General features: G+C 43.4%; 433 protein-coding genes, 2 pseudogenes, 3 riboswitches and 1 other annotated feature (1 of these 439 only partly in view). Of the genes and pseudogenes, 93 read left to right on the top strand and 342 right to left on the bottom strand.

The window, feature by feature from the left end:
- From AB4Z45_RS02175 to AB4Z45_RS02125, 11 genes are all read right to left on the bottom strand, one after another.
- Positions 1-2,293, bottom strand: partial view of a discoidin domain-containing protein gene (locus AB4Z45_RS02175; protein ID WP_441907684.1) — the 5' portion only. The gene continues 1,598 nt to the left of window position 1, outside the view; only the first 2,293 of its 3,891 coding nucleotides appear in the window; the start codon lies at positions 2,291-2,293; its stop codon lies beyond the left edge, outside the window.
- Positions 2,294-2,774: 481 nt separating this feature from the next.
- Positions 2,775-3,326 carry a YdhK family protein gene (locus AB4Z45_RS02170; protein ID WP_441907683.1) on the bottom strand — a complete coding sequence of 184 codons (552 nt, stop codon included), beginning with the start codon at positions 3,324-3,326 and terminating at the stop codon, positions 2,775-2,777.
- A gap of 246 nt (positions 3,327-3,572) precedes the next feature.
- Positions 3,573-4,238 (bottom strand): FusB/FusC family EF-G-binding protein, encoded by a 666-nt coding sequence (locus AB4Z45_RS02165; protein ID WP_441907682.1) that lies wholly within the window; start codon positions 4,236-4,238, stop codon positions 3,573-3,575.
- A 256-nt stretch (positions 4,239-4,494) separates the two neighbouring features.
- Positions 4,495-5,031 carry a flavodoxin family protein gene (locus AB4Z45_RS02160; protein ID WP_441907681.1) on the bottom strand — a complete coding sequence of 179 codons (537 nt, stop codon included), beginning with the start codon at positions 5,029-5,031 and terminating at the stop codon, positions 4,495-4,497.
- 37 nt (positions 5,032-5,068) lie between these two features.
- Positions 5,069-5,878, bottom strand: coding sequence for a transporter substrate-binding domain-containing protein (locus AB4Z45_RS02155; RefSeq protein ID WP_441907680.1), 810 nt, complete (start codon positions 5,876-5,878; stop codon positions 5,069-5,071).
- A 230-nt stretch (positions 5,879-6,108) separates the two neighbouring features.
- Positions 6,109-7,032 (bottom strand): UDP-N-acetylmuramate dehydrogenase, encoded by a 924-nt coding sequence (gene murB / locus AB4Z45_RS02150; protein ID WP_441907679.1) that lies wholly within the window; start codon positions 7,030-7,032, stop codon positions 6,109-6,111.
- 294 nt (positions 7,033-7,326) lie between these two features.
- Positions 7,327-8,442 (bottom strand): DUF4179 domain-containing protein, encoded by a 1,116-nt coding sequence (locus AB4Z45_RS02145; protein WP_441907853.1) that lies wholly within the window; start codon positions 8,440-8,442, stop codon positions 7,327-7,329.
- Positions 8,442-9,005, bottom strand: coding sequence for a sigma-70 family RNA polymerase sigma factor (locus AB4Z45_RS02140; RefSeq protein ID WP_441907678.1), 564 nt, complete (start codon positions 9,003-9,005; stop codon positions 8,442-8,444). Before AB4Z45_RS02140 ends, AB4Z45_RS02145 begins: the two co-directional genes overlap by 1 nt.
- Before the next feature lie 161 nt (positions 9,006-9,166).
- A complete protein-coding gene (locus AB4Z45_RS02135; protein WP_441907677.1) occupies positions 9,167-12,013 on the bottom strand; it encodes a hypothetical protein in 2,847 nt (948 codons plus the stop codon).
- Positions 12,003-12,581 (bottom strand): ABC-three component system middle component 1, encoded by a 579-nt coding sequence (locus tag AB4Z45_RS02130; RefSeq protein ID WP_441907852.1) that lies wholly within the window; start codon positions 12,579-12,581, stop codon positions 12,003-12,005. The genes AB4Z45_RS02135 and AB4Z45_RS02130 overlap by 11 nt, the downstream gene beginning before the upstream one ends.
- A 2-nt stretch (positions 12,582-12,583) precedes the next feature.
- Positions 12,584-14,221, bottom strand: a complete 1,638-nt coding sequence (locus AB4Z45_RS02125; protein ID WP_441907676.1) for an ABC-three component system protein — start codon at positions 14,219-14,221, stop codon at positions 12,584-12,586.
- Between the two features lie 166 nt (positions 14,222-14,387).
- Positions 14,388-14,485, top strand: a riboswitch (guanidine-I (ykkC/yxkD leader).
- A gap of 72 nt (positions 14,486-14,557) precedes the next feature.
- On the opposite strand from AB4Z45_RS02125, the gene AB4Z45_RS02120 reads away from it, so the two are divergent.
- Both AB4Z45_RS02120 and AB4Z45_RS02115 read left to right on the top strand, forming a co-directional pair.
- Positions 14,558-14,899 (top strand): DMT family transporter, encoded by a 342-nt coding sequence (locus AB4Z45_RS02120; protein ID WP_339209314.1) that lies wholly within the window; start codon positions 14,558-14,560, stop codon positions 14,897-14,899.
- Complete coding sequence (locus tag AB4Z45_RS02115) at positions 14,899-15,213, top strand: DMT family transporter (RefSeq protein ID WP_076265992.1); 315 nt, start codon at positions 14,899-14,901, stop codon at positions 15,211-15,213. The genes AB4Z45_RS02120 and AB4Z45_RS02115 overlap by 1 nt, the downstream gene beginning before the upstream one ends.
- Before the next feature lie 115 nt (positions 15,214-15,328).
- Here the strand turns inward: AB4Z45_RS02115 and AB4Z45_RS02110 are convergent, their stop codons facing one another.
- The 18 genes from AB4Z45_RS02110 to AB4Z45_RS02025 form a co-directional block, all read right to left on the bottom strand.
- Positions 15,329-16,591, bottom strand: coding sequence for an ATP-grasp domain-containing protein (locus AB4Z45_RS02110; RefSeq protein ID WP_441907675.1), 1,263 nt, complete (start codon positions 16,589-16,591; stop codon positions 15,329-15,331).
- A gap of 51 nt (positions 16,592-16,642) precedes the next feature.
- On the bottom strand, positions 16,643-17,857 hold the full coding sequence (locus AB4Z45_RS02105; protein WP_441907674.1) for an MFS transporter: 1,215 nt from the start codon (positions 17,855-17,857) through the stop codon (positions 16,643-16,645).
- On the bottom strand, positions 17,847-18,785 hold the full coding sequence (locus AB4Z45_RS02100) for a transketolase family protein (protein ID WP_441907673.1): 939 nt from the start codon (positions 18,783-18,785) through the stop codon (positions 17,847-17,849). The genes AB4Z45_RS02105 and AB4Z45_RS02100 overlap by 11 nt, the downstream gene beginning before the upstream one ends.
- Positions 18,782-19,582, bottom strand: coding sequence for a 1-deoxy-D-xylulose-5-phosphate synthase N-terminal domain-containing protein (locus AB4Z45_RS02095; RefSeq protein ID WP_441907672.1), 801 nt, complete (start codon positions 19,580-19,582; stop codon positions 18,782-18,784). The genes AB4Z45_RS02100 and AB4Z45_RS02095 overlap by 4 nt, the downstream gene beginning before the upstream one ends.
- Positions 19,583-21,430: a M20/M25/M40 family metallo-hydrolase gene (locus AB4Z45_RS02090; RefSeq protein ID WP_441907671.1), complete on the bottom strand. Its 1,848-nt coding sequence runs from the start codon at positions 21,428-21,430 to the stop codon at positions 19,583-19,585. It lies immediately after the preceding gene.
- Entirely contained in the window at positions 21,430-22,482 is a 1,053-nt protein-coding gene (gene argC / locus AB4Z45_RS02085; protein WP_441907670.1) for an N-acetyl-gamma-glutamyl-phosphate reductase, read from the bottom strand. The genes AB4Z45_RS02090 and argC overlap by 1 nt, the downstream gene beginning before the upstream one ends.
- The gene (locus AB4Z45_RS02080) at positions 22,479-23,804 is read right to left on the bottom strand and encodes a DegT/DnrJ/EryC1/StrS aminotransferase family protein (protein WP_441907669.1); all 1,326 of its coding nucleotides are present in this window, start codon (positions 23,802-23,804) and stop codon (positions 22,479-22,481) included. Before AB4Z45_RS02080 ends, argC begins: the two co-directional genes overlap by 4 nt.
- Positions 23,801-24,460, bottom strand: a complete 660-nt coding sequence (locus AB4Z45_RS02075) for a degT/DnrJ/EryC1/StrS aminotransferase (protein ID WP_441907668.1) — start codon at positions 24,458-24,460, stop codon at positions 23,801-23,803. The genes AB4Z45_RS02080 and AB4Z45_RS02075 overlap by 4 nt, the downstream gene beginning before the upstream one ends.
- 20 nt (positions 24,461-24,480) lie before the next feature.
- On the bottom strand, positions 24,481-25,377 hold the full coding sequence (locus tag AB4Z45_RS02070; RefSeq protein ID WP_441907667.1) for a RimK family alpha-L-glutamate ligase: 897 nt from the start codon (positions 25,375-25,377) through the stop codon (positions 24,481-24,483).
- Between the two features lie 9 nt (positions 25,378-25,386).
- Complete coding sequence (locus tag AB4Z45_RS02065; protein ID WP_076265982.1) at positions 25,387-25,560, bottom strand: lysine biosynthesis protein LysW; 174 nt, start codon at positions 25,558-25,560, stop codon at positions 25,387-25,389.
- Positions 25,561-25,666: 106 nt separating this feature from the next.
- Complete coding sequence (locus AB4Z45_RS02060; protein WP_441907666.1) at positions 25,667-27,331, bottom strand: ABC transporter substrate-binding protein; 1,665 nt, start codon at positions 27,329-27,331, stop codon at positions 25,667-25,669.
- 64 nt (positions 27,332-27,395) lie between these two features.
- Positions 27,396-28,319, bottom strand: coding sequence for an oligopeptide ABC transporter permease (gene opp4C / locus AB4Z45_RS02055; RefSeq protein ID WP_441907665.1), 924 nt, complete (start codon positions 28,317-28,319; stop codon positions 27,396-27,398).
- A gap of 16 nt (positions 28,320-28,335) precedes the next feature.
- The gene (locus AB4Z45_RS02050) at positions 28,336-29,286 is read right to left on the bottom strand and encodes an ABC transporter permease (RefSeq protein ID WP_441907664.1); all 951 of its coding nucleotides are present in this window, start codon (positions 29,284-29,286) and stop codon (positions 28,336-28,338) included.
- Between the two features lie 29 nt (positions 29,287-29,315).
- Complete coding sequence (locus tag AB4Z45_RS02045) at positions 29,316-30,287, bottom strand: ABC transporter ATP-binding protein (RefSeq protein ID WP_441907663.1); 972 nt, start codon at positions 30,285-30,287, stop codon at positions 29,316-29,318.
- A complete protein-coding gene (locus AB4Z45_RS02040; RefSeq protein WP_441907662.1) occupies positions 30,284-31,249 on the bottom strand; it encodes an ABC transporter ATP-binding protein in 966 nt (321 codons plus the stop codon). Before AB4Z45_RS02040 ends, AB4Z45_RS02045 begins: the two co-directional genes overlap by 4 nt.
- Positions 31,250-31,593: 344 nt before the next feature.
- A complete protein-coding gene (locus AB4Z45_RS02035) occupies positions 31,594-32,652 on the bottom strand; it encodes an LLM class flavin-dependent oxidoreductase (protein WP_441907661.1) in 1,059 nt (352 codons plus the stop codon).
- A 22-nt stretch (positions 32,653-32,674) separates the two neighbouring features.
- Positions 32,675-33,616 carry a ring-cleaving dioxygenase gene (locus tag AB4Z45_RS02030; protein ID WP_441907660.1) on the bottom strand — a complete coding sequence of 314 codons (942 nt, stop codon included), beginning with the start codon at positions 33,614-33,616 and terminating at the stop codon, positions 32,675-32,677.
- A 51-nt stretch (positions 33,617-33,667) separates the two neighbouring features.
- Positions 33,668-34,111: a MarR family winged helix-turn-helix transcriptional regulator gene (locus AB4Z45_RS02025; RefSeq protein WP_441907659.1), complete on the bottom strand. Its 444-nt coding sequence runs from the start codon at positions 34,109-34,111 to the stop codon at positions 33,668-33,670.
- Between the two features lie 380 nt (positions 34,112-34,491).
- On the opposite strand from AB4Z45_RS02025, the gene AB4Z45_RS02020 reads away from it, so the two are divergent.
- Positions 34,492-35,031, top strand: coding sequence for an NADPH-dependent FMN reductase (locus AB4Z45_RS02020; RefSeq protein WP_076265973.1), 540 nt, complete (start codon positions 34,492-34,494; stop codon positions 35,029-35,031).
- A 54-nt stretch (positions 35,032-35,085) separates the two neighbouring features.
- Here AB4Z45_RS02020 and cdaS read toward each other — a convergent pair whose 3' ends face one another.
- From cdaS to AB4Z45_RS01990, 6 genes are all read right to left on the bottom strand, one after another.
- Positions 35,086-35,715: a sporulation-specific diadenylate cyclase CdaS gene (gene cdaS, locus AB4Z45_RS02015; protein WP_441907658.1), complete on the bottom strand. Its 630-nt coding sequence runs from the start codon at positions 35,713-35,715 to the stop codon at positions 35,086-35,088.
- 166 nt (positions 35,716-35,881) lie between these two features.
- Positions 35,882-37,015, bottom strand: a complete 1,134-nt coding sequence (locus tag AB4Z45_RS02010) for a WD40/YVTN/BNR-like repeat-containing protein (RefSeq protein WP_441907657.1) — start codon at positions 37,013-37,015, stop codon at positions 35,882-35,884.
- A gap of 94 nt (positions 37,016-37,109) precedes the next feature.
- The gene (locus AB4Z45_RS02005; RefSeq protein WP_441907656.1) at positions 37,110-37,565 is read right to left on the bottom strand and encodes a DMT family transporter; all 456 of its coding nucleotides are present in this window, start codon (positions 37,563-37,565) and stop codon (positions 37,110-37,112) included.
- A gap of 52 nt (positions 37,566-37,617) precedes the next feature.
- Positions 37,618-38,316 (bottom strand): Crp/Fnr family transcriptional regulator, encoded by a 699-nt coding sequence (locus tag AB4Z45_RS02000; RefSeq protein ID WP_441907655.1) that lies wholly within the window; start codon positions 38,314-38,316, stop codon positions 37,618-37,620.
- A 54-nt stretch (positions 38,317-38,370) separates the two neighbouring features.
- Positions 38,371-38,796, bottom strand: a complete 426-nt coding sequence (locus AB4Z45_RS01995; protein WP_339209338.1) for a DMT family transporter — start codon at positions 38,794-38,796, stop codon at positions 38,371-38,373.
- A gap of 161 nt (positions 38,797-38,957) precedes the next feature.
- Entirely contained in the window at positions 38,958-39,734 is a 777-nt protein-coding gene (locus AB4Z45_RS01990; RefSeq protein ID WP_441907654.1) for an IclR family transcriptional regulator, read from the bottom strand.
- 190 nt (positions 39,735-39,924) lie between these two features.
- Here AB4Z45_RS01990 and AB4Z45_RS01985 point away from each other — a divergent pair, with 190 nt between their 5' ends.
- Complete coding sequence (locus AB4Z45_RS01985; protein WP_441907653.1) at positions 39,925-41,154, top strand: MFS transporter; 1,230 nt, start codon at positions 39,925-39,927, stop codon at positions 41,152-41,154.
- A 240-nt stretch (positions 41,155-41,394) separates the two neighbouring features.
- On the opposite strand, the gene AB4Z45_RS01980 is transcribed toward AB4Z45_RS01985, so the two are convergent.
- From AB4Z45_RS01980 to AB4Z45_RS01910, 15 genes are all read right to left on the bottom strand, one after another.
- Entirely contained in the window at positions 41,395-42,486 is a 1,092-nt protein-coding gene (locus AB4Z45_RS01980; RefSeq protein ID WP_441907652.1) for a sensor histidine kinase, read from the bottom strand.
- A complete protein-coding gene (locus tag AB4Z45_RS01975) occupies positions 42,483-43,175 on the bottom strand; it encodes a response regulator transcription factor (protein ID WP_441907651.1) in 693 nt (230 codons plus the stop codon). Before AB4Z45_RS01975 ends, AB4Z45_RS01980 begins: the two co-directional genes overlap by 4 nt.
- Complete coding sequence (locus AB4Z45_RS01970) at positions 43,172-43,804, bottom strand: nitrite reductase (protein WP_441907650.1); 633 nt, start codon at positions 43,802-43,804, stop codon at positions 43,172-43,174. Before AB4Z45_RS01970 ends, AB4Z45_RS01975 begins: the two co-directional genes overlap by 4 nt.
- A 214-nt stretch (positions 43,805-44,018) precedes the next feature.
- Positions 44,019-45,161 carry a serine hydrolase domain-containing protein gene (locus AB4Z45_RS01965; protein WP_441907649.1) on the bottom strand — a complete coding sequence of 381 codons (1,143 nt, stop codon included), beginning with the start codon at positions 45,159-45,161 and terminating at the stop codon, positions 44,019-44,021.
- Between the two features lie 157 nt (positions 45,162-45,318).
- Positions 45,319-45,867, bottom strand: a complete 549-nt coding sequence (locus AB4Z45_RS01960) for a GrpB family protein (protein ID WP_441907851.1) — start codon at positions 45,865-45,867, stop codon at positions 45,319-45,321.
- Positions 45,867-46,397, bottom strand: a complete 531-nt coding sequence (locus AB4Z45_RS01955) for a DUF6886 family protein (RefSeq protein ID WP_441907648.1) — start codon at positions 46,395-46,397, stop codon at positions 45,867-45,869. The genes AB4Z45_RS01960 and AB4Z45_RS01955 overlap by 1 nt, the downstream gene beginning before the upstream one ends.
- A gap of 142 nt (positions 46,398-46,539) precedes the next feature.
- The gene (locus AB4Z45_RS01950; protein ID WP_430059124.1) at positions 46,540-46,899 is read right to left on the bottom strand and encodes a rhodanese-like domain-containing protein; all 360 of its coding nucleotides are present in this window, start codon (positions 46,897-46,899) and stop codon (positions 46,540-46,542) included.
- A 41-nt stretch (positions 46,900-46,940) separates the two neighbouring features.
- Positions 46,941-47,732 carry a sulfite exporter TauE/SafE family protein gene (locus AB4Z45_RS01945; protein ID WP_441907647.1) on the bottom strand — a complete coding sequence of 264 codons (792 nt, stop codon included), beginning with the start codon at positions 47,730-47,732 and terminating at the stop codon, positions 46,941-46,943.
- A 296-nt stretch (positions 47,733-48,028) separates the two neighbouring features.
- Complete coding sequence (locus AB4Z45_RS01940) at positions 48,029-48,592, bottom strand: manganese efflux pump MntP (RefSeq protein WP_441907646.1); 564 nt, start codon at positions 48,590-48,592, stop codon at positions 48,029-48,031.
- Between the two features lie 71 nt (positions 48,593-48,663).
- A complete protein-coding gene (locus tag AB4Z45_RS01935) occupies positions 48,664-48,930 on the bottom strand; it encodes a metal-sensitive transcriptional regulator (protein ID WP_076265957.1) in 267 nt (88 codons plus the stop codon).
- Between the two features lie 75 nt (positions 48,931-49,005).
- Positions 49,006-49,488, bottom strand: a complete 483-nt coding sequence (locus tag AB4Z45_RS01930) for a DsrE/DsrF/DrsH-like family protein (protein WP_441907645.1) — start codon at positions 49,486-49,488, stop codon at positions 49,006-49,008.
- A 30-nt stretch (positions 49,489-49,518) separates the two neighbouring features.
- A complete protein-coding gene (locus AB4Z45_RS01925) occupies positions 49,519-49,746 on the bottom strand; it encodes a sulfurtransferase TusA family protein (protein WP_339209356.1) in 228 nt (75 codons plus the stop codon).
- Positions 49,747-49,761: 15 nt separating this feature from the next.
- Complete coding sequence (locus AB4Z45_RS01920; RefSeq protein ID WP_441907850.1) at positions 49,762-50,886, bottom strand: MBL fold metallo-hydrolase; 1,125 nt, start codon at positions 50,884-50,886, stop codon at positions 49,762-49,764.
- A 61-nt stretch (positions 50,887-50,947) separates the two neighbouring features.
- The gene (locus tag AB4Z45_RS01915) at positions 50,948-51,526 is read right to left on the bottom strand and encodes a sulfurtransferase TusA family protein (protein WP_441907849.1); all 579 of its coding nucleotides are present in this window, start codon (positions 51,524-51,526) and stop codon (positions 50,948-50,950) included.
- A gap of 192 nt (positions 51,527-51,718) precedes the next feature.
- Entirely contained in the window at positions 51,719-51,877 is a 159-nt protein-coding gene (locus tag AB4Z45_RS01910) for a hypothetical protein (protein WP_441907644.1), read from the bottom strand.
- A 147-nt stretch (positions 51,878-52,024) separates the two neighbouring features.
- On the opposite strand from AB4Z45_RS01910, the gene AB4Z45_RS01905 reads away from it, so the two are divergent.
- Positions 52,025-52,204 carry a hypothetical protein gene (locus tag AB4Z45_RS01905; RefSeq protein ID WP_441907643.1) on the top strand — a complete coding sequence of 60 codons (180 nt, stop codon included), beginning with the start codon at positions 52,025-52,027 and terminating at the stop codon, positions 52,202-52,204.
- Between the two features lie 32 nt (positions 52,205-52,236).
- Here AB4Z45_RS01905 and AB4Z45_RS01900 read toward each other — a convergent pair whose 3' ends face one another.
- From AB4Z45_RS01900 to AB4Z45_RS01890, 3 genes are all read right to left on the bottom strand, one after another.
- Positions 52,237-52,878 carry a Bax inhibitor-1/YccA family protein gene (locus tag AB4Z45_RS01900; RefSeq protein ID WP_441907642.1) on the bottom strand — a complete coding sequence of 214 codons (642 nt, stop codon included), beginning with the start codon at positions 52,876-52,878 and terminating at the stop codon, positions 52,237-52,239.
- A gap of 72 nt (positions 52,879-52,950) precedes the next feature.
- On the bottom strand, positions 52,951-53,763 hold the full coding sequence (locus tag AB4Z45_RS01895) for a GNAT family N-acetyltransferase (protein WP_441907641.1): 813 nt from the start codon (positions 53,761-53,763) through the stop codon (positions 52,951-52,953).
- Positions 53,764-53,817: 54 nt separating this feature from the next.
- Positions 53,818-54,768, bottom strand: coding sequence for a substrate-binding domain-containing protein (locus AB4Z45_RS01890; RefSeq protein WP_441907848.1), 951 nt, complete (start codon positions 54,766-54,768; stop codon positions 53,818-53,820).
- Positions 54,769-54,926: 158 nt separating this feature from the next.
- Between AB4Z45_RS01890 and modA the strand changes: the two genes are divergently transcribed.
- A complete protein-coding gene (modA, locus tag AB4Z45_RS01885) occupies positions 54,927-55,769 on the top strand; it encodes a molybdate ABC transporter substrate-binding protein (RefSeq protein WP_441907640.1) in 843 nt (280 codons plus the stop codon).
- 86 nt (positions 55,770-55,855) lie between these two features.
- On the opposite strand, the gene AB4Z45_RS01880 is transcribed toward modA, so the two are convergent.
- The gene (locus AB4Z45_RS01880) at positions 55,856-56,263 is read right to left on the bottom strand and encodes a TerB family tellurite resistance protein (protein WP_430059109.1); all 408 of its coding nucleotides are present in this window, start codon (positions 56,261-56,263) and stop codon (positions 55,856-55,858) included.
- Between the two features lie 152 nt (positions 56,264-56,415).
- Here AB4Z45_RS01880 and AB4Z45_RS01875 point away from each other — a divergent pair, with 152 nt between their 5' ends.
- Positions 56,416-57,318, top strand: coding sequence for a YihY/virulence factor BrkB family protein (locus tag AB4Z45_RS01875; RefSeq protein ID WP_441907639.1), 903 nt, complete (start codon positions 56,416-56,418; stop codon positions 57,316-57,318).
- Between the two features lie 99 nt (positions 57,319-57,417).
- Positions 57,418-58,242, top strand: a complete 825-nt coding sequence (locus tag AB4Z45_RS01870) for an alpha/beta fold hydrolase (protein ID WP_441907638.1) — start codon at positions 57,418-57,420, stop codon at positions 58,240-58,242.
- Positions 58,243-58,373: 131 nt separating this feature from the next.
- On the opposite strand, the gene AB4Z45_RS01865 is transcribed toward AB4Z45_RS01870, so the two are convergent.
- The 10 genes from AB4Z45_RS01865 to rpiA form a co-directional block, all read right to left on the bottom strand.
- A complete protein-coding gene (locus tag AB4Z45_RS01865; RefSeq protein ID WP_441907637.1) occupies positions 58,374-58,883 on the bottom strand; it encodes a hypothetical protein in 510 nt (169 codons plus the stop codon).
- Positions 58,884-59,028: 145 nt separating this feature from the next.
- Positions 59,029-60,471, bottom strand: coding sequence for a bifunctional 2-methylcitrate dehydratase/aconitate hydratase (locus AB4Z45_RS01860; RefSeq protein WP_441907636.1), 1,443 nt, complete (start codon positions 60,469-60,471; stop codon positions 59,029-59,031).
- A 23-nt stretch (positions 60,472-60,494) separates the two neighbouring features.
- On the bottom strand, positions 60,495-61,616 hold the full coding sequence (prpC, locus tag AB4Z45_RS01855) for a bifunctional 2-methylcitrate synthase/citrate synthase (RefSeq protein ID WP_441907635.1): 1,122 nt from the start codon (positions 61,614-61,616) through the stop codon (positions 60,495-60,497).
- Entirely contained in the window at positions 61,606-62,505 is a 900-nt protein-coding gene (prpB, locus tag AB4Z45_RS01850; protein WP_441907634.1) for a methylisocitrate lyase, read from the bottom strand. Before prpB ends, prpC begins: the two co-directional genes overlap by 11 nt.
- Positions 62,506-62,527: 22 nt before the next feature.
- Positions 62,528-63,676, bottom strand: coding sequence for an acyl-CoA dehydrogenase family protein (locus AB4Z45_RS01845; RefSeq protein WP_441907633.1), 1,149 nt, complete (start codon positions 63,674-63,676; stop codon positions 62,528-62,530).
- A gap of 23 nt (positions 63,677-63,699) precedes the next feature.
- The gene (locus tag AB4Z45_RS01840; RefSeq protein ID WP_441907632.1) at positions 63,700-64,563 is read right to left on the bottom strand and encodes a 3-hydroxybutyryl-CoA dehydrogenase; all 864 of its coding nucleotides are present in this window, start codon (positions 64,561-64,563) and stop codon (positions 63,700-63,702) included.
- A gap of 16 nt (positions 64,564-64,579) precedes the next feature.
- Positions 64,580-65,752, bottom strand: a complete 1,173-nt coding sequence (locus tag AB4Z45_RS01835) for an acetyl-CoA C-acetyltransferase (protein ID WP_441907631.1) — start codon at positions 65,750-65,752, stop codon at positions 64,580-64,582.
- A 13-nt stretch (positions 65,753-65,765) separates the two neighbouring features.
- A complete protein-coding gene (locus AB4Z45_RS01830; RefSeq protein WP_441907630.1) occupies positions 65,766-66,905 on the bottom strand; it encodes an acyl-CoA dehydrogenase family protein in 1,140 nt (379 codons plus the stop codon).
- Positions 66,906-67,108: 203 nt separating this feature from the next.
- Positions 67,109-68,680, bottom strand: a complete 1,572-nt coding sequence (locus AB4Z45_RS01825; protein WP_441907629.1) for an ABC-F family ATP-binding cassette domain-containing protein — start codon at positions 68,678-68,680, stop codon at positions 67,109-67,111.
- A gap of 82 nt (positions 68,681-68,762) precedes the next feature.
- On the bottom strand, positions 68,763-69,425 hold the full coding sequence (gene rpiA / locus AB4Z45_RS01820) for a ribose-5-phosphate isomerase RpiA (protein WP_441907628.1): 663 nt from the start codon (positions 69,423-69,425) through the stop codon (positions 68,763-68,765).
- A 198-nt stretch (positions 69,426-69,623) separates the two neighbouring features.
- On the opposite strand from rpiA, the gene AB4Z45_RS01815 reads away from it, so the two are divergent.
- Positions 69,624-69,914 (top strand): hypothetical protein, encoded by a 291-nt coding sequence (locus AB4Z45_RS01815; protein WP_076265938.1) that lies wholly within the window; start codon positions 69,624-69,626, stop codon positions 69,912-69,914.
- Positions 69,915-70,037: 123 nt separating this feature from the next.
- Here the strand turns inward: AB4Z45_RS01815 and AB4Z45_RS01810 are convergent, their stop codons facing one another.
- The 4 genes from AB4Z45_RS01810 to AB4Z45_RS01795 form a co-directional block, all read right to left on the bottom strand.
- On the bottom strand, positions 70,038-71,678 hold the full coding sequence (locus AB4Z45_RS01810) for a GGDEF domain-containing response regulator (protein ID WP_441907627.1): 1,641 nt from the start codon (positions 71,676-71,678) through the stop codon (positions 70,038-70,040).
- Between the two features lie 18 nt (positions 71,679-71,696).
- Positions 71,697-74,537 carry an ATP-binding protein gene (locus AB4Z45_RS01805; protein WP_441907626.1) on the bottom strand — a complete coding sequence of 947 codons (2,841 nt, stop codon included), beginning with the start codon at positions 74,535-74,537 and terminating at the stop codon, positions 71,697-71,699.
- On the bottom strand, positions 74,530-74,895 hold the full coding sequence (locus AB4Z45_RS01800; RefSeq protein WP_441907625.1) for a response regulator transcription factor: 366 nt from the start codon (positions 74,893-74,895) through the stop codon (positions 74,530-74,532). The genes AB4Z45_RS01805 and AB4Z45_RS01800 overlap by 8 nt, the downstream gene beginning before the upstream one ends.
- A 199-nt stretch (positions 74,896-75,094) precedes the next feature.
- Positions 75,095-75,361: a CD3324 family protein gene (locus AB4Z45_RS01795; protein WP_054024760.1), complete on the bottom strand. Its 267-nt coding sequence runs from the start codon at positions 75,359-75,361 to the stop codon at positions 75,095-75,097.
- A gap of 612 nt (positions 75,362-75,973) precedes the next feature.
- Here AB4Z45_RS01795 and AB4Z45_RS01790 point away from each other — a divergent pair.
- Positions 75,974-76,483: a C40 family peptidase gene (locus AB4Z45_RS01790; protein WP_441907624.1), complete on the top strand. Its 510-nt coding sequence runs from the start codon at positions 75,974-75,976 to the stop codon at positions 76,481-76,483.
- Between the two features lie 80 nt (positions 76,484-76,563).
- Here AB4Z45_RS01790 and AB4Z45_RS01785 read toward each other — a convergent pair whose 3' ends face one another.
- Positions 76,564-77,346: a Cof-type HAD-IIB family hydrolase gene (locus AB4Z45_RS01785; RefSeq protein WP_441907623.1), complete on the bottom strand. Its 783-nt coding sequence runs from the start codon at positions 77,344-77,346 to the stop codon at positions 76,564-76,566.
- A 120-nt stretch (positions 77,347-77,466) separates the two neighbouring features.
- Positions 77,467-78,201, bottom strand: a complete 735-nt coding sequence (locus AB4Z45_RS01780; protein ID WP_441907622.1) for an RNA polymerase sigma factor — start codon at positions 78,199-78,201, stop codon at positions 77,467-77,469.
- A gap of 180 nt (positions 78,202-78,381) precedes the next feature.
- Here AB4Z45_RS01780 and AB4Z45_RS01775 point away from each other — a divergent pair, with 180 nt between their 5' ends.
- Positions 78,382-78,966 carry an ATP-dependent Clp protease proteolytic subunit gene (locus AB4Z45_RS01775; protein ID WP_441907621.1) on the top strand — a complete coding sequence of 195 codons (585 nt, stop codon included), beginning with the start codon at positions 78,382-78,384 and terminating at the stop codon, positions 78,964-78,966.
- Here the strand turns inward: AB4Z45_RS01775 and AB4Z45_RS01770 are convergent.
- Together AB4Z45_RS01770 and AB4Z45_RS01765 are read right to left on the bottom strand one after the other, a co-directional pair.
- Complete coding sequence (locus AB4Z45_RS01770; protein WP_441907620.1) at positions 78,959-79,855, bottom strand: NAD(P)/FAD-dependent oxidoreductase; 897 nt, start codon at positions 79,853-79,855, stop codon at positions 78,959-78,961. The two genes, AB4Z45_RS01775 and AB4Z45_RS01770, sit on opposite strands and share 8 nt — an antisense overlap.
- A 173-nt stretch (positions 79,856-80,028) precedes the next feature.
- Complete coding sequence (locus AB4Z45_RS01765; RefSeq protein ID WP_430059076.1) at positions 80,029-80,970, bottom strand: EamA family transporter; 942 nt, start codon at positions 80,968-80,970, stop codon at positions 80,029-80,031.
- Positions 80,971-81,043: 73 nt separating this feature from the next.
- Positions 81,044-81,153: riboswitch (purine riboswitch) on the bottom strand.
- 177 nt (positions 81,154-81,330) lie between these two features.
- Here AB4Z45_RS01765 and AB4Z45_RS01760 point away from each other — a divergent pair.
- Positions 81,331-83,385 (top strand): molybdopterin-containing oxidoreductase family protein, encoded by a 2,055-nt coding sequence (locus AB4Z45_RS01760; protein WP_441907619.1) that lies wholly within the window; start codon positions 81,331-81,333, stop codon positions 83,383-83,385.
- Positions 83,386-83,455: 70 nt separating this feature from the next.
- Here AB4Z45_RS01760 and AB4Z45_RS01755 read toward each other — a convergent pair whose 3' ends face one another.
- The 3 genes from AB4Z45_RS01755 to aroC are packed head-to-tail and all read right to left on the bottom strand — an operon-like array spanning position 83,456 to position 86,175.
- Positions 83,456-84,070 carry an NAD(P)-dependent oxidoreductase gene (locus tag AB4Z45_RS01755; protein WP_441907618.1) on the bottom strand — a complete coding sequence of 205 codons (615 nt, stop codon included), beginning with the start codon at positions 84,068-84,070 and terminating at the stop codon, positions 83,456-83,458.
- 35 nt (positions 84,071-84,105) lie between these two features.
- Positions 84,106-85,074, bottom strand: a complete 969-nt coding sequence (locus AB4Z45_RS01750) for a 2-hydroxyacid dehydrogenase (protein ID WP_441907617.1) — start codon at positions 85,072-85,074, stop codon at positions 84,106-84,108.
- 45 nt (positions 85,075-85,119) lie between these two features.
- On the bottom strand, positions 85,120-86,175 hold the full coding sequence (gene aroC, locus AB4Z45_RS01745) for a chorismate synthase (RefSeq protein WP_441907616.1): 1,056 nt from the start codon (positions 86,173-86,175) through the stop codon (positions 85,120-85,122).
- Positions 86,176-86,291: 116 nt separating this feature from the next.
- Here aroC and AB4Z45_RS01740 point away from each other — a divergent pair, with 116 nt between their 5' ends.
- Entirely contained in the window at positions 86,292-87,170 is an 879-nt protein-coding gene (locus AB4Z45_RS01740; protein WP_441907615.1) for a LysR family transcriptional regulator, read from the top strand.
- Between the two features lie 55 nt (positions 87,171-87,225).
- Here AB4Z45_RS01740 and AB4Z45_RS01735 read toward each other — a convergent pair whose 3' ends face one another.
- A complete protein-coding gene (locus AB4Z45_RS01735; RefSeq protein WP_441907614.1) occupies positions 87,226-88,251 on the bottom strand; it encodes an NADH:flavin oxidoreductase/NADH oxidase in 1,026 nt (341 codons plus the stop codon).
- Between the two features lie 163 nt (positions 88,252-88,414).
- Here AB4Z45_RS01735 and AB4Z45_RS01730 point away from each other — a divergent pair, with 163 nt between their 5' ends.
- Positions 88,415-88,753, top strand: coding sequence for a winged helix-turn-helix transcriptional regulator (locus AB4Z45_RS01730; protein WP_076265924.1), 339 nt, complete (start codon positions 88,415-88,417; stop codon positions 88,751-88,753).
- 69 nt (positions 88,754-88,822) lie between these two features.
- Here the strand turns inward: AB4Z45_RS01730 and AB4Z45_RS01725 are convergent, their stop codons facing one another.
- The 6 genes from AB4Z45_RS01725 to AB4Z45_RS01700 form a co-directional block, all read right to left on the bottom strand.
- Positions 88,823-92,815: an S-layer homology domain-containing protein gene (locus tag AB4Z45_RS01725; protein ID WP_441907613.1), complete on the bottom strand. Its 3,993-nt coding sequence runs from the start codon at positions 92,813-92,815 to the stop codon at positions 88,823-88,825.
- Positions 92,816-93,047: 232 nt separating this feature from the next.
- Positions 93,048-93,926: a hypothetical protein gene (locus AB4Z45_RS01720; protein WP_441907612.1), complete on the bottom strand. Its 879-nt coding sequence runs from the start codon at positions 93,924-93,926 to the stop codon at positions 93,048-93,050.
- Positions 93,923-94,963: a hypothetical protein gene (locus tag AB4Z45_RS01715; RefSeq protein WP_441907611.1), complete on the bottom strand. Its 1,041-nt coding sequence runs from the start codon at positions 94,961-94,963 to the stop codon at positions 93,923-93,925. Before AB4Z45_RS01715 ends, AB4Z45_RS01720 begins: the two co-directional genes overlap by 4 nt.
- Before the next feature lie 19 nt (positions 94,964-94,982).
- Positions 94,983-95,960, bottom strand: coding sequence for a hypothetical protein (locus AB4Z45_RS01710; protein WP_441907610.1), 978 nt, complete (start codon positions 95,958-95,960; stop codon positions 94,983-94,985).
- Positions 95,950-96,528 carry a sigma-70 family RNA polymerase sigma factor gene (locus AB4Z45_RS01705; protein WP_441907609.1) on the bottom strand — a complete coding sequence of 193 codons (579 nt, stop codon included), beginning with the start codon at positions 96,526-96,528 and terminating at the stop codon, positions 95,950-95,952. Before AB4Z45_RS01705 ends, AB4Z45_RS01710 begins: the two co-directional genes overlap by 11 nt.
- Positions 96,529-96,578: 50 nt before the next feature.
- Complete coding sequence (locus AB4Z45_RS01700; protein WP_441907608.1) at positions 96,579-97,100, bottom strand: hypothetical protein; 522 nt, start codon at positions 97,098-97,100, stop codon at positions 96,579-96,581.
- A 142-nt stretch (positions 97,101-97,242) separates the two neighbouring features.
- On the opposite strand from AB4Z45_RS01700, the gene trhO reads away from it, so the two are divergent.
- Together trhO and AB4Z45_RS01690 are read left to right on the top strand one after the other, a co-directional pair.
- A complete protein-coding gene (trhO, locus tag AB4Z45_RS01695; protein ID WP_076265918.1) occupies positions 97,243-98,139 on the top strand; it encodes an oxygen-dependent tRNA uridine(34) hydroxylase TrhO in 897 nt (298 codons plus the stop codon).
- A 99-nt stretch (positions 98,140-98,238) separates the two neighbouring features.
- Complete coding sequence (locus AB4Z45_RS01690; RefSeq protein WP_179089728.1) at positions 98,239-98,385, top strand: hypothetical protein; 147 nt, start codon at positions 98,239-98,241, stop codon at positions 98,383-98,385.
- An 82-nt stretch (positions 98,386-98,467) separates the two neighbouring features.
- Here AB4Z45_RS01690 and AB4Z45_RS01685 read toward each other — a convergent pair whose 3' ends face one another.
- The 3 genes from AB4Z45_RS01685 to AB4Z45_RS01675 all read right to left on the bottom strand — a co-directional run bounded on the left by AB4Z45_RS01685 (position 98,468) and on the right by AB4Z45_RS01675 (position 101,487).
- Complete coding sequence (locus AB4Z45_RS01685; RefSeq protein ID WP_441907607.1) at positions 98,468-98,995, bottom strand: hypothetical protein; 528 nt, start codon at positions 98,993-98,995, stop codon at positions 98,468-98,470.
- 78 nt (positions 98,996-99,073) lie between these two features.
- The gene (locus AB4Z45_RS01680; protein WP_441907606.1) at positions 99,074-100,159 is read right to left on the bottom strand and encodes a glucosaminidase domain-containing protein; all 1,086 of its coding nucleotides are present in this window, start codon (positions 100,157-100,159) and stop codon (positions 99,074-99,076) included.
- 320 nt (positions 100,160-100,479) lie between these two features.
- A complete protein-coding gene (locus AB4Z45_RS01675; protein ID WP_441907605.1) occupies positions 100,480-101,487 on the bottom strand; it encodes an SDR family oxidoreductase in 1,008 nt (335 codons plus the stop codon).
- Between the two features lie 165 nt (positions 101,488-101,652).
- On the opposite strand from AB4Z45_RS01675, the gene AB4Z45_RS01670 reads away from it, so the two are divergent.
- Positions 101,653-102,183: a PCYCGC domain-containing protein gene (locus AB4Z45_RS01670; RefSeq protein ID WP_256710764.1), complete on the top strand. Its 531-nt coding sequence runs from the start codon at positions 101,653-101,655 to the stop codon at positions 102,181-102,183.
- Between the two features lie 97 nt (positions 102,184-102,280).
- Here the strand turns inward: AB4Z45_RS01670 and AB4Z45_RS01665 are convergent, their stop codons facing one another.
- A complete protein-coding gene (locus AB4Z45_RS01665; RefSeq protein ID WP_441907604.1) occupies positions 102,281-102,790 on the bottom strand; it encodes a hypothetical protein in 510 nt (169 codons plus the stop codon).
- A 188-nt stretch (positions 102,791-102,978) separates the two neighbouring features.
- Between AB4Z45_RS01665 and AB4Z45_RS01660 the strand changes: the two genes are divergently transcribed.
- The 3 genes from AB4Z45_RS01660 to AB4Z45_RS01650 all read left to right on the top strand — a co-directional run bounded on the left by AB4Z45_RS01660 (position 102,979) and on the right by AB4Z45_RS01650 (position 106,022).
- Complete coding sequence (locus tag AB4Z45_RS01660) at positions 102,979-103,758, top strand: SDR family NAD(P)-dependent oxidoreductase (protein ID WP_441907603.1); 780 nt, start codon at positions 102,979-102,981, stop codon at positions 103,756-103,758.
- A 21-nt stretch (positions 103,759-103,779) separates the two neighbouring features.
- Positions 103,780-104,565 (top strand): SDR family NAD(P)-dependent oxidoreductase, encoded by a 786-nt coding sequence (locus AB4Z45_RS01655; protein WP_441907602.1) that lies wholly within the window; start codon positions 103,780-103,782, stop codon positions 104,563-104,565.
- 68 nt (positions 104,566-104,633) lie between these two features.
- Positions 104,634-106,022, top strand: a complete 1,389-nt coding sequence (locus tag AB4Z45_RS01650) for a mandelate racemase/muconate lactonizing enzyme family protein (RefSeq protein WP_441907601.1) — start codon at positions 104,634-104,636, stop codon at positions 106,020-106,022.
- 177 nt (positions 106,023-106,199) lie between these two features.
- Here AB4Z45_RS01650 and AB4Z45_RS01645 read toward each other — a convergent pair whose 3' ends face one another.
- From AB4Z45_RS01645 to AB4Z45_RS01630, 4 genes are read right to left on the bottom strand one after another with little or no spacing between them, the layout of a single operon-like run.
- Positions 106,200-107,204: a mannonate dehydratase gene (locus AB4Z45_RS01645; RefSeq protein WP_441907600.1), complete on the bottom strand. Its 1,005-nt coding sequence runs from the start codon at positions 107,202-107,204 to the stop codon at positions 106,200-106,202.
- A gap of 23 nt (positions 107,205-107,227) precedes the next feature.
- Complete coding sequence (locus tag AB4Z45_RS01640; RefSeq protein ID WP_441907599.1) at positions 107,228-108,577, bottom strand: ABC transporter substrate-binding protein; 1,350 nt, start codon at positions 108,575-108,577, stop codon at positions 107,228-107,230.
- Positions 108,578-108,612: 35 nt separating this feature from the next.
- On the bottom strand, positions 108,613-109,443 hold the full coding sequence (locus tag AB4Z45_RS01635; RefSeq protein ID WP_441907598.1) for a carbohydrate ABC transporter permease: 831 nt from the start codon (positions 109,441-109,443) through the stop codon (positions 108,613-108,615).
- Positions 109,440-110,393, bottom strand: coding sequence for a carbohydrate ABC transporter permease (locus AB4Z45_RS01630; RefSeq protein WP_441907597.1), 954 nt, complete (start codon positions 110,391-110,393; stop codon positions 109,440-109,442). The genes AB4Z45_RS01635 and AB4Z45_RS01630 overlap by 4 nt, the downstream gene beginning before the upstream one ends.
- A 231-nt stretch (positions 110,394-110,624) precedes the next feature.
- Here AB4Z45_RS01630 and AB4Z45_RS01625 point away from each other — a divergent pair, with 231 nt between their 5' ends.
- Entirely contained in the window at positions 110,625-111,530 is a 906-nt protein-coding gene (locus tag AB4Z45_RS01625) for an RraA family protein (protein WP_441907596.1), read from the top strand.
- Positions 111,531-111,627: 97 nt separating this feature from the next.
- On the opposite strand, the gene AB4Z45_RS01620 is transcribed toward AB4Z45_RS01625, so the two are convergent.
- Both AB4Z45_RS01620 and AB4Z45_RS01615 read right to left on the bottom strand, forming a co-directional pair.
- Positions 111,628-112,797, bottom strand: coding sequence for a helix-turn-helix domain-containing protein (locus AB4Z45_RS01620; RefSeq protein WP_441907595.1), 1,170 nt, complete (start codon positions 112,795-112,797; stop codon positions 111,628-111,630).
- Between the two features lie 46 nt (positions 112,798-112,843).
- Positions 112,844-113,491, bottom strand: coding sequence for a GntR family transcriptional regulator (locus AB4Z45_RS01615; RefSeq protein WP_076265904.1), 648 nt, complete (start codon positions 113,489-113,491; stop codon positions 112,844-112,846).
- Between the two features lie 282 nt (positions 113,492-113,773).
- On the opposite strand from AB4Z45_RS01615, the gene AB4Z45_RS01610 reads away from it, so the two are divergent.
- Positions 113,774-114,961 (top strand): ROK family protein, encoded by a 1,188-nt coding sequence (locus AB4Z45_RS01610; protein ID WP_076265903.1) that lies wholly within the window; start codon positions 113,774-113,776, stop codon positions 114,959-114,961.
- A gap of 101 nt (positions 114,962-115,062) precedes the next feature.
- Positions 115,063-115,476, top strand: coding sequence for a hypothetical protein (locus tag AB4Z45_RS01605; RefSeq protein WP_441907594.1), 414 nt, complete (start codon positions 115,063-115,065; stop codon positions 115,474-115,476).
- Between the two features lie 34 nt (positions 115,477-115,510).
- Here AB4Z45_RS01605 and AB4Z45_RS01600 read toward each other — a convergent pair whose 3' ends face one another.
- From AB4Z45_RS01600 to AB4Z45_RS01565, 8 genes are all read right to left on the bottom strand, one after another.
- Positions 115,511-116,194: a YjjG family noncanonical pyrimidine nucleotidase gene (locus AB4Z45_RS01600; protein WP_441907593.1), complete on the bottom strand. Its 684-nt coding sequence runs from the start codon at positions 116,192-116,194 to the stop codon at positions 115,511-115,513.
- A gap of 101 nt (positions 116,195-116,295) precedes the next feature.
- On the bottom strand, positions 116,296-116,649 hold the full coding sequence (locus AB4Z45_RS01595) for a zinc ribbon domain-containing protein (RefSeq protein WP_441907592.1): 354 nt from the start codon (positions 116,647-116,649) through the stop codon (positions 116,296-116,298).
- A gap of 217 nt (positions 116,650-116,866) precedes the next feature.
- Complete coding sequence (gene ltrA, locus AB4Z45_RS01590; protein WP_441907591.1) at positions 116,867-118,159, bottom strand: group II intron reverse transcriptase/maturase; 1,293 nt, start codon at positions 118,157-118,159, stop codon at positions 116,867-116,869.
- Positions 118,160-118,909: 750 nt separating this feature from the next.
- Positions 118,910-119,935, bottom strand: coding sequence for an acyltransferase family protein (locus AB4Z45_RS01585; protein ID WP_441907590.1), 1,026 nt, complete (start codon positions 119,933-119,935; stop codon positions 118,910-118,912).
- Positions 119,925-120,776, bottom strand: coding sequence for a D-alanyl-D-alanine carboxypeptidase family protein (locus AB4Z45_RS01580; RefSeq protein ID WP_441907589.1), 852 nt, complete (start codon positions 120,774-120,776; stop codon positions 119,925-119,927). The genes AB4Z45_RS01585 and AB4Z45_RS01580 overlap by 11 nt, the downstream gene beginning before the upstream one ends.
- Positions 120,728-121,900, bottom strand: coding sequence for an alanine racemase (gene alr, locus AB4Z45_RS01575; protein ID WP_441907588.1), 1,173 nt, complete (start codon positions 121,898-121,900; stop codon positions 120,728-120,730). The genes AB4Z45_RS01580 and alr overlap by 49 nt, the downstream gene beginning before the upstream one ends.
- A gap of 5 nt (positions 121,901-121,905) precedes the next feature.
- Positions 121,906-122,982, bottom strand: a complete 1,077-nt coding sequence (locus tag AB4Z45_RS01570) for a D-alanine--D-alanine ligase family protein (RefSeq protein ID WP_441907587.1) — start codon at positions 122,980-122,982, stop codon at positions 121,906-121,908.
- A 289-nt stretch (positions 122,983-123,271) separates the two neighbouring features.
- Positions 123,272-124,276, bottom strand: a complete 1,005-nt coding sequence (locus AB4Z45_RS01565; protein ID WP_441907586.1) for an aldo/keto reductase — start codon at positions 124,274-124,276, stop codon at positions 123,272-123,274.
- Between the two features lie 184 nt (positions 124,277-124,460).
- Here AB4Z45_RS01565 and AB4Z45_RS01560 point away from each other — a divergent pair, with 184 nt between their 5' ends.
- Positions 124,461-125,261 (top strand): AraC family transcriptional regulator, encoded by an 801-nt coding sequence (locus tag AB4Z45_RS01560; protein ID WP_441907585.1) that lies wholly within the window; start codon positions 124,461-124,463, stop codon positions 125,259-125,261.
- A gap of 47 nt (positions 125,262-125,308) precedes the next feature.
- On the opposite strand, the gene AB4Z45_RS01555 is transcribed toward AB4Z45_RS01560, so the two are convergent.
- Together AB4Z45_RS01555 and AB4Z45_RS01550 are read right to left on the bottom strand one after the other, a co-directional pair.
- Positions 125,309-125,737 carry a GNAT family N-acetyltransferase gene (locus AB4Z45_RS01555; protein WP_441907584.1) on the bottom strand — a complete coding sequence of 143 codons (429 nt, stop codon included), beginning with the start codon at positions 125,735-125,737 and terminating at the stop codon, positions 125,309-125,311.
- 82 nt (positions 125,738-125,819) lie between these two features.
- Positions 125,820-126,470 (bottom strand): sensor histidine kinase, encoded by a 651-nt coding sequence (locus tag AB4Z45_RS01550; RefSeq protein WP_441907583.1) that lies wholly within the window; start codon positions 126,468-126,470, stop codon positions 125,820-125,822.
- Between the two features lie 238 nt (positions 126,471-126,708).
- Here AB4Z45_RS01550 and AB4Z45_RS01545 point away from each other — a divergent pair, with 238 nt between their 5' ends.
- Entirely contained in the window at positions 126,709-127,548 is an 840-nt protein-coding gene (locus AB4Z45_RS01545; protein WP_441907582.1) for a sugar phosphate isomerase/epimerase family protein, read from the top strand.
- Positions 127,549-127,645: 97 nt separating this feature from the next.
- A complete protein-coding gene (locus AB4Z45_RS01540) occupies positions 127,646-128,446 on the top strand; it encodes a (2Fe-2S)-binding protein (RefSeq protein ID WP_441907581.1) in 801 nt (266 codons plus the stop codon).
- A 94-nt stretch (positions 128,447-128,540) separates the two neighbouring features.
- On the opposite strand, the gene AB4Z45_RS01535 is transcribed toward AB4Z45_RS01540, so the two are convergent.
- The 6 genes from AB4Z45_RS01535 to AB4Z45_RS01510 all read right to left on the bottom strand — a co-directional run bounded on the left by AB4Z45_RS01535 (position 128,541) and on the right by AB4Z45_RS01510 (position 137,336).
- Positions 128,541-129,476, bottom strand: a complete 936-nt coding sequence (locus AB4Z45_RS01535; RefSeq protein WP_441907580.1) for a tyrosine-type recombinase/integrase — start codon at positions 129,474-129,476, stop codon at positions 128,541-128,543.
- 165 nt (positions 129,477-129,641) lie between these two features.
- On the bottom strand, positions 129,642-130,859 hold the full coding sequence (locus tag AB4Z45_RS01530; RefSeq protein ID WP_441907579.1) for a Ger(x)C family spore germination protein: 1,218 nt from the start codon (positions 130,857-130,859) through the stop codon (positions 129,642-129,644).
- On the bottom strand, positions 130,856-131,950 hold the full coding sequence (locus tag AB4Z45_RS01525; RefSeq protein WP_441907578.1) for a spore germination protein: 1,095 nt from the start codon (positions 131,948-131,950) through the stop codon (positions 130,856-130,858). Before AB4Z45_RS01525 ends, AB4Z45_RS01530 begins: the two co-directional genes overlap by 4 nt.
- Before the next feature lie 19 nt (positions 131,951-131,969).
- Positions 131,970-133,421: a spore germination protein gene (locus tag AB4Z45_RS01520; protein WP_441907577.1), complete on the bottom strand. Its 1,452-nt coding sequence runs from the start codon at positions 133,419-133,421 to the stop codon at positions 131,970-131,972.
- Between the two features lie 275 nt (positions 133,422-133,696).
- Complete coding sequence (locus tag AB4Z45_RS01515; protein ID WP_441907576.1) at positions 133,697-135,640, bottom strand: ATP-dependent DNA helicase; 1,944 nt, start codon at positions 135,638-135,640, stop codon at positions 133,697-133,699.
- A gap of 139 nt (positions 135,641-135,779) precedes the next feature.
- Complete coding sequence (locus AB4Z45_RS01510; protein WP_441907575.1) at positions 135,780-137,336, bottom strand: glycosyltransferase; 1,557 nt, start codon at positions 137,334-137,336, stop codon at positions 135,780-135,782.
- Positions 137,337-137,443: 107 nt separating this feature from the next.
- Between AB4Z45_RS01510 and AB4Z45_RS01505 the strand changes: the two genes are divergently transcribed.
- Both AB4Z45_RS01505 and AB4Z45_RS01500 read left to right on the top strand, forming a co-directional pair.
- Positions 137,444-137,797 (top strand): DUF5658 family protein, encoded by a 354-nt coding sequence (locus tag AB4Z45_RS01505; protein ID WP_441907574.1) that lies wholly within the window; start codon positions 137,444-137,446, stop codon positions 137,795-137,797.
- Positions 137,798-137,892: 95 nt separating this feature from the next.
- Entirely contained in the window at positions 137,893-139,116 is a 1,224-nt protein-coding gene (locus AB4Z45_RS01500) for a voltage-gated chloride channel family protein (protein ID WP_441907573.1), read from the top strand.
- Between the two features lie 52 nt (positions 139,117-139,168).
- Here the strand turns inward: AB4Z45_RS01500 and AB4Z45_RS01495 are convergent, their stop codons facing one another.
- The 13 genes from AB4Z45_RS01495 to AB4Z45_RS01435 all read right to left on the bottom strand — a co-directional run bounded on the left by AB4Z45_RS01495 (position 139,169) and on the right by AB4Z45_RS01435 (position 149,825).
- Positions 139,169-140,011: an undecaprenyl-diphosphate phosphatase gene (locus AB4Z45_RS01495; RefSeq protein ID WP_430058959.1), complete on the bottom strand. Its 843-nt coding sequence runs from the start codon at positions 140,009-140,011 to the stop codon at positions 139,169-139,171.
- 201 nt (positions 140,012-140,212) lie between these two features.
- On the bottom strand, positions 140,213-141,088 hold the full coding sequence (locus tag AB4Z45_RS01490) for a radical SAM/SPASM domain-containing protein (protein ID WP_076265881.1): 876 nt from the start codon (positions 141,086-141,088) through the stop codon (positions 140,213-140,215).
- 131 nt (positions 141,089-141,219) lie between these two features.
- A complete protein-coding gene (locus tag AB4Z45_RS01485) occupies positions 141,220-141,897 on the bottom strand; it encodes a DUF4166 domain-containing protein (protein WP_441907572.1) in 678 nt (225 codons plus the stop codon).
- 25 nt (positions 141,898-141,922) lie between these two features.
- Positions 141,923-142,828: a DoxX-like family protein gene (locus tag AB4Z45_RS01480; protein WP_441907571.1), complete on the bottom strand. Its 906-nt coding sequence runs from the start codon at positions 142,826-142,828 to the stop codon at positions 141,923-141,925.
- On the bottom strand, positions 142,829-143,269 hold the full coding sequence (locus AB4Z45_RS01475) for a thiol-disulfide oxidoreductase DCC family protein (RefSeq protein WP_441907570.1): 441 nt from the start codon (positions 143,267-143,269) through the stop codon (positions 142,829-142,831).
- A gap of 135 nt (positions 143,270-143,404) precedes the next feature.
- Positions 143,405-144,043 carry a response regulator gene (locus AB4Z45_RS01470; protein ID WP_441907569.1) on the bottom strand — a complete coding sequence of 213 codons (639 nt, stop codon included), beginning with the start codon at positions 144,041-144,043 and terminating at the stop codon, positions 143,405-143,407.
- 21 nt (positions 144,044-144,064) lie between these two features.
- A complete protein-coding gene (locus AB4Z45_RS01465) occupies positions 144,065-145,381 on the bottom strand; it encodes an ATP-binding protein (protein ID WP_441907568.1) in 1,317 nt (438 codons plus the stop codon).
- A gap of 129 nt (positions 145,382-145,510) precedes the next feature.
- Positions 145,511-145,726, bottom strand: coding sequence for a cold-inducible protein YdjO-related protein (locus AB4Z45_RS01460; RefSeq protein WP_076265875.1), 216 nt, complete (start codon positions 145,724-145,726; stop codon positions 145,511-145,513).
- 45 nt (positions 145,727-145,771) lie between these two features.
- Positions 145,772-146,860: a lactonase family protein gene (locus tag AB4Z45_RS01455; RefSeq protein ID WP_441907567.1), complete on the bottom strand. Its 1,089-nt coding sequence runs from the start codon at positions 146,858-146,860 to the stop codon at positions 145,772-145,774.
- A 108-nt stretch (positions 146,861-146,968) separates the two neighbouring features.
- Positions 146,969-147,166 (bottom strand): hypothetical protein, encoded by a 198-nt coding sequence (locus AB4Z45_RS01450; protein ID WP_441882349.1) that lies wholly within the window; start codon positions 147,164-147,166, stop codon positions 146,969-146,971.
- A gap of 24 nt (positions 147,167-147,190) precedes the next feature.
- Positions 147,191-147,910: a DsbA family oxidoreductase gene (locus AB4Z45_RS01445; protein WP_339202621.1), complete on the bottom strand. Its 720-nt coding sequence runs from the start codon at positions 147,908-147,910 to the stop codon at positions 147,191-147,193.
- Between the two features lie 152 nt (positions 147,911-148,062).
- Positions 148,063-148,719 (bottom strand): cell wall hydrolase, encoded by a 657-nt coding sequence (locus AB4Z45_RS01440; protein WP_441907847.1) that lies wholly within the window; start codon positions 148,717-148,719, stop codon positions 148,063-148,065.
- A gap of 308 nt (positions 148,720-149,027) precedes the next feature.
- Positions 149,028-149,825 carry a TerC family protein gene (locus AB4Z45_RS01435; RefSeq protein ID WP_441907566.1) on the bottom strand — a complete coding sequence of 266 codons (798 nt, stop codon included), beginning with the start codon at positions 149,823-149,825 and terminating at the stop codon, positions 149,028-149,030.
- 528 nt (positions 149,826-150,353) lie between these two features.
- On the opposite strand from AB4Z45_RS01435, the gene xerS reads away from it, so the two are divergent.
- Entirely contained in the window at positions 150,354-151,448 is a 1,095-nt protein-coding gene (gene xerS, locus AB4Z45_RS01430; protein WP_076265870.1) for a tyrosine recombinase XerS, read from the top strand.
- 48 nt (positions 151,449-151,496) lie between these two features.
- On the opposite strand, the gene AB4Z45_RS01425 is transcribed toward xerS, so the two are convergent.
- From AB4Z45_RS01425 to AB4Z45_RS01415, 3 genes are all read right to left on the bottom strand, one after another.
- Complete coding sequence (locus AB4Z45_RS01425) at positions 151,497-153,305, bottom strand: ABC transporter ATP-binding protein (protein ID WP_441907565.1); 1,809 nt, start codon at positions 153,303-153,305, stop codon at positions 151,497-151,499.
- Between the two features lie 15 nt (positions 153,306-153,320).
- On the bottom strand, positions 153,321-155,066 hold the full coding sequence (locus tag AB4Z45_RS01420) for an ABC transporter ATP-binding protein (protein ID WP_441907564.1): 1,746 nt from the start codon (positions 155,064-155,066) through the stop codon (positions 153,321-153,323).
- 312 nt (positions 155,067-155,378) lie between these two features.
- Positions 155,379-155,921, bottom strand: coding sequence for an ADP-heptose synthase (locus AB4Z45_RS01415; protein ID WP_441907563.1), 543 nt, complete (start codon positions 155,919-155,921; stop codon positions 155,379-155,381).
- 207 nt (positions 155,922-156,128) lie between these two features.
- Here AB4Z45_RS01415 and AB4Z45_RS01410 point away from each other — a divergent pair, with 207 nt between their 5' ends.
- The gene (locus AB4Z45_RS01410) at positions 156,129-157,103 is read left to right on the top strand and encodes a YpdA family putative bacillithiol disulfide reductase (RefSeq protein ID WP_441907562.1); all 975 of its coding nucleotides are present in this window, start codon (positions 156,129-156,131) and stop codon (positions 157,101-157,103) included.
- A gap of 49 nt (positions 157,104-157,152) precedes the next feature.
- On the opposite strand, the gene AB4Z45_RS01405 is transcribed toward AB4Z45_RS01410, so the two are convergent.
- From AB4Z45_RS01405 to AB4Z45_RS01355, 11 genes are all read right to left on the bottom strand, one after another.
- A complete protein-coding gene (locus tag AB4Z45_RS01405; protein WP_441907561.1) occupies positions 157,153-158,496 on the bottom strand; it encodes a DUF4129 domain-containing protein in 1,344 nt (447 codons plus the stop codon).
- On the bottom strand, positions 158,493-159,635 hold the full coding sequence (locus tag AB4Z45_RS01400; protein ID WP_441907560.1) for a DUF58 domain-containing protein: 1,143 nt from the start codon (positions 159,633-159,635) through the stop codon (positions 158,493-158,495). Before AB4Z45_RS01400 ends, AB4Z45_RS01405 begins: the two co-directional genes overlap by 4 nt.
- Before the next feature lie 8 nt (positions 159,636-159,643).
- Positions 159,644-160,603, bottom strand: a complete 960-nt coding sequence (locus AB4Z45_RS01395) for an AAA family ATPase (RefSeq protein WP_441907559.1) — start codon at positions 160,601-160,603, stop codon at positions 159,644-159,646.
- A 15-nt stretch (positions 160,604-160,618) separates the two neighbouring features.
- Positions 160,619-161,542: a polysaccharide deacetylase family protein gene (locus AB4Z45_RS01390; RefSeq protein WP_441907558.1), complete on the bottom strand. Its 924-nt coding sequence runs from the start codon at positions 161,540-161,542 to the stop codon at positions 160,619-160,621.
- On the bottom strand, positions 161,539-162,522 hold the full coding sequence (locus AB4Z45_RS01385) for a phosphotransferase (protein WP_441907557.1): 984 nt from the start codon (positions 162,520-162,522) through the stop codon (positions 161,539-161,541). The genes AB4Z45_RS01390 and AB4Z45_RS01385 overlap by 4 nt, the downstream gene beginning before the upstream one ends.
- Before the next feature lie 15 nt (positions 162,523-162,537).
- Positions 162,538-163,209 (bottom strand): MOSC domain-containing protein, encoded by a 672-nt coding sequence (locus AB4Z45_RS01380; protein ID WP_441907556.1) that lies wholly within the window; start codon positions 163,207-163,209, stop codon positions 162,538-162,540.
- A 268-nt stretch (positions 163,210-163,477) separates the two neighbouring features.
- Positions 163,478-165,091, bottom strand: coding sequence for an amino acid permease (locus AB4Z45_RS01375; protein WP_441907555.1), 1,614 nt, complete (start codon positions 165,089-165,091; stop codon positions 163,478-163,480).
- Between the two features lie 122 nt (positions 165,092-165,213).
- Positions 165,214-165,819, bottom strand: a complete 606-nt coding sequence (locus AB4Z45_RS01370; RefSeq protein WP_339202639.1) for a response regulator — start codon at positions 165,817-165,819, stop codon at positions 165,214-165,216.
- 62 nt (positions 165,820-165,881) lie between these two features.
- On the bottom strand, positions 165,882-166,493 hold the full coding sequence (locus tag AB4Z45_RS01365) for a DUF3298 domain-containing protein (RefSeq protein WP_441907554.1): 612 nt from the start codon (positions 166,491-166,493) through the stop codon (positions 165,882-165,884).
- Positions 166,494-166,508: 15 nt separating this feature from the next.
- Positions 166,509-167,021, bottom strand: coding sequence for a GNAT family N-acetyltransferase (locus tag AB4Z45_RS01360; protein ID WP_441907553.1), 513 nt, complete (start codon positions 167,019-167,021; stop codon positions 166,509-166,511).
- The gene (locus AB4Z45_RS01355) at positions 167,018-167,743 is read right to left on the bottom strand and encodes a phosphonate ABC transporter ATP-binding protein (protein WP_076265856.1); all 726 of its coding nucleotides are present in this window, start codon (positions 167,741-167,743) and stop codon (positions 167,018-167,020) included. The genes AB4Z45_RS01360 and AB4Z45_RS01355 overlap by 4 nt, the downstream gene beginning before the upstream one ends.
- A gap of 158 nt (positions 167,744-167,901) precedes the next feature.
- Between AB4Z45_RS01355 and AB4Z45_RS01350 the strand changes: the two genes are divergently transcribed.
- Positions 167,902-168,126 carry a hypothetical protein gene (locus tag AB4Z45_RS01350; RefSeq protein ID WP_076265855.1) on the top strand — a complete coding sequence of 75 codons (225 nt, stop codon included), beginning with the start codon at positions 167,902-167,904 and terminating at the stop codon, positions 168,124-168,126.
- A gap of 65 nt (positions 168,127-168,191) precedes the next feature.
- Here the strand turns inward: AB4Z45_RS01350 and AB4Z45_RS01345 are convergent, their stop codons facing one another.
- Positions 168,192-168,329, bottom strand: coding sequence for a hypothetical protein (locus AB4Z45_RS01345; protein WP_441907552.1), 138 nt, complete (start codon positions 168,327-168,329; stop codon positions 168,192-168,194).
- A gap of 145 nt (positions 168,330-168,474) precedes the next feature.
- Here AB4Z45_RS01345 and AB4Z45_RS01340 point away from each other — a divergent pair, with 145 nt between their 5' ends.
- A complete protein-coding gene (locus AB4Z45_RS01340; protein WP_441907551.1) occupies positions 168,475-169,209 on the top strand; it encodes an HAD family hydrolase in 735 nt (244 codons plus the stop codon).
- Between the two features lie 85 nt (positions 169,210-169,294).
- Here the strand turns inward: AB4Z45_RS01340 and AB4Z45_RS01335 are convergent, their stop codons facing one another.
- The 10 genes from AB4Z45_RS01335 to pdhA all read right to left on the bottom strand — a co-directional run bounded on the left by AB4Z45_RS01335 (position 169,295) and on the right by pdhA (position 181,881).
- Positions 169,295-171,553 carry a DNA topoisomerase 3 gene (locus AB4Z45_RS01335; protein ID WP_441907550.1) on the bottom strand — a complete coding sequence of 753 codons (2,259 nt, stop codon included), beginning with the start codon at positions 171,551-171,553 and terminating at the stop codon, positions 169,295-169,297.
- Between the two features lie 202 nt (positions 171,554-171,755).
- Positions 171,756-172,916: a hypothetical protein gene (locus AB4Z45_RS01330; protein WP_441907549.1), complete on the bottom strand. Its 1,161-nt coding sequence runs from the start codon at positions 172,914-172,916 to the stop codon at positions 171,756-171,758.
- Positions 172,917-173,173: 257 nt separating this feature from the next.
- Complete coding sequence (locus tag AB4Z45_RS01325; RefSeq protein ID WP_441907548.1) at positions 173,174-174,661, bottom strand: glutamate synthase subunit beta; 1,488 nt, start codon at positions 174,659-174,661, stop codon at positions 173,174-173,176.
- 245 nt (positions 174,662-174,906) lie between these two features.
- A complete protein-coding gene (locus AB4Z45_RS01320; protein ID WP_441907547.1) occupies positions 174,907-175,398 on the bottom strand; it encodes a dihydrofolate reductase in 492 nt (163 codons plus the stop codon).
- A 42-nt stretch (positions 175,399-175,440) separates the two neighbouring features.
- Complete coding sequence (locus AB4Z45_RS01315) at positions 175,441-176,397, bottom strand: thymidylate synthase (protein ID WP_441907546.1); 957 nt, start codon at positions 176,395-176,397, stop codon at positions 175,441-175,443.
- A gap of 55 nt (positions 176,398-176,452) precedes the next feature.
- A complete protein-coding gene (locus tag AB4Z45_RS01310) occupies positions 176,453-176,938 on the bottom strand; it encodes an acyl-CoA thioesterase (RefSeq protein ID WP_441907545.1) in 486 nt (161 codons plus the stop codon).
- Positions 176,939-177,050: 112 nt separating this feature from the next.
- Complete coding sequence (gene lpdA, locus AB4Z45_RS01305; protein ID WP_076265847.1) at positions 177,051-178,466, bottom strand: dihydrolipoyl dehydrogenase; 1,416 nt, start codon at positions 178,464-178,466, stop codon at positions 177,051-177,053.
- A gap of 3 nt (positions 178,467-178,469) precedes the next feature.
- A complete protein-coding gene (locus AB4Z45_RS01300) occupies positions 178,470-179,801 on the bottom strand; it encodes a dihydrolipoamide acetyltransferase family protein (protein ID WP_441907544.1) in 1,332 nt (443 codons plus the stop codon).
- A 14-nt stretch (positions 179,802-179,815) separates the two neighbouring features.
- Positions 179,816-180,793 (bottom strand): alpha-ketoacid dehydrogenase subunit beta, encoded by a 978-nt coding sequence (locus tag AB4Z45_RS01295; RefSeq protein ID WP_441907543.1) that lies wholly within the window; start codon positions 180,791-180,793, stop codon positions 179,816-179,818.
- A gap of 20 nt (positions 180,794-180,813) precedes the next feature.
- Positions 180,814-181,881, bottom strand: a complete 1,068-nt coding sequence (pdhA, locus tag AB4Z45_RS01290) for a pyruvate dehydrogenase (acetyl-transferring) E1 component subunit alpha (RefSeq protein WP_441907542.1) — start codon at positions 181,879-181,881, stop codon at positions 180,814-180,816.
- 290 nt (positions 181,882-182,171) lie between these two features.
- Between pdhA and AB4Z45_RS01285 the strand changes: the two genes are divergently transcribed.
- The gene (locus AB4Z45_RS01285; protein WP_339202661.1) at positions 182,172-182,909 is read left to right on the top strand and encodes an alpha/beta hydrolase; all 738 of its coding nucleotides are present in this window, start codon (positions 182,172-182,174) and stop codon (positions 182,907-182,909) included.
- Positions 182,910-182,970: 61 nt separating this feature from the next.
- Here the strand turns inward: AB4Z45_RS01285 and AB4Z45_RS01280 are convergent, their stop codons facing one another.
- Positions 182,971-183,468 (bottom strand): low molecular weight protein-tyrosine-phosphatase, encoded by a 498-nt coding sequence (locus tag AB4Z45_RS01280; protein WP_441907541.1) that lies wholly within the window; start codon positions 183,466-183,468, stop codon positions 182,971-182,973.
- Positions 183,465-184,106, bottom strand: a complete 642-nt coding sequence (locus tag AB4Z45_RS01275; RefSeq protein ID WP_339209625.1) for a trimeric intracellular cation channel family protein — start codon at positions 184,104-184,106, stop codon at positions 183,465-183,467. The genes AB4Z45_RS01280 and AB4Z45_RS01275 overlap by 4 nt, the downstream gene beginning before the upstream one ends.
- Before the next feature lie 223 nt (positions 184,107-184,329).
- Here AB4Z45_RS01275 and AB4Z45_RS01270 point away from each other — a divergent pair, with 223 nt between their 5' ends.
- A complete protein-coding gene (locus AB4Z45_RS01270; RefSeq protein ID WP_441907540.1) occupies positions 184,330-184,968 on the top strand; it encodes a thiamine diphosphokinase in 639 nt (212 codons plus the stop codon).
- A gap of 73 nt (positions 184,969-185,041) precedes the next feature.
- On the opposite strand, the gene AB4Z45_RS01265 is transcribed toward AB4Z45_RS01270, so the two are convergent.
- The 22 genes from AB4Z45_RS01265 to AB4Z45_RS01160 form a co-directional block, all read right to left on the bottom strand.
- On the bottom strand, positions 185,042-187,015 hold the full coding sequence (locus AB4Z45_RS01265) for an endonuclease MutS2 (RefSeq protein ID WP_441907539.1): 1,974 nt from the start codon (positions 187,013-187,015) through the stop codon (positions 185,042-185,044).
- Positions 187,016-187,462: 447 nt separating this feature from the next.
- The gene (locus AB4Z45_RS01260) at positions 187,463-188,239 is read right to left on the bottom strand and encodes an MBL fold metallo-hydrolase (RefSeq protein WP_441907538.1); all 777 of its coding nucleotides are present in this window, start codon (positions 188,237-188,239) and stop codon (positions 187,463-187,465) included.
- A complete protein-coding gene (locus AB4Z45_RS01255; protein ID WP_441907537.1) occupies positions 188,236-188,910 on the bottom strand; it encodes a GNAT family N-acetyltransferase in 675 nt (224 codons plus the stop codon). The genes AB4Z45_RS01260 and AB4Z45_RS01255 overlap by 4 nt, the downstream gene beginning before the upstream one ends.
- 14 nt (positions 188,911-188,924) lie before the next feature.
- Complete coding sequence (locus AB4Z45_RS01250) at positions 188,925-189,584, bottom strand: GNAT family N-acetyltransferase (RefSeq protein ID WP_441907536.1); 660 nt, start codon at positions 189,582-189,584, stop codon at positions 188,925-188,927.
- A gap of 37 nt (positions 189,585-189,621) precedes the next feature.
- Positions 189,622-190,482 carry a carbon-nitrogen hydrolase family protein gene (locus AB4Z45_RS01245; RefSeq protein ID WP_076265835.1) on the bottom strand — a complete coding sequence of 287 codons (861 nt, stop codon included), beginning with the start codon at positions 190,480-190,482 and terminating at the stop codon, positions 189,622-189,624.
- A 23-nt stretch (positions 190,483-190,505) separates the two neighbouring features.
- Complete coding sequence (locus AB4Z45_RS01240; protein WP_076265834.1) at positions 190,506-191,864, bottom strand: HAMP domain-containing sensor histidine kinase; 1,359 nt, start codon at positions 191,862-191,864, stop codon at positions 190,506-190,508.
- Complete coding sequence (locus tag AB4Z45_RS01235) at positions 191,861-192,559, bottom strand: response regulator transcription factor (RefSeq protein ID WP_076265833.1); 699 nt, start codon at positions 192,557-192,559, stop codon at positions 191,861-191,863. The genes AB4Z45_RS01240 and AB4Z45_RS01235 overlap by 4 nt, the downstream gene beginning before the upstream one ends.
- A gap of 203 nt (positions 192,560-192,762) precedes the next feature.
- Positions 192,763-194,313 carry an ABC-F family ATP-binding cassette domain-containing protein gene (locus AB4Z45_RS01230; protein ID WP_441907535.1) on the bottom strand — a complete coding sequence of 517 codons (1,551 nt, stop codon included), beginning with the start codon at positions 194,311-194,313 and terminating at the stop codon, positions 192,763-192,765.
- An 86-nt stretch (positions 194,314-194,399) separates the two neighbouring features.
- Positions 194,400-196,019 (bottom strand): serine/threonine protein kinase, encoded by a 1,620-nt coding sequence (locus AB4Z45_RS01225; protein ID WP_441907534.1) that lies wholly within the window; start codon positions 196,017-196,019, stop codon positions 194,400-194,402.
- Positions 196,020-196,166: 147 nt separating this feature from the next.
- On the bottom strand, positions 196,167-197,198 hold the full coding sequence (locus AB4Z45_RS01220; RefSeq protein WP_441907846.1) for a glycoside hydrolase family 88/105 protein: 1,032 nt from the start codon (positions 197,196-197,198) through the stop codon (positions 196,167-196,169).
- A gap of 35 nt (positions 197,199-197,233) precedes the next feature.
- Positions 197,234-198,070 (bottom strand): carbohydrate ABC transporter permease, encoded by an 837-nt coding sequence (locus AB4Z45_RS01215; protein ID WP_076265830.1) that lies wholly within the window; start codon positions 198,068-198,070, stop codon positions 197,234-197,236.
- Between the two features lie 2 nt (positions 198,071-198,072).
- The gene (locus AB4Z45_RS01210; protein WP_441907533.1) at positions 198,073-198,972 is read right to left on the bottom strand and encodes a carbohydrate ABC transporter permease; all 900 of its coding nucleotides are present in this window, start codon (positions 198,970-198,972) and stop codon (positions 198,073-198,075) included.
- Positions 198,973-199,074: 102 nt separating this feature from the next.
- Positions 199,075-200,412: an ABC transporter substrate-binding protein gene (locus AB4Z45_RS01205; protein WP_441907532.1), complete on the bottom strand. Its 1,338-nt coding sequence runs from the start codon at positions 200,410-200,412 to the stop codon at positions 199,075-199,077.
- A gap of 116 nt (positions 200,413-200,528) precedes the next feature.
- Positions 200,529-202,085 carry a response regulator transcription factor gene (locus AB4Z45_RS01200; protein WP_441907531.1) on the bottom strand — a complete coding sequence of 519 codons (1,557 nt, stop codon included), beginning with the start codon at positions 202,083-202,085 and terminating at the stop codon, positions 200,529-200,531.
- A complete protein-coding gene (locus AB4Z45_RS01195) occupies positions 202,078-203,832 on the bottom strand; it encodes a sensor histidine kinase (RefSeq protein ID WP_441907530.1) in 1,755 nt (584 codons plus the stop codon). The genes AB4Z45_RS01200 and AB4Z45_RS01195 overlap by 8 nt, the downstream gene beginning before the upstream one ends.
- A 137-nt stretch (positions 203,833-203,969) precedes the next feature.
- A complete protein-coding gene (locus AB4Z45_RS01190; protein ID WP_441907529.1) occupies positions 203,970-204,986 on the bottom strand; it encodes an SAM-dependent methyltransferase in 1,017 nt (338 codons plus the stop codon).
- A 1,812-nt stretch (positions 204,987-206,798) separates the two neighbouring features.
- Positions 206,799-207,131 carry a cyclic-phosphate processing receiver domain-containing protein gene (locus AB4Z45_RS01185; RefSeq protein WP_076265823.1) on the bottom strand — a complete coding sequence of 111 codons (333 nt, stop codon included), beginning with the start codon at positions 207,129-207,131 and terminating at the stop codon, positions 206,799-206,801.
- Positions 207,132-207,159: 28 nt separating this feature from the next.
- Entirely contained in the window at positions 207,160-207,990 is an 831-nt protein-coding gene (locus AB4Z45_RS01180) for an Fpg/Nei family DNA glycosylase (RefSeq protein ID WP_441907528.1), read from the bottom strand.
- A 38-nt stretch (positions 207,991-208,028) separates the two neighbouring features.
- A complete protein-coding gene (locus tag AB4Z45_RS01175; protein WP_441907527.1) occupies positions 208,029-208,841 on the bottom strand; it encodes a TIGR01457 family HAD-type hydrolase in 813 nt (270 codons plus the stop codon).
- 135 nt (positions 208,842-208,976) lie between these two features.
- Complete coding sequence (locus AB4Z45_RS01170; RefSeq protein WP_441907526.1) at positions 208,977-210,278, bottom strand: ribonuclease H-like domain-containing protein; 1,302 nt, start codon at positions 210,276-210,278, stop codon at positions 208,977-208,979.
- The gene (locus AB4Z45_RS01165) at positions 210,275-210,400 is read right to left on the bottom strand and encodes a hypothetical protein (RefSeq protein ID WP_441907525.1); all 126 of its coding nucleotides are present in this window, start codon (positions 210,398-210,400) and stop codon (positions 210,275-210,277) included. The genes AB4Z45_RS01170 and AB4Z45_RS01165 overlap by 4 nt, the downstream gene beginning before the upstream one ends.
- Before the next feature lie 2 nt (positions 210,401-210,402).
- Positions 210,403-212,649 carry a DEAD/DEAH box helicase gene (locus tag AB4Z45_RS01160; protein WP_441907845.1) on the bottom strand — a complete coding sequence of 749 codons (2,247 nt, stop codon included), beginning with the start codon at positions 212,647-212,649 and terminating at the stop codon, positions 210,403-210,405.
- A 236-nt stretch (positions 212,650-212,885) separates the two neighbouring features.
- On the opposite strand from AB4Z45_RS01160, the gene AB4Z45_RS01155 reads away from it, so the two are divergent.
- Complete coding sequence (locus AB4Z45_RS01155) at positions 212,886-213,173, top strand: autorepressor SdpR family transcription factor (protein ID WP_076265820.1); 288 nt, start codon at positions 212,886-212,888, stop codon at positions 213,171-213,173.
- Positions 213,170-213,781: an SdpI family protein gene (locus AB4Z45_RS01150; protein WP_076265819.1), complete on the top strand. Its 612-nt coding sequence runs from the start codon at positions 213,170-213,172 to the stop codon at positions 213,779-213,781. The genes AB4Z45_RS01155 and AB4Z45_RS01150 overlap by 4 nt, the downstream gene beginning before the upstream one ends.
- Before the next feature lie 39 nt (positions 213,782-213,820).
- Here the strand turns inward: AB4Z45_RS01150 and rnz are convergent, their stop codons facing one another.
- Both rnz and metH read right to left on the bottom strand, forming a co-directional pair.
- Positions 213,821-214,762, bottom strand: a complete 942-nt coding sequence (rnz, locus tag AB4Z45_RS01145) for a ribonuclease Z (protein WP_441907524.1) — start codon at positions 214,760-214,762, stop codon at positions 213,821-213,823.
- Between the two features lie 110 nt (positions 214,763-214,872).
- Positions 214,873-218,289 (bottom strand): methionine synthase, encoded by a 3,417-nt coding sequence (gene metH / locus AB4Z45_RS01140; protein ID WP_441907844.1) that lies wholly within the window; start codon positions 218,287-218,289, stop codon positions 214,873-214,875.
- Between the two features lie 166 nt (positions 218,290-218,455).
- Between metH and AB4Z45_RS01135 the strand changes: the two genes are divergently transcribed.
- Positions 218,456-219,004: a 1,2-dihydroxy-3-keto-5-methylthiopentene dioxygenase gene (locus AB4Z45_RS01135; protein WP_076265816.1), complete on the top strand. Its 549-nt coding sequence runs from the start codon at positions 218,456-218,458 to the stop codon at positions 219,002-219,004.
- A 73-nt stretch (positions 219,005-219,077) separates the two neighbouring features.
- Here the strand turns inward: AB4Z45_RS01135 and AB4Z45_RS01130 are convergent, their stop codons facing one another.
- From AB4Z45_RS01130 to yneA, 8 genes are all read right to left on the bottom strand, one after another.
- Positions 219,078-219,866 (bottom strand): HAD family hydrolase, encoded by a 789-nt coding sequence (locus AB4Z45_RS01130; protein WP_441907523.1) that lies wholly within the window; start codon positions 219,864-219,866, stop codon positions 219,078-219,080.
- Positions 219,867-219,890: 24 nt separating this feature from the next.
- On the bottom strand, positions 219,891-220,397 hold the full coding sequence (locus tag AB4Z45_RS01125; RefSeq protein WP_441907522.1) for a hypothetical protein: 507 nt from the start codon (positions 220,395-220,397) through the stop codon (positions 219,891-219,893).
- 26 nt (positions 220,398-220,423) lie between these two features.
- Positions 220,424-221,413 (bottom strand): aldo/keto reductase, encoded by a 990-nt coding sequence (locus tag AB4Z45_RS01120; protein ID WP_076265813.1) that lies wholly within the window; start codon positions 221,411-221,413, stop codon positions 220,424-220,426.
- Between the two features lie 45 nt (positions 221,414-221,458).
- Complete coding sequence (locus AB4Z45_RS01115) at positions 221,459-221,650, bottom strand: DUF896 domain-containing protein (RefSeq protein ID WP_076265812.1); 192 nt, start codon at positions 221,648-221,650, stop codon at positions 221,459-221,461.
- 121 nt (positions 221,651-221,771) lie between these two features.
- Complete coding sequence (locus AB4Z45_RS01110) at positions 221,772-222,854, bottom strand: efflux RND transporter periplasmic adaptor subunit (RefSeq protein WP_441907521.1); 1,083 nt, start codon at positions 222,852-222,854, stop codon at positions 221,772-221,774.
- Positions 222,855-222,880: 26 nt separating this feature from the next.
- Positions 222,881-224,236, bottom strand: coding sequence for an ABC transporter permease (locus AB4Z45_RS01105; RefSeq protein ID WP_441907520.1), 1,356 nt, complete (start codon positions 224,234-224,236; stop codon positions 222,881-222,883).
- Complete coding sequence (locus AB4Z45_RS01100; protein ID WP_076265809.1) at positions 224,226-224,945, bottom strand: ABC transporter ATP-binding protein; 720 nt, start codon at positions 224,943-224,945, stop codon at positions 224,226-224,228. The genes AB4Z45_RS01105 and AB4Z45_RS01100 overlap by 11 nt, the downstream gene beginning before the upstream one ends.
- 160 nt (positions 224,946-225,105) lie before the next feature.
- Positions 225,106-225,480 (bottom strand): cell division suppressor protein YneA, encoded by a 375-nt coding sequence (gene yneA / locus AB4Z45_RS01095; protein WP_441907519.1) that lies wholly within the window; start codon positions 225,478-225,480, stop codon positions 225,106-225,108.
- A gap of 159 nt (positions 225,481-225,639) precedes the next feature.
- Here yneA and lexA point away from each other — a divergent pair, with 159 nt between their 5' ends.
- Together lexA and AB4Z45_RS01085 are read left to right on the top strand one after the other, a co-directional pair.
- A complete protein-coding gene (gene lexA, locus AB4Z45_RS01090) occupies positions 225,640-226,260 on the top strand; it encodes a transcriptional repressor LexA (RefSeq protein ID WP_441907518.1) in 621 nt (206 codons plus the stop codon).
- A 474-nt stretch (positions 226,261-226,734) separates the two neighbouring features.
- Positions 226,735-226,845: a sporulation protein YjcZ gene (locus AB4Z45_RS01085; RefSeq protein WP_083681511.1), complete on the top strand. Its 111-nt coding sequence runs from the start codon at positions 226,735-226,737 to the stop codon at positions 226,843-226,845.
- Between the two features lie 111 nt (positions 226,846-226,956).
- Here the strand turns inward: AB4Z45_RS01085 and AB4Z45_RS01080 are convergent, their stop codons facing one another.
- From AB4Z45_RS01080 to AB4Z45_RS00975, 22 genes are all read right to left on the bottom strand, one after another.
- A complete protein-coding gene (locus tag AB4Z45_RS01080) occupies positions 226,957-227,586 on the bottom strand; it encodes a hypothetical protein (RefSeq protein WP_441907517.1) in 630 nt (209 codons plus the stop codon).
- 488 nt (positions 227,587-228,074) lie between these two features.
- The gene (glnA, locus tag AB4Z45_RS01075) at positions 228,075-229,403 is read right to left on the bottom strand and encodes a type I glutamate--ammonia ligase (RefSeq protein WP_076265805.1); all 1,329 of its coding nucleotides are present in this window, start codon (positions 229,401-229,403) and stop codon (positions 228,075-228,077) included.
- 44 nt (positions 229,404-229,447) lie between these two features.
- Positions 229,448-229,858 carry a MerR family transcriptional regulator gene (locus AB4Z45_RS01070; protein WP_053376247.1) on the bottom strand — a complete coding sequence of 137 codons (411 nt, stop codon included), beginning with the start codon at positions 229,856-229,858 and terminating at the stop codon, positions 229,448-229,450.
- Positions 229,859-229,920: 62 nt separating this feature from the next.
- The gene (locus AB4Z45_RS01065; protein ID WP_441907516.1) at positions 229,921-231,213 is read right to left on the bottom strand and encodes a methionine gamma-lyase family protein; all 1,293 of its coding nucleotides are present in this window, start codon (positions 231,211-231,213) and stop codon (positions 229,921-229,923) included.
- Between the two features lie 93 nt (positions 231,214-231,306).
- On the bottom strand, positions 231,307-232,596 hold the full coding sequence (hflX, locus tag AB4Z45_RS01060) for a GTPase HflX (RefSeq protein WP_441907515.1): 1,290 nt from the start codon (positions 232,594-232,596) through the stop codon (positions 231,307-231,309).
- Positions 232,597-232,621: 25 nt separating this feature from the next.
- Positions 232,622-233,611, bottom strand: coding sequence for an AAA family ATPase (locus tag AB4Z45_RS01055; RefSeq protein WP_339202714.1), 990 nt, complete (start codon positions 233,609-233,611; stop codon positions 232,622-232,624).
- 89 nt (positions 233,612-233,700) lie between these two features.
- The gene (locus tag AB4Z45_RS01050) at positions 233,701-234,378 is read right to left on the bottom strand and encodes a YdcF family protein (protein ID WP_441907514.1); all 678 of its coding nucleotides are present in this window, start codon (positions 234,376-234,378) and stop codon (positions 233,701-233,703) included.
- Positions 234,375-234,932 carry a DUF402 domain-containing protein gene (locus tag AB4Z45_RS01045; RefSeq protein WP_076265800.1) on the bottom strand — a complete coding sequence of 186 codons (558 nt, stop codon included), beginning with the start codon at positions 234,930-234,932 and terminating at the stop codon, positions 234,375-234,377. The genes AB4Z45_RS01050 and AB4Z45_RS01045 overlap by 4 nt, the downstream gene beginning before the upstream one ends.
- A gap of 224 nt (positions 234,933-235,156) precedes the next feature.
- Complete coding sequence (locus AB4Z45_RS01040) at positions 235,157-235,795, bottom strand: peptidylprolyl isomerase (protein ID WP_441907513.1); 639 nt, start codon at positions 235,793-235,795, stop codon at positions 235,157-235,159.
- Positions 235,796-235,812: 17 nt separating this feature from the next.
- On the bottom strand, positions 235,813-238,287 hold the full coding sequence (locus AB4Z45_RS01035) for a PBP1A family penicillin-binding protein (protein WP_441907512.1): 2,475 nt from the start codon (positions 238,285-238,287) through the stop codon (positions 235,813-235,815).
- Positions 238,288-238,439: 152 nt separating this feature from the next.
- Positions 238,440-238,685: an RNA chaperone Hfq gene (hfq, locus tag AB4Z45_RS01030; RefSeq protein ID WP_076265797.1), complete on the bottom strand. Its 246-nt coding sequence runs from the start codon at positions 238,683-238,685 to the stop codon at positions 238,440-238,442.
- Positions 238,686-238,702: 17 nt separating this feature from the next.
- Complete coding sequence (miaA, locus tag AB4Z45_RS01025; protein ID WP_441907511.1) at positions 238,703-239,716, bottom strand: tRNA (adenosine(37)-N6)-dimethylallyltransferase MiaA; 1,014 nt, start codon at positions 239,714-239,716, stop codon at positions 238,703-238,705.
- A complete protein-coding gene (locus tag AB4Z45_RS01020) occupies positions 239,713-240,489 on the bottom strand; it encodes a class I SAM-dependent methyltransferase (RefSeq protein ID WP_441907510.1) in 777 nt (258 codons plus the stop codon). Before AB4Z45_RS01020 ends, miaA begins: the two co-directional genes overlap by 4 nt.
- Entirely contained in the window at positions 240,486-242,567 is a 2,082-nt protein-coding gene (mutL, locus tag AB4Z45_RS01015) for a DNA mismatch repair endonuclease MutL (protein WP_441907509.1), read from the bottom strand. The genes AB4Z45_RS01020 and mutL overlap by 4 nt, the downstream gene beginning before the upstream one ends.
- A 27-nt stretch (positions 242,568-242,594) precedes the next feature.
- Complete coding sequence (mutS, locus tag AB4Z45_RS01010) at positions 242,595-245,294, bottom strand: DNA mismatch repair protein MutS (RefSeq protein WP_441907508.1); 2,700 nt, start codon at positions 245,292-245,294, stop codon at positions 242,595-242,597.
- A 1,625-nt stretch (positions 245,295-246,919) separates the two neighbouring features.
- Positions 246,920-248,338, bottom strand: coding sequence for a putative amidoligase domain-containing protein (locus tag AB4Z45_RS01005; protein WP_441907507.1), 1,419 nt, complete (start codon positions 248,336-248,338; stop codon positions 246,920-246,922).
- Between the two features lie 139 nt (positions 248,339-248,477).
- The gene (locus AB4Z45_RS01000) at positions 248,478-249,041 is read right to left on the bottom strand and encodes an outer spore coat protein CotE (RefSeq protein WP_441907506.1); all 564 of its coding nucleotides are present in this window, start codon (positions 249,039-249,041) and stop codon (positions 248,478-248,480) included.
- Between the two features lie 602 nt (positions 249,042-249,643).
- The gene (locus AB4Z45_RS00995; protein ID WP_076265791.1) at positions 249,644-250,612 is read right to left on the bottom strand and encodes an aromatic acid exporter family protein; all 969 of its coding nucleotides are present in this window, start codon (positions 250,610-250,612) and stop codon (positions 249,644-249,646) included.
- A 38-nt stretch (positions 250,613-250,650) separates the two neighbouring features.
- Positions 250,651-251,448 (bottom strand): ABC transporter permease, encoded by a 798-nt coding sequence (locus tag AB4Z45_RS00990; RefSeq protein ID WP_441907843.1) that lies wholly within the window; start codon positions 251,446-251,448, stop codon positions 250,651-250,653.
- An 82-nt stretch (positions 251,449-251,530) separates the two neighbouring features.
- Positions 251,531-252,328 carry an ABC transporter ATP-binding protein gene (locus AB4Z45_RS00985; RefSeq protein WP_441907505.1) on the bottom strand — a complete coding sequence of 266 codons (798 nt, stop codon included), beginning with the start codon at positions 252,326-252,328 and terminating at the stop codon, positions 251,531-251,533.
- Positions 252,329-252,355: 27 nt separating this feature from the next.
- Positions 252,356-253,366, bottom strand: coding sequence for an ABC transporter substrate-binding protein (locus tag AB4Z45_RS00980; RefSeq protein ID WP_430058807.1), 1,011 nt, complete (start codon positions 253,364-253,366; stop codon positions 252,356-252,358).
- A gap of 157 nt (positions 253,367-253,523) precedes the next feature.
- The gene (locus AB4Z45_RS00975) at positions 253,524-255,038 is read right to left on the bottom strand and encodes a carboxypeptidase M32 (protein ID WP_441907842.1); all 1,515 of its coding nucleotides are present in this window, start codon (positions 255,036-255,038) and stop codon (positions 253,524-253,526) included.
- A gap of 139 nt (positions 255,039-255,177) precedes the next feature.
- On the opposite strand from AB4Z45_RS00975, the gene AB4Z45_RS00970 reads away from it, so the two are divergent.
- Both AB4Z45_RS00970 and AB4Z45_RS00965 read left to right on the top strand, forming a co-directional pair.
- Positions 255,178-255,510 carry an iron-sulfur cluster biosynthesis family protein gene (locus AB4Z45_RS00970; protein ID WP_441907504.1) on the top strand — a complete coding sequence of 111 codons (333 nt, stop codon included), beginning with the start codon at positions 255,178-255,180 and terminating at the stop codon, positions 255,508-255,510.
- Complete coding sequence (locus tag AB4Z45_RS00965; RefSeq protein WP_441907503.1) at positions 255,507-256,073, top strand: beta-class carbonic anhydrase; 567 nt, start codon at positions 255,507-255,509, stop codon at positions 256,071-256,073. The genes AB4Z45_RS00970 and AB4Z45_RS00965 overlap by 4 nt, the downstream gene beginning before the upstream one ends.
- A 24-nt stretch (positions 256,074-256,097) precedes the next feature.
- On the opposite strand, the gene AB4Z45_RS00960 is transcribed toward AB4Z45_RS00965, so the two are convergent.
- The gene (locus AB4Z45_RS00960) at positions 256,098-256,640 is read right to left on the bottom strand and encodes a DUF309 domain-containing protein (protein ID WP_441907502.1); all 543 of its coding nucleotides are present in this window, start codon (positions 256,638-256,640) and stop codon (positions 256,098-256,100) included.
- Positions 256,641-256,832: 192 nt separating this feature from the next.
- On the opposite strand from AB4Z45_RS00960, the gene AB4Z45_RS00955 reads away from it, so the two are divergent.
- From AB4Z45_RS00955 to AB4Z45_RS00945, 3 genes are all read left to right on the top strand, one after another.
- A complete protein-coding gene (locus AB4Z45_RS00955) occupies positions 256,833-257,249 on the top strand; it encodes a hypothetical protein (protein ID WP_430058800.1) in 417 nt (138 codons plus the stop codon).
- A gap of 2 nt (positions 257,250-257,251) precedes the next feature.
- Positions 257,252-257,530, top strand: a complete 279-nt coding sequence (locus AB4Z45_RS00950; RefSeq protein ID WP_441907501.1) for a YxcD family protein — start codon at positions 257,252-257,254, stop codon at positions 257,528-257,530.
- 193 nt (positions 257,531-257,723) lie between these two features.
- On the top strand, positions 257,724-259,631 hold the full coding sequence (locus AB4Z45_RS00945; RefSeq protein WP_441907500.1) for a glycosyl hydrolase family 18 protein: 1,908 nt from the start codon (positions 257,724-257,726) through the stop codon (positions 259,629-259,631).
- Positions 259,632-259,684: 53 nt separating this feature from the next.
- Here AB4Z45_RS00945 and AB4Z45_RS00940 read toward each other — a convergent pair whose 3' ends face one another.
- Positions 259,685-260,962, bottom strand: a complete 1,278-nt coding sequence (locus tag AB4Z45_RS00940) for an ATP-binding protein (RefSeq protein ID WP_441907499.1) — start codon at positions 260,960-260,962, stop codon at positions 259,685-259,687.
- Between the two features lie 253 nt (positions 260,963-261,215).
- Positions 261,216-261,365 (bottom strand): hypothetical protein, encoded by a 150-nt coding sequence (locus tag AB4Z45_RS00935; RefSeq protein ID WP_441907498.1) that lies wholly within the window; start codon positions 261,363-261,365, stop codon positions 261,216-261,218.
- Between the two features lie 470 nt (positions 261,366-261,835).
- On the opposite strand from AB4Z45_RS00935, the gene AB4Z45_RS00930 reads away from it, so the two are divergent.
- The 3 genes from AB4Z45_RS00930 (at position 261,836) to AB4Z45_RS00920 (ending at position 265,135) form a co-directional block, all read left to right on the top strand.
- Positions 261,836-262,609, top strand: coding sequence for a DeoR/GlpR family DNA-binding transcription regulator (locus AB4Z45_RS00930; RefSeq protein ID WP_441907497.1), 774 nt, complete (start codon positions 261,836-261,838; stop codon positions 262,607-262,609).
- On the top strand, positions 262,599-263,756 hold the full coding sequence (gene nagA, locus AB4Z45_RS00925) for an N-acetylglucosamine-6-phosphate deacetylase (RefSeq protein ID WP_441907496.1): 1,158 nt from the start codon (positions 262,599-262,601) through the stop codon (positions 263,754-263,756). The genes AB4Z45_RS00930 and nagA overlap by 11 nt, the downstream gene beginning before the upstream one ends.
- A 110-nt stretch (positions 263,757-263,866) precedes the next feature.
- Complete coding sequence (locus tag AB4Z45_RS00920; protein ID WP_441907495.1) at positions 263,867-265,135, top strand: alkaline phosphatase; 1,269 nt, start codon at positions 263,867-263,869, stop codon at positions 265,133-265,135.
- A gap of 73 nt (positions 265,136-265,208) precedes the next feature.
- On the opposite strand, the gene AB4Z45_RS00915 is transcribed toward AB4Z45_RS00920, so the two are convergent.
- From AB4Z45_RS00915 to AB4Z45_RS00905, 3 genes are all read right to left on the bottom strand, one after another.
- The gene (locus AB4Z45_RS00915; RefSeq protein WP_441907494.1) at positions 265,209-266,087 is read right to left on the bottom strand and encodes an AraC family transcriptional regulator; all 879 of its coding nucleotides are present in this window, start codon (positions 266,085-266,087) and stop codon (positions 265,209-265,211) included.
- 126 nt (positions 266,088-266,213) lie between these two features.
- Positions 266,214-267,221: a zinc-dependent alcohol dehydrogenase gene (locus AB4Z45_RS00910; RefSeq protein ID WP_441907493.1), complete on the bottom strand. Its 1,008-nt coding sequence runs from the start codon at positions 267,219-267,221 to the stop codon at positions 266,214-266,216.
- Between the two features lie 841 nt (positions 267,222-268,062).
- On the bottom strand, positions 268,063-269,082 hold the full coding sequence (locus AB4Z45_RS00905; protein WP_441907492.1) for a zinc-dependent alcohol dehydrogenase family protein: 1,020 nt from the start codon (positions 269,080-269,082) through the stop codon (positions 268,063-268,065).
- Positions 269,083-269,196: 114 nt separating this feature from the next.
- On the opposite strand from AB4Z45_RS00905, the gene AB4Z45_RS00900 reads away from it, so the two are divergent.
- The gene (locus AB4Z45_RS00900; RefSeq protein WP_441907491.1) at positions 269,197-269,589 is read left to right on the top strand and encodes a winged helix-turn-helix transcriptional regulator; all 393 of its coding nucleotides are present in this window, start codon (positions 269,197-269,199) and stop codon (positions 269,587-269,589) included.
- 49 nt (positions 269,590-269,638) lie between these two features.
- Here the strand turns inward: AB4Z45_RS00900 and AB4Z45_RS00895 are convergent.
- Positions 269,639-269,803: pseudogene (locus AB4Z45_RS00895) on the bottom strand (ATP-binding cassette domain-containing protein); the annotation flags it as partial.
- 175 nt (positions 269,804-269,978) lie between these two features.
- On the opposite strand from AB4Z45_RS00895, the gene AB4Z45_RS00890 reads away from it, so the two are divergent.
- Positions 269,979-270,392: a nuclear transport factor 2 family protein gene (locus tag AB4Z45_RS00890; RefSeq protein WP_441907490.1), complete on the top strand. Its 414-nt coding sequence runs from the start codon at positions 269,979-269,981 to the stop codon at positions 270,390-270,392.
- Positions 270,393-270,395: 3 nt separating this feature from the next.
- Here AB4Z45_RS00890 and AB4Z45_RS00885 read toward each other — a convergent pair whose 3' ends face one another.
- The 6 genes from AB4Z45_RS00885 to AB4Z45_RS00860 form a co-directional block, all read right to left on the bottom strand.
- Complete coding sequence (locus tag AB4Z45_RS00885) at positions 270,396-271,079, bottom strand: DUF7002 family protein (protein ID WP_441907489.1); 684 nt, start codon at positions 271,077-271,079, stop codon at positions 270,396-270,398.
- Positions 271,080-271,241: 162 nt separating this feature from the next.
- Positions 271,242-273,671, bottom strand: coding sequence for a heavy metal translocating P-type ATPase (locus AB4Z45_RS00880; protein ID WP_441907488.1), 2,430 nt, complete (start codon positions 273,669-273,671; stop codon positions 271,242-271,244).
- A 24-nt stretch (positions 273,672-273,695) separates the two neighbouring features.
- Entirely contained in the window at positions 273,696-273,896 is a 201-nt protein-coding gene (locus AB4Z45_RS00875) for a copper ion binding protein (protein WP_076265772.1), read from the bottom strand.
- A gap of 269 nt (positions 273,897-274,165) precedes the next feature.
- Complete coding sequence (locus tag AB4Z45_RS00870) at positions 274,166-274,315, bottom strand: glycoside hydrolase family 19 protein (protein ID WP_441907487.1); 150 nt, start codon at positions 274,313-274,315, stop codon at positions 274,166-274,168.
- Positions 274,316-274,346: 31 nt separating this feature from the next.
- Positions 274,347-274,631, bottom strand: coding sequence for a chitinase (locus AB4Z45_RS00865; protein ID WP_441907486.1), 285 nt, complete (start codon positions 274,629-274,631; stop codon positions 274,347-274,349).
- Positions 274,632-274,856: 225 nt separating this feature from the next.
- Entirely contained in the window at positions 274,857-275,060 is a 204-nt protein-coding gene (locus AB4Z45_RS00860; RefSeq protein ID WP_441907485.1) for a hypothetical protein, read from the bottom strand.
- A gap of 207 nt (positions 275,061-275,267) precedes the next feature.
- Between AB4Z45_RS00860 and AB4Z45_RS00855 the strand changes: the two genes are divergently transcribed.
- The gene (locus tag AB4Z45_RS00855; protein WP_441875486.1) at positions 275,268-275,615 is read left to right on the top strand and encodes an EamA family transporter; all 348 of its coding nucleotides are present in this window, start codon (positions 275,268-275,270) and stop codon (positions 275,613-275,615) included.
- 77 nt (positions 275,616-275,692) lie between these two features.
- A complete protein-coding gene (locus AB4Z45_RS00850; protein ID WP_441907484.1) occupies positions 275,693-276,607 on the top strand; it encodes a sugar phosphate isomerase/epimerase in 915 nt (304 codons plus the stop codon).
- 49 nt (positions 276,608-276,656) lie between these two features.
- On the opposite strand, the gene AB4Z45_RS00845 is transcribed toward AB4Z45_RS00850, so the two are convergent.
- Positions 276,657-277,271 (bottom strand): TetR/AcrR family transcriptional regulator, encoded by a 615-nt coding sequence (locus AB4Z45_RS00845; protein WP_441907483.1) that lies wholly within the window; start codon positions 277,269-277,271, stop codon positions 276,657-276,659.
- Positions 277,272-277,443: 172 nt separating this feature from the next.
- Here AB4Z45_RS00845 and AB4Z45_RS00840 point away from each other — a divergent pair, with 172 nt between their 5' ends.
- Complete coding sequence (locus AB4Z45_RS00840) at positions 277,444-278,205, top strand: SDR family oxidoreductase (RefSeq protein WP_430058767.1); 762 nt, start codon at positions 277,444-277,446, stop codon at positions 278,203-278,205.
- Positions 278,206-278,298: 93 nt separating this feature from the next.
- On the opposite strand, the gene AB4Z45_RS00835 is transcribed toward AB4Z45_RS00840, so the two are convergent.
- Positions 278,299-278,673, bottom strand: a complete 375-nt coding sequence (locus AB4Z45_RS00835) for a DoxX family protein (RefSeq protein WP_441907482.1) — start codon at positions 278,671-278,673, stop codon at positions 278,299-278,301.
- A gap of 248 nt (positions 278,674-278,921) precedes the next feature.
- A complete protein-coding gene (locus tag AB4Z45_RS00830) occupies positions 278,922-279,359 on the bottom strand; it encodes an RrF2 family transcriptional regulator (protein WP_441907481.1) in 438 nt (145 codons plus the stop codon).
- A gap of 260 nt (positions 279,360-279,619) precedes the next feature.
- Here AB4Z45_RS00830 and AB4Z45_RS00825 point away from each other — a divergent pair, with 260 nt between their 5' ends.
- The 3 genes from AB4Z45_RS00825 (at position 279,620) to AB4Z45_RS00815 (ending at position 280,752) form a co-directional block, all read left to right on the top strand.
- Positions 279,620-279,775: a hypothetical protein gene (locus AB4Z45_RS00825; RefSeq protein ID WP_441907480.1), complete on the top strand. Its 156-nt coding sequence runs from the start codon at positions 279,620-279,622 to the stop codon at positions 279,773-279,775.
- A gap of 149 nt (positions 279,776-279,924) precedes the next feature.
- The gene (locus AB4Z45_RS00820) at positions 279,925-280,212 is read left to right on the top strand and encodes a DUF6199 family natural product biosynthesis protein (RefSeq protein WP_441907479.1); all 288 of its coding nucleotides are present in this window, start codon (positions 279,925-279,927) and stop codon (positions 280,210-280,212) included.
- Positions 280,213-280,323: 111 nt separating this feature from the next.
- Complete coding sequence (locus AB4Z45_RS00815; protein WP_441907478.1) at positions 280,324-280,752, top strand: VOC family protein; 429 nt, start codon at positions 280,324-280,326, stop codon at positions 280,750-280,752.
- 83 nt (positions 280,753-280,835) lie between these two features.
- Here the strand turns inward: AB4Z45_RS00815 and AB4Z45_RS00810 are convergent, their stop codons facing one another.
- On the bottom strand, positions 280,836-281,372 hold the full coding sequence (locus AB4Z45_RS00810; protein ID WP_441907477.1) for a DUF1697 domain-containing protein: 537 nt from the start codon (positions 281,370-281,372) through the stop codon (positions 280,836-280,838).
- A gap of 221 nt (positions 281,373-281,593) precedes the next feature.
- Here AB4Z45_RS00810 and AB4Z45_RS00805 point away from each other — a divergent pair, with 221 nt between their 5' ends.
- Positions 281,594-281,887 (top strand): hypothetical protein, encoded by a 294-nt coding sequence (locus tag AB4Z45_RS00805; protein WP_441907476.1) that lies wholly within the window; start codon positions 281,594-281,596, stop codon positions 281,885-281,887.
- Positions 281,888-281,956: 69 nt separating this feature from the next.
- Here AB4Z45_RS00805 and AB4Z45_RS00800 read toward each other — a convergent pair whose 3' ends face one another.
- The 3 genes from AB4Z45_RS00800 to AB4Z45_RS00790 all read right to left on the bottom strand — a co-directional run bounded on the left by AB4Z45_RS00800 (position 281,957) and on the right by AB4Z45_RS00790 (position 284,178).
- Positions 281,957-282,856, bottom strand: coding sequence for a hypothetical protein (locus tag AB4Z45_RS00800; RefSeq protein ID WP_441907475.1), 900 nt, complete (start codon positions 282,854-282,856; stop codon positions 281,957-281,959).
- 128 nt (positions 282,857-282,984) lie between these two features.
- A complete protein-coding gene (locus AB4Z45_RS00795; RefSeq protein WP_441907474.1) occupies positions 282,985-283,422 on the bottom strand; it encodes a hypothetical protein in 438 nt (145 codons plus the stop codon).
- Between the two features lie 141 nt (positions 283,423-283,563).
- Positions 283,564-284,178 carry an acyl-CoA thioesterase gene (locus AB4Z45_RS00790; protein WP_076265760.1) on the bottom strand — a complete coding sequence of 205 codons (615 nt, stop codon included), beginning with the start codon at positions 284,176-284,178 and terminating at the stop codon, positions 283,564-283,566.
- Between the two features lie 167 nt (positions 284,179-284,345).
- On the opposite strand from AB4Z45_RS00790, the gene AB4Z45_RS00785 reads away from it, so the two are divergent.
- The gene (locus AB4Z45_RS00785) at positions 284,346-285,236 is read left to right on the top strand and encodes a LysR family transcriptional regulator (RefSeq protein ID WP_441907473.1); all 891 of its coding nucleotides are present in this window, start codon (positions 284,346-284,348) and stop codon (positions 285,234-285,236) included.
- Between the two features lie 36 nt (positions 285,237-285,272).
- Here the strand turns inward: AB4Z45_RS00785 and AB4Z45_RS00780 are convergent, their stop codons facing one another.
- The 3 genes from AB4Z45_RS00780 to AB4Z45_RS00770 form a co-directional block, all read right to left on the bottom strand.
- Positions 285,273-286,085, bottom strand: coding sequence for an AraC family transcriptional regulator (locus AB4Z45_RS00780; protein ID WP_441907472.1), 813 nt, complete (start codon positions 286,083-286,085; stop codon positions 285,273-285,275).
- Positions 286,085-286,834 (bottom strand): phytanoyl-CoA dioxygenase family protein, encoded by a 750-nt coding sequence (locus AB4Z45_RS00775; RefSeq protein WP_441907471.1) that lies wholly within the window; start codon positions 286,832-286,834, stop codon positions 286,085-286,087. The genes AB4Z45_RS00780 and AB4Z45_RS00775 overlap by 1 nt, the downstream gene beginning before the upstream one ends.
- Before the next feature lie 268 nt (positions 286,835-287,102).
- Positions 287,103-288,545 (bottom strand): sialate O-acetylesterase, encoded by a 1,443-nt coding sequence (locus AB4Z45_RS00770; RefSeq protein ID WP_441907470.1) that lies wholly within the window; start codon positions 288,543-288,545, stop codon positions 287,103-287,105.
- Between the two features lie 228 nt (positions 288,546-288,773).
- Here AB4Z45_RS00770 and AB4Z45_RS00765 point away from each other — a divergent pair, with 228 nt between their 5' ends.
- A complete protein-coding gene (locus AB4Z45_RS00765; protein ID WP_441907469.1) occupies positions 288,774-290,267 on the top strand; it encodes a stalk domain-containing protein in 1,494 nt (497 codons plus the stop codon).
- A gap of 73 nt (positions 290,268-290,340) precedes the next feature.
- On the opposite strand, the gene AB4Z45_RS00760 is transcribed toward AB4Z45_RS00765, so the two are convergent.
- Together AB4Z45_RS00760 and AB4Z45_RS00755 are read right to left on the bottom strand one after the other, a co-directional pair.
- Entirely contained in the window at positions 290,341-291,021 is a 681-nt protein-coding gene (locus AB4Z45_RS00760; protein ID WP_441907841.1) for a vWA domain-containing protein, read from the bottom strand.
- A 63-nt stretch (positions 291,022-291,084) separates the two neighbouring features.
- Positions 291,085-291,603: pseudogene (locus AB4Z45_RS00755) on the bottom strand (TerD family protein); the annotation flags it as partial.
- A 188-nt stretch (positions 291,604-291,791) separates the two neighbouring features.
- Here AB4Z45_RS00755 and AB4Z45_RS00750 point away from each other — a divergent pair.
- Entirely contained in the window at positions 291,792-292,199 is a 408-nt protein-coding gene (locus tag AB4Z45_RS00750; protein ID WP_441907468.1) for a hypothetical protein, read from the top strand.
- A gap of 100 nt (positions 292,200-292,299) precedes the next feature.
- On the opposite strand, the gene AB4Z45_RS00745 is transcribed toward AB4Z45_RS00750, so the two are convergent.
- Positions 292,300-293,109 (bottom strand): helix-turn-helix domain-containing protein, encoded by an 810-nt coding sequence (locus AB4Z45_RS00745; protein ID WP_441907840.1) that lies wholly within the window; start codon positions 293,107-293,109, stop codon positions 292,300-292,302.
- A 106-nt stretch (positions 293,110-293,215) separates the two neighbouring features.
- Here AB4Z45_RS00745 and AB4Z45_RS00740 point away from each other — a divergent pair, with 106 nt between their 5' ends.
- Entirely contained in the window at positions 293,216-294,025 is an 810-nt protein-coding gene (locus AB4Z45_RS00740) for a phytanoyl-CoA dioxygenase family protein (protein ID WP_441907467.1), read from the top strand.
- A gap of 70 nt (positions 294,026-294,095) precedes the next feature.
- Here the strand turns inward: AB4Z45_RS00740 and AB4Z45_RS00735 are convergent, their stop codons facing one another.
- From AB4Z45_RS00735 to AB4Z45_RS00700, 8 genes are all read right to left on the bottom strand, one after another.
- Positions 294,096-295,151 carry a glycoside hydrolase family 88/105 protein gene (locus AB4Z45_RS00735; RefSeq protein ID WP_441907466.1) on the bottom strand — a complete coding sequence of 352 codons (1,056 nt, stop codon included), beginning with the start codon at positions 295,149-295,151 and terminating at the stop codon, positions 294,096-294,098.
- A gap of 42 nt (positions 295,152-295,193) precedes the next feature.
- Positions 295,194-296,939: a hypothetical protein gene (locus AB4Z45_RS00730; protein ID WP_441907465.1), complete on the bottom strand. Its 1,746-nt coding sequence runs from the start codon at positions 296,937-296,939 to the stop codon at positions 295,194-295,196.
- Between the two features lie 130 nt (positions 296,940-297,069).
- Positions 297,070-300,777, bottom strand: a complete 3,708-nt coding sequence (locus AB4Z45_RS00725) for an Ig-like domain-containing protein (RefSeq protein ID WP_441907464.1) — start codon at positions 300,775-300,777, stop codon at positions 297,070-297,072.
- Between the two features lie 82 nt (positions 300,778-300,859).
- A complete protein-coding gene (locus AB4Z45_RS00720; protein ID WP_441907463.1) occupies positions 300,860-302,455 on the bottom strand; it encodes an extracellular solute-binding protein in 1,596 nt (531 codons plus the stop codon).
- A 22-nt stretch (positions 302,456-302,477) separates the two neighbouring features.
- Positions 302,478-303,374, bottom strand: coding sequence for a carbohydrate ABC transporter permease (locus AB4Z45_RS00715; RefSeq protein WP_441907462.1), 897 nt, complete (start codon positions 303,372-303,374; stop codon positions 302,478-302,480).
- Between the two features lie 2 nt (positions 303,375-303,376).
- Complete coding sequence (locus AB4Z45_RS00710; protein WP_441907839.1) at positions 303,377-304,234, bottom strand: ABC transporter permease; 858 nt, start codon at positions 304,232-304,234, stop codon at positions 303,377-303,379.
- A gap of 355 nt (positions 304,235-304,589) precedes the next feature.
- Positions 304,590-306,914 (bottom strand): helix-turn-helix domain-containing protein, encoded by a 2,325-nt coding sequence (locus tag AB4Z45_RS00705; protein WP_441907461.1) that lies wholly within the window; start codon positions 306,912-306,914, stop codon positions 304,590-304,592.
- A gap of 194 nt (positions 306,915-307,108) precedes the next feature.
- On the bottom strand, positions 307,109-307,435 hold the full coding sequence (locus tag AB4Z45_RS00700; RefSeq protein WP_076265747.1) for an antibiotic biosynthesis monooxygenase: 327 nt from the start codon (positions 307,433-307,435) through the stop codon (positions 307,109-307,111).
- Positions 307,436-307,665: 230 nt separating this feature from the next.
- On the opposite strand from AB4Z45_RS00700, the gene AB4Z45_RS00695 reads away from it, so the two are divergent.
- Both AB4Z45_RS00695 and AB4Z45_RS00690 read left to right on the top strand, forming a co-directional pair.
- Entirely contained in the window at positions 307,666-308,445 is a 780-nt protein-coding gene (locus tag AB4Z45_RS00695) for a hypothetical protein (RefSeq protein ID WP_441907460.1), read from the top strand.
- Between the two features lie 172 nt (positions 308,446-308,617).
- On the top strand, positions 308,618-309,385 hold the full coding sequence (locus tag AB4Z45_RS00690) for a class I SAM-dependent methyltransferase (RefSeq protein WP_441907459.1): 768 nt from the start codon (positions 308,618-308,620) through the stop codon (positions 309,383-309,385).
- A 101-nt stretch (positions 309,386-309,486) separates the two neighbouring features.
- Here AB4Z45_RS00690 and araA read toward each other — a convergent pair whose 3' ends face one another.
- Both araA and AB4Z45_RS00680 read right to left on the bottom strand, forming a co-directional pair.
- The gene (gene araA, locus AB4Z45_RS00685) at positions 309,487-310,977 is read right to left on the bottom strand and encodes an L-arabinose isomerase (protein ID WP_441907458.1); all 1,491 of its coding nucleotides are present in this window, start codon (positions 310,975-310,977) and stop codon (positions 309,487-309,489) included.
- Positions 310,978-311,367: 390 nt separating this feature from the next.
- On the bottom strand, positions 311,368-311,553 hold the full coding sequence (locus AB4Z45_RS00680) for a hypothetical protein (protein WP_076265743.1): 186 nt from the start codon (positions 311,551-311,553) through the stop codon (positions 311,368-311,370).
- A gap of 241 nt (positions 311,554-311,794) precedes the next feature.
- On the opposite strand from AB4Z45_RS00680, the gene AB4Z45_RS00675 reads away from it, so the two are divergent.
- Positions 311,795-312,661, top strand: coding sequence for a class I SAM-dependent methyltransferase (locus tag AB4Z45_RS00675; protein WP_339202809.1), 867 nt, complete (start codon positions 311,795-311,797; stop codon positions 312,659-312,661).
- Positions 312,661-313,374 (top strand): RluA family pseudouridine synthase, encoded by a 714-nt coding sequence (locus AB4Z45_RS00670; protein WP_441907457.1) that lies wholly within the window; start codon positions 312,661-312,663, stop codon positions 313,372-313,374. Before AB4Z45_RS00675 ends, AB4Z45_RS00670 begins: the two co-directional genes overlap by 1 nt.
- A 109-nt stretch (positions 313,375-313,483) precedes the next feature.
- Here the strand turns inward: AB4Z45_RS00670 and AB4Z45_RS00665 are convergent, their stop codons facing one another.
- Positions 313,484-313,645, bottom strand: a complete 162-nt coding sequence (locus AB4Z45_RS00665; RefSeq protein ID WP_256710754.1) for a hypothetical protein — start codon at positions 313,643-313,645, stop codon at positions 313,484-313,486.
- On the opposite strand from AB4Z45_RS00665, the gene AB4Z45_RS00660 reads away from it, so the two are divergent.
- Entirely contained in the window at positions 313,644-314,642 is a 999-nt protein-coding gene (locus AB4Z45_RS00660) for a CapA family protein (RefSeq protein WP_441907456.1), read from the top strand. The genes AB4Z45_RS00665 and AB4Z45_RS00660 overlap by 2 nt on opposite strands.
- A gap of 21 nt (positions 314,643-314,663) precedes the next feature.
- Here the strand turns inward: AB4Z45_RS00660 and AB4Z45_RS00655 are convergent, their stop codons facing one another.
- Positions 314,664-315,068, bottom strand: coding sequence for a MarR family winged helix-turn-helix transcriptional regulator (locus tag AB4Z45_RS00655; protein WP_076265740.1), 405 nt, complete (start codon positions 315,066-315,068; stop codon positions 314,664-314,666).
- A gap of 204 nt (positions 315,069-315,272) precedes the next feature.
- Here AB4Z45_RS00655 and AB4Z45_RS00650 point away from each other — a divergent pair, with 204 nt between their 5' ends.
- Positions 315,273-315,440, top strand: a complete 168-nt coding sequence (locus AB4Z45_RS00650) for a hypothetical protein (RefSeq protein WP_179089723.1) — start codon at positions 315,273-315,275, stop codon at positions 315,438-315,440.
- Here AB4Z45_RS00650 and gyrA read toward each other — a convergent pair.
- From gyrA to leuC, 14 genes are all read right to left on the bottom strand, one after another.
- Positions 315,421-317,883 carry a DNA gyrase subunit A gene (gene gyrA / locus AB4Z45_RS00645; RefSeq protein WP_441907455.1) on the bottom strand — a complete coding sequence of 821 codons (2,463 nt, stop codon included), beginning with the start codon at positions 317,881-317,883 and terminating at the stop codon, positions 315,421-315,423. The genes AB4Z45_RS00650 and gyrA overlap by 20 nt on opposite strands.
- Positions 317,884-317,895: 12 nt before the next feature.
- Positions 317,896-319,866 carry a DNA topoisomerase IV subunit B gene (gene parE / locus AB4Z45_RS00640; RefSeq protein WP_076265738.1) on the bottom strand — a complete coding sequence of 657 codons (1,971 nt, stop codon included), beginning with the start codon at positions 319,864-319,866 and terminating at the stop codon, positions 317,896-317,898.
- 995 nt (positions 319,867-320,861) lie between these two features.
- A complete protein-coding gene (locus AB4Z45_RS00635; RefSeq protein ID WP_441907454.1) occupies positions 320,862-321,149 on the bottom strand; it encodes a YqkE family protein in 288 nt (95 codons plus the stop codon).
- A gap of 30 nt (positions 321,150-321,179) precedes the next feature.
- Positions 321,180-322,364, bottom strand: a complete 1,185-nt coding sequence (gene purT, locus AB4Z45_RS00630; RefSeq protein WP_441907453.1) for a formate-dependent phosphoribosylglycinamide formyltransferase — start codon at positions 322,362-322,364, stop codon at positions 321,180-321,182.
- Between the two features lie 156 nt (positions 322,365-322,520).
- Entirely contained in the window at positions 322,521-324,344 is a 1,824-nt protein-coding gene (locus tag AB4Z45_RS00625; RefSeq protein ID WP_441907452.1) for an ABC transporter ATP-binding protein, read from the bottom strand.
- Positions 324,344-326,131 (bottom strand): ABC transporter ATP-binding protein, encoded by a 1,788-nt coding sequence (locus tag AB4Z45_RS00620; RefSeq protein ID WP_441907451.1) that lies wholly within the window; start codon positions 326,129-326,131, stop codon positions 324,344-324,346. Before AB4Z45_RS00620 ends, AB4Z45_RS00625 begins: the two co-directional genes overlap by 1 nt.
- A 295-nt stretch (positions 326,132-326,426) precedes the next feature.
- Positions 326,427-330,083 (bottom strand): dynamin family protein, encoded by a 3,657-nt coding sequence (locus AB4Z45_RS00615; RefSeq protein ID WP_441907450.1) that lies wholly within the window; start codon positions 330,081-330,083, stop codon positions 326,427-326,429.
- A gap of 10 nt (positions 330,084-330,093) precedes the next feature.
- Positions 330,094-330,366, bottom strand: coding sequence for an NAD/NADP transhydrogenase alpha subunit (locus AB4Z45_RS00610; protein WP_076265731.1), 273 nt, complete (start codon positions 330,364-330,366; stop codon positions 330,094-330,096).
- A gap of 5 nt (positions 330,367-330,371) precedes the next feature.
- Positions 330,372-331,067 carry an endonuclease III gene (gene nth / locus AB4Z45_RS00605; RefSeq protein ID WP_441907449.1) on the bottom strand — a complete coding sequence of 232 codons (696 nt, stop codon included), beginning with the start codon at positions 331,065-331,067 and terminating at the stop codon, positions 330,372-330,374.
- 163 nt (positions 331,068-331,230) lie between these two features.
- Positions 331,231-333,714, bottom strand: coding sequence for an S-layer homology domain-containing protein (locus AB4Z45_RS00600; RefSeq protein ID WP_441907448.1), 2,484 nt, complete (start codon positions 333,712-333,714; stop codon positions 331,231-331,233).
- A gap of 96 nt (positions 333,715-333,810) precedes the next feature.
- Complete coding sequence (locus AB4Z45_RS00595) at positions 333,811-334,356, bottom strand: GerMN domain-containing protein (RefSeq protein WP_441907447.1); 546 nt, start codon at positions 334,354-334,356, stop codon at positions 333,811-333,813.
- A 19-nt stretch (positions 334,357-334,375) separates the two neighbouring features.
- Entirely contained in the window at positions 334,376-335,791 is a 1,416-nt protein-coding gene (locus tag AB4Z45_RS00590; RefSeq protein ID WP_076265727.1) for an N-acetylmuramoyl-L-alanine amidase, read from the bottom strand.
- A 158-nt stretch (positions 335,792-335,949) separates the two neighbouring features.
- Complete coding sequence (leuD, locus tag AB4Z45_RS00585) at positions 335,950-336,549, bottom strand: 3-isopropylmalate dehydratase small subunit (RefSeq protein WP_076265726.1); 600 nt, start codon at positions 336,547-336,549, stop codon at positions 335,950-335,952.
- Between the two features lie 32 nt (positions 336,550-336,581).
- Entirely contained in the window at positions 336,582-337,991 is a 1,410-nt protein-coding gene (gene leuC / locus AB4Z45_RS00580) for a 3-isopropylmalate dehydratase large subunit (protein WP_076265725.1), read from the bottom strand.
- Positions 337,992-338,153: 162 nt separating this feature from the next.
- Between leuC and AB4Z45_RS00575 the strand changes: the two genes are divergently transcribed.
- Positions 338,154-339,047 carry a LysR family transcriptional regulator gene (locus AB4Z45_RS00575; protein ID WP_441907446.1) on the top strand — a complete coding sequence of 298 codons (894 nt, stop codon included), beginning with the start codon at positions 338,154-338,156 and terminating at the stop codon, positions 339,045-339,047.
- Here AB4Z45_RS00575 and AB4Z45_RS00570 read toward each other — a convergent pair whose 3' ends face one another.
- Positions 339,048-339,848, bottom strand: coding sequence for a carbon-nitrogen family hydrolase (locus AB4Z45_RS00570; protein WP_441907445.1), 801 nt, complete (start codon positions 339,846-339,848; stop codon positions 339,048-339,050). It lies immediately after the preceding gene.
- A gap of 122 nt (positions 339,849-339,970) precedes the next feature.
- Here AB4Z45_RS00570 and AB4Z45_RS00565 point away from each other — a divergent pair, with 122 nt between their 5' ends.
- From AB4Z45_RS00565 to mtnB, 8 genes are all read left to right on the top strand, one after another.
- On the top strand, positions 339,971-340,435 hold the full coding sequence (locus AB4Z45_RS00565; RefSeq protein ID WP_441907444.1) for a hypothetical protein: 465 nt from the start codon (positions 339,971-339,973) through the stop codon (positions 340,433-340,435).
- Positions 340,436-340,521: 86 nt separating this feature from the next.
- Complete coding sequence (locus AB4Z45_RS00560; RefSeq protein ID WP_441907443.1) at positions 340,522-341,712, top strand: pyridoxal phosphate-dependent aminotransferase; 1,191 nt, start codon at positions 340,522-340,524, stop codon at positions 341,710-341,712.
- A 336-nt stretch (positions 341,713-342,048) separates the two neighbouring features.
- Positions 342,049-343,155 carry a glutamate 5-kinase gene (gene proB / locus AB4Z45_RS00555; protein WP_441907837.1) on the top strand — a complete coding sequence of 369 codons (1,107 nt, stop codon included), beginning with the start codon at positions 342,049-342,051 and terminating at the stop codon, positions 343,153-343,155.
- Between the two features lie 16 nt (positions 343,156-343,171).
- Positions 343,172-344,422, top strand: a complete 1,251-nt coding sequence (locus AB4Z45_RS00550; RefSeq protein ID WP_441907442.1) for a glutamate-5-semialdehyde dehydrogenase — start codon at positions 343,172-343,174, stop codon at positions 344,420-344,422.
- 52 nt (positions 344,423-344,474) lie between these two features.
- Positions 344,475-345,344, top strand: coding sequence for a pyrroline-5-carboxylate reductase (gene proC / locus AB4Z45_RS00545; protein WP_441907441.1), 870 nt, complete (start codon positions 344,475-344,477; stop codon positions 345,342-345,344).
- Positions 345,341-346,570: a 2,3-diketo-5-methylthiopentyl-1-phosphate enolase gene (locus AB4Z45_RS00540; protein WP_441907440.1), complete on the top strand. Its 1,230-nt coding sequence runs from the start codon at positions 345,341-345,343 to the stop codon at positions 346,568-346,570. The genes proC and AB4Z45_RS00540 overlap by 4 nt, the downstream gene beginning before the upstream one ends.
- A gap of 8 nt (positions 346,571-346,578) precedes the next feature.
- On the top strand, positions 346,579-347,253 hold the full coding sequence (locus AB4Z45_RS00535; protein WP_441907836.1) for a 2-hydroxy-3-keto-5-methylthiopentenyl-1-phosphate phosphatase: 675 nt from the start codon (positions 346,579-346,581) through the stop codon (positions 347,251-347,253).
- Positions 347,250-347,903 (top strand): methylthioribulose 1-phosphate dehydratase, encoded by a 654-nt coding sequence (mtnB, locus tag AB4Z45_RS00530; protein ID WP_441907439.1) that lies wholly within the window; start codon positions 347,250-347,252, stop codon positions 347,901-347,903. Before AB4Z45_RS00535 ends, mtnB begins: the two co-directional genes overlap by 4 nt.
- Positions 347,904-348,092: 189 nt before the next feature.
- Here the strand turns inward: mtnB and AB4Z45_RS00525 are convergent, their stop codons facing one another.
- Together AB4Z45_RS00525 and AB4Z45_RS00520 are read right to left on the bottom strand one after the other, a co-directional pair.
- Positions 348,093-348,374: a helix-turn-helix domain-containing protein gene (locus tag AB4Z45_RS00525; protein ID WP_441907438.1), complete on the bottom strand. Its 282-nt coding sequence runs from the start codon at positions 348,372-348,374 to the stop codon at positions 348,093-348,095.
- A 117-nt stretch (positions 348,375-348,491) separates the two neighbouring features.
- Positions 348,492-349,136: a Type 1 glutamine amidotransferase-like domain-containing protein gene (locus tag AB4Z45_RS00520; protein WP_441907437.1), complete on the bottom strand. Its 645-nt coding sequence runs from the start codon at positions 349,134-349,136 to the stop codon at positions 348,492-348,494.
- Positions 349,137-349,381: 245 nt separating this feature from the next.
- Here AB4Z45_RS00520 and AB4Z45_RS00515 point away from each other — a divergent pair, with 245 nt between their 5' ends.
- Positions 349,382-350,413, top strand: a complete 1,032-nt coding sequence (locus AB4Z45_RS00515) for a MerR family transcriptional regulator (protein WP_441907835.1) — start codon at positions 349,382-349,384, stop codon at positions 350,411-350,413.
- 53 nt (positions 350,414-350,466) lie between these two features.
- Here the strand turns inward: AB4Z45_RS00515 and AB4Z45_RS00510 are convergent, their stop codons facing one another.
- The 33 genes from AB4Z45_RS00510 to AB4Z45_RS00350 all read right to left on the bottom strand — a co-directional run bounded on the left by AB4Z45_RS00510 (position 350,467) and on the right by AB4Z45_RS00350 (position 379,532).
- A complete protein-coding gene (locus AB4Z45_RS00510; RefSeq protein WP_441907436.1) occupies positions 350,467-351,147 on the bottom strand; it encodes a DnaD domain protein in 681 nt (226 codons plus the stop codon).
- 21 nt (positions 351,148-351,168) lie between these two features.
- The gene (locus tag AB4Z45_RS00505) at positions 351,169-352,389 is read right to left on the bottom strand and encodes an acetate kinase (protein WP_339202846.1); all 1,221 of its coding nucleotides are present in this window, start codon (positions 352,387-352,389) and stop codon (positions 351,169-351,171) included.
- Positions 352,390-353,325, bottom strand: a complete 936-nt coding sequence (locus tag AB4Z45_RS00500; RefSeq protein WP_441907435.1) for a 3-hydroxyacyl-CoA dehydrogenase family protein — start codon at positions 353,323-353,325, stop codon at positions 352,390-352,392.
- Positions 353,326-353,412: 87 nt separating this feature from the next.
- Positions 353,413-354,906, bottom strand: a complete 1,494-nt coding sequence (locus AB4Z45_RS00495; RefSeq protein WP_441907434.1) for an AAA family ATPase — start codon at positions 354,904-354,906, stop codon at positions 353,413-353,415.
- A gap of 1 nt (position 354,907) precedes the next feature.
- A complete protein-coding gene (locus tag AB4Z45_RS00490) occupies positions 354,908-355,438 on the bottom strand; it encodes a hypothetical protein (RefSeq protein ID WP_441907433.1) in 531 nt (176 codons plus the stop codon).
- A gap of 114 nt (positions 355,439-355,552) precedes the next feature.
- Positions 355,553-356,050 (bottom strand): cell wall elongation regulator TseB-like domain-containing protein, encoded by a 498-nt coding sequence (locus tag AB4Z45_RS00485; protein ID WP_441907432.1) that lies wholly within the window; start codon positions 356,048-356,050, stop codon positions 355,553-355,555.
- Between the two features lie 32 nt (positions 356,051-356,082).
- Positions 356,083-357,384 (bottom strand): amidohydrolase, encoded by a 1,302-nt coding sequence (locus AB4Z45_RS00480; RefSeq protein ID WP_441907431.1) that lies wholly within the window; start codon positions 357,382-357,384, stop codon positions 356,083-356,085.
- On the bottom strand, positions 357,365-358,021 hold the full coding sequence (locus AB4Z45_RS00475) for a redox-sensing transcriptional repressor Rex (RefSeq protein WP_076265706.1): 657 nt from the start codon (positions 358,019-358,021) through the stop codon (positions 357,365-357,367). Before AB4Z45_RS00475 ends, AB4Z45_RS00480 begins: the two co-directional genes overlap by 20 nt.
- Entirely contained in the window at positions 358,018-360,924 is a 2,907-nt protein-coding gene (gene dinG / locus AB4Z45_RS00470) for an ATP-dependent DNA helicase DinG (RefSeq protein WP_441907430.1), read from the bottom strand. Before dinG ends, AB4Z45_RS00475 begins: the two co-directional genes overlap by 4 nt.
- 16 nt (positions 360,925-360,940) lie before the next feature.
- On the bottom strand, positions 360,941-361,654 hold the full coding sequence (locus AB4Z45_RS00465; protein WP_441907429.1) for a hypothetical protein: 714 nt from the start codon (positions 361,652-361,654) through the stop codon (positions 360,941-360,943).
- Between the two features lie 122 nt (positions 361,655-361,776).
- The gene (panD, locus tag AB4Z45_RS00460) at positions 361,777-362,160 is read right to left on the bottom strand and encodes an aspartate 1-decarboxylase (protein ID WP_441907428.1); all 384 of its coding nucleotides are present in this window, start codon (positions 362,158-362,160) and stop codon (positions 361,777-361,779) included.
- Complete coding sequence (gene panC, locus AB4Z45_RS00455; RefSeq protein WP_441907427.1) at positions 362,087-363,037, bottom strand: pantoate--beta-alanine ligase; 951 nt, start codon at positions 363,035-363,037, stop codon at positions 362,087-362,089. Before panC ends, panD begins: the two co-directional genes overlap by 74 nt.
- The gene (gene panB / locus AB4Z45_RS00450; protein ID WP_441907426.1) at positions 363,034-363,945 is read right to left on the bottom strand and encodes a 3-methyl-2-oxobutanoate hydroxymethyltransferase; all 912 of its coding nucleotides are present in this window, start codon (positions 363,943-363,945) and stop codon (positions 363,034-363,036) included. The genes panC and panB overlap by 4 nt, the downstream gene beginning before the upstream one ends.
- 256 nt (positions 363,946-364,201) lie before the next feature.
- Entirely contained in the window at positions 364,202-365,176 is a 975-nt protein-coding gene (locus AB4Z45_RS00445) for a biotin--[acetyl-CoA-carboxylase] ligase (RefSeq protein WP_441907425.1), read from the bottom strand.
- Positions 365,177-365,228: 52 nt separating this feature from the next.
- On the bottom strand, positions 365,229-366,506 hold the full coding sequence (locus AB4Z45_RS00440; protein ID WP_441907424.1) for a CCA tRNA nucleotidyltransferase: 1,278 nt from the start codon (positions 366,504-366,506) through the stop codon (positions 365,229-365,231).
- Positions 366,507-366,536: 30 nt separating this feature from the next.
- The gene (gene bshA / locus AB4Z45_RS00435; protein WP_441907423.1) at positions 366,537-367,703 is read right to left on the bottom strand and encodes an N-acetyl-alpha-D-glucosaminyl L-malate synthase BshA; all 1,167 of its coding nucleotides are present in this window, start codon (positions 367,701-367,703) and stop codon (positions 366,537-366,539) included.
- 64 nt (positions 367,704-367,767) lie between these two features.
- Positions 367,768-368,463 (bottom strand): bacillithiol biosynthesis deacetylase BshB1, encoded by a 696-nt coding sequence (gene bshB1, locus AB4Z45_RS00430; protein ID WP_076265697.1) that lies wholly within the window; start codon positions 368,461-368,463, stop codon positions 367,768-367,770.
- Complete coding sequence (locus AB4Z45_RS00425; RefSeq protein WP_339202866.1) at positions 368,463-368,882, bottom strand: methylglyoxal synthase; 420 nt, start codon at positions 368,880-368,882, stop codon at positions 368,463-368,465. Before AB4Z45_RS00425 ends, bshB1 begins: the two co-directional genes overlap by 1 nt.
- 29 nt (positions 368,883-368,911) lie before the next feature.
- Complete coding sequence (gene dapB / locus AB4Z45_RS00420) at positions 368,912-369,718, bottom strand: 4-hydroxy-tetrahydrodipicolinate reductase (RefSeq protein WP_441907422.1); 807 nt, start codon at positions 369,716-369,718, stop codon at positions 368,912-368,914.
- A 5-nt stretch (positions 369,719-369,723) separates the two neighbouring features.
- Positions 369,724-370,266 carry a tetratricopeptide repeat protein gene (locus AB4Z45_RS00415; protein ID WP_441907421.1) on the bottom strand — a complete coding sequence of 181 codons (543 nt, stop codon included), beginning with the start codon at positions 370,264-370,266 and terminating at the stop codon, positions 369,724-369,726.
- A gap of 54 nt (positions 370,267-370,320) precedes the next feature.
- Entirely contained in the window at positions 370,321-370,656 is a 336-nt protein-coding gene (locus tag AB4Z45_RS00410) for a nucleotide pyrophosphohydrolase (protein ID WP_076265695.1), read from the bottom strand.
- A gap of 242 nt (positions 370,657-370,898) precedes the next feature.
- Positions 370,899-371,768 (bottom strand): sporulation protein YpjB, encoded by an 870-nt coding sequence (locus AB4Z45_RS00405; protein ID WP_441907420.1) that lies wholly within the window; start codon positions 371,766-371,768, stop codon positions 370,899-370,901.
- Between the two features lie 42 nt (positions 371,769-371,810).
- The gene (locus AB4Z45_RS00400) at positions 371,811-372,443 is read right to left on the bottom strand and encodes a DUF1405 domain-containing protein (protein ID WP_441907834.1); all 633 of its coding nucleotides are present in this window, start codon (positions 372,441-372,443) and stop codon (positions 371,811-371,813) included.
- 90 nt (positions 372,444-372,533) lie between these two features.
- Entirely contained in the window at positions 372,534-373,403 is an 870-nt protein-coding gene (locus AB4Z45_RS00395) for a c-type cytochrome (RefSeq protein ID WP_441907419.1), read from the bottom strand.
- An 18-nt stretch (positions 373,404-373,421) separates the two neighbouring features.
- Positions 373,422-374,093: a menaquinol-cytochrome c reductase cytochrome b subunit gene (gene qcrB / locus AB4Z45_RS00390; RefSeq protein WP_053376377.1), complete on the bottom strand. Its 672-nt coding sequence runs from the start codon at positions 374,091-374,093 to the stop codon at positions 373,422-373,424.
- A gap of 16 nt (positions 374,094-374,109) precedes the next feature.
- On the bottom strand, positions 374,110-374,643 hold the full coding sequence (locus AB4Z45_RS00385; RefSeq protein WP_441907418.1) for a ubiquinol-cytochrome c reductase iron-sulfur subunit: 534 nt from the start codon (positions 374,641-374,643) through the stop codon (positions 374,110-374,112).
- A 241-nt stretch (positions 374,644-374,884) separates the two neighbouring features.
- Entirely contained in the window at positions 374,885-375,307 is a 423-nt protein-coding gene (locus AB4Z45_RS00380) for a DUF2487 family protein (RefSeq protein WP_441907417.1), read from the bottom strand.
- A 195-nt stretch (positions 375,308-375,502) separates the two neighbouring features.
- Complete coding sequence (locus AB4Z45_RS00375; protein ID WP_076265688.1) at positions 375,503-375,685, bottom strand: IDEAL domain-containing protein; 183 nt, start codon at positions 375,683-375,685, stop codon at positions 375,503-375,505.
- A gap of 22 nt (positions 375,686-375,707) precedes the next feature.
- Positions 375,708-376,214 carry a gamma carbonic anhydrase family protein gene (locus AB4Z45_RS00370; protein ID WP_339202874.1) on the bottom strand — a complete coding sequence of 169 codons (507 nt, stop codon included), beginning with the start codon at positions 376,212-376,214 and terminating at the stop codon, positions 375,708-375,710.
- A gap of 106 nt (positions 376,215-376,320) precedes the next feature.
- On the bottom strand, positions 376,321-377,496 hold the full coding sequence (locus tag AB4Z45_RS00365; protein WP_441907416.1) for a hypothetical protein: 1,176 nt from the start codon (positions 377,494-377,496) through the stop codon (positions 376,321-376,323).
- A 189-nt stretch (positions 377,497-377,685) separates the two neighbouring features.
- On the bottom strand, positions 377,686-378,267 hold the full coding sequence (locus tag AB4Z45_RS00360; RefSeq protein ID WP_441907415.1) for a histidine phosphatase family protein: 582 nt from the start codon (positions 378,265-378,267) through the stop codon (positions 377,686-377,688).
- Positions 378,268-378,336: 69 nt separating this feature from the next.
- Positions 378,337-378,939, bottom strand: coding sequence for an anti-sigma factor family protein (locus AB4Z45_RS00355; protein WP_441907414.1), 603 nt, complete (start codon positions 378,937-378,939; stop codon positions 378,337-378,339).
- On the bottom strand, positions 378,936-379,532 hold the full coding sequence (locus AB4Z45_RS00350) for an RNA polymerase sigma factor (RefSeq protein WP_441907413.1): 597 nt from the start codon (positions 379,530-379,532) through the stop codon (positions 378,936-378,938). The genes AB4Z45_RS00355 and AB4Z45_RS00350 overlap by 4 nt, the downstream gene beginning before the upstream one ends.
- Before the next feature lie 396 nt (positions 379,533-379,928).
- Between AB4Z45_RS00350 and AB4Z45_RS00345 the strand changes: the two genes are divergently transcribed.
- From AB4Z45_RS00345 to AB4Z45_RS00310, 8 genes are all read left to right on the top strand, one after another.
- A complete protein-coding gene (locus AB4Z45_RS00345) occupies positions 379,929-380,258 on the top strand; it encodes a hypothetical protein (RefSeq protein ID WP_441907412.1) in 330 nt (109 codons plus the stop codon).
- 65 nt (positions 380,259-380,323) lie between these two features.
- Positions 380,324-380,995 carry a class F sortase gene (locus AB4Z45_RS00340; protein ID WP_441907411.1) on the top strand — a complete coding sequence of 224 codons (672 nt, stop codon included), beginning with the start codon at positions 380,324-380,326 and terminating at the stop codon, positions 380,993-380,995.
- A gap of 256 nt (positions 380,996-381,251) precedes the next feature.
- Positions 381,252-381,437: a hypothetical protein gene (locus AB4Z45_RS00335; RefSeq protein ID WP_441907410.1), complete on the top strand. Its 186-nt coding sequence runs from the start codon at positions 381,252-381,254 to the stop codon at positions 381,435-381,437.
- 116 nt (positions 381,438-381,553) lie between these two features.
- The gene (locus AB4Z45_RS00330; protein ID WP_441875265.1) at positions 381,554-381,664 is read left to right on the top strand and encodes a YjcZ family sporulation protein; all 111 of its coding nucleotides are present in this window, start codon (positions 381,554-381,556) and stop codon (positions 381,662-381,664) included.
- Positions 381,665-381,829: 165 nt separating this feature from the next.
- A complete protein-coding gene (locus tag AB4Z45_RS00325) occupies positions 381,830-382,009 on the top strand; it encodes a hypothetical protein (RefSeq protein WP_430058644.1) in 180 nt (59 codons plus the stop codon).
- 127 nt (positions 382,010-382,136) lie between these two features.
- Positions 382,137-382,250, top strand: a complete 114-nt coding sequence (locus AB4Z45_RS00320; RefSeq protein ID WP_083681477.1) for a sporulation protein YjcZ — start codon at positions 382,137-382,139, stop codon at positions 382,248-382,250.
- 202 nt (positions 382,251-382,452) lie between these two features.
- Positions 382,453-382,563, top strand: a complete 111-nt coding sequence (locus AB4Z45_RS00315; RefSeq protein ID WP_082360686.1) for a sporulation protein YjcZ — start codon at positions 382,453-382,455, stop codon at positions 382,561-382,563.
- Positions 382,564-382,987: 424 nt separating this feature from the next.
- A complete protein-coding gene (locus AB4Z45_RS00310; protein ID WP_441907409.1) occupies positions 382,988-383,209 on the top strand; it encodes a hypothetical protein in 222 nt (73 codons plus the stop codon).
- 204 nt (positions 383,210-383,413) lie between these two features.
- Here AB4Z45_RS00310 and AB4Z45_RS00305 read toward each other — a convergent pair whose 3' ends face one another.
- The 4 genes from AB4Z45_RS00305 to AB4Z45_RS00290 all read right to left on the bottom strand — a co-directional run bounded on the left by AB4Z45_RS00305 (position 383,414) and on the right by AB4Z45_RS00290 (position 387,534).
- Entirely contained in the window at positions 383,414-384,259 is an 846-nt protein-coding gene (locus tag AB4Z45_RS00305; RefSeq protein ID WP_441907408.1) for a copper amine oxidase N-terminal domain-containing protein, read from the bottom strand.
- Between the two features lie 220 nt (positions 384,260-384,479).
- On the bottom strand, positions 384,480-384,713 hold the full coding sequence (locus AB4Z45_RS00300; protein WP_441907407.1) for a hypothetical protein: 234 nt from the start codon (positions 384,711-384,713) through the stop codon (positions 384,480-384,482).
- Positions 384,714-384,723: 10 nt separating this feature from the next.
- Positions 384,724-385,926, bottom strand: a complete 1,203-nt coding sequence (locus AB4Z45_RS00295; RefSeq protein WP_441907406.1) for a Ger(x)C family spore germination protein — start codon at positions 385,924-385,926, stop codon at positions 384,724-384,726.
- 3 nt (positions 385,927-385,929) lie between these two features.
- Positions 385,930-387,534: a spore germination protein gene (locus AB4Z45_RS00290; RefSeq protein WP_441907405.1), complete on the bottom strand. Its 1,605-nt coding sequence runs from the start codon at positions 387,532-387,534 to the stop codon at positions 385,930-385,932.
- A gap of 240 nt (positions 387,535-387,774) precedes the next feature.
- Here AB4Z45_RS00290 and AB4Z45_RS00285 point away from each other — a divergent pair, with 240 nt between their 5' ends.
- The 4 genes from AB4Z45_RS00285 (at position 387,775) to cydS (ending at position 391,747) form a co-directional block, all read left to right on the top strand.
- Positions 387,775-388,872 carry a GerAB/ArcD/ProY family transporter gene (locus tag AB4Z45_RS00285; RefSeq protein WP_441907404.1) on the top strand — a complete coding sequence of 366 codons (1,098 nt, stop codon included), beginning with the start codon at positions 387,775-387,777 and terminating at the stop codon, positions 388,870-388,872.
- 378 nt (positions 388,873-389,250) lie between these two features.
- Positions 389,251-390,603 (top strand): cytochrome ubiquinol oxidase subunit I, encoded by a 1,353-nt coding sequence (locus tag AB4Z45_RS00280; RefSeq protein WP_441907403.1) that lies wholly within the window; start codon positions 389,251-389,253, stop codon positions 390,601-390,603.
- Positions 390,600-391,613, top strand: a complete 1,014-nt coding sequence (locus tag AB4Z45_RS00275) for a cytochrome d ubiquinol oxidase subunit II (protein ID WP_441907402.1) — start codon at positions 390,600-390,602, stop codon at positions 391,611-391,613. The genes AB4Z45_RS00280 and AB4Z45_RS00275 overlap by 4 nt, the downstream gene beginning before the upstream one ends.
- Positions 391,614-391,642: 29 nt before the next feature.
- Positions 391,643-391,747, top strand: a complete 105-nt coding sequence (gene cydS, locus AB4Z45_RS00270; protein WP_441907401.1) for a cytochrome bd oxidase small subunit CydS — start codon at positions 391,643-391,645, stop codon at positions 391,745-391,747.
- A 62-nt stretch (positions 391,748-391,809) separates the two neighbouring features.
- Here the strand turns inward: cydS and AB4Z45_RS00265 are convergent, their stop codons facing one another.
- The 10 genes from AB4Z45_RS00265 to AB4Z45_RS00220 all read right to left on the bottom strand — a co-directional run bounded on the left by AB4Z45_RS00265 (position 391,810) and on the right by AB4Z45_RS00220 (position 402,426).
- Complete coding sequence (locus AB4Z45_RS00265; RefSeq protein ID WP_441907400.1) at positions 391,810-393,279, bottom strand: phytoene desaturase family protein; 1,470 nt, start codon at positions 393,277-393,279, stop codon at positions 391,810-391,812.
- Complete coding sequence (locus AB4Z45_RS00260) at positions 393,276-394,511, bottom strand: glycosyltransferase (RefSeq protein ID WP_441907399.1); 1,236 nt, start codon at positions 394,509-394,511, stop codon at positions 393,276-393,278. The genes AB4Z45_RS00265 and AB4Z45_RS00260 overlap by 4 nt, the downstream gene beginning before the upstream one ends.
- On the bottom strand, positions 394,466-395,221 hold the full coding sequence (locus AB4Z45_RS00255) for a lysophospholipid acyltransferase family protein (protein ID WP_441907398.1): 756 nt from the start codon (positions 395,219-395,221) through the stop codon (positions 394,466-394,468). Before AB4Z45_RS00255 ends, AB4Z45_RS00260 begins: the two co-directional genes overlap by 46 nt.
- Entirely contained in the window at positions 395,190-395,912 is a 723-nt protein-coding gene (locus tag AB4Z45_RS00250) for a carotenoid biosynthesis protein (RefSeq protein WP_441907397.1), read from the bottom strand. Before AB4Z45_RS00250 ends, AB4Z45_RS00255 begins: the two co-directional genes overlap by 32 nt.
- Positions 395,909-396,784 (bottom strand): phytoene/squalene synthase family protein, encoded by an 876-nt coding sequence (locus AB4Z45_RS00245; RefSeq protein WP_441907396.1) that lies wholly within the window; start codon positions 396,782-396,784, stop codon positions 395,909-395,911. The genes AB4Z45_RS00250 and AB4Z45_RS00245 overlap by 4 nt, the downstream gene beginning before the upstream one ends.
- Before the next feature lie 4 nt (positions 396,785-396,788).
- Entirely contained in the window at positions 396,789-398,231 is a 1,443-nt protein-coding gene (locus AB4Z45_RS00240) for a phytoene desaturase family protein (RefSeq protein ID WP_441907395.1), read from the bottom strand.
- Positions 398,222-399,772, bottom strand: a complete 1,551-nt coding sequence (locus AB4Z45_RS00235; protein WP_441907394.1) for a phytoene desaturase family protein — start codon at positions 399,770-399,772, stop codon at positions 398,222-398,224. The genes AB4Z45_RS00240 and AB4Z45_RS00235 overlap by 10 nt, the downstream gene beginning before the upstream one ends.
- A 94-nt stretch (positions 399,773-399,866) precedes the next feature.
- Complete coding sequence (locus tag AB4Z45_RS00230) at positions 399,867-400,793, bottom strand: MerR family transcriptional regulator (protein ID WP_441907393.1); 927 nt, start codon at positions 400,791-400,793, stop codon at positions 399,867-399,869.
- Positions 400,793-401,293 carry a glycosyl-4,4'-diaponeurosporenoate acyltransferase gene (locus AB4Z45_RS00225; protein WP_441907392.1) on the bottom strand — a complete coding sequence of 167 codons (501 nt, stop codon included), beginning with the start codon at positions 401,291-401,293 and terminating at the stop codon, positions 400,793-400,795. Before AB4Z45_RS00225 ends, AB4Z45_RS00230 begins: the two co-directional genes overlap by 1 nt.
- Complete coding sequence (locus AB4Z45_RS00220; RefSeq protein WP_441907391.1) at positions 401,290-402,426, bottom strand: glycosyltransferase; 1,137 nt, start codon at positions 402,424-402,426, stop codon at positions 401,290-401,292. The genes AB4Z45_RS00225 and AB4Z45_RS00220 overlap by 4 nt, the downstream gene beginning before the upstream one ends.
- 480 nt (positions 402,427-402,906) lie before the next feature.
- Here AB4Z45_RS00220 and AB4Z45_RS00215 point away from each other — a divergent pair, with 480 nt between their 5' ends.
- A complete protein-coding gene (locus AB4Z45_RS00215; protein WP_441907390.1) occupies positions 402,907-404,412 on the top strand; it encodes a phytoene desaturase family protein in 1,506 nt (501 codons plus the stop codon).
- 71 nt (positions 404,413-404,483) lie between these two features.
- On the opposite strand, the gene AB4Z45_RS00210 is transcribed toward AB4Z45_RS00215, so the two are convergent.
- The 16 genes from AB4Z45_RS00210 to AB4Z45_RS00135 form a co-directional block, all read right to left on the bottom strand.
- Positions 404,484-405,671 (bottom strand): chromate transporter, encoded by a 1,188-nt coding sequence (locus tag AB4Z45_RS00210; RefSeq protein WP_441907833.1) that lies wholly within the window; start codon positions 405,669-405,671, stop codon positions 404,484-404,486.
- A 134-nt stretch (positions 405,672-405,805) separates the two neighbouring features.
- Positions 405,806-406,282, bottom strand: a complete 477-nt coding sequence (locus tag AB4Z45_RS00205) for a C40 family peptidase (RefSeq protein WP_441907389.1) — start codon at positions 406,280-406,282, stop codon at positions 405,806-405,808.
- Between the two features lie 3 nt (positions 406,283-406,285).
- Positions 406,286-406,420: riboswitch (cyclic di-AMP (ydaO/yuaA leader) on the bottom strand.
- Between the two features lie 235 nt (positions 406,421-406,655).
- Positions 406,656-408,008 (bottom strand): MATE family efflux transporter, encoded by a 1,353-nt coding sequence (locus AB4Z45_RS00200; RefSeq protein WP_441907388.1) that lies wholly within the window; start codon positions 408,006-408,008, stop codon positions 406,656-406,658.
- Between the two features lie 78 nt (positions 408,009-408,086).
- Positions 408,087-408,986 (bottom strand): phosphoesterase, encoded by a 900-nt coding sequence (locus AB4Z45_RS00195; RefSeq protein ID WP_441907387.1) that lies wholly within the window; start codon positions 408,984-408,986, stop codon positions 408,087-408,089.
- A gap of 24 nt (positions 408,987-409,010) precedes the next feature.
- Positions 409,011-409,922 (bottom strand): carbohydrate ABC transporter permease, encoded by a 912-nt coding sequence (locus AB4Z45_RS00190; RefSeq protein WP_372238946.1) that lies wholly within the window; start codon positions 409,920-409,922, stop codon positions 409,011-409,013.
- Between the two features lie 130 nt (positions 409,923-410,052).
- Positions 410,053-411,774 (bottom strand): extracellular solute-binding protein, encoded by a 1,722-nt coding sequence (locus AB4Z45_RS00185; protein ID WP_441907386.1) that lies wholly within the window; start codon positions 411,772-411,774, stop codon positions 410,053-410,055.
- 91 nt (positions 411,775-411,865) lie between these two features.
- Positions 411,866-412,825, bottom strand: coding sequence for an ABC transporter permease (locus AB4Z45_RS00180; protein WP_441907385.1), 960 nt, complete (start codon positions 412,823-412,825; stop codon positions 411,866-411,868).
- A gap of 32 nt (positions 412,826-412,857) precedes the next feature.
- The gene (locus tag AB4Z45_RS00175; protein WP_441907384.1) at positions 412,858-413,583 is read right to left on the bottom strand and encodes a glycerophosphodiester phosphodiesterase; all 726 of its coding nucleotides are present in this window, start codon (positions 413,581-413,583) and stop codon (positions 412,858-412,860) included.
- Between the two features lie 267 nt (positions 413,584-413,850).
- Positions 413,851-414,645 (bottom strand): DeoR/GlpR family DNA-binding transcription regulator, encoded by a 795-nt coding sequence (locus tag AB4Z45_RS00170; RefSeq protein WP_441907383.1) that lies wholly within the window; start codon positions 414,643-414,645, stop codon positions 413,851-413,853.
- 7 nt (positions 414,646-414,652) lie between these two features.
- Complete coding sequence (locus AB4Z45_RS00165; RefSeq protein ID WP_441907382.1) at positions 414,653-416,419, bottom strand: LamG-like jellyroll fold domain-containing protein; 1,767 nt, start codon at positions 416,417-416,419, stop codon at positions 414,653-414,655.
- Between the two features lie 5 nt (positions 416,420-416,424).
- Positions 416,425-416,991, bottom strand: coding sequence for a 5' nucleotidase, NT5C type (locus AB4Z45_RS00160; RefSeq protein ID WP_441907381.1), 567 nt, complete (start codon positions 416,989-416,991; stop codon positions 416,425-416,427).
- A 252-nt stretch (positions 416,992-417,243) separates the two neighbouring features.
- A complete protein-coding gene (asd, locus tag AB4Z45_RS00155) occupies positions 417,244-418,329 on the bottom strand; it encodes an aspartate-semialdehyde dehydrogenase (protein WP_441907380.1) in 1,086 nt (361 codons plus the stop codon).
- 142 nt (positions 418,330-418,471) lie between these two features.
- Positions 418,472-418,733 (bottom strand) — a binding site (T-box leader).
- A 178-nt stretch (positions 418,734-418,911) separates the two neighbouring features.
- Positions 418,912-419,919: a FecCD family ABC transporter permease gene (locus AB4Z45_RS00150; protein WP_441907379.1), complete on the bottom strand. Its 1,008-nt coding sequence runs from the start codon at positions 419,917-419,919 to the stop codon at positions 418,912-418,914.
- Positions 419,916-420,923 carry a FecCD family ABC transporter permease gene (locus tag AB4Z45_RS00145; RefSeq protein WP_441907378.1) on the bottom strand — a complete coding sequence of 336 codons (1,008 nt, stop codon included), beginning with the start codon at positions 420,921-420,923 and terminating at the stop codon, positions 419,916-419,918. The genes AB4Z45_RS00150 and AB4Z45_RS00145 overlap by 4 nt, the downstream gene beginning before the upstream one ends.
- Before the next feature lie 18 nt (positions 420,924-420,941).
- Entirely contained in the window at positions 420,942-421,910 is a 969-nt protein-coding gene (locus AB4Z45_RS00140; protein WP_441907377.1) for an iron-hydroxamate ABC transporter substrate-binding protein, read from the bottom strand.
- Between the two features lie 137 nt (positions 421,911-422,047).
- Positions 422,048-423,703 (bottom strand): helix-turn-helix domain-containing protein, encoded by a 1,656-nt coding sequence (locus AB4Z45_RS00135; RefSeq protein ID WP_441907376.1) that lies wholly within the window; start codon positions 423,701-423,703, stop codon positions 422,048-422,050.
- 325 nt (positions 423,704-424,028) lie between these two features.
- On the opposite strand from AB4Z45_RS00135, the gene AB4Z45_RS00130 reads away from it, so the two are divergent.
- A complete protein-coding gene (locus tag AB4Z45_RS00130) occupies positions 424,029-424,376 on the top strand; it encodes a winged helix-turn-helix transcriptional regulator (protein WP_441907375.1) in 348 nt (115 codons plus the stop codon).
- Positions 424,377-424,452: 76 nt separating this feature from the next.
- Here the strand turns inward: AB4Z45_RS00130 and AB4Z45_RS00125 are convergent, their stop codons facing one another.
- Together AB4Z45_RS00125 and AB4Z45_RS00120 are read right to left on the bottom strand one after the other, a co-directional pair.
- A complete protein-coding gene (locus AB4Z45_RS00125) occupies positions 424,453-425,019 on the bottom strand; it encodes an NADPH-dependent FMN reductase (protein WP_441907374.1) in 567 nt (188 codons plus the stop codon).
- Between the two features lie 15 nt (positions 425,020-425,034).
- The gene (locus tag AB4Z45_RS00120; RefSeq protein ID WP_441907373.1) at positions 425,035-426,093 is read right to left on the bottom strand and encodes an LLM class flavin-dependent oxidoreductase; all 1,059 of its coding nucleotides are present in this window, start codon (positions 426,091-426,093) and stop codon (positions 425,035-425,037) included.
- 243 nt (positions 426,094-426,336) lie between these two features.
- Here AB4Z45_RS00120 and AB4Z45_RS00115 point away from each other — a divergent pair, with 243 nt between their 5' ends.
- On the top strand, positions 426,337-427,752 hold the full coding sequence (locus tag AB4Z45_RS00115) for a PepSY-associated TM helix domain-containing protein (RefSeq protein WP_441907372.1): 1,416 nt from the start codon (positions 426,337-426,339) through the stop codon (positions 427,750-427,752).
- A 19-nt stretch (positions 427,753-427,771) separates the two neighbouring features.
- Positions 427,772-428,263, top strand: a complete 492-nt coding sequence (locus tag AB4Z45_RS00110) for a hypothetical protein (RefSeq protein WP_441907371.1) — start codon at positions 427,772-427,774, stop codon at positions 428,261-428,263.
- A 66-nt stretch (positions 428,264-428,329) separates the two neighbouring features.
- On the opposite strand, the gene AB4Z45_RS00105 is transcribed toward AB4Z45_RS00110, so the two are convergent.
- The 6 genes from AB4Z45_RS00105 to AB4Z45_RS00080 all read right to left on the bottom strand — a co-directional run bounded on the left by AB4Z45_RS00105 (position 428,330) and on the right by AB4Z45_RS00080 (position 433,434).
- Positions 428,330-429,067: an ABC transporter ATP-binding protein gene (locus AB4Z45_RS00105; RefSeq protein ID WP_441907370.1), complete on the bottom strand. Its 738-nt coding sequence runs from the start codon at positions 429,065-429,067 to the stop codon at positions 428,330-428,332.
- Complete coding sequence (locus AB4Z45_RS00100) at positions 429,060-429,881, bottom strand: ABC transporter permease (protein WP_441907369.1); 822 nt, start codon at positions 429,879-429,881, stop codon at positions 429,060-429,062. The genes AB4Z45_RS00105 and AB4Z45_RS00100 overlap by 8 nt, the downstream gene beginning before the upstream one ends.
- Positions 429,878-430,447 carry a nitrous oxide reductase accessory protein NosL gene (locus tag AB4Z45_RS00095; protein WP_441907368.1) on the bottom strand — a complete coding sequence of 190 codons (570 nt, stop codon included), beginning with the start codon at positions 430,445-430,447 and terminating at the stop codon, positions 429,878-429,880. Before AB4Z45_RS00095 ends, AB4Z45_RS00100 begins: the two co-directional genes overlap by 4 nt.
- On the bottom strand, positions 430,444-431,784 hold the full coding sequence (locus AB4Z45_RS00090) for a right-handed parallel beta-helix repeat-containing protein (protein ID WP_441907367.1): 1,341 nt from the start codon (positions 431,782-431,784) through the stop codon (positions 430,444-430,446). The genes AB4Z45_RS00095 and AB4Z45_RS00090 overlap by 4 nt, the downstream gene beginning before the upstream one ends.
- The gene (locus AB4Z45_RS00085) at positions 431,781-432,158 is read right to left on the bottom strand and encodes a hypothetical protein (RefSeq protein ID WP_441907366.1); all 378 of its coding nucleotides are present in this window, start codon (positions 432,156-432,158) and stop codon (positions 431,781-431,783) included. The genes AB4Z45_RS00090 and AB4Z45_RS00085 overlap by 4 nt, the downstream gene beginning before the upstream one ends.
- A 181-nt stretch (positions 432,159-432,339) precedes the next feature.
- The gene (locus tag AB4Z45_RS00080; protein WP_441907832.1) at positions 432,340-433,434 is read right to left on the bottom strand and encodes an alpha/beta hydrolase; all 1,095 of its coding nucleotides are present in this window, start codon (positions 433,432-433,434) and stop codon (positions 432,340-432,342) included.
- A 295-nt stretch (positions 433,435-433,729) separates the two neighbouring features.
- Here AB4Z45_RS00080 and AB4Z45_RS00075 point away from each other — a divergent pair, with 295 nt between their 5' ends.
- A complete protein-coding gene (locus AB4Z45_RS00075) occupies positions 433,730-434,503 on the top strand; it encodes an IclR family transcriptional regulator (RefSeq protein ID WP_441907365.1) in 774 nt (257 codons plus the stop codon).
- Between the two features lie 18 nt (positions 434,504-434,521).
- Here the strand turns inward: AB4Z45_RS00075 and AB4Z45_RS00070 are convergent, their stop codons facing one another.
- The 14 genes from AB4Z45_RS00070 to AB4Z45_RS00005 all read right to left on the bottom strand — a co-directional run bounded on the left by AB4Z45_RS00070 (position 434,522) and on the right by AB4Z45_RS00005 (position 461,034).
- Positions 434,522-435,697 carry a Ger(x)C family spore germination protein gene (locus tag AB4Z45_RS00070; RefSeq protein WP_441907364.1) on the bottom strand — a complete coding sequence of 392 codons (1,176 nt, stop codon included), beginning with the start codon at positions 435,695-435,697 and terminating at the stop codon, positions 434,522-434,524.
- Positions 435,698-435,702: 5 nt separating this feature from the next.
- The gene (locus tag AB4Z45_RS00065) at positions 435,703-437,181 is read right to left on the bottom strand and encodes a spore germination protein (RefSeq protein ID WP_441907363.1); all 1,479 of its coding nucleotides are present in this window, start codon (positions 437,179-437,181) and stop codon (positions 435,703-435,705) included.
- Positions 437,178-438,260, bottom strand: coding sequence for an endospore germination permease (locus AB4Z45_RS00060; protein WP_441907362.1), 1,083 nt, complete (start codon positions 438,258-438,260; stop codon positions 437,178-437,180). The genes AB4Z45_RS00065 and AB4Z45_RS00060 overlap by 4 nt, the downstream gene beginning before the upstream one ends.
- Positions 438,261-438,579: 319 nt before the next feature.
- Positions 438,580-439,353 carry a COG4705 family protein gene (locus AB4Z45_RS00055; RefSeq protein WP_441907361.1) on the bottom strand — a complete coding sequence of 258 codons (774 nt, stop codon included), beginning with the start codon at positions 439,351-439,353 and terminating at the stop codon, positions 438,580-438,582.
- 151 nt (positions 439,354-439,504) lie between these two features.
- Positions 439,505-440,332: an undecaprenyl-diphosphate phosphatase gene (gene bacA / locus AB4Z45_RS00050; protein ID WP_441907360.1), complete on the bottom strand. Its 828-nt coding sequence runs from the start codon at positions 440,330-440,332 to the stop codon at positions 439,505-439,507.
- Positions 440,333-440,502: 170 nt separating this feature from the next.
- Positions 440,503-441,189: a response regulator transcription factor gene (locus AB4Z45_RS00045; protein ID WP_441875110.1), complete on the bottom strand. Its 687-nt coding sequence runs from the start codon at positions 441,187-441,189 to the stop codon at positions 440,503-440,505.
- 7 nt (positions 441,190-441,196) lie between these two features.
- The gene (locus tag AB4Z45_RS00040) at positions 441,197-442,663 is read right to left on the bottom strand and encodes a sensor histidine kinase (protein WP_441907359.1); all 1,467 of its coding nucleotides are present in this window, start codon (positions 442,661-442,663) and stop codon (positions 441,197-441,199) included.
- A gap of 581 nt (positions 442,664-443,244) precedes the next feature.
- On the bottom strand, positions 443,245-449,559 hold the full coding sequence (locus AB4Z45_RS00035; RefSeq protein ID WP_441907358.1) for a family 78 glycoside hydrolase catalytic domain: 6,315 nt from the start codon (positions 449,557-449,559) through the stop codon (positions 443,245-443,247).
- Between the two features lie 42 nt (positions 449,560-449,601).
- Positions 449,602-450,615, bottom strand: coding sequence for an S-layer homology domain-containing protein (locus tag AB4Z45_RS00030; RefSeq protein ID WP_441907357.1), 1,014 nt, complete (start codon positions 450,613-450,615; stop codon positions 449,602-449,604).
- Between the two features lie 74 nt (positions 450,616-450,689).
- The gene (locus AB4Z45_RS00025; RefSeq protein ID WP_441907356.1) at positions 450,690-456,113 is read right to left on the bottom strand and encodes a family 78 glycoside hydrolase catalytic domain; all 5,424 of its coding nucleotides are present in this window, start codon (positions 456,111-456,113) and stop codon (positions 450,690-450,692) included.
- A 181-nt stretch (positions 456,114-456,294) separates the two neighbouring features.
- Positions 456,295-457,392, bottom strand: a complete 1,098-nt coding sequence (gene rhaS / locus AB4Z45_RS00020; RefSeq protein ID WP_441907355.1) for a rhamnose ABC transporter substrate-binding protein — start codon at positions 457,390-457,392, stop codon at positions 456,295-456,297.
- 68 nt (positions 457,393-457,460) lie between these two features.
- On the bottom strand, positions 457,461-458,450 hold the full coding sequence (locus tag AB4Z45_RS00015) for an ABC transporter permease (RefSeq protein WP_441907354.1): 990 nt from the start codon (positions 458,448-458,450) through the stop codon (positions 457,461-457,463).
- A gap of 4 nt (positions 458,451-458,454) precedes the next feature.
- On the bottom strand, positions 458,455-459,504 hold the full coding sequence (locus AB4Z45_RS00010) for an ABC transporter permease (protein WP_441907353.1): 1,050 nt from the start codon (positions 459,502-459,504) through the stop codon (positions 458,455-458,457).
- Positions 459,505-459,519: 15 nt separating this feature from the next.
- Positions 459,520-461,034 carry a sugar ABC transporter ATP-binding protein gene (locus tag AB4Z45_RS00005; RefSeq protein WP_441907352.1) on the bottom strand — a complete coding sequence of 505 codons (1,515 nt, stop codon included), beginning with the start codon at positions 461,032-461,034 and terminating at the stop codon, positions 459,520-459,522.
- Positions 461,035-461,373 lie beyond the last annotated feature (339 nt).

Raw genomic sequence — 461,373 nt, 5'->3', positions numbered from 1 at the left:
ATGCAATAAGCGCCTGATCGAATGTCGGTGCAGATTGTAAAGTTGCTCCTCCACCTTGAGTCGCATCCTGCGTATCGTACCTGTTGTAAGGCATGCTAGCACCTCGTGCAGAATAAACGACTAGACTTGTTGAACTCGTGTTATTTGCTTGCTTAATTGCTAATTCATTGGCATCAACAGCAACGATTGTTGATACGGTATAGTTGCCAGTTACTGCTGTCCATGTTCCAGAAATACTGACATTTGCAGATGCGCCAGCTGCTAAAGTACCGCTATATGACCCGTTGTAGGTCTGAATGGTAGAGCCGGTTGAATTTTTAAGAATAACGGTTACGCCATGGGTGCCGCTTGCTGAAGAAATGTTTCCTTGATTTTTAAGGAAAACGTTGAAAGCGACTGTATTGCTGGCAACTGGATTACTAGGTGTCCAGGATACAGTTCCAATTAAATCGGAACTGGCTACAGGAGCGACAATGAGTGATGATGGATTCGTATAGCTGTTGTTGGCATCATTTTGCTCAATAATTGCATTGTTCTCATCTACCTTCGAGCTTACTGAGTACGTAGCTGCTGTTTTGACACCAACATTAAGTGACACTGTTGCTGAAGCACCGGCCGCTAGTTCGGCTACTGGAGCAGAGCCGGCAAGTGTGTTGTTAAGGTAGAAGTTGACTGTAGTCGCTGGGGCACTGGCGTTGCCGATATTCTTAACTGTTGCGTTCAGTGTAATTTCATTTGTCTCTATTGGTGAGACCGGTGCCCATGACATGCCTGTAATCGTCAAATCAGGGTTTGGAGCAGGTGTTCCGTATACTTGAAACTCAGCGATTTGGCCGCCAGGTGCGCCGGAGTTCGTCGTAATATTCAACTGCAGACGTTTAACCGTCGAGGTAACCGGAATCGTTATCATATTGCCCGAAGCTGGATTAAACGTATAAGCTTGCGCCGACACTAAGCTGCCGAAGGTTGTTGTATTTTGGTTATGGCCTAGAACTTGAATCGTTTGTGTACGAGTGCCCCATTCTGTAGAAGGATTCAGCTTCAGCACGATGGATGTAATGTCATGATTCGCCCCAAGATCGAGAGTTAAGGTGCTCGAAGCGCTGCCGCCTTCCCAATAAGTGGCGGTGTTATTGTCGTTTGCGTTCGCTGCAATAAACGTTTGTGTGCTGGATGATGCGCTAATAGCTTTGCCAATAGCGATGTTTCCACCTGGTGGAGTCGTAGGCGTTGCTGTTGGTGTTGGTGTTGGTGTCACTGATGGCGTAGGAGTTGGAGATGGCGTTGCTGTTGCTGTTGGTGTCACCGTTGGCGTAGGAGTTACCGTTGCTGTAGGAGAAGGTGTAGGTGTAATGATCGTTGAATCAACTGTGATTTGGTCAAGATTGACATTGCCGGAATCGCCTGCATCGTATTTATAAGCAATCGTATTGGAGCCTGCATTTAAAGTGAGAGCCTCTGCTTTCGTTCCCCATGTATCCCAGTTCGCAAGGTTTGGAAGTGAGGTTTGGCGGATTTTTGTTCCGTTTACGTAGATGCTTATTGTTTTTGTGCTTCCGCTCGCATTGGCGTACTTGAGGGTCACGTTGCGGCTGCCTGCCGCGGCTGCATTGACCGTAAACGTTGTTGTCGCACCTTGTGCTAAGTAGCCGTCAACAAATCCAGTGCCGGCATAGCCGGTATGATCCGTATTTACGCTCGCTCCGCCGGACAAGGCAGCAGACTCAGCCTGATAGGTGCCCGTAGGCGTTGATGTAGGAGTAGGTGACGGTGTTAGCGCAGTGCCATAAATTTCGAATTCGGATAACTGTGCCGCTGGCCAGCCCGTATTGCCTGTAAAATTCAAGCGAACATAACGTGTTTTCGTTGAAGCGAAGTTAATTGTGACCGAATTGCTTGCAACCGCCGGATTAAATACATAACCGGTAGAAGCTGCAATATTCGTAAACGTTGTTCCATTAACACTGCCTTGAACCGCAAGCGTTTGCGTCCGGGTTTCCCAGCCTGCAGGCAGCTTTAATACGATCTGGTCGATGCTAGTATTTGAGCCGAGATCGACTTGAATCCATTGTGGAAATGCGTTATTTGCACTTTCCCAATACGTTCCTTGGTTGCTGTCTTTCACATTGCTTGGGCTGTAGGTTTGAGATTGGCCGCTTGCTGTAACGTCTTTGCCGATTGACAGATTTGATCCACCTGCAGCAGAAACGGGAGTAAACGGTCCAGTAGATAGGAGCAAGGTCGAGAATAGCATGGTAACGATGAGCGACCATGCAACATACTTATTGCGCATTATATTCCTCCTCAATAATGTGGGGGTGCGAGAAAATGTGCGATCTACCGAAAAACGTACGAATGGCAGCGTTTACAAAAAAGATTGTTTCACTTTTATGCGATTTCCGTATAGCCTTCCGTTCACTTTCCTAGTTCATTATAGAATGATAGACATCCCTCCTCTCGTTATCACACCCTTACATTATAAAGACATAATTGACCGAGCTATAAGATGTAATATTACGGAAATCGTATGCGATTCAATGATAATAAAACAAATCTAAGCTTCTTTCCTCTAAAACAAAAAACCAGTCCAACACATGAGATGTGTTTAAACTGGTTATGTTCATTTTCTTATTTTGAAACTTATTTGCGGCTCATTTTAATGTCAAATTAGGATCAGACTCCATTACTTGTAAAAAAGTTTCGTTTTCCTGTATAAAAAAAGACGATTCTCTCTAATATTGAGAAAGAATCGTCGTTTGTTCAGAAACGGTTGATTACTTCGGTGAAAGCTCGCTTTCCGTTACCCATTTATGGTTTTTCATTTTTTCTCCCCCAGTGGTTGGAACGTAATCAAACATATAAACCGTGGTTTGCTCTGCGGAATCAATTATTGCGGTTGCGCCGTTCATACCCGCCATATGGTCTGCTTGAAGGACAACCTCTGAACCTGGATCATAGGGTTTGTCGCCTGCATCTTTAATTTCTTCATGAATAACCCACTTATGATTGGTCACTTTTTCGCCGCCCGTTGTTGGGGTATAAGATACGGCGTAGGCAGTTGTCGTATAGGCGCCCACAATCGTTGCTGTAGCTCCATTCATTCCTGCCATATGGTCTGCTTTTATAATCGCTTCACTCCCCACCTTGTAGGTTGGATTCGTTGCTTCTTTTAACCCTTTAGGAAGCTGACTGCTATTGGAGTGATTCATTTGTGAGTGGTCTTCACCTTGATTGCTGGTCATAGCGTTCTCAGCACTTTCGTTTTTACCGCAACCACTTAAAGCGATTACCGCAGCAACACTAAGTAAAATCAATTGTTTTTTCATTTTATATAACACTCCTCTGTTTTTTTGTTCAGTATGTTATTCGCATTATACCCCCAATGGGTATTTTGGAAACGTTTTTTCATTTCTATTTTTCAAATTTGTTCTTTTGTCCTCCTATCCACTATTCCTTATCCTCATTGTAACCAACACTTTTGAAGAACTTGTGTAGACTGCAATCAGTGATACTGGAAGAAGCAAATCACAACAAAAAAAGAAGCATCAGAATCTCTGATGCTTCTTTTCATTTTATGATTCATGTTTTCCAATAAAGTTGCTGAAGAATTTCTCTAAAACGGTGACATCCGTTATATTTGCGTTGCAGGCTTTGCTGTTAACGCACATATAATTTCCAATCGCCTTGTAGTAATCAGGTGAAGCATTAGCAGGCCTTGATTTCGTAATGGCCGTGAATAACGCAACCTCTTCATGTCTATTGCACAAAAAACAGTTGCTTTTCTTATTTGTTGGCGTAAACTTTCCTTCAATGCCGATAAGCTGTCCGTCTTGACGGTAAATAAGAAACAGCTTATTAGATGCGATATCGGTCCAACCCATATACGTAACATAACGGTAGTCAATATCATCTAAATCGGGTACCTTTAGCTTTTTTACTTTTGGAAACAGCTTTTTTATTTGAGCTGCCGTTACTTGAGTGAATTCCGACATCAAAGGCTGCAGCGATTGCAAATAGGATTGAATTTCTTCCGTCCTATTTAGCGTTGCAAGCTTCTCTAACTCATGCTTTTGAAGATCAGTTGCGCCCGGGAATGCTTCGGAAATCTTTGTTTGCGTACTATACCTAACCGCTTCAACTACTTTCGGATCGGATACCGTGTTGCAAGCAGTTTGAAGCAGATGTGCTTGTTTCTTAATCAAATTATATTGATGGTTTCTAATAAATGGTTTATTCATAGCTGTTCAGCCCCTTATTTTTAATGAAAAAAATATAAGGTGCAAAGCTTTTATTAGAAACGATATGAGCTCCATTGGGCGAAAATATTTCAGTCCGGCCCCACGCAAAGTATCGCCCTAATATTAGGCTTTGCATGAGCAGTTACTTTTCCCGGCAATTTGATTTGCCATTCCTATCACCTCCCTGCCTCTTTACATTATAAAATGAATTCAGATGTTGTTACAACGTGTGAATTCCTCTAAATTTACATTTTGATTAAGTATGCCACTTTTTCCGGATTTCCTCCACAGTAGCTAAAGCAATGGTATCTTGCAAAATATCGCCTGGCTTGTTGCCTCTCCCAAGGATATAACCTGCAAAATTTGTGCCTGTATAGTCAAAAATATATTGAAATTGCTGAACAAGCGGAATTCCTTTTAGATGGGGCTCGTCATCGCCTATACCAATGACCCAGGCTGTTTTTGACGCAAAACTAGATAGAAACTCGGTCTTATTCTCTCTTAATGATTGGGACCATCTATCAATGAACGTCTTCGTAATGCTTGATGCGCCATACCAGTAGATTGGCGTCGCAAACACCAATACATCTTGTGCCTTTACGCGTTCGATCAGATGATGGTAATCATCATTTGGGTAAGGCTCTTTCTCAGAATGCCGGTAATCGACAATAGGCTCTATGTTGTAGTCAGATAAGTGAATTTTATCTGCTTCAAATCCTTCAACTAATAAATTTGCTAGTTGATCCGAGTTTCCATTTTTGCGGGAGCTTCCATAAATCACTGCAAATCCCATTGTGAATAATCACCTCCACTTTTAAAGTGTTAAGCCTTTATTTTGAAAAGTCCTGACCAAGCCAATCCGTGCTAAGCTTTGCGAGGGCTCCATCCGCTTTCATTTCTTTAATCGTTTGATCCACAGCGTCGGCAAGTTTCTTTGACTCGGGGTCGTCTTTACGGAGTACATACTGGATATGCCCCTCATTAAGCGCATCTCCTACTGCTTTGAGCTTGCCTTGCGGATCTTTGATCGGAAGAAGGAAGTCTGCGCTTATTGTTGCGTCAACCCGTCCATTCGTGATTTGAAGAACTTCATCGTTAGCATCGTTTTGCTGGTACACGATTTTTATTGCGCCATCATGCTCCTTATTGTAATTTTCAAGTATTTGAGCTTGAGCGCTGGTCGGGCCAATCAGCACTTTTTTTCCTTTCAAATCATCTAAGGACTTGATCGATTCATTGTTTACTGCTGCAATAATAATTTTGTTCCGCCAATAAGCGTAAGGTTCTTCGTTAAAATAAAACTTTTGTTCACGCTCAGGATTTTTCTCAAATAGATGAGCGGCTATATCGATCTTTTTCGTTTCTAGACTTAATAGAATGTTGGAAAATTCCATCGTTTGAAACTCAAATTCATACTCTTTCAGACGTTCGTCTATCTCTCTGATAACCTCAACATCGTAGCCTGTTAACTTTCCGTTATCATCGAGAAAAGCGACTTGCTCGAAATCATTGCCAGTGCCGACAATAACCTTTTTAACCCCCGCGGCTGATTCTTCTTTATTGCTGCTGCCATTATTGGCACACGCTGTAATAACAAATAAGAAAACAAGGGCAAACGCAAATGCATTAAACTTTTTCAAAATCGTTTCCTCCAATTTGGTTGTGTATTAAACTCATAATCCCTACGGGTTAAGTGAGGATTAAAGGCTTAGATAACTGTAGCATTCACACCTGCATAAGGTCAATTGATTACATAATAGATAATTTTTATATAAGATACCAAAAATGCTATATAAATATAAAAAATGTAAAAAAAACAAAGACCCTCGCCAAATGAATGGGAAGGGTCTTTGAACTTTAATCGTTTGTTTTAGTTTTGGTTATCTTCCCCAATGACAATGACTTCCGTTTCTAAATCTATGCCAAAGTTTTGTTTTACCGTCGTCTTAATAACTTCGATCAAATCAATGTAATCCTGAGATGTAGCATGATCCACATTTACAATGAAACCTGCATGTTTTGTGGATACCTCTGCTCCTCCGATTCGTTTCCCTTGCAAACCGCTGTCTTGTATCAGTTTTCCAGCAAAATAGCCAGGCGGGCGTTTGAATACACTGCCGCATGAAGGATATTCCAATGGCTGTTTACTTTCTCGCGCAAAAGTGAACTCATCCATTTTTTGTTTAATATCGGCATATTCAGCTTGTTTAAGATGAAATACAGCTTCGAGCACGACATATTTATTTGCAGAAATATTACTTTTCCGATAACTTAATGACAGATCCTCACTTGATAATGTGAGAAGCTCGCCTGCTTCGTTCATTACTAAAGCTTTGACTAATACATCCGAAATTTGTCCGCCATAGGCTCCTGCATTCATATACAAAGCACCACCGACCGTACCTGGGATGCCGCATGCAAACTCAAGTCCAGACAGATGCTGTTCTAATGCTTGCCTAGATACATCTATAATCGAAGCTCCAGCCTGCGCAATAATTGTACTATTTTCGGTTCGAACTTCATTCAAGTTTTTTAAATGCATCGTAATCCCGCGAAGGCCGCCATCCTTCACGATAAGATTGGAGCCATGTCCCAAGAGGGTAACTGGAACATTTTCTTCTTTCGCAATTTTATATACAGTGCTTATTTCATCATATTTATTTGGAGTAATGAATACATCTGCATTCCCCCCTAATTTTGTATATGCGTGATTTTTAACGGGTTCAGCAAGCTTAATATTCAAGTCGGGCAGTTTATTTAATATACGTTTATAAAGGTTCAATTCATTATTCATAAAAGTTGTTCCCATTCGTTCATTATCATTCGTTTCACCTTTTCTTGTTGTTGTTAAAGCTTTGAAATTTCAACTTTAAATTATAGCACATTTTTCCGATTAATATTACCTTTTAATCAAAAGTTGTCATTTATAAATTTAATCAATCCTATTTCCTACATATCATTAAATTATCGTTTCTCCTTATTAAATATGCAACAAAAAAAGAGCAGGATACGATCCTGCTCGCTTTTTTTATGGCTTAATCTGTAGCAACCATAGCATGTCCTCTCATAAGCCTTAATGTCTTATCATTTATTTCTTTATTTCAATTACAATATCATCCAATTTAATTTGTTCTCTACCTCTTCCTGCTTTTTTAGGCAATACAATTTCTTTTGAACCTTCGTCTCTCGTTATTTCTAATGATCCATGATTTTCGGCAGTGTGTTCATACAAGTTTATCTGAGGTGTCAGTATAAGCTTGGTAGCAATGGGGTCTAATTTCTCAAAAGTTTTACTCCAGTTCATGTTATAGCCGCCTCGCTCACCTGCTCCTCCATTGCCTTTACCTACATAATGATTGCCTAAGTCGTCTTTAATTTCGATATCCACATCTACAGCATCCCATTCATTTCTTGTCTCATCCGAAATCACTTGATTGTAATAAACGATAAAGCTCATGGGGGTAAAGGTTATGTTGTCTATGTTCACTTTTACTCCCTCGTTTTCAATACTTTGATTTATGATCTGTGTTTGATTCGCCGTTGCGTCTAAAGAAAGAGCAAAGCTCCATTTACCTTGTATTTTCTCCTCGTTATTTTGATTTGTTATATTTTCAATAGTCCAGTTTATATTTACGTGATCCAATTCCGTTTGATTACGAAAATCGATATTGCTTTGAACTAAACCTACATAACTATTTTCATCCACTTTTGTAATTTCAGAGCTTTGACTGCCACCGATTGCTCCTTTTGCAAATAATAAGCCATGTAACTTTGGTTCGTCACCCAAGTCTTGTTTACTTTCTAATGCATAGGTTAAGGTAACCGATTTCCCATCAAAAATCGCATCTTCAATCGTGATTTTTATGCCGTTGCTCTCCGTTGACATGTTAATTTCGCTGGAATATTTCTTATAGTCATCATAAAATCCGACCCTTCCCGTATCCAATAACCTGAATATATTTCTTATAACGGGGATTTCGCTAGCATAAGCAGGGAACGTTATGCCAAAGGTAGCAGCCGTTAAACCGATTAGTATGACTGCAGCAGCAGCATTCTTTTTCCAACGTTGTGTTTTTTTATTTTGAGCTAATGATCGCTTTAATGCTTTCTTTACGCTAGTCTTTTCAAATTCAGTGACTTCCATTTCCACAAATTGTTTGTCGTCTAGATCAATATCGTTTAATAATTCATAAATATCCTTCATCATACACTACCTTTCCAATTCAGCTGCATCGCTTTGGTATAAAGTGTCTTTTTCCCTCTATAAATGCGATTATCGATGGACGCTTTCGTTAAATCGAGTTTCGCTGAGATATCCTCTGTTTTTAATCCAAGAAAAAATTTCATTATAAAAATATCCCGATCAACTGGCTCTAATAAATGGATTAATTGAATTAATTCCGTTTTATCCTCCAGCATTATCAACTCTTCTTCTGCCGATTTTTCGGAGCTCAATTCCATTTCATTAGTGGTGAACTCAACTCTTTTACTATTTTTTCTGTAATAATCAATAGACTTAAATTTGGCTATTGCACAAATCCATTTCCTGAAATCAGTTGAATCGCCATGAAATTTATTCGAATTGTTCCATATGGATAATAAAATATCGTTCATACATTCTTCAATTACTCCCTCGTTCTCAAGCGGGGACAGCACTTTATAAGTTACCCCTTTAATTAAAGGCAAATAGGTATCAACGATAAATTCTAAAGCATCTTCTTTCTGTCGCTTTAAGCGTTGGATGAAATTTTTATCATTAGACTTCATTAGCGATTCTCCTTATTTTTTTGTAAAAGCTTTTACACTATATACAACGAAGTTGAAAATTTTTATTCTCAAGTTTAGATTAATTATATTTTTAGGCCATTTATAATAAAAAAAGTCGATTCCTTAATCGTACAGGAAATCGACTTTTTATGGTTGAGTTTTTATGAGTCAACTTTTGAAAATATGGCAATCGGCTTCTTATCCGTAGCTTCGACTACTCGCTGCTCAAATGTTGGGCCTGCTTCTGAATAGGAATCATATTCAATAATGCCTACATTCAGCATTCTGAACTTCTTTCTCATGACCTGATAGAACGTCGAATCATGTGTTGAGATAATAAATTGTTTATGATTTTGCAATTTTGAATCAGCTAAATTACGTATAAGATCAATTAATGCAGCCACATTCAAGTCATCCATACTTTGCACAGGGTCATCCATAGCGACAAAGGACAGTGGTGACCAAGATTGCGTAAGCGCCATGGCCAAAAAGAATGAAATCGCAGTGGCATTCACCTGGGCTGCGCTAAATATGTACGAGGGATTTGCTTCTTGGTGACCAAGGGCCGCATCTTCTCTCGTCATCACTTTGAGAAATAAGCGATTGCTGTTGAATTTTTTCCCCGTATCATAATCGATCTCGGTGAACACGGGATGAGAGTTGATTCTGACAAAGATGGAACGCATAGTATCGAACATTTGATCCATGACTCGTTCATTCAAGCTGCGAATGGCATCTGGCACGGCCTGCTCGGCATCCTTTAGAGCGGCAACCAGGTCTTCGATGGTTCGAAGACCTTCTTCCACTCGTTCTATGACCTTATGCTTGGCAGTTTTTTGTTGCTGTAATTGTTCAAGCAGTGCGAGATTTGCGTTTGCTCGGAAAGCATCTAATAATTGTGTTGCTGCTCCGTGCTTACGAGTATTTTCGAGCAAAGATTCCTCAATCAAACTAGCCTTTGCGTCTAACTGATCCGCAACAGCGCTCCAATTCGTTGTTTGAGCACTAGCACCAACAATTCCTTCTGCTGTTAGTTTACCTAGCCAAACAACGACATCATCTTGTAGATGCTTAAGTTCTCTTTCTATGCTCTCCCTTGGCAGGGATGAAAACGATGTAGCAATCGTAATAAGCTGCTTGCGTAAATGATCTACTTGTTTATTACTTTCATCCAGCTTAGTCAGTAACAGCTCTTTCAGAGCTGGCGTATCAATAGGGATATTCAACTCATCAGCCAATGTTTTAAAATCATTGTAACTCTTGTCCATTAACTGCATTTTTTTGTGCAAATCGTAGTGCTTTGCTTGTAAATCTGCCACTTGATCGAGCAATTGAGTATGCTGATCACTCCATTCCTGCATGGTGGCTTGAAGTATGGTTAGACTTTCTTTAACATTCGCTTTTGCTTCAAACAGCTGGTCATGATAGATTTGTCGTTGTAATTCAAGCTCGAGGCTCTTCTTTTCTGCACGAGCTAGATCAGGATGAATGGCATCCATTTGTGCGCTGACGTAGTTCTGCAGGCGTAATGAATCAACATCTTCTATTCCACAGGCAGGGCAGCAATCTAGCTCTGGCTGTTCAATAGCAACCTGTAGAACATGCTTTAGAAAAGCTTTATGTTTCTTTTCATGAAGCACAAGCTGCTGTACAAATTCCAACTGCTGCTTGTGTAAACGATCAGCCTCCAAAAAAGCGTTTTCCAAATCTGTTTGTTCACGAAACCGCAGCTCTAACTCTCGTAATGAATGATAGAGTGCGAGTCGAGGAGTCTCCTCTAAGAGTGGATATGCTATGGCAAAGTTACCGCTCATCCCATCAAATTTTTTACGGTTGTTTGCCTGAAGCAATAATTTTTTCACTTCATTTAACGCTTCTAATAAGTGATCGGCTCTATGCTGAATTGCCGTTGTTTGCTGCTGTAAATCCTCATTCAGCTGTTCGTTTTGGAGCTTGATCAGTTCGTTTTGCAAAAAACTATCTGCTTCTTCATTGAGCCTTAGCAATTTTTGAATTGTATTTAAATGTTCATCTAGCGTTTGAGTAAGATGATTTTCTCGTTCCCATTGCTTCAGAAGCGGAAGCTTTTCCTGTAATGAGGTCATCGCATCTTTTGCTAGATCGAGCCGTCTGATTGTATCATTTTCCAAAAGATTTCGTTCCTGAACGAGAGCTTCTATTTGCTCCTCGGCTTCTTTGATCAATGAAATAACCTGATCTTCATCTTCTGAAACCGCTGCTTTTTGGAAGACAGCTTCATAGTTATGAAGTGCTGTTGACCATTGATTATTTCGTGATGCAGGCGAGAATTCTGAGATTTCCAGCTTAATGCCTTGAATACGGTGCTCCAGCGTTTCTTCCTCCGCAATCAGCTGCCCACGCTTTTGGCTAAATGCCAGTCTTCTTTCTTCCAGCTCCACCCTTGCTTTATGTACGAGTTCTCCATAGCTCGAAAATTGCTCTGTGCCGAAAATTCGGGAAACCGAATTGTAGCGATCCTTCTCCTTCATGCCTCTTAGGATGCCATTCATCCGTTCTTGACAGAGAAGATGAGTAAGAAACAAGCTTTTGTTTAAATCCACTTTATCGAGCCATTCCGCGTGGACGAGCTTCTCCTTTAACACGGCTTCTGCCTCCTTGGCAGGCATCTTCTCGCCGTTAATCTCAACTTCAAGCAAATGGGCTCCGCTATCTGTCCTTACGTTCGTATTGGCGATCCCCGTACGTGTTACGATGATTTGCATGTCTGAATTTCCAAGCTCAATGATTACTTTTGGAGCTCTATCCCCGGTAAAATGATTCCCAATGTATCGATATAATTTGCGTTCGGGGTCTTGCTCATAACGATAAATGCTACCGGTTAATCCCCATTCGATCGCGTCAAAAAAAGAGGTTTTTCCGTAACCATTTGGGCCATGTAAAATGACAATGCTTGTATTGGGAAATTCAAATCTTCGCTTCTCATTAAACCCGCGGAATGCTTCGATTGTGATCGCATTAATCCTCATGGCCGAGCACCTCAGCTAACACTGGAATATTTAAAGATGACAATAGCTTGTCCACAGACTGCTCATCAGCTTGAAACAAAGCTTTATTTAACTGGTCTTTCGTCGATTGTTGAACACTGGATTGCCATTGGTCGAGAAAATGCCGATCATGAAACCAAAGGCGCTCGAGCTGGTGCTCGGGCAGCTTAGTTTGAAAGTCTAAAGGCAGTTTTTCAGCTAAACGATCTAAATCTGAGCTAGTGATGATAATCTTGCGAAAGAAAAAGCGGTTTGACTCGATGCGTTTTTTCAAAGCATTGCTTATCTCTTGCGCGTCTACAAAGAGGACTAAATACATGTCCCAACGCAAATCATCTAGTTCGCCGGGAAGCTGATTCTGTACCCGGTAAGCAAATTGATAAGCTGCTCGCTCCCAGTGGTTCTCGAGTGATGATGGAGAGTCATAGGTAACGACAGCAAAAATTTGCTTCGCAGAAAAGTAAAGGGCATCTATGTGCCTAATCGATACATTTGTTAGCTTTTCAAGGTCAGATTGTTGGTCAAAAAAGTCAAATATCTGTTGCACCATGTTCAAATCACACTCCTTAGTCGTGTGCAAATTTCTTCATAACTCACTTCATGTCTAACTTGACGCAAGCAAGAGGAACAGCTGATACTGACCGTTCCGGATAAGCGATTAGATTCTAAACCTTCGAAGATGGTTAACTTCGTGTCTTGAGCAAATTGTAGTAATATTTTGGAAAAGTCAGCTTTACGGCCATTGTTGCAATGCTCGCATAGATTTTCTGGGTTGCCTTTTTCGAGTGATTCCGAATTAATATTTTCGAGCAGCAAGCGATATGGGAATAAGTCCGAATGGTCTCTGGACTTCATATAAGATTGAAAAGAATTGGTGTAAAGTTTGGTCATAAATCCGATGACAACCTCAGGCATCGTTTCTTTAGCCTGGGAGTAGAGCATACGCACCCAGCGATCGGAATTCAGCTGAAGATTGGACAAATGAACCCATTCCTCAGGATCGATAAAGTTCCAATCGGGATATACCAAATTTACGAGCGCCAGCAGCTCCCACAGCTCGCGCAGGCCGGGTTCTCCTTCAGGAAGACGAATGTTTGCAAATTGGTACAGCTTTAGAAATAGCTGCAATCTGCTTTCTTCCATCTCCTTCAGCTTTCGAAGAACATCATTCATGGATGCAATAAGTTTAGTTCTTATTTCGTCATCATTTTTGAAGCGTCGTATGAAGATGGTATCCAGAGCTTGTCGGTGAATCTCAAATTGATCGTTTAATCGAGCCTGCATCTTCGATACATGAGCTGATCCTGCCGGCTTGTCCGACAGGTCTAAGGAAGTTGTTATCTCTGGGCGGTTATCTTGTATACCAAACGGTGGAGGATCAAAAGTTTCAAGTACGTCTAGTAGGAGTCCTTTTAGAATATTGTAGTTTGTTGAGAGATGTCCTTGCTGCAGATCGAGAATGGTGCCATGATCACCGGGCAGAGACCGGGCAGAATCATAGCTCTTTGATTGTCCCATATTGGGAACGGCACTGCCCTCCTCGACTACGGTATCCTTGTCACCGAAGCAGTAAATGGACGTGAAAAAGCTCCTAAGTTCTCCTTGCGCATCAAAAAAGCTGCGGTTCATATCATCCAAAAAAGCGTTGTTTGAACGCAGCTGTTCGATTTGCTTATGATTCTGAAAGCGCTTTATTAAATGGTGGAATTCAGCGAATTTAGAGCCGTTATAAGGTGTTGCATAGCTAATAAAGCCACCGATCCGTTCTAATCCTTTTTTGCGATGCAAATATTCGTTGAGTAAGAATCGTTTACCGATTAATCCTCCCATACTGTGGCCAACGATAACGATTTTCTCATATTTTCTATAGGTATACCCATCCAAAATAGCCTTTAATTGAATAGCAAGCTGGTCTATGGACAGAGGACTTTTTTTACTGACACTAATTTTTTGACCTAAGACGTCAAACTCTCCTTCGATTCCAAAAATGTTGCTGATGAGCTTAGAGGTGTCATATGTAACGATTCCAATATCCGTATCCGTGATGTCCGGATCTGATGCGATGAGCTCCGCCCAGTCTCTGCCTGGCTTTACCCACGTTTCAGGAGCGCCCAAACCATGAATCAGCAAGACAAGCATCTTGCCTTTGCTTCCCGGTGTTCTCGGTTTCAGTTCGATCTGCATCGACATGTTCAGCTTCCCCTTTCTCCTAATGCTTTCCTATTATTTTATATCAAGCATATATGGTTTCCAAGGGTTGTACTACATGTTTTGGAAGATCTTTTTTTGTTATTTTCCATTTTATGAGTATTGTAATCGATTCGAATATGTGTATAATACAAGGTAATTGAATAAACGAAATGTTTTCTAGGGTTCCGCAGCGTAACCGTTGGTCTGGTCCGAGAGAAAACTCACAGCCATGCTGTGTCACGGAAGGATAAAAGCCTGGGAGAAACTGTTAAACAGTTTACTCTTGGGCTTTTTTTTTATGTTTTTTGGCAACAATAAAATTGGAGGTGTATTTTGGTGAATTCGAATTGGATTAAAGTATTTATTGCCGCCTTTTTCGAGGTTTTTTGGGTGATTGGCTTAAAACACGCGGATGACTTCTGGACGTGGGCAGGAACTGTCATTTCTATTATTATCAGCTTCTATTTAATGATCGCTGCAGGCAAAAAACTGCCCGTCGGAACGGTATATGCTGTTTTTGTAGGAATGGGTACGGCAGGAACTGTTTTTTCCGAAATTATTTTTTTTGGAGAACCATTTAAATGGACCAAGATGTTGTTGATTTTACTTTTATTAGCTGGAGTCATGGGCCTGAAATTAGTTACGAAGGATAAAGATCAGAAAGGAGCTGTATCCTAATGGCTTGGATTTCTCTCATATTTGCAGGATTGTTTGAAATGTTTGGTGTTGCCATGATAAATAAATTGCATAAGGATCGCAATTGGCAATCCGTTGTATTATTAACGATCGGATTTTTAGCAAGCTTCCTATTTCTTGCTTATTCCATGAAAACACTGCCTATGGGAACAACGTACGCCATTTGGACGGGAATTGGAGCGTCAGGCGGAGCTATTTTGGGAATGCTTTTATATGGAGAATCGAAGGACTGGAAAAGGGTTGTTTTTATAGCGATGGTATTAGGGTCAGCCGTAGGGTTGAAGCTTGTCTCTTGAAGGCTTTCATTTGATATGATCATTCGTGGAATTATAGCTTAATTTAATTTTTGGAAGGAACAGGCTCATTAATAGCCTGTTCCCTGCTTATTCAGACTTAAATCTTGTCTTGCGTCTACCCCGCTGCACTCTCTGTTTCATGCTGGTGATACACGACCGTTAACGTTTCTTTCAGAGCAAGGGCTAGTTCTTTTGCTTCTTCAGGGGTGTTGCCAACTGTAATGAAATAACCTAATCGATCATCCGAGCTTTTTGCTTCTGTGACCAAATCTCCTTCAGCTGCCGTTAGCTGTGCTCGGATAACATTTTCATTTAGTTCTAAACCGGCAAAGCCTTCAATTCCATCAAAAATACCCTCTCGATCGGCGGTCACATAAGCAATTGAAGCTGCTCGGTTAAACCGTTTCTGAATATTGATCGGGTTGTCTAAATAATAATTAACGGTTGCTTCAAATATATCAACACCGAACGCTTGCACTAATAAATCAGAAGAAATATTGTCGCCTCCTGGCCTGCCGTTCACCTCGATAATTCGTGGACCCGTACTTGTAAGCTTCACTTCTACGTGACTTGGTCCATTCACTATCCCAATAGCTCTCAAAGCATCAACAGCCGTACGAACGATGTGATCCTCATGCTCTACATGCACTGAAGTAGGTAACGTATGAAGAATTTCAACAAAATAAGGAAGCGGTGAGGTCAATTTTTCAGTAACGGCCGAGAAAATGGGCTCTCCATCTTTTACGAATAATTCGACACTAAATTCTGGACCATCCAAGTACTCCTCAATTAAATACTCATCGCGGACTTTGAAGTCCATATAAGTTACTTTAAAGGCTAAGATCGTATCTATTGCATTCTTCAGTTCAATTGCATCGTTGATGAAATAAACATTTTGACTGCTTGCGCAATTCGTCGGTTTTAATACGATAGGAAATCCGATCTCTTCCGCAGCTGCTAATGCATCTTCGTAAGTTCTCACTTTTTTAAATTTTGCACTCGGAACTTGATGTTCAGCATAAGCTTCTCTAGCCAAATCTTTGTTTCGCGACTTTAAAGCTGCTTCGTATGGTACTCCTCTAAGTCCAATGCGCTCTGCTACCTTCGCAGTTACGTGAGAGGCGTAATCCGTAGCAGGAATTAACGCATCCAGTTGATTCGCATAAGGTGAGCCAACAATCGCTTGGTAGAGTGACTCTTCATCTCGAATATCTGCAACAATTAGATCATGGTAAATGCCTTCATATCCATACTTTTGCGGATTTTCCGTGGAAGAAACGATGGAAATGACTTTATGTCCTTGTTCAAAAGCGACTCTCGCAAAACTAACGCCGTAGAAACTTGGTTCAACAAAAGCTACTGTTTTAATTGCTGTCATCTCTTTATCCTCCTTTAATGGTTATGAAATAAGTGGTTCGCAATTCAAAATTCAAGCTTCCAGTGTGCTTTTTTGTGTCGCTTTACTATTCATCACAAAGTACACGACAAATCCGATAAACATCAAGCCGCTCATACAGATAAAACCCGCGCCTGGAGAGAAACGATCAATGACAAGGCCAAGCCCTGTGGCGGACAAGGTCTGCAAGAGCAAGGAAATCGCCATCCAGACCGAAGTCGCTCGACCCATGTAGGATTTGGATACCGATTCCATCAGCGTCGTTGTCATCAAAATACGTAACGAAGAGTTCGTTAATCCGATCAACACACTGCCAAGGTACAAAAGCAGTATCAAATGGTTAAACGCTACAGCGAGCAAGCTCAGTACGGATATCATGAAAAATAATAGTATCGTTCCATGTTGTGATATTTTCTTAGCTAAGGGTGCTGCAATAAATCCAGACAATAATCCCCCAATGCCATAAAACATATCTGACAAACCGAATACAACAGAATCACCTTGCACCGTATTGCTCACATAGCCAGGAAGAACGACGTTATAAATCATCGTAGAAACGAGTGGAACAATCGATACAATACCAAGCAAGAAAATAAATGGACGTTCCGCCAAATACGTTATGCCATTCTTAAACGTTGCAAAAAAGGACTCTTTATCATTTTCAAAAGGGATAGGTGAGTATTGAATTCGACTAAGGAAGAAGCTGCTCACAATAAAGGCGAGCGCATTCAGAAGAAGAATGATCTCAAAACCAACGAATTTGTACAACACTCCTGAAAGTGCACCAGCCATAAACATCCCTACTTGCAAGCTGATTTCAATTAAGGAGTTTCCATTAATGAGGTCCTTCTCCGATAGGATTTCTTGAACCAGGCTTCGAGAAGCCGTCATATACACGGTCCAGCCCATCCCATTAATAATGGCAAATGTATAAAGATATTCAATTCGGAATCCCGTCCATACAAAAGCACCTGTTATGATTAACAAGGCGATCGCCCGAATGCCATTGGCCCATAAGATAATCGTTTTACGATTCCATTTATCGATTAGGGTGCCTACGAATGCGGAGATGAGAAAACCAGCAATAACATTTAAGGAAAGCATGAACCCTATGGCGGTAATCGAATTTGTCTGATCCATGAGATACCAGTTCGCACCAATCGTACTCATGCCTACGCCGAACCCGGAAATAATATCAGCGAAGGAATAATGGCGAAAGTTTCTTTGTTTTAGTACGCTAAAAACCATCCTTACCTCCTAGAATATTCTGGATTTGTTGTTTCAGTGGTTCAAACCCAAATCCTAAATAGTCTAGAACCTCAGCATGTGTACCGCCGTAGATCGGCCATTTCTCACCGCAATGATGTGAGTGAACTTGATGCTTTGGCAATAATAAGGCTAGATAGGACGCCGTACCGCCGGTTGCTCTATGCTCCTCAACGACCAGAAATTGGTCAGTTAAACCACTTAATGGTTGAATATAAGGTTTCAAGCTTTGAATGTCGACGTAACACAAATGCACATGTACGATAGCGTCGTCCTCTTGAACGATCCGCTTGCAAAGTTCTGTTGCTTGTTCACCTACGGAAATCAAGCATAGTTTGGATCGGGCAGTACGTGCGCCTCCTTCAACAATTAAGTTTCTGCAGCTCTCGTCCTCTGCTCGATCCAAGCTGTCAAAAGCATCATTTCTAGAAAGGCGAATATAATACGGCTCCTCTGATGCTGCTGCCTCACGTATTACTCTTCGTGTTTCCTGCTCACCATGAGGGCAAGCGATCCGTATGTTTTGAAACGATTGGAGGACTGCGATGTCCTCCAGTGCATGATGTGTCGTTCCAAACCAGCCGCCAGATACCCCTCCATACGCAGCTACAACCTTCACGTTTTTCCCCATATACCCCATCGTCAGCTTGATGCTTTCCGCTGCTCGCAATGCTGCAAAGGAAGCAAAGGTTGAGAAGAATGGCACATAGCCGGCTTCAGCAAGACCGGCTGCCATATCAATTCCAGCTAATTCTGCAATGCCAAGATTAAAAAAACGCTGGGGATGCTGCTGTCCAAAAGGATGATTTTTGCCTCCTAGATCTGCTTCAATACATACAATTTGGTCGTTGCTGGACGCAAGCGTAGTTAGTTCATCTTTATAGGCATCTCTACCTGACTTCTTGGTCATGATAAACTCACCTTCCATTTATGGGCGAGCTTCTCCGGGATTTTAACATAATGGGCTTCGGGGTTTCCTTCAATCGCAGCAACACCTTTTCCTTTTATCGTATTGGCTAGGACGGCTACTGGTCTATCTGGATCTGGTTCAATTGCGGCAAGGATTTCTTCGAAATGATGACCGTTAATTTCCTTGACAGCAAAGCCAAACGCTTCAAATCTTTGCCGGAGATTGCGAAGCGGTGATATGTCATGCACATAACCATCGTTTTGGCCTCCGTTGCAATCGACGATATATACAAAATTAGTGATCGACTGGGCTTGGACAATCTGTGCGGTTTCCCAGCATAATCCTTCCTGCAGCTCCCCATCTCCACCGATCACAATCCCTAGTCCATTCGTTTGTTTCATCTTTTGTGCCAGTGCCCAGCCTGCTGCGTACGGAATGCCATGTCCCAAACTGCCTGTAGCGAAGGGGATTCCTGACAGTTTATGATTAGGATGACCTGTGAACAAAGAGCCTGCTTTTCCATAGCTATCCGCTGGGTTATCCTTGATAATCCCGTATACATGGAGCGCGGCATATAATGCTGCTGCAGCATGCCCTTTGCTAAGAATGATGAGCGTATTGGGATCTTCCACATATTTCGAATACGCACCAATCAATAAGTCAATCGCAGAAAGACTTCCGCCGATATGGCATCCTGTAAGTGATGCAGCCATGTCAATGATCAATTTCCTCGCTTCTTTCGCCTTATCAACCAGCAGGGAGATTTCTTCCCTTTGAATATCGATTGCCAGCTCCATTTATTCCTCCAATCGCAGCCGAAACCATTCGTTTACAGCTTCTTTTAAAATCGTTCTGGTCTGCTCTACCTCACCATAATGTAAATATTCATCATTCGTATGATCCAAGCTGGAATCTCCGGGACCATAAGCTACCATAGGGACGGCATCCCAAGTTGTGGCCAGCGTATTCATGTCGCTCGTTCCACGTTTTTTGATATAGTGAATGGATTTCTCCTGCTTAGCGAAACTGCGAACAAAAGCTTTGACTAAGGAGCCTGTGCGAGAGTTCGAAAATCCTGGTGTTGCACGCAAGATTTCAACAGTCACATTTTCACCAAATGACAAATCAATTTTCTTCTGATAATCGTTGCCTGCCGCTGGTGATATTCTAAAGTTTAACGTCCCTTTTACCGTCAAAAACCCTCGTTCATTCTGATGCTCGATATCAATTAATGAGGATAAGGACTGTGGATCGATATCACGTACGAGAACACGAATGTCTGATACGACACTGTACAATTCGTCGATAACACTCCTGCTATCTTTGGCTGCAGTATGCTCCTGCGCGCGATGAATAGTAATTTCCAGCTTAAAGAGACCGTAATAACCGAGGGTTAAGCTCTCTACCCCGCTCGGCTCCCCAATAATAACCGCATCCGCCTTGTAGTGATCTCGAATGAAATGAGCTCCTTTTGATGATGATATTTCTTCTTCGACTGCACCAATTACAAGTAAAGTTCCTTTCTCTGGCACATCAACTTCTTGCAGCATATGAATGAAATTTACAAAGCAGCCTTTAGCATCCACGATTCCCCTGCCCGTAATGCCTTTGGAGTCAGATCGAACAGGCCAAACATGCGGAACCGTATCTATATGCCCTAACAAGAGCAGCGTATGGGGACCATTCCCTTTGCGGAAAACGACGTTCCCAGCGTGGTCTATTTCCCCCGAAACCGAAGGCTGCTTTATCGTCTCTAATAAGTAGTGTGCAAGCACATGCTCATCCTGAGAGACCGAAGGAATACGCGCGACTTTATTCAATAAATCGAATGCGCTGAGCTCCCGATCCATGTTCCAGAACCACGTTTTGCCGAGCTCTTCCAGAGAATGAGGACCGGATATATTCACATCACAGATGCCCTTACGGATTGCTAATTGGGCTGCGCGCACTTTTTGCTTCATGCGCCCTTTTACAAAGCTTAATTCATCATTCGTATAGACACTTTGTATCGTTGAATGTTTATCTTCAATATCTTCCAGTAAACCTGCAGTTCCAGTAACAAAGCGCAGGTGATGCGCTTCTAAGTCCACTGCTAAGTGAGCAGCGAGCACATCTGCATCAATGTTTATGTACTCTTGCAGTTCTGGATCTAATATTGGTGGAGAAACACATACAACATCAAAGGCCTGTAAAGCAGATTTCAGAAATGCCACATGACTGCCCACGAAATGACCGAACAACGAATCACGGACAATGATCGTTTTTTGATCCTTAATCACTTTAAGGGGTTTCGCTTTCTCGCCATAGACAAGACCTTGATCTCCACCAAGCTGTGAGTAGACAGTCAGACCGTATGCCTTCAGCTGTGTGTGTATCGTGGGCAAAATAATCTCATGGTAGGCTGCACGGATAATCGGCATCTCTTCTGGGGAACAGTACCGTACCTCATCCCCAGACGGCAATGTAAGAAAAGGCATCGCTCGAGGAATGGATTCATATTTTTGTTTTATGGCTTCGGCACCGCCTGCCACAAGCAGCACTTGATTTCCTCGCTTTACGATACGGCTAATTTCTTCAAAAATGTGAGGATGGTTTACAATCGTACTGCTCCCGAGCTTGATTACATATAAGCTGCCGCTGCTCATCAGGGCCACGCTCCCTCAAATTCAAATGTCAATCCCGCCTCCTCAGAGTATCCAAAATAGTTGTTTGCTGCCTGTATGGCTTGCCCCGCAGCTCCTTTAATTAAATTATCGATGGTTGCGATGGAAACACAATTTCGTCCATCCACATAAGCACCGATTTCTGCATAATTTGTTCCTGCTACTGTTTTGATCATAGGTGAACCATTGCCCGAGTTAAAATAATGAAGAAAGGGTTTGGATGAATACGTGCTGTAGAATGCTTTTTTTACATCTACATCTGTTACATGCTCTTTGAGCAAGGAATACGAGGTTGCCATAATTCCTCGGGGAAGATCAAGACTATAGACCGAAAACTGCAAATCTATCGTTTGATTCAAATGATAGGATAATGCATGCACGACTTCGGGCTGATGACGATGACCATGTACTTTATAAGCTCTGAAGTTATGGGAGCGCTCCGCATGATGCTCTGTTGTCGATTTTCCGCCGCCGCTGGAGCCCGTCTTGGCATCAGTGATTACACGTCCTTCAATTAAGCCATGCGCCACAAGTGGGTAAAGGGTATACAGCGTCGCCACCGCCATACAGCCTGGAAGATTGACTACCTTTGTTTCAGTATTGATTTTGCTGAACTCTGGAACATAGTAGTGCCATCCGCCTTCAAATGCATGTTTTAATGTTTCTGGATAATGTTGATGTAATATATCGGGGTCGGATATGCGATAATCCCCGCTTAGATTAAAGATATAGTCTGTATGCTCTGCAACATGCTGGATGATTTTAGGCAAGGAGCCTGTGGGCAAACAGGAGAAAACCGCATCGTAATGACCGTCTAATTCGGATATTTTGTTGAACTTTAGCGAGCTGTGCTTCTTTTTATGAATAGAACCGATATAGAACTTATCCACCGGGTATCCCGCCTTGGATTCGGAGGACACAAACTGAACTTCAAAATGAGGATGCTTATTTAACAGCCTGTATAACTCAGCGCCAGTGAACCCGCTGCCGCCTAGAATGGCTACTCGTTTCTTTTGTTGTTCTGTTGTACTCATCCTAATCTAGCGTCTCTTTCATACAGCACTTTAAGATCGCTGCCTCGCTCTACCAGTTCACGAATAATGTGCGGGTTCGCATCAATTTTTTTGAAAGCCAAGGCGTAAGCTTGAATTCGCTCATATTCTATAGGCGTTCTTAATTCTCTGCATATCGTTAAGCTGTTTCTAAGCATCTTCAATGTTTCAGGGAAATGGTTCAAATCGTAACCAAAATCTTGACGGTCCGATAACGTAAACGGATAACCATTTCCAAAGCCTTTTCGATTTTTGAACGGCAGATGACCAGGTATCGGTACATTTTGCCACTCTCTAGCAAATACGCCTTCAGAATTAATGAGCTGCTGAACAGCATCTTTTACAAGATAATCCTCCAAGTCCTCAAGCCCAAGTCGCTCGGGCGAGAGTTTAACGCGATACATGTTATAGCTGTGCTTATACCCATCCGGTACGAATGGTCCGCTAAACAGCTTTGTCTCTGAAAGCTCATTGGTTAAATAGGCTGCATTCCGTGCACGAATGGCATCATAATAAGGAAGGCGGGAAAGCTGGCTCAAACCGAAAGCAGCTGCAATCCACGACATGCGGTAATCAATGCCTGATGAATCTAGGAACGTTAGTGCGCGCTCATAATCCTCCTTTTCTTTGAAAAAAGCGATGCCTCCTTCCCCGCCTACAGGAAAGTTTTTATCGGCCATTAAGCTTTGCCCTGCACTGTCTCCAATGGAACCGGCGAGTTGTTGTTGGATTGATGCGGAATGCGCATGGGAAGCATCCTCCACAAGGCGAAGCGAATACTTGTCAGTCAGACGTCTCAATGCAGGTAGATCAGCAGGCAGGCCATGTACATGCACGGGCATGATTGCCTTTGTCTTGTTCGTTATGGCTTGCTCGGCTTTTAGTGGATCTAAGCAATAGGATATAGGGTCAATGTCCACAAAAATGGGGATCGCCTTCGCTGCAACAACGGCTTGAGCGGTTGCTATGAATGTGAATGCAGGAACGATCACCTCATCTCCGGGCTGTACACCTGCCCCAACTAATGCGAGGTGCAGGCTGGATGTACCGCTCGCTGTAGCAATCGCATAATTCGCCCCAACATAATTGCGATACGTTTCCTTGAACTCATCGACAACTTGTTCTCCATCCTGCTGGATGGAGATAAGCATTTGGATGACATCTTCCTTCGTGATGATTGGGAAATTCGTCTTCCTGACATCCTCTGGAATAATAGATGGTCCCCCCAGAAAGGCTAAAGGTGCTTGAACCCAATCATCCGAAGGCAGCGCTAACGGCTTGCGAATAAAATCCGACTTCATCATGATTGGTTCCTCCTTAAGAGTGTTAGCTTCACACATGCTGCTACGAGCGGGCTAAGCCTGTAGTTGAACTGCAAGGCTGGCTGCAGGTCAGGTTCACTTTCTTCCTGTGTCCACATCGTTTGTAAATCAAAGGCACCAAAAATCTTCAAGCGCTCTGCTTTTTTCCAAATATTATCATCATTTGCAGCGATGGCAGCAACCGGTCCAAAGCCTAGTCCCGTAAAGTCCAAAACGAGTACGGGAGCAAAGTCGCTGGTTTTAAAAATGATCTGATCCAACTGCTGAAGATTATCCCAATTAACTTCAACGGTTACATAAGCCTGCTTTATGTGTGGATCTGAAATGAGTGTGATTCCTAACCACTGAATAAACTTTTTTTCCTGCTCACTCGGATGATCAAGTCGTGCAGATGTATGGTAGCCTAAGTCCTGTCCCCACAGCGCACCATGAATCGCACCCGTGTAACTATTAAATAAGGAGACATATTTTTTGTTGGTCAGCTTGGCTATCCCTTTCTCCAATCCTTTTAATTCAAGATCATTTTTTTCAATACTCATAATGACGCCTGAATTTAGTACTCTCGATAATACAAATGACAATGAAAAATAGTTTTCTTTTTGGATGACAGCTTCTGGTTTCGTTAACGTCTCTCCCATTTCCTATTTAACCTCCCTATTTACCGCGATATAACAGTTAAGTTGGCCTTGTTTTTTCGTTCAATCGCAGCTTTTACATATTGTGCAATATGGTAGGCCACATCGACACCATGAATTTTCCAAGACTTTGCGAATTCTGGGTTTTGATTGACTTCACAAACGACATATCGTTGCTGCTTGTAATCAAAAAACAAGTCTGCACCATAAATGCCTTCGCCCAAAACCTCAATTATTTGTTTGCAAATGGATGCCATTTCATCATTAATTTCTAGAGGATCGATTTCTGCGCCTAGATGCGTATTCGTTTTCCAATTGTCTGCCGAAACCCTGCGGAACGCAGCAATCGGTTTGCTGCCTACGATGACAACACGGATATCAAAATCGCCTTTTTCCACATATTCTTGCACTAATACAGGGAACGATTGATGCCCAGGGTCTACAGATTCTCTTGCAGCTATCCAGCCATCTAAGCATTCTTTGCCGGTGATTCTAGCTATTCCCCTTCCCCAAGATGAGGTTGCCGGCTTAATGACACATAAATCTCCAAATGTCTGCAAAGCTTGGAAGAGCTTCTCTGGTGTAAAAGCTACTTTATATTGGGGCTGGGGAATGCCATGTTTTTGAAACACAATCGCTTGATGTATTTTATTTGTACAAATCGTAATTGCTTTGACCGAATTCAACGTTTCAAGACCGGCTAATTCAAGCAGATGGGCTCGATTCAACGCGTTTTTCTGTGAGAGACAACGAATGAGAGCAAGTCCGAAGGAATGGACATCAGGCTCACCTAATGGTAACTCCATGGAATCCAAGTTCACCTGCACTTGTACGCCTAAAGCTCGAAGATGATCGATAATTCGTTGTTCTTCTTCCCGCAACTTTGTAACACATAATAAAATCGCACGATTCTGCTCCATGTTCGGTTCCTACTCTCCCCAAGTTTCTTCTATTTCTGGAGCTAGAGCGATGCTTACAAGATTGGATTCGACTTGCACTTCATGCTCTTGACCGCATGAACCGCATTCCAAAATTTCTCCCGTCGTTACACTCTCTTCCACCTCGATATCCGACTTGCATACCAAACAATTCAAATCTGCCATTTTCCTTGCACCTCCTATAAGTTTTAAAAACATATATAAATGGAATAAATTCCGTAAAACCGAGAAATAACTACATGACTTGCAGCATTATTAAAACCGTGTGATGCTATTTCGTTTCTATATCCCACTGGTTTACATTATTGAACGTACCTAGATTAAGCGGTTTTCCAACCAGGACGTTTTTTGATACGACCTGCAAACGTTTCTCGGAATAAACAGCTAAAGTTGCAACCTCATCGTGCAGTACCTCTTGCAATTGGTTATAAATCTCGTGACGTTTTTCCTCTATGATTTCTTGTTCACCCTTTTTAATCAGCTCATCGACTAATGGATTCTTAAATCGAATCACACTCTCGGGATCATCACTTTTATAGGTTGTAAAATAGAGGCTTGGTTCGATATAGTAATCTCTTGTGAATATGGTAATGTCATGCTCGCCCTTCTCCACTTTATCGATTAACGTTGGGAAATCGAATTTCTGAACGTCTACTTTTATCCCAACAGATTCTAGGTTTTGTACGAGAATATCAGCAGCCTGCTCACGAACCTTATTCCCAACTGGAATAATAAATGTAATCGTACGTTTGGGATCCCAGTTCGCTTCTTTTAAAAGCTCTTTTGCTTTTTCAGGATTGTAATCATAATTGGCAATGTTTTTATTAAAATAGGGATGCGAGCTTGGGATGCCTCCATCAATAATTTCTGCCTGCCCTTTGAGCAGCTGCTCCACGATGAGCGGACGGTTCAACGCATAGGCGATCGCTTGGCGCACTTTTTTATCAGGCAGCTTCTCCGTATTGAAGAATATTTCTGCTGGCTCAGAGGCTGGAGCAGAGGTTACATTTACATTCTCAAAGCCCTTCACCTTATCATAATCCGTAATCGGTACAAGCCCGACCGGCAAAGAATTCATTTGAATTTCTCCCGTCTGCAGCTGTGCTACAAGATTTGCGGCGGGAAGCACCTTTATGAATATCGTGTCAATCTTAGGTACATCGAGGTAGTAATTTTCATTTTTCGTCACCTCGACAAATTGGCCCTGCTCATAATTTGCAAACTTATAGGGACCAATGGTGACTAATGGTTTCTGGAAATATTCATTCGTTGAAAGCTGCTCTGGATTGGCATCTTTTAGAATATGCTCGGGCAAGAAATTAACCTTGACACCGAAACGTTCATTAAATACGAGCGGATCGATCGGTGTTTTTGTTTTGATCTCGAAGGTCGTTGGATCGATAATTTTTAATCCGGAAAGCTCTGTTTTCCCTTCATCCAGTTTCCCAATCTCATTTAAGCCTTCGATAAAATCCAGCTTGAAGGATGATTCTACTTTGGCATGGAGTGCAAGCTTTAAGGTGAAAGCCACATCTGCCGTTGTAAAAGGAGTTCCATCGTTCCATTTGGCATTCGCTTTAAGCTTGATATGGTAAGTTTGCTTATCCTGCGTCTCGATAGATTCCGCCAGCTTCGGTATAAATTGTGCGGTATCCGTTACATCGAGCAAAGAATCATTAAGTAAATTAATAGGGGCAAGCGACGCCGAGCTTCCTTGCGTATTGATTTGATTTAAAGTAACAGGAGCATTAACGATACCAATGTATAAGGTTTTTTTTGCTTTGGTGTCATTGGTTGTTGCCTTTACAGAAACCTCTTCCTTCGCTGGTTTTGCTGTTGCTTCAGCTTTTTCCTGCTTCGTTTCACTGCAAGCCGATAGGAAAATCATAAAGACGGTTAATAATATGAATCCTGGTACTCGAAACCTTGTTTTCATTTGTTTCTCTCCTTTTGTTTTATTGCTTTATCTATTTAAAAAATTAAATAGCAGATTCATTTACTTAAGCCCTCGCATCAAACGCATCACGAAGACCGTCCCCTACAAAGTTAATCGCAAGCACTGTAATGAGAATAACGATGCCAGCGGGTACCCATAACCATTGCTGCTCAGTTAAAACCGTTAGCGATTGTGCATCGTGCAGCATATTGCCAAGGCTCGCCTGAGGGGATTTGACCCCCATCCCAAGAAAGCTAAGTCCTGCTTCACTTAGGATCGTGCTGGCAATGCCAAACGTCGCATTCACAATGATAGGCCCCATTACATTTGGCAAAATATGCTTCATGAGTATTCGCGGAGTGTTGTATCCTAGCGCAACGCCCGCTCGGACATAATCCATTTGTTTCATGGATAATACGCTTCCCCTGACGAGCATTGCTATTGTTGGCCATTTGAACAGTGCGAGAACAAGGATGATCGTTGTTGCACTTGCACCAAGCACGCTCACGATGACCAATACGACCATCATGTATGGAAAGCTTAAGAAAATATCAGTCAAGCGCATAAGTGCCATATCCAGCCATTTGCCATAGTAACCAGCGATTAGCCCAATGAATGTTCCGAAGGTTACGTACAAAGCCACTGTAAAAAAACCAATCATTAAGGATACACGTGTTCCAAAAATCAGCCGGCTTAATACATCCCGCCCTACTTGATCGGTGCCTAACCAGTGTGTAAGCGAGGGATGGGCTGAGAACACATCTGTAATTTCATTAGGATGACTCGGTGCAAGCCACGGAGCAAAAAGCGCGATAATAAGCAGCAGCAAGGTAGTTGCAAGTCCCCATACCGCCAGCTTGTGCTTGATAAACTTACGTCTCACTAATTGGGCATGACTCTCCATTACATCCAAGGACAGTTCGTCTTCATCGCTATGATCTGAAGAAAATGCATCCTTCCTCATCCATGGCATTTCGCTAACAGACATTCGCTATCCCCTCCAATCAGCTGTATTTAATGCGTGGATCGACCATGGAATAAACGATGTCGGTCAACAAATTCGTCAAAAGTATAACGCAAGCAGCAATTAGATTAATGCCCATTAAAGTCGGATAGTCGCGTGAGAGAATGGCTTCCATCGTTAATTGCCCGATACCCGGCCATTGAAATACTTGCTCAATAATAATGCTGCCGCCTAATACCAAAGGAATTTCTGCACCAATGACGGTTATGATTGGGATTAAGGCATTGCGAAGCGCATGCTTATTCGTAACCAGAAATTCACTAAGGCCTTTCGCCCTTGCTGTACGCAGATAATCCTGATGGAGTACATCGAGCATACTGGCGCGAACATAACGCACCTTTTTACCAGCAATCGTTATACCAAGCACCATGACAGGAAGAATCATATGCATCAGGATATCTCCGAAGCTACCAGAGCCTCCTAACGTTGACATTCCCCCTGTTGGAAGCCACTTCAGCTTAATTCCAACCAAATAAATGAATCCAAGGCCTAGGAAAAATGGAGGAATCGAGGTGCCTAGAAAGGATAACCCTGTCATGACATAATCCAATTTTGAATTCTGCTTGACTGCACTTATCACCCCTACGGGTACGGCAATCAATATCCCAACCAGCATTGATACTGCAGCCAGCAGCAAGGTAGGTCCGATTCGGGCGCCAATCAGCTGTGATACGGGGGCGAAGCTGCTAAATGAATAGCCAAGTTCTCCTCTGAAAAAACCGCCCAGCCATTTTACATACTGTATATACAATGGATCGTTCAGTCCAAGCAGCTCTTTTTTAATCTCTAGCAGCTCTTTCGGGATATTAGGATTGATCAACATATCCACGGGATTCCCGGGAGCCATATTCATGATGAGAAAATTAAGCAATGTTATTCCAAGAAATACTGGTATGGAAATCAGCAGCCTTCGAACGATATAGTGGCCCATCGATGACTTCTCCTTTCCTAGCCTTTGCGCTATGCAAGCGGATAGTGGCATGCAACAGAGTGATGCTCTTCCGTAATAACCGGTTCCGCTGTTCGGCACAGTTCTTGCACATAAGGACAACGAGTATGAAATCGACAACCAGATGGAGGCTCAGCTGGGCTAGGCACATCTCCATGAATGATGTGACTCTTCGTTGCTCGAAGCGTTGGGTCCGGCGGAGGATACGCATTTAATAGAAGCTGCGTATACGGGTGCTTCGGCTTGCGGAATAGCTCCTCTGTAGGTGCCAATTCTACGATTTTCCCCAAGTACATGACGGCGATTCTTGTACTGATCTGTTTAACTGCTCCAATGCCATGGGCGATAAATAAATACGTCAGCTTCAACTCATTTTGCAAATCCTGCAAAAGATTTAAAATTTGAGCTTGGATGGAGACATCAAGCGCTGATACTGGCTCATCGCATACGATCAATTTGGGTTTGAATGAAATGGCTCTAGCGATTCCGATCCTCTGGCGCTGCCCCCCGGAAAATTCATGAGGATATCGATTGGCAACCGAACGCGGCAATCCAACTAATTGAAGCAGGTTATCAACCTCACGCTGCACCTCACTGCGCTTAACCAGCTTGTGAACAATTAACGGCTCAGCAAGCGTATCGTATATTCGAAGCCTTGGATTTAAGGAAGCATAAGGGTCCTGAAAAATCATCTGCATTCGTGTCCGCAGCGGTTTTAACTGTCGCTGAGAGGAATATATAATGTTTTGATTTTCAAAAAGAATACGTCCAGCTTGCGGATTCTCAAGTCGAATGATTGAACGACCAATCGTCGACTTGCCGCATCCCGATTCGCCAACTAAACCGACGGTTTCCCCTTCATACATCGTTAGGCTCACTTCATCAACCGCCTTGATATGGCTGACTTGATTCGAAAATACGCCACTACGAATGGGGTAATACATTTTTAACCGTTCGATTTGCAATAGTGTTTTGAGGCTCATAATCTAACCGCCTGAGTATGTTCTTCATTCGATACGTTTGGAAGGTCCATCAGCCAGCAGCGTACATGATGTCCCTGTCCATTCGTCGTAAGATCAGGCTGTTCTTGCTGGCATCGTGCGATTGTATGTGGACAGCGTGGGTGAAAGCGGCATCCTGCAGGCATCTTCTGGAAAGAGGGAACTGATCCTGGAATTGTCTGCAGCCGCTCCCTGTTGACTTGATCGAGTCGGAGGGTTGATTTCATTAAGCCTTGCGTATAGGGATGCTTTGGTGCTCGAAAGAGAGTGAAAACGTCAGCTGATTCGACGACTTGCCCCGCATACATGACGACCACAGTATCAGCCATTTCAGCCACAACTCCTAAATCATGCGTAACTAGCAAGATAGCAGCTCCACTTTCTGCTTGCAGCTGCTTCATCAATGCAAGGATTTGTGCTTGAATCGTAACATCGAGTGCAGTCGTTGGCTCATCGGCAATGAGCAGCTTGGGCTGGCATGCCAGCGCCATTGCAATCATTACCCGTTGTCTCATGCCTCCAGAAAGTGCGTGAGGGTATTCCTTTATAATCGATTCAGCTCTAGGAATACCTACTTTCCTTAGCAAATCTACGGCTAAGCGCCTTGCTTCCTTTCGAGACAGATTCAAATGCTGGCGAATCGTTTCTTCAATCTGCTCTCCGATGGAGAAGACTGGATTTAGAGAGGTCATCGGCTCTTGAAAAATCATCGCGATTTCACTGCCGCGAAGCTTACGATGCTGAGCTTGCGAGCAGTTGATTAGAGATGAGCCGTTGAACTTGATTTCTCCTTGACGAACTGAACCATTTGTACCAAGCAAACCCATGATGGAAAGGGATGTTACACTCTTTCCACAACCGGATTCACCAACAATAGCGATGGTTTCCCCATGTTCAAGTGTGAAGCTCACCTCATCTACAGCGATCACTTCTCCTTGATCCATCCGAAATGCCACCTGTAATCGATCAACTTCTAATAGCTGTCCTATTGCATTCACCAACTTTTTATCATTTGGTATATGTACTTTACAAGTAATCCATATAATTCCTATGTGTTTTATGAACTTTGAATAATCCTAGCATACATAATTTTGAAAAGTTTGAATAATAGAATAATTCTATATATAAATAGAAAATTGTTCCAATCCATACATAAATAGCTACGGAAGCTCGTTATGACTAGCTATTTAGCGGGGTTATTAGGATGATCTGGAACATAAAAAAGTGCCGCAATAAATCGTCGCGGCACTTTTATTAAGTTAAATGATGGAATGAGTTTGATTGCAATTTAGTTTTTAGCGGTATGTTTCTTAATTGCGGGCATAATTTCAGTTGCAATAAGCTCTATATTTTTCACAATCTTATCAAATGGAACCCCGCCAAAATCAATTTGAGCCATAAAACGCTGATGTCCATATAATTCGTATTGGTAAAGCATTTTTTCAATGATTTGCTGCGGGCTGCCCACCATTAAAGCATCACGATGATCGGTCGACTGAGCAAACTGCTGTTTTGGATATCCGCCTCCACGCAGTGCTTGCATTCCAGCGTTAAGATGTGGATAGTACTCACGTAAAGCGTCTTGTGTCGTTTCCGCCATATAAAATAAACTCGTCGTTGCTATAGGTAGAGCTGCTGGATCAAAATCTTTGCTAAGTGCAGCTTCACGATAAGCATCTACCGAAATTTTAAAGTTGCTTGCAGGACCTCCAAGCGTCGTCAGCATCATCGGTATTCCGGCATTTCCTGCTTTAATAGCACTTGCAGGAGGCCCGCCTACTGCTCTCCAAATGGGCATATGTCCATTTTTGGGCTGCGGCAAAATCGATGCTTGCTTAAGAGCCGGTCTAAACTGACCTTCCCATGTTATCGTTTCTTCATTGTTTAATTTCATTAAAAGCTCTAATTTCTCTTCAAATAGTTCTTCATAATCCCGAACATCATAGCCAAGCAAACTATACGCCCCGACGCGAGAGCCCCGTCCTGCCACAATTTCCGCACGTCCCTTGGAAATCAAATCTATCGTTGCAAAATCCTCGTATACTCGAACAGGATCTGATGTACTTAGCACTGTTGCTGAGCTGGCAATCTTAATGTTTTTTGTGGCCTGAGCGATAGCTCCTAAAATCACGGTATGGGCTTGTGTTGTGAAAAATGTTTGATGACTTTCCCCTACAGCAAATACATCTATTCCTGCCTCATCTGCCAGCTTGCTTGCATCAATGAGCTCTTGAATACGCTGTTCAGCACTTATCATTGTGCCCGTATGCGGGTTAGGCAAATGATCCCCAATGGAATACAATCCGAATTCTAATCCTTTATTTTTATCGATTCGATATTTTTCCATGCGTACTCTCCCCTTTTGCGTATTAATTCAGCGGTACTAATTTTGCTTCAATTTCCGCCCGTCTGGCTTCTAAAAATGGCGGTAAATCCAGTGCTTTACCTAACTCTGCGACTGATGAATCTTTCGTAAACCCAGGCCCATCCGTCGCTATTTCAAACAAAATGCCATTTGATTCCCGGAAATATAAGCTTTGAAAATAATAACGATCCACGATGCCTGAGGAGTGGAAGCCGCGTTTTTTTACGACCTCGTCCCAATAACGCAGCTCATCTTCGTTTTTAACACGGATCGCTAAATGATGAATGCTTCCTCTTCCAGGCTTCTCGATTGCTCCATCTGCTTGTTTGACCAAAATTTCTCCATAGGAACGGCCGGCAACGGATTGATAAACGGCTTCATTATCCGTCCGTGAAACTTCGCTATAACCTAACATGTTCGTCAATGTAGCGGCTAAATGATCTAAAGATCGAACGGTAATTTCGACAGTTCCCATGCCAAGAATGCGATGATTTTGCAAGGCGATTGATTCCTCCCATGCTGCCCATTTCTCAGGAACTTCCTCACCGTTATTGTTTAGTAGAACCATTCGCAAACCTTCTGTATCTTCAAAATGGAGCGCATCTCGCCCCGCATATTTTGTGATTTCGCCGTGTTCTACCTTTAATAATTCAAAACGTTTTTTCCAATAGGCTAAACTTTCTAAAGAAGGAACGAGCAAACCGATTTGAGTAATCGCATTAGTACCGCGCACAGTTCTTCCTGCATTTGTCATTTCAAAGAAGGATAGCTCCGTTCCCGCACTGCCCGTTAAATCACCGTAAAATAAATGATACATGGATGGATCGTCTTGATTGACCGTCTTCTTCACTCTGCGCAGTCCTAGTACTTCTTGATAAAAATGATTATTAATTTTTGCGTTTTTTGTAATCATCGAAATATGATGATGTCCAGGGATGGTATACATAATTATTCCTCCTCTATTTAACTTGACTAGTCAATTGATATTGCAAAAAAATTACTCTGACGGCAATTTCTTTTTCTGGCTATGTTTATGGATGCGAGTCATCAATGAGTATAGTGTTTTTTGTTCGTCCTCATTTAATACATCTTCAAAAAATGAAGTTTGAAAAGCAAGCTGGTTCGGCATTGCGATATCCAATATGGCTTCGGCCTTTTCTGTTAAACTAATCGTTTTGGTTTTCCAGTCTTGCTTGCGCACAATATAACCTTCGTTCTCAAGTCGTACGAGCATGCGAGATATGCCGCCTTGCGTAACCGTTACTTTCTCGGCCAGTACCATTTGAGTTAGAGGCTGATAGACACGAATTTGCATGAGTACATCAAATTGAGCAGTCGTTAAATCAAATTGTTTTAAAAACTCATTTGACATCTGGTTGCTCTGATTCGTAAACCGCATCAGCCGAATCCAAATTAACGAACCTAACGTATTATTCTGCATTTCGTTCCCCCTCTCAATGACTATGCCATCACTTTACTACTCAATTGATAAAATGGCAAGTGTGAATGTTTAAGTTTAAAAAGCTACAATTAATGGAAAGATTAATGCACTTAATTAATTATAGTTACTTGACAAAGAAATTTATATTCGCTATTATTATCTCATATTAAAGATACTCAACGTAAAGGAAGTTGGCGTATTTTTATTATCCATCTTTCATTAAGAATAACCCTTCCTTGTTTAAGAAATACTGATCATTAACTATTTGTTATTCTAAGGACGGTTCTTGTTCTAAAGCTTTACAACATGATTTGGCAGTGTCTGCAAAAGGTTTTCTAGACAAATGATTTGGTAGAACAACTATTGAGGAGGAAAAAACAGTGTCAAAATTAAATATCGGTATTATTTTAGGAAGTACTCGTCAAGGTCGTCTTAGCCCGCAAGTTGGTGAATGGGTGAAGAAAATCGCTGATCAACGCGGAGATGCTAATTATGAAATCGTTGATATCGCGGATTTCAAGCTCCCGCTCTTGGGAGAAAGCGATGCTACTGAGCAAGCAACAGCTTGGAATACTAAGCTTGCAAGCTTGGATGGATTCGTATTTATCGTACAAGAATATAACCACAGTATTTCAGCATCACTGAAAAATGCGCTTGATTATGCTCGTGACGCATGGAACGATAAAGCAGCAGGTATCGTAAGTTACGGTTCCGTAGGCGGTGCTCGTGCAGCTGAACATTTACGTGGAATTTTGGGCGAATTGTCTGTAGCTGACGTTCGTGTACATCCTGCATTGTCACTCTTCACTGATTTTGAGAACGGTTCTGTTTTCAAACCAGCTGATCTTCATCTTACTAATTTGAACGGTATGTTAGATCAAGTACTCGCTTGGAGCGGTGCATTGAAAACATTGCGTTAATCGTCACTACCAACTACCACCTCTTTGTGAAGAGGTGGTTTTTCTTTGTGACATTTAATGGAGCAGATCATTGCCCGGTGAAAAGGGATATAAATTCCCTTCCAAGCTGAAGGAAGCTTGTCCGGTTTCTTCTGATACGATGATAACAAGCGCATCACTTAATTCTGATAAACCAAGACCGGCACGATGTCTAGTTCCAAGCTTCTTCTGCTCGCTGTCTCTTTGCGTTAACGGCAGGACATTGCCAGCAGATATAATTTTATCATTTTGGATTAAGACTGCGCCGTCATGGAGCGGACCGCCAGGCGTGAAAATAGATTCTATTAACGAATGCGTCAGCATGGCAGAAATTAATACGCCATGAGTAATATATCTATCGATTGAATCTGATCTTTGCACGACGAGAAGCGCCCCATGACGCCGTTTAGATAGATGAGATATTGCATGGGACAGCTCGTCATATTTAGCGGTATAAGGTGCAAGATAACATTTTAAATAAAAGGTTGTTGCAATCGATTCCGTTTCAAAAACTTGTTCTTTCATAGAATGGAACTCGTTTAGCAAGCAATTGCCAGCATCATGATCCAAATCCTTTATCAAAGCTTCAAGGGATTCACGCAAATGTAGAAGCTTGCTTTTCACTTCAACTTTCATTGGAGAGAAATCACATTTTATATCATCCATACGTCCACCCCACTCAAATGACTACCGCAAATTGAAGCTCAATACTTCCTTTATTTTGCTTAGCCCCTCTTTTTTTATACATAATGGCTGATGGCAACAAAAAGACTGGCCCTATAATAGGAACCAGTCTTCTTAAAGTTCTTGTCAGTATATCTGTGATTGCAGCTTACTGATTGTTTTCAGGAATGCTTAATTTTTTGGACCATGTTTTGCCGCCATCGGTTGTTCTGTATACAGCTGCATTAGATAGGCTTGTATCGGCCATCCAGCCTAGTTCCTTGCTTGAAAACGAAATAACGCTCTCTCCCCCTGCGATCGGTGTAAGATTATTCCACGTTTTCCCTGAATCAACCGAACGACCAACGCCAATGACTCCAGCGGCTGGAGAGTATCCTCCGAGTATCGCAGCTCCATCAACAAGCTCCATATTGCTAGGGTGTCCGCCAGGCGCAGCGGGTCCTTCCTTAACAAGTCCTGCAGCACCGCCCGGTGCTGGTCCGCCGCCTGCTGTTTCCTGGCTAATTACTTTCCTCCAGCTTGAACCATTATCTGCAGAGGCATAAAGGGAATAAGATTGCTGGGACATCCCTACTCCACCGTAAAATTGTGCCCATATTTGATTTCCCTTTGTATAAAGCTTACCGCCTATGCTCTCCTCAGATTTAACGGTTATTTTTGTGGACCAATTGGTACCGCCATCTGTTGTTTTTGATAGTCGATAGCCAAATCCAGGTACTACGATAAGTGACCATCCATGCTTCACATCTGTAAATTCTGCATAGCGGTTATTGGGAGGCGTAGAGATTTTGGTCCATGTTTTCCCGCCATTTGATGTTTTATAGGCAAATGCCTTCGTATAGCCGAAGCCATTTGAAGCATCCACAAAATGAATACGTTCAAGCGCGAGCGGACTGGTTACTATTTTGGTGAACGTTTTTCCACCATCCTTGGTGTGAATAAGGGCATTCGTTCCGGAAGCAGAAGATTTCGCCAATGCCCATCCGGTTGTGTTGGAAATGAAATCAAGCTGTGTAAATTGCCAAGTACCCTTATAGATCGGTTGCCATGTTGAGCCGGCATCAGAAGTTCCAATGAGAAATCCATTGCCAGCAGCGCGTCCGGTTGTTCCGTTCAAAAATTGAATATCACTGAAATGATATGCGGTATCCCCTGCTGGTGTTCCGCTGAAAAGATCCTTTGCTGTTGTACTGCCTGCTGCTTGCGTTAACGGTGCGATTGCTGTAAGTCCAATCATCAGTGCTGCCGCTACCAGACCGTACTTAAGTTTAGCTTTGATCATGTTTTTCCTCCTCCTGCTGCTAAGTTAGTATTAGAGCCTTTATAGAAGAAAATACCCTGCTTTGATCAAATTGAATCGTAAACGTTATTGGTCGTTATGCTGTAACTTTCTCACGAGCACCGCTTATTTTAAATACAATGATGCCACAGACGATTACAAGGACACCTAACCCTTTATTCGTTGTGAAAGCTACTTTTTCGATACCTAGCCACCCTTGCGAGTCCCACAATAAAGCAGTTCCCAGCTGTGCGGTTAGAACGATAGAGATGGCATACGTCGGACCAAGCCGCCTAATGCCTTGTACCAGACAAGTAACAACGCCTACGCCGATTAGACCGCTGAACCAGTACCATGGCTTCATATTTTGCAATGCAAATAACTGTTCGCCTTCGAAAACGAATCCGATAACAAATGAGGCAAGGAATCCCATGCCTAATACTAACGCAGTAGTTGTCCATGTATTTATTCGTTCATTGACTTTACTATTGAATATATTTTGCAAACTGACCAAACAGCCAGTGAGAACTGCAAATATAAGTCCAATCATCATGTTTTCTACTCTCCCATTGGCTTATTGTTTTGAAATAGCTCATGATATTGTATTACTCATAAATATTTTGGCTGGCGAGTGCGCGTAGTCCATCCTTGTTTTTAACTAGAATGCCTCCATTTTTCCGCTCAATTAAACCTTTTGCACAAAATTGCTGGACAACCCGATTGAGATGTCTATAGCTCGTTCCGATCAAGTTAGCCGTATCCTTTAAGCTGATTGTTTTTCGCTGCCCTTTCATTAGATATTCCGAATCATCATAGGAGACGGACAATAGATAGCTCGCCAATCGAACCTCCACAGGATGCAAAATATTGAAGCTTAATGCGTTTGAATTTTTCAAAAATTTCCGAGCTATAATTTTCAATAAAAATTGCAGCAGCGGTGAATGATCTTTGCCGTATTTATTCAACCACTGATGATGAATCCCAATCATGTATACAGTCGACACGGCTTCGACCGTGTTGATAATGTCAATGTCTTGCACGTATTCAATATCCCCTACGACATCAAGGGAGGTTTTGAAAGTAAGAATAAGTGTTTTCCCATCTTTCGAGGTTGTGTAGATCTTTATCTTTCCTTGGACGAGGAAATAGAGATATTTTGAAGATTGACCTTGGGAACAAATAAGCTCCTCATGATCAAAGCAAAATAGTGACAAATGGGGTAATAGTTGTTCCCCGAATGTTGCTTCTAATTGATGCGCTTGTAAAAAATGGTGGAGCTGCTCGCGATCTTTAATTTCATGCATCTGTTCGAATCACCTCCAGAGGAATACGGTTAAGGGTTTGGTATATTTTAACTATTATAACCGCAATATGACCACCCCAGCTATCATCATCCCAATACCAATGAATTGAGGCAGCCTCATCTTCTGCTTTGCAACCCCGAACCATCCTTGACTATCGACGATAAAAGCCAGGCTTAACTGGGCAATCAGCATGGCAGATATGCTAAGTGTAACGCCAATTTGTTGAATAGCAGTGACATTGCTGAAGATGATAATAGCTGCAAAGGAACCGCCGATTAGATATAAGGGTTTTACTTGTTTAAAACCGGACCACTGTTTATCCCTGACGAATAACAGAATAATCAAGGCTGCTATGAAGCCGGTGAACTGGGTAATCGTTGCGGTTTGCCAAGTGCCGATATCTTGACTAATTCTTGAATTAGCAACACCTTGCAGTGTAATTAAGACCCCGCCTAAAAATGCGAAAATGCTCCCTTTCATATCAATGCTCTCCTCCATATCAATCTTTCCATCATTAAACGATACATTTCAAGGTTTAGGAAAGGACATATGTCCTAAATCAATGTATAGCAGTTTTTTGCATAAAAAAAGAACGAACGCTCGATCACTGTTCGTTCAATTTATTCGTTTGGGATAACCTCCTACTCGCTCCAACGTATCTTATTGCGGAACCCCAGTTCCTTGGAGATGATATCCGCATACTTTTTTGCTTGCTGACCGTAGCTCTCGATTTTACTTGACGTAAAGCGTATCGCGGGACCAGCTACATTCAGTGATCCAATAACGGTATTATCATAAGAAAAGATGGGAGCCCCGATGCCAGTTGTTCCATCCGTTGCTTCTCCTGATGTGATGGCATAACCTCGGGAGCGAATGATCTCTAGATCAGTCTGAATCATTTCTTTGGATAATGGAATCAGCGACGGTACTGTTGTCCAATCCACACCTTGCAATATAGCTTCCTGCATCGTGGATGGCAAATGAGCAAGAATAGCGCGATTAGATGCTCCTATATATAGTGGCAGCCTAAGTCCGATAGGTTCGGAAATTTTCAAAATTTGCGGTGAATCGATGGAATCAATATAGACGCCTTCTTGGTTCTCTCTTGTAGCCAAATAAATCGTTTCTTTCGTTTTTTGCGATAGTTCGACCATGAATGGTCTAGCCAGTGACCTGAACATTAGACTGTCCCACATCAAAAAACCGTATTTCATAATGGAAAGTCCTAATTTATATTTTTTCGTTTTTTTATCTTGAGCAACAAATCCATGTTCGGATAAAGAATGAAGAATCCGATGCGCGCTTTGTACGGGCATGTCGAGTTCCCTGCTGATTTCTGTTGCACTCATTTCTTTCTCGCTGCCATGCGGTACAAGCAGATCCAATATGTGAATAGCTTTGGAAATGACCCCGGACATTTGCTGCACCTCCGATTAGGAATTGATGTTATATTGCTTAACATGATTTTAGCATATAGATCCTAACAACGGATACTCGCATTACATTGAAAAAGGCGAAATGATAGATTCATTTCCTTCACTTTTTATTCCTCTTTTTCGAAAGTATAATCATTTGCAACAGTACGAGAATGAGGAGAGAAGTCACATCATGAAGCACTTAAAGCAATTTGCAGAGCCAGCTGCTCCAATCCTTATTCATTTATGGAGGCATCCAGGATTCCTTATTCTGTTTCTAACAGGTGGAATTATCGCCTTTGGCAACAAAATTTATGAGCTGGCGCTGCCGCTTATTTTGTACGATCTGACCCACTCTGCGGTGAAAATGTCAACGATGCGCGCCATCGAGTTTCTTCCAAACCTGCTGCTTGCCATGTTTATCGGTGTACTGGTTGACCGCGTGCACAAGAAAAGCTGGTCATTATGGGCCATAGGACTGCAAATCTGCGTTCTTCTAGGTCTATATGCAGTCATTTCCTACGGCAATCCACCCATCTTTGTGCTTTATGTAAGCGGCTTTTTGCTCATGCTGTTTGGTTATGCATTTAATAATGCCCGTGTTGGAATTGTGAAGCATTCACTCCCTGAGGAAATGCTGACACCGGCTAACGCTTCCTTCAACTTTATGTCAACCTTGGTTGGCATTATGGGTCCTGCTGTAACAGGGCTGCTGCTCATGCTTCCTGTGCTGTATGATGCCTTATTCATTACTGCGTTTTTGTTCTCTATTGCATTTGTTTTGCTGATATTCTTACGCAGCGATGAGCCGCCTAATGCTCAGCAAGCTGGTTTCTGGCGTGAGCTTCGAGCAGGTTGGGCTGAATTTCGCTCTAATAAATTATTATGGCAGTTGACGATCGCTGTAATTTTTTTGAACGCGACGTCAGGCATGGTGGATACAACGATCATTTTCTACGCCAAGGATGCACTCAGACTGAATAATGCAGAGCTAGGTACCGTGTTGGCAGCAGCAGGTGTAGGTGGGCTGCTTGGCAGTCTACTTATTAGCAGGCTTCGACGCACCTATTCTGTTGGTGTCTTGGTCACGATCACCACGCTCTGTGTTGCGTTATCTTATTTACTGATGGCTTTATCGCAATCCAATATGATGTTAAGCTTCAGCCTGCTGCTTAATGGATGTTTTGAGATGATCAGCACCGTTTGTATATGGACTTTTAGACAGGAATCTACGCCACATCAGCTAATCGGACGTATCAGTGGCATAACTGGCTCATTATTCAAGCTTGCTATGCCGATTACGATTGTTTCTGCGGGTTGGATCTCTGAGCTCGCGCACCCTTCAGTAGTATTTTGGCTAGCTGCTCTAGGAAACCTAATTATCTTTAGCTATTGTAGATTTAGCTCATTATGGAGTAAATGATGGATGGATGGTCAGCGTAATAAGCAGCGCCTAATCTCAATAAAAAACACGTACCTCAGATCTGAAAAGCTTCGACAGTACGTGTTTTTTAGCTATTCATTTATAAAAGTTTTCACTCGGTTCAGTATCAGGTTAGCAAAAGCCTCTGCAATTTATTGTCTTGTGAATTAAGCCTTGGCTTGAATTGTTTGACTCCAATAGCAGTATGATGTTTTCATCATCTACAAATAGACTCTTTATTTAGTCTTTATTAACTGTATTCGGTAAATACACATGAAATAAAGTCCCTTCATCACTTTCAGCCCAAATTTGTCCTCCGTGACGTTCGACAAGCATTTTCGTAATAGCCAGTCCTAAGCCCCCGCCTCCCGATTTCCGGTTCCGTGATTTTTCCACTCGATAGAAACGTTCGAATACATGCGCGAGCTGCTCAGTTGGTATTCCGATTCCAGTATCCTTGACGGTTATTTGAACACCTTGTTGAACTAATTTCCCATATACCGATACCTTTCCACCATTAGAAGTAAACTTTAGAGCATTCGATAATAAATTTGTCCATATTTGAATGAGTCGGTATTCATCAGCATGGATAGTCATTTCAGGGATGACACCTCTTTCCAAAATAATTCCTTTGTCTGAAAAGGAGGGCTTCATAAGATCAATAACTTGTTCTATTGATTTTGTTAGAGGAACATCTTTTAAGGTTAACTGCTGTGCTGTAGAAGTAAGTGTTTGCAGTTCTTCCAAATCATTAACCATTTGGACTAAACGGTGAATTTCTTCTCTGCATGATTGTATGCGTTCAGGTGTAGCTTCCCAAATCCCATCTTGAATCGCTGATAAAAAACTGTTTAACGTCGTTAAAGGTGTTCGGAGCTCATGAGCAATATTTTCGGTCATCGTTACCCGTAATTGTTCTTGCTGTTCAAGCTGTTCAGCTAAATGATTGATGGAGGCAGCCAGTTGATCGACTTCATCTTTTGGAGTGCCTTTTAAAGGAAGACGAGCATCTCGTTTTCCTCTTGCCATAACGAGTGTTATATTCTTCATTTTAACTAAAGGAGAAGATATTTTTTTAGCGATGTAAATGCTCATAATAAGCGTAATAATGAGTGCTCCGCCTACTGTCAGTCCAATGGATTGAAGAACGGCTTGCTCTAAATGTGAATTTAATGACTCTGTCTTATCGTGGCTGCCTTGCGCGATCTCGTCACCATAAAGCTGGAAATGATGATGAGTGGCTGTAACTAAAGCAATGGAAGCAATGATTAAGATGGCTGTTGTATAGAAGATAAGAAGAATACTAATCCGATAGGATAGTGTTTTTTTCATTTGCCTCCTCCATGAAAGCGATAGCCGGCACCAAAAACCGTCTGAATGAACATTGGATTTTTAGCATCCTCCTCTATTTTTTGCCGTAAATTTTTGACATGCTGATCAATTGTACGAGCATCCCCTTCAAAATCGATTCCCATCACCATATCAATTAAATGTTCGCGGGAAAGTGTTCTTTCAGCATTTCTAGCCATAACAACAAGCAGTTTATATTCATTGGGTGTTAAATTTATGGGTTCTTGATTGATGTAAACCTGTTTAGCTTGGCTATCCAAGCTTAATCGTCCATTACCGTATTCCAAACGATCAGCGAGAAGCTCATGATGATTGGTACGCCGCAGGACAGAACGAACTCTAGCCAGCAATTCATGGGGATCAAATGGTTTCACGATATAATCGTCAGCTCCAGCAGATAACCCTTGGATGCGATGATTTAGAGATGCTTTAGCCGTAAGCATAATGATGGGTACCGGATTAGTTCCTCGTATTTGTCTGCACAGCAGCTCTCCATTAATGTCAGGGAGCATCAAGTCAAGAATGATTAAATCAAAGGGCTGCTTATCGATTTCATGCATCGCACTTTGGCCATCACTGGCTTCACATGCACGATAACCAGCCTTGTTTAGATAAGCGATTATAACCTCTCTAATTTTATCTTCATCCTCAATAACTAAAATTTTACTCATGGTTGCTCATTCCATTTCAATGTTTTTAGTTCGTCTAGAGAAATTCGATTAATAAATTTGCTGAACTTTTCCTTTCCTTTAGCATGTTCTTTATAATAGTTAATGAGATTAATTGTTGATGGTATTAACTGATCTTCCGATAAGCCTGAAAGTAAAAGCTGGGCAAAGGAAGGTTTTATTCCCTTGGGCTCTCCGCCAACATAAACGTCAAACACATTCCGCATTTTTACGACCCCAATATCTTTTAATAAAGGTTCACTTGTACCTAATGCGCAACCTGCATAACCGACTTTCATTGGCGTTGGTGTTCCGATTCCCGCGATTGCTTCGTTTAATTTAATGGCAATATCTAAACCGGCATCCTGGGCACCTTTGCAAAAGTTGCATGCATTCAAGCTTTTTGTCGTAAAGCCTGAAGGATTGACTTCGAGGCCGACTTCTCGTAATTGTTCGATTATTTCATTTTGTTGATCTAACGGTATTTCCACATAAAGCTGCTTAAAAGGTGTCATCTCTATATTTGCTTCTGTGTCAATAAGTGAACCTATGGTTACCAGTTGATGAGGTGTGAACAGGCTGCCTCCAACCTGAATGGCTGGTGAGACTGCGATTTTTATTTTATCATTCATTTGGCATCTCTCCTTTACATCATAACCATTATAATATACCCCCTAAGGGTATATAGGTCAAGAGTTTTTACTATACCCGGGTTAAGTATCTATATTAGTCTTCATGATGTCATTGCAACAGTTTAATTGTCTGCACAAAAAAAAGAGCGGGCCGAATAGTCGACTCACTCTTTATAAATATTACTAATGGCTGCATTCAAGTTTCATGCTTATTCTAAACCAAACTTGACCATATAATTTGTTTTGTACCAAGTACCGATTCCGGTATCCATGAGTAATTGGAAGGCACTATGAATACAACAACGAGCTTCTCAACCGGGTCCACAAAAAATCCGGTTCTTCCTGAACCCTCCAGCTGGAAGGTGCCTACTGATTCATATGAAAGATGATGAATGGCTAAATCTAAACCAAGAGCATGGCCTTTATCTTTGATTTTACCTCCCCAATGATAGGCGGGAACGTTAAACAGATGTCGGCGAGTCATCAGATCTACCGACTTTCTGCCAAGGATACGCTGACCTTCAAAGGTTCCGCCATTCAGCAGCATTTGTCCGAATTTCCACATATCAAATAGTGTAGAATAAAGCCCACTATCCGAACGAGGCGGCATAGGAGAACTGTCATTTTCTCTGCTTAACCTTTCGATATCCATCCGATCTACACTGCATACTTCAGAGTGCAGATGCTCAGGAACATCAAAAAAAGTACGTGTCATTTGGAGTGGTTCGATAATGTTCTCCATAATGTAGTCCTCATACTGCTTACCAGATACTCTTGAGATGATCTCGCCCAGCAGAGCGAAGCCCACCGTAGAATAATTATAGGCATCCCCAGGTTGGCAAACGAGCGGGCCTTGCAGCACTTTTCGAATCCAATTATCCATGCCGCTAGCCCCCCACCATTCTCTAGGATAGGGCTCATTGTAATATCCGGTGACTGGCAAAATACCAGACGTATGCGTTAATAAGTGGAACAAGGTGATATCTTTATGTACAGGATTATTGAATTCTTCCAAAATGCTGGACACAGGCAGATCGATATAAAGCTTACCATCCTCTATGAGCTTCATGATCGCAACACTTGTGAATGCTTTTGTTATGGATGACATTTTACGCAAGGAATCCGGCTGCAGTTCACCTTGGTCTGTGGATCCATGAAGTCGACCCATTGATTTCCATGCGGCGATCTTTCCTTCTCGTGCAACGAGAAAACTAGCTGCTTGAATTTTTTGCTGTGCGATCAGATTCAGAAAGTGATTATCCAGCTTATTTAATTGATATGAGCAGAGTCCAACCTCTTCGGGCACAACATCCAAGTGGCCCTCTGTTATTTTCCACTCGCTTAGCAATTCATTCATCTGTCTCGATCCCCTTCCATTAATTAGGAACAATGAATCCATACTACACGAGCCGCTCTAATTTCGTCCATAAGGATGTAAAGACTGCCGTTAAAATTATAAAAGATTGTTCGTTTGTATCAAGTTCAGCGCTGCTTTCCATTCGTATGTTTTCTTATCAAAGATCCTTTGATTTCGTGAGCTTTACCTTTTTTAATATTTCATTTATAAAATCAGTTTTACCTGCTGTATAACCGGACCGATCTTGAGCGTGCAAAGCCAATTCCTTTTTTAACTGTTCATACGCAATGACAGCCTCGGGATGCTCCCTAAGATAATCGCGGAATGCCAAATGTCTTGCTAATTCTTCGCTATCACGATTGCACACGTACAAGTGATGCTCCATCCATTTTCCACGCTGTTTATGCCAAGGAACCGACATATCTTTTCTTCCAAAGGCCTCTCTTCCTTGAAAACTCCATACTTGTTGATGGAAATAACCAATCTTCTCAAGCCCTTGGATGATCAGAGGCAGCATACTATAATCTTCAATGACGATATCTATATCCAATATGGGCTTAGCACCAAGTCCTTTAATAGAGGTGCTTCCTACATGTTCAACTGACCTAATGAATTGCCCAACTTCAGCTTCGATAGTAGATCGTATTTCACAAAATTCGTGCTCCCAAAGAGGATTATAGTTTTCAATCACAACTATTGTACTCATCATACTGATTCCCTCCTCTGCGCGGCAAAACCCATTCTGCACATCGACCAATTAAAGCTTGTGGTTGCAATTTTATCATTCAAATCCCACAAATTATCAATCATGCGAACCTCGACATTTCTGCGTATGAGTTCTCCAAACAAATCATGAACAATTATTTTATTGATAGGGATCTGTGTTTTTTCGCTCACATAGTAACCAGCACTTTTATCTGCGCCATAGAAATCAGCCGTATCGAATTCATATAAATACAACGTGGTTTGCCTCATGATTTCAAACCATTTATGCTCAATCGCAACAACATGGTCCAACGAATTTGAGCTTAAATAAAGTTTTTTATGCTCATCTGTGGTCGTTTCATGACTATGATAAGTTACTCTAGGACAATTGCGAGGGGTTAGGAAGTTCGGCAAGCACCGTTCATTTATTGCCCATACCAACCCTTTGCTCTGATCCATATCCACTCGAGAAGGTATTCTAGGTTCAAAAAGTGTAATATCACTTTCTTCGCTCACATGAAATAATCTCAAATGATCCCTGCTTTCTGATATAAAGTAGTTGTGCACGAACAGCATTATTTTCAACATACGAGGAGATTGTACCATAATCTGGTTTAGAGTGGACGCAAAAAAACCGCGATATACGCGGTTCATCAGTCACTTGAAAAGTTATCTATGCACATTGTTGGTTTCGTACAGTAAACAGCTGGCTGAAACCATGTTTTTTAAGGATTTTTGCAGCCTTTTTACTTTTATAGAAACTGTCCGACAAAATTAAGACGGAGTCATTTGGTGCAAGCTCTTTGTTCCACAAATAAGGGAGCCGACCAATTGATATATTAATCGAACCATCCACATGACATTTCTCATAATCAGTTGAATCGCGGACATCGAGTATTTTGCTGCTGTCAGGTATAACGCCTTTTTCATTTAGCGCTTTTTCGTCGACATAAGTTAAATTTTTTAGGGGTGAGAATCTTCTATAAATGAACCACATCACGAATAAACCAGTTAGAGCAAGTAAAATCAACATATCCTAACCTCCCCAATCCGTTTAATTAAGGTACGCATATTCTATTGCAATATAGATGACCACACTTTAATCGCTGTGAAAATGAGTAATACAACAAGACCATATCGCAAATATTTCACGTTTATTTTTGAGCTGATTCTAGATCCAATTGGAGCACCGATCAAGCTGCCCAATACAACAAATACAGTTGGCCATATCGGAATGGAACCAGCGGATAGCTTGCCGATTACGCCGCCAATCGCCGATACAAATACGATCGCTAATGATGAGGCAATGGTTGTCCTTGTCGGAATTTTTAAGACCGTCAACATTATTGGGATTAGAATAAAAGCACCACCTGCTCCAACAACTCCTGACACAATGCCAACAATGAAAGCAGACGTTACCGCAATGAGCTTATTAAAAGTGATTTCATTTATATTTAATTGTTGTTTCCCCCGGTTTGGAACGAGCATTAAAACAACAGCAATAACCGATAATGTTCCGTATATAATATTAATGGCATCTTCATTAAGAAAACGTGAGCCGAATCCGCCTATTAAACTTCCCATTAATATACTGCTGCCCATATAAACAACAAGACCTCTATGAATGACCGCTGTTTGATTGCTTTTCTGACGGAAAGCGATAATCCCAGCTAACGAAGCGAAGAAAACTTGAAACATGCTGATGGATGCAACTTCTTTTGCCGTAAACTGTGCTAAGCCAAGACTGGATGGAACATATAATAAAAGGGGAAAATTTATTATGGCCCCGCCTATGCCAAGTAATCCCGAAAAAAAGGAACCGACAAAACCGAGCAGCGTCATGATGATGTAAAGGATAATGTCCATAAAAACTCTCCTTGTTGGAATGCAATAAGTAAGGTATAATTAAAACCAAGTAACTTCATGTGAAATGAGGTATTTATAAAATGAAAAGTATTTTCAAAAAAATATTTGAAGATAAGTGCCCGACCTGCAATGAACCCTTGCTGTCAATCAATGAAAGCTTGTCCAGCACCAAGTATTGTGAGCATGGACATTACAAAGAAGAAAATTACAGCTCCCTAGGTGTAAGAATTATATATGACGTCTTAGAATAAGCGAACACGCTCTACCGTGTTCGCTTATTTTTTGTTATCGATCAATTACAATAAAATCTCCAAAAGGCCTATTACAATGAGTATCATACCGCCGATGAGCGTAGAATATTTACCTAACCATGTTCTAGCAATCTCATGTCCAATCCGCAATCCGACAGCAACGGTTATCAGTGAAAATATTCCAACTGAAATTGCAGTCATTATCGGTGACGCACCACTAACACCTGCTCCAAATCCTGTAGCAATACAATTTAATGATAAAGCAAAACCTAATGAGATCGTTTCCTGCCATGTAATAGATCTTTCCGGATCACTTGTCGCACGTAATGGACTTGTTGCAACCCTTGTCCTCTGTTTAGGCAATATGCTCCAAAGACCTAGAAGTATGATGACAGAACCACCAATTAAATCTGCATGCTGTTGACTCATAAAACCAGATATAAGGTGACCCATTGTTATGGCTAAATATGCTGCAGCCATGGCCAATATGGCAATAAACAAGTTTGAAACAATTGGAATTTTTGTTGATCGCGTGCCAAAGGATACACCAATTCCTAAATTATCAATATTAGAAGCCAGTCCAATGAGAATGATTGAAATTAAATGCATAACTATACCTCCTCTACCATCCATTCTACTAAGTAGAGTATGCTAGAGAAGGTTATTAAGCTTGTGTTCTTTTACCGACTTTTCACGAGCAGCTCAATCGCTTCTTTAACCAGCTTATTCGTATCGCCGCCAGCAGACTGTTCTTCAATAATACATTGATGAAGGTTTTCCGCAACAATTTGGGCCATTGCTTTATCTGCTGCATTACGTACTGCTGACAGCTGGCTCACTACGTCCTTGCAGGATTGCTGTTCATCCATCAATCTCAATACGCCTCGAACCTGACCCTCTATTCTTCTTAGACGTGTTTTCATTTCATCGGTATAAACATATGCCATGTTCTTAACCTCCCATTCGATAACGTGTACATGTATGGGTATATTATAAACCAAAAAAGAGTATCATTTCATTGATTATATAAATAAATTCACTTTTGCATCGGTGGCGTCGCCTAAGTAACCGGCTACACCAGCAAGTTGAATATCATCGATCAGCTCTTCACGCTGCAAACCAAGAAGATCCATTGTCATTGTACACGCAATAAGCTTAACCCCTTGCTCCTGCGCAAGTTCTATGAGCTGCGGCAGAGATAACGCATTATGCTTCTTCATAACATGCTTAATCATTTTTGGTCCCATACCGCCAAAATTCATTTTGGATAAGCCTAATTTTTGCGGTCCTCTTGGCATCATCCAGCCAAAGGCTTTTTCAAGAAGCCCTTTATTGGTATGGACTGCTTCATCCTTGCGCAAAGCATTTAGTCCCCAAAAGGTGAAAAATATAGTTACCTCGTGATCATACGCAGCTGCTCCATTTGCAATAATAAAAGCAGCTATCGCTTTATCAAGTTCCCCGCTGAAGAGGACAATCGTTGTTTTTTCAGTTACAGCTTCCATATATGTTCTCCTCTCCATAATAAAATTCAGTTAAATTTTTTTCACTAGAAATGTGAACACGCCGTTTTCTTCCGTATGCTGCACGAGTTCATGGTTTGTTTTTCTAATCCAAGCCGTAAAATCATTTAAAGAACCTTTATCGGTTGATAATACCTCCATAAATTGTCCAGGCTTCAATCCATCCAGTGCTTTTTTTGCTTTTACGATTGGCATCGGGCAAGCTAGCCCTTTGGTATCAACGATTAGATCAGCTTTCATTATTCATATCCTCCTTTAATTATCGTGAACGGCACAACGATTGGGGCCGATTTCCATTGCGCGCTGCTCTTCTTCGTCAGGTGTGATTTTCCCCATATTCGTTTGGCGTATTTCTTGGTAAGCGTTCGGATGCTGCGGCAGATTGTTGGTCACCATGCTGCGAAACGCAGCTTCATCCGATATTTGCAAGCCTGTATTGTTTTTATATACATCGGATAAAACAGCTGCTACCCGCCCATCTTCTCCAAGCTCCGAGAACTTGCCGAAGTGTGCTGGAAGTACAATTAAATCCTGAGACAAATCCGGATAACGACTATATAACGTTTGACGAAGATCACCAACCCAATCTTCAGCGAGTCCAGCTAGATCTGGTCGTCCAATGGATTCAATAAATAAAATGTCACCAGTTAGCAAATACTGATCATCTACTATAAATGATGTACTGCCGATCGTATGACCAGGTGAATAAATGGGTTGTATTTTTAATGTGGTATTGCCTACCTCAATATCGTGACCGTTCTCAAGTTTCGCGTATTCAAATGTGACTTCTGCTGCATCTTTTGGAGGAAGCCAGTACGTTGCAGATTGTTGTTCTGCAAGCTTACGGCCGCCCGAGATATGATCCGCATGAAGATGGGTATCTATCGTATGCATAATGCGATACCCATTGTCCTTCGCAAATTGCTCCAACACATTCGTCATTCTAGGGGCATCTACGACAGCAGCTTCACCGTCTGATACGATCATGTAGGACAAACAGCCTTTACCCATTCGTACAAACTGAAAAATAGTACCGCCTTGGCGCAAATCGCCAATTTTTACGGGCTCCAAATGCTCGCTCCACGACTTCATCCCGCCCTTCAAGTAATAAACATTAGACCTGCCTGCTGCCACGAGCTGCTCTCCAACAAATATAGAAGAACCTTCTTTGGCGCATACAACCAGCACTTTTTTGTCTATTGGAATTTGTTCGATTATCTCCTCTACTCCCTCTAGCAGTTCAAAGTACGGAATATTGAGAACCTCTATTCGACTTCCTTCAATTTTCCAATTCGCAAAGTCGCTTTCACTACGTACATCAAGGATGAAGAAATCTTCTTTTTTGCTTAAAATAAGTTTTGCTAGCTGCCCGGCACTCATTTCATTTAACTGGTTTGATGAACTCACGGTGTATTCCTCCTACTATGATGAGTGAGTGGTATTACTGTACATCATTCTCTAGTGGTCCTTCCCATTCGGACATACCTGGCAAGACATTGTACACGAGTTTGAACCCTTTATCAGCTAATAGCTGGCAAGCGATATCGCTGCGGGTGCCAGTGCGGCACACGATATAAAGCTCCTGATCAGGATCGAGTTCACTCGTTCGAATATCAAGCTCTCCTAACGGAATTGATTTGGCTCCAGGGATGTGGTTAAAAACATACTCTGCAGACTCACGTACATCTAAAATCATCATGTTCTCATTTGAAATAAGCTTCTTCATCAAATCTCCGTTGTTCATTGTCTTCAAATATTTGATTTCTTCTTTTATTTCATTCGGGTTGGATTTTCTAAGGTAATGCTTCAATACCTCGCCCTCCGTAAGCGTACCTAAGTATTGATGCCCCGCATTTCTGCTCCACCCTTGGATGTCTGCCAAAGATCCTTTGTCCGTAGCAACTACTTCAATGACTTGTCCAGAAAGAAGCTCATTCATTGCTTTTTTCGTCTTGATGATGGGCATAGGACAAGCCAAGCCTTTGCAATCTATTGTTTTGTCTGCTTGAATGTGATTCATCATTTCTTGAACCTCCTTTGCGTTTATTAATAAATCATTTGAACAACATACCCATGGGGGTATCGAAAAAGGCGAAAAAAATGACGCCGTACATATACCCCTATGGGTATGAGGCGTTGATAAAAATATACATGTTTTAAATGCAGATGTCAACGTGGCATCACAAAAAAAAAACCGCCATTCAGCGGTCTCTTAGTAATCTCTTTCTTTATCCCTTTTTCTTCTTTCCTGATCTCTCTTCAAAGCACGCCTCAATTCATCTTTGTTTAGATTTCTTTTAGGCAGCTTTCCGTTTATTTCAAATAATAAAATAACAATCATCGTTAGCAGTAAAACGACTATAAACCCCATCTCTTTCCTCCTAGGATAAAGCTATACTGGGCATTGCTCTGAAAATTAAAAGGTGAAATAAACAATGAAAGATCTACTCTTTTTACCAACGGACTCAGATCGCATAATGGAAGCATAAGCATTGATTGGTAAGAGGAGGAATGGATCATGTTGTTTCATTACTATGTAACAGAAAGTTTATGGAGGGATCAGCAGCAAGCTTTAGATAAGCGAATTCGAAGAGGGGATTTTATTGATTGTGATATCAAAGCAGCTTCACCCGATAAATCAATGATTAAAAGATGGTTATTGACACGTAAAAAAAAAGGGGTTAATCCTCAAGTATGAAGATTAACCTTATTGGCAATTAGGACGAACGATTAATCATCCAGCAAGGATTTCACAAAACGTAGGGCGAACAAAATGATATTAACCAAATCAAGATAAATATTAACGATCATCAGTGGAATATCTTTGTCTTCAAAACCTTCCTTGGACATACGGCTAAAGTCATAAAGTGTATAACCGATGAAAATGAGTAATCCAAAGCCGGCATAAATGGTCTCCATCATCCCTCCGAAAGGGAAAATAAATTGCATAAGACCGATAACGATGAGCCCAATTAATGATGCGAACAAAAATCCGCCGAGAAAGCGGAAATCCTCTTTGGAGTATGTAGCGTAGATCGCAAGGCCTGCATAAACGAGTACAGCAACGGCAACGGTTTGAATGACGACCGATGTACCCATGGAGGCGATATAATAGCTTAAAGAAAACTGCAAGGTTGCACCAGATACAATCATAAACACGTACATCAGTGAGTAGCCAATTGCTGTTGATTTACGCAAAAACATGATGGCAATGATTAATCCAATCTCGACAATAAACAGTGGGATTCGTGCGGCACTGGGAAGCATTGTTCCTATGTACATGCCGCCTACTGAAACAATTAAGGCAAAGAAAAAGGTTAGCATTAATTTTTGCATCGGTTTACCATAACCGCTTGACTGTGTATAGCTCATCTTATTTTTCTCCTGTCATCCATATTTATGGATCAATAATAGCATGAAAAGCATGAATACAAAATGTTCTTTTTATTTTTTCATAATGGATCTCGTCCATGCGATATGTAATCCGGCTCTTTCCATATTATGTTGACTGCTTGACCCGAAGCTAGCCTGTGCTACGACGAGCTCACAGCCTGCAAGATGCGCTTCATGTAGACGCCTGCTTAATAGTGCTGTTTGCAGCCCTTGATTTCTAAATGCAGGGGCAGTAGCCGCTAGAGCACACGAGGCGATTCCATCCTCATTCATATGCATGACACCTACACCTGCAGGTATGTCATTTAAATACGCTAGATAGATTTTCCACCCTTTTCGATTCAGTAAACCAATATTATTATTAACAAAATGGTGTTTATCGGACAATGACATGCCTGATCCTAGGCAATGGATTTCAGCATAATGATCGAACACCTCCTCTGTAACGACTTCCGAAATCGTGATATGAGGAGGCAAAACAGGTTTATCTTCACTTGGCAGTCCATAAAGAACAGAATGAAAGCCATTTTGTCGAAAACCGAGCTCTGCCAATTTCCCAAACAGAGCAGCTGTGCATTTTATAGGATCCAAATCAATTTGAAAGCTTCTGTCTCTTGCTTTATAAAACTTAATAATCTCCTCCAGCTTGTCGCTGTCCTCATCGCCCAAACCTTTTACCGAATTAAAAATGCTCCAAGGCATGGTTCTTATATAGTAAGCTACAGCTTGGCCATAATGATTACTCTCAACTCCTTCAGGATTGCCTAGTCTCTCCCCTATGGAACTAATTCTTGATGTAAGATATTCCATTTCTGATTGCTGTATTCGTTTAATCAACACTTCATTCAAAATGGGAAGTTTCATCTCCATCCATCCTTGCGCATTATAATGGGATTCATTTGAAAGGTGAAATCTGCATTAACATTCATAAAGAACATTTCCTGTCTGTGATAAGTCATAGCCGGAAATAGCTGCAAGCTCCTGTTGAAATGAAGCGGATTTCAGAATTTCGATAATCAAGTTAATGAGATCGCTATTCTCCGAATTTTTCATAATGACAAGATCATAACGTTCACTAACTAAAGGAATAAAGTCCACTCCGTTTACGATCGCTGCTGCTTTTTCTATCCCAACTCCAACATCTGCCTCGCCACCCGCCACTTTGGCTGCAACGCCTAAATGATTTGTAAGTTCGTCCTCATAGCCGAGAAGCTCACGTGCCGAAATACGATGCAATCGAAGCTGTTCATCTAACAATACACGAGCCCCGGAGCCTTTTTCTCTATTAATAATACGTAAGTCCGGCTGAACAAGATCGCTCCATCCTTTTAGGTTTCGCGGATTCCCTTTTTGGACAAATAGCCCAGCTTTCCTAGATAGCAGATTAATAACAACGTATGACGAACCGACGAGCAGCTTACGTATGTACGGAATATTGTATTCGCCCGTATCGCCGTCTAACAGATGGGTGCTTACGACATCGGATTGCCCATTATACATGGAGATCAAACTATCTAGACTGCCGGCATTAGACCGCAGTGGGCGCAGTGCGTGTGTATATTTCTCAATATGCCTTCCGAGTATGTCGAGGCTGATGTCTTGTCCTGTGATGACAATGGAGCGAGCCCCAAGGCTGTGGCGTGCTGTGCTTGCAGCATCTGGTTGAACAATTAAAGCGTCACGCAAGCTTTGCTGGTTCCCCTTCGAGCGCTGCTTATAGGCTTCTAAATCAGAAGCGTCCACTCTCATTTGTTTACCTACTCGGTATGAGGCCAAATCCCCTTTTTTGATAAGATCATAAACGGTTAATTTGGATATTTTGAGCAGCTTAGAGATTTCCTCTGTCGTATAGGAAATATTTTCAGATATGTTAATCACCTCTTAAGGATTGTATGCAGTAATCATTATTGTAGCATAAACAACGGAAATACTGTGGTGATTCGCTTTACAAATCTATTTCCTTCACCTTATAATCGGAAAATGGATTATATCTATTTATATCTAAACATAACGAAAGAGGGTATTAAATGATTAATTTTCTTAAAAAAAGCTATGTTTTATTGTATTTGGTTATGTTTATGGTCGTTGTAACGGCCTGTGGTTCGAATCAAACGAATCAACAAAGCTCCACCAATCAACCAGAAGTAACAGCAATTAGCACGGAAACACCTGCTGAAAATGTTGATTTAACGATTTCGGCAGCTGCAAGTTTAACGGATACGTTAAAGGAAATTGAAACACAATTTAAGGTAATTCACCCTAATGTAAAACTGAATTTTAACTTTGGCGCTTCAGGCGCTCTTCAGAAGCAGATTGAAAATGGTGCGCCTGCGGACCTTTTCCTCTCAGCTGCTTCCAAAAACATGAAGTCACTAGTAGATGCGAAGCTGATTGCTGAGGATAGCCAAACCAATCTCCTCTCTAATGGTCTCGTGCTCGTCACTTCAAAAACGTCAAAAACGCAGCTTGCAAAGGTTAATGATCTGTTGAACGCTGATGTCAAAACGATTGCAATTGGCATCCCAGAGAGCGTACCGGCTGGAAGCTATACGAAAGAAGCCTTGGAACAAGCAAAGCTATGGGATAGCTTGCAACCGAAGGTTGTTCAAGCGAAGGATGTCCGTCAGGTTCTTCAGTACGTTGAAACAGGCAATGCAGACGCGGGTTTTGTTTATAAGACTGACGCTTTAACATCAGATAAAGTCAATATTGTCCTTACCGTTGATCCTGCAACATACACGCCGATCACCTATCCGATTGGTATCGTTACAGCAACAAAGCATCTTCCAGAATCGAAGCAATTTTATGATTATCTTCAAACGGCAGAGGCAATGGCTGTGTTTGAAAAATTCGGTTTTTCGAAGCCATAATGCATGTAAGAAAAAGCAGTACTTAAAAAAACCTCTATTCTTCCACTGGGAAGAACGGAGGTTTTTTGCTTATGTCTGCTATTTTATTAGGGGTTTAAAATAAGCTTAAGGCCTTCAATTTTGAGCTGATCCATACGAATAACCCAGTTTTTAATGGATTCACAAGTTTCTTCGTCTAGATTAAGAAGCTCTTTCATATCCTTTGTTAACTCTTTTTCATCGTCATTGTAGTCGCCGTCAGCGAATATGAGAAGCAGAATTTCTGCGAAAAAGATTTTTTTTACATGATCATCATTAATATTTCCTAGTATATCTGCTAACTGCTTTTCGGATGAAAAGCTTATTACGGCTTGCTGCATATCCATCTCTTGCATATACGATTGAAGAAATCCTTGTTCTTTCTTGTGAATGAACCCATCAGCATTTGCTGCAAGATGTGCTAATTCGAGAAATGCTTCTTTTTGCTCCTTGGTTTGTAGAAAATGTAAAAACATAAGGTCCACTCCCTTCATTCGAAAATATTTACTCATACTCTTATTCGACATGATTTGACTATTTCCTACTTGCTGCTTATCTTTTCTATTTCATTAAATGTTTTGTAGCCTACTATTTTGTTTAGTTTTATATCAAAAGGATGGTGGTCTTCATGAAACAAAAATTCAACACGATGCAATTTATAAAATGCTTATACAGCCGTTTTCGTGAGGATGATGTGCCTGCGCTTGGCGCACAGCTGACGTATTATTTGATCTTATCGTTTTTCCCCTTTCTTATATTTATGGTAAGCTTGCTTAGCTTTATCGAAATGTCTGGCGATAGCGTGATCGCAGAGTTTATTCGCCTTCTACCTGCAGAGGCAAGTGATACAATTAGCGGAATTCTTGCTGAAGTTGTAGATAACAGCAGCGGAACACTGCTGTCATTCGGTATGATTGCAACAATTTGGTCTGCTTCAAACGGTATTAATGCGATTTTAAAAGGGTTGAACAAAGCGTACGATGTTGAGGAAAAGCGGCCGTTTTGGAAGGTACGCGGTATTTCACTGCTATCAACCATTTTTTTAGTCGTCGTTATTGTTTTGGTCATGGTTACGCTTATTTTCGGTAAAGCTATTGGCGAATACTTATTTAAGTGGCTTGATTATCCAAATGGATTCGAATGGATTTGGAATGTATTGAAGTATGTAATACCAATTTCCGCAATGACAGCCGCCTTTTCCTTGCTTTATTGGATTGTTCCTAACAGAAGGCTGAGCTTAAAAGAAGCTGTGCCAGGTGCTTTATTTGCAACGTTTGGTTGGATTGCGACTTCGCTTGTTTTTCAGTTTTATATGAACAATTTTGGCAACTATTCGAAAACATACGGCAGTCTTGGCGGAGTAATCATCCTGTTGATTTGGCTCTACATTAGCTCTATCCTCATCATGCTTGGCGGTGAAATCAATGCTACGCTTGCTTCAGCAAAAAGCAAAATTCCACCCAATAACTCGGCTAGACATCGTTTTCGCATTCCGCTTAATCAGAATAAGGATATTAAAACGATAACATAAGTGGGAAATTTACAGCCTTGTACAAATACTGGGCGATTATTAACCTTAAATGGATTATAGGCATATGCTGAACAATCTGATTTTGAGGAGTAATGCTGCATGTATCAAATTGAACAAAACACGATTAACTACGCATATCCATACTCGGATGTTTTCGCAACCAGTGTAAGATTGATGCAGAGCGAACAGCCGCTCACTTTTGTTCTCGTTCATGGCTCCTGGGCGGATGCGAGCTTTTGGAATGGCATCGGTTATGAATTAACCAGTATGGGCCATACCGTGTTCGCGCCTGAATATCCTGGGCATGGTGCAGATCCTAATAAAAACGTCACTCATGAAATGATAAGTCATTCTGTAGCTGCTTCTATTGCGTCAAGAAATCTTCAGCAAATCATACTTGTGGGTCACAGCTTCGGAGGCTCCGTCATCCAAAAGGTTGCAGAGCTCATTCCAGAGCGTATTAGGAGGCTCGTATTTTTGGATGCTTTTGTATTAAACGACGGTGAAATGGTCGCCGATGAATTCCCAGCCCCAGTAAAAGCTAGTTTCCAGCAGCTTAGGGAAAACTCGAAGGATGATACGATCATGCTGCCATTTTCGCTGTTTCGTGAAACATTTGTTAATTTGGCAAGCCTCGGCTTAGCGGAGAAAATGTACAGTATGGTAAGTCCAGAACCAGCAAAACCTTTTTACGAAAAACTCGATCTTAAAGTATTTTATAGCTTGAATATGCCGAAAAGTTATATTTTTTTAACGGAGGATAATGTTCTTCCACAGTACAACAGCGAATATGGATGGCATCCGCATATGTCCAATCGACTTGGCTTGTTCCGATATATCCAAGGTCATGGCGATCATATGTCAACAGCAAAGACGCATCCTGAGATGCTTGCTCATCGTATTTATGAAGCTGGACGAGATTAAACGGATAAATCAGAATGAAGAAAATATAAAAGTTATTTCAAAAGCATCAAGTGAAACATAAAAAGCGCGTGCCGATTTAATATCGGCACGCGCTTGTTGTGTTGCTTTCTCTCATAATTGTAAAAGGTTATTTAAGGAACGAATTGCTGGACGATGCGTACGATTTCCCCGTTCTTGATCGTCATATGATAAGGAAAGCTCTTCATATCGAAGTCGTCTTCCGTATTGATGAGTTCAATAAACTTTTTAACTGAAATCGGTTCATTCCAAACAATATCTGCATCATTAATATTGCCCGTTCGATTATAGATTTGCATAAGCACCTCAGCGTTATCGGCTATCGGTAAGTCACGCAAGGTTTCATCATCATTCTCAATGTAATAACCATCTGGCGGGGCATCTAGCCCAGAATCCTTTTCACGCTCAAGGAAAATCTTTGTCGCTGCATCACCCTCGTACCAATCGATTTGGTCGATAGATAATGTGTAATGATTATTTTCCCCTTTTGTCATTGCAACGTAGCCAGTTATCATATCCGGTGTTTGTTCTACCGGTGTATATTCACGGCCTCCCGCCGGCGCAAAGCTAAAGGCCGTGAGACAAGCTATCGCAACAGTTGCGATCAATACATATTTTTTCATAGCGCAGACGCTCCTTCTATATGGTATATATTCTTATTCGGCTTACTTATACAATATAACGAAATGGGGGTGCAGAAAGTTACAGAAAAGCTACAAAAAAAATAGATTTTAAAAAGAAAAACCTGCGCTGTACGCAGGCATTCACCTAAATAACAAATAGTTCCATAAACTGCTGTACGGGCGTGTTCTCTAATACGTTTTGGTCTTGGCAAAGCTCTAATATCGCTTGTATTTGCTTGGATGGAAACCTGCTCTTCAAACTGGCATCAAACTTCGCAAACAGAAGCGGTATGGCTTCCTGACGTCTGCGCCGATGACCTATTGGGTACGCAATCTCGATCTTCTCAGAGGATGTTCCGTCTTGGAAAAACACTTGAATGGCATTGGCAATCGAGCGTTTATTAGCATCCAAATAATCATGTGAGTAAGTGATATCTTCAGTCGTAACCATTTTCTTGCGAAGCTCATCGATACGACTGTCACTTGCATAATCATCCTCATAATGATCGGCAGTTAAATGTCCATGAATCAGACCAATTGCAACCATATATTGAATGCAATGGTCACGATCCGCGGGATTATGGAGCGGTCCTGTTTTGTCGATAATTCGCAGTGCGGACTTATGTGTAGTAATGATTATTTTATCAATTTCATGCCATCTGTCCTTCACACTCGGGTGCAGCAAGATAGCAGCCTCCACCGCGGTTTGGCCATGGAATTCAGCGGGGAAAGATATTTTAAACAATACGTTTTCCATGACATAAGCTTCAAAATCCCGTTTAATGGACAAGGAATTCCCTTTAAACAGCACATCATAAAATCCCCATTCCGGCGTAGTTAGTGCAGCGGGATAACCCATCTCTCCTTTTAGCGCCATCAATGAAAGCCTAAGCGCGCGAGCTGTGGCATCGCCGGCTGCCCATGACTTTCTCGAACCTGTATTTGGCGAATGACGATAAGTACGAAGCGGATGACCATCAATCCACGCATTGGATAAAGCATCAATAATTTCATCTGTCGTCCCGCCTAGCAGCGCAGTCACTACAGCAGTTGAGGCAATCTTTACGAGAATAACATGATCGAGCCCTACGCGGTTAAAGCTGTTTTCAAGTGCAAGAATGCCTTGAATTTCATGCGCCTTGATCATAGCCGTAAGCACATCTCTCATGACAAACGGCGGTTTGCCCTCGGCTATGTTTTTCCTGCTTTCATAGTCCGCAGCAGCTAGTATAGCTCCAAGATTATCTGATGGATGGCCCCACTCCGCTGCAAGCCAAGTATCATTGTAATCGAGCCAGCGGTTCATACATCCAATGTTAAATGCAGCAGTGATCGGATCAAGCTGAAACGAAGTTCCAGGAACACGAGCTCCATTCGGAACAAGAGTTCCCGGTACGGTCGGGCCTAACAGCTTCGTGCACTCGGGATACCTAAGCGCTAACAACCCGCAGCCAAGCGTATCGATGAGACAATAGCGAGCGGTATTGTAAGCTTCTTCGCTAGTTATCCTATAATTGGCAGCATATTGTGCAATATCAACCAACACTTGATCCGGCTTTGGCCTATCATTACTCATTAAAGTGGACATTCGTTTCGCATCCTCCTCCTCATTTAGGATCGTTGCTCGATAGGCAGCCAAGGCAGCAAATCACAGCCTATATAATCAGCATTTGGACGAATGATTCGATTGTTTGCACGTTGCTCAATGATATGGGAAGCCCAGCCGCTGGTACGAGAAATAACGAAGATCGGTGTAAAAAGTGAGGTTGGAATGCCCATAAATCGATAGGCTGACGCACTGTAAAAATCCAAATTAGCAAATAGTTTTTTCTCTTGCAGCATTATTTTCTCTATAGACTCGGAAATTGGATAAATGATTGAATTCTCAGCCCCTGCAGAGAGTCTATTTGACCAGTATTTAATAATATCGGATCGTGGGTCAGATACAGAATAAACACGATGTCCAAAGCCCATAATTAATTTTTTGTCCTTCAGCATTTGTCTAATCCCGATCTCGGCTTCGCTCACGCTGCCGAATTGTTCAATCAGCTCCATCGCGGCTTCGTTGGCACCACCGTGAAGAGGTCCGCGGAGTGTGCCGATGCCAGTCGTAATGGCGGAATACATATCTGATAAAGTAGATGCAGTAACACGTGCTGCAAATGTAGAAGCGTTGAATTCATGCTCCGCATACAGTACAAGTGAAACATCAAAAGCTTTCTCATGAAGCTCGTTCGGGCGTTGATCATGAAGCAGCTGCAGAAAATGTCCAGCAACACTTTGTTGATCGGTCTCTGTATCAATCCTTCTCCCACTCTTCTGATAATGATACCAATATAATAAAATAGAGGCGCTGCAGGCTATTAATCTATCAGCGATGTGGTAAGCGTCACGCTCCTCATTTTCTGGTTCGAACGCAGCTAACGCCGAAACCCCCGTACGAAGCACATCCATTGGGTGTGTGCTGCTCGGCAGCTGCTCCAATATGTTCAATACACCTGCTGGCAGTTGTCTAAGAGACGCAAGCTTCTCCCTGTAATCTTTTAACTGGACATCACTTGGCAGTACTCCATATAACAGTAAAAAAGCAGTTTCTTCAAAGCTTCCATGAAGGGCGAGATCATCAATCGAATAACCTCGATAGGTTAAGCCCTTTCCCGCTTTCCCGACTGTCGAAATCGAGGTCTGTCCCGCTATAACGTCGGCGAGACCGCCTTGTTTTTTAGTTGTCATGACGGTTCTCCTCCTCTTTGACTCCATAAAGCTGATCCAGCTTCTCTTCGTAGCTCAAATAATCGAGGAAATCATAAAGCTCTGCTCTAGTTTGCATAACATTTATGACATTTTTCTGTGTTCCTTCTTGTTTTATCGTTTCATAGACATGAAGAGCTGCTGCTGACATTGCGCGAAAGGCAGATAACGGATAAAGAGCTAAGCTGACACCTGCATGCTCAAGCTCTTTTAGCGTATACAGCGGAGTTTGCCCGAACTCCGTAATGTTTGCGAGTATAGGAACCTTCACCGCATCAGCAAAGGCTTGATAATCCTCAAGTTTTGTTATTGCCTCAGGGAAAATCATATCTGCTCCGGCCTCCACACATGCGCATGCCCGTTCAATTGCAGCTTCTAATCCCTCAACCGCAAGCGCATCCGTGCGAGCCATAATGACAAACTGATCATCTTCTCTTGCGTCTGCAGCTGCTTTAATCCGATCAACCATTTCCTCCTTGCTTACGATTGCTTTGTTAGGGCGATGCCCGCAGCGTTTAGCCATGATTTGATCTTCAATATGAACGCCGGCGGCTCCCGCACGGTTCATCAGCTTAATCGTTCGCGCAATTTGGAAAGCTCCTCCAAAGCCCGTATCCACATCTACGAGCAGTGGCAGCTCTGTAACACTCGTTATTCTTCTTACATCCTCAAGACAATCCTGCAGCGTTGTAATCCCAAGATCAGGAAGACCGAACGACGCATTAGCAACACCTGCACCAGATAAATACAAAGCGCGAAACCCTGCTCTTTCCGCCATCATTGCCGAAAAGGCATTAATAGCGCCTGCGATCTGCAAAGGCTTCTCGACTTGAAGCGCCTCGCGAAATCGCGCTCCGGGAGTATGACCCATCTCGCCACCGCCTTTTTAGAAATCATAATGATTTGAGTATTTTGCCGCTGATAACGATTCGGTGAATTTCGTTCGTTCCCTCGTAAATTTGAGTGGCTTTCGCATCTCGGAACAGTCGTTCTATCGTTGATCCTTGCAGGCAGCTGTCTGATCCGAGCATTTGCATAGCCTGGCTAGTCACTGCAACTGCTGTATCAGATGCGAACATTTTGGCCATGGATGCTTCCTTCGTACAAGGCAAACCTTCCTGATGCAAATACGCCGCGCGATAAACGAGCAATCTCGCTGCCTCTACTTTAGCTGTTATGCCAGCGAGTTTAACTTGCTGATGCATTGCCTTCTGATCTGGCTTTATCAACATTGCAGCCTTCGGTTGGAAGCGGTCATTTAGAATGTTTAGCGCAGCTTGCGCAATTCCGAGCGCTTGGGCGCTGATTCCGATACGTCCGCCATCAAGGGAGCCTTTGGCTATGGAAAAGCCTTTGCCTTCTTCGCCAAGTCTATGGGAAACGGGTATCCTTAATTGATCAAATATAAGCTCACAAGTATTCGATCCGTGCAAACCTAATTTTTTTTCTTTTCTTCCGATCGTTAGCCCTTTTGTTTCACTTTCAATAATAAAAGCGGTAATGCCGTATGCCCCTTTGCTTGCATCAGTCACTGCAAATGCAACATAAACATTGGCTGCGCCGGCATTCGTGATAAATACCTTTGATCCGTTCAGAACATAATATTCTCCGTCTAATACTGCTGTTGTTCGAATAGAGGATGCGTCCGAACCCGCGTGAGGCTCTGTCAAAGCGAACGCGCCTAAGCGCTCACCCGAAGCAAGCTCGGGAACATATCTTGATATTTGAGCTTGCGTACCATAATGCAGGATCGGCAAAGTGCAAACCGAAGTATGAACGGACAAGATGACGCCAAGCGCCGCGCTTATCTTTGATATTTCGTTAACCGCAGCAATGTAGGAAATAAAATCGCAGCCTGCTCCTCCCCATTGCTTAGGAATTGGAATGCCCATAAATCCTGCTTGTGATAGTTTTTCAATGAGAAGGGTGGGAAATTGATCAAGTTGCTCCATGATCGGCACAACGCTGGCTACTTCTGTCTCTGCAAAACGTCGTACTGCTTGTTGCAGCTCTAACTGTTCCTTTGAAAGTCGGAGTTCCATCGCCCGTCTCCCTTCGGATATACCTATCCCTTCTCATTCGAGTACACATAAAAGCCGCGTCCTGCTTTCCTGCCTAGCCAGCCAGCCTGCACATATTTGCGCAGCAGCGGGCATGGTCTATACTTTGAATCGCCGAATCCGGCCTGCAGTGTCTCCATGATAGCTAAGCAAGTATCGAGTCCAATAAAGTCGGCAAGCGTAAGCGGACCCATCGGATGGTTCATGCCAAGCCTCATCACTTGGTCTACAGCATCAGGCTTAGCGACCCCCTCATACACCGTGTAAATCGCTTCATTTATCATAGGCATCAGAATTCGATTGGAGACAAAGCCAGGGAAATCTTGAACCTCAATCGACGTTTTTTTGATTGTGTGTGTCAATGCTTTTATTTTTTCAAATGTATCACTCGAAGTCTCAAGTCCTTTAATAATTTCGACTAATGGCATAATAGGTACGGGGTTCATGAAATGCATGCCGATTACACGCGATGCTCTTTTTGTTGCTGAAGCTATCTCTGTAATCGATAACGAGGACGTATTGGTAGCCAAAATGGCATTTGGTTGACAAATTTGATCAAGCTTCTCAAAAAGCGCTTTTTTCATCGCTATATTCTCTGGCGCAGCTTCAATTATTAGATCAGAGCGATTGGCGCACATTAAGTCTGTCGAAGGTATAATGGATTTTATGGTCTGAGTTCGATCAGCCTCGCTAATATTTCCTTTGGCAGCAAGTCGAGCCAGCGAAGAATTAATTGTGGCAATCCCCCTTGCCACGGCAGCTTGCTCAATATCGTAAAGTGTTACCTGCAACCCATTTTGCGCTAATGTCTGTACAATTCCGCTGCCCATTTGTCCAGCTCCAATTACTGTAACGGTTTGGATAATCATGAGCACCCCCTTTGCCTTAGCCCTCCACCTGAATGAGCATGGCATCACCCTGGGCTCCGCCGCTGCAGATGGCAGCAATGCCTAAACCGCCGCCGCGGCGCTTAAGTTCGTAAATTAAAGTGAGTAAAATTCTTGCGCCGCTTGCACCGATTGGATGTCCAAGCGCAATCGCACCGCCATTTACATTGACCTTCTCCTCATCCCAGCCTACTATTTTCCCGCAGCTTAGGATGACGGAGGCAAATGCTTCGTTCACCTCAAATAAATCAATGTTTTTTAAAGGAATGCCCGTTTTTCGCAATAGCTTTTGGATTGCAAGCGCTGGCGCAGCAGCTAAATTAGGAGCACTCGCACCAATGGTGCTATGTCCGATAATTTTGGCAAGCGGCTTGTGTCCGCCTCGTATCGCTTCTTCCTCCGACATGAGGAGCATAGCGGCGGCGCCGTCATTCACACTAGGAGCATTCCCAGCCGTAATCGTACCGCTCGGACCATGAATCGGTTTTAGCAGCGCAAGCTTCGACAAATCCGTATTAAAACGTGGTCCTTCGTCGATGGCCAAGATAGCGTTTGCAGAAGTGTAGTAAGGCTCAACTTCATCCTCAAATAATCGCAGATTTGCCGCAGTGCTCGCTCGGTCATGACTCCTTAATGCCCATTCATCTTGTTCCATTCGGCTAATATTATGATCTGATGCAATTTTGTTGCCATAAACAGCCATCAGTACATCTTCGAAAGGACAAAGCAAACCATCATGAATCAATAAATCCGTCAGTTCGGCATTTCCCAGCTTGTTTCCCCATCTAGCCGTTCGAACAGCAAATGGGGCTTGACTCATGCTCTCCATTCCACCAGCTAATATTATGTTTGCATCTCCAGCACGTATGACCTGATCTGCCATAGAGATGGCTCGCAAGCCCGAAGCACAAACTTTGTTAATCGTTTCCGCTGGAACGCTCCAATCGATCCCGGCAAGAATGGCAGCTTGTCGAGCTGGATTTTGACCGCAGCCTGCTTGAAGCACCAGTCCCATCATGACGGCATCAGCTTGACTTGCGTGTATGCCTGCTTGCTGCATGGCTCCTTTAATTACGGCAGCGCCCAGATCAACGGCTTTCTCATTTTTGAACATGCCGCCTAGCTTTCCGAATGCTGTTCGTTTCCCTCCTATAATAACGGTCTGGCGCATGGTGATATACCTCCTACTCCTTCAGCATCCGATGGATGCAATCCACTTCCATCCCGCCCATACCAAGCCCCGTTTCCACACATTTTGCATCCCTTAAAAAACGTTCCATCCGATATTCTTGCATATAGCCATAACCGCCAAATATTTGTACAGCCTCAATCGCAACGGCAACAGCCATTTCTGCCGCGAACTTACGCGCGATGGCGGCTTCCTTTGCAAAGCTTAAGCCTTCATCCTTGCGCCACGCCGCTTGATAAGCGAGAAGTCTGGCTGCTTCCAGCTGAGTTGCCATATCTGCAAGCTTGAAAGAGATGCCTTGCTGCTTTCCAATTAAATGACCGAATTGCTTGCGCTCCTTGGCATAGGCAGCTGCAGCCTCAAAAGCTCCTTGGGCAATGCCAATGGATTGCGCAGCTGCACTCAAATGCCCGATATCGATGGAATTCAAAATGATTTCAAACCCTTGACCATCTTTTCCGATTTTGTTTGTCTCAGATAACTCATATTTATCCAGCTTCACATTTGAAATGTGGAAAGAACGCAATCCCATCGTTCTTACTCGCTGCCCTATTTGCCATCCAGCTTTACTCGTTTCTATTAAAAATGCTGTACATGGCGATTTCTTTCGTTCTAACTCCGTCTTTGCAATAACAATGCAATAATTCGCAAAATCTCCATGAATGACACATGTATGCTCGCCGCTTAACTCCCAGTGATCTCCTCGTCGACGTGCTGAAATGCTGCTGCTCAATCCCTCGTTCCCCACTACTGTCGATGGCAGAGCGCATCCACCCAGCTTTGCACCTTTTGCGAGGTCCTTAAGATACAAAGCTTTTAAAGCGTCGCCGCCAAAAGTGAAAATCGGCATAGCAGCATAAACCGTATGGGCGGCAAGCTGAGCAGCTGTAGAAGCGCAGACACGAGCCAGTTCTTCTATTACAATAATGAAAGTCATCCAATCGCTGCCGGCACCGCCATTTAAGTCATCAATAGGTATGCCTGTTATGCCAAGCTTAGCCAATTGGTCAAATAATGATCGATCAAACTGCTCCTTCTCATCACGTTCGACTGCTCTAGTTGCAACCTCGCTTTCTGTAAATTCCCTTAACACTGCGCGAGTCATTTCCAGCTCATCGGATATAGAAAATTGCATCTCACTCCACTCCTTCTTAGACGAGGCATGGTTAGTGGACAATGTTCGACGGTATCCGCACGTATCGTAGTATATGAAGACAGACCGCTGAAACATGACTTCGATCTCCCGCCATATATGCAGCTTATCTTTAACATTTGAGCTCGGATAAACAAAAAAAAGCCAACCCCATTAGGTTGGCTTATACTATGTTTTGCTGTGAGCTATACACTTTGTTGAGTAATTACTCCACCCGGTTCGAAGGTCAGCAGCTTTGTAGCGATTTTATCAATGAAGAAACGATCATGGCTTACGGTGAGTACTGCTCCAGGGAAATGAATTAACGCCTGCTCCATCACCTGAATGCTGGTCAAATCCAGATGATTGGTAGGCTCATCCAAAATGATTAGTTCGGCGCCGGACAGCAAACATTTTGCGAGTGCCACACGTGCCTGTTGTCCGCCGGATAAGCTTCCGATCACTTTTTGAAGGTCTGCTTCCGAGAACTGCAGCATAGAAAGAAACTTATTCACTTTCTTGCGAGGGGCATTAAGTCCAAGGCCATAGATGTTTACTGCATGGCTTACCGTATCCTTCTGATCGAGCTCGTCCCACATGCGATTGAAATAGGCGTAGCTTACGCCTTTGCTAAACTGCACGGCACCTGAATCAGCCGGTTCTTGTCCTGTTAGCACTTTAATTAAAGTGGATTTTCCGCTGCCATTTGAACCGATAATAGCAATCCGGTCTTCCTTCTGGATATCAAAGCTGACATCTTGAAAGATAACACGCTCAGCATAGTTTTTGCTTATTGCATCGACAGTGCATAAGTTGTCTGGAAAACGCAAATTTTCATAAATATCAGTAATCAGAACGTTTACAGGATGCGGCTCTACTCTTTTCTTCATATCTGCCAGCTTCCGCGACAGACGATCTTTGGAAGATTTCCTGCTCGAACGGTTGTCGATTTCCTCCGCTTCCATAAGCAGAAGCTCCTCTTCCCATTCGAACTGCCGATCAAGTTCTTTTTTGCGCAGCTTCTTCTTCCGAATATAATCGGTATAATTGCCTTCGTATTCTTGAAAATGATAATTTTCAATCTCAATGGTACGAGTCACTACCCGGTCAATAAACTGCCGATCATGAGATACCAAAATCATTGTGCCGCTAAAGCGATTTAACCATTGCTCCAGCCAAGCAAGACCTTCGAGGTCTAGAAAGTTCGTCGGCTCATCAAGAAGTACGACGTCAGGCAGCTCAATTAACATTTTGGCTAGTGCGGCGCGGTTGCGCCAGCCGCCTGACAATTGATCGATAGGCTGTTGACGCGATTGCTCATCAAATCCAAGCTTAGTGAGTACGGTATCGATCTCTACAGCAGCATTCCAGCCATTATGATGCTCCATCTGCTCGAAGAGATCTGCTTGACGATTCAGCAGCTGATCCATTTCATCAGCATCAACGGTAGTACCAAGCTTTTCTCCGATTTCCTGAAGCTCGCGTTCGATGCTCCAAATATGCTCATAACAAAGCTCCAGCTCTTGTTTGACGGAACGATTGCCGCTCAGCTCTGTGAACTGTGAGAAGTAGCTCACCTTGACCTTCGGATCAACCTCTACCTTCCCTGCCGTAGGCTCTTCTCTGCCTAAAATAAGTTTAAATACGGTCGATTTTCCTGCGCCGTTACGGCCTATAAGACCGATTCGTTCCCCTTTGTTTATACGAAAATAAATATCTCGAAAAATAAGTGTATCTTCATACTTTTTCGTTACGTTCTCCAACCGAATGACGCTCATGTCGCTCACCTCTGTATATGGTTGTAAACCACTTTCGGGTGATGTGTCAAGCTAAGTGAAGCATACATCTATTAGACAGCATTTACAGCAGCTTCACTGTACCATTGGCATAACCTACGATGACATTCGTTGCCATACCAATAAACAGACCGTTATCGACGACACCAGGGATGAGATTCAATGTATGTTCCAGCTGTTCTGCTTGCGAAATAGTACCAAACTGACAATCTACAATATAGTTGCCATTATCCGTTACAAACATTTGATTTTCTTTCGTTCTAATACTCGTCTCAGCTCCAAGATTACGCAGTTTTCTTATTGTCATTTCGTAACCAAACGGAACGATTTCTACCGGGAGCGGGAAACGTCCCAATTGCCCGACATGCTTGCTTTCATCTACGATGATAATTAGCTGCTTACTGGCGGCAGCTACGATTTTCTCTCGGAGCAGCGCGCCTCCTCCGCCCTTGATTAAGTTCCATTCGTTATTTACTTCATCTGCGCCGTCAATTGTCACATCAATTTGCTCAATCTCTGCGAATGGAAGCATTGTAATGCCAAGCTCTATCGCAAGCTCTTCAGAAGCTCTCGACGTAGCAATTGCTTTAATCGATAGGCCTTCCTTTACTTTTTGGCCGATTTTTTGAATCGCCCAATAAGCGGTTGATCCTGTTCCTAATCCCACGACCATTCCGTCCTTAAGAAACTCGACAGCTTTTTCGGCGGCTAATTTTTTTGAGTCCATTTATACAGCTCCTTCACTTAATCAATCGTATTTTGTAAAAAAATATTGTACTCACTATATTAATGGAGAGTCATCTCAAATGAACGCTATTTATGTCGTTAATTATTAATTTTCACATGCATCAACCGACAAACATCACATCACGAATCTGATAGACTAGCAATTAGGTTGTCCCACCACAGAATAGGAGCGCTGATTATGCACACAATTTCGAATGAACATTTTACGAATGAAACGATTGCTTTTGACGGATTTAGCTTTATCGGATGTACCTTTTCGAACTGCGTTATCATTATCACTACACTGGACTTTAATTTTGAACGATGCTCTTTTTATGATTCTTCCCTGCACGTCAACCCGAAACTTCCCATATTTGCGATCTCTCACAAGCTTTCACAATCTACTTATGATTCAGACACGAACTGTTATCAGAACGATTATAAGTATCCCCAAACCGTTGTAGAATTGCCGGAAGCCGTCCATCGCTGATTCGGTTTAATTTTTCTAAACATACTATTCCCTAATAGGGAATGCAAGTCTGTAATCATAGGATGCCCTATAAAAAAAATCGCGCTTCTTATCGAAGCGCGATTTTTTGTGCTATTCCTTAATCTAGTTAACTATTCGACTAGCCAATCGTTCGATTCTCAGCACAAGCTCCTGCATATGAAATGGCTTAACGACGTAATCATCTGCACCGATTTGGAGTGCATTGACGATATCAGAAGTATTATTGCGAGCCGTCAGCATGACGATCAGCAGCTGTTGTTCAGGATAATTGAGGCGCAGCTCCTTTAATACTTCTAATCCGTCCAAATCAGGCATAGAGCCATCGAGCAGTATAATAAACTTTTCACTCTCTTTGTACCAGTTGGAGGATAAGAATGTTCTACCGTCTGCATAGCCTTCTGCTTTTACCTTCGTATGATTCGTAGGTTTCCAGTTAAAAAACCGATTGATGATAATTTCTCGGATTAATGGATCATCATCAACGACAATGATGTTTAATATCGATTCGTTTTTGGAATGGATTAACGCCTTGGAATAAACAACCGTTTGGTTTCTTCCTCCGCGTTTCCCACTGTATAAAGCTTGATCCGCTTCATCTACCAGTGTAGCAGAATGGCTATTAAGTTCCGTTATTTCCGTGATTCCTGATGAAAATGTGACTTGGAAGTTAGAATCACTCGTTTGAAATTTAATAGCATTAAATTTAGTGCGTAGACGCTCCATAAGAAAAGCCGCTTGAACTGCATCCGTGTTCGGTAAAATGAGAGCAAATTCTTCCCCGCCATATCGACATAAAATGTCTCTTGGTCTGATCGCATGTTGTGTAGTTGCCACAAAGGCTTGAAGCACCTCATCCCCTTGAAGATGACCATAGGTATCATTTACAAGCTTGAAGTAATCCAAATCAATCATAACGAGCGAGAAAATATCGTTTGAGCGCTTAAAGCTGTCGATATGCTGCCGCATCATTTGATTGAAATGCTTGCGATTGTAAGCGCCTGTTAACTCATCAATAATGATCGAGCGTTCCCAGTCCATCTTCATCGCAAATCGATTGTCGATGAGAGCCTTAAGCAGCTCAACATCAAACGGCTTGGCAAGAAAGTCCATCGCACCGGATCGATAGGCGTTAACTTGATTTTCGACGGATACATTCCCGCTGACCATAATAATCGGAATATGCTGCTGCTTCGCCTTATCAACGATTTGATTAAGAACATACATGCCGCTTCGATCGGGCAACACGATATCAAGAAGGATGAGATTAGGCTTCCATTCGTAGAACAGCTTTAAACCGCGCTCCGCATTCAGAGCAATGCTTACTGGATAATCATTTTTCTCTAAAACTTCTTTGACATAGGTTACAAATTCAACATCATCATCAATGACAAGTACACGATTGTGATGCTTTGAATGATCATCAAGGGAATCGGCCTGACCCTCATTTGCATTGTCGAGTCCGTCTAGCAGCTGCAGTACTTGAGGAAACATGGCCGTTAGTGGCAGCAAATGCTCTGACCACTCCTCGCGTATGTACGTTTTTTTGCTTTTTTCAGAAAATAATTGTTCTTTGGATTCCGAAAACTTTTCAACCTCACGCAGCCCAATTGTACCGCTTGTCCCTTTAAGATTATGGAAAAATCGATGAATATCTTGTTCCTCAACTTCTGTTTGATTGGACCAATCATCGATAGTCTGTGTAATTCGCTGTTGAATCAGCTGTTTATATTTTTCCGTCTTCATGAAAATGGGCTCCCCCAATTATCGCAGCAAACGAGAGATTGCTGCACTTAGTCTGCCAGGTAAATAGGGTTTCACAAGGAATTCATTAATTCCCCATTGTGCAGCTTTTTCTTTCTCTTCGAAGGCGCTCGAAATGATGATTGGCGTATTTAGCAATACATCGGATTTCTTGATTTTGCTAATAATATCCCAGCCGGTAATTCCTGATTCCAGCATCAGATCGATGACCACGATATCCGGTTTGAGCTGTTCAATTGCATTCATAGCCAATCCACCTTCTGTGAACAGGTGAACATGAAATCCACTAGACCTCAATTCATCACGGAGTAAAGTGGACAAATTAAGGTCGTTTTCAATCAGCATCACTTGAATCGACGTCTCAGAAGAAGTATTTTCCTTCAACTCATCGTTTTGTATTCGTTCTTGCTGCTTAGCCAGTGGAAGCGTCACGATAAAGGTACTTCCATGTCCGAACTCGGAAAAAACCTCTATTTTGCCATCATGCCTTGTAACAATCTCTTTTACGATTGCTAAGCCTAAGCCAGTCCCGCCAATTTCTCTTCGATCTGAATTATCGACACGATAAAACTTGTTGAAGAGATTAGGCAGTGCATCCTTTGGAATGCCAAGTCCCTGATCTTCTAAACGTATGACGATCATATCTTTGTTAATGCTGCTAAACAAAGTGATTTGTCCGCCATTTGGCGAGTATTTAATTGCGTTGCTCAATAAATTAATGAATACCTGAAGCATTTTATCTTTATCTGCAATTACAATTGCTTCTTGTGCATCATTTTGCCATGTGATTTGATGGATGCTGGTAGACATTTGCTGCATGTCGATGGCTTCTTTAATTAATGGCGTTAACGATGTGCTTTTCATTTCATATGTTTGTTTACCTGATTCCATTCGTTGCAAATCTAAAAAGTCATTAATTAACGTCGTTAATCTTCTTGCTTCTTGATAAATCGTCGATACATATTTCCGCTGGCGCTCCGGCTTCAGTTCCCGGTGAAGCAGCAGCTCTGCGAATCCAAGCACACTTGCAAGCGGCGTCCGCAGCTCATGACTAACTGTACTTACAAACTCAGATTTCATCCGGTCAACCTCGTACTCCTTCGTGATGTCACGGTGAACGAGCAATAACCCGAATTGTTGACCATTGCGGTACAAGGGCTCGCAATAAATTTGAATGAATTTTCTTTCTGGTTCTGTAATTTCATAGTTCATGCTGCGCAAGCCATTATAATGTCCATTTGAGATAAGCCCAGTCATAAATTGAAGCAACGGTTCAGATTCAACAACAGAGGATTGGACAAAACCTTTGAATTGCTCAAAAGGCATATTGATTGTTCCTTTTTCATGATTGAAAAATCCGAATATCTCAGCCATTTTGTGATTAATTTGAAGCGTGCTGCCATCTAGATCAAGCAATTGGATGCCTTCTTGAATGGTGTTCAGTATATCTCCAGTCATCAAGCGCTGCTTCTCCGACAGCTCGTACAAATGCAGTTTATCGAAGGCTAATGATACTTGTGTCATCATGCCAACGATCTCTTCTTCCTCTTGCTTCGTAATCGTACGATTGACCTTCGTAATAACTAGGCAGGCTACCATTTCTTCTGATGCATTCAAAATGGGCAAGATTAAATCGGTAGCCTTCATAGCAGAATCGTGATATCCCTGTTCGCCTAGTGAACATTCACGAATCATACTGTATGCTTGTTTGGTCTGTGAGGCACGTAATACGATGCCATCTTCCATTTGCTCAATAAACTGTTTGGCTGAAGCATTGGAAATCCCTACAGATGCGCAATCATGCTCTCTATTCATCATCACAATTAAGCCTTTATCGGAATCGGTGATAGCGACAATATTAGAAATGATGCTTTGCAGCAGCTCTTGTTTATCGAGGGTATTAGAGAGGGATTGTACAAGCTGGTTGCGCTTCTCCAAATATTTCTCATTTTGCTCCATTACGCCTACGGCGATCTGCAGTTCCTCTTGCTGCGCCTGCAGCTCATCCTGCTGCGCAATAAGTTCTTCGTTTTGAGCGAGAAGCTCCTCTTCTTTGCTTTGGATTTGCGTCATCATTTTCTTAAAGGTTCGTGCCAGCTCTCCAAGCTCATCTTCTCTTGTGAGATCCTCCGGCTCCGAATATTCACCATTCGCGAACTCACGAGCGTGGTTCGTCAATCTCATGAGCGGCACGCCAATATCTCTAGCCACTTTTCTCGTAATAAATGAAGATATAATTAAGATAAGAATGATGTAGCCTATTAATATAACGGCTTGAAGCGTCAAGCTGCGAAATAATTCATCGTTTTTTTGCTCAGCAAGCAGCTGTACTTGTTTCTCAAAATCACGTGAATAGCTAATTAGTTTATTTACAGGGTTATCCTCACCTGCGGATACGAGGACGCGAAGCGCTTCATAATTTTGAGCTTTTGAATATTCGATAGCTTTAGGCAAAATGTTTTCAAAGTAATCGACGAAAAAGGACTCAATATTGTTCATCACTTCTTGTTCCGTTGCATTAATCGGATAAGTCTTGATTTTTGCTAGAGATTGATCGAGCAGCTTCTTCTCTGAAAAAATCTGCTTATATTCGAAATCTGTCAAATAGACATAGTAGCCGCGGGCTCTCAAAATAATATCATTGGAATGATCGGCAATTTGCGCGACAAGCTCTTGTTTCTCTCTCATTTGAACCGTTTCGGACTCATAATTTTTCAATATAATAATCGAGCTTGTCAGCACGGTAACAGCCCCAATAAGAATAAGCGATAAAGCGAGCACCATCATCGCTACGAACTGTCGTGTAATTCTTTTCTTATAGAAGAGACGCAGCTTACCCACGTAACATCTCCTCTACCTTATCGATTAGCTCAAGCGGACTGAAGGGCTTAGACATAAAGCCATCGGCGCCAGCAAGCAGCACTTTCTCTTGTTCGGATTGCTGGCTTTTCGCTGACAGCATAAGAATGCATGAATGCTTGCGATCCTCCAGCAGCCTTGTTTTCTCAATGACTTCAATACCTGTCATCTTAGGCATCATGTAGTCAAGAATAATTAAATCAAAGTTAGTGTCCACAATTTTTTGTAACGCTTCTTCCCCATCAACCGCTTCCTCGAGCGCATAACCTTCATCTTCGAGCGTATCCATAATAAGCATGCGCAGAACCGGCTCGTCTTCTGCAATTAATAATGTTTTCATTTTCTAATCCTCCACTGCCATTTGTTCTTGTGTTCATTCGACATCTATCGTCAAAATTGCATCCATTAACCATTCGACGTTCGACAAAAAATCCCTTTTAAAGGTTTGTCTTAGTTTTGTCAATCCTACTTTTTTCTCAATAATGACAACAAAAAAAGCAGATGCTCGCGGCAATCTGCTTTTTTTCAATATTTTTTCATTATCGTGATTTAACAATGATCTTACGAATGCTTTCGCACGATAAATGATATTTCCGCTCTAGATCAGCAACAGTCCAACCATTCGAATAATACAGGTAAATTTCTTTGTTACGTTCGGCAAGCAGCTTCCGTGTGCCGCTTACCTCACCCCAATGCGCGCGTTTCTCCGCTAGCTTAGGCACATAGATCAAATCACCTTGAATGTATTTTTGCAGCTCTTGCAATAGACTAGGGGGAAGCACGTCTCTCCCATTTTTGTAGTTCACAATAAATGTCCTCCTCGAACAAGCTAATCTTTTTAGAGTTGTTTGCAGCAGTAGTGTTAATCAACATTTTTTGCTTCCTCCTTTCGTTTTTTGGTAACGCTGAGTTTTTGTTGCAAGCAATAAAAGCCATGGATGTTATTCCCTCCACTTGAACTTCTTTCTTGTTGCACTTTCTTATTATATTGTAAGCATTTTCAGATGACAAGAAATGTTTAACAATAATTCCATTAATAATGGTTAGAACATTTTTAAAAGTAAAAAGGAGACCTTGCGGTCTCCTTCTAATGAGCGATCTCCGTTAAACGGAGATCACCTCCAGGTTGTTAATCAAATCGATCAGCTCCTTTCCTCAAGATTCGTCGGCCCGACTTCATCAGTATATATCCTGTATCCAGCTTGGCGATAGAGTAAAAACACTTATAAATGAACTTTACCAAATGGACAGCTGTCAAGTGAGAAAAAGTGAGTATTTTATCATCACTTTTTAATAAAGTTGTTTTTATTCAGCAGCAGCAAGGGTTTGCTTCCTCATAGGTAATTAGTGGGCATTTAATCTATGTTATGGTATTCCTAGCTCAACACACAGACTACCTAATTTCAAGGAGGAACATCATGAATAACACAAAAAACAAAAAGATTAGTAGACTTATCGCAGGTGTTGGAATCAGCTTATCTATTGCCATTGCCAGCGTGCCTGTCATAGCGCCTCAAGAAGCAAATGCAGCAACGGTATCAAGTACGTCCAAAGCAAACAGCGTCATTGCAACTGGAAAAAAATATTTGGGCGTGCCTTATAAATTTGGTGCAAAATCAGGTATTACTAGCGCGTTTGACTGCTCGTCTTTCACTCAATACGTATTTAAGAAAAATGGCATTAGCTTGCCAAGATCTTCTAAGCAGCAATCGAAATCCGGCACTTATGTTTCGAAAAGCAATCTTAAACCAGGAGATCTTGTTTTCTCTGACACGAATCGTGATGGCATCATCAATCACGTAAGCATATATATCGGTAACGATAAACTCCTTCACACTTACAGAGTTGGAGTAGGCGTTACGATCTCCAAATTCTCAGGCAGCACATGGGACAAGCGTTATGTAACTGCTAGACGCGTAATTAAATAGAACGATAAAAGGCAGATCTCTATCATAGAGATCTGCCTTTTTTATTTTACACATGTGAAGAATCGCGAGGCGTGCCTGCGCTATTCTTTTAATAAACCAAGCATGTGCAGGCCATACATAATTCCGTCCTCTGTTACATCCTTCGTTACATAACGTGCGGCTTGCTTCACTTCATCGGGTGCATTGCCCATCGCAACGCTGTGATAGACATATTGCATCATTTCCAGATCGTTTAAACCGTCGCCAAATGCATAAATATTTTCACGGTCGAAACCGGATCGTTCAACAAGAGCATGAATTCCTTTTGCCTTTGAGCCACCAGGCGGTAAAATGTCACTGCCAAACAAATGCCAACGAATGAAGCCGAGCTCAGAAAAATTTTCCTTGTAGCAGCCCTCATCCTCTTTCTTGCAATAAAGCAGGCACTGATAAATATCTTTTCCTACATAATAATCAGGCTCCATAGGCGGCAGCTTCTTTTTTAACGGTTCGTGGGCATCCTCTAAATAAGCAGTTTCATGTGTACTGGAGCGCATACCTTCCGGTGTCATATAGACTAAAGGATGATTATTATTTAGAGTAATTTGCGTAAGCTCTGCAAGTCGGTCAGGATTAATCGAATGGCTATACACAACTTCTCCATTGTACACCACGTAAGAGCCATTAAAGCTAACATAGGATTCTATGTTTAATTGTTCGCTAATGGGCTTCAGCATAAAGGGCCCTCTTCCTGTCGCGATAACGAGTTCATGGCCAGCTGCTTTCAATTGCTCAATCGCTTGCTGCGTAGATGGCGGTATTTTCTTCTCGTGATCAACCAATGTACCGTCAATATCAAAAAAAATAAGCTTGCGAGTCATCATTGTTTGCCTCAATCCTTCATATTCTATTCCTCTATTATAGCTTATTTCATTAAATTCTGCGTGGAGCTGCACACAGCAAATAAACCGACGCCTGCTGGCATCGGTTTATTTCGTTATTGCTTATGCAGCCATTCTCACATTCACCGGATTAGTAGCAAACTCATTTGCACCACTTCTTGAGGCTTTGCGCTTATTGTTCTGTGCGATACCTACAAGGATTGGCGCTTCAGAAATATCCCGCTTCGCAAGCTCAACTAAAAGAGCAACATCCCCCGTCTGATAAGCAACCGCCATCGCTCTTAAGAAGCTTCGCAAATACTCATCATCAGGTAGAATAACAGCCTCTGCCTTCAGTTCCCGCTTGACTGCTTGCAAGGCTTCACGCGCGCGGTAATGGGCAGCCTTGATTGCACCAGACGTCGTATTTAGCCGCTCGGCGGTTTCTTCGATTGAAAAATGAAGCACATCGCGCAAAAGAAACACGGTTCGTTGTAAAGGTGACAGATGTTGCATGAGCGCGTACATCGCTTCTTCATGGTCAAGACTGCTTGAATAAGCTGCTATATCCATTGGCTTCGCTTGCTGAATGAGAAGTTGATATTGATTTTTTCTTCTTCGCTGATCAATCCATGTATTTTTGGCGATGCGCAGCAACAAAGCTTCCGGATTATTGTGATTTGAATCAACAGCTGCCCGCAGCCCTTTTAGCCATGTATCCTGCACTAAATCTTCTGCATCCCATTTCGATTTTGTTAGAAACAAACAATATCGCTCAAGTGTTTTTTGAAGCTGATCAAGGTCAGCCTCTGTGCTTTCTACTGCTGTATGGGGTAAAGATTTCAGTTCATTCATCATTATACCTCCTCTGCATTTACCTCTCTTCATCTTCTCAAAAAGGAGAACATCCTTATTGAAGTAAACGAATGAAGTGCGTCAAAAGATACGCTTCTTTCAAAAATTTTTCCCGTATCTTTTTTTAATTGTTATTCGTTTACTAATCGAAACCAAACAACATCCATTTGGAGGTAAAATACGATGAGTAATTATGTACCTTATGTAGTCGAGCAATCCAGCCGCGGTGAAAGATCCTACGATATTTATTCGCGATTGCTGAAGGATCGCATCATTTTTTTGGGCTCTGCAATAGATGATGTAGTCGCCAACAGCATCGTTGCTCAATTATTATTTCTTACCGCGGAGGATTCTGAGAAAGAAATCTCGATGTACATTAACAGCCCAGGCGGCTCCACTTCTGCCGGATTCGCCATTCTTGACACGATGCAATTTGTGAAAGCTCCAGTACACACGATCTGCACGGGATTCGCTGCTTCTTTTGCAGCTATACTTCTGCTTGCTGGCGAGAAGGGTCATCGTGCTGCGCTGCCTAATAGCGAGATTATGATTCATCAGCCCCATGGCGGTGTCCAAGGGCAAGCGAGTGATATTGCGATAAGTGCAAAGCGGATTTTGAATATACGCTCTAAATTGAATCGAATTAGTGCAGAAAGAACAGGACAGCCTATAGAGAAAATCGAAAAGGATATGGATCGTGATTATTATATGTCATCGGAAGTAGCATTGGAATATGGAATTATCGACAAGGTCATTACCTCTATGTAGATAATAAGCTCTTATGAATCCATATTGCCGCTTGGCTGCCATCCCCCATTGCTATGGTCAACATTTCAGAATGCGCAGTTACGTCTCCAGCGGCCCAAATGTCTTCGACACTTGTAAGCTTTGTACGCGGGTCAACGACAATATGATTGTTCTCCATAACCTCTACTCCAAGCTGCTTGGCAATGGAGGAACGAACCTCATTGCCGCCAAAAGCAACAAAACAGCGCTGACGATAAAGAGATGAACCGTCCGCAAGAATTATCCCTATAAATTGTTCACGCTCAATCAGAACGGTTTGAATGGCTTCTTCTATACAGGGGATTCTTTTTTGGTCAAGCTTGAGTCGCAACTTTTCTTCAATCGGTGTGAGCTCATGATTTACATAAATGAGCTCCTCCGTCCAATGCGTAAGTGTTAGTGCCATTTGCGCTCCGGCATTTCCAGCACCGAGTACAAGCGTCGGCTGATCTCGTACTTCGTATCCATCGCAATCAGGGCATACGTATACGCTCGTTCCCAAACAGGGAATAAGCATTTCCAAATTCGGAAGCCGATCCTTCACACCTGTCGCAATAAGCAGCTTCTTCCCATGATAAGTTTTCATATCCGAAGTTTTCAGAAGAAAAGCCTCATTTAATCTTTCCGCCTGTACAACTTCAGCTTGTATGAATGTTACTCCAAGCTGCTCTGCTTGCTTTCTCCCTGCAAGACGAAGCTCTGCCCCGCTAATGCCATCAGGAAAACCAATTAAATTATGATAGCTTCTGCATACCGAAGATCTTCCATTGCCGGAATCGATAACCGCAACGTGATGACGATATCTTCCTAATTGTATGGCAGCCTGTAAACCTGCAATGCCGCCGCCTACAATTACACAATCATAGATCATCAAATGCCTCCCAGTAATAGGATTAGTGTACACAACATCAGTTGGTTATTTAGTATTTATAATTGGCTCTCCACTTATACAAAGGAATAAGGATACGGCTAGGAATAGTCTCTATTTCAAAAGAAGYCAGCTGCTCTAATTCAGGGCAGCTGGCTTCTTTTTCATATATGTGATTATTGCACGCTCAATCTTCTTCGCTTCATTTTGATGACTTCTGGAAGCGCAATCCCTATGAGTACGACGATGACACCAGCCCATTGCAAGGCGCTGACATGTTCATTCAGAACGAAGGATGAAAGCAAAACAGCGACAGGAAGCTCCGACGCACCCAAAATCCCTGCCATTCCTTCTCCGACATGCGGCACACCGATTGCAAACAGTACGGGTGGAATAAACGCACCGAACATGCCAAGCAAGAAACCGTAAAGCATCAAATCTCCAAAAATGAGTCCATTAAACAAAAAGGTTGGAGGGAATAAAATAAATACAAGTACCATGCCTCCGGTAATCATCCATGCGCTTCGATATGCAGGATGTACAGAAGGAACTGCTTTTCCGCTAAATAGAATAAATAGTGAATAACTAACTGCAGATAACAGGCCGAGTATAACTCCCATTATATTAAACTGACCTGTGCCCTGCTCGATGATGCCTGCTGCAAGCAAAGTACCGCCGAATAAGATAGCAATCGTAAAAAACATAATGCCGTTTGGACGTTTCCGCTGTCCTACCGCTTGAATTAATACACCAATCCATGTGAACTGAAAGAGCAATATAATCGCAAGCGATGCTGGGATGTAGCGAAGAGATTGGTAATACAATAAACCTGTAATAGCGGTTGGAGTTCCAGCGGCCATTAGAATGAAACGTTGTTTCCATGTCATGCTGCTCGTGCGAATAGATGTATTAGCCTTACTTTGATTAGTTGAGCTCTGGCTGCGCTTCTCACGCCATTTCATAATGAAAGTGAGTATCCAAGCGAGCAAAAAACCTGTTAACAATTGACTGCCTACAACTTCACCAAGCTCATAGCCGCGGCCATAAGCAAGCACAACAATAGTTGATAAAATGCCATAGCTTGCGGCACCTAGAAAAACCGAAAAAATATACTTCATCTGTGTGAATCCCCCTCATGAAAATTTAAAAATTTACGCATAAAAAAATCCCAACTGCGAATATAGGATCAATGATGATTGATCTCATATTCGTAGTTGGGAAGTAAGGCTTCCCGTAGAAACCCTCACCCTGTTCAAGCTGTAACTCCGTGAGGTTATACGAATTATTTAGTTGTGGAATACGTCTTAAGCACATTGAATATTACATGACAAGTAAAGTGCTGTCAATAGATAATAAACTGGAAGCTCGGAAAATAGGCGATTTTCACATCACTTTTTTGCATCTTGCTCCCTATGCTGCATGCGATTATGCTATGATAATACGACGTGAATATGGCTATTATATGGAGTGAGATAGATATGAGCAAATCAATAATAAATGGTACTGTAAAATCGGTTTGCCCTTTTGACTGCCCGGATACTTGTGGTCTGAGCATCACCTTCGAGGAAGGCAAAATAACGAAAGTAACAGGTGATGCAGAGCACCCGGTAACCCGCGGAGCAATTTGCAATAAGGTAAGACAATTAAATGATCGCGTGTATCATCCTGAAAGACTGCTCTACCCTCTTCGCCGCGTAGGTCCCAAAGGCGAGCATTCATTCGAACGGATATCTTGGGAAGAAGCTTATGAGGAAATTACCTCACGGATGAAAGGGATTATTTCCGAGCATGGAGCGAGTGCCATATTGCCTTATAGTTTTTATGGCAATATGGGTGTTTTGAATGCAGAAGGAATGGATCGACGGTTCTTTCATCGACTCGGTGCAAGTCAATTGGACCGCGCAATTTGCAACGCTGCTGGCTCAACAGGCTATGCTTATACGATGGGCGCTTCCAGAGGTATTGATCCCGAAGAAACGATACATACGAAGCTGTTTCTTATATGGGGCTGCAATCTCGTATCCACAAATATGCATCAAACGATGTTGGCAACGGAAGCACGGAAAAACGGAGCAAAGGTTATTCATATTGATGTGCATCACAATCGTACCTCTACTTGGGCGGATCAGTTCATTCATTTGCGTCCGGGAACGGATGCAGCGCTCGCTCTCGGCATGATGCATGTCATCATCCGCGATGGGCTGACTGATCAAGCTTTTCTCGAGCAGTTCACGCTCGGTTACGAGGAGCTCGCGAAGCAAGCAGCTGAATATACGCCTGAACGAGTGGAAGCTATTACAGGCGTACCGGCAGCGGAGGTCGAGGAGCTTAGCAGGCTGTATGGAACGACCACTCCCTCTTTTATTCGCATCGGCAACGGACTTCAGCACCATGATAATGGTGGAATGATCGTGCGAACAATCTCTTGCTTGCCTGCATTGACTGGGCAATGGGATGTTCGAGGTGGCGGTGCAATGAAAGGCAATAGCTGGTATTCGCGGCTCAATGGTGAGAAAATTGAGCGCCCCGATCTAATGCCTGACCTGGATGTCCGTACGATCAGCATGAATCAGCTCGGCGATGCTCTTCTAGATGCCGCTCCTCCAGTAAAGATGCTGTTTGTGTATAACAGCAATCCAGCAGTCGTAGCGCCTGACCAGAATCGAGTGCGCGAGGGATTGGCTCGTGAAGACTTATTTACGGTTACACATGATTTGTTCTTAACAGACACCTGCAAATATTCGGACATTGTATTGCCTGCAACCTCTCATTTTGAAAACTTGGATTTATACACTTCCTACTGGCATCTGTATTTGCAGCTTCACCAGCCGATTATGGATCCGATGGGTGAATGCAAATCAAACTTTACGCTCTTTAAGGAGCTCGCGCTTAAACTTGACTTTGAGCCTCATCTATTTGACATTTCTGAGCAGCAAATGATAAGTGAGGCACTTGATAGCGAAAATAATCCACTTCTTAAAGGCATTACTTTTGAGGCGCTGCAAGCTAATACGTGGATGAAGGCTGGCGGTAATGAGCTTCCTTCCTATACCTCGATGATTCCGACTCCTTCTGGTAAAATCGAGCTTTATTCAGAGAAAATGCTTATGAACGGCTTGCCACCAATACCCAATCATACGCCGCTTAGAGAACCGGAGACGTATCCTTTTTGGTTGACGACTGGCCCGAATCACAGCTTCATTAACTCGACCTTCGCCAACCAAGAAAAGCTGCAAAAGCTTGAGAAGGAGCCTCTCCTTCATATGCATGCGGATGACGCAGAAGCTCTCGGGCTCCTTAGCGGGGAACGTGTTAAGATACGCAATGATCGTGGTGAACTGGAGATGACGCTGCGCGTTGGTCAAGATGTACTGCCAGGTGTACTCGTCACGCAAGGCTTATGGTGGGAAGACAAGAAAAAAGGTCATCAAGCCGTGAATACACTGACGCCGCAGCGGCTCGCAGATATGGGTGGCGGTGCTACATTTTTCTCAAATCGCGTTGAAGTTTTGAAAGCTGATGCAGCTCAATAATAGATATCCAAAAACACCTGAGTCCCTATGAAAAGTAGGAACTCAGGTGTTTTACCTTTTTGACTATGAATTAGTAGCTAATACCAACACGTTCTCGCACATAAGCACCGTTAAAATATTCCGAAACAGCGAATTCAGCCGTATCTGCAAAAGAAATCGATGCACCTCCAGAGGGCAGGATCTCTTTTCGCACACGATAACCGCCTCGCAGCTCCTCTTGAACGAGCCTCGTGGGACAGACGATGGTCCAGTCCAAATCAGTGTTAGCGAGTGCCCTATAAGCCTGCTCATGCTCTTTGGCCGCATCATGGTTTATACGTCTGTTTTCACTGGACTGGTATCTAAGCAGCTCTGGCTGCAGCTCACTCTGCAAGATGCCCGCTGTACCAATCGAAACGATTCTTTTCACTCGGTAATGCTGCATTGCGGCAATCAAATTTGTGATGCCGCTGACAAGCGTTCCGTTGCCTTCCGTATTTAACGCACAAATGACTCCACTCGCATCAACCATGGCTTCAAAAACATCATGCTGATTACGTACATCTCCAAGATAGCTCTCATCGATCATTTGCTCAGGCAGTCTTACAAATCGCTTAAATGGAACGTTTCTATCTTCAAGATAACTCGCAATAAATTGACCGGTCTTGCCTGTTGCTCCGAGAAGTAATAACTTTGAAGCTGTCATGATATGTACCCCTCTTATTAACAACGTTTATTCTGTTAAAGCAGCTCGTCAACGACATTTGGGGGGACTTGTCCCGTTAACGCGTTTACTAGGTTTTGAGCTGCAAGCATAGCCATATCAAACCTTGTATCCGAAGTGGCAGAGCCGATATGAGGCAAGGTTAATACATTAGCCATCGTCAGAAAAGGATGATCCGCTTCAATCGGTTCTTTTTCGAAAACATCAAGGCCCGCAGCTGAAATCGTACCCTGCTTGAGAGCTTCAATCAAAGCTTGCTCATCCACCGTTTGCCCTCTCGATATATTAATGAAAATCGCTGATGGCTTCATTAATTTAAACTCTGTTGCTCCAATTAGCTTAACCGTCTCTGGTGTCAGAGGCGCTAGTAATAAAACAAAATCTGAATAGGCAAGCAGATCATTTAATTCAAAATAACGAACGCCCAGCTTTTCTTCCGCTTCTAGCTTGCGGCTGCGATTATAATAAACGACATCCATGTCAAACCCGAAGCTGGCGCGACGGGCAACCGCCTCACCAATTCTACCCATTCCAATAATGCCAAGCTTGGCGTGATGGACATCTTTACCGAACAGCTTGACGCCATCGCCTGTCTTCCACTTGCCGTCCTTTACGTATCGGTCCAGCTCCGCAACACGCCTCGCTGTTCCTAGAATGAGTGCGAGTGCAAGATCCGCTACAGTGTCATTCAGAACATGCGGCGTGTTTGTTCCAACTATCCCTCTTGTACGCATTGCTTCAACATCAAAATGATTATAGCCGACGCTTATGCTGCTTACGACTTTCAAATGCGGCGCATGGTCAATTAATTCAGCATCAATTTTTGCTCCTGCCGTTAATAAACCATTTGCGCTAGCCATCTTCAGAAGCAGCTGCTGACGGGTCATGGGCGTTTTCTCTTCCCATTTGTCTATGATACAGTGCTCTGCTATAAACGCCTCTACTTCAGCGGGGATCTGTCGATCAATGAAAACGGTTGGTTTCATTAGCAATCTCCTCTCAGCATTTGTCATTTATAAGCATAGCACAGTTTATCCATTCATTGCTGCTTGGCGCTTGATTAGATCTTCAATAACGATACATGCCATTGCTTCTACAACGGGAATAATACGTGGACAGATACACGGGTCATGTCTGCCAATGGTCTCGATCATCTTCTCTTGACCGTGGATATCAATCGTATGCTGCGGCAAAGAGATAGATGAAGTGGGCTTAACCGCTATACGAAAAACAATTTCTTCCCCCGTGCTGATGCCGCCGACAATTCCGCCCGCGTTATTGCTTAAAAACCCATTTTTGCTCATGGCATCATTATGCTCGCTGCCGAGCATCTCTGCTGCTGCAAAACCTGCCCCGAACTCAATGCCTTTAACAGCCCCGATGGATAGCATTGCTTTTGCAAGCTCAGCGTCCAGCTTATCAAATACTGGCTCGCCAATTCCAGGTAAAACGCCTCTTACTCTGCATTCCACGATACCGCCGCAGCTGTCTCCGATAGCCGCTAAATGCTCGATTTTCTCAATCATGCGAACGGCTACTTCTGGATCGCATGCTCTTACCGCATTTTTTTCAATCTCATCCTCGACGTACGTTTCGCATTTAATACCGCCTATTTCCTTGGTATAAGCAACAACACTTATTCCTCGGTTCTCTAACAGCTTGCGGGCAACCGCTCCGCCAGCAACACGGCCTGCTGTTTCTCTTCCCGACGCCCTCCCGCTTCCGCGGTGATCACGCAAGCCGTATTTTTTCAAATACGTATAATCGGCATGTCCTGGACGAAAGGAATTTTGTATATCGTTATATGCTTCAGGCTTCATATCTGTATTATGCAGCATAATGAAAAGTGGCGTTCCCGTTGTTTTCCCTTCAAACATGCCAGACATAATACGAATGACATCATATTCTTTGCGCGGGGTAGTTACAGAGGATTGACCGGGCTTTCTTCGATCCATTTGCGTTTGGATATATTTCTCATCCAGCTCAACCCCAGGTGTCACGCCATCAACAATGACGCCAACGGCTTCCCCGTGTGACTCTCCGAATGTCGTAATTTTAAAACTTTCCCCATATGTGCTTCCTGCCATTATGTTTACCTCCCGATGGAATGCTTTGACGCATTTGTTATTTGTCTATTATAATTTTGAATATGAAATAAATGAAATCGGAATTTTTGAATCTTGTCATAGAGAGGAACTATATCATGCTAATGAATATGGAATGGTACCGCATTTTTCTCCATACCGCCAAATTAGGTAATTTAACAAAAGCAGCACAAGAGCTGCATATTACACAGCCTTCAGTCAGCTATGCAATTAAGCAATTGGAAGCGCAGCTTGAATTGAAGCTGTTTGATCGATTGTCCAAAGGAGTAAAGCTTACTCCGGAAGGATTGGAGGTTCTCGCTTATGTGGAGAAATCGTTTACGATACTGCAAGCAGGTGAAATCCAATTACAAGCGCTCAAAAACCTTACGGCAGGCGAGCTGCGCATTGGGGCTAGCGGACCTGTAATCAAGCATCTGCTGCTGCCGCTGCTTGATACGTTTCATGCGGAGCATCCCGATGTACGCATTCGGCTTTCTCAAGGGAAAACATCGGATATACGGGATAGATTGTTAGATGGTCAAATTGATATTGGTCTTGTTCACTTGCCCCTCTCTGATCATGAACTTGTCGTTTCACATCTAACGGAGATTCAGGACTGCTTTGTTGTAGGAGAAGCTTATCGCCATTTAGTCGATATCCCCTTTTCAGCTCAAGCCTTAGCCCAATTGCCGCTCTTGCTGCTCTCTGAAGCGAGCAGTACAAGATTGTTTATTGAGCAGTGGTTTGCTTCACAAGGCATAACGCCAGATGCGGATATGGAGCTGTCCAGCATGGATATGCTGATTGAAATGGCTATTCGAGGCTATGGAGCAGCATTTGTTACACAATCCTTTATCGATCAGGAGCTTGAGAATAAAAAACTATTTCGACTTCAGACAATTGAACCCATTCCATTACGTTCTGTAGGTTTTGCCACTAGGCGCAATTCTTCTCTTCCCATCATCGCAAACCGGTTTATTGCATTGCTTGAATAACAAGAAGAGCCTCCCGGTATCCAAGAGGCTCTTCTTATTATTAACTTGATTATGATCAGTATGCTCTTTCATATTGCTTTGCTGGCAATGCCTCACCTTTTATAGCCTGAATTGCATGTAATGCCCAATAAGGATCACGAAGCATACCGCGAGCAACAGCTACTAAATCTGCATCCTCACTCGCAATTGTCGCTTCAGCCAGCTGTGGATCCTCCAGCTTGCCGACGGCAATGACAGGTACCTGCAGCGCTTCTTTCAGAGCACGTGCCAAAGGCACCTGATAACCAGGATAGTTGCCCGGACGCCTTACTCCTACTGGTCCTTCCCCGCCGCTGGATACATGAAACACATCAACTCCAGCATCTCTGTAGCGTTTGCTGAACTCGATGCTATGGTTCAAATCATAACCACCATCCATGTATTCAATGGCAGAGATTCGCATGATGAGCGGCATGTCCGCTGGCATTACGCTTTTCACCGCTTGGACGACCTCTACCCCAAACTTAGCCAAATCCTGTCCGTACTCATCCTCACGGGTATTAATGCCAGGAGACTGGAATTGATGCACCAAATAACCATGAGCACCATGTATTTCAATTGTGTCTACCCCCGCTTCTACTGCTCTTCTAGCTGCCTCTTTAAATTGATTCACAATTACTTTTATTTCTTCCACGGAAAGTGGTTTCGGTGTTTTATAGTTTGGACCTGCTGGGATGGCAGATGGACCAACGGGCTGCTCAGCGTCCTCTGCTTTGCGCCCAGCATGGGCGATTTGAATGCCTATTTTCGAACCATGTCTATGAACTTCAGAAATAATGCGTTTGAAAGCAGGAATATGCTCATCTGACCAAAGCCCTAAATCATGATCTGTAATGCGACCATCTGGATCAACGTCGGTCATCTCCATTAGGATAAGGCCCGTACCGCCTATCGCACGTGAAACATAATGAACATAATGCCATTCATTAGGTATCCCGTCCTTCGCGTCTACAGAGTATTGACACATAGGTGCCATTACAATTCTATTTTTAAGCTTAAGACTTTTGAGTTCAAATGGTGTATCTAAATGTTTAAACGTCATGATCTATGCACCTCTTCGTTAATTAGAGTGGGTAGTTATTACTCTATTTTTACCACAGTTAGTATAAAAGCGAAAGTAGTGAACTTTTTTTCATATAGTTTCCCTAAAGTTACTTTTGTACTATACTTTAAGAAATGGAGTTAAATTAGTTGAGGTGATCCTGGTGGATGAACGTGAACAGCTCGTTCTAGAGCGAGGTACTTATGGTATTCCTTGCGTTATAGGTAAGGTACTAGACATTATCGGTACGAAGTGGACCTTTCTCATTATTCGTGACCTGCTGGTCGAAGAAACGATGCGCTTTAGTGAATTATTGAAATCACTCGAAGGCATCAGTCCGAAGACACTTTCCCTTCGCTTGAAGGAGCTTGAAGACCAAGGCATCGTTAGTCGAACCATTTATGCTGAGGTCCCCCCAAGAGTAGAATACACCATTACTGAAAAAGGTAAACGATTGGAACCCATCTTTATTGAGCTCAAGCGATTTGGACTCACTTTATAATGATCATACAGCAAAAAGGATTGTCTCCAGCCTTCGCTTAAGAGACAATCCTTTTTTCATTTAGAAAAATTAAATCAATTCTGATTTTTGTAAAAGCCGTTGAAGGAGCGCTGCAACTTCCGCTCGAGTCAGGTTTGCTTTTGGCGCCAGCTGATGATCTGTTTTTCCATTAATAAGACCACTTTGCAAACAATCCGCGATACCACTTAAAGCCCACTCTGCAAACATTGCTCTGTCCGCAAATCCTTGTAGCAGCGTATCGGTATCTGCATCCACTAGTTTGTCCTTTAATCCTGTAACCTTCATTGCTTTGGCTGTGATCGCCATGGCCTGTTCACGTGTCATGCTGATGCTTGGACGGAATGTCCCATCCTCGAATCCTTCAATCAGGCCATAAGCATATGCGGTTTGGACTGCCTCCGCATACCAAGCCGAGCTATTCACATCTGTGAATATTTGCGCTGCCTTGACAGGTTTGAGGCCGAGCGCCCGAACGAGCAAAGCCGCAAATTCAGCTCGCGTAACCTCTTGGTTAGGCAGATACTTATTTTTATCCACACCTTTTACGATGAGTCTTCCACTTAGATCATTTACGGCGGATGCTGACCAGTGATCCTTTATATCCACGAATACGGTATCATAATGGACAAGCGCATACACGCTGTTTGTCAAACTGCTAATTACTGCTATATAGTTGCCATTCTTATGAACAATTTTGGTAGGTACATGGCGTACTGATCCGTCTGGGTCAATGACAACAGCTGTCGTCATTTGAGTTTGATCCACATCGTCAGGAAGTATCAACGCCCTTTCTACATAAGCGTCGAAGCTGTCGATATTTACATTGGTTCCTCCATAATTGGCGGTAACCGTAAAATTAAATGCCGTATCAACTAATGAAAACTTGCCGATTATTGCAGCTTCGTCTAGCAACTTTTGAATCGCTGCTTCCGGCTTGCTGATTTCGATATTAATCTCTATGGCTGACGGCTCTGCAGAAGGATTAATTTGCCCTATCAATGCTTTTAAATTAATATGCCGCGCAGGCAGCGTATAGATTGTTGCATCGGTTTGCAGCATAATTACCGCATTTTTCTGCTGAAGATTGTCCAGTATTTCCGCAGTCAGCCCAGCTTGGAAACGATCAGGCTGTGTTCGTGTCTGTATCGCAATGACCGAATGCTCTTGCTCACTGGCCAGCTTATTCGCCAGTTTAACAGAATCAAGCTTGAACTGAGTAACCGATTGTCCATTTATTGTTGAAGTTTCTGCGGTTCCAAGCTGCTCTTCCTTGCCATTGATCAACACAGCAAACTCTGCATTAGAAGGCTTCACAGGCTGCGGAGGATTAATAGGCGAGATAGGTCCTGATTCACCTATTGGAACTGCGCTTATTTCATTAGAAGCTGAGCTTTCTCCTGCCCCATTGTAAGCCTTTATTACAAAATAATATGTTTGACCATTGCTCAAGCCTTTCGCTAGATAGTTATAAACAGAGCCTGTTACGGTTGCTGCCTCTTCCGAATAAACGCCTGGCGTCGTGCTGACAAAGATTTTGTAGCCATCTGCACGATCCACGGCGTTCCAGCTTAAGCTCGTTTCCCCATTGCCCGCCACTGCCTCATATAGTACTGGCGGCAAAAGCGAATCCCCTGGTTCAGTTGGATCTATTGGATCTATTGGATCCGTTGGTTCCGTCACCGTCACAACTGCTGATGTACTTAAGTCGCCGTTTTGTGTTTTCGCCGTAATGTTGACCGTGCCAAGCCCTATGGCGGTAACAAGACCAGTCTGGCTTACCGTTGCAACATTGCTGTTGCTTGTTATCCACGTTATATTTTTGTTCGTCGTTTGATCTGGCATAAGCGCTGCGCTTAGCTGCTCCGTATTGCCAGTCACCAGCGTAAATGCTGATTGATTCAAAGTAATGCTGTCCGCAAACACTTCGGGTCCATATACCTCAAGCTCCCAAAGGGAATAACCATACACAGTAGCTCTTACCGTTCCGTACATCCGCACATAGCGGGCGCTTACTTCATTAAACGAAACCGTCTCGATGCCGCCCTTCCCAGTCGTCGTACTGTACACCGTTTGCCAGCCAGCTTCGCTGCTTATATCGTTGGCAACTTGGATCTGATAGCTTTTGCCATAGGCACTCTCCCAATACAGCTTCACTTGATCAATTGTCTTGTTCTCCCCAAGATCGATATAGATCCAGCTCGGATCGATACCTCGCTTGGAGCCAAAGCGGGTCGCGAGATTACCGTCATTAACATAACGCGACGTATCCTCGACGCCGTCATTCGATGAGCCGATCGCGGGCTGCCTTAGCGCCAGATTCGTCCTTGTTCTTGGTTCCGGATTTTGCACGGGCTTGATCGTTACACCGCTATAATGCTCCTTGCTCAGAAAGTTCATCTCATGGAGATTTTTCGCAGGCTCGCTTTTGCCCGGCATATACACGTTTTCGAACGTAATATTTGTAATCTTCGCTCCCTCCATCCCCTTCAGCTTGGAGAAGCCTTCGCCAATGTCTCGTACTATAATGTTTTTTACGGTTACGCCTGTGATCGGTCCGACACCTGCATTGCCGCCGTTTACTGTAAACATTGTCATCCAAGCGCTGTTGTCTTCGTTGCTGCCGCTGATATCTTCTACATCCATATTCTCGAAGGTAATGCCGCTTACCTTACCCGATCCATATTTATGATGAATGGCAAAACCAACCGCTGCCTTATACACGACACCGTCCTTGAACGTAATATTTTGTTGGTCCTGCATGACCCCTTGACCCATTTTGAAGCCATAACATAGAGTCCAAGAAATCGCGTCCTCGAAGAGCACGTTTTGCACCGGCTCTGGACTTCCTGGCCACGGTACCTTCCCGGATGCGATATCCGTATCCTCCCGCCATGCTTTGGTGGAATACGGATCATCCAGCGCGATGCCAATCGAATTTCTAACGACTACGTTTTGCGATTCGCAAATGTCGATGCCGTCATTTTCGCCCATGCCCAGGCTGTTGAACATTTTCAAATTCGTAAATGCTAAATCATTGGATCTTGTCGGTACGATCGCCCAGCCAGCCGATTCCCGAACCATGATGCCATCCATCTTAAAATTTGATGTAGCGATAGGCACGATTAAATTGTTGATCATTCCTTTGCCGTTCGTACTTTTATCATCATGCAACGCTTGTCCGTTGCCATCGATCGTGCCTCGCCCGTAAATTTTAATATTCGTCGAATGAAAGGCTGTAGAAATCCACCATGTGGCGGGCCTTCCCATCGAATCCTTAAACCAATGCTCGGTATAATCTGCCGTCTTTCCCGTAGCAACAAATGTTGCTCCAGGTTGCATGTAAAGCGCCGTGTTGCTCTTCAACACGACATTTCCGATGTAGTACGTACCGCGTGGAACATAAACGATGCCTTGCTTCCCATTCCCCTGCGCAGTTCCATAGCTGCTCGCATCATTAATGGCTTGCTGCAAAGCAGCTGTTCTCGCTGCTACGCCTGTTTTCTCCCCCGTTGTCGTCACTAGATAAGGCGCTGCGGTCACATTATAGATCCCCTCGCCGGTGGGATTCGGAATATCCGTCTCTGCCGGATCAGCCGCGATAACCAATCGGGTAGCCCGGTTGTTCATCATGATGATCAAATACTCATCCTTCTGCGTCGTAAACGTGATCGTTCTTCCAACCACCGAATCAGCTTGAATACCGAGTTTCTTCGGACTGATCGAGTATTCATGCACCTTGTCCGTATTCAGGATCGTTAGTTCATAGGTTACCGGTCCGCCTCCCATCGAGAAGCTTGCATAATCGTAGTCGTTGAAGCCCTTAACCACTGGAATTTCTACTCCATTCGCCTTAAGGCTATAGTTCGTTGAAACTGCATATTTTGCTGAAGGCTGATACGAATAAATTGTAGCTGGACCCACTCCCGCTCCCCCTACTTCGTCTGATGCTGCCTTCGCACTTGGCGCTGAAACAAATACCGATGATGCCAGAATCGCAAACGCTAACGCAAAACAAAACCATTTTCGATTTGTGAATGTCATTTCCTTTCCCCCTTCTCCACTTTTGAAAACCCTTACATTTATAAGTATAGGGGGAATGTACGAACCCTCTAATGCGGTAAATCCCACATTATGGACAGCAATCTTGAGCAATTTAATAATAAAAGAATGAATTAGTCCAATGGTGGTTATTGAATAAAGGCTTATAAATAGCAAAAACCCCCTTAACGGGGGCAGGCGTACATAAACACTTTATCTTTGTTTCAACCATTCCTTATTTAATGGTGATAACAAATGGCACCGTCAGCACCTCGCCTTTAAATTGAAATTGCCCCCATAACTTGTAGATGCCTTTCTCAGGAAATACCGTGTGGAACATGACGTTTGCACCACCACTCATCGCTTCCATTGCATGTGCATGCACGAATTGGTCAACTGTGCTGTTCAAAATTACACAATGGCCGGAAGTGCCGAGAAATGGCTCTATCTGCTTAATCGGCTTTCCCGTCTCTTTATCAATAAATCGGAATAGCAACATAACCATCTGTCCCGCTTCTATTTCACCAATCCCGGGACTTGCCGATAATGAAACTTCTAAGCCGCTTACACTTTTTATCCATGTGGTGTCAGGAACTATTGTTTCGTTAGATAATGGCTCGCCAGATACCTGTATCCACTGCTTATGAATGACAGCATTTTGTTTGTGAGGCTTGAATTCAGTCGTTACATAAAACGAGCCTGCAAATGGTAAGTTAAGCTTTGCCTGAAATACATTGTCTTTCACATAATCGGGATGCACATGCTGAAACGATGATAAATCTTTACTAACGACGATAAGATGCATGAGCTTGGTCATATCTTCTGTAAAATTCGTTACAGGCTGCCCATCCGCGGTGGTGACTTCCAATTGTAATTCCATTTCTCCTGCTTCTACTGGATTGCCATTTATTTCGCTTACTTTAACGTGATAACCCGAAGCTTCTGGTGATGGCATTTGTTCATTCTGAAGAGCAGCCAGCAATCCGCGCTTAGGCGGTTCTATATCGACGTTCGTGAGGTTCTTAAAGGTATCCGAAGCACAGCCAGTTGCAGCTAACAGGATAATGAACAAAGTTATAAGCAACAAACTAATGGACTTTAATCGTACGCTCATTGACTTACACGCTCAGGAGATTGGGCTAAAAGGCTAAGGCCGAGCGACAGCAGCGAAGCTTGTACGATTGAGCCTACCCACAGCTCGGGCTCCCAGCCAATACCGCTCGTCGCAGCCATCCAGCCGAAGTAACTGCCCCAAAGCACAATTGGCGTAATGGTGGCAATCAGCCTGCTGCTGCGCTTGCGATTCAGATCAGAGCGTCTTAAATGCAGCAATAAGTCACCGCTGAGTCCTGCAACAAACGATATGATCAAACTATGTATTTGGGTAAAACCATCGACTACACCCATTAGTGCGCTAATGAGTAAGAATACAAAAGTAATCGCACCAAAAGGAGGCTGCCAGCGCTTTAGCATAAATAAAATGGGGAACATAAATACGATCGTATTAAGTAGGATAAACGTTAATCCTCGTACCTCGGCATCATCTGCCATCCGGTGTGCAAATAAAGTGCTGGAATTGTTCATATACCAAGCAACTACTTTTGGCGCAGGCAAATTATACCGAAACATCCACACATACATGAGAAAAAAACTGACAGTACCTGCTGACAACGCCAAGGATAATAAGTATGGGAAAAAGCTTCTCCAACCTATCTGGTCGCCACTCAGCTCCCTCCAGCCTGCTCGAAGTGGACTTGATAAGATGAGAATGGCACCAAGCATTAAAGCTAAATGAGAAGGACTAAGCAGCGCTTCAAGATTCACTTCAATTCCAAAAATAATATGCCAAGCCATATCAGCTAAGCCACCTGCAAGAAAGATGATGACGCCAAGCAAGCCAAGCTCATATCCACTAGGAATGGCTTGCTTCCACGAGCAGCCCATTCTTTTTTTCACATATACAATCATTCCAAGTATCCATGCTGCGCATGCAAGAAACCCACTATACAAAATCGCATGCCAAGGAGTGAAAAACGTTTCGACTACATCATGGTTATGGGCATAACCGTCTATGAATATACCGAGCACCAGCCATGTGCCAAGCAGCATCGTTACGAAGTGGCTTTTCGTAGAAATAGCGTATGGTTGCATTGAACACTCTCCCCAGTTATCAATGAATAAACTGCTCGGCTATGCTGGTTAATTCTGATTTGGTTATGTCTAGATCAGGGCTGCCTATCGTGTATAGTATCGTTTCATCCGCTAATGAATCCATCCAAAAGACGGACTGATACTGATCCGTATCACTGTACAGAAATGGCTCGGCAAGAGCATAGGTAGCATATTGTTGACCAATAACGATTTGCTCTTGCGCCTTTAGATTTGAACGTAATTGCACATTGCTCTTATCCGTGAATACCTCCATCGTGATATGAATTATGTCAGTGGATTCGTTCTCATAAGTCGTCGTATAGACAGGATGATCCACGCTCTCTACTACAGGTCTGGGCAGAGGCAGCCAGGTCTCCTCCGGTTTCTCTTTCTTCACACGTTTCTCCAGCTCATGAAGCGACTCCATGTCGGCAGCAGTTAACGAACCGCCAAACGGTTGCTCCTTCTGACCTCCAACAAACGTCAAAGTTTCTGTTAAGGAATCAGGCAATTGAAGATCTGGATTTGCTTCTGTCAATTGCATCTCCCAATCCTTCTCCACCTTCCACACGTATGGATTGGTGACGATTGCGAAAGGGATAGCATCAGTTTTGGGCAAAAGGCTTTTTAATTTTTGCGAATAAAATATCGCCTTCGCATCGGTAGGAAGCGTTTGTTTAACCTCTTCGAGCGACTCGCGCATTTGCTGAGCCAACATCGCATCATACGTTCCTAATTGACCATTATGCAGCATGTAATCAATAATCTCGTCTTTAAAATGAAAAATATAGGGTGTAGAGAAACCCATGGAAGTAAGGAGCAGTCCCGCTACGATGATTCTGAGCGTCCATGATTTTTTTACCGCGTGCAGCTTGGTCTGTTTTTGGAGGCTCTGCTTTCGGTACAGCTGTTCGATTCGAGCATCAAGCTCCTCAGGGCGTTTGATTCTCGTTGCGGATTGTTTGTAGGCTTGTGTTAGCTCTTGTTCAATCGACATGATTAAACACCTCCTTGAAAAATTGAGAATGTGAGGTTCGATTTCGCAGTTTTTTCAAAGCCTCATGATGTCTGGATTTGGCTGTGCCTAGCGGGATTTGGAGCGTGCTGGCAATCTCTTCAAAGGAGCAATCCTGATAATAGCGAAGAACGATTATTTGTTTGTGCTTGGCAGACAAGCTGTTTACTAGCTGAAGTACTTGGTGTTTTTCTTCCTCTTCGACCGCTAATTCATCTGGCCTCTTCCATGGCTGTACGCCGTACAATTGCTTATTGCGATTAATTAAACGTAAAAATCGCCAGCCTTTTCGATTATAATGATTAACCTGATTAATGATTAAGCCGTTAAGCCAGGCTCGAAATGGTCTATTGTAGTCGTAGGCATGCAAAGCGGAGAGCATAGCGATGTAAATCTCACTAACGATATCATTGACCTCATTTTTGTTCGTGACCAAATAATAGACGGTACGATAGATATGATCAGCCGTTTTCTCATACACCAAGCGGAAAGCTTCCGGATCTTCATCCAGAAGCGAAGCTAACAAGGGTTGTATATCCGAATCCTTCAATACGGAAACCTCCTCACGCCACACGAGTACTCATGTGCCAATTTCAATTTCTATTTCGTTTCAAAAAGGGATAATTCACTCATCATGATGCCGGTTACCTTTTCTTGATCTACCATAAACTCGAGTACCCATTCCTTCTCTTTATCGATATAACCTAGTAGTTTTAAATCATCGTGTTCTCTATTATAATAGGCATCCCCATACATGTCCTTAACAGATTGAATAGAATTTCCCAGTTTAGCCCCTTTATGGGTAGCTTCATCTGGAAGCAGATTATAGCTTGCGACCTTGCTTTCAGTTACCGTATATGTAGCGTTAAAATACTCCCATGACTGAACAGGCACATCATAATCATCTGCTTTTTTCATTTTAATATCGTATTTCCCTTTTGGCTGACCACGTTTATCCGTAAGTAATTGTACCGAATCCCCAGGTGATATCCCGCCAGTATGCTCCTTGGTTAAATCCGTACTTTCGATATTAGTTAGAAAATCCTGAGGCACGCTTGGCTGTTCGGTGGAACAAGCAGCTAGTACCAAACATATCAATATGACTATTATCCCTTTTTTCATATAGCCCCTCCTCTATTTGCTTTCGCTATACATTGGTTTCGTATATGAAAAAGGTTCAAAAAAGGTTTTAAGTTGAAATTATTTAAAATGTCAACTATAATATAGAATGCTTTTATTTGTTTACCGGAAAGGAAAGACTACGATGAGTGAAGCTAATCATTTTCGAGTTTTATTGTATTATAAATTTGTAGCTGTACCGGATGCTGAGCAGTTTGCTGCTGAACATCTTGCATATTGTAAGGAATTAAACGTAAAAGGCCGTATCTTAATTGCTGATGAAGGCATTAACGGAACGCTCTCAGGAACCATCGAGCAAACTGAACAATATATGGCGCATATGCGTGCGAATCCTTTATTTTCGGATATGGTTTTCAAAATCGACGAAACAGATAAACATGCTTTCAAAAAGATTTTTGTACGTTACAAGAAAGAGCTAGTGACGCTACGTTATGATAAGCCTTTAGATCCGAATACATTAAGCGGCACTCGTCTATCACCTAAAGAATTTCATGAGTATTTGCAAAGAGAAGATGTTATCGTACTAGATGGCAGAAGCGATTATGAATACGATCTTGGTCATTTCCGCAACGCGATCAGACCCGATCTTGAAACATTCAAGGAGTTTCCTGAATGGCTTCGCGAGAATATGGCGGAATTCAAAGACAAGCCGATCATTACTTATTGCACAGGCGGCATTCGCTGCGAGAAGCTTACTGGGGTTATGCTTAGTGAAGGCTTTAACGACGTCTACCAGCTTGAGGGCGGTATTGTAACCTACGGCAAGGACGAAGAAGTACAAGGCAAACTGTTTGACGGCAAATGTTATGTATTCGATGAGAGAACATCCGTTGTTATTAATCAAACAGATGAAGCGGTTGTTGTAGGCAAATGCCACCACTGCGAGCAGCCTGCTGATACCTATATCAATTGTGCGGATGACTCCTGTCATTTGCAGCATATCGTATGTAAGGAATGTGAAGAAACGAAGCACGGCTTCTGCTCTACAGCATGCGAAGAGCATGTTGTTAGCGTAAAATAATGAGCAAGTAGCTATAGAGTTTGGTTATTTTGCTGGAACATGGTTAACCTAAGCTAGCCTCGGAGTTTTAGGCAATCACGCTAGTGGAGGTTATTGTGGATGGCTCACAACAAAAACAAATCGATTCCAAGCAAAAATCAAGCGTTTGAAGACAGCTCCAAGGAAGCGGAAAATAATTCAGCTTCGGCCAGAGCAGAGAATATCAATCAAAAAGGCCATGTTCCGAATAGCCCGTCAACCGGCTAGACGAATAATCGTTTTGCAACAGAAAAAAGAGCTGCCCGTGAGTTTTACTCACGGACAGCTCTTTTCTTATGTATTCCAAGGTTTATTTGGTGACAATTGCTTCCCAGCGATGCTGATATTGTAAGAGCCGTGGATGCAGTTGTGCAGGCTCTTCCGTCAACAAAAGCCTGATTTTCACGATCCATTCCTCGAATGATGAGAACGAAGCGAACATATTCGCCATTTCAGCCGTCATGAGTACAAATAGCGGTTTCGGATAAGTTTCGGCCAAATGTCTTAGAGCAAAATCGATTGGCGTATACTTCTTGCGTTTAATTTCAAAACGTTCAACAACGATGTTCGTCTCCGCTCGGTCCCGCTTCCATTCATGCAGCCGATCTTCCCGCTTATAAAATGGGCTGACGTTCTCTTTCGACATCCTCTTGATGCTCAGCTCATGCAGTGGATAGAGAACAAGTTTGCGAAAGGAACGTGCCTGCACCCAATCTGCGGCTAGATCAAGCTCTCGCTGCGTTGTATGCTCAAATGTATCATAGTATACAATCGTTCCTTTCAGCTCATCTACAGGCGGCTCATAGCCGAATGGCATTTTCTGCACGTTATCCACCATTTATTTGCAGCCTCCTATTATCCAAGTCGTCAAATGCTTAGGAGCCTAAAATAACATATTTGGTGGGAAATTGCCATGTCAGAGCTTCCTGTAGTCACTTTTCATTATATTCTTCACTAAACTTGACCATTTGGAGTTGGCGGGACAATATTTTCGGGCAACCTTCTCAATGGTAGTCAGTCCCTTGCCCACATAGTTTTTGGATAAGAGCTGTCCAAACTTTCGTACGCTGTCCCCTTTGGTTTCAAAGCTGAACGCTTTATTGTATTTATCGCCATCTATCGCATTGAGGCCAAATAAGTTATTTTTGCTCTTGGCCAGCCGGCTTTTGCCATTTCCACTCTCCAGCTTCATCACGGCTATTGTAAAATAAGCATTTATGCCGTATTCATCCTCTACTTCAAGGATAGCTTGTTCCAAATCATGCCCGGATAGTGCTGTTCCTTCGAATATTTTCTCAATATGCTCGATCGTAAGGCCCGAATCAGACTCTACGGCAGATGTTGGCTTCATAAGTTCTTCCTCTACTGCTTCTTCTAAAATTTCTATTTTATCTATGCGCTGCTCCTCACTTTTTGCCTTAAGTGCAATGGCAGGCTGACGATTAACATCAGCAGCAAGGGATAACACGGAAACTTCACTTTTCACCTTTTTGGCATATCCGCCATGTACGTATCCACCATTTTGCAGCTTAAGCCAACCATTGTCTGTTTCTTCTGTAATTTCAAGCTTTGCTCCCTTTTCTACAACCTTTATAATATCCGAAGCGGCGCTCGGTTTTGTTCGAATGTTAAGGTAATACGCGGTAACCTCATATGTATTCGTTAGCTTTTCAGCGATGGCTGGCGGTTGTTCAACTTCAAGAGTCGTTTCAAGCGGGATGGTTGGAGGTTGATCAGATGTGTTAACTGTAGCTGCGCTAATCTCGTTGAATGTTACAGGTATAGGTGCTGGAGTGGGTGAAGCGATGACTTTTTCATTGTTCTCTAAGCTGTCAACAACAAGCGGCGTTAGGGTAGTTAAGGAAAATGGTTCTGCTGCAGACGTTTCTAAAGCTTGTGAATCCGGTTCGTTATTTAAAGGTTGGACGTACATGCCTAAAGTAATGACTAACGATAAAATGAGCAAGTAAACAAATAAATGCTGATTCAACTTTTTTCGCATGATTATACCTCTCCCTTAAGTTAATGAAGTATACCTGTTACGATATAAGTTAGATGGCGAGAATAAGCAGGCATCAATAAAAAGTGGACGGTCTGTGAAGATTATATGTCGCTCATTCCTTCAAAAGACGAGTTTTTATGCTTCTTGTAAATTATGAGAAATTTTTTAGCATCAAGGAATCGAGGTTTAAAACACAAAAAAAGCGCTTCATCCCTAGAGGATAAGCACTTTTTTTGTACCTATAAAAATCGCTAAAAAAATTTTTTTTATTGCTCTAAATGTACGGCTTAAAATCTATATTTTCGTCATTTGCTTACGCTTTATTTTTTAAATCCGGCTGCATGAGCAGCGATAATCGTATCCATCTGCTCGTTCCAAGCATCATCCTCGGTGCATCGCTCAGGGTGAGCCTCAAACCAAGCAACCGTCCGTTTAATCCCTTCTTCAAAGGAAAGATCTGCTGAAAAATCGGGAACTAAGCTTTTGATTTTGCGGTTATCAAATACGCTCGTGACAGATTTATCGCCAAGCAAGCCGCCCTCGAGATCAGGGTCATGCGAAATAAGAAACTCGGAAGAAATATGGACAAGCTTCGGCTCTACGCCTGCGGCTGAACCTATCGCTTCATAGATTTGATTCCAGGTAAGGACTTCGTCTGAAGTAATATGATACGCCTCTCCGATTGCCTCAGCACGTCCAAGCAAGCCGACAAAACCTTTGGCAAAATCGGAATTATGTGTCATCGTCCACAAAGAAGAGCCATCACCATGCACGATAACTGGCTGTCCCGCACGTATTCTTGCGATCAGAGACCATGGATGCTGCCAGCTGTTTAAGGCTGCGGGTATCATCGTATCGCCATAGGTAAATGACGGTCTTACGATAGTAACTGGAAAACCTGATGACGCCTGCTCATCGAGCAGCAGCTGTTCACATGCAATCTTGTCACGCGAGTATTGCCAGTACTGATTTTCGAGCGGTGTTGCATCCTCTGTGATGATATAGTGTTTAGGCGGTTTCTGATAAGCAGAGGCTGAGCTTATAAATATGTATTGATTCGTGCGTCCACGGAACAACGCAATGTCCGTGCTGACATGCTCCGGCGTGAAGGCAATCCAATCGACTACCACATCAAACTGATAGCCTTCAAGTGCAGCAGCAGCCTGCTCAGGGTCGCGTATATCACCCTTGATGATCTTTGCCCCTTCTGGTACAAACTCGTCTCGTTTCCCTCTGTTAAAAAGATAGAGTTCAATTCCGCGTTCTAACGCGAGCTTAGAAACAGCTTCACTTATTAATCCTGTTCCACCAATAAACAATACCTTCATCGACAACCGCTCCTTTTTTGTATCTTGGCATTTGTTACGATTAAACGGGAGAGCTTACGGCTTAAACGATCTAAATCGTCAATTAATAGTACCATATACGTTACTCTTTTAATATTTGAAAATGCTATAATAAAACCAATTAATAGAAACAAGGAGCTGCTATACTTGAAACGATTAGCCCAAACCACACTCTATTCGGTTCTGCTCTCTTCGATGCTGCTCAGCGCATGCAGCAGCCAAACAAATTCAGCTGGATCAGCAACGAACGCACATGAAGCAAATGGCGGCAATCATGGTGATCATCAAACAGCATCTGGCGATTTGCAAGAGACGACAGCATCGCTTGATATTTTACCAGCTTTTCTAGATGGCGCCTCTGACAACCTGCGTATCGCCTATCAAACCGCTGCAACGGTTACGGATGTATTGCCTTATATCCCTTGTTACTGCGGGTGTGGCGAAAGCGCGGGACACCAAAGCAATCTCAATTGCTTTATCGCCGAAATAAAGGAAGACGGCTCTGTTGTCTGGGACGATCATGGCACTCGCTGCGGCGTATGCATTGAAATTGCTGTAACAACCGCAGCAATGAAGTCTTCAGGGATTGAAGTAGATCGGATTCGCCAAATTATCGACGAAACGTATAAAGAGGGTTATGCCAAGCCAACGAAGACTAAGCTTCCCCCTGCTTCCTAGTTTGTTCATCAATGATTTAAACAAATGACAGTCCAGAACAGGAGTAATCGTTCTTGACTGTCATTTTTTATAGATGCTCCCTAGTATATCAATCTATCTACTCTTCTAATACATTATAAACCGTAGCAAATGATTGTTCTGTTTTAATAATGGTATATCGGGAATGTTCGCGATCAATCATGCTGCTGCTAACCGAGAAGTCAGCTATTGCTCTGTCTAGAGTAATATCAAACACCACTTTATCCTTTTTCACAAAAACCAGTTTATGTACCGACTCATCCAGCAAAGGATATTGTCCGCTTATCTTTCTATCTATCCAATATCCGGCGTAGGAGGTTTCATTGGTCCACTCTCGTCCGACTGTTCTTTCCATCTCTTCTCTTGAGCGATAAGCTTCAAAAACAAACATCTTATCCCAATCAAATGGCGCGACTTCCTTCATATCAAATGTGGTTCCCTTTTGCACAGCTGCTTTAAGCTGCTCGGTGAATAAGGCTTCATAATCGTTATTGACTCTAGTCATTCGATAATTCGAGTAGCTCAAAATAAACGGAACAAAAATAATCATTAGAAGTGTGATGAAAATGAATTTTTTTATTTTGTGCATGGCTTTCCTTTCCAATTGGATTCCTACTCTCCCTTAATAACGAATGCAGTCATAGGGTTGTTGCAGTTTTGGCGGATTATGCAAGAAATCAAACAAAATCATAAATTTACAGCATCGCTATGCTTGAACCAAAGTAACTAAAATAAGGCTATATACATCATTTTATGTCTTTTCCTTGGAGGGGATCTATGCGATTGCCAAATAAGGTTGTATTTATTACGGATTCAGACAGTGACAGCGGGAAAGCGATCATTCGACGTTTAAAGGAAAGCGGAGCGCATTTTATTTTGAATAGTCATTCAGGAGGCTCTGCGATTGGGTCGGAATTAAAGCTAGTTCAGGACGCAGGCTTGCAGGCGGTCGTAGTTACCATTGACCTTAGTAAAACTGCTGAAGTAACGGATATGCTTCTATTCACGGAGCAGCAGCTTGGTACGGTTGATATTCTCGTTCACAACAATAATGAGATTTCTCCAAGCACAATTGAAGATGGAGATGAAGCGCTTTTTCAGCAAAGCATCGCAGTAAACGCCAAATCCGCATTTATTTGTACGCAAGTTTTCGGCAAACAAATGATGATGAAGCAAGCTGGGAAAATCATCTATGTCTCTTCCATTCATGCCGAGAAGCCGACTGGTTCAGCGTTTACCTACAGTATTGCAAAAGGTGCAGTCAAAATGCTGTCCAAAGAAGCAGCTCTTGTGTTAGGTCGATATGGGATCAGTGTCAATACCATTGAAGTGGGTTCTATTGCTGGCGACGATGAGTTGTTTCACAGTTATCTATCCACCTTGTACAACGACTACGAATATAAGGTGCCTAATGCTGTTTTGTGCAGCAATGACGATGTTGCCGAGCTTGTGAATTTTCTCTCTTCCGACGAGGCGAGGCTCATTAATGGTGCAGATATAAGGCTGGATGGCGGTTTTTTGCTTCATTATATGAATTTCAAAATGAAAAAACCGTAATCGCCGGTATGGAGGTGAATAATGAGTATCGTTGGCAAAATCGCTTTAGTTACCGGCGCCGGAACAGGAATTGGCAAAGGCGTTGCAATCGAGCTTGCACGGCGCGGGGTTATGGTTGCCATTCATTATAATCAGAGCGATGCTGGTGCGCTTCATACCAAACAGATGATCGATGATTTCGGTGGAAGCTCGATGATCGTGCAAGCGAATATTTCGCAAAAAGATGAAATCGAACGGATGGTCTCCACCACTGCTGGACATTATGGCGGCATTGATATTTTGGTTAATAATGCGGCCTTGCAGCTGAATTATGGATTTTTTGAGCATGATGAAGCCTCTTTCGATCGCATGATGAACATTAATTTAAAAGGTTACTGGCAGTGCACACAAGCCGTCGTTCCCTATATGAAGGAAAAGCAGTCAGGACGCATCATTAATATGTCTTCTGTACATAGCAAGCGCCCCACCGACTTCGATGCCGTATATTCCATGACCAAGGGCGGTATTCGCATGTTAGGCAGAGAAAGCGCAATTGAGCTTGCAAGGTATGGGATTACCGTTAATACGATTGAGCCAGGAGCCGTTGATGTCGGCAAGCAAAGTGCCCGAGAATCGAAGCCAATCATGTCCGCCGAGGACGTCGAGAAGCATAAAAACACGACCCGCTCTATACATGATAAATTCCCGCTTGGCCGTGTTGGCCGTCCACTCGACGTAGCTCAGCTCGTATGCTTCATTGCATCCGATGAAAGCGAATTCATGACCGGTTCAGCCATTCGACTCGATGGCGGCAGCATGCTGCTCTAACCTAGCTAGATGAATGAATGAGAGCAACATCTTTCAATACCTAACTTATAAACAAGGAGTGACCTTTCGTGTCCAACAATCCTTCTTTTGAAGAAACGTTAGCCCATGTGAGCAAACATGCAAGCCCTTCCGCGCTTCGGATTACGGATATTCGCTTCACCGATATTGTAGGCGGGCCGTTTCATAGCAGCTTGATTAAAGTGTATACGAATCAAGGCCTAATCGGATTTGGTGAAGTACGTGACGGAGCTGATAAAGTTTATGCACAAATGCTGAAAGGTCGGTTATTAGGCGAAAATCCATGCAATATCGATAAGCTTTTTCGCCGCATTAAGCAGTTTGGCGGTCATGCCCGTCAAGGCGGTGGTGTGAGCGGGCTTGAAATCGCTTTATGGGATTTGGCTGGAAAAGCATATGGCGTACCGATCTATCAAATGCTCGGCGGCAAGTTCCGTGACAAAATTCGAATGTACTGCGATACCGAGGTCGTCGGCAAGGATACCGGCACCGCCATGGGACTCGCGCTTCAGAAGCGTATGGAGGAAGGCTTCACTTTCCTAAAGATGGATCTTGGCATCGGTCAAATTATTAATGAGCCAGGTACTTTAAGTGCTCCGATAGGCTTCATTGATGAAATGCGAAATGCTTCCAAAAACCGTTACAGTGCAAACCAAGACACCTTAACCGAAGAGGAAATTCGTGATATCCGAAATCAACATTATGATATTCACAACATCCCCCATCCTTTCACGGCGATTCATGTAACGGATAAAGGGCTTGATATGCTGGAGCAATATGTGGCGGATGTACGCGCTGTAATTGGTTATGAGGTTCCGCTTGCTGTAGATCACTTTGGTCATATCGGTCTTGAAGATTGCATTAAGCTTGGCCGCCGCGTCGATAAATTTAATTTGGCTTGGATGGAGGATATGCTTCCATGGCAGTATACCGAGCAATATGCGAAGCTCGCGCGTGCTGTTGCAACGCCGATATGTACAGGTGAGGATATCTATTTGAAAGAAAACTTCAGGCCGCTGCTTCAAGCTGGCGGGGTGTCGGTCATTCATCCAGACGTTCTGACGACTGGCGGCATTTTGGAAACGAAAAAAATTGGTGATATGGCACAGGAATACGGTGTGGCCATGGCGATCCATATGGCTGAGAGTCCTATCGCCTGTCTCGCAGCAGCACATGTAGCAGCAGCGACAGAGAACTTTATGGCGTTAGAGTATCATTCCTGTGAGGTGCCATGGTGGGATGATATTATCATTAGCAGCAAGCTTCCGAACAAGCTCGTTCAGAATGGCTTCATTCATATGACAGATGCTCCAGGTCTGGGCATTGACGACTTGAACGATGAGGTACTAGCACAGCATCTGCATCCAAAAATCCCAGGGCTGTGGGAGCATACGGACAATTGGAATCATTACCATTCCAATGATCGGCTTTGGAGCTGATTCGTTGCGACAGTTATTATGACGGATAGGATCAAAACGGGACGCATAATTGCGTTCCGTTTTTTCATGTTTTGAAGTAACGATAGCGCTTTGAGCAAATATGAACATTATAAAAAGCACCTCCAGTTCCACATGATATGTGGAGTTGAAGGTGCTTACTTTATGAACGTATGGAGATTATCCCAAAATGTTAACACTCGTCTTAGCTTCATTTGTTAATCGAGCAGCAGCAGCAGCTTCCATTAAACCTCGGATATAACCGATACCGTATAAGCGTCCCAACAGCTCATATCCGGGATTCGCATTATCCTCGCCTTCCATCGTCGGCACATGATCTGGCCTTGCTGGCCCGTTAAAGCCTACTTCATAATACGTATGCATGGCCTCGAGCATATTGGTTTGCCCGTCATCGTGGAACGTTTCCTCAAACCTTTCCGGCGTTCCTTTCACATCACGGAAATGGACGAAAAACACTTTATCCTGCTTTGCAAAATGGCGGATGACGCTCGGAATATGTTCTCCAGCTGTTGCGAGTGTTCCTTGGCATAGAGTAATGCCGTTATAGGCGCTTGGAACTAAATCAATCGCTTGCTGCAGGGCAGCTGCACTTGTCAAAATACGTGATATCCCTCTAATAGGTGTGATCGGAGGATCATCGGGATGCAGCGCGAGCTTCACTTTTGCTTTCTCTGCAACAGGGACGATTCGCTCCATGAAGTATTGAAGATTTTCCCAAAGCTGATCTTCACTAATAAGGCCAGCCTCGGTAAGCGGTGCGTCCTTCATGAGGCTGTGATCGTAGCTAGACACTAGTGCTCCGCCCCGCGTCCGTGTGGTGGTCGATGTTCGAAACCAATTGAACTGAGCCATAAAATTGTAGCAAAGGACAGGAATTCCGGCTGCACCCATATTCGTAATAAATTGCTGGAACACTTCGATCTCGGCGTCTCTTCCTGCCGTTCCAAGCTTAATCTCATTGCTTGGAGGCATAGATTCGATCACGTTAAGCGTAAGTCCAGCATCAGCATACCTCTGTTTCATGCGAATAAGCGGCATCAAATCCCATGGTTTCTCCTGCTTTTCTTCCCATGGAAGTCCTCCAACTGCGTATTCAATGCCAAGCTGCTTTGCCAAAAGCCATAATCTTGCTGGCTGCGATGAGAAAAACTCTGCTAGCTGCATCCAGATACCACCTCCATAGTTTATTAACCAGCCACTTTTGCTGCCAATTCCTTGCCCATTTTGTCTATTTTCTTGTAGGCATCTTCAATCGATTGCTGGCCGAAGGTTACAGCCTCCATCTCCTTCTTATACGTATCAACCCATTCGGAGAAGCCTGCTGCCGGCGGATAGAACGGCAAAGCCTTGTCTAGTGAAAGGTCATATATTTCTTTGCCGAGCTTATCTTTAGCCTCAAGAGTTGGCTCGAGCTCTTTATAAATGTCAGGGTTGATCGGAATGCCGCGTGTGAGACCAAGCGCACTGCCTGCGTCCTTATCGGTAACAAACCATCTCAGAAATTTTTTCGCTTCATCTTTGTTTTTGGAATTCGCGCTTACACTTAAGAAGATGGTTGATTGCGCCCAGCCGCCACCCGCAGGACCAACAGGTAAATTGACTACGCCTACCTTTCCTGGCATTAGCTGCTCTAAAGCGCTGACAGAGCCGGTTGTTGCACCTCTTGTCATTACGACGCCGGATGCCATTGGATCAGCTTGCGGGTCATTTTCCAGAAATGAAGCGGCTTTTTCTGCAGGAGGTACGATTTTTGATTTGCGGAACTCTTCATACGTTTGGTAGAAGGTCATAAACAAATCCTTATCAAGCGTAAATGTTTTCCCGCCATCGGACATAACGGGCGGTTTGCCCATCGACGTCTGGTAATAGTTGAAGCTATCCCAAGTGGTTGTATCACCTATCGGATATTTCCCATCAGGCAGCTTCGCCCGAGCGTCTCTTGCCCACTGGAAAAATTCATCATAAGTCCAATCCTTATGCGGAAGCGTGATCCCGTATTGCTCCAGCTCCGCTTTGTTGTAGGCTAAGCCTTGCGCATTCTGACTGAGTGGAATACCGTACAATTTTCCATCTATTTGCAAATTAGAAATAACGGATGGATCAACAATGCCGCTTAGGTCAATGTCAGAGAGATCCTCTAGCTGACCGCGCGATACATATTCTTGAATGTAGGCAGCATCCATTTGCAGTACATCTGTTATGGACTTCGAAGCAGCAAGTGTCGGAAGCTTTTGCCAGAATGCATCCCATGCCATAAATTCCGGCTTAAAAGATACGTTCGTGTTTTGCTGGGAGTAAATGTCTAACGCTTTTTTTGTTGCCTCGTGCCGGGCATCCGGCCCCCACCACATAATGCTGAGTGTTGTTTTAACACCAGCATCTTTGCCGCCAGCATCATCCGGCTTTGCTGTGCTCTTCGTTCCTTCATTGTTTTGCTTCCCTCCATTGCTGCTTCCGCCTCCGCTGCAAGCAGTCAATGCGAGCAGTAATGCCAGCATCAACAGCCCCAAGCTTCTTGACCCTTTTTTGTTCATCATCTTGCATCCCCTTTTCCTTTGTGAAATGAAATGACTTACCCTTTTAATCCTGTAGTAGCTATTCCTTCGACAAAATGCTTTTGTGCAAAGAAAAAGATGATAACCGAAGGAAAGATCGACAGCAAGGACATGGCTAGCAATTGCCCCCACTGAATGTCGAATTGATCGATGAACATGCGCAGTGCCAGCCCAACAGTAAATTTGTCAACGGAGCTTAAATAAAGCACTTGTGCAAAAAAGTCGTCCCAGCTCCATATAAAGGTGAAGATAGCTACGGTAACAAGTGCGGGCTTCAGCAGTGGCAGGATCACTCTCCAAAAGATTCCGTAAACGCTTGCTCCGTCAATCGTTGCGGCCTCATCCAAATCTTTCGGAATACCACGAATAAATTGTACAAGCAAGAAAATGAAAAAGGCGCCGCCTCCGAAAAAATGCGGAAGCACGAGCGGTACGTAGCTGTCCACAAATCCTAGCTTATTGAACAAAATGTACTGCGGGACAACGGTTACCTGTCCTGGAAGCATCATGGTAAGCAGTAAAATGGAAAACCAGAAGCCGCGCAGCTTGAAGTGTAGCCTTCCGAAGCCATAAGCTACAATCGCAGCCGTGGCAACGCCGCCAATGACATTGCCCAGCTCCATAAGCAGTGTGTTGCCAAAAAAATGAGCAAATGTATATTCCGATGAGAAGTGCCAGCCATCCCAATAATTGCTCCACATGGGTGTCTTCGGCCAGATCGTCGGCAAGCTTAGCTCCTCTGTCTTTTTTAAAGAGGCTCCTGCCCACCAGATGATGGGATACAGCATCAGAACAGAGAACAGGGATAGGTACAAATGGCTCGTCAGCTTCGAACGCAGCGAATTCATTTGGTTTTCCCCCCATCTGATTCGTAGAACACCCAATATTTCGAGGCTGCGAAGTTAATTAGCGTGAGAAGCGCTACAATAGTGAGCAATATCCAAGCAAGTGCAGATGCATAGCCCATCTGATAATGCTTGAACGCTTTCTCGTACAGGAACATGGCGTACATATAGGTTGAATTAATAGGGCCGCCTTTTGTGATAATGAACGCTGAGGTAAACGTTTGAAACGATCCGATAATGCCCAGCACGAGATTAAAGAACATAACCGGCGAGAGCATCGGCAGCGTAATGCTTATAAACTTCCTTACCTTGCCGGCTCCGTCTACAGAGGCTGATTCATAAAGCTCTTGCGGCACTTGCTTAAGCCCAGCTAGAAAAATAACCATGGTTGATCCGAATTGCCACGTATTGAGTAAAATCAATGTGCCAAGCGAGGTATCCGGATTGGATATCCAGCCTACCCCCTCAATCCCAAACCAAGCGAGCACCTGATTGATATAACCGTCTATCCCGAACATATTGCGCCAAAGCGCTGCTACCGCAATGCTTCCTCCAATTAAGGATGGAAAATAAATTGCCGTCCGATAAATATTCATGCCTCGAATGTTTTTATTGAGTGCCAATGCGACCATAAGGGAGAAAAACAGCTTTAATGGTACGGAGAATAATACAAACATAAACGTCACGCTTAGCGATTTCGTGAAAGTGGAATCACCAATAAATATTTTGGTGTAGTTGTCCGTGCCGGTCCATATTGGGTCCTCCAGTAAAGAATATTCGGTAAAGGACAAATAAAACGATTGTGCAATGGGCCAAAGCGTCAACAGCAAAAAACCGATTAGCCAAGGGGATATAAATATGTATCCGGCTAAATGAGCAGCTCCTTGTTGTTTGCGTTTTGTTTTTATCTGCTTTTGTTTGGGTAAAACAGTTTCTGTCTTCACTCTAATCATCTCGTCCCCTTTCCTAGATAATGTTCCTTTACTTTATACGAAAGCGGTTACATGAATGAAGGTGAAGAAATTATGAAATCGTTTGATTTTATATAGTGTGAAAAATTCATAGATTGCCTCATAAATACCTTAAGAAAGTCGCATCGACAAATATGTGAATGTCCCTAACAATAGACTTAGAAAGCAAATAACAGCAGCCTTCAAACACACTATTGCGAAAGAGGTGCTCAGATGAAATTTGACAATCCGGAAGATATGATCCAGCTTACGCCGCTTTGGGAGGGCGAACGCTTTCCGAATGGACGTCCTAAAGTATCCGAAGATGTTCTAAGGCGCATGCGCAAAATCACTTTGGAGGAGGCTTGGGGCCCTCTCTGGAACCGAGGTTATGCCTTTCAGTTCGAAGGTGATTTCAAAATTATCCACCCGAATAAAATAATGGTTGGACGCGCTGTTACAGCTGTAATGGTGCCTAAGCGACCTGATCTGCATGAAACGCTGCTTAACTATGGACATGAGCAAGAAAATCGAAAAGGCTTTTTCAACCAATGGGTTATTGATTCGCTAGTGGAAGATGATGTCGCGGTAGTGGATATGTTTGATAAAGTTCATCTTGGCACTTATGTAGGCGGGAATTTATCTACAGCTATTTCCACACGCACGAAGCGCGGCGGTGCTGTCATTTGGGGCGGCATTCGCGATAATCAGCAAATCGTAGAAATCGATAATATCAATGTCTACTATCGCGGCAGCGATCCTACTGCGATTGCGGACGTTACAATGGTAGGCATGAACGTTCCAACACGCATTGGCAAAGCTACATGTATGCCTGGTGATGTAGTACTCGGCACTCCTTCTGGCGTTATTTTCATTCCGCCTCATTTAGCTGAGCTGACGGTCGTACAAGCGGAAAAATCCCAAGTACGTGATGTGTTTGGTTTCGTTAGACTGCGTGACAGCGTATACTCGACAGCACAAATTGATGCCGGATGGGACGTTGCGCTTTGGACAGATTTCTTGAACTGGTTCGAAAATGATGCCGCAGCCGAGGAATATCGTCATCTAAACTGGGATGCTGAGCTTGAGGAAGCACAAATGAGGGATCGAAACGGACCGCAAAGCGATGTTCGGCTCTAGGCAATACGTTCGAAACTAGCAATTGTGGTTTAAATATGAGAAAAAGGACTCTAGCTGGATCACGCCGCCGCTAGAGTCCTTTTTCTATGAGATGCTTTTATTTACCAATCGTTTCCCGGTATTCACTAGGCGAGAGCCCGACCTTTTTCTTAAAGATTTGACTGAAATACCGCGGGTCTTGGTAGCCGACCTTCTCTGCTACTTCATAATTTTTGTAATGGGTGCTCTTTAGCATATCCTTCGCTTTATCCATCCGAATGTCCGTCAAATGCTCGATGAATGTTTTTCCTGTATTCATTTTGAAAAGCAGGCTTAAGTAGGTTGGCGTCATATACACTTTCTGTGCCACACTTTGCAAGGATACATATTGGCATTCCTGCTCCATATGATGAATCGTTTTTTTGATAATGCTGCGATGGCTCTCCTTCTGGTTGTACGAGAACACTTCTTTCAGTCCAATTAAAAAATGAATGACATACTGTTTAATTTCATCCAAAGTCGCAAGCTTCACGATCGACATCACGTCAAACCGCTCATACATGCTAACATGCTCTGTCTCTGATAATACACGTTTTTCTATTCCGACGAGAAGCCTAACGGTCACATCATATACGCTCTGTGTATCAATCGGTCCATCATGAAGCAGCTCAGCATAAAAAAGGTGAACACTATCTTCAATCTCTGCGGTTGTCTCTGCGGCTTTATAAACGTCAAAAAGCTGCTTCTCCTTATCTGACGGGTATTGCTGCAGCGATTCCGAGCGTCCCAGCTCGCTGAAATAATTAATTTTGCCCGTGCCACTATAAAACTTATACTGCAGCGCTCGAGCAGCCTGCCGATAGGAATGAACAATATCATATAATTGACTGCATGGTTTGCCAACCCCGACATTAAAGGAATGAAGAAAATGCTCTTTAAGCATAGTCTGCATCTTCTCGATAGATTCCTTCGATACCCATGAGAAGAGCATGCCAATTCTGCCCTCCTCATCCACAAATACGACGCTGCCCTCGGTCATTTTTTTTTGCATGTAATCCCGAATTTGCTCCAAATAAATGATTTTTTCATGCTCATCTTCAAATGGGATCGTCGGTTCTACCAAAGCCATAACTGGAAAAGTGTAATAGGGATTAAGCTGAAGCCTGGATAAGCTTTCTTTTAAATCCGACTTCATTGCACGGGCATTAGACACCAGGTTTCGCAAGAAACGCTCCCTCATCCACGTAAGAATGACATCTTCTTTAAATAATAACCCCTCGCTTAACATTCTCCATTTCCCCCTCTTGTAAGGTCGACTTGTGAAATGAATGACTTTAATTGAGATGAATCATTTTGTAAGAGTGCATATGCAAAGTAAAGGCTTCTTCTGCTAGTGCAGCGTCGCCAGTGCGCAGAACGTCTACGAGCCGAAGATGCCAATCCGCCAGCTCTTCTGTGGAGTAATGACGATTGGAAATAGCCATGAACCGCATGACTTTGATTCGCATCCGATTCCAAAGATCAAGAATCATATGGTTATCGCAGCGCCTATAAAAAAAGCCATGAAACTCCATATCAAGCTCTAATATGTTCAAAATATCGTTTTGCTCATGAGCAAGATCCATTTGACGAATAAGATCTTCTAAATAGTTAAAATCATTTTCGTTTAGCTGCTTCATAGATTGCCGTACCGCAAAACCTTCTATGATCTCTCTCAGCTCGAAAATATCTTTTATTTCCTTGTCGGTTATGTATGAAACAATTGAGCCTTTGTTGGGGATGCTCGTACTAAATCCTGCTGATTTCAGTCGTTCCAGCGCTTCACGAACCGGTGCTTGGCTGATGTTGAATTTCTTTGCTATCTCAAGAACTAGCAGCCTAGCTCCCGGCTGCAGCTCACCTGCTAAAATTTCCTTCTTTAATGCTGTGTAAACCTGATCGCTAATGGAGCTAACCGAAGGAATTGACATGTTCTCAAACATAACATTCACTTCTCCGTTTCCGATTATCGATTATCGATAATCTGCTTTGTAACAAGATTATAGAACTTATTCCCATCTATGACAACCGATTATTTTGTCGAAAACTGACAAATATACTGCAGTTTGGTTGTGAATAAGCATCCGATCAAAACGAATGGTTCATTAGATTAGAATAACTTATAAAATATTTTAAGACTTTATCTAGTCATGCAAATTCCTAGAGCATATAATAGAGATTGATTAATATCCGATATAATTACTTGGACAAATGGAGATTCAAATATGAATGTAAAAGTACCTACAATAAAAAAACAAGTTTTTGATCTCATCATTCGCGATGGACTCGTTTCCAAAGCTGCTTTAATGGCGCGACTAACGATAACATCCACCAGCTTGTCGCGATTGCTGGAGGAACTGCTAACGGATGGTCTAATTCTTGCTTCAGAGCTGGGACGATCTACAGGCGGGCGAAAGCCTATATTGTATCGCGTCAATCCAGATCATCGTGCTGTGTTTGGGCTAGAAATATCCCGCTTCTCCTCCTCTATCGGTTTATATGATTTGAATTTAAAACCGCTCGCGTTTGAACGATGGAAGATGGATGAAAGAATGACGCCAGAAACGCTTGTGGGCAAAATCACTCAAATTGCTGAGCGTATGATGAGTGACTTTCACATTGATCGCAACAAAGTGATTGGGATTGGGATTGGCGCAGTTGGCCCTTTGAGCCGTGAAGATGGCGTCATGCTAAAACCCCGTTATTTTCCTGCGCGAGGCTGGATTGATGTTCCCATCTGTGACTGGTTGGAACAGCGGCTTGGCATGCCTGCCCTGCTCGATAATGGAGCGAACACAGCTATTATTGGCGAACATTGGGCACTGCGCAATGAAGAGGTTGAACACATGCTTTATGTTCATGCGGGAGTTGGTCTGCGAACCTCTATGATGTCAGGTGGACAAATCGTTAGAGGCGCAGTAGATATGGAAGGCTCGTTCGGTCAAATGATCATTCAGACCGATGGTCCAAGGCTAGGCGACGAAGGAAATTATGGCGCGCTTGAAGCGCTTGTTTCCATTCCCGCGTTGGAGAAGAAAATACGCTCACAACTGAAGCTTGGCCGATCAAGCACGTTAATGGGTATTCCGCCAGAGGAAGTTCAATTTGACGCTTTGCGGAAAGCGTATTTGCAAAAAGATGCATTCATTACGGAGCAATTTCTACAAACGGCTACCTATCTCGGCATTGGTATCGCCAATCTCATTAATATTTTGCATCCCGAGGCTGTCATTTTAGGCGGCCCGCTCGTCAATGTCGATAAAACGATTTATGAAACGGTCATTCAAGTTGCGCGGAGCAACATTTATTATTCACCGCAATATGAACCGAAATTTTCGCAAGGACAGCTGACTGAGGATGCCGTTACCGCAGGGGCAGCCATTATGCTGCTGCAGGATTGGGAACTTAATTAGAAACAAAAAACGATGCTGGCTTTGGCCTGCATCGTTCTTGTTTCTAGGCTATGGCGGGAGAACTAACATCGTACAAATGAAAATTTGAGGTGGGGATTTCTTTGCATCCAATAACCATATTTGAAATTGCAGCTTCGTTTGGGTTTGTCATGATTATGTTTGTTATTGCATTACTTTTACCTCAGAAGGTTAGAAAACTGAGTTTATGTATGTCTTGTTCATTAACTGTACTTTTGTTATTACTTTTTGTTATTCGTCCCTACTGGATTGATTATCAAGTTACAAATAAAACAAAACAGTTAAATTTATATTTGGAGGAACGGTACCCTAATCAAGAATGGGAAATTAGTCGACAAGTAGGTAGACAATATAACCCTTATCACTTAAACGTTAATTTTATAAACGAAAAGGGTTGGACTTATACCTATTCAGTAGTTAATGAAAAAAACATTTTCCAAAGCTCTTGGATGCCGCCAGAAGGAAAGTTTCCCGATGCAGGGAAACATTACGAATGAATGATTGATCCAACATTATATGATAACAGCTTTTTTAAAGTAGTTGCAGCAGCTCGTTTAAATGATGAATTTCATACGTTGGAATAATGCTTGTACGATTTGGCTTTCGCTTCGGATTATACCAGCATGTATCGATGCCATAATTGAGGCCGCCCTGGATATCAGATGTCAATGAATCACCGACCATAAGCACATTTGACTTATTGATCAGATTCAGCTTCTCGAATGCAAAATCAAAAATTCCGGTTTGCGGCTTTGAAAAACCAGTGTCCTCAGATACGATAATATGCTCGAACGAATGAGCTAAAGCAGACCTGCCAATTCGACTATGCTGTGTCTGTTTAATCCCATTTGTGATGATTGCAATGCGATGCCCATTATGAAGAACCTGCTGAATAAGAACATCCGAGCCCTCGATTAAGAAAGAGCCCTCTCCCAAGTAATGAACGTAACGCTCGCTAAAATGCACAGCATCAAGCTCGACTTTAACTTCTGCAAACAGTTTTCTAAATCGCTCATGCCGCAAAAAATCAAGAGTAATCTCACCCTTTTCAAAATCATTCCATAGCTGCTGATTAACTGAGCGATAGAGTTCAATATGTGATTGTAAAAGGTCAACTTGAAACTCCAAGAAAACACTTTTAAGCGCGTGCGCCTCTGCTAAAGAATAATCAAATAAGGTATCGTCCGCATCAAACAAAATAACTTCGTATTTCACTAGAAAATCCTCCTGTTAACCTTTTAAGCATGAATGGATCATAACTTTCCTTCAAGCTAAATTCTTTGTATGTTTCCATTAAAGCTGAATTTGAAATTGCATCAATTGCGTCGTCTTAATATCGTAGGGTCATATATTTCAACGAATCCGCATTGCATGCAAGAAACAAATAAATAATGTTGATATTGAATGTTTAGAAGCTTGCTTAATCCCGCACCTGTCATAGCCAATTCATTAATATCGCATTCATTATGATTACATTTTGTGCATTTGAATGAATTCGCAATGCTGTTGTTTATATCATACTCATCCAGTTCGAGATCTGATTCTTCAAGCTCATTCTCTTGCTCATCAACAAAGGGATCTAAATGCTCATCAAGAACCTCTTGTTTACATTCAGGACAACAATTATGCTCGAGTATAACGCTGCTGCCGCACCAAGGACATTCAATCATGGCGTTGCTCCTTCCTATCAATTACGTTCTCAAAACGTAAGCTTAAGGGAACGATCCTTATTTTCTCAACATGTAAACATATTCGTTGCTGCGCTGTCTTTTCCTCTCCTTTCATACTAGAGTAAAGGGCTGAATTTTCCAGCCCCTCCTCATCAAACCGTACGTGAGGTTTTCCCTCATACGGCTTTCCGATGTTCGTCATTCATCGGCATGCAGATTACAAAAGCGTTTTTAATCCGTGAAGTTTGGTCATGTGTTTTACTTCTTGAAAGGAACTCTTCCATCTCGCTCGCTGTCGTTTCTTCGCATACCATCTCATGAACCGTTGCAAAATGTACCAATCCAATTTCGCCAATTTCCGCTGGCTGTAGGCAGTATAATAATAATTCCGCCAGCCTTGGATTTTCGGGTTCAACCATGCAACGTGTTCTTCGACTGACTTTTGTCGCATCACTGGCGGGGCAAGTCTTTCTTTGACCACTTCCCGTATACGTTCTTCCGCCTTTCGGGTTAGCCACTGTTGGGTTGTGTAATAGACTCGTCCTTGCGACGTTTCCGCTTTCGTCCTCCTGTGGTGCATGCCTAGAAAGTCGAAACCTTCCTCACCTGTCCACAATCCTACGATTCGCGTTTTCTCAGGATGCAAGGTGAGCTCAAGCCGTTCCATAATCGCTTGGATCAGTGCATAAGCTCGGTCTGCATCTTTCTTCGTCTTGCAAACGACCACCAGATCGTCTGCATACCGCGTCAATTCTCCCATACTCTTACCGTGGCGTTCCCACAACAGATCGAAGTAATTCAGATAGATATTCGCGAATAGCGGCGAAATGACTCCGCCCTGTGGCGTGCCTAAATCGGAGCGCCTTACTTGTCCTTCTTCCATAACCCCCGCACGTAGCCACTTTCGAACCAGCTTCAGTATCCTCCGATCACTGATTCGCATCGCGACCAGTTTCATCAGTTTCTCTTGATTAATGGCATCAAAGTAGCCTTGGATATCGACGTCGATCACCCAATTCCCTTTGCGGTTGCAGGATTTCCGAATGCGTTCTAGCGCTTGTTTGGCACTGCGCTTTGGACGAAAGCCGAATGAGGCTTCCTGAAAATCCATTTCAAAGATCGGTTCCATGACCAGTTTCGTTGCCATTTGGATGACACGGTCGCGTACCGTTGGGATACCTAATGGTCTTTGCTTGCCATCTTTCTTCGGAATGTACTGTCTTCTGACTGGCGCTGGATGATACGCGCCTTCTTTCAGTAAGTGATGACACTCTTCGATGAAATTGTAATCTCCTTGCTTTTCAATCTCAGCAAGGGTTTGGCCGTCAACGCCTGCCGCGCCTTTATTCGCACGTACTCGGCGCCATGCTTCCCAGAGCATATCTCTTCGGTACACCTTATCATACAAAGCATGAAATCTGCGCTTCTTGTTTTCCTTGGCCGCATGACCTAGTTTCTCTTGGAGTTGTTGAACGTTTTCCTTTGGTGTTGTTAGCCTCTCGGCATTCACTGACTCATACCTCCTTAAGAAACATGAACAAAGCAGGGCTCCTTCCCTCCCGCAGGTTGTGTTGTCCTGCATTCCTCGGTACTATGAGCCCCTCGGACTCCCTTCCTGCAGACCGCTCACTTCACCCCTTGGCTTATAGAGTGTCTCTTTACGGGCTTCAAAAAAAAAAATTCCGTGCAGGGGAGGGTCTCCCCAGTTCACTGCATCCTCTTTCCTACCATGCCGCTCCCTTTACGCCGGAGGATTCTTCGCTATTGTTCCAAGTTCTCCATAGCTTCCTTGGCCTTCGTCCATATTCGCAGGACTCGGCTTCCTCTTTCCCCTCTTGCGAGGCCTTTTTGACGACGCGGCAGGATTCACTTTATGTTACGGCCTGGCAGGTTGCTTGCCCTGTCTCTGACAGGTACTTTTGTCGATACGCTTCTACGCACAGATTTCGCCATACGCAGGTATCCTAGCTACGAAGGTGGCTTGGCCCCTCCTTCGGTTGGACTTTCACCAACTAGACGATGCGTACCTCTGGGCACGCCGAACACAAAAAAAAAGACAAAACACCACTTTCGATGTTTTGCCTTCTAACGTTACGAATCTTTGGATCGGTTAGCCATATCGATGATCATTACGATAAGCACGAGTAGTTGAATGAGCAGTTCGTTACTCATTGCAATCCCTCCCAGCTGCATGTAATGCTCCTTCGCTGCGGCTTCTCCTCTCGTTCATTTGCTTAACGAACATCTCCCATTACCATATCTATGGTCGAAACTTAAATTTTATGACGGATATTCGTACGGCGAGTGCTGCCATAACGATAGATGCAAGACATACAGCGACAAAATGAATAAGGCTATTTGTGATGAATAAAGCTTCCAGCTTCACGAACTCAGCTGCTCCTCGAACGAGTACGATAGCGATAGGATGCAATATATAAATCCATACTCGCCACTCCCTAAATGCTTTTCCAGACCGGCCTTTCCAGGATAACGCCCAGTGGAACAAGAAGTAGGTTGCTGGCCAAGCAAATACGTACATACTGTCGTGCCGCGGAAATTGTAGAGCTTTCAGAAAGGAAGCTTCGGCTATCATTAGTGCTAACGAAATCAGAAACAAACACGCGTAGTTTATTGGCGTTCTAGCAGGCTGTGGACGTTTTGCTGCCCATATGCCTAATATGAGATAAATCGGTGCATAGAATATACCATTGCGTGTGTAATCAAAAAATTGAAACAGCCATTCATAGAAATGTTTTAGAACAGCTATGTTTTCCGTAATTCCATAATAACTATCTCCGAAGAGTCCTACTATATAGAGCAACAAACCAACAACGAGCAGCATGGAAAGCGACATTTTCTGATGCAAATAATACGTAAGAACAAGTCCAATAATTAGCGCAGGCAGATACCATAGATGATAAAACGTACCATCAAAAACAATATCTCTTATAAAGGAACCAAAGGTTAAATGAGTAGAGAAATCACCTTTGTACATATTCAAAGGAATGTACAACAAGATAGCAATCAAATATAAGATTCCGATTTTCTTTAAATACAAGATCAGCGCTTTTTGATCTTTAACTTTATCTCCTGTCAGCTTTCGGAAGAAAAAGAAGCCCGTTGACATAAAAAATATAGGCACCGCTAATCGCGAGATGATTCCGCTGAAGAGAAAGTCAAAATATTCGTTATACGAGAGCAATGGACTGGTGTGATTGGCAATAACGAATAGGGCCGCTATAAATTTAAGCCAGTCGAGCCCGCTATAATTGGGTTTAGAGACCATGTGATTTTTGCCCTTTTCCAGTAAAAGCCGTAACGATAAAACCATCCCTATTATTTCCTGAAATTCGATATAGATCACCATTTAGGATGGGAACAGTCGTGGAAGGTCCATCCTCTGCCGGCACATAATAAATCTGCACGAGCATGCTATCCGTTTCTACGGTGAGATAATTCCCGCCATAAGTAAATTTTCGGACAAAATCGATGTACTCCTCCAAGCAAAAATCATGCTGCTCCATAATTTCGGCATGAGGATAACCGACATAACGAAAATGCCATGGCTCACAAGAGATGTTTGTAATAGCCTCTTTTCCTGCTTTGTACCGCTGAATAAAGCCATTTTTTGCAGCAAGCAATTTGAATGCCATATAGATGCCGCTATCTGGGAAAGATGGCGCAATAAAGTCGACATGCTCATCTATTTTCCCAACATCGATAGCAAGTCCCGTTTGGTGCTCGCTATGACCTGGCAAAGCCACATAACAAGCGGTATACTCGTCACCATTTTCCACTAGAGAGGTTTCATAGATCTGCTCCTGCTCCTCTCTCGAGCGATAAGCGCTAACTGCAATAATATCATTCATGGCTTGAGATTCATTTATAAGTATATTGAAATGCTGCAAGCATGTTTTCTCTAGTAACAAATCTTCCTCCAGCAATCTTATGTCAGGATTAGTATGAAGCGGGATCAGCTTGTCTAGTGAAATGGATTGTTTTATAGGGTTGGCTTGATTAACCAGTACCAGATGACCTTCATACATTTCTGCACGACTAACTTGAACAGCTGTATGCTTTACATAACCGCTTTCTTGAATGGTTTCAATTTGGTTTTGTTGCCCCAATTCGTCCAAACCTCCTCTACGTCCTTGTATTTCCTTGTTACTCTAGCTGTTAGCGACGTTGATATTTCCTGTGCTACGCTCCCAATATGGGCGGCTAGCTCTGCAAATGTGATCTCTTCTGCTCCCTGTCGTCCGATTAAAGTTACCTGTGTTCCTTCCGCACAAGGTCCTGGCAGCTTTACCATGAGCTGATCCATACATATTTTGCCGACGACTTTTGCCCGTTGTCCATTGACCAGCACCTCGGAATTTTGCATGCTTTGTGACCAGCCATCTGCATACCCAATCGGAACTGTGCCAATCCATTGCTCTTCTTCTGCCTGATAGGAATTGTCGTATCCTAGGTACTCATCTTTGCGCAGCTTCTTTACTTGTATGAGCTTGCTGTGCAAGCTCAAAACAGGCTTGAGCTTCACAGATTGCACAAGCTTTTCCGGATAAAAGCCGTACATCGCTGCCCCTATGCGTACCATATCCATTGCAAGATTAGGAAATCGGAGTGCTGCTGCGCTTCCCGCACAATGATAAAGACGAATACGGAGACCGGACTTTTTGCTCCATTCTATCATCTCCATAAAGCGGCTTGTTTGCAGTTCAAGAAATGTCGTATCTGCTTTGCCTGCAGTCGCAAAATGAGTGTAAAATCCATCCACTTCAATATCTGGCGCTTTTAGCCATGGCACAAGCTTGTCCCACTCTTCTTTTGACTGAATACCAATTCTCCCGAGCCCCGTATCCACTTTCACATGGATAAGAAGCTTCTTGGCAGATGCTGTTGGTTTGTATTTTCTCATTTGCTTAAACCATGTGGCATTTGTAACGGTTAACATCAAATCATTCTCGATGGCTAGGTGTACATATTCAGCGTCTATTGGTGTCAAAATAAGGATAGGCAGCTTCATGCCATAGGATCTAAGGCGGAGCGCTTCCTCTAAATAAGCAACAGCCAGAACATCAGCGCCTGCTTGTTCAGCCATATGCGCAGATTCAAGATCGCCATGTCCGTAGCCATTTGCTTTCACAACAGCCATCAGCTTGACATGGTTTGGCAGCGTTTCGCGAATCTGTATTAGATTGTCTTGAATATGATTCAAATGAATGTCTGCCCAAGTATCTCTAAGCATATCGGTCACCTCGTGTACTGAATCGATTGTTTTTCAGCATGACGCATGATAGCATAATCAATTAATTTCTCGACAAGCTCCGAATATCGAGTTCCATTCGTCCGCTCCCACATGACCGGATACATGCTGTAATTCGTAAAGCCAGGCAGTGCATTGATTTCATTCAAATACAACTGTCCCTTGCCATCTAAGAAAAAGTCTACCCGTGCAAGACCCGAGCAGTTATGAGTATGGTATGCTTTGATGGCTAGCTGCCTAATTTGCGACGTGATTTCTTCGGATAGATGCGCTGGAATCGACATCTTTAGCTGCTTATCCAAGTATTTGGACTCGAAATCGAAGAAGACATGGTCATGGATGAATTCGCCTGGCAGTGAGGCAAGCGGCTTCTCATTACCCATAACAGCCACTTGAATCTCTCTGCCTATTACTTCACGCTCAAGCACAATTTTGTTGTCATACTTAAATGCTTCGGTAATGCCAGCAACCAGCTCTTGTTTGTCGTGGCATCTGCTGATGCCGATGCTTGATCCAAGTGAGGCTGGCTTCACATAACAAGGATAACCAATGGTCTCCTCTGCCATATGAAGTACCTTTGAATGATCTTCGAGCCATTGATCATATCGATAAACACGGTACTCGACCTGATGAATGCCTGCTTGCTCTAATAGCTGCTTTGAGATGGCTTTGTCCAGTGTAAGCGCTGAGGATAATACACCATTCCCAACATAAGGAACATTAAGCAATTCCAACAGCCCTTGTACGGTTCCATCCTCTCCATATGAGCCATGCAGCAGCGGCAAGACAACTTTTTTTCCTGGCAATGCGAATTGACTCATTAAAACCTGTCCGATGGACTCGGCTTCACTCCTATGCTTTGGCAAAGCTATAAGATCGGTTAATTGAAGTCCTTCTTGATTTAACTTGTCAGGCGTACACCATAGTCCTTCTCGCGTAATGTAAATGGGGAATACTTCAAATTTAGAATCATCTATGGATTGAATAACGGTGTATGCTGTTTTTAATGAAACCTCATGCTCGACGGATTTGCCGCCGTATAGGACATATAGTTTTGTTTGCATAAAAAAAAACCTCCCAAAATCGACTTGTTATCTATTACTAAAGATAACAATCAATCGTTAAGAGGCTTGTAAGTAAAGTTTAATTAAAGCTTAAGATTCCATAAATTGTTTATAAGGTTTATTTGCCCGCTGGATCAATTGCGCTAGCAAGCTCCTGCAAATCTCGCCCTTGCAGTAGGTTTGATTTCCTTCGTTTATTTCCACAAAACACGTATCATTTCCTGCTTCTGGGGTTATTTACAGCGTTTAAAACAAAGAAAAACCCAGGCGTATGCGCCTGGGCTGGGTATTACCATGGAATATCTCCAATATTGTGCATAATAGCTTCGATCTGGGCTAATTCCTCAGCTGTCAGTGGAGCACTCTCTAGTGCCTTTACATTCTCTTCAATCTGGCTTACGCGGCTGACACCGATCAAAGCAGATGTGACTCCACCTTCGCGCAGTGCCCAAGTCAGTGCCAATTGGGATAAGGTTTGTCCTCTTCTTGCCGCTAGCTGCTCTAGGCTGCGGAATTTTTGAACCCGCTCTGCCGTGATCGCTTCTGGTTTCATCGTGCTGGAAGCTGCACTCGATTCCGCTTCGATTTTATCGACATATTTATTCGTCAGCTGTCCTCTTCCAAGCGGGCAATAAGCGATCGAGCCTATGCCATTCTCAGAAAGTACATCCTGCAAACCATCTTCAATCCAACGGTTCAGCATGGAGTAATTCGGCTGATGAATCAGGCAAGGCGTCCCTAGCTGCTTCAAAATTTTCACAGCAGCGCTTGTCTGCTCCGCACTGTAGTTGGATAAACCAACATATAAAGCTTTGCCCTGTCTTACCGCATGGTCTAACGCGCCCATTGTTTCCTCAAGCGGCGTTTCTGGATCAGGACGATGGGAATAAAATATATCGACATAATCAAGTCCCATTCTCGTTAAGCTGCGATCCAAGCTGGAAAGCAAGTTTTTGCGTGAACCCCATTCGCCGTATGGACCTTCCCACATGTAATAGCCCGCTTTAGTTGAAATAAGAAGCTCATCGCGATAGGGAGCCAAATCCTTCTTATATACTGCTCCGAACGTTTCTTCGGCAGAACCGGCAGGCGGTCCATAGTTGTTTGCTAGGTCAAAATGATTAATGCCGAGATCGAACGCTTTTAAAAGCATTGCACGTGAGTTTTCAAGCGGTTGATTGCCGCCGAAATTTTGCCACAGACCAAGGGATATCGCAGGCAGCTTAATTCCACTTTTGCCTGCGCGTTTATACAACATATCGGAATAACGTGATGAATCAGCAGCATAAGGCATTTATCATATTCCCCTTTGTTTTTAGAATGATTTCGTTGTTTGAAACATGCTATAATGATTACTTGCAAACATCATTGCTTTTAAAGTATAGCTTAATTTTGCTGCAATACGGAATGTCCACATGCAAGTCATATATGTCATAATGTAATATATTGAATAGCTACAATTGAGGAAGTGACAACGAATGTGCGAGCATTATGATCTGGTCTATTATTATCATGGGAAGCAGTTCTGCGAAGCTGGCTATAGCTGGGGACCCGGCGTTAAGGATCATTACAAAATTTTATTTATTCATGAAGGCAAAGGCACCTATCAGATTAACGGAAAAACATATGCCTTAAAAAAAGGACAAGGCTTTATGGTATTTCCAAATACGATATGCCATATGAAGGCGGATCTTCAAGATCCGTGGGTCTATTCGTGGATTGCTTTTCAAGGAACATGTGTTGACGGTTTACTTGAACAGGTCCACTTAAGCAAAACGGCACCTTCATTCTCGTATGCTCCAGCAAATTGGTTTGAGCCTTGGTTAGAACAGTTTAATGATGCAGGGGAACTTGAGAAAAACAGCGGTCTTGTCGTTCATAGCCTGCTCTATCGCCTTATTTCGGATTGGATCGATATGCTAACTGCCCCTAATCAAATCGGTTATTTGCCTAAAGCAAAGGATGTTTATGTTCGCAAAGCGATCGATTATATCAAAATGAATTACTACACCAAAGTAAGCATTACTGAGCTGGCCAAACTCATTGGCATAGACCGCATATACTTATCCGCCCTATTTAAGGAAGTAGTAAATCAATCGCCGCAAACCTACTTATTGCATTATCGAATGGATAAAGCTTGTGATCTCATGAACAATCAACAGCTTTCGGTATCTGATATTTCCCACTCCGTCGGCTATAACGACCCTCTTCTCTTCTCGAAAATGTTCAAAAAAGTGAAAGGGATATCTCCCAGTCATTATCGCAAAGAAATTGTCTGATTCAAAAAAGAGAGCTTGCATGAGCAGGCTCTCTTCATCATTATTATTTAATGTGATAAATCTTTAACCATCTTAACATGTGGAATATTCTCTTCCATAAAGACGGTGGATGCTACCTCATAACCTTGCTTCTCATAAAAAGCTGCTGCTTGAACTTGTCCATGCAGCTTCGCTTTCTTAAGCCCCTTTTCACGTGCGATCAACTCAAGCTCGTCCATAATTGCTTTGCCGAGTTTATGCATGCGGTGTGAAGCCAAAACGCAAATCCGCTCTATTTTTGCCATATCATCGACGATCCGCACTCTGCCAGTTCCAACAGGTACATTCTCGTAATATACAAGAACATGATCAGCGATTGCATCGTATTCATCAAGCTCTACTTCCTCCGCAACACCTTGCTCTTTGACGAAGACTGTTTTTCGAATCAGGTACGCCTCTTCCAATTGCTCATCTGTCGTAATCCGTTTTGTTTCCATCTTTCTCTTTCCTTCCATAAAGAAATCTCTATAAAACTGCGACTATTCAGCCTCTATGTTTATTATAATGCTAATTTGCTAATTAGCCAAAACTTATCGGCATTTCAATCCAAAAAATATAATGACCGTTGTCATGAACAACGCCGATTTCTCCTCCATGCATCTCTACTATTTGTTTGGCAATGGTAAGTCCAAGACCTGTACCAGCTGGCATAGAGCTGCGAATATCATTTGACTCCCGCTTGAAAAAACGATTAAACAATTGCGCTTCCTCATGAGGATTAATCGGTACTCCTTCATTTTCAATGGTTAACCGAAATATATCGTTCGAGGCAGTTGCTTTTACCGTCATCACACTCGGTTTGATCGAATATTTGAGCGCATTGATTAAAAGATTGTCAATTGCTCTGACTATTTTCTGGGTATCTCTCTCCACGCATATCGGTCTTGCACAAAAGCTTTTCACCACAATGATTCCCTGCTCGGCAGCAACAGGCTCAAATTCAATAATAAGCTGCTCTACTAGTTTGTTGATATCGACGGATTGCCTAATGAAGTTGTGATCTCCGCCAGTCAGACGTGTATATTCAAACAAATCATCGATCAATTTCTTAAGCTGCTGCGTCTTATGGAAAGCATTGTCTATAAATCGCTCTTGTTCACTTGGATCTTGAGAGGCATGTGATTTCAATAAATCCAAATAGCCGATAATGCTGGTAAGCGGAGTCCGCAAATCATGCGAAATTATTGTTGGTCACTCCCTCGCTTCTTTTCCTCATGCTAACAAGAAATTGTGCGGATAATGCGAGGATAAATATGAATTTATTCTGAAGAGCATTCATTCTTTAACTTCAATATCCCACAAAAATGACCAACTAGAGGAGTAATATGCCAAAAGCGAAGCTTTTTTTCGGCTTGCTGCGTGCTATGCTAGCCTTAGGACTAAATAAAATTGTAAAGGCGGGTATATAGTGTCATATCTATCAATTAGCACATGGAGCTTACATCGCAATCTTGGACCTCTTCACTGGACGGTATGGGATACCGAAACGAATACTCATCAAACGCGTGTACAAGAACAACCGCAGCTTACGACTTTGCTAGACCTTCCAGCTGAAGCAGCTGCTAGAGGTTATCAAGCGCTTGAAGTTTGCCATTTTCATTTCCCTTCAACAGAACCAGCTTATCTTGAGCAGCTTCGCCTCTCTTTCGAAAATGCTGCGATTAAGTTTGATACCTTGCTGCTCGACTATGGCGACATAACAACAGTTGATGCGGCTAAAAGAACAGCAGATCTTAGTTTCATTCAGAATTGGATCGATATTGCTTCAAAAAGTGGAGCTAAACAAATTCGTGTCATTGCTGGTGAAGCTTCACCTAGTGATGATGCTGCCACTCAATTGTCCGCTTCCTCCTTGTCCGAGCTAGCTGAATATGCTGCTTCTAGAAATGTTCATGTTATAACTGAAAATTTCAAAGCGCTTACTTCGACATCGGAAAGCAGTCTTAAGCTGCTTGCGCATGCGGGTAAAACAGTAGGCTTTATAACCGACTTCGGCAACTATCATAGCGCGGACAAAATCAGTGAAATTGGCGATACGGCACCGCTAAGCGTCTCAGTTCATGTTAAGCCTACCTATGATGATGCCGGTGTCCCTGATAAGGACGAGCTAGTCTCCTATCTTACTGAGGTTGAACGAGTTGGGTTTAAGGGTGCTTATGTTCTCATATACGATGGCCCAGGAGATATGTGGGAAGGGCTTAACCGAGTTAAAGCAATTGTAGAGCCATTAATATTGACAGTCCGCTAGCCCCCTCCTATACTTATAGAGTGGAATAATGATAATCATTATCGAGTAAACCTACTCTATAAGTATATTTTGAGAAACCGAAATGGGGCACAAATAAATGGCACATGACATGGACTTTACACTTGTAGAAACATATTTTCACATATCTCCGAAAGGTGCCGCTCATCCCTTGCTTGAGCTGCCAGCGACCAGCTTTTACGACAAAGAAACTGCTCATGCAACACTTATAAAAGCCGGAGAAATGGTGCAAGCAACGGGCATGCAACTAGCTGCTTCCTTTGTAGGCATGTCCTTCTTTAATCTGTGCATAACGAATCTATTTTTTGCTGCCCAATACAACCGTTATTTGGATTTATCGCTACAAAATTTAACTTATCAGCTTGAGAAACACGATGATCATGCCCATCTGGGCTTCAAAATTAATGAGCTTCGCTGGACAGATGTGCCAACCGAAGAACAAGAAAGAAAGCAGTTTTTAGAGAATGCCTTCCGAACTAGCTTTAAGGATGAGATTAACGATATCGTCGAAGCTGTAGCCCTAAGCGCCGATGTGAAATCCGCCATGATCTGGAACCAGGTCGGTGGACAACTGCAGGGTGTGATTGATTTTCTGAAAAATAATATGAATGATCAGTCACTGTTGACAATTGTACAGCGCGATCTTGAGGTCATTCTCGGTCTGCCTGCTGAGGTATTTAATCGGAAACGGAACCCTTTTGTTCACAAGCCTCGGTATATCGATGATCCGTGGTCACCTGGAGGTCCACAAATCGTTCTTCGCTCTTCATGCTGTATGTACGATTGTCGTGTGGATGGTGTGAAATGTTATACCTGCCCTCGTATGCTGCCAGAAGAACGTGAAGAAAGACGCAAGCTGGTTGCAGCTGGCGTCCACTAATATAAAAAGCTGATAACAGATACTACATGTACCTGAGATCAGCTTTTTTTGCTGCATTATTTTATAATTTCGATATTTGTTTACATAATTATTATTATGTATCCTTATTTTGAAATTTCATTGGGATTTTGCTGGAAATGTTGTTCATCGCATTTCGAAGCTGTTTATTATCAATATGCGTGTAAATTTGTGTAGTTTCAATACTCGCGTGCCCGAGCAGCTCTTGCAAGGTTCGTATGTCTGTACCGCTGCGAATTTGCATCGTTGCAAAAGAATGCCGCAGCTTATGGCTCGATAACCTTTTATCCGCAAGTGCAGGCATCGTCTCCTTTAGCAGCTTGATCGTTTCATCGGCAACGGTCTGTATCATTCGAATGGATAGTCTCCGTCCAAACTGCGATACAAAAAACGGCTGCTCCTTGCCCTGCCTGGATTCCTTGCGTTCAGCAAGCGCCTCATTCAATACATGCTGCAGTGCATCCGGCAACGGGATAACTCGCCATTTACGCCCTTTCCCTAGAATATGAATCGATCCATCCTGCCTTAAATCCTGTACATTCATCCGGTGTACCTCACCGACGCGAAGACCGGCATAAGACATTAATAAAACAATTGCGACATTGCGAATATAATATTTCCCCTGTATGGCTTGCAGAAGCGCTTCGAGTTCATTTTCTTCCAAGTAAACCGGAATACGATTTTTCTCCTGCTTGGACTTTGCGATAAGTGCAGCAGGATTGCCTTCCAAATGCTCCATCTCGATCAACGCTTTAAAAAATGAACGCAAAGAAGAAAGCTTGCGATTGCGCGCCTCATCCCCTGCCCCCTTCTCACGGCAAACGGCCATGTAGCGCATAATATCCATTTTCGTTATATTTTTTGTTTCGGTTGGATGTATCGTCTGTAGAAAAAAACGAACATCATTTATGTAGGCTTGATGTGTGGATTTTGTCATCCCTTTATTTTTCATCCAAATCGAAAATAAGTCCATTTCCAAGCCGTAGCTATCCGTCACCTCATGTTGTCCCATCCGCAAGCAAATCCTCCATAAAAAACCTATTTTCTCACTCTATTTAAGTGACCATTACTCTATTATGATAGCTTAAAAGTTGATATAAAAGCAAACTGCGTGAAATATGTATTTCACGCAGTTTTTTAAACGAAGAAATTATGGTTTTTTCGATAAAATTAGCGATCAATGCTTACGTTTTGCTCCCGTATCTGTAATCGCCAGTTTAATGCTATACGTAATCGGAATGCGACTGAATTCTTCATCCCAATCCTCTTTAACCTTTTGCCATACTTTTGGATGCGATATGCTTAGTTTAGTACCGAACCCCATAACGTCTGTCTTATATTCCTTTTGAATTTTATGCAGGGCTCTATTCACGAGTCGGCTTACTTCCTTCTCTGATGAATGTACAGCCTTGGTCACAAATTTGTGATCCAGAGGCTCGTTGTCAATTAACCACTCTTCAATAAGTCGACCATCCGATTGTATATTTACGTGAAAACTAATTTTTCCATTCTTGACCTGCGAAATAATTTTACTTTTAAGCGTTTTGATCTCATAGGCAATAACCTGCTTCGTTTCAGGATCATAGCTTTTTACTAAACCGCCTTTGCCTTTACCAGTCAACCACATTATGCCTAACAATTCTTCCTCCGATAACAGTCCTTTGAATTTTTGGGTTTTCCCCTTAATAACGGCTGCACCTGAAAATTCAATCTCGCCATCAGCAGCTACGATATTTTGAAGTAAATAGCTGGACTTTGCATGCATCTTCCCCTCTACTGCAATAAGCGACATCGGAGGTATGATCTTCAATGTACGATAACGATTACCAATCATCTCAATTACACGGAACGAAGGTATAATGTTAGTACCTTTTGATTCAAATACATCTCTAGCCATGCCGCTGCTCATGACAATTAAGCTATTCGGCCGAATATTATTATCCCTCAACATAAAGCTAAGGAGATTATTCATGCTGTATTTTCGAGACAACATTTCATTTATAACGATCACCTTCAGATGATGACCGATGACAGGGCGCTCCATTCGAGCTGAAAATCCTCTGACCATTTCAAAAAGTGAATCTCCTGTCTCCGAAACATTTATGTAAGGTTTAGCGGTTACAACACCTGAAGATTCACCGTCTTTGCCCTCTGATTGTTTATCTATAATTTGCAGCGTGTAGGTGATCAGATCCTTTTTTCGATTAGAGGTACTCAGCTTATCCATTTTTTTCTCAATTTCCGTTTTGCTGGCAACATCAAGCGCTATACCGACATATAGCCCAAGATCCTCAATCTCATCCTTGCTCCAACAACCCGTTTGGACAAGCAGCGTTAGCGTACATAGGCATGCTAGTAAAAATCGTCCCCGACTGTTGCTGTGGATCATCATCATTTTACACTCCCTTTTTTCCACTTCGTCAAACCAAACAATATAATGGTCATAGAGACAAACAAATAAAGAGCGGTATTGCCTAGCAAGCTGCCATATACAAACAGAGCGCTCGTATTTTTGGGAAGCGTGGAAACTAGAAATACAATGGGCAGCAATATATATAAGCATTTCATCATTTTTGCTTTGAATACTTGTGACAATCCCAAGGCAGCAGCATAATACGTAATGACAAAAGAAGAATAGATTTGCATAATCCAAATGACAAGAAAAAACGATTCAAACCTTTCAAATATTAGTCCAGAAAGCTCAAAGCTGCGTACAAGATCGAGTGTTGGCCACGTCCGTGTAATGACAACATCTATCGATAGCCCGCCAACTACAATAATGACGGTCAGCAAGTAAATGAAGAACGGAATCGCGGTTCCATACACGACGGCTTTTACCGATTTTTTCGGATTATCCATAAATGCAGTTAAAATCAATATAATTTCTACGCCTAGAAAGGACAGTGAGGTCGTTTGGACTCCCCTGAGTGGAGGTATAATTCCTTGCCCTAATACAGGCCGCAAATGATCGATTTCGAATATCCGTAAAGACATTAACATGACTAATACATAAATAACGATAGTTATCGGCAAAATGACCTCAAATAACCTCGCAATGGGGTTAATGCCGCTGGTCATCAAATAGAAGCTAACCCACATAAAAACCATGACAATGACCCATGGAGGCGTTCCTTCCAGCAGAAAAAATTCCGTAACCTCAGATAACACACGCACCTGATAAGCCGCAGTCATGAAAAAATAAATAACAAACGCTATGCCAATTATGCCTCCTATCCATTTTCCGAGAAGCTTCTGAGTAAACTGGTACACGGTTTGATTGATATGCAATTTTGCCAATGCAGCCATAAACACACCTACTAATAAGGCAACGGTTCCCCCGATCAGAACCGATATCCATACATCTGGTGTCCCAACTTTTTCAACAGAAGCTCTAGGCAACGTAAGAATTCCTGAACCCAGCATAAAGTTTGAAATGATCACAGCAGTTTGAACGGTTGTAATACGATCATTGGACATTTTTTTCATATAATGCCTTCTTCCAAATTCAATTCTTCGTGCGAGTATTGTCTTTCGGCTGAAGCATTTCAGGTCGTTTTTTCATCATAAATATCGGCATGCGAACAATAATGTCTTTCCAATCTTTAACGCGATAAGGAACTGCCGGGCTCGCATAGGGGACGCCAAAGCTCTTAAGTTTGACAATATGAGCGCATAACATTAAGGAAAACAAAATTACGCCATACAAGCCGAATGCAGCAGCGCAGAACATAGCAGCAAAACGTAGCATTCTAAGCGCTATCCCAGCATTGTATTGCGGAATTGCAAACGACGATATCGCAGTTAGCGCAACGACAATAACCAAAATCGGACTCACGATTCCAGCTCGAACAGCCGCTTCACCAATAATCAAACCACCTACGATTCCCATGGCCGGTCCAATTGGTTTTGGCAGTCGAAGCCCCGCCTCTCGCAATATTTCAATCGCTACCTCCATAATGAGCGCTTCAACTAGTGATGAAAAAGGCACACCTTCCCTAGCCCCAACGATAGAAATAGCCAGTTTAGTTGGGATAAGGCCTGGATGAAAAGATATAAAAGAAATGTACATCGCTGGTGTCAATAATGAGATCAAAGCTGCAAGAAAACGCAGCATTCTGAGCAATGTGCTAACCATCCAACGCTCATAATAATCCTCTGGTGATTGCAGAAGCATGCTAAATGTAACAGGTGCAATCAACGCAAAAGGGGTACCGTCGAGCAGAATAGCAACCCTGCCCTCCATCAACGCGCCAATGACCCGATCGGGCCTTTCCGTACTCTGCACCTGAGGAAATGGACTCAAAAAATTATCCTCGATCAGCTGCTCAACGTATCCTGATTCGGGTAAATTATCAATATCGATCTTGCTTACCCTGCGCCTGACCTTTTCGACTAATTCAGGATCAGCAATATCTTTAATATAAGCAATGATGAGCTGCTTCTTAGCACGTGTGCCAACATGCATGCTCAAGAATGAGAGGCTGGCATTTTCACCATGTCTTCTTAGAATTGCAGTATTGTCGGATAAGTTCTCATTAAAGCCAGCTCTCGGCCCTCTAACTAATGCCTCAGAGATTGGTTCCTCAATATTTCGGGATTTGCTCCTTGCAGTGCCAATGATAATAATTTCATCAATTCCATCAACGAGCACTGCAGTTGCACCCATTAACACTTTTGGCAGCATTTCTTCTAAAGAATGGACTTCACTTAATTGACTAACGGTTAATATTTGATTGGTCAAAAACGATTTTGAGACGGTTTTGCCTTCTCCTTGAACAGACATTAACGCTCTCAAAATATGCTGATCAATCAAATCGCAATCTGCTAATCCATTTACAAAAACGATAGCTGCGCTTATACCCGTATCCCCAATAGAGCACTCACGCACCAAAACATCGGAATGAAACTCCATTTGTTCATGAATGGCTTTCAGCCGCACTTGAATATTTCCGCTCATCGGATTATTCATCATCAGCTTGGCGAGACCGATTAAAAATAGATGAGATAAGAAGAGGAATCACAAGGGTGACAACAGCTTGTACGCATACCGTCCAATTAGGAATGTTTATCTGATCGTGTAAAGCCATAGCACATACACTCCTTGTTGTTTTTTGTCGAATTATTCCTATTTTTGCCGTAATGGGTAGGTTATAAACTTATGCTCGTTCAAAGTGCAGGAATAAAAAAAAGAGAAGGGTTTCCCCTTCTCCTTATTTGAACCTTATTCTCTTTTTAGGAATAACTTAATGCTACACCTTTCGGAAGCACACCTTCCACTTGTTCACGCACATAGCTGTCATTCATTTTTTGGCCAAAAATAACGATTTTCCCGTTATCTTCACGTGTTCTAATCAAACGTCCAATGCCTTGACGTAATCGAAGCAGCATATACGGCATATCCACTTGTTCAAACGGTGATTCCGAGTCATTCCGTCTCGCTGCGAATAATGGATCATTGGGAGGAAACGGAAGTTCCCACACAATAACCTGGGAAAGGGATGGACCAGGAATATCTAAACCTTCCCATAGTGTCACTGCACATAAAATGCTGGCTTCATCCTGTTGAAATTGTTCGATTAAATAGCTGATTTCGCTTGTGCCCTCATAAAAGAAAGTATAAGCCGCACAATCCGCATGCTTGTCCGATTCTGCCTTAAATTGCTCTAGCTGCTCCATCGATGGGAACAAAATAAGCGATCTTCCGCCTGATTGCTTAAGCAAGCGATACGTTTCATTTACCTTATCATTAAGCGCCGTAAACTGTTCAGCTTTTGGAATCTCCACAGTCATTTGCTGCTCATAGTCATATGGTGATGGAACCGAGAAAGATAGTGAGCTATCCATACCCAATATGTCCATCATATAATCAAATGAGCCGTTAACCGAAAGCGTTGCTGAGGAAAATACGATTGGCATTTTACGAGAGAAAACTTGCTCCTTCAACACTTCCTTCACGACTTTTGGCATGATGACAAGTGACGTTCCTTCTTTATCCTGCGAAACCCAGCTAATTGGCTTGTCCGCTTGCTTGAATAAGGAAAGCGCAAATTGAATCATTTCCAAATGCTCTTCAACAATTTTTAGCTGATACGTATCAATTGTGTATAAGCCGCTTTCGAATACGAGCTCTTCTTCTATAACCGATAGCGTATCCTGCAAACGATTAATTTCACGAATAAGCTCCGCACTCCATATGATTTCCTTGCGATCCGAAGCAGGAACCTTCTGGCTGTGCTTATTCAACATTTTAAATAAGTATTCACTTTGGGCAATCGCATCCTCAACAGCTACAGCAAGAGTTTCACGAATCTCTTCTTGCAGCAATCTAATGACGATTCCTTCAAAAACAGCATGATTCAGCTTGTAAGTCAGCGCTTGCTGCGCGGCTGTTTCAAGCAGATGGCCCTCATCAAATACTACAGAGCTGTACTCTGGCAGCAAAGGAAGCTGGCCTTCACGTTTTCTTGCGTCATATGTCCATATATGCTCCATATAGAAATCATGCGAGCAAATAATGACATCTGCAGATTTGCGATAATGGTCACGTGAGAGTGTTTGACCACAACGATGTCTAACGTCACACACTAAGCAATCCTGAAAAACATCCCAGCCCAGCTCGTTCCACTGCTCATCATTTAAGCTAGGATAGTCCTTGCGATTTCCATATGGATGGAAGCTTTGCATAGAATCCTGCTTATGGACGAAGCTTGGAAGTTCACGATATATATTGTCATAGAGCTCCGCGTCATCTTGTCCAGCTCTCGCATTATCCAGCTTTTTCAAACAAATATATTGATCTGCTGATTTTCCTAATCTAGCATCAATCGTTAGATCCAAATATTTTCCGAGCTTTGCAATATCGCCTTCAGGCTTTACAAGCTGCTCAATTAAGGACTCATCGGCGCAAGCAATGATGGCTGGTTTTCTTGTGTACCGAGCATACGTAATCGCATACAGCAAGTAAACGAATGTTTTGCCCGTTCCTACTCCAGCTTCAGCAAATATCGTTTGTTTATCTGCAAAAGCACGTTCCAATTGAAAAGCCATATAAATCTGTTCATCTCTAATTTCAAAACCAGCTTCAGGCAGCTTTTCATAAAAAACATCAGCGATCCAATCGCTAGCCTGCTGTATAAAAGGTTGTTTCGGGTCAAACTCAAATGGATATTTATTCAAGGTTGCTTGCCTCCATATAGTAGGCACAACCGGCTGTATGCGGACACACAGCCGGTTGTGAAATCTCCTGCACTAATCGTACACTCAAATATATCACTAGAGTGTATGCTTAGTCAAAGGTTATGATTTATTTGCTTTATTACTCTATCCATTTCACCAGATTCGGCTTCTCATCCAAAATGGATTCATATTGCTCCTTCCAGCCATAAATCGCATCAGGGTCAAGCTTCTTGTACCGGTCGTATTTATGCAAACGATCCTGCTCCCGCGCCCAGCCGAAATGTTTTACTCGCAGGTTTGACGTCTTATTAGCAAGTGAATAAATGTTTTCAGGAAATCTCCCGCAGTGCTGAGGGGTTTGCTTCCACACATAAGAAAATCCCTCTACATATTTCAATAGAAATGGGCGGTACACGCTATGGGCATTCCAGTATACATCCTCGCGATAATGATCTTCTGACCAAAAATCAAATAATCGAAACAAATAAGTGAACGTTTCCGTATCGTTTAGCAGCACTGGCAGCTCTTCCTTAAATTTTTGCTCAAAATATTCATCCGCATCCATATTCAGAATCCACTGCGGCCGAATGCGGATCGTTTCCTCCCATTGCTGCGTTCTTAGCTTTACTTCATTATGAAATTGCGAGTTTTCGTTTTTAATATAGGTCAAAGGAATGCCGGCAAGGCATTCATGAACAATTTCCCCGGTATGATCCGTGCTTCCATCGTCAATAATGACCGCATGATCTATATATTGCCTATGATGCTCAAGCACTTCCTTTAAAAAGCGCTCTTCCTCATTTTTTACGATCATAGATAACGTAAGCTTAGGTCCTGCTGTGGGCATAATGATCGTAGGTCCTTGTGCTGGCAACATATTCGAATTTGTATGCGTGGATTCCATAAACAATATAGCGCGCTCAATATCCGATTCTCGGTAGATATGAAAGGCTGGGTATTTGGTGTCCACGTACAAATCGATGCCAAGAGCAACTGCTCGAATGCAGAAATGACGATCTTCGCCCCAAAATGATACATTCGAGATCGTCCGAAATGATATCGGCTTCTCCAGTGCTGAGCGAGCGATATACGTGCATGCACCAAGTCCGCCAACCTGATAAACACCAGGAACTCTAAGCTTCATTAAAAACATGACAGCCGCTTCCGCACCGTCACCGGCTTTTACTGTTCCATCTGACTGAAACGGCCAATACGTATCCTTCAGCCAAACCTGGGGCATTTCCATCGTATTAGGCTGCCATTGTGTCCAGAAAATTGTGGAAATGATCTCTTTCTCGGAAGAAATCAAAGATTCAATTGCTTCCGGGTGAATCAGCAAATCCGAATCAATGAGGAATAGTCCATCATATTGCTGCTCTCTCGCTGTTTGGATCATATGATCCTTCCAGCTTGCGATTTTATCAATTAAATCATTGCTCCAGTAATGAGTAAACTCATCCCTGGCATATGGTGTTATCGAATCGCCTCTTATTAAGATGGTTTCACTTTCATTGTTCTCTTTTTGCTTCGATATAAAATCGCTCAGCAATTGCGAGGACTGCTCGTTATCATTGTCGTCAATAAAGAAATAATCTACTTTAAAAGAGCTTGCTTCGATTCGCGCAAGCGAGGCTAAAAAGTGACGCAATATGGTCGGTCTTTGGCGAATGGGACTTCCAATCAATATTCGCTTCAACGTTAGCCCTCCTTTATTCCACAGAAATTCCTTAGGAATGATAATCCATATGAGGCATATGCATCTATTATGCAAAACCCAGATCATTTTTTCAGAATGGAGGCTTAGTGGCCATTACTGCTCTCAAAGAATGGGACTTAAAACCGCTGCTGTTCGGATTGCTGTTTCTTTGCTTTGCCGACGCTTTATTTACAGATATAGGCTTGCGCCTATCATTAATCGAGGAGCTCAACCCACTCGTACAAAAACTTTATGACTGGAATATCGTTAGCTACTATGGGATGAAGCTAGTGCTCCCGCTGCTGCTAATCCTCATTTATTATCGAATGAAAAATCGGTATTGGATCAACCCATGTATTCTTATTACGGTATTGATCTACTTTCTCGTCAATATTTATCACTTGGTTTGGATTTCTTACGGTGTCTATGACGGCTGGTTTTCACTTGATTCGCTGATATGAATTTCTTTACCTCTTCTAGGAGTGTTGTATAATAGCTAATAGAAACAATACAACATATTCCTTCTCTCAGGGAGTCAACGAAGGAGTTCACATGAATGATTGATGTAAGGCATTTCGCACCGCACACACTTGCCAAATATATGTTGAAATGGCTGTTCATTGCTGGAGTGATCGGAATCCTATCTGGTTCTGCTTCCGCATTATTTCTAGCCAGTCTTGAATTCGTAACCCAAACGCGTATACAACATTTGTGGTTATTGTGGCTTTTGCCACTCGGCGGTGCCTTTGTAAGTTATCTTTATCTCAAGTTTGGGAAAGAAGCAGGTAGAGGAAATAATCTAATCATAGAGCAAATACATACCGGTAATGGCTTCATCCCATTAAGAATGGCACCACTTGTTCTAATTGGAACTTTAATCACCCATTTATTTGGCGGATCTGCTGGTCGTGAAGGTACTGCAGTACAAATGGGCGGCAGCTTAGCGGAATGGTTTGGCAAGCTAATAAAAAGAGGCTTGCTTGATCGCAAAATCATTTTGATGTGCGGCATTAGCAGCGGCTTTGGTGCTGTCTTTGGCACACCTCTAGCCGGTACAATTTTTGGACTAGAAGTACTTGCAATCGGCGTCATCAGTTATGAAGCGCTGCTCCCCTGCTTTATCGCGAGTTATGTTGGCCATCTGGTTGCTACCGCGTGGGGAATTCAACATATCTCCTATTCAATGGGCGATGTCCCTCCGCTCGATTGGCTGCTCATTGTCAAAGTTTTCATTGCATCTGTGCTTTTTGGTCTAGCCGCATTATTATTCACTCAGCTGGTACGAGGATTCAAACGTTTATTTAGTAAATGGTTTAAAAGTCCTGTTCTCAAAAGTTTTTTGGGCGGACTATTCATTATTGCTCTCGTCTATACGATCGGAACACGTGATTATTTGGGACTAGGCATCCCGCTCCTAGAGCAGTCCTTTCAAGAGGCGGTTTCTCCGTTTGTTTTTTTATTGAAAACACTATTTACTGCTATAACGCTTGGGACAGGCTTTCAAGGCGGGGAGGTAACTCCACTCTTTGTCATCGGCTCAACGCTTGGAAGCGCACTTGCAGGTTTGCTCCATGTCTCCGTCCCCTTGCTCGCTGCCATTGGTTTCATATCCGTATTCAGCGGCGCTGCCAAGACGCCAATCGCTTGCTTCATCATGGGCATTGAATTATTTGGGGCTGAAGGTGCAATTTATATGTTTATCGGCTGCGTAATCGCATTTATATGTTCAGGTCGAATCGGCATCTATGAAGCTCAAAAACCAATGGAGTTACGCCCATAAATCGAAAAAAAAGCCTGCTCCTTATCATAAGGAAGCAGGCTTTTTCTATTGGTTAAAAATAAACGATATAGATTACAGCAGCAAGCACGATGCGGTATATCGCAAAAGGTACAAGCTTGATTTTGTTAATAAGCTTCAAGAAGAAACGAATCGAAAGAAGTGCAAAAACGAATGCGCTTATGAAACCTGCGATAAAAAACGGCAATGACTCTAACGTGAAGTATTCCCAGTTTTTCGCTAAGGACAACAAGCTCGCACCAGCCATGATCGGCACAGCCATGATGAAAGTGAAATCAGCAGCAGCGCGGTGACTCATGCCTAGCAGCACCCCTCCGGAAATAGTGGAACCGGAACGGGAGAAGCCTGGCCAGAGGGATAAACATTGGATAAGCCCAACGGAGAAGGCTTGCTTATAAGTGATCTGGTCAACTGACTCGATCTTAGGTTTCTTAGGCCCAAAACGATCGGCAATAATCATAAGTATAGCTCCGATAACTAGACCAATTAGCACTGTACGTATCGAGAATAAATGCTCATCAATGTAATCATCAAACAATAGACCAAGTACACCAGCTGGGATGAGGCCAACGATAACATGTGTTAGCTTCAGCTTTTTCTTCGGTTGAGAAGAAGCTTGTGCCGCGTCCTTGCTGCCTCTGTTCAAGCCCAGCAAGTCAATAAAACGATTTCGGAAAATAATGACTACTGCTAAAATGGAGCCGAGCTGAATAACAATTTTGAATGTGTTCGCAACGTACTTCGTCAAGTACTGTTCCGTTTGAAGCCACATATCGTCAACAATGACCATATGTCCTGTCGAGGATACAGGTGCAAATTCCGTTAATCCTTCAACAATACCTAAAATAATCGCTTTTAAAATCGTAATAAAATCCATGTGTAGTTGAATCTCCTAACTCTCTGATTGATAGAAAGACGACAAAGAACAGCACGGAATAAATCATAACACAAAACGACCCCACTCAACAATTCCAACGCAATACCTATAATTCACATAACTTATTTCATTAATAATCGTTACTATAGTTATTTTGTCATTACAAATTGCCTTGTTGACCTACTAGCATAATCCTAGTAATCACCCAAAACGTTGGCGATAGCCGCATTTCCTGCACAGCTCCTCGACAGCTTCCCGTCTTGAGAAACCATCATAGAGATTAGTTGATCGCTCATTCTCAATAATTTCCGAGAAATGAGTATCATGAATGTTTCCTAAATTAATGACGCCCTCTCCGTCCAAGCAGCAAGGGATGACTGTTCCGTCGATAAGAATGCCTGCCTGATTCCGTAAGGCATGGCAGAAGCCTTTCCCATTATACTCCGGCTCTTTTAAATCCGGCCATTTGAACTCAGGATCTTGGTTTAGGTAAATGCGCTCCGCTATTTTGACACCTGAGCCGGGTATGAATTTTTCTTCAATTTTATAATCGAGATTAAATGCCTTCTCAATCATGCCCAGGAGCTCTCGGTTTTTGTTTTTCTGCTGATTCGTTTCATTGTCCATATCTAAGTTCCATAGCCGAAACGAAATAATAATATTGCTGCTTGCGACCGCTTCCTTTACGAAGGATAATATTTCGGCAAGATAACCTTCTTTATTCGTAGAACCGGCATGACCGTCAAAGCTGTGCAGCGAGAAGTTGATTTGACGCAAGGCGGGCTTGTTCAGTAGCTTTTCCTTGTTTTTCGTAATAAGTGTTCCATTGGACGTAATATTTACTTTGAAGCCCTTCTCATGGCTAATATCAAGCAGCTCGTCCATTTTAGGATGCAGCATTGGCTCGCCTTTTACATGAAAATAAATATAATCCGTATGAGGCTTGATCTGATCCAGTGTTTTTTTGAAATCCTCCACTTTAATGAAACCCTTCGCTCGCAATGTTGGCGGACAGAAGCTGCAGGATAAGTTGCAAATACTTGTTGTCTCTATATAAAACTTTTTAAATTTTTTCATTAGTCTAGTACTCCGTTTCCCATGGATCCAGCTGCATTTACCTCGTTAGCTTGGACCTGCTTATCGTGTCAGCTTCTATTATACAACGCCAAACACGAAAGTGACAAAAAGGAATAAACAGCATGAGCCGTTTATTCCCTCTTCTCTTCACGCAATGGCCGAATTCCAATCGGAATCGCCTCATGACCACTGTTCACGAATGAAGCTTGGAAAGAGCCTTCATAACGAAAAATTTGGCCAAGGATAGGGTTCCGAACGTCCACTGATATTTTATAGCAGCGCTCCTCATCGTCATACCACTCATTCACTTCTGCTCTGCCAGTAAACAAACGAGGAAATCGAAAATGAAGCCACCCTTCATAGAAACGCTGCTCACCCGAAATGATTCGAATTCCACCCTTTGTGGAAACCGCAACATCCAAATCGACTGCTAAATGCTGCTTATTTCCTAAATAATCAACGATAATCTCTCTTTCTCCACTATACACCATCGTTGCGTCAAAATGGCGAATCGTCCTTGGAAACTTGAATTTGCGAATCCACGTGACTGTTTCACGTCCGAATGCATCTACATATGCATAGTTTTCTATTGAAAACGGGATGTTTACCCCGCCTTGGGGGAACATGATGTGGCGGAGCGTTCCAATAAACAATGGTAGTGCAGCAAGTTTGTTGTACCAAATTAGCTGCATGACACCATGGCCTATGGACGCGGTACGATCTTTACTGCAAAAGCCAAAACGCTTCTGTATGCGAGGATGGAGCTTTTGAAAATCAGCTCCTAACGCTTGTTCATATATAGAACGCATCGTGATTTCCCCTTTTCTAATCTGTTTATTTAAATTGTCTTTTACAGCGGCTCGCTTGCGGCAAGTGACGTCTGCTTAAATAGGCTGTTAAGCCTAAACCAATCATTGGCAACGTAAGCGTAATTGGATTAAACGGCGACTTCAGCAATTCTGAATTGAATAGAAGCGCTGGCATTGTGAGTGAAATAAGTGCCAATACGTGAATGATATAAATCCATTTTCTCCTATGGAAACAAGCGATTAGCACACCAAGTCCCATTTCTCCAATACCGATCAATTGAATCATTTGCAGCTCCATTTCGTGAAACCAACCCACTTGCCTCATCATCGTCAACTCTCCCGATTCTGGGAACAAGAGCTTAGGCACAAGGCCTTCATAACACCAGAGAAGAACGATGAAGCAGACGCTCAAATAATGAAGCAAAGCTCTCTCTGCAACAACAGAAGGAGGAATACGTTCCTCAAGCCATATTCGCAATCGATCGAAGCTCCATGCGGTAGCCCAGCCAAATAGGGGGCGGAATACAAAGCGATCCAAAATTCGTCCTGCAATACCGAAACGAGTCTGATAATTAAATAATGTTATAAAGGACTGTTTGTCTCCAAGATCCTTGTACTTCCAATAACCGCCTCCGATTCGTATAAGCGAGATTGGCTGCTCCGAAGCAAAAGTTAGCGTTGATACTCTTTCATTTCCATCTTTGAAAATTGTGCTGCTCGTTTCTCCTGTGCCTCTAATGTTAAGACCAAAGCCAATCCTCGTTTCATATTGGAATTTCTGGATATCGGATTCACTGTTTTTTGAAAAATATTGAATTTTCGAGAATCGGAGATCCCATTGCTCATGCAGCTGTGGGATTTGAGTATACGCCCACAGTTCATCCTGTGTTGCACGAATTTCAAGCTCGACGTAAATCGGTTTTCTATTCATTCATGCTCCTCCTATTCCATCGTCCAAAAATCTCTCTAATAACTCTGGTGTCGGGATGATGCACATTTCATGTTTCTCAAACCAACGATAGCGATTTCGCGCAATAATATGATAAACATAATTTCTCCAAGCAAGCGGTACGAAGCGAAACCAATACAACAACCTCCACCAGCCGTCAAGCTTGCGAAATACTCGAAGCGCCGCTTCGGATTTGGTATAGTACTGATTCGACTGCACCATTACAAACGTATCTAGATCATCTATAGGCAAATTTCCATCCTTAAGCAGCTGCTGGCCAACAGGCGACTGAAGCGCAGCAAATCGAAAATATTTCTTTTTATCTCTCTTCACGACAAAGTGAGTAATTGTATTACATAACATGCATTTTCCATCAATGAGCAGCACAGCAGCTTCGTCGTTGTGTGAGGTTATTGCTTCCATGTTAAATCGCTCCCTCTCTCGTTTTATTTTAACCGCAAGCTGTATAGTAACGGCAGTTCCATCTTTCATAGAACGACAAATAAAGGGGTACTACGTTATGTAGTACCCCTTTGCCTTCTAGCTATGTAAAATAGGTCATTCCTTCTCATCCCGCTGGAAAATTCCTCTTCGCTTCACTTTTTCCACAGCTTCTTTGCTGCTGCGCACGCCAAGCTTCTTGAGCATTTTATTGACCTGATTTTTGAGCGTGCTTTCTGCCTTGTGAAGCTTCTTCTCAATTTGCGATTGCGTGTAGCCGGCTTCAATAAGTTCGAATACTTCACGTTCTGCGCCAGTTAATTCCTTAAGCTGCTCCTCGCGCTTTAGCCGAGTCAGCTCGTTAAGCAAAGCCTCCATAGGAGCAGAATGATGATATGCATTACGAATCGTTTGCGGCAGCTCCTGGAAGCGTGTCTTCTCCAAATACTGTACAGCACCGGCTGTAAAGGCCTGAGTCATCGTCCGCTCATCATTTAATGACGTTAACATGATAATCTTGGCGGGAGAATGCTCATGCATAAGAATAGCTGTATGAATGCCGTCAAGCCTGCTGCCTTCCAGCTGAATATCCATTAGTACAACATCAAACGTAAGCGTTTGTGCAAGATTTATCGCATCGGTAGAATTAGTTGCCGTACCTACAACAAGCAAATCAGACTCTTTATTCAAAAAAGTAGTGAGCGCTTTAATCCAATCTGTGTCATCCTCAACAATAAACACTTTGATATGACTCAAGGTTGCTCCCTCCTTCTCTACTCATTTTAAAATCTTTTTTCGCGGCCATATTAAGGCTGCACGTGTTCCTACACCTTCTTGGCTGATCAGAATAACCTTTGCACCGCTCTTTTGCATAACATTATAAACATAAGATAAGCCAAGTCCGAAATTCCGTCCACTTTTCCCACTGCTATAAAAGGGATCAAACACCTGGCTTAACTTCTCCTCCGAGATGCCTATGCCACTATCCTGCACAGAAAGCTCCGCACCCTTCTTATACGCTGCAAGCCTTACTTCAATTGCTCCTCCATTTGGCATTGCATCACTTGCATTCATGAGCAGGTTGCCAAATGCCTCGCTTATATGAATGGGATCACATTGGATGACAGGACGCAGCTCATACTTCGCGGTTAACGAAATTCCTTTATTTTGCATCAGACCCTCATGCTGAAAAAGAACTTTTTCGATGAGCTGATCGAGCTGAACCGGCTGCTCTTTCAGTGTAATGTCTTTTATTTGACTATGAATACGGCTGATCATCTCAAGCATATGTTTGGATGCATTCGTTATGATCTGCATATGCTGCATAGATTGCTCATTCGATTCAGGCAGCAGATTTCTTAAATTTTCCGTACTGATGGCTATTTTTCCGATTTCATTTTTTATCGTATGATTAAGCATCGTAGTTCCAGTGCTAACTGCTCGCATCGTACTTTCCATTGGATCATGCTCAAAGCGGAGTTTAACACCAAGAACACCATACATGAAGGTACATAACAGCGCGACCGACAACGAATAAATCATAAAGACTGAAATATAATTAAAAAATTCAAAATCCGGCGTAATCACCTTTGCCACATATATGAAGATTAGAACAGCAAGCAGTGTTGGAACCATTATGATTGTGGTGATAAAGCGACTTCGCTTTAGCCTTGCATCACGCTCTTTCCAAAAGGATGCGACTAATAAATAACAGGAAATTATATAATAAGGTGCGCTCCATAGCAGCAAAAGGTTAAAAAACCATTGCACATCAGAAGAAATCATAACAAATGAAGCCATTAACAAAATCGGAATGGAAAGATAAAATTTCAGTTTTTTTCTCATTCGGTTATGGTCTAGAACAGACGCATAAAGTAGGCAGAATACGAAAACAGCATAAGGTGTAAATGTGTAATTTAGAAATTGCAGTATATCAGTTATTAAGAATAACCCATTTTCTATTAAAACTTCTGAGAGTCCGCCAATTGAAGCGCTGAATAAAAATAAAGCAGCCCAGCGATTCGATTCGCTCCTGCGATTATTTAAGATGACAATTACGGCTGCCGTAAATAATGCGACAAAATAAAACAGCATATAGGGTACCATCCTGTCATTGTTTGTATGTCTATCCTACCATATTTTTAGTCAAACGATTCCGCTGTGCAATAAAAAAATCCCAATCCAGCTCTAACGAGAGGATTGGGATTTATTTGAATAAACATTTTAGTAGTCCGATTTCGGCTTACGTGGCTGAGGTTTCGGCTTATTCTGAACGGCTGGCAAATGCCTCATGCTTCTGAGCATTGGTCCTTTGCAGATCGGACAGGTTTGCTCTGTCGCAGCAAACTCATCTCTAACCCATGCTTTGCAGTCCGGATTTTTACATTTGAAAATTTTGGTCGCCTTTAATTTCGGTTTTTCTTCTTCGCTAGTTGCCACGCTTCTGTATTCCCCTTTTCTCTCTATGCTTACGTCATTAATTATTTACATCGTTAAATAAACAGGGATTACACAAACTGGCTTAGATAACGATACGCTATTCCCAGTGAAGGTCAATTGTCCACTTGATTTATTAACTTTGAATGTAACGATATTGTTTGTGTCTCGGTTTGCAGCAAGTAAATAATTGCCGTTTGGCGTCAGTGCAAAATGACGTGGATGTCCGCCTTCAACCGAAATGTGCTGAACAAGCGACAAAGCACCCGTTTGTTCATCGATTGCGAAAACAACAATGCTGTCATGACCGCGATTGGAACCATATACATATTTGCCGTCTGAAGATACTGTAATTTCAGCACAAGAGTTTTCACCTTCAAAATCCGACGGAAGAGTGCTAACGGTTGCTAAAGTCGTCAACTGGCCGGTTTCTTTATCGTATGTAAACGATGTAATTGTTGAATCCACCTCATTGATGACATAGACGAACTTTCCATTCGGATGGAACGACAGATGACGCGGCCCTGCTCCCGGATGCAAAGAAATTTCGGCATGGTGAATAAGCTTATGATCAGCTTCATCCAACCGATAAGTGACGATTCGATCCAGTCCCAAATCAGAAACGAACAAGTATCGACCGTCAGGGCTGTAGAACGAGGAATGCGGATGCGGACGATCCTGGCGTTCTGGATGCTGACTGCTTCCAACATGTTGTTTCACATCAAGCTCTTGACCGATAGCGCCCTCTACTGTAATGCCAAATAGTCCAATCATGCCGCCATGATAGCTAGTAACCGTCAAATAACGGCTGTTCGCATCGCGCTGAATATGACAGGTCGTCGAAGCAACCGTCGCTTTACGGTTTATGAGCCGTAATGAGCCCTCCTTGGTATCAATGGCAAATGCCGCAGCCTCTCCAACCTTAAGACCTGATTGATTAACGGTTTCGGAGATCGTATACAATAGCTTGCGGTCTGCATCTACATTGAGAAACGTCGGATTTTTAAAATCAGCAACCGCGTCCGTCAACGTTAATGTACCCGATTGCTCATCGAATGCATACACGTACACGCCATTCTCCTCTGCTTCTGCATAAGAGCCTGCGAACACAAGCAGACGTTGTTGTTCATTTGTCACGTTTAAAACCCCCTAAGTATTTGCATGTCGTCGCTTCTTAACGAGCGTCTGACTTTTATACCGTTATCTATTATAAATTGTGAAAGCTAATCCGACAAATACGTTTTTTCATAAGATCGTTTTACGATTCCAGCTGCTGCCTGTCCAGACAACAAAGTCGCCGAGGATTACACCCTCAGCGACTTTCGTTAATGGCACTTCAATACTTTTTTCATTTATTAAAATAAAAGCAGACATGCGAGACAACTCGATAATTTTACCAATTCGCTCAATTTGACAGTTGCTCCTTAGAGTTGTTTCCTCCATGAAATGTCCGCCCTTCGTAAGCTGTTACGACTTTGATGGATCAGGAACGCAATAACCATCCGTACATGTAACATCAGCGTCCCCTTCATTCACTTGAATAAAGGTTGGATGTTTTTCTTCCCACGCTTTATTTAATGTGTCCAAAAACACTTCAGGCGATTGTGCGCCGGAAACAGCATATTTACGATCAACTACATAAAAAGGAACACCTCGGATACCGAGCTTGCTGCCTTCCTCTTCTTCACCACGAACATTGTCAGCGAATTGGTTAGATTCAAGCATTGCAGCTGCTGCGGCGGTGTCAAGCCCAACTTCAGCAGCGATTTCAACAAGGCGCTCGCGATTGCCGATATTTACGCCATCTGTGAAGTATGCTTTAAACAATCTCTCGGAAAGTTCCTTTTCCTTGCCCTGCTCAGCAGCAAAGTGAACGAGACGATGTGAGTCAAACGTATTTGTAGATACCGTTCCTTCAAAATGAAAAGTGATTCCTACAGCTGCAGCTTGTTCTGCTACGTTCGCCGTTGTTTCCTTTGCTTTCTCCACGCTCATTCCATACTTCGTTGCAAGCATGCTGTATGTGCTTATATTTGAATTAGGATCAGCACTTGGATCTAGCTCAAAACTGCGGAATACGATTTCGATCTTGTCTTTATGCGCAAATTTTGCAAGCGCGAGCTCGAACTTCCTTTTTCCTATATAACAAAACGGACATACATAATCCGACCAAATTTCAACTTTCAATGTTGGCACCTCCAGAATGTTTAAAAAAAGTATGATACTATCTTTCTTATTGTAACATGATTGCATAACTTTTTGAAAACATCTCGCTGGCCAATATGACAGATACAAAAAGATTCTTATCGCAAGTTACCTTGTCGATAAGAATCTTTTGTTTATACTGCAAATATATGACGTCCAATTTTTACGGTTTGCTTGCGTGACCAAATCCATTCTGATGTAGCTGTCTCTGGATTAAAATAATAAAGAGCTCCACCTGTTGGATCATAACCTTTGACAGCTTCCTGTGCTGCTTGATAGGCAAGTTTGTTTGGGGTAAGATTATATTGCCCATCATCAACAGCAGTAAATGCTCGCGGCTGTTCAATAACGCCTCTTACTGTATCTGGGAAACTGGACGATGCCAATCGATTCATAACGACAGCTCCAACTGCAACCTGCCCTTTATAGGATTCGCCACGTGCTTCTGCATAAATAATTCTTGCCAGCAAATCAAGCTCACCTTGATTCACGGAAACACTCTTAAGTGTTTTCCAAGTCTGTGCGCCTGCGACGCCGTCGGAAGCCACACCATAATCCTTCTGAAAACGTTTGAGTGACTCTAACGTCGTTGTGCCAAAATAAGCAGTTACGTCTTTATTAAAATAACCTAGCGTATTTAACCGATATTGCAAATCCGGAACATCGGGTCCTGAGCTTCCTACCTTTAATGTAGCAGGCGGAGCAGCATGAGCAGCTTCGAGCGGAACCGAAAATGCCAGCATAAATATAATAATAAGCGCCATACTATGTTGTATGAATTTAGTGTTCATCATTTAAGAATGAACCTCCTTTTTCTATAGCGTACATAAAAATTGTCCGCAATTTGGAAGAAGATTGGCAACTCTTCTACAGACTCGTTTGAGTTTAGCACAGTTAAAATGGAATTGTAACCGAATTTGCAGAATTGCATATATTTACTAATTTACAACATCGCAAAAATCTGAATCAAATAATGAAGCAATCTTAACGGTTTAATGTGACGTGATATAGAGGAATTCGGAACATTTATAAGCTAATAAAAAGAAAAAAACTGTTGAGTTTGCTCAACAGTTTTTTTCTGATTTATATTGAAAATAAATTAGTTGTTATTTGTTGCTACCTTACCGTCATTGGATTCCTCTTTGTCGCTCGATAGGAACCATCCTATAACCGCGATTAAGACAAGGACAACATAGAAGGTAATTTTCCAAGCTGCTGAATGGGAGAATGATTCTGAAATGATCCCCAGTTTAGGGTGTGACAATGTGACAACAGCCAGCTTGACGCCTACCCAACCTACGATAACGAATGCAGCAACTTCAAGTCCAGGCTTGCGCTCTAGCAGCTTCACGAAAGCTGAAGCAGCGAAACGCATAATGATTAGACCGATGAAACCACCGATAAAGATGACTGCAAAGTGACCGCCATCCATTCCGCCTATTTTCGGCAAATTGGTCGTTGGCAGCGCCATCGCAAGCGCAACAGCTGCCAAGATGGAATCAACTGCAAATGCGATATCCGCAATTTCTACCTTTAATACAGTAAACCAGAAACCGCTAGCTTTTTTGGTTTCTTTTTTGTCTTCCGTTGCATTATCGACATGCTTCTTGAAAATGACTTTTCGGAAAATATGGTTTAGCGCAATGAATAATAGGTACAACGCGCCAATTGCCTGTACTTGCCACACTCCAACCAGAAAGGAAATAGCGAATAACGAAGCAAATCTGAAAACAAATGCCCCTGCTAAGCCATAAAACAATGCTTTTTTCCGTTCTTTCTCCGGCAGATGTTTGACCATGATAGCCAGCACAAGTGCATTGTCTGCTGCGAGCAAACCTTCAATTGCAATGAGGATGAGCAGAACCCATCCATATTCCATTAACAAACCAAAATCCATACAAGATTCCTCCCTTTCGACTCTGCATAAGTAAATTTAACTTGTGCTTACACCCAAAAAATAGACCTTTGCCGACTAGTGGCAAAGGTCTCGCTAACAACGTTAAGTTGCCAATAAAGCCGGAGATCGTTAGATTCTCGTAATGACGACTTTACTGTAGCAGCTACTCCCCTTTGGAATGAAGCACGATGAAGTTATAAAAAGGTATACGGGCTGTTTATTAATGGGTTTCAAAAATAAAAAATAAAATAAATGAGATATTATTTTGTTTTTTTTAGAGTGACCATTAAATAAATTCTTATACATCCAAGCACCATAATCAACGTATGAAGGTCATAATGAGAAGAAGTCTCTGAGTAGAGAATTCTTTTTTTGCCTATTACCCTTTTATGACGTTGTACCCCCTTACTCTAATTGTTACAATATAACTATTCATCTGGTTATTATTACAATTTGTTAACATAATTATTATTATGTTTATTAAACGCCGTTAATTATTCGCACCATTAATTTAAGGAGTGACTCGCCATCAATATTATTAAACAAAAAGATCGTGAAGAGCTGGACAAGAAACTTCCTACGATGCCATGGTATATTGAAAAATTTATTAATTACAAACTTCCGGATTTATCTCCTTCATCGCTTGTCGAATATATGAGAGACTATGAAACCTTTCTTAACTGGTTAATGGCAGAAGGCCTTTCTGAAGCAGCAACTATTAGAGATGTAGCTTTGCTTGAACTGGAAAAGCTGCATATGGACAGTATAGATGGCTTTCGTATGTATTTATCGACTCATAAAGTAGAGCGAAACAGTAAAACGACGATCTCACGCAAGCTTTCCTCCCTCCGCTCGTTATTTCATTATTTAAGTCAAATTGCAGAGGATGAGGAGTTTTATCCTCTGCTCAAACGGAATGTTATGGCAAAGGTTACGATTAAACGTACGCATAAGCCGAAGGATACAGCCGCAAAGCTTGAGGGAAAGCTGCTTCAAGAAGAGGAAATTTCCGAATTTATGGCTTATATTAAACAGCATTATGGGACGGATGTTGCCAAAAACAAGCAGGCACTTTACGCATACGAGCTTAATATGATAAGAGATGCATGTATCATTAGCTTTATTCTACATTCAGGCTTGCGCGTATCTGAACTCGTCAATTTGAACGTCGATGATATAGATCTCAAGAAGAAGCTTTCCTATGTATATCGCAAAGGTAAAAATGACGATACGTTTAAAACCCCTGTATATTTTCGCCAAGAGGCGGTTGAGGATCTGCAAGCTTATTTGACTCTTAGGGAACTCCGTTACAAGGCGCCAAAAAGAGAAAAGGCTTTGTTTCTGGCTGTTGCTAATGGAAAAAATGAGGGTTCGCGCATGACGAAGCGAGCCATTCAAGAAATGGTCCTGAAATATGCCAAACGCTTTGGAAAACCTTACTTATCCGTACATAAGCTCAGACATAGCTTCGCCACGGACTACTATCTGCGAAACGACATCTACAAAACTCAAGAGCAGCTTGGGCATGCTTCACCGGAAACGACGCAAATTTATGCGCATTTAACAGATAAAACGATGGCACAAGCAATCGATCGCACAAAAAAAGAGGACGAGTCAAGCTAGCGCATTTTTTGCGTAAGCCTGACTTGCCCTCTTTTTTATTTAATGCCATTAAGAACTGGTTTGCAAAATAACTGATTCCTGCATAGACAGCTGTGTTAGAACAAGATTGGAGTAGATGCCGCCTTTCTTCATCAGCTCCGAATGCGACCCCTGCTCGGCTACTCTTCCATTCTCAATGACGAGAATAAGATCAGCATCCTTAATAGTGGATAGTCTGTGCGCGATAATAAAAGCTGTTCTTCCTGCTAGCAGCGTATGCAAAGCCTCTTGAATATGCTGCTCTGTTTCCATATCTACGCTGGAAGTAGCCTCGTCTAATATGAGTATGCCGGGATCTGATAGCAATACACGGCCGAAAGCGAGCAATTGCCTTTGGCCTACCGAGAGTTTTGAGCCTCTCTCCTCCAGCTGCGTTTGATAACCATCTGACAATTTGCTTACAACGCGGTCTAGCCTTACGCTCTCGGCTGCTCTAAGCAGCTCTTCCTCTGTTGCATGGTCGTTGCCATAACGCAAGTTCTCTTCTACCGTACCCGCAAAAATAAATGAATCCTGAAGCACGATCCCCATTTGCTTGCGTAGTGATTCGAGCGTTGCCTGCTTGACGTCCATCCCGTCAATTCGTACAGTACCGTCTGTAGCATCGTAGAAGCGCATCAAGAGATTAACGATCGTGCTTTTTCCAGCGCCGGTTGGCCCGACTAAAGCTACTCTTTGCCCGGGCTTAACGAGAAATGAAACGTTATGAAGCACATCAGGTTTATTTTCCTCATATCGAAACGAAACATTATCAAACTCAACCTCGCCGCGAACCTGCGGCAGTTCTAAAGCATGCTTGCTATTTTTCACCTCTGGATCGGTATCCAGCACTTCAAATATACGCTCGGCAGAAGCCATAGCTGACAACAGCTGGCTATAAACCTTGGATAAGGCGCTCAGCGGCCCCCAGAAGCGCCATAAATAATTAATGAACGCCATAATGAAGCCAAGCGTAAGCGCGCCTTCAATGACCTTCGTGGCTCCGAACCAAACTACGATACAGGTGCCCAGCATTCCGATCATTTCAACCAGTGGATATACAGTCGATTCCAACGTAATTGCCCGCATAAATGCGCCTTTGTTGCGGGTATTTATGCCTTCAAATCGCTCATTATTAGTCCGCTGGCGTGAGAAGGCTTGAATGACACGAATGCCCTGTATCGTTTCGTTCACATTACCGTTAATCGATGACATCGTTGAGCGTGAACGCGACCATGAGCCTTCAATTTTTGGACGGAGCTTAGCAACGATGAAATAGAGCAGAGGCATCATAATAAATGAGAGCAAAGCAAGCTGCCAATCCATCCAGATCAAAATAATGACGATGCCAAGTAAATGCGTAACCTCCATTACCATCGTTATCAAACCGCCGTTGATTAGCTCGCCAATTGCATTTGTATCATTCGTAATTCTGGACATAATTTTACCAGCGGGACGTCCATCAAAAAAACGAAAGGACAAGGTTTGCAAATGATTAAATAATTGCTGACGAAGATCAAACAAAATACGTTGACCTGTAAAATTGATCCATCTGGTATGCATATAGCTAAACAACCAGCCTATTAGCTTAACGCCCAGCAGAATAGCACCCAATACATGGATAACCGAATAATCTTTTTGGTTTATCCCTTTATCGATGATATATGCTAGAATAATTGGCTCGGATAAGCTTAATAACATATTAATAAGCACTATAATAATGACCCACGTCATTAATTTGCGATAAGGGATAAGATATTGAAGCATACGCCGCATGTATTTCCCATTAAACGGCTTTTCTTCTACATCAGAATCCATATCCCACTCCACTTGACTCATGTTTTCACCTCTCTTCTATTGATGCGCGATTTGCTTCTGTCTATCGAACAATTGACGGAAGAAGCCACTGCCTTCGTTTAGTTCCTTATGTGTGCCTTCTTCAGCCACACGGCCATTTTCAAGCACAATAATACGGTCCGCATGCTGAATAGAGGAAAGCCGCTGCGCGATTATAAATGTCGTACGACCCTTCATGACTTCTAATAAAGCTTCATGAATAGCTGATTCTGTTGCTGTATCTACACTCGCTGTCGCTTCATCCAATACTAGAATTGGCGGATCCATTAAAATCGCACGAGCAAGCGCCACGCGTTGTCTTTGTCCGCCAGATAGCCCGACACCCCGCTCACCGATTCGCGTATCGTAGCCGCTTGGCATGCTTTCGATGAAGGAATGGATTTGTGATTTGCGTGCTGCCTCCTCAATTTGCTCCTGCGTCGCATCCGGATGACCGTAGGCGATATTATCTCTAATCGATGCTGAGAACAAGAAGGTCTCTTGCGGTACAATTCCTATGCTTCGCCGCAGTCCATCAAGCTCATATTCCCGCACATCTACACCATCAATGAGTACACTGCCACCGGACACATCATAATAACGAGAAAGCAAGCCAATCAGACTGCTTTTGCCTGAACCCGTAGCTCCGAGTACACCGATCACCTCACCTTGCTTCACTTGGAAAGAAACCTCATCCAATATCGGCTTATCCTTCGCTAAATCCTGATCGGAGAAGAAGAATGTTACGCGATCAAAAACGACGTTGCCGTGCATTCCGTCCGTAATTATCGCTTGTTCAGGGGTTTGAATATCAACCGGTGTGTCCAGCACTTCAAATACACGTGGTGCTGCTTTAATCGCTTGTTGGAAAATATTAATTTGCCAGCCTAGCATGTTCAGCGGCCAAATAATGCCCCATGTGTACCATTGAAACGCCATGAAGGTACCAATCGACATCTCTTCCCGAGCAACAAAAATAGCACCGATCCAGATCATCAAAACAAACGTGAGTCCTCCGTAAAAGCCCATGAGCGGAAATGCTTTTGCCTCCAGCCTTGCCCGGTCCATATTTGTATCAAAGTTTTGCTCATTTCGCTCAGCGAATTTCCGTTGTTCGACGGACTCCGTTGCAAAAGATTTGACAACTCGTATGCCTGAAATATTTTCTTGAAGCGTAGTCGTTAAGCGCCCCATTTGTTCACGAATATTGGACCAAGCTGGTCCTACTTTGTGATTAAAGCGAAATAACACGAACAAAATAAAAGGAATTGTAATTAAGCTGATTAAAGTTACTTTCCATTGCATCGTCATCATGAAAATCGTCGTTCCGATAAATGTCAGCATGCCAGTAAATAGGTTCATCGCTCCAAACCCGACAAAGTTTTTTACCGCATCAATATCACCAGTCATTCTGGACATGAGCTGACCAGTCTGCGCACGGTCATAATAAGAAAATGATAACCGCTGCAAATGCTCATAAAGCTCTTTCCGGAGTTTAAACACGACATTTTGGCCGACTAGCTCTTGGGAATAACCTTGTATAAACATGCCTAAGCTCTTTAAAGCTTGAATGCCTGCCAAAGCAAGTGTTAATCCGATCACAACGGACATATTGCTTTTTCTGATCCCTTCGTCAAATATTTTGGCTAATACCCAAGGAGCTACCAAATCGAATATCGTCGCAAAAATCATAATGATAACCGCTGTAAATACCCATTTGGCACTCGGTCTTACATAAATCATCAAACGTAACAGCGTTTTCATTGGATTGCCCCTTCCCCTATAGGAAACAAAAAAAGACCTCAAGCCATAATCGGCTTGAGATCTTCGTATAATAGCGTGCAACGGTCAAAAAAGCTGCGTTGACACCAATGAACGAAGGCAGCCCGATCGGCATGTTTGAACAACAAGATGGAAATTCATGCTAAACTGCGCGCCTTCGACATTCATTCCAATCTGATTGAAAAACATTCGTGAGCCCCCCTTTTCGTATCCATTTGATCATATTTTCCTAACCCATCCAAATCTTAACACCTGTTTCTGCCTTTGCGCAAGAGGTTTTTACAAAAAAATGATTTATAACCTGTCCGACTCATTCGGCAAATCAAAGTCGCTTGAGGAGATGCCTTCCTCTACCGCAAACTCAAAATCTTCAATATCGTAAATTTGTACAGGAACCTCTGCTTCTATCAGCTTATCTTGAAACTCAAACTGATCCGACAGCAATGGGACTTGCAGCTTCAACCCTGTTAACAGCAATTCCGTTTCGATCGGATCGAACATCTCGCCATAATGGGCATTATCGACAGCATGCACGACCGTAAAATGAATCGTATCATTTAGAATGAGCGGAGAGCTTTCTCGCCAAGGCACTTGCATAGCCTTTTCAATTTTTTTGCGATTAAGAGCATCCTCAAAAAAAGCAATAAGTTCATTTATTTTGGTTTTTACATGCCCATCATCATCTGGATCATCCATGACAGGTTCAACACCGTCTCTCATTTCATACAGCTCAGCTATGGATGAATAAGGTACGACAAAATCAATTGGACGACTCGGTACAAGAAGATGTCCATACGTTGCCACCAGTACTGCCTCTATTACAAAACGTCGCCGCATGTGATCTCCTCCTATCATTTTGTGAAATAAAGCTAGTTTCATAGAACCGGTATACAAATAAGAATGGTTACACATTATTATACAATAATATATTGCATGTACACGAGAGCCATAAATCCAGATTTGCACAATATGTACGCCTCGCAGTAAAATGATCGTTATATTAGAATTTATATCGCTTCGTTATAGTATAGGAGGGTAATACAAATGCAAAAAGAAGAAGCCATCATCATTGGAGGCGGTCCGTGCGGCTTGGCAGCAGCGATTGAACTCGAACGGATTGGTCTCGAGCCACTAGTCATAGAGAAACGCAACATTGTACATTCAATCTCGCAATATCCCACTTATATGCAATTTTTCAGCAGTCCAGAAAATCTTGAAATCGGCGATATACCATTCACAACGGCTAACGATAAGCCTTCTAGACTGGAAGCACTTAATTATTATAGAACAGCCGCTCAGCGCAAAAACGTTCGTGTGCAAGCCTATGAAATGATAAATAAGATTACGCCTGAGAATGGACAGTTTATTTTGCATGGAGAAGATCGTTTTGGCGAGAAGCGCACATACCAAAGCAAGTATGTCATCATCGCTACAGGTTATTTTGATCATCCGAATGAGCTGGGCATTCCCGGTGAGCAGCTCGAGAAGGTTAGTCATTTCTTCCGCGAATCGCATCCCTACGTTGGCATGAAAGTTGCCATTATTGGCGGCAGCAACTCCGCAATCGATGCGGCATTAGAGCTAGAGCGGGTCGGTGCAGAGGTAACGGTCGTCTATCGCGGAAATGATTATTCCACCAGCATTAAGCCTTGGGTTAAGCCAGGCTTCCAGAGCAAAGTAACGAAAGGCTCTATTCGCATGCTGTTTCAGTCAACTGTAACCTCTATCGAAAACAATGACATCACTGTCCTAGGACCAGAAGGCGAGATCCGTTTGGAAAATGATTTTGTATTAGCATTGACCGGCTTCCATCCCGATCGAAACTTCCTTAACACAAGCGGCGTTACGATTGAGGAAGAAGGATATCCAACCTTCAACGAAAATACTATGGAAACGAATGTTCCAGGCATTTATCTCGCAGGTGTCGTAGCCTCCAGACATGAAGCAAATGAAATTTTCATCGAATCCGGACGTTATCATGGCCATAAGATTGCCGAACATATTTTAAGCCTCAAATGATTATATGGTTATGCTTTGAATCATACACCAAAAAAAGGGAATCAGCTTGTTAAGCTTGTTTCCCTTTTTTTTCGAACTGGTTTTTAAGAACATTGATTTGTTTGTCATCTGGCTGTTTATCGCCATACCTTGCTTCTTCGTACAACTCAATAAATCGAGGCATATTGTCGAGCTTGCCAGCCTGCCATGTATTCAGGTCTTCTGACGTTTCGCGCGGAGTCATATGTTCTTTGACCGTATACCCCTGTTCGGCGCTGCTTCTCAATAAGCGAGCATATAAAAACCTGATTTTTTCTGTATTTGTTTGCAGCTCATTCCATTCCTGAGTAAAGGAGCGCTTCTTTGGCAGCAGCTGCTTCAGTTTATTGCCCATTTGCTCCCGCCATTTAGTTAATGTCATTAAACTTTCAACTTCGTCTGTAAAACCAACCCCGTTATTGCGGCTATCTGCTCCTCTTTCCTGCAATTTAGCAGCAAGCAGCTTCACCCATTGCATTACCTTTCTAGCAATAAAATAGAACAGAATACAGATAATGATGATGACTAACACGATGCCGATAATTTTCGCAATTTGCTCGAGTAGCAGCATCCAATCAGACGGCGGCTTCGTTTCCTCCAAAGGCATCTCAGATGTTGAAGAATCAATAGGAGGTTCTTCAACCGGCGTCTGCTCCCTAGACTGGTTTAGCCAGTTCATTATTCGCTCAATGATTGAATGAAAGAAGCTCTCAATCATCTTCTGAATTTGGCGGAAAAGAGCAAGAATGCTAATGATGCTGACGATTACAATAATTAATAGACGATTTTGGCGTTTAAAAGCAAGAGTAGCTGACGTTTTACCTGAATCTACGGTTTCACTGTTCAAATGCCGCTCATTTGCAAAAAAGAAAAATATAATGACGGCAGCAATTCCGCAAACGATTAAAACACCGTTGTACTCCATCAGTTTTTTTAACGCAATTATTTTTAACGGCTGCACAGCTACATAAAGGAGCACGCCAATCAGCATCTGTGTATTGGGAAATGAGTTGAACCATCCCCGCAATTGCGCCGACATGCCCCTCATTGCTGCTACAGCAGCAGCAAGTCCGCATACAACCATAGGGACGATATCCACATTACCTACCCATGCGATAATGAACAAACTGCTATGCAACGCACCAATAGCAATAGCTAGAAGCAGCTTCACGCCGTATCGTAATCTTGGATATTTTCCGAGAATTAGCGATGCCGCCCAGTAGCAGAGAGGAATCGTTGCTATCCATGGCCACAAAGCTCCAGCAGGCAGCAAGTAAACAGCTATCGCTATAAATACGGGCAAATAAAAGAGCAGTTCAATAACGCCTTGACCTAGGGTATTTAAAGGAAAAGATCGCTTCTGGGGCTCATTCACGCGGTCACCTCTTCTCTGCTGCTACCTGATATCGCTTGTCCAACATCGCTAATCGTTGGCTTAGCTTTATCTGTCAGCATCCAAACTGCGACTGCATTGCCGTTGTAGCGAAGCTGTTCAGCTTGTTTTTCCAGTTCTTCGTTCCAATAAGCCGTAATCATTAGCACATCTCGTTCACTGAAGCCGCTTCTTGCTTCGCGTTCCAACAAATGATGAAACAGCTCTGTGCGTTCAATATCGAGCTTCGCCATTTCCTCTAAAATAACGATTAGATGCTCATGCCCGCCTCTAGGTTCAATGTGGACGCTTTCCATCATGCCGGTCAAAGGCATATTGGATGCAAAACCAACTTCCATGCCCTGCTGAATTACAGCTTCAGCTGCCCCTGCTGCCCATTCAATGCCTAGCTCGATTAACGATAAATCAGTTACGCTTCGCCACATGCCCTCTACATCGTCCACATTCAAATAAATCATCAGTCTGCGGTCCGCGGTAAAATCATACTGATGGACTTGAAGGCTTCCTGTTTTTGCAGTAGCTTTCCAGTTGATTTGCTTATACGTATCGCCCGCTTGATAATCACGAACGCCTGCAATAATGAATGGATCGTTGATAATCCAGCGGCGAATCGATTGATCACCCTGCCAGCTATGATAAGGTAGCTCATGAATGGGGACCTCGGCAGGCTTTGGATAAACAAGCAGTTCCCCTTGAAGCGCAATTTGAGCGGACGAATGGGTTAAACCAAGCGGATCACCGCCCGTTAACGTGACGGTTTGAAGCTTGTACCAGCCTCGCTTTGCACAGGTGATGCGGTGTGTGCGCGTAATTTTTGTATACGGCGATAGACTAAAGAAGCTCTTATGGTTCTGATAAAGCTGCCCGCTGCTCACAGAAAAATTATCAAGCTGTTGAAAATGCAGATGAGTGGATAGCTGTGATTCCACGCGCAGCCAAGGCACCGGCAGCCATTTGGCGTTTGCCATCTCTTCTATCATCTCAACTTGCTCACCGCTATAGCATGTTTTGCTCGTAAAACGCCGTTCATATTGGATACGGCGCAATACGAGCTTTTGAAATATTTTGCCCTGTAGTGACAAAATGACGATTGCAGCTAATATAAACCAGAATAAAATCATCAGGCTGCCTAACGAGCCGTAACGCCTGCTTCAGCAGGCACGGCCGTCAAACGAATAATGTCATCAATAATGGACTCCGCCTGATTTGCTGTACGATGCATGCCGCGAATGGCTAGTCGGTGGGACAAGACCGGCTTCGCCATTGCCTTTATATCATCTGGCGTAACGAAATCACGTCCTCGCAAAATGGCATGGACCTGGGAAGCGCGGAGCAGCGCTTGACTGCCACGCGGACTGACACCAACAGAAACCTCCTCACGCCTTCGTGTTTGCTCCACGATTTGCAGCAAATACTGAAGGATGTCATCGTTCACTTTCACCGATGAATAGGCTTGCTGTGCCTTCTGAATGACATCTATTCCTGCAACTGGCTCAAGCTCCGCAAGCGGATCATGATCTTTAAAACGTTTTAATAGCTGCAAACCTTCTTCAGTCGTCGGATAACCCATCTTAATTTTGAATAAAAAACGATCGAGCTGTGCTTCCGGAAGTGGAAACGTTCCTTGATGCTCCACTGGATTTTGTGTAGCAATAACCATAAATGGACGTTCCAAATATTTGGTTTCACCGTCGATGCTGATTTGACGCTCTTCCATACATTCGAGCAAACTCGACTGGGTACGAGGCGTCGCACGATTAATCTCATCTGCTAACAGTAAATGAGTAAACAATGGACCAGCTCTGAATTCAAACTCGCTTATTTTTTGATTATAGAAATGAATGCCGCTTAGATCCGATGGAAGCAAATCGGGTGTAAATTGAATTCGCCGGAAAGATAAAGCCAATGATTTGGCCATAGATTTAGCGAGCAAGGTCTTTCCTGTTCCTGGCACATCCTCAAGCAGCACATGCCCTGATGTAAGGAGCCCGATGAGCATTAGTTCTACAACTTCCTCTTTGCCTACGATGACGCGTCCAATATTAGATTTCAATTGTTCGGCTAGTTGTTTTATCGCTTCAATAGACATAAGTCAACTCCTTCGTTAGGTTGTAAAGCCTGTTCGAGCACGCTGCAGTTTTTGCAGTTCACTCCAGCGAATCATTCGGATGTTTTCTTTTTGCAACGTATTATTGATCTCAGCATCACGGAATAATTCGAACTCCATTCCCCGCTTTAGAGGCTGCATGTGAAAAGCATTCAGCTCATCGGTTACAAGAGACGGATGTATAATAATTTCAGAAACGCCTGGTTGCAGACCCTCCAGTACCTGCTGCATGCTTGCCTTTAGAGAATCAAATGTTTCACCCTCCTCCAAGTGGAACGGCAAGCCGATTAAATAATCAAGGATAACAACACCCTTCGAATCCGCCAGCATTCCGAGCTGTTTGGCTTGCTCTTCCAGCTCAGGAGAAGCCACTTGACCAATATTTTGCCTTAAATTACGCGGCAAACGGAAAGGCAGGCCATAGGAAGCGCATACATCCAGAACGATAGATAAGAAATTTCTGCCAGTTGCTAACCCATACAAGCTTCCCATGTGATTGTCCGCATGCGATGGTTTCATCCCCATAGCTAAAGCCATTTCAATTTGTGCGATAAGTTCTTCTTTTACTTGCTCTGGATCAGCTTGCATCTCAAAGGTTTTACTGTCCTTCGGGAAATAATTTTCATGGGTGACAAGCGAACTTGTGCTTCCTTTGCGGTTGACTGGACCCCAGCGGTACATATCCCATTCGCTAGTAAATGTGAAATGGACACCCACATCGATTTGCGGATGCCTTGCACTCCATAGTGCTGCTTCCCTCGCCCAGCCGCAAGGCATCATAATCGTCGCCGAGCTCACCGTTTGTTCTAGCAGCAGCTGCTGAATGCCGACATTTACCGAATGGCATACTCCATAGTCATCTGCGTTAATAATGAGCAGTTTTTCGTTCTCGCCGTATCCGAGTGCTTTGGCTAAACTCATGAAAAATCATCCTCCCAATGTTCATTAATCCAGCGGCAGCCAAATGCTGACTGATCGATAATACCGCAAAGTATTTCCTCATCATCTAAATTATCTCTTAAGCGTATGGCAAAATGCAATGCTACATCAAGCAATCTTAATTTCATTAATATCGGCAATATCTTAATTTCATGAAGAGTTAACGGATTCGTATCCTGATATCCCTGCAATAAAAGCTTCACCTTCTCTTTTATATTTAGGCCGTCTGGTTTTATGATATCGACAATAATGACAGCAAGCTCCATCGCTCTAACATCGACAGTCGTGAATTCAAAATCCAGCACGCCTACGATTTCATCACCTTGACATACCGTATTATTAAATACCAAATCACCATGGATCCATTGTTCCGGCAGCCCGACAAGTTGATTACAATCCTCTTTCAGCTTCAGACGCTCCTCGTGCAAGGCCATGAAGCTAGATTTTCTACCTTTAAGATCTACGGAAAGCTCTGCCATTGCAAAAAAAGCTTCCTCATCCATCAAAGCATATGTATTCTCCAACATGAAATAAGGGCTGTAAAGCTGCAAGCCTTTTGGGTTTATTCCGCTTAAAGCGCTAGAAAGCTTCGCAGCTGTAACGCCTAGCGCATAAACATGCGCTGGGTTTGAAACCGTCGGTCGGTCACCATCAATAAACTGAAATAATGACGATAAGGTGCCATCTGTTGCAACGCTAATCGTTTCGCCTTGTTTATTCTGAACTGGAATCGGCACCTTAAAGGTTAGCTTCTGTTTATTCAAGTCGTTCAGTATCTCATGTTCAAGCCTTACAATATCAATATCCTTATGGTTATTGTAAATGCGAAAAACAAATTTTTTATTTCCCGACGAAATGATTCGGGTCGTATTATTCATTCCGCTCTCCCTGCTCTCAATAAGACAAGGCTCAGCGAACGCATATGCATCTAAATAAGCTGTAAAATCTATGGTGTCGGTCAAAACAGACAAGCCTCCTTATTGATCAAGCTGCAATCTTGTCAAGCGAGCCCCTAGCTGTTCCTGCCAGCTCGCAGCCAATTCTTTCACTTCAAGCAGCTCTCTTATTCCCTTTATGTCATCTTTATCACGGTACATGACACGGTTAGCTTCCATAACCGTTTTACGGGCCGGATGTTTATATTTAATTTCAAACGTCATCCCTGCCTGTATATGGCCCTCTTGGAGTACGCGGAAATAAAGACCTGTGTAGCCTTCACGCTGAACATGTCCCGGCAATTCCGGCAGCTTATGCCGCAGCCCAAGCTTATAGCACGGCTGTCTTGGCTGACTTACTTGGAGGATCACATCGCCTGCCTGGATAATATCGCCGATGCACAAATCCCCTTCAGTCCAGCTCGAGAGCGTAAAGTTTTCACCAAAAGCTCCGTAATCAAATGGCTCCTCGTATTTCTCACGCCAATAGGCGTATCGTTGCTCGAAATAGACGCATACCGCTTTGTCCGGTCCACCATGGTGAATCGTATCGCCTTGTCCATCGCCCTCAAGTCCTATAGTGCTCAAAGCATGGGTTGCTTGTGAAGGCTGCTTATAAATTCCTGTTAATATTTCTTTGCTGCCGTGTGTTATTGATTTCGGCATTCCTATATTTAGTGACACAAGTTTAGCCGTTTCTATATGATGTGTCATTAGCTTCGTACCTCCTATTATGATCTCTCATTTGACTATTATAATCTTCTTAGGGAGATGTTGGCAAAGAGAGATCACTATATCAATAACTTTTGTGATTTTCCCTTTCCCCGCAACGCTTTCGACACATTCTACTTGCGTTAGCCACTGGCTGTCGAAAACCTCTCTTTTCTGTTGCTTATTGCGTTTCCCCGGGAAATGTTTTTTAAATAGTCCGACTATTTCCTGAATGAGCACATCATTATTTCCCGCAGCATCGATCAACAGATTAATTTAAAGGAAACTTTCTTTCCATAAAATAAAGCTCCTTGCGCGAACGATTAACTCTGCTCTGCAGGCTCATCCCATGTTTTTGCCGATACCTTAGCTCCATGAAAGAGATCAAAGTAAGAATTGCAAAAGCTGCAATTGAGCCTCGATAATCGATGAATATAGCAGCCAGTATCGTCGTTAACAGCAGCCAAGCTATGGAAACCACATGGATTGGGATACTCCAGCTGCCCAAATGCCACGGTGATTCATGCAACTGCACATGGTTCTTCCTTTGTTTTATTTTCCAGGCAATCGGTATGGCATAAGATAGATTTAAACAAATTATCGCTACAGTTAGAAGAAAAATGATTGTATCGTCTCTATAGCTGAAAAACGCAATGAGAAGAATAGTTAGTGAAATGACCGCACACAACCAGACGGCAGGAATCGGCGTCTGATGCCGCTCCGACACATTAGACCACCGTTGGCTCAGCGGCATGGCGCCATCACGCGCTAGGCTGTATACAATCCGCGAGCATACTGTCATCGTCTGCAGTCCGCTGCTCCATAATGATAGAATGACAAAAATAATGATCATACTGGCGCCGCCCCAGCCAGCAGCTGCCGTTTGTAGAAACGTTCCCAACCAGCTTGGTCCGTTAGACAATGGAATGGATATAAGCATAAAGCTCAGAAGTACAAAACCAATAACAAATGTGTAAGCAGTAGATAAAAAAATCGACCACGGTGCTCGTACACGAGGATCAATTGTTTCTTCCGATCCTTGGCTTGAGCCCTCCATGCCAATAAATAGCTTTAACAAAAGGAGCGTACCGCTGACGAATGATCCCGCCTGCACGGTACCATTCCACTCTGCATTTTGAAATTGATACATCAATACAGGAGAATAGCTGCCTGGCCATGCAAGCCAAGCTAACCCAGCAATAATGAATAAAGCAATAAATATTTGCAGTATAACGCCGCCTGCTTGCAGCTTGCTTAACATCCGGTTTCCAAAGTGGTTCACAGAACCTTGGGAAGCAGTCAGCACTGCAACGACACACCAAAAAGTGAAATCCGATGTTTGATAACCTATTCGAGCGGACATAAAACCGTCCAGTAAAGCTGCACATGCGCAGTTTAGCAGCGCAAGCATCGCTAAATGTCCAGATGCTTGAAGCCAGCCTGCTCGCACTCCCCATGAGCGCCCGCCTAATGAGGATACCGTATGATAAATCCCGCCTGCAGTCGGTGTCACAGATGAGAGTTCTGCGAGAGAAGCACTTAAAATAAGTGCAAATAAAGCGATTATAGGCAAACCAAATCCAATAACCGACGGTCCCCCCTCTCCGACCGCTGGCCCAAACAAAAAAGCTGCGCTTCCAATCAAACCGAGCGCATTAAACGATAAACCAAATGACGATAACCCGCCGAACCGCCGTCTAAGCTGCTGCGCTAAACCATAACGATGCAAATCATGTTTGTCCTGCAGCAACTGCGCCTGCAAGCCATAACCAATTAGATTCTGATGCTTAGATAATGAAATGGACTGTTGCGCTTTGAACGCAATGGCAATAATCACGGCAATGACAATCGCAAATAATAATAATCCCGCTAGCAATAAAATCATCCAATCACCCTCCTACGTAACTGTATGAGTGGTTTGGATGTCACATGCAAAAGGAAGAGTGATTAAAGCGCATAACAAAAACTCGCATCTATCTAGATGCGAGTCGATTGATTTCTTTTTTTTCACTCAGCTTGATTAGAACTTTGCTCCAGTATTCCATAAACGAGTGATTTGAGCTCTATGATATCAAAGGGCTTCGTAAAACAATGTGTAATGCCAAGCGCTAGCGCCTCTTCCATTATGTCTGGATCTGCATATGCCGTTATGAGAATGACAGGCACCTCTGGCGACAGCATTCTTATCCCGCGCAAAATTTCTATACCATCCATTTCGGGCATTTTCAAATCAAGCAGTACACAATTCGGCTTCTGCTTCTCGTAAATGTCCAAGGCGATACTGCCGCTTTCAGCTTCATAAACATCGATTCCCTGCGCAGCAAACAATTCAACAAGCATCATTCGAATTGCGGGCTGATCATCTACAACTAAAATCTTATAGAGCATATCTGCTGAATAAGGCATCGAGCTTATAGTTGCTTTCGCAGCTGCCTCAGCAAGGGGTTGATCTACTATTCGATTCGTAGATATTGACGTAACTGTCGCGGATGGTAAAACAGGCGTCCTTTCGATGGAGCGTTGCTGCTCCTTTTCCATTTTTCGTTGGTGAAAGAAGACAAACGACACCGCGACAATTAATGCTGCTGCGAATAATATGAGAAAATATATCAATGCGTCGTCTCCTTATGTTCTTAGGCTGAATAACTGCTAAGAGAAAATGGTTTCATTCAGAATTAATCATTAACCAGCATCGGACCAAGTGGACCATCTTCATTAATGATATCTTGCAGTTCGTAGACGGATATTGGAAAATACAGAAATCCAAACACATAAGCCGCCAGCTCATATAGCTGGAAATAGACGACAAGTGAACGATCCGCTACGTAATAGTCCTGGTCAGGTCTTATGGATTTGAAAGGCTCCAGCGTATCAATCTTTCTTGCCAAGATTTGTGCGCTTACGATAGCGCTTATCCGCGCCACATAATCCGACCCAGGCTTAAACAGCTGGGCCAGCGTATAGGTTTGTCCTGTCGATTGCTTAAAAGTCAGCGATTGCTGAAGCGTCAAGCCGTGAGCTCCACCAGTAAAGGCATAATTGAACAAGGAAAGACTAAGATAATCCTTTTGATTATTTTTCTGTTCAAAATAACCTAGCATCTGCGCTCTCGGATCATCAAGCGAGCCTTGATTATGAACCATCTGCTGCACGGTATGATGAATCGTATGGTTGATCTTTTTATCTGCAGCTTCGCTTCTGCCTCCGCTCACATAAGGCAATGACAGCTCGGCTTTCGGAAAATCAGCTTTTGCCGTTTGGATAACGACTGGCGGTTGAAATGACATATGAAAGACACCTTCCTATTCGGTAAGATGCTCCATTGTATGCAATACACGTCTCATCTCATGCCAAACGATTCCGCCATGCGTAGAAGCAGACACCCCTCTACGCTCAAATTGCTCCGATTCGTAGAACGGAATCAGATGCTCCTCGCACATCAGTATAATGGTTTCAATCTGTGATGAAGTACATTGTTCGATCAGCTTCCTCAGCAACAAAGTGCCGATTCCACGCCCGCGATAATGCGAATCAACTGCGATAGTAAGGATACAAAAGTTGTCCCCCTCAAAGAAATCAGCTTGATTTCCCTTCATCTCATCACCGCAATCAGTCTGTGAAGTACGGATGCCGTTTGTTATTCCAACTAATTGGTCGCCAAGCCAAGCTGACCAAAAAAATGAACGATAATGCTTATAGCGAAATTGAAACCCTGCCATGGTAGCAGCAGCTTCAGGAGAATAGCATTTTTGTTCTAGCTTAATAGCAGCGTCGAGCTCAGCTTCTGTTATGAGCCGTAGTACGATCTCGTTCACAGGAGTGCCTTCTCGCGTTCAGTCAATCTTCTGCCGCTTACGTTAAGAACAAGTTTTCCGTCTTTCAAGCCGAGAATTTGATCAGCAAATCGCTCCGCCCAGTCCCCTTGATGCATAACAGCAATCACAATAACGCCTTGCTCCTTGCATAGCGCTTTCAAATCAGTTAGAACTTGATCCGCTGTATGGGGATCAAGTCCCGAAACCGGCTCGTCGGCTGCAATGACTTTAGCGCCATGAACGAGTGCTCTTGCAATAGCCATACGCTGCCGTTCGCCCCCGCTAAGAGTGCTCGCCTTCTGATGTGCTTTATCAAGCAGGCCGCGTTTTTCGATCATATCCATTGCACCCATATAATCATCATTACGTACCATCCCGGTCCATCTCCGCCAAGCAGGCGTTTGTGAAATTGAACCGATAATAACATTTTTTAATCCCGTCTTGTTCGGGAATAGAAAAGGTTTTTCTTCCACATAAGCAACCTCTCTGCGAACTTTAAGCTTGCCTTTGAATCCTTCTTTGAAAATATCTTTGCCATCAAATTGATAGGAGCCTTCACTCCACTTTTCTTGCAAGGCTAGGCACCGAAGAAGTGTGGACTTCCCGCTTCCGCTATCACCTTTAATGGCGATAAAGTCGCCGGGATAAGCCTCAAAGCTAATATCATCGAGCACCTTAGGCCCGCCGGGAATACGTCTGGATAAGTTCTTTACTTTGATCATTTTCCGCTCTCCTTCTGTTTGCAGCAACTGCTTCTATGAATCTAGTTTACGTTAAACAAAAAACAGTTTCCATACGAACAAATGTTTGGTATAATAAAAACAAGAACAAACGTTCTAATGATCGACGAATTCAACATTTTGAAGGAGGCCTGATCACCATGAATAACATCTGCGAAAATTTCCGATATGTAGAGAATGAACGTCCTGGACGCGACTTAACATTTAAGTTTTACGCCGATGGACGGCTTATTATCATCGATAATGTTGCAGAGGAGGTGATCACTCCCAAAGATTTAAAGGGCGCCAGCAAGGACTTCTACGTTCGCAGACGTATCGCCTTCATTAAGAATCAATTAAAAGCTTCACAGCTTAAATATGCATAACATGGATTAGAAGGAGAGCTGAAGCAATTCAAGCTCTCCTTCTGTGTTTTTAAAAACTTGCATCATTAAGGGAGCTGTTTGTTAATGCCGTTTAAGCTCGCAGGCCGCTTCGCGAATTTATCGGTTTTAAGCTTGCCTGACTGTCCACACAAGGTAGAATGATTTTGACGAGATTCTCCATTGCCGTTTTTGTTGATAGCCATTGCAATCACCTCCACTATCATTATGCCGATATTATTGGATATGTATGTAAAAGCAGTTCCTCTCCTACACCCTACATTGACTCGACCCTGCCACTTGCGGTAGATTGATCATACAGTTTCAAGTTTTGCAAAGGAGATCGTATACATGAAGCAACAAATTATGTTTGACCTCGACGATACATTAATTCACTGCAATAAATACTTTTATTTGGTCATTGATCAATTTATTGATGCGATGACCACTTGGTTCGGCAGCTCTCCCCTCGTTTCAATACAAGCCATCCGAGACAAGCAAATGGAGATCGATATTGCCGGCGTAGCCGTATTCGGATTTAAAAGCGAGCATTTCCCACAATCGTTTGTTGATACTTACATTCACTTCTCTCATTTGACTGGTCGCAAGAGATCAACAAATGAAGAAAACTTTCTATGGAAGCTTGGCTTAAGTGTATATGAGCACGATACCGAGCCGTATCCAAATATGGAACAAACGTTGTTCTCACTAGCGGAGGCCGGCCATGAGCTTCATCTCTATACGGGGGGCGAGATGCCCATTCAACGTCGCAAGATTGAGAAATTAAACTTGGAGCGTTATTTCGATTCCCGCATCTACATTCGTCGTGTCAAAAATAGCGACGCATTAGAAACCATTTTGTCCAATGGTGTCTTCGATCGCAGCAGTACGTGGATGGTTGGCAACTCCATTCGAACGGATGTTGTGCCTGCATTAACAGCAGGTATTCACGCTATTCATATGCGTGCGATAACCGAATGGGAGTATAACATCATTCAGATTGAAGTGGAGCCAAAAGGAGCTTTTTTAACCTTGGATCATCTAAAGGATGTCCCGGACGCTATTCACGGGTACGTTAATCGTTAATGAAATGACAATAACAAATAAACCCGAATTCGTCCCTTATTGCTTCTGACGAATTCGGGTTTTTCCTATGGAAGAGAAATGCCCTCTACTGTTCGATTGCTAATTCTCCGGTATCCACATTTCTAAGCACTATTTTTCCTTCTCCAGGCGTACCATCCGGAAGCTCAAGCTTCAGCTTAGTCGTCTTCCCCTTCTCGACTAAAGCTTTCACCTGAGTATCCGTCAAATTCCTGCCAAAGCTTTCTTTCCATATAACGAATTTACAACCTTCCTTATAGTGAGAACAGCCATAGCCTTTGCGCCCCATAAAGATGGAACCGCCGCAGCCTGGCCTTGGACAAGTGGCAATAACAGTCGGGCTGCCTGATACAGTAGACGCAGCCGATGCCACTTTTTTTGCCGCTCCAGCCGTTTTAGTTGAGGCTGCACGGTTGCGAGTCGCTGTACCTGACTTCCCGCCAGTGCCTTTGCGGGAATCAGGAGCTTCACTCTCAAATGATGTTTTGGCGGCTCGTGATTGAACGCGAACCTTGTCCACGATCATTGTCGCGAATTTTTTTACATTTTCCATGAATTGTCCATCCGAAGCTGTTCCTCTGGATATCTCGTTCAATCGTCGCTCCCACAACCCCGTCATCTCAGGAGAGGTAAGCAAATCAATACCAGCACCACGAATCAGCTCAATAGCTGTTCGACCTTTTTGTGTAACTTGTATTTTTTTGCCCTGCATTTCCACATAACCAACGTTTTTCAGCCGCTCAATCGTAGCTGCGCGCGTAGCTGGTGTACCTAATCCTGAATCTTTCATTGCATCTCGGACATCCTCGTCCTCAATTTGTTTGCCTGCGCTCTCCATTGCTTTAAGCAGTGTGCCCTCCGTGTAATGCTTGGGAGGCTGTGTGTCCTTCTCTTTCACAATGGCATCCGAACAGCTAATCCCTGCATCTGCTGATATGGAGAAAGGCTCATTTACTTCAATTTCTTCGTCCTCTGCTTCTTCCTTATCCTTGCTTTTGGCTGAAGGCTTTGCTTTCTCCTTCTTCTGGTCAGCATAGATGACCTTCCATCCTAAGCTAAGAAGCTCCTTAACTGTCGTTTTGAACATTTCGTTCTCTACCTCAGTCAAGACGGTGTGAACCTTATATTCAGCAGCTGGATAAAATTGCGACAAAAACCTTCGCACGATCAAATCATACAGCTTTTGCTCATCAGGGCTAAGTCCATTTGCTTTACGATTCGTTGGCAAAATGGCATGGTGATCCTCAACCTTAGTCGGGTTGCAAATAAATTTATTTCCCTTATGCACAAGGCTCCGATTAGCCCCTTTGACGAGATCATCATAGGCTGTACCTTGAAGTGCATTCAACGTTTTGTGCATTTCAGGGATGTTCTGCTCAGTCACGTAATTTGAGTTTGTTCTCGGATAAGAAATAACTTTATGCTTCTCGTACAAAGCCTGTGCTGTATCCAACGTTTTTTTCGCAGAAAAAGCATATTTGCCATTGGCTTCCCGCTGCAAAAGAGTGAGATCGTATAGCTTAAACGGATACTCCTTCGTATCCTTAACTTCATAAGACGCAATTCGTCCCGCCTTGCCTTTAACCTTTGCCGCAACGGCCTCAACTTTTGCTTGATCTGTCATTCTCTCGGCCTGCCACATGCCGCGGTACGTCATTTCATCCTGTGTGAAGTGTCCTTCCAGTTCAAAAAATTTCAAAGAGGAGAATGCTTCAATTTGCTTCTGCCGATCATATATAAGGGCAAGCACTGGCGTCTGAACTCTGCCAACCGATAGCAGTACATTATGCTTCGTTGTAAAAGCACGTGAACCGTTCATGCCGATCAGCCAATCCGCCTCGCTTCTTGCTGTTGCCGCGCGGGTCAAATTCTCATATTCGGCGCCCTCTTTCAATTCCTCGAACCCTTTTCGAATCGTCTCTGGTGTAAGGTCTGAAATCCAGAGCCGCTTAACGGGTTGGTTTAACTTAAGATGACGCTGGATAAGGGAAAAAATATATTGCCCTTCTCGCCCGGCATCACAAGAGTTGACAAGTAAATTACTGCGTTTTGCCAGATCACCGATAACCTTAAGCTGATCGATTGTTTTTTTGTTCGGTACGAGCTTGAACTGTGTCGGTATAATGGGAAGATCATTAATATTCCACTTTTTGTAACGATCATCATAGGCATCAGGCTCTGCAAGACCGATTAGATGACCGATCGCCCATGTAATAATATAATGCTCGCCTTCTATGTAGGAACGGTGATTTTTTGCTTTAGGATCGATTGCGGCTGCTATATTTCGTCCCATATCAGGTTTTTCCGCAATGATTAGTGTCTTCAAAAGATTATCGCTCCTTCATTAAGCTTTTCGAAAGTCTAACGTCTATCGCTCTCCACAATTAGCTATAAACGTTTCGCACTGTACAGCCACTAGAACATTTTACAGATTTCCGCGCAAAAAAGAAATGTTTTTCCCCATATCAAGTTTGAAATTTCTCCATAGAAAAAAGCAAACCCAAGTGGGAGAGTTGTCCCAATTGGGTTCACGGAAGGTCTGTGTTAATAGCCGGCTTCTCCATATAGGCAATGATTTTGGCGAAAATCGAACGAACACCGTCCGACCACTTCGGGTCTTCCGCATACTTTCGATTAATCCATGTAAACGGATCTACTTCTGCCGGTCTATCCTTGCTTAAGTTAAATACGGTTCGCGCCGCAATTTCTGCCGATTGCTTAATATTGGTGTTAAAATCCTGCCAGCTATGAAAAACATTAAAAGGATTGTTGGCAATCTTTTTATGCTGCTTATTCGTTTTCGGTACAAACCCTTGCTCTTGTCCAGTTATAGCGAATAAGACGGCCGGATGAATATCGAAGGCTTGCGCTGCTCTTATAATCGCTCCAAAATAAGGCTCCTCAGCTAGTATGGATGATTTCGTCTTTAAAAATGAGATCAAGCGCGCTTGATCAATTTCTTGATAACGAAGCTCGATAGGCAGCCCGTCTACAGGGACAACAATAGGTTGAACTTGGTTGATAACAACTGGTGGCTGCAGCTTGTTGTCAGACGGTAAATTTAAAGACCAGCCATACAATAAAGTAGCTGCAATTAATAGAATACTTAATGTGCTGTATATATAAGTTCTAGTACTAATCCTACGTGCTAATACGTTGCTCCATTTCGTTGCAGGCAGTGAAATGACCTCTGCATGAGTTGAAGCTTGTGTGATTTTACGCGATTCAGCACCTTCAGTAATAAGCAATCCTCTCAGCTGCGTCAAAAGGCCATTCTCAGCCTCATTTGAAGCTACACCCGATTGCTCCCTGTTTAATACGAGCTCGTCCATTACACGCTGCATGAGAGGCTTCTTGCAGCTTATGAGCAGCTGCTCCTCCAGCCAATCATGGAACGGATCATATATTTCTGCTGAAGTTCGATCTAGCTCTAAGCAGGCTTGAAAAATATCTTCCGCTCTAACCGGTCTTTGCCGCTCCAAAACAGCTGTTCTAATGAGCATTTCTGTGACGGAGCGTTTAACGCTGGTCTCGAAATTCGGTAATTGCTTATGTATTATGCGTTTGACCGCATCCGCTACAATTTCTGCTCGTTTTTCCCCAGGCAGCGCAGCGTATTTGTGTTGTACATAACTTCGAATATTTCGAACGTCTGTTGGTGACAAAACATATGCTTCATCGGCTGCCATGACGAATCGCCCCTTCGCGTCATCTCAAACCGATTTTACCACAAGTTTCCTTAGGACAGTGAGCTTAGTTTTTGAATTTCGTCTTGAATGTGCGCGGCTGCAGTTTAAATGCTGTTATTTGTTCCTTCTCGTTAACCGTAAATTGATATTCACAATCACAGCCTTTATCATGCGGGACAGTATTGATCCCATACTCAGCAAGAAAAGCGCCCTAAGGCGCTTCTCATTCATCAAATTTATTATCTCACGTCCAATATTTAAGGAAGCATCGATGATCCCATCAAATATTTATCCACTTCACGAGCGGCCTCGCGACCTTCATTAATCGCCCAAACCACTAAGCTTTGACCACGGCGCATATCGCCTGCTGCAAATACTTTATCCACATTAGTGTTGTATTTGCCATAAGTCGCTTTTACGTTCGTACGACGGTCTTGTGCAAGACCAAGCTGCTCAATCAGTGTCGTTTCAGGGCCTTCAAAACCTACTGCAATAAATACAAGATCTGCAGGCCATACTTTTTCTGTTCCTGGAATTTCACTATATATTTTACGTCCAGTCTCATCAACCGTACGTTCAATTTGAACAGTATGAAGCTCTTTAAGGTTTCCATTGCCATCGCCAACAAATTTCTTCGTTAGTACAGAAAACGCTCGAGGATCTTCGCCAAATAGTGCTTTTGCTTCCTCATGTGCATAATCAAGCGTGTACACATTCGGGAATTGCGGCCATGGATTTTTATCGTTGTCTCGCACTAGCGGCGCTTTCGCATGTGTGCCGAATTGCGTAACCGACTTACAACCGTGACGCAGTGCAGTAGCCACGCAGTCCGATCCAGTATCTCCGCCGCCAATAACGATAACGTCCTTGTCTTTCGCGGAAATATAGTTTCCATCTTGAAGATTCGAATCCAAATAGCTCTTAATTGTGCCATTCAAGTAATCCATTGCCATGTGAACACCGTTCAAATCGCGGCCTTCCATTTCAACGTCGCGAGCTCTTGTCGAGCCTCCGCATAGAACGACTGCGTCAAAGCTATTAACAAGCTCAGAAGCTGTAATATCTTTGCCGATCTCTGTATTCGTTACAAACTCAACGCCTTCTGCTGCCATAATATCAACACGGCGCTGAACCACATGTTTCTCAAGCTTCATTGTAGGAATACCATAGGTTAGCAAGCCGCCGATGCGATCTGCGCGCTCATATACGGTTACGGTATGTCCTGCTTTATTCAGTTGTGCAGCAGTTGCCATTCCAGCAGGGCCTGAGCCTACCACGGCAATTCGTTTACCTGTGCGGACTTTTGGCGGTTGTGGAACAACCCAGCCCTCTTCAAACCCGCGATCAATGATTGCTTGTTCGATCGTTTTAATCGTTACAGCATCGCCTATTAAACCAACCGTACAAGATCCCTCACACGGTGCTGGACAAACGCGGCCAGTGAATTCAGGGAAATTATTCGTTTTATGCAGACGGTCTAGCGCTTCACGCCATAACCCGCGATAAATCAAATTATTCCATTCTGGAATGAGATTGTTTACAGGGCAGCCTGAAACCGAACCTGCCAGTTCAATGCCAGTGTGGCAATATGGTGTACCACAGTCCATGCAGCGAGCGCCTTGTGTTTTTAACTGCTCATCCGAAAAATGCTTATGAAACTCTTGCCAGTCTTTGATACGCTCTAGCGGGTCGCGATCGGCCGGCAATTCGCGCTGAAATTCCATAAAACCAGTAGGTGTAGACATGATCGCATTTCCTCCATCCATATTTCCCGTTAACACTGCTTAGATTCTCTTTAAAACTATATCGGGAATTCTTAAAATATTCAATAACGAACTTTCTGCGAAAACGAATATTTTGTCTAAAGCACTCGTTTACTATTTTACAACATCCTAGCATTCAAGTACTTATGAAGGTAATGGATTATGCGTACAATCATTTGCACTTTCTGACATATCGTTCGTCAAACGTTCGGTTTTACCTTAAAAAGCTATACTTCCGACCGAATAAACGTTTGAAACGTGAAAGCATACTTGTTTTTTTCATCACTATCTCTGCTCTCGCTTTCCACAAGCTTCCACTGCGAATCAGAGAATGCAGGAAAAAATGCATCTCCGCCTTCAATATCTGCTTCCACTTTTGTAAGCAAAATTTTATTAGCGAAGGGCAGGAACTGCTCGTAAATATCAGCACCGCCTATCACAACAAGCTCTTCAGCTGTATATAATTCTAGCGCTTCTTTAATCGAATGTACGATTTCACAGCCCTCAGGGTGGAAATCCGTTTGACGTGTCAATACAACATTTCTACGATCAACCAATGGCTTAGGCAGGGATTCAAACGTCTTACGGCCCATGAGTACCGTTTTACCAATCGTCATCTTCTTGAAAAAAGCCATTTCTGCTGGCAAACGCCATGGCAGCTTGTTTCCTATTCCTATAGTTCTATTGCGATCCATAGCGGCAATCAAAGTTATATTCATAATGGTTAACTCCTTTCTTAATTTATTAAAATGAATATGAATTTACACAGCTACCGGAGCTTTAATCGTTGGATGCGGGTTATAATCCGCAATGGATAAATCCTCAACTGCAAAGTCGAAGATTGATTTTTTGTCTGCGTTTAATTTTAACTGAGGGAGCGGTCTAGACTCTCTGCTTAGCTGAAGCTCGATTTGCTCCAAATGATTCGTGTAAATGTGGGCATCTCCAAGCGTATGAATGAATTCTCCCACTTCAAGCCCGCATTCGTGTGCAATCATATGGGTCAATAAGGCATAACTTGCGATGTTAAATGGTATGCCTAGGAAAATGTCAGCGCTTCGCTGATAAAGCTGGCATGAAAGCTTGCCGTTTGTTACATAGAATTGGAACATGGTGTGGCAAGGAGGCAGTGCCATGCTCGGTACGTCTTCTGGATTCCAAGCGGAGACGATCAGTCTTCTCGAATCCGGGTTTTTCTTAATCGTCGCAATGACATCCTTAAGCTGATCAATCGCATCCCCTTGCGTCGTCTTCCACTCTCTCCACTGCTTGCCATATACGTTGCCGAGCTCGCCGAATTCAGCGGCAAACTGGTCATCCGTTAAGATGTGCTGCTTAAAGAGATCCATTTGCTCAACATACACTTTAGAGAATTCAGCATCCGTTTGCGACCGAAGACCAAAATTCGTCATGTCAGGGCCCGTGTAGGATGCGCTCTCCACCCATCTCTTAAACGCCCATTCATTCCAAATATTATTATTATGCTGCAGCAGATAACGAATGTTTGTATCTCCTTGAATAAACCAAATCAACTCACTGGCAATTAATTTGAATGGCACACGTTTAGTTGTAAGCATCGGAAAACCTTCGCTAAGATTAAAACGCATTTGATAGCCAAAGGTAGAGATCGTTCCAGTCCCCGTTCGATCTTCTTTTTTTGTTCCATGTTCTAAAACATATTTTAACAACTGCAGGTAGGTTTGTTCGCTTTTGCTCATTTAGACATTGCTCCCTATCATGAAAAAAATCAGAAAAATAACAATAATTATATCATCAACTGGGGTTTCTGTCCTGTTTTCGTTTCTTTCTCAGCGCATGCCTCTCAGGAGCGGAAAGATGCAGCTTTATCTCCTCTTCTGTCTCTGGGACGACCGTTGGGACAATAGTAGGTTTGCCATTACCATCAATTGCAACAAAAGTGAAAAAAGCAGTAACTGTCGTTTTGCGCTCACCGGTGAACAAATTTTCGGAATGAACGGACACGAACACTTCCATCGAGCTACGATTTGTCCACGAAACAAAGGCTTCAACCTCAATAACTTCTCCGACCCGAATCGGCGCCAAGAAATCAAGACTGTCCGTTGATGCGGTTACAGCTTGCATCCGTGCATGTCTCATGGCTGAGATCGCAGCAACCTTATCCATGTACTCCATCAGCTTTCCGCCAAACATCGTATCAAAATGATTCGTATCTAAAGGAAAGATCAGCTGCGTCATAATTGTACGTGATTCTCTAGCCATTTTCGTTAATTGTTCCATGCTCGTGTACGCCTCCTATTTGTTGGATTAAAGCTCTTGAAGCGCAAAGAGGCCCCGCCGGCTGGAGAGCCGCGTGACCTCTGTTGTCGCAAAACGATAGCATTATTGCGATTTATTTAATGAAAGTGTGGATCGGGTGGCCAAGTGCAACCTCAGCTGCATCAAGCACGATTTCACCAAGTGTAGGATGCGCGTGAATTGTAAGTGCGATATCCTCAAGAGTTGCGCCCATTTCGATAGCCAAAGCAAGCTCAGCAATCATATTGGAAGCCTCAATACCGATGATTTGCGCACCAAGCACAAGACCGGAATCTGCATCGGATACGAGTTTAACAAAGCCTTCATTTGCATTAAGCGACATCGCGCGTCCATTGATTGCGAACGGGAATTTGCCAACTTTTACATTATGACCTTTGTCTTTTGCTTCCTTCTCACTGAAACCAACGCTTGCGCATTCTGGATCAGAGAAGCAAACTGCTGGTACACATTTGTAGTCAATTACACTGGATTGACCCGAAATGGCTTCAGCTGCGATACGGCCTTCGTACATTGCTTTGTGCGCAAGCGCAGGTCCAGCAATGATATCGCCAATCGCATAAATATGAGGAATGTTAGTGCGGCATTGCTCATCAACTTCAACTAGTCCACGATCGGACAGCTTCACGTTAATAAGGTCAAGACCTAGCTCACCATCCGTATTTGGACGACGTCCAACCGTTACGAGCAGGTAATCCGCAGTTACTTTCTCTTCTTTATCGCCAACTGTATAAGTTACAGTAACATCTTTATCTGTTTGCTCAGCACCTTTTGCTTGTGCGCCAGTAATGATATCCACATTCGTGCTTTTTAGTTTCTTCGCAACGATGTTGGACATATCTTTGTCAAAGCCCGGCAAAATTGCATCGGAGCCTTCAATTACTGTAACTTTTGTGCCGAATTTGGAGTACATTTGACCAAGCTCGATACCGATATAGCCGCCGCCGATAACGACAAGGCTCTTCGGAATTTCTGGCAAGGACAATGCGCCTGTTGAAGATACGATACGGCCAGTGAAAGGGAAAGCTTTTAGTTCAATTGGACGTGATCCTGTAGCGATAATGCAGTTTTTGAAACGGTAGCGAGGCGCTTCTTGATCGTTGAATACACGCGCTTCGTTTTCGTTAATAAACATAACTTCGCCTTGGAAATATTGGACTTTGTTTGCTTTCAGAAGAGAAGCAACGCCGCCTGTCAATTTTTTCACGATGCCGTTTTTGAACTCTTGCACTTTAGTAAAGTCAACCTTAGCTTCTCCAACTTCGATACCGAATGCGGAAGCGTGACTGATTGATTCATATTGATGTGAAGCGGAAATAAGTGCTTTCGATGGAATACAGCCCACATTCAAGCATACGCCGCCTACATGTTCTTTATCCACGATGAGTACGTTTTGACCAAGTTGAGCAGCACGGATCGCTGCTACATAACCGCCTGGGCCCGCACCAATAATTAGAGTGTCAATATCTAGGGAAGCATCACCAACAACCATGTCTTATACCTCCATTATGAACAGTTCTGGTTGACCCAGAAGTGTTTTGATGTAATTCATAAAGTTTTGAGCTGTAGCGCCGTCGATAAGACGGTGATCGAAGCTAAGTGAAAGAGCCATTACAGGAGCAGCTACGATTTCACCACCCCGAACAATTGCTTTTTCAGTAATTCTACCTGTTCCAAGAATTGCAACTTCTGGGAAGTTGATAACTGGAGTGAAGAACATACCGCCAGCGGAACCAATGTTGGAAATCGAGATTGTGCTGCCTTTAAGCTCGTTAGCAGCAAGTTTTCCGTCGCGGCCGCGAGCAGCTAGATCACGGATCGAATCAGCAATTTTGAATAGGTTTTTACGATCTGCATCTTCAATAACGGGCACGATTAGGCCGTTGTCTGTATCTGTAGCGATACCGATATTGTAGAATTTGCGAAGAACGATTTCTTGATTAGCTTCATCAAGCGTTGCGTTCAAGATCGGGAACTCACGGCATGCTGCCACAAGAGCTTTCACGATGAACGGCAAGTACGTAAGCTTGGAGCCTTTTTTCTCAGCATAAGGCTTATATTTAGCACGAAGTGCTACGAGCTCCGTTACATCAACTTCATCCATGATTGTAACGTGTGGAGCTGTATAAACCGATTTCGACATTGCGTTAGCAATGATTTTGCGAATACCTTTGAATGGTACGCGCTCTTCCGGACGGTACGGTGTTCCAGCCGATACTGCAGCAGGTTTAGCTTCGCCAGCACCTTTAGCTGCAACTTCTGCGTTGCTTGTTTGTTCAGCTGCAGGAGCAGATGCATCTGTAGCCGCAACAGCAGGAGCGCCGCCAAAACCAGTTACGTCATCACGAGTGATACGTCCGTTTTTGCCAGTTCCGCCTACTTGTGTTAGGTCTACGCCTTGCTCGCGTGCAAATTTACGAACGCTAGGTGTTGCTAGTACAAGACCGCCAGTTGCTTTAGGAGCAGCTGCTGCTTGTGCTGCAGGAGCTTCTGCTTTAGGCGCCTCAACTGCTGGTGCCGCCGCTGCAGGAGCTTCTGCTTTAGGTGCTTCAGCTGCTGCTGGTTCAGCTTGCTCTGGCAATTCGCCTTCTGCATCAATAATTGCAACAACCTCGCCAATGTGGCAAACTTGTCCGTCTTTTACGAGTACTTCGAGTACTTTACCATTTACTGGGCAAGGCACTTCGACGATCGCTTTATCGTTTTGAACTTCCATAATAATGTCATCATCTGTAACCGTGTCTCCGACTTTGATATGCACTTTAATGATTTCGCCTTCGTGCAAACCTTCGCCGAGCTCTGGGAAACGATATTCGAATTTAGCCACCGCTTTAACCTCCTTTAAAAGTTCAGTACTTTGTTAACCGCTGCAGAAATACGAGCTACCGTAGGAAGCCACGCATCCTCAACTAGAGCAAACGGATATACAGTATCCGGACCAGCAACACGCAGTACTGGAGCTTCTAAGTGCAGAATTGCTTTTTCATTGATTTGTGCAATGATCTCTGCTGCTGCGCCAGAAGTTTTTTGTGCTTCTTGAACGACAATAGCACGGTTTGTTTTCTTAATTGAAGCAACGATTGTATCGATATCAAGCGGAAGCAGTGTGCGAAGATCGATAACTTCTACACTCACGCCTGTTTTTTCAAGTTCTTCTGCTGCTTTGACAGCTGTGTGAACCATAAGACCATAAGAAATGATCGTTACGTCACTGCCTTCGCGAACAACATTTGCTTTGCCGATCTCAACTGTATATTCACCTTCAGGAACTTCAGCCTTGAACGCACGGTACAAGTTCAAGTGCTCCATGAAAAATACAGGGTCATTATCACGGATTGCAGAAATCATCAAGCCTTTTGCATCATAAGGGTTTGAAGGAATAACTACCTTGATACCCGGTGTTTGAATAGCAAGACCTTCTAGGGAATCCGTATGCAGCTCAGCCGCTTTAACGCCGCCGCCAAAAGGTGTACGGAATACGATTGGTGAGTTGTAGCGACCGCCAGAGCGGTAACGCATACGAGCAGCTTGGACAAACATTTGGTCAAGCGCTTCATAAATAAAACCTACGAATTGAATTTCAGCGATTGGACGGAAGCCTTGCAAGCCCATACCAACTGCCATACCTGCAAGAGCTGACTCAGCAAGAGGCGTATCAAATACGCGTTCTTCACCAAACTCATCCTGCAAACCTTCTGTCACACGGAATACTCCGCCGACTTTACCTACGTCCTCACCAAAGATGACAACGTTCGAATCACGTTTAAGTTCTACGCGCATCGCATCGCGAATTGCTTCCAACATATTCATTTGAGCCATGATCGTCTGATCCTCCTCTTCTATTGAAAATCGTCCTTTTGCTCTTCCAAGTATTGCGGTGTTGTTTCGAACATGCTATCGATCAAGCCTGCTACAGTCATTTTTTCAACTGCTTCAGCTTTTTTGATGTGCTCAGTTACTGTTGCTTTTGCTTCATCTTTCACACGGTTTGTGTCTTCTTCAGTCCACAAGCCTTTTTTCTCTAGATATTTACCGAAACGAACAAGCGGATCTTTTAAAGCCCATTCTGCTTCTTCATCTTTTGTACGGTATTTAGTCGTATCATCCGCCAAGGAATGCGGACGGAAACGGTAAGTTAGAAGCTCAATCAAAGTAGCGCCTTCGCCATTGCGGCCGCGCTCTGCTGCTTCTTGAACAGCTTTGATAACAGCAAGTACGTCCATACCATCCACTTGAACACCTTTGATACCGGCAGCAACAGCTTTATGTGCAACAGACAAAGCGCCTGTTTGCTTGGAGTAAGGTGTAGTAATAGCATAGCCGTTGTTTTGTACAACATAAATGACAGGCAGCTTATAAGCGCCTGCGAAGTTCATGCCTTCGTAGAAGTCGCCTTCTGACGAACCGCCGTCGCCTGTATACGTGATAGCTACACGTTTTTCATTTTTTTTCTTAAATGCCATTGCTACGCCAGTTGCGTGCAATACTTGTGCGCCAATTATGATTTGCGGCATTAGAACATGTACATCCTCAGGAATTTGACCACCTTGTTGGTGTCCGCGAGAATATAGGAAAGCTTGGTATAATGGCAAACCATGCCATACAAGCTGTGGCATATCACGGTATCCTGGGCAAATGAAATCATCTTTGTTTAGCGCATATTCGCTGCCAATCATTGATGCTTCTTGACCTGATACTGGAGCGTAAAAGCCAAGTCTTCCTTGACGGCCTAAATTAACAGCACGCTCATCCCATGTACGAGTAAATACCATGCGGTACATAACTTCTTTTAATTGATCATCAGACAAAGCCGGCAATAAGTCCGGGTTAACAACATCCCCGTCGAGTGACAAGACAGATAGCGGAGTTACCGGTTCCATTTGAACTTCGTATGGCAATTTGCTCATTTTGATCGCTCACCTCAATCGAAATATTTGAAAATCGTTTACCTCTGTTATAGAATTATTATAAACCTGTTTAATGAAAATGGTCAAAGCAAAAAACACAAAAACCGTTGTTTTTTCGCTGATTCTCATCATTCTTTTAAGAAATTGTATATGCTACAGACTTTATTTATTAGTATAACAGCATAATACAACAAGACAGAAATAGATGTGATTCCTTTGATTGTCTTTCTATTGTTTACCCACAACAGATGTTTTCCATTCAATAAATTCAACCGATAGGAGAGAAAGAAATGACAGATGAGCGATATTTGAAGAGAACAATAGTAAAGGAAACCGTGCCAAGCCGATATTTGGCTGAACAAAGCCGCAATTTGCGTATCTTTTTGCCGCCAGGATATAACGAGGTACTTAGCTACCCTGTCGTCTATTGCCAGGATGGCGAAGATTTTTTCAACTTTGGGCGAATTGCGACTACAGCGACGCGATTGATTTTGGATGAGGGACTTGAGCCCTTCATTATTGTAGGTGTTGATGTCGACAAAAAGCAGCGCACGGAGGAATACACGCCAGATGGCAATCGACACGAGGCATACATTCGGTTTTTCGCGGAAGAGCTCATTCCGTTTGTTGAGGAACGTTATGCGGTAAGACAAGAACCAGAGCATCGATTATTGGCAGGTGATTCACTCGGCGGCTCCGTTTCCTTGCATTTAGCTCTCTCCTACCCGCAGCTATTTACACGAGTTATGTCATTATCAGGAGCTTTTTATGGCGTATCCCAAAATATTATTTCCGCAGCAGGAGACCTTAGCTGGCTCAATATTTATATGATTGTTGGTCTGCAAGAGGATGCATATGAAACAGACCGTGGCGTATTTGATTTTGTAGCTTTGAATCGCAACGCCAAGGCGCTGCTCGAACTTAATCAAGCTACTGTCTTCTATGAAGAAAAAGACGGCAAGCATCAATGGGGTTTTTGGCAAAAAGAGCTTGATAAAGCTCTCGCCTATTTCATTGAGGTTGAATAATCAAAAGCAAAGCTGTCCAGCAGGCTCCTTTCGGAACTGTTGGACAGCTTTTTTAATGAATTTATTCATTTAATTGCAAATCTGCTTTTACCCGTTTGAGAAGCTCCTTACATCCGCTGTCGACTAATTCATAAACAAACGGAAAATTGTTTTCATAATAAGGATCAGGCACATCGGCTATTCCTTTTCCAGGCAGCAGCTCCATAAAAGTAAACAATCGTTTGGATTCCTCTGCAGTAGCTTTACCTTCTCCAAAAAACAGCTTGTGTACATCTCTTAAATTGTTTGTGTCCATACATACGATATAATCAAACGTGTTGTAGTCATCAGGCGTTACTAATCGAGCTTTCATACCCTGATGTGAAATTTGATGCTGATCCAGCTGATCCCTCGTGCCCTCATGCGGCGGATGACCCAAATGCCAGTCACCGGTTCCTGCGGAATCAACCATAATTTGATCTGTCAATTTTGCTTGCTCTACCTGATGGCGCATAACGGCTTCAGCCATTGGGGACCTGCATATGTTTCCGAGACAAACAAATAAAATGCGAGCTTTCATGATGTTCCTCTTTTCTGCTGTTCATTAGAAGTATGAATATGTAACGTGCGTCTTGGTAGCTTCCACTTGAAATAGACAGATAGCATGCGGAAGCTAATAATAATAACGAATAAAACCAAGAGCTCCAAGGTTGATTTTATCCAACCAAGTCCAATCGCGAGACCTGCAAGCATGGCCCAAACGGCATAAATTTCATCTTTTAGCACAAGCGGCTTGCGGCCTGCCAGCACATCGCGAATGATACCGCCGCCAATTCCTGTCAGCATAGCCGCAACAAGGACCGCACTAAGAGGATGCTTCATTTGTGTTGCATATAGCGCTCCTTGAATAGCAAAGGCTGATAATCCAATCGCGTCAAAAAACGCCTCGCTCCGTCGCCAGCGCTGAATCCAGTCAACAGGCAATAGAAAAGCAATCGTCATCGCAATGATAGCTATTTTGAGCAGGTATCCTTGATTCCAAAGCGATGTAACTGGCATACCTATCAAAAGATTACGCACGACACCGCCGCCAAATGCTGTGACAAGTCCAAGCACGAACACACCTAGTATATCGTATTCTTCCTCCATAGCGACAATCGCTCCGCTGACTGCAAAGGCAATTGTTCCGATAATGCTAAAAATACCAAAAATGTCCATACTCACAGCAAATACTCCTCGCTTCCCGTACATGAACCGATCAATGCACCTTGACTTTCATTCATCATTTTAGCTGGGAGGATGTGGATACGCAACGACAAATTTCGTGAAATTCATCCGTTTATCCATACAGTTATTCCACTCCTCTAGTTTTTATAGAACAAAAGGCATTATACTGGAGTGAATTACATTAGATTTCGCCAAAAAGAAAGGAAAATTCATCATGCATCCTCGCATCGTCATATGCACGGGCGGCCAGCTTGGCGCCTGGGCACTTGCACATATAAAGCCCGATGATCTGCTTATTGGAGCAGACAGCGGTGCTCGCTTCCTCATTAAGAACGGACGACGTCCGGATATTTCGATCGGAGACTTTGATTCCGTATCAGAAGAAGATTTGTTAGAAATTCGAGAAAATAGCGGTCAAACGATAGCTTGTGACCCCATCGACAAAAACTATACCGATACGGAAATGGCCATACGCCTCGCTTTGGACTTGCAGCCTACTGAAATCATTTTACTTGGAGCGCTGGGCACTAGATTTGATCATTCCCTAGCTAACGTCCACCTGCTCGCGCTTTCTTCCCAGCAACAGGTGAAAATGACGATCATTGATGACCATAATAAAATTTCTTTAATTAGCGATCAATTAAACATCGAGCAGCAAGGATATCCGAACGTTTCATTGCTTCCGCTGTCGTTAAAAGTAGAAGGAATTACGCTTGATGGTTTTCAATATCCGCTGACTGACGCCGAACTAACGATTGGTCAGTCTCTCGGGATTAGCAACGTCCTTCTATCATCTACTGGAACCATCTCCATAAGAAAAGGCTTATTGTTGGTCATCCAAAGTCGTGACTAACAATTTAAACAAAAGACCCAACCGAGTTAATTAATCCTCCGGTCGGGTCTTTTGTTTTTTTGAGATTAATCCTCTAGAGAAGCTCATCCTCTTTTGTAACAATTTCTAAGCCTTCTACATGCTTGCGATTCATCAGCTTGCGAGCTTTTCTATTCTCCTTTGATTCAAAGACAATATCGAGATCATACTCCTCATTTTGAACCGGGTAAAGCTTCGTTTTGGCGATATACAGCTTCAACCGTTTATGATTGAACGTAAGCTTTTGCCCTTGAATCTGGACAATCACATTTCCTCGTTCATCTGCAGGCCGATATACTACACCCATTTTATTTAGAGGATAGATCCATACTGCATCACCTTTCTCAAAAGGTTTTTTTGCTTCTTTCGGGTTCTGTGCTTTCGTTTCATCAGCCTTTTTAATATTTTTGTTAATAAAATCTGCTGCTGCTGAAGATGACGTTTTCTGAGCTTCCTTTTCATTTCTTGATTGCTCACTTGTGCGTGTTTCATGAGATTGATTTTCTTTCCGCACAAGCAGATGTTCTGCACGCTGCATCACCTCTTCTGGCAGACCAAAGCGCCTTGCTATCGCGAATGCGTGACTCTCGCCTGCTTCCCCCATCTCTAAGCGATAAAGCGGCTTTAACGTTTCCGCGTCGAAAGCCATTTTCCCATTTTGACATCCAGGGGTTCGCGCAGCAAAAGCTTTAATTTCATTAAAATGAGTCGTTGCTCCCGCCAATGCTCCTTTTTTCAACAGTTGTTCTAATAGTGCGATAGAGAGCGCTATCCCTTCTGATGGATCGGTACCCGCCGCCAATTCATCAAGCAGAAGCAGTGCTCTAGGGCCAGCCGCTTGAAGCATATCCTTAAGAACGGTGATATGAGAAGAAAATGTACTCAGTGATTGCTCCAAACTTTGTCCATCTCCAACGTCGGCGATAACGTGCTGGAATACACCGATCTCGCTCCCCTTCTCAGCTGGAACCAGGAGGCCAGATTGAACCATCAATACGAATAATCCAATGGTTTTCAAGGTTACCGTTTTGCCACCTGTATTCGGTCCAGTAATAATTAACTGTTTCCATTTGTATCCGAGCTCCACATGCAGCGGTACGCTATGTTGTCCTAGCAGTGGATGGCGTGCACCGACGAGTCTAACGACTGGCTGATCGGATAACTCGATTTTTTTACCGTTATACGACCTAGAGAGCTTCGCTCTTGCCGTAATAAAGTCAAATATAGCCATAGCTTCTACGTTGCGAAACAGCTCAAAGGAGAACGATTCGGTATATTCAGACAATCGGGATAATATAACGGTACGCTCCCGCTCCTCATCCGCCTTCCACTGCTGCAGCTCAATTTGAAGCTCTGATGCGTCTAATGGCTCAACGAATAAGGTCTGACCACTTGCGGATTCATCCCATACTGTCCCTGGCACCTGCTTGCGATGCTCGCGCTTTACTGCAATGACAAACCGATCATGGCGCTTGCTGATGACCGGCTCTTGTAGAGCAGTACGATATTTATGAAGCGCATTCTCCATTTTTTTCTGGATCTTGTCCTCCGCTGCATAGATATGCCTGCGGATGTAGGCAAGATCAGGGCTAGCTTGATCGGTCAGCTGGCCGTAACGAATACAACGTTTTAGTTCGTCCCTAAGTACGGGGCAATCGTACATAGACTCCGCATAAGCAGAAATCGTTGGCGCAATCTCACGTTTGCTGAACATGTACTTTTTCATTTGCACAACAGAGCTTAACCATACCGATAGCTGTTCTAGTTCCTGCTCATTATAAATTCTACCTTTGCCGAGCAGCGACAGAAACGAATCAATGCCGTCCATTGCGGACAATGGAATGCTTGCCCCGCTTCCGAGAAGTTCAGCAGCCTCGTACGTTTCTTGCAGCCATGCTTCAACTTGCCGCTGCTTCGTGCTTGGTTCAAGCCTTTCAGCCAACAATCGTCCTGCGGGTGATATCGTGTAGCTCACTACGCCTGCTTTTACCTTATCAAATTCTAATCTTCGCCAAGATGCTTCATTCATCTGTATGGCCTCCTCTATTTTGTGTAAAAAAAAAAAGACAGAAACAGAACGCGGGCGCGTTCCATTCCTGTCTTTGATCGACAAATGCTCCAATACCATTTCCACCGCTAACAAAATCGTTAAAATGAAAATGGATATAAAAAAACCGCGCTGCGAGAGCACGGTGATTGGGCCGCTGTCGAATTGCTTCAGGCGGAAATCCTCATGTCCAGAACTCTTGGCGTCAGATCACGAAATAGAGCCTTGCATCTCAGTGAATTCACACTGGGAATCGTCGCAAGACCAACGTTCATCTGACTCTATCCAATTTATGAGTTATGGACACCAGCAAACATTAAAATTTCCCCTTTAAGCATCATGTTAAAAGATAATCCAAAATAGGATTCTTAATAAATGTACATAAAAGACAAGCAGCTTGTCAAGCGAGACTTAGTCTACTGTTTATGGCTATAAAGAAATGGACATGCCTGTTCGTGCAAATTGAAGGTGATCGGGCAGCTTATAATCTCTCCGAAGATCAATATCATGCGACATATGTGTGAGAAAGGTTTGTTTGGGCTTCCATTTCTGGATAAGCTCGATAGCTTCAACAACATCATAGACAGAACGAGTTTCATAAGCAAAAGGCTCTTCGTAAAAGCTTGTTCCTAGTACAAGTAAATCGAGATCAGCCAAATGTTGCTGCTGCTCATCCGTCAGGCCTATGGAATCAGAGCAATAAACCCATTTGCAGTTTGTTTCTGAATGTTCAAAGCGAAATGCGTAGGCATAGCCGTTTTTCCCGTGATTGACTCGCCAGCTGTACGCTCGCCATTTGCCGAGCATAATAGGAGTGTCAAATGAATGGAACTCAATCTGCCGATTTAGCCAAGGAAAACGATCTAATATTTCTTTAATGACTTCAGTGGGCGCGTAAGCTTGACCTCTTTTTTTCGTCCAGCGACAAGCGTCTGCCCACTCCACCAATCCACCGATATGGTCAAAATGAGCATGTGTAATGAGCAGTGTGTCGATCCCACGCAGTGAGGCCATCTCTAATTGTTTTGCGAAGTCAGACCCACAGTCAATCCACACCGTTCCAGCTTCTTGATCCTCCAGCTGCAGCGACGATCTATAACGACGGTTTTCCTGTGTGTCCCGTGCTTCCTCACAAACCTCGCATTCACAATAAATGCGAGGCACACTCATGGAATCTCCAGTTCCCCTAAAAATTAGCTTCGTCATAGCGGCAGCAGCTCAAACGACTCCGATGCACGGATTTGTTCCATCATTTGAAGCCATTGCTCCGGCTTGTTTGGCAATGCGGCATAATAGCCTTCTAAGAATGAGGCGATTAGAGCTGCATCAATCGTTGTTTGCTCTTCATTTTTCGGAAGGAAACATAAGTCCAGTTCAGCAACAGCTTGGCCTTCATGGTCCCAAGAAGGATGCACATAAGAAAAAGCGATTCGCTTATAGCCGATATGTGACAGTACTTCGCGACGCACAAACGGATTCATAGGTGAAACTCCGCCAAATGCATGCTCACCTGCGCGATAAGGGTCGTATACCTCAGCAAACATGCCAAGCGAGACAGTACCGGACTGATCAGCTAGCTTCTGCAAATCTTGTTCTCGATTGCGGAGTAGAAAACGACCGATGCCAAGTGATGGTTTTCCGATAATCGTAAAATCAGTCATAGCAACGCGCAGTTCTGGATAATAACGATATTCAGTTGAACCTACAACTTCCCCCTCATGCAATGCAACATAAACATGAATGGTTGGGTCTTCAAGCGGCTCGCGCCAAAGTTCATAAGCAAGAACTTCCTCAGGCGGAAAAATCGTTTGAAGAAGCTTATGTAATGGTTCAAAATATTTGTCCTCAATGCTTACGATTCGATGATAGGTTAGCATATATGTACATCTCCTTATTTAAATGGATTTCGCCACTCCATGATTGCAGCGCAGTTACCCGATTGCTCATCATCCAAGTAGTCATGAGCAACCCCAATCGGCATCCGTCCGCATCTAAGCAAAAAAGTAATGACAGGGTCTTTGTATTCTCCTGTTAGCACTTTTTCCAAATAAGCTTCTGGCGTCATCTCCTGGATTAGCGCTCCATAACCGGGCATGCGACCGCCCCCCAGCAATCTCGTAAGTCCCAGCTGAACAACCGTTTCATACATCGATTGCATGAGCCATTTGCCAATACCTGATTTTCGGAACTCCGGTATGACACAAAGGTCTATTACATACAGAGTATCCCCGTTTATATTATGATTGCGAATATAACCACTGTCAGAAATCGTTTCCCAATTATGTGCATGGCCATAATCATTCATATCGATAGTTACTCCGGTCATGGAGCCAATAATCATTCCATCAACCTCTGCGCATAAGGCACCTTCAGGGAATCGGTTCACATGTTCAGTTAATTGTTCTTTGTTCCACCAAAGCTCCTGCGGGTAAGGCGGGGGAAAGCTTAGCCGCTGAACTTCAATCAATCCATCAAAATCTGCTGGTTTATAATTGCGAATGATTGCTTTTTGCGGCTTTCCATCGATGAACAAGTACAGATCCTTACGCATCACTGTCTCCCCCTTTCTTCACTAAAAAAGACAAAAATCAAGTCCAATCGGTATACAAATCGGTGCGACGGTCACGCCACGTCGTAACAGAACCCTTCAGCCTGACTTCCTCAAGCAAAGATAAATCAAGATCAGCCACGACGAGCATATCATCATTGATGATGCCTTCGCTTAATATACCGGCTGGCGGGAACGGAATATCGTTCGGAGCAATAATAGCAGCTTGACCAAAATTTGCACGCATCAAATCAACTTTACGAAGAGAGCCTACTGTACCCGTCGTTACAATGTATACCTGATTCTCAACTGCTCTAGCATGGCAGCAATATCTTACGCGATAGAATCCATGACGATCATCTGTGCACGATGGACAGAAAATGACATCTGCACCTTTAGCGCGGGCCATTCGAACGATTTCAGGAAATTCAATATCGTAGCAAGTAAGCATCGCGATGGTACCATAAGCGGTCTCGAATACCTCAAGACCTTCACCTGCTGACATATTCCAGCCTTCTACTTCTGGTGGCGTAATGTGGATTTTATGCTGAACGTCAATTTTCCCATCGGGATGAAAGAGATGCGCAGCATTGCGCAAGCTTCCATCCGCTTGTTTGATCACGTGGGTGCCTCCAACAATGTAAACCTCATATTCAGCAGCTAGTGAGCGAAAGAGAGCAAGATAATCCTCCGTGAATTCAGGAAGTCGATCAATAGAAAGCGCAACGCCCTGCTCATCTCCAATGGACATCAATTGGGTTGTCAGAAACTCAGGAAACAAAATAAATTGTGCCCCGTATTCCGAGGCATTGCGTACATAATGTGTTACTTGCTCTGCGAATTGCTCAAACGAGTTAATATCAGCAAGCTTATACTGAACGGCTGCCGTACGAAACTTCATTCGTTAATCCTCCAATCGTATCGTTATTGTTTGCGCTGTTTAAACTGCAAAGTAATCGTCGTGCCTAAATCCGGCAGACTAAACACATCTACCTTTCCTTCATGCAAATCAATGATTCGTTTGGCGATGGACAAGCCGAGACCTACTCCGCCTGTTGTGCGGCTTCTGGCTCCATCCACACGGTAGAAGCGCTCGAATAGATGCGGAATTTCGTTTTCTGGAATGCCCATTCCTTTATCCTTAACCTCGATTTTCACGATATGTCTAACGAGTGTAATCGTAATATCGATCGGGTCCTTCGAGTATTTAATCGCGTTATCGAGCAAAATGACGAGGAGCTGCCTGATTTTGTCCTTATCTCCAACCATACGAACAGCCTTGGACATCGCTTTCACTCGAATCGGCCTGCCGAACGTCGTTTGCAGCATTGTTGCAAGCTCATCAACCACTTGAACAACGTCAAACAGCTCCTGCTTCAGCCAATCCTCCTGCTCTGCCTCAGCGAGCATGAGCATTGATTTTGTTAAGTTTTGCAGACGATTTGCTTCTTTATCGATTGCTTCAATCGCTTCATTTCGCAAGCTCTCGTCATCACGTCCCCAACGCTTTAACATACCAGCATAGCTGCTGATAACAGTTAGAGGGGTTTTGAGCTCATGAGAAGCATCTGCTACGAATTGCTTCTGCTTAGCAAATGTGCGGTCAAGTCGTTCAATCATTTGATTAAATGCACGAACGAGCTGCAGGAGCTCAGCAGATTCCTCGCGGTTGCTAAGCTCAATTTGTCTAAGCTTCCCGCTTCGGTCAATTTCTCGCATCGTATTAACCATTTGCTGAATCGGCGCCGTTAGTCTTGAAGTAAACCAATACGTTCCGAATATGGCAAACAAAATGGCACCGCCGCTCGTTACGCTTAACGCTGCGACCAGCACCTGCAAATAATTGTCCAATTCATCTAGTATTCGATTAATCTCAAGCATTGCAATGACACGATTGCCGTCATATAGCGGAACTCGCATGAACAAAATTCGTTCTCCGCCCTTTGTGATCATCCCGGTATGGTGATGCACCTCAAAGGTCGCTGGCAGCTGCTGCAGCAGCTCATCCGTTCCTGTTATATTTACAACCCTGTTATTAGGCGCAATGATGCGGATCATTTCGTTTACGTTGTAATACTCATTGAGCAGCTCCGGATAGTTTAATCCTCGGCCGCTCTGAATTCGGGGATTCTCAAGCATGAGATTCACCTTATTCGCAATGACCTCTTCTTCACTTTCAGTCGTTATTTTGATCACATAGAAATACACAAAAATATTAAATAGAATCAAAATAAAAATAAGCCAAAAAATGGTGAAAAGCGTAAACCGTTTGCGGAGTGTCATGCATCGGGCTCCTTTATCATATAACCTACTCCTCGAACCGTATGAATAAGCTTATGACGATAACCCTTGTCCAACTTCTGACGCAAATAACGGATATAAACATCTACTAAATTTGTTTCACCGATAAAATCATATCCCCAAACTTCGGATAAAATATCTTCACGCGATTTCTCATCATTTTTGTTTTCCACAAGGTATACGAGCAGCTCAAATTCACGCGGCGTTAGCTCGATCAAAATATCTTTGCGATAAACTTTACGCGTGCGCAGCTCAATCGTTAAGTCGCCAACCTTGATCATATCAGATCCTTCCGCTTCCTTCGGATACTGCTGGAATATACGCAAAATGTTGCGAACCCGCGCCAGCAGCTCCTCCATTGCGAACGGCTTTGTAATATAATCATTTGCTCCATGCTCGAATCCGCTTACTTTATCCGGTACGGTGTCGCGGGCAGTTAACAATATAATAGGTACAGGATTTCCTGCTTGTCGCAGTAATCGCAGCACTTCAATTCCGCTCATCTCAGGCAGCATGACATCGAGCAATACAAGCTCCCATTCACCTGTCGAAGCCATTTCATATCCGGTTCTGCCATCAGCGGCAGTTCCTACGGTATAACCCTCATGCTCAAGCTCAAGTTGTAAAATTCGGGAAATACCCGCTTCATCTTCGACGACTAGAATACGTTCTTTCATTCTAGAGGTTCACCTGCTTCCAGTTGTAAATAATATTAATGCCGTTAATCAACCGTATCTTCTTCTATAAATACGGTTAAATTTATCATAATGAAGACCTATCACAAATGCAAGCAAGCCGATCTACAAGAAGAGTAGACCGGCAATTGCCACGGAGGGTGTTTATCTTCACGAAGATAAAGGATATTAAGCTAAAACCACTCCTAGTTTTGCATCGACCAGGCTTCGACATCCCATGTTTTGGTAGCCATATCCTCGTAAAATTCCGGTTCATGAGATACAAGCACGACTGTTCCTTTATAAGCCTTAAGAGCACGCTTCAATTCCGCTTTAGCCACAACGTCCAAATGGTTCGTCGGCTCATCGAACAGAATCCAGTTGCTCTCGCGCATCATAAGCTTGCATAGACGAACCTTCGCTTGCTCGCCGCCGCTGAGCTGGTTAAGCGAACGTGTAATATGTTCATTTTTCAAGCCACAGCGTGCAAGGGCACCACGAACCTCTGATTGGGTCATGAAGGAGAACTCATCCCATACATCCTCAAGCGGCGTCATGGTCGGAGCTTTTGCTTCTTGCTCAAAGTAAGCAGGATTTAAATAATCGCCCAGATAGGTTTTGCCGTCAAGCGCTGGAATTACGCCTAAAATGGTTTTGAGTAATGTAGATTTACCAACGCCGTTGCATCCTACGATAGCAATCTTATCACCACGTTCAATGACCATGTCCATTTTTGGCAGCAGAGGTTTATTGTAGCCGATGACCATGCCTTCTGCTTCAAATACAGTCTTGCCGCTCGTTCTCGATTCTTTAAAGTTAAACGTTGGTTTTGCCGCTTCTTCCGGTTTATCAATACGATCAATACGATCAAGCTGCTTCTCGCGGCTCTTAGCACGTCCTGATGTTGAAGCACGTGCTTTGTTTTTTTGAATAAAATCTTCTTGCTTCTTAATAAAATCCTTTTGTTTCTCGTATGCATCGATGTGCTGCGCCTTGTTCAGATCAGCCATTTCAAGAAATTTATCATAATTGGCCGAATAGCGCGTCAGCTTCGTGAATTCAAGATGGTAAATCACGTTGACCACTTGATTCATAAAGCTCGTTTCATGTGAAATAAGAACAAACGCATGCGGGTAGTTTTTCAAATAGTTAGTCAGCCAATTGATATGCTCTTCATCCAAATAGTTCGTAGGCTCATCGAGCAATAGAACACCTGGTTTTTCAAGAAGCAGCTTCGCTAGCAGTACCTTTGTCCGCTGACCGCCGCTAAGTGCAGTAACATCACGATCAAGTCCAATCGCATTCAGACCTAGCCCGTTTGCCATCTCATCGACTTTTACATCAATTAAATAGAAATCGCCGATCTCCAGCTCCTCCTGAATCTCACCCATACGTGTAAGCAGCTCATCTAATGTATCTGAATCTGCATCGCCCATTTGAGCTGCAATGTTGTTTAGCTCTTCTTCCAATAGCAGCAAAGGTAAAAAAGCATCCTTCAGTACATCACGGATCGTTTTACCTGCTTCAAGCTTCGTATGTTGATCCAAGTAGCCGTAACGAACACGCGGTGTCCATTCGACCTTTCCTTCATCTTTCAACAGTTTGCCTGTTAAAATATTCATCAGTGTTGACTTGCCTGTACCATTCGCACCGACTAGGCCAACATGCTCTCCATCCAACAAACGGAAGGCTACATTTTTAAAAAGCACACGATCTCCGAACGTATGTGATAATTGCTCAACTGTTAACAAACTCATTTGTCTTTATCTCCATTCATATATGAACCATAGTTATAGCTTGTGAAATGTCTCGTTTTGCCCGTATCATTGTACCACAAAAATGGTCATTTTGTGTTCATTTCCTTATAAAGGAGCTGTAAAATGGGCGAAAGCGCATGATTTAATCGTTTATTTAAGCGCGATACATCCGTTACCCAGAGCCCTTTCCATTGCAAAGAAAGCAGCGTCTCTTCAGGAAGTCGCGGCACGATGGCTAATGGCTTGTCGGGAAATAAGGAAAGCCATTCATTCCGACCATGGTAGTTCAGATCCTTGTTGGCGATATAAAATAATTTTCCGCCTGTGGCTTTCATTTTTTGCTTCAAGTCCATTAGCAGCTTTAATTCGCTCGCTTGCCACTTAACCACAGCAGGATCACCAATTACAAATACGAAATGCGATTGCTTCAGCATGGATAAAGCATTAGACTCCTTCCATCTGCCAGAGAAATCGAATAGCTGGTACATAGTTGGTAAAGTCCGAAGCATTTGTGCATAAGACAGAGCATCATATTTAGCATCATCGGAGCTTAGTTCAGAATGAAATGAGAACCAATTTACTGCTAAATCATTATGTTTATAGTGAATATAACGTTTATCCTTTATTAGCTGACCAGACTGTACATAATTACTGATGCTTTTATGCCCAGATAACCATGCATGCCATTCAGGCCTAGAATCGTCGTATTCGACTGCTGCTATTGAAGCGCCTTGCCTTCCAAGCAGGACAGCAAGTGCATGCGTCAAAAAGGTAGACCCTGCGCCTGAGGATAAAGATAATAATCCGATTAGCTTCTGATTTAATCGTGTATGGGATTTGCTTTTTTGTTGATTCCAGAACACCTTATTGTCACTATCAGGCTCTACAAAAACCTCTAGCGCTTTCTCCGCTTCAGCAATAGTTTCATATCGATATAGGGGATCGGGTTGAAGTAAACGTTTTAGCACAAGCTTAAAGGCTTTCGGAACGTCTGGCTGCAAAGATGCAAATAAAGCCGACTCCGCTGTCCAGCCCGTTTTTTGATGATAAATACTTCCCTCACTAGCCATAAAATACAGCAGCGCACCGAGTCCGTAAATATCCGTGCGCTCATCGCTTTGCCCTGCTCCTGCTTGCTCCGGCGCTGCGAAGCCATACGTTCCAAGCTGAACGGTATCTTTGTCCTTGCCGTTAATATATTGGCGTGAAATACCAAAATCAATTAGTTTCACTTTTCCTTTTTTGTCAATCATCACGTTTGAAGGCTTCAAATCACGATGAATAATTGGAGGCGTATGTTCATGCAAATGACGAATCGCAGAGCATAGCTGTATTCCAATATCAATTATGTTTGTAAAGGTTAGCTGTGCTCCGTTTGAACGAAATAAATCTGCAATCGTGCAGCCTTCAATATATTCCATGACCAGTGCTTCGAATTGCAGCTCATTCGGAGGGAAGTAGTCGACCATTAATGGAAGCTGCGGATGCTCCAGCCTCATCATCATTTGTGCTTCTTCTGCATATTTCCGACCGCCTGGCAGCGGTGCAATTACTTTCATAGCTCTTCGTTTATTTGCGAGCTTCAAATCATCAGCGGCGTAGACAACTCCCATGCCACCTCGCCCAAGAATGCCGACAATTCGGTATCGATCACCCACCACAGATCCCATTGCATAAGGCGAAAATATCATTTCCTTACCTTCCATATCGATCCCTCCAGCATAAAATGCGAACAAAAAAAGGCATCTCGACGCCGTTTGTAAGTTACAAACCGCATCAGGATGCCTTCCTGATTTCCTATCTATTAGTGCTACTTTAACATAGTTATTAAACTTGAAACAAGCAGCATTTCATTAAAATACACGTTTTTTGGAATTCAACAGCTCCGCCAAAAACGCAAGCACAAGTCCTTGCCCCCAGCCTTGCACCCGTTTGTGAGCCACTTCACGATAGCCCTGCAAATCATTCATAACTGCTGTGCCGGCTGATACATTCAGCACTGCGCCGTCCTCTGTAATTTGGCTCAAAATACCTTCGATCGAACGCTGAATGTATTTGTTGTATAAGGAACCAAATGCGAATAATCCCGTCGCAATTCCTGCTGAACCCGACGTTTCATGATAGGAGCTATCATCATTTAGAACCGTGTGCCATAGTCCATTTTCGGATTGCATACGTACTAATGTACTAAGCTGATCACGCATTGAGCCTTCAATAATCATAAATGAAGGATGCTGAACGGCGATATGCGGCAATGCCTTTGCCATTGTTAGAGCAGCCCAAGAGTTTCCGCGTGCCCAGAAGATCGAGGACATATGATTTTGTGCAATATTGTCCCAACCATGATAGTAAAGGTTCGTAACGGGATCTTGTAAAAAATGCTCATGACCGTGATATTGCTTCAGGCCATCTTCCAAATAGTCGTTTCGTTCGAGCAAATGTCCCATACGCACGAGGAAATAACCCGCCATCATCATCGTATCCACCCACGCTTGCTCAGGAAAATTATATGTTTCTGAATTGACCGTGTGCTGGAAAATGCCATCTGAGAATCGTACCGCATCATTTTTTAAGTATTCGGCCATTTGAATGGCGACATCTAAATATTTTTGCTCGTCAGTTGCTTTGTACAGCGAGATTAGAGCATGACCAATGGATACTCCGTTGACTGATAGCTTCGGCAAGCCGTCTTCCAGCTTCTCATCAATCCATTCCTGCAAAAGCTGAATATAGCGTTCATTCCCTGTTGCCTCGTACGCTTCAGCCACCCCATAGAAAGCAACACCGCCTGGCCAATCCCAGCTAAAATCCATTCTGAATGTGCGATCTACAACACGATCTATAACGTCCTTAATATGATTTTCGTCAAATTGAAGCTGTGGCATTTCCATCTTCCTCTCCCCTATTTCATTTTGAATGTCTATTTCAAACCGCTGGTGCTGATACCTTCAACAATATACTTCTGAAATGCGAAGAAAATGGCGAGAACCGGAATGAGGCTGACGATCGACATCGCGAACATGGCGCCCCAGTTGGAGACGGTATCGCTGTCCAGAAACATTTTCAGACCCATCGACACAGGATACAAACTTGGACGATTCAAGTATAATACCGGTCCGAGCAAGTCTTCCCAGCGCCAGTAAAACGAGAAAATTGAAGCGGTAGCCAGAGCTGGAACGACGAGCGGCAAAATAATTCGGAAAAACAAGCGGAACTTCCCGCAGCCATCGATCGTTGCTGCTTCGTCAAGTTCATTCGGAATGGTACGGATGAACTGAATGAGTAAAAAGATAAAAAACGGAATGCCGAAATATTGCGGGATAACAATAGGTTTAATTGAGTTTAACCAATGAAGCTTCGCAAACAAAATATATTGCGGAACGAGTACAACATCATGAGGAAGCATGAGCGTAACCATCATGATTCCAAACCAAAACGTTTTCCCCACAAAATTAAGTCTTGCAAATCCAAAAGCGATAAATGCAGATGATAATACAGCTCCGATGGTTGAAATAACAACGATTTCTAGTGAATTCATAATAAAATTGCCGAATGACTGACCTGCAATGCCGACCCAGCCTATTTTATAATTTTCCCAAATCCAAGGCTGTGGTATAAGTGAATCAGCCGTTGCGAAGATGAGATTGCTTTGCTTGAATGAACTCATTAACAGCCATAACACCGGGTAAACCATTACTAACGCGAGCGCTGCGACAAATATGTGGTAGATCGGCCACTTCAGCTTTTTGAATGTCATGTTTAATGGCCACCTTTCGACTCGTAATGAACCCATTTTTTAGAGGTATAGAACAAAATCCCTGTTAGGATAGCGATAATAATTAGCATTACCCACGCCATCGCTGAAGCAAATCCCATATCGAAATAAACGAATGCCTGACGGAACAAATAAAGGGAATAAAGAAGTGTGCCGTCTAACGGACCGCCCTCGCCTTTTGAAATAATATAAGCTGGAACGAAGGTCATAAAAGCACCGATAGTTTGCATGATCGTATTAAACAAAATGATCGGGCTAAGCATTGGCAAAGTAATTTTGAAGAAGCGAATGACTGGCCCCGCTCCATCCACATTGGAAGCCTCGTACAATTCTGGCGGTATATTTTTGAGACCTGCAAGAAAAATAAGCATCGACGATCCAAATTGCCAAACGGACAATGTAATGAGCATCCACAGCGCAGCTGCAGGTTCAGCAAACCATCTCACGCTATCTAAACCGAGTGCATTCAGAAAAATGTTTATAACCCCTTCGTCGCCGTAAAGGTTGCGCCACATAATCGACACGGCAACGCTCCCGCCAATAATCGAAGGAAGATAATAAACGGTCCGATATAACCCGATTGCTTTCGAGGCTGTATTCAATATCATTGCAATAAATAATGCAAAGGCCAATCTAAGCGGTACACCGATAAAAACGTATAAAAAAGTAACCTTTAGAGATGCCCAAAACTTCGAGTCATCAAAAAACATCGTCTGGTAATTCTCTAATCCGATAAAGGATGGTGTCGATAAGAGATCATAATCGGTAACCGAGAAATATAACGATGCGACAGCGGGTACTAAGGTGAACAATAAAAATCCGATAACAAATGGACCAATAAAAGTGTAGCCAACCAAGTTGTTTTTAAGTGATAGCGATTTCATCTTATCCAACTCCTATACGAAGTCTAGCGTGCCAAAGCATCTTTATTTATGAAAAAACGATGGTCGATCTAACGACCAACCATCGCTTCTACCCAAACAATATTACTTGTTTTTCTTAAGAATAGCGGTTGCTTCGTCTCTAAATTTCTTAGCTGCATCTTCTGGTTTAATTTTGTTGTAGTTCATTTGCTCTGCAAGGCTTGTGAGCGATTTGAACACTTCAGCAGAACCGATTGGATCAGCTGGATCCATTGGTGAGCTGTTCGCTTCTGCCCAAGCAACATAGTCGTATACTTGGATTTGTGCTTCAGTAGAAACTGCTTTTAACGCTTCTTTCACTTTAGAGGAAACAGGTACGCCGCGATCGCCTAAAATCAATTTGTTAGCTTCGATATCATTTACGAAGAAGCTGATAAACTTAGCTGCTTCTTCTTTCACTTTCGAATTTTCCGATACGGAGAAGAACATACTTGGCTTAAGGAATAACCCTTTAGTCATATTTGGACCAGCCATTGGAGCAATTGCTAGTGGACGGTTAGCCACTTGCTGCAATCCAACATATTGGTTTGACCATTGCCATACGCCAATGCCTTGGTTTAATACAAGGTGGCTGTCTTCTGCGCCTTTGATTTGAGCTAGAACATCTGGTGACGGTACTGCACCATCGATAACAAGTTTAGCTAGCATTCCGAAGAAATCGGTGAAAAGTTGATCATCCTCGTAGCCTAGGCCGTTGCCTTCTGCGTTAAACAACGTTTTATCAAGTGTACGTAGGTAATAGCCGAAGAACACTTCTGGACGCATACCATTGTCGAAGAAAATTCCTGCTGCTTTTGCTTTTGCAGCCATTGCTACGTAATCATCCCAAGTGTAGTTTTCAGGAATGGAATCAATGCCTGCTTTTTTCAGTAGTGCTGGATCGTAGTTAAACCCAAGAGCATTTACACCAAGGTTCATACCGTAAAGTCCATCGCCTAATTTACCGCCATCAATCGCATTTTGGCTAATGTCACTTACGTCAATTTGATTGCCGATAAATGGAGTCAAATCAGCCAATTGTTTTCTGCCAGCGTATTGCGAATAATTTTGCGTATCGATTTGGATGATATCAGGTAGCTCGTTTGCAGCTGCTTGAGGAGCAAGCTTTTTCCAGTAGTCATCATAGTTTGCATATTCCATTTCTATCGTTACATGCGGGTTTTTCGCTTTGTACATCTCAATCACTTTCATTGTGTAATCATGACGCGGCTGACCGCCCCACCATGCGATACGAAGAGTGACCGGCTTTGCTTCTGCTGGTTCTTCTTTCACTTCGTTTGTTGATTTTGGTGCATTGGTCGCATTTGTTGGTTTTTCATTGTTTGCGTTTCCGCCGCAAGCGCTTACGAGAACTAGTGCAAAAGCCATGAGCATCAAAAGCATTTTCTTTGGTGCTTTCATTGTGTTACGCCCCTTCCAGACTCTTTAATGTTGTTTACAAGCTTTATTATAGGGTGAATGTCGAATCGTCGGAATTAAAAAAACCGCTTTCTTTGTTAAAAAAACAGAGGTCGCCATTATGGCGACCTTTTGAATTCGGAAGGCGTGAACCCTGTATGTTTTTTAAAAACTTGACTAAAATATTGCGGATTATCGCCAAAACCAAATTTCTCAGCGAGTTCAAAAACCTTCACATCACCTGTTTTCTCGATCTCTTCCATCGCTCGCTCCATCCTTAACCGAACAACATAATTTGAGAATTTCTCTCCCATTTCTTTCTTAAACAGCTTGCCTACATAATCTGCGTTCATGTATAAGATCTCACTCGCTACCCAGTTGAGCGATAGATCAGGATTGGAAATATGCGCTTCAATTACTTGAATCATCTTCTGAATAATGGCGGAATGCTTATTGGTGTGGGTATGAAAGTTGTTCAAGCATATTTGCTGCGCACATTCGGTGACGAATTGCTGCGTCGTTTTTAGTGTTGTAAATTGATCAAATCCGGCAATCTTAGTTAAATATTCATTGATTTCTTCAGGTTTGCCTTGTCTAACGATAGATATGTAAAGCGGTATGACATAAGATTTTGAGAGATGCATGTCCATACGGCTGTCGGCAAGCATTTCAAAATAATTTTGCAGCTCCTGCTGAACAAACGCCCAGTCTCCTGATTTGACATGCATGCAAAGTGGCTCTTCATCATAGATGAATGGCTTAAGCGCACTGTCATCTCCTCTTTCAACATCTTTCTGCGTTATGATGCTTCCTTCGCCTAAATAAAATTGATAATTTAAACATTCCAGCGTATCTCGGTACATTTTGCGAGCATCGATAATTTGACCCGCATTGCTGACTGCCACCGTAGCATCCAATTTGTAATAGGAAGAAAACGTTTGCTTAATTTCATTCAATTGTGCAAATAAAATATCTGTTTCGTTGATCTCTTTAATAAGCAGCAGTACATGTTTACCTATCGTCGTACTGAGGAGTACCGTCGGTTTGCCGAGGACATCCTGAGCGATGTTTTTGACAGCAAACAGATGCTCAAACTCAAAAACACCCTCAATTTGAAACAAAATCAACTGAACCTTTTCATTGTCTACTGTAATATGAAACAGGTTGCCATAATCATCCCAATCACGCTGGCCATATGTTTTATTCGTAACAAGCTCCTTAAGAAATTGCTCCTTCGCGTGAGGAAGCACCTTTGAGAGCTCCTTTTGAATATGAAGCATGAAGCTCTCTTGTGTTTGCTGTTTCTTGAGCTCCGTTATCACCTCAGTTAGTGCATCCGTAATCGTATTTTCATTGCATGGCTTAAGCAAATAGTGCTTAACTCCAAATTGCATCGCCCTGCGAGCATAATCAAACTCACTAAAGCCGGAAAGAAGTATAAAAACGATATGCGGGTAGTTTTCGTACACTTTTTCTACCAGCTGCAGTCCGTTCATGCCTGGCATTTTGATATCTGAAATGACGATATCCGGCATATGGCTCTCAATAAAGGCCAAAGCTTCAAGTCCATTGCGCGCCGTTCCTGCCAGTTCTGCCTCATATGCATTCCAGTTTACTGTACGCGATATGCCTTCTACGATGATTCGTTCATCATCAACCAACAAAACCTTATACATGGGAATCCCTCATTTCATAAGGAAGCATCAGCTTCACTTTGGTACCGCCGTTTGGCTTGCTTTCTACCATTAAGCCGTATGCTTCGCCATACAGCAGCTTGATGCGGTCTTCAATATTTTTCAAGCCTAAGCCGGAGCCTTTCGTCTGCACTTGTCCGCTTAATAGCTTTGTGACAAACTCTTCTTCCATTCCCGGCCCATTATCCTCCACTGAAATAAACCACAGCTCATTTTCCACATAGGCATGTATTTGTATTTTACAGGTGTCAATCATTTGTTCAAGACCGTAATTGACTGCATTCTCAACGAGCGGTTGAAGCGAAAGCTTCGGAATACTGCAGCTAAGCAGCTTGTCCGGCACGTCAATATGGAAATCAAGTCTTTCTTCAAAACGGTATTTCTGAATCGTGACATAGTGATTAATGATGTCCAGTTCCTTGCTAAGAGGGATGAGCGGCTCCTTCAAATTGATTGACGTTCTGAGCAAGGAGCCGAGCGCTTCAACCATCTGAGAAATATGTGTTTGGTTGCTTAGCTTGGCGGACCAGTTGATCGACTCTAATGTGTTGTACAAAAAGTGCGGATTAATTTGAGCTTGCAGCGCCTTAAATTCCGTATCGCGAATCGTAAGCTGCTTTACGTAATTTTCATGAATGAGCTCATTGATTCGTTCAATCATTATTCGGAAGTTTCGATGCATTTGACCAGCTTCATCCATTGCAAGCGCTCTCTCATTCGGCTCTTCGATATATTCAAAATTGCCGAGCTGCACCCGTTTCATTTTTGCATTCAAGCGTTCAATAGGCTCAGTAATACCATTTGCGAAGCCAACTGCGATGAGAAGAATGACGATAAATAATATAGCAAAAATAATAATAATCGTATTTTTGACCTTCACAACACGGTCAAAGATGTCATCAAATGGGATCAGCGTATAATAAGTCCAATCGGTGTAGGTTGATGCTATATAAGTAACAAAATATTGCTTCCCCTCATAACGTATAACTTTGTAGCCCTCATTGCCAGGCAGCGCAGATAAGGACTCCATGGAAAAAGCGGATGCTTCAGGATACACCGCTTCATTGTTTTTCATAATGACCAGCTTCGCGTCGTTGCTGTTCATACCTTTAGCGAGATCTCTAAACAGTTTGTTCATATCGATGCGAAGCGCTAAAGTGCCAAGATAGTCTAAGCTCAGCTGCTCAAACGAACGCACTTCACGCGCAGCAATTAAGGACTTGTCGTTGCTGTAGGGGGCAATCCACGTATTCCCTCCCTTTTTCACTGCTGTTGCATTTTTGAACGCATCCAGACGGTCCTGGTAAATCGTTATCGAATTTGCACCAACCGCATATTCATTATCATTTACGTCATACAGCTGGGCGGAAAGCACGTATTTATCAAGCCCTCCGATATTGACCATTCGCTCCTTCACCGTTAATTGCACAACATAGTTATCATAATCGGACAAACCGCTCTTGATGGATCTCAAATAGTGCTGGATCGTAGAATCCGTTGAAAGCATAAAGGTAAGCTTCTCCATCTTTTTCAGCTCATTCTCGATACTGAGGGACGACAAACTGAGCGCTTTGGAAGATTGCTTATAAATTTCCTGATCATAAAAATCAAAAGCGTATTGCTGAATGATGATAGCAAGCATAGCAACAACCAGCATGATGACTGATATCAACACAAACATTTTGTGTTTGATACGCAAATTCATATAAAGCGCTTTCAAGTTCTGCATCGGCCAAGTCTCCTTCAAGAGATTTACAGCTATTATCGGTTTTTGAGTGGTTAGAAGACATAGTCATTCTTTGCAAGGATTGTTTGCTGGATTTGAAAAAAGAGCGCCCTCCTTTTCATTAAGGGGGGCGACTCCTGTTATTTTTTGATCAAATAAAGTGTGATTTCTTCTCTATTATGGAACAGCTGCTTAGCTTTTTGAAGTTTAAATTCTGTCGAAAGTCTTGAAATCACGTCACGAATGGTTTGAAGCGGTTTCCGGTGCATAAGCTTAACTGTAATGATGGCTGTTGCACCTTTCGTTAGTGCAGGCTCAAGATCGAGAACGAGTTTGCACATCATCATCGGACTCCAGCTCATATCACAGACTAGAAGCTGGAATGAATCGGGATTAAATTTCACTTCGGATGCATTGCGCTTTAAGTAAGTTAACGTAGGATACGCCATAAGCGATGGATGCAATTCAGCAGGATCGATGGCTGTAACCCGCAAGCCGCGCTCAAGTAAAAGGGATGTCCAGCCGCCTGGCGCTGCGCCAACATCAAGGGCATTTTGAAACTGTGCGTAATTTAGGTTGAATTCACGTTCTGCTTCAAGCAGCTTAAATTTGGCACGCGAGACTTGTCCTTCTTCACGTTGGAAACGAACGGCGCCGCCCGGCCAATCCGAGAGCATCTCCGATGGTGAACCAAAACCGACATAAAGCTGATTGATCGCCGCATAGATCGCAATAATAACGTCTGGCTGCTGTACAACTGGTTCCGCGTCAATCTCTTCAAGTACCGCATCTATCACCGCTTTTGTATCCGCAGCCGAATATACAAACTCCGATTTCGACGTACGTCTAATATGAACGGCTACCCGTTTATTTTCCAAAGTTAATACAGCATTTCGAACCATGCTAGACAATTGTTCTAAATCATTCGCATTTCCAGTAATTTCAATCGACCGATCCACCGGCTGCACATGGCGCAAAAAGATAGGCTCCTGCTGATGAATAGCTTGCAGCGTTTCTTCCCGTGTTAGCGGGCTCGTCATTAAAAACACTTCGCCTGCTGCCAGCTGTGTGAAGGCAACGCCCTCAATCAGCCTCCGAAGCTCCTCCATCGCATATGGTGCATAAGTTTGATTAGCTGTTCCGATCCATTGACTCACGTATGTTAAACCTCTTTCGTGTTATATTACCCTAGATCCCTAGAGGGATTACTACCCTGAGCCCTTAAAAGGGATTTGCTGCGCCGAGCCTTTTAGGAGTTTAGCACCCATTACCCTGCTAGGTTTTTACAACCCCAAACCCTATAAAGGGAGTTTACTACTCAAACTCTACAAGAGTATTACTACACCATTCCTACAAGCGTTTCGAACCCACCCAAACCCTCCCTTCCAAGGGAGGGCCCCAAGGGTTGCACCCTCTGGACACCCGCAACTCGACTAACGTTGGCGATAATCTGTGATGGAATGTTTAGTTTACGGATGAGCGCTTTCGTCCCTTCGGGACACGCTGGAAGTTTGTTGTCTGTAAATGTTAATCGTGTCTTAATGTGTGAAAGAGATTGAAGCCTTCGTAAATACAATTAATTACATAGATCAGAGTTAATAAAAAAACATAGAAATGCCAGCAAATTAATTCCGCAGCATTTTTGTTCTATTTATATTTTTAGTCTTTGTTTGCATTATAACCGAATATGTCACATTTCGTGAAATTATTCGAGTAATTAACTCAAATATTATTTTTGCTAGTTATTATTCGAGTATAGCCATATGAACCATTGTTTTAGCCCATAAATAATGATTAATGGACAATGTTAGTGAAATAGTTATAAAAACTAGACCTATTTCAACTAAATGAGCTCAATAAGACTAAATAAGACTAGAATATAGTCTTAAATCAGAGAAAAATAAATATTATTACTGCTTATTGTAAAATTGAGCACGAATAGAACTAAAATCTAGACTTATTATCATCAAATCAATCGAATTACTCCAAATAGGTCTAAAAATTAGTCTTATGTGTAACTGGCTTAACAATATGTAGTTGATATTATTTAAAAATCTACATCAATAAATAAAAACTGGTCATCTCACACAAGATCCTAATTGATAATTCAACCTAATGAGACTATTTATTAAGAAAAGGTGAAAGCCTCTCAGTGAAAGCATGCCCCAAAGGGACTAAAGCGTTCTTAACTCTAACCTAACCAATCAGCTCTGGTCAAACTTCCACTTTAGTCCAGCTGCTATCCAGAGGGTGCAAACTTTGATCCATCTTGGGATAGTAGGGTTTGGGTGGGTCCGCATCCACCCTTGGGGTTCCCCATCATTAGTGAAAGCGTGTCCCAAAGGGACGAAAGCGTTCGATGCTCTAACCAAACTCGCGAGCGTCGGTCAAGCTCCCAGGTTAATCCAGTTGCTGTCCAGAGGGCGCAAACCTTGATCCTCCTTGGGATGGTAGGGTTTGGGTGTGCTCGAAAACCCCTTGGGTTCCCCATAATTAGTGAAAGCGTGTCCCAGAGGGACGAAAGCGTTCGATGCTCTACGTAGCTCTCAAGCGCCGGTCAAGCTCCCACGTTAGTCCAGCTGTTGTCCAGAGGGTGCAAACCTTGATCCTCCTTGGAATGGTAGGGTTTGGGTGAGTTCGATAACCCCTTAGGGTTCCCCATCATTAGTGAAAGCGTGTCCCAAAAGGACGAAAGCGTTCGATGCTCTACCCTAACTCTCAAGCGCCTGTCAAGTTCCCACGTTAGTCCAGTTGCGGGTGTCCAGAGGGTGCAACCCTTGGGGCCCTCCCTTGGAAGGGAGGGTTTGGGTGGGTTCGAAAATCTCTTAGGTTCGGGAGTTTTAAAAATCCTCAAAGATTTCACTTTAAAAACCCCTTAAGGGTTTGGGTGCAATAGCCCTTAAAGGGTCTGGGTTTAAGAAGCCCTTGAGGGTTTGGGTGTAATAGCCCTTAAAGGGTCTGGGTGCATATTATTGCCCAGCAATATTATTAATGAGAGCCTCCGGCATCGGACCATTGAACAGCTTGGTCTCTGCCGGCGCATTCGTTGAAAGCATATGGTACATTTGCATGCGACCAGCGGCACTTGAGGTGTGTAAGTATATTTGGCTTGGATAACGACCCGTTTCAACAATGTGGCGCACGACTTCGTAGCCAGTCGGCTGTGACCAGCCTAAATCGTAATCAAGCGATAAAATATCAACTTCCTCAAGGTCAATCAGCTGCTTGCACTCTTCTGCGTTGCTTGCCAATACAAAACCTTTTGGACAAGTGCGATAATCGTCTAAATATACATGAATCATAAATGAATCCCCCGTTCAACCGATAGACTCAAAGCGCGCTTAATCCCTCATCTTGTTGACAAGCAGGACAAGCATACGCTTTGCGGCCAGATACATCGATTTTCTCGATCACAGCACCACAGCGTGAACATGGTTGACCCTCACGCTCGAAGACTTGAAAGTGAATCCTATGTTTTCCAGTTAAGCTATCTCCCTCAAAGAACGGATGCTCTCCCGCTCCTCCTTGTGAAATCGCTTCCTTCAGTACATTATGCATCGCTGCGTATAGGCGTTCCCATGCTTCGTTTTCTAATACTGGAACTTTAGCGTCGGGGCGAATCGCTGCGGCAAAACAAATCTCATCCGCATACGCTGCACCAATTCCAGAAATCACGTTTTGGTCGCTAAGAGCGGTTCTGATTGCAACACGTTTTTTGGCAAATAGTGCAATGAAACGATCCAATGTCACTCTTTTGTCCAATGCATCTGGTCCTAGGCGTCCAAGTTTCCCTTCGACTTCCTTCACAGTCAACAGCTGCAAATCATCCGCACGCAAACCGACTCCATACAATACGGCTTCACCGAAATGCAGTTTCATCTGAACGTTGCGATCAGGTTTGTCAGACTCGCTTCCTCTATACAAATAAGCCCCTTGCCCCAAATGAAGCAATAGACGTTTTCCATTATCCAAGTGTAAAACTAAATGTAAACCTCTTCTTTCAACAAACCATACAACTTTACCAACCACGTCACGCTCAATTTGTTCTTCACTTGCTTGAAAAACTTTACCATTTGTTATCTCGATACCGGTAATTTGGGCGCCAGCGAATTGCTCCGCCAATAAAGCCCGATAATTTTCCAGTTCCGGCAATTCATGCATGAAAGCTCGCTTCCTTCCTATTTTCTTCGTTATAAGTCTTAACAATCTCTATGATCAGATATATAAGAACGAAGCTCTTCTAAATGATTGCAAATGACAGTTGGCATGCATCCTGCCTGCTCCATATAATACTCGATATTTTGCGCTGTTGTAAGCCCGGTCAGTACTAGAATCGTACCGCAGCCAGCAGCTGCTCCAAAAGCGATATCTGTTGCCAAATTGTCGCCTACTACCCATGTTTCATCAGCGCTTAAGCCAATCGATCTTAATGAATAGCTCATAAGAATGGATGATGGTTTGCCTATGAGTATAGGCTCTTTGCCGCCCGCTGCCTTCAACATAGCTCCTATAGAGCCTGCTCCTGGAATGAGTCCATCACTGGATGGCAGCAGCAAATCAGGATTTGTCATAACGAATTCAGCCCCACTGTGAATATACCGAACGGCCTTCGTTAATCGCTCGTAAGTAAACGAGCGGTCAATTCCTTGCAAAACAAAATCCGGTTGTTCCTCAGTGAGAATTAAGCCTGCTTCTTGCACAGCCTGTTTTAGTCCAGCCTCACCAATGACAAATACAGACGCACCTGGCTTAATTGAAGCGATATGCTCAGAAGCCGCTTGCGCGGATGTGCATACCTCTTCAGCAGCAGCTGGAATGCCCATTTTCATTAGCCTTTCAGCTACCTCATCGGGTGTAGAAGAGGAGTTGTTTGTAACAAAGCGATATGGAAGCTTAATCTCTCTCAAATAAGTGATGAGTTCAGCTGCACCAACAATTTGATGAGTACCGTGATATAACGTTCCGTCAAGATCAATTAATAAGCCGCGCATGGCAGGCAGTCCCGTTGTCATCGTTGTTTTCCTCCCAAGGGTAAACGGCAGTCGCCACTATAGTGGTCAAGCTTACGTTTTCCGTTGAAAGATAAGCTATATAGTTGAGCTGCAGCTGTCTGTTTACGCTATTATCCTATTTTAAAAAGTAGCTTCTTAATGAACATGTTTGGTTGATTTGCGGCGCAGCCTTGCTATTCGATTACGCAAAGCATCGAGCTCCGCTCTTTTTTTGGCATCAGGCCGAATGAGCTGCGAATGATTCAGTGCATGTTCTAAAGCTGCATTCGCATATCCTAAAGCTGACTCAAAATCTTTGATCTTATGCTCATAATACATGGCAAGTTCAATGCTTGCTTCATGGGCAGCAGATCCAAAATGATTAGAAGAATGAATAATAGCCTTCTGCCACAATAACACAGCACGATCCCAATTTCCAGCCTTCTTGTCCCGCGCGGCAAGCATGACTAGTGTAGAAGGTTTTGAGTTCTCTTCCTTCATGGCTAAATCGAATAAATGATCAGGAAGCTCCATTTTACCCATACGCTCTAGCCAAAGACCTGTGCGCACCATCTCCTCAGGCTCATCGGGCAACGGAATATACAACTTAATCGTTCCGTTTAACAAATGACCAAATCGAATCGCTAGACAAGCTAGGGATAACATATCTATTTCGTTATGGCGAAAAACTCCCTCAAGCGGTGCTGGATCTCCATTCGCCAGAAATTGAAAATAAAGCTGAGGAGCGAGTGATCCTGGAACGTCATCCTCCCGGTGAATACCGAGCCGCTCTTCTTCAACATGGCTCAATTTACACGAAACGAGCGTATTACGCCAAATCGATCTTGCAGGATGCAAGAAATCGAGATGCTGAGGCTCCCACATCTTTTGACCAAGTCCATTCATAATAAAACGATTTTGAACGAGCGGCCAATCGAAGGTTTTTCCGTTGTAGGTGGACAAAAAAGTATAATCGTTCAGCTTCCCCATCAAATAATGAAGCATTGCCCGCTCTTCAGCAGGATGCCTGATCAACGCTTGCTCGATGACAAATTGGTCCTTTGACAAATAGCCTATGCCAACCATGAAAGGAACGTTCCCTGCTCCAACGCCTAAACCTGTCGTTTCCAAATCGAGAAACATGATTTGTTCCGCAGATGTTAATGAATCAGGATGAAATGCTGATAAGGCAGGTGCAGCCTCTTGCAGCTCTACTAATGCATGATGACCATGGCGATAATCTGACGGATAAATGATTTTTCGGAGCAAAAAGCTTCCAATTTCATTCGTAACCAGCTTGACATCGAAGGTCTCCCACACGGGTGAAAGCCATTCTTCATCATCTTCCGGCTGTTGTACCATCTTCTCTTCAGTGGCAGGAACCACCGCCGCTGGCTGGTTCTCTTCCTCACGAATGTTTCCCCGCAAACGATTCATTTTATCGCGTAATAAGCTCATCGTTTGCCCTCCGCTTCATTAAGAAGATAACATGTTTGCTTTCGTAAACCAATCTCATGAATCGGTCCAAGCGGAGCGCGATGAGCGAGCTGTATTTCGTACTTGCTAATATAATCCTTCATAATCATAATGACCTCAACAGATCTAAGCTTGTTTGTTTTGCATGAATTCCATATATTTCAGTGCCAATACAAGACGGACAACCATCTTCGCATGGACATTTTCGGATTAATTTTATTGCGGCTTCTTTTACTTCATCAAACCGTTTATATACGTCCTCGGCTAGTCCAATGCCCCCAGGGTAATGGTCATATATGAAAATCGTAGGAAGCTGCGTATGCTCGGCCCTGATTTGTGAAACGACATGAATATCATTTCGGTCACACATTACATGAATAGGTACAATATGCCTAAGCACATTCGCTATTCCAAGAAGCAGCTGTTCTAGTGTTTTTGTTTCAATCGCTGGGTCTACCTCTTTCAATTCTATCCAGGTTGCGCTGGTATGCAATTCATCTTCCGGAAGATTTACTTGGCCGTATCCGATATTTTCAAAACTCGACAATCGAATTTTCTTAAACAGCGTTGCGAGAAAATTTACTACAACATCTCCATATATTATGGATGAAGATCGCTTGCTCTCAATCCTATCCTCTGCTAATACTTTAAGCTTTACCGCTAGATTCGCGTCTGTATAATACTCTACATCGACTTTTCGAACATAAGCCTTCTTATGATCCCAGTCCAGCTTTTCAACTTGGAATTGTACACCTTCATGTAAATAAATGGCTTCATCATGCAAAAGAGTCATAGCGCTAAAACGGTCCATTTCCCCAATGATTTTCACGTTCGCAGTTTCTGACTGGTCGATGATAACTACATTTTCCTGTGCGGCAGAACGCAGACTTACCTCACTAGCTGGAAAAGCCAGATTAGCCCAATAAAACGTATCCGCTGCTTGAGTGAGTACCCGTTCTTCTACCAGATACTCCAATATGTCTACTATTTCTATTGAACCGAATTGTTCTCCCTTTTTAAATGGCAGCTCATAGGCGGCACAACGAACGTGGTCAACTAGAATGAGCAAGTTTTCCGGATTGATTCTAGCGGATTCCGGGGATCGATCAAAGAAGTATTCGGGGTTTTGGACAATATACTGGTCAATAGGCGTATTGCTTGCTACCATTAATACAAGTGCTTCCCCATGTCGTCTTCCAGCTCGTCCAGCTTGCTGCCATGTACTTGCAACGCTTCCTGGATAACCTGTCATAATACAGACCTGCAGCTGTCCAATGTCTACACCTAGTTCTAAAGCATTTGTGCTGACCACGCCTAATATTTCGCCATTTCTTAATCCTCTTTCAATTTCACGTCTTTGATTTGGCAAGTAGCCGCCACGATAACCTCGTATGGATTTAGTGCCGATTTCATTTTTAACCAGTTCCTGTATATGGCTTAAAATAATTTCTACTCTTACCCGGCTGCGAGCAAAAACAATCGTCTGTATTTTGTTCGTCAAAAATTCCTTCGCTAACTGATTAACCTCTACAGTAGAGCTTTTTCGTATATTGAGCGGTTTATTTACAATCGGCGGGTTATAAAAAACAAAATGTTTCCGTCCTCTTGGCGCGCCGTTATCATCAATTAATCGCATAGGATTCCCTGTCAATTGTTCTGCTAGTTCCTTAGGGTTGGCTATTGTGGCAGATGTACAAATAAACAGTGGATCGCTACCATAAAACTTGCATATGCGTTTGAGCCTTCGAATGACATTTGCTACATGACTTCCGAATACGCCTCTATACGTATGAAGCTCGTCAATAACGATATATTTAAGATTGCTAAATAAACTTACCCATTTTGTATGATGTGGAAGGATAGCGGAATGCAGCATATCGGGGTTCGTGATGACGATATGTCCTACATTTCTTACAATCGTTCGAATAGCAGGCGAAGTGTCGCCGTCATAGGTAAAGCTTTTAATATCAATTCCCATTTCGTTTATCATTTCAGTTAATTCACTTTTTTGATCTTGTGCAAGAGCTTTCGTTGGGAATAAATATAAAGCTCGACTGCCGTCGTCTTCCGCTATCGCTTGTAACACTGGAAGGTTATAACAAAGCGTTTTTCCAGATGCGGTCGGAGTTACAGCGACTATATTTTCACCTTTTCGTATCGTTTCGTAAGCTGAGTGCTGATGCGTATATAACTGCTCTATTCCTCTTTTTGCAAAAGCCGATTTAATTCTTGGATCGACGCTTTCTGGCAGAGGTTTTGTTTTTGCCTCTTGAGGCTCTATTTCAGTCCAATTTATAATATTTTCATTGGCTCTTAAATTTTGGATCATTTCTGAAAGTGATTTCTTTTTTATCATTTCTTAGCACCTCACTATACCCTATATATTAGCGAATATCTGTTCCCTTTACTAGTCTTTAGTTCTGGATATATAGTGCCAAAGAAAAACCGTTTGCTTGCCACAAATTTGTTGACGTCGCACCTATCAAATTGACACACGAAACAAAAACCAATATAGTAAATTTATATTATAATTAGATGGTTGTTTAAATATCTAACGACTTCAAAAGTCAGCTGGAAAGGACAGCTTACATGTCAATCAATTTAGCCTTTAAGGCACTATCTGACCCTACTCGCAGAAAAATTTTAGAACTATTGCGAGAACGTGACTTAACTGCTGGAGAAATAGCCGACCATTTTCAAATGACTAAGCCCAGCATCTCTCATCACCTTAGCTTATTAAAGCAAGCAGATCTTGTATCCGATGAACGGCAAGGCCAGCATATTTATTATTCACTTAACACAGCTGTCTTCCACGACTTAATGGACTGGATGAATTCCTTTCAACAGAGCGAATCCGAAGGGATTGTAGAGAAATGAAAGCAAGTATCTTCTCTTGGATTATTGTTGCCATTGCATTAGTCGCGAGCATCGTAACCTATCCCGATTTACCCGAGCAAATGGCAATTTACTGGGATATGAACATTGAATTCGATGGATTGGCGCATAAAGCATTTACCTTGCTGCTTTTACCAGCATTTATGGTCATCCTAATTGTCATCCTTCCAAAAAAACATGCTTCCCAAAATCAAAAGCCTAATCTTCACACGGTTCAAAATGTAGTCTTGATCAGCTTGCTCGTGCTTCACGGTGTTACCATTGCATCTGGTTACGGACTCATTATTGATATCACCAAAGTCATCATCACTATCATTGGTATTATTTTCACAGTGGCAGGCTTGTATATGCCGCATTTTCAACCAAACAGCTATATTGGAATAAAGACCGTTAATACGCTTGGCAGTGAAGACGTTTGGAAAAAAACACATCGAGCAGCATCCAAATTTTATGTGGTTGGCGGATTGCTGATGATTGTCTCGTCTTTTATTCCAAACCCATACCAAATGTTCATTTTTTTCGGTATTGTTGTGATCATCGTTTTAGCTTCAGTATTTCTATCGTTTCACTTTGGCAAAGATAACAAATAAAGCAAAAACGCGAGGAAATCCTCACGTTTTTGCTTTTTTTTATTCTATATGAGTCGCACGTTTTATTTCGATATGTAGAAAATCTGTTGCTGCTGTGACAGGTGAGAAGTGTACGCCAGCCTCTTCTTCAAGCTGTACAAGATCCTCATTGCTGTAGCGTCCGCTAAAATGGGTCATCACCAGCCGCTTGGCGTTTGCTTTAACAGCTGTTTCTGCCGCCTCCGCCGTCGTACAATGTCCAAACTCATGTGCTTTCTCTTCCATGCCTGCAGCAAAGGTCGCTTCGTGAACGAGCAGATCAGCATCTTTCGCTAAGGTTATAGCATTATCACATGGCTTCGTATCACCAAGCACTGTGATTACTCTCCCGATATAAGTTGGGCCGGTAACATCCTCAGTGTGAATGAGCAATCCGCTCGGAGATGTAACCGACTGCCCTCTTTTTAACGCCCCGTATAGCGGACCTGCTTCAATCCCATACTCCTTCAGCTTGTGGACGAGCAGCTTGCCGGGCTGATCTTGTTCAGTTACGCGATAGCCGAAGCAAGTCACTCGATGCTCAAGCGGCGCTATCTCAACCTTAAATCGATTATCCTCAAAAACAACACCTTCATTTCCCGTTAATTCGTGGATAATGAGCTCATAATCGAGCTGCGTAGCACTAATCGCAAAGGTTGTCTCAATATAGCTCCTAATCCCAACAGGACCAAAAAGCTGTACAGGTGTGATTCCGCCATCGAAAGAGCGGCTGCTGAGCAAGCCAGGCAGCCCATAAATGTGATCACCGTGCAAATGTGTAATAAATATGTATTCAATCTTATTCAGTTTAAGCGGTGTTCTCATAAGCTGATGCTGCGTTGCCTCTCCAGCATCGAATAACAGTAAACTGCACGTTGGCTCAGGAAGCTGCAGCGCCACGGCTGTTACATTGCGATACTTCGAAGGTCTTCCTGCGCCCGTTCCCAAAAACCACATATTCATATTATTATCCACCCCACTCTTAGCCCTGCGGCCTCGACTTCTGGAATTGAAACGAAGAGCCCTCTCAAGCTCGTCATTACGAACGCTCAAGGGCTCTTTGTTATTATACGCTATAGTTTCTCAACATTAAAATATTGTGCTTCTGGATGAGCGAATACCATTGCAGATACGGATGCCTCTGGCTCCATCATGCAGCCTTCAGTCAATTCAACGCCAATATCTTGAGGTCTCATCAAATCGAACAATGGCTCCTGATCCTCAAGGTTTGGACATGCCGGGTATCCGAACGATACACGAATGCCTTGATAACGAGCCCCATGACGCTGTTTCATCGTCATCTCCGCAGGATCTGGATAACCACAGATATCACGCATAATATGGTGGACACGCTCTGCCATTCCTTCTGCAACCTCTAGAGCAACGGACTGAAGCGCATGCGAGCGCAAATAATCGCCGTTATCCTTCCATTCATTCGCAATTTCACGAATGCCGTGTCCAGCGGTTACGACTAGGAAACCAACATAATCCATAACGCCGCTTTCCACTGATTTCAAAAAGTCGGATAAGCATAAGTAAGGTTCCACCTGTTGACGAGGGAAGGTAAACCGCTTAATTTCCTGACGCGGGTCCACTGGATTGTAAATAATTATTTCATTTCCTGAAGACTGCGCTGGGAAGAAACGGTACATACCGTGGGTTTTTATAATGCCATCGGTTGTTCCTTTTTTCAATATTTCATCAACGGTAGCTTTAAGCTGCACTGCTTTTTCATTGCCATCCTTCAACAATTGATCAACATTGCCTTTTAGTCCGAGGTGATGACCAAGCAGCATCTGCATGTTGACATAAGGTATGACATGAGGAAGCGGTACATCACGCAGAATATGCCGATCCAAATCCGGCGGCGTAAATACTGGCGCATCCGGTGAAATTTTGGAACGAACAGCCCGCGTCAATTGTGGCAAAGGCTTCTTCTCTTCTTCGTATACTCCGCCAGACGCTTTAAATGCGGCCATTTCATCTTCAAGCCGTGATCGATGCTCAGGGTCCATCAGCTTGTTGGCGATATCAAGACCGTCCATTGCATCCTTTGCGTAGAGAACAAGTCCATCATATTCCGGGCCAATTCTCGTTTTCGTAAATTTCCGTGTTAGCGCCGCGCCGCCAACAAGAATCGGTGCATCAATGCCGGCTGTACGCAAATCCTGTGCCGTAATAACCATTTGCTGTGCGGATTTAACGAGCAAACCAGATAAACCGATAGCATCGGCCTTCTCATTGCGATAAGCTTCAATTAATTGCTCAGGCGGTACCTTAATGCCTAGATTTATTATTTTGTAACCGTTGTTTGATAAAATAATTTCAACTAGATTTTTTCCGATGTCATGAACATCGCCTTTTACGGTAGCCAAAATAATTTTACCTTTGACGGAGGATTCATTTTTTTCCATAAATGATTCAAGGTAAGTTACCGAAGCTTTCATTACCTCAGCGCTTTGAAGCACCTCTGCAACGATGAGCTCATTGCCATTGAACAAACGGCCAACTTCCTCCATCCCGCGCATTAGCGGCCCGTTGATGACTTCCATCGCCGTATATTTCTTCAGCGCTTCATCCAGATCCGGGATAAGCCCCTCTTTTGTACCTTCGACTACGTAGGAGCCTAAACGTTCCTCAAGCGATAGATTCGAAATCTTTTCTTTCTTCTCTACCTTCTTGTCACGGAATGCGGCAACGAACGCAGCAAGCGACTCGTCCGTCGTGTTGTAAATTAGCTCTTCAGCCAGTTGACGCTCTTCATCAGGGATCGATGCATAACGCTCCAGCTTCTCAGTATTAACAATGGCATAATCTAGCCCAGCTTTTGTCGCATGGTACAAGTAAACCGAGTTGAGTACTTCCCTACCTGCATCTGGCAAACCGAAAGAAATGTTGCTCAGACCCAATATCGTTTTGGCACGCGGGAACTTCTCCTTGATCATCCGAATTCCTTCCAGCGTCTCAACAGCAGAACCGATATATTGTGGATCACCTGAACCAACTGGGAACATATTTGGATCAAATATAATATCTTCCGGATTCATCTTGTATTTCTGAGTTAGAAGATTGTAGGAACGTTCCGCAACTTCCATCTTCGCTTCTCGCGTTACCGCTTGACCGCGTTCATCGATTAGAATCATAACAACTGCTGCTCCATAACGATGGATTAATGGCAAAATCTTCTCAAACTTGGATTCTCCATCCTCCAAGTTAATGGAGTTAATAATCGCTTTACCTTGCGAATATTTCAGACCCAGCTCAATGATATGATCATAAGTCGAATCCAGCATAAGCGGTGCTTTTATTTTCTTTACGACTTGCGGCAAAAATTGATGTACCGCATACGCTTCATCAATATCGGTATCCTGCAAGTTGATGTCGATGACATGGGCGCCGCCCTTCACCTGTGCACGCGCAATTTCAGAAGCCTCATCAAACTTCTCTTCCTTAAGCAGTCGTTTAAACTTGCGCGAACCGGATATGTTTGTTCGTTCCCCGATCATGATCGGGCGATTTTCCGGTTCAATAAATACCGTCTCAATACCTGAAACCGCATCTGGATGCTCGCCCATCTTCGTGCGCGGAGCATACTTCGCCATGGTTTCAGCCATCACTCGTATATGGTCAGGAGTTGTTCCGCAGCAGCCGCCGGCAATATTCAACCAGCCCTGTTCAGCGAATGCTGACATCTTCTTAGCCAGCGACTCTGGTGATTCGTGGTAATGCCCGTTCTCATCCGGCAAGCCTGCATTTGGATAACAGCTAATTGCAGCATTTGCGATTTCACTCAGTGTCCGCAGGTGATCCCGCATAAACTCAGGGCCTGTCGCACAGTTAAGTCCGATAGAGATCGGCTTCAAATGCTCTAACGAAATGTAGAACGATTCGATGGTTTGACCAGCAAGCGTCGTTCCCATCGGCTCAATCGTACCCGAAATCATAATCGGCAGCTCTTTGCCAAGTTTGTCAAAGGCGTTGCGAATACCGATGCTGCCTGCTTTTACATTAAGTGTATCCTGTGAGGTTTCAAGCAATAATGCATCCACATCAGCTTCGATCAAAGCAAGCGCTTGCTCATAATAGCTCTCGACGAGCTCATCGAAAGTTACCCCTCCGGTTACGGATAAAGTTTTGGTCGTTGGTCCAAGCGCGCCTGCAACGTAACGAGGCTTGTCTGGCGTGCTGTACTTATCACATGCATCACGCGCTAATTTTGCAGCTGCTAGATTGATCTCTCTCGCTTTTTCAGGAATATCATAGTCATCGAGTACAACGCTTGTCGCACCAAATGTATTGGTTTCCAAAATATCTGCGCCAGCCTCTAGGTACTGCTCATGAATAGACTGTATAACGTCAGGACGTGTCAGAACGAGCATTTCATTACAACCGTCCAGCTCCGCTCCACCAAAATCATCTTCAGTTAATCCAGCTTGTTGAATCATCGTGCCCATTGCGCCGTCCAAAATAAGTATGCGCTCCTGAAGCATTTGTTGTATGGTCGGTTTTGACAAAATACTACACCCTTCCCAAAAATCATTAACACATAGTTTATCAGAATACCTGTGTGGTGAAAAGGTAATCCATCGACAATCCATTTGATTTGTTTTATAATCATTATATCATTTAATCTCTATAGGAAAAGAGGGAATGTTCATGGCTGAAATTAGAATTCGCAATACTGAAGAACGGATTCAAGGGGAAGAGGCTGTTCGTGCATTTCTAGAACAGCAAGAGGTGCTTTACGAGCATTGGAATCCAAGCAAGCTAGCAGAAGATTTACAGCAAAAATTCGTTCTCTCCGATGAAGAGAAGCAGCAAATTTTAGCGACATATGACGAAGAAATTAAAGATTTGGCACAGCGTCGTGGATATCAAACTTGGGATATTATCGCATTGTCCGATGCTACGCCTAACTTAGACGAGCTGCTCAAAAAGTTTGAAAATGTACACACGCATACAGAAGATGAAGTTCGTGCGATTACAGCAGGACGCGGCATCTTTATTATAAAAGGTACTGATGATGTTGGTTATTTCGACGTTGAACTTGAAGCTGGCGATGTCATTTCGGTACCGGAATACAAACCGCATTTCTTCACGCTAATGGATAATCGCCAAATCGTTGCCGTTCGTCTCTTCATTGAAACAGAGGGCTGGATCGCTCATCCGTTTGCTGACGACAAGTTTGCTGCTAATCAGGCCTAATATTAAATCAAAAATAATGCAAGCCCCTCTTCAGCAGCACAAGCTGTCCGCGAGGGGCTTTTTTGTTGCAAGTTTAAACTTCAAGCAAAGGAAGAAGCTCTTCCAAATGTTTAATTTCATATGATGGGACAATCTCGTCATTGCGAACAACGCCGTGACGGTTAATCCAAACTGATGTCATACCAATCGTATTTGCGCCAAGAATATCCGTTGTCAGCTTATCTCCAACCATGATCCCATGATCCGTCTCTACGCCAAGACGCTCAAGCGCATGCTTGAATATCGATGCTGCCGGCTTTCCTTCTCCAAATTCACCCGAGATTATAATATGATCGAAGTATGGCACAAGTTCCGGTACGCCAGCAAGCTTCTCACGCTGCAAATCAGGCGAGCCGTTCGTTAGCAAAAGCAGCTTGTATTTTCCTTTGAGTGCATCTAGAACGCGGAATGTTTCTTCATATACGATAGGACGCAAGCGGCGCTCAGCCGGGAATTGCTCAGCCAGCTTCGCACCTAGTTCCTCGTTATCAACGCCAAGTGCTTTCAAGCCTTGTGTCCAAGCTGCTTTCCGATAACCCGGAGCGAGTGACTCAAGCTTGCGGAATTCCTCCTGTTCACCTTCAAGAAACGGTGCCCAGAGTCCTTCGAAAGGATTGATCCCGATCATCTTAGTGAACGAGAACGTTTCATAGGATTCGTAGAGAGCTCTTGCCTCACGGCGAACGGATTCTTCAAGCTCGCTCGGATCAACCCCGCATTCTGCTGCTGCTGCTTGGCATGTAGCTTCAAAAGCTTCCTTAACGCTGCGGTCATCCCACAGCAATGTGTCATCCAGATCAAATAATACTGCTTGTTTAGCCATCGTTGTTCGAACTCTCCTGCCTATTTATTTTTGCTGAAAAGCGATTCCATTAGCATTTGCAAATAATTTAAGCTTCTCGCCAATTTCATCGGTTGGAAAACGGTTCGTCAATTTAGAGAACACCCAGTTTCCGCCTTTTTGCATCTCCACGACCACATAACCTTTTTGCACGCTGAAGCCTTTGATCGATGCTGCTGGAATACGCTTGTCCCCCGTTAGACGACGTGATTGAATGTAGTCTTTACCGATCGTAATATACGGTCTGCGGAAAAAGAACAAAGCCGCAAGCAAAATGTAGCATCCTACCGTAATCCAAAACATCGTATCCATTTTAAATGTAGAGGAGCTGGACATCAAAATGACATACATGCCGATAAACAAAATCAAAAGAATTGGCGCAATAAAATTGCGGCCCACGATTTTTTCTGATTTCTCTGCATTAAAAACGATTTGACCATTTCCTTGCTTCTTGCGCTGCTTATTTACGACATTCATATTTTTGCGCACTTTGCGCTCCCAGGAACGTGACAAACAAATTCTCCTCCTAATTAAATACCTTATTCAAACGGTCTGCGAAACTTTTCTATAAAACGATTAGGGTAATCTTCCGGAAGCGCGCTTATTTGCTCCAAACGGTTCCAAACCTCGCTAGGCATTTCCCAGCCGATGGCGCCAATATTATCTTCAAATTGCTCCAGCTTGCTGGCACCAAAAATCGGTGAAGTAATGCCTTCTCGCTGAATGAGCCATCTTAAAGCTACCTGTGCAGGTGATTTATCCAGCTCTTTCGCTGCTTCCAGCAATGCGTCGAGAATTTCAAAGTTTTTATCATTAGACCGCAGAGTCCACGCGCTCTCGCCTACTTTGGAAGTTAGACGCCCTTCCTTTGGCTCTTCCCTTGTATAGCGTCCCGTTAGAAAACCGCCGCCAATCGGAGCCCAAGGAATAATTCCGACTTTCTCCTCTAAACAAAGCGACAGCATTTCACGATCCATCTGTCTGCTCACTAGGCTATATTGAGGCTGAATCGATACAAAACGCACATATCTGCTAGCATCGCTATACGCTAGTGATTTCATCAGCTGCCAAGCAAAAAAATTGGAACATCCTATGTAACGAACTTTACCGGAAGTAACGAGGTCATCCAGTGTGCGCAGCGTTTCCTCTATCGGAGTCGCATGATCCCATACATGCACTTGATACAGATCGATATAATCAGTCTGTAGCCGCTTAAGACTAGCTTCTACACCGTCCATAATATGTTTGCGGGACAAGCCTACTCCGTTAATATTGCTCGATGTTGTCATTCGCACTTTTGTAGCAAGAACGATGTCAGATCGTTTGTTTTTGATCGCTTTGCCGACGATTTCCTCGGAACGACCGCTCACATAAACGTCGGCCGTATCGAGAAAATTGCCTCCACGATCAACAAAACGATCGATCATCTCGATCGAATCTTCCTCACTTGTCGTATTGCCGAATGTCATGGTGCCTAAACAAAGCTCAGAAACAGCTAGTCCACTTTTGCCTAATAGTTTGAAATTCATCTAATCACCCCATCTTGGATATTAAATGATTACACAGTACATTCATTAGTGCTTAACATTATCTTTGTCATCAACGATTTCGATTTTATCAAGCTGTTGACGGAAATTGCTTTTGAAAACAGTCAAGTATTGCTTGCGAAGCTCTTCTCTCTCAACCGTTTCCTCATCGGATAAACCTTCCGATTTATTTTTACGAGCCAGCTCGTTAATACGTTCTATAATTTTATCGAATTCCATTACTTGCTCTACTCCTCTCATGATGAAAAAAACTCTACTCTCTACTTTTACATTTCCACCAATCAGTTGTCAAGGCAACAGAGCTCATCTCGAATAAAGTAACGACAGACAGCAGCATTCGTTATTGCAAAACAACTTGATCGCCTGGCTTCAATCCTTCAAGCACTTCTGTTTGTTCTGGCGTTTCGAGGCCAATCTTTATTTCCTTACGCTCATATTGACCAATGCCTGTATCGAGCATCACGAAATGTTTATCTTTCTCGCGAATAATCGCAATCGATGGCACTGATATTGCATTTTCTTTGCGTTCAGTTTCAATAGCACCGCTGAGGCTAAGGCCGGCAATCAAATACTCGTTAGGCTCAAGCACGATTACGACTTCAAATTGTGCGGCTTGATTTAAATTGTTTTGATCCGTTCCCGTTTTTGCAAACTTAGAAACTTTAAGCACTTTGCCTGAAAGATTCAGCTCTTTCATCGCATTCATCTTCACCTTGACCGGCATGCCCGCTTTAATTCGAAACACATCCTGTTCGCCCACTAAGGCGATAAATTGCAATTTGTTCAAGTCAACGACTTTGCCGATATACTCATTGACGGTCAATGCCTGTGGCCGTTTGTTAGGATTATCGAATAAAAAGATTCCTGTTGCTGGTGAACGAAAGCTGGATTCATTAAGCATTTTTTTCTTTTGCTGCAGCTCCTTAGCTTGAATGCTCGCTGTTACTTCATTAACATCCTTGGATAAACGTGTGATTTCTCTTTCAACGAGCACTTTTTTTCGCGCCTCTTCCGTTGACTCCATTGCCGCTGATTCGTCATTCAATTGATTGAGGTAATCGTTTAACTCAGCCTCAAGCTTGCCTTTTCGCAGAACTGCCTCCATTTGTAAAATATCGTTTTGTACTGCCGTCTGATCCAGGTTAAACAATATATCACCCTTTTTCACCTGCTGCCCGTCTTCTACCGCCCACTGTTTAACCTCGGAGCCATAAGGTGCATAGATGAGTGTTTCCTGCTCATACAATGACTTTCCCTTTACTTCAACCGTATTGGCTATCGTTTCGTTCGTCACTTGGAATGTAATTGGCTGAGAATCAGAAACGAATTCTGTTTGCCTAGGAGGATTGCCTATCTTGTATAGTCCAAAACTTATCCCAATAATAATAATACCGATTATTCCCCACTTTATTTTTCTTTTCATATGTAAGCTCCTTCTTCAACCATAAATTAATCGCGTCTAATCGCTGTTAAAGCATCCGTACGTGAAGCGCTTATTGCTGGATAAATACCCGATAGTATACCTGTAGCAAGCGCAAAAGCCATGCCTATTGGAATCGTTATAAATGGAATAAAAATAATGACAGAGTCCGTCTCGCCGGATAAGTTATAAATGAGGGCATTTATACCCCATACAATCCAATAGGAGAAAAGTACACCTAACAATCCACCAAGCAACCCGAGCAGTGCTGCCTCAATGATGAACATGTTGCGGATTTGAGCCAAATTCGCACCAAGCACCTTCATAATCCCAATTTGTCTACGTCTTTGATAGGTAGACATCGTCATCGCTACTACGATCGATATCGAAGCTATGATTAGAATAAACACACCAATACCAAGTGCCGCAGCTTTAATGATTTTAAATTCATTTGCGAGCTGTTCCTTCTGCTGTAGATTTGTTCGCGTAGTAACGACTAGTTTCTGCAGCTGCTTCTCTACTTGTTCAATCTTTGCTTGGTTATCTACTTTTACAATAATAGAGTTATAAGCTTCCTGCTCATCACTCCCTAGCTTCAACTCTTTCTTTAGGAGCTCCGCTGTCTCTAATGAGACATATCCTTTTTTGTCATACATCGACTGCTCATCACTGACCCCTGCTGGCTTCTTGAGCACGCCTATTACACGAAGAGGTCCGCTCAACACGACTTGGCCATCAGGTGAATAGGAGCGAAGCTGTATTTGCTTCTGATATAAAGCCCCTGGCACACGATTTAACTTCTCAAATTGCTGATAAACCGTTTCATCATAGGGATTGGCATCGATTTGCTCTCGAATTTTACGTTTCGACTCTTCATCAATAAATCCCATTGTCGCTCCATAGTTAAGAACGATGGTACCTAATACATTCGTTGCTTCTCCTTGATTGATGTCATTTCCAAAAGCGGAAAGCATCTCAATATCTGTACCTATAATTTCAGTTTGAATTTGTGAAGTAAGTCCATCTAACGTCATCGTCTCCACATAGTTAAGCTGTTGATATGGTGAAGCAGCTTTGACATGTTCGATTTGTCTCATGATGTCAAGCTTTTGCTTAGTTAACTTGCCTTTCTGCAAAGAATCTTCATCAGCTGTGGATGCTCCGCCGCCAGCGTATGCTCCTGTACTCGCTGTTACCGTTATTTCATCCATCTTCAAGTAACTATTCATTTGTTTCTCAATGTAAACTTGAGCAGATTCACCGATACTAAGTGCAATTATAATTGCAGCACATCCAATAGAAATACCCGCAGCGCATAATGCCGTAACTACCTTCCTGCGCCTTACCTGATCCCATGATAATCTTGTAATATCACTAATTCTCAATTTGAATTCCCCCCGCAAGCATACTTTCTCGTGCGGCTTCCTGATCCGTTACGAGATAACCATCTCGCAGCGTGATAATTTTTTCTGTTTGTGCTGCTACCTCACGTTCATGGGTTACGATAATAAATGTAGTATCCATCGTTTTATTCAACTGCTTCAAAATCATAATAATTTCTTCCTCTGTTTTGGTATCCAAATTACCGGTAGGCTCGTCCGCAAAAATAACCGATGGCTCTGTTATCAATGATCTTGCAATACTGACACGCTGTTGTTGTCCTCCCGAGAGCTGAGATGGGAATAACTCTGCTTTATCAGGAATTCCTACCTGCTCTAATAACGAAAGAGCTTTTTTCTTCCGTATTGAAGGATGCATCGATTGAAATACAAGCGGAAGCTCCACATTTTCCCTAACCGTCAAGTTGGCTATCAACTCATACGCTTGAAAAATAAATCCGATATGCTTCCGTCTAAACTCTGCCAATCGGTTTTCATTCATCGTTACAATATTATGGTCCGCAATAAAGATTTGGCCTTCTGTAGGCTTCATTAAGCCAGCCATTAAGTTCAGTAATGTAGATTTACCGGAACCGGAGCTCCCTAACAACGCAATCATTTCTCCCTTATGTACGTGAAAGCTTATTTTCTGCAGTACAGTGGTCGTTTCATGCCCATTCATAAATGAGTGGGATAACTCTTCAACTCGTAACAAAATAGCATCTCCTTTCAGTCCCCTTTAATAGACGGCAAAACCAAGGGTAAACCCTGCAGTAAACATAAAAAAACTTTCTAAAGAAGTAGATTGGCCTGCATCTACTTTAAATAGAAAGTAATTTTTTGTATGAACTATTGAATTGTAATGGAAAATCAAGCTAAATGCTAGGAATAATTAACTTCTGTCCTGGCTTTATAACTGTTGATTGCAGATCATTCCGATCTTTAATCAAATATACGATATATCTGATATCATGGCTGCCATCTGAAACTTGTTTTGCAATATTCCAAAGTGTATCGCCTGATTGCACCCTAATAATTTGTTCTTCCGCGGAAGCGGCTTCCGGAGTATTACTCGAAGCGTATGTCCCCATAAGTAGGAAGCTCGTAAACAATAAGAAAAACACAGCAGTGCAAACGACGAGCTTAACAGTATGACGCTTTATGAAATGCTTAATCAAGCGGTTGACCTTTGTTGCTTTGTTCGTATCTTGTTTATGAATGGTTCTATAAAAACTTGGACTGGTTATCATTTATCAACACCCCAAACGTTTGTTCTGTTTTTAGATTACACGAACAAACGTTTGGTGTCAACGAAAAAAATACGAACCTCTGTACTTAAGAACTTATGTTTGTACGAACTCGAGTTCTATGTTATAATTTTTTGCAAACCTACTAATGGAGTGATTGCAGTGTCGAAGATTTCTAACCGACAACATTCAATTCTTGAATTTATTAAGAATGAAGTTCGGGAGAAAGGCTATCCACCCTCCGTTCGAGAAATCGGCGAAGCTGTTGGATTGTTGTCCAGTTCAACCGTTCACGGTCATTTGGACCGTCTAGAGAAAAAAGGTTTAATACGCCGAGATCCTACTAAACCGCGTGCTATTGAAATTTTGGATCAAGAAAGCTCTGATGGCATTATCCCGCTTTCCGTTGCTAGAGTACCTATTGTTGGTAAAGTTACCGCTGGTGTGCCGATTACTGCTACAGAAAATATTGAAGAATATTTCCCGCTTCCTTCTCATTTTGTTGGTGACAGCAGTGTTTTTATATTGAATGTCATGGGCGAGAGTATGATTGAAGCAGGTATTCATGACGGGGATTATGTTATCGTTCGTCAACAGCAAACGGCAAACAATGGTGAGATCGTCGTTGCAATGACTGAGGACGACGAAGCAACAGTCAAAACATTTTACAAAGAGAAAAATCATATTCGTTTGCAGCCGGAAAATTCCACAATGCAGCCTATATTACTTCAAAATGTAACGATTCTAGGTAAAGTCATTGGACTTTTCCGTGATATTCATTAATACCAACTAATATGTACATAAAGAAAAGGCTGAATCAACGACGTTGATTCAGCCTTTTCTTTGACTATTATGTTAACGATCTTGCTTAAAGGTTTGGTATCGTCTGCCATTCTCAAGCCTTTCAACAAAATTCTAATTTTTAGCGCTCCAATGACATGGGTCCAAAATTGTTGTGCGGGAACATTACGTTCAAGCTGATACAGCTCCCACTCTCCACTATGCTTTTGTATAACTAGCTAAGCTGCTTGTTTGCCAACACCAGATCTTCTATATTTTCGCATAATAAAAAAAAGTGCAAGTAAATTATAGTGTCTGTCATATTCAGTCACTTTTTTGTTTATTGCAAAGCCAGCGATCTCATCGTTCACAGTTACGAAATCATGAATTAATCAGCTAATGACAAACACCCAATCACTATGAATTTATTACGCATAACATACTGTGTATTCAACTCGTAAGGAGGTGCATTGAAAAATGTCCGGTTACGTGGGTGGAGCTTTCTCAAGCTTAGGAATCATCTTAGTATTATTCATTCTACTGGTGATCATTGCTTGCAGTTGCGGCGGCTTTGGCTTCGGATATTAATTCGTATTTGAGCCATTCTTAATATTAGCAAAAGAAGATCCATTTGATGGATCTTCTTTTTGCTTTTCAGACTCCTTCCAACCATTAGTTTGTTATTTAAATGGAGAGAAGTTAAATTACACGTTTTCTTAACAGTACGGCAGTTGTTCTTAAATTAGAAATTCGTATTAGCTTCTTGCGGTCAAGTTTCGGATAATCATAAAGTAAACCTTCATATACGATTTGCATTTGCTCATTTTTAAGAAAATCATGAGGTGTCACTTGCGCGGATGGTCGTTCCCACAAGTTTATACCGCTGCTCCGCATAGCTTCAGCAACAAACTGGGAGCAGAAATACGAATCTGTTGGCTCGATATTAAGCTCAAGCAGTACACCTAACAATCCGATTAAATTGTATCGGTAATTTTCTTTATTTTTTTCAAACTCACGAATGTATTGAAGCAATGCGGCATGTTGTTTTTCTGATAAAGCAATCTTCAGAAGAACACAGCGCGTATTAGGGAAATATCGAAACGTCCCAGTATAGACGTTTTCTTTGACAAATCCAGCGATTAACGGGTTGTTCGCACGTTTACGCCCAAAGCTGTATATATTCTTTAGATTTATATCCAGTGCAAGTGAAGCGTGATTATAGGGTGCACCAGTAAATAATTTGATCATCCGAGTAAACCATGTGCCCGTGTCCGTAAGCAGCACATAAATATTGCTATTAGTTTCTTCATCTATTCTAGTTTCTGACATGATGCTCACCTCATTTATCGTAGAATATCCAGGTTATAGTTAGGCCGTTTTTGAGTTTAAGATATATGACACGATTTCGTTTATTAGCTTGGGTTGATTAACTGTTATGAATATAACAACAATATAACCACTCGAATAGTACTAACTCTATGTGGTACTGGCTCTAGTCAACCTAAAAAGACCAGCCACGAACACATTATCCATGTTATGACGCATATATATCATCTTTATACAAGCACTAGACCGTAGCTCTTAGACCTGTATACTTTTCTTTAGACGCGTTTTGAGTCCACTGCTTAAATATGGTTCTTATAATCTCTAAAACCGAACTCAGCGCATCATAGACGTTGCTGAGCGATGTTATAGGTTATTTACCGACATATGATTAACAAATGCCTGTGCCTTCACTTCATTAGGCTTTATTTAAGCTGTATAACTGAACGCAAAAAAAGAAACCTCAACGCCAGCAGCGTTGAGGTTTTTGAATTTTAGTAAAGAGTCAAATACTGATCGCGTTCCCATTGGTGAACTTGTGTACGGTACATATCCCACTCGATTTCTTTAAGCTCGTAGAAATGTGCAAGAGCATGATCACCCAGCGCATCGCAGATGATATCACTTCTGAGCATTTCATCCAGTGCTTCTTTCAAATCAAGCGGTAAGCTCGGGATGCCTGCATCCTGACGCTCTTCCTCTGTCATAATATAGATGTTCCGATCTGTTGGTGCTGGTAAAGGTAGCTTGTTTTGAATGCCGTCAAGACCAGCTCTGAGCATTACAGCAAGTGCCAAATACGGGTTGGCAGCTGGATCTGGATTCCGTACTTCTACACGTGTGCTAAGACCGCGCGAAGCAGGAATACGGATCATTGGCGAGCGGTTGCTTGCAGACCATGCTACATAACAAGGCGCTTCATAACCAGGCACAAGACGTTTATAGGAGTTAATTGTTGGATTCGTAATAGCAGCCATTGCACGCGCATGAAGCAGGATTCCTGCCATGTAGTGACGAGCAGCAGCACTTAGGCCAAGCTTGTCCTTCTCATCGTAAAACACGTTTGTATCGCCTTTAAACAACGATTGGTGACAGTGCATACCCGAACCGTTCACGCCAAACAACGGTTTAGGCATAAATGATGCATGCAAGCCATGCTCGCGAGCAACTGTTTTTACGACTAGCTTAAATGTTTGAATTTGGTCAGCCGCTTTAATCGCATCGGCATATTTAAAGTCGATCTCATGCTGGCCTGGTGCCACTTCATGATGGGATGCTTCAATCTCGAAGCCCATTTCTTCAAGTGTCAAGACGATTTCACGGCGACAGTTCTCACCCATATCCATAGGCGCTAAGTCGAAGTAACCGCCTTGGTCATTAAGCTCCGTCGTAGGTTCACCGCGCTCATCGGTTTTGAACAAGAAAAATTCCGGTTCTGGACCAACGTTCATTGCTGTGTATCCTAGATCTTCTGCTTCCTTCAATGCACGTTTCAAAATACCGCGCGGATCTCCAGCGAATGGCGTTCCATCTGGCATGTAAATATCACAGATCAAGCGAGCAACACGATCTTGTGTTACCCATGGGAATACAACCCATGTATCAAGATCAGGATACAGATACATATCTGATTCTTCAATACGTACATAACCTTCGATAGAAGAACCATCGAACATCATTTTGTTATCCAACGCTTTTTCAAGCTGGCTTACAGGAATTTCAACATTTTTAATTGTTCCGAGCAAATCCGTAAATTGCAAACGAATAAATCGAACATTTTGTTCCTGTGCTATACGTCTAATATCGTCTTTAGTGTAACTCACAGAATCATCTCCTTAGTTTGCGAAGCAATAGTTATCATGTTAAATTAGCGCTTATTTAAGAAACGAGTCAATTGTCCTTGAATTAGCGAAGCTTGTCCAGGTCTCTTCTCCAGCAATTGCTGTTTAAGCAGTCGGTGAAGCTGCTGATCGGATAGCTCACGGCGCTTCACTTCCGATTGCTCACTGACAATTGTCGCATCATCAGATTCCTTGGATACAGGATTCATTACTTGCTTAATGCCGGCGATATTAACGCCCTTCTCAATTAACGATTTAATTTCCAAAAGCCGTTCTACGTCATTAAATGAAAATAACCGCTGATTGCCTGCTGTTCTTGCAGGAACGATTAGTTCATGCTGCTCGTAATAACGGATTTGGCGGGCTGTTAAATCCGTCAGCTTCATAACGATGCCGATGGGAAATAAGGCCATATTTCTGCGAATATCATCAGCCATGTCGCATCAACCTTCCAGTCGCTCTTTTATATGTTCATTCTAACCGTTACAACGCAAATGTGTCAAGTTATGTAAGGTTTAATCACAATTAAACCACTGTCTACAAGGCGATATAATGCGGTTAAAACACCATATTTAGCGTGAGCATACGTCAGTCCACCCTGCATATATGCAATGTAAGGTTCGCGTATTGGAGCATCAGCTGATAGCTCTAAACTGCCTCCTTGAATGAACGTTCCTGCCGCCATAATGACAGCATTCTCATATCCAGGCATATCCCAAGGCTCGGGAACCACATGCGAATCAACAGCAGCTGCCTGCTGTATCCCTTGAACAAAAGCGATTAAATGATCAGCTTGTCCAAAACGAACCGCTTGGATGAGATCTGTACGCGGCTCATTCCATCTCGGTTTTGTTTCGAACCCAAGCACTTCAAATAAAGCAGCAGCAAGCACACTTCCTTTGATAGCCTGTCCGACCAAATGAGGGGCTAAAAATAAACCTTGGAACATGGAGCGGAGCGTGCCTAACATTGCGCCTACCTCTCCTCCGATGCCCGGAGCAGTCAAGCGGTAAGCAGCAGCTTCAACGGCAAAAGCTTTCCCGGCAATATAACCACCCGTTTCAGCCAAGCCCCCGCCTGGGTTTTTAATAAGCGAGCCCGCCATCAAATCTACTCCAACTTGAGTAGGCTCGAGCAGCTCTGTAAATTCACCATAACAATTGTCCACAAAAACAATCAGGTCCGGCTTTATTGCTTTTACCCTATTTACGATAGTTTCAATCTCCGAAACGGTAAATGAAGCTCTCCAATCGTAACCACGCGAGCGCTGAATACCGATGACCTTCGTTTTTTCCGAGATCGCTTGCTCAATTTGAGCCCAGTCCAATCCACCATCCTCAAGGAGCGCTACCTCAGAATATTTCACGCCCCAATCCTGCAAGGAGCCCATGCCGTCTCCAGGCTTCCCGATAACTTTATGCAGCGTATCGTAAGGTCTTCCCGTAACGTACAGGAGCTCATCCCCAGGGCGCAGCACTCCAAATAAGGCACAGCTGATCGTATGTGTTCCAGAAACGAAATGCGGCCTAACGATAGCCGCTTCCGCTCCCATTACCTCTGCGTAAACAAGATCAAGTATTTCACGGCCGCGATCATTATAGCCATATCCCGTTGAACCGGTAAAATGAAAATCGCTTACTTTGTGATGTTGAAACGCTTCTATGACCTTCCACTGATTCCGCTCAGCTATCTTGTCAATGCTGCGAAAAGCTTCTGAGGCAAGCACCTCGGACTGCTCTGCTAGCTGCTCTAGGTGCTCCCATAGTCTTTGGTTTACATGTTGCCTGTTCATTATGATATCTTCTCCTTAAAGTTTTGCGCAGCAAAATCACTTCGTAAGCATAAGCCTAAGTTTTGCGCAGCAAAACTACTTCGTAAGCAAACCCTACTCAATATATTGTTTTAAACGATGACCGTGCTGCTCGTATTCCTGCTTACTCACATGAACGGTAAGTCGTAAGCTTTCTTCATTCACTTCTTGATTGATAACCTCGCCGCTTCGATAAGCAAGTGCGATCAAATCTCCACGTTCTGCCGGTACGTTAAAGACTACTACGTCTCCGCTGAGCTTATCTTGCACGGTTTGCTTTAATAGCTCTAGATCCCCAGCATCGTACGCGCTGATGACAAGATTGTCGCCGCTAGTAATCGGCAAATCTGCTAATGAACCGTTATTTACACACATATCTTTCTTATTGTAGACCATAATATAGGGTTTATCCGCGGCGCCAAGCTCACCTAAAATTTTGTTAACGACTGCAATTTGCTCATCCCGCATTGGAGAGCTGCTGTCGATGACATGAAGCACTAGATCAGCCTCGCATACCTCTTCTAACGTCGCCCGAAATGCTGCTACAAGATCTGTCGGCAAGTTTTGAATAAAACCTACCGTATCTGTAAGTATAATTTCTCGGCCATTTGGCAGCTCAAGTGTTCTTGAGGTGGGATCAAGCGTTGCGAACAATTGATTTTCTACATACACATCTGCATGAGTAAGCTCGCGAAGCAGCGTCGATTTCCCGGCATTCGTATAGCCAACAAGAGCTACTTGAATGGCGCCGGATTTTTTGCGACGCTCGCGATGCAATTTACGGTGGCGTACAACCTCGTCAAGCACCGTCTTCAGGTCAAAAATCCGATCACGAATATGACGGCGATCCGTCTCGAGTTTCGTTTCACCTGGACCGCGGGTACCAATGCCTCCGCCAAGACGTGACAGGTTTTTGCTTTGTCCAGATAGACGCGGCAAAAGATAGCTGAGCTGGGCCAGCTCAACCTGAATAATACCTTCGCGCGTTTTGGCACGACCTGCGAAAATATCCAAAATCAGCTGGGTGCGGTCAACGATTTTTAAATCCAGTGATTCTTCCAAATTGCGAACCTGAGCGCCGGACAGCTCTTGATCAAAGATAGCCGTTGTAGCGCCCAGTTCATCAGCTAGAGCCTTTACTTCTTGTACTTTTCCTTTGCCGATAAACCATTTGGAATCGACGGTTTCTTTGTTTTGCGTAATGGACGTCAGCACTTCAACCCCTGCTGTTTCCGTCAGCTGTACAAGCTCCTGTAGCGACAGCTCGGGGTCTCCGCCTTTCCGCTTGTCTTTTGACGTAACTAAGCTAATCAGTATCGCTTTTTCAATCATGTTCGTATTCGTATCGAATGTTATCTCGCTCATCTCATACTCCTTCTAAACTACGCAATCATATTGGTTTCGTGTCCCACTTTAAATCATCTGGTCTAATCGTCATTAATTCCTGCTTAGCGGGAACGGAACTGGCATACTGCGTAAGCAAACGAACGGCCTGAAACCTGATCGCTTTCTCTATTACATTTCGAACATACCTGGCATTGCTGAACGAGAACATGGTGTTTAGCTTTTCCTGCATTAAATGCTGTCTTAGTTTAAATATGGTCTGAGGCTGCAATATATAATCACGGTCCTTAGCCATGAGCTCACTAATCTGAATCAATTGATCAACCGAATAATCCGGAAACTCGATTTGGATCGGAAAACGTGACGGCAAGCCTGGATTTGTGAGCAAAAAATCGTCGATTTCGGCAGGATAACCCGCAAGTATGAGCACAAAATGATTTTTGTGATCCTCCATTGCTTTTACAAGCGTATCGATCGCTTCCTTGCCAAAATCTTTTTCTCCGCCTCGAGCTAGACTGTACGCTTCATCAACAAACAACACTCCGCCGATTGCTTTTCGAACGAGATCTCGCGTCTTCTGAGCGGTATGTCCAATATATTCGCCAACAAGATCAGCTCGCTCCACCTCAATCAAATGTCCTTTGGTGAGTACACCCATCTTTTGAAACAGCTTCGCGACGATGCGGGCGATTGTTGTTTTTCCTGTCCCTGGATTGCCTTTAAAAATCATATGATACACATGAGAGCCGCCAAATAATCCTGCTTCAGAACGCATTCGGCTAATATAAAGCAACGCATATATTTCGTACACAAGAGATTTCACGTTGTCCATGCCAATCATCGGTTCAAGCTCTTTCTGAATGTCAGCATAATGATCGACGCCCGGCAGCGGCTTCACTGCAGGCAGCGGTTCTGTCTCTAAAGCAGGAGCAGAGGCCCCAGTCTGAAATGTTTCTTGCGTTCTTAGGACCACATTGATTTGACGGGAAGGCCTTGCAGTGCCATTGCCGGATCCCGATTTGACGTGTCCACTCATCTGTGGCATCACCTATCCTTTGCTTCGAAAGCTGTAGCGGCTAACCGCACTACAAGTTTATTCTACTTTGCAGCAGCATATTAGCAGATTTACAGCTTCGAATCGGAAGAGTGGAATCCGAGACTAAGCAATAGAGAGTCGAGCTTCCACTTTGTAAAAGCTAGTACTTCACGCGACTCATTATAGACAGGATTTAGCACCTTTGACTTTGTACCAGCGACTTGAAACTGAACAAAATCAAGCTTTTTGGCTATCTCCGTCGATCTTGCAGCATGATAATCATGAGTGATGACAATTAGTGTTGACAGGCCTTGCTGCTCTGCGATCTTCTTGCTGAATTCAAGATTTTCGTACGTGCTGGTCGCTTTATTTTCTAGCAACAGCTTGTCAGCTGAAATACCTTTTGTTATGAGATAGTCCCTCATACCCTCGGCTTCTGTTTTCTTTGAACCGTTGCCATCCAATCCACCTGTCAAAATAAGCTTGTCTACCGTACCCGCCTTGTATAATTGCCAAGCAAGGTCAAGCCGTTCCTTCAGTGCTGGACTTGGCACATCATTCCACAAAGCAGCACCAAGAACGATCCCTGCATCCGATGGAACAAGCGGCTTATTCGTATCGAAACCATTAATTAACCACAGTAAATATCCACACCAGAACACGCCTGCACATATTAACCAGGCAACAACACGAAACAAGAGCAGCCACGGACGCTTTTTCTTCGATCTTCTGCGCGGGCTGCTCCTTGAGACGGTTGCCTTCCTCATGATTCGCTTAATTCCCCGGTTTTTGCAAGCAAGCTCTTGCGATGCTTAAGGCTCAGCGTAAAATACCGGAACCGTCCGTTTCGTATGCTCGATAGTAATTTTCCTGCTGTTTTGCGAGCAAGTGCAACATCCTTGCCATTAACATCACCTTGCCTTAAGGCATCCTCCAGCTCATCCTCGTCCATGAGAAATACCTCGCCGCTAGGCAGCACAACCACGTCCAAATATAAATCATCGAACCAAGGCACCTGCTGATCGGTTAAGCCTTGCGTTTTGCAAACATCGATATACCATTGCACGACGCGTCCCTTGTCATCAAACATCGTCGTGACGACAAAATGCTCGCCTCTAGGAAAATGCTGCATCCACAAGTATCCGCGATCTGCCAAACATAATCTACGTCCGTTATATTCCTTCCATAACGGCTCACGCAATTCATGAATCCGGTAAAACGTCACGAGACCTTTGAACTCTTCACCGTCCAGCGCTAGGCACGTATAGCTCTTACGCAAGATACGCCGCCAGTTAGCTCGGTCTGAAAATTTTCTCTTCATACGGAACGTACCCTTCCGTTCATTTGGGAAAAGCTCGCAAGCAACCTGCACAGCTCTTCTTGGCTTTGTTTACACAACGAACATTTTGCGACCAACGACAATTGAAATTTACCTATAAAAAAAGATTACCATAACTTAACGTCCATCTCCAGCCGACAGCCAAAATAAACCAAGCTCTTTGCGATAAAATAAAAAGAATACCGCCCCGAAAGGCGGTATTCCTCTTATTGCTCAACGATTTCAATCGAATCAATGACGATCTTTTCAGTTGGCAAGTTGTTTTTCAAAGGTGTCTTCGAAATGGCTTTTACAACATCCATGCCACTCTCCACCTTGCCGAAAATCGTATAATTAGGCTCGCGGTTTAAATTTGCAGCATCAGGTCCCGTGCAAATAAAAAATTGGCTGCCACCCGAATTAGGCTTGCTTGCGTTTGCCATCGCAACAATTCCTTCTTCGTATTTCATTTCCGAGCTTAGTTCATCTGGAATTGAATAACCTGGAGTACCGTATCCGTTTCCTTTTGGATCTCCGCCTTGAATCATGAAAGACTCAATAATACGGTGAAATGTTAATCCATCATAAAAGCCTTCTCGAGCGAGAAAAACAAAATTGTTCACCGTTACCGGCGCGTCTTCCGTAAACAGCTTGACTGTAAAATCGCCTTTAGTCGTTTTAAACTTTGCTAAGTACGACTTGTCGAGATCAATCTGCATATCAGGCATCTTGTCCCAGTTCATCAACTTGGCTGAAGCTGAAGCACTATCCCTTCCTGACCCATCCTTGCCGCAGCCAGCTATAACCATAACTGCTGCGACAACAATGATTAAATACAAGAATGGTGCTCTCTTTCTATTCGCCATTGCTAACCACCCGTTTCTTACGTATTGCCGCCGGTTTCAGTATTTCCTAGAGCATTGTTGCTGTTGTTCGTATTTGTGCCAGTGCTTGGAGTTGGCGTCGGTTCACCCGTTCCATTTCCAGGTCCTGGCGGCTCAGTTGTTCCTGGACCTGTACCATCAGTTGGAGGCAGCGTCGGTTCTCCATCACCGCCTTCTACTGGAGGTGTGGGCTCCACTCCGCCCGGCTCATCTGGATTCGGCTCCATTGGCACATCCGGATTCACATCTGTTTCAGGAATGCTGATCTTAACTTTTTGAGATGGAGCACTTTCCAAATCCTGCTCAGCATCATAAGCCACAACATAATATTCATAGGTCATTCCCGGGAATGCACTCATATCATCTACCCCTGTGGAAGTGAGCGAGTCTACGAAGCGGATGAAGTCACTTTCTGAAGCTTCCTTGCGGTAAACCTGATAAGTGACCTTTCCATCCTGATACGGATCCCACGACAATTGAACCTTCATTTCTTCTGGAATAAATACTGCTTTAAAATTTGTTATCGTTGCCGGCGGTTTATTTTCTTTAATGCCTTGCGGTTTCTTAAAGCTTGACTTCGCTACATCCTTCATTGCAGGTTTCATAACCTTGGAGAACATGGAAGCAGCTTGACTGCTGCCTGTCTTAAGGATATGTTCCACATTTGTCTTATCGTATCCCATCCATACGGCTGCTGTCCACTCCGGCGTGTAGCCAACAAACCAGGCATCCCGAATACCCGAGCCTTTGTATCCTGGAATACCATGCTGAGTAGTACCCGTTTTCCCTGCCAATGGACGATCAATTGCTGCTCTTGTACCCGTACCGCCCTTTTGTACGACCGTCTGCATCATCTCCGTCAAATAATAGGCAGTGCTTTCAGACATGAGCTGCTTGGAAGGTGGAGCTTTATATTCGTATTTATAATTATTTTTGCCTTCAATCTTCGAAATCGCATGAGGATCAACAGATCTGCCGCCGTTCGCAAACACGCTGTAAGCTGTTGCCATTTGCATAGGCGTTGCACCTTTGGACAAGCCCCCAAGTGCAGCTGTTAAATTACGATCATCTTTCTCAAGCTCGATGCCAAGCTTGCTTGAAAAAGCAAACCCTTGCTTCAAGCCTACTTGATTCAGCATCCAAACGGAGGCAAGATTTCGAGAATCCTTAATCGCCTGCTGCATCGTAACTGCAGTTGCTCCCCATCTATCCGTCGGGCAATAGCTGCCGTAACATTTCTTGTCATTTGCAAGTACAGTCCATGGATAATACTTGCCCGTCTCAAGAGCAGGACCATATGAGATAATCGGTTTGAAAGCTGAACCTGGCTGGCGAGGAACCTCTACCCGGTTAAGTCCCTTTTTCACGTAATCTCTGCCGCCTGTTAAGGCTTGAATCGTGCCATCGCGGTGATCAATAATGATCATTGCGCCTTGCACCTGTTGGTCATCCTTGCTCTTCTCAAAGTTGTCATCATCGTTAAACTGTGTATCCATCGTATCCTGTGCTTGCGGGTTTAGCGACGTATAAATCCGGAAACCGCCGATCCGAAGCTCTTCCTCGGATTTCCCAGTCTTCTCCATCGCTTCTTCAACCACATAATCAATAAATGCTGGATACTTTTCGGTATTTCTTTCTTCATGATTTTTAGGAATTTCATACACGACCGCTTTCGCTTCTTCCATCTCTGCTGCCGTAATCAAGCCTTGATCGAACATAAGCTTAAGCACAACTGCTCTCCTGTTCATCGAATCCTCAGGATGATTGATTGGATTGTAGCGGTTCGGCGCTTTCGGCATAGCGGCAATAGTAGCAATCTGCCAAAGCTCCAGCTTATCAAGATCAGTGTCAAAATAATACTTGGCTGCTTCCTTAACGCCATGTACTCTCTTGCCAAAAAATATTCGATTCAAATACATCGTTAAAATTTGTTCCTTGGACATCTTGTGCTCAAGCGCTACCGCAATAGAGGCTTCCGTTGCTTTACGGAAAAACGTCTTATCCGCGGTTAGAAATACGTTTTTGGCAAGCTGCTGGGTAATCGTACTCGCTCCCTCAACAGCGCTGCGTGCGATAACGTCCTTCACAACAGCACGTCCGATAGCAAAAAAATCGATTCCTGAATGTTCATAGAAACGTTGGTCCTCTGTTGCTACAATAGCATCAAGCAGTTGCTTTGGAATTTCCGAAAATTCAGCAATCTCACGATTTTCATTTGGATCGGACAATCGTGAAATTTCATTCCCATTCACATCATAAATGATGGATGCTTCACCCATAGTCAGCTTGTTCGCATTTTCAGTCAGAACTCGTTCACCGTTCAGCACGATAAGCAAGTATCCGATCAAGCCGCATACGATGGCGATTACAGCGGTGAAAAATAATCCATAAAACCATTTCTTTCCTGATATCTTCTTTTTCTTCTTTTGTTTAGAAGTTTTAGGTGCAGTTGTTTTGCTTGGTCGTTCAGCCATAGCCGACTCCCCTCCTGTTGTTCAATTGTCTGTCTAATCTAGTTTTACCACAAAATGAAAAGAGCAACCCAGCTTGGAGCGGGGTTGCTCTTGCCTGCCGCTATCTAGTTAAACGAGACACGTTATAAGAAAGTTTCACTAACTGATTAAGGCTATGAATCGGAACTGTTATGATCTTGCTGCATAAGAGAAACATTCCGCTGCGGGGTGAACGTCGAAATAGCATGTTTGTATACCATTTGTTGACGACCTTCGCTGTCGATGATAATCGTAAAATTATCGAACGCTTTAATAACGCCCCGAATTTGGAAGCCATTCATTAAAAAAACCGTAACCGGTATGTTGTCTTTGCGAAGCTGATTCAGGAACGTATCTTGAATATTGATCGATTTGTTCATTGGACGTTACCCCCGTCTTAAAAAGATTGATTAGAAGTATATTCAAGATTAACTTGAAACTTTCCTGCTATTATATCATGAACAGATTGCAAATTGTTGTGAAAATTTTCCCCCATATCAATCCAATGAATGTCTTTCATATGACGGAACCAGGAAAGCTGGCGTTTTGCAAACCTTCTCGTATCTCTTTTCAGTAGCTCTACCGCTGCTTCCAATGAGCATTCTCCCTGTAAATATTGTGCAATCTCTTTGTAGCCAAGACCCTGCATAGCAACCGCTGCAGGCGGCAAATCTCTCTCAAGTAGGCGCCTCACCTCATCTACTAAACCTAGCTTCATCATCTCATCTATCCGCAACTCTATTCTACGATACAACTCCGCACGGTCCATAGTCAAACCGATGATGCAAAGCTCATATGGAGACACCTTAGTTTGGCCGGCTTGCTGATCGGAGAAGGTTTGTCCAGTCATGTGATAAACTTCCAGCGCACGGATGACGCGGCGCATGTCATTTGGGTGCAATCTCTGCCCTGCTGGAGGGTCGATAGCAGCTAAGCGCGCATGCAAAGCTTCTGCGCCAAATTCAGCCGCATAATGCTCTTGCTCTTGCCGGAATGCAGCATCCGAACCAATTTCTGCAAACTGAAACTGATAACAAACAGACTCCACATATAAGCCAGTACCCCCAACGATAAACGGCAGCTTTCCTCGCTCCGATATTTCCGCGATCGCTTTCGTTGCTCCTGCTTGAAAATCAGCAGCAGAATATGCTTCGTCCGGCTCACAAATGTCGATAAGGTGATGAGGAATCCCTTCACGCTCTTCAAGTCCGATTTTGGCAGTACCAATATCCATGCCGCGATAAACCTGCATGGAATCGCCCGATATGATCTCCGCATTCCAGGCTTTTGCAATATCTAAGCTCATTCGTGTTTTGCCTACAGCTGTAGGACCAATGAGGACCAGCAATGGCTGCTTACGAATCGGAAGCCCTTCTTGATCTAACTGCGTATTGTTTATTTCTTCACTCAAAGCTTTATCACTCCATATGCAATTTTCGAAGTATTCACATGCTTGCGTTCAAATCCGAGTCTTGCAAATTCACCGCTAGCTTGATGCTCCTTTAAAACTACGCTTTTTCTTGCTACACGCTTTGCTTGCTCAATTACTTCATGCGACAAAGCGTCCATATTTGCAATGCCGCGAAGCGGCTCCATCGAGCTGGATTCGTTAATCGGTTTACGGAACATAGGGTCAAAATAAACGATATCTACACTATTGTCAGGCAATCCTTTTAAGTATTCCAAATGATTCAAGCACTTCATGTCAATACGTCTCATTGCCTCATTCACATCAGGAAGGCTAGTTTCATAACCAGCTAGACCCTCTCGAACGATAGCGCATAAGATAGGCTCGCTCTCAATCGCGGTAACAGCTCCTTTAGGTCCAGAGGCATATGAAAACACTAGAGAATCCGAAGCAAGGCCTGCTGTGCAATCAATGATTTGATCTCCTTCCAAACATCCCGAAAGCTGGATAAGAGGATCTGTTTCACCGCGCCGCAGCCGTTTTACCCGCACATATGCCATGCTGGGGTGAAAATAAAGCGGCGTCTCTGATTGTCCGTCATAATAACGAACCTCTTCTTCGGTTACGACAATTAGCTGACTGTCATCGCTTAACGATAACAATTTGTTGACCGTTAAGTTTCCGCGTGCTTTGAGCGAAGCGGCTAGCTCTTCAGAAAGCCGGCTTGCTTGCTCCAAAGCCCGTTCTGAAGGCTTAGCCGTCGTTGTAACAATCAAGACATCACCCGCTTGAACATTTTTTCGAGCTGATAGGTCGATAGATGCACAATGATTGGGCGGCCATGCGGACAAGTATAGGGCTGTTTGCAGCTTGCAAGTCTTGTCAAGAGTGTCTCGCCTTCCTCACGGTTCATACGATCATTTGCTTTAATGGAGGCTTTGCATGCGCACATAATGGCCGCCTTTTCCCTAAGCTTGCCGATATCAATCGTTTTTCGCTCGGATATGAGAAGTTCTGCCATTTCCTCAAGCAAGGATTGCTCCTCGCCTTGAGGCATCCATTCCGGGTAGGAACGAACGAGAAACGTTTGAGGACCGAAGGACTCCAGCTCCACGCCTGCTTGCGCGAACATAGGAATAAGGTCCTTTAATTGCATCGCTTCTCCTGCTGTAAATTCAAGTGTTAAAGGAACAAGCAATTGTTGGCTAGCTGCCTCAGGATTTCCGAATTTTTGAAAGAAATATTCATAATTGATCCGTTCATGCGCAGCATGCTGATCGATTAAATAAAGACCATCCTCCGATTGCGCTACAATGTAGGTGCCGTGGTGCTGTCCAATCCAGTGAAGTTCAGGAAAGGATGGTTGATCCTCTACTGTTTCTTCTTCTGATGGCAGCTCGGCGATCATGGCTTGAACTACTGGCGCCTGCGCCTCATCAAAAAGGTTCTCTTGCGGCACATCCGCCTGGTAAGCTCGTGCCTCAGCGAATTCAAGGGTCACAGCGGCTTCTTGAGCAGCGTTCTGTAACGAATCAGTGTCTAAGGCTGTTTCAAGTGATTTTAGATTAGAATCCGAATCTTTAGACGCTTGCTCCATATGCGTGGGAGCTTCACGGACAGTAAAGTTGTCAATAGGAAACGTTGGAGGAGGAGCATATAACTTCTCTGCCGCATTCCTAGGAACATATTCCCGATCAATAACCGGCGGCTTATAAGGCGTCGATGAAGTCTTATTTGTCGCTGTTGGTTGGTAAGGCTTAAACGATTCCGCCATGGGCTCAGGGCGATGGAAAGAAATCGCATCTTGAACGAACAATGGCTTTGAACGCTCCAGCTTATTGCTTGATTCTGGGCCGGGTATATGCCGCTGGCGACCTAACACCGCTTTAATCGCATCTTCTATCATTGTACGAAGCTCCGGTTCTTTACTGAACCTGACCTCCATTTTGGATGGATGAACGTTTACGTCGAGCAAGCTTGGATGCATTCCTATTTCTAATATCGCAAGCGGAAAACGATTGATCGGCAGCAGCGTATGATAAGCCTGCAGCAAAGACTGATTAATCGTATGACTGCGAATGTAACGTCCATTAACGATTGCAGTAATCCCATTTCGATTCGCACGTGTGAGTTCAGGCTTCGAGATATAGCCGCTCAGCTCGTAATCTGAAGTTTCTGCTTCGATCTTGAGCATCACCTTCGCTGTATTTGAGCCATAAACGGCCGCAATGACTTGAAGTCGATCACCAGTTCCAAGCGTACGAAGCAGTACATTCCCGTTATGCTTGAACGTAAATGCTATGCCCGGATGAGCAAGTGCGATGCGGTTAATATAGTCGGAAATATGTCCTAGCTCCGTCTGAATTGCCTTCATATATTTAAGGCGCGCAGGTGTATTGTAAAATAAATCCCGCACGGTCATTTCCGTGCCCTGCGGAGCATTTGCTGGTTCATCAATGGTAACCTTGCCGCCCTCTATCACAATCCGGCGTGCAAGTCCTGTCGACGTTTCCGAAGACGTGCACTGCAGCCTCGAAACCGCTGCGATACTCGGCAGCGCTTCTCCGCGAAAGCCAAGGCTCGCAATACGGAACAAGTCGCTCGCTGTAGATATTTTGCTCGTCGCATGCCGCTGAAATGCGGTTATGATATCGGCTGCCTCTATGCCGTAGCCGTTGTCGATGACCTTTATAAGCGATAAGCCGCCTTCTTCAATCATAATATCAACCGTTGTACTGCCAGCGTCTACCGCGTTCTCAACAAGCTCTTTGACGACTGAAGCAGGCCGCTCTACCACTTCTCCTGCGGCTATTTGGTTGGCTAGCTGCTCATCCAATATATTAATTTTTGCCATGACGTTGCTGTTCCCCCTTTCACGAAACTAGTCATTTAATTTCGATTTCATATCGTTAAGCCACTGCATAGCTTGCATTGGTGTCAAATTAAACAAATCCAGCTTGCGCAATTGATCCGCCAGCTGCTCCGCTTTCGGATTCGCTTTCTTCCGCACGGGCTCTGCTTCCACAGCAGCTGCTGGCTCATCAAATATTGAAAGCTGTACCATTGCACTGGTTTCCTTTACTCGCTCATTGCGAGTGCTGGAATTGGAAAACACTGAAGAGTCCTCCGGTACTGGGTAAGTGAAACGATTGCTAGAAACAGCACTTTCAGTGCCAGCTGTTGCTTTTGGAGCTTCGTGCGCTATTGTCTCATCAAGCAGCTCATACGCTCGTCCAATGATCGATTGCGGCAGTCCAGCAAGCTGTGCACAGTAAATTCCGTAACTAGTGCTTGCAGCACCTGGAATCAGCTTTCGCAGAAACGTTACATTATCGCCGCTTTCCTCAACCGCCATACGTGCGTTAGTCAAAGATGGCAAAGATTCCTCGAGATGCGCCAGCTCATGGAAATGCGTGGATACCAGCGCTTTGCATCCAATATGATGGTGGACGTACTCAATAACTGCTTGTGCGATTGCCATTCCTTCACCCGTTGAGGTGCCTCTGCCCAGCTCATCAATGATAACAAGGCTGTTCGCCGTTGCTTTCTCTGTCATTAGCTGGATATCCTTCATCTCAACCATGAAGGTGCTTTGCCCGCCGATAAGATCGTCAGCCGCTCCAATTCGTGTGAAAATCCGATCAATTAACGGAATAACCGCTGACTTAGCAGGAACAAAACAGCCCATCTGAGCCATGATGCAAATGAGTGCGACTTGGCGCATGTATGTGCTTTTACCAGCCATATTAGGCCCTGTGATCAGGAGCATCCACTGCTCGTCCTTATGGAGCGAAGTACCATTTGAAATAAATGGCGTACCATCCATCATCGCCTCTACGACTGGATGTTTTCCATCCTCTATGTGCAGATTATAATTCTCAGTCACGCGCGGACGAGAAAAACGACGTTCAGCGCTGACCGTTGCCAGCGATTGGTAAACATCAAGCTCAGCGATAATCGCAGCGGCCTTCTGCAGACGATGAAGGTGTTGCGACAAATGATCACGCAGCTCGATGAAACGCTCATGCTCCAAATCGACCATTTTATCTTCTGCTTCGAGAATCAGCCGCTCCTTCTCTTTGAGCTCAGGAGTTACAAATCGCTCCGCATTTGCCAATGTTTGCTTGCGCTCATATCTGCCTTCAGGCAGGCTTGATAAATTTGCTTTAGAAACTTCTAAGTAATAGCCAAAAATGCGGTTATAGCCGATTTTTAAATTTTTAATGCCTGTTGCCTCGCGCTCTTGACGTTCGAGCTCAGCCAGCCATTTTTTTCCGTTCGTGCTTGCCTCGCGCAGCTGATCCAAATAGTCATCATAGCCAGCTCGGATCAGTCCGCCTTCTCTAATGGTAACTGGAGGATCGTCGACTAACACGGTTTCAATCAGATCAGCTAAATCGGAGCAATTGTCTGTTCCGTCCACAAGTGCTTTGAGGACCTCTGAGCCAGACTGTTCACACAAAGCAGTCAATTGCGGAATGCGGCGAAGCGAGCTGCGAAGTGCATTTAAGTCGCGCCCATTTGCGCTGCCAAAAGCTACTCTGCCGACAAGCCGTTCAAGATCGTAAATAGGCTGAAGCTCTGAGCGTATGTCATCTCTCAAAATTAAATTAAGGTATAAGGTCTCCACTGCATCCAAACGAGCTTCAACGGCAGCGCTGTTTAATAACGGTTTGTCGATCCAGCGGCGCAGAAGCCGCGCTCCCATTGACGTTTGTGTGCGATCAAGGAGCCATAAAAGCGAGCCCTTCTTGTTGCGATCACGGACCGTCTCGGTTAGCTCCAAATTTCTACGTGTATAGTGATCCAAAATCATATATTGATTTGGTTCATAGCTAGTTATCGAACGTACATGTCCAAGTGAGCGTTTTTGTGTTTCGTCCAAATAACCCGTAAGTACACTAACTGCCAGCAGCCTTGCTCCAGATATTTTGGCAAGCTCCTGCTCTCCGAACTGCTCAGTAAGTTTGTCCGCATCCATTGGCTCGCGGGCAGTTAGCAGCAGCTGCTTATTCCATACGGCTGCAGCCTGAACACGATCAAGCAATTCCTTGTCACCGACCAGCTCCGATGGCTGATAAACATTTATTTCATCAATCAGCGCTTCGACATGCTCTTGGAATGAGGTTACATAGAGCTCACCTGTCGATAAATCACATGCCGAAAGACCGAACAGGCCTTGGGAGCGAACGATTGCAGCAATAAAGTTGTTCGTATTTCCGTCGAGCGCCTTCGATTCCATAACGGTACCGGGTGTAATGATCCGAACAATTTCGCGGCGGACAACGCCTTTTGCCGCTGCCGGATCTTCGACTTGCTCGCAGATGGCTACCTTGTAGCCTTTGTCCACTAGTCTGCTAATATAATTTTCAGCGGAATGATAGGGTACACCGCACATCGGTATTTTTTGCTCGCCGCCGCCCTCTCGGCCTGTCAATGTAATTTCCAGCTCGCGCGAAGCGGCTATTGCATCATCAAAAAACATTTCATAAAAATCGCCTAATCGAAAAAATAAAAAAGCATCTTTTGCCTCTTCCTTTATAGCTAGGTATTGCAAAATCATTGGAGTATATCCAGCCATTCCGATCCTCCTCAAAAACGTAGGCAGCATTCTGCTCCGTATATGTTCAAATAATTAATATCGTTAATTACATGCGTGCGAGAAAATAATCCTTTTGCGCCCATGCAGTAAACAGTAGATATTCATTATAACAAGCGGAACAGATGTGCGCCATAAGTGAAACGGCTTGTGGGTGGTTTTGTTTGTTTTGTTGGAGGTGGTTTGGAGGTGGTTGAGGGGCTAACTGCTGGGAGCTAGTTAAACGTGATACTTCATGGGAGCAGTGTTTATTGATGGTAACCAGTAGCATTGTATTTGTTAGCTGGTTTGGGAGCGGAATGCTTAAACTTGTGAATGTATAGAGATGAGGTACCTTGTGAGATGGGAGAAAGGAGTAGGTTTAACGGACACTAGATAGTCTATTACGCTATTGTGCTCCTTTTGCCTTTATACGCATTACTAACGGACATAGAATCCCTTATTAAGCTCCTCTAGCTAGTTTTAAGCTCTCTTTTGCGCAAATAGCGGAATGAAGTCCGTTAGGTTCAAATTTGTGCTCAATTCTCCAAAATAGCGGATCATATGTCCGTTAAGAGGTGTGCGGTGACTCTTGAGATAAGCTAACGGACATCAGATACGCTATTATGCTCAATTTGGTGGTTTACGCATTTTAACGGACATAGAATCCCTTATCTGACTCCATGAGTTAGTTTTTAGCTCTCTTTTGCGCAAATAGCGGAATGTATGTCCGTTAGATTCAAATTTATGCCCAATTCTCCAAAATAGAGGATCGTATGTCCGTTAGGATGAGTGTGGTGACTATTGCGATGAGTTAACGGAGATCAGATACGCTATTATGCTCATTTTGGCTGTTTACGCATTACTAACGGACATAGAATCCCTTATTTGACTCCATGAGTTAGTTTTTAACTCCCTTTTGCTAAAATAGTGGAATGTATGTCCGTTAGTTTCAAATATGTGCTTGATTATCGAAAATAACGGATCATATATCCTTTAGGAGGTGTGTTGTGACTATTGCGTTGAGCTAACGGACATCAGATACGCTATTATGCTCATTTTGGCTGTTTACGCATTACTAACGGACATAGAATCCCTTATTTGACTCCATGAGTTAGTTTTTAACTCCCTTTTGCTCAAATAGCGGAATGTATGTCCGTTAGATTCGAATTTATGCCCAATTCTCCAAAATAGAGGATCGTATGTCCGTTAGGAGGTTTGAGGTGACTTTTGCGATGAGCTAACGGACATCAGATACGTTATTATGCTCATTTTGGCTGTTTACGCATTACTAACGGACGTAGAAGCTCTTATTTGGCTCTGGGAGCTAGTTTTTAGCTCCCTTTTGAGCAAATAGCGGAATGTATGTCCGCAAGATTAAAAAATGTGCCCGATTCTCCAAAATAGCGGATCGTATGTCCGTTAGAAATATAACAATGTTATCGCAAGCCGACACATTCGCTCCATACTCTGTTCAATATGGAGCTCAACTCCCCTTTCGCACCTCTTCTTGCAGCATCAGTAAATAACACATAATAAAAGACAAGTGCTGCGTGTATCGAGTTAACTATCACACTCAGAAGCAAAAACTCAAACAATAGCGACTTACAGATGCCATTTCACAACGCCTATCTTCTTAATGRCAGTCTCCATTTGACGCGGATATCTGTGCTTTCATCCCAGGTATTTCCTTTTCTTGCAGCATCAAACAATGGCTCGATGTATGGAGCCATTTCAGAGTAGCTTGCAGTGGCCGAGAGTGCTGAAACGAGGCTATCCAAGCAGTCCGCTAGTTCTGTGCGGTCGCCAGAATAATATGCTGCTACATAACGCTCCTGTAGGGACGGCATGTAGGATAGATTTTGTTCTTCGCGGGCGCATATAAGCGCGAGCGCGAAAGAAGCTTTGGCTGCCGCAGGCGATACAAGCCAGCTCGGCAGCGTGCGGTATTCGAACCCGCCATGCGGCTGCAGACGGAAGTCTCCAAGAGTGCCATACCTTGGACGGCGGGCCCGCCCTGCGGGGTCCTCAACAAGCGCGAGCGGGAATGCCGCGTAGCTGTCCAGCAGGCGGAGCAAGCGACTCGTCAGCGGCGCTCCGCTAAGATGAATGTGCCCGCCGAGCGCAAGCCCCGGCACGGGCATCGCTCCAGCGGCCCAGCGCAGCGCCGGGTCGCTGATGCGATCGGCGGCGCGCAGCAGCAGCCGCCGCACATTCGCGGCAAGCGCGGCCGGGCTATCGGCCGGCTCAGGCCGCAGCTCGGCGACGGGATACAGCAGCCGTCGCCCAACGAGCAAGGCGTCGGCACCGGCTGCCCCGCCGACGCCAGCTCCAAAAAACCGTGACGCCGACGCGATCTTCCCCGCTGGCGTCACAAGCACAAACTCCGGATCGGCGCCAATAAGCAGCTGCCGATCCACAGTCTCCGCTCTCGCCGCGGCATGCCACGCGGCGAATCGCCTTAGCGAAGCAGCCTCCAGCCTCATGTCCCTCAGCTTCGGCCAAGCATCGCGGACGGCTGTGCGCCCGTCCCCGCCAAGCCATACCTCGGCCTCTCCAATATCGAGGCCAAGTGCATAGAGTGCCGCTACAGCGGTACGCGCCACTCTTCGCAGCGCTGGATCATCAGGCCAACCGCCGCTGATTGGCAGCAAAGACTTGAGCTGCATCACCTTCCCCGATGCGTCAATTCGCATCATTTCGACGGGCTCCAAATGGACGACGCTGATGCGGTACAATCGTTCACTCTGAATCGCAGGACCGCCGCACAAGCCAGCTCGGCGCCAAATGCGCTGTTTCTCCGAATCAAGCAGATTTGTGGCAATGTGACCATTGACATTAAGAATCCACATCCCTGTAAAACGGCTGCTATCGATTGTGCGGGCGTCTGACCATGCGAGCACAGCATCCCCTGCTCTCACTGCTGACCAGTGCTCGGCATGCAGCGGCTGCCCATTGCGCTCGCCTGAGGTATGCTGCTCGTTGGCATCGTATGTAATTTTCTCAAGCCGATCGTAGCTGCCTCGCCATATCCACGTCGAAGCCATGGCTTTCCCGCCTTTAAACAAGGGATGTATACATCAATTTTCGCTTTTTTTATAATTTCAAAAAAAAAGAGGGCTTTCGCCCTCGAATTTGCCGCTCGCGCAGCATATGATACCTTGACAGCAAAGCTTCCCGGCTTGCTTACAACTCATCGTCCAGCAGATCTGGATCCAAATCCTCATAATCATTATCGCCGAGGCTGAATTCCAAATCCTTGCCGTCCAGGTCGTCGCAACCGCCTGGAAGAACCGCTACGCAAACCTTAGTCTCGGCGACTAGCTCTACCGAAAACTCACGCTCTACACGAATCACGACGCCTGAACCGTTCGAAGAAATATTCGCTTCGATACAGTTTGGCTCCTGAACTACCTCGGCTGACACTTCCACCGTAGAAGGCCGATGTTTCGGGTCTACATAGGATAGATTGACATGCTCGACGTAATGCACGGATTCCTTAGCTACGTCTGTTTGCGAGTTTTTGCTGTACGAATACCAAATGTTGATATCGTAAGTACCAATTACCTCAATGCCGTCGCCCGAACGAACCGCTTCATACTGATGGTTGATGATCCATGCTCCCAGAATACTGGTTGGATTATGAGGCGGCGTCACGGTATGGGTTACAGTGGAAAACTTACGACCTTTGCCGCAGACAGCTTTCGTAATTATTTCTCTGTATTGTAGCTGTTTATCTGCAATAGCCATTGATTTAACCTCCTCCATACAATCATTCATTTAAAGTGTATGCAGGACATTCGTCTAGGGTGACTGTTTATTTTCTCGAAATATAAGATTATATAAGTTTTATACTTATAGCGATCCATATAGATCACTGCGGAACGGATGCTAGAGCCGCCTGACGTCGGAAATAGCCGTTACGCTCGAAATATAAGAATACATAAGCGCCACACTTATAACGATGCTTATATTTCTCAGCTAAACGTATGCTGTGCCGAAATGGCTTGCAGAACTGCTTGCGATTGATATGCATGCGATTATAGCTTTTATCTCTACAATCATGCTTGCATATGTGCGCAAAACGATAGTTAGGTTTGCCAATGTCGCCACAGCCGTTTACGCTAGAAATTCAAGCGGCTATAGCTTAAAACCTATAAGCCACTCGTATTTCAACGTGATACGATAGCTATGTCTACGAATGCCGCCACAGCCGCATACGCCAGAAATTCATGCAGTTATATTATTACGCCATAATCGCATTTGAATTTCTAGGCGGTACAATAGCTATGTCTACGAATGTCGCCACAGCTATTTACGCTTGCCTCGCAACGAATTTTTCCCTTTACATTCTATGGTCGAAGTTCGGACGTCATGACTTTTCTTTTTTTCAATCGCTTCGCGATGCCTAAATACCGTTCAAGTTCCCTTAAAAGCATGAGCAGCGAAGCGCGAACCTCGAACTCATCTCTTGTTTTTGGCAGCTCCATCGCTTGAAATAATCGAGACAGCTCTAGCAGCCGCTCTCCAACGCTGCCTTTATAAACATCTGATTTCACATCGCTAGACAGCTGATCAAACAAATCTGCGATCATAATCGCTTGAGGAAACTTTTCATATACGAAAGCAAGCTTAACCATCATTTGCTGGATGGATTCGAGCTGCTGACGTCTCATTTCAAAATAAGTGGACCAATATTGCTCTTGGCCCCAAAGCCGATTTTCGCGATTGCGAACGGAGCGCTGGGCGCCTTCCTCAATCGCGTTATAGGCTTCCAAAATTTCGCCGCCATTCCATATATGCGATGGATCTCGCAACGTCAGCGACATTTCTTGAAAAATGACGGCAAAGTTTTGCTCAATTGAAGAACGAAAGAAGCTAAGTTGATGCTCATCCTTAGGCATATAAATGATGTTCACGATGGTTGCCCATCCCAAACCTGCAAATAAGAGCATAATTTCGTTTCCAATAATATCGGTTGTCACCTCTGCCCGATTGAAAAGATGGAATACGATAACCGAGCTTGTAACGATGCCATCCTTCAATTGGAAGCGCGACAATATTGGAAAAGTAATGAGAATGAATATAGCAACTGCCCAAATGTGAAAACCAAATACAGTAAAGATAAGCGAAGCAAAAAAAAGTCCGAGCACAGAAGCGATAAATCGCACAAATGCGCTCTTAATCCCCTTCATCCTCGTCACTTCAACGCCAAGTATGGCAAGAATCCCGGCGCCAAGCGGCGGCTCCAATCCGAGATAGACTGCGGTATAAATGGCTGCAATGGCGGCCAACGCCGTTTTGATAATACGAATGCCCATGAAATAACCTCACGTTAAGTAGGATTTATTTCTACATCCTACCGCTCGCGCCAACCCTCAGTCAACTTTCTCTCCAGCATCGCAACTAACTGATACATAACCGTAGCGACAACAGCAATCACAATCAAGCTTGAAAGCACTAATGTGAAATTGAAAACTTGGAAGCCATATATGATTAAATAACCTAAACCTAGCTTGGCGACGAGAAACTCACCAACGATGACGCCGATCCACGCTAGCCCGACATTAACTTTCAACGTTGAAATAATGACAGGAAAGGAACCCGGCAAAATGACTAGCTTAAATAATTGCAGTCTAGAAGCGCCAAACAGCCTTACGACCTTTATATATCCGGTGTCAATCTCACGAAATTGATTATAAATGTTCAATATCGTTATAATGACAGTTATCGACAGCGTAATGGCAACGATTGACATAAAGCCTGGTCCAAGTCCCACGATAAAAATAGGTCCAAGCGCTACTTTTGGCATACTATTGAGGACGACCAAATAAGGATCGAATACACGGGATAGAAATGGGAACCACCATAGCAAAGCTGCAATCGCAGTGCCTAAAATCGTACCCAGCAAAAAACCTACGACGGTTTCCGTCACAGTCATGCCCACATGTGGCCATATGGAGCCGTCAGCCATCGTCTTCCAAAGCTGCAAAAACATCTTGGAGGGATAGCTGAACAACAAGGGATCAATCCAATTTTTGCGCCCAGCCGCTTCCCATAGTCCAATAAACAAGAGCAGCAGTACAAACTGCGTTGTGATGACCGCTGCTGTAATACGCCGCTTGTGTTCTTTGAACCGAGTGTGCAGCTCGCCCATCCAAGTCAAGCGATCCTCTTGAATACCCGATACAGCAGCTTTATCTGTTATGTCGCTATTCGTTGCATCCTGACTGCTTCGTTCATCCACCATTTCCACCCCCTTCCATGTCGTCCTCATCAAGCTCCTCCCATAAGCGATCAAACAATTGTTGAAAGCCTGGGAGCTTGCGAGCCGCCATCGGGGTTGCTTGACGGATGTCTTCCGGTATTTCCACTTCACATCGAATATGTCCGGGATTTCTGCCTAGCACGATAACACGGTCACTCATTGCAGCAGCTTCTGCCAGATCATGTGTGACGAGAACCGCTGTTTTGCCAAGTCTCTTCAAAGTCTGATGAACCAAGTCCTCGAGTTGGAGCTTGATATGCAGATCAAGTGCAGAGAAAGGCTCATCGAGCAGAAGCACTTCCGGCTCCGTAGCTAATGTTCTTGCAAGTGCGACTCGCTGCCTCATTCCGCCTGACAGCTCATGAGGGTATTTGCGTCCTGATTCCGGAAGTCCAAGCTCAACGAGCAGCTCATCTACCGCTTGAAGTGCCTTCTCTGATTTACGTCCGCTTATTTCAAGTCCAATTGCGGCATTTTCTTTGATTGAACGCCACGGAAACAAATAATCTTGCTGCAGCATGTAGCCTACCTTGGGCGAAGGTCCCACAACCCGCTCACCATTTAGCAGTACTTGCCCCTTAGTCGGTGGAAACAAGCCGGCTAACAGACTAAGCACCGTCGTCTTGCCGCAGCCGCTCGGACCCACCAAGCTGATAAACTCCCCGCGGTTAACCGTCAATTCAATTTGCTCAACCGCGAGGGAGGCTCCCTTTTCATTCACATATACATGCGATAATTGCTGCAGCTCAAGCACAGGTATATCCATCATGCCTAAGCCTCCATTTCATGCCGGCAGTTATTTCACTGCTTCAATTGCTTTTTCGGCAAAGCTAGTATCTACAATTTCACTATGCTCGGTACGCTTCTGAAGTTCTCCCGCGCTCGTAATAACATCAAGAAGGTTGTTCCATTCCCCTTCATCAATGATTGGATCTGTAGCGAACGAGCCTTGTTTTTTGTAACGGTCAATGGAGCTGATAAGAATATCGCGATCCACATTTTCAAAATATGGCAGCACAACATCGGCAATTGCTTCTGCATTGTTGTCTTTAACCCAGAGCTGCGCTTTATGAACAGCGTTCGTAAACGATTGAATAGCTTTTTTGTTTTTGTTGATATAGCTTTTCTTAGCCATAAACACCGTGTAAGGAAGGTGACCGCTTTCCTCACCAAATGATGCTACCACATGCCCCTTGCCTTCCTTCTCAAAAATCGAAGCTGTCGGTTCAAATAGCTGGACATAATCGCCAGTACCCGATGCGAAGGCTGCAGGTATGTTTGCAAAATCAACGTTTTGAATCAGCTCCAAATCCGCTTTCGGATCGATGCCAAGCTTCTTCAACGCAAACTCGCCGGCCATCTGCGGCATTCCGCCTTTTCTTTGGCCAAGGAATACTTTTCCTTTTAAATTGTTCCAATCGAAGTTTGCATCAGCCTCTCTAGCCACAAGGAAAGTACCATCGGTTTGAGTCAATTGGGCAAAGTTAATGATCGGATCATCCGTCCCCTGCTGATACACATAAATGGACGTTTCCGATCCAACCAATGCAACGTCGATCGCATTCGAGAGCAATGCCGTCATCGTTTTGTCACCGCCCGGCGTAGTCGTTAATTCCACATCGAGCCCTTCCTCTTTAAAGAAGCCTTTCGCGACAGCTACGTATTCTGGTGCATAAAATAATGAGCGCGTTACTTCGCCGATACGAATCTTCACATTGCCTGAATCGCCTTTCCCGCATCCAGCCAGTACACTTGTCATGACTAGCACTGCGGCGAGCAGCATCGTCAATACCATTCGTTTTTTCATTTTTGAGTCCCTTCTGCAACTATGCGTTTAATAAATGTACTTCAGCCTATGCGCTTTAGCGAAGGGCGGTGAATACATGCACAAAAAGAAGGCTGCCCATTATCGTCATTGGACGATTGGACAGCCTTCTCATCTTGTTAGTAACTTTAGCTATTTATTACAGCTTGTAGATGTCTGTATATTTTTTCGTTAAATAAGCAACCAAATGCTGTGGATCAAGCGGTTTGCCAGTAACGCTCTGGATAAGCTCAGAAGGCGTTCTCAGCTTGCCGTATTTGTAAATACGCTCGCTAAGCCATTGCTTAATCGGCAGTAAATTCCCTTTCTCTACACTGCCCCAGAAACCTTGCAGATCACGCTCCATCGTATCTGCGATTTGTGCCGCATACATATTGCCAAGTGAATAGGAAGGGAAATAACCAAAAGCTCCACCTGACCAGTGAACATCTTGGAGAACGCCTTCTGCATCATTTTGCGGAATCACGCCTAAATACTCTTTGTATTTTTCATTCCAGATAGCTGGAAGATCTGCGGCTTTCGCGCCGCCATTAAATATAAGCTTCTCGATCTCATAGCGGATAATGATATGCAGATTATAAGTCAGCTCATCGGCTTCTATTCTAACTAGCGATGGCTGCACAACATTATTCCCACGATAAAATTGATCAACGCTCACATCAAGCTGGCCAGGAAAACGTTGTTGAAGCTCGCCGAAATAACGATTCCAGAACGGTCTGCTGCGGCCAATGACATTTTCCCAGAAGCGGGATTGCGATTCGTGAATGCCCATGGAAGTTCCGGTGCAAAGCGTTGTGCCGATAAGCTCTTCCATAATATTTTGCTCATAAAGCGCATGACCGCCTTCATGTATTGTTCCGAACAAAGCGCTCGTTACATCGTCCTCCAAATATCTTGTCGTAATTCGAACATCGCCGGGATTAAGTCCTGTAGCGAATGGATGAGCGCTCTCATCGAGCCTGCCTGCTTCAAAGTTGTAGCCCATTTGCTCCAATATGTATAGACTAAACGCTTTTTGAGACGATTTATCATAGTTTTGCTTCAGAAATGAAGTATCTGGCTGATGCGGCGAATTTGCGATCGCTGCTGCTAGCGGTACGAGCTGCTCGCGTAAACCGCCAAACACACGGTCAAGTTCAGCAACGGTCATGCCCGGTTCATATTGATCAAGAAGCGTATCATAACGAGTCTCTTTCGGTCCCCAAAGATCAATAAATTGATTCGTATAGGAAATGACCTTCTCCAAATAGGGCTGGAAGCTTGCATAATCATTGTTTTCCTTCGCTTCTTCCCATTTGCTCTCGGATTGCGAGGACAATACCACATATTCTTGATAGAGCTTCGGTGGAATTTTGATGCTGCGATCGTACTCCTTGCGAGTTTCCGCAACTAAACGCTGATCGATTTCGCTGAGCTCTGAATATACAGAACGTTCCTCCAGTGTGGAAAGATTTTCTCCTAGTTCAGGTGATGTAGCCAGCTTAAAATGGTCGCCGGATAACACGCCAATGACTTCTGAGCGATTATCCATTCCTTTGCGCGGAGCGCCTGTGCGCAAATCCCAATACAGAACTCCGAGTGCTTCCTCATAGCTCGAAATTTTGCGAATGGTTTCTCTGAAATTTTGCAGAGCTTCCGTATGTTTTGTAGACATCATTGTTCCACCTTCCTGCTTCGTTTTTACATTGATTATGATTCATGGGATCTTTACTTGATCTTACTTATTCCAATCCTTATAATCATCTTAAACCTGCAAGACATCCAGTGCAAGAGATAGAAAGAGAGGAAACCATATGCATATCATATTTTCCAAAACAGCTACTGATCGGTTAACTCCTTATTTAAAAGAGGGGAAAAACCAATTAAAACTGCTTCATGATACAGAAGGATGCGGTTGTGTCGTTAGCGGCGTTCCTGCCCTTCAGTTGATTAGTGAGCCCACGGTGGACGACAAACTCGCACAAGGCGATCCTTTGCCCTTCTATTATGAACCTCGCCATGAAATATATTATGAACCCCAGCTGCGTGTTGATTACAATGAGGAACGAAGCAGCTTTAGTCTCAAGAGCGACATCCAAATTTATACAGTAAACCTTCGTTTTCTAAGCGGCGGAGGTGCAGCATGAACAAAATTGATGAAATTTTACATTACAATAAAGAATTTGTTGAGAACCGGAAATATGAGGAATATTCCACGAGCAAATATCCAAATAAAAGAATGGTCATCGTTACTTGTATGGATACAAGGCTGACAGAAATGCTGCCCAAAGCTATGAATCTCAAAAACGGCGATGCCAAAATCATTAAAAACGCTGGTGCTATCGTGACACAGCCTTTTGGCAATATTATGCGCAGTGTCCTTGTCGCCTTATATGAGCTGCAAGCCGACGAAGTATTTGTCATCGGCCATAGCAATTGCGGGATGACTGGACTCAATCCCGAACTCATTATTCAGCATATGGAAGAGCGCGGTGTTTCCAACGATACCATCACTACCTTGAAGCATTCTGGTCTAAATCTAATGCGCTGGCTAACCGGCTTTGACAACGTCAGAGACAGTGTTATAAACAGTGTAAGCATCATTCGCAATCACCCCCTGCTGCCTGCTGATATTTTAGTACATGGATTGATTATTGATTCCGAAACTGGTGAACTAGAGCTTGTAGACGCTGCAACGTCTCAATCGTAATCAAACAAAACGGGAACACAGCGGTTAATCAATCATACCGCTGCGTTCCCGTTTTTTTGCTTCATAAGCTGCAAGTCTTGCTGCTATCACATCGGATCTGTCTCTCTTTGAATGCCTGTGAATAATTGCATCATCATTTAATGGGCTCTTAGCTCCCCAAATCAATCCTCTTTGATCACACATCTGCTTGCACAATAAAACGACGTCTTCGTTTACAATTTGCAAATTAATATCTGTATAGGGAGTTTCGTCCTCTGCCTGCAAATAAGCCAATCTTGCACTTAATTGCATCTGCAAGCTCTTCTTACCTAAACCAAGCTCATCAAGCGGGGCTGCAGACAGTCTGTGATCTGCTTGTGTTAGCATTTTGACTGCTCCGCGAACATTGCCTCTGCGCTCATGATAGAGGCCAACAGCCAGTTGAATAAGTCCAACCCATGTTTCTGCAAATCGATCACCTGGATTCTCTTTCCAGTACTCCTCCAGAAGCTCGTGACATTCGAAATAATCTCTGGATGCATGGAACTCCACTAAATAAGCAATATACGCTTTCGGAAAAGAAATCATAAAAACCTCCAAATGACTTGTTCCAATCGAATTCATCGTTTCATTAATAATAAAAATATTAGCATATGTCGCTTATACTTTCATACATTTAAACCAATCCTATAGAAATAAATGAAACCATCATGTCTATTAGCCGTATATTATCTATGTTTGTAAAGAATGTATTAAAGATATCAGGAGGAGAAAACACAGATGAAAAAGGGATTCATGGTCATGCTGGCACTCACACTATTCATCACACTAGGTTTCGGACAGTATGCCGATGCAAAACCACGAGGCGGAATGAAATCTCCGAAACAAAGCGTTACGCAAAACCCTAAGAAATCGGATAACGTTAATCAATCGAACCCAGGCAAGAAAGCTGGAGCAACTACTGGCGCTACAAAACCTGGATTTTTTAGCGGCGGCAGCTTGATGAAAGGCCTAATGATTGGCGGTTTGGCAGGCTTGATGTTCGGCGGTTTGTTCGCGGGCATGGGCGCATTCGGTAATATTCTTGGTCTAATGATCAATTTAATGGCTATTTTCGCCATCATCATGCTAATACGTGTAGCATTCGTATATCTGCGCAGCAAGCGTAACCCGCCAGATCAACGGAGACCCTACTAATCGTGCGCATCTATACAGATGAGATTATAAACGCTATCTGCCTTCATATGTCTGAACGACGGGGAGTTAACCCTACCGATGTGGAAGTGCAGCTCTCATGGGAAGAAGAGTATGGATATACGGCCGAGGTTTGGGTGAAGGGCCGCAGCCAGTACATCATTGAAGCGAATATCCTCGAGGCAATCGAGCAATATATGTTCACACAATATAATCGGCGCGTTTTCCGCTCCAACATTACGCTCGATGCGGATGAAGATTTTTGGGCAGACATTTCCGATTAGCATAAAAGAAGTATCCAATAGCTTGCATTATCTTACGGATAAGCAGCTAGCGGATGCTTTTTTTTGTGCCAAAATATGCTCTCCCAATAATTACTAGCGAAATATTAATAGATTTCCAGCAACATCCTCGTCCTCCCTGCGTCTAATCATTAGACTAGAGAGGAGTGTATATGACAAATCTATGAGAAAAAAAATGAGTACAGCGCTGCTTTTGCTTTTCTTTTGCCAAACAATCATGACAGCAACGGCAGGCATTGCAGATGCTGCAGCAAATCAAATGACAAAATTTCGTGTTTATCAAAATGACCAAATGCTCCGTGAGTTCACTACGGAGGGCCAAGCGATTTCCTATGCCGGGAAATTCGGTTACAGTCATGTCGAGAAAATTGCCGATCGTGCTTGGGTATGGGATAACTTCCCTCGTTACAAGGTTTATCAGAACGGTCAAACTCTCCCGAAATGGGAGTTTAGCACTTATAATCAGGCATTATCTGTTGCTAAAAACTTAACAAACGTACATATCCGTGATCTTGAAAACATTGGCTGGAGTTATCAATCCTACGACAAGTTCAAGCTTTATCAAGGCGACAACACTCGTGACAATTGGTCCTTCCTAACACTCGCTGCCGCTAAGCAGGAAGCCAAAAAATGGGGAAATGCCCATGTAATCGATTTAACTACGAACAAATGGGTTTGGGGAAACCAGACAGCTGCACAAACTAAAGCGCAGCGCGCTGCTGCACCCGTCTATCAAATCACTGTGGATGGGGCACCTGTAGAAGAATTGCCGCTTTACTCGTACCTTCTCGATGCTATGAATGCCTCTTACTCCATTTCTGGCAGTCAGGTATTAAATACAGCAACGAGTAAGATCGTTCATTCGAATGTACCCGCTTATTTAGTAAAACAAAATGGTGCCGTGGTCGGCTCTTCTATTAGCTTAGATGGGGCTGTACAGCTTGCGAAAAAAACACCAAATGCTGAGGTTACCTTTAATGAGAAAGTATATTGGTCCGGTATTCCTTATTTAGCCGTTTATCAAGGCGACAAGAAATTAAGAGCCTTTAATACAAAGACCGGTGCAATTGCGTATGCGAAGGGATTTGCGAACAGCAATGTTCAAACGAGCGAAGGCCGTAAAATTTTCAGCAATACCAAAAGCCTAGTTTATATGGGATGGAATGGCAGCGCTACAAGCGCAACGATTATCAGCCATGTCGCTAATACGCAAGGATTGTCGATTGACTCCCCTACTTGGTTTGAGCTCTCCGCTGCGGATGGCTCAATGATCGACACTTCAGATCAAATAGTCGTAGACACTTTCAAAGAACAAGGAATTAAGGTAATGCCGCTCGTTCACAATCAATTTAATAAAAAAATGACGACGGAATTTTTAAAGAACAATACCGCCCAGCAAGCATTCATTAATACGCTTGTAGCGAAGCTTACTCAGCTCGGTGTTGCAGGCATCAATCTTGATTTTGAAGAGGTCGCTGGAACGGATCGGGCTGCCTATACCGCCTTTGTTACAGCACTTGCTAAAGCTGTGCATGACAAAGGTATGCAAATTTCTATCGATTTGCCACGCGGCAGCTTAAGCTGGAATGATAGAACCGCTTACGACCATACCGCTCTTTCGGCGGTCGTAGATACAATTATCATTATGGCTTATGATGAGCATTGGAAAGGAAGCGAGGTGCCTGGTTCTGTTGCTGGCCTCAACTGGGTTGAAGAAGGCGTTAAGCAATTTTTGAGCTATGGCATTCCGCGTAACAAGCTTATGCTAGGCATTCCTTTTTACGTACGTGAATGGAAGCTTGACAGCACGAATAAGCTAGTCAGCAACCGTGCCATCTTTATGAAGGAAATTCCTAAGCTTATTGCAGATACGAATGCTCAAGGTGAGATGGATCCGGAATCTGGACAGATGAAATACAAGTATACCAAAGACGGCTTCACCTATTTATTCTGGGCTGAAACCGAAAACACGGTCAAAGCTCGTATCGATATAGCCAAAACTTACGATTTGGCTGGCGTTGCAGCATGGCGCCTTGGTTATGAAAGCTCTGATTTGTGGACGATGATGCTTCGCAATAAATAACATGAAAAGCCCCATTCTCCTATTGAGAATGGGGCTTTTTTTCATTTAAAGACTTATTTCAATTGATCTACGGCAGGGAATTTCAGCAATACCTTTGTCCCCATTCCGAGCTCGCTTTGAAAAGCAATTTTACCTTTTAATGCTTCGACAATCCGAAAGGTTACCAAAATGCCTAAGCCTGTCCCCGTTTCCTTTGTCGTAAAAAAAACGGTACCTAATTGCTCTAATTCCTCTCTGGATATGCCCTTGCCAGTATCAATAATCTCTATACAAATTTCCTCTTTGTAATAATAAGCATTGACAGTCACTTCGCCTTTATCTGGGATCGCTTCTACCCCATTTTTAATTAGATTTAATATCACTTGAGTCAGTTTCGGTTTGTCTGCCCTTATATAAAGATCCGTTTGATTACAGTTTAAGTGGATTTGCACATTTTGAATTAACCCATAGGAATTCATAATTTCCAATGTATGTACTAGAAATTCAGAAATCTCGATTACTTCCAGCTGATCGGCTTGCGGCTTAGCAAGATTCAAATAATCTGAAATAATATACTCTGCTCTATCCAATTCAGATAAAGCAATATTCAAGTAATCCTTTTTTTTGTCATCGACAGATTCCTTCAACAGCTGCAAAAATCCTTTCACTACCGTCAGAGGATTTCGCACCTCGTGAGCAACGGAAGCAGCAATTTGACTTACGATCTTCAATTTTTCACTACGCTCCAGCTCATTTTTCAAGTATGCCGTTTCGATAAAATGCTCTTTCAGTAATATAGAAACACCCATTCCAATAAAGGATGCTGCAGCTAAAATCGAAATGATAAAAAAACAGTCTGAATGAATCTCGTTTGTGTAAGAGTTAATCTCGAGATAGACAAAAAAAGATAAAATAAACACAATAACGGAATTAATCGATAAGTTCATACAAATCAGCATGCGTCTGGTAGCTTGTTTTTTACGCAACGACTTTAAAAAGAAGAAACACGGCCCCACACTTAGTAATAATGTTGCTGTAGAAAGGAAAACATCATCTCCTCCCATACACAAGCAGTATATGATGGCAGCAGCAAGGGCAATAATGCCAGGTACAATGTACTCGTAGCCATAAATAATCAGAACAATTAAAGGAATGCTTCTTAAATCGCCATGAAAGTTGCCCATCACATAAATAGGATAGGCCATACAAAGGATAGAGGATGCTCCAAACACAAATCCATTAAGAACCTGATATGAAATTCTATTAATTAATTTATTTCGAGAATAAAAAAATTGTTGGATAAAGATCGGAAAACATATGATAATTAGATGAATTAATAATTGATTTATCATATCTAGATATCAATTCCCTCTCCTTTTGCTATATTTTCAACATTCTTTTGAACGATCTTATCACCAGTATAATAGCATAAATAATAGAAAATAATCATGAAATTTTTGGAAGATATCAGTAAAAATGAAAAACCCATGTCATAAGACATGAGCTAGTATAAGATATTGGGAACCTAAGCTTGCGTTCTCTGCTTTTTGCTTTTTTTGCTGCCATGAAAAGTAACTATATATTCCTTAGATTTTTATATATACATTATTGAGGATTAAGTAAATCTACATAGGCTTTGTATCCAATAATTACTGCAATCAGTGAACCAATAAAGAAAAAGACGGATCCGCCTAACGTGAATAATCTTCCAAAAAGTGTAATTTTCGCCTCATCTATCTGTTCTTTATTACTCATTTATTTCACTCCTTGTGGACGTATACCCCATTATATACAATCTTTAAAAATAGGTTCTAATCTCTACAAAAATGACCTCAGACAATACTTAGCTGACGTATCAGATTTGACAATGTCCTCATTGCTCGCAATTCCGATCAGGAAATTGCATAAGCCGAAAAGATATCCCAAAGGCCCTACCGTTACTCGAAATGCCTTGAATGAAAGCGTTAAAAATGGGCTTTTACGATGAATATATTGGCCATAATGCCATACATCGATACTTTGGCTGCTCCATCAGATCTAAAAGTTTGTTCCAGCGCAAAATTAGTGATTACATCTGGAGCTTATTCCAATCCGCTCGTCTGATAAATTACTTCAACTTACTTATAAATTACTTCTAATTACTTAAATAATACTTTCATTTACTTAAAAAATACGATAAACTTACTTACAAGGAGGTGTTCATCATCTATCAAGAGCAGAGATTATTGAAAATACTCGAATATTTAAAAGAACATCAAACGATGAGTGTCATGGATATTTGCACCCATCTCGGTGTATCAAGGGATACAGCTCGAAGAGATATCGTTAAATTAGTGCAAGAAGGTGTAGTCAATCGAACACATGGTGGAGTAGCCTCTCCTCAATTACAGAAGGAGCTTGCTTCCTATCAGGAACGGCTAATTGATGAGACAGATAGCAAAATCAATATTGGATTGGTGGCAGCAAAGCTCATTCATGATCATGAGACGGTCATATTAGACGTTTCTACAACGGTGCAGGCAGTGGCCGAACAAATCTCCGCGAATAATATTACAGCTATTACTCAGTCCATAGACATCGTAAGAATTCTCTCTGATCGAGATGATCTGCAGGTATATGTACTCGGAGGTTATTTACACGTAAAGAACCGCTTGCTGTATGGTCCCTCCGTTATTGAAAAGCTTCGTGAAATGAGAGCTGATAAGGTGTTTATTGGCGCCGCGGCAATTCAATCAGATGGGCTCTACTACCCGTTTGAAGAGGATGCTCATATCAAAAAAGAGATGGCACGCAGATCAGACCAGGTTATCGCTGTAGCTGATTTTACTAAGTTTAAAAACAAGTCGGTTTATCGTTTAGATTTTGACTATATTGATATTTTAATTACTGATCAAGAAGTGCCTAGCGAAATAGAAGAAATACTTGATCAGAAAAATATAACAGTTATTTGCTCTGTGATGAACAACAAACTCGAGGAGGAAAATAAAGATGAATTATAAAATCGTGCGTAACGTTCAAATCGTACAACCTGATGTTATTTTGCCAACTAGTACCGTCTGGATTAGAAATGGAATCATCGATAAAATAGAAAATAATCATACTCCCCTTTCGCCTCTTCCAGAGGAGGAATATGAGCTTATAGATGGGAACGGGCAATGGTTAATCCCCGGTATGATCGATGTGCATATACATGGAGCTAATGGGTTCGATATGATGGACGGAACAGAAACGAGTATTCAAGAGGTTTCTCGGGTTTGTGCTGCAACGGGCTGCACCTCGTTTCTTGCTACATCAGTAAGCTCAACAATGGATGAATTATTAGCTATGATTCGTAGTGTTAAACGAGTCGTTGGGCTTGAGGTCGGCGCCAAAATTGCTGGACTTCATTTAGAGGGACCTTATCTGAATCCGAAGCGTAAAGGGATGCAAAATGAAAAGTATTTACGTCATCCGGATCTTGGTGAGATGAAGCGAATTTTCGAAGAAGCAGATGGACTTATTAAAATGGTAACGATTGCCCCAGAATTACCGGGTGGGATGGAACTCCTCTCTTATTTGAAAGAAATGGGAGTTATCATTGCTGTCGCACATTCTGATGCAACATATGAGGAAGCTAAGTTAGCATTTGATGCTGGCGCTAGTCATGTTACACATTGTTTTAATGGCATGCGGCCGATTCATCATCGAGATCCAGGGCTCGTCGCTGCTGCTTTTGAAGCAGATCATGTGAGTATTCAAGCCATTGTCGATGGCGTCCACCTCCACCCTGCTATTGTTCGTTTAATGCATCGCATTAAAGGACCCGAAAACATGGTACTGATCACTGATGCATTACAAGCTATGGGTTTAGGAGATGGCAGCTATCTCTTTGGCGGCCATCAAGTAACAGTAACCAATGGCGTTGCACAGCTAGCGGATGGAACCTTAGCCTCTAGCGTAGTTACAATGAATGAAGCACTCCGCTTCACGACCGAAACCGGAATTTCCTTGCTGGACGCTATTCAAATGGCCTCAACAACTCCTGCACGAATATTAGGTATGGATCATAAGACAGGTACAATCAAAACAGGATTAGATGCCGATCTTGTTTTGTTGAATGAACTTTTCCAAGTAGAATGGACCATGATTAAAGGTAATGTTATCTGAATATGCGGAGAACGAGAAACAATCTTTTACAATAACAAGAAATGAAGAAAACACTCTCTTAATGTAATTACTCTACTATAAAATAGTAAACTTACTTTAGGAGGGAATTTATGAAATTTGTTAAAAAGAACGGAATTAAGGCCGCGATTGTAGGTACAGCAGCTACTGCCCTTCTGATTACGAGCATTATCAGTACACAATCGCCTAATCAAGTTGAAGCAGCTACTACAAAAACGAAAAATGTCATTTTGTTTATTGGTGATGGGATGGGAATGGCTCAACGTGATGCTATCCGCCTTGCTACCGTCGGCTTAAAAGGCAACCTCGCTATGGATTCAATGCCTTACGTAGGTTTGCTGCACACGAGCTCTACTGTTCCTGTAACCGATTCAGCTGCATCAGCTACGGCATATGCCAGCGGTGTGAAAACATACAATGGTGCAATTGGAATGGATGCCAATAAAGTAAAAGTAAAAACGATCATGGAATACGCCAAGGAATCTGGAAAATCAACTGGAATAGTAACTACAAGTCAAGTAACTGACGCAACGGGAGCTGCTTTCGGCGCACATGTAGATGATCGTTCTAAACAAAGTGAGATCGCTTTGCAGCTATTGACACAAAGCAAAGTTGACGTCATTCTCGGTGGAGGCGAAGATTTCTGGTACCCAGCTAGAGAGCCTGGTAAATTCCCAGATGAGCCGAGCGAAGACCCTTCTGAAAAAAGCAAAGGAACACAAGGAAATCTTGTAAATAAAGCAAAACAATTAGGGTACAGTTACGTTTCAAGCAAAACAGAAATGCAAAAAGTGAAAAAAGGCAAGCTGCTTGGTCTGTTCGCTAATGAAGAAATGTTCCAACAAAAGCCTGAAGGCGAAGGCGATATTTATAACCCCGTTGTTTCTCTAGCAGAGATGACTAAAAAAGCGATAGATACACTCGCTACAAATAATAAAGGCTTTTTCCTAATGGTTGAGGAAGAAGGAACGGATGAGTTTGCTCACCAAAACAATGCCAAAATGACAATCAAAGCCGGTCAAGAATTGGATAAATCCGTTCAGGTCGCCAAAGATTTTGCCAAGAAAAACCCGAATACACTTGTCCTCGTATTAGCCGATCATGAAACTGGCGGTTTCTCCATCGAAGAAGTAAATGCCGATGATGAGTCCGGCGACGGAATTTCCAAAGAAGATGGTCCTTTCGCCGTTGCTAACAGCAAATTTAACTTTGTTGTGGATTGGACAACATCAGGCCATACTGCCGTAGATATTCCGATTACAGCTATGGGTCCAAATGCTGAGTTGTTTACAGGAATCTACGAAAATACAGATGTATTTCATAAACTCATGCAAGCTTTAGGACTTAAAATTAAAAAATAACAACAAATTGTCTTCCCATAACAATTGAATACATCACAAAGCAGAAATGCCGCCAGTGATCTGGCGGCATTTCTCACAATTGTATGACTTTAGTCTGTGCACCCGCGAAGCCGCTGGGTGTTAAGCCTACAGCAGCTTTAAATGAACGACTAAATAAATAAATGCTGGAGTAACCAACATTTTCAGAAATTTCTGTCACGGTATACTTCCCTTCCATGATCAGTAATTTTGCATGCTCAATTCTAATATGCGTTACATATTTATGAAGGGATATCCCAAGCTGCTGCTTAAACAAATGAGACAAATGATTCGTAGACACCCCGGCATATTTACTTATAGAAACATTATTTAAATCAGGATCTTGATAGCTGTCATGGATGTAATGAATTGCTCTTTCAATGAATGCCCAGCCTTTAGTCCATTTCCCTTCATTGCGATCCGTTTGATTTTTAAAAAATAAATATAACAGCTCCAAGCAGATTGATTTTGTTAATAAAAAATGTCCAGCTCTTTTCTCCTGAAAATGTTTGTGAAGCTGCAAAAACTTCTTTTTCAGCTCTATCCTGTCTGCCAACTGTATGTGTGAAATGGGAATAATGGATGTTAACTGCGTTTCCTTATCCACAATGTAAGTATTATGAATTTTGGAAGCTGTTGTGAAATCCAATAAACTTCTTTCCTCATCATAATATAGATCAAAATGAAAAATATATTGAATTAATGGTTGATCAGAGATCGATCGAATAATGTGAGGCATAAAAGGATGCATCAACAGCACATCGCCTTCTTGAGCAACATATTTAACACCACTCAAGAAAAACTCAGCTTCACCTTGTTCGATATAGGTAAATACGTGATCATGATCCATCCATTCACCGGCTAAGGATGAAGTCGTCATCACTCTCACCGCCCTTACGAAAGGCGATATGCTGTTCATCCAAGACTCATCCATATTTCCCTCACCCCTGCTATCGTAACGCGTCTATTCATCCTCCTCCCATTATAAATGAAGCATATTAAAATTACTCATAATTAAATCTGTTAATCCACTAGAATAGATCATTCAGCTGTTATCCGTTTAAGACCAGTCAAACAATACACCATTATACTGATCTTTATTGACTCTTAGTCCCTCATACGCTTCTTTTGCTTGCTCCGGCTTAATCACATGACTAATTAATGGTTCGATCTGCAGCCTATTTTGTTTCATAAGCTCAAATACAATTTCTGAATTTCTAACTAAAGAGTGTTTAACAAATTCATTTGGTTCAACCGGATAACGCCACTCATGCGCGCCCTTAAACGTAATACAGCCTCGCCCATAAAGATGACAATAGTTTAATATATCAGTAACATCTGTGTTGTACTCTCCGCGAGGACTTCCCAAGAAAATGATTTCACCAAGCTTAGCAATCCACTTCAGACTGTCAACTCCGACAGCAGGTACGCCAGTTGCCTCAATATGTGTGGATACACCAGCACCCTTGGTTAACATTGATATCCGTTGCTTTGTATCTTCTACTCCACCATCAATCGTGTAATCCACGCTGCATGCCTCGGCAGTCCGAATTCTTTCTTTCGATAAATCGACCCCAATAACCGTAGCTCCCTGAAGCCGAGCCAGCTGAGCAGCCAAATTACCGACTAATCCAAGACCAGTCACACTTACAAAGTCACCAATTTCAATTTCAGAAACACGTACCGATGTGAAGGCGACCGTAGCCATACGGGTAAATGGCACCCATTTTAAATCCAGATTTTCAGGAACTTGAATACATAGCTCATTCGTGTTAACAACTTGATATTTGCTATGTTGTCCATAATGAAACACGATATCGCCTGGCTGCAAATCTTTAACGCCCTCACCTGTCTCCATTACTTTGCTTACGCTTGCATATCCCGGACATAGCGGAAGCTTAGCCCATTCTTCTTTACCTGTTAACATTGCTAGTTCAGTTCCTGGGCTAATGAGGGAATATATCAATTGTACAACTATTTCATTTTCATTTAATTTTTTTAGAATGTAATTCTCTTTAACCGTCTCAACTTGTAAGGGGCTCACGAACATGACTTTTGTATTTTCCATCGAAATCACTCCTCTGTAAATGCTTTCACTATTAATATAAGACTTTGTGATGTCGATGTCTTTGCTCGCTTAAACGATTTTTTATCTAAAACACCGAAAATAATATGAGCTGCTATGTTTGTATTCTATAAGGCTATTATCATACCAGTACAACCATCCAATCACTTCGCTCTATCAATACATAATTTATAGTGTAGTCAAAACACAGGGGGTGAATGTTTGATGGAAAATATCGGTTTTATTCTAGTTCTGTTCATTTTGTTGGTTATTATTGCTACTCACTGCCGTGACCGCGCTTAGGACAAAACTGTCTAGATAACAAACCCTGTTCTGTCATACGTCGAATGAATAAAACCATAACAGCACCTGCCACAATGTATGCTCATTTAACCTATAACATCTCATAGTAAAAAAGAGAAAGTCCATGCCATGGGCTTTCTCTTTACTTACAAACAGCTGATTGGGCAAACATCCTTACAGAACAAACGTCCAATCATACAGTACCATACGTACATAAACTACAGTGTACTTTAAACATTGGAGGTGAATGTTTGATGGGTGGATTTGTTGGTGGTGCTAATCACAGTATTGGTATTATCCTGGTTCTGTTCATTTTGTTGGTGATTATAGCTTGTAGTTGCGGCATCTTTGGCGGCGGCTGTGGCTACTAATCAGAATGCTTAATGCCTTCCATCTATTCAGACAGTGAGTATTTTCTTAAATAGCATGAACACAAAAAGCCTATTGTATGGGCTTTTTGTGTTTAATCCCTCATCGAACGGGGAAATGTTGGATATAAGATTGTTTAATAAGAATCATGTTCAACTTAAAAATAATGCCATTACTGATTAAATGAAATAACAACTTTCCCAAAATATGACCCCTTCGTCAAGTACTGAAGCGCATCTACAGCATGTTCAAATGGATACACTGAATCAACTATGGGATGTAGCTCGCTATGTTCAATAGCAAAATTCATCGATTCAAACATGTCCCGGCTGCCTACGTTGATCGCTTGCAGGCGTGCTTTTCTAACAATTGCAGGGATAATGTCAAATCCTTCTACACTAAACCCCGATAGACCGCCGATCATGCTGATATGTCCACCTACACGGAGTGCTGAGATCGATCTATTTAACGTAGCTGATCCGCCGAGATCAACGATATGGTCTGCTCCATGTTCCTCCGTCAGTGCAAGTACAGCCTTATCCCATTCGGGTGTTTGCTTATAGTTAATGCCGAAATCCGCGCCAATTTCCTTCGCTCTATTAAGCTTCTCGTCACTGCTTGATGTTACAATAACAGTTGCTCCATACAGTTTTGCGAATTGAAGTGCGAACAAGGCGACGCCACCTGTCCCCTGTATGACAACGGTATCACCAGCTTTAATCTTGCCTTCCTCAATGAGAGCATGCCATGCTGTCACGCCTGCACAAGGCAGGGTTGCCGCTTCTATATCCGTCAATCGATCAGGTACATGAACTAACCCTTCTTCTGGCAGCACAACAAATTCCGCGAGCAGTCCATTCAACGGACTGCCTAGTGTACTTATCCAGTTTTGTTGTGTCGGCTCACCCGTAATCCAGCTTTGAGTGAAAATTCCACTTACTCTATCCCCAATTTTGAATTTGTTTGAGTTTTCTCCGAGGGACACAACTTCACCTACACCATCAGATACTGGAATTAATGGCGTATTTAAATTGGGGTTATAAAACCCATCGATAACGCCCAAATCTCTAGCGTTTAAAGAAACCGCGTGCATTTTGATAAGAACTTCATTTGAACGGGGCACTGGTATTGGGCGGTCGGATGCCTTCAATCGATCAATTCCGAATTCACCGTTAATTTCGTATACTTTCATAATATTCTCTCCTTTATGGATAATATAGACATACAATAATATACAAACTAAAATAAAGTAAGAAGGCACTTTAAGGTTTCCAATGAACCAAAAAGTGCATAAGGAGGGCCTTAAATGAAAACATCATCTCCAGCTAAAAGCGTTCAACCCGACATTTCGATATCTGAATGCTCTTACAGTAAAGTACTTGAAATCATTGCAAACAAATGGTCAGCACTGGTCATTTATGCATTGGAAGACGGTATTATTCGATACGGAGATATTAGCAGACGGATTGATGGAATTTCCAAAAAAATGCTAACGCAAACCTTGCGGCAATTGGAACGTGACGGTTTGGTTCAGCGAGATATGACTCCGTCTGTTCCACCAATCGTTGAGTATTCGCTTACCAAGTTGGGAGAGTCTTTGCTCGAGCCACTGAGTGCCTTGAAGCAGTGGACAAGAACAAATTATTCTCTTGTTGAATTGGCTAGATCATCATTTGATCAAGCTAGCGAAAAGGAATAATACAAAACAAAAAAACACCAACTGAGTGTTAGTGTCCTTAGGAATGATTTTCATCCGTTGCTTTGGAGTTCAGAGCACCAGTTGTCACGTCACCAAAAAGAATATCAGGCTGATTAAAAAGAGCCCTGCAAATAGCTGCTCTTTGTAGTTGGCCATCTGAAACCTGCGTAATCTCACGATCAGCTAACGCTCCTATTCCTGTTCTCTTCAATAACTCAGCTTATAAATGGTTAAACTTAAACCAGCTTAATATCCAAGCGATTATAAGAAAACTTACGATCAACATATGTTGCCCAGCTCTAGAAAAATAGTTTATTGTATTGTTAGTTGTAGCATAAAAGCTTACAATCTGCAATCTTCACAGAATGGAATAAGAAAGGAATAAAATAATGTCTCATATGGCTCCTCAAAATGAGGAATTAAAAATACTGTGTCCAGTAGATTGCGGAAACGCGCCTAGAAAATCTATTCTTAAATCATTTAATATTGCTTTTGCTCAAAAGGATATGCCTTTTATAGCGGATCAAATTACAGATGATGTGCAATGGAATATTGTCGGTTCATATCCCGCTATACACGGAAAAAATGAATTTCTCGAAGCATTGACTCAAAAGAATATAAGTAAGACCATCGAATTACAAATAACAAACATCGTAACACATGGAAACACGGCAGCAACGAATGGAGTTATAAAACTTGAGAACGACAAAAGTTATGCTTTTTGTAATATTTATGTGTTTAGCAGCGCCTCCAAACAAGCAAAAATAAAAGAAATAACGTCATATGTAATTGAAGTATCATAAACTCTAAGAGAAACTTTCCAACGGCTTCACAAGTTTTCTCCAGTTCTCAGGTAATCCATTATCATGATCAGCATAAATGACCTGTACATATTGATTAAGATTAATAACTTGGTCTTTGAACAGCAGCTCATGTATTTCAGAAGCTTTAACAGGAACAGTGTTATTCACTTTTTTCTGGAAATCATCTAATGAAAGAAACATCTCTAAACTTTTCTTGTACTTGCAGTTCTTTGGAAATCTTGGTGAACTCCCCGAATCGTATTTGGACAATTTAACGGCCGAATAATGATCCATCAATAATGGAAATGCTTCGAACTGTAAAATAACAAATGCTTCATCCGGTTCTCTTCGTTTGTATGTATCCAACATTTTGCGACAATCCTTTAATGTGGGCCAAAAGAATACATGTTGATCAAGATAAGCCCGAAATTGTTCATGTGTACAATTCGAATCCATCATACTCTCAACAATCCTTAGATGCGCATTAATGACAACCGTATGTTCGAAATATTTAACTTCTTTGACCTCTGATCGCCGCTCGCCGATATGGAATGGATAAAGATGTTTGCTCGACCAAAGTGAATTATGATGTATGATCGCAGGCAAGTTCCTTACTCGTGTAAAATGGTAAAGGCTTTTCCTGCCTTTTGATTTTGTTATCGCTGAAACGATCGCTTTCTTATCCACTATGCCCCCACCTTCTGCCCATATGATTTCACGAATCCGATTGAATCATACCCATCATTAGAGTAAGAACATAGATACAAAAAAAAGGTTGCCGATGGCGACCTTTTTTAAGAACCAAATTTATTATGAAAATCAATTGATTAATATCGAATTTTTAGCTAGTTATACTTTCATCCGCTGCAAACGAAGTGCATTTAGCACAACGGATACGGAGCTAAGTGCCATAGCAGCGCCAGCGACCCATGGGGCTAACAATCCGATTGCTGCAATAGGAATACCCAACGAGTTGTAAGCCAGTGCCCAAAATAGATTTTGTCTAATATTGCCCATCGTTTTACGGCTCATAAAGATGGCATCAGGGATGCTATTCAGATCACCGCGCATTAGTGTAATATCAGCAGCCTCCATCGCAACATCTGTACCTGTACCAACAGCCATTCCAATGTCCGCCATTGCTAAGGCCGGTGCATCATTTATCCCATCACCAACCATCGCTACTTTTCTGCCTTGTGCTTGTAATTTCTTCACTTCTTCAGCTTTGCCTTCTGGAAGTACTTCTGCCAGCACATGATCAATGCCAACTTGCCGTGCGATAGCTTGGGCAGTTCGTTCATTGTCACCAGTAATCATAACGACTTGAATCCCCATTTGCTTCAAACGAGAAACGGCTTCTTTCGAAGTCTCCTTAATGGTGTCAGCAACGGCTACCATGCCTGCATAATGGCCATCAATCGCAAACAACATCGTTGTTTTTCCTGCTTGCTCTAGGTTGGACATTTGTTCAAAAGCATGCTCCGCTTGAATATTATATTTCCCCATCAGCTTCCGAGTTCCGGCTAATATCTCTTTGCCATCCACAATGGCCCGAATGCCATACCCAGGAATCGCTTCAAATTCATCAGCATTTGGAAGCTCAATGTCTTTAGCCAATATGCCGGATACAATTGCTTCCGCAAGTGGATGCTCTGAATTTTTCTCAGCAGCGCCGACGAGGCGCAAGAAAGCAGCTTCATCCATCAACTCCACAAATACATCCGTTAATTCGGGTTTGCCTTTGGTCACCGTTCCTGTTTTATCTAAAATAATTGCATCAATTTTATGCGTTGATTCGAGATGCTCGCCGCCTTTAAAGAGAACTCCGAGCTCTGCAGCACGACCAGAACCTGCCATAATCGACGTAGGTGTTGCAAGACCGAGAGCACACGGACATGCGATGACAAGAATCGCGATCGCAATCTCTAAAGCATTAGCGAAATCGCCAGGACTTATCCAGAAGTACCATACAATAAAAGCTGCAAGTGCGATTCCAACAACGATCGGTACAAAGATACCAGAGATAACATCAGCAACACGTTGAATTGGTGCTTTTGAACCCTGCGCTTCTTCTACAACTTTAATAATTTGAGCTAAAGCCGTTTCTTTGCCGACCTTTGTTGCTTTCACTTTCAACCGACCATTTTTGTTAATCGTCGCTCCGATTACATGGTCGCCAATTTTTTTATCCACTGGAATGCTTTCTCCAGTCAGCATGGACTCATCCACCGCTGATGTACCTTCGATGACTTCACCATCCACCGGAACCTTCTCACCCGGTTTTACCAGCACAAAGTCTCCAGTAAGCACTTCCTCGACAGGAATCGTTAGCTCTTGACCATCACGAATGACTAACGCCGTCTTGGCTTGTAATCCCATTAGTGTCTTGATTGCTTCAGAAGTACGCCCTTTCGCCAAACCTTCAAATAATTTACCAAGAATAACGAGTGTAATTAAAACTGCGCTTGTTTCATAATACATGGATGGACTGTGGTGCATATTTCCAGACATCGTTGCCCAATCTATTGTCAGGTATAGGCTATAAAAGTAAGCAGCTGACGTGCCTAGAGCTACCAGAACATCCATATTGGCACTTTTATTGCGTAGTGCTTTGTAAGCTCCAACATAAAAATGTTTTCCGACATAAAATTGAACCGGAGTTGCAAGTGCAAGCTGAAACCAAGGATTCATAAAAATTTCTGGCATCCAAATCCATGATGTAAATGAAAAATGAGTCACCATGGACCAAAGCAGCGGCAGCGACAAGATGGCAGAAATGAGAAGCTTGCGCTTTTGTTGTTTAATTTCTTTTTGACGATGCTCAGCCGGATCGCCAACCTCTTGTTTTGGCACTGCTTTGTACCCGAGTTTCTCGACTCGTTTTTGCATATCTGACAAAGTGACATCTGAAGGATTGAATTCTACATGAGCAGTTTCTATTGCGAAATTAACGGTAGCATTCGTGATGCCAGGCAGTTTATTTAATGCTTTCTCGATTTTAAGCGCACAAGCTGCGCAAGTCATCCCAACTAGCTGCAAATCAACGCTTTCCTTAGCCGTGCTGTACCCAAGCTTCTGTATGCTTTGTTCCATATTTGCAATGTTTGTTTTGCTTGGATCATAAATTACTGTAGCGCGTTCCATTGCAAAATTTACATTCGCTTCCGAAACACCTTCAAGCTTATTTAATCCTTTCTCAATCCTATTCGCGCAAGCTGCACAAGTCATCCCAATAATTTGCAGGGAAGTTTGCTTCGTATCTGAGCTAGTCGCTTCCATGATGATCACCTCTTTTTTTCTCGATTAATGAACTTCATATCCTTGTTCTTCTATGGTTTCCTTGATCGTTTCAAGTGTTAGCTTACTTTCGTCGAATACAACTTGAACTGATTCACTCGCCAGATCCACTTTTCCTTGTGCACCTATCGTCTTTAATGCTCCTTCGATGGAATTAACACAGTGATTACAAGACATTCCTTCAACATTTAATGTTACATTTTTCATTGTTCATATCTCCTTTATGTGAATCATTTATTTTTATCTTCGTATTGAAAATACAATGTATAAGAAGTTTACTGCTCTTTCTCATAAACACACTATACCCCCCTACCGTATATTGTGTCAATCATTTTATCTATTTTCTTTCTATATTGTGTCATTGAACATTTGCTTACTCCATCTAAAACAGAGAAATTTGCATAAAATGCATAGTATGATATCTCTTTCGATTATTTCATTTAAAAGTTAAACTGGAAGAAATTAATAAAACACTTCTAACTAAGCACCATGATGGTAATGCCAAACCCTGGCTGCTTTAAACCTTTTGCAATATCCTCTTTCGATGGCTTCCATTTGTTCACGATAACATCATGAGCTGATGGCTTAGGCGCCTGCGGTGTCATCCAAAATAAAATAGCAGTCATGAAACCAACCTTACCGTCCGCTGCGACGATTTCAGAGTGCTAGGAGGACAATTTTGTCTCCATAAATAATAGAGCTGAACAAGCCGTAGTTGAAATTCCAACTCAACATGATCGGTCCACGTCCATAATAACGTTTGCCCGATACGCCCGGATAGAGAGCACTGCTTGCTTCATCCACGAAAGCGGATTCATTTAAACCCGTTCTTCCAGCAATATTTTCATTCCAGAACAGTCCCCACTTCAGTTCACCGCCAGGTGCTGTAGCCCAGCCTCCGCCAGTCTCATGTGCAAGATTGGCAAGAAATGGCGAGCTCACGCTTACGATCTTTCTTAAAACCCTCCTTGAGGAATGTGCCAAAATCGATGACAACCGTTTCAATTTCTTTCTTCAAATTGTCTGGTGAATTAAACTCAGCCGAACGGGAGATCAATGTCTCGATTCTAGCATCCTTATCCAATCTATGTATTTCCTGAGCGCTGTTGTCTCCCTTGCGTGTGCTAACCTTTAACTTAAGATTTGACACCTCAGTTACAGCAGCGATCAGCGGTTTGGAAACAGTTCTTCGTATATTTTTTGAGGAAGAACTGCTTTAACCGCATCTACAGCTTTTTCAGGCGTATATTCTGGATCAATTCCATCCCATGCCCTTTCAATCTCCTTTAACGATAAAAAATGGTTTTCACCAATCACAAGTGTGCTTCCTTTGTAAGTAATAGCATTATGAATCGATTGTAAATAGTTCATACCTCCTGTACGAAAATGATTTCGTTGATTATTTAAGATGATTATTTTAATACAGCTCGATTTTTCAAGTATTCTGTCAGATTAAATCTTTGTCATGGATAAAAAAGTTGGCTTCAGGAAACATTAATCGACGAAAGCGATCAAAGATTTTTTACATGCAATTCATAAAGAAACAAACGAATTTAAAAACAATAGCTGGAGGTTCTTATGACTTATCTGTATAGCTTCGCGCTTTTATTTGGAGGATTGTTTGTAGTTAATTTTATTTTTTCTTATCAAGGGAAACATATTGAGCCCCAATTTTGGTCAACTTTAAAGTTCCAATTGCTAATGTTACCCTTCTTTTTAATGGCTAATTTATCAATTGGCTATGGTGTAAAGTATGGTCTCAAATCTTCCGGGAATCTTAGCTTTACTTTAGTAGCCGCTAAGTGTTTGGAAATTTTGATTTCGTTAATTATGGGGTACTTGTTTCTAAAAGAATTCCCCAATTGGAAAAACTGGGTTGGCTTAGTGATTATCGTTATTGGGCTGTTCCTCGTTAAACAAAAGTAGCCACTTCCATAAAAGAGAAAAATTTATGACCTCTATAACAGGAAAATGGGGTTTTCTGTCGAATTGTAATGACGTCTATGGAAGAGGAGGAGATTTTCATCAAACAATTTATGATCGGGCAATACGGAGGATTCGATGACCGTAAATATGAAAAGGATTTTAGAGATAGTTTTTATGGGATTGAAGCATGTTTGTTCCATACTCATGAAGATTATTTAAAGCTTATTGAAGAAGCAAAAAAAAGAGGTTTTCATATCGGAGTACATTTTCCTATGCGAGCTAATGCTTCAAGACTAAGAGATGCATTAATTTTATCCTTAGATGATAAGATTAGAACTGACGCATTCAACAATATCGAAGAAGAGCTCAATTATTTAGCAACAGCCCCACTTGATTATATTTTATTCCATTATCCAAAACCAGTCCTATTGGATGACAGTGTCAACTGGGATACATGGAAATTTACGAATAGCACTGAATACATTTTAGAAAGCAATTATTCTTTCGAGCAATTCGTTGAAAAAAGCGAATACCTTTTTAACTGGCTTACGGAAAAAAGCGAGCAATATCATTTCACCCCATTACTGGAGTTTGACGCACTGAATAAGTATATCTATGATACGGATTTCTTGGAAAATTTGCTTTTAAAGTACCCAAAAATTAAGCTGTGCTTGGATACGGCAAGACTATTTCATCAAGAGAGTATAGATCCTTCGTTAGATGCAAGAAAAATATTTAGAAAGTATACGAAATATGCTGCTTCGATTCATTTGTCAAACATGCAAATTAACGATACCATTCAAAATAGACATCATCCTGCATTACCCGAGCTCAGTCCCGATGAGGGATGGGCACCGATAGAAGATTATTTGAACATTATTAGAGAAGAAAATAATAAAGTAAGGATCATGTTCGAGCACAGGTCTGATCGTATTAGTAAGCAACAATTAGAAAGCTGTTACTTATGGGTAGACAGCATTCTAAATAAATAAGATTCACCTATAAGCTGCCATACTAGTAAGGGGCAGCTTTTTCATTGCCTTATGGAATGACATATGTACGCAAATTGAAAACCTGACTAGAAGCCATCGTTATTTTCAGCATCTGCCGTGAAATTTCTTCCTCGGTTTGCCGCATCCCATTTTGCAGCCAGTATTTATATATTCCTATAGCCCCTCCAACAATCCAGTTCACAAGCAGGTCTGATTCAATTTCCGGATTCTGCTGCCCCATCCGGCGTACTAATTGAAGCAAAGATTCAAACATTTGATCATGTAGTCGATCCGAGAAGTTAAGAACGCCATTTCCAAGCAGCATGATGCTATAGAAATCGGAATGTTTTTTTATATGACCAACGGATAGCCTGATCGTCTTCATATATTCAATGGACGGTCGCTTTGACGCTGGAAATTCTGTAACGCCTTCAATAATATCGGCGTATTCAGTTAGCACGTCTTCAATAAGCTCCATAAGGAGCTCATCTTTCGTTGAGAAATGATCATAGTAGGTCACGCGGTTTACACCCGCTATTTCTGTTACTTCTTTAATTTTTATTTGGTTATAGCTTTTGATAGCCATCAATGATAACAGCGCTTCTTTAAGAAATGTGCGGGTGCGGACACCACGTACATCTAAGGTATTGTACACTTTTGTCATTTGCTCAGCCCCTCGTTCATACACATGCTTGTTGAACTAATTTATACCTTAAACGACATTTTGACTCGAAATGTCATAGTAATAATCACTTAACTTGTTATCCTAAGTATATACGACAGGACGTCGTCAAATAAAGTAAGAACCAATCTGCCTAGTCGAGAGGATGATACAAATGAAATTACAAGGAAAAACAGCCGTAATCACAGGTGCAGCGTCAGGTATGGGCAAGGAAATGGCTTTATTATTCGCACAAGAAGGTGCTCAAGTAGTTGTAGCAGATATTAATGAAGCGGCAGTAACTTCTGTTGTTGAGGAAATTAATTCATCTGGTGGACAAGCCAAAGGCGTAGTTACAAACGTTACAAAGGAAGAAGACGTTGCCCGAATGATTGACACTGCAGTAAATGATTTCGGCAAACTTGATATATTAGTAAATAATGCAGGTATTATGGATCAAATGCTGCCAGCAGAATCCGTTACCGATGAAATGTGGAACAGAGTAATGGACATTAACGTGACTGGTCCTATGAGAGCTATTCGCAAAGCTATTCCCCTCATGACGAAGCAAGGCCATGGCGTCATTATTAACACAGCCTCTGTCGGCGGTTTATTTGGTTCACGCGCAGGCATTGCTTACACGGCTTCCAAGCATGCTGTTGTTGGCATAACCAAAAATGTAGGATTCCAATATGGCAAACTCGGCATTCGATGTAATGCTATCGCGCCTGGTGCTGTTGCAACAAACATTGGTGCTGGTATGACACATGCTGATCCATTTGGTATCGAACAAGCTATGGCTGGCATGTCCTTACAGCGCGGAGAAGCGGCAGATCCGAAACAAATTGCGAGCGTTGCTTTATTTCTAGCTTCAGATGATTCTAGCTTTATCAACGGCACTGTAGTTACCGCAGATGGCGGTTGGTCAGCATACTAAAACACTAATGAACAGCAAAGGAGCCATCACTTGTGATGGCTCCTTATTTTAATAGATATGAAGATTACGAAATTATGTTTACTCTAGTTCAGCTTAGTTAAACCCAGGAAAATCAGATAAATCGGATAGTCGGATAAAAAATAGTACAAAAGATAAGACACCTACGAGAATGATTGGGAAAGTTTGTTTGAAAGAATCTTTTACACGTACATGAGTTAATGTACCTCCGATAGCTGTAACGCCAAGCAGTAACGCGCCAGCCGCTGCCCAGCTGTGCTCCCAGTATCCAATAATTAAAGCAATGGCAGCGATTAATTCAACGACACCCGTTACAACTCGGAACCATTGCGGCAATCCCCATTGTTTAAAGCCGTCAACATGCATCTTCGACCCCGATATTTTACCGAATCCCGCCATCAAAAACATCAAACCTAATAGTCCCTGCAATACTAACGCTAATATTTCCATTGTAGACTCTCCTTTTTTCTCGTTTAATGCAACCTATGAAGGCACATTATAAAACAGACTAAACTTTTCAAATATTTAATACTTACTGTGTTATTTCCGATTTAGGTCATACCCCCATAATCTTCAAAGTTAACTGTGCTTGTCATAAGCACATATAATACAAAAATAAAAGTGCAGTGTTAACTGCAACTCATTTAAGCACATTATAATTCGTTTCAAAACGTTTGACTAGTACTTTGTTAAAAAAATTAAACGACAAAAAAATCTACACGTTCCATCACATCATTAATAGTATACTGTCGAAGGTAATCAATCGTTTTTTGCTCAGCTTCAAACAGAATTTTTTCCAGCTCTACGTCCAGTTTATGGCCTGTTTCTCCACAATTGCCATCACTTTCTGGTTCCGCTGAACATGTATTTACTGCCGCGTAAATGTCGCCTAATGTAATTTCATCCGCCGTTTTTCTTAAAATATATCCGCCTTCTCTACCGCCCTTTGATTCCACAATGCCGGCTGCCGCTAATGCTTGCATGACTCTTCTCATAAAAGTTGCATGCGAATTCACCTGATTAGCAATCATCGCACTTGATAAGATGCTGCCGCTCTGCGCTAACCAGACAATGGAATGAACCGCTATTTTAAATCTAGGAGGTCCGATATTAACTCCACGATTTGCAGTACTCATATCACTCGCTCCTTCAGCCGCTTATGCGGCTTAAACATCATATTATGAATTGTATTTCTATTAAGCACATTATAAAGTAATGCATTTTCATGTTCAAGTTTGTCACCCCCAAGACAATCTTACTTCTTTTTTCGCTTCTGTCTAACCTATAACTAGGCTAATGACATGAATCATTTGACTACGTAACAAACACCCAATCAACAAGTACCCATCCAGCATAAATTACACAGTACACAGAACGTAAGGAGGTGCATTGAAAAATGTCTGGTCACGTTGGTGGAGCTTTCTCGAGCTTAGGAATCATCTTAGTCCTCTTTATTCTCTTGGTGATTATCGCTTGCAGTTGCGGATTTGGCGGAGTTGGCGGATACGGTGGCGTTGGCGGAGTTGGCACTGGTTATGGTAAAGGGTACTAAACAGAAGGTCTAACCCGTATTGGTAATAGACGTTTATATTATCCACAAGGACCATTTCACGGGCCTTGTGGTCTTCCTTTTTTCCATTACATAAATCAATAACAATAAGGAGTTTATTCCATTTTATTAGTCTGCTATAGCCTTTTATCATGTACAATAAAAGAAATACCGATCATCTTTTATTAACTTTCTTAATTCCTTCATTTAATTGCGAATACACAAATAAGGGGCTGATCCTTGTGGTATTGTTTGCTATCCTTTTTGTCATCATTGCATTCCTTAATATCTTCTTCCCTAAGTTCGGTTGGTACATGAGATACGGCTGGATGGTTAAAGGTAATTCAGAACCTAGCGATGCTTACATACTAATGAGCCGGATAAGCAGTATCATCATTCTTATTGTTTTTCTATTTGTTATCCTGCCTAGCCTTTTCTAAAATAACATCTTAATTTTCCAAAAAAAATTTGATTCCAGACCATCTAATGATACAATTGGAATGAAAAAATTGGAGCAAAAATGAGCCAATAATCATGAAGGAGTGAATAAAATGGCAGTTGATGTTTATTTGAATTTCAATGGGAATTGTCGTGAAGCGGTCGAATATTATGCGCAAGTGTTTGGGGCTGAAATTACAAATTTCACTACTTTCAGCGATATTCCACCAAACCCAGAATATCCCCTTCCTGCGGAAGCAAAAAACTTAGTCATGCACGCTCGCTTAAACATTTTAGGCAGCAATGTTATGTTTTCTGATGTATTCCCTGGAATGCCCTTTATTGAAGGAAACAATATAAGCCTTTCGATCGTCAGCAAAGATAAAGATGAAGTAACATCGCTTTTTCATAAACTGAAGGAAAACGGTACGGTCCTAATGGAACTCCAAGAAACGTTCTGGAGCAAATGCTACGGCCAAGTAAAGGACAAGCTTGGCATCTTGTGGCAACTGAACGTTGAAGATGAAGCAGCTAACGGTTAATAAACATTAATGTTAAAAAGGATTGGGGTCTATTCTTTTTATAAGAATAGTGCCCTATCCTTTTTTTCGTTCTAACACTGTACTTATTTTAATGCTTTTGCCATCGCATCAAGCTTCATAATTGTTTTCCAGTTTCGAGCTGTAGCTGGCATTAAACTTTGAAATTTTTTGGGCAGCTTGGAATCAAGAATACTGTTTCGATAAAGCACATAAATTTCTTTGCCGCTTATGTAATATTCATCACTGCCTACGTCTACATCAGGCAAATTATTAATTTGTTCTTGTGTAGGCGCTTCTTTTAATAAAGTGAGATGTATACTCTGACCTTCGGTTAGCTCAGCTGCATTGAATGGTGATTTATCAATAATGCTTACAAGTTCATCCGCCGTCCTCAGTATTACAGCGATATTAAATCCAAACACTTCACTAATCTGCTTCTCAATTGTCTCTTCAAGTTTGTTTGCATGCTCGTTTGATTCGAAAATGACATTCCCGCTGTTAATATACGTCTGCACATGTGCAAAGCCAAGCTCCTCAAACATTCGTTTAAGCTCAGCCATTTTTATCATATTATTGCCGCCAACATTAATTCCTCGTAAAAGCGCAAAATAAATACTCATCTACAAACATCCTTTCTTTTACGCTGCTGATGTTATTTGACATTTATAGTATAACTGATTTCACCATATATCAAGTACGCCAATATTCGTCAAACAATCTTATAAATCGTTCCTACCGTTTGACATACTTTTCTGATAAAATCGTATATCCTTGTCTTGTTCTTATGCAAGCATACACGCTAATATGACAATTATTTTTATAAAGAAAGAGGAGATGAACCATGTTGATCAAAAAGAAAAATGATATTGCATTTATTTTAGAAAACTTTAAGCAACTAGCCCAGTGGGATGCAACCGGTCAAAAATTTTATTTTGTATTCGCAGATCGCAAACGTGGAGGACAGTGGACTCTAATGAATAACAGTGAGGATCGATTTAGCATACATGGATTAGGTGAAGATTACATGGATGAGCAGGAGCATTTCTTTGATGAGTCTAACCAAATACACTCATTCTTATGGGAAAATCGAGCTGCTTTTAATGCCGCCTTAAAACCTGCCACGATGTGCAGCTAGACGTAGGTTAACATAAATAACACAAAACACACCTTTTTAAGCGTGTGTTTTGTGTATTGATTCTATAGATTATTTCTTAAAGCTCAGCCGCTGTTGAAGCAGCGCAGCAAGGTCCCCCGCATCATCCCATATCATTGGCCTAATGGACTCCGGCTGAACGCACAGCTCGTCCTCCTGTGTACTATTCATCGTCCACACGACCTCAACATTTGCGCCAAGCGCATACCCAGCTGCAAAATAAACCTCCGGTGAATGACTTGTAATATCCGCAATGATAAGCTTGCTTTCAGCCAGCTTCGTTATGGAATGATTTTCATTGCCGCCTGTATCTGATTGTTGAAACATAAACGGCAAATAACCAAACTGCTCTAATTTCGGAAATACATGCTCAAACCATTCCGCTCGCAATGGCTGATTGTCTGGGAGCAGTACACCGCAGGTTTTCAACTTCCTTCCACCTGCTCTTGCTGCTGCTTCATTCCATCCTTTCTCTGTAAGCTTAAAAGTAATGCCTTCTCTAACAATCAATTGAGCTTCCCTTAGTTTCTCCACAATGTACACGAGCTCTTGCAGGTTTGGAGAATAAGTTAAATTAAAATTTTGCGAAAGCGGCTGAATGACGATCGGTTGTCCAGGATCATCGGAATGCCGATATAAATATTGAAGAAGCCGTGCTTCTTTATCTTCAATTGTAAGCGGAATATTTGGTGCTTTCTCAATCGTTTCCAAGTCATCAATTGTTAGAGTAATCTTTTCACCACAATCTATTTGTTCTCTAATGTACCCCGATATAATGGGAAAACGTTTATTTTTTATAGGATAGGACAATGAGTTAATAGCAAGGTAACTATCTCTTAATAAACTGTAATAACTTCCCGGTGCGCAGTTGCAGCCCAAATAGCGCTCATACTCACCTTTTTGTTCGATGGGTACGATCTCAGAACAGAATAAGCAGCGTTTCTTTTCCATGATCATATAACCTCCCTGTTTACATATCTTTCGCATATCTTATATGAATTCAGGGGCATAACGTCATTAATATTTATTAATATGGCTGGTAATATTTTCTGATCATCCATTTGACTGCTTTGCCCATTCTAATCTTCATGCCTATTTCCGCACTTATTATGCTTGCATTCTGCGCATCGTTCAGTACGATCTTCCGAGTAATTAGCTTTTTCACGATTTCGAATCATGCGGTATAATGCCTCAGTTTCCCCATTCCAACAATCAATTTCACGATAGATGTCCACAAGTGGCGGCGGGGATTCTTTTTCATATGACAACTCACTAAATATTTCGGTTTCTCGCCTGTCTATTCGATATTTTTGATCACCTTGTGATAAATAATGCGAGTAGCCGCTTATTTTCACAATAACATGAAGAATCAACGCAGAAATAAGCATAACCATTCCGGATTTCACATTATCCGTCAAGCATAGCACCAGAATGGAGAACAAAATTGCGGGAAAAATGAAAAGAAGCGAAAAAAGATGAATGATCAGCTTCAAAAATAAAGTCCCTGCATTATGCATCGCATGCTCCTTTGAACGATTTTTTGCTCGTTATAGGATATGCGGCAACAGGTTATCCTTATTTTCAAAACAATTTACCGTCCTTGAATAAGAAAAACTGCTGTAATAAATTACAGCAGCCTAGTGAAATCAATTGTGCGTTTACCAGTCCGAGCCCCAAGCCGATTCGTAACCTTTATTAATGGAATGCTGTGGGACTGATTTGGATTGCGCTTCTTTAAAAGCATAATCTGTTCCCATGTAATTGGCAAAATGCTTACTTTCTTGTCTTCGTATACGTCTTGCCTCTTTCCTATCTGGTGCAGTAGAGAACAATAGCCGCTCTTCATCTGATTCGGCTAATACGCCAGGCACAACCGTTGGTTTATCGTCATCACCTAATGCAACAAACGTGAGGAATGAGGTAGCGCACACCTTGCGACCRCCTGTAAGCAAATCCTCCGTTACTACTCGGACAAACACCTCCATAGACGTTTTATGTGACCAAGTAACGAAAGCCGATAAGCTTACTGCATCGCCTTTTCTTACTGGATGAAGAAAATCAACGGAGTCCGTTGAAGCCGTAACGACGGGCCTGCGAGCATGCTTCGTTGCGGCTATCGTAGCCACATCATCTATATATGCCATAAGCTTTCCACCAAAAATCGTTCCGTGATGATTGGTATCTGGCGGCAGAACAATCGATTCCTTAATGGTTAGTGATGCTGATGCTGGTCTTGATGATAAAGGGACAGCTAATTTTTCCAATACGTTCATGGTAACACCTTTTTTCTTCATAAAATTTTTCGATAACGCTAAGTTTACACCCATCTTATATATAGGTAAAATACATATATCGCATAGTTTTCATTCCTTTTCACTATAGGTGCTCATAAAGCAGATTATCGAATGATTCCTGCTCTAAAGCTGAAGGAGCAATATAAATGGATCTTAAACATTTAAATTATTTTGTCGCGGTTGCTGAAGCGGGCAGCTTTACACAAGCCGCACGCAAGCTGCATGTAACCCAGCCCTCACTATCAAAAATGGTACGGTTGCTTGAAGAGGATCTTGGTGCACAGCTCATAGATCGCTCCTCCAAGCAGATCGAATTGACGGATGCCGGCATATCGATTCTCCGTTCAGCGAAACAAATTATACAATCCTTCGAGGATATGTCGAGTGAACTTGAGGAAGTTGTAAAATTGAAAAAAGGAACGCTGCGCTTAGGCATTCCTCCCATGGTAGGCGGATATTTTTTACCGCTCATTATTGAGAAATTTTTGTCTCATTATCCTCAAATTCGATTGCATGTCATTGAACAGGGCGGGAAAAGCTTGGAACAGGATATTCTCCATGGAGAACTGGATTTCAGTATGGTCATTCTTCCCGTTAAGGACGTGGAAAGGTATCATATCCTTCCCTGCATCAACGAGAATTTACGCCTTGTTGTTCATGCTGAACACAAGCTTGCTGGTCAGAGCATGATCGAGATGAAGCAGCTAGAATCAGAGCCATTTATTATGTTTCGCAAAGATTTTACGATCCATCATTTAATTAAAGAACATTGTGAAGCAGCAGGCTTCGAGCCCAAAATCGTGTTTGAGAGCTCGCAATGGGACTTCATGACAGAAATGATTGCAGCTAAATACGGAGTAACGCTTTTGCCTGAGGGCATATGCCGACAGCTGGACAAAAAACGTTTTTCTTCGGTTTCCGTTGTTCAGCCTGTAATCCCATGGCAATTGTCGATGATATGGCGCAAAGACAAGTACTTATCCTTCGCTTCGCGCGAATGGATTCGTTTTATAGAAGCAGAGCTTCAGAAGAAATAAGAAAAAAAGTACGCAGGATATCCACTGCGAACTTTTTTATGCTTTGTCTATTGGATTGCCTTTCCATGAGAACTGTCTTACTTCGGATGGTGTCTTCCCCATCTGCTTTTTAACCATCCTTGCAAAATGGAAGGTTGATTTGAAACCGCATCTTATTGCAATCTCAGTAATGGATAAACCAGTATGGGTTAAATATTCAACAGCCTTTAACACCCGATAATGCCAAAGGTACTTAATCGGGGTCGTTTTTTCGCTCATTCGAAACAATCGAACAAGATGTTCTGGCGAGACACCTGCATGCTCCGCGAGCATCGTCAAAGTTATCTCCTCGTGGAAAGTACTATGAATCAGACTTTTTGCCGTTAGAATAGACGGATGAATCTCCTCAAGTGCTCGAGTCCGCGACATTTCAGAGACATATAACAGGATTGCTGACATACCCAAGCTGCGAAGCAGATCACTTTCGGATGGATGAGCATATTGCACTGAAAGCATTAAATCTGTTAATCGATTCATCTCCTCCGAGATGCGCTGACATAGCGGAAGTTCCTCGAAGTAATCTTTTTCCTTCTCGGATAAGTCCTCAATATGAATAGATATCCAGCGATGCCAGGTTTCACCCTTGCTCGAGAATATAAACTGTTCATGGTGCCCCGGCTTTAGCAGCACGACAGACCCAGGTGTTATCTCATGAACTTCATCATCAATCTCAATGCTCATCTCGCCCGAATGCAGCAGTACGAGCTGTATATCCTCTTGTACACGAGGGCCATAACGACCGTTAGCCGGATAAATAACTGTGCCAGCGTATGCCGATCTGATTCGGTTGAACGTTACAGTATTAGCCATTAAATCAACGAATATTTCTCGCGCAGATCTTCACGCAATGTAACTGCTGAATCCTCACGAATATAATGACAAACATAAGAACGACGCCAGCGGTCAGTGCTCCGATTACGGTTAGAGGAATGAATTAATAGCTCATGGAAGAAAAGAATATCTCCTTTTTCCATAATAACAGGAATCTGTTGATTTAAATCGATGCCCTCTGTCTCGTCCGTCCATTCTTCATGCTCATCGACATTTTTTACCTTGCCATGCGGCAAAAGCCCAAGCTTATGCGTGCCAGGAATAACCCATAAGCAGCCATTTTGCACATCTACCTGCTCTTCCATTGCAATCCAAGCGGCAACCATTGTCATTGGATCGTTTTTAATATAGTAGTAGTCCTGATGCGCAGCTTGACCAGGCGAACCCGGCTCTTTATAGAAGAACATACTTTGCACGCAAACGGCCTCCTTCTCCATCAGCTGAGCTAGAGCACCCCTAACGATCGGAAGCTTCATCACTTGCCGCGAGAAGCTGTCATGCTGGTGCGGGTTGAACAGCCGAGTAGAATAGCGTGCTTTCTCGGAGGTGCGTGCCCAATCCGGTGTTTCATCAAGCGGTGTAGAACGCAGTTCATAAATATGTCTATTAAAAGCATCGATTAAATCCGCGCTGCAGCCTTTTTTGATGATAACAAATCCGTCTTTATGGTATTGCTCCAGTTGTTCGTTAGATAGCGGCTTTAAAAGTTCGCTTTGTGTTGTAAGCATAATGATAATCCCCTCCATTATTCGAGTGTGATTGACGCTGCTTGCAGATGTTTTGCTATACTTGTATATTACTGCGCCGTTCCTTCTTCAACAATGGCTCTGATTATCATCTTTGTGTCTAGAATTGATATACACGTCATTATAAAAAAAGACTGCTAACCTCAGCATTACCTGCAAGGACAACAGTCCTTGCTCATTGGACTATAGATTTATAAGCGTCTATTTCTATTCCAACCGCTCTCTTACACTGTAATCTAAACTAAATCGTTTATATTTCAGCAACCGCTTCCACATTGTAAAAGGCCAGCATCGGCAAATAAGTCCCCGTATCAATCAGCATCTGAGATGCCGGATTCGTCTGATATACACCGTGAACACTAAGTTTGCCGCTAGGCTTTCTCGATAATTTAAGCAACACTTCATTGCTCGATATAATTGTCCAGCCGTTCAATAGAATAGCACCCTCTTCGTCCTCTATACCAAACAAATCCGCTTTTGGATTTATCGCAAATAGTCGTTCCGATACATGCTTAAAGCGCAGCTTAATGGCATGTGAATTCGATTCATGTTCCTGTATGTAAATGGCATATTCCAAATTAGGCGGGTACGCCTGCCGCTGTAAACCATAAACCACTTGCAATGCTATATTCGCCGCACGGCTCCCAATTATTAAATTTCCTGCAGGACTGTTGTGAATATCGTCAGACATCGGACAATCAAGTGAAGGTATGACAGAAACCGAAGGTATGGATATTGCAGCTTGCCGCTGTGCTTCGCGTACCTTCCCCCATTGTTTGTCGTGATGCTCTTTGTCTTCATGAATATTGGTGAAGCGGTTAAGCTGGACCGTTACAAAGGGAAGCTCAGCTATGTTCAATTCCTTACGCCAATATTGAACAACCTTTGTAAAACGCTCCAAGTAAGTATCGGCGCTTTCAGAATTGCAGTCGGAACTGCCTTGGTTCCATACCACGCCAGCCACTTTGCCGCCGCAGCGCTGCACCGTTTCGATCATATTTCGATAAAGATGACCTTCTTCATCAGGATTCCAAGCACGAAGCGCAGAACCTCCAAGAGCCGTTTGTACGAAACCAATAGGATAATGGAGCTCATTTTGCAACAACTTTCCAAAATGCAGCCACGGACTATGTGCTGGATTTACCCACTCCATATTCACCTCATGGATCGTTGCCGTGGAGTCGTTGAACGGATGCGTTGCGAGATCCCACAATCCGTTATTTCTTAGCAAATGAACCCCTAGCATCGGACTATCTTCTACCGTTCCTCTTCCATAACCTGCCGCATTGCTTTGACCGGCTATGATCCATAAATCTCCGACACCGATATGATGGATCATATCTCCGCGTATCGCTCCCGAACCAAGTAGCGCATTCTGATCATGCTGCAAGCAAGTTTCCAACCGGTATAAACCACCAGTCGGAACATGTAAGGTAACTCGCCATCCATTCTCACCCACCATTTCACATGGTGTCCAGCTTAATACATCTCTACCGTTATTCTCATGAACCACTCTTGCAAACACTTGGAATGGACCAATGTGCACTGCCTGGTCCACTTCCCAAGTGCCCGATAACGCAAGTTTACCGCTTCCGTCTACTTGCTGAATAATTTCCCAAGCCACAGGACCTTTCTCCAAAAAAACGCCAAATGACATGATCAACAAAACCGCCTTTCCTATTTCGTTCTCCATACAATAGTACTCTTCTTCTTGAATGACTTATATAACAAGTTGGCAATTATTTATTCATTAGTTATTTCTTTATCCGCGGCCAAATGTTTTGATAAAAAAGTGAAACAAAAAATGGAAATTTTTCGTTTAGAATGTAACATACATCATCGGCATCTATACAATAGGACCAATTTAACACCCATTCAAACAATCGTAATCGCCTAAATGCAAAAAAAGGAGTGCTAACCTTTGAAAAAACGTATTTTTACGAAAGTATGCCTTGCGGTTTTATTAGCATTATCACTAACACCTCTCAGCAGTTTAAAAGCTGCAGAAAGCAGCTCCAATTCACTCGCAGGGTTTACCCAGGTCGAAATGGCTGGCAACGTTGCATTAGCGTTAGACAACCAAGGCGTAGTATGGGCATGGGGCAATAACTTTGCTGGACAACTGGGAGATGGAACAATTGGTTTCAAATCGGCTGCGGTACCTGTATTTAGTGACGTTACTAAAGTTCAAGTCACAGGCTTTTACAGCCTCGCACTCAAAAAAGATGGTACAGTATGGTTTTGGGGCGGGAACGGTGATGGCGTAAGCGGGTTTGATACCTATGGTACGAACCCACAAGCTATTGTAACAAAACCTAAAATGGTTAATGGTCTTTCAGATGTCATCGATATTGCTGCAAAAGAAGACCATAGTTTAGCGTTAAAGTCAGATGGCACGGTATGGACATGGGGGAACGGCGGGTTTGGTCAACTGGGGCGAATGGACATCAGCGCTTATAAGCCTGAAGATTATCGCAAACGCGTTAGTGAACAAAATATTCCAAAGCAAGTAGCCGGACTAAAAGATATTGTCTCCGTCCACGCAGGAAGCTTCCTTTCAGCAGCAATTAATGCCAAAGGTGAAACATGGATTTGGGGTCATTACAATGGATGGGGCAGCGATACGCCAGATTTGATGAGTCCATTTAAGCTTCCTGGCATTTATGCTAAAAAAGTTTCTGCTACATGGGAAAAATCGATTATACTCGATACGGATGGTACGGTTTGGGAAATAAACAAAGGTTTAAAACTCAATAAACTTCTAACATCGGCCTCTGATATTAGCTGTGGAACATTTAGCTGCGCAGCACTTCATTCCGATGGAACATTATGGGGTTTATATAATAATTCCAAAGATTTAGTTGATCCATCACCCGTTGCAAACATTTCGAATGTGAAGCAATTTGCGATCCATTCACTTAATCAAGATTCTTTTATTATTTTGAAGGTAGACGGAACTCTATGGTCTAAAGTGCCATTCGGATATGGAACAGGCAGTGAAACCATTATGGACTATTACAATCAAATGAATGTTCCTTCAAGTGAAATGGTTTCAAAGCTGCGCCAAGTGAAGAAGGCCATCTCCGTAAAGCTCGACGGAAAGACGATAACGCTCACTTCTAATCCCTATATTTACAAAGGCGTTACTTTCGTTCCGCTTCGCAGTACATTTAATGAACTAGGTGCAAAAGTGGAATACGCAAAAGGGAAAATGACCATATCGAATGCTAACCATACACTAAATCTCACCATTAGAGAGAAAGAAGCGTTTATCGATGGCAAGCCGCTAACATTAGACTATCCTCCGATGATTATTGATACGATGACCATGGTTCCCTTGCGTTTTGTTATTGAAGGCCTTGATCGTAAAATTGATTGGGATCCTGATAATCGAGTTATTTCCATAAGCAAATAAACCAAAGCCACCAGACCTATTGAGCTGGTGGCTTTGATTTTCCATTGTCGTTACTGTAAATAAAAAATGCTAATTAATTTGGTCTAACGATCCTCTTCGCTTTCGCAGCTTCCAACCAGCTCGGAAATTCGTTTAATAGCTGATCATACAATAATTCATCAGATACAGCTGCTATATCGTCCAAATGTATAAAGTTTGCGTTATCGACAATCCGGCCTTCCATGGTGTCTAGCTGCTTCAACACTTCAAAATCGGAATGACCAATGCCAACGAACTGCCAGAAAATCGGCTGAACCGCTGCGGCAGTAATGACCTTTTTAATCGGTTTTACGACTCCGCCATCATTAATGAATATAATAAATACTGGCGTGGCCTCTTCCTCTTCCACCGTATATTTGCGAATAACATCTTCCATAACTGGAGGTTCATTGTTGCGGCCAAACTTATGTATGTTGTTATTATCCAATATTTTTCGTTGGACGTATTGATCAAAATCTTTTTCTGAAACAGAAGGCAATCGGCTAAAATGAGTATCGTAAACCCAGACATCGAGCATCCCGTTATCATCAAATTTACTGGCAACCGCGAGAATTCGTTCCACTACTTCCTGCACGGTGCCATTTCTGTATAATGGCTGCATAGAGCCTGAAATATCAAGTACAATACCTACTCTAGCCGCAACACTCGTTAATTTTTTCTTCTCCAACGTAATTTGGACGATCTTTTTCCGCAAATCACTGGATGATAAAGTCATTTCGGCGGCAGCAGCTGCTACCTCTGCTTCTTCCCTCTCAATCTCTAGACCGTAACTTGTACATAATGCTTCAAGCCCTCCGTAAAAACCGCTCCCAATTGCATTAAACTTCCACTCACCGTTATATCTATACAATTCACCGACAACTACAGCCGTTTCCTTTGTAAACGCCAAGCCATAATCAAATCGGAACAACTCTTCATCTGTACTTCCATTTACTAGTCGAATATATAAATGCGATACGTTTTGCATAAAATGGCCAAGCCGTTCGCCCTCATGGATCGTCACTGTAAAAGCTATTTTTTCCGTATTTTTACTCAGCCGCTTCAAGTGTATCGTGATTGCCTCCTTATCACCGCTCTTATCTGTCACATCATGCGAAATCGAACCATCGTGTGCTTGTGGATTGCCATAAAATATAAAATGTTCATCTCTCTCGCAGATATTTCGATCAGATAATAGAAAAGCAGCAGCATCGATGCTCATCGATGCTTCTCTAGTCGTCCAACCAAATTGAACTCTCACAGATGTAAGTTCGCGTCCTCTAGTGATATCTACCTTTTGACCCTTCGACAATAACATGCTTCCCGCTCCATTTCGATTTAACTAGTATTCTTCACTCTATTATCTACGAAACTATGGCTAAAGTCCTCCTCCAAACTATCCATTTTTTTCAAAATGTTCGTTTACAAAAGGATATAATTATTATAAAATTCTTTATAACGAACATTAAGTTCGCAATTAGAGCGGGGACGGGAGGTGTTGATGTCATGTCCAAATTCAAAAAAATCTTATCGCTTACCTTGCTGATCACCATCTGTATGTATCCTGCTTCCGCATTTGCTGCATCCAGTAAAGAACCATACGATGAAAAGAAAGGTTTCTTATCAAGTATCTTGTCTGTGTTCTCCATTACGAAAAGTACAAACAACAGCAACAGTAGCAACAATAACAGTAATAATAATAAGCAAAACAACAACAAGAATACTAATAACAATAATCATTCAAACCAACCAAGCAAAAATAAGAACGACAAAGATTGGGACAAGAAAGGCTGGTTTGACTGGTTCGACAATGATGACTGGTTCGACAATGATGATTGGTGGGATGATATCTGTTGGTGGGATAAGCATAAGGAGGATTCATTCAAAATTTGGGAGCGTTATTATTGTTATTGATACCAGCTTGTCCGGTAACCGTTGGTTAAAACCAGCGGTTATTTTTTATTTATGCTCCTAAAGGAAATTTATATGGCATTTATTGTCGAAATAGATTCGCTCAAATTGTATAAGCTTTCCGATAAGAGGACGGGTTCATGCCAAACGATTTCTTGAAGCTTTTGCTCAAATGATGCTCATCCGTAAACCCGCACTGCTCTGCTATTTGCGCAAGCGTTAATGAAGAATTAACTAGCATAAGCTTAACCTTATCCATTCTTAGATTGGCGGCGTACGAACTTGGTGTCATTTGAAATTCCTGCTTAAACAGCCTGGTCAATTGCACTTGGCTGAGGCCAAGCTCCATCGCGATCGCCTTCAAGGAAACGCCCTCTTCCGCTTGCTGCTGAAGCATATGTACCACACGCTGCAAGGCCTGGTTCTCGCTATATAAATAATTTATCTTACGATTCATGCTTTCAATCTGATAGACATACATCAAATCCCTTAACAGATGTTGCTTGTATTTCAGCACGAGACTTTCCTTCACATAACGAGCTTCACGAAACAACGAAAGTGTAGAACTCATTCTTTTTTTGTTCAGCATAATAAGCTTACCTGTAGGGGGCAAAGTTTCGTTGTCCTCCCCGGAAGCGCTACCCGTATTTCGCCACTGGAACCCGATGAGGTGAAATGACAAGCCGTCTGTTTTGCGATAAAAGGTTATATTAGGTGGACAAAGCACCATTTCCCCTTTCTCGGCTCTCTCGCTCCTCGAATTTCCCATTCTATACTCAAAGCCGCCTTCTTCAACAATGAATAAAGCCCAGTGATCGTAAGTATCCTCTGTCTTCTGAAAATGCGCAGCATCCTTCACGAACACATGGTAAATCAGCTCGGGCTCGCGAAACCAAGGCTTGTCCAAACCCATCATCCCTTTTACGAAATTATTTACAAGAAAGTTGATTAATCTATACATTATACTACGAAAAATCGTTGCATATAATTAAATTAATTACAAGAAGGAGGAGAGGCTAATGCGTACAGCTTCGCTAAATATTCCAGAATTAATGAGTCGTTTTCATGAACAAGGATACTTGGTTTTACCCGATATACTTTCACAGGAAAAGGTATCCCTCCTGAATTCAGCTATCGACGAGGTCCTTGCAGAGGAGGAAGATACGTTTGCACATAATATTTACAACAGCGTCTCCCGTCACACTGAAATTGCCTCATTGATCGATCACGAAGAAATCCTTCCCTTAATCGTTAATTTGCTTGGACATAATATTCAGCTGCATATTTCCCATCTAACCGTGAGAAAACCTAATCCAAATGATATAAAGACGGCTTCCCACAGCTTTATCGATTGGCATCAAGACGGCCCTCATCCACAGTTTCCGGTTATTGCAGGCTTAACAGCTACTTATTATATAAAAGTCTGTTATATTTTGAGTGATATGACACAGCCGAACCGCGGCAATACAAAGGTTATTCCGGGCAGCCACAGGCATCCCTATAATCCGAACCATAAGGATGTACGCCAGCAATTGGACGGCGAGGTACAAGTGTGCGGAAAGCCGGGTGATGTATTTATTTTCGCACAAAATTTATGGCATGCCGGATCGATCAATCAATCCGAATTTACAAGAAGGCAGCTCTTTCTCGGCTATAGCCCGATCTGGATGCGTCCAATTGACTATCATCAGGCAGACGAGCATCTATTAAAGGATGCCGATCCGATCCGCCGTCAACTGCTTGGACAAATCAGCGACAATAAATTCAAATTTTATGTCCCGGAAGAATCGATGGTACCGCTCAAAATGATGGTTATCAACAGCGTCTGATAAAGCCGAAGCTGGGCGCGCATAAGGACCGTTTACTCACCTCATCGTGATGCAAACGGTCCTTTAACAATTAGCTTGCGATGTCCGATAGCTCCGACAGCAGCATGAGTACGAGTCCCTGCCCATAAAGAGTTGGATAACAAGCGATCTCATTGTAAGCTTCGATTGAAGGCATGATAGGCGTCCCGCCTGACACGCCCATGACTTCCCCGCTCGGCTTTATTTTAAGAAGAATAGCATCTGCCGCAAGGTACGCAGCATTCAAGTAATCCGCATCGAGCAAGCCTTGACGTACCGCTTTCACAATGCCGCAAGAAATGCCGGCGCTGCCCGACGTTTCCGAATAAAATTCAGGACGGTCAAGCACCGTTGCCCATAGGCCTTCCTCATGTTGATAGCGAATAAGGCTGCGCATGAGCAATTGGTAACGTTCGAGCGTTTCCTTCGGAACAACTGCTAAACCTTCCAGCTCTTCTACTATCATCGGCACCGCCACCGCTATCCACGCATTAGCTCTCGTCCAGCGGGCAGCCGAAAGATGGTTCCGTGCCTCCGAATTCCAGCCATGAAACAGCACACCCGTATCATTATCCTGCAGCAGCGTTAAATGCAGCTCCACCTGACGTACGGCCTCTTTCGCATAATCCACATTCCCAGTGAGTTTCGCAAGTTTAGCCAAGAACAAAACCGCCATAAAAATAGTATCCGCCCATACCTGCTCCGGGAATTTCACATTTTCCGTAACCGTATGCTCGAAGGCACCTTCCCTTGTACGGGGCGCCTCCGTCATCATCCATTGTCCAATCCGCTCTGCTGTCTCCAAAAAAACAGGATCATGCGTATGCTCGTAAAGCGCTGGAAAAACCGTATATGGCGCCATTGCATTGATGACTCTGACCTTCTCCGCAAGGTGTAAATTATTTTGCGACCATTTTATTAACTCCGTCATCGTCTCTGATTCATCTGTAAGCTCATAATAAGACAGCATCGCAATGACGCCGACTCCCGGCACCCAGTCCCAATGGTTCAAATCCATGCCCCAACTACCGGAATGATCCTCAAGCATATAGTGATAAACACGATCAGCCGCCTGATTCACTATTTCTCGCGATAACTTCGTTTTCATGCCTGCTCCTCCACCTCCATAAAATGATGCAGCTTCACCGTTTTATACTGATGGTGATGCTGCAGGCTTCAATGCTAAGGATAACTTAATAGGATCATCACTGGTTGCGTCGACATTCTGCTTGCTTGAAAAACTAGCTGCTACAACATCATCATAGGTCTCTACTATAATTTCCGGCTCTGCTTCACCAATTACTAGCGAAAAAAGAAAAGCTGCTTTGCCCATCTTCTCAAAATCAATTGTACTGTCCTCTACTGCATGTAAAATATGGTCGAAGCAAAAGCTGCTGCTGTTCCTCGCGAGCTCCCACTTCCAATTGTCTTTTTGTTTATCGTCATGCTCCTCCGTCCCTGCACCAAATGCCGTAAACAAAATACGCAGAGCAACTTTGCAGTCACCGATTCTAACCTCCGCTCTTTCCCCGCTCACTTCCGCGTCTACATTATCCAAGCAGCCGCCAAGCTCTACCCGAATTCGCAAATCAGATGCAGCTATGCAGCCATTTATTCGATCAAGGCTCGGATGAGTATCTCCTCCATCAGTTAGAAAACGGATGCCGAGGAGCAGTCTACTTCCCTCTACTCTACTGTTCAGTACAGCTGAGCAATAATCATAGCCGTCATGCAGGACGCGCAGCTTCAAATAGGCCGCCTCTCCACCATTATCAAAGAAAACAAGCAGCGGTCTTGTTTGATTCCACATAATTTCCTCACTGGACACACCAATCGCAAAGGAAGAGGTCATGTAGGTTGTTGCCCACTTTTCCTGCCCGGTCTGTTCATTTCTAGAATAGAGCTGCTGGAGCAGCCTTTCCTCAGACTGTGTGAAGAATGGATCATACTTGTGCGGACAGCAAATCCCGCTCCCAAACCACTCCGCATCATACGGCTGTTCATTCTTAAATGTAAACACAACCCTATTGTTTGTAGCGATTTGCAAAAACGACTTCGCCATATCCGTTAGCAGCGTACTGTAGCTCCGGCTGTGCGGGCCGGACCACTGCTTCGTCGCCGGATGAAAATGCTCTGCTACCATGCGCCATGCGCTATCGAGCAAATCTTCCGCAAGCGCTTTGGCCTGACCACTCACAGACATCGTATAAATTTTGGACAGTTCGGTGATGGCGATAACCGTATAAGTCGGACTGTTAAACTCATGAAACGTCCCTAGCTGATTCGTAAATGCATGGAGCTTTTCCAGCCTTCGAATACCATAATCGGCCAATTCCGGCTCAGCGTATGCTTCGCCCGCGATAAGCGTGACCAAAGCACCCATTAGTGCGATATTCGTATAATTTGGACCTACATCCCGCTTCATAATGGCATCGCATGCGCAGAATACAGCCTGACGGATCAGCTCTCGCAGTTCCATAGGTAATCTGTCCCCATGCCGGACTTCGATTTGAACGAGCTGTTTCCCGCAAAAATCAGCCCAGTTCCAATCTGGCGGGGACATTTTCGCAAGCGGCTCCTCGTAAAACCATGACCATATGCCATACGTTAGGTGTGCAGGATTTTGGTCTTGCAGTGAAATCACTTTGCGTATGACTTCATAAGCTCTCGTGGTATAATCCGGCAAACCGCTGTCAAGCAAAGCCAGTGCATAAAGAAGAGAAGGATATGTAGGGTGAACAAGCGGGAACTCCTCAGCTGTAAGCGTTGTATGGTAGCCGGGACTATGAAAGGGCAGCTTGAGCATGTTGGTTTCCAGGTCAAAAAACGGCTCCCAGTAATGAATTTTTCCAAGCAGCAGCAGCTTGTGATCCATTGGATTGTCTGTCTTATCCATATATCCCATCCTCTCAATTAAGGCATCCTAGTTGGCGCCAATGCTGTGATAGAGAGCAGACCGCCATTAAGGCGAACTGCTCATCTCCTGCCTTTCAACCTGTATCTATTAAGCTCCGTTCTCTGGCGATTTAGTCAGTTGGCGCCGGAGTTACTGGATTCGGAGCTGCTTCAGGTCTACCCGGCTCTGGCGTTTCACTGGGTACTGGAGTTTCAATTGGTCCTGGCACTACGGTTTCACTTGGCTCCGGCACTACAACTTCAGTAGGCATAGGTGTCCCCGACTCCGGATCAACGACTGGAGCAGATGTGACTGTAACTAAGCAGCTGGCTGTAAATAAACCATCCATCGTCGTTACCGTTATCGTTGCCGTACCCACTCCGACAGGCGTAACTTCCCCTGCATTTACTGCCGCAACATTCGGATCGCTTGTTGTCCACGTTACCTCTTTACTCGCAGCATTCTCTGGCGTCACCGCTGCAAGAAGTGCAACTGCAGGGTCACCCGCAGTCATCTCAAGTAGGCTCCTGTCAAGCGTCACACCGCTAACGCTTGCTGAACCAGCGCCGCCGATCAACATAGGCTTAAATAGTTTAGACTGTTTATTGGACCCGATGCCTCCGCCCCACTCCAGCCATCCTTTGCGTCCATTGCCGTCATTCTCATTCACAAGAGCGGACAAGCTTAGAATCCCATCACTCGGAACAATCGGCGACAATTCCGTCCAAGGCAATGCGAGCCGGTAGATTGTATCCTTGTTTGTTTCATCTCTCGTAATCTGGAGCTGGCGATTTGTAACCGGCCCAGTCAATACGCCAGTCATCGCCATCCACCGATATAATTCCGGCCCGTTTGGTGTCAGCGCCATTCCGTATTCATACCATTCCGCCGCCTCTCCCGGCGTTCCTAAGGAAATAGCGAACTGAATACTGTCTCCGCTCCAAATCGCATCTCCTGATTTGGTTTGCGAGAATAGATCGTCATGGATCTTTGCCGACAGATAGAGGTGGTCAATATCATACGTAACCCATAGCTTACCGCTCAAATCCTCCGGCCCATTATGCGGCACCACTCTTGAATGGCCTTCCTCAAACAGGTCGATGCCAGGGAGATCGGTTACATCGTCCAGCGCCCCATCCACCTGCACCGTGCGGTTAACGATGGGCGTCATACTTGCGATAGCGATATTGTTCAAGTTGCCTGAAAGAGACAATACGGTGCCATCATCCAAATAGACGGTAAGCTGGTGAGGCGTTAAAGTTCCCTCGGGCAGTGCCGGTATTGGAAGATCAATTGTATAATCCGTAAAACCAGGCAGCACCGTATTATAAGTTTCTGATTCGGTATTCGCACCCACCTGCCAATCGATCTGTGTCAACCGCCTATCGACCGGCTTTGTATTATCGATTCGAACTCTCAGGAAGTTGCTGCCCTCCTTCAGCACATGTTTGACAGAAAGCTCCTCCGATTGCTTGATCACCACTGTATTTTTTAACGCGCCGATTTTTTTGCCGCCAACGACAAGCTCCGCCGTCGCTGTGTAGCTGCCAGGTTGACCTATTCCTTGAAATACGACAGGATAGGTGCCGACCGAAGAAGCCAGTATATTTTGAACTGATCCTTGCAATTGAATGCGGGCGCTTAGCGGATTCCAAGATGATGCTTTGTATACGGATAACGTTACGCTGATAGGATCACCGGTAAAGGAAGGTTCGCTCTTAAGCCTATATTTGCTTCCTTGAATGACTTTATCGATTTTCCCTTGGATGAATAGAGGTTCGCTTGAAGCCGTAATGTAAATTTCCCCGTCCTTCGGCGTATAGGTAGCTGAACGGCCCATCATGTCCGTTACGACCAGCGGTCCATTTGTTTTCAAAGTCAGATCGGTCTCGGTATCCGTCCCTGACCAAAGCACATGAATCGATTTCTGGTCCTTCTTAAATTTATAGCGATAGATGCCGTTTGTAATCTCCTGACCGGTTACGCTTGCGCCAGTCAACTGCCGTGCTACCGTCGCTAACGCCACATAACCCGGTTTTGGCGTATACGCGCCGAGCGGATCACCGCCATTATGAATAATACCGAAGTTATGCTCGTTATATTTCTTATCCGTTCCGTCGTCCATCAGATCGTACCAGAAGATTTTCTCCACTCCTGCTGCCATGCCAAGTACATAGGTGCGAATCAAATAGGCAGCCTGCGTCTTCTCATCCACTCCGCGTGGGTCAAGCTGCGTCGGCCATCCAATTTCCGAGAACCAGATGGGTTTCGTCTGTCCGTTGTTATAGGTTTTCACCAGTTGATTTAACGAGGTTACCTCGTTAAGAAGTCCCTCCGGCTTGTCAGGATAACGGTAAGGATGTACGGATAAGGTGTCCATGTAGTTTAACCCGCCGAGCTGGAACAAATCTTCAAGCCACTCGGCTGGAATGCCTGCGGTCGCGCCTCCAAGCACATTCAGATCAGGGCGCACCGATTTGGCAGCCTCATAACCTGCTTTCATTAGGTTGAAGTATACATCGGGCTGTGATGCAGCCGGCCCATTCCCTCCAAATCCGGGCAGGTTGAACTCGTTCCACATCTCTCCCCATTTGATTTGGCCGCCGTATCGGTTCAGTACGGATTTCGTATAATTCGCATAGGCGGCGTGAGCTTCTGCTGAATAAGGCGTTTGGAAATTATCATAAAATTGATTGGAAAAAGCGAAGGTCATTAGCGGATCGATGCTGTTCTCCAGCAATCCTTCCATATAGAGTGTAAATTTCGGGTTATAGGTGTAGATGCCTTTTTTTAGCTCAATCTCAGACCAAAACATCGCATCCCTCACGCTTTTGGCTCCTGCATACTTGACCAAAGGAAGCATCTCACGGTTCCAGCTATGTGCAAAATGCGTCTGTACGCCAAACGGTGATGCTGTCACTGCTGTCAAATCAAACGTTGGCACAGCCGCGAATGTCGTCTCTGTTGTTTTAAGCAAAGTTCCCGCTTGATAAGCTGATAGTTTTAAACGATAATAGCCATCTGATTGTACCGGCACCTCAAGCCTGATCTTTCCTCCAGTAACCGGCGAGCTTCCAGTTAAACCGGGCTCACCCCAAGCATCATAGGTTTGCCATGTGACGGTATCTCCCGTTGTTAATACATCAAAAGTGCCTTTGCTTGCACCAGCAAATACGTTGCCAACCTGCGTTTGAGCGATGGCTAGGTCAGGTACGGTCACCTTGATTCGCAGATCGTCGAACCATACCGAGCCGCTCTTAAGCCCCGTACGCAGTCCCGCCCGTGCTACCTTGATCGTCATCTTCTTAAGCGACGGATGAAAGGCTCCGTCATTGGCGCCTCCCCAGTGCGTATATTCGCTGCCGGCATTGAAAGCATTCACGGTAACCTTCTGCCAATCCGTTGTCGGCTGAAGCACCAGCCTTTGCGAGTGGTTTTGGTTCGTTCCGTCCATTAGTACAATATAAATCGATGCAGCATCCGCAGTTTTCACCCAAAAGGATAAGCTTACCGCATCCGCCGGAACTATTCGTTTCGTCAGATACCGCTCCAGTGCAACGTATGAGCCGCCGCCATTAAAATCGCCAGTCACCTTGGCCGAGGAAAGACCTGTTTTGAATACAGACTGATCTCTTGTAAAGCTTCCTTGCGCCCCGGGAAATTCGGCGCCCAGCAGGAAGTCCCATACTTCGTCGGAGCTCTCATAATCGCCGGCTTGAAGCTCTGCGACCACCGCTTCTGCAGCCGCTGCATGTTCATTTTTTCCAAGCGTACCAGATGCCGTCATGATCAATGCAAAGACGAGGAATAATGAAAAAACTTTTTTCATGGTCATCATTTTCCATCCATCCTTTGCTACTCGGATCGGCGATTAACCCTTCCCGAAAAGTAATGACCGCATTCGGGAAGGGCCTTCCCCTCTACTTCAGATGCTCTTTGTTCGTTTCATACCACTCCTGCACTAGCTTCTCTACATTTTCACCGCCCAAACGCTTCCATTCCTTGCGAATATCCTCCATTCCAGCCTGCGGTGTAAGCGCGCCTCCTCCCGTTACGATCTTGGCTTCAATTTGCTGCGCAATCGGAGCGAAGGTAGCAATCAGTTGGCTTACCTCAGGCAAATCAGGATTATAGGCAATGTCCCGTCTGTATTTATTTTTCATCGCAATCTCAAGACCAGCTGCTTTAAGCACAGCCTGCTCTTGAGAAATCGGATCCTGTGCCGCCATCACCGCATACCATTCCGGCTTCGGATCCCATTCATTCAAGATCGCATACTCTCTTGCATAAAACACTTCCTTCTTGAACTTATCAGCGTCGGTCTTCTGCGGAACTTCTCCCACGAGCTTATAATGATCGTCCTTCTCTCCAATTCTGAGCGGCTCCCAGCCCTTCTCCAGCATCCAGTCCAAAAATTTGACGCCTGCTTCGATTTTGTCCTCTTTCATATTCGTATTAAAAGCGATATACATATTGGCCGGCACTTCCTGATAAAGGCCATTTTTTCCATACTTCGAAGCGACAGGCTCCAAAGGTACAACTTTTGCATCCGGCACATTTTTTTTCAAATCAACAAACTCTGCGCCCATTGACCATGAGCCAAGATAAATACCAGACTTGCCTGTCGTCCAAAGCTGCAGCGAGCGCTGAAAATTCGTATCCGTAATGTATTCCTTATCGATCAACCCTTCGTCAAAAAGCTGCTTCTGCAAAGCAAGCGAATCGGTATACCGATCCAGTATACGGCCGAACGTGAGCTTGCCATCTTCCAGATACCATTGGTTCTCGTTATTGAAGAAAAGGGCTCTTAAAATTTGCACTCCGTTGTAATTAAAAGTGATTGGAACCGTATCCGCCGTGCCGTTGCCGTCCGGATCGCCCTCTTTGAACTTGCGTGCAACCTCAATTAATTCTTCAACAGTTGTCGGAGCTTTCAAGCCCAGCTTATCCAACCAGTCCTGACGAATCATAATGCCATGATTGGCTATCGTTTCTTGTCCACGCGCGCTTGCAATCGCATACATTTTTCCATTAATCGTTAGGAAAGGTTTAAGTTCTGGATGCTTAGCCAAATAAGCTTTGTACGTTGTGCTGTATTTTTCGATATATTCGTCGATTGGCTGAATCGCTCCCTGTGCAGCGAGCTGGCTAATATAGCTGCGGTCATATTCCCATATGAGATCCGGAGCCGTGCCCGATGCGATCAGCGTGTTTAATTTTTGCTGTACCTGCGTACGCGGTACGGGTACCCATTTGACCTTTGCAGGAGCATTCTCATTGATCCACTTCGTCCAGCGGTTGTTTTCGTAGCTACCTTCATCCGACGACACTTCGCCCCGGTCAAGGATCGATACGCTAATCTCTTTCTTTTGCTCTACCACTGGTGCTGGCACATCGGTCTTATTCGGTACAGCAGAAGGTTTATTCGGCTCGGATTTCCCCGTGCAGCCAGCCAGCAGTACAACAATTAAGCTAGCCATCATGATCAAATTGCGGGTTTTGTTCCATTTCAACAAATACATCATCCCCTTTTCCTTATTAACCTTTAACCGAACCGATCAAGACACCTTTTACAAAATGTTTCTGAAGAAACGGATATACGCATAGAATCGGCGTGACCGCAATGACGATGGCCGCAGCTTTGATGCCTTCGGGCGTTAACAAGATTTGCCCCGCACCCTCACTTCCCCCAGTATTGTTAAGCAGGCTTGCATCCACTTGATTAATCATCTGATACAGCTTCACCATCAAGGATTGTGACGTCGTTTTTGTGATATAAAGAAGAACGCTGAAATAGGAGTTCCACCAGCCAACGGCGTAGAACAGCGACAAGGAGGCGATGATCGGCTTGCACAGCGGAAGCATGATCTGCATTAAGACCCGCCAATCTCCAGCTCCGTCCATAGCAGCCGACTCTTCAATTTCATCCGGAAGGCCTTCCATAAACGTTTTCATCACGAACATGTTATATGTGCTGACTAGCCCAGGAAGCCATAATGCCCAGTATGTGTCCATTAAGCCCAGCGACTTGACGAGAATGAAGCTCGGAATGATCCCAGAAACGAATAACATCGTGAACGTAACAAACATTAGCAGTCCGCTGCGTCCCATCAAGCGGCGTCTTGAAAGCGGATAGGCAGCAAGTATCGTCATGATCATGTTCAACGCGGTACCAACAACCGTGATCAAGACCGTATTTCGCAAGCCGATCAAAATTTGTCCGTCATCAAAAAGCCGATCGTAAGCATGCAGATTGAATTCAATTGGCCACAGCATCACTTCTCCGGCTGTAATTGCCCGGCTGCTGCTAAAGGATGCTGCCACCTCATACCATAGCGGGAACAGCGCGATTAAGGACGAGAGGCCAAGAAACGTATAAAGGATGATTTTGCTAATCGATGACAACACAAAAGATGCGGCAGCATTCCTTTTCACCGTTACCATAACCCCCTTTCGCCGAACTTTCGGATGAGCCCGTTAACGCCTACGACTAGAATGAACCCAATCAAGGATTGGAATAACCCAAGCGCTGTCGTGTAGCTGTAATTCATATTTTGCAAGCCGACCCGGTATACGTAGGTGCTGATGACATCCGCTACATCCAGCACGGATTGGTTTTGAAGCACCAGCGTTTGTTCAAGGCCAACATCCATCATATGCCCCATCCGAAGGATCAATAAGATGGCGATCGTGCTGCGAATGCCGGGAAGTGTAATATGCCAAATTTGCCGCAGCTTGTTTGCACCGTCGATTTTGGCTGCTTCATAAAGCTGGGGATCAATCGAAGCCATCGCTGCTAAATAGAGAATCGTCCCCCAGCCCGCTTCGCGCCAAATACCGGATAACGTATACACAACAGGCCACCAAGTCGAATCCGCCATAAAATAGACGGGCTCGATGCCCAATTGTTTTAGAATCAGATTCACGACGCCTGTGCTTGGCGAAAGGATCGCAATAACGATACCGCCAAGCACAACCCAAGAGATGAAGTGAGGCAAATACAACAGGTTCTGAACCGTCCTTTTGTACCATTCTCTGCGCACCTCGTTAAGCAGCAAGGCAAGGAGGATAGGTACCGGAAAACCAAACACGAGACTATAGATGTTCAACAGCAGCGTATTTCTAAGAATTCTCCAAAAATCCAAGCTTGCGAACAGCATTTGAAAATGATGAAAACCAGCCCATTCGCTTCCCCATATTCCATCAATAAACCGGTAATTTTTGAATGCGATAATCTCGCCCGCCATCGGTGCGTATTTAAAGATGACATAAAACAAGATGACAGGCAGAAGCATCAAATATAAGTGACGATCCCGCTTAAGCCGTATCCAAATCGTCCTCCCCCCCTTTATGTTCCGTCTACAATTCGATCGTACACAAAGCTCGGGAAGCTGAATATAGACATGTTCTGTGCCAGGTGTCTTTTATTGTGAAATGGCCCAGTCACCTTTCTTGAACAGGTTCATTCTTATGCTGTGAAACGGAAGAAATCCCGCCATTAAAAGCAAAAACGCCTTCAGCATCCTCTGGATGTTGAAGTATATTTGACGGAGAAATATAAGCTCTCTATAAGCTAACAAACTTATTAATTCTTATATTACAATGAAAAAACCGGGGCAACGCCTCCGCTTTGGAAGTGTGCCACCGGTCTTACGTTCGCTCTGTGTCTTGCCCATGTTGTTTGCTGATGGCTTGCTCGCGGAACTCTGTCGGTGTCATCCCTGTAAATTTTTTAAACGTCCGCAAGAAGCTGCGGGTATTCATATATCCTATCGCTTCGGCGATGTCGTTCACCTTTTTATCCTTATTAGCAAGCAGTGCTTTCGAGGCGTCAATTCGAATTTCGATTAGATAGTCGATAAAATTTCGCTCGGTATATTCTTTAAACTGCTTGCTAATATAGGTTGGGCTCAAATGAAACTGTACAGCGAGCCGATCGAGCGACAAATCATTTTCGTGGTAATGGGCTTGAATGTAGGTAAGCATCCGCTCAATCGTGTCATTTTTCCCTCTCAGGCTTCGTTTGCTCGTAAGCTTAGCAGCCAGCTCCTCAAGAACAGCGAGGACGAGGGACTCTGCTTGCTTCCAATTCTCACTGTGCTCAATCTTCTCATAAATGCTGTCCAAGTTGCCCATCGACTCCTCGGGACCGATTCCGATTGCATCCGCAACCTGCAGCGCCTTCACGATTAAATCGAACGAAAACTGGCGGATGAGGTCAGGAGGCAAGCTTAGTTCCACCGCCTTCTCGAAGGCTTGGTGCACATCCTCCTTTATTTTATCCGTATCCGTCTGCTTGAGCGCCTCCATAATTCGATTTGCCTTCCGATTCAAACGGTAATAGTCTTGACTGTCCGGCGGTTGCAAATCCTCGATTGAAATGACGGAATGGCTGCCAAAAAGCATCTTGTAGCGGAGCGCCTTGCGCGACTCGCCGTAGGAGCTTTGAATATCGCCGAGCTCCTTGACTCCTCTGCCAACACCCACCGTGGCGACTAAGCCGAATTGCTTTTTAATTATCTCAAGTATCCATTCCAAAATTGCGAGCGCGCGCAAATGGTTTTGTTCCGCTTCGCCCTCGGCGAAGCTAAAGACAAGCGCCGCTCGTCCGCCGCCTAAATCGATTGCGACTCCAGCATCCTCTTTGCCCATCATCTCCTCCGCCACGTTGCAAAACACATACGTATACAACGTTTCATCACGCGGGCTTAAGCAACCTTCTGGTTTCGCAATTTCTGCTGTACATACAAGGTAGCGCTCTGAATAGAGCTTAATGCCTGTAAATTCAAAGTGATGCCGCAAAGCTTGGTAGTCCGTTCGGTAGCCGGTCAGCATATCCATAATCAATCTCCATTTGAGCACGGATTTGGAATCTCGCACATGCTTCTCCAAGTGCTCCCGATCCACCATCATTTGCTCAAACACCGTCTCCAAATAAGTGAATCCCGCCGTATCAAATCCGCGCTTCTTATCTGGCTGGTAGGTCCCTGAAAGCTTGCTGACCAGTCGATCAAGCGGCTTGAAGGTTAACCGATTAACGTAAAACAATACAATTAGCGCTAGAACGATCATTACGCCAGCCAATATAAATAAAAGATTGCGGGTAATCTGAAGCGGCTCGTAAATTTGTGATTCCGGCATGATGCTGACCATTTTCCAACCCGTATAGGCGGATGTCCTGTAAAATACGGTTTGCGGGATCCCGTCCAGCTTGACTGATAGGGAGCCGCTGCCTTCTGCTGCGAGTACATTTTTCATATAGGGCAATTGCTTTAAATTTTGGTAAAGGAGCGTTTTGTCATCGTGGCTGACGACTTTTCCATCTGCGTCGAATATAAACAAATGGCCAGCCGAGCTTTCCTCATAGACCGATTTAATCATATCGTAGAGAACAACCTCGTTAATGTTAACGGCAACGATGCCGTTACGATAACCGGGACTGCTGAGCGTTGGGTAGGAGCGCACCAGTGTGACAACGTTTTGAGTTGTCGTTCCATCCCACACCGGATGGGTCGTCATCCACTTGAAATAACCCGGCATGTCCATATAATCAGCCAGCCAGTTGTCTACCGATGAAATATCATTCATATAAGCCTTTTCGGTCAAAATATCGCCGTTTACAGCAGAGTAAACGAAAATGGATGAGAAAGTGGGATTGGCGTTAATAAAGTTTTTTAATTTTGTCGTAAGCCCATAATAGTTGCTGTATTTTTGGGCATCGTCATTGTAACTATCCAGCATGAAGTAAACGAATTCGAGCTCTTCCATAAGCGCGAGTAAATCTTTCTCGGTTTGACGGAACGCCACTTCAATCTTTTGGTCTACTTGCTTGAGCAGCGCGAGATTCGTATTGGTTAGATCGGCCTCAAGCGGACCAACCGTACCCCGGTAGGACAACCAGAAGGTTAAGGCAATAATCAGCAGAAATGTGCTTCCGTAAATGATCATCACTTTTCCCGAAATGCTGGATTTCATTCCAAACCTCCTCACGGGATGCAGCTTGTTCATTACTATATGCATCATATGAGTTTGGCATTATACATTCATAGCTTTTAAGACAAAGGTAGCAGCACAAAAAAGAACCCTGCAGGCTAGTAACTGAGCCGCAAGGTAATTAAATATAAATAAAAAAAAGCGACATTGCCCGCCAAGGGTAAGTCGCTTTCTGTTTATTTGCCAAAAGTACCTGGTTTTATTTTTTTTACATCATACATATTTACCGATGAATCAACGATATATGAAGGGCGCTGCTCATCTTTTTTGTTCCGATGGCCAGCAATATGGACGGGATCTTTCTCCCAATTTTTCCAAGCTTCATCAGACTCCCAACGGATCATAATAACCACTTCTTCCGTTTCTTTTGCTTTTCTATTCACCATAATATTAATATCGATAAGACCTTCCTTGCCATCAATATAGCCCTCTTGCCCAAAATTGTCGACAACTTGCTGTGAATTTCCCTTTTCCACTACAATTGATCTCAATTGAATGAACACAGAAATCCCTCCTATATCAATTTAAAAACTACCATTCAACTATATCGATAACGATTCTCATTGTCAAATATGCATTGTTAAAATGTTCCTATTCAGGCGGCATATTTTTCTCCCCTCCCCTTCTTATTTAAATAAACGACTAAAATTTTATTAATCGTCAGCAAGTAACGACTAACATGTCAAAAAAATGATAAAATAGATGATGATAATACCAAAAAGGCGGAGATTACATGGGACATCCATTCATTATTGAACCGATATCGTACATTAGCTTCGATAACGAGGCAGAGCAAATAGAAAAATGCAAGGAATGGGGTTTGCTTTCTGAGAAGGCTGCCAAAACAAAAGTATTTTTCTATAAAGGAAACGGCGTGAATCTCGAATGCACTATTATTGGATATGTGGATAAAATGACTGCTGTCATTTCGTTTGAAAATGAACAAAAGCATTGTATTCACCCCTCCTACTTAAAGGAAATGCAAGCTTCTAGTTATGGCCAGAAGACTTCCAATGCAGTTGAAGAGATTGCACCTGCACAAGAGATTGAAGCTGATAAAAATGACGTTCTGCTAGAAACATCACAAATTAATGATGCAGCAGCGATTTCGGAGACGATACCAGCGCCTGATTCCGTTGAAGAAGTACATAAAGAACCTAAAGCAGCAGCTGCTCCAAAGGAAAAAACAAAAAAAGAAAAGGCGCCAAAACTGCAGCTTCCTGAAGATAAGATCAAAATGGTCGCAACAGTAAAAGAATTTACGACTGTACCTAACAATTTTTCTGATACAGATGACGAGGTTGTTATTTACAACGCAGTAGCCATTCAAGATCCTGCTATGGAGATCGGCGATGCGTGGTCCAGCCATAGTGCTACCCTTAAAAAGCTTGAGCTGGAAATCGGCGATATCCTTCATTTTGAAGGAAAAATAGTCGCTAAAAAGCTTACTAAACACCCTGTACCTTACAAAATCAATAACCCTGCAAAAATTCAAAAAGAAAAATCAGAATAAACCCATTTATATTTGAGGTATACCTTGAGCTTTGCTTCTAACCTACAGGAGTAAAGCTTTTTTCTGATCCAACTTTATAGTTTAAAACTATAAAATGGATAGGAATAATATATTTCACTTATATACAATCTTTGTGTGAGAATATGGTTACCAATAGTTAGGGGATGATATTATGCCTTCCGGCCAATTTTGGAAAACCGAATTATATGACAACAAACTGGGTTTTGTATCTGAGTATGGGAAGGAAGTTGTTGAATTATTAAGTCCTGCCCCAGGTGAGAAAATATTAGATGTAGGATGTGGCACCGGAGATTTGGCCTATGATATATCGAAAACAGGAGCAACAGTTGTAGGCATGGATTTTTCTGCGGAAATGATTGAAAAAGCACGAGTGAAATATCCAACCATTCATTTTTTCACTGGAAATGGTGAACAGTTTCAGTTAGATGAAACATTTGATGCTGTATTCTCTAATGCGGCATTGCATTGGATGAAAAATGCGAAACAAGTGGTTGAAAATGTGTGGAATGTGCTAAACAGCGGCGGCAGATTTGTTGCTGAGTTTGGCGGCAAAGGAAATGTTAATCGAATAGTAAAAGCAACTACTGCTGTGCTTGATGAGGATTATGCTATTGATGCAGAAAAATTAAACCCTTGGTTCTTTCCGAGCATTTCAGAATATAGCGCTCTACTTGAACAACAAGGATTTCGAGTAACTTATGCCGTTCTTTTTGATCGGCCTACGAAGATGGAAGACGGTGAAGAAGGACTAAATCACTGGTTATCTGGTTTTGCAAATCATTTTTTCGCTCATGTATCGGAAGAAGATAAAAAGTTGCTATACGCTAAAATAGCCGCAAGAGTAAGAAATGGTTTATTCCATGATGGTATATGGTATGTGGATTATGTGCGGATTAGAGTAAAAGCTATTAAACCATAACTTTAAAACACCCTATAAATAGAGAAAAAGACTGCTGCTTAACCTTGTATGGTTTTAAGCAGCAGTCTTCTCTATTAAGAAGCAATCAGATGATAGGAAGATTAACGAATACGATAGCTGAGATCGTTCCAACGAAGCTCGTTGCGAACACTGCGAACCGTTGAATGCTTATCGATTACTACGGTTTCAATGCCAACTTGATCCGCCCAGTCTACAAGCTGCTCAGTCGTTACGACGTATGAGAATACGGTGTGATGAGCGCCGCCAGCGTAAATCCAGCTCTCTGCTGCATCTCGAAGCGATGGTTCTGGTTTCCATAGCACACGAGCTACTGGAAGCTTCGGCATTTCATGAGTAGGCTTCACTGCATCCACTTGGTTAATGATCAAGCGGAAACGATTGCCTAGATCGATGAGTGAAGCATTAAGCGCAGCACCAGCGCGTCCATCGAATACAATCCGTGCTGGATCCGCTTTGCCGCCGATGCCAAGCGGATGAACTTCGATTTTTGGACGGCTATCCGCTATTGTAGGACATACCTCAAGCATATGTGATCCAAGTACGAGCTCGTTGCCTTCTTCTAGATGATAAGTATAGTCCTCCATAAATGAAGTACCTTTGTTATTGGCAATCAGCTTCATCATGCGAGTAAGCGCAGATGTTTTCCAGTCGCCCTCGCCGCCAAAGCCGTATCCTTGCTCCATCAAGCGCTGAACTGCAAGACCTGGAAGCTGCTTCATGCCATGCAAATCTTCAAATGACGTAGTAAATGCGGAGAAACCGCCCTCTTGTAAAAATGCTTTTAAGCCAAGCTCAATGCGAGCCTGCTCGCCAATGGAAGCCCATGAAGCTGCATTGCTGCGTGTCTCGGACGAAATATCGTACTGCTCGTTGTATTCCTCAAGCAGCTGCTTCACTTCTGAATCTGAAACCTCATTCATACGAGCAACAAGATCACCAATACCATAACCATTAATCGACCAGCCGAATTTGATTTGCGCTTCAACTTTGTCGCCTTCCGTAACCGAAACTTGCCGCATATTATCTCCGAAGCGAGCAACCTTAAGATGACGGCCTTCGTTTACTGCAATTGCAGTGCCCATCCAGCTAGCAATACGCGAACGAGTAACGCCATCCTCCCAGTGACCTGTAACGACTTTGCGCTCAAGTCCTAGACGGGAGAAAATATGGCCGTATTCACGGTCGCCATGTGCGGATTGATTCGTATTCATAAAGTCCATATCAATCGTTTCCCAAGGAATATCACGATTGAATTGAGTATGAAGGTGTAGTAATGGCTTACGCAGCTCAGACAACCCATGAATCCACATTTTTGCCGGTGAGAAGGTATGCATCCAAGTGATGATGCCTGCGCAGTTCTCATCCGCTTTCGCTTCTAAGCAAAGCTTGTAAATTTCTTCTGGAGTTGTTACTACAGGTTTAAATACAATTTCGGATGAAATAACAGAATCATCATTCAACGCCGCAGCAATAATACGTGAATGCTGTGCAACCTCTTCTAATGTTTCTGGTCCGTACAAGTGCTGGCTTCCGGTAACAAACCAAAATTGATAAGGCTTAACTTGTAACATGGAATGGTTCCTCCTTAAGTTTTGCGAATGCAAAACAGCTTCGTAAGCATCCGCTTTAAGTTTTGCGAATGCAAAACAGCTTCATAAGCATCCGCTTTAAGTTTTGCGAATGCAAAACAGCTTCGTAAGCATTCGCTTTAAGTTTTGCGAATGCAAAACAGCTTCGTAAGCATTCGCTTTAAGTTTTGCGAATGCAAAACAGCTATGTAAGCATCCACCGAGTAATAAACGTAATTTTAGAGATAACGCCTCTTCTCAAGTTGTACGGACATTAGTGCTAGTTATCACTGGTATGACGATGCACTTGTACATACAACTTGACTCACATTTATCATACTCCGAACCATAAATGTTTTCAATATGCAGCCCCTATAATTTTTCTAAAGAAAATCAAATTTGTTCCAGTCGGTATGTATAGCCGCAAAATGAGCAACGAAATAATACGCTTTTATCGCCAACTTTAATAGTAAGCCTCTCATCGTCCTCGATTTCAATATACTCTCTGCCCTGCTCGTCCCGATCTCCCGTAGCAAACATTACTGTTTTATTCCCGCACTCGCACTCAAAACTCATCATGATATTGTTGCTCCTCTATTATTGTAGATTTACTAAATTATGCTCTTTTTTACACTGATTTTTGCTCTGTCAGCAACGGCATTTACTTATTTGCTGTAATAAACAGCCATTTTCATAACTTACGAATAAATACCAGCCTCTAAATGCGTCGGTTTCATTGCTTCATTGTGTTAGCTTCGATATAATTATCGTTGACATTATTATATTACAAAAACAAKGTCAAGGAAGGGTTACGAATAACATGTACATAGCAGATAAATGGGTAGACTACGAGGTTATAGATACAGGAGACGGAGATAAGCTCGAACGTTGGGGCAATTATACACTCCGCCGTCCAGATCCACAAATTATTTGGCCGATCACAAATGAAACAGGTCTTTGGAAAAAAGCCGATGGCCATTACCATAGAAGCAATTCCGGTGGCGGTCAATGGTCGATGAGCGAATCATTGCCTGAGCGCTGGACAATTTCTTATGGCGAACTAAACTTCCATATCAAGCCGACAAACTTCAAGCATACAGGATTATTTCCTGAGCAAGCCGTTAACTGGAGCTGGATGATGGACAAAATCCGTAACGCAGGACGTCCTATTCGTGTCTTGAATCTCTTTGCCTATTCGGGCGGTGCCACTGTTGCAGCCGCAGCAGCAGGCGCTGAGGTATGCCACGTTGACGCAGCTAAGGGTATGGTCCAATGGGCAAAAGATAACGCCCAGCTGTCTGGACTTGAGTCCGCTCCAATTCGCTATATTACGGATGACGTGTTCAAATTCGTTCAACGCGAACAACGCCGTGGCAAGCAGTATGATGCGATTATAATGGATCCACCTTCTTATGGACGTGGCACGAATGGTGAAACATGGAAGCTCGAAGAAAATTTGTTTCCATTCTTACAATCCTGTACATCGATTTTGTCTGACAATCCATTGTTCCTACTCATCAACTCCTATACAACAGGATTATCGCAATCTGTTCTGCACAACCTGCTGCATATGACAATGAATGCCAAGTATGGTGGCGAGATCAACTGTGGAGAAATCGGATTGCCGATTACGAAGTCCGGCCTTAATTTGCCGTGCGGAATACTGGGACGTTGGGAGTCTAAGTAATGACGATCAAGGTTCTGTTCGAGGACAATCATTTAATAGCTGTCGTTAAACCGCCTGGCGTCCTCTCACAAGAGGATGACACCGGCGATGCAGATATGCTTACCCTGCTTAAGCAGGATATAAAGGAACGATACAACAAGCCGGGAAACGTCTTTCTCGGCCTCGTTCACCGTCTTGACCGTATGGTTGGCGGCGTTATGATTTTTGCCAAAACCTCAAAAGCTGCATCCAGATTATCCGAATCGGTTCGCAGTAGACATTTTGGCAAAACTTATGTTTGTGTTGTACAAGGTGCGCCAAAACAAGCTCAAGCGCGTTTAACTCATTATATTGTTAAGAACAGCAAACAAAATCAAGTAACCGTCTATAACAAACCCACGAATGAGGCAAAAGAAGCGATTTTGGATTACGAGGTAGCAGCTGTATCTGGCCGTTATTCATTGATTGCGGTGAAGCTGCATACCGGAAGGCCTCATCAAATCCGTGCACAGCTTGCTCATATCGGCTGTCCGCTCGTAGGAGACCTGAAATACGGCGCGCAACCAACAAGCGGCATATCCCAAATTGCGTTATGGTCAACCTCGGTTTCAGCCCCTCATCCTATAACAAAGGAATGGATGAGTTTTCGTTCCGTTCCAACCGGCTCTGATGTTTGGAATTGGTGGACTAGTTCGCAGCTTGAAGACGCCTCCAGTATGCTGAGCAATATGTAACAAGGAAGGACGAAATACTAATGCGCCGTAAAAGGCACCGAAAAACAAATTCTATACTATTATTACTAAGTTTACTTGGCTTACTGGTTATATTTTTAATGCCCTCCATTTACGAGAGGGCTTCTGCACCTGCCAGCTCGCTTCCTACAGCTTCAATTGACCCCACTCCTACTGAGCAAGCAGTCGTAACCCCTTCACCATCTCCTGAACCGACAGCACCACCAGAGCCTGTTTTTGCCGATGCCGTATGGATGGCCGTAGGCGACATCATGATGCATACGCCCCAGCTGCCCGGAGCTTTTGACAAGAAGACGAATCGATATAACTTCAAGCCGTTTTTTGCAGAGGTTAAACCGATTTTGGAGCAAGGTGATTGGGTTATTGCCAACCTAGAAACACCAATTGCTGGTGTGGAATATGGCTATACTGGATACCCAACGTTTAATGCGCCAACCGAACTTGGAGAAGCGATCAAGGATGCTGGATTTAACTTAATAACAAATGCCAACAATCATTCACTTGATAAAGGCGAGTCAGGTGTGCTTCGCACTCTCGAGAATTTAAAGAAGCTTGGTCTTCCAAGCAAGGGAACAGCCGCATCACAAGAAGAAGCAGACCAAGCTGTCCTATCCGAGAAAAATGGCATCGTGATGGGATTGTTAGCTTACACCTATGGAACAAATGGCATTCCAATTCCTGAAGGCAAACCTTACCTCGTTTCGCTTATTGATGAAGAGAAAATTAAAGCAGACATCATTCGGCTGCGTGAAGCAGGTGCTGACTTTATTACCGTTTCTCTGCATTTCGGAACTGAATATCAGATTATACCTAACGAAGAACAAAAACGTCTCGCTCGTTCGCTTGTCGCTGCGGGTGCAGATATTATTGCCGGTTCGCATCCCCATGTTGTCCAGCCCTATGAAGTACTTGAAACAACCGATGAGAATGGCCATGAAAAAAAGGGACTTATTATTTATTCTATGGGAAATTTTATTTCTAATCAGCGGGGCGAATCGAAGGAATACGGAGTTATTTTTAAAGTTAATGTTCGTAAAAATATGACAGAAGGCACAGTTACTATAACTGATGTTGAATCCATTCCGACATGGGTGCATCGCTACAAGCCTGATCGTTCCTTTCGATATCGCATCTTGCCAATCGAAGAAACATTAGCTGCTTCAAATGATACCTTGCTAACGCAAGCCGACTACGAGGTGCTCCAAAAAAATTACGATATGCTGCGCAATCGGCTCGATTCTATGAAATAAGCGTTGAATGGCGAAATCGGATTACAGATTTGCAACTTTGCCTAACAAGTAAACCAGCAGCTGCTGGTTATGAGAGGAAATGCGGTCCAGCGATTGTTCGATCATTTGAGTCCGAATCGTTGTACCGCGCTCCGCCTCAGCTTTGCCCTTCTCCGAAACAGAAACCCACACAATTCTTCGATCATGATCATCTCTAGTACGTTCAATGAGCTCATTTCTTTCCATTCGATCCAACAGTGTTGTAATTGCAGCAGGCGTGGTCGCTAAATATTGGAGCAGATCAGATGGCTTCATCGGTTGGTGCTGAAGCATCAGCTCTAATACATTCAGCTGCCCTTCTGTCAAAGGAGCAAGCGATTGTTCCAAGTTATTTTTCCATTCACGCGAAAGCTTCGTCCATAATCGAGTAAATTCTCCAGACACCATACTCCCACACTCGCTCTCTGTCAATTTCCATCTATTTGCTATTTATTATAGCAGTCTTTATTGTCGAATAAAAGATTAACCCAATTAATAATTTGCGCTATTAATCGATATATTGTTGAACATTATGACAGCGTTAGACATACAATAAGGCGAAAGCCCAGCGCTATGTCTATTCATGCTTAAACAGTAAGGAGCGTGCACCCAGTGGAAGAAAGAAAAGCTGTAATCATTCAAAAAATTAAAAATTATGGCATTATAAAAGACCCACAATGGCTGGACCGCCCGGATGAGCTGGTACCATTGTGGGTCATGCTTGAAGCTATTTTGGAAGTCATTGAACGGTTTGATCCGCCTAATCGGCCTTTTGATTAGTGTCTGTTATTGAACGGGCAAGCGTGCTCGTAATAACGTCGGTTTTCTCTACTGGGAATATGAGCTTGCCTATCGATTTGCGATCTTCAATTGGTGCTTTCTCCGATGTAGCAGAAAGCTTCGCTCCTGATGAGGTAATCGCTACGATCTCTTTGGCTGCCTTGCAATAATAAGCCCCAATCAGTGACGAACCGTTTGGACGCACTCGTTTGCCTTCTTTAAATTCGAACGTTTGAACACCCTTGCCGCCTCTGCCCTGAATTGGATAATCCAGCAGCAAAGTACGTTTGGCGTAACCGATATCGGTAATGACGAGTAATTCGCCTTCATCCTCAGCAACCCATTCCGCGGTGACAAGCTCGTCTCCATCCTTAAGCTGAATGCCTCTTACGCCTGTTGCAACTCTACCCATCGAATTGACTTCGGACTCTGTAAACCGAATGCTCATTCCGTGCTTAGTAATAAGCATGATTTGCTTCGAACCATCACTCAAAACAACCCGAATGACTTCGTCACCCTCGGAAACCTTGCAAGCTGCAACCGCAGTGGATCTTGTAGTTGCGTATTCCTTAAGCTCCGTACGCTTGACTTGGCCACGTTTCGTTACGAAAACAAGTGATGCTGTAGATGCCAAAATATCTTTAATTGGAATGACGCTTACGATCGAATCATCCTTCGGAATAGGTACAACATTCACTATCGCTGTTCCGGTATCTTTCCATTTGAATTCTGGAATCTGATGGACCGGCAGCAAATAATATTGACCTTTGCGCGTAAAGAGCAGCAAATTGTCAATCGTATTGACTTCAAGCAACTCTCGTACGAAGTCGCCTTCCTTGACGCCTGCGTTTTGCAGCTCGCCTCCGGATCTCGTAAACGATAGCATGCTTGTCCGTTTTACATAACCATCCTGGCTTAATGTAACTAGAACATCCTCTGGTGTAACAAGAACTTCGAGGTTAACTTTCAGCTCTTCGATCTCACCGCGCAGAACAGAACGGCGATCAATGCCATATTTGGTTTGAATCTCAAGCAGTTCATCCCTAATAACACCAATCAGCTTCTTCTCGCTAGCCAAGATCGATTTCAAGTAAGCAATCTTCTTCATCGCTTCCTTAAGTTCTTTCTCAAGTGTCGTAATTTCCAAGTTCGTTAAGCGATAAAGCTGCAAAGTAAGAATGGCATCTGCTTGACGAGCGGAGAAATCAAACTTCGCAACCAAGTTGTCTTGTGCATCCCCGCGATTTTTGGATGCTTTGATTGTCGCTATAACTTCGTCTAATATGTTGAGCGCTTTGACAAGTCCTTCTACAACATGAGCGCGATCTTCCGCCTTCTCAAGATCATATTTCGTGCGGAAAGTTACTACTTCCTTCTGGTGATCGATATACGCCGATAATATTTGTTTAAGACCAAGCTGCATCGGTGTTTTGTTCACGATTGCGACCATATTGAAGCTGTAAGCTACCTGCAGATCCGTTTTCTTGAACAAATAAGCCAGAATACCTTGTGCATCGGCATCCTTCTTAAACTCAATGACGATGCGCAGACCATTGCGTCCGCTCTCATCACGCACCTCCGCAATGCCTTCGACCTTCTTCTCTAGCCGAATGTTTTCCATTGCGGTAACCAAACGTGATTTAACGACCTGATATGGAATTTCAGTAATGACAAGCTGCTGCTTGCCTCCGCGCACATCCTCGATAGCCGTCTTGGCACGAATGTATATGCGACCTTTACCTGTAGCATAAGCGTCTCGAATGCCTTCTTCGCCCATAATAATGCCGCCAGTAGGGAAATCCGGACCTTTCACATAGGTCATAAGTTCTTCTTGCGTCAGCTCTGGGCTTCCCATAAGGGCGATACACGCATCAATAACCTCACGCAGGTTATGAGGCGGGATTTCCGTGGCAAAGCCGGCAGAGATGCCGCTGGTCCCGTTTACGAGCAAGTTAGGGTACCGCGACGGCAGCACAACCGGCTCCTTCGTTGTATTATCGAAATTATCCTTGAATTGCACCGTTCTTTTCTCTATGTCACGAAGCAGTTCCATCGCAATTGGCGAAAGACGCGCTTCCGTATAACGCATAGCTGCTGCTGGATCATCATCCTGAGAACCCCAGTTTCCGTGTCCATCAACGAGCGGATGTCCCATTTTCCAAGGCTGTGCCATCCGTACCATGCCCTCATAAATCGATGAGTCACCATGCGGATGGTAGTTACCCATAACGTCACCGACTGTTTTAGCTGATTTGCGGTATTGCTTGTCCGGTGTATTTCCTGAATCATACATCGCATATAGAATACGACGCTGCACGGGCTTCAAACCATCGCGAACGTCAGGAATGGCACGGTCCTGAATTATATACTTTGAATAGCGTCCGAAGCGGTCGCCTACCACTTCCTCCAAAAACGCCGGTAAAAACTGTTCCAGCATACTCATGCAGAAATCCCCCTATTCCTCATATTCCATAAAATCGACATTCTCAACAATCCAACGTTTACGCGGATCTACCTTATCTCCCATAAGCGTCGATACTCTGCGTTCTGCTTTGGCTGCATCCTCGATTTGCACCTGAAGAAGCGTTCTTTTCTCTGGATCCATCGTCGTTTCCCACAATTGGTCAGGATTCATCTCACCAAGCCCTTTATAACGCTGAAGCTCATAATTTTTACCGTATTCCTTCAAATAGTTTTGAAGCTGCTCATCTGTCCACGCATATCGAATCGTTTCCAGCTTGCCTGATTTACGTGTAATTTTGTAAAGCGGCGGCTGAGCAATATAAACGCGTCCCAAATCGATTAACGGCTTCATATAACGGTAGAAAAAAGTAAGAAGAAGCACTTGGATATGAGCACCGTCTGTATCCGCATCGGTCATAATAATAATTTTATTATAGTTGCATTCCTCAGCGACAAACTCAGAACCCACACCTGCGCCTATTGCAGAAATAATGGCCTTGTACTCGTCGTTTTTCAATATGTCGATGAGCTTGGCTTTCTCCGGATTCATCGGTTTTCCCTTAAGCGGCAGCAGCGCTTGATATTTCGAGTCACGGCCCTGCTTAGCTGAACCGCCAGCTGAATCCCCTTCCACAATAAACAATTCCGTGCGAGTAATATCTTTTGACTGCGCAGGAGTCAGTTTGCCATTTAGATTTGAGCTCTCGCTCCGCTTCTTGCCGCTGCGGATTTCCTCACGCGCTTTGCGTGCTGCTTCTCTCGCTTTCGAGGCTTGAAGTGATTTCTTTAACAGCATTTGTGCGATTTGAGGATTTTCCTCAAGAAACACCTGCATCTTCTCCGAGACGATTGCGTCAACAGCGCTTCGCGCAGATGAGCTTCCGAGCTGGTCTTTTGTTTGTCCGACAAACTCAACCTCAGACATTTTGATATTAATAACGACCATCATGCCTTCGCGCAAATCGTTGCCTTCAAGGTTTTTGTCTTTCTCCTTAAGCATCGCTGCTTTACGGGCATAGTCGTTCATGACGCGAGTATATGCGGTTTTAAAACCGGTTTCATGCGTACCGCCGCCGCGTGTCGGAATGGAATTGACGAAGGAAGCAATCGTCTCCGTGTATCCGTCATTGTATTGGAGGGCTACCTCCACCTCAATATCATCGCGCTCACTAGCAAAGTGAATAACATCGTGCAGCACAGTCTTCTCTTCATTCAAAAACTGAACGAATTGACGAGCTCCGCCTTCATAATGAAACACATCTTGCTTGCCGCTGCGGTCGTCTTTAATTGTTACCTTTAATCCAGAGTTTAGAAAAGCAATCTCTTGCAAACGCTCAGCCAGCGTATCATAACTTAATGTTGTGCCATTCTGGAACACACGTCCATCCGGTTTAAAAGTAACCTTAGTGCCTGTCCGATTCGTAGTGCCAATAATCTCAAGTCCGCGTACGGGCTCACCAACATGCTCACGTCCCGCTTCATCGATCCAATATTCAAAGCGTTGTCTGTGAATTTTGCCGTCTCGGTAAATATCAACCTCGAGCCATTCTGACAAAGCATTTGTAACGGATGCGCCAACGCCGTGCAGACCGCCGGATTTCTTATATCCGCCGCCGCCAAATTTACCGCCCGCATGCAAAATCGTAAATACGACCTGCGGAGTAGGAATACCGGTCTTATGCATGCCGGTAGGAATACCACGCCCGTTGTCGTGTACCGTTACTGCTCCGTTCTTGTGCAGCGTCACTTCAATGGCCGAACAAAATTTAGCCAAATGCTCATCGACTGCATTATCGACAATTTCCCAAACGAGATGATGCAAACCCGAACTGCTTGTACTTCCTATGTACATGCCCGGTCTTTTACGAACTGCTGTTAACCCTTCAAGCACCTGTATATCATCGGCCTCATAATTTCGGTCTGCGGCCGCTGTATTAGCGAAGAGATCTGTTTGCTCAGACATGAGCGTCCCCCTATCTTTAATCACGTTTCCGTATCTTCAAGCTATTTTAATTCAATTTGTCATGTTTCGTAAAGTCTCCAAAAAAAACGATTAGTGCAATTGCACGATCTTCAAGCCTTATTTTGCTGATGGTCATAAGAGATACATATAAGGATAACACACTATCCTTGCTTAACAGAACCTTCCAACGATTAGTTGGGAGTGGTTCTATAGTTTCCTGTCTTGTTTCAACAGCAGCACTACTTATTCATAACCTACAGCTCAGCGTATGTAATAATCGGAATAAGCGCAAGCATAATTAACACAATAACAAAAAAACTTTTTTTGTTCCACAATTTCTACAACTCATTTTCAATAAAACGCTTAATTTATTCGTGTATATCCACGGTTTGGGCGTTCCTACCAGCTTCGACCACGAAACATTGCGTTATACGCTTGTCGTACATGGAGAATTTACTGCAATGACATTAGCTAAATCCTTCGAAAATAAAATGGAATGCACACACACCGCTTTAATAACTGTTGTTAGCATGTTTTGCAGAATCATTAGATTTATGTATGCATGATAACAATTTGTATTAAAAAAGACGATTGTGAGGCACAGCCTTGCCAAATTAATCGATTAGGATTGACTTTAATGCTCAACCTTCGTATTATGGTTTACGATTCAAATCCACACCCAAAATCATATTCGAGGTAGCTGAATGACTACGAATGAACGCATTGATTGTTTGAAATGCAAACATTATTTTATTACATGGGAGCCAAGTGCACCAAAAGGCTGCAGAGCCTTTGGATTTAAAACAAGCGTACTGCCGAGCATAATGGTTTTTCGCTCATCTGGCAAACCCTGCATGCATTTTGAAACAAAAGAAAATCATAAAAAATAAGATTATATCAAAAGTTTTGAAATTAGTGTATTAGGGATATTCCGAACAAAAAAAGCACCCTAAGGTGCTTTTTTGAGAACAATGCGAACTGCGACTTTCTTCCTATTACTTATGCTTCGACCAGTTAGGGTCGCTATTCTCAAGCAAATAAGAAAAATCGTTTTCCAAACGCTTTTGCTCCTGCTTCTTCTTTTCTTCTTCCTGCTTGCGAAGCTCTTCCTTGCGTGATGCTTCAGCCTGCTTCATATCATCCGCTTGTGCTTTTAGCTTGCCAAGCACCTCATTGCTTAATAAATCCTTGAGCGTCAAGCCGTTTTCCGACTCATTTTTTGGAGCTTTTTTTGATGATGATCTAGGAGCTGAAGACGTTATTTTTTTCTGTTTTTTACCCATAGCTGCTGCACCTGCCTTAAAATAAACTATCTATTCGTTATTATACGATACGTAAAGAGCTTCTGCAGCTTTACGAGCTAAATCTCGTGCTTGTTCTACATTAGGAGCAGTGCTCAGCGCAACAGCCATTCTTCGTCCAACCTTCGTTTCAGGTTTTCCAAAAACGCGAACCTGTGTATTAGGAACCGACAAAGCCTCTTCAATACCGCCAATGCGGAAATCGGAAGATTCGCGGTCTGCTTTCAACGTATGTGATGCACCATGCGACAGCAACCGAATTGTTGGAATTGGAAATCCTAAAATAGCTCTTACATGCAGGGCAAACTCTGAAAGATCCTGAGTCGCCATCGTTACCATGCCTGTATCATGTGGACGCGGCGATACTTCACTAAACAAGACGCCATCCTTTGTAATGAATAGCTCCACTCCGTAAATACCAAAACCGCCCAGCTCATCGGTGATGCGTTGCGCAATGGACTCCGCTTGAGCAATTTGAGCCTCAGTCATATGATGCGGCTGCCAGGACTCGATATAATCTCCATCTTTCTGCACATGACCAATTGGCGGACAATAGCTTGTACCCGAAACCGATCGTACGGTAAGCAATGTAATTTCAGATTCAAATGTTACGAAGCCCTCCACGATAACACGCTGCTTCTTCGCACGTCCACCTTCCATCGCATAGCTCCAGCATGCTTCAAGCTCCGCTTCAGATCGGCAAACGCTTTGTCCTTTGCCAGAGGAGCTCATAATTGGTTTGATGACGCATGGGAAACCAAGCGTTTCGGCCGCAATAGAAAGCTCTTCAAACGTATCTGCAAATCGATATGGCGCAGTAGGCAGCTCCAATGTCTCAGCAGCTAAGCGGCGAATGCCTTCGCGGTCCATCGTCAGCCAAGCCGCGCGTGCTGTAGGAATAACGCGATGTCCTTCCTTCTCAAGTTCAAGCAGCGTTTCTGTAGCTATTGCTTCGATTTCCGGAACAATATAGTCAGGCTGCTCCTTCTCAATAATACGGCGAAGCTCAGCCCCATCCAGCATATCCGTTGTATAACTGCGATGCGCAACCTGCATAGCTGGTGCTTGATCATAGCGATCCACAGCAATGGTCTCGATGCCAAGCCGCTGAGCCTCCAGCACGACCTCTTTACCAAGCTCACCAGAGCCTAGCAGGAGCAACTTGCGAGCATTCATTGTTAAGGGTGATCCATACATAAAGAAAAAGAACCTCCTGGAAGCAAATCGAATCGTCAGCTCTGCCCTATAGGCAGAGACTAGCGTTTCGGTTCGTTTTTTCTTCCATTGTGGAGGTTCTAAGCTTAAAAATCAACTATTTTATAAGCATTTGCTGAAATGAATTGTTCTCACGTTTTAAAGAAAACGGTACTGTGCTTCGATCAAGCCGTTGTACACGCCGCGCTTAGCAAGCAACGCTTCGTGATTGCCTTGTTCAACGATTTCACCGTGGTCAAGCACGATAATTTCATCCGCGTGACGAATCGTCGACAATCGGTGAGCAATCATAAAAGATGTACGTCCTGCTAGAAGAATTTTAAGAGCTTCTTGAATTTTCAGCTCCGTTTCAGTGTCAATGCTGGCTGTTGCTTCATCCAAGATAAGGATTTGCGGATCAGCTAGCAATGCTCTAGCGAACGATAGCAGCTGACGCTGACCCATTGAAAGCACATTGCCTCGCTCTTCAACCTGCGTATCATAGCCATCTGGCAGCCCCATGATGAAATCATGAGCGTTAACGGCTTGAGCTGCTGTTACGATTTCCGCATCGGTTGCATCCAGGCGTCCATAACGGATATTATCACGAATCGTGCCTGCAAAAATAAACGTATCCTGGAGCACGATGCCAACTTGTGAGCGCAGGCTTTCAATCGTCACATCACGAATATCGATGCCATCAATGAGGACACGGCCTTCAACCGGATCATAGAAACGGCATAATAGGTTGATAATTGTACTTTTTCCTGAACCAGTATGCCCTACGAGCGCAATCGATTGGCCTGCTTTTACATCGATGGTGATGCCCTTGAGTGCAGGCCTTCCCTGCTCGTATTCGAACACGATATGGTCGAACTTTACGGCGCCAACAATTTTCGGAAGCGGCTTTGCAACCTTTAGTTCAGCTACAGTCGGTTCTTCATCAATAAATTCAAAAATCCGTTCTGATGAAGCCATCGCAATAAGTAGCTGGGAGTACATTTGTCCTAGTCGGTTGATCGGGTCCCAGAAGTTGCCGATATAGTTGGCATAACCAACAAGCAATCCAACGGTAATCGCACCTACTTGAATGAGGTGGGAACCATACCAGAATAGAATAAAAGTACCGATTGCTGAAGTGATCTCGATTACAGGGCCGAACGTTTGGTTAAGCGATGACGCTCGGTTCCATGATTTATTGTTGATCGTATTCATATGATCGAAGAAGCTCATATTGTCTTTCTCTTGCACGTATGCTTGCGTTACCTTCATCCCTTGAATACTCTCATTTAAATGTGAGTTAATACGGGATTGCTTAATGCGCACATCCTGCCATGCAAAACGAATCTTTTTGCGCAGAGTCGTCGATACAATGAACATTAACGGTACGGTTATCATTACCGCAAGGCCAAGCTTAAAGTTCCATACGAGCAAAATAATGACGATACCGAACAATTGCACACAGTCCATCAATAAGTTGACGACACCGTTTGTAAACAAATCCTGCAGTGCATTTACGTCATTCGTGACACGAACGAGTACAGAGCCTGCTGGGCGCTTGTCGTAAAAACGGAAGCTTAGCTTTTGAATATGCTGAAATAAATGATTTCTGAGATCATAAATAACTTTTTGCCCAATGATATTCGTATATTTGATCCGGTACGTATTGGATGCCCATTGAATAACATATAAGACCAGCATGATGCTTGCGATAGTAATCAACTTCGGTACACTTGTTTCACCTTGCTCAGGAGCAATCGCTTCGTCAATTGCCAGAATGACGAGCGCCGGCACGCCTAGGCGTGTCAACGTACCAAGAATCATCATAACGATGACAGGCATTAATTGTTTTGTGTAAGGCTTCATATATCCGAATAGGCGGCGCAATTGGCCCCAGTTAAAGGGCTTTTCAATCAGCTCATCGTCTTGGTATATGAAACGTTCATTTTTATTGCTAGCTTTTGCTTTGGCACTCGTACTCATTATACGGTACTCCCTTTCCGCTCATTCGCTTGCGCAGCTATAGCAGCATCATCAAGCGGATAGTCAGCATATTGAATGTTKTAGGTGTCGCGGTATGGTCCTTGCTGCTTAATCAGCTCTGCGTGTTTACCACGCTGAACGACATGGCCCTTGTCTAACACGATGATTTCATCGGCATGTCTAAGCGAAGAAATTCGATGTGCAATAATAAAGGTCGTGCGGCCAGCCATCAGCTCCTTGAAGCCCGCTTGAATTTCATGCTCGGTTTCCATATCTACCGCGCTTGTTGCGTCATCCAAAATTAATATTCTAGGATTTTTTATGAGTGCTCTAGCAATGGCAATCCGCTGTTTTTGTCCACCGGACAAGCCCATTCCTCTTTCGCCGACAATCGTATCGTAGCCTAGCGGCAGCTCCAAAATGAAGTCATGCGCTTTAGCCAGCTTAGCCGCGTGCTCGATTTGCTCTGGCGTTACATCCCGCACGCCATAAGCGATATTATCGCGAATCGATGCCGAGAATAAGAACGTTTCTTGAAACACGGGAGCTATTAATGAACGAAGGCTTGCGACATCCAAATTTTTAATATCGATGCCGTCTAGCGTAATTGAACCTGTTTTTACATTATAGGCTCTCATTAACAATTGAATAATCGTTGATTTCCCTGAGCCTGTCGCACCAAGAAACCCAATGACAGAGCCTGCTGGCGCATCAATGACCAAATCGGTTACCGCCGGCGTTTTGTCAGGATAACTGAACGTAACATGATCGAAGCGTACATGTCCTTTTACGGTATCGCTGCTAACCTCAATCGCGTGCTCAATATTTTTTACATGAACATGTTCATTCAGCAGTCCTAGTACACGCTCTCCTGAAGCTTTGAACTGCGTGTAGTTGTTAATATGGAACCCTAAGCCCCACATCGGACCGATAATGTACCAAATCAAGCTGAAAAATGCGACAAATTCACCGAGCTGCAGTGATCCGTTAATGACAAGAATACCGCCTGTTACAAGCAGGATTACTGCGCTTAAGTTCGCTACAAGCTCCATTACAGGGAAAAATTTCGCCCAAATCTTTGCTGCGCCAACCTGATTCGTTTGATAGGCTTCACTGCGTATGGAAAATTTCGAAACCTCATGCGATTCACGTGCAAAAGATTTAACCGTGCGTACGCCCGTAATATTCTCTTGAACCGCTGTCGTTAAATTACTCATCGCTTGACGCATCTCGCGGAACGCTGGATGAATATTGCGTTCAAAACGAATGGCTGCGAAGCCTAGCAGCGGTATCGTTACTAATGTAATCAAAGTTAGCTGCCAATGAATAGAGAGCATCATTGCGCCGCCGAACAAAATCATCAACACCATATTCAAAATTTGTGCAAAGCCGAAACCGATAAAGTTGCGAATCGCCTCTAAATCAGCTGTTAAACGTGACATCAAATCGCCTGTTTTTGCTTTATCATAATATTGAAACGATAGCGTCTGCAGCTTGTCGTACAGAGCATTCCGCATATGGAATGCCACTTTGTTACCAAGTCGTGCACCAAAAAAACCATGTAAATACTGCATGCATCCTTTAATGATAATGACTCCGACTACTGTAAAAGCAAGCGTCGGCACTAACTCGAATTTTTTTGGCGTAATGACATCATCAATCAAGTATCGCAGTAAATTCGGATAGACAAGTCCGAGCGCCGTAGCGCACATTAAGCAAAATATCGAGGTGAACATAAACTTTCGTTCCGCCCAATAAAATGCTTTCAACTGCCTTAGTACGTCCAAGTAAATCCATCTCCCCGTATCTATTTTGTAAGCATGAATGAATATTATCAGCATCATCAAATGCGAGCAAACAGTATAAATATGCATATACCTGTTATAAACCGCTTATTGACTCGTTATCTAAATTGGAAACGGTTAATACTCCCAATTGGTCGCAAATCATGACAAATATGTGCCTATTACTCAATTTTTGCACAAAAACACACTAAATAAAAAAAAGCTTTTGCAAGCGTTTTACACGCTCGCAAAAGCATTCAGCTGTTAATGCGATAGAACAATCCGTATTCATTGACATTTAGATATGAATCAATTGATTATACAGCTGCTTCAGCTCAGCCGTGTCCGCACTGCCGGACAACGAGATTCGTTTGCCGCTTTCATAGGCAAGCATATCGTCTTGCAGCTGTTTACCCGCTTGATCAGCTGCTTTCTGCCAAATTTGCTCGTAAAGCGATGTCCACAAGAGCGTTTGCTCGGACATCCATCCATTTAATGAAGGAGCAAGCAGCGCTTCAAGCTCTTTGCGAAGAATCGATTTGCCCTCGCCTTCAAAAAATTGACGCGGTGATTTGAAACGGCTCCAAAGCAGCTTCGCATCAACGTTATCCGCTTCCCAAGCGGCCGGCTCATCTGGCGTTGGCAAAGCAGCTGGCGCATAAGGAACAGCACTATATGCGGAAATTGAATTTTCTAATCGCTGCGCAGTATGAATATATTGCTTTTGCAGCTGCGTATGAATGCCTCGTTCCATTCGAAGCGAGGTTGCCAGCATCTCCTGTGACAGCTCCAGCTGGACGAGCCGCTGCAGCTCCAGCCAAGATGTCCAAATGGCTTTGCGCAAATCACGTCCATCATCCTGCAAGGAGGCCGGATTAAATGCTAGATTATAAAACTCACCGAAACGGTATTGGATACGCTGAACGACATAATACAATAGCTCACTAAGCTCCTGCTTTAGCTGCTCAGGGATCGTTCCGGTTTGAAGCGCTGATATATCGATCTTCGCTTCATTCACCGCTTGCAGCAGCGCAACAAGCTCAGCTTCACGCCCAGCTGCATCGCCCTCTGCACTTTGAAGCCAGCCTGCAACTGTCGCTGCCGCGCGTTTCAGGTCCTGCTCTGCGGCATCAATAGCTAGCCGTCCGAGATCGTTCTGAATAAAAGAAAGGAATGATTGCTCGAAAGCTTCAATGCCGGAGCGTTGCAGCAGCTCTGCATTTCCATCTAGTTTACCGTCCAGCGCCTGCAAGCTCGATACAGGGAATAAGCGAGGCGAGCGAATCGCATGCTGCAGCAAATTCGTCTCTACATGCTTTAGCACTCCTGTAAGCTCCTCCTGATCTGCCGCCAAATCGGCTGCGTTAACAAGGAAAAACATTTTATCAAGCTCAAACTGATCCTTCACCCTGCCAAGCTGCATTAGAAACTGACGATCAGCTTGCGAGAAGGCGTGATTGTAATACGTGACAAACAAAACTGCATCGGCGTTTTTAATATAATTGAAGGCTACGCCCGTATGTCTAGCATTTACAGAATCCGCTCCTGGCGTGTCAACGAGCACGATACCCTGCGCCGTCAATGCGCAGTCATAATGCAGCTCAATTTCACTCACGAAGCAGGAACGAGATTCCTCGGCGACGTACTTTTCGTATTCCGCTTGATCGACCGACAGCTGCTGACCGAGCAGCGGTTCATGCTCTGCCCAGCCTGTGCGGGCTGCGCGCAGGAAGCTGAAATGCGGGCGACCGCCAGCTCCGATGGAATCCGGAGATAGGCGATCGATCGCCTGCATGAGAGCAGCGTCATCAGACTGCTGCTCTTTTTCACCGAGGAGCGCTAGGGAATAGCGCACATCATCGATAATGGCAGCGCGCGTCTTCATGACAATGCGCGCTGTACCATGACCGTGCTCCGCCGTAGGGGGCACGAGTCGGTTGATCGCTGCCGTCGTCGGATTAGGAGAAACCGGCAGCACCGGTTCTCCGATCAGCGCGTTCGCAAGCGATGATTTGCCGGCGCTGAAGGCGCCGAATAATGCGATGGTGAAGCGGCTGTCCTGCAGCCGCTTCGCCTTATCGCTCATCGCTTGCGCAGCAGCCGCAAGCGCAGCATGCGGCGCCAGCAGCTCCGCGGCGCTGGCTAAGCGCGCTGCAGCACTGTGCTGCTGCGCCAAAGCTGCTCCGCCAGCTAGGGCGCTTCGCCCCGCTGCCGCATGATGCTGCCCCGCTTGCACGCTTCGCCCGCTCTCGCTCGCAAGCACACCCCGCGCTTCAGCAGCGTCGCTGCCAGCTTGCGCGGCAATACCCGCGCCAGTCACAGCTATACGCGGTGCTGGCAATGCCGGCCTTGCCGGCGCCTCAGGCAGCGCGGCAGTTAGCCGCGCCTTATGCTCCTCGGCGCGCTTCGCCAGCGCCGTGAGCGCATGAAGTGCACCAGCCTGCGCGCGAAGCGCAGCAAGCTGTGACTCTGCCTCAGCGGCGGCAGCTTCGCCTACCGCCGCTGCATGATCTGCCAGCGCATCGATAATCTCAAGCGCGCGCTGGCGATAAACGGCCTTCACATCCGCGGCTAGATCGCGGCTAAACGTCATCGTATATTCGTTGCTGATGACGGCGCCGGGTTTCACCCTCCCGATAAGCCACTCCGAATCCGGCAGCCAAGCCAAGTTCCGCACGAGCTCCGATTCCAGCAACTCGCGATCGTATGATATACGCTCTGCTTCCGTACGCAGCAGATGCTTCACATGCCAGTCGATCGAAGCGCTGATTAAACTGTTTAATTCCTCGCTGAACGCCAGCAAGCGCCGTTCCTGCTCAGCAGCAGTCTTAGCTGCCGCAAAAAGCAGCCCCGCTTTAAAACCAGGCTTACGGCTCTCCAGAAACGTTTGAGCCAAATCACGCAGCCCCGCTGGCGTAATATTCGCATTATCCAGAAGCGTTTGCAGCTCTTTGCGAAGCTGCGCCCGGTAAACTTCTTTCTGATCCGAAACAAACCTGATCTTCTGTTTCAGCTGATCCATTTGTGTTGTGACAAGGGCAACAGCCTCAACGCCGCCTGCCTCAGCAAGAAGCCGTTCACGCTCAGGCTCCGCTTGCTGCTCACTCCATTTCAAATGTCCACCAGCTACATGGCGCAATGACGCATCTACACTGTATACACAAAGCGGTTTGCGGATCGTTTGCAGTTTATCCAGCAGCTCAAGCAGCTGCTCCCACTCTTGATGAGGGTGCTCTGGCTCGCGCAACGACAAATAAACGATCCCCGCCGGCTCCAAGTGCCAAGCGTGAAACGCATCCTCAACGCTTTGACGATAGCTTGCGAAAGAAAGCTCGCGATCACGATGCTTATCAATCTGATTCACAATAAAATATAAGGGCTTTCCCCAATCCTTCAATTGCTTCGCAAAAGAAAAATTGATTTCAGACTGCACATGGTTATAATCCATTACATAAAAAACGACGTCTGCAAGATGCAATGCAGATTCGGTTGCCATCCGGTGCGCATCATCAGTAGAATCAATGCCAGGCGTATCGAGGAGTACGGTATGATCTCCTAAAAGCTCAGACGGATACACGATCGATACAGAAGTAAATTGCTCGCCATCGACACAATAACGGTCAAGCTGGTCGATTGGAACTTCCGCTTTGGAAGCAACACCATTCTTTACGGTTTCAACAGCTGCATAAGCCCGATCCCCGCCGCGAATAGACACAACGTTCGCGCTTGTTGGAATTGGACTTGAAGGGAGCAGCTTAGTCCCGCATAAACGATTAATGAGAGTTGATTTGCCAGCTGAAAAATGTCCACAAAAAGCGACAGTAAGCCGACCATCGGTCAGCTTACTGTTTAGCTCCTGTGCTTGCTTGGCATGTAATGTATCTCCTGCAGCTGACATTAAACCAGCTGCTTCGGATATAGCTCCTGCTATGCTTTGCACGGTTGTTTCTGTCATTTGCTTCTCCTTAAACGGCTTGCTCTTCTTCAGACGGCAAACAAATTTCAAATACGTTGCCATGTTGCAAGATCATAATGTTGCGCTCTTTATCTCTCATCACAACAACCTCAGGTTTAATGCGCATACGCTCGATGTATTGATCAGGCACGTCGCCTGAGCCGCTAACTGTAATGCCTTCTACAAGGATATCCTCGTGCTCCTCTGGCGGAGACTCAAGCACTTGCTCATAAATATCAGAAAAAAGCTCAAAATTGTTTGTGTACACGGAAATACAGTTCATGTTCATCATCCTTCACTGGCTATTTTAGGTTTTATACTCTTATTTTTGGTTTTAAAACCTGGCTTCATACGTTGTTTACCTTCTTTGCACAAATCAAGCAGCGGACAAATTGGACACTGCGGGCTTTGCGCTTTACAGTGATAGCGGCCGAAAAAGATGAGTCTGTGGTGGGTTAATGTCCACTCCTCGCGCGGAACGAGTTTCATCAGCTTCTTCTCAACCTCTAATACACTGTCTTCGGACTTCGCGAATCCCAGTCGCTTCGTTACACGATCCACATGCGTATCGACAGCGATGGCAGGCACACCAAATGCATTAGACATCACGACGTTAGCCGTCTTCCGCCCTACACCTGGCAGCTCGGTCAGACCTTCATGACTTTCAGGCACTTTCCCGTCGTATTTATCGATGACAATACGGCAAAGCTTTTGTATATTTGATGCTTTACTTCGAAACAAGCCGATGCGGCGAATGTCCTGCTCTAGTTCTTCCAGCGGAACGCTCAAATAATCCTCGGGGCACTTATACTTTTGAAATAAGTTCACCGTCACCTTATTGACCGTCTCATCCGTACATTGCGCAGACAGCAGTACTGCTATTGTAAGCTCAAACGGATTGCTGTGATTAAGCTCACAGTGTGCATCTGGAAACATGTCCGCAATAATGTCTAGCACATGACGCATTTTTTGTTTCGCAACCATCGTCCTCTCCCCTAATCAAACACTATCGTTCAAAGTGTAGCGAAATTTGTCACGCTTCGCAACCGTAAACAAGCATATTCTATAAAAAAACTGCCCCTAAGGGCAGTTTTTTCACAAAAAATGAATATCTCAGCCTATAATTGATGAAAATTTCGTTAAAAAGCTACTTGACGATTGCAATTGCATAGTTTCTAAAGCCATAGATTGTAATCGTGTCGCCTGACTTGAAGGCTGTAACTGAAACCGAATTTCCATTTAAAATGTATTTGGTCTGGCTGTTTACATTAAAATAATTCCGGTTGTCCGCATCTGTTGTTTTTTCCGTCCACACTTGTGATGCAGTCGCATTGAAGTTCGTAAATACGCGGCTCTCGCCAACAGCTACAGTCAGTTGTGTTTTGTTGCCTTCAAGCTTCTGAACCTCAACATAGTCCCCCACAGTAAGCAGGCTCGTTGCTGTTCCTTGCGTGGCTCCTTTTACGATTACGAACCCAGCATCGCCATTATAAGCAACAGTTTGACCTACAAGGTCTACAATAGTGACACTGTTTGCTGATATGGATTGTACTTTGCCATAAGTAACAGAAATAGTTCGTGCACGAACGGCTTCTTTTCCTAAGTAGTTAACAGTAATAATAGAGCCTGGAGTAATCTGTTCAATCGCAAGCTTCGCTCCTGCTTCATTAACCAATTCTGTACCTAGCACATTTAGATCAAAAGCGGATGTCATTGCATTTTTAACACGAATTTTTTTGTTGATTACGTCTACTGACATTACATCATATTGAGCATTTGTGTGAACTCTAATTGTTGCAACACGATCTTGGTTGCTGCTCAAATCAAGCGTAAGTTGATCGCCTGCCTTCAGATCGCTGTAAGCTGCATTTGCTATGGCAGCATGCTCAACGTATGCAGTATTATATGGAAGCGACAATGTAGCGCCGTTCTCCAATTTAATGTTCATCAAGTTGCTTTGCGAATTCATTGATAATAAAGTACCTGAATATTTAGTTAAAAATTGCAGGGATACGATCGAATTTCCTGTATAGCTGATAACAATTTTTCTGTTCACCGTTAGTAAGCTGTTAGCAGAAGCTAATGAAATAACGTTGCCGCTGTATTCAATTCGAGTTTTATCCGTAAAATAAAGTGCTTGGGCGTTATTGCCATTTGCATCAAGAATGGTCAACAACTTTTTATCATAAACAAAAGCGGCAACCTGCGCACCAGCAACGACTTTCACATTGCGGTTAACTACTTTCACCTTTGTTACTTTATCTGCATCATTAAGCGTAAGCTCTACTTGATCTGCTTCTTTAATTAAATCGCCGATTGTTGCTCCATTAATGCCTTCAATTTCAACGGAAACCGTATCTGCCATCAATTTAGATACAAGTGTTGTACCCTCCATAACAGTGATCAAATCGCCTGTCGAGCCGTAGAATGTACCTTTAACACTCGTTGCCGACGCCTGCGTCGATGCAATAATTTTTAGTGTTGCCGGAGCATCACGGAAGCTGTCTTGTACGATGCTTATTTGGCTGTCTCTCTTAATTGAGGTTAATGCTAGCGGTTTGCCGTCCGTATCAACGACTGCTACTGAATCATTATAGAAAAATTCAACAGGCTTATTATTAATCCATACATATAATTTCTTCTCATCTGCGATAACGCGATCCAACGTTCCAGACGTCGTTTTTGTGTAAGTCTTATCGCCTTTCACTTCAACGTAAAGCGCCTTGCCATCCTTCGCAATGACCGTTACATCTCCGTATTCAAGAAGCTGCTGTCTCGTAATCGGTGTTTCTGTATTGTAGTGATAAAATAAAGTATCTGAATTAATGGTATAGTTGATTTCCTTCTTGTCGCTGTAAACAGTAATTTGAGTATCTGTTATTTTAGTTGCAATGCCGTTTACTTGACCTTCATATGCAACCGGGAACAGCTTCTCAGCACGGCTGAACATCGTAGCCAGACTCGCACGATCCACATTCGCTTTAGGAACAAATTTGTCTGCCGTTACACCCTTTACGAGCTCAAGCTTGGAAGCGGCATTCACATAACCCTTATAAATAGAAGTGATTTGCGCTGCATCTGCGAAAGTCGAGGCTGTATTTTGCAAACGTACCGCTTCTTCCTCTTGCTGGATTGCACGAACCATAAGCTTCGTTACCCATTCACGGGTAGCAGGCTTAGTCCCCCAAGCGATTTTAGGATCTTTAGCTGCGAGTCCGAACTCTTCCACCTGATCAAGCAAGCCTTCTTGGAAAGCCAACGTTACATAAGGTTTAAAATAAGTACTTACGGAAAAAGAATTAGGAAAACCGATAATTGCATCTTTATCTGCCTTTTTATCCAATCCTGCGAATCGAAGAGCCATAAGCACAGCCTCTTGCTGACTCACATTTTCTTTCGGACGGAATATAGCAGCTCCGCTTGATGTCTTATTTCCTTCAATAATTCCTTGCAATGCAAGCTTAGCTATATGCTTCTCTGCCCAATGACCACTGCTTACATCGGTAAATGGTGTTGTATATCCGGAGGCTGCTGAGGCATATGAAGCAGGTATGATTACCCCGCTTCCTGCAACTAGAGAAAACGCTAGCGCTCCAATCAAAATCTTTTTGCTCGCAAATTGCATTGTCATAAGTAGATATTCCCCCTGATTAGTATGTAATAACTCATGCAGAACGGCTTCGCCAACCTATTGCTAGGATGGAACGAAGCCATTCATAATTTTTGCTTATTGCTTGTTCATTGGATATTCGAGCTCGACATGACCCATGAGCGTTTCAACCTTTTGTCCATCGACAAGCAGATCGATTGATTTTACAGCATCGAATTGAAACAATGTTTTTTGAAGCGTCTGAATGACAAACGTCTCGCCTGGCGCGCCAAGCCGCGCTTCATCAGGCAAATGAATATCCAGTGTAACAAGCCCGTCTGATAGTTGTACGGATTTAACCTCAATTCGTTTCCATAAAGATAATTTATTCTCGTCAGCATCTTTTTGCAGTTCAGCAATTGCTGCTTTGACCAGATCAAGATCCGTTTCATAGGTTAGCTTGACTGGATGCTCTACTGTTTCAGTTAGCTCAGCATCGGTTAAATAAATAATAGCATCTAGTTCGTTTAATACGGGAGTTGGCTCAGGAGAAGGCGAAGGTGAAATTGTAGGCGATACCGTACTGCCTGGTTGATTTCCCTGCTTATCCTGAACTCCGCATCCTGCAAGCGCAGCGGATAATATAATGACAGCAAGCAGCCCGCGTGCTTTGAAAGTTTTCATAACACTGAACACCTGCTTTCTATTTTACATTTAGATACTCTTTGATGCCTGCAACCAGTTCAGCAGCTATTTTGTTTTGTGCCGCATCATCAAATAACATTTTTGCATCGTTTGCGTTGGATAGGAAACCTGCTTCGATTAGTACGGCTGGCATCGTCGTTTGCTTGATCACTTTATAAGCTTCTTTCTTGACACCGCGGTCTTTAAGACCGGTTGCCGCAATTAGATGTTTGTGAATAACACTAGCAAACGCTTTGCTGTTATCGCGATAATAGTAGGTTTCAGTTCCTGTTGCGGAGCTTACACCACTATTGGCATGAATAGACATAAATAAATCGGCTTTTATGCTTTCTGCAAACTTGACGCGATCATCTAGAGTCGGGTATGTATCCCCCGTTCTAGTTAAATGAACTTTAATTTTGCTTTCTTTGTCAAGCAACGCCTTCATCTTAAGTGCGATACTAAGCGTAAATTCTTTCTCCGGTTTCTTCAATACACTCGCTGCACCCGGATCTGAGCCGCCATGTCCCGCATCAAGAACAACGTTGTAGACTTTGGATGATGGAGGAGTTACTGGATCTGTAATCGGCGGAGTACCAGGAACGTCTGCAGCAGACATTAGGCTAAACTGAATTTTTCCTGCTTCCTCAGTCATCACATAACCGGTATTATCGCCAATAAGAATGACTAAGCGAGCGGTAGCTGGTGTGTTCGAAAATAAGGAATAACGATAACCTTGCAAATAAGTGCTGTCTGTTACATTAACCTCAACTTGTCCATTCAAAAACTGTGAAGATAAGTTTGATGAATAGTTAGTATTCGGAAAATCGAACACAATGCGCTTTGGGTTCTCGAGCAGCATTGGCTTGTTGGCCTTAACTGTGCCTTCATAATTAAGGGTCATGCTGCTTCCGCCAGAGTAATAAATGTCTGTTATCTGGCCTGCTGCTTCCACAGGAAGATTCGGGTCTGGATCAATAGGTTCTGTCGGATCTGTTGGTTCTTTGTTCTGCTCGTACATATGTACTTCTTTCTCAACAGCTTTCCATTCAAAATCCAATCCAAACTGTTCACCAATAAAGCGAAGTGGAACTAAAGTGTAGCCTTTAATGATAGAAACTGACGTGTCCATTTTAACCTTTTTGTCATTGACTACTGCCATATTGTCATTCAGCTTTAGCTTTATGACATTATTGGCATGTGTTACTGTCGCTGTTTTGGTCGTGTTATCCCAATCAATCAGGTAGCCTAATCCTTCTGATACCGTCCGCACAGGTACAACGGTTGCATTATTAATGATTTGCGGATTAACATCAGATTTCAATTGCTGACCATTCAAGAAAAGCTTGGGTACGACCTCTGCAGCTTGTCCTACTGCGGAGAACATCGTGAAAAAAATCGACATAAACATTAATACGGATACAAATCTTTTCATTTCCCACCTCGATGACTGAAATTGCCCGCATCGAATGAGTGCATTCGACTTTAACAGACGAAAATATAGACGCAGCTTGTCAGAAAAAGTTGCGTTTAAAGGAAAAAAGAGGACGAATCATCCGGAGTGGCTGATTCGTCCTCTTCATTTCGTTTTAACTACACAAGACGAGCAATATGTTTTTGCTCATAAGCTGTAATTTTGTCTTCATGTTGAAGAGTCAAACCGATATCGTCAAGGCCTTGCAGCAAAAATTGACGACGGTGCTCATCAAGATCAAATGCGATCGTTAGACCATACTCATCCGAAAGCTGTTTGTTTTCCAAATCAACAGTAAGCTTGTAGCCGTCATGCTTCGCTGTACGCTTAAATAGCTCTTCCACTTGCTCTTCGCTAAGCTTGATAGGCAAAATGCCGTTTTTGAAACAGTTGTTATAGAAAATATCCGCATAAGACGGAGCGATAATAACTTTGTATCCATAATCAAGAATTGCCCAAGGAGCATGCTCACGGGATGAGCCGCAGCCAAAGTTGGCGCGGGAAACGAGTACAGATGCGCCCTCGTAACGCGGCTTGTTTGGTTCAAACTCAACGTTAACATCACCATTTTCGTGAAAACGCCATTCGAAGAATAGAAATTGGCCAAAGCCGCTGCGCTCAATACGCTTCAAAAATTGTTTCGGTATAATTGCATCAGTGTCGACATTGACCCGGTCGACCGGGGCTACGATGCCTGTAAGTTGTTTAAACGGTTCCATATCTTATATACCCCTCTCGCGTTCAATTCGTTCTACACTACGGATTTAATTTCCCAATCGCGTACATCTGTGAAATGACCTTTTACTGCTGCTGCAACTGCCATCGCAGGCGATACAAGATGCGTGCGTCCGCCGCGGCCTTGACGTCCCTCGAAGTTACGGTTAGACGTTGATGCACAACGCTCGCCCGGTTTCAATACGTCAGGGTTCATTGCAAGACACATCGAGCAGCCAGCATCACGCCATTCAAAGCCCGCTTCAGTGAAGATTTTGTCCAAGCCTTCTTTTTCAGCTTGAATTTTTACGCGGCCTGAACCTGGTACGACGATAGCCGTTACACGATCGCTAACTTTGTAGCCTCTAGCGATTTCAGCTGCTGCACGCAAATCTTCGATACGGCCATTTGTACATGAACCGATGAATACATAATCAATTGGGATTTCGTTCATTGGTGTTCCAGGCTTAAGATCCATATATTCAAGTGCTGCTTCAGCAGCTTTACGCTCGTTCTCCGTTGGAAGATCAGCAGGGAAAGGAACTTTAGCTGTGATGTTAGTACCCATGCCTGGGCTAGTTCCCCAAGTCACTTGCGGGATTAGAGCGTCAACGTCGAAGTGAACGACTGTGTCATACTCTGCACCTTCATCCGTAGTAAGCTGTTTCCAAGCTTCAACTGCTTCTTCGTAGTTGGCTGGCGCATATTGACGGCCGCGAAGATAGTTGAATGTTGTTTCATCTGGCGCGATGAGGCCAGCGCGTGCGCCTGCTTCGATTGACATATTACAAACTGTCATCCGCTCTTCCATAGTCAAGCTTGTGATGGCTTCGCCAGTAAACTCAATAACATAACCTGTTGCGAAATCTGTGCCGTATTGAGCAATAACGCCAAGAATCAAATCCTTTGCTGTTACGCCTGGCTTGCGAGTGCCGTTAAAGCGAACCTCAAGCGTTTTTGCTTTCGATTGCTGCAAGCATTGAGTAGCCATAACGTGCTCAACCTCACTTGTACCAATACCGAACGCCAATGCGCCGAAAGCACCGTGAGTAGATGTGTGGCTGTCTCCACAAACGATTGTTTTACCTGGATGCGTTAGACCAAGCTCAGGACCCATTACGTGAACGACACCTTGGTCAATGCTGTCAAGATCAAACAACGTTACGCCGAAGTCTTTACAGTTTTGTGTAAGCGTGTCAATTTGTTGTTTGGAAATTGGATCTGTAATGTTGAAGCGATCTTTCGTTGGTACGTTGTGATCCATCGTTGCGAAAGTAAGATCAGGACGACGCACTTTGCGGCCTGATAGACGCAAGCCTTCAAACGCTTGCGGAGATGTTACTTCGTGTACAAGCTGCAAATCGATATAAATGACGCTTGGCTTGCCTTCTTCTTGATTAATGACGTGATTATCCCAGATCTTTTCAAACATTGTCTTTTTCGTCATTATGTTCACCCCACCGTTTCATTGAATCTTCTGCTTTTCTTAACTGAAACTACTATAACATTTCTTTCTTCATTGATCCAAGATATAATATCTATAACGTCTATAGGTAATAACTATAATAGTAGATTCCTTACATAATAAACAGTTGAAAGGAAAATTTATATGGAATTGAGACAATTAAATTATGTTATTCAAATCGCCTCAGAGAAAAACTTTTCAAGAGCAGCGGAAAAGCTTCATATCGCTCAGCCTTCGCTAAGTCAGCAGCTCTCCAAGCTTGAGCAAGAAATCGGCGTACTTCTATTCCGGCGAACAACAAATTCTGTAGAACTAACGCAAGCTGGACAAGTATTCGTTCATAAATCGCAAGCGATTCTTGACGCTGTTGAGCAGTTAAAGCAGGAAATGGACGATATGGCGCAAATGCGGCGCGGACGACTTGTTGTCGGTACATTGCCGCTAACAGGCTCACATATACTGCCGCTTGTTTTGCCAGTATTCGGTGAACAATATCCGCAGATTGAAGTCGTTCTTGTCGAAGAAACTACTGCAAAGCTTGAGCAGCTTACTGCGAGCGGCGGTACCGATTTAAGTCTGCTCTCGCTGCCGCTCATTGACAACTCTCTCGCATGGGAACCATTCTTGGAGGAAGAAATCTGCTTAGCCGTCCCTCCACAGCACCCTCTTGCATTAAGAGAAGGCTCAATCTCGATTTCTGAACTTGATAATGAGCCGTTTATTGGACTTAAGCGCGGACAAGGCTTTCGGCAAATTACAGTCGAACTGTGTGAGCAATCAGGTTTCACTCCGCAAATCGTATTCGAGAGCAGCAATATGGAAACCATTCAATCCTTAGTGGCAGGCGGAATGGGAATAGCCTTTGTCCCGCAAATGCTTACGCGAGTCAAAGGCTCTGATTTTATGCCTGTTTACCTTCCCTTGTCGTCCAAGCCTACAAGAACGTTAGTCGTAGCGAGCCGCAAAGGTAGATATTTATCCAAAGCTGCTGAAGCATTTATCCGTACACTCAATATGACTATAAGCAGTTATCGGTAATTAAGCTTCATAAATAGAAGGTCTGCGATCTTCAAAAACAGGAATTTTTGTGCGTACAGCATCAACTAAATCCAAATCTATGTCTGCGTATATAATCGTTTCCTCTTCGCCCGCTTCCGCTATCGTCTCTCCCCAAGGATCAAGCACGAGCGAGTGACCAAAGAAATTAGTGTCACCGCTCGAGCCCATCCGGTTGCACGCGATCACGAACATTTGGTTTTCAATTGCACGTGCCGTAAGCAAAGTACGCCAATGATGAAGTCTTGGATGCGGCCATTCTGCTGGAACAAATAGCAATTTGGCTCCATCCAGCGCAAGCTTGCGAGCTAGCTCAGGGAAGCGGATGTCATAACAAATCATCATACCTGCTTTTGTCCCTTCTATCTCAAGCTTGCCAAGCTTATCTCCCGCCGCCAAATATTTTTCTTCATCCATAAGACGGAATAAATGAATTTTTGAATAATCGGATACAATATGGCCTGAACGATCAAATGCATACATTGTATTCAGCACTTTGTCTTCCTTAAGTTCCGCGATTGAACCTCCAATAATATGAACGCTGTGCTTCTTGCTGAAATCAGATAAAAAAGCACGAGTGCGTTCACCTTCACGATCTGCAATCGTTTTTATTTCAGTTAAAGCGTAACCTGTGTTCCACATTTCCGGAAACATAATGACATCCGGTTTATTCGTTTGGCTCACCGCTTCTTCAAGCATGCTCCCCAGCTTCGTGAAGTTAGCTTCTGGATTACCTGCTTCTATATGCATTTGCAGCAATGCAAGCCGCAGTGGTTTACTCATATGCCGTTCCTCCTGTTGATCCTTTTTTCACCTAATGATACCCTGTCATGGTTCTGTGTCAAGATGGGAAACGTAACAACGAGGGATTTACAACTTTACGAACATAAAGGAGAATGTCTGTTATGCTTCCAAAACGAATAGCTGCAATGCTTCTTGCTTGCTGCTCGATTTTCCTGTTTGCCAACTTCGCTTCTGCTCATCAAGTATTTAGCGGCGCTCCCAACCCAGAAACAGGGCTTAAGCCAGTTCAAGTATTCGATGTAGCCGCCGGCAAAGTAACAAAGACAATCCCCAATGACGCCAAATATCAAGAGATGGCTTCTTCATGGGTTGGTTCCATCACTGGTCTTGCTCCACAAATGACAAATGATTCAAGCTGCAGCTATGTGTATCGTGTTCCTCTTGAGAAGGCCGTTACCATCAAAGCAAATGACGTTTCCGTTTCATCCGATGATCTTTTTCTATTTTATTGTAAGGAAAAGCCTCCTCTCTTGCTCGTGTTTGATGAGAAGCGCAGACCTTTTTTATTCCTGTTCAAAGCCGATATAAAACCCTTTATTGACAGAGTAGGCATTCCGGCTGCATAACCAGCCGCTTCTCATCTCCCGCTATTCATGCTACATTAAAGCTATTGCCTAAATAGATAGCGATTTTGTCATGTGGAGTGTGAGGTATGGAAACACAAATCGGTCAACACCTTATTCAACCTGCGGAACGGATGAATGTACTTCCGACGCAATTTTTTGCCAAGCTGGTCGCCAAAGCAAATGCTCAAACGGCCAAAGGACGCGATGTCATCAATTTGGGACAAGGCAATCCGGATCAACCGACTCCTCCCCATATTGTTGCGAAGCTACAGGAAGCTGCAGCTAATCCGTTGTACCACAAATATCCACCCTTTAGCGGCTACCCTTTTCTAAAGGAAGCCGTGGTGAAGCGATACAAAGAGGATTATAACGTAGATATAGATCCCACTACTGAAGTCGCTATCCTCTTCGGAGGAAAAACTGGCCTTGTCGAAATTAGCCAATGCCTGCTTAATCCCGGCGATGTCTGTCTCGTGCCGGACCCGGGTTATCCTGACTATTGGTCTGGAGTGGCGCTTGCAGGTGCCGAGATGTCATTTATGCCGTTAACAGAACAAAACAGCTATTTGCCAGACTATAACGCCATTAGTCCTGAAATAGCCGAGCGCGCAAAGCTAATGTTTATGAATTATCCGAACAATCCAACAGGTGCTGTTGCTAATGCGGAATTTTATGCACAAACAGTGGAATACGCAAAAAAGCATGGCATCGTTGTTGCAAGTGATTTCGCCTATGGAGCAATTGGCTTTGATGATAATCAACCGATCAGCTTCTTGCAGACGCCAGGCGCCAAAGAAGTAGGCGTTGAGTTTTATACGCTGTCCAAAACCTATAACATGGCTGGCTGGCGTGTTGGCTTTGCGATCGGAAATGCTCAAATTGTCAAGCTGATCAATTTAATCCAAGATCATTATTATTGCAGCCTATTCGGCGGCATTCAGGAAGCAGCAGCACTTGCACTGACAGGGCCGCAGCAATGTGTCGCTGAACTTACAGCAATGTACGAAAGCCGCCGCAATGCCCTGTTTACTGCCCTTGACCGAATTGGTTGGAAAGCCGCTCGACCAGGAGGATCTTTTTTCTGCTGGCTGCCTGTACCAGAAGGCTATACATCAGAATCGTTTGCGGACCTTCTGCTTTATGAGGCTGATGTTGTTGTCGCTCCCGGCGTAGGGTTTGGTACCCATGGTGAAGGCTTTGTTCGGCTTGGTCTTCTTACAAGTGAAGAACGCCTGCAAGAAGCGGTTGAACGGATTGGAAAACTAAATTTATTTTAGAATATATCCGCCATATGCCTTGCTTTACAGCAGCATGGGATCGTGATATGCTTGTAGGAATTGAACATGAAACGTGATGACGGGACAATTAAGCAAGATGGGTCGCGATCAGAGAGTAAATTCCATGGGCTGCAAGAATTTACCGAAGGCCGCTTGCTGAACCTACCTCCGAGCGGCCGGCTATGAACCGGACAGCGCCTTCTGTTATAGGCTTAAGCTGGATAATTCTATCTAAGGATTATCAACAAAGGTGGTACCGCGGAAGCAAAGACTTTCGTCCTTTATGGACGAAAGTCTTTTTTGTTGTCACCAAACAAGCATAGGATGGGATTAATGATGACGGAACGTATTGTCGTAAAGATTGGCAGCAGCTCGCTTACCTCGGAAGAAGGCGGTCTAAACCGCGAGCGTATTCAATATTTCGCATCAGAGCTCGCTTCCTTGCATAAAAAAGGAAATGGCGTGATGCTCGTAACTTCAGGTGCTGTTGCAGCTGGCTTTCGTCAAATCGGTTATGCCGCAAAGCCAAAAATCGTTCATGAAAAACAAGCAGCCGCTGCTGTAGGGCAAGCGCTGCTTATGCAAGCCTATCAAGAAGCCTTCAACGGTTATGGCATAGTAGCTGCACAAATTTTGCTTACGCGTGCGGATTTCTCCAATCGCCGCCGCATTCAAAATGCACTTATGACAATCGAAGAGCTTCTGCGGCTTGGCATCATACCGATTATTAACGAAAACGATACGGTGGCAACCGACGAGCTTGTTCCTAAATTCGGAGATAACGACAGCTTATCAGCGCTTGTCGCAGCGATGACGAAAGCTTCACAGCTGATCATCATTACCGATATGGATGGCTTATACACAGAGGACCCTCGTAAAAATCCGCAAGCGGTCAAGATCGAGCGCGTCGATCAAATATCCGAAGATATTATGAAGCTCGCAGGCGGAGCTGGCTCTTCCGTCGGAACAGGCGGCATGCGTTCCAAAATCGAAGCAGCACGCATCGCCATGCGCGGCGGCGTACATGCTTTTATCGGTAAGGTGCAGCAAGAAGGCGATCTGAAGCTAGCTGTGGAAGGCAATGGCCGCGGTACATATTTCGATACGAAGCTGAACAGCCTTCCGATGAAGAAGCAATGGCTTGGCTTTCACTCTATGCCGCTAGGCAAGGTTTTTGTAGATGAAGGCGCTGTTCAAGCCTTGCTTGAAGGCGGCAAAAGCCTCCTCCCTGCCGGCGTAAAAGAAATTCAAGGCGATTTCCATTCCGGAGATGTCGTCGAAGTCATTAATCCACAAGGCCAAACCATTGGCAGAGGCGTTGTCAATTATGCAGCAGAGCAAATTCAAGCTGTGGCCGGCCTTACTACTGAAGAAGTTAAACGTAGAGTCGATGTATCCCGTATCGAATTTATTCATCGAGACGAATGGATTACATTAAAATAATAAGGGGGATTCCGCTATGATCAGTGAAGTGAGAACAAAAGCAACTTTAGCTCAAGATGCAACTGCCATTATGAATCGTTTGTCTACAGAACAAAAAAATACAGCTCTTACTCGTATGGCTGATGCATTAATCGCCGAGACTAACGCAATTATTACTGCAAATGAGCTTGACCTGCAACGAGGCCGCGAGCAAGGCACAAGCCCTTCCATGCTCGATCGACTTGCTTTAAATAAAGATCGTGTAGCATCCATTGCTGAAGGACTTAGACAAATTGTTGAGCTTCCGGACCCTGTTGGTGAGCTGCTTGAGCATTTCGATCGTCCTAACGGACTAAAAGTAAATAAGATCAGAGTTCCAATCGGCGTCATTGGCATGATCTATGAAGCTCGTCCGAATGTTACAGTCGATGCGGCTGGCTTATGTTTAAAAACGGGCAACTGCGTCGTGCTTCGCGGCGGATCAGCTGCTATCGAGTCAAATCGTAAAATCGTAGAGGTATTAAAAAATGCTCTTTCAAATACGGCAATGCCAGCTGATGCCATTCAGTTAATAGAGGATTCAGATCGTGCCTCGGTTAACGAAATGCTGAAGCTTAATGGCTTGCTTGATGTTGTCATTCCTCGTGGAGGCGCATCGCTTATTCGAAATGTCGTTGATAATGCCACTGTACCGGTCATCGAAACAGGAGCTGGTATTTGCCATACCTTCATAGATGCTAGCGCTGACTATACGATGGCAGTCGAGATTGCCTTTAACGCCAAAGTACAACGGCCATCGGTTTGCAATTCCATGGAAACATTGCTCGTTCACGAAGCTTTTGCAGATCAGCATTTATCCGCGCTTGCTGATCGTTTTGTTCAAGCAGGTGTTGAGCTCCGCGGCTGCGAAAGAACGGCTTCCCTTCTCACAGGCATCAAACCAGCAACGGATGAGGACTATAGTACAGAATACAATGATTACATTATGAATATCCGCGTCGTTTCAGATCTTGACGCCGCTCTTGCACATATTCGCCGTTTCAGTACAAAACATTCCGAATGTATTGTGACCGAAAACTCCGAAAACGCTGAGCGATTTATTCAAGATGTTGATGCGGCTGCCGTTTATCATAACGCCTCTACTCGCTTTACCGACGGATTTGAATTCGGGTTCGGAGCTGAAATCGGCATTAGTACACAAAAGCTTCACGCACGCGGTCCAATGGGTTTGCCTGCATTGACTTCTACTAAATATCTAGTTTATGGAACTGGACAAATACGGGGCTAGGCTAGCAGGACGAATTCAGTCCAATATCAATGGAACAACGGAGGAATACTTCATGACACAGCTTACACAAACTGCAATTGCCAGTCAGCAAATTTGCTTCTATGGTGCCGGTTCGATGGCGGAAGCCATTGCACGAGGTCTAATTAATAAAAACCTCATTGCACCTAATCAAATTTCAATGCTCAATCGACAAAATAAAGATCGGCTCTCTGAGCTAAATGAGCTATACGGTATACAAACCATCGTGCAAGGCTCCTCTAATGAAGCTTATTTAAAAGAGGCAGACATTATTTTTCTAGCCATGAAACCTAAGGATGCTGCTGAAGCGATCGCATCCATTAAGCCGTTCATTTCTTCTAAACAGCTTATTATATCGGTCATTGCCGGGTTATCGATCAAAGCAATCGAGCAGCTGCTTGGTGGGCAAGCGTCTGTCGTACGCGCGATGCCGAACACATCTAGCACAATTGGGCTTGGAGCAACTGGAATTAGTTATTCAGATATTGTGACCACTTCGCAAAAAGCTCTTACAGAAGCGATTTTCAGCTCTGTTGGAATAAATGCAATTGTAGACGAATCACTTCAGCAGGCCGTCACAGGCGTATCTGGCAGCGGCCCAGCTTATGTCTATTACTTTATGGAGTCGATGATCGATACTGCAATCAAACTAGGCTTTTCCGAGACATCAGCAAAGGAGCTTGTCGTTCAGACGGTTCTTGGCGCAGCGGAAATGGTTCGTCATACCGGCGAAGAGCCAGCAGAGCTGCGGCGCAAGGTCACATCACCAAATGGGACAACGCAGGCAGCTCTTGAGCTGATGGCCGAAAATCATTTTTCAGAAACAATCAAGAAAGCTATCCACCGCTCAGCAGAACGTGCAGGCGAGCTTGGAGAAGCTATCGAGAGGAGCATTAACGAATGACTGGAGTTTGTATCGCAACGTATCGTTCTTATGATGATCGAGCGGATTTCAATAAAAAGGCGCTTTCGATCGCTGTTGGCTTAACCGTCGGCAGCTGGACTGAGCTTCCTGAAGCGCAAAAGGCGAATATGGAAAAGCATCTTGGAAAAGTATTGTCCGTTACTGTCCATGAGCCAGAAAATGCAGTTCCCGGTGAGCGCTATGCCGACATTCGAATTGCTTACCCAGACATCAACTTTAGCCGAGACCTCCCTGCTTTGCTAGTAACTGTATTCGGCAAGCTGTCCATGGACGGCAAAATCAAGCTTATGGATCTCGACATTTCTGAAGATTTTGCATCTGCTTTCCCAGGACCTAAGTTTGGACTAAACGGTGTTCGCGATTTGCTTGGCGTACATGATCGCCCGCTGCTAATGAGTATTTTCAAATCCGTTGTCGGATACGATCTAGCCAATCTTCAAGATCAGTTCTATAAGCAAGCGCTTGGCGGTGTGGACTTAATCAAGGATGATGAAATCCTATTTGAAAACCCGCTTACCCCTCTTGAGAAACGTGTCGAAGCTTGTATGGATGCAGCGCGTCGCGCTGAAGCAGAGACCGGCCAAAAGCTGCTTTACGCCGTTAACTTGACAGGGCCTACCTCAGCTCTTGCTGCGAATGCTCGAAAAGCGATTGACGCCGGCGCCAACGCGCTTTTATTTAACGTTCTAGCTTACGGCTATGATGTGCTTCATGAGCTTAGCAGTGACAAATCCATTAATATCCCTATAGCAGCTCACCCTGCAATGGCTGGAGCGATGTACCCATCGCCTCATTATGGCATTAGCGCTTCTCTTCTTCTTGGGAAGTTAATGCGTCTTGCAGGTGCCGATCTTGTGCTCTTCCCTTCACCTTACGGCTCGGTTGTTATGCCAAAGGAAGAGAATTTAGCGGTTAAGGAAGCTTTGCTAGCGCCGCTTCACGGGCTGAAAACGAGCTTCCCTGTACCATCGGCTGGCATTCATCCTGGACTGGTGCCTCTCATTCTAAAAGATTTCGGTACCGACGTGGTTGTAAATGCTGGCGGGGGTATTCATGGTCATGCCATGGGAACTGCAGCTGGCGGACAAGCATTCCGTCAAGCGATTACAGCAACATTAAATGGAGTACCTCTTCGCAATGCCGCTGAGCAACCGGGCAATGAAGCGCTGTTGGCAGCAATTGAAGCATGGGGGATCAAAGAATAATGACTGAAATGAATACAACTAAGAAACGCATCGTGTTTTGTGATTTTGATGGAACGATTACCGTTAATGACAACATTATCGCAATTATTAAACATTTTAACCCAGCAGGCTGGGAAAACATTGCAGAGCGAACGATTGCGCAAGAGATTTCAATTATGGATGGCGTTGGACAAATGTTCCGCCTCCTTCCTGCTTCTATGCAGAAAGAAGTTATCGATTTCAGTATTTCCAATGTACGCATTCGCGAAGGCTTCGCTGAATTTCTAAACTATTGCAAAGAGCAGCAGCTTGATTTTTACGTAACTAGCGGCGGCATTGATTTTTTTGTTTATCCTATTCTTGAAGCTTTCGACATACCAAAAGATCATATTTATTGCAATGGCAGTGATTTCAGCGGAGAGCAAATTGAGATTTTGTGGCCAAATCCGTGTGATGCTCATTGCACCAACAACTGCGGCATGTGTAAAACAACCATTATGCGTCGTTTCCCTGAAGAGCAATTCGAGCGCATCATTATTGGCGACAGCGTAACCGACTTTGAAGGTGCTAAGCTGGCTGATATTGTCTATTCCCGCTCCCACCTAACGGTGAAATGCAAGGAGCTCGGACTGCCGCATCACGAATACGAAACATTCCACGATATTATCAACACTATGAATGCTGAAAGGAAGTCAACAAAATGAGTTTTGAGCAAATTGCTTTAGAAGACAAACAGCGCGCTTTATCTGAACTTCGCGACGTTAAGGAGCTGTTCGCTTCACGCGGCTGGTTCCCTGGCACCAGCGGCAATTTATCGATCCGTGTAGGCGATTATAACCCCGATGAATTTCAATTCGCTATTACGGCAAGCGGTAAGGACAAAACGATTCATACACCAGAGGATTATTTGTTTGTTGATCAAGATGGGAAGCCATGTGAAACAACACGCTTAAAACCATCCGCTGAAACACTGATCCATTGTGAAATTTACAAATTAACTGGGGCTGGCGCTATTTTCCACGTGCATACCGTATTTAACAGCGTAATCTCAGAGTATTTCTGGGATCGCAAGTCTGTGCCGGTAGATGGCGTTGAGCTGATCAAGGGCTTTAACATTTGGGACGAGGAAGCACACATCGATATTCCAATCGTTTCCAACTTTGCACATATCCCTTCTATCGTACCAGAAATAACGGAGCGTATCGTGAAAAACATACCTGGCATCGTGCTGCGGAAGCATGGCATTTATGCTTGGGGAGCAAACGCATTTGAGGCAAAACGCCATCTTGAAGCATTTGAATTTATTTTTGAATACGTATATCGTTTGGAAATGCTGCAGCGTGGTAAAGCTTAAGCATTTTCCAGCTTGATCGTTACATTGTTTAGAAGGACTTTCTCCCGTTAATCAGCACTTTTTATGTTTCAAAGCGCTGATTAGCGGGAGGTTTTCCAGCTAACTTATTCCCCCCTAAAAACATGATTTCAAAATGATAACTCCTCCTGAACGATAGGCATTCCTCGCTCTTCCCTTACCAATTAACTGTTATTGGATAACTGTTCCAGCAGCATACTCCCGTCTTTCTCTCGACGTTTCATTAATCCAAACCATTAACTCATTTTTGCTAATATAAAATTTTTCACTAATTTTTATGTAGGGGAACATAACGCCAGAAAAGGATCCTGCAGTAGTCAGCTGAATTTGCTCTGAATGTATAATTTGCTTAATTTCGTTTACCGATAATTGCATATAATCTGCTGCTTCTTCTATCGTTAGCAAAGGTTTTTCAGCGCTTATCGTAATGTCGGACTGCTCTTTATTAGGCACTTCGTATTTCTCCAAAAACATACAGCCCAGTATAAAAGATACTCCGAGAATAAAGCTTGCTGCTATCATTGATTTACCGTTTGAAATAACAATCTTCCTCCTTCGTTGTAAACACACTCACTCTTTTCCATAATAAAAATAAACTTGCCCCGCCGTCTCTGATATCCGTTCATTTTTAAAATAAATGCCAGAAGCATCATCTATCCCATAACCCGTTGACAAGTTGGTTTTGGAAAGTGCAGCCAATAAGTTCTTTTCTTCATCCCATTTTGAAAAATGCGCACTAATGACGCAATGATTTATTAATCCTAGACCTTTGAGAAAAAGGTGCTCATTCGCACTGTTGTCGATGGGCGGAATTACACATACATTAGGACTGATTAAGGCGCCAGCCGAAAAACCTGCAACTGGCACGCCTTCTGTGTATAATGCTTTTATTGTTGTGCCGAGCTTTGTTTCCACGATATAATCTCGATAACGCTCGGTATCGCCGCCGCTTATAATCACTCCTGTAGCTGATTGAAGCTGTTCCAATAAATCGGTTGATGGTGATGCATCCAAGGCGAAATACACAAACTGATCAACATCATGAAATCCTATTTGATCGGTATATTTCGTCATGTATTCTTGCCAACCCTCTTGCTCAATAAATAAGATAACAACTTTGCTTAACCCTTTTGATGCCAGAGCTCCAAATTTTTTTGCTAAGCTTTCATTGAATGGCGCTCCACCGCCAAACAAAAATAAATGTTTATCTGACATAAATATCCTCCTTGTAGTTAATGCTTCAGCGAGATTTAGTCGAATCACTTTTATCGTAACCTAACTATAAACTATTTTTTAAATGTTTTACCATAATTATCTGCTTATATGAGTAAACTCGGAACAATTTGTTGTCTATAACAATCATGTTAAATTCTTCATTTAACATAAAAACGGAATCAACTATATTGACTTTAACGTAACGTGAACGTTCATAATGGCAAGAGGAGGTGGCTCTATTGAAGGTGCATGAAGCAGCAAAACAACTCGGTGTCACGCCGCGTACACTGCGTTTTTATGAAGAAAAAGGTCTAATTCATCCATATAAAGCAATAGAGAATAAATATCGCGACTATTCCTTTGAGGACTTCATTCGGCTCCGCTGGATCATATCGCTAAGAGAATTGGGCTTATCCGTATCTGCAATACAAGATGCTCTAAACGTGATCAATGAGCCGGACGCTTTTATTCGAAGTGTGGATGGCGCTCGTGCATTGCTGTATGAGCAATGGATCACAGCAACAAAAGCGCTGCAAGCGCTTGATGAAACGATTTCGGCATGGCACAGAAAAGGAGCAGCTGAACTGACACAAGCAGAGCTGGCCGCTGAAGAAATTAAACAAAATCGGCTATCGCGAACCTCTTGGAGCGATCAATGGAATTACGATGAGATAGCGATTCAGCACGGATATAAAGCACCTATCATTACACTTAGCGGTATTCTTTCGGAGGAGCAATACAATATGGCACTGCTGAGAACCGTTGAATGGCTTGATCCGCGGTTTGATGAGCTTGGCTTAGAAATAGGAGCAGGCAGCGGCAATCTCTCCAGCATGCTAGCTGCGGCCGGCACGAAGCTTACCGTTGTTGAGCAATCGACTGAAATGCTCTCGATCATAAGAGAAAGGCTCCCTGCCATTGATGCAAAACAAGGCAATTTGCTCGCACTGCCTCTCGCGCCATACAGTTATTCTTTTATAGGCTGCAGCTTTGCAATGCATCACTTGAATCGGTCACAACAGCTTCTGGCACTAGAAGAAATGGACCGCGTTTTAATAAATGGGGGACGGCTTGTGATTACGGGGTTAATGGATGAGGACGTGGTTGCCGATGATAAAATACATTCTGAAGAGATAGAAACAAAGCTTTCCATACCGCCTAACTGGCATCTTTCCTCTGTATCCGAACATCTGAACTGGTTCAACAAACGTGGATATTCCACTGTCATCAACCAGCTTACCCCATATGTTGGATTACTCTACGCGATCAAACCTTAGCTATGTACAATAATGTGACCCTTTTACATAAAAAAAGAGCTAAGCCGCATGGCTTAGCCTCTTCCTCCACGAAATTTTTGCGCATGTGCGCGAGCCTCGTCTGCATTCGTTACACGATTGCGGCTCCACTCGATAAGTATCCGATCAATATAACGCAAGCTAAGCTTGCCCGCAAAGACGGCTTCTTTTAGAGCAAAACGAATAATTTCGTCTGTATATCGATCATGATCAAGCCAGCCTGTAATCGTCTCGCATTCTATCGGAGATAATAAGCGTCCAAACTCTTGCTCGAATACACTGAATAAGTCTGATGATGGCGCCGCTTGCTGCTTGACTGGCTGACGCTCTGCCTTCCGCGATTCACGCTTCTGCTCCGCGGTTAACGCAGCTGCCTTAAGCAGCCAGCCTGTCCAGTTATAACGCTCTGACTGCATCCCCGTAGAACTGTCAACGTACTCGTCAATCGTAAGAAAATCTTCTTTCATCAGCCGGCCAAGGGATTGTCCAACTTCTCTAACACTCAGGCCCATCCGCTCAGCCAATTGCTCTGGCGTTGGGAAATCATTCATGTCCGCTTCCATATAGACCATGATTTGCAGAAGCAGCATCGCTTCTGTATCCGACAATTCCAGCTGGCGGTATGTTCGCAGCAGCATCGCCGATACATAAACGCCGCCTTCCTGCAACGCAGCAGCCATACCATGCGAGTAAGCTTTCCATATCTCGTTGTTCACTGCCAGCTGCCTCCTATACGACTACGCCTGTGCAGACGTATCCTTTTGCTTAACCAAGTTATACGTGTCTCTTGCGATGAGAAGCTCCTCATTCGTAGGAACAACTAAAACTTTAATGCGTGAGCTGTCCGTCGTAATCTCACGAATATCTTTGCGACGCTCTGAATTGCGCTCTTCATCTAGCTCAATACCCAAGAATGAAATGCCTTCGCATATCGCTTTGCGTAGAGCGACAGAATTTTCTCCTACTCCAGCAGTAAACACAATCGTATCTACACCGTTCATCGCCGCAGCATATGCGCCAATATATTTTCTAACTCGGTAAGCATACATGTCAAAAGCAAGCTTTGCGTTTTTGTCGCCTTCCAGCATCGCCTCTGTTACCTCGCGCATATCACTGCTAATACCGGAAATAGCAAGCATACCGCTATGTTTGTTCAGCATAGAATTTACTTCATTTAAAGTCAATTCCTCTTTGTTCATAACAAATGGCACGATCGCTGGATCAATATCTCCGCTCCGGGTACCCATCATAAGACCTTCAAGTGGAGTCATTCCCATACTTGTATCAAAGGACTTGCCGTTCAAAATGGCTGTACAGCTTGCGCCGTTTCCGATGTGGCAAGTAATCATTTTGATTGACTCCAATGGTTTTTGCAAATACTCGGCTGCATGTGCGCTCACATAGGAATGAGACGTTCCATGAAAACCATATCTGCGAACCTTGTGACGACGGTAAAGCACAGTAGGAATTGGATATAAATACGATGTATTCGGCATGCTTTGATGGAATGCCGTATCGAATACTACCGCTTGAGGTACATCAGGCAAATTTGTTTCTACCGCCAAAATACCCATCATATGAGCTGGGTTATGAAGCGGCGCCAAATCAAACAATCGACGAATCTCGAGCTTAACCTCTTGTGTTACAAGCACTGAGCTGCTAAATGCCTCGCCGCCATGAACGATACGATGGCCAACAGCTTCGATTTCGTTCAGATTAGCGATCGCTCCGAACTCCGGGTTGGTAAGCATATTGATAACCTGCTTAACAGCAGCAACATGATCCAATATTTCACTAACTTTACGAACCTCGGGCTTGTCAACTGGTTCATGAGTAACAATCGAAGAATCCATTCCGATCCGTTCCACGCGTCCACTTGCCAGAACTGATTCGTCACGCATGTTGTATAGCTGATATTTTAAAGAGGAGCTTCCTGCATTAATTACGAGTACTTTCATTTAAATCCGATCCCCATCCATATCATATTTGAAGAAGCCGATTCCTGATTTGGCTCCGAGATGTCCAGCGCGCACCATTTTTTTCAGCACGATCGAAGGACGGTATTTCAGCTCGCCATACTCGCGGAACATTCTCTCAAGGGCTGCCAACACGGAATCGAGACCGAAACGATCACACATCTCGAAAGGTCCATGCTGGAAGGAATAGCCGATACGCATTGCGCTGTCAATATCCTCAGCCGACGCGACCCCTTCCTCGAGTACATGCAAGGCTTCGTTTATAAATAAGCAAATGAGTCGTGTAGTTACGAAACCAGGAGATTCAAATACCATAACTCCTTTTTTGTGAATAACCTCTTCCACAAAATGTTTCGTACGCAGAAATGTTTCTTCTGATGTCTTAAGGCCGCGAACAATTTCCACCAGATCAATTTTGAATACTGGATAAATAAAGTGCATGCCGATTACGCGGCTCGGCTGCTTCGTAAAGCTGGCTAGCTCAGTTAAGCTTAGAGTAGATGTATTGCTCGCTAAAATAACATTTGGACCGCAAATTTTATCAATCTTTTCAAATACAGCTTTTTTCAATTCCAAATCTTCAGTTATCGTTTCAATAACAAGCTCACAATCCGCTAACTTCTCGTAGCTTGTTGTCGCCTCTATTCTATTCATAATCAGCTTCTTCTCGGAATTCGTGAGCGCCCACTTCTCGATTTGTTTATCCAAGCTTACTTCAATCATTTGTTTACCATAATCTAGGCGATCATCCGAACGCTCGATAATGATAACATCCAATCCTTTGGAGGCCAGCATTTCCGCGATCCCTTGACCCATCGTGCCTACTCCTACAACTCCAACTGTTTTGATATGCAATGTATTAGCTCCTTTAGTGTGGGGAGAATTCTTCTTAAAACATAATAGAAGTTTTCTCTGCAAAGATAGTTCAATCTTATTATAACGAATTTCATCAAAAAAAGAAGGCGGACGACAACTCCGCCTTCAAATTGTAATATTGTAAACGCTTCATGCTGCTGTATTGGAAGAAAAGAGCTTTCTAAACTCGTCTCCGCTCAATGTTTCCTCACGCAGAAGCGTCTGAAGAGACTTGATAAACACTTCTCTATTCGACTCAAGCAGACCTTTTGTTTGCAGCATCAGCTCATCCAAAATGGTTCGATTGATGCTTGCCCATCCATCTTTTGTCATCATCGAAGAATCAATAATGCCAAGATCAGTCAATCCCGATTCCACTAACGTTTTGACGATATTCATCGATTGTTCGAAGTCACCTCTTGATCCAGTGCTCCGATCACCATAAAACATTTCCTCAGCAGCTGCTCCGCCTAACGCAATCATAATTTGACCGTTAAGGAACTGTTTTGTGTACAAATATTGATCCTGCTGCGGATTGTGACGAACATAGCCTAACGCTTGACCGCGCGGAGACAAAGCAACCTGTGACACGCTGCCTGGACGCATTAGTTCTGCCATAATTGCATGTCCGAGCTCATGAAGCGCAATCCGTTCACGCTCTTCTTTTGATGCCTCACGATCCGTTTTTTCACCCATCATAACTTTATCAATAGCCATCGATAAATGCTGTTCAGCGATGGTTTCACTGCTCTCACGCATCGCATAAATCGCCGCTTCATTCATGACGCTCTCTAGCTGTGCACCGGAGAAACCAAAGGATTCACTCGCAATGCGTTCTAAGTTCACGCCTGAGCGGATAGGCTTATTTTTCGCATGGATGTTCAAAATATGCAATCTGCCCTTTTTATCAGGAAGTTCAACACCGATGTGCCTGTCAAAACGGCCTGGACGGAGCAATGCGCTATCGAGCATTTCCTTACGGTTAGTAGCCGCAATTAACAAAATGCGCGGTGATTCATTTGCATAAATACCGTCCATCTCGGTTAATAGCTGATTCAAGGTTTGATCGTATTCGCGCTGCTGACCGCCATCTCGTTTGCCGCCAATGACTTCAATCTCATCAATAAAAATAACAGCGCTGCTTTTTTTCGCTTTATTCGCTTTTGTACGCGCCTCTTTGAATAGGTCGCGAATACGTCCTGCGCCTACACCGACATACATTTCTACAAACTCACTGCCGGATGCAGCCAAATAAATCGAATCAGTATATTGAGCAGCTGCCTTAGCAAGCAGCGTCTTTCCTGTTCCTGGAGGGCCAGACAGCAAGATGCCTTTTAACGGCCGAATGCCAAGCTTAGCAATTTGTTCTTGATGAACGAGAAAATCAAGCGCCTCTACAAGCTCCTGCTTGGCACGCTCCTGACCTCCGATTTCCTCAAAGGTGAGTGGTGTCATTTTCTCCTCAGAACGCCGCTTCTGGCTAGACAACGCGGTCAGCTTGCCTCTGCCTCGTGCTGCATAAACTACGGCAAAGCCTAATACGCCCAGCAATACGATGGGAACAACATTTTGTCCAATATATATAAAAAAAGCAACAAGTACAGGAAGTAAGCCTATCGCAATTTCTTTGCCATATTTCATCATATTACCATGCCTCCAATTGGTTTGGCGTGCGTGGCAGGACGATATATTTCACCGCTTCATTATTTTTAATCGTAATATACACATTCGTATCATCCATTTCAGTCGTCACGGTGACATCTTTCATGGATTTTGCAGCTTCTTTCATCGCATCTGGAATATGAGAATAGGTTTTGCGCTCCATCGCCTCTGCAACTTCAAACATGGAAGCATACCACAGATCTTCAAGCTGCTTATTCGATTTTTCTTCTATATTAAGCTCAAGCTTACGGTCGCCAACTACATCTTTTCCGTTAGCTGCAATAGTTTCATAGATGTCCCGGAGATTCGCATCCGGCGTTAATTCAAGAGAAATAGCTACTTTATTGCGATCCATAACTGGTTTTTCTGAAGAAACAATACCTTGAATGCCTTTTGTAACTTTCTCTAATGGAGCTGCTACAGCCACTTGATTATATACAGCCCAGCCTCCGAACAAAACGGAAGCGGAAATTGCAGCAGTAATCACGATTGGTATCACACGTGGTCTCATCATTATGAAAATCCCTCCTGCAATAAATTTTTGAACACTCCGTATATCAATTCCGCTATACGAAAGTATATCATGAAATTATGCAAGAATCGTCCATCAATAAAAGGAAACGGAGCCTTATGGCCCCGTTTTTGCTGGTAACGTATAAGAATCAATGAATGCACCGTCATCAAAACGGTAGAAATCATATCGGTAATGATCAGGCTTTTCACCGTCATTATAATAGATCTCCCACACCGTTTTGTCATCAAGCAGACCCGGCTGAATTCTCTTTATTTCTGCCAATGGCCTCTTGCTGATGAAATTATCTTTGAGTGACTTCTCAGAAATGCCTTCCGTCGCTTTCATGATAACTGGTTGTTGCTCCTCAGTCAGCCATACGTATACATGTTCATCTTGTTGATTAATGCCTTCAACGACCCAACTGTTTTTTTGCCATATATGATGATGTACCTTTTCTATCTCCATAAGATCAGCTGCTTTAGTCGCTTGTTCCTTCGCCGCATTAATTGCTGTCCACTCAGGCGACTGAACTTCACGGAAATAGATAAAAGAAACGGTTAGAAGCAGCAAGAGGAATGCTGTAATTAACAACAACCATCGCTTAAGTGTCATAAACGGCTTTCGTTTCCTTGCTGTTGCTCGCATTAAGCTTGCAGCAAGCGATCAAAGCTCGCTTGTGCCTCGTAACGAATTTTCTCCTCATCGAGCCAAGTGCATTCGCCGTTTTTCAATACTTGTCTTCCATCAATCCATACATGCCGCACATCGCGGCCTGAACCTGAGTAGACCAGATGTGATACGATATCCGTCTGAGGGTAGAAATGCGGCTGTTCAATATCAATTGCGATGAAATCTGCCTTCATGCCTACTTTTAGACTACCAAGGCTCTTCTCTTGCCAAATAGATTTTGCCCCATTCACTGTACCAAGCTTCAATGCTTCCAAAGCAGGGATAGCAGTAGGATCTTCAGAAACACCTTTATGAAGCAAAGCTGCAAATCGAATTTCCTCAAATAAATCAAGATTGTTGTTGCTTGCCACACTATCTGTTCCAAGCGATACCGTAACACCTGCGCGAATCAAATCAGGAACGCGTGCAATGCCGCTAGCAAGCTTAAGATTACTTACAGGATTATGTGAAACCGCAACTCCTTTAGCAGCAAGCAACTCGATCTCAGCATCATTCAGATGTACGGCATGCGCTACAAGAGCAGGACGTGAAAAGAAGCCTAAACGATCCAAATGTTCGACCGGACGAAGTCCATAATCACGCACGTTTTGCTCAACTTCAGGTATCGTTTCCGACATATGCGTGTGCAAAGGCAAATCAAAATCATGAGCTGCTTGTACAAAACGTTCAATATACGCTGGTGGACATGTATAAGGCGCGTGTGGAGAAATCATTGTAGTTATGCGTCCATCGGCTTTCCCGTTCCAATCACGAGCAAAAGCAATTGCTTCAGCAAGCTTTGCTTCTTGTACATCGGGAGGGCATAGTCCGATAACTCCTCTGGTCAAAACACCTCGGATACCGCTTTGCTCAACCATTTGAGCAACTTGATCCATACGATCATACATATCAACAAAAGCTGTTGTACCTGATTTCAGCATTTCAACGATCGCTAGAGCACTTCCTGCACGTGTATCTTGATCAACATATTTGCCTTCCATTGGCCACATTTTCTGTTCCAGCCAAACCTGCAAATTTTGATCATCTGAATATCCGCGAAGCAAGCTCATCGCTGCATGTCCGTGAGTATTAATAAGTCCTGGCATAAAAGCCAGCTTGCTGCCGTCTATTTTTTGCACCGTGTCAGAAAGCTGCTCAGGAACAGCCGTACCTATATAACTAATCCGATCATCGGATACAACCATATGTCCTCTAAATGATGGATTTTCGTCATCCATCGTTATAAACAAACCATTTTCAATCCAAATCTGACTCATCCTGCGTCTCTCCCTCTTTGGCTAAATAATAAGCTAAGCTAAGCAATTCCCTTGTGAAATCAGCATTATGTATTCGCATTTCATCCGGTACTCGTAGAATAGCAGGGGCAAAATTCAATATTCCTTCTATGCCTGCTTCGACAAATTGATTAGCTACATTTTGTGCTTCAAATGCTGGAACGGTAATGATGCCGATTCGAATATTTTGCTCTGCAACCGTTGCAGCAAGCTCACTCATCGGCATTACAATCAAATTATTAATGCTCGTTCCGATTTTGCTCGGATGTACATCGAACACGGCCGTAATCTGCATATTATCCTTGGAATATTTATTGTAATTGCATAAGGCATGACCTAGATTGCCCGCTCCAACCAACGCAACCTTTATCGTCTGATCAACCTTCAAAATTTGACGTATCTTCTCAATTAAATATACAACATCGTAGCCTACGCCCTTCCGTCCAAACTCTCCGAAATAAGCGAGATCTTTACGAATCTGAGCAGGATTTAAATCAAGCTTTGTGCCTAAATCCTGCGAAGAAATGGTCTGAATCTCACGATTAAGCATTTCATTTAGTACTTGCAAATAAACGGGAAGCCTTCTGACGACAGCCTCCGATATTTTCGTTTGCTTCATCGTTTTTCCTCCTCTTCGCTGGACACAGCTTGATTTTCCTGCGGCAATGCTGCGTATTCATCCGTTAACCATTCTCTCATTCGTACGACCATTTGATCCATATGCATCGTTTCGATTTTTGGTCCTGGCAGTGAATATAAGAAGTGTTTACCGTAGTAAGTGTCGATTACTCTTGTATCATATATGATTACGATCCCTTTGTCTTGTGAAGTCCTTACTAGACGCCCAAAGCCTTGTTTAAAGCGAATGACGGCTTGGGGAATCGACAATTTCATAAAAGGATTTTGTTTCTGCCGCTGCAGCATCTCAGCTTTTGCTTCTACTAAGGGATGGTTAGGCGGTTGGAATGGCAAACGAACGATGGCAAGGCAAATCAGAGCTTCTCCGGGTATATCTACACCTTCCCAGAAGCTGCTCGTGCCAAGTAAAACGGACTCTGGCGTTTGACGGAAACGTCTTGTAAGCTTCGTGCGATTGCCGCTGTCTATTCCTTGTCCGAGCACTTGAATACCTGCAACGCTTAAAAGCTCTTTAAGCGGCTCGTAGACCTGCCTCAGCATGCGATAGGACGTGAACAGCACTAGCATTCTGCCCTTCGTTTCCTTTGCAGCATCAGAAAGCGATTTTACAAGCATATCCAAATAGGTGTCATCTACAGCTGCTCCCTTGAGTACTGGGAAGTTGCGCGGAATGACAACTAATGCCTGTTCCCGGTAATTAAACGGTGAAGGCAATTGAACAGTTTTAAGCCTGCCCTGCTGTTCGTATCCAGTTAACCCAAGCTGCTCCTCTGCGTATTGAAAAGATTTTTGCACAGATAACGTCGCAGAGGTTAATACGATACTTTCTTTGACATCAAAAAAATATTTTTGCAGCTGAGCGCTTACATCTACTGGGACACCGTATAACTGTACAGATCTGTAGCGGTATACACTGCTTGCCTCGATCCAAAACACAGAGTCCGCAAGCTCTAAGGTGATAAACGTTCTAAGCTCATCCTTAAGACGTGATAAATCACGTACCGCGCCATTTAAATCCGTTATTATCGCTTGAACACCGGAATCGTCAACACGGTCTTTAATATCGGTAACCATTTTATCGACGGTTCGAATGACTCGGTTAAGTTCAGTGTGGATATTTCCTTCAACCGTAACGCCGTCCTCCCAGCCTGCTGGAAGCTCGTTTTTCTTAAGCCGGCATACCGACTGACCATTCTCGGTTGGTCCATCCGATGAAGTTGAAGTAAAGCTATAAAACATTTCAAACAGCTTATCCCAATGCTCCTTAATTTCTTGGAAAATAGGAATAACGGTATCAATCGTCTCCAACCAGGAAGCTTGATGTGCGTCATCCTCATACATAAGCTTCTGGCGAAGCCCAGGCAATAATCCAGAGCGCGCATCTTTATAAAGCCGAAGAACAGCCTGCGTCAAAGAGAAGTAGTTAACTTGCATACCTAGATGCTTGCCGGCAACCTCTTCCACATGATGTGCTTCATCAATAATGAGATGAGTATAGGAAGGCAATAAACGATGATCTGCTTGAACATCAGTAAATAACATTGAATGATTCGTTATCGTAACATCAGCAATGTTTGCTTCATGCTTCGCGCGATGATAAAAACATCTTTTGAACCAAGGACAAGCTCGATTCAGGCATGAATCCGTATCGCTCGCTACCGTAGACCAAAACTCAGCACCCTTGTTGCCGAAGTTAAGCTCTTCCTGATCGCCAGTTTCTGTTTCCCCAAGCCATACGACCATTTGAGCAGCTGTAACTGTATCCTCAATCGGCGATACAAGATCTTTTGTGTTGATTTTACCTTCAAATTTGCGCAAGCATAAGTAATTCCCTCTGCCTTTAAAGATCGAAGCTCTAAACTCAAATGGCAGTATTTCCTCAAGCAATGGCAAATCGCGTTGACGAAGCTGCTCCTGCAAATTGATTGTATGCGTACTAACGACAACTTTTTTGCCGTTTTGAATGCCATAATAAAGCGCAGGAATTAGATAACCAAGCGACTTCCCTGTGCCTGTACCTGCTTCTATAAGTAAATGCTGATTCTGATTTAGAGCGCTGTACACCTCTTGAAACATGGCTACCTGCGCTTCTCTTTCCTCATAATTCTCAAATTTCTGTTCGAAACGTTGTCTAACATCAGCTAAATAATTGTCAAATGAAACATCCGTTAATGGCAGCACACTTGTACCGCCTGAACGCGGAGGCTGTTCATCGCTCCATTCGCGAACCTTCAATGCAAATTGATTAAAATAGTCATATTCATTCGATTCGAATACAGTACTATATTCCATCTGCTGCCCGGTATGCTTAATAAACCAGCTCAAATCGCTGCCGTCATCTACAAGCGTGGAAAGCCGCTGCAAAGTAAGCAGCGGCAATTTGCGAAGCTTTTTTACCGTTTCAATTAGCAATAGCGCAGTTGCATTTGCATCGCTGTCCGCGCGGTGATGTTGATCATGCGGTATTCCAAAGAGCTCAGAAACAGCTCCAAGCTGATACGTATTAATTGTAGGATATAAAATTCGTAATAATTCAATGGTATCCAGCCTGCGGCCTGCAAAAGGGCGCCGACCACATCGTGCTAATGCTTGGTTTAAAAAACCGGCGTCAAAACCAACGTTATGAGCGACCAAAACGGCATCATCCAATAACGGAACCAGCCCTGCAATAACCTCTTTGAGAGTTGGAGCATCCGCAACGACCGTTTCATCTATGCCTGTTAATTGTGTAATGAAGGCCGGTATCGGGATATTAGGTCGAACAAAGGAGCTATACGTATCGATAATTTCAAGCTCCTCTGAAACGATGACTAGCCCAACCTGCAAAATATCATCATCCGAGCTGTGTCCCGTCGTTTCTAAATCCAATACTGCAAATTTCATTTATTCCCCGATCCTCTCACAAACAGCACAGCTCCGTGCTTCCGAAATATAACGATAAGTGCTTGGGTGTTTCTTGACATGATTTCAAATTGTTTAACGGATCCTTGAAGCTGGGACAGACCTCATAAGCTTTCATAAATAATTGCTCTGCTTGTGCCAAATTCATTTGCACCGCTTGAATGCATCCTAGCGCATTATAGCCCATTGCAAGCCATTTGGGGAAGTCCGTCAATACAATCAGCAATTGAAAATGCCGCTGAGCTTCACTCCAGTTCTGGAGGTGCATCTGAGTCATGCCCAAAAACAGTCTAGCCAAATTACATTCCGGCGATTGTAAAATAGCCGTTTGAAATTGCACTGCTGCTTGCGAAAACATAAATAGCTTGTAGTAACCTTGTCCTTTGGAGATGACCGCAGCAAGCTCGTCCGAAATTTCAAAATCTGAAGCTGGACTGCTGACTGCGATACTTACAGGCACACTTGATTGAACCGCCCCTTCTGGGGCTTGTTCCTGAACTTGCGATACTGCTGCTTGATCGCCTTGCTGCTCCTTGAACTCAGAAAACTTCTCTTCAAATTCAAGCCATTGTTCAATAAATGTATCACTTACTTTTTTGAGCTCAAGCATTTGCTGTTCGAACTGCTGCTTTTCACTTGCACCTGCACCATCGTACTGTTCAATAATTTGATCAAGCATTTCGTTCATGGATGAAAACATATGCTGGAACATACCGCATCCCGCCTTCGCCAAAGAATTAAGGAGTGTTATGTTCATTTTTTGTTTCAACGCCGCTTTTCATACAGCATCCCATTCGTTACATAATACAGGGATTAACGTAGTGAAAGATCAAATTACAGGATTGTTGCGTGCAGCTCTTCGTTTAAAATGGTCAAGGGTCGATTGTTCCCATCCAAAATCGTTACAATCGGTTTGTGTGCTTTTGCATCAGCGTCAGTCATCATCGCATAAGAAATGATAATCACTTGGTCACCTGGCTGAACTTGTCTAGCGGCTGCGCCATTTAAGCAAATTACACCAGATCCGCGTTCACCTGTTATGACATAAGTCTCAAAGCGAGCACCATTATTATTGTTAACGATTTGAACCTTTTCATTTTCCCATATGTTAGCCGCATCCATCAAATCTTCATCTATTGTAATGCTACCGACATAATTCAGGTTCGCTTCCGTTACTGTTGCCCGGTGCAACTTGGATTTCATCATCGTTCTGAACATGCTGGTTCACCTCCGCTGTCTGTAATATCCGATTATCTATAAGCCTTGTTGCGCCAAACTTTACAGCTAATGCCAAAATTAACGGTTGCTGAATCGTACTTAATAAAACTTTTGCATCCAGCACCTGCAGGGATGGATAGTGAAGCAGCTCCACATAATCAATTACAGCTTCACTCGCTTTCACCAATTGCAGCTTCACTTTAGCCTCCAGCCGCTCAGCCGTCATATCAGGCTCATTCATCCAATCAGAAGCCTGCTGCAGCGTTTTGGACAATACGACTGCCTGCTCACGCTGCTCCGCATTAAGAAATACGTTTCTTGAGCTTAAAGCAAGACCATCCGGTTCTCGAACGATAGGACTTGGCACGATTTCCACTGGAAAATTAAGATCTCCAACCATTTGCTGAATGACAGCAACCTGCTGAGCATCCTTCATGCCAAAATAAGCACGATCAGGAGCAACCAAATGAAACAGCTTGCTCACTACCGTTCCCACCCCGTCAAAATGTCCAGGTCTGGAAGCGCCGCATAAACGATCCGTTACCTGATTGACAATGACCATTGTCAGCGGCTTATTCGGATACATTTCTTGAACGGAAGGAATAAACACGATGTCGATCCCGCATTCTTCTGCAAGCGCAAAATCACGCTTCTCATCTCGCGGATACCGATCCAAATCTTCATTAGGTCCGAATTGCAGTGGATTAACAAATATGCTAAGCACAGCGGTATCATTTTCGGCATGTGCTTGGCGCATTAAGGAAGCGTGACCTTCATGCAAATAACCCATAGTTGGCACAAAACCAATGCTTTTATTTTCCTTGCGCACAGCAGTTAACTGCTGCTTTAGCTCAGCTTTCGTGCGGCAAATGATCATTTCAATTTGACCTCCTTATTCGCGAGGTCCTTATTTTCAGTTATGTTAAGATTGCTGCTCTCAGAGGAGCCGCCATACAAAGAAGGAATATGGGCAGGTTGTGCATTAAACACATGCTCTTCTTTAGGAAACTGGCCCGTTTTTACATCATCCACATAAGATTGGATCGCATTTCTAATGGTTGTTCCAATATCTGCATAGGTTTTTACGAATTTTTTCTCAAAATAAGGAGATGAATATTGCAAAATATCATGATATACAAGCACTTGGCCATCGCAGCCGCGACCTGCGCCAATTCCGATAATCGGAATGGAAAGCATTTCGCTGATCATCGTAGCGATTGGTTCAGTTACTAGTTCAAGAACGATACTGAAAGCACCTGCTTCTTCCAGCGCCTTCGCATCTTTCACTAGCTGCTCCACTTCGGCATCTAATTTACCTTGAACTTTGTACCCGCCAAGCTGATGAACCGATTGTGGCGTCAGGCCAATATGCCCCATAACAGGGATGCCTGCTTTGACAAGCGCGGATACATCAGATGCAATTTCAACGCCGCCCTCCAGCTTTACAGCCTGAGCACCGCCTTCTTGCATAATTTTCGCTGCATTGCGCAGTGTTGCTTCACGTCCAATGCCATAAGTCATGAAGGGCATATCAGCAACGATAAACGTTTGCTGGGCACCCCTAGCAACTGCTCTTGTATGATAAACAATGTCATCAATGGTTACTGGGATGGTAGTCTCATATCCAAGTACAACGTTCCCGAGTGAATCACCAACCAAAATGACATCAATTCCAGCTTCTTCAGCAAGCTTGGCTGAAGGATAATCGTAAGCTGTCAAAACGGAAATCGCATTGCGGTCCTGCTTCATCTTCTTAATTTTTGTAATCGTCAGTCGTTTCCTCATCAGCTTTCATCCTCCCGTTCAATGATAGGATAAACACAAAAAAACCTTTTAGCCGCTGCCAAAAAGGTCCCCAAACTGAAAAGGAAACGTTTGCTTGTTGTGCTTCCTTCTGTCTCGGTCCCTACGGCTCAGAGCAGAGTGTGCATTCCCAACCATTTACATCGTATTTTTTATCATCAGTGCAGCTTCCTTAGAATACCGCCTGATGACTTTAGTTTACCAAACTTTCTTCATTACGTAAACGACTTGTAATGCGTTATAGAGGTTCGCCCATCTCTGCAGAGAAAACAGGCTTAATGGAGCCGTCCTCCAGTTGAATGCGAATAGCGCCGCTCTCTTCTAGTCCAATCGGAATTCCAACCAATTCGCCTTGTGGTGTTGTAAGGCGCACCGTTTTGCCCAAAGATACGGACAAAGCTTCCCATAACGTTACAATCGGGCTAAAGCCTTGCTCCTGATATAGGAAATACAACTGCTCCCATTCCTTCAGAAAATCAGCAATAACTTCTTCTCTTGACCATTTCTGCTGACCGCTGATGCGAAGTGATGTTGCTTTCTCCAGCAATTCCACTGGGTAATCAGCTTCTTCGAGATTTACGCTAATGCCTATCCCTGCAATAACATATCGAAGTCTTTCGTCCTCTGCGGCTGATTCAAGCAAAATACCGCTAATTTTTTTACCTTCAATCAGCAAATCATTTGGCCATTTAATTCCAATCGGAAGCCCAGTTAAACGCTTCAGGCTGCGGCATAACGCTACCGCTGTCAATAAGGTAAGCTGCGGTGCAAAATGAATCGGTACGGAAGGACGCAGCACCATGCTCATCCAAATACCTTTGCCGCGCGGCGAAATCCATCCTCGTCCCATGCGGCCGCGGCCTTTAACCTGCTGCTCAGCAACAAATAAAGTACCCTCCAAGGCGCCTTCTTCTGCTGCAGCGCGAGCAAGATTTTGAGTGGATTCCACCGTTTCAAAATAATGAATATGCTGTCCAAATATGTTGCCTTGCAGCTGATTTTCAAGTTTCTCTACAGACAGCATGTCCGGTATGCTTAGAAGTCGATAACCAAGCCGTCTTGAAGCTTCAAATTGATAACCTGCCGCTTCAAGCTTGCGAATATGCTTCCATATCGCCGTTCTGCTGACGCCGAGCTCTTGGCTAATGTTTTCTCCTGACACATATTCACCTGGTTTGTCTACAAACAATTGAAGCAAGAGCTCCTGATTCATCTGCGCGTGCCTCCTAAAATAATGCAAAACAATCTGCTGTGAAAGTTAATGTTCATCGCTCGAGCGACGCTTGCTCAAGCAAAACATTTCGTTCATTCTCAATCTCACCAAGTGCTGTTAGCAATAGTAATCTGCTTAATTTTTCACTAACCCATGGTCCAGCATCTCGTTGCAAATGATTTGTTAGATCCTTGCCGGTCACTTTAAGCTGCTTAAGTGATGAAACGGTCATTAAATCAATCCAGTTCTCCAAACGTCTTAGAAACGCAGCAGTGAAGGCTAGCTCCTGACTCTCTAGCGTTCGCATAACATGAATCCATTCGCCGCAAATCCCTTTTCCATAACGAATGACAAGGCTTAACCAGCTCGAGTGAAGCTCACGCTCATTAATTTGCGTCGAGACAACTAGCATTTCATTATGTATCGCTACAATTGTACTTATGGTCTTACTGCGCGTATTTGAAAATTTCAACACTTGCAGCGTCTGCTGCGCTGCCTCAACAGATATATGCAACCCTATTGCTAGTGCCGCCCAGCGAGAATCAACAGCCGTCAGCTCATGCAAGCGAGAATAAATTGTTTGTGCTTGGTCTCCGTGTCCCATCTCTTTCAGTGATAACAATGTTTCTTCATGGAAGGACTCCTTCAAATGAAACAAAAGTCCGCTTGCGGCAACAAAATGCAGCGCTCTTTGCGGAGCAGCTCCAGCTACCATTTTATCTAGCTCGACCTGCACTCGCTCCATCGCAATATAATTTAACAGCTCGCGATAACGAATGACTGCTTTCCATGTTCGCAGCGAAGGAGTAAGCCCGTAGACGCCAATAAATCTGACCGCTCTTAACATACGAAGCGCATCCTCTTGGAAACGTGCGTTCGGGTCGCCTACTGAGCGGAGCCTCTTGGACTGCAAATCATAAATTCCGCCATATGGATCATATAGCGTGCCATCGCTATAAAGCGCCATCGCGTTCATCGTAAAATCACGGCGCAGCAAATCACCGTCAAGTTCGGTAATATAAAGGACACTTTCCGGCTTGCGATGATCCTCATATGCGGATTCTTGCCTAAACGTCGTCACTTCATATGTGATGTTGTCTTGTATAACCGTTATCGTGCCATGCTGCAAGCCCGTTGGTATGCATCGCTCAAACAGCTCAAGCACCTGCTCTGGACGGGCAGATGTAGCGATATCAACGTCTTTGATTGGTATATCTAAATACGTATCACGAACTGCGCCTCCCACAAAAACGGCTTCGAAATGATGCTCTCGAAGCCGCTCAATGATAGGCAATGCAGCTATGATCGGTGTTGATAATGAAAGCCGCATGTCATACACCTCTTCTTGCAGAGGAAATGATTAGCTATCGCTGCAAACAGCGATTGGCAAATCTGCCTCTATGCCGAGTACCCGATAATAGATCTGCTCATATTGTGTTGTGATTACATCATTACAAAACTCGTTTCTTGCTCTAAACATACAAGCCTGCTTAAACTGCTCATGCAGCTTCTCATTCGTAAGCAGCCTCTCCGTATTTTTAGCCATATCTTCGACATCGCCGATGTTTGACAAAAATCCAGTTTCACCATGAGTAACAAGCTCAGGAATACCACCAGCATTAGAGCCAATAGTTGGAACGCCGCAAGCCATCGCCTCAAGCGCAACAAGCCCGAAGCTTTCTTTCTCTGATGGAAGCAACAGCACATCTGCCATTGAAATGACTTGTGCAACATCCTCTTGCTTGCCCAGAAAATGTACACGGTCTTCAAGGCCAAGCTGGCGAATGCGACACTGAATTTTTGAGAGCTCAGGTCCTTCGCCGACTAAGAGAAGTTTCGAAGGAACCTTCTCGGAAACGCGAGCAAATATTTCAACAACATCCCCAACCCGTTTGACCGGACGGAAATTAGAAATATGCATCAAAATCTTCTCATTAGGAGCCGCATAATCAGCTCGCAAGGAAACCGCATCGCGTGGATAATAAACACGTTTATCAACAAAATTATAGGTTAAATCAATTGGTGTCGTAATATCAAGCAGCTGCCTAGTCTCTTGAATCAGATCCTTTGAAACGGCAGTTACAGCATCGCTTTGATGGATCGCAAGACGAATTAAATCTTTTAACGATTCATCCTGTGCCAGCACTGTTATATCCGTCCCATGCAGCGTTGTGACCGTTTTTAAACCATCGCCATTCATTTGTTTCGCCAAATAGGCGCAAACCGCATGAGGCACCGCGTAGTGGACATGAAGCAAGTCAAGCTGCTGCATTTTGGCTACCTGTGCCATTTTGCTTGCTAAAGCTAGATCATAAGGCGGGTAACGAAACACATAATAATCATTAACTTCTACTTCATGATAAAAAATATTTTTATTAAAGTGTCCCAATCGGAAAGGAATGCTGTGTGTAATAAAATGAATTTCATGACCACGTTCTGCCAGTAATTTACCTAGTTCGGTTGCAACTACGCCCGATCCGCCCAAGGTAGGATAACAGGTTATACCAATCTTTAATTTTCTCGCCACTGTTGTCGCACCTCCTGTGTTCGTTACGTATAACTATTGTATTACACAAGAGCTGTACGAATTGTCAAAAATATTGTATGGCGTGAGGACGCTTAATTGCGAATCCCTCTGCATATGCCCAGCCTCTTGCTTGTCCAAGCAATGAATCACGTGCTTCTACTCGTTCTATGTAATGATTCGTTAATGGCGTGGCCACTCGGTCGGAGCCTGCTGCCGCATCGAATTGTGAACGGTAAGCAAGCAGCGCGTTTCTTTTGGTTGCTTGAAAATCACTAATATCAACGGTTAACGATACTTGATCCACATCATTTATATAGTAATAAATAAGCTGTGATACCTGTACGGCAGGCAGCTCCGGCATATAGCGGCGCAGCTTGGCGTTAAACACAGCTTCTTCAATTAATCTACTGCAAGCCACATGATCGGGATGACGATCTACCCAGTAAGGGGCAAATACAACCCGCGGCTTAAAATATCGAATTTCTGCCACAATACGTTCAATTTGATCGCGTGAAGGTTCCAAACCCCGATCAGGCAAACCCAAATTAGTACGAGCCTGCAGTCCAAGCACTTTGGATGCCTGATCCGCTTCTTGTTTCCTCAGCTCAACCGTTCCGTTTGAAGACATCTCTGCCATCGTTAAATCACATATGCCAACCTTATAGCCAGCTTGTACATGTTTGGCGATGGTACCGCCCATTCCAATTTCAGCATCATCCGCATGAGCGCCAAAAACGAGAATATCGAGTTCTGTCGTCATTATTCAATACCTGGTTTATATTTATGGACAAGCTCTCGCCATGCAAAATCACCGCGTTCAAGTGCTTTAACCAGCAGTTCAGCTGATGCTACGTTAGTAGCAACAGGTATGCCTTGTACATCGCATAAACGCAGCAAAGCAATAATATCCGGCTCATGAGGTTGTGCCATTAATGGGTCGCGCAAGAAGATAATTAAATCCATTTCATTTTGGGCAACCATCGCACCGATTTGTTGATCGCCGCCGAGCGGGCCTGACATGAACCGATGAATGGACAAGTTCGTTTGTTCCATTATCCGTGTTCCCGTCGTGCCAGTAGAGTATAGCTTATGCGGTACAAATACTTTCTCATAAGCGATTACGAAATTAACGATTTCTTCCTTCTTCCGATCATGCGCAATAAATGCAATATTCAACATGCGGTTCCCCTCTCCTGCTGCCTAATAATCTAATCCATAATATGTTCAAATCCGTAAATTAAACCGCTGTATGTCATTACCTTCTTCACAGCCACGTTTACACCAGGCATATAGCCTGCGCGATCATAGGAATCATGACGAATTTTGAGCGTTTGTCCATGGCCGCCAAACACAACCTCTTGTTGAGCAAATACACCAGGAAGTCTAACGCTATGTATACGAAATCCGTTGTAATAGCCGCCGCGCGCGCCTTCAATGACCTCTTCCTCATTCGGGTTGCCCTGTCGGAACTCTTTACGCACTTGTGAGATCAACTCAGCAGTTTTTATGGAAGTGCCCGAAGGTGCATCCAGCTTTTGATCTCCATGATATTCAATAATTTCAACATGAGGCAAATATTTTGATGCTTCTGCAGCGAACTTCATCATCAGAATCGCACCGATAGAGAAGTTAGGGGCGATTAAACCGCCGATTCCTTTTTCGAGGCAAAGCTCGTCCAGCTCCACGATCTGTTCAGGCGTAAAACCCGTTGTCCCCATAATAGGACGTACTCCTAATTCAATTGCCGTTTTCGTATGGCCATATGCCATCAGAGGAATGGTGAAATCAACGAGTACATCTGCTTGAGCACCTTGAAGTGCTTCCTCAAGTGTTGCACTAACTATAACTCCAGTATTTACTTTCCCAGCGAATATACCCGCATCTACAGGACCAGCAGATGGAGCGACGGCCGCTACCAATTGAAGCGACTCGTCCTCCAGCACCATTTTTACAACTTCGCGTCCCATTCTTCCACTTGCACCAGCTACTGCCACGCGTATTTTTTGTGTCGTCAATTTTATCACCTGTTCCTTTTTCTTTTTGCATCCAGTTGAAATCGCAGCAAACGCCTCTTACGATTAACGTCAGCAAATAGCCTTCTCGCTGCCGAATGGCTGGGATCGAGCCTCATTGCTTCCCTTGCATTAATGACCGCTTTATCGTATTGGCTAAGCGATGCATACAAAACGCCAAGCGTATAAAATGCATCAAAGCTTAATGGGTCAAGCAGTGCTGCTCTCTCAAGTAACGGTGCTGCCTCATGGAGCTCAGGCGGTACTTTGGCCAGCAAAAAATTAGCCTCCGCTTGCAAAATTCCGGCTTCTACGGTTTGAAGATGATATCTATACTCCGCAAGCTCGGGCGCCAGCCTAACGGCTGATTCTGCATGCTGCTTCGCTTTTGTCCATTTACCGCTTCGTGCGCAAGATACGGCGCATGTATGATAATAGAATGCATTTTCCGGTTCAACCTCAATGGCTTTCTCAAACCAATATATCGCTTGCTCGAAATCACTATTAAAGATGAATTCATAAGCCTTTTTCATGCAGCTCTCTCCATCCATCCGCCCATCCTCCTTGTACACAGGTTGATGGTACAGCATATGTATGGAGCTTGTTTACTGTTCGGTTATTTTCTTCGTCCACCGATTCGCGTCGCGAGTAGTGAATTTATGCATAACCTTATTATGCGCTTCGGTTAAATCTATATTGAGGGAATTAGCGAAGCAAGAAAGAATAAATAAAATATCACCAAGCTCCATTTCAACGGAATTATCCGCTTCATCGGCTTTTTTAGGTTTTTCGCCGTAGAAATGGTTTACTTCACGAGCAAGCTCGCCCACTTCTTCGGACATTCTAGCCATCAAAGCAAGAGGACTGAAATAACCTTCTTTAAATTGAGAAATATAATCATCAACTTCTCGCTGAATATCTGATAACGTTTTTTCCGACATCTGTACATTTCCTTTCTGTCGATAGCTATACATTCATATGTTAACTTAAAGACGCAAATAAAATCAATGTTTTTAAATTGCTTTCTTTAGATAGCAAAAAAGTCGTCTATTGCATCATTCATCAGCAACTAATTTGCCTGCTAAAAATGAATGTGCGCAATATCGACTTTCATGTCTTTATTCTAATCATTGCTTCAAAAAACAATGCATTTATATATCATTTAGGATTTATCATCTACCCATTAGGAAATAGGCTTGACTCCAAAAGGATTTTCTTTATATTTTCTCCAGCCTGTGTAAGTAAGAATGGCTGAAATAAATGCGCCTAATAAAAGTGTCCAGCGCAAGGGATTCGAAATAGGCACTGCTGCGACAACGGGAACATCCGCTTCTAATTGATTCTGATTAAACATTCGAGTGAGTGTATCCTTTAGTTCCAGCATCGATCGATTAATGCTGGCGACATTATTTTTGTCTTTGCGAGATGCTTCCAGCAGTCGATTCGTATACTGAATTCGCTCCATCAACTCTGTTTCATGCTTGCTCCCGCACATCATACTAACAGCAGGTTTAATACGATCTGCATGTTTTTCCAAGCTTATCATTACAGCTCGTGCTGCTATAGCTCCATCGTCAGTTTGGCGCTTCCAAGCTTTTTCCACACGCGAAATATCATCCAGCATGATTTTCTCATATTGCAGCCACAAGGCATTATTAGGCCTTGCAAGAGCATCAGCAGTTAATTTAATTCGGGCTGCCTCTACAAACCAGCTTGTCCCAAGTGAGCCTTTAACGAGCGTTTTCTCAATTGTATTGGCATCTCGTTCAACAGCTTGCCACCCTTCGGCATTACCAGCTGCATATTTAAGTTCTCCATCAACCAATTGCTGAAGCTGTTGGACATATTGATAAGCTGCTTGTCGATTATTTGTATAAGCCGCTTCATATAATGAGCTTGCAATATTATCCATCCGTTGAACCTGTTTACTTGGATCTGGCGTCAGCCGGGACGCAAAAGCTTGAAGACTAGCTCCGCTGCCCCAGACTAAATTAGCATAACCTATCGTCATGACGATACATACGACGAATGGAATAATAAAACGTATCTTCATGGACATCCCCCCATAATACAACTTATGAAGGGATGTCCATCGTTATACCTTCTTTCTAAAACGCCATACGAGTAATCCAGCTGCCAAGCTAAAGAAGGATAAACCGTAGGTAAATGCGCGAACCGCATCCAAATCATCGTACAATTGATCGGCAAGGTATGGAAATATACCATATGTATAATCTACTGTGTCATTTAGAAGAAGCCATCCTGTAGCTACAATAAGCGAGACAGCTCCTGCTTTCATAAATCTGAAAAAAAGCAATGCCTCAAACGCCATTCCAAGATGTGATGCCATAAGCATATAATGCTGCCAGTTCAGCTCAGACCCCTGCCATGCTCCCGCTACAATCATCGATACAGCCCATATGCCGTATTTGACTGAGCATACAACAGCCAAACCTTCAATAATGTAACGCAAAATTGTAACAAGGCCGTTTGAACGCTTAGGCGGGAACAAAAAATATAGCAAAGCAATCGTAAAAAACAAACTTGCTGTAGGTGAATCGGGTACAAAAACAATTTGCCACACGGGGTGGGTCTCTAGTGTTGCTGCTAATTGTGACTCATACCAGATGTAGCCATAAACCGTTCCAAAAAAATTAACAATAAAAAGCAACCATAGAAATGGTCGGCTTAGTAAAAATTCACGGCTCCAAAAAACAGCGAGCATGATGAATCACTTCTCCTTCGCTTTATCATTAAAAAGGACTTATATTCGAAGAAAAACCTGACCGTGTAATACGATCAGGTTTTTTTCGATGATTTATTCTGTTGCCGCTTTTTGTTTGGACAGCCAAGTCGTCAGCTGATCAATTTCTTCGGCAGATAAAGTATCAGCGAAAGCTGGCATGCCGTTACGACCATTCGTAACTACTTCTACAAGCTGCTCTTTCGATAAAACGTCACCAACGCCAACCAAGCTAGGAACAGATCCTTGGCCTTTTAGGTCAGCTGCATGACAGCTGATACATTTTGCTTGCTCAGCAATTTTCATTGCTGGATCATTTGCATCAACAAGTGATGCTTCTACTGTTGGTTTTGTGTAGTTCGGACGCTCTTGGCCTGCTAGTGCAGCCTCACGCGCCTTCTCTTCACGCTCAATATGTTCCGGTACTTGTCCGTTAATTTCAAGCTGATGCTGGTAGTGATCCCAAGAAATAACTGTCAAGTAAACGCATGCTACAAGTGTTAGCCCCATCAATGAAGATGCAATCGGACGACGGTAGAAGCGGCGTTCCTTGCCAGTGTCGAGGAATGGTGCTAGCAACAATGCGCCAAACATAACTCCGGGAATACCTACTGTTCCGAGCAAGATGTAATCTTGCGAAACATATGGGTATTTCAAAAATTGATACAAGAACAAAAAGTACCAGTCCGGCATCGGTATAAATGCCGCATTCGTTGGATCTGCTGGATAACCTAGTGGTGCTGGCTCAGCAATAACCCATACAAGAAAACCAACCAAAACGACACAGCCGACCATCCATTCCTTAAGCAGGAAGTTTGGAATAAACGCTTCCGATTTACCTGGAAAAGACGTGTAGTCCGGAGGAATGTTCGGATGGTTGTTTTTCTTAACACGCGAGTCGCCTACATAGACAACCTTCTCGTTCGAATTATGACCATGCGCCATAAGTATGCCTCCCTTCGCTTAAAGTGGTCCCGAAATACCTTGTTTCCGAATCATGATAAAGTGCGCTGCCAACATTGCAATCAAAGCGCCAGGTAAGAAGAATACATGGATCGCGAAGAAGCGAGTTAGTGTTTGTGCGCCTACGATATCGCCGCCGTAAAGGAATGAAGCGAGATACGGTCCGATTACCGGTACGGATTCAGCAATTTGGACACCAACTTTTGTTGCGTAGTAAGCTTTGTTATCCCAAGGAAGCAGGTAACCTGTAAATCCTAGGCCTAACATGATGAAGAAGATGAGCATTCCGACAACCCAGTTCATTTCCCTCGGCGCCTTGTAAGAACCGGTAAAAAACACTCGAAGGGTATGTAAGAACATCATAACAATAACTAAGCTTGCCCCAAAGTGGTGCATGCCTCGAACGATTTGTCCGAATGCAACCTTGTGCTGCAGGTAATCAACGCTTGCATATGCGTTGATTATGTCCGGAACATAATACATCGTCAAAAACATACCGGACAAAATTTGAATAACAGTGATAAAAAACGTCAGACCGCCGAAACAATATACGAATGCAGAAAAATGATGCGCCGGGTTAACGTGCTCAGGCACTTCATGGTCAGCCACATCTCTCCACAGAGGCGTAATGTCAAGACGCTCGTCGATCCAGTTGTAAACACTTTTAAACATCTGCCATACGACCTCCTTATTTCATTCTTGTATTCGGCATTACTGGACCCAAGTACACGAAGCCGTCTTCAAGCTTCACTTCATACTCATCCAATGGGTTCGGGGCAACTGTAATGTTTTTCCCGTCTTTCGTGTAGCGCGCATCGTGACAAGGACAATCGTATTCATTTTGACCTTTTGTGTTCCATCCGATCGTACAACCTAAGTGTTTGCATACTGGTGAAAGTGCAAAGATATTGCCATTCGCATCCTTCGAAATCCAAGCTGCAAGCTCTGGGTCACTTACGTACCAACCGTCGATCTGATGAATTTTAAATTTGAATTCTTGCGGTTCGTTCGTAATTTTGCTCTCTTCCACAACTTTTACGTATGTACCCTCGCCCTTTTTCTTAAGGAGTGGATCCACTGCGAAACGAACCATTGGTAATACCGCGCCGCCCATCATAAATGCAGTTGTGCCGCCAAGCGTATATGACAAAAATTGACGCCGGGACATTTCTTTGCGCTGAACCGGTCGATGCGCGGTCTCGTGTTGTTCATGGTTACTCATCTTCTGTTCTAACCCCCTTTGCCAACCATATCTCGCGTCTTGCCGCAGGGCAAAAACACATGACGAACTAGGACATAACTTATAATAGCCTAGGTGCTTGGGAGCGTCAAGAATATGGCTTCATATTTGAACGTTTATCAAATTATCGTTCAATAATTTGTTATCATTTTGTCACATTTGACCTTGTCTGGCATTTGTTTTCCCCGAAATCTAACTATATTATACGACAATTTTATGAAAATCATGTAGCTTGTCCACTCCATAAACTCCGTATCGCATTTGAAACATCAGATTGCTGCGGAAACTCACCATCTTGATTCGGACCAAACCATAAATCCACTTCTGGACACTCGGCAATCAATTGATTATTTGCAGTTACCGCAATAACATAACGAAACCCGCCGCGCTTCGCCGCAGCACACCACTCATTTAAATGCTCTGAGAGACGCTCGCTGTCGGAGATGTAATGCCAGGCAGGATAAGTGACCACCCTCCCTTTAAAAGGGATTTCAATTAAATCCATTATGTCCCTAAGCTGTTCAAGCCATTCTGTTGCCTCATACGGCTTTGCAGCATTGGGCATTCCAGTCACAGGAAGCAGGCAAGTATCCAAATATGGACTTAACTCATCCCATTGCTCTTTTGTTATTTCACTAAATTTCATCGTTTACATTCTCACTCCTTAACATAATTGCAGCCTTATCAACATCACTGCTTCTATGTTAACTCCATTTCCGTTCATTGCCAAACCAAATGTACAGAAAAAAGCCTCCCTGTGTCAAAACGGAACAGATTCGTTCGCATTTAACTGGGAAGCTTCCTCGCTCAATCGTCATTTTAACAAAAAAGACGATACGCGTTATTTTTTTAAAGCATTTAGCTGTTTTGCGAGACGGTAAAACGTATCCTCGTCACCAGCGGCCAATGCTTTGTCAATTGCCGTATAAATTTGGTTGGTTTGAAATTTCAATACCGCTTCGTCAAGCACAAACTCTGCGGCCAAACCTAGCATGGCTTCATACGTTACTTTCATTTTGTCCATAGGATACACCTCCAAACCGGCGTTAAGAGATCCTATATTCTATTCCCTTTGTCACGTAGCTCTCCATCGTTTTTTTCATACGCAGTAAATCGTCCTCTGTTAACTCTCTTACGACTTTGGCGGGTGATCCGATAGATAGAGTATAGGATGGTATTTTTTTGTTCTCTGTAACAATCGAACCGGCTCCTATTAAAGCATATTCACCAATGTCTGCGCCGTTAAGTACGATTGCCCCCATTCCAATTAATGTGCCTCTGCCTATCGTACAGCCGTGTATTATAGCGGCATGGCCGATAGACACCTCATCAGCTAGAATCAAAGGTTGATTCACATTCAAGTGACCGACGACTCCATCTTGAATATTGCAGCTATGACCGATTTGTATAGGTGCAAGATCCCCTCGCAGTACTGCATTAAACCAAACGGTGCTTTTCTCAGCAATCGTTACGTCACCAATTATTTTTGCACCTTCAGCTATGTATACATCTTCATGAATCTTTGGCATTACGCCTTTGTATGGGATCAACATTTTTTCTTCAGTCCTCTCCAAGCGATCAAATATAACAAGCCATTTCTGTCGTATTCTTATACTGTAGCTTATATTTGATCTTACTCCAAGAGTACGATTCCCAAAATCAATGGACCACTATCGGGCCTGATTCCTCAAGGCTCACGCCAGCAACTACAGCTCGTCCTGCCTTGGTCATACGGACTACAGCCCCATAAATCGGATGCTCCCCAAGGCGAAGCAGCCCCAAATGAACCATCATAGCCATAATTCTCTGTTCCAAAATCGTATTTGCATCATCGTAAAAGTAAGGCTTTATGAACGGAACAAGTACCGTTCTGAGCGACTCAACCGTCACCCATTCCACAGCGAGGGTGTTAATCCAATGCACGAGCGACAGTAAATGTGTAATTGGTCCCTTGTATAGCTTCAACCAATATCGATAGATTTGCTCTGCTTCGCTTGAAGGCCTGCTCTTCATGCGCTCTTCACCTGGACCCGTAACTGTCAAAAGCGTCTGATTTTCATTAATATACTTTGCGTGATAACAGTAATCGTATACGAATGAGAAACGATTCGGATATTGGTTAAAATGTCTGCCATATCCAAAACGCCATGCTCCTTTTGCAGGCAGCTCCTCTTGCACGCCAAAACGATCAAGCAGCTGCAGCGTAAATCGCTTGTACATCGACCCATCAGCTGTTAACTGGATTTCATTATGGTACGTGTAATGAAGCAGATGAGTAATATCGTCGTGAATAAGCATTTGCTCATCCCGGTAAATAGGCGGCTCATCCGTATACTGCAGATCAGCGGCAAACCTCTTCGCAAGCGTATCGCGGAAGCGCGTCTTCAAATCGTTTGGAACCTGAAAGAGATATCTGCTTGGGCCGCTGAAGCCATTGAACAACCAACCGTGATGCTTGAATTTAGCTATCATTTCTCGCGGGCTAAGCTGCTTTTCGACTGCTTCTGTCTTTTTTTTGCTGCGTTTTGTTTTTTTCGGCGGATTTAACTCCGGTTTGATGATCTCTTCTCCAAATCTGCTGTGCTGCACCCGAGCGAGCAAATCCTCTAAACTAAAGGAGTTTCTTGCTTCGAATAGCAAAGAGTTGAGGAATCGTAAATCCTCCATCTTCATGCTGCTTATTTGCGCTTCAAAAACATCATTTCGACTTACGGTAGAGAGAATGGATTGGATCAAATCGTTTTTGGAATGTCCATTGCATTCGCAACGGTAAACATCTGCAATTCTGCTAAGTTGTTGAATATCAGCGTACCCTAGCATATCCGATAAATTCATAGCTCTCTCCTTTCTACAGAAGCCGCCTTATCACTCGGGCGCCCCGCTTCGTAAGGGTATTGTGTAATGAATAAGCGTCAGTTGATATCATTATGGGAAAATATCTATTGTTTTATAACCTAGATTTCAAGGAGTTTATACAAAAAAAGCCGCACCTTTAAAAATAAAGGCGCAGCTCGTATGCGATTCCTATGCTTCATTTAAATGGATCGTGCAATTATACAGCTGGGGATGCCATTTCTCATCTCGCAGCTCCAGGATAGAATAAGACAAGTTGGATAAATATTGATCCTCAAGATCCGAACATATCTCTTCCATAATTTGAGCCAAAAAGCTGCCATGAGAAACGACAAGCAAGTTGCGCTTTGGATACTTCAGCTTCCATTCATTAATTGCGCTCAAGCCTCTTGCTCTGACCTCATCATTAGACTCTACACCTTCAGCAATTTCTCGCCAATTCGTTCCCCAGCGTTCGTAACGTTCCTGCTCCCTCGTGCCTTCAACCTCGCCAAAATACCTCTCTCTCAAGCGCGGCTCACTCTCAAGCAAAGGAATATTTAACTTCGAAGCGATAATCTGTGCTGTCGCATGAGCCCGCTGCAGATCACTCGATATAACGGCATCCCATATCTGGTCTTCGCGGCTTAAACGCTCTGCCAATGCTTTGGCTTGTACAATACCTACTTCATTCAACGGAATATCCGTTTGCCCTTGAATCTTTCCTTGTTCATTCCAGTCCGTCTTACCGTGGCGCACTAATCCAATCAACAAGCCGTATTCAGCTCCTTTATATAGTAGACATAACAAAAGCTCCCTAGGGAGCTTTATCATACATCAACATTAGCTTCGTGTTCTAGAGAGCCAGTTCAAAATTAGCAGCGTCATAATTAGTCCAAGCAAGGACAATGCAACGTAGTATTGCGGGAAGGCCGGCATAACCTTTAGAACGAATGGCTCGCTAATGCTTGCAACCGGAACCTCTGCATAAAATCCTGCTGTAATTAAACCATCACCAGACGCATTTGCTGTGTCCATCAATCCGCTTAGCTCGGCAATTTCAGCTTGCGAAACACCGCCTTGATTATCAAATATGAATACAAAGAATGCACTTGCAAACAAAGCCATGCAGGCTGCAACGATCAGCGCAATATTACGGCGAAACGACTTCGAAAACTGATAGCTTTTGTGCGGAACGGGCATTAACCAAGATTCCTCAGCGTAAATGCGATCCATCACATTTCGATTCACATGCTCCATAGGACCGAGGCTCTCGTCTTCCTCCGATAGGAAACGAATGATATCCTCGCTCTCTTCCCACAGCTCAAACTGCTCCGCACATGTCTTGCACTCAAGCAAATGAGTGTCTATTGCTATCCGCACTTCATCGTGATCAGCTAAATCCCAATATTCGCCGAATTTGTCTTGCGCATCATTGCAATTCATCTCGTATTCATCCCTTCGAATTCCTCCATCAGCGGCGATTTTCCGAAATACGGCTCCAGCTGCGTTTTTACGCTTGCTCTTGCTCGGAATAGCAGTGATTTAACAGAACTGACCGTTTGTCCTAAAATATTAGCAATTTCTTGGTAGTCCAGCTGGTCATATTCCCGAAGAATAAGCGCTGAGCGTTGTTTTTCTGGCAAATTGTTTATCGCTTCTCGCACCATCGCCATACGTTCATTTCTAAGTACATGCTGCTCAGGAACCGCATCAAGCGCTGCGACAGGCTCGAATCCAGATTCATCAAGCGATACATGCGCTGATTTTTGCTTGCGAAGCTCGCTAAGTACTGTATTTCGTGCAATTGTATACAACCACGTCGAAAAAGAAGCATCCAATTCTCGAAACGAATGAAGGCTGCGGTAGGCTTTATAGAACGTCTCAGAACACAAGTCTTCGGCCATAAGCTCGAGCTTTGCACTCTTCAGCATGTGATAAATAAACGCTAATATTTTTCGTTGGTAGCGCCGCATAAGCTCGGAGTACAGCTCGACATTGCCATCCTTTATCTCTCGTATCAATTGGGAATCAGTCATGACAGGCGAACCTCCTCCACCTGCGGATTATTCCCGGACCGCCATATAGCATTGTACCGTCCCGGGAACGAAAAGTTGCGGTGTTTATCATAATTAATTCAAAAAACATGAATATACATATAATTCGTGTTTCGAGGGCAAATTCCTGCCTCTTTCGACAAAAGGATAAAATACAATAATTTTACAAATGTGGATGCGCAAATATACGTTTTGGACTCAAGCTGATCAATAACTATGTATTGGAAATAAAGTTTTATTCTACTCGCCTTAAAGAGTTCTTGCAATATAAATCGCTTTCTTTAAGCTGGGAAAGGTTCACATTCATGATTTTTGACTTCAATGGGGAACATGACTATGCACAATAATTTAAACAACAACTTGGAGGTAATAACCGTTATGAAAAAAACAATTATCGCCGTTTTCTCAGCATGTTTAATCTTTAGTGCAAGCTCTGCTGTGTATGCTGCTGCTCCTGTATCTGAAAAGGAGATGCACATGAAGAAAGCGGAAGAAAAGAAAAAACATCACATGCATGTGAAAAAAATGGAAGAGCAAAAGAAACATAAAATGCATGCTAAAAGCCTTCATGCAAAAAGCATTCATACAAAAAAAGCGCATGAAAAAAGTCTTCACGCAAAAAGCATGAAAGCAAAAAACTTAAGAGCAAAAGAGATTACTAAAATGCCGAAAACCGGCTTCGGCGGCGCCAGCGAACAAGCTGAATAAACAGTAAAAAGTGAGGGGAGCTGCTTTCCCCTCTTTTTCTAACTTTGAAAAAGTTCATATTGCAAATGATAGCTGCAGCTATTTTAGCCGGGTGTACAGCCTGCAGCTACTCAAATGATCAAGATCATGATATTAAGGCTCAATTAACAAAAACAAAATCTGAATATAATGAACCCATTGTAAAAGCAGAAACCTTGACGAGTCCACCGCCTTCAAATCATAATCCAATCATTTCGAAAACAATTTCTAAAGTAAAATTAGAGGGAATCGTACCCGCTAAACTTTCCATTCCCGCTTTAGAAATCGATGCGATCATAGATCCAGTCAGCATAACAGAAAACGGCCAAATGGATGTTCCATCAAGCACCAAAAGGGTAGGACTATTATCTAATGGCATTCTTCCTGGCATGGTGGGCAATTCAGTTATAGATGGACATGTTGACAGCCATACAGGACCAGCCGTATTTTACAGATTAAAGAACATAAAATTAGGTGACTTGATTTCAATAAGAAGTAAAGAGGACTGCACCATCGATTTTATAGTGGAATCAATTGAGATATTTAAAACATCCGAGGCTCCACTTTCGAAAATTTTTGGTCCTGCGGACGAGTCTCGTTTAAATTTAATTACATGCACTGGAAAATTCAATCGTAAAAATCAAGAATACTTAGAGCGGCTCGTCGTTTTTGCAAAACGACACTCCGATAAAAAAATATGCAAAACTGCAAGCAGCTAAAACCCATGATCTGATTCAGTTATATAGTGGAGGTCAAAACGACGCCATTACTTGAATCATTGATGGGTTTTTTTCTAGCGTATTCATACTTCTAACCGCATATGTGATTTACTTTTTTATCACATATCCTCTCTTACCTATCTCCTTCTACTAGTCACATGACACAGAAACTATGTCTCTGTAACAAACACACAAACACTTGAATAGATACGAACATATCTTATATTGCAGTCAAATAAGAGGAGGTTTTTAAAAAATGGCTCATAATATCGGTATTATCCTCGTTCTTTTCATTCTATTGGTTATTGTCGCTTGCAGCTGCGGTGTTTTCGGCCGTAATGAAAGAAACGATGACAGAGAAGAAAACAACTATGTAAGCAGCAATGAAAACAATAGAGTAAGCGACAGAGGTTACAACGGCGGTTGTGGAGTAGGCTATTAATCCCTCAATTCAGCTTCAGACATGGATAATTTGTATTTACCTGCCAAGCAACCAATAACTATACGGCATCCATGTATAACTTACGTTCAAAACAGCAGCAAGGAGGTGAATTTCTAATGTCAGGATCAGTTGGCGGTGCTCACAATAACATTGGATTTATTCTCGTATTGTTTATATTGTTAGTCATTATTTCTTGCAGCTGCGGTATTTTCGGTGGCAGATACTAGTTATATATTAGTTCCAGCTTAACAAGCTTCCATTAGATTATTTGCTCTATCTTCATTTACTAGTCTAATGACATTGAAACTATGTCTATGTAACAAACACACAATCAAAAAATGAGAGTCAATCATACGTTATATAGTAGTTAAATAAGAGGAGGTTTTAAAATAATGTCTCATAATATCGGTACGATCTTGGTTCTTTTCATCTTATTAGTCATTGTTGCTTGTAGCTGTGGCGTATTGGGCCGCAATGAAAGAAGAAATGAAAATCAAGTTGAAAGTGTCAACGAAAAAAGAAATGACAGAGTGAGCGACAGAGGTTACGGCGGCTGTTGCGGAGGCTACTAATCCTATTTTCACCACTCTGCTCGCTCTATGAGATGGATAAACATACTCTATCTACTCATTATCCTGTCTTATAGCTATAGCTTTAACTAACTTGCTCTATAAGATAATACAAGGAGGTGAATGTTTTATGTCAGGATCAGTTGGCGGTGTAAATAATAATATTGGTTTTATTCTTGTACTCTTCATTTTGCTCGTGATTATCTCTTGCAGCTGCGGAATTTTCGGCGGTAACAACTACTAATCATTAGCTATTGGATATGACTTATTCACTTGTCCTACAGACTGCAGAGTATCCTTAACGGTCTTCCCTATACAAAACCTCTAATCCCCTAATATAGGCTAATGACACTGGGCATATGTCACCCCATGACAAATATCCAGTCACTGAGCTTTTGCAATGCATACCTTACAATGTATTCAAGTCGCAAGGAGGTGGATGTTTAATGTCAGGATTCGTTGGTGGTGCTAATAATAGCATTGGTTTTATTCTGGTACTGTTTATTTTGCTCGTGATTATCTCTTGCAGCTGCGGTATTTTCGGTGGAGGTTACTAATATAAAATAAATGAAGGGCTTACTGCTGCTTTCATGCATTAAAAATGCTGAATACACTTAAGCCTCTCCAGAAGACCCATTTATGTGGGTCTTCTTTTTTTTCATTCTGTTTCTAGTCCTTGCTTACATAGTCAAAAAATGTCTACACACGGAGCAAATCGTGCTGGCAGCTGCTGAGAGAAACATTTGTACTGTCGTTATTTGACCAGCTCTCATTTACGGACGTGGTGGCGGTTTAGTTGGGGCAACTATTCAAAGAACGAAGCTTACTCAATTCGCCAAATACGTTGGTGATGGACTTAACGCGTGGTCAACCATTGATGTAGATGACTAAGCTAACCTTTATGCATGCTCTTATTCATTTGCATCTCCTGGATCGTTATTTAACGCAGCTTCCTGGGAAGTCATTACGACCAAAGAGCTCATGCTAGCGATTGGCAAAAATACCGGCGTCGATGAAATTGAATCGTGTAGTTATGAAGAAGCTGTTCATGTTTTGGGCCCTGCTGCTTGGGGAGCGAGCATTAACCAAAGAATATCTGGTTTACGTGCTGAACAACAGCTCCAATGGAACTCCTCTGCCAACTCGATTGTCAAAGAAATGGAGAAATGCTCTTACCAAGCTATGGCAAAAATAAAACGATAGTCCGTTACCGGACTATCGTTTGGATGCTGTGCTATCTACATAAGATTGGATCGTCGATCACTTGAATCCAGACATGCGTCACAGCAGCTGAATCCCCATCAACATTTCCTAATTTATTTTTAAATTATTTACTAAATTAATAATGATGTCAAGATGGAAAGCCAAGCTTCATTTTTTATGGATGGATCAAAGTTAATCCCTTCCTTATCCTTCATTTAACGGTTTAAACGTCCTGCCCGCGATGAGTATGTACTGTAAATCATTTGGCTGAATGATCGTGCCTCCACCTGCGTTTAATTGTTTTTTGATGATGGCATCCTTTTTAACAGCTGGTCTTGGCCTATCCTTAATATCCACTGTAGAATCATCTGCATCCATGATGGATGAGTGTTCAAAATATACGATAGTATGCAGATCCTCTTGTCCCTCCGGTATATCTTTCCCTGTACTATTTTTGGCAGTTACGGTTAGATCAATGAGCGATACTTTATTTTTCACAAAGACATTATATGAAATTTCTATTGGCTGGAACGCATTGGGGTCTGCTGTTCTTGCTATACCTACTCGGTCATCGTCAGAAAGGTACTTCAGTTTTCCTTGCTTTAATAATCGTTCGTCATTCAAAGTGATCACATTATTTTCATTCGTGACTTTAAAAGAGAAGGAATCAAAAAGTATACGAGCTGGAACGAGCAGAAAACCTTTTTCCACTACTGCTTTAGTGTCCATCTCTACATTTTGACCATTAACCTTTGCAGTCTTATTGCCTGCCTGAATTTGAACAATGTTCTCCCCTTCTTTAATTTCGGCTGTTTTCGTTTGGTTATTATAAGAAACTGCAGCACCCAGCAATTCACTTACAGATCTTAATGGTAAAATCAATCGATTCTGTTTATCAACATAAGGTTCCTTTGGATAGGTATATGCCACATAATAATTATTCATTTTCAAAATAACGGGTGTACTTTTTTTTGGAGCAGCATAACTGACAGCTGTTATGGAAAACATCATTACACCCGCAATGGTCAATTTTATTAATTTTCTCATCATTTAACAAACACTCCTTTTTTAGCATTTATCGATAAAACGTATTTCTCTAACCATTTGTTGCACTAAAGCCCGAATTAGGTAATGCTTTTCAAATTTTGAAATGATATATTATATTGAAGGTTTAGTGGTTTAAACTAAATTTCATTTTTAATAATTAAAACAGCAAAAAAGCCACGTCCTTGTGACGTGGCTAACTGACAACGCTCTATTTTAGACAGCTTTATTTTAACCATGTATCCAATAAGTGTGAAACAGGATTATAGATGTAGATAATCCCATCCAAAGGGTTGGGGAGTCCAATATGTAAAGCTTCAGCAATACCTATAAAGGTTCCAAACAGCAGAAGAATGGAAAATATCCATAATTCTTTTTTGGATTTTTCTCTTAATAGCGCAGGAACATCAATGGCGATAATTAAAGCGACCGCTACAAGGATCACTATGATAGGTACCATATATGCATCTTCACTCCTCTTTCCTCATCTCTTCCAGAAAAGAATTAGACACCGTACCTAAATGTCGAATCTTATGATTTACCTTCACATTTACTGGCATCGTCTCAAACGTGTGATCCCAATTTTTTTTGAGCTTCCTCCATTCTTTAGGATTAGATCGATGAATAACATCCCCAAATCCAAAAATATCAACTTTGTATTTCTTCTGCACTTTTTTTACTGCCGCGTTAATGAAACCTTCCACTTTGCTGTTTGCTAGCATCTCTACTTCAGCAATATTTTTCGTCTCCAACAAATCTATCGAGCATTGTACTTCCCCTATATTAATTTCTAATCGTACTTCGATATCGATCTGAGGTTGTCCATCCTTTACGCTGCCTTTGACCTTCGTCTTAGACCGAATGACCTCGAACGTAATTTTGCCGCCTTGTGGACAAGTAACAAAACCCACTGTGCTTTTAATTTCATCGCTAATATAGTTGTATGCTTTGCTTTCAGTTTCATTTAGCCAACCAATCAACTTATCCTTCTTAAATACCGCTAGTCCCGAATATTGCAATGTAGTTGGGGTCAGAACCTTCTCCATATTTCTCTTTTCTTGCCCTATTTGCTCATCCCCCAAAACGACAAGACCTGTTAATACAGGATCTCTTCCTTCGCTCACGAGTGTAGTAATAAGCTGATCCAATGTAACCGTCGTTGTTGGAGCCCATTGCTTCTCTGAAGTCTGAAGGGTAGAGAACAGACTGACCGCGGGGATCGTTTCCAGTTTTGTTAATACTTTCAGCGTATTCTCGGCAGTCGTATGCTTTGATACAACGATAAAGAAATCAGTACGAATTTCTTCGTCTCTTGATAAGAGATCTAACGCCTGACCAATTCCTTCCTTGGCCAAGGATTCACCAAGAACCACAATTCGCAGATGGGAAGGATAAATTTTACGAGGGCTTACAGTGGTCATTTTGCGTATCGCTTCGAAAATGGTATTTGCCGTGATTTGATACGTTGTGACGGGTGTCTTGTCACCGACCTTCTTCCCTGCAACTTCAGTCGGCTCGACGACCTGAACAGAAACCTTATATTGATTTCCGACCTTGTCAATTCCCAAAGCTACCGCGATTGCCAGCTCATTCAACTCACGGCCTTTCCAACAACCTGTGACAAATATAAGCGAGATGACAATTAAACAGAGTAAACATCTTTTACGCTTCATCGTTTATCCACCTGCATTATCACGCGTCGGTTCAGCATGACTACTTTGTTCGCGAATGATGTTGTTTTTATTGATCAATCTAGGCCTCGTTAGCATTGCCCAGCGGGGGAATCGGAAAATGGTATCCTTTTGCTCCTCAAGATTAAATGGTGCAAACGGACTCAGATAGGGAACACCGAATGAACGCAAACTGCACAAGTGAAGTACGAGTGCAAAAATCCCTATTATTATCCCGAACAACCCAAAAGAAGCAGCAAGTATCATCAAAGGAAAACGAAGCATTCTAAAGGTCATGGACATGTCGAAGGCCGGAAGCACAAAGCTTGCAATCCCCGTTAGTGCAACGACGATTACCATGGCTGCAGATATAATCCCCGCCTCAACAGCCGCTGTTCCAATGACTAACGTTCCTACAATGGAGACGGCTTGTGCAATCGCCTTTGGCATTCTTAAGCCAGCTTCCCGTAAAATTTCAAACGTTACCTCCATCATGACTGCCTCGATGAATGCAGTAAAAGGTACCCCTTCTCGTTGAGCAGCCAAACCGATCAACAGCTGCGTGGGCAGCATTTCCTGATGAAATGTAGTTATAGCAATATAAAGAGACGGACCTAATAGAGAAATAAAAATACTAAGAAAACGAAGCATACGAATCAGCGTGCTGATATCCGCGCGCGTATAATAATCCTCAGCAGCCTGTATAAACGAGATAAATAATGCTGGGACGACCAATACAATCGGCGTTCCATCAACCAAAATGGCTACTTTCCCTTCCAAAAGCTCCGCTGCTATGACATCCGGACGTTCCGAATGATACAACGTAGGAAAAGGAGTATAGGTTTTTTCCTGAATTAATTCCTCAATGTAGCCGCTCTCCAATATGCCATCAATATCGATCCGATCGAGACGACGATGCACTTCTTCTACTATCTTGTCATTTGCGATTCCTTTGATATACATGATCGATACGTCGGTTTTTGTCACTCTGCCAATTGACTTTGTAGTGAGCCATAAATTAGGATCTTTTATTTTGCGGCGGATTAACGCCGTATTGGTTCGAATACATTCTGTAAAGCCTTCTTTCGGTCCCCGAATGACAGTCTCTGTCGTAGATTCCGTGACTGCACGGTCTTTCCAGCCTCTCATTCCGATGATGAACCCTTGGGCGCAACCATCCAATAATAAAATGACATCTCCAGACAACAAAGCAGTTGTCAAAGAACCAAATTCAGAAACATCCTTGATTGCTCCGACCGTTAGAATTTGATCCTTCACAACTTGGAGGATCTTCTCTGGACTTGATACGTTTGGGTCAAGCTCCGTATTAGGGATGCTTGGCATAAGCGATTCGATGATGAATTTCTGGACAGATTGCAGATCCGATAAACCATCTGTATAAAATATCCCGGCTTTAAACTTCTCTCCCGCTCCAATCTGAATTTCTCTGATCACAATATCGCTGCTATCACCTAGCATATTTTTTACATATTGAATATTATCATCAAGGCTTAAATTCAACCTTTTTTCTTGGGGAGCTTTGTTTGAATCAATGTGCTTGGATGCAGGAAGCTCCATTTTGTTTTTTGATTGATTAATGAAAAACCCCATTTGTCTATATTCCTCTCTGCTCTGAAATAGGGTGAGTTTTGTGAAAATATCTTTTACATTTGTTAACCAAACTTCGTTGATTCATACATTCATTGAATGGGGAGAGTGACTAGGATAAGTGTTTATTCAACTGAGTATAAGGCAACAATTAGAAGATGCTGCAAAGCTTTAGGAAAAGTAATGGGTATGGTTTTTACGGACTATATAATATAGCGCGGATAACATAGAAAGAGGCCAAAAATGGTAAGAGACATCAAAATAAATGTAGCTCAATTTACTGTGTTAGTCATATTGTATTCCGTTGGTACTGCTGTCTTAATTATTCCATCAACATTAGCTGAAATCGTCAAACAAGACGCTTGGATCGCGGCTATACTCGGCGTGGGATTAGGGATGTTACTCGTATTATTGTACAACGCCGTGGGGAATATTTATCCAGAAATGACCCTAGTTGAAAAAAATGATAAACTTCTCGGACGCTGGTTGGGCAAAGCCGTTTCTATTACTTTTATTTTTTTTGCATTCATTACAGCGGCAGATCTTTTGTATTATATGGCGGATTTTATAACTACACAGATCATGGCCGACACACCAGCGCAAGCTATTCATATTCTTTTTGCTTGCATAGTCATCATGGGAGTTCGTCTTGGTCTTGAAAATCTAGCACGGACAGCGGAGTTTTTTTTCCCTTGGTTCATTTTATTATTTATCATTTTAGTCATTTTCATTTCGCCGCAAATCGACTATCACAACATTCAACCCGTATTTGATACTGGAATAAAACCGATGATTCGTTCTACCTTAATCTTCACAAGTATTTTCTCTCTATCTCCTGTTGTTTTTTTAATGATTTTCCCTGTTTCAGTGAATCAACCTAAAAAAGCTCAAAAAGCTTTTTTGATAGGAACATTTATAGGGGGATTCATTTTAATTATTATTATCGCTTTGGCTATTCTAGTTCTCGGTCCTGATACAACAGGAAGGCATATGTATCCAAGTTTTGCGCTAGCCAAAAAAATAAACACAGGAAATTTTATACGTATTGAAGCCATAATGGCTGGCATATGGTTTGTCACGATTTTTTTCAGAACATCACTGTATTTTTACGCTGCTGTAATCGGTCTTGCACAAACGTTGAATTTAAAAGACTACCGTTCACTTACATTACCTTTAGGGATGATCATGGTCGTATTTTCCCTCATTTTACATCCTAATGTCCTTCATGGAAGTGAATTCAACAAAGGAGCATGGATACCTTATGTCTCGACATACGGACTCATTCTTCCTTTGATTTTATTAGGAGTTCATGCGTTTCGAAAACAATTTTTAAAAAACTAAAGCTTGAAAATAGGCTGTCCAACTGGTCATCTAGACGATTGGACGGCCTTTACTCCCCCCACTTACTCCTGCAGTGTTCATCGATTCGTTACATTTCACCCTCCATATAGCTCTATCGAGTCATATTATTTTCACTTCATAAAGGGCATACTGATTTCAGCCCAATTGGAAGCTGTAATCATTTGTTTATTGTGAAATACATCACATAGTTTGAAAGCGAGTGAAAACATGAAAGAAAATAAACATAATCGTTCAAAACAACAGGAAAAAAAATTAATTATGTTATGTGCGGTTGTCACGCTGCTCATGCTGCTGTCAATCATCCGTAAATTTATGAGCTAGTTCAAACAAGAATCAATCATCTAAGGAGTGAATTCCATGCTGCTTAACGGCTATGATCCCGTTGTATTCAGTCGTATATTAACCTCTCTCACCCTTGGCTTCCACATCATCTATGCCACGATAGGTGTCGGCATCCCGCTGATGATAGCACTAGCCGAATGGATCGGCATTAAACGGAATGACTTTCATTACCTGCTGCTTGCAAGGCGCTGGGCTCGCGGCTATGTAATCACCGTTGCAGTCGGCGTCGTAACAGGAACAGCAATTGGACTGCAGCTAAGTCTGCTATGGCCAAGCTTTATGAGAGTTGCTGGACAATCTATCTCCCTGCCTCTTTTCCTTGAAACCTTTGCATTCTTTTTTGAAGCCATCTTTCTCGGTATTTACCTCTACACTTGGGATCGCTTTAAAAGTAGGATGACGCATTTTTGGCTGTTGATTCCCGTCGTTATTGGTTCATCAGCTTCAGCATTCTTCATTACGATCGTGAATGCATTTATGAATTATCCGGTTGGATTCACTTTAGTTAATGGTGAAATCGCGGACGTTAATCCTATCGCAGCAATGCTTAGCCCAGCTATGCCGACTAAGGTAGCACATGTGCTCTCTTCAGCTTACTTAACCTGCGCTTTCATACTCGCAGCCATTACGGCATGGTCGCTGCTTAGAGGCAAAAACCATATTTACTATAAGAAAGCTTTAAAGCTCACAATGGTTTGTGCTTTTGTTTTTATGATTTCTACTGCGCTTATCGGAGATTTGTCGGGAAAATATCTTGCAAAATATCAGCCCGAGAAGCTGGCTGCAACGGAGTGGCATTTTGAAACAATGGGCAAAGCGCCGCTTATACTCGGAGGTATCCTTACCGAAGACAATGAAGTGAAATATGGACTAAAAATCCCGTTTGGCCTAAGCATTCTCGCTCACAGCAATCCTTTTGCTGAGGTTACTGGATTAAATGAATTTCCCGAGGATGAGCATCCGCCTCTATGGATTCATTATCTCTTTGACATTAAGATGGCTTACGTAGCCTTTATGGTGCTGGTCTCCCTTCTATTTATAATTGAAATGGTTCGAAAAAAAGGGAATACATACCGCCGCTGGCTTCTTTGCGCCGTTGTTATTGCCGCTCCAGTAGCGATACTCACCATTGAGCATGGTTGGATTTTCTCAGAGGTTGGCCGGCAGCCGTGGATCTTAAGGGGCATTATGCGTACTGCGGAAGGTTCAACGACATCCGATCATGTCGATTTGATGCTTTTGCTATTTGCTCTGCTTTATCTTGTGCTTGGCATTTCTTCTGTAAGAGTTCTAATAAAAATGTTCCGAAATAATCACGCTGAAGATGAAATAGCTGCCTACGAGAAGGAGGCTCATGATCCATTATGAGTTATGAAGTCATTGGTATTACCGTGCTCTGGACTTTTCTGTTTGGTTACCTCATTATAGCTTCTATTGATTTTGGCGCCGGTTTTTTCAGCTATTACAGCTCCATTACTGGAACGAGGCATCTGATCCATTCCATCATTGATCGGTATTTATCCCCAGTATGGGAGGTCACGAATGTTTTTCTCGTTTTCTTTTTTGTCGGGTTTATCGGATTTTTTCCGGATACCGCCTATTATTATGGAACTGCCTTGCTTATACCGGGAAGCATTGCCATCGTGCTGCTAGCCATTCGAGGGGCTTATTATGCTTTTAATCATTACGGCTCACGAAGTCGAAAAATCTATACACTCATGTACGGGGCTAGCGGCTTGCTTATTCCAGCTGCCTTATCAACGGTACTAACGATCTCAGAAGGTGGATACATCAAGGTTACAGACGACGGAAAAGTAGTATTTCTCGTTAACGAACTGTTTAGAAGCAGCTATTCCTGGTCCGTTGTTCTGCTCGCCCTTGTAAGCGTGCTGTACATATCGGCTATGTTCTTAAGCTTCTATGCCCATAAAGCAGGCGATGCGCCTGCATTTAAGATCGTTCGAACATACGCGCTCGTATGGAGCTTGCCGACAATACTTAGCAGCCTTCTTGTTTTCTTCGCCATCCATGACCATAATCGTGAGCACTATGAGAAAATGCTGGATAGATCATGGATGTTCGCTTTATCCTTTCTCTTTTTTATGTTAGCCGTTTACTTGGTGTGGAAGCGCCAGCGACTTGGATTATCGTTTATTTTCGTCATTTTGCAGTTTGCTTTCGCGTTTTATGGATACGGTTCAGCCCATCTGCCTTACATTCTGTATCCCTATTTGACCATACACGATAATTTCACCAATGACTCGATGGCTATTGCGCTAATCGTAGCATTTGTACTCGGCTTGCTGCTTCTGATCCCTTCACTATACTTGCTGATGCGTCTGTTTTTATTTAATACAAAATACGTCAAAGGCAAATAAATACCGTAAAAGAAAGCAGGTGTACGATATTGGAATTTACTTTAATTATGGTCGCCCCTCTTCTCATAATAGTCATCGCAGTAGTGTTCCTATTTGTATGGGGTGCTAAAGGCCAAACTTCGCCTAGGGAATAATCTCAATAAAAAACGCGCCTTTTCCTTCTGGAATTGGGCGCGTTTTTTATTGAGATCTGTGTTTACGATGAAAGTATCGCTTCTGCTACAAGCTGCCCTGACAGGGTCACCATCGGTGTTCCCCCGCCTGGATGCGTCGTGCCTCCGACAAACCATAAACCCTTTAGATCGGCTTGATTGGAGGGCCTGGCAAAGGTTTGGCGCGCTGTATTGGAGGAAATGCCATATATAGCTCCGCGGTATGCCGATGTCTGCTCTTGCATATGGTCAGGAGTGTAGACTGCTGAAATCTCTGAATCATCGATTAAACCAGACAAGCCATATGCTTCAAGTTTCGATAAAATGCGTTTCTGATACGATTCGGCTTCTTGCTCCCATTTCAACTGCGGAGAAGTGTATGGAGCGTTAGTCAGGATAAACAGGTTGCTGCCTCCAGCAGGGGCCATCCCATCCTCTGAATAACCTGAATGGCAAATGTAAATTGCAGGGTTCTGAGGTGCTCTTCCTTGCTGGAAGATGTCGTCAAACTCACTGCCATAGTGTTCTGGGAAAAACACAGTATGATGCAGCAGCTGGCTGTAGGTCTTCTTACTGCCAATGAGGGAAACAAAACCTGATAACGATGGCTCATACGATGATATTTTGGCATTGCTCATGCTTGGTCGTTTTGATTCTTCCAGCAGGTTTTTGCAAATAGCCAGCACATCACCATTTGCGATGATGATTTCAGCTTTATAGTCCGCTTTGCTCGTAACAACACCTGTGATGCGACCGTTTGTCGATGTAATCTGTTGAACTCTCTCGGACGTATGAATCGTTACACCTAGCTCCTGAGCAAGGCGGCCGAATGCCTCCACAATCTGGTAGGTGCCGCCCCTCACTCCGTAAATACCCAGCTGCAGCTCCAAATGAGCAAGCATGGCAAAAATAGACGGAGCCGTTCTGGGAGCCGATCCTACATAGGTCGCATAACGTCCGAAGAGTGCAAGTGTATTCGGATGCCTAAAGTAACGGCGAAGCAGCCGTTCCAATGTTAGCCATGGACGAATCCGCAGCAAACCCGCAAGCAGCCTTACGTCTGCTTTATCCTTCCATGACAGCATCAGCCGATTCATGAAGAGCTGGTCAGCTTGTTGATATAACGCAGCAGCCTCTTTCATAAATGAGCGATACTGCTTCGCATCCTCTGGACTATATGCAGCAATTTGCGCTTCCATTAGAACGAAATCAGAGCATAAATCAACCGTCGTTCCGTCTGCAAAATAATTCCGCGTGCCCGGGATCAGCGGATAAAAGGTAACGTAGTCCTCCATTCTTCGACCAACGTTCTCGAATACCTGCTGAAATACATGAGGCATCGTAATCGTGCTTGGTCCACGATCGAAGCGATAACCGCCAAGCTCAATGCGCTGAAGCTTTCCGCCGAGTGCTGCCTGTTGTTCAAGCACAGTGACGCGATAACCCGCATGTGCCAGCCGAATAGCTGCAGATAATCCGCCTAAACCTCCGCCAATGACAATGACTCGCTTCACGAATACCTCCTCCCTTTCCATTCATAACCCGTCCCATTGAGACTCGCCCGCCACGAGGCCAAGGCAATCGCTGACAGCAGAAATATACTTGCCGGTAAACAGAAGGATAGGTACCAGGGCTGTCCACTTTTCCTATCAATGATTCTTTTCAGACAAACACCTAGCAGATAGCAGAGCGAGCTTGGCAATAAAACAGTTGTAAGCCAACCTTCCGGATAGGCATGCAAGAGAAACCCAGCTAAACTAATGATCATCATTAACGGAGGCAGTATATAAAGCAGGGTGTACATAAACAACATAATGCCAAGCAATAAGCTGCTGCGACCTACGCCTGCAAATATATTTTTCTTATAGCCGTTCCAAACCCCTGCAGCGTTCTGATACATGCGCATGGAAATTTGGGGGCAAACGTAGGCTAAAGTGACGGGGAGCCCGGTTTTTTTGACAGCACCAGCCAGCTGCATATCATCGACAAGATGGCCTTTGAAGCCAGCATGGCCGCCTGTCGACCAGTAGCTTTCTGCTGAAATCATCAGAAAAGCGCCGTGTGCGGCGACGAACTTTGGATCTGGCGATTGCCGAACGAGTCGTATCGGCAGATGGCAGGCAATCGAGAAGCTCATCATCGGGACGATGAGCTTCTCCAGCCATGTTCCAGTTTCCTGCTTAGGGAAACCGGTCACAAGCCCTTGACCTTGCGCTAACGCGGTGTCAAGCGCATCCGCGAGCGCACCCGGCTCAAGCCGCGCATCCGCGTCGAGGAATAACCACCATTCGCCGCGCGCCGCTTCGGCGAGCTGATGACATGCGTGCGACTTGCCCAGCCAGCCGAACGGCAGCACATTACCGGGCAAAACGCGAACACGGCTGTCGCCTGCTGCAGCAAGCCGCGCAGCTTCTGCTGTTCCGTCTGTGGAACGATCATCCAGCACCAGCACCTCGATAAATATGGAAGGCTCCAGCAGCACCGATTGTATACATGCTGCGATGTTATCCGCTTCATTACGCGCTGGAATAAGAACCGACAGCCGTGGTTTAGGTTTGATTCCGTGAGCATGTGGACCATCATGTTGAATGGACTCTGCTCCTCCTGACAGCCAAATTCGTCCTTTGCCGGTTCCTCCCAGTGAAGGCATCTGCGAGAGATTCCATAACACAAATAATAGCTGCAGCATCAGGGCTGCAGCTACCGTCCAAAAAAAGATTTCCACCTTGTCACCCCGTTCATCCAAGCATCAAAAACCTCGTTCGTTGACCGTTTCGCCTTCAGCATTGATCGATACTCGGCTAGCTCCCCGCGAGCTGCTGCTATTACTGCAAGGCGGTGTTCATTCAATTGATCCTCCAAAGCCGATTCAAGCATTGTCGTAATGGTTTTACGTCCCAGCTGCTGCCATGCTCTGTGGATAGGTTTACCGAATTGAAGACTGACTTCTGCCTTTTGATGAAGTCCTAGCGAATAATATGCGGTTACGGGCTGAACAATCGTTCCCGGACAGCGCTCCAATAAATAGCCCGCGCCGGTTTGAAATCTTAAAGGTCTACGCTCCAGATGCTCGATATCTCCTTGTGGAAATAACCAAACTCCATATCCTTGATTTAATAGACTCTCACTATATCGAAGGGAAGCAACGATCGCTCGGCTTGACTTCTTATCAATCGAGAAAGCTCCTATTTTGCGAAAAAATCGATACCGCTTCATTTGCTCTTCATCCATCATCATATAGTGTTCACGCACTGAAGCGTTTGCGATCGCATGATATACAACCATTCCATCCCACCAAGAGCTATGATTCATAAGATAGAGCACAGGCTGGCCTTGCGGAGCTGGATCGATCTCACCGCTCAGCTGAAACGCGTGAAAATGCCGTCTTAACAAATAGTTTTCATTGTATTGCGCGAATACTCGTTTAAACCACTTGCTTGAGCCCGCTGCGATCAATCCTTCCCGCTCCTTCCGCTACAACGATAGCTGCCAATGCGATGATGAACGGCATCATTAAACCTTCCTTGGCCCCTAAGAGACCAAACATAAGCAGCATCATTTGCGTGAGTCTTACAGCCTCGATTCGAACGTTCGCCGATACTTCTCTTAAAGGGAACAGAAATGATATAGCTGCTGATATAACGAACCAACTGATGAAGTTTGCTGCCGGTATCCCGTAGAAATCACCAGGCTCATGCCAAATCCAGAACTGCCTAGCGAAAGCCACTGGATCGAGTACGAGGTCAAAAACAACCGTCCATAAGCCGGTATGGAGCGCACGCGTCCATCGATTGGAGAAGGCAGTCATTCGCATCACAGTGACAATGACACCGATCCACGCACAAAATATGGCGAGGGGTACTCCGCCAAGCGAGATGCCAAGTAAAGATGTGTATTGGTAATCTCCAAACGGCCATCCCATCGTCACACCAAGCCATTCTACAGCAAACGTAAGTACCCCAACTAGCATTATTCTACTCCAGCTGCGACGGCGCTCCTCGCCCATCATGCCTTCAATATGAATGGCATACAGGGCAAAAAACACGAGAAACAAACCATTGGAAAAGGAAAGCCACGTTGGAACGCCAATGGTCAGCATGAGGATTAGCCCGATGCAATACCAAAAAATAAATAGGTAGCGGATCATAGCGATACCGCATTGCTGTCATTCACCTCTGATACGAGCGTATATTTCATTTTTATATTCGTATAAAGCTTTAATTTATTTAATGAGCTGACGATAGCTCGCTTCTTATAGACTTCGTAGTTGGCAGCCTTTACTTCATCCAAAATCGCTGCATAGAAGCTTGCGGCCAGCTCAACTGAAAAAGCGCTGCTGGCAGGATACGTTTCAAGCCCGCGCAAGCCTCGTGCGAACCAACTGCGTGAGAGTGTATCCAGCTCTTGCACAAGATGTTGAAATCGTTCGTCGACAACGCCCATTTCGAAGTCAATTTCGGAATAGTGATGACGAGCGAGCAGCTCAAGCGGCAGGTAACGACGCCCTCTGCTCTGATCTTCGCCAACGTCGCGAACAATGTTTACAATTTGCATCGCTTTGCCAAGCCATATTCCCGCTTCTATTACTTGAATATCTGGCTGATCATGCAAGACTGGGAGAAGCATCTCCCCAACAGTTCCAGCAACCAAGTAGCAGTAGTCCTCCAACTGCTCCATCGTCTCATAGTGGGTGAAAGATAAATCCCGGCGCTGTCCCTCCATTTGTCTGAAAAACGGTTTTTTGCTGAGCGGAAAAGTATCAAACAGCCACCGTAAAGAAGGCCATATGAAATGATCCGCTGCCTGATCCAAACGGTTAAAATGTTGTTCAAGCTCATCAATGGTATAGGGAGAACTTTGCGGCTCATCTACTGCATCGTCTATCATGCGGCAGAAAGCATAAATAACGTAAACGGCTTCGCGCCTTGGGCTAGGCAAATAACGAAAAGCTTTATAGAACGATGATGATCCTTTCTGAATCATCGCTTCACATTGCGCCAAATAGACAGTGGGTTCCATGAGGTCACTCCTTTAACAAATAGTTGGCTAGCAATCTGGCACCTTGCATAACAATCGGGATTCCACCGCCAGGATGCACCGATGCCCCTACAGCATACAAACCTTTTATCGGATATGGCACGATTTGAGGACGGAACACTGCCGACTGTCCAAAAGTTGGCGCGATGCCGAAGCTGCCCCCATGATAGAGTCCATCCGACTCCGCGTCCTGCGGCGTCCTTACTTCCTTCCATTGAATCGCAGCTCTCAAGCCGGGAAAGCCCCTCTTCTCAGCCTCATCAATTACATGCTCGACTAACGCGGGCACTTCATCCTCCCAAGCTACAGAACCGTGTGGCGGAGCGGGAATCAGCATATACATGACGCTCTCACCCGGAGGTGCTGCTTCCATATCCATAGCTGACGGATAAAATATGTAAAAGGATGGATCTCGCGGAAGCTGATTGTTTTGAAAAATTTGTTTTAATCCGCTTTGTAAATTGTCAGGTAAAAAAAACTGGTGAACGGAAGCTTGATCCCATTGTTTGTTTAGGCCTAAATAGATCAAGATTGTTCCTGATGACGGCTTATAGGCTTTCATTGGAACAGTGTTCTTTGGCATCAATGAAGCCAGATGCGGAAAATCACCGTTATACACAATCGTATCATGCAGCGTTTCCCTGCCGCCTTCGTCTATCACGCCAATGCAGCGTCCATTCTCAAGTACCAATTGCTCAATCTGAGTTTCTGTCTTGATTTGAACCCCTCTTCTGCGCAGCTCCTCTTCCAAGATGGAAACGATTCCGGCATAACCTCCTTTTACATACCAAATGCCATAAGCATGTTCAGCGAAGGGCAATAACGTATACAATCCGGGAGATTGAAAAGGAGCGCCACCTATGTATAAGGTTTGTAGAGAGAACGCATCAAGCAGCTTCTCACTTCGGAAATATCGTCCTGCAAAGGAACGCACGCTTTTGTAGGCTTTAAGCTTCGTTAATAACGTTAGGTTTCGAAAAGTATAAAACTCTCGTTTTCGCAAAAATGGACGTTCCAGAAAAGCTTCCTTTCCTTGTTTAAAAGCTACTTCCATGTCCGCCATATAACGCCGAAAACCATCGACTTCCTCTGGAAACATTCGCTCAAGCTCTTCGATCTGGCGCTGCTGATTCCGCCATTTGTGAAATACGGTGCCGTCTGCATAATGAATACGGTAAAGCGGATCGCATTCGAGCAGCGGTATGCGTGATCGCTCGATTCCCGCTTCCTCCAAAATACTAAGCAGCATTTCAGGCAACAGCACAATTGTAGGGCCTTGATCGATCCGATAGCCTCCGCCTTCCTGAAAAGCTAATCTACCGCCTAGCCGGGGGCCTCTTTCATAAATAGTAACCTGCTTGCCTTGCTTGCTAAGCAGCAGAGCTGCTGTTAAACTGCCTATTCCACCACCGACAAAAGCTACTCCCACCGAAAGGCCTCCTTCTGTGGGTGAATGACTGCTGAAGCTCCGCCAACCCGTATACGTTCACTATCATCCTGCGCCATAAGTAGCCGGGTACTTATGCGCGCTGATTCGAATATCGTCGGCAAGCCGCTGCCAGGGTGAGTTCCTCCCCCTACAAGCCAACAATTAGCGAGCTCTTCGAAGCGGTTATGTGGACGAAGCTTCATCATTTGATCAAGTGAATGTGCAAGATTAAACGTTGCTCCTTCATAGACATGATGATCATTTCGCCAATCTAATGGTGTAATGATGGCTTCCTCCTCGATGTCAGCCGAGAAGCCTGCAAGCTCTGGCTCCTGCTCCATACGCTCGATCATCTTTTCTCTAACGAGTGCCCGCTGCTCCTCCCAACTGACATTCGCAGTCAGATTCGGTACCGGCATAAGCGCGTATAAAGCGGTTTTCCCTTGAGGAGCGAGCGTTGGATCGTTAAGACCAGGATTATGTATATAAATAGATGCGTCTGAAGACAGCATCTTTTTTGTCATGATCTCATGTACGTTTTGGCGATAGTTGTTGGCAAATAAAATGTTATGGTGCGGCATATGTATTTCACGATTTACTCCGAGGTAGAGCATATAGGTAGAGCAAGAATATTTCTTCTTGGCAAGCTTTGCCGGACTGTATTTCTTAAGCTCATCCGGTTCAAACAACTGGTTCATAGCGGTTGCAAAATCAGCATTGATGATGATATGATCCGCTTCTATTTTTTCACCATTTTCCAAAAGCAGACCTACTGCTTTTCCGCTCTTGCTCAGCACTCTTTGCACACCGCAGGAGGTAACAATCTCGCCATCGTACTCGCGAATCACTTCAGCCATTGCCTCGCAGACGCGGTTAACGCCTCCAACTGGATGAAAAAGACCAAATTTATGTTCCAAATAAGCGAGAATTGTAAATGTTCCTGGGCATTCCCATGGCGACATGCCTAAATATTTTGCTTGAAAAGTAAACGCATATTTCAGCCTTTCATCTGTAAAATAACGTGAAAGTCTGTCATACACACTTCCTACCGCATTCAGCCGCGGCAGCGCTTGAAACACATCCCGAGAAATATAGTCGCTTAGCTTGCTGAAAGGCCGCTGCAGCAGCGGGGAAACCTTGTTATATTTCTCCCCCTCCTCCTTCATAAACTGAAGATAACCTTTACCGTTGCCGGGAAACAGCGCCTCGATTCTCTCAACCATCTGCTTCTCGTCCCGTGTCGGTGAAAATGTAACATCGCCGAATTGCAGCCTATATAGCGGATCAAGCTCAATGAGCTCAACATAGTCGTACAAGGAGCGATTTACAGATTGAAACATTTCCTCAAGCAGGTGTGGCATCATGAAAAACGTAGGTCCTCGATCAAAAAAATACTCCCCCAGCTGAAGCCTGGAGGTCCTCCCACCTATATAGGGCTGCTTCTCATAGACGGTAACTCGGTAACCTCGGCCAGCCAGCTCCATGGCAGCTGCTAAACCGCCAGGGCCTGCTCCAATAACGGCCACGATGCCCTTGTCCATACAAATTCCCCTTTCCAATAAAACGAATTAACTATACAAACATTATACAAACATAATACATACTCGATAATAGTCTGTAAAGTTAATTTATTCATTAGAATTGGAAACTTAACCCTAAAACCTTATCTTTAAACCATCTTTCCCATTCTTCTTGATTGCCATTCGGCAGCACCCAATCAGAATACGGTTCAGATACGTTTTTGAAGCCTTGTCCGCCTAAAACGACTTGCAGATCAGCATGATGAACCTTTAAACGGTTAATAAAAGCAAAGGTGGAGTCCATTAATTTCGTATCTGTTAACGATATGCATAGGACTCGAATTTGCTGTGACTTAATTAAGTCTTGAATCCCATCCTCTGGAGTATCTGGTCCAAGATACAGCACGTCAGCTCCTTTTTTTCGCAAAAATAAAGAAAATAAAAGAAGTCCTGCTTGGTGATGTTCACCAGATGGACATAAAGCAAGCATGCGGGGCACTCGATTATCAATCGGAAAAAGTTGAAAGAAACTAAGACAACGCTGAATCACGAACTGTGTAATAAAATGCTCCTGCGCGACAGAAGCTCTGCCTTCTTCCCACTCCGTGCCGACTTTAATCATTACTGAAAATAAGATTTGATAGATCATAATGTCATAGCCATACATGGAAAAACCTAAATCAACCATCGTTTTTGCTTGTTCCGTACGAAAGTTGGAAAGCGTGTTATACAAGCGCTCCACCATCTCTAGATGAGCCTCTTCAGCCCCAACTTTAGCATGGGTTTCTGTCTTCGCTTCCAACATGCGCTCGCGCAAAAGCTGCTGCTCCTTTAGCAGTCGAACAGCTTGCGAAATCGTTACACCTTTCTCATCCGTCTGGTTTTTGAGGAAGCGTAAATCCTCCATATTTTTATCATCAAAGAGGCGATAGCCTGTTTCTGTGCGAATAGGCTTAATCGCTTCATATCTTGTTTCCCAAGCACGAATCGTAACCGCAGGAATACCTAGCAGTGTTGAAGCTTGTCTGATTGTGTACATCATTACATTTCACTCTTTTCCTTCAGTTTCCAAAAAATGCGCTGCAGCCGAAAACGGTTATAGCGCTGCACAATGATAAATGGGACATTGGCGACAATGGCATAAACGATCATGATCCAGCCATAAATACTTTCGTTCCATAGGAAAAATAGCGGCGCAGGCAGCATTGATATGATGTGAGTCCACTCTCCGCGCCGCGTTTCAAGTATAAAGGTCTGCAAGTAAGCTTTCTCAAGGACAGCTATTTTTTTCTTGGCAAAGCCTCCTCGAAACAAGCTTCCTCCGTCTGGCAGTTTGTCTTTCCAAATACGAATGAATAACAATCGTTCATAAATCAATTCTTCTTTGCTCTTCTTTGTCTGTGGTTTCTTGCGATCAGCAGTGTGACTGAACCAAGCATCAGGCATTTTCAAAAACAAATAAGATACGCCTATATGCACAAGCAGCCATGCAAAAATATTTACAACCAATGTCCAAAACGGTGAAAATTCAAAAGTTCTCACTTCCGCCCGCTTCCCTTCATAGTTGAAATCGAGCGACCTTTCCATGTGACCTTGCGGCGAAAAAAGGTTTGCAGCGTTGAACTAGCGAAGATCACCATAAAAAAGAGAAGCGGAATAGGAAACAGGAAAGCGGTCTGGAAACCAAAATTTCCAGCTCGGCTTAACTGTATATTTATTAACAAAACATAAGCGAGGTAGCTGATTATTCCTATCGTTATTTGGTCGCTTGATCGCCAAATTTGAGGATTCAACCATTGTGTAACAACCGTAATCGAACCAGTCAGCCACCAGATTATTGCTAGTAAACGCAGCGGTGTCGTAGAAGATGCACCTGATGCGAAGCTTTTACTCCAGCCTGCACACAATTGCCGTATGCCTTCCGGGTACATTCGGAAAGCAATAACGCCTTTTCCGCTGCAATTTTGAACCGTATGCTGCTCAGCAAATAGAAGGCCTAAGCTGTAATTTTCGAGAATACGCTCACGAACAGCCTTGTGCCCACCTGTTTGAAAATATGATTCTCGGGTACAGACTATACAAGGACCGAAAGCGCCTACAGCCTTCTTCTTTGTTGCCGCAACAATTTGAGGTGCTCCAACCGCAGCTAAGACAATGATATTGAAAAAAGCTGACAACCATTCATAGGGCCGCTTCATCTTGTGGTAAGGCTGGATCGAAAGCAGTCCGTTCTGCTTTGAATGGGCCTCAGCCAGCACCGACAACCCAGCATCCTCTAAACAAGTATCTGCATCAAGGAAAATAAGTAAATGACCGCTTGCTGCCTGCGCGCCATTCCAGCACGCCCAGCTTTTACCAAGCCAACCATCCGGCAGCTCGCCCGGGTTTACAACTATTGCACCAAATGATTCAGCGATGGCTGCTGTACGATCAGTTGATCCGTCATCTACAACAATCACTTCAAATGGAGCGAGTTGCTGCCCCTTTATTGATGGCAATAACTGTGTCAGGTTTCTCTCTTCATTTCTAGCTGGAATGATAACTGAAATGCTTGAGAAACTCTTTCTATCGTTCTTTGTGAAAGGCACCAAACCCTCTTCTAATGGTCGGATTTTGTTCAACAGCCAAGCACCACAAATAAGTCCGCCAAGCAACAGCACAACATTTTCAATCATAGATCTAATCCTCTGTGCAATAGGTACCAAAATTCCTTATTTGACTCGTTATTCCATGTTTTCATATACAAACAGCTCATTTTCCCCAAAGTTGTGTACCACCTTTCACCAGGCTGATTAGGTCATTCCATTTGGCAGTTGATAATGGCTATACAAACTTACAACCACAGCCCTATCTTTGGTGAAAATGATGGCATTCAAACTATACGAGCCATTATTCGCTCTTTTTATAGCCTCATTCTCATCGTTTAACGACGAAATAGCAGGAGCTATCCGAAGATTTGATCCTGCAACAGCTGCATGTTATAGGTAAAATTTGTTAATACTGAAAGTGAAAAAGTGTTGGTTAAATGCATATCCCGCATTCTGCTTATCGCATTAACCTTTTACGTTAGTTCTACAACGATTATACGATTGTGTATATAGTTTGTCATCTGCATCGTTTCGGCTAAATGACCAATGTTGAGAGGAAGTGCTCCTATGAGCAAAAAGATTATTGTCGTCGGAGGCGGTCTCGGCGGACTATCAGCTGCTATTCGCCTCTCTGTAGATGGGCATCAAGTGACCATATTAGAAAAAAATGAACGCGTAGGCGGCAAATTAAACGTAAGATCAGGGCAAGGTTACACTTTCGATACGGGTCCTTCTATTTTGACGATGCCTTGGGTACTCGAACAGCTGTTTGAAAGTGCTGGCCGCAATCTAGAGGATTATATGAAGCTGGTTCGTGTTGAACCTCAGTGGAGAACTTTTTTCGAAGATGGGGTAACACTTGATATAACAGGTGACTTCCCTGACCTAATCAAGCAATTCGAACAAATCTCACCGGTTGATGCACAGCAATTCCTCTCTTATTTGGATTATTGTCAGCAAATGTATCAGCTCAACACAAAAAGCTTTTATAACAAGAGCCTTAGTGGCCTGAGCGACCTGCGGCGTCACCACAGTATGAAGGAACTGTTAGCGATGGACCCGATGAAGACGATGCATCAGACGACAAACCGCTTTCTGAAGGACAAGCATTTGCGTCAATTGTTCGATTTTTTCATCATGTATATCGGTTCCTCGCCTTATGCCGCTCCCGCTGTGCTGTCACAATTAATCTATGTACAAATGGGGCTTGGCATCTATTATGTAGAAGGCGGTATGTACCGAATTGCGGAGGGTATGCTTAAGCTGCTTGATGAGCTCGGTGTGGAGGTTCGCACTTCAGCTCCAGTTGCTCAAATGAATACAGTCGGCCAAAACGCAACAGGGGTAACTTTAGAAGATGGCAGCGTAATAGAAGCTGATCTGATTGTGTCTAATCTTGAGGCAATTCCAGCGCATCAGACACTGCTGCAGCATCATCCGAAATCGGCCGACCGCGTAAAGGATTTAGCAAAATACGAGCCTACTGTATCAGGACTTGTGCTGCTTCTTGGCGTGGATAAAGTGTATGATCAGCTTCTGCACCATAATTTCTTCTTCTCTGAAGATCCAGATAAAGAGTTCAACGATATATTTGTCGAAGGCAAACCTACAGATGATCCAACAGTGTACATCGGGGTTTCAAGCAAAACCGATCCAGGACAGGCGCCGCAGGGCAAAGAAAATCTATTTGTGCTTACTCATGTGCCGCCGCTCAAACCTGGTGAAAGCTTCAAGTCACAGAAGGCGGCTTACAGAGACCTAGTTCTGAATAAGCTCGAACGTATGGGACTAACGGCGCTGAGACAGCATATTGAGTTTGAATATACCTTCACTCCAGATGATATCCAGCAGCTTTATGGTTCTAATGGCGGTTCCATCTACGGCATTGTAACGGACCGCAAGCTTAACGGCGGCTTCAAAATTCCAAGCAAAAGCAAGCTGCTCGATAATCTTTATTTCGTTGGCGGATCAACGCACCCCGGTGGCGGCGTCCCGATGGTCACTTTATCCGGACAACTCACCGCTGACCTCATTAAAGAGCAATTGAGCATTGCTGCAAAATCCGTCATGTAGACAGATTAATTCAAATAAAAAACCTCTAATCCGTTATCGCGGATTAGAGGTTTTTATCTATTGATTAATTATTAAATAAGTTCAAGGACCATTCCGCCTAATGCGCCAGCCACAACAATCATCCAAGGTGGTAGCTTCCAAAAAACAAGCATAATAAACAATACGGCAGCCAAAATAAAATCACCGGACTCTACTATCGCGCTAGTCCAAAGCGGATCATACAGTGCAGCAAGCAATATGCCAACTACAGCGGCGTTAATGCCAACTAATGCACCTTGGATTTTTGAGTTATTTCGCAACCCATTCCAAAACGGCAATGTTCCAGCAACGAGAAGAAATGCCGGCAAAAAAATTGCTGTAGTTGCAACAATGGCTCCAGTTAATCCACCAGAAAGAGTACCAAGATAACTAGCGAATGTAAAAAGTGGACCAGGCACAGCCTGCGCAGCGCTATAACCTGCTAAAAAATCCGATTCATTAACCCACCCGGTAAAGACAACTTCATTCTCAAGCAGCGGCAGCACAACATGTCCGCCTCCAAACACCAATGAGCCTGAACGATAATAGCTATCGAGCATCGCTATCCATTCCATATTTCCCCATTGCCTTAGAAATGGCAAAACAATAAGCAGCGTGAGAAATATAACGAGGCAGGAGATTGCAAGGGAACGGCTAATCCGAATGTTCAAATCAGGAGTACCCTCGACTGTTTTCTTATGATACAACCATACCCCGATCAGCCCTGCTGCAGCAATAATGATCACTTGACTATAGACCGCTTGCCAATATAACGTTGCCGCAGCAGCGATGACTGCTATCGTAGCTCTGTTTCGATCCGGTGTTAGTTTCTGTCCCATCCCTAGAATGGCATGAGCAACGATGGCAACCGCTACAATTTTCAATCCATGAATCCAGCCTGTGTTTCCAAGATCAAATCCTTGCAGCAAAAAAGCAAAGGCAACTAATGCAATGATCGATGGCAGTGTGAATCCTAACCAAGCCACTAGTCCGCCCAATAACCCAGCCCTAACTATCCCTATACCGATCCCAACTTGACTGCTGGCTGGCCCGGGTAGAAACTGACATAAAGCAACGAGGTCTGCATAACTTCGTTCATCCATCCATTTGCGGCGACGAATATACTCATTGTGAAAATAACCCAGATGGGCTATCGGACCCCCAAATGAGGTAAGTCCTAGTTTAGTTGATACAGCTAGTACCTCTACTAAAGATGCGATTGTTCCTCTTTTCAATCCTATAGCCTCATTCCATTACTCATGTTATTTACATTGTAAGCTTGCGAATTATTGGCTTACAACCCTTTAACAAATACTTAATAAATGGTTACATAAAAAAAACCACCTCGTAAGGTGGTTTTTAAAATCATTACGCTTTATTTAGACTCCATCATCGCAGCAAATGTATCTTCCGTTACGACACGCCTTGCTGTTACATAACGTTTTGCATAATAAGAATCGTTAAGGTTTGTAATTGTAACCCCTTTGCTTGTAGAAGAATGAGCAAATTTCCCATCCCCAATGTAAATGCCCGCATGAGAAACGCCTTTGCCGCTTGTGTTGAAGAACACAAGATCACCCACGCGTAGTTCATCTTTATTAACCTCTGTGCCTGTGTCTGATTGCGATTGCGATGTTCTAGGCAGCTTTACATCAAATTGATTAAAGATATGCAGAATAAAACCCGAGCAGTCAAACCCTTTGCTCGTTGTGCCTCCCCATTTATAAGGAGTTCCAACAACCTCGCTTATGGAATCCGTAAGCACAGACTTGGCCGACTTATCTGCAAGCACGCTTCCTCCTCCAGTAAGCAGCAGCAAGCAGGATAACAATAAAATAAAACCCTTCTTCAAAACAACTTCTCCCTTCGGTGCCTACGAGGTTAGCTTATGGGTTCGGTTGAAGATCCCTATGCTTAAAAACATACATTAAGCAATTCACCCTGGGTGGTTCCCCCGTTTCCGATATACAGAACTCGGCATGTCAATAAACCTTATAGTATCGTTAAATTCGATTTTTTTTACCATAATCCTGCAATTGGTTTATTAGAATACTTTCATTTTTCTTCAATATTATTATTTATTTAGCTGTTCACTACATGATTTTTGTCAAAAGTGCTGGTTTTTTTGTAATTAAAATAGATGAATTTCCAATCATATTTTCAAAATATAACGGTTTAAACACAAAAAAAGAGTATCCGTATTTTCATACAGTTACTCTTTCTAGTTAAGCAAGTTTCGCCAAAATATCGACCTTTTGCCAAGAACGTCTCCTCCATCTGTAGAGCATCAGTAAAGCTCTTATCCATTCATCGATTGAAAAGGCCAGCCATATTCCTACCAACCCCATGTCGAACACAATCCCGAACACGTATGCCAGCGGCACACTAATCCCCCACATGGATACTAACCCGGCAGCAACTGGAAATTTCACATCTCCAGCCGCATTTAGACAACTGATAAGCACCATGTTGCAAGCCCGAGCCGGCTCCAGCATAATCGATAACAACATGAGCTGCTTGCCTAACAATATAATTTCCGCATCATTAGTAAAGAGGCTGAGCAATAGAGCTGAGAAGCTATAGATACAAATACCAAGCGCAAGAGAAATGACGAACGCCAGCTTCAAACTTTGCATACTGGATCGATAAGCATCATCCTTCTGATGGGCTCCAATCAGATGTCCAACAATAATTTGCGTTCCTTGACCTATTGCCATTGAAAAAACAAAAACAAAAGAAGTTATGCTCTGCGAATAAATTTTTGTCGTTAACGCTGTCGTACCGATCAGCGTGACTAAATATGTGATTACAACCTGTGAAAGATTATAAGAAACATGCTCACCTGCCGAAGGAATACCTAGTTTAAATATAAGGCCAATATTTTTTCTTTGAAGCTTAAATGGACTAATCAAGCCAACCTTATACTCCAAGCTTCGAATACATAAAATCAAATAAGCGGTCATCCCTATGGCACGGGTTATCCATGTAGATGCTGCTACTCCTTCTACACCTAAATTAGGTAAGCCGAAGGGCTCCATCAGCACCAGATAATTCAAGGTAATATGAAGTACATTAATCCCCAATGCGATGAACATCATTTCTTTCACAATACCGCGGCATCGTAAAATAGTACCTAACGTCATGCTTATTGCTGTGATGAAGACGGAGCTGCCAACAATCGCTAGATAGCTGACTCCTTCTGCCATCACATCCTCGGGCACATTAAAAAGCGCTAAAAACACGTCGGCATAGACAATCAATCCTACGCTAGCTATTAAACCGAGCATAACATTCAAAGTAAGCGCCGTTCTCCCGATTCGATCAGCGCCATGCAAGTTGCCTGCGCCGAGCCATTGATTGAGAATGACACTTGTACCTACCGTAACAAATCCAAACATCAAGCCCACTACAACTAAAATCTGATTAGCTATCCCAACCGCTGCCACTGCTCCATCAGAGTAGCTGCTTAGCATCATCGTATCGACCGTTCCAATCAGCATCCCAAATAAAGCTTCAATAAAGATAGGCCATGTTATCGAGATGATGCTCTTTTGGCGCGGATCAACCTGTTTACTCATTCAAATTCACATTCTTCCTGTTCATGTACTACCCTGCTGTTATCGTCAGACTACTGTTATCATGTATGAGAGTACACCCTATTTAACAAACAAGGGTTGAGAGAATGCGCCGAAACCGCCTTCCAAATAAACTGCCGCCCTTACGTAACCTTCATCACCACGACACTTGTAACTAACGCTATTGAAACGACCGGAAGTCTCGTATAGCACATTTCCGTCTTTGCCAAACAAGGTTGCGTATTTGTACATCCGGTCCAATCCTTCACTCGCAAGCAGCTTAAACTCAATCGTCCCATCCGCTGCTTGAATCGACTCAAACCCATAGCCTGTGGAAACATAGAAGCTTCCGGATTTCATCGCTGAAGTAATACTCTCATTGGTGTTTTGCTCTGCAAGCACCATATTCCAAGTTCGTTTCTCTTGCCCATATACATGAAAATCGTCTCCGCCAAACCCCCATACTTTTCGCCCAGCTGAGAGCAGCGCATCCCATTTGTCGAACGCAATGTCGAACGCTGGATTTCCTTCGCCATTTACGATCTCGATTCCGGTGTAGCAAGGCATCGCGAGCATATCTTCAATCGGCCAATACTGCGAATAATAACGATTCGGATGTAAGAGTACGCTCATTCCCCCTTGCTTCGTGCAAAGGTCAGAAAACTGCTGATACCTTTCTACCGAAAACTCGTTTGAATAGTTGTCCATCATCGAGCGCGGAGGGTTAATGAGAAGCATATGCCTTTGCGGACTGCTAACCTCCATCGCTTCGAATACGGTCGTGATTGAACGTTTCCCTTCATGAACGGTAATGAAATCATGGTCGGAAATGCCGAGGAAATCGTATTGCCCATACATCCGGTAAACTGTCTCAAGCGTTTGAGAGCCGCAAGCACTATTTGTTGTATGGTTATGGAAGCTCCCTTTCAGCCACATGCCCTCTTGTTTATCATAAGGATTTGAAATGATTATTTGTGTCATTCACTATGTTCCTCCGTTCCTGCCTTATTCTTTGACCGAACCGATCATAACGCCTTTGGCAAAATACTTCTGAATAAATGGATAAATCATAATAATCGGCGTGATGACGATAATAATTGTCGCCATTTTCAGCGAGTTTCCTGTCACCTGAATTTTGTCCAGCATTTCATATTGCGTCGATCCAGCCGCTTGCTCGAGCGTATTTCGAAGCGCATCTGCCCGGGTCAGCATTTCCTGCAGCAATGTCGATAAAGGCCGCAGATTGCTCTCTCGAACATAGAAGGCACCTGTAAACCAATCATTCCAATGCCCCACTGCGTTAAATAACGCGATGACAGCCACAACCGGCCTGCTGAGCGGCATGATCACCTTCATGAAAATTGAAAAATCATTATATCCATCAATTCTTGCAGATTCTTCGAGGCTCGGACTGATCTCTTGGAAGAAAGTCCGCATAATTATTAAATTCCATGCACTATACAATCCCGGAATGATATAAACCCAGATTGTATTCGTCAAATGCAAGTCTTTGAGCAGCAAATAGTATGGAATGATGCCGCCGCTAAACAACATGGTGAAAAAAATAAGCATGGTAAAAAATCGAACGCCTGGCATCGCTTTTCTCTTTAATGCATAAGCTGCCATCGCCGTCAAAAAGACGCTCGCTAATGTCCCGACAATCGTTCGGAACATCGAAATGCCGAATGCACTTACAATATTGGAGGATGAGAAAACTTCCTTATAGTTTTCAATAGACCATAATCTCGGCCACAAATAGATGCCTCCTCTTTCCGCATCTTTACCTGAATTAAAGGACAAAGCAAAGATGTTCAGAAACGGAAGAATGATAGATAAACATAAAAGAATGATCAATACATAGATGGCAATCTGAATTAATTTTTCTCCTGTAGAAATCTTATAAAATGGTTTATCCACGTTATTTGCACTCCTTCAACATTTGCGAAGCAAAACAGCCTCGGAAGCATGTCCTTAGCGTTAGTGGTCCGTCTCATCGCAGTACATTTCATGTACGAATGAAACAGACCACCAGCAGCTTTAATGAATGTTATAGTTCTACTTTTGTATTTGGATCGCTATCTTTTTTCTCAAGCAATGCTAAGTAATCATCCAAGCCTGCAGCTTTTAATTGTTCAGATGCTGACTCCAATATTTTCGTTACTTGATCCTGGCTTTTAGCATAATAAGCACGTTTGAGGCTTTCGTCATAATTATCAAGTGCAGCTTTTAATTCCGTTTCCTTCGCAAACTCGCCAAGGAAAGCCGTTGGAGCATACGTATCTGAGATTATTGCATTCGCTCTTTTTTTATCCCACTCCCAATACTCAGCAATCTTGAGCGGTCCCTCATTGATATTAGGTTTGGCAGCATTACCGTATTCTGTTTCACCAAAATCCGCTATACGATCAACGTCTGTATTGCCAAGAATTTCGCCCCAATAGTTGCCTACGCCCGCAAACCCAAGCGCTTTCGCGGCTTTAGAATCTTTATCTTTCAATTCCAATACTTCATTTTTCACAATCGGGTTGCCCTTATCATCAAGTGTGTAGTCTCTTCCTTCAATTCCGTATTGCCAGAGCAGCTTGCCTTCGCGGCTCGCCAAGAAGTCGGCGAATTTGACGATATCTTCGGGATTTTTGGTTGAAGATGGAATCGCCCAAGCACCGCCAGCCGTTTTATAGCTAAGCTTCATCTGGTAAGGCTTATCCGCTTCATTTAGCGGACCAATCGGCAAGTAATGCATGTCCTTATTAAATTCAAGGTAATTATGCATATCAGCAATGATCGCGAAGGAGCCGTTCAAAATGCCTTCTGTTGCACGATTTTCTTCCATCGTATAAAACTCAGGATTCATCAACTTTTCTTTCAACAGCTTTTGAACAAACGCTACACGCTTGAGCGGGTACTCCGTTTGACTCTCGTGTACAATTTTACCTTCCTTATTCCGTACAAAGGTTTGGTTCACATTTACAGTCAAGTCACTATACAACGCTTTAACTTCTGTTCCACCCCAGTATCTTGGGCCAATAACGCTAGCGATGTCTTTTCCATTGTTGTCTTTGAAATTTCCAGCTTTAATTTTTTGTGCCACCTCATACAACTTCTCGGAAGTTGTAATCGTTTTTGGATCGATATTAAGCGCTTCGGCAATATCCTTGCGAATAAATGGTCCGCCTAACATTTTCCGCGTTTCATAGCCGGTTTCTCTCGAAATATTCATGTGCATGAAATAAGCTGAGCCGTTAAACTCTGGACGGAACATGACGCCGTTTTTTGTATCAAGCGGCAGATAGCCATCTTCTAGATACTTGCTGTATACTTTGGTATCCTTCATAAACGGAGTCAAATCCGTGAACATGCCTTCACGAGCTGCTTTTAGTACAACCGGCATTTCTGGTCGACCGCTATGATTCAAATAAAATCCGATAAAGTCAGGCAAGTCACCCGAAGCAAGTCCAGCAATCAAGCCGTCGAGCGAACGATTGGCCGGCATAATATTAATTTGATAATCAATTCCCGTTTTCTCTTTAATTTGTTTTAATATTTCCGGGTTCATCTCTTCCGTAAAATCGTCTGCCCCCATAAAGATTAAGCCTTTAATTTTGCGGTCGGCAATCCAAGTCGCAGGTTTATCTTTGTTATCTTTGACGCCTTCCTGCTTGTTCCCTGAATTTGTTGAATTTGTTTCTTTGGCCGCGCAGCCAGTAATGAACAAGGAAGCTATAATCGGAACCGTCAACAGTCTTGCCCAATTTTTGTTCTTAAACATGATATCTCCATTCCTACCTTCTCTTTTTAATTTATATGGAAAAACGCGGTTAAGCGTCTCTCTTCAAGGAAAAATGCTTCTATCGAACAAGTTACCAAACCGAAGTGCCGGACACTTTTCGTGCAAAACGATTGGCAGTGACTACAAGAACTAAAGCGATAACACCTTGCATCATACCGACTGCCGTTGCATATCCGTATTGGCCTTGCTGCAAGCCCACGCGGATCACATACGTATCCAGAATATCTACCAAATCACTGTTTCCTGGCATTTTGAGCAAATATAGCTGGTCGAATCCCGCAGACAAAATGCTTCCAAGCGATAGAATAAACACGATGAGAATGGTCGGACGAATCGACGGGAGGGTTATATGCCATATTTCCGCCCATTTGCTTGCCCCGTCAATTTTGGCCGCTTCATACATGTCTTGATTAATTCCAGCGATGGCTGCCAAATAGATGATGGAATCCCAGCCGATTGTTTTCCATATGTGGCTGCCGAACATGATTTGATAAAAATATTTGGCTTCATTCATAAAGAATGTGCTGCCGTCTCCCCCAAAATAGGTGATCGCTTCATTAAGCAAACCAGTATCCGGCGCCAATGTTCTTTGTACTAAACCAATAACGATGACCCATGACATAAAATGCGGTAAATACGAGATACTCTGGGCGATGTTTTTAAAGGCACGGTTTTTAATTTCATTGAACATTAGCGCAAGTAAAATCGGGAACGGCAAACCGAGAAATAGCTTCATTGAGCTGATGATGAGTGTGTTTTTGATCAGCGTCATACTTTGAACATCGTTGAAAAACTTTGCGAAATATTCGAAGCCGACCCACGGACTCTCAAGTATGGTTTGATTAAATTTGAATTCCTTAAACGCTAGAAGCAACCCACCCATTGGGATATAGGAAAAAATAATGAAGGAAGCTAGACAAGGAAGAAGCATGAAATACAAATAGCGGTATAACCATATTTTTTTCAACAAATAAACAAGACGCTGTTTTTTTCGATTTCCAGCTGGTACTAAAGCCACTTTGGTTTGCAATGAGGGCTTCTCCCTTCGTTATCATTTTTGAATTAACCTGTTTCCAGCTTTAATTGTTTCAGCAGATTAACCTCGTTTGTCGTTATTTCGTCGACACCTAAATGAATCATCTCGATAAGAGATTCCCTATCATCAACGGTATAGACCCACACTGCCAAACCCAGCCTATGTGCATATTCCACCAATTCGCTGCGGCACGTTCGGTAATTCAGGTTTAAGCCGTAATATCCGCCTACATTTGCCCATTCGCAAACGATTCGTACCCATCCGATATAGTCGAGTTCCTCTTGTTCAGTAAGTACATCCGGCGTGTTATAAAGAACCTTAATTCCCCGGTGGCGGTTCGTAATTTCGTCCGAGCACCCTGTAATGAATACAAGCTCCTCCATTTCAAAATTCCTTATACTCTTAATCGCTGGTTCAATTACCGCATTTGTTTTGATATCCAAATTGAGCTTTATACCGTATTCTCTTGCCAAGCCTAGAACTTCATCGAGTGTCGTAATGGTGTGGCTTTCGTAAACAGGGCTGAGCTTTACGCGGTTTTCCGGCCGGTTCAATTGCTCAAACGTCAATTCGGCAAGCAGCGGGCTATGGTCATGAAGCAATACCACCTTACCGTCCTCTGTCACCCTAAGATCAACTTCTGCCACGTCTGCACGCATAGCTATGCTCTCCAGAAAGGAAGCCCTTGTGTTATCCGGTGCAGCACCGCTCCCTGTATGGGCGCAAATGAGCGGAAAAGTTTGACAAGTCATAAACCATTCTCCTATTCTTCTAATTTCAAAATTTCTCTAATGAGTAATTAATGAAGCACTTATTACTGTTGTTGTGATATTTATAGTGTAGTTAAAGATTGTTATCGTGGTATTTTCGTAATAATAAGGTATCATTAAGCCCGATGTTGTTGTTTGTTGTATGATTGTTCAATTTCAAGCCGAAAATCCAGCCGTACCTATTATTTTAAGCTAATCATTTTCGCAAAATAAAAAAGAAGAACCGGAGCAGCGTCCGATTCTTCTCGTTTAATTGATTTGACTTGCATTAATCCAAGTAATTCCTTTTATTTCGAGCTCTTGTGCCCATGCTTCAGGATGGTCCTTCTCGCATACGACAACATCAATCGATTCTAAAGGTGCAATATGGCAAAATGCTTGTATACTAATCTTGCTGTGATCGGCTAACACGATCACTTCCTTCGCTTTCAATATAATCATCCTTGAAATGACGGAATCATTCATATCGTAATCGCTAATCCCTGTCTCGATTGAAATACCGCCTACGGAAACAAAAGCTCTATCCACGTAAAAGTTTTTAAGTATTTCCTGTGATATATGACCGCTGACTGACTGCTGCTCTGGCGAGATTTCGCCTCCCAAAATAATGACTCGTCCGTTAAACAATCCTTGCGTTAATGATTCCGTTAGAAGATTCGCTACCGTTAAGGAGTTGGTAATAACCGTTATCCTTTTTTTGCCTCGCAGAGCTCGTGCCATTTCATGAATCGTTGTACCGGTATCCATATAAATTGTGTTCCCGTCATTGATCAGATCTACCGCTCGCTGCCCAATCACCTGTTTAGCTTCAAGATTGAGAATTTGACGCTGCTGATAGGGTGGCTCGCCTTTCTCATATTGCACCTTTACAGCTCCGCCATATACACGTTTAAGCTTTCCTTCCTCCTCCAGCACAAACAGATCACGTCTAATCGTTTCAAGAGAAACCTGAAGCTGTTCTGCTAACGAAATGACCTGCACCTTCCCGAAGGTATCAAGCTGAACGAGAATATACTGCTTTCGATCTTCTGATAAAAGAGACATTCAAAGATCACTCCATTTCTAGCCTTATGTTATTATTCACAAAGGAAAACCGTTTTTTAAAATCAAATGAAAAGGTAAACGAATCATATTTTCCTGTTAAATAGCGATAATCCGGATAGGTCAAAGCTTCGCTTTGCCCTAACATTTCCACCCAAGGAGAATAGGTTTGAAAACAAATATGATTGTCGTCCTCGTTAAATTGAGCCAATCTCATCCAACCATTGCCGCCGCGGTAGCTGTCTTGATAATTGATTAGCAGCTGTATAACCTCGTGACCTGAATTGTTCTGCCTTGTTTGGTGAAAATTGCCGTTATAATGCCCATTAGCCGTCATGAACACTTGGTTATAGGGAGCAACCAGCTCATCCCATATGATTTTCCCGTTTTCCGATTCATGTGAAATTAGATTGTGACTATCACCCGTTGTATACAAAATATCATGCGAAACAAGAATAGTTGGCATATCGCTATGTTTATCAAGCACTATTTTACACCATGCCAAGTCCTTTATAAGATGCTGCATATCTACCATTAACCATAAATAATGATAGCTTCCAGCCTGTACAATGCCAAATGAACTATATCTTGATGGTGAACTGCCCTTATAATAATCTTTGCTGAGAAAACGTTCTGGGCCAAAATAATTCAAATAAGTATCTTCCTCATTATAGTCATGATTTCCAGCTGTCATCAAATACGGAGTACGTGACTGATCCATAGCAGAGATTGCACTGGAAGAGCGTTCCCACTCCTCTAAGGCGTCACTATGATCAACAATATCACCTACATAGGCAGTCATTGCAATTTTACTGTTCAACTCATTATTCACAATCCAATCAACCTGTGCTTCAAACATTTCCGGATTTAAGTAGACCAGCTTCTGAGCATCTGGAATAAAAGCGAAATTGTAATTGGTTTCCTGCTGCAAAAGTGAAACATGCTCATTCGTGCCTTGAAGAACTTGCTGAGGACTAATGTTTTGCAACCAATCTGCTCTGTCCAGAGGCTCATTAGCAATACGGATTTCTCGAATGGTTCCGGAAAATAATTGATCCAATTGATTGCCCCACTCCGAAGCTCCAATATTCCATCCTTTGCCTTCAACTCCAGAAACGCCGACAATTGATTTGGCAGGACTGCTGTAATCACAAATTCCGTTCACATACATTAGCGTTTGTTCCCTATCGTTCACAATTGCGATATGATGCCATTGTCCTGTATTCAAATAACGCGACCAGCTCGTTACCGAGGATACTCGATTCGTTGGATGACATATCCATTGGTATTCCTTGCAGTTCGAAACAGACAATGTCGCAAGCAGTTCATTTTCTCCCGAGTTGCCGATGTCAACGCCCCTGCCCTGTCTCGTAAGCACCCCCATCCAGCTATGTTTATCCTCATGAAATGGCTCAGGCAATTGAACGATTGCTTCAATCGTGTACCCATGTTCTAATCGGTCATGATTAATGGGAGCATTCTCCACCGTTTGAAAATAACTACCGCTTCCTTTATTGCATTGATCGTTTCGAAAAGTTAATCCCGCTTCGTTACGGCTTCCTTCCATCCATCCAAGTAGAACCTTATCAGGCTGCTCCAAAACATCCTGCGTCGTAACCATCCTAATATGATTCCCGCTGCCACTTACATCGTTTAGGATCAAATTCCTTTCCTCAATCGAACCAGACAATGTGTTCACGGAATCAAATATCCAATAAGTCAACACATTGACAGGCTGCTGCCGCTGCGGAATGTGCATGACACGTCCTTGCTCCATAGTGCTCAACCATCCTTCTCTACATTAAGATCGTCTGTTTGTCGTTCCTTGTCCATGAAATAGTCCCTTACTTCAGCCCAGTTATGCACCCGAACATACCCGGTCTTATGAATATTGTGCGGGGCATCGTAAAGAATGCCTTGACCTCGAAAGCGTTCAAGCTGCTTTACATTGTCATCAATCAAATAATCAGCGTGAATGACACTCTTATTTCCGCAAAACACAAAATTCATATTGTTTAGAAAACTAAAGTGCTCGAGCAACCACTCGTACTTGGCTTTAAATGATGCCGGAACCTCCATCGCTGCAGTCGTAATATAAATCTCATAAAATTCACTGAGCTCGCGTATGACTTCTTGGCTATGTTCAATAACCTTTAGTTCACGAAAAAAAACTTCATTGTCAAAACAACGGTCTATTTCTTTTTTTAGCTGAGGCCTCAATTGCGACAAGGTTGTTCCATGCAAATCCGTAATCAGCAGGTTATCGTTAAAATCCCTGTTGTACCATTCCAAATGCGCACCCGCAGTATCCGCCATTACCTCATCCATATCAATCGCTATGCGTTTCAATCCAATCTCTCCTTGTTCAAAGCATTTAATTGTTCAACAAAACAAAACGAATCGGTAACAAACAGTCTACATACCACAATTATAGGCACGAATTGTTTTCAGCATCTCAAATACATATTAACTTACTGTAAATCTAAATGGGTTGAAAGCAGCTAATAAAAACACAACTCGTTATATAAAAAAAACCATCCCGAAGGATGGTCTTTAATCATAATGAACCTGTTAATCATTTTATACTGCTTATGCATTGTTCTATTTTGCTTGAATATAGCCTTCTGCTTTAAGAAGCTCGGCAATCAGCACAGCACCGCCCGCAGCTCCACGTATTGTATTATGAGATAGTCCGACAAATTTATAATCGTATACAGAGTCTTCACGCAATCTTCCCGCTGAAACGCCCATGCCCTGTTCAATGTCACGATCTAGTCTCGTTTGCGGTCTGTTCTCTTCCTCGAAATACGTAATAAACTGTTTCGGTGCGCTTGGCAAGCCAAGCTCCTGCGGACGACCTTTGAATTGCTGCCAACGCTCGAGAATTTCTTCTTTCGAAGGTTTGTTTTCAAATGATACAAACACAGTTGCCAAATGTCCATCCAAAACGGGAACGCGGATACACTGTGTAGAAATTAAAGGTGCGTTCGCTTTTACGATTTCATTATTTTCGATGCTGCCCCAAATGCGCAGCGGCTCCTGCTCGCTCTTTTCTTCCTCGCCGCCAATATAAGGGATGACGTTGTCTAACATTTCAGGCCAATCGGTAAAGTTTTTGCCTGCTCCAGATATCGCCTGATACGTCGATGCAATGACAACTTGTGGTTTGAAATCAAGCAATGCATGAAGTGCAGGTACATAGCTCTGGATGGAACAGTTGGGCTTAACAGCAATAAATCCAGTTTCTGTTCCAAGGCGCTTTCTTTGTGCTGCAATGACTTCCAAATGACCAGGATTAATCTCTGGAATGACCATAGGAATATCAGGCGTCCAGCGGTGAGCTGAATTGTTGGATACAACAGGCGTGCCTGTTTTTGCATAAGCTTCTTCCAACGCTTTGATTTCATCTTTTTTCATATCGACTGCACAAAAAACAAAATCGACCTGATTAGCAACTTCCTCTACTTTCGAAGCATCCAGAACGACAATATTTTTTACAGCTTCAGGGATAGGGCTGGTGAGCTTCCATCTGCCTTGTACCGACTGCTCGTAAGTTTTACCTGCCGAGCTGGCGCTAGCTGCAATAGCTGTAACCTCAAACCAAGGATGCTGATCCAGCAGGTCAACAAAGCGCTGGCCCACCATGCCTGTTCCTCCAACAATACCTACTTTTAATTTTTGTGTCATTCGATATTCAATCCTTTCTATATCGCTTAATCATTCTGTAATTACGATTCGAATATTTTAATTTGTTATACCTTATATACAATGTACGCTGAGCAATCTTTGCACCAATAAAAAAAATCCCACCCCCAAGACTATGGTAAGTCTTAGGGACGAGATTAATATGCTCGTGGTACCACCCCAGATTCGTCAATATGTCGCCATATCAACCTCTTCAAGTACGGCTATGCAAGCGCATGCTTATACTCTAGCTCTGTAACAGGAGCTCCTGTCACACCATCCCCCATAACTCGGTTCCGATGTGCTGCTCTAAGTCTTTGTTCAATAAGGAACTCTTACTCCTTTTCAGCTAACGGAGCTCTCTGTGAAAGAATTCATTTATTTACTCATCTCTTCATCGCATTTGAATGTTGCGATTATATTATCAAAAATCTGTTCTAACGTAAACAATAATTTTTGAAAAGTAGAAAAAATTACACATTTGAGTAACTGTGCTCCGTTTAACACAAGTCCTCGAGATGCTGTTTTTTCCCAAAATGGTGCAATGCTCTCTACAAATTAACTTTTCATGAAGCTAGAACACTGTTATTTTTTGAGCAGTAAATAAACAAAATACGGGCCGCCGATCAATGAAACCATGATACCGGCAGGTATACCGTCAGGATCGACGATATTGCGGCCAATCGTGTCCGCCACTAACAGCAGTAATCCGCCGAGCAAAACAGCAACAGGAATGAACAGCTGATTGCGTGGACCAACCAATGCTTTCGCAATATGCGGTGCCATCAATCCAACAAAGGCAATTCCTCCCGTCACAGATACAGCTGACGCAGATGCGGCAACCGCGGTTAGAATCAACACGAGACGTTCCCGTTCAAGCTTTAGACCGACACCAACCGCTGTTTCTTCGTTCAATGAAAGAAGATTCAGCCGATGCGACTTATACAAGGTGAACGGAATGAGTAAGCACAGCCATGGAAGCAAAGCCCAGATGAACGGCCAATCCGCCCCCCATATATTACCTGCAATCCATTTTGCGATAAAATCAACCTTCGAGCGTTCTGCTGAGGAAATAATGACGATCATAATCCCCGACAGCGCCATCGAGAAACCGACACCGACGAGTACCAGTCGAATGGGGTCAAGCCCGCGTGTTCGGCTGTACGAGAAAAAATAGATTAGAGCCGCTGTGAGCAATGCGCCAACGAAAGCGACTAACGGCAAAATATAAACGAATGTTCCTACATCGATCGGAAAGTAGAGAAAAAATATCGCGATCGCCACGCCTGCACCAGAATTGATGCCGATTATTCCAGGATCTGCGAGATCGTTGCGAGTGACGCTTTGCAATATTGAACCAGCCAGTGCAAGTGCCATACCCGACAGCAAGGTGATCAAAATCCGCGGCAAACGTACGGAAAACAAGACAAAATCCTCTTTGAAGGTGCCATGGCCAAGCAGCACAGGAAGCAGTCTGTCAAACGACAGCTTAGAGTACCCTACACCCATGCTGATGATTGCCGTAACAACAATCAGTACTAAACTGGCTAACAGGATCAAGCGTTGTTTGCGAATGAGAGCTGACAATGTCATGAGAATGCTTTCCCTCCTCTACGCACGACGAATAAGAAGAAAGGCAAACCCAGCATAGCAACTATAGCTGCAACAGGCGTCTCATAAGGTGCGTTAATCGTCCGGCTCAGCATATCAGCAAGCAGCATGAAGATTGCTCCTGCAAAAGCGGAGAAGGTCATGACATGCCGATAATCGGTACCTACGAACCTTCGGACGATATGCGGAATCATCAAACCTACAAAGGCCATATTGCCAACAAGCGCAACCGAAGCGCCAGTAAGTACAATAACTAGAACGAACAAAATCACTTTGATCATCATCAGCTTTTGTCCAAGCCCCATCGCTACCTCATCACTCAGACTCAGTATGCCTACTTGGTTCGAGAGAATCAAAGCTGCCGCAATGCCAATAAGAATGACCGGCGCAATGGCTTGAAGCTGCCACCAAGTTGTTCCGATCAATCCTCCAGCAGTCCACATCGTTACATCCTTGGAAATTTTGAAAAAGATGCTGACGCCATCTGAGATCGCGTACAAAAAAGCTGAAACGGCTGCTCCAGCAAGTATAATTCGCATCGGAGACAATTTTCCTCGCCGTGTCGCGCCAAGAGCCATGACCAGCGCTGCTCCAAGAGCAGCTCCGAGGAAACAAGCAAGCATGATGCCGAAATAGTTCAGCCCCGGTATGAATACAAAAGCCAATGCGAGCGCCATGTTAGCGCCGGAAGTGAGACCTAGCAAGCCTGGATCTGCAAGTGGGTTGCGTGTGACCCCTTGCATAATAGCGCCAGATACGGCAAATGCAGCACCGATCAATATCGCTGCTATCGCACGAGGCAGCCGGATCTCGCGAAGGACGAGAATATTATCGTCCTTCACGTTGGTGGTGATAGCCAGCCACAGCTCTCGAAATGTCGTATCCGCTGCTCCGAATTTCATGGATAGAAAGAAGCTCAGAACAAGCATGAGTAAGCAGCCTATGAGCTTATATGAAATTAAAACAGATTGTCGTTTACTTTTCATTGGACTCTCTTCTTTACTTTATTTTCCTAGAAAATTTTGAATGAAAAATTCTAACTGATATTCCATGCTAAGCGGGTCATTAAAGTAGAACGCTTTGGCATCAGCTTCAAAAACGTGTTGGTTTTTGACAGCAGCAATATTTTTGTACGTCTCTGTGTCTTGGAACGTATTGTCCTCATCTGCGTTTTTGCTGAAAATGACATAATCCCCACTGTAGTCCTTCAGAACTTCAGTTGAAACTGCGAAAAATCCTTCTGCTTTCGTCGCTTCTTTAACCTTCTCAGGCATGCCTAGCCCGAATTGTTGATAGAGGATTTCAGTTCCGCGGCCGAAATTGTCACCATATACATAAAGCTGCTTATTGAATGTCTCGATAACCGAAACCGTCGCATCCGCACCGATTTTTGCTTTGATTTCTTCGCCAACTTTTTTCGTACGCGCGTTAAAATCATCGACCCAGCTTTTAGCTTCCTGCTCTTTATTCAAAAGCTTGCCAATTTCAATCTGTTGCGTTAAGAAATCTACTTTGCCGTAAGTATAAGTAACTGTAGGAGCGATTTGCTTAAGCTTGTCAATGTTTTTTATATCAGATAGTCCAATAATAAGATCAGGATTCAGCTCGATGATTTTCTCAAGACTTTCATCTGTAACTGCTTCTGTATTCGCTAGCTTTTCTTTAAAGTTTGGGTTATCCTTGGACATTTCATCCACGCCGACAAGCGGCACACCTAACGCCATAACGTTACCTGTTAAGAACCTTGTAATTACAATGACGCGCTGTGGATTGGTCGGAACTTCCACAGGGCCATTTTCTGATTGATAAGTAAAGGTGCCCGAATCTGAGGTTGTTGATGGTGACGCCTCATTTTTCGGTGCATCCGTGGATGATACTTCAGGTGCGCTGCTTGCATTATTGTTTTGATTGCCGCCGCAAGCGCTCAGAATAAGAACTAAAGATAGAACGAACGGAACAAAAAGCTTTTTCATAAGATGACTCTCTCCCTTTTCTATTGCTATCATGTTTAGGCATTGAAAATAATTATCATTTTCATTACCATAACGTTATTATAGGGATGCATTATGCTCTGATCCATGCCTTTTTGTTGGGAAATTAACTTGGACTATTAGTTGCTTGTGAATAAAGATACAGCGCGTTGAAGCTGCAAACGAATTGAAACGGGATTGTATGGAATCCATTCATCATGGCTGAGCAGATGTACATTACCTTGCTGTACGGCAGGAAGCTGACTCCAATAATTAGATTTGAATATTACATCTGAATGAGCAGTTGATCCTTTCGCATCAGGAAAAACGATAACTAATATTCGATCCCCAGCATATTGTGGAAGCTCCGATATCATAATCGGAATGGAATGAAATTTATCGCCAAGCTTCTCCATATCCTCCTTGATCCGTGAAGGAGGCTGTAATCCGAGCGATTGATAAACCACACATCCGACATTGCGCGCTCCATAAACGAGCAAATGTTCAGGCTTGATGACGAGTATCGTTATAATTTCTTGTGCGGCTCTGCTTTGCTGAACTAAGGAACGAGCGAGCTGTTCCTCTCTCTGATACTCTGTTAGCCACTGCTCTGCTCGATCTCTTCTCTGAATAACTTGAGCAATAAGACGAAGATGCTCTTTCCAGCCTAATTCCATCCACGATATTTCCACAATAGGCGCAACTGCCCGTAATTGTTCTGCATTCAGCCCATACTCATCCAAATGCTGATTTGCCGCAATAATCAGCTCAATGTTGTTATCGAGCAATAACGATTTCACTTGTTCTGCCGAACAGTCAGCGTTTATAAACCTCATGGTTTGAGGCGATTGAAGTCCGGACGTATTCAAATATTCACTGCTGTCTGAGATGATTACCGCCGGCTCCAAACCAAGTAAAAGCAAATGGCTCGCATAGGGTGTCAGCAATACAGCCACTCTCTGGAAAGTGCCTCGGTTGTACGCCGAAGGTGCTGCCCCTGTTTCCTGTTTAAAACGCCGGCTGAGATAAAATTCATCCTTGTAGCCAACCTTAAGAGCAATTTCCCTTAGCGTACCCGAACCGCTAATCAATAGCTCTTTGGCGCGATGCACACGAAGACGCGACAAATAGTCGCTTGGCGAAAACCCGGTTAACTGCTTAAAGAGAATAGAATAGTGGGACCGACTTACACCTGCAATTTCAGCTAATTGCTCACGCGTTATTTTTTCACTAAAGTGGCTCTCTAAGTAAGCGATGCTGCGTTCCATAGATGGTTTTTCGCTTGAAGCAAATTTAGCCTCTTGCCCTTCCAGCAATTGAAGAATAATTTGATGAAACAAAATTTGATTTTGTACATGGCGAATTTCATTTCCTGGCAATCGGTGAATATATAGCTTCTCCACAGATGCTGCAATCGCAGGTTCGTTTGGGAAAAAATGAACGCTTGAATTTGAAGCTGCCTCACTCTTTCTTATCATTGTAGCTGGTGACTGAGAATTCGCCTGCTCACGGGTATTTATAGCAAGCTTGTACATATGAAGAGGATGCATCATATTTGCACTCAGTACTGCCTCTGTATTCGCTGGAACGAGGATAACGCTGCCTTCCATCAGCTCGTAGAGCTGATCCTTGATCCGAAGGCTGCCTTTGCCGCTGACAATTGCAATCAGCACCGTTAAGCTCTCGTTTATTTCATACATTGGGCGACTCGTCGTACTATAAATCGAATCTATACTTTCAGCCGTATATAATGGAAAGTGGGATTCTGCCCACTCCGAGTCAACATTTTTTTTCACAAATAAAGCCTCCAATAGTAAAAGTGAACACTTGCAGCGTATTCAGACCATACACATGAGATGATACTGAAAGTCCTGATTATATTGTACAACCATTAGGATAATATCATCTACACTGCGGTTTGGAAACTAGATGCGCTTAATTATAAACGCAAAATAACCTCCATTCGTATGGAGGATTTTGGCTGCAAAAGCGCGCACTTCAATGATCGCTTTCTTATCACACTTTAGGATGCTAATATAAATAATGAAATCAATCATCGTAAGTACATGCTTACATGTACTATAGTATACAAAAAAATACTGTAAGGTGGAACGAAACGAAATGGACAAGCTGCCCGAGTTATGTAATGTAGATGATGCCCTTAGTATCTTAGTAGGCAAATGGAAGCCCCTCATTTTGTTGCATCTTATGCATTCGGGCACCAACAGATTCAGCGAGTTGAAACGAAATCTACCAGGAATAACGCAGAAAATGTTAACCCAACAGCTGCGTGAGCTCGAAGAAGAGGACATTATCTCTCGAAAAGTATATGCACAAGTACCGCCAAAAGTAGAATATTCCATAACGGAATACGGCAAGAGCATAGAACCTGTTCTCGATATTATGCACGAATGGGGCACCAAGCACACCTTATATAAAATGCAAAAAAAGAATCAAACAAGCCTTTAAGTAAAAAAGATGAACTCTTCAGTTCATCTTTTTACTCTATGGCACAGCGGGACTGCAACGTCTACTAGCAGATGTCTTAAAAATCGTACTTTTCTTCTTTCTGTTCACGAATCATGGTAAATGTTTCGGTCAATACAACGGTATCCTCCACCAAACGTTCAATTCGAAAAATAACATCGTCATTCGCAATTTCTTTCCTCTGAAAGTCCTTCTCTTCAATAAACACATAGGTTTGCACGATCTGAGCTTTCATATAAGCTAAAATTGGCTTCAATTGTTGTTCTGCAATTAAATAGTGCTTGGATGACCCAGCTGTTACAAGCATACTCACAATTTTATCGCGAAAAGCATTAACGGGCAGCAAATCAAAAATATTTTTTAGAGTAGCTGGAATGGAAGCTTGAAAGACGGGTGTCCCAATTATAATGGCATCTGCATCCATAATGGTTTTCGTAACGTAGCCCGTATCACCTTCATATTCCAAGTAATTGCGACCATCGCTGAATTGAATCGTATAATCGGCTAAATCAATTAACGTCACTTCCGCATCAGGGTACTGCTTTTTGACAGATTCCAATGTGTAATTCATTGCTGTTCTTGTTTTTGAGCCCACGATTGATCCCGACAAACCAACAATTCTCATAATGAATCCCTCCTATTATTTCGCTGCTGTATATTTTTTTATTGCGGGTAAAATAACAGTGCCAATGGTTTCAATCATCTCCATGATTTTTTCAAATGATACGCCTCCAAATTCGATTTGAGCGAGAAAACGCTGGTGACCAAACAGCTCATATTGATATAGTATTTTTTCAATAATTTCTTGAGGACTTCCGACCATCAAAGCATTGCGGGTATCGGCACCTTGAGCAAAATGCTGCTTCGGAAAACCGCGTCCGTTAGAAAATTCCATCCCTTTGTTAACATGAGGGTACGCTTCCTTCATTGCTTGCTGTGAGGTCTCCGCTACATAAAACAAGCTAGTGGTTGCAACTGGCAGCGCTGCTGAGTCAAAACCACTTTGTTCAGCAGCTCTTCGGTAGGCGTCAACAGATAATTTAAAGCTTGATGACGGTCCTGCTAATGTCGCCAGCATCATTGGCACCCCTGCCATTCCAGCTTTTATCGCACTAGCTGGCGATCCCCCTACTGCACGCCATATCGGTAAAGAGCCGTTTAACGGCCGTGGCAATATTTTTGCATCGTTTAGAGGAGCACGAAATTGTCCAGTCCATGTAACCGTCTCCTGATTATTGATTACATTTAACAGCTCGAATTTCTCTTCATACAGCTCTTCATAATCACGAAGATCATACCCAAGCAATTGAAACAACCCGATTCGTGATGCTCTGCCAGCCACGATTTCTGCTCGTCCACTCGATATCAAATCGATCGTCGCAAAGTCTTCATAGACACGAACGGGATCGGAAGTGCTTATAATCGACGCTGAGCTTGATATTTTAATTTTATCTGTTGCCTGAGCGATAGCGCTAAGAATAACTGCATGGGCTTGGGATACAAAGTATTCCTGATGACTTTCACCAACGCTGAATACATCAAGACCTGCTTGTTCAGATAATTTGGCCGCTTCAATGATTTCTTTAATGCGCTGCTGTGCAGAGATCCGCTCGCCCGTATGCGGGTTGGGCAAATGATCCCCTAGAGAGTAAAGCCCAAACTCTATTCCATTGCTTTGATCGATACGATATTTTTCCACTATATATCAACCTCTCTCTTATATAAATTAAGTTAATTACTTTTTGTTATAACCCTATTATTACTCTTTTAAATAGGTAATGGAAGTACGTACTTTCGAGGAACAGGGTATCTAAAAGTATACTATTGTGATATTTACACCTTTTTAGATTTGAAATGATAGCTCTATCGAGTCATCCGAAGTTATCCTTCATGACGTTATAATAAATGAGATTTTATTATTACAGGAACGGGGTAACGTTTTATGAGCAATATGCCAGTAGAAAAATTAAACGCATCTGAACCCGGGATGAAAAAACGCGCGTCAACAGGATTACGCCAAGCCATTTATCAGTCGGTATGGAGATGGCATTTTTACGCAGGCATTATTTTTGCACCCTTCTTGATCGTTTTAGCATTCAGCGGTTCCGTCTATTTATTCAAACCGCAGATCGAGGGATATTTGTACAAAGATATGCTTACTGTTCGTGAAGTTGGAACAACCAAGATGCCGCCTGAGGGAATTATTGAAAAAACAACAAAAGCATATCCAGGCACTATAGTATCGTCTATTACGCTCGATGATGATCCTAAATCAAGCTACAAAATGTCGGTAAGCCGGAATGGAACCTCCACAACGATGTACGTGGATCCTTACACTGGCAATGTACTTGGCATGATGAACAGTGACAAAACATTTTCCGCTTTTTTCAAAAAAATGCACAGCGAGCTCGTTATAGGGGGGACCTTTGCCAACCGGCTTGTAGAACTTGCAGCATGCTGGGCGATCATCATGTTATTGACCGGTTTATTCCTTTGGTGGCCTCGCAATAAAGCTGCCATATGGGGAACTATTCTCCCAAGGCTCACTAAACCCGGAAGCCGTATTTTCTGGAGAGATTTGCATGCGGTTCCTGCATTTTGGATATCCCTCGTTTTGTTAGTCATTATAGCTGGAGGACTGCCATGGTCTGGGATTATGGGTGGACAAATCGATAAGCTGGCTAATTCAACGAACACGAATACGCCTCCCTTCGCTTCCATCTTTGGCGCAAAACCTGAATCCGTTACGGTCGCCAAAGATATTGCCGAGGATTTGCCTTGGGCAGCAGAAAGTTTACCGGTTCCCGCTTCTGTACTAGGGGGTTATGTACCTTTAAGCATGAATGAAATGGAAGATATTGCTGATCAGCGTCATGTTCTGAAACCCTACACGATTACAATCCCTATGGGAGAGACCGGTGTATTTACTGTATCCACATCACATCCCACACCGGGTAAGGATGCAACGCTTCACATCGATCAATATAGCGGAGCAGTACTGACAGATGTACGCTTTGCAGATTATGGTATTATGGCTAAAGCGATTTCATATGGCATCGCTTTTCATGAAGGTACCCTATTTGGCTTAGCCAATCAGCTGCTTGGATTAATTGCCTGCATGGGACTTATCCTGGTAGCCATAAGCTCTTATGTAATGTGGCGCAAGCGTAAGCCTGAAGGCAAACTTGGCGCTCCAGCCAAACCAAAGAGCAGAAAAATAACGATTGGCGTACTGATCATCATGTTAGCATGCGGCGCTTTAATGCCCTTAGTTGGCTTATCGATTCTCGTTGTTCTTGTCCTCGATCTATTCATCCTCCGCAGAATAAAGTCGCTACGGCACTGGTTCTCGGTCTAAGCTTAAGGAGAATGTACTTATGAATGTAACCATCCGCTGTTTGTATAAGTCGGCATTGCCGCTTCTTCTTGTCGTATTGTTATGTAGCTGCACTGCCAAAGCTGCTGAAGTTGACGAGCGCGGTCTACCGCCTCATCTAACCGTTAATCTTCTTTTGCCTGAAAAAATCGAAATTGAAAAACCAAACCATTTCTCCGTAGAAGTCCTTAAGAGCGGTAAGCCGATGATAAACGCAGATCAAGCACAATTCATCATCTGGCAGGAAGACGACCAGTCTTCCGCCGTGACTATACAAGCAGAACAATTGTCGCCTGGCGTATATAGTGTCATGCATCCAATTGCTAAGGATGGCCTTTATGTTGTCCAATCTCGCATTCATTTTGCAAACGATCAGGTTATGCCGACCAAACGCTTTGCGATTGGCAAGGATGCGATTGAAAAGCTAGCAATGCTGGAGAGCGCACAACATTCTGGTGAACCTGCACCTGTGGAGAGCGGACATCATCATTAAAGAAGAGATGCAACAAATCCCCCGCCTAAACAGGTCGAGGGATTTGTTTTGTGTATTAGGGAATAATTAAAATCCGTTAAGGCTGCCCGTTAATCCAAACCACTCTGCGAATGCATCCTGAAGTCCTCTCGCGCCTAATTGCTCCCGAATCTGTACAGAAGAGCCTTCAAGCTCAATATGACCGCCTCTTAACAGAGCAATTCGGTCTGCAAGCGCCTCTGCCACATGAAGTTGATGGGTTGAAAAAATAACAGTCTGGCCATTCGCTGCGATTTCTTTCACCATTCGTACGAAGGTTTCAATCCAGTAAGGATCAAGACCATTAGTAGGCTCATCCATCAATACAATGGGCGGCTTGGCCAATAAAGCCTGTGCAAACAATACTCGTTGTCGCATTCCTTTCGAGAAGGAGGATACTGATTTTTTCCCAGTATCCGCAAGGCCTACTTCCTCCAGCACTTCCTGTACTCTTAGTTTTGGTACCCCTCGCAGCGATGCCCAAAATGCAAGTGTTTCATAAGCTGTTAATCCAGTACCAAACCGAAAATCATCCGGCATGTAACCTATAAGCTCAGCATAACGCTTGCGATCATCTTTCCAACGCAAGCCTTGAATAGCAATAATACCGCTGTCAGGCTGTGATATACCTGCGATCATTCTTAAAATCGTACTTTTGCCTGCGCCATTTCCTCCGCACAAAGCCAAAATTTGACCTCGTTCCACGTTCAAATCAAGCGTATTAATGACGACTTGTTTCTTTATTGATTTCTTGACGCCTTCAAGCTTCACTAAAGGATCAGGCATATGATCGCCTCCTCTCCCAAATGAACTGTGCAGCTGTGATCACGCATCCTATCCATAGAACAGCTGTAAAAGCGAAACCTATACTCCCCCCAGGCTGCTTGATCCATTTGATCCATTCATAATATTCCGGACCTACTATGGCTCCCCCGCCAAGCTTCACTACTGTAAAAAGCCTGGAAAGCTCTGCTGGATTAACAAAAGTGAGTACAGTAACTGCTGGCTTGATAACAGGATATGGCATGAAGCCAAGGACGGAAATAAGCAATGGCGGCCAGCCGATAATGGCAAAAAACCAAATGGCTACACCAATCGTTAAGGCTTGCCAGCGATTTTTCGCGAGTGTACCTATGAGCAGAGCAATGGCAAGAAAAAACAAAGCAATGCTGGCAGAAAAGGATAGCAACTGCACATATGTCTGCAATCCAAAGCCTGATCCAGCGGCTAAACCAAGAAGACCCGCAGCGCCAAAACCTACAAAAACGATGACTAGCAGCACAACTGCAAGCCCTAAGTATTTTCCGAGCATAAATGACCAGGTGCTGATAGGATATGTCGATAATAGCTCCCAGCTTCCGTCCTCCTTCTCTGCGGTCAAAGAAAACGAGCCGAGCAGCAGGGACATCAATGGCAATAAATATAAGACTAGATTAAGCGTTGTTCCGGTAATGCCAGAATAGCCCTGAACATAACCTTGCGCATTAATTAAGAGTAGGCAGAGCATAAATAATGCAAAAAGACCCATAAATGAATAGGCCCACGGATTGCGAAACCCTAGCTTCAATTCCCTTATTGCAAAATAAATCGTCTGAATCACGACTGGTTACCTTCCGTTTCATGGCCCATGTCCATCTCATCTTTGCTTCCATCGGAATGCATGCTTTCATTGTGCTTCTCCATGTCTTCCATATCCATCATTTCCCGGTTAACTTCCCATTTATGATGAGCAAGCTCATCCGAGCTAAGGAGCTGTCCCTTACCTTGCTCGTCGATGTAAGCTTGAGCGGACGCTTTATCCTCAAAGGCAATAACGCCATAAGCCATTGGAGTAATATACTCAGCATCGTAAGCATAATAAGCTTTCTCATATTTAACCCAATCTCCGCTATTATGATCTCTAACAAACTCTGCACCTAATGTTTCGGTTCCGTTCTCAACTTTCCACTTATTCATGCATCCAATATCATCAAATTTTAAAGACTGACCGTCCTTCGTTATGATTTGGGTTGCGTAAGGATCATCCTTTACTGCCATATTGCAGATGACGCATTTATCCGTTTCTTCGTTAATGGCTTGCGGCTTGTATTCCTTGGCTCCACAAGCGCTTGCCAGCATCAAAATAACAATTAAAAAAAGTGCTGCACCAAATCGTCCCGTTTTCATCTTTTTCTTACCCCCATATAAATGATTAAAAACGCCAAAATCAAAAGTCCACTGCCAACTAATGCAGAATGCAGCAGCGTTTGTGTCGGTAATATAACATTCAATTTCCCATTTGGCCGCATCAACGGAGAAAAGTCTGTTGACCAGAGCTGTCTATCCGACTGATAGAGATCTTCAAGAAAGATCATACCTGGCGACTGAAAAAACAATTGAAAACCTGGCTTCGCTTTAACAAGACTTTGAAAAAAAGGATTTAATGCATAGGCTATATCGCTTCTGCCATCGCCATCCGTATCAATGCCTTGGAAGGAATCCCAGTAGTTACCGTCTAGCGTATTGCCAATACTATTTTTTGCTTCTGCGCTTGCCACATTACCTACAAACTGATTTTTAGTGATCACATTATCTTTAGCATCTAGCAGCTGTATCCCAATAAAATTGCCGATTACAGCATTGTCTTCTATTTTGTTTTGCGTGGATTGTTCTACATAAAGCCCGACGCGGTTTCCCTCGACATGATTGCCTATGATTGATGTATCATGTGCGTCAAACAATAAAATGCCTTGGGAATTAACACTTTCACTTTGTTTATTGAATCGGTTTCCAGAAACCTCGACATCACGAACAGCCATAATCATTGCTCCAGTAATATTCAGATTGCCGTAATTTTTGCGAATGACCGTCCCTTTGGTATACATGCAATGCACACCATAACGCAGCAGCTCAAAATGATTATTTTCAATTAAATTATCATCGCTGTTCTCCATATAAATACCATCGTGCATAGAAGAAATCATATTTCCATTGAAATTATTCCCATTCGACTCATATAGATCTATTCCATTACCTTTGTCAGATAGTTTCAATGGACGATTCTGAGCTACGCCAACCCAATCAATTCTTGTGTTTCGAACTTCACCGTTATTTGCTTTCCTCATCTTGATACCAAAGGAGCCGGTGTGTATTTGCAAACCATCCAGTAAAACGCCATCTGCTTGAACTAAAATAGTAGGGTCTCTCTTAATCGTCTCATCCAAAATGTTAATTCCACTGATAGCAACGTTATTAGCCTTTATTTGTATGGCTGATTTTTCAGATGTATTTTTAATCGTAACCTCTGCGCCAGACTCGGCTGCCAGTTGTAACGGTTTATCAATTATTATGGGGCCTTCATATGTTCCTGAAGAAAGCAGCAGAGTATCGCCTGCCTGGGCCTCATTAATTAACATCTGCAACGATTTCGCCGTTGCTTCAGCCTTTACACTGCTTGCCCCAATTAAAATAGGCAGCATTGCCACAATTAAACCAAACATGAATTTCTGTACAGCTGATCTCATTGCACCTCTACCTGCTTCTTTTTCGTCACATGGATATCGTCGGTATACAGATGCATGTACACCTCGTATATACCCGGCTCTGGAAATGTGTACGTGCCGCTAAATACATTTTGTCCTTCTTTTTTTGCCTCAAAATACACAGGCTCCTCTTTCACGCGGACTTCAAATGTCATCCCTGAGGAATCGGTAAGCTCAGCTCCCGTGAAATCTGCCATAAGTTCTATCGGCGAGCCTGATACTGGCTTGTCAGGATCTGTCCTCAAATCCGCCTCAATGGCTGCAGGGTCGTTTGTCACTGGATCCGAAGCAGAGCATGCTGCTAAGCAAACTAGAATGAAACACAATAACCCCGCTGCTATAATTATTTTTCGCAATGGTTCACCTACTCTCCTAAAAGTACTTCTCTTATTTTAACAACGTATACTTTTAACCAAATGACTCGAAAGAGTCATCTATAGTGCATAATCATCTGTTCACAAAACAAAAAAAACTGCTTCAAAAGTAAGTAGTCCTACTTTTGAAACAGCCTCTATACAAGGTTACGGGCATCATTTGTTAAGCAAACAATTCTTTTAATCCTTTTGCGATTTCGTTCATACAATCTTCCGCTTGCGGATATAGCCCTATTTTGTCCATAAAAGCATGGTCTACACCGTTGTATCTAATCATCTTCGTCTTGACACCTGATCTGATTAATTTTCTGGCATAAGCCTCGCCTTCCAATCTCAGATAATCATATTCCGCTTCAATAATAAGGGTTGCTGGCAAACCGCTCAAATCGTCTGCTAACAACGGTGATACATAAGGATCGGTTACTTTAGTATTTCCATCCAAATAAATGTTCTCAAGCCCCGTAGAACTGCCTAATGCTCGTATGATTCCCTGAATAAGTTCGTGGTTGTGGTTAACGGTATACTCTTCCATATTCCATTCAAAATCATCAGTAGCAACGCCGCTCATGCTAACCGTAGGGTAGAGCAGCGCCTGATATTTAATCATACCGGTACCTAAATCCCTATCCATCAGAGAGCACACGGCTGACAAATTCCCGCCTGCACTGTCGCCTGCCACTCCAATTTGTTTCGGGTTGACATTGATTTCAGCTGCATGCTCATATACCCATTTGACCGCATCAAAACAATCGGTAAGTCCGGCAGGATAAGGATTCTCCGGCGCTAAGCGGTAGTCAACGTTCACCACAACAGCCCCTGCTTTTTCTGCCAAACACTTGCACGGGTTTTCAACACTGTCTACAGAACCGCCGATAAACCCTCCACCATGGAAAAACACAATTGCTGGCATAGGCCCGCTCTTTTGCGGCGAATAGATACGGATCGGAATCGGACCGTCTTTGCCATCAATCGTTTTATGTTCCGTTTCAATTTCGGTAACGGTAACATCTACGTTTGGCCATCCCATCATAGCTCTGAGTTGACCGATGTTATCCACAGCGAGTGAACCAAAATCCATCTTGGGTCCGGAAGCCATCGCTTTCAGCATTTCCAAAGTAACATTCATCACCCTTGGGTCCAGATCCCCTTCTACATCGGAATCCGGAATTTTTTTAATGACAATATCAAGCCCTTTATGCTTGTTGACCTCTACTCGTTCTTCCATCAAAGAAACTAATTTTTTGTACTCTTCATCCATAACCATGATTTGTTCAGCTCCCTTTTCTTGTTTACACATCTGTTTAATTTTATCAATCGGATCATTCTAACGTTCGTTCCACATGTGAATTTGTAAGCGTTATCAAATCATGAATAAGTCTGATTTCAAAATCAAAAATGTTCCAATTGTCAACTACTACTCCTTCAAAAAACGTGATTGGATAAGAGCTCTTATGTATGTATAATAATAGGCAAAGTCGACACAAACAATGTAATTGTTCCTGTATACGGAATTATAAAATTAAAATATAAATCGGAGAATGGGGTTTCAACTCGTGCCGAATACAAATCCGCAGACGCTCTCTTCTGTTAAAAACGCACTACGTTTATTAAAACTGTTTACTGTGCAAACGCCTGATAAAAGACTAACGGAGCTGGCCAAAGAATTAGGTCTAGGTAAAAGCACAACCAGCCGCCTGTTGTCTACCTTGCTGAGCGAAGGTTTTGTTTTTCAAGATCCAGTTACTCATAAATACAGACTAGGCCAACGCATCGTATCGTTATATCATGTTATGGTTATGTCCTTTGAGGACTTAGCTGAAGCAGCAAGCCCCTTCATTGAGCGTCTCGCGCAAGAAACCTCCGAAGCACTCCGAATAGCTGTATTGGAGGAAAATGAAGTAGCTTATATTTATCAAAGAGAGGGTTCAAGTAAAGAAGACATTGGTTCTTTTGTGGGAGGGAGAAATCCGCTTCATTGCACGAGTTCCGGAAAAATGCTACTAGCCTTTCAAAATGAGCTTGAAATGAACAAAATGTTGAACCAACCTCTTAGCAAGTTTACTTCAAAAACAATTACTGACCCCTCCCTGTTGAAAGAGGAACTGAAACGAATTCGGAAACAGGATTATTGCGTCGTAATTGGGGAATTCAACGAAAAATTAGTTTCCATTTCTTCTCCAATTCGAGACTCGAACGGTCAGGTTATTTCCGCACTTACTTTAATTAGCTCCATACATCGTATGGATGAAAATCGAATCATTTCCTATACGAGTAAAGTCTTAAAAACGGCTAAAGAAATTTCACGGCAGTTTGGTTATTTGAAATGAACACAGCATCGCTTTGTATTATTTCGAAGGGTCTTTATGGTTTGAAACGGAATACTTTTCAGAACTCGAATGCTCAATATTCAAGTCAATTTTGACTTCATTAATTGGATTTTCTTTTAACAGCAGTTCCCCTGCCGGAGAGTTGGCTTTCCACTGGCGGTAATGGTGTCGATATAAATCATGTTCAAGATTTAAGACATCAGTCTTCGTCTCTTTTCCTGTAAGGAATAACTCCACAATTTCTTGATCGATTGTTTTTTTCGTCTCGTCAGTTAATTGCTGCAGCCCAAGAAAGCTGTTCTTAGTCTGGCTTACGATATAAGCTTTCGCTTTTAGCTCAATATTGTATTTAGGTTTTCCTTCCGCACTTACAAGCTTCAGCTTGGTTTTAGGATTTTCAACAACAATTTGAACGGTTTCCTGCGTATTTTTTGGTACAGATACACCTGCACGAATTGTACCCTGTTGCATCCAGCGCAGTCCGGACAGTTTTTTTAATGGGATGTAGCTTTGATAAGCTTCGTTTTTGAGAAATATAGCCCCATCAATCATCAGTTTGGGCTCATTTCGTTTTTTTTCCTTCCATTGCTTGTTGTTTAAAGCTAGTACTGGAATACAAGAAGTATAGCCAGGTTCATATAGCTCTCCGATTAATCGGTGGAGCTTAATCGGTTTTATAGTAGAGCTTTGAGCATATATTCCTTCCGGTTCATGGAGAATGGTGCTCAGCGGAGACTGTCCTAGAAAACCACCTGTGCTGAGAATATCCTTTACCGATTCTCTTGTCCCGAATACCCAAGGCGTTAAACGAAATTCATAATATCGAACAATACTATCGTAGATTTCTCCAAATCCTCTTTTGAAAGCTGCTTCGCTCACGATAACAGAAGTCAAATGCCCCCAATAAATTCGTTCTTGTGCGGTTTGATATAGGGCAAAGAAGGACTCTTCAAAAGAGCTTCCTACCCCCTCGCCCACCCAAATTTTCGCTGTTTGCTTCTTTCCTTCAGTCGATTTAGCGATCGATTGAAAATCAACAAACTGGATATAACCGTGATATTTTCCATCCTTGTAATCCACGCCAATTGCCGATGCATAATTCAATTTCTCAATATCCTTAACATCTGAAGCACAGCCTGAGATACATAGCGAGAGGACTATCAGAACAAAAGTCAATCGTAAATTACGCCTCATTTCTCTCACCTTTTCCTTTTGTTTAACATCGCCGAAGAGAAACGTGACCTTCTGAATGGATCAGCAAGCAACGCAGATAACCAGTCTTTCATTCGCAGGGAGGATATCGGTTCTAGATAGGAAAGCCCAAACGAATCGAGCCTGCATAAATAGATCAGAATCAGAAACATGCTCAGGAAGAAACCATAAATGCCAAGCATAGAGGAGATTAGCAAAATAAAAAGTCTGAGCAGGCTGACTGTTCCTGACAGCGACTGATTGACCAAACTAAATGTAGCTACCACCGAAATAGCAATAACAACAAGCAATGTGGGTGAAGCAAGTCCAGCCTTTATTAACGAGTCTCCAATAATTAAACCGCCGACAATACCGATGGTTTGTCCAACAGCTTTAGGCAGCCGAACGCCCGCTTCTCTAAGCAATTCAAATTGAAATAACAGCAGCAATGCTTCAAGGAAAGAAGGCATAGGAACACCTTCACGAGATATGACTACTGTTGATAATAAGGAAAAAGGAATTTGATCCAGATTTACGGTCGCAATGGCAATCCAGAAGCCAGGTAAAAAAATACTGAGGACGAGCCCCATTATGCGAAGGGTTCGTTGGAGCATGACATAAAAATATGGGAAATGGACATCCTCAGGTGATTTTAATAACTCAAAAAAGTTGCTCGGTCCGATCAGTACCATGGGTGATCCGTCTACAACAATGATAAATCTCCCCCGCAGTAGGGTTTCAATAACAAAATCAGGACGGCCAATATAATCAATTAACGGAAACAGCGAAAAGGTTCGATCCGATAACCATTGCTCCAACTGCCCGCTGCTTACCACACTTTCCAAATCAATGTTACTCAATCGTTTACGTGCTTCTGCTATCATTTCCGGGTTCGCTTTGTGACTAAGATATAGCAAAGATACTTCAGTTTTGCTAATATTCCCAATGACGAACTGCTCACTGAACAACAAACCCGTTTGCATCCGTTTCCGAATGAGTGAGATATTCGTAAACAAATCTTCCGTGAAGGCGTCTTTTGGCCCCTTAATTGAAATTTCTGTATTCGATTCCTGCAACGACCGCTGTGGAATCTTAGAAATGTGAACAACCCAAAAGTCCACTGCTCCTTCACAATATATAATCAAGCTGCCGCAAAATAAATGAGACACCATATCTTCAACTGTCGTTTTTATTGCGAATAAGGGTAATTCGTCCACTTGAGCCTGTACTTCATCCGTACCGCATAACATGGCGTTTATATACTGGCACATGCGGGTGAAATAGATGTTTAACTCCGTTTTATCAACCATACCTTCACAATAAAATGCCGTCAGCTTATCCTGCATCTCCAGTTGCGGCAATGGGGGAAATTTTACATCTGAGTAATTGGAGAATACATCTATCAATTGGCTCTTTCTTAGGCTTCCACTTTGCAGGCTAGTTTCCAGATCAACAAAAAGCTTTGATTCTTCAAGCAACTGATTCATTGGGCTTCCTCTCTTCGATGTGGCATATAGGTGATCATAAAGAGTATCGCCGTTATGGCTACTCCAAACCATAGTGAATAGGTGTAGAAGTAGCGATGGATGAACGCCTGCATGCTAATATCACTAATCATTAACAGCGAAGGTATAGAAATGACAACTGTAATGCAAATCATAATTGTTTGTGAATATTTCTCAGAACCACGTCCAATAAGTTGAGCTAAAAAATAGATGATAAGGGCCGTTCTCACGATACTTCCGGCCATTAATTGAAAAGCTGCAAAAAAGTCTACATGTGAAATATGTCTTCCGATCATCACCAGCCTCCACTGCTCAAAAGCGGGAAACCGAAAATTTTCAGCTTGGATCGGCCCAAAGGAAGCTAAAGATCCTATTGTAGGTCCCATGATCAATCCCACTAATAAGGTAAGCAGCACAAAAATAGTGCTATAATTTAAAGGTTTCTTCAATTTATGCTGTAACAGAAGCAGCACCATGAGGTCTATGCTCCCGCCAAAAACGACCACTATTCCTCTCAGATCTGGACCTATTCCTTCTGCCAAAATGGGTTGCAGCATGCCGTAATCTTTACTGTTCGTTGTCATAACAGCTACGCCGATGCCCAATATCCAAACGACAGGCAATAATACGGTAGACATATATACGATGGTTTTGAGTCCCCCTCTAGCGGCACAGTAAGCCAAAAAAATAAAGCTGAGGATAACGATAGCACTCGCTGTTCTCGGGAGGAAATAAATATTGACGTTTTTTGTTGTATCAAAAACAATCATCATGCCGGCTACCAGTAAATATAGAGCGAATCCACCGCCAATGACATTAAAACCAATTTTTCCGATTCGGCCTTCAATCCAGCCTTGAAACGATAAAGTGCTCATCGATTTTAAAATCCAATATAAGATCAGGCTCCAAACAATCAAGCCAACATAAGCAAGCAGAATACTAATCCAGGCATCGCGTCCCGCTGCTTTTAACAGATGCGGAATGATTAGTACATGATTCGATATTCCGAGCGATAACAACAATAAAAAAATGATTTGAAGTCTAGAAAAGGATACTTCCACTGTAATTCACCTCCATTTTCCGGACAATATTTCATTTGGTATAATTACCCTCGAAGCGCCCATTTATGCATGGAGATGGAGCTTTATCCCATTTCACATCAATAGACCAGTACTATGTATGCAGGATTTAAATGAAATGTAAAAAAGCATGCTGCATTACGCAGCATGCTTACTCACCTATTATTTCCACCTTGGCGCGCTCGATATATATTTACTCAAAACATCATGCGGATTCAGATTTCAGTCTAAGCCGATAATCGTTGTATCATAATCTCTGCCTTAATAAATAAGATCCAGTGACACTAACCACTCAACGGGTTCAATTTTCACTTGTAGAGATAACATCTTTCTTTGTCTTAGCCAGATAGCCAACCATGAATAAAATCAGAATGAGAAAGATCTCGCTCGTACCTACCGTTCCAAATCCTAGTCCTCCATCGTCCTTAGATTGGGACAAATAGTCTCCAAGCGAGGCACCAAGTGGACGTGTGACGATGTAAGCAATCCAGAATGACAATACGGGATTCAAATTGAAGCGATAATAAGCAAACGATACGATACCGATTACAGCAGCGAATAACATGGCAGCCAGCAAGTATCCCATATTCATTCCTTCAGAGATAAGATCGCCGGCAGCAGTGCCAAGTGAAAACGTGAATAGAATGGCTAACCAATAATAGACCTCCCTCTTGGTGGTGTAGATCGAGTGGATGGACAACGTTTTTTCACTCTTGAACCAGGCAATAAAAGTGAGAATCAATAAAATGGAGAATACAATCGTGGTTACCTCTAGCGACACTCCAAAATTATCAGTGAGATTATCCGTTACCAGTGTGCCCAAAATACTGATCAACACTACGTTTACCCAATAAATACCAGGTACATACTTTTTCACATTGAATTGAAACACCAAAGCAACAATCAGTAATATCGCCATTAAATATGTGGTATTGTCAAGACCCCAATTCAAATTGAAATTCAGATAATCCGCAGCCGTCTCTCCAACTGTTGTAGCCATAATTTTAATCAACCAAAAATAGATCGTTATACCCGGCACCTTGCTTAACATTTCATGCTTGGATATCGTATTCATGACAGATCAGTCTCCTTTGAATTAGAGTTTGCTCTAAATGTGTCTCTTGTTTTCCGAAGCAGGCAAACGATATGCAACAAAATTCGCCTACGTAATAGGCAATGATGGAGCAAATCAAATCTCTTCACTTTTATTTCTTCTTAGAACTGGGTCATTGCGCTGTAAGCAGCAAATAAATTAGAAATACAGCTGCGAGCACAAAACGGTAATAAGCAAATGGCGCCAGCTTCACACGCTCAAGCAGCTTTAAAAATGTAATCACGGCTATAAGCGCCACAAGGAAAGCAACAATGAATCCAGTCACAAAGAAACCAGCATCTGAAGCCGTTAACGTATCGTAACTCTTTAGCAGCTCGTAGCCGCTGGCTGCTACCATCATCGGTATGGCGATTAGGAAGGAAAAGTTGGTCGCAGCCCGATAGCTTGCACCAATTAATAATCCGCCTGCAATGGTTGCCCCTGAACGAGAAAAGCCCGGCCATAGCGCCAAACATTGAAACAGGCCTATCAATAAAGCCTGTCTATAGGATAGTTGATCAATGTCTTCAGCTTGTACCACTGCTTGTTTCTGCTGACCTACCAGCATAAACACGCCGCCTAGTACTAATCCAATCAGTACCGTATACGGGGAAAATAAGTACGATTTAATAAACGAATGTAGCGCTAACCCTAACACCATGGCAGGCAAACAAGCTAAGATTAAATGAATCAGGTTTAGTTTATGAGCTGGTATTAATCGCTCATCCGCATTATCTTTCTCCTTCGTTATACCTAGCAGATTTAGTATTCTCTTCCAGTAAATTACGGCGACTGCCAGAATAGCGCCTAATTGAATGACGATTTCAAACGTATCTGCCTTTTCACCGGTAAAACCAAGCAGATTCCCTGTCAGAATCAGATGTCCGGTCGAGGATACCGGTAAAAACTCGGTCAATCCTTCAACAATCCCTTGGATAACGGAGTTAATGATATTTCCCATGAACACTCGCACGCTCCCTTTGCGTAATTGCCTTACTAACTTGGGCTAACCCTACTGTAGTAGCTAATCGTGAAATCAAAATAAACCAATTATTAAAATTATCTTAAATCATGTGAAGGACTTGATTTCTCCGTAAATAAAAAAAAAGCCTGATCAAAATCAGACTTTTTTCACCCTTTAAAACGATAACCGGCTCCCCAAACCGTCTCGATATATGTCGGATCTGCAGAACTTTTTTCAATTTTTTCACGTATTTTACGGATATGCACGGTTACCGTTTGCATATCTCCCATAGCATCGATGCCCCAAACCTTCTCGAACAAATGATTTTTACTAAACACATGATTCGGATGGTTCGCAAGAAAATACAGCAGGTCAAATTCTTTCGTTGTCAGTATGGTCTCCACCTCATCGACGAACACGATTCGTGTATTCGGTTCAATGCGCAGGCCACGAATATGAATTTCATTTTTTGATCCCATTGTCCCGATCAATCGATCATATCTTGCTAGATGAGCCTTGACCCTGGCAACAAGCTCCGCTGGTTTAAACGGCTTTGTAACATAATCGTCCGCTCCTAAGCCTAATCCCCGGATTACATCAATATCTTCAAGTTTGGATGAAACCATCAGTATCGGAATGTTCTTTTTCTCGCGAATTTTTTTACAAACCTCAAAGCCATTTAACTTGGGCAGCATTAAATCAAGGATAATTAAATCATAGCTCCCCCATAAGCTCATTTGTAGACCTATCTCGCCATCTGGAGCCATATCGACTTTATACCCGTTAATTTCCAAATAATCTCGTTGAAGCTCCGAGATCGTTATATCATCCTCAATCAGAAGAATCTTTTTCATTTGATCATCATCCCCTTGTCGCTATGGGGATACATAGCTTAATTGTTGTACCAACCCTCAGCTTGCTGTAAGCTTCTATACCGCCTTGATGACCTAACATAATTTGTTTGGCAATAGCAAGGCCTAGTCCGCTTCCACCTGTTCGAGCATTGCGTGATTCATCTGCTCGATAGAACCTCTCGAAAATATGCTGAAGCGCTTCGGGATCTATCCCGGATCCGTTATCTCTAATTTCCAGAATGGCTTCGCTCTCTGTACAATGGGCTGTTAATTGAATGGAAGGCTGTTGTTTATCCATATATCTAACGCTGTTCTGTATAATATTATTGAGAACTCTCTTAAACTGATCTCGATCTAATAAAAATATTGCAGACGGATCAAGCTGGATGTCTGAATGGTAAGTTATGCCTTGCTTCTCTAATTCAAATTCGAGCTCCTCCGACCAATCCATTAAAAATGCCAATACATTTACTGCTTCAAAATGAAATTGCTGCTGATTTAAATCCAGCTTGGAATATAAAAACAGCTCATTAATAAGATGATCCAGCTCTTCAGCTTTGACAGCTATCGTTTGCATGTATTTCAAGTTCTTCTCCGGCGTGTCTGCAACACCATCTAAGATGCCATCAATATAACCTCTAATTGTAGTTAATGGCGTTTTCAGATCATGGGATATATTCGAAATCAATTCTTTTCGGTTGACTTCGTATTGCTCCTGAACTTGAATTGACGTTTGGAGTCGCGAACGCATTTCTTCAAACATAATACCGAGCTGGCCAATCTCATCTTTTCCGTTAACCTTAATTTGAAAATCCAAATTTCCCTCTTTTATTTCACTAGCTGCATTCCGAAGTGCTTGGAGAGGTCGAATAATATTCTTGGACATGAATGTCGTGAGCAGAATATGCGTGACGATCAGAACAAATATCAACGATAGAAATAAGGTCGGAAAATACTTACGAATAAAATAGGTAGTGGGATTGACCTTCGAGATGATAAATAAGGTTCCCTGCTTGTTATTTTGATAATGAAAATCGAATTGCATAAATGAATAGTTGGCATTTCCGATCTTTTTTGCCGGATACTGCCTAAAAGCTTCATTTCGATTAAACGGCGGTAAATTCGAACTAACATCTGAAAACTTTTGAATATCAAGCGAACGGTATAATACCTCTCCGTCTACTCGGACAATAATTTCAGAATCTCTTTTTTGAAGCTCATTTGTCATTTCTTCAAGATAGGATTGATTATTCAATATGTTGGGCTGAAGTTCGACGGAACGCTTAATTTCTTGTGCAATATGCTTCACTTCTTCTTGGCCAAAAAGCTCTTCGGTGGATTCATATATGCTCTTTATACCCTGTAGATCTCCACGAAATACAATAACCATAAGCAGCGAAATGAGAATAATGGAAATAAGCGGAATGACAAGCATCGCCGCATAGGATAGGAGCAGCTTCAAACGAATGGACATACTCTGGATTCTCCTCCGCTTTTAAGCTTCTTTACGATCATACATAATGTATCCCATTGTAAAAAACAAGACAAGTCCTGAAAAGATAAAAAAGATTGAATTAATTAAGTATCCCCATCCCATTGATTATCTTAACCAAAGTACATATAAATCCGAATAAGTGATAAGCGAAAACCGCTTTTTCTTCATTTTTATCCTCCTAAGTGAATGAATTTATGGTTATTTCTTACTCAGGATAAGCAATGGCTATAAAAATATAGTGAACCAGTTATTAAAATTCTCTTAAATTACTTTTCATACCTGAAGATAGATCCGCTACGTATACCACCATAACGATAAGTGCTGCTGGCAAGCCGCTTAAATCTTCCCTGAGCAGACGAGATACATAAAGCTCGGTAACCTTTGATTTACCATGCAGATATTGGTTTGTCCGGGGTTTTATGAATAATAAATAGAAAAAAACCACCTAAAAAGGTGGCTTTTGCTCGCGAGGAGTGTAAAAAAGCTCCTCATCTAAATTAATTTCAGAGGCAGATTATTGTACCTGCCTCCTATTGCTGAGAAAACAGATTCGTTGATCTCTACTCCTTGCGCCACTCGTCGAGGATCATTTGGGCAACTGCTGCTAAAGTACGAATATCAATTGCATTTATGCCTAGCACATCCGCTTTCTCAATTTCTGACCATCTCGGATCTGCTGAGGTTACACCGTAGAATTTCGCAATAATCGATAGATCTCGAATCGTAACCTTCGTTTGTCCCTCGATTAATGTCACGATCTTCGCTGTGAATACTTGAACAGCTTTGTTCAGCAACGTTACAGCTTCATCTACCTGCCACTGGCTGCTGCCCGCGTTTTTGGCCGTATTAATAGCTGCTTGAAGCGCCGCTTTTGATCCTGCAGCATACTTTCCAACCTTAGTCCCTTCAACCGCCCTGTCATGTTTCGTCTGTGCTGCTGCAATCGCAGCGTTCAATACCGTTCTGTCCACAGGAATCGATGGAATGACCGAGTCGGCAAACCGTTTCATAGCCGCATTCAAAGCATTAAGCGTACCAGCAACTTCCTCACCTGTCGCATTCGCATCATTCTTGACGGCTATCGCGCTGTTGATTGCTACTTGCAATGCTGCTTTAGCTCCAATTGGATACTGACCAGGTAAAGTTCCTTCCACCGCAGCATCATGAGCGGACTCCGCTTGCTGGATTGCTGCATTCAGTGCCGTTTTATCAGCAAGATTCACTTCGATCAGTAGCGAAGCTTGGGACACATTCATTATCGTTCCTTTGCCACTCATCGATACTTCGAAATCAGACAACGAGGCGGTCGTGCTGCCTGCCTTCGCATCTGCTTTCACCTTACCGTGGAGGCTAAACAAAGGACCACCGTCGACGCCGCCTTGTTGTTCACCAGTGGTTACCATAATGATTCGAATCTGGCCACGCTCTGGTTTAACCGCACTCCCGAATACAGCGAAATTCGGCTTCAACGATTGAATGGCTGACGGATCTAACGCTTGAGATACGCCTTCTTTCACTGTCTGGAATTCAAACTTCTGCGGGTCATAATGAAAAACAACATCAAGAGCCGTGAAATTCGAACTTATATTGTCCGTTCCAATCGTCCACTCTGCCTCCTGCCCTGCTAAAACCATTGCAGGACCTGACAGTGTGGCCATATCTTTTTCTGAAGCAAATGCGGTTACTTTCACATTCAGCGCAGCTGTTTTTGCTCCATCTTCCGTCTTCGCCGTTATGAGACCTGTTAATGCTTCCGCTCCCTTATTGGTTGCCGTAACGGTTGCTTTGGTTACTAGATTAGCCTCATCATAATGAACATTCGTGACAACGATGTTCTCATGATTAGATACAAAATGCACATTTTTGTTTGTTGCATTTGCCGGAAAGACGGTAGCAGAAATTTCAATGCTTTCACCATCCTTCAATTCGATGGAAGAACGATCGAGCTTTAGTTCAGTAACAGGAATATTTGCCCTCACTTCGAAACGCTTGATTGCTTGCGTCGTTCCATTGCCTGCAACCACTGTATAAGTTCCCGGAGACGCATCCTTTGCTATTGAATAGGAGTCACTAAATACACCGCCAGGCAATTCTTTTCTGTACAACATTGCTTGATCCGGTCCTAGTACCTTTACCTCCACTTTATCGAGTGTCGTATACCCCGCTATCGTTATGGAGTCCCCAGCTACTCTAGCAGGAATATCCTGTAATGAGACATATTCTGCGTTCAGCGGCATCGTCCAAACGTCGGCAATTGAAGGATCATAATTGCGACCTTCCTCATCTTCTTGGAACCGAACAGTCACCTTGCCATCCTTTGTTAAAGAGATATCGTCAACAACAAATTGATAGGTTACAATACCTCGGCTATCTTTTTCATTCACGCGGCTGAGCACTTTCGTTCCGTTTACCAACACATAATAATCTTTCAATTGTGCTCGATCATACGTTTCGATTGCCCTAATAATGAAAGGTTTGCCTGGCTCAACGGTCATATCAAATTGGAAATAACCATTTGCGTCTCCATGATTAACATACCTTCTCGTTAATCCCTCCTCCACATTTGCACCGGACTGAGCGGAAAACTTTACATTATGTTTTTGTTCAGAGCCTTGTTCGCCAACGTCTACATGATCGTAAAAGTCTTTCGGCGGGTTTTTATAACGCACTTGAATGGTCGTACTGCTCTTGGCTGCTTCAGCTCCATGAAACGAAGCAATCGCACGCAACTCAGCAGCCGTTTCAACTGCAAGAAGCGGTGATTTCACCTCAAAACTGATATTCTTTTCTTCCCCGGCTTCAAGGCTATAGGCTTGGCGTGCAGGGGAAACCGTCCAGTTTAAAGGAGCACTGAGCTCTATAGATCCTTCAACGGAAAAGCTTCCTTTATTTTGAATGGTTGTATTAACCGTTGATGTACCGCTTGGCTCGATTGTTGCTGGTTCAGCCTTTAATGCTTTAATAATGATTGGCGAATCGATCTTTATTGTCGTCTTCAAAGGCACTTCCACTGTTGCATCATTTATTTTGTAGCTTCCGCTGCCAACGATATTAAATAGGCTAGTGGGTTGTTGTTGCTCCGACACTTTCACACGGAATGCAGCAGCAAACGTTTCACCTGGTTTAATGACAGCCGTTTGGCTATCTCCTATCGAAGTGACTTCCCATCCTTCGGGTTTCTGGAGAGTATAACGCACATCATTAATGCTCGCATCGCCATCGTTAGTTGCTTTCACTTCAACTGTAAATGTAGTTCCGGGCAGTACGGATACCTCGGAAGGGCTAATAAACCACTTTATTCCTAGCTTTTCATTACTAATGGCTGACAAAAACGTTGCTGCGTTTGAAACAAGATTCACTAAATTTTTAGCAATAGCGTCGTTTATTGACCCAGCATCGCTTTGTTCTTGCAACCATAGCTGTAAACCGTCTGTTTCATATAAAGCATATTGAACTTGCTCGATAAAGAGTGCATCTTCACCGGCTTTGTACGCCTCAATACTTGCTTCAATTCGGCTTGCAAGCGCCTCGCCTTTACCTGAAAGTGCCTGAGTTTGTTCGCTGGTGAGCTCTCCATTATTGGAATAGCTTATTACTTCATTTTGAAATTTGACCGCCTCATCAAGTGCACTGCCTAACTCTCCAATAATAGGATCAACTACAAACTGATAATCACCCGAACCTACAGTGAATACCGCATTGCCTTCCTCCATACCAACAAATTGTACCCCTTCCACCGACAATGCGAATTGGCCGCTCTCTGTTACTGCCCACTTGCTGTCAGCAGGGATATAGACCGTAGCCGTTGTATTTGCTGGAATCGTGACATGCTGGCTAAAAATATCCCCTTCTTTTTTCCAATCGCTTACAATCATGCCGTAAACAGAATTGTACGATCCTTTGGCACTAGTCAAATCTCCACCAGGTCGAGGTTTAATCAAAATATGCTTATAACCCGGGCTTGCAGGATCCTGTTGAATGCCGGCAATATTTTGATACATCCAGTCTCCGACTGCTCCATAAGCGTAATGGTTAAAGGAGTTCATGCCAATGTCTTGGAAACTGCCATCCGGCTTAATAGAATCCCAGCGCTCCCACATCGTAGTCGCACCATTTTTGATCTGATATCCCCATGAAGGATAAGTGTCATTGTTGAGCAATCGGTAAGCAACATCCAAATGTCCCGTTTCGCTCAATACCGGCAATAAATCTCTCGTGCCAAGAAAACCGGTTGATAAATGCCAGTCGCGCGCTTTAATCAGCTCTACCAAATGATCCGCTGCAGCTTGTCGTTTCGATTCGGGAACCAAATCCATGTACAAAGCCAACACGTATCCCGTTTGGCTATTTCCTTTAACTTTTCCATCTTCGCTAACATAGGCTTTAATAAACGCTGCTTTCACTTGCTCATAAAGCTGCTCGTACTTGTCAGCATCCTCTTGACGGCCGATGGCATGCCCCATTTCGGATACCAGTTTTGTACTGTACGCAAAATAAGCGGTAGAAATTAAATCTCCTGGCGTTGGATCATTCACATCCAGCCAATCACCATACATCGACGACGGACGAATAAGTCCAGAGCTATTTTTTCTCATATATTCGATCCAGTGAACCATTTCATCATAATTTTCTTCAATAACACGAATATCTCCGTAACGCTGCCAAATGGTATACGGAACGGTAACGCCAGCATCCCCCCAGCCGGCATTGCCTCTTTCTCCGAGAACATTAGGCGCTACATCGGGAAAAGCACCGTTAATCGATTGTCCATCTCTTAAATCTCTCATCCATTTGCTTCCTATAAACTTTGCCACGTCCATATTAAAAGCAGCAGCTCCAATAAAGACATTGATGTCACCGGTCCAACCCAAACGCTCGTCACGCGCAGGCGTATCGGTAGGAACCTCCAAGAAATTGCCTCGCTGCCCCCAAGTAATATTGCTTTGCAGTTGATTCAACATCGCACTAGAAGTTTCTAACTTGCCGCTAAACGGTGCTGCTGTATGCATGACCAGCCCTGTAACGGCATCCATACTCGGCACTCCGGGATAACCCGTTACCTCCACATAACGAAAACCATGAAACGTAAACTTCGGCTCATATACTTCATCTCCGCCGCCCTTCAAGGTATATCGGTCCGTTGCTTTTGCCGCGCGCAGGTTTGCTGTATAGAAGGTCCCGTCCGGGTTTAACACCTCTGCATGTCGCAGAGTAACCGTTTGACCTGCTTCACCGCTTACTTTTAGCCTTACGGTTCCGACCATGTTCTGCCCTAAATCAAACACATATTTGCCAGGTTCCGGCTCTGTCATTTTAATCGGCTTCATTTCTTCAATTAATTTTACCGTTGGGCCATCCTGGGCGACTAGCTTCCCAGTCACTTCATCCTCTAATTTCTGAACCGAATCCCAGCTCGATGCATCGAAGGCAGGTGTATCCCATCCATCTAATTCCTTCGTTGCATCATAGCTCTCTCCCATCAAAATACTAGAAGATACAATTGGCCCTGCTGCCCATTTCCATGATTGATCCGTTCCAATCGTTTCTGTTGAACCGTCTGTGTACTCAAGATTTAATTGCATGAACAAATAATTGCTATCGCCATAAATGTTCGGACCAATAAAACCGACATGTCCGGAATACCATCCCTCTGCCAATATAGCGCCAATGACGTTTTCACCGTTTTGAAGCAAATCAGTTACATCATAAGTCTGGTATTGAATATGCTTCGTGTAATCTGTCCATCCTGGCGTAAATAAATCTCCGCCTACACGTTTGCCGTTAATGCTAGGTTCATATATTCCGAGAGCGCTGGAGTAAAGTCTTGCTTTTGCAATGGACTTCTCTAAAGAGAAACCTTTGCGAATGTAAGGAGGCGAAGCTGTAATTTTTACATTTTTCCCCCACGGCGACTCCCCATAGGACGCGACGATCATCGCAGCTGACCAGCTGCTGTCATCAAAATCCGATTTCTCCCATCCCTCCATCTTTAACTTGGCCGCTTTCAAACCTTGATCCATATTCAATTGAAGTGGTGTTCCTTCCTTGAATACCACTTTCAAGCTGCCAAGCAGACCAGCAGGTCCGCCATCGTTTGATGTTTGGATTGCAATCGTATTAGATCCAGGAATGAGTGCGCTTGAGACATCTACAATTTTGCCTTCTTTCCATGAATCGACCGCTTTGATAGAACTGCCCATTCGCTTTCCATTCACATATAACACGAACCCATCATCCGCAGTTAATAAAAATTTCCCTTGTGTTATTGTCCGGTCTAACGGCAATTGAATGGTTTTGCGAAAATAGCGATCTCCTGCAGGAGCATTTGAAGCTGGATTCCCTTCCGGAAACCAAACCCATTTAAGACCTTCTGTTGTCATATTGTTCGCGTCGCTCATACCGATCCAATCCGCTTGCCAATCCGAATCATGGAGAAGACCCATTTCCCACCAAGCAGGATCACTCCATTCTGAAGCCTTCTCATTGTTCAAGTCCCATACTTTTACTCTCCAAAAGTAACGTTTGCCGGACTCCAGAGGCTTGCCGTCATAAACGACATTTACCGATTGATTCGAATCAACTTTATCGGTATTCCACACATCCGGTTGGTTATCCAGCAATTTCTGGTTGGTGCTAGCTACCTGAATGGCATATGCTGTTTGAAGCTGTCCACGTTTATCGGACTGAAGCTTCCAACTCATCCTCGGCTTCACCACATCGATACCGATCGGATTGTTCGTGTACTCCGTCGTTAAATCGGTTACCGCCATCGTTGCTCCCGTTCCACCTGCTTCGCCATACGCCGTACTAGTCATAGGCAAGCATAATGTGAAGCCAATCACCAAAGCTAATAGAAGACTCATGGTTTTCCTCATACTTTTTTTCCCCTCGACTTTCCTTTGTTATTGTTTATCGTTCTATTTTTGCTTCAGCATTGCAAGGATGACGACTACCGACTCAGCCCGAGTAGCATGCTCTAGAGGTGCAAACCGGTTACCATTTCGCCCTTTGATTATTCCTGTCTCCACAGCTGCAGCTACGTAACCAGTCGCCCAAACAGGAATTTCTAACGCATCCGCAAACTGCAGCTTCGTATTTTGGTCTGCTTTTAGATCAAGAGCCCTCATGACGACAGCAACCATTTCTGTCCGATTAATTAACTGGTCTGCGCGGAAGCTTCCGTCATCATAACCTTTTAATAGACCTGCCTTAACCGCTGTTGCGATATACGGTTTCGCCCACGCAGCTATTCTATCGCTATCGTTGAAGGCAAGTTTACTGTCTGCTCCAAGTTCTAGATGAAGCGCCCGAACCATCATAGCTGAGAACTCCGCACGCGTTACTGCGCGGTTAGGAAGGAATGTTCCATCGGCATACCCCGTAACAAAACCGAGCTCTGCCGCTTCCCTAATCGCACTCTCCGCCCAATGTCCTTTAATATCTTTCCAATTCACAGTAATAGATTTTCCAGCTACAGTTACCTGCAGCACAGGTTTCAGTTCATTCATCTCCAATTTCGAATTAACAAGCTGCACAGCTTGAAGGCTGACCTCAGCATTCCCCTCAGCCATTCGCTCAAATTTCAGCAATACCAGCTCTTTGTCCCCTGTCTCGCCAGCTGAATTGCCTGTCTTCGTATGGGCAAACCGAATGGTCCCCTTCTTTACGATCGGATCGACAGAAAAACCTGTCAAAGCCGTATGTGCTCCAACAAACTTCAATCGAGTGGAATCGTAATTCATCGAAATATCATAGGCAAATACATCGGTTAAGTTTTTTCCTACTACTGATATTTCAGTTTTGGCTTCTTGACTAGTAATCATTAGTTCAAAAGAAGCAGCTGCCTTATCCGCCATTGCCGAAATGGGCATTAAACTGAACATACTGATTAAAATTGTGAATACTATTGCCATTCGCTTTGCATTCGACATATCGCATGAATCCTTTCATAGCAGAGATTATGAGGCAGGTTAGTGTGCCTGCCTCCTATTCGAAATTCGTATGTCTATTCCAAGCTCCACTTTTCAAGAATCATTTGCGCAATAGAAGCTAATACACGAATGTCGATTACATTTGCGCCGATCACATCTGCTTTCTCAATTTCAGACCAGTTTGGATCTTTGGAGGTGACACCATAGAAATTCGCTATGATCGACAGATCTCGAATCGTAACCTTCGTTTGTCCCTCGATCAGTGTCATAATCTTCGCTTTGAAAACTTGTAGAGCTTTGTTTAGTGTCGTTACAGCCTCATCTATTTGCCACTGGCTGCTTCCTGTATTCTTGGCTGTGTTAATGGCTGCCAGCAGCAGCGCTTTTGATCCCGCAGCGTACTTGCCGACCTTTGTGCCTTCGATTGCCCTGTCATGTTTTAATTGTGCTTCTGCAATCAATCGGTTTAACTCCGTCCTGTCACCAGGAGCTGATGGAATCACCGAATCATTAAACACTTTTACTGCTCCATTCAAGCCGTTAAGCGCTATGGTGACTTGCTCCACAGTCGCATTCGGATCATTCTTCACTGCAATCGCACTGTTGATTACAGCTTGCAATGCCGCCTTAGAACCTGTTGGATACTGACCCGGCTGCGTGCCTTCCATTGCGGCATCATGTAACGCCTGCGCTTGTTCGATTGCCGTATTCAGCGCTGTTTTGTCAGTGAGGAGCACTTCCATCGAGAGTACAGCTCGCGATACATTCATCATTGTTCCCTTGCCACTATCCGACACTTGGAAATCAGACAGCGATACCGTTGTATTGCCTGCTGGCGAACTCGGTTTCACCTTCGCGTGGAGGCGGAACAGATTGCCACCGTCAATACCTGCTTGCTGCTGGCCTGAGGTGACCATGATGATCCGAATCTGGCCAAGCTCGGGTTTAACCGCCGTTCCAAACACTTCGAAATTCGGCTTCAACGACTGAATGACCGATGGGTCCAGCGAGAGGTAAGTACTTTCCCCAACCGTCTGGAATTCGAATTTCTGCGGGTCATAATGAACAATAACATCAAGTGCCGTGAAGTTTGAGCCTACATTTTCAGCACCGACCGTCCACTCCGTTCCCTGTCCTGCTATGACAGTGTTACTTCCTGACAAAGCAGCCATATCTCGTTCTGCGGAAGCTGCGGTTACCGTAACATTTAGCGCAGCCGTCTTGCTGCCCTCTTCTGTCGTCGCAGTTATGATGCCATTGACTTGATCTGCTCCCTTATTGGTTGCTGTTACATTTGCTTTGGTAGTATCACTTGCTTCATCATAATGAACATTCGTGATGATAATGCTCTCGTGATTCGACTCAAAATGCACTAGCTTATTTGCAGCATTTGCCGGAAGCACTGTCGCAGCAATTTCGATGCTTTCTCCATCCTTCATTTCGAGCGAAGTACGATCCAAGCTTATGCCAGTAACAGGCAAGCCAGCTTGATTGTTATATACCTCCAGCTCAGCTAATTGAAGCCTATAGTAAATATCGTCTGATGCCATATCCCCAAGCTTATTGACCGACAGCCTCACATATCTAGCGGTTTGGTTTTCAAACGTATAAAGCTGTGGCAGCATCAACGGGTTCGGCTCTCCAGTCATCCTCTTTACTTCTATATAATCTCCTCCATCAGCCTTAACCTGAATAAGGAAATCGATAGGATAGGAGGCGGTTCGTGAATCTTTCGTACTGGAGTCCGTTCTTGGATACAACACCACACTATTCAGATCTTGGTTAGCACCCAGATCAATCTCAACCCAAAGCGGGTTGTTTTCCTGAGATGGCGAAGGAGAGCCTGTTGATGAATATTTTCGCGCCAAATTGCCGTCCGTAAGCCCTGCTGCCCCCCACTCTGGCGAAATCTCCAACGTTTCGCGTGCGGTTGCCTTTTTGCCTAACGCCAGATTCGCCCCGGTAACTACGATCAACTTAATAGAGGAGGTAAGCACAACTTCTCCTGATTTTACCGTTGCAGTAATTTCTGCGGAGCCGGGTCCAACTGCAGCTGCGATTCCGTTATAAGCAACTTTGATCACATTTGTGTTGCTGCTCTCATACTTGATCTCAGCGTTAGTGAAATCGGCTTCCATGCCATTATCCATACTTCCGCTTAATGTGAGCTGAGTTTGTTCACCTTGCTGCAGCTTCGTTGCTTTGCTGCTCAAGTTGATGCTTTCCAGCTTTAAGTTGGAATCAGCCATTGTACTAGCGAACGAATATGCTCCAGATCCGACCGAATAGACCGCTTTGTCCCCTTCCATCCGCAAAAACTTGACACCAACGGCTTCTTCAGCAGGCTGTCCGCCTTCGCTCACGGATGCTTGATCTACCGCTGGAATGTATACGGTCGCTGTTGTATTAACTGGAATTGTCACATTCAGCTTGAAGGCTGAGCCCTCCTGCTCCCAGCGGCTCTTGATCAAGCCATAAATAGACTTGTATTCTCCATTCACATGGCTAAACTCACCGCCAGGCGTAGGCTGAATGACAATATGTTTGAATCCGGGCTGCTCAGGATCTGCTTCGATTCCTGCCGCATAGCGGAACATCCATTCTCCAACGGAGCCAAGCGAATAATGGTTAAAAGAGTTCATTCCTGCGTCACCGAATCCATTCTCCTGTGTATAGGAATTCCACCTCTCCCAAATGGTCGTTGCCCCATTTTTGATGCTGTATCCCCATGATGGGTACGTATCGTTCGTCAACAAGCGATAAGCAACCTCTGTATAGCCCGCCTCTGTAAGTACCGGCAGCAAATAACCTACACCAAGAAACCCGGTCGACAGATGCCAGTTTTTGCTTTTAATATTGTTAACTAGATGCTCAGCAGCTTTCTTCTTGATATCTCCATCCAATAAATCCATTTGCAGTGCAAACACATAACCTGCTTGCGTATTGCCTTTGATTTGTCCGTCCAAACCAACAAACGCGGTGTTAAAAGCAGCTTTAATATCTTTAAATAATTGACTATATTTCTCCTCATCGTCTGTTTTCCCAATGATCGCTGCCATCTTGGACAATAAATTCGTGCTGTATGCAAAATAGGCCGTATTCACCACATCCGTTGGTGTGGTTTCATTCACGCTCAACCAGTCCCCGTAACCACCGGCCGGACGAATGAGCTTGTTGCTGTTCGTTTTAAGAAACTCGATCCATTTCGCCATCGCATCATAATGCTCTTTGATAACGGAAGTGTCGTTATAGGCTAAATATAGCGTCCATGGGATAATAACGCCTGCATCTCCCCAGCCGTTGCTTCCGTTACCCATCCCGCTAACATTTGGCGCAACGTCTGGGAATGCTCCATTTGCCCCCTGCGCATCAACAACATCCCGCATATACTTCTCATAAAACCCTGGAACTTCCATGTTATAGGTAGCTGTTCGAACGAACACCTGCGCGTCTCCTGTCCAGCCCATTCGTTCATTACGCTGCGGACAGTCTGTTGGAACGCTTAAAAAATTTCCTCGTTGTCCCCATGTGATGTTGCTGTAAAGCTGATTGACCATCGGATTTGAGGTTTCAAATGTCCCAGTCTTCGGTGTATCGGTGTGAACAACAATCCCCGTTATGCTATCTAAAGCAGGTTCACCCGGATAACCGGTCACTTCTACGTAACGAAAACCGTGGAATGTGAAATGCGGTTCATATTGCTCAAGCCCGCTTCCATATAGGACATATTCATCTGTTTGTTTAGCTGTACGCAAGTTCTCCGTGTAAAGCGTCCCATCATCATTCAGCATCTCGGCAAACCGCAGCTTCACTTTCGTTCCGGCAGTGCCTTCGACTTTTAGCCTTGCCCAGCCAACCATGTTCTGTCCCATATCAAAAATGTAAGTGCCGGCACTTGGCTGCTTCACCGAGATAGGCTTCAATTCTTCCGTCGCCTTGACGGTAGGGCCTACCTGTGCAACCAGCTTCCCGCGGAAATGGCTGACCTCTTTTACACCGTTCCATGATGAAGCGTCATAATTCGAACGGTTCCATTTATCCATTTCTTTGCGAGCGTCATATGTCTCTCCCATTAGAATGTCGGAGTAGCGAACGGGACCCGAAGTCGTTGAATGCCAAGAAGAATCGGTCATTACCGTTTCACTTGTGCCATCCTCGTATTCAATTTTTAATTGGAATAAAAACGACAGCTCTGTTCCGTACTGATTTGGACCAACATGTGCCACATTTCCCGCGTACCAGCCGTCACCCAGCATAGCCCCAACCGCATTTCCTCCTTCAAGGAGCATGTCGGTTACATCATAGGTCTGATACTGCAAACGCTTATTGTAATCCGTCCATCCTGGATTAAAGTAATCGCTGCCTACCCGTGTCCCATTTAGGCTGAGCTCATAAAGTCCAAGCGCCGTCGAGTAAACAGTTGCTTTACGCACTGGCTTCGCAATTTCAAAATCTTTCCTCAACATAGGTGAGCTTCTGCTCTCGACTTTCTGATAAAAGGTGCCGTTCTCTACGAGAAGTTTTCCATCTTCCGTTAATTGCCCCCCTTCAAAGCTTGCTGCTTCCTTATCATCAAAATTTGCTTGAAACAACTCCTTGCCGTGTTCATCCTTAATGACGATATTGTCGAACAAGGCGCGCTCATTCGTCCTTGCGTCTTTATGCTGGCGGAATCCAATAGGACCGAACGAAATATTGTCATTTTTCATCGTGTCGATTAACTCGTTGTTGATATAGGTTTTGATTTCTTTGCCATTCACTTCAATTTTCAGATGATAAGCAACATTCAATTGCTTGTCATTCGGAATGACCCGTGAAATATCTACTTCCTTCATAAGCTTCGTACCGCCGACATTCGTGTGTGGCCGAAACTGGGCATACGCTTTTTCTTTTACGTTAAACTGCCAGAAAAAATTATTGGAGGCATTAGGTCCGCCAAACAAAATGGCTGCACCATCATTTAATATTGTAAAATCCAGCTCGATGGAATAGCTTGACGGCACGGTCGCAGGTGTTGAGGCGGCAATCCACTTGGCTTGCCAATCAGCTGGCGCGAGCAATCCCATTTCCCACGAGCCCGGTTCACTCCATGCTGAAGCGTGATCATGGTTATCCCAAACCTTCACTTTCCAGAAATAACGTTTTCCGGATTGTAAAGCTTCTCCTTTGTATTCCACATTGTTGGAATCGCTGGACATGATTTTGCCTGAATCCCATTTGTCTCCTTCATTGGCAGCCAAACGGCTCTCTTCTGAAGCGACAATGATTTGATAGGCAGTTTGCATCTGTGCTCTCTCTGTTGCTTCAAGCAGCCAGCTGAGTCTCGGCTTGGTGTTATCGATTCCGATTGGGTTATGGCTATACTCTGTATGTAAGTCATATGCAGTCATTTGGTCCGTTCCTTCTGCTCCGAATGCGGCTACTGGCTGTAATAAAGCAATGACAAGAACAGTTGCTAAAAATAAACCAAGCAGCTTCTTCCTGAACAAACTACTCATTTGCCAAAACACTCCCTTTTCCGTTACATTGGTATCGCTTTCAATTTGGAAGACTAACATAAATCCATAAAAAAATAGCCGGGAGTACAAGAAAGGATATCCTGCTTGCTGCAGGTCCTTCAACGACTACCCGGCCAATCTTCTCATTCTTCGATTTTTGTGTAATTATGAAAGGTTTGTTTTAATAAACATCCTTCCATTCAGCGATGTTAGAGGAATCGAATTTGAAGGGATCGCCAAGCATAATTTGCGTGCCTTCACCATCTTTTACGACTTCTTTCTCACCTAGTTTGCCAGCTGTCAGCTTATCCCCAACCGCACCTGTAATCTTGCCGTTCACCAATGCGTCAGCTGCATAACCGGACAAGTAACCAACATCAATCGGATTCCACAAATACATCCACTGACATACCCCGCTCACGATATATTCCGCCATTTCACTTGGCAGGCCAAGACCGGTCAATTGCACTTTCCCAGTGAGACCCTTATCCGTTAAAACCTTGCCCGCTGCCGCGATTCCTACTGTCGTTGGCGCAATAATACCTTTCAGATCAGGATACGATTTCAAGAGCGCCTCAGTCTCGGACACGCTTTTATCACGCAAATCATCACCATAAGCTACTTTAACGAGCTTGATTTTACTGTATTTCGAATCCTCCAGCTCTTTCTTCATCCATTCGATCCAAGTGTTTTGGTTGGTCGCTTGCGATGTCGCGCTCAGGATCGCAATTTCGCCTTCGCCGCCAATTATTTCCGATACGCCTTGAATTAGTGTGCGGCCGATACGCTCAGGATCTGCTTGATTTACATGAACCATGCGACTGGCTGCGTTAACCGCTGAATCTAAAGAAAGGACTTTAATTCCTTGATTCATCGCTTTCTTCAGCGCCGGCTGGAGCGCGTCCGGATCATTTGCCGCAATCGCGATCACGTCCACCTTTTGCGAGATAAGCTCTTCAATCATTTGAATTTGTGCTTCTGCAGTTGGCTGATCAGGCGCCTTCAAAATCGCTTCATATCCGAGCTCTTCAACAGCATTTTTGTAGCCCTCCATTTGCTTCTCACCGTATGGATTACCCGTGTTTTTAAAGATAATGGCATATTTCTTCTTTTTCGTGCTGTCCTTTGTGTCATTTCCCTTGTTTTTCTCTGTAGCTTCGCTCTTGTTGCCGCCCGTATTTTTAGAATTACTGCCGCTGTTGCCTCCTCCGCAGGCGGTTAACATCGAGATCGTAAGCAAAACAGTTAAACAAACGAATAACACCTTGTTTCTTTTCATTGTTTTTCCTCCCTTTTTTTGTCCAATCCTTTATATACAAAACAGCCGATTGACTGTATTGCACCAACTTAAGTTTTCTTTGTACGACTCCGACCTACTTTTAGCCTCGGAACGGCAACGGCGAATATAAGCAGCAAACCAATAATAATGAGTAGGATTTGCGCTTGTACGTTGACTAATCCTAAACCATAACGCAGGAAGCCTATGAGGAAGACAGCTAGTATTGCTCCTATCATTCTTCCTTTTCCTCCAGCCGTGCTAATGCCGCCGAGTACAACCATGGCAATGACGTCGAGTTCATAGCCCATCGCAATATTAGGACGCGTGCTTCCCATACGGGAAGTTAGAAACAAAGCAGTCACAGCGGACATCAGTCCTGCAAGCGTAAAGACGATTACTTTTACACGATCAACATTCACGCCTGAGAAGCGGGCCGCGTTGATGTTATTCCCCATCGCGTACAATTGTCGGCCAAACACGGTTTTGTGCAGCAGTAAGCTAAACACAATGGCAAATACCGCAAAAACGATTAAGATAAACGGAATCGGTCCCACGTACCCCCAGCCCAAATAGCTAAACCACTCTGGAAAAGATCCTGCTGCTTGATCCTCCAAAATAATGTAGGCGATTCCCCGATAAATGATCATCGTTGCCAAAGTAATGATGACCGCGGACAATTCCTTGTACTTCACAATGAGGATGCCGTTAATCCATCCACAAATGGTGCCCACTGCCAAACAAATGACCATAGCTAGCACAATAGGGACACCTTTATTGAATAAGTCCGCCATAATAACAGACGATAGTGCTACAATCGATGCGACGGATATATCGATATCCGCGAGGATGATGATGAACACCATAGGGAGCACGATAAATGCTTTATCCAGAAAACCCATTGTTGCATCCCGCAAATTATCGTAATCCCAATAAAACTCTGATAGATTCATATTCATGACGGTTATGGCAAGAAACAATACAACCAACATCCATTCCCACTGAAGGAAAAACCTTTTGAAGGAAAAATCCTGCTTATTCGTAACAATTCTCGGCTCCATAGCGTTAGATTTTCCTCCTCATAAGATTGTTGCGATCAACGCCGCGCTTGACGATTGCATTAATAAGGACCGCGATTAAAATAATTGCGCCTTGAATGCCGTTCTGCCAAAATGGCGATACATTAATCAAAGGAAGTGCATTATTCAAAATACCTAGCAAAATAGAGCCAAGGATGATGCCTGATATTTTGCCAGAACCGCCTGCAATGCTCACACCGCCTAGTACACACGCAGCAATTACGCTGAGTTCATAACCCGATGCCGTATCTCCTTGCGCTGATGCAAATTTGGATACCCATAGCACACCTGCTAAGCCGGAGAGACCGCCCATAATGGAATATACGAGCCATAAAATTTTGTCTACCTTAATGCCGCTTATTACTGCCGAATCTGGATTGCTTCCAACAGCATAGATTTGTCTGCCCGTTCGGGTATGATTAACGAAATAATAAGCGACGAAATAAATAAGGATTGCAACAAAGATAAGATTATTGATTCCGAGCGTTGTTCCCGTTGCCATCGCTTTGAAACTTGCAGGCATTTGATGTGCACTAACCCATTTGCCCCCACTAGTTAGATAAGTAAACCCGCGGAACACGTTCATCATCCCTAGTGTGGCTATGATGGGCAGGATACCAATTTTGGAAACCAGAAAACCAATGATCACACCGCTGACAAGCCCCGTTAAAGTGCCGATCAGAAGGGCGACGACAGCTGGAATTTCTGGAAATGCACTGACCGTCTGTGCCGCGATCATGCCTGAAAGAGCCAAAGTTGCACCGATGGAAAGATCAATTCCGCGGGTAACGATAACGAGCATCATCCCCACAGCCAAAATGCTCAAAATCGCTGTGTTCGTCACCATATCGTTTATATTTTCCAAGGTCAAAAAGCTGGGATTGCGAAGCTGAACGCCAATGGAAAGCAAAACAATAAATCCGAGTAATCCAAGCTCTCTGAATTTGACGATCTTTGCGCTGAGCGTGCGCGTTGGCCTTGTAGCTCTAAGAGAAGCTGCGGTTATACCGTTCGTACTAAGTTCTCTCTCCTGCATGTGTCATGCCCACCTTTAATGTTGTTGTATAAGAGGGCGATCGTCAGCCATTGATGCTTGAAGTATCGCCTCCTGTGAGATCGAATCGCGGTCTAGAAAAGCTGTTATCCGGCCCTCGCGCATGACAGCTACCCTATCACACATCCCAATCATTTCAGGCATCTCGGACGATACCATCAAAATCCCATACCCTTGACATGCCAAATCGCTAATCATTTCATAGATGGCAGATTTGGCGCCGACATCCACACCTTTGGTTGGTTCATCCAAAATAATGACATCCACATCAGCAGTCAGCAGCTTTGCAAATACAACCTTCTGCTGGTTGCCGCCTGAGAGCGAGCTGGCCAAATCAAATATGCTTTTTGCTTTAACATTTACCTTCTCAGCTAATTGCTTAGCGATGCTCGCTTCCTTATCGGTGTTAAGAACACCTTTGCTTGAAATCTTCTCAAGCGATGATAATGTTATATTTCTACCGATGCTCCACTGTAGAACGAGCCCCTGCTTCTGCCTGTCCTCCGGCAAGTAGCCAATCCCCATACGCATCGCATCGATCGGTTTTCGGATGTTCACTTCCTGCCCCTTGAAGAACACCTTACCTTTGTCGCTTCGCTCAATGCCGAAAATGCTTTGGCAAACCTCTGTCCGTCCTGCCCCAACGAGCCCAGTCAATCCTAATATTTCCCCTCCTCGCAGCGCAAAAGAAATATCAGCAAAGTAGCCGGTTCTGCCAAGTCCTTCAACACGCAGCAATTCTTCCCCAATCTGCGCTTCCTTCTTCGGAAACAATTGCGTAATTTCACGGCCTACCATCGCAATAATTAAATCTTGGTTCGATATTTCATCCACATTCCAAGTCCCGATGTATCTGGAATCCCGGAATACGGTCACCTTGCTGGCCAGTCGATACATGTCCTCGAAGCGATGAGAGATAAAAATAATAGCTGTTCCCTTGTCACGCAAACGCTCTGTAATGCGATACAAGTCTTCGCTTTCCCTATTGGTAAGAGCGGCTGTTGGTTCATCCATAATAATGATCTTCGCATCAACAGAAAGCGCTTTCGCAATTTCGACGATTTGCTGCTCCGCTACGCTTAATGCTCCCATTTGCGTTTTGGGGCTGAATGCTGCGCCAAGCTCCTTCAGAAGCTTATCGGCCTCCTTATGCATTTCGTTCCAAAGAATCCGCTTAGTCCCTTTTTGAATTTTCTCATGCCCCATAAATATATTTTCTGTGACGCTTAAATCAGGATAACAAGTAACATGCTGATAAATGGCTGCAATGCCCATCCGCTTCGCATCCGTAGGATTTTTAAAATCCACGCGTTGTCCATCAAAGAGGATTTCTCCGACATCTGCTGCGTGGACACCGGTAATCACCTTAATAAAGGTTGATTTCCCCGCTCCATTTTCGCCCATCAACGCATGAATCTCACCGGGCTTTAACTTAAAATAGACATTATCAAGCGCCTTGACGCCTGGAAAAGTTTTTGTAATTCCTTCTAGCTCTAAAATGTACTCGGCCATTGCCGAATCCCCCTCCATCCTTCGCTGTTCTCTACATGCTGCTGCTTCTTGCTTCCTTCTAGGTCTACCTTACCGAAATTGCAGATCGTGAAGAAGGAGACATTCGTTACTTATGGGGGAGTGTATTCGCTTTGTATATGGAATCCACATTATATGGCTGTTTGTGAACAAAATAAAAAGGCAGGCACTAGGCCAATGTCATTAAGTTAATCTCCGAGACAAGATCGTAAATAGAAAGTGAATCTGAAACGGCATGGGAAAAGCCCTGTGCCGTTTATTTTTTTGATGCAAGACTGATAAATAGGAACAGCAAACAAACGGATGGACGATCCGCTTAAA

The sequence above is a fragment of the Paenibacillus sp. MCAF9 genome (assembly GCF_052114265.1).
Lineage (GTDB): Bacteria > Bacillota > Bacilli > Paenibacillales > Paenibacillaceae > Pristimantibacillus.
This window is presented reverse-complemented; position numbering and strand designations above follow the sequence as displayed.

What these genes read in the sequence shown, in the direction of transcription:
- AB4Z45_RS00215 (WP_441907390.1), top strand. Translation starts at nt 402,907, where the DNA reads ATGAGCAAAAAGATTATTGTCGTCGGAGGCGGTCTCGGCGGACTATCA.
- AB4Z45_RS00690 (WP_441907459.1), top strand. Translation starts at nt 308,618, where the DNA reads ATGCCTTCCGGCCAATTTTGGAAAACCGAATTATATGACAACAAACTG.
- AB4Z45_RS00975 (WP_441907842.1), bottom strand. Translation starts at nt 255,038, where the DNA reads ATGTCTACAAAACATACGGAAGCTCTGCAAAATTTCAGAGAAACCATT.
- AB4Z45_RS00940 (WP_441907499.1), bottom strand. Translation starts at nt 260,962, where the DNA reads ATGATAAATCAATTATTAATTCATCTAATTATCATATGTTTTCCGATC.
- AB4Z45_RS02090 (WP_441907671.1), bottom strand. Translation starts at nt 21,430, where the DNA reads ATGAGCAGCGGCAGCTTATATGTAATCAAGCTCGGGAGCAGTACGATT.
- AB4Z45_RS02025 (WP_441907659.1), bottom strand. Translation starts at nt 34,111, where the DNA reads ATGCAGAATAATACGTTAGGTTCGTTAATTTGGATTCGGCTGATGCGG.
- AB4Z45_RS00010 (WP_441907353.1), bottom strand. Translation starts at nt 459,504, where the DNA reads ATGCAGGAGAGAGAACTTAGTACGAACGGTATAACCGCAGCTTCTCTT.
- opp4C (WP_441907665.1), bottom strand. Translation starts at nt 28,319, where the DNA reads ATGTCTGTTAGCGAAATGCCATGGATGAGGAAGGATGCATTTTCTTCA.
- AB4Z45_RS00840 (WP_430058767.1), top strand. Translation starts at nt 277,444, where the DNA reads ATGAAATTACAAGGAAAAACAGCCGTAATCACAGGTGCAGCGTCAGGT.
- AB4Z45_RS01400 (WP_441907560.1), bottom strand. Translation starts at nt 159,635, where the DNA reads ATGATTTTATTCTGGTTTATATTAGCTGCAATCGTCATTTTGTCACTA.
- AB4Z45_RS01375 (WP_441907555.1), bottom strand. Translation starts at nt 165,091, where the DNA reads ATGATTTTATTGCTAGCGGGATTATTATTATTTGCGATTGTCATTGCC.
- AB4Z45_RS01630 (WP_441907597.1), bottom strand. Translation starts at nt 110,393, where the DNA reads ATGATTAGAGTGAAGACAGAAACTGTTTTACCCAAACAAAAGCAGATA.
- AB4Z45_RS01675 (WP_441907605.1), bottom strand. Translation starts at nt 101,487, where the DNA reads ATGAAGGTATTGTTTATTGGTGGAACAGGATTAATAAGTGAAGCTGTT.
- AB4Z45_RS00325 (WP_430058644.1), top strand. Translation starts at nt 381,830, where the DNA reads ATGTCTCATAATATCGGTACGATCTTGGTTCTTTTCATCTTATTAGTC.
- AB4Z45_RS00295 (WP_441907406.1), bottom strand. Translation starts at nt 385,926, where the DNA reads ATGAAGCGTAAAAGATGTTTACTCTGTTTAATTGTCATCTCGCTTATA.
- gyrA (WP_441907455.1), bottom strand. Translation starts at nt 317,883, where the DNA reads ATGAGTATGCTGGAACAGTTTTTACCGGCGTTTTTGGAGGAAGTGGTA.
- AB4Z45_RS01660 (WP_441907603.1), top strand. Translation starts at nt 102,979, where the DNA reads ATGCGATTGCCAAATAAGGTTGTATTTATTACGGATTCAGACAGTGAC.
- AB4Z45_RS01530 (WP_441907579.1), bottom strand. Translation starts at nt 130,859, where the DNA reads ATGATGATGATCCACAGCAACAGTCGGGGACGATTTTTACTAGCATGC.
- AB4Z45_RS00220 (WP_441907391.1), bottom strand. Translation starts at nt 402,426, where the DNA reads ATGATTGAAAATGTTGTGCTGTTGCTTGGCGGACTTATTTGTGGTGCT.
- AB4Z45_RS01285 (WP_339202661.1), top strand. Translation starts at nt 182,172, where the DNA reads ATGACAGATGAGCGATATTTGAAGAGAACAATAGTAAAGGAAACCGTG.
- mutS (WP_441907508.1), bottom strand. Translation starts at nt 245,294, where the DNA reads ATGGCTGGATATACTCCAATGATTTTGCAATACCTAGCTATAAAGGAA.
- AB4Z45_RS01970 (WP_441907650.1), bottom strand. Translation starts at nt 43,804, where the DNA reads ATGAATGATAAAATAAAAATCGCAGTCTCACCAGCCATTCAGGTTGGA.
- AB4Z45_RS00320 (WP_083681477.1), top strand. Translation starts at nt 382,137, where the DNA reads ATGTCAGGATCAGTTGGCGGTGTAAATAATAATATTGGTTTTATTCTT.
- AB4Z45_RS00230 (WP_441907393.1), bottom strand. Translation starts at nt 400,793, where the DNA reads ATGATGTACACAATCAGACAAGCTTCAACACTGCTAGGTATTCCTGCG.
- AB4Z45_RS01880 (WP_430059109.1), bottom strand. Translation starts at nt 56,263, where the DNA reads ATGTTTTTACATTTTCTACAAACCAAGGAGCAAAAAGAAGCATTTCTC.
- AB4Z45_RS01480 (WP_441907571.1), bottom strand. Translation starts at nt 142,828, where the DNA reads ATGAATAGAAAACCGATTTACGTCGAGCTTGAAATTCGTGCAACACAG.
- AB4Z45_RS00175 (WP_441907384.1), bottom strand. Translation starts at nt 413,583, where the DNA reads ATGACTTGTCAAACTTTTCCGCTCATTTGCGCCCATACAGGGAGCGGT.
- araA (WP_441907458.1), bottom strand. Translation starts at nt 310,977, where the DNA reads ATGTTACAAGTTAAGCCTTATCAATTTTGGTTTGTTACCGGAAGCCAG.
- nagA (WP_441907496.1), top strand. Translation starts at nt 262,599, where the DNA reads ATGAATTATAAAATCGTGCGTAACGTTCAAATCGTACAACCTGATGTT.
- AB4Z45_RS01435 (WP_441907566.1), bottom strand. Translation starts at nt 149,825, where the DNA reads ATGGATTTTGGTTTGTTAATGGAATATGGATGGGTTCTGCTCATCCTC.
- AB4Z45_RS01045 (WP_076265800.1), bottom strand. Translation starts at nt 234,932, where the DNA reads ATGAAGAGAAAATTTTCAGACCGAGCTAACTGGCGGCGTATCTTGCGT.
- panB (WP_441907426.1), bottom strand. Translation starts at nt 363,945, where the DNA reads ATGAGGAAACGACTGACGATTACAAAAATTAAGAAGATGAAGCAGGAC.
- AB4Z45_RS01755 (WP_441907618.1), bottom strand. Translation starts at nt 84,070, where the DNA reads ATGACAGCTTCAAAGTTATTACTTCTCGGAGCAACAGGCAAGACCGGT.
- AB4Z45_RS01945 (WP_441907647.1), bottom strand. Translation starts at nt 47,732, where the DNA reads ATGGACATTATCCTTTACATCATCATGACGCTGCTCGGTTTTGTCGGT.
- AB4Z45_RS01275 (WP_339209625.1), bottom strand. Translation starts at nt 184,106, where the DNA reads ATGGACATTTTTGGTATTTTTAGCATTATCGGAACAATTGCCTTTGCA.
- AB4Z45_RS00375 (WP_076265688.1), bottom strand. Translation starts at nt 375,685, where the DNA reads ATGGACAAAATGAAAGTAACGTATGAAGCCATGCTAGGTTTGGCCGCA.
- AB4Z45_RS00770 (WP_441907470.1), bottom strand. Translation starts at nt 288,545, where the DNA reads ATGGAGAACGAAATAGGAAAGGCGGTTTTGTTGATCATGTCATTTGGC.
- panC (WP_441907427.1), bottom strand. Translation starts at nt 363,037, where the DNA reads ATGATCATTTGCCGCACGAAAGCTGAGCTAAAGCAGCAGTTAACTGCT.
- AB4Z45_RS00825 (WP_441907480.1), top strand. Translation starts at nt 279,620, where the DNA reads ATGTCTGGTCACGTTGGTGGAGCTTTCTCGAGCTTAGGAATCATCTTA.
- AB4Z45_RS00935 (WP_441907498.1), bottom strand. Translation starts at nt 261,365, where the DNA reads ATGAGTAATAAAGAACAGATAGATGAGGCGAAAATTACACTTTTTGGA.
- AB4Z45_RS00505 (WP_339202846.1), bottom strand. Translation starts at nt 352,389, where the DNA reads ATGAAAGTACTCGTAATTAATGCAGGAAGCTCCTCTTTAAAATATCAG.
- AB4Z45_RS01665 (WP_441907604.1), bottom strand. Translation starts at nt 102,790, where the DNA reads ATGCACAAAATAAAAAAATTCATTTTCATCACACTTCTAATGATTATT.
- AB4Z45_RS00955 (WP_430058800.1), top strand. Translation starts at nt 256,833, where the DNA reads ATGAAAAAGGGATTCATGGTCATGCTGGCACTCACACTATTCATCACA.
- AB4Z45_RS01180 (WP_441907528.1), bottom strand. Translation starts at nt 207,990, where the DNA reads ATGCATGAATTGCCGGAACTGGAAAATTATCGGGCTTTATTGGCGGAG.
- AB4Z45_RS00330 (WP_441875265.1), top strand. Translation starts at nt 381,554, where the DNA reads ATGTCAGGATCAGTTGGCGGTGCTCACAATAACATTGGATTTATTCTC.
- AB4Z45_RS01415 (WP_441907563.1), bottom strand. Translation starts at nt 155,921, where the DNA reads ATGCGGCGACGTTTTGTAATAGAGGCAGTACTGGTGGCAACGTATGGA.
- AB4Z45_RS01710 (WP_441907610.1), bottom strand. Translation starts at nt 95,960, where the DNA reads ATGTCGATTGAACAAGAGCTAACACAAGCCTACAAACAATCCGCAACG.
- AB4Z45_RS00615 (WP_441907450.1), bottom strand. Translation starts at nt 330,083, where the DNA reads ATGACAGAAACAACCGTGCAAAGCATAGCAGGAGCTATATCCGAAGCA.
- AB4Z45_RS00305 (WP_441907408.1), bottom strand. Translation starts at nt 384,259, where the DNA reads ATGATGAGAAAATTAATAAAATTGACCATTGCGGGTGTAATGATGTTT.
- AB4Z45_RS01900 (WP_441907642.1), bottom strand. Translation starts at nt 52,878, where the DNA reads ATGAGCTATACACAGTCAAGCGGTTATGGTAAACCGATGCAAAAATTA.
- AB4Z45_RS01055 (WP_339202714.1), bottom strand. Translation starts at nt 233,611, where the DNA reads ATGAGTGGACACGTCAAATCGGGATCCGGCAATGGCACTGCAAGGCCT.
- AB4Z45_RS00565 (WP_441907444.1), top strand. Translation starts at nt 339,971, where the DNA reads ATGCTTCCAAAACGAATAGCTGCAATGCTTCTTGCTTGCTGCTCGATT.
- AB4Z45_RS01830 (WP_441907630.1), bottom strand. Translation starts at nt 66,905, where the DNA reads ATGCAATTTTCTATATCCGATGAGCTGGAAATGACTCGCGCAGTGTTA.
- hfq (WP_076265797.1), bottom strand. Translation starts at nt 238,685, where the DNA reads ATGAACAAATCGATCAATATTCAAGATACGTTCCTGAATCAGCTTCGC.
- AB4Z45_RS01485 (WP_441907572.1), bottom strand. Translation starts at nt 141,897, where the DNA reads ATGCGTTCTATATATGAACAAGCGTTAGGAGCTGATTTTCAAAAGCTC.
- AB4Z45_RS00570 (WP_441907445.1), bottom strand. Translation starts at nt 339,848, where the DNA reads ATGAGTAAACCACTGCGGCTTGCATTGCTGCAAATGCATATAGAAGCA.
- AB4Z45_RS01655 (WP_441907602.1), top strand. Translation starts at nt 103,780, where the DNA reads ATGAGTATCGTTGGCAAAATCGCTTTAGTTACCGGCGCCGGAACAGGA.
- AB4Z45_RS00480 (WP_441907431.1), bottom strand. Translation starts at nt 357,384, where the DNA reads ATGAGTCAGATTTGGATTGAAAATGGTTTGTTTATAACGATGGATGAC.
- AB4Z45_RS02105 (WP_441907674.1), bottom strand. Translation starts at nt 17,857, where the DNA reads ATGGTTTTTAGCGTACTAAAACAAAGAAACTTTCGCCATTATTCCTTC.
- AB4Z45_RS00045 (WP_441875110.1), bottom strand. Translation starts at nt 441,189, where the DNA reads ATGAAAAAGATTCTTCTGATTGAGGATGATATAACGATCTCGGAGCTT.
- AB4Z45_RS00425 (WP_339202866.1), bottom strand. Translation starts at nt 368,882, where the DNA reads ATGTTGAATATTGCATTTATTGCGCATGATCGGAAGAAGGAAGAAATC.
- AB4Z45_RS01685 (WP_441907607.1), bottom strand. Translation starts at nt 98,995, where the DNA reads ATGGTGGATAACGTGCAGAAAATGCCATTCGGCTATGAGCCGCCTGTA.
- hflX (WP_441907515.1), bottom strand. Translation starts at nt 232,596, where the DNA reads ATGAGCGAGATAACATTCGATACGAATACGAACATGATTGAAAAAGCG.
- AB4Z45_RS00900 (WP_441907491.1), top strand. Translation starts at nt 269,197, where the DNA reads ATGAAAACATCATCTCCAGCTAAAAGCGTTCAACCCGACATTTCGATA.
- proB (WP_441907837.1), top strand. Translation starts at nt 342,049, where the DNA reads ATGACGGAACGTATTGTCGTAAAGATTGGCAGCAGCTCGCTTACCTCG.
- AB4Z45_RS01555 (WP_441907584.1), bottom strand. Translation starts at nt 125,737, where the DNA reads ATGGAAACAAAACGGATTACGACAGATGAGCAATTGGAAGAGGCGTAC.
- proC (WP_441907441.1), top strand. Translation starts at nt 344,475, where the DNA reads ATGACACAGCTTACACAAACTGCAATTGCCAGTCAGCAAATTTGCTTC.
- AB4Z45_RS00845 (WP_441907483.1), bottom strand. Translation starts at nt 277,271, where the DNA reads ATGACAAAAGTGTACAATACCTTAGATGTACGTGGTGTCCGCACCCGC.
- AB4Z45_RS01215 (WP_076265830.1), bottom strand. Translation starts at nt 198,070, where the DNA reads ATGACATTCAAAAAGCTGAAGTGGCCGATCTACCACATATTTGTCGCA.
- AB4Z45_RS01965 (WP_441907649.1), bottom strand. Translation starts at nt 45,161, where the DNA reads ATGAATGAATTGCTAAGCGAGTGGAAAATAACAGAGGGCCACTTGGAT.
- AB4Z45_RS00405 (WP_441907420.1), bottom strand. Translation starts at nt 371,768, where the DNA reads ATGAAGATACGTTTTATTATTCCATTCGTCGTATGTATCGTCATGACG.
- AB4Z45_RS02045 (WP_441907663.1), bottom strand. Translation starts at nt 30,287, where the DNA reads ATGAGCCTCAAAACACTATTGCAAATCGAACGGTTAAAAATGTATTAC.
- AB4Z45_RS01035 (WP_441907512.1), bottom strand. Translation starts at nt 238,287, where the DNA reads ATGGCTGAACGACCAAGCAAAACAACTGCACCTAAAACTTCTAAACAA.
- AB4Z45_RS01910 (WP_441907644.1), bottom strand. Translation starts at nt 51,877, where the DNA reads ATGGGGTTTATAGTCGTTTTACTGCTAACGATGATTGTTATTTTATTA.
- AB4Z45_RS01200 (WP_441907531.1), bottom strand. Translation starts at nt 202,085, where the DNA reads ATGTATAAGGTTTTGTTGGTTGATGATGAACGAATCATCGTAGAAGGC.
- AB4Z45_RS01735 (WP_441907614.1), bottom strand. Translation starts at nt 88,251, where the DNA reads ATGACGTTTAAACATTTAGATACACCATTTGAACTCAAAAGTCTTAAG.
- AB4Z45_RS00890 (WP_441907490.1), top strand. Translation starts at nt 269,979, where the DNA reads ATGTCTCATATGGCTCCTCAAAATGAGGAATTAAAAATACTGTGTCCA.
- AB4Z45_RS01380 (WP_441907556.1), bottom strand. Translation starts at nt 163,209, where the DNA reads ATGACACATCATATAGAAACGGCTAAACTTGTGTCACTAAATATAGGA.
- AB4Z45_RS01150 (WP_076265819.1), top strand. Translation starts at nt 213,170, where the DNA reads ATGAAAGCAAGTATCTTCTCTTGGATTATTGTTGCCATTGCATTAGTC.
- AB4Z45_RS00395 (WP_441907419.1), bottom strand. Translation starts at nt 373,403, where the DNA reads ATGGCGCATGGTCATAATTCGAACGAGAAGGTTGTCTATGTAGGCGAC.
- AB4Z45_RS01490 (WP_076265881.1), bottom strand. Translation starts at nt 141,088, where the DNA reads ATGAAAAAATTTAAAAAGTTTTATATAGAGACAACAAGTATTTGCAAC.
- AB4Z45_RS00855 (WP_441875486.1), top strand. Translation starts at nt 275,268, where the DNA reads ATGACTTATCTGTATAGCTTCGCGCTTTTATTTGGAGGATTGTTTGTA.
- AB4Z45_RS00070 (WP_441907364.1), bottom strand. Translation starts at nt 435,697, where the DNA reads ATGAGGCGTAATTTACGATTGACTTTTGTTCTGATAGTCCTCTCGCTA.
- alr (WP_441907588.1), bottom strand. Translation starts at nt 121,900, where the DNA reads ATGCTTAGAGATACTTGGGCAGACATTCATTTGAATCATATTCAAGAC.
- AB4Z45_RS01320 (WP_441907547.1), bottom strand. Translation starts at nt 175,398, where the DNA reads ATGAATATAACTTTGATTGCCGCTATGGATCGCAATAGAACTATAGGA.
- AB4Z45_RS01135 (WP_076265816.1), top strand. Translation starts at nt 218,456, where the DNA reads ATGGCTGAAATTAGAATTCGCAATACTGAAGAACGGATTCAAGGGGAA.
- AB4Z45_RS00385 (WP_441907418.1), bottom strand. Translation starts at nt 374,643, where the DNA reads ATGAGTAACCATGAACAACACGAGACCGCGCATCGACCGGTTCAGCGC.
- AB4Z45_RS01690 (WP_179089728.1), top strand. Translation starts at nt 98,239, where the DNA reads ATGGCTCACAACAAAAACAAATCGATTCCAAGCAAAAATCAAGCGTTT.
- trhO (WP_076265918.1), top strand. Translation starts at nt 97,243, where the DNA reads ATGAGTGAAGCTAATCATTTTCGAGTTTTATTGTATTATAAATTTGTA.
- AB4Z45_RS00875 (WP_076265772.1), bottom strand. Translation starts at nt 273,896, where the DNA reads ATGAAAAATGTAACATTAAATGTTGAAGGAATGTCTTGTAATCACTGT.
- AB4Z45_RS00735 (WP_441907466.1), bottom strand. Translation starts at nt 295,151, where the DNA reads ATGAAAACGAAGTTATCGCGAGAAATAGTGAATCAGGCGGCTGATCGT.
- AB4Z45_RS00315 (WP_082360686.1), top strand. Translation starts at nt 382,453, where the DNA reads ATGTCAGGATTCGTTGGTGGTGCTAATAATAGCATTGGTTTTATTCTG.
- AB4Z45_RS00910 (WP_441907493.1), bottom strand. Translation starts at nt 267,221, where the DNA reads ATGGAAAATACAAAAGTCATGTTCGTGAGCCCCTTACAAGTTGAGACG.
- AB4Z45_RS00985 (WP_441907505.1), bottom strand. Translation starts at nt 252,328, where the DNA reads ATGATGGATATACCTGTGCTTGAGCTGCAGCAATTATCGCATGTATAT.
- AB4Z45_RS00105 (WP_441907370.1), bottom strand. Translation starts at nt 429,067, where the DNA reads ATGCCTGATCCTTTAGTGAAGCTTGAAGGCGTCAAGAAATCAATAAAG.
- AB4Z45_RS01440 (WP_441907847.1), bottom strand. Translation starts at nt 148,719, where the DNA reads ATGAACACTAAATTCATACAACATAGTATGGCGCTTATTATTATATTT.
- AB4Z45_RS00590 (WP_076265727.1), bottom strand. Translation starts at nt 335,791, where the DNA reads ATGAAAAGATTTGTATCCGTATTAATGTTTATGTCGATTTTTTTCACG.
- AB4Z45_RS01350 (WP_076265855.1), top strand. Translation starts at nt 167,902, where the DNA reads ATGAATAACATCTGCGAAAATTTCCGATATGTAGAGAATGAACGTCCT.
- AB4Z45_RS00850 (WP_441907484.1), top strand. Translation starts at nt 275,693, where the DNA reads ATGGAAGAGGAGGAGATTTTCATCAAACAATTTATGATCGGGCAATAC.
- argC (WP_441907670.1), bottom strand. Translation starts at nt 22,482, where the DNA reads ATGAGTACAACAGAACAACAAAAGAAACGAGTAGCCATTCTAGGCGGC.
- AB4Z45_RS01640 (WP_441907599.1), bottom strand. Translation starts at nt 108,577, where the DNA reads ATGATGAACAAAAAAGGGTCAAGAAGCTTGGGGCTGTTGATGCTGGCA.
- AB4Z45_RS00960 (WP_441907502.1), bottom strand. Translation starts at nt 256,640, where the DNA reads ATGATTTCTTTTCCGAAAGCGTATATTGCTTATTTAGTGGAGTTCCAT.
- AB4Z45_RS00860 (WP_441907485.1), bottom strand. Translation starts at nt 275,060, where the DNA reads ATGAACTATTTACAATCGATTCATAATGCTATTACTTACAAAGGAAGC.
- AB4Z45_RS01700 (WP_441907608.1), bottom strand. Translation starts at nt 97,100, where the DNA reads ATGAAAAAAGGGATAATAGTCATATTGATATGTTTGGTACTAGCTGCT.
- AB4Z45_RS01570 (WP_441907587.1), bottom strand. Translation starts at nt 122,982, where the DNA reads ATGCAAACAAAACTATATGTCCTATACGGCGGCAAATCCGTCGAGCAT.
- AB4Z45_RS01260 (WP_441907538.1), bottom strand. Translation starts at nt 188,239, where the DNA reads ATGACGAAGCTAATTTTTAGGGGAACTGGAGATTCCATGAGTGTGCCT.
- AB4Z45_RS01760 (WP_441907619.1), top strand. Translation starts at nt 81,331, where the DNA reads ATGAGCAAATCAATAATAAATGGTACTGTAAAATCGGTTTGCCCTTTT.
- panD (WP_441907428.1), bottom strand. Translation starts at nt 362,160, where the DNA reads ATGTTCAGAACGATGATGAAATCCAAGTTGCACCGGGCAACAGTAACG.
- AB4Z45_RS01740 (WP_441907615.1), top strand. Translation starts at nt 86,292, where the DNA reads ATGCTAATGAATATGGAATGGTACCGCATTTTTCTCCATACCGCCAAA.
- pdhA (WP_441907542.1), bottom strand. Translation starts at nt 181,881, where the DNA reads ATGAGCAAATTGCCATACGAAGTTCAAATGGAACCGGTAACTCCGCTA.
- AB4Z45_RS00185 (WP_441907386.1), bottom strand. Translation starts at nt 411,774, where the DNA reads ATGTTTAAGAACAAAAATTGGGCAAGACTGTTGACGGTTCCGATTATA.
- AB4Z45_RS01265 (WP_441907539.1), bottom strand. Translation starts at nt 187,015, where the DNA reads ATGAATGAAGCATCTTGGCGAAGATTAGAATTTGATAAGGTAAAAGCA.
- lpdA (WP_076265847.1), bottom strand. Translation starts at nt 178,466, where the DNA reads ATGGTTGTTGGTGATGCTTCCCTAGATATTGACACTCTAATTATTGGT.
- AB4Z45_RS01165 (WP_441907525.1), bottom strand. Translation starts at nt 210,400, where the DNA reads ATGAAGGATTATATTAGCAAGTACGAAATACAGCTCGCTCATCGCGCT.
- AB4Z45_RS00785 (WP_441907473.1), top strand. Translation starts at nt 284,346, where the DNA reads ATGGATCTTAAACATTTAAATTATTTTGTCGCGGTTGCTGAAGCGGGC.
- AB4Z45_RS00745 (WP_441907840.1), bottom strand. Translation starts at nt 293,109, where the DNA reads ATGGGTTTGGACAAGCCTTGGTTTCGCGAGCCCGAGCTGATTTACCAT.
- AB4Z45_RS02035 (WP_441907661.1), bottom strand. Translation starts at nt 32,652, where the DNA reads ATGGAAAAATATCGAATCGATAAAAATAAAGGATTAGAATTCGGATTG.
- AB4Z45_RS02125 (WP_441907676.1), bottom strand. Translation starts at nt 14,221, where the DNA reads ATGTCGATGCAGATCGAACTGAAACCGAGAACACCGGGAAGCAAAGGC.
- AB4Z45_RS01980 (WP_441907652.1), bottom strand. Translation starts at nt 42,486, where the DNA reads ATGAAAAAAACACTATCCTATCGGATTAGTATTCTTCTTATCTTCTAT.
- AB4Z45_RS02115 (WP_076265992.1), top strand. Translation starts at nt 14,899, where the DNA reads ATGGCTTGGATTTCTCTCATATTTGCAGGATTGTTTGAAATGTTTGGT.
- AB4Z45_RS02000 (WP_441907655.1), bottom strand. Translation starts at nt 38,316, where the DNA reads ATGCATGAAATTAAAGATCGCGAGCAGCTCCACCATTTTTTACAAGCG.
- metH (WP_441907844.1), bottom strand. Translation starts at nt 218,289, where the DNA reads ATGCTTCAGGAGCGCATACTTATTTTGGACGGCGCAATGGGCACGATG.
- AB4Z45_RS00520 (WP_441907437.1), bottom strand. Translation starts at nt 349,136, where the DNA reads ATGTCAGATAAACATTTATTTTTGTTTGGCGGTGGAGCGCCATTCAAT.
- AB4Z45_RS01325 (WP_441907548.1), bottom strand. Translation starts at nt 174,661, where the DNA reads ATGTCTACACCTACTGGTTTTATGGAATTTCAGCGCGAATTGCCGGCC.
- AB4Z45_RS01715 (WP_441907611.1), bottom strand. Translation starts at nt 94,963, where the DNA reads ATGCAACCATACGCTATTTCTACGAAAAGCCACTTCGTAACGATGCTG.
- AB4Z45_RS01115 (WP_076265812.1), bottom strand. Translation starts at nt 221,650, where the DNA reads ATGGAATTCGATAAAATTATAGAACGTATTAACGAGCTGGCTCGTAAA.
- AB4Z45_RS01810 (WP_441907627.1), bottom strand. Translation starts at nt 71,678, where the DNA reads ATGAAGACGGAAAAATATAAACAGCTGATTCAACAGCGAATTACACAG.
- AB4Z45_RS01085 (WP_083681511.1), top strand. Translation starts at nt 226,735, where the DNA reads ATGTCCGGTTACGTGGGTGGAGCTTTCTCAAGCTTAGGAATCATCTTA.
- AB4Z45_RS00575 (WP_441907446.1), top strand. Translation starts at nt 338,154, where the DNA reads ATGGAATTGAGACAATTAAATTATGTTATTCAAATCGCCTCAGAGAAA.
- AB4Z45_RS01725 (WP_441907613.1), bottom strand. Translation starts at nt 92,815, where the DNA reads ATGACATTCACAAATCGAAAATGGTTTTGTTTTGCGTTAGCGTTTGCG.
- AB4Z45_RS02040 (WP_441907662.1), bottom strand. Translation starts at nt 31,249, where the DNA reads ATGGATCAAGGAGAAGTGATCGCTGTAGATGAGGTGAGCTTCACACTT.
- AB4Z45_RS01195 (WP_441907530.1), bottom strand. Translation starts at nt 203,832, where the DNA reads ATGCAGAACTTGAAAGCGCTTTATATGAATTTGCGTATCAAACACAAA.
- AB4Z45_RS01770 (WP_441907620.1), bottom strand. Translation starts at nt 79,855, where the DNA reads ATGATCTATGATTGTGTAATTGTAGGCGGCGGCATTGCAGGTTTACAG.
- AB4Z45_RS01915 (WP_441907849.1), bottom strand. Translation starts at nt 51,526, where the DNA reads ATGAATCACATTCAAGCAGACAAAACAATAGATTGCAAAGGCTTGGCT.
- AB4Z45_RS01345 (WP_441907552.1), bottom strand. Translation starts at nt 168,329, where the DNA reads ATGGCTATCAACAAAAACGGCAATGGAGAATCTCGTCAAAATCATTCT.
- AB4Z45_RS00030 (WP_441907357.1), bottom strand. Translation starts at nt 450,615, where the DNA reads ATGTCGAATGCAAAGCGAATGGCAATAGTATTCACAATTTTAATCAGT.
- AB4Z45_RS01495 (WP_430058959.1), bottom strand. Translation starts at nt 140,011, where the DNA reads ATGGATTTTATTACGATTTTAAAAGCGATTATTTTAGGTATTGTTGAA.
- prpC (WP_441907635.1), bottom strand. Translation starts at nt 61,616, where the DNA reads ATGACAACTAAAAAACAAGGCGGTCTCGCCGACGTTATAGCGGGACAG.
- AB4Z45_RS01130 (WP_441907523.1), bottom strand. Translation starts at nt 219,866, where the DNA reads ATGGCTAAACAAGCAGTATTATTTGATCTGGATGACACATTGCTGTGG.
- AB4Z45_RS00095 (WP_441907368.1), bottom strand. Translation starts at nt 430,447, where the DNA reads ATGAAAACGGGACGATTTGGTGCAGCACTTTTTTTAATTGTTATTTTG.
- AB4Z45_RS02075 (WP_441907668.1), bottom strand. Translation starts at nt 24,460, where the DNA reads ATGGGAGAGACGTTAACGAAACCAGAAGCTGTCATCCAAAAAGAAAAC.
- AB4Z45_RS00035 (WP_441907358.1), bottom strand. Translation starts at nt 449,559, where the DNA reads ATGAGGAAAACCATGAGTCTTCTATTAGCTTTGGTGATTGGCTTCACA.
- AB4Z45_RS01565 (WP_441907586.1), bottom strand. Translation starts at nt 124,276, where the DNA reads ATGCCTTATGCTGCTGATTCATCACGTTATTCCGATATGTTGTATAAA.
- yneA (WP_441907519.1), bottom strand. Translation starts at nt 225,480, where the DNA reads ATGATAACCAGTCCAAGTTTTTATAGAACCATTCATAAACAAGATACG.
- AB4Z45_RS01775 (WP_441907621.1), top strand. Translation starts at nt 78,382, where the DNA reads ATGAGTAATTATGTACCTTATGTAGTCGAGCAATCCAGCCGCGGTGAA.
- AB4Z45_RS00055 (WP_441907361.1), bottom strand. Translation starts at nt 439,353, where the DNA reads ATGAATACGATATCCAAGCATGAAATGTTAAGCAAGGTGCCGGGTATA.
- AB4Z45_RS01925 (WP_339209356.1), bottom strand. Translation starts at nt 49,746, where the DNA reads ATGAAAGCTGATCTAATCGTTGATACCAAAGGGCTAGCTTGCCCGATG.
- modA (WP_441907640.1), top strand. Translation starts at nt 54,927, where the DNA reads ATGATTAATTTTCTTAAAAAAAGCTATGTTTTATTGTATTTGGTTATG.
- AB4Z45_RS00310 (WP_441907409.1), top strand. Translation starts at nt 382,988, where the DNA reads ATGCTAGCGATTGGCAAAAATACCGGCGTCGATGAAATTGAATCGTGT.
- mutL (WP_441907509.1), bottom strand. Translation starts at nt 242,567, where the DNA reads ATGGCAAAAATTAATATATTGGATGAGCAGCTAGCCAACCAAATAGCC.
- asd (WP_441907380.1), bottom strand. Translation starts at nt 418,329, where the DNA reads ATGACACAAAAATTAAAAGTAGGTATTGTTGGAGGAACAGGCATGGTG.
- AB4Z45_RS00005 (WP_441907352.1), bottom strand. Translation starts at nt 461,034, where the DNA reads ATGGCCGAGTACATTTTAGAGCTAGAAGGAATTACAAAAACTTTTCCA.
- AB4Z45_RS01935 (WP_076265957.1), bottom strand. Translation starts at nt 48,930, where the DNA reads ATGGCATATGTTTATACCGATGAAATGAAAACACGTCTAAGAAGAATA.
- AB4Z45_RS00635 (WP_441907454.1), bottom strand. Translation starts at nt 321,149, where the DNA reads ATGGGTAAAAAACAGAAAAAAATAACGTCTTCAGCTCCTAGATCATCA.
- AB4Z45_RS01625 (WP_441907596.1), top strand. Translation starts at nt 110,625, where the DNA reads ATGAAATTTGACAATCCGGAAGATATGATCCAGCTTACGCCGCTTTGG.
- AB4Z45_RS00165 (WP_441907382.1), bottom strand. Translation starts at nt 416,419, where the DNA reads ATGGAGCAAGGACGTGTCATGCACATTCCGCAGCGGCAGCAGCCTGTC.
- AB4Z45_RS01720 (WP_441907612.1), bottom strand. Translation starts at nt 93,926, where the DNA reads ATGAGCGTACGATTAAAGTCCATTAGTTTGTTGCTTATAACTTTGTTC.
- AB4Z45_RS01250 (WP_441907536.1), bottom strand. Translation starts at nt 189,584, where the DNA reads ATGCGTAAGGATCTGTACTTGTTCATCGATGGAAAGCCGCAAAAAGCA.
- AB4Z45_RS01315 (WP_441907546.1), bottom strand. Translation starts at nt 176,397, where the DNA reads ATGAGCAAAAGCGAACAAACCTACCTGCAGTTGTTAAAATATGTTTTA.
- AB4Z45_RS00235 (WP_441907394.1), bottom strand. Translation starts at nt 399,772, where the DNA reads ATGGACAAGGGCATCGTGGCCGTTATTGGAGCAGGCCCTGGCGGTTTA.
- AB4Z45_RS00290 (WP_441907405.1), bottom strand. Translation starts at nt 387,534, where the DNA reads ATGGGGTTTTTCATTAATCAATCAAAAAACAAAATGGAGCTTCCTGCA.
- AB4Z45_RS00490 (WP_441907433.1), bottom strand. Translation starts at nt 355,438, where the DNA reads ATGATGAGACCACGTGTGATACCAATCGTGATTACTGCTGCAATTTCC.
- AB4Z45_RS01390 (WP_441907558.1), bottom strand. Translation starts at nt 161,542, where the DNA reads ATGAGTTTAGCCAAAGCACTCGGATACGGCGAGAACGAAAAACTGCTC.
- AB4Z45_RS01995 (WP_339209338.1), bottom strand. Translation starts at nt 38,796, where the DNA reads ATGAAAGGGAGCATTTTCGCATTTTTAGGCGGGGTCTTAATTACACTG.
- AB4Z45_RS01680 (WP_441907606.1), bottom strand. Translation starts at nt 100,159, where the DNA reads ATGCGAAAAAAGTTGAATCAGCATTTATTTGTTTACTTGCTCATTTTA.
- AB4Z45_RS01645 (WP_441907600.1), bottom strand. Translation starts at nt 107,204, where the DNA reads ATGCAGCTAGCAGAGTTTTTCTCATCGCAGCCAGCAAGATTATGGCTT.
- dinG (WP_441907430.1), bottom strand. Translation starts at nt 360,924, where the DNA reads ATGAAATTTGCAGTATTGGATTTAGAAACGACGGGACACAGCTCGGAT.
- AB4Z45_RS00345 (WP_441907412.1), top strand. Translation starts at nt 379,929, where the DNA reads ATGAAAAAAACAATTATCGCCGTTTTCTCAGCATGTTTAATCTTTAGT.
- AB4Z45_RS01895 (WP_441907641.1), bottom strand. Translation starts at nt 53,763, where the DNA reads ATGAAACTTCCCATTTTGAATGAAGTGTTGATTAAACGAATACAGCAA.
- AB4Z45_RS01040 (WP_441907513.1), bottom strand. Translation starts at nt 235,795, where the DNA reads ATGGCGAATAGAAAGAGAGCACCATTCTTGTATTTAATCATTGTTGTC.
- AB4Z45_RS00410 (WP_076265695.1), bottom strand. Translation starts at nt 370,656, where the DNA reads ATGTCGGAAAAAACGTTATCAGATATTCAGCGAGAAGTTGATGATTAT.
- AB4Z45_RS01395 (WP_441907559.1), bottom strand. Translation starts at nt 160,603, where the DNA reads ATGTCTATTGAAGCGATAAAACAACTAGCCGAACAATTGAAATCTAAT.
- AB4Z45_RS00355 (WP_441907414.1), bottom strand. Translation starts at nt 378,939, where the DNA reads ATGAATTGCAATGATGCGCAAGACAAATTCGGCGAATATTGGGATTTA.
- AB4Z45_RS00995 (WP_076265791.1), bottom strand. Translation starts at nt 250,612, where the DNA reads ATGGGCATTCGTATTATCAAAACGGCGTTGGCCGCCATTGCAGCCATT.
- AB4Z45_RS01310 (WP_441907545.1), bottom strand. Translation starts at nt 176,938, where the DNA reads ATGGAACAATTAACGAAAATGGCTAGAGAATCACGTACAATTATGACG.
- AB4Z45_RS01220 (WP_441907846.1), bottom strand. Translation starts at nt 197,198, where the DNA reads ATGCCACAGCTTCAATTTGACGAAAATCATATTAAGGACGTTATAGAT.
- AB4Z45_RS00370 (WP_339202874.1), bottom strand. Translation starts at nt 376,214, where the DNA reads ATGTTGATCCCATACAAAGGCGTAATGCCAAAGATTCATGAAGATGTA.
- AB4Z45_RS01870 (WP_441907638.1), top strand. Translation starts at nt 57,418, where the DNA reads ATGTATCAAATTGAACAAAACACGATTAACTACGCATATCCATACTCG.
- AB4Z45_RS01080 (WP_441907517.1), bottom strand. Translation starts at nt 227,586, where the DNA reads ATGTCAGAAACTAGAATAGATGAAGAAACTAATAGCAATATTTATGTG.
- AB4Z45_RS02140 (WP_441907678.1), bottom strand. Translation starts at nt 9,005, where the DNA reads ATGAAGTCTAATGATAAAAATTTCATCCAACGCTTAAAGCGACAGAAA.
- cdaS (WP_441907658.1), bottom strand. Translation starts at nt 35,715, where the DNA reads ATGGATGATATAAAATGTGATTTCTCTCCAATGAAAGTTGAAGTGAAA.
- AB4Z45_RS01000 (WP_441907506.1), bottom strand. Translation starts at nt 249,041, where the DNA reads ATGGCTATTGCAGATAAACAGCTACAATACAGAGAAATAATTACGAAA.
- AB4Z45_RS00795 (WP_441907474.1), bottom strand. Translation starts at nt 283,422, where the DNA reads ATGCATAATGCAGGGACTTTATTTTTGAAGCTGATCATTCATCTTTTT.
- AB4Z45_RS00870 (WP_441907487.1), bottom strand. Translation starts at nt 274,315, where the DNA reads ATGACTGCTATTTTATTTTGGATGACACCGCAGGCGCCTAAGCCATCA.
- AB4Z45_RS01205 (WP_441907532.1), bottom strand. Translation starts at nt 200,412, where the DNA reads ATGAAAGCACCAAAGAAAATGCTTTTGATGCTCATGGCTTTTGCACTA.
- AB4Z45_RS00740 (WP_441907467.1), top strand. Translation starts at nt 293,216, where the DNA reads ATGCGTACAGCTTCGCTAAATATTCCAGAATTAATGAGTCGTTTTCAT.
- AB4Z45_RS02095 (WP_441907672.1), bottom strand. Translation starts at nt 19,582, where the DNA reads ATGGAGCTGGCAATCGATATTCAAAGGGAAGAAATCTCCCTGCTGGTT.
- AB4Z45_RS01225 (WP_441907534.1), bottom strand. Translation starts at nt 196,019, where the DNA reads ATGGAAGGTAAGGAAATGATATTTTCGCCTTATGCAATGGGATCTGTG.
- AB4Z45_RS01750 (WP_441907617.1), bottom strand. Translation starts at nt 85,074, where the DNA reads ATGAAACCAACCGTTTTCATTGATCGACAGATCCCCGCTGAAGTAGAG.
- AB4Z45_RS01930 (WP_441907645.1), bottom strand. Translation starts at nt 49,488, where the DNA reads ATGGAAGCTGTAACTGAAAAAACAACGATTGTCCTCTTCAGCGGGGAA.
- AB4Z45_RS01110 (WP_441907521.1), bottom strand. Translation starts at nt 222,854, where the DNA reads ATGAAAAGAAAAATAAAGTGGGGAATAATCGGTATTATTATTATTGGG.
- AB4Z45_RS01230 (WP_441907535.1), bottom strand. Translation starts at nt 194,313, where the DNA reads ATGAGTTTGTTAACAGTTGAGCAATTATCACATACGTTCGGAGATCGT.
- AB4Z45_RS00130 (WP_441907375.1), top strand. Translation starts at nt 424,029, where the DNA reads ATGGACAAGCTGCCCGAGTTATGTAATGTAGATGATGCCCTTAGTATC.
- AB4Z45_RS00365 (WP_441907416.1), bottom strand. Translation starts at nt 377,496, where the DNA reads ATGAATTTATCGGATATGCTAGGGTACGCTGATATTCAACAACTTAGC.
- AB4Z45_RS00800 (WP_441907475.1), bottom strand. Translation starts at nt 282,856, where the DNA reads ATGGAAAAGAAACGCTGCTTATTCTGTTCTGAGATCGTACCCATCGAA.
- AB4Z45_RS01635 (WP_441907598.1), bottom strand. Translation starts at nt 109,443, where the DNA reads ATGAATTCGCTGCGTTCGAAGCTGACGAGCCATTTGTACCTATCCCTG.
- AB4Z45_RS01825 (WP_441907629.1), bottom strand. Translation starts at nt 68,680, where the DNA reads ATGAGCGTCATTCGGTTGGAGAACGTAACGAAAAAGTATGAAGATACA.
- AB4Z45_RS01425 (WP_441907565.1), bottom strand. Translation starts at nt 153,305, where the DNA reads ATGAGTCAAGTGGAGTGGGATATGGATTCTGATGTAGAAGAAAAGCCG.
- AB4Z45_RS00495 (WP_441907434.1), bottom strand. Translation starts at nt 354,906, where the DNA reads ATGATGAAATATGGCAAAGAAATTGCGATAGGCTTACTTCCTGTACTT.
- AB4Z45_RS01235 (WP_076265833.1), bottom strand. Translation starts at nt 192,559, where the DNA reads ATGAAAGAACGTATTCTAGTCGTCGAAGATGAAGCGGGTATTTCCCGA.
- AB4Z45_RS01155 (WP_076265820.1), top strand. Translation starts at nt 212,886, where the DNA reads ATGTCAATCAATTTAGCCTTTAAGGCACTATCTGACCCTACTCGCAGA.
- AB4Z45_RS02030 (WP_441907660.1), bottom strand. Translation starts at nt 33,616, where the DNA reads ATGTATACCATCCCTGGACATCATCATATTTCGATGATTACAAAAAAC.
- AB4Z45_RS00610 (WP_076265731.1), bottom strand. Translation starts at nt 330,366, where the DNA reads ATGAACTGTATTTCCGTGTACACAAACAATTTTGAGCTTTTTTCTGAT.
- AB4Z45_RS01245 (WP_076265835.1), bottom strand. Translation starts at nt 190,482, where the DNA reads ATGAAGTTTCGTACGGCAGCCGTTCAGTATAAGCTTGCTGATATTAAC.
- AB4Z45_RS01960 (WP_441907851.1), bottom strand. Translation starts at nt 45,867, where the DNA reads ATGAGTACAATAGTTGTGATTGAAAACTATAATCCTCTTTGGGAGCAC.
- AB4Z45_RS01185 (WP_076265823.1), bottom strand. Translation starts at nt 207,131, where the DNA reads ATGATTCATGTATATTTAGACGATTATCGCACTTGTCCAAAAGGTTTT.
- AB4Z45_RS01365 (WP_441907554.1), bottom strand. Translation starts at nt 166,493, where the DNA reads ATGTCATTTCAACCGCCAGTCGTTATCCAAACGGCAAAAGCTGATTTT.
- AB4Z45_RS00915 (WP_441907494.1), bottom strand. Translation starts at nt 266,087, where the DNA reads ATGGATGAGTCTTGGATGAACAGCATATCGCCTTTCGTAAGGGCGGTG.
- AB4Z45_RS01990 (WP_441907654.1), bottom strand. Translation starts at nt 39,734, where the DNA reads ATGTCCGGGGTCATTTCCAAAGCTATTCACATATTGGATCTGCTTGTA.
- AB4Z45_RS00025 (WP_441907356.1), bottom strand. Translation starts at nt 456,113, where the DNA reads ATGAGTAGTTTGTTCAGGAAGAAGCTGCTTGGTTTATTTTTAGCAACT.
- AB4Z45_RS00670 (WP_441907457.1), top strand. Translation starts at nt 312,661, where the DNA reads ATGACGATCAAGGTTCTGTTCGAGGACAATCATTTAATAGCTGTCGTT.
- AB4Z45_RS02130 (WP_441907852.1), bottom strand. Translation starts at nt 12,581, where the DNA reads ATGGTGCAACAGATATTTGACTTTTTTGACCAACAATCTGACCTTGAA.
- AB4Z45_RS01845 (WP_441907633.1), bottom strand. Translation starts at nt 63,676, where the DNA reads ATGGAACTCCGACTTTCAAAGGAACAGTTAGAGCTGCAACAAGCAGTA.
- AB4Z45_RS02050 (WP_441907664.1), bottom strand. Translation starts at nt 29,286, where the DNA reads ATGGGCCACTATATCGTTCGAAGGCTGCTGATTTCCATACCAGTATTT.
- AB4Z45_RS02010 (WP_441907657.1), bottom strand. Translation starts at nt 37,015, where the DNA reads ATGATCAAAGCTAAACTTAAGTACGGTCTGGTAGCGGCAGCACTGATG.
- AB4Z45_RS00905 (WP_441907492.1), bottom strand. Translation starts at nt 269,082, where the DNA reads ATGAAAGTATACGAAATTAACGGTGAATTCGGAATTGATCGATTGAAG.
- AB4Z45_RS01840 (WP_441907632.1), bottom strand. Translation starts at nt 64,563, where the DNA reads ATGATTATCCAAACCGTTACAGTAATTGGAGCTGGACAAATGGGCAGC.
- AB4Z45_RS00725 (WP_441907464.1), bottom strand. Translation starts at nt 300,777, where the DNA reads ATGATGACCATGAAAAAAGTTTTTTCATTATTCCTCGTCTTTGCATTG.
- AB4Z45_RS00810 (WP_441907477.1), bottom strand. Translation starts at nt 281,372, where the DNA reads ATGAGTATTTATTTTGCGCTTTTACGAGGAATTAATGTTGGCGGCAAT.
- AB4Z45_RS01940 (WP_441907646.1), bottom strand. Translation starts at nt 48,592, where the DNA reads ATGCATTTAATTTCAATCATTCTCATTGGACTGGCTTCTAATATTGAT.
- leuC (WP_076265725.1), bottom strand. Translation starts at nt 337,991, where the DNA reads ATGACGAAAAAGACAATGTTTGAAAAGATCTGGGATAATCACGTCATT.
- AB4Z45_RS01790 (WP_441907624.1), top strand. Translation starts at nt 75,974, where the DNA reads ATGAATAACACAAAAAACAAAAAGATTAGTAGACTTATCGCAGGTGTT.
- AB4Z45_RS00465 (WP_441907429.1), bottom strand. Translation starts at nt 361,654, where the DNA reads ATGTTCCAGCATATGTTTTCATCCATGAACGAAATGCTTGATCAAATT.
- AB4Z45_RS01615 (WP_076265904.1), bottom strand. Translation starts at nt 113,491, where the DNA reads ATGTTTGAGAACATGTCAATTCCTTCGGTTAGCTCCATTAGCGATCAG.
- AB4Z45_RS01450 (WP_441882349.1), bottom strand. Translation starts at nt 147,166, where the DNA reads ATGGAGGAAACAACTCTAAGGAGCAACTGTCAAATTGAGCGAATTGGT.
- AB4Z45_RS00250 (WP_441907397.1), bottom strand. Translation starts at nt 395,912, where the DNA reads ATGATCCGCTACCTATTTATTTTTTGGTATTGCATCGGGCTAATCCTC.
- AB4Z45_RS00475 (WP_076265706.1), bottom strand. Translation starts at nt 358,021, where the DNA reads ATGAAGCAAACGAAAATATCGGAGGCTGTCGTCAGAAGGCTTCCCGTT.
- purT (WP_441907453.1), bottom strand. Translation starts at nt 322,364, where the DNA reads ATGTATGGATCACCCTTAACAATGAATGCTCGCAAGTTGCTCCTGCTA.
- bshB1 (WP_076265697.1), bottom strand. Translation starts at nt 368,463, where the DNA reads ATGACGACAGAACTCGATATTCTCGTTTTTGGCGCTCATGCGGATGAT.
- AB4Z45_RS02170 (WP_441907683.1), bottom strand. Translation starts at nt 3,326, where the DNA reads ATGAAAAAACAATTGATTTTACTTAGTGTTGCTGCGGTAATCGCTTTA.
- AB4Z45_RS00150 (WP_441907379.1), bottom strand. Translation starts at nt 419,919, where the DNA reads ATGACATTGTCAGCTCTCATTCGCAAACAACGCTTGATCCTGTTAGCC.
- AB4Z45_RS00760 (WP_441907841.1), bottom strand. Translation starts at nt 291,021, where the DNA reads ATGACTTTATCATCCAGTGATTTGCGGAAAAAGATCGTCCAAATTACG.
- AB4Z45_RS02165 (WP_441907682.1), bottom strand. Translation starts at nt 4,238, where the DNA reads ATGAATAAACCATTTATTAGAAACCATCAATATAATTTGATTAAGAAA.
- AB4Z45_RS00705 (WP_441907461.1), bottom strand. Translation starts at nt 306,914, where the DNA reads ATGAAATCCAGCATTTCGGGAAAAGTGATGATCATTTACGGAAGCACA.
- AB4Z45_RS00820 (WP_441907479.1), top strand. Translation starts at nt 279,925, where the DNA reads ATGTACAATAAAAGAAATACCGATCATCTTTTATTAACTTTCTTAATT.
- AB4Z45_RS01280 (WP_441907541.1), bottom strand. Translation starts at nt 183,468, where the DNA reads ATGAAAGCTCGCATTTTATTTGTTTGTCTCGGAAACATATGCAGGTCC.
- AB4Z45_RS00625 (WP_441907452.1), bottom strand. Translation starts at nt 324,344, where the DNA reads ATGAGTACGAGTGCCAAAGCAAAAGCTAGCAATAAAAATGAACGTTTC.
- AB4Z45_RS01170 (WP_441907526.1), bottom strand. Translation starts at nt 210,278, where the DNA reads ATGAGCTTATTACGCGATAAAATGAATCGTTTGCGGGGAAACATTCGT.
- AB4Z45_RS00680 (WP_076265743.1), bottom strand. Translation starts at nt 311,553, where the DNA reads ATGATGAGTTTTGAGTGCGAGTGCGGGAATAAAACAGTAATGTTTGCT.
- AB4Z45_RS01240 (WP_076265834.1), bottom strand. Translation starts at nt 191,864, where the DNA reads ATGACACTCCGCAAACGGTTTACGCTTTTCACCATTTTTTGGCTTATT.
- AB4Z45_RS01975 (WP_441907651.1), bottom strand. Translation starts at nt 43,175, where the DNA reads ATGAGTAAAATTTTAGTTATTGAGGATGAAGATAAAATTAGAGAGGTT.
- AB4Z45_RS00195 (WP_441907387.1), bottom strand. Translation starts at nt 408,986, where the DNA reads ATGACACAAATAATCATTTCAAATCCTTATGATAAACAAGAGGGCATG.
- AB4Z45_RS01520 (WP_441907577.1), bottom strand. Translation starts at nt 133,421, where the DNA reads ATGAGCGGAAATATTCAAGTGCGGCTGAAAGCCATTCATGAACAAATG.
- AB4Z45_RS01270 (WP_441907540.1), top strand. Translation starts at nt 184,330, where the DNA reads ATGCATCCTCGCATCGTCATATGCACGGGCGGCCAGCTTGGCGCCTGG.
- AB4Z45_RS01595 (WP_441907592.1), bottom strand. Translation starts at nt 116,649, where the DNA reads ATGATTGAATGTCCTTGGTGCGGCAGCAGCGTTATACTCGAGCATAAT.
- AB4Z45_RS00125 (WP_441907374.1), bottom strand. Translation starts at nt 425,019, where the DNA reads ATGAGAATTGTTGGTTTGTCGGGATCAATCGTGGGCTCAAAAACAAGA.
- bacA (WP_441907360.1), bottom strand. Translation starts at nt 440,332, where the DNA reads ATGGGAAATATCATTAACTCCGTTATCCAAGGGATTGTTGAAGGATTG.
- AB4Z45_RS00065 (WP_441907363.1), bottom strand. Translation starts at nt 437,181, where the DNA reads ATGAATCAGTTGCTTGAAGAATCAAAGCTTTTTGTTGATCTGGAAACT.
- AB4Z45_RS00665 (WP_256710754.1), bottom strand. Translation starts at nt 313,645, where the DNA reads ATGATGTCGCCTACGGCCATCCATACGGCATCGGCAAAAACAGGCTCT.
- AB4Z45_RS00015 (WP_441907354.1), bottom strand. Translation starts at nt 458,450, where the DNA reads ATGGAGCCGAGAATTGTTACGAATAAGCAGGATTTTTCCTTCAAAAGG.
- AB4Z45_RS01920 (WP_441907850.1), bottom strand. Translation starts at nt 50,886, where the DNA reads ATGAGTGCCGGGCAGCTAGCAAAACTTATTTTAAGCAAAAAAGAAGAT.
- AB4Z45_RS00245 (WP_441907396.1), bottom strand. Translation starts at nt 396,784, where the DNA reads ATGGAACCCACTGTCTATTTGGCGCAATGTGAAGCGATGATTCAGAAA.
- AB4Z45_RS00560 (WP_441907443.1), top strand. Translation starts at nt 340,522, where the DNA reads ATGGAAACACAAATCGGTCAACACCTTATTCAACCTGCGGAACGGATG.
- AB4Z45_RS00340 (WP_441907411.1), top strand. Translation starts at nt 380,324, where the DNA reads ATGATAGCTGCAGCTATTTTAGCCGGGTGTACAGCCTGCAGCTACTCA.
- AB4Z45_RS00675 (WP_339202809.1), top strand. Translation starts at nt 311,795, where the DNA reads ATGTACATAGCAGATAAATGGGTAGACTACGAGGTTATAGATACAGGA.
- AB4Z45_RS00145 (WP_441907378.1), bottom strand. Translation starts at nt 420,923, where the DNA reads ATGAAAAGTAAACGACAATCTGTTTTAATTTCATATAAGCTCATAGGC.
- mtnB (WP_441907439.1), top strand. Translation starts at nt 347,250, where the DNA reads ATGAGTTTTGAGCAAATTGCTTTAGAAGACAAACAGCGCGCTTTATCT.
- AB4Z45_RS02070 (WP_441907667.1), bottom strand. Translation starts at nt 25,377, where the DNA reads ATGGAGCAGAATCGTGCGATTTTATTATGTGTTACAAAGTTGCGGGAA.
- murB (WP_441907679.1), bottom strand. Translation starts at nt 7,032, where the DNA reads ATGAATAATGAATTGAACCTTTATAAACGTATATTAAATAAACTGCCC.
- AB4Z45_RS02080 (WP_441907669.1), bottom strand. Translation starts at nt 23,804, where the DNA reads ATGATGAAGTCGGATTTTATTCGCAAGCCGTTAGCGCTGCCTTCGGAT.
- AB4Z45_RS01065 (WP_441907516.1), bottom strand. Translation starts at nt 231,213, where the DNA reads ATGAACAGGCAACATGTAAACCAAAGACTATGGGAGCACCTAGAGCAG.
- AB4Z45_RS01540 (WP_441907581.1), top strand. Translation starts at nt 127,646, where the DNA reads ATGGCACATGACATGGACTTTACACTTGTAGAAACATATTTTCACATA.
- AB4Z45_RS00990 (WP_441907843.1), bottom strand. Translation starts at nt 251,448, where the DNA reads ATGGGCGAGCTGCACACTCGGTTCAAAGAACACAAGCGGCGTATTACA.
- AB4Z45_RS01210 (WP_441907533.1), bottom strand. Translation starts at nt 198,972, where the DNA reads ATGAAATCGCTATCACTTAAAAACAACTTGGTTGGCTACACTTTTATT.
- AB4Z45_RS00595 (WP_441907447.1), bottom strand. Translation starts at nt 334,356, where the DNA reads ATGAAAACTTTCAAAGCACGCGGGCTGCTTGCTGTCATTATATTATCC.
- AB4Z45_RS01525 (WP_441907578.1), bottom strand. Translation starts at nt 131,950, where the DNA reads ATGAAAAAAATGTCCAATGATCGTATTACAACCGTTCAAACTGCTGTG.
- AB4Z45_RS00485 (WP_441907432.1), bottom strand. Translation starts at nt 356,050, where the DNA reads ATGACACTTAAGCGATGGTTGTTGTTAATTACAGCATTCCTCTTGCTG.
- AB4Z45_RS00550 (WP_441907442.1), top strand. Translation starts at nt 343,172, where the DNA reads ATGATCAGTGAAGTGAGAACAAAAGCAACTTTAGCTCAAGATGCAACT.
- AB4Z45_RS00140 (WP_441907377.1), bottom strand. Translation starts at nt 421,910, where the DNA reads ATGAAAAAGCTTTTTGTTCCGTTCGTTCTATCTTTAGTTCTTATTCTG.
- AB4Z45_RS02110 (WP_441907675.1), bottom strand. Translation starts at nt 16,591, where the DNA reads ATGACAGCAATTAAAACAGTAGCTTTTGTTGAACCAAGTTTCTACGGC.
- AB4Z45_RS00920 (WP_441907495.1), top strand. Translation starts at nt 263,867, where the DNA reads ATGAAATTTGTTAAAAAGAACGGAATTAAGGCCGCGATTGTAGGTACA.
- AB4Z45_RS00710 (WP_441907839.1), bottom strand. Translation starts at nt 304,234, where the DNA reads ATGCTTCTGCCTGTCATCTTGTTTTATGTCATCTTTAAATACGCACCG.
- aroC (WP_441907616.1), bottom strand. Translation starts at nt 86,175, where the DNA reads ATGGCAGGAAGCACATATGGGGAAAGTTTTAAAATTACGACATTCGGA.
- AB4Z45_RS00080 (WP_441907832.1), bottom strand. Translation starts at nt 433,434, where the DNA reads ATGGATGAAGAGTACAAAAAATTAGTTTCTTTGATGGAAGAACGAGTA.
- AB4Z45_RS01340 (WP_441907551.1), top strand. Translation starts at nt 168,475, where the DNA reads ATGAAGCAACAAATTATGTTTGACCTCGACGATACATTAATTCACTGC.
- AB4Z45_RS00830 (WP_441907481.1), bottom strand. Translation starts at nt 279,359, where the DNA reads ATGAGTACTGCAAATCGTGGAGTTAATATCGGACCTCCTAGATTTAAA.
- AB4Z45_RS00335 (WP_441907410.1), top strand. Translation starts at nt 381,252, where the DNA reads ATGGCTCATAATATCGGTATTATCCTCGTTCTTTTCATTCTATTGGTT.
- AB4Z45_RS00280 (WP_441907403.1), top strand. Translation starts at nt 389,251, where the DNA reads ATGCTGCTTAACGGCTATGATCCCGTTGTATTCAGTCGTATATTAACC.
- AB4Z45_RS00750 (WP_441907468.1), top strand. Translation starts at nt 291,792, where the DNA reads ATGTCCAAATTCAAAAAAATCTTATCGCTTACCTTGCTGATCACCATC.
- AB4Z45_RS01175 (WP_441907527.1), bottom strand. Translation starts at nt 208,841, where the DNA reads ATGACAACGGGACTGCCTGCCATGCGCGGCTTATTAATTGATCTTGAC.
- AB4Z45_RS00275 (WP_441907402.1), top strand. Translation starts at nt 390,600, where the DNA reads ATGAGTTATGAAGTCATTGGTATTACCGTGCTCTGGACTTTTCTGTTT.
- AB4Z45_RS01585 (WP_441907590.1), bottom strand. Translation starts at nt 119,935, where the DNA reads ATGGTCTCTAAACCCAATTATAGCGGGCTCGACTGGCTTAAATTTATA.
- AB4Z45_RS00945 (WP_441907500.1), top strand. Translation starts at nt 257,724, where the DNA reads ATGAGTACAGCGCTGCTTTTGCTTTTCTTTTGCCAAACAATCATGACA.
- AB4Z45_RS00170 (WP_441907383.1), bottom strand. Translation starts at nt 414,645, where the DNA reads ATGTCTCTTTTATCAGAAGATCGAAAGCAGTATATTCTCGTTCAGCTT.
- AB4Z45_RS00440 (WP_441907424.1), bottom strand. Translation starts at nt 366,506, where the DNA reads ATGCGGCTTTCATTATCAACACCGATCATAGCTGCATTGCCTATCATT.
- AB4Z45_RS02135 (WP_441907677.1), bottom strand. Translation starts at nt 12,013, where the DNA reads ATGAGGATTAATGCGATCACAATCGAAGCATTCCGCGGGTTTAATGAG.
- AB4Z45_RS01070 (WP_053376247.1), bottom strand. Translation starts at nt 229,858, where the DNA reads ATGGCTGATGATATTCGCAGAAATATGGCCTTATTTCCCATCGGCATC.
- AB4Z45_RS01410 (WP_441907562.1), top strand. Translation starts at nt 156,129, where the DNA reads ATGCAAAAAGAAGAAGCCATCATCATTGGAGGCGGTCCGTGCGGCTTG.
- AB4Z45_RS00415 (WP_441907421.1), bottom strand. Translation starts at nt 370,266, where the DNA reads ATGGATGGAGAGAGCTGCATGAAAAAGGCTTATGAATTCATCTTTAAT.
- AB4Z45_RS00380 (WP_441907417.1), bottom strand. Translation starts at nt 375,307, where the DNA reads ATGAAATTTAGTGAAATAACAAAAGAGCAATGGGATGAGTTAAGTCCA.
- AB4Z45_RS01355 (WP_076265856.1), bottom strand. Translation starts at nt 167,743, where the DNA reads ATGATCAAAGTAAAGAACTTATCCAGACGTATTCCCGGCGGGCCTAAG.
- parE (WP_076265738.1), bottom strand. Translation starts at nt 319,866, where the DNA reads ATGTCTGAGCAAACAGATCTCTTCGCTAATACAGCGGCCGCAGACCGA.
- AB4Z45_RS01815 (WP_076265938.1), top strand. Translation starts at nt 69,624, where the DNA reads ATGCACACAATTTCGAATGAACATTTTACGAATGAAACGATTGCTTTT.
- AB4Z45_RS01875 (WP_441907639.1), top strand. Translation starts at nt 56,416, where the DNA reads ATGAAACAAAAATTCAACACGATGCAATTTATAAAATGCTTATACAGC.
- AB4Z45_RS01050 (WP_441907514.1), bottom strand. Translation starts at nt 234,378, where the DNA reads ATGAGGAAGGCAACCGTCTCAAGGAGCAGCCCGCGCAGAAGATCGAAG.
- AB4Z45_RS01475 (WP_441907570.1), bottom strand. Translation starts at nt 143,269, where the DNA reads ATGGAAGCAATAACCTCACACAACGACGAAGCTGCTGTGCTGCTCATT.
- AB4Z45_RS01765 (WP_430059076.1), bottom strand. Translation starts at nt 80,970, where the DNA reads ATGAAGTATATTTTTTCGGTTTTTCTAGGTGCCGCAAGCTATGGCATT.
- AB4Z45_RS02100 (WP_441907673.1), bottom strand. Translation starts at nt 18,785, where the DNA reads ATGACCAAGAAGTCAGGTAGAGATGCCTATAAAGATGAACTAACTACG.
- AB4Z45_RS00350 (WP_441907413.1), bottom strand. Translation starts at nt 379,532, where the DNA reads ATGACTGATTCCCAATTGATACGAGAGATAAAGGATGGCAATGTCGAG.
- AB4Z45_RS00980 (WP_430058807.1), bottom strand. Translation starts at nt 253,366, where the DNA reads ATGAAAAAACGAATGGTATTGACGATGCTGCTCGCCGCAGTGCTAGTC.
- AB4Z45_RS00540 (WP_441907440.1), top strand. Translation starts at nt 345,341, where the DNA reads ATGACTGGAGTTTGTATCGCAACGTATCGTTCTTATGATGATCGAGCG.
- AB4Z45_RS02005 (WP_441907656.1), bottom strand. Translation starts at nt 37,565, where the DNA reads ATGATGATTGGACTTATATTTGCAGTTCTCACTGGCTGTTTGGTCAGT.
- AB4Z45_RS02145 (WP_441907853.1), bottom strand. Translation starts at nt 8,442, where the DNA reads ATGAAGGATATTTATGAATTATTAAACGATATTGATCTAGACGACAAA.
- leuD (WP_076265726.1), bottom strand. Translation starts at nt 336,549, where the DNA reads ATGGAACCGTTTAAACAACTTACAGGCATCGTAGCCCCGGTCGACCGG.
- AB4Z45_RS01120 (WP_076265813.1), bottom strand. Translation starts at nt 221,413, where the DNA reads ATGAATTTCAAACTATTAGGCAAAAGTGGACTAGCTGTTTCTGAGCTT.
- AB4Z45_RS00835 (WP_441907482.1), bottom strand. Translation starts at nt 278,673, where the DNA reads ATGGAAATATTAGCGTTAGTATTGCAGGGACTATTAGGTTTGATGTTT.
- AB4Z45_RS01835 (WP_441907631.1), bottom strand. Translation starts at nt 65,752, where the DNA reads ATGCGCCAGACCGTTATTATAGGAGGGAAACGAACAGCATTCGGAAAG.
- AB4Z45_RS00040 (WP_441907359.1), bottom strand. Translation starts at nt 442,663, where the DNA reads ATGTCCATTCGTTTGAAGCTGCTCCTATCCTATGCGGCGATGCTTGTC.
- AB4Z45_RS02065 (WP_076265982.1), bottom strand. Translation starts at nt 25,560, where the DNA reads ATGGCAGATTTGAATTGTTTGGTATGCAAGTCGGATATCGAGGTGGAA.
- AB4Z45_RS00285 (WP_441907404.1), top strand. Translation starts at nt 387,775, where the DNA reads ATGGTAAGAGACATCAAAATAAATGTAGCTCAATTTACTGTGTTAGTC.
- AB4Z45_RS01985 (WP_441907653.1), top strand. Translation starts at nt 39,925, where the DNA reads ATGAAGCACTTAAAGCAATTTGCAGAGCCAGCTGCTCCAATCCTTATT.
- AB4Z45_RS01255 (WP_441907537.1), bottom strand. Translation starts at nt 188,910, where the DNA reads ATGCTAACCTATCATCGAATCGTAAGCATTGAGGACAAATATTTTGAA.
- AB4Z45_RS00445 (WP_441907425.1), bottom strand. Translation starts at nt 365,176, where the DNA reads ATGAATCAGGAGCTCTTGCTTCAATTGTTTGTAGACAAACCAGGTGAA.
- AB4Z45_RS00775 (WP_441907471.1), bottom strand. Translation starts at nt 286,834, where the DNA reads ATGCTTACAACACAAAGCGAACTTTTAAAGCCGCTATCTAACGAACAA.
- nth (WP_441907449.1), bottom strand. Translation starts at nt 331,067, where the DNA reads ATGGTTGCGAAACAAAAAATGCGTCATGTGCTAGACATTATTGCGGAC.
- AB4Z45_RS00300 (WP_441907407.1), bottom strand. Translation starts at nt 384,713, where the DNA reads ATGGTACCTATCATAGTGATCCTTGTAGCGGTCGCTTTAATTATCGCC.
- AB4Z45_RS01610 (WP_076265903.1), top strand. Translation starts at nt 113,774, where the DNA reads ATGAATGTAAAAGTACCTACAATAAAAAAACAAGTTTTTGATCTCATC.
- AB4Z45_RS02060 (WP_441907666.1), bottom strand. Translation starts at nt 27,331, where the DNA reads ATGAAAACAAGGTTTCGAGTACCAGGATTCATATTATTAACCGTCTTT.
- AB4Z45_RS00600 (WP_441907448.1), bottom strand. Translation starts at nt 333,714, where the DNA reads ATGACAATGCAATTTGCGAGCAAAAAGATTTTGATTGGAGCGCTAGCG.
- AB4Z45_RS00110 (WP_441907371.1), top strand. Translation starts at nt 427,772, where the DNA reads ATGAATGTAACCATCCGCTGTTTGTATAAGTCGGCATTGCCGCTTCTT.
- AB4Z45_RS00655 (WP_076265740.1), bottom strand. Translation starts at nt 315,068, where the DNA reads ATGGTGTCTGGAGAATTTACTCGATTATGGACGAAGCTTTCGCGTGAA.
- AB4Z45_RS00115 (WP_441907372.1), top strand. Translation starts at nt 426,337, where the DNA reads ATGAGCAATATGCCAGTAGAAAAATTAAACGCATCTGAACCCGGGATG.
- AB4Z45_RS01620 (WP_441907595.1), bottom strand. Translation starts at nt 112,797, where the DNA reads ATGTTAAGCGAGGGGTTATTATTTAAAGAAGATGTCATTCTTACGTGG.
- AB4Z45_RS01560 (WP_441907585.1), top strand. Translation starts at nt 124,461, where the DNA reads ATGTGCGAGCATTATGATCTGGTCTATTATTATCATGGGAAGCAGTTC.
- AB4Z45_RS00730 (WP_441907465.1), bottom strand. Translation starts at nt 296,939, where the DNA reads ATGGATAAGACAGACAATCCAATGGATCACAAGCTGCTGCTGCTTGGA.
- AB4Z45_RS00965 (WP_441907503.1), top strand. Translation starts at nt 255,507, where the DNA reads ATGAACAAAATTGATGAAATTTTACATTACAATAAAGAATTTGTTGAG.
- AB4Z45_RS01860 (WP_441907636.1), bottom strand. Translation starts at nt 60,471, where the DNA reads ATGTCCACTTTAATGAGTAATGATAGGCCAAAGCCGGATCAAGTGTTG.
- AB4Z45_RS01865 (WP_441907637.1), bottom strand. Translation starts at nt 58,883, where the DNA reads ATGAAAAAATATGTATTGATCGCAACTGTTGCGATAGCTTGTCTCACG.
- AB4Z45_RS01500 (WP_441907573.1), top strand. Translation starts at nt 137,893, where the DNA reads ATGATTGATGTAAGGCATTTCGCACCGCACACACTTGCCAAATATATG.
- AB4Z45_RS01465 (WP_441907568.1), bottom strand. Translation starts at nt 145,381, where the DNA reads ATGCTGTTTTATTTTGTCGCATTATTTACGGCAGCCGTAATTGTCATC.
- rpiA (WP_441907628.1), bottom strand. Translation starts at nt 69,425, where the DNA reads ATGGACTCAAAAAAATTAGCCGCCGAAAAAGCTGTCGAGTTTCTTAAG.
- AB4Z45_RS01420 (WP_441907564.1), bottom strand. Translation starts at nt 155,066, where the DNA reads ATGAAAACGCTGTTACGTTTGATGATTTATGTAAGACCGAGTGCCAAA.
- AB4Z45_RS01905 (WP_441907643.1), top strand. Translation starts at nt 52,025, where the DNA reads ATGTTGTTTCATTACTATGTAACAGAAAGTTTATGGAGGGATCAGCAG.
- qcrB (WP_053376377.1), bottom strand. Translation starts at nt 374,093, where the DNA reads ATGTTTAAAAGTGTTTACAACTGGATCGACGAGCGTCTTGACATTACG.
- AB4Z45_RS00535 (WP_441907836.1), top strand. Translation starts at nt 346,579, where the DNA reads ATGAATACAACTAAGAAACGCATCGTGTTTTGTGATTTTGATGGAACG.
- AB4Z45_RS01950 (WP_430059124.1), bottom strand. Translation starts at nt 46,899, where the DNA reads ATGTTGATTTTACTTGCTCTAACTGGTTTATTCGTGATGTGGTTCATT.
- AB4Z45_RS01785 (WP_441907623.1), bottom strand. Translation starts at nt 77,346, where the DNA reads ATGATGACTCGCAAGCTTATTTTTTTTGATATTGACGGTACATTGGTT.
- AB4Z45_RS00970 (WP_441907504.1), top strand. Translation starts at nt 255,178, where the DNA reads ATGCATATCATATTTTCCAAAACAGCTACTGATCGGTTAACTCCTTAT.
- AB4Z45_RS01780 (WP_441907622.1), bottom strand. Translation starts at nt 78,201, where the DNA reads ATGATGAATGAACTGAAATCTTTACCCCATACAGCAGTAGAAAGCACA.
- rhaS (WP_441907355.1), bottom strand. Translation starts at nt 457,392, where the DNA reads ATGAAAAGAAACAAGGTGTTATTCGTTTGTTTAACTGTTTTGCTTACG.
- AB4Z45_RS00090 (WP_441907367.1), bottom strand. Translation starts at nt 431,784, where the DNA reads ATGAGATCAGCTGTACAGAAATTCATGTTTGGTTTAATTGTGGCAATG.
- prpB (WP_441907634.1), bottom strand. Translation starts at nt 62,505, where the DNA reads ATGGGTCATACTCCCGGAGCGCGATTTCGCGAGGCGCTTCAAGTCGAG.
- AB4Z45_RS00805 (WP_441907476.1), top strand. Translation starts at nt 281,594, where the DNA reads ATGTTGATCAAAAAGAAAAATGATATTGCATTTATTTTAGAAAACTTT.
- AB4Z45_RS02160 (WP_441907681.1), bottom strand. Translation starts at nt 5,031, where the DNA reads ATGGGATTTGCAGTGATTTATGGAAGCTCCCGCAAAAATGGAAACTCG.
- AB4Z45_RS00660 (WP_441907456.1), top strand. Translation starts at nt 313,644, where the DNA reads ATGATGCATACGCCCCAGCTGCCCGGAGCTTTTGACAAGAAGACGAAT.
- AB4Z45_RS01535 (WP_441907580.1), bottom strand. Translation starts at nt 129,476, where the DNA reads ATGGGACAACATGAGGTGACGGATAGCTACGGCTTGGAAATGGACTTA.
- AB4Z45_RS00880 (WP_441907488.1), bottom strand. Translation starts at nt 273,671, where the DNA reads ATGGAAGCGACTAGCTCAGATACGAAGCAAACTTCCCTGCAAATTATT.
- AB4Z45_RS01330 (WP_441907549.1), bottom strand. Translation starts at nt 172,916, where the DNA reads ATGGCAGCCGATGAAGCATATGTTTTGTCACCAACAGACGTTCGAAAT.
- AB4Z45_RS01800 (WP_441907625.1), bottom strand. Translation starts at nt 74,895, where the DNA reads ATGAAAACATTATTAATTGCAGAAGACGAGCCGGTTCTGCGCATGCTT.
- AB4Z45_RS01295 (WP_441907543.1), bottom strand. Translation starts at nt 180,793, where the DNA reads ATGGCTCAAATGAATATGTTGGAAGCAATTCGCGATGCGATGCGCGTA.
- AB4Z45_RS00200 (WP_441907388.1), bottom strand. Translation starts at nt 408,008, where the DNA reads ATGAGTAAACAGGTTGATCCGCGCCAAAAGAGCATCATCTCGATAACA.
- AB4Z45_RS00695 (WP_441907460.1), top strand. Translation starts at nt 307,666, where the DNA reads ATGGGACATCCATTCATTATTGAACCGATATCGTACATTAGCTTCGAT.
- rnz (WP_441907524.1), bottom strand. Translation starts at nt 214,762, where the DNA reads ATGAATATGTGGTTTTTGGGAACGGGCGCAGGAAGACCTTCGAAGTAT.
- AB4Z45_RS00815 (WP_441907478.1), top strand. Translation starts at nt 280,324, where the DNA reads ATGGCAGTTGATGTTTATTTGAATTTCAATGGGAATTGTCGTGAAGCG.
- AB4Z45_RS00780 (WP_441907472.1), bottom strand. Translation starts at nt 286,085, where the DNA reads ATGGCTAATACTGTAACGTTCAACCGAATCAGATCGGCATACGCTGGC.